The sequence below is a fragment of the Kitasatospora cineracea genome, assembly GCF_003751605.1.
In the GTDB taxonomy this organism is placed as follows: Bacteria; Actinomycetota; Actinomycetes; order Streptomycetales; family Streptomycetaceae; genus Kitasatospora; species Kitasatospora cineracea.
This window is the reverse complement of sequence record NZ_RJVJ01000001.1, coordinates 909,477-1,364,354: the sequence shown is the minus strand read 5'-3', so window position 1 is coordinate 1,364,354 and position 454,878 is coordinate 909,477. Positions and strand designations below refer to the sequence as shown.

Below are 454,878 nucleotides of genomic sequence, written 5' to 3'. Positions count from 1 at the left end.
ACGGAGCAGGTGGCCGAGCTGAAGAAGCTCACCGACAACGTCTCCGGCTACGTCGCGGAAGCGGTGGCCCGGCAGATCAGGCATCAACTGGTCGCGGAAGAACTCCGTCAGTACGAGGAAGAGCACGGCGCGTTCACGGAAGAGGAGCTCGCCGCCGCGCACGCGAGGATCCTCGGTTCGTCCGAGCCGGGCAGCGGAGCGGCCGCCGCGTGAGCGTGCGGATCGAGACCGTGGTGCTGGACTCCCAGGGAATGTCCGCCTGGATCTCGCAGGACCGGGAGCTGCTTGCGATGATCAAGGCATTCCACTCGATAGGGGCCGGCCTGGTCATCGGCGCCAACACCATCGTGGAGATCTCGCACGCCAGAGCGAACACCGCCCGGCTGAACTGGGTGCTCTCGCAGGTCAGGATCGAGCCCGTGACCGAGCACGCGGCCAGAGCCTCCGCGGCGCTCCTCAAGCAGGCGGGTCTGCACGGTCACAAGTACGCCATCGACGCCACCGTCGCCACCGTCGCCGAGATGGCACTCCGTCAGCCAGGCCCGGTGGCCATGTTGACCTCGGACATCGACGACATGGCCAAGCTCTGCGGTGATCGGGTCCGGCTCATCGCCATCTGATTCGAGGGCAGAACAGGGCATTCGTGATCCGCGTTTCCGCAGCTCAGGCCGTGATGGGTGAACGAGGATTGACCGAGGTCACCAGCGTCCCGAGCCGGATTCGCTCCGCCGCCGTCGAACACCCGCGAGCCGCGTGGATACCGCAGCATGTTTGCTGTGTGGCAGCGACTACGCGCATCACGGTCACTCTGCCGACGGAGCAGATGGCCGAACTCAAGAAGCTCACGGACAACGTGTCCGGCTATGGGGCGGAAGCCGTCGCACGACAGCTCAGGCTGCAGTTGCTCGCCGAGGATCTCCGTCAGTAGCAGGCCGGGACCGGTGGCCGTACTCACCTCGGACGTCGACGGCATGGCGAAACTCCGCGGCTCCCGGATCCGACTCGTCGCGATCTGACGCCGAGCGGACCCGCATGCCCCCAAGGCGTGCCTGGTCATTGATCCTGTGGCAGGTCGAGGTGAGTTGACGGACGCGGCGGGGGAGCGGATGGAGCCCCTGGTGGCCGCCCGCCCCCGCTGTCGGCGGGCTGTCAGTGGGATGACAGCGGCCTGTCGGCGCGCTCCCGCACGCTCTGAGGAGACGGGCGGCAGCGCCACGGCGGCAGTGCGGACGGCATCGATGCACCGCGACGCCCACCGCGACGCCCACCGCGACGCCCACCCCGACACCCGCCCTGACACCCGTCCCGAGAGGAGGCCGCCATGACCGGCACCGAAACCACCGCCGTCGCTCCAGCAGCGGCGCCGCGCACCTATCCGTCGCTGCGCGCGGCATGGATCCCGATGGCCGCGCTCTGCCTGGCCTTCTTCGTCGAGATGGTCGACAACACGCTGCTGTCCATCGCCCTGCCCACCATCGGCCGCGACCTCGGCAGCGGCACCACCGCGCTCCAGTGGGTCACCGGTGCGTACTCGCTGACCTTCGGCGGTCTGCTGCTGACCGCCGGGTCGATGGCCGACCGGCTCGGCCGCCGCCGCGTCCTGCTGGTCGGTCTCACCGTGTTCGGCCTGCTCAGCCTGGGCGTGGCCCTCGTCACCGGCACCGGGCAGCTGATCGCCCTGCGGGCCGGCCTCGGCGTCGCCGCCGCCGCGATGGCGCCGATCACCAACTCGCTGGTGTTCCGGCTCTTCGACGACGCGGCGCTGCGGATGCGCGCGATGACCGTGATGATCATCGTCGGCATGTCCGGCTTCGTCCTCGGCCCGCTGCTCGGCGGCACCGCCCTGGCCCACGTCAAGTGGCAGTGGCTGCTGCTCGTCAACGCCCCGATCGCGCTGATCGCCGCCGTCGGCGTGCGCCTGGGCGTCCCCGCCGACCGGCCCGAGGACCTCACCCGCGACCGCCTCGACCTGCCCGGCGCCGTGCTGAGCGTCGCCGCCATCGGCCTCGCCTGCTACGCGCTCACCAGCGGCGTCGACCACGGCTGGACCTCCGCCGCCACGATCGGCTCGATCCTCGGCGCCCTGCTGGCGGGCGTGGTGTTCGTCTGGCACGAGCGCCGTACCGCCGCACCCATGCTCGACCTGAAGCTCTTCACCAACGGCACCGTCCGCGGCGCCGCCATCGCCCAGATCGGCACCGCCATCGCCATGGCCGCCGTCATGTTCGGCCTGATCCTGCACTTCCAGTACGCCTACGGCTGGAGCCCCGTCAAAGCCGGCCTCGCCAACCTGCCGATCATCGTCACCATGCTCGCCGCCACCCCGCTGTCCGAATGGCTCGCCAAGCGCTTCGGCCACCGCATCGCCTGCCTGGTCGGCGCCGCCTGCCTGGCCGGCTCCCTGGCCGGCCTCGCCTGGGGCGTCTCGCACGGCTACGCCGCCATCGCGGTCTGCATGGTGGTGATGACGATCGGCCTGCGCACCGTGATGACCATCTGCGCCATCGCCCTGGTCGAGAAGATGCCCGAGAACCGCACCTCGATCGGCACCGCCCTCAACGACACCGCCCAGGAGGTCGGCAGCAGCGTCGGCACCGCCGTCGTCGGCACCCTGATCGCCGCCCTGGTCACCACCCAGCTCCCCGCCGGCACCTGGAGCAACACCCTCGTCCACTCCTTCTTCCACGGCGAACGCATCACCTACGCCGTCCTCGCCGCCGTCGTCGGCCTCGTCACCGCATTCGGCGCGCTCACCCTCACCGACTCCCACAGCACCGAAGAGCACTCCGCCTGACCTCTCCGGTGCTTCGACCGCGACCGGCGGCCCCGCCCCTCCCGGCGGGGCGCCGGTCGCGGTCGGATGCGGGCCCGGGCCAGCCGGTCTCCGGGGCCGAGGCCCCGCCCGGCGAGCCGGTCGAACTGCTTGAGCGTCGAACTGCTTGAGCTTCGACCACGCCGTCTCGCTGGCCAAGGTGCGTCCCGTCACGGAGGAGGTCGCACGCGCCGCGAGCAGGATTCTTGCGGCCGAGGGGCTGCACGGCCACGAGTGCGCCGTCGACGCGATGCTCGCGGCCACGGCCCACCTCGGGCGAGGCGACGTCACCGTGGTCACGAGCGACACCGACGATCCCCGCCGACTCTGCCCCCCGCGGGTGGCGGCCGAGCCGATCCGAGCGCCCTGCCCGACGACCTGCCGCGTCTTCGCAGGTCAGACCGTGATGGGTGAACGAGGCTTGACCGACGTCACCAGCGTCCCCAACCGGATCCTCCCCGCCGCCGCAGCCGAGGACCTTCTCAACGCCCACTACCGACGCCGGCAGGAGGCCGCCACTGCCCGCACACCCCGGCCGCGCACGGGGCGGGCGGCTGCCCACCCGGAGACGGCCGACACGGTCTTCCGGAGGCTGCTGCGCAAGCCCGGATTCACCTGGGCCGAGCACGGTGGGGAACTGCTGCGCGGACGCAAGCCCTGGTACTACGCGCAGGAGCCCAGGCCCGGCGTTTCCGTGATCGGCGAGCGCCTCGGCGAACTCGCCGCGGGCGGGCGGCAGTTCCCGAGGGCACGACATGGATCGCGGCCGTGATCACCGAGGCCCGAGTTCAGGACCGGGGGCGACGAAGCGGCCACCTTCACAGGTGGTGTATTACACTTTTCCCATGGATGCGCCCCGCCCCGGCAAGACCCGTGTCACGAGTGTCTCCCTGCGTGCCGAGACCTTGGAGGCGATCCGCGCACGTGCCGGGAAGCAAGGCGTCTCCTCCTACATCGAGGAGGCCGTGCAGCGGCAACTCCAGCGCGAGGCCCTCGATGAGTACATCGCTGCAGCTGAGGCCGAGCACGGCCCGGTCGACCCGGCCGAGGTGGCGGCCAGGGCGGAGCGCATCCGCGCCCACCACGCCGCCCACCGTGGCGACTCGGTTCCGGCGGACGCCGCGTGACCGGAACGCTCGTTCTCGACAGCGAGGCGCTCTCCAAGCTCTCCCGGCGCCACCGTGACATGACGGTCTGGCTGGATGTCGCCCGCACCCTCGATCTGCTGGTCGTCACCGGCGCGGCGACCCTGGTCGAGGCCCGCGACCCGAAAGTGCCGCAGGCCGCGTTCGACCACGCCGTCTCGCTGACCAAGGTGCGTCCCGTCACGGAGGAGATCGCACGCGCCGCGAGCAGGCTTCTCGCGGCCGAAGGGCTGCACGGCCACGAGTACGCCGTCGACGCGATGCTCGCGGCCACGGCCCACCTCGAACGCGGCGACGTCACCGTGGTCACGAGTGACCCGGACGACCTGCGTAGGCTCTGCCACCCGCGCATCGCGGTCGAGTCGATCTGACCGTCCATGCCCGCTCGCTTGCCACGTCCTCGCAGGTCGGACTGCGAAGGGCGAACGAGGCTCGACCGGTGCCACCAGCGTCACCAGCGTCACCGCCGTCCCGGTTCCGCCGGTTCGACCGGTCCCGCAGCACGAGGAGTCGACCGCCACGAACGAGAAGAAGCCGTGGTGCCGGGTCTCCAGACGCACCAGGCCGTCGAGCAACAGCACGAGGGACAGGAAGATCATCATCCCCTGGTCCGGTGAACGCCCGGCCGAGGTGGTGCCGCCCAGGTCTCCCCCGATCTCCATGTCGCCCATGTCGAAGCCGCTCTCGGGCTCCTGGTCGGGCCGGCAGGTGAAACGGAAGGAGATCCGGCCCGCCGCCCGGGCCCCGAACCGGCGGTGGCTCGAATCCTCGGGAGAGGCTGACATCGTTTTCTCCGGTGGAGGAAGTCGCGCACGGGCGGATCCTCGGCGCTCGGGGCGCCTCTTCCGCAGCCGCCGGTAGAGCCCCGGTGGCAGTTCTCCCGGCCCGGAGGCGCTGCCGGAACCGGGCCTGGCGGCGGGTGGTGGCGGGTGGGGGTGGGCAGGCCAGCGGCCTTGGGACGGAAGGGAATTCCGTTCACGATTGGTTCGGGCTTTGGACTACGCTACAGCCGCGCGCAGGGGGGACCTCGCGCCGTCGTCGCGGTCGAGCCGCGGCCATTCGACTTCGAGGAAGACACAGATGCGCACTGCCACGGGTGCTCCACGTCGCGTTCTGAGTGCCGGGATCGCGGTCGCGGCCGTCGGGGCCGGGGCGTTCGCCTTCGCCGCGGGGGCCCGGGCGGAGGCGCAGCCGGTGACGTTCCAGTTGAGGGACCTGGTGATCCAGCCGGGGGAGTCGGAGCGGCCGCTGGCTCCCGGCGGGGGCGTGTACGGGATCGCGGACGGCACGTGGGTGTTCGCGGTGAGTGCGAAGCCGCTGACCGATGCCGGTGCTGCGCTGGAGCTTCCGGCGGGGTTGAGCGTCAAGGTGGGCGCCGGGTCCGGGAGTTCGGCCTGCGCGGCGGTGGCGGGTGTGGCCGGCGTGTACAGCTGCGACTCCACTCCGCCGAACATCTACTCCTCGCCGCTGATCGGCGCGTCCGACGCGGCGAAGGACGGGACGGTCGCCTACTACGGTGCGGTCTTCGTGCCGCGGGGCGGGAGCGTCGCGGACGCGGTGGCCGGCGTGAAGACCTCGGGCAGCAGTCCGGCCGACGGGCCGACGGGCGTGCAGGCCGCGAGGATCACCGTGGAGACGCCGGACCACGTGGCCCGGAACACGCTCCGGCTGACCACCCCGGACCTGCCGGCCGGCGGGACCGTCACCCAGCAGGTGCAGGTCCACGCGGTGGACCCGGGCAAGCTCCAGCTCTTCTTCGGCAGTGCCGCGGGGCAGCCGAGCTGGCCCTCCTTCCCGGCGTCGGTCGGGGTGAAGGTGGCCGATGCGGCGGCGGCCCCCGCGGGCTCCTGCCGGCACGTGACGAGCGAGCTCAACTCGCCGACCACGATCATCTGGTGCGACCTCCCCGCCGGGGACAGCACCGTCTCCTACACCCTGGCCGCGCAGCCGGAGCTGGTGAGCTGGAAGGTGGACGTCCGGGCCGAGTACCAGGTCCTCACCTGGGGCGCCGGCAACCCGGAGGCGCACGGGACGTTCGCCTTCCTGGGCACCGCCCCCGCGCCGACCGCCTCCCCGACGGTGACGCCCACCGAACCGGGGGCCACCCCGGACCCGACGGCCACCCCGACGCCCACCGTCCCGGAGCACCCGGCCCCGACCGTCGCCGCCGCGACCGTGACCGTCACGGCCACCCCGGCCCCGGCCGGCTCCCCGTCCGCGACGACGGCCGCCCCGGCCGCGCTCCGCCCCGGTGGCGGCGACGACGGCACGCTGGCCAGCACCGGCGCGGACGACCTGACCCCGACGCTGGGCGGCGGCCTCGCCCTGGTGTCCGGCGGCCTGCTGACCCTGGTGGCCCTCCACCGTCGACGGGGCACGCACCGCCGGCGACGCGCACACCACTGACCGGGGCGCGCATCACCGCCGGCGACGCGCACACCACTGACCGGGGCGCGCATCACCGCCGGCGACGCGCACACCACTGACCGGGGAACGCATCACCGCAGGGGACGCCCGCCACTGACGGGGGACGGGGGACGGGGGACGGGGGACGGGAGACGGGGGAACGCCCGCCACCGACCCCGTCGCGCGGAACGGCCGTCAACGGCCCGATCAGTGGGGTGCCTCGGTGGTGGTCCGAACCGGGCCCTAGGCTCGACGGCGGAGCCCGAACGACGGGACCGGAGGCCTTTTGGAGGGGTGCGGATGAGCGGGGACGGCGGCGGTTCGGGTCAGCAGCAGGGCGGTGGGCAGCCGTACGGGCAGGGTGCTCCCGGGCAGGGGGGCTGGCCGGGGTACGGACGGCCCGGGTGGAACGGCGGCGGCGGGTGGGGGCAGGGCCCCTGGGGGCCGTGCCGGTCGCGCCGAAGCCCGGGGTGCTGCCGCTGCGGCCGCTCGCGTTCGGTGAGATGTTCAGCGCCGTCTTCGACACCGTGCGGCGCTACTCCGGCGCGCTCTACCTGCCGCTCGCGGTGGTGACGGGCGTCCTGGCGGTGCCGATGGTGGTGGTGTCGGTGCTGCTGGCGGGCCGGCTCCGGGACGCGTTCGAGGCACTTCCGCAGGCCCCCGACGAGCCCACCGGGGATCAGCTGTGGGCCCTGTTCTGGCCGTTGATGGTGATCTTCGGGCTGTTCCTGCTGCTGGGGATCGTGCAGTACGTGGTGGCCGGGCCGCTGGCCACGGTGGTGCTGCGGGCCGCGACCCTCGGCCGCCGGATGACGGCCGGTCAGGCCTGGAAGGAGGCCCGGCAGCGGATCGGGGCGTCCGTCGCCTCGATGGCGCTGCTGTACGGGCCGCTGCTGGTGCTGAACGTGCTGCTGGTGGGCCTGGTGGTGCTGCTCGGCGTCGCCACCGGCAGCCCGGCGGTGTTCCTGCTGATGTTCCTGCTGAGCGCGGTCGTCGGGCTCGGCGGCTTCTACGTAGTGGTGCGGTTGGCCCCGCAGGTCCCGGTGCTGGTGCTGGAGGACAGCACCGCGAGGGCGGCGATCGGCCGGGCCTGGCAGCTCAACCGGGGCAACTGGTGGCGCAGCTTCGGCCTCACCGCGCTGGTCACCCTCATCGGCCGGATCGCGGTCGGGGTGATCAGCTACCCGCTCACGATGATCCTGTCCGTGGCGGTGCCGCTCACCTCGATGGACCTGGAGAGCGACTCCTCCCGGGTCGAGTTCGGCGACGGCACGATGACCTTCCTGCTGGTCGGCTACTCGCTCGTCATGCTGCTGGGCATGCTGGCCACCGGCCCGCTGGTCCCGCTGGTCAACGGCGTCCTCTACATCGACCGCCGGATCCGCAACGAGCGCCTGGACATCGCGCTGGCCGAGGCGGCCGGCATCCACTTCGCCGAGGCCTACGGCTACGCGCAGCAGTCCGCGCAGCCCGCACCGCCCGCGCCGTACGGGCAGCAGCCCGCCGCACCGTCCGCGCCCGTCCCGGCCCAGCCCACGGCCCCGGCCGAGCCCGCCGCTCCGGCCGCCGCGCCGACCGCCGCTCCGGCCGCCGATTCCGCGGCCGGACCGACCGCCGCACCGGACTCCGAGGAGGGTCCGACCGGGCAGTGAACCCGACCTGATTGCGGTTCAGTCACGGGCTGTCCGATTGGCCGTGGATTACGGCGATTGGTCGGCGGAACCGTGTTGTTGACGGCCACACGGGTCTCACATAATTCGTGCACCGCGCGATGACGAACGCGTTCGGGCCGACCGGGGGGACGGCCCGTTCCGCTGCGCGGGCAGCCATGTGAACCCTGGGGGGAGACCCTTGTCCGTGCCCGAACCGCCCGCCGACCCGGAGCCAACCCCGGCCCCGGAGCCAACCCCGGCCCCGGTCCCGGCTCCGACCGCCCCGCCCGAGCCGCAGCCGCAGTCGCAGTCGCAGCCCGGGCCGACGCGCCGCCTGCCCAGGGCGGTCGGCGTCGGGCTGTCGGTGGCCGGGCTGCTCGCGGTGACCGCGGCCAGCGCGGCCGTCACCGTCGCGGTGGGCCGCCCCGACCGCCCCGCGCACCCCGCGGCGGCCGCCGCGCCCCCGTCGGCCGGTCCCGGTTCCAGCGCCGGCCCGAGTCCCAGCGCCAGCCCGACGCCGACCCCGCCGCCCGCGCCGAGCCCGACCCCGACCCCGACGGTGGCCCCGCGCCCGTCCAGCACCCTGCAGGGCAGTGTCTCGGGCGGCAAGCACAGCGGTGACCTGCGGTACTTCCTGCTGCCGGTGCCCGACGACGCCGACCCGTACGGCTCCCCGGACGGCGCGATGATGAGCATGGACGACCTCCAGGCGCGGTACAGCAAGAGCGTCGACCTGAAGGGGATCCTCGACTCCTGGGGCTTCAAGGACGCGGCCACCCGCACCTACCGCACCCGGGACGGGAAGACCGAGGTGCGGACCGACCTGCGCCGCTTCGGCCGGACCGACCGGGCGCAGGGCTTCGCCGACAACACCAGCTTCGACCGGTCCTCGTTCGCCATCGACGGCGTCCCGAACGCCAAGGGCTACGTCTTCAAGCCCGAGCAGCAGGCGTACACCGGTGAGCTGGTCGGCATCGGCGTGGTCGGCGACGTGGTCTACGAGGTCACCGTCGAGGTGCAGGGCGACCCGGACAAGGCGCTGCTCTCCGACGCGATGAAGCGTGCCCGCGACCACCTCGCCGACGGCTGACGGACGTCCCGAACCCTCTTCCCAGGAGCACCAGTTGAGCACCGAACCCGCGGACGCGGCGGAGCCCGGGACGGCCGCCGCCGCCGAGCAGGCCCCCGCGCCGCCGACCTCCGTCCCGAACCCGTTCGCCCCGCCCGCCCCGTTCGTGCCCGCGCCCCCGTCGGCGGCCGGGAACCCGTTCGCCCCGCCGGTCTTCGGCGCCACCGGGCCCGACCTGGTCGAGTCGGGTGCCGAACCCGCCCGCCGCAGGCGGAGGTTCGGTGCGGGCGCGCTGTTCCTGACCGCGGTGCTGGCCGGCCCGGTGATCGGTGCCGCGGTCGGCTACGCGATCCAGTCCTCCCGGCCGCCGACGCCGCTGCCGGCCCTCACCGCGCCCAAGCCGACCTACCCGGCCGAGCGGGTGGACGCCGCGGCGCTGGCCGCCGCCGGCCCGCCGCCGCTGAACATCGACGGCGACCTGCGCCGGCTGCTGATCGACCGTCCGGCGGGCAGCACGGACCGCACCGACGGCGACGGCGACGGCTGGCTGTCCGCGGCCGACCGGGCGGAGACCTTCGGCGACAGCGAGGACATGTTCGTCGAGATGCTCGGCAACGGCTTCCGCCGCGCCGCCACCGTGCGCTGGAAGAGCGGCGACGACACCTACCGGGTGATGCTGGTGCAGTACGTGCCGGAGTCCGTGGTGAAGGCGATCACCGGCATGGTCCCGAGCGGCACTTCGGACATGGACGTCTCGAAGTTCCCCGGCAACGACGAGAGCGTCCTGCTGGTCGCCAAGCAGCCCTACACCTACGCGCGCAGCACCGAGACGTACTACTACGGCGAGGCGATCGCCCGGAAGGGCACCGTGCTGATGACCGTCCAGGTCTACGCCAAGAACCCGGTGGACCGGGCGCAGCTCGAGGACATCGCCAAGCGCCAGTGGGAGCGACTCGCGTGACCGACATCGAATCCCCGCTCCCCGGCCAGCCGCCGGCAGCCCCCGGCCAGCCCCCGGCAGCCCCCGGCCACTCAGCAGCGACCCCGGACCCGCAGCCGGCCGCCCCGGCGCGGGCCCGTCGGCGGGCGCCGAAGGCGATCGCGGCGGTGGCTGCGGCGGTGCTGCTCGGGGTCGGCATCGGCGAGGTGATCATCCGGGTGCACTACGGCGACGAGCCGGCCGCCCCCGCGGCGGCCGCCGCCCCCGCCGTCCCCGCGCCGTCGGCGAGCACGCCCGCCCCGTGGGGCGCCAAGTCCGACGGCACCCACTTCGGCAGCCTGCGCGACCTGCTGCTGCCGGTGCCCGACGGGTACCGGCTGGGGCCGGACTACAAGAGCCTCGGCAACGACGGCGAGTTCGTCGGCGCGGACCTGGACCGGGCGCAGGAGGAGATGCTGGCCGAGGTCCCGGAGAAGTACCGGGCCCGGCTGAAGGACGCGCTCTCCACCCTGCACTTCACCGGTGTCGGGGTGCGCAGCCTGACCCGGTTCGACAACCGGCTGACGGCGGCGCTGAAGCTGACCAGGTTCGACCAGCAGGCGGTGTCGGAGCAGAACGCGCTGTTCGGGGCGCTGGTCGACGACAGCGACCTGTTCCGGCGCGGGCCGGACGTGCCGGGCCACCCGGACGCGCGCTGCGTCCTGCCGGCGCTGCGGGCGGGCGACCAACTCGACTACGTGACCTGCTACTCGGCGGTGGGCGACCTGCTGGTGCAGCTGCGGGTCGAGGGCGTGGCGCCCATCGACCAGAACAAGGTCGTCGACCTGTTCCGCCGGCAACTGGACCGACTGGGAGTCTCCGCATGAGCAGCGACACCACCCCGCCCCGGCCGGGCACCCCGACCACCGCCAAGGCCCCCGCACCGCCCGTCCCCGTACCGCCCGTCCCCGTGCAGCCCGCTCCCGCGCAAGCCGTCCCGGCCCCGGACGCCCCGGCCCCGGACGCCTGGGCGGTGCAGGCGAAGGCCGACCGCCGCCGCCGGTGGCAGGTCGGCGCGGCGGTGCTGCTGACGGTGGTGACCGGGGCGGCGACCGCCGTCCTGGTGACCCTGCCGGAGCGCACCGACGTCCCGGGCCTGGCCACGCCGAACGACGGCCGGTACGCGTTCCCGGAGCTGACGCTGCCTCCGCTGCCGTCCGGCGCCTCGGCCCCGTCCGACTACAAGATCAGGACCCACGCGGCGGACCTGCGGGGCCTGCTGCTGCCGCCCCCGAAGGGCGCGGTGGCCGCCACCCCGCCGGCGTCCCCGCCCCCGACCGCGTCACCGTCACCGTCGGCGTCCCCGTCCGGCAGCGGCACCGCGTCCCCCGCCGCCGTCCCGAGCCTGCCGCCGGTGGCGGGCCGCTGGGTGCCGTGCGACCGCGACGCGATGCTGGCGGCGGACGACGCGTACACCCTGCGGCTGACCACGGACGCCTGCCGGGGCGCGGCGGCGCAGGGGTGGACGGCCGCCGACGGCACCCGCACCGAGTTGCGGCTGCTGCACTTCGGGACGGGCGACGAGGCCGCCGACTTCTTCGCCGGCGCGCTCCGGATGACGTCGTCGAAGGACATCGCGTCCTGGCACCTGGACGTCGACGGGAAGTACCCGGTCGCCTTCGGGCAGGTGGACGTCCGGCTCTCCGACGCGCAGGCCGGCGGGATGCCCACCGGCCGGATCGGCTGGGTGCAGAGCGGCGACGTGGTGGCGGTGGTCCAGCTGACCAATCCGCGGGGCGTCCCGCTGCAGGCCTTCCGTCAGGTGGTCGCGCTGCAGAGCGGCCTGCTGGCCTGACCCCGACCTGCCGCGACGGCGGTCCGCCGCCGCCGGGGTGACGCGCCGTCGGCGCCCGGGCTCCCGGCCCGTCCCCCGCTACCCCTAGGGGGCGGGGCCGGGGGGTCATCCCGTGGGGGGAGGAAAGCCCGGCTCCCCAGCGCATTCCGTGAGGTGGTGGTGCACGGCTACGTTGATGACCGTGTCCACAGTCATCAAGACGGACGGCCTCACCAAGAGGTTCCCCCGGGTCACCGCGCTCGACCGGCTCACCGTGGAGGTGGAGCCGGGCGTGGTCGGCCTGGTCGGGGCGAACGGTGCGGGCAAGTCCACTCTCATCAAGATCCTCCTCGGGCTGTCCCCGGCCACCGAGGGCACCGGACAGGTGCTCGGCCTGGACATCGCCACCCAGGGTCCGGCGATCCGCGAACGCGTCGGCTACATGCCGGAGCACGACTGCCTGCCGCCGGACGTGTCCGCCACCGAGTTCGTGGTGCACATGGCCCGGATGTCCGGCCTGCCGGCCGCCGCGGCCCGCGAGCGCACCGCCGACACCCTGCGCCACGTCGGCCTGTACGAGGAGCGCTACCGCCCGATGGGCGGCTACTCGACCGGCATGAAGCAGCGCGTGAAACTGGCCCAGGCGCTGGTCCACGACCCGCAGTTGGTGCTGCTGGACGAGCCGACCAACGGCCTCGACCCGGTCGGCCGGGACGAGATGCTCGGGCTGATCCGCCGGATCCACTCCGACTTCGGCATCTCGGTGCTGGTCACCACCCACCTGCTGGGCGAGCTGGAGCGGACCTGCGACCACCTGGTGGTGATCGACGGCGGCAAGCTGCTGCGCTCCTCCTCCACCGCCTCGTTCACCGGCAGCACCCAGCTGCTCGCCGTCGAGGTCACCGACCACCCGTCGGACCGCACCTTCGACGCCGACGCGGTGCTGACCGAGCGGCTGGCCGCGGCCGGCCTGACCGTCCGCGCCGACGGCAGCCGGATCCTGCTGGTGGAGATCACCGGCGACGAGACGTACGACACCGTCCGCGACACCGTGGACGACCTCGGCCTGGGCCTGATCCGGCTGGAGCAGCGCCGCCACCGGGTCGCCGAGATCTTCAGCACCCGGTCCGACGAGGACGAGCACGGCGAGCACGGCGGACCCGGGCACGGGCAGGAGCACGGGGCCGCCGCGTACCAGGCCGCGGCCGCAGGAGGCGAGCAGGCATGACCACCCCCGCCGACGCCCACAGCGGCGTCATCCACGACATCGGCTACCGCCCGTACACCGGCCCGCGGTTGGGCCGCCGGTACGCCACCCGTTCGCTGTACGTGCAGAGCCTGCGGGCCGCGTTCGGCCTGGGCCGCTCCGGCAAGTCCAAGGTGCTGCCGTTCCTGCTGCTGGGCGGGATGGCCGCGCCGGCCCTGGCGATGCTGGCGATCGCGCTGTTCGCGCACCTGGACAAGATGCCGATGGACTACGCCGGCTACCTGTCCTCGTTCGCCGTCCTGCCGCAGATCTTCCTGGCCGCGCAGGCCCCCGTGCTGATGTCTCGGGACCTGCGGCACCACGTCGTCCCGCTGTACTTCTCCCGCCCGGCCACCCGCGGCGACTACGTGGCGGCCAAGTTCACCGCGATGTTCAGCGCGCTGATGATCGTGCTGGCCTCCCCGCTGCTGCTGCTGTTCATCGGCGCGCTGCTGGCGAAGTTCCCGCTCGGCGACAACCTGCTGCACCTGCTGTACGGCCTGTTCGCCGCCGTCCTGTACGCGCTGCTGTACGCCTCGCTCGGCCTGCTGATCGCCGCCGCCACCCCGCGCCGCGGGTTCGGCGTCGCCGCGATCATGGGCACCCTGATGATCACCCAGGCGCTGGCCTCGATCGTCTACGCGCTGAACGGCGGCTTCGACCCGGTCCGGCAGGAGTCCGCCTCCTGGGCGTTCGTGGTCTCGCCGTCCACGCTGGTGGAGACCCTGGTCAACCAGCTGTTCGGCCTGGGCGACAACGGCGCCGTCAACCTGCACGCCCCCGGCGGGGCCGGCGCGGCGGTGTTCGCGGCCGTGCTCGTCGCACTCACGGCCGGCGGCTACGCGCTGATGCTGCGCCGCTACCGGAACGTCTGAGAGGCAGCCATGGCCGTCATCACCATCGACAAGGTCTCCCGCTGGTTCGGCAACGTGGTCGCCGTCAACGACGTCACCATGACCATCGGCCCCGGCATCACCGGCCTGCTCGGCCCCAACGGCGCCGGGAAGTCCACCCTCATCCACATGATGAGCGGCTTCCTCGCGCCCTCCTCCGGCACCGTCGCCCTCGACGGCGCCCCGATCTGGCGCAACCAGGAGGTCTACCGGGAGATCGGCCTGGTCCCGGAGAAGGAGTCGATGTACGACTACCTGACCGGCTGGGAGTTCGTCCTCGCCAACGCCGAACTGCACGGCCTGGCCGACGCAGGCGCCGCCGCCGAACGGGCGCTCGCCCTGGTCGAGATGGAGTACGCCCAGGAACGGCAGACCGGCACCTACTCCAAGGGCATGAAGCAGCGCGTCAAGATGGCCTCCGCGCTGGTCCACGACCCCTCGGTGCTGCTGCTCGACGAACCGTTCAACGGCATGGACCCGCGCCAGCGCCTGCACCTGATGGAACTGCTGCGCCGGTTCGGCGCCGACGGGCGCACCGTGCTGTTCTCCTCGCACATCCTCGAGGAGGTCGAACAGCTCGCCCGGCACATCGAGGTGGTGGTGGCCGGCCGGCACGCCGCGTCCGGCGACTTCCGGGAGATCCGGCGCCTGATGACCGACCGCCCGCACCGCTACCTGGTGCGCTCCAGCGACGACCGGCAGCTCGCCTCCGCGCTGATCGCGGACGGCTCCACCGCGGGCATCGAACTCGACGCCGCCGAGAAGGCCCTGCGCATCCAGGCGATCGACTTCCAGGGCTTCACCACCCTGCTGCCCAAGGTCGCCCGGCAGGCCGGCATCCGCCTGTACACCGTCTCCCCGGCCGACGAGTCGCTGGAAAGCGTTTTCTCGTACCTGGTCTCGTCCTGAAGGGCCCACCGATGAACACCACCGTCGCCCGGCTCACCGCGCGCGGCCTGTTCGGCCGCCGCCGGGTCCTGGTCCTGCTGGCCGTCCCGGTCCTGCTGCTGGTCCTGGCCGTGATCGCCGCCAACAGCACCCTGGACAAGCTGGACCTCGCGCACAACGTGCTGGGCAGCCTCGCCCTGGGCACCCTGGTGCCGATCACCGGCCTGATCGTCGGCACCGGCGTGATCGCCACCGAGATCGAGGACGGCTCGATCGTCTACCTGCTCGCCAAGCCGCTGCCCCGCTGGAAGATCGTCACCACCAAGCTGGCCGTCGCCGTCGCCAGCACCTGGCTGCTCGCCGCCGTCCCCACCTACGTGGCCGGCCTGATCCTGTACGGCAGCGCGGACGGCGTGGCGCTCGGCTACGGCGTCGGCGCGCTCGCCGCGGGCGCCGCGTACAGCGCGCTGTTCCTGCTGCTGGGCGTGCTCACCCGGCACGCGGTGATCGCCGGCCTCGCCTACGCGCTGATCTGGGAGAGCCTGATCGGCAACTACGTCGAGGGCGCCCGCACCCTCTCCGTCCAGCAGTGGGGCCTGGCCCTGACCAAGGCGGTCGCCGCCGACGGCACCGTCATCGCCCCCGTCGGCCTGGCCACCGCGGTCTGGCTGCTGATCATCGTCGCGGCGGGCGCCACCGCCTTCGCCTCGGTCAAGCTGGCCGGACTCACCCTCGGCAGCGAGGAGTAGCTCCGGGCTGCGGGCTGCGGGCTGCGGGCTGCGGGCTCAGGGCTGCGGGCTGCGGGCTCCGGGCCCCGGGCACGCGAAGGGGCGGGAGAGGTCACCGAACCTCTCCCGCCCCTTCGCGTGCCCGCCCGCTACACCGTCCGGTTGCGGCCCGCGCCCCAGCCGGCCACCGCCGCGACCGCGGCCAGCACCAGCAGCACCAGCAGCGTCGCGTCCCAGCCGCCGGTCAGTTGGTGCAGCGCACCCGCGCCGACCGGGCCGGCCGCCGCCACCATGTAGCCCACCGCCTGGCTCATCCCGCCCAGCCGGGCCGCGCCCAGCACGCTGTCGGTGCGCAGCACGATGAACGCCAGGCCCAGGCCCAGCGAGCCGCCCTGCGCCAGGCCCAGCACCGTCGCCGAGAACCACGCCCCCGACACCGGCGCCAGCAGCAGCCACAGCACGCCCGCACCGTTCAGCGCCGCCATCACCAGCGCCAGACCGCGCTGCCGGGTCATCCGGCCCGCCAGCAGCGGCACCAGGAACGCACCGGCCACCTGCACCAGGTTGCTGAACGCGAACACCAGGCCCGCCTCGCCGCGCGGCATCCCGTGGTCGGCCAGGATGGTCGGCATCCACGCCACCAGGGTGTACACCAGCAGCGAGGAGATGCCCATGAACACGCTGATCTGCCAAGCCAGTCCGGACTTCCACGGGCTGGTGCCGGTCTCCTTCGACAGCGCCGCCGCGGCCGCCGGGGCCACTGGAGCCGCCTGCGCGCCCCGGACCTGCGCCGATGCCGACGCCGCCGCCGTCACCGCCACGGTCCGTTCCTGACGGGCCTTCAGCACCTGCGGCAGCCAGGCCACCGCCGCGACCAGCGCCAGCACCGACCAGGCGCCCAGCGAGGCCTGCCAGCCGCCGCCCAGCGCGTGCTCCAGCGGCACCGACAGGGCGGCCGCCATGGTCGCGCCGACCAGCATGGTGGTCGAGTAGACGCCGGTCATGGCCGCCGCCTTCTGCGGGAACTCGCGCTTCACCAGGCCCGGCATCGACACGTTCAGCACCGCGATCGCCACCCCGATCACCACGCAGCCCGCGTACAGCGCCGCCACCGACGGCAGCACCCGCAGCAGCACCCCCGCCCCCAGCGCCAGCACCGCGCCCAGCACCACCCGCTCGGTCCCGAACCGCCGGGTCAGCCGCGGGGTGAGCGGCGCGCCCACCCCCTGGAACAGCACCGGCACGGTGGTGATCAGCCCGCTCGCGGTGGCCGACAGGCCGAAGGTCCGCTGGATCTCCACGACCATCGGCGACACCGCCGCCAGGCAGGCCCGCATGTTCAGGGCCACCAGCACGATCCCGACCAGCAGCAGGACGGGGTGGGCGTACTTGGTGGCGGCGGTTCGGCGGCCGACCCTCGGTTCGAGGGCGGGCTGCACGGCACGGGTGACCGACATGGCGGGGCTGACTCTCTGTACGGGGGTGGAAGAAAAGTGAAAGGGTGTAACGGAACTGACGGCCCATCACGAAAGCGTCAAGGCATCACGTCAGCGACAGCACATCGCACCGGTGATACCGCCTGGCCGGACCGACCGGGCGTTACTTCCGCGCGGCGATCTCGGCGAGCAACTGCTCCACCGCCGCCGTCGGCTCCGCCAGCAGCGCCCGACAGGCCGTCTCGGCCCGCTCCGGGTCCCGGCTCTCGATCGCGTCGACCAGCGCCGCGTGGGTGGCGATCACCACCTCCGGCATCTCCTGGTCGCCGAACGCGGTGCGCATCGACTCCCGCACCGAGGCCCCGAAGTACCGGTACACCTCGGTCAGTGCCGGATTGTGCGCCGCCTCCACCACGGCCGTGTGGAACTCCAGGTCGTGCTCGACGGTGGCCTCCCGGCCGGTCCGCTCCGGGTGCGCCGCCATCACCGCGGCCTCCCGCTCCAGCGCCGCCCGCATCCGGGCCAGGTCCTCCGCGGTGTGCCGCTCGGCGGCCAACCGCGCCGCCTCGGTCTCCAGCGCGGCCCGCACCTCCAGCACGTCCCGCACCCCCGACCGCTGCACCCCGCGCAGCACCGCCGCCGGATCGCTCGTCGACCGGACGAACGTCCCCTCCCCCTGCCGCGACACCAGCATCCCCGCGTGCACCAGCACCCGGATCGCCTCCCGCACCGTGTTGCGCCCCACCTGCAACCGCTCCGCCAACTCGTGCTCGGTCGGAATCCGCGCCCCCACCGGCCAGACCCCGGACGCCAGTTGCTCCCGCAGCTGCTCGATCGCGGCATCCACCAACGACCGCCGCCCCGCCGCCTGCAACCCCTCCACGCCCGGACTCCTCTCCGCACTCACCGATCGACCGGCCGGCCGGCCGGCCGACACCAGTCATCCTACAACCTCTTGCCCGGTCATCCTACAACTGGGCGACCGGACGGGGTTTGGGGTGCTTCTTCACGATTTATTGGGCCATGGGGAGCTAATGCCAGTGATTTCCGAGAATCGAGAATCTCATATCCTTCCCCCTCTTCCGGAATTCGGATTCCGCTGTGCCCTGTCGCCCCGTGGGCTAGTGTCCTTGTCGGCGCCGGCGCGGTGCCGGTGCGAAACGGTTCAATGGGGGTAGAGATGAAATCGGTTCGACACCGCACGGTCTCCCTGCTGCTGACCGCGGCTTTCGGGGCGGGAATTCCGCTGGTGACCGCCCCGGACGCGCTCGCCGCCTCCGGGGACTGCGCGAGCACGGACGTCTGCCTCTTCGACAACGAGAACTACACCGGTTTCATGTTCGCGCGCGATGCGTACTGGGACCAGCAGGTCGCCACCTGGAACCTGTCGGTGGCCGGCTTCAACGACCGGATGTCCTCCTGGATCAACAACGGCCCGCACGACGCCAGGTGGTTCTGGGGGGCGAACGCCACCGGTGGCAGCGAGTGCATGAACAGCTCCTCGCGCAACTCGTACGTCGGCTGGTACGACAACGACGAGGCGAGCAGCATCCAGGTCTACACCGACGCGGGGGCCTGCTGACCTCGGTCGGCATTTCGGCGGGCCGCCCCGGCGGGGCGGCCCGCTCCACACGTGGGGGACAGAGGGTCACATGGCAGGGATCAGAATTTCGGGCGCCCGCCGGACGTACGGTTCGAGCGGCGGGGAAGTCCACGCGGTCGACGGAATCGATCTGAAGATCGCCGACGGAGAATTCGTCGTCCTGATGGGCGCGAGCGGTTCGGGGAAAACCACGCTGCTCAATCTGATCGGCGGGCTGGACCGGTTGTCGGCGGGCCGGCTGGAGGTGTGGGGGACGGATCTCGCCGGACTGTCCGAGGCCCGGCTGGCCGGGCTGCGGATGACCTCCATCGGCTTCGTGTTCCAGGAGCTGAACCTGCTGCCCGAGCTCACCCTGCAGGAGAACGTCGCCCTGCCGCTGGAGGGCGCGGGCGTGCCCCGGGCCGAGGCCCGCCGCCGGGCCGACGAGGCGCTCGCCCGGGTCGACCTGGCGGAGCTCGGCCCGCGCTTCCCCGACGAGGTGTCCGGCGGCCAGCAGCAGCGCGCCGCGATCGCCCGCGCGGTGGTCGGCGAGCGCCGCCTGCTGCTCGCCGACGAGCCGACCGGCGCGCTCGACTCGGCCACCGGCACCCAGGTGATGCGGACCCTGCGCGAACTGTGCGACTCCGGGGTGACGGTCGTCGTCTCCACCCACAACCCGGCCAACGCCCAGTACGCGGACCGGGTCGTCCGGATGCGGGACGGCCGGATCGACGGGATCACCGCCGGGAACTCCGCCACCACCGGGCGGTCCGCGTGAGGGCACCGCGCGAGACGAACCTCTGGCTGGCCTGGCGCCTGGTCATCGGCCGCGGCTGGCGGCGCTTCACCCTGGTGGCGCTGTTCGCCGTCCCGGTACTGCTGTCGGCAGCGTCCCTGCAGGTCATCGGCATGCTGAACCTCACCGGCGAGCAGAAGGTCCGGTCGCAGCTCGGCGGCGCCGACCTGTCGGTGACGGCACCGGGCGGCGGCCCGTCCGGCCCGGCGGTCCTGCCCGTCCCCCCGGCCGGGGCCGGCCAGGTGCTCCAGGGCCGGTCCTCGCCCGCGTTCCCGCTGGTGCTCTCCGGGACGACCCAGCAGGTCGGCTACCGCGAGACCGACTGGTCGAGCCCGCTGGCGTCCGGCCTGCTGCGCACCCTGACCGGGCGGCTGCCGGCCGCCGCCGACGAGATCGTCCTCTCCCGGACGCTCGCCGAGGACAACCACCTGGGGCCCGGCGACAGCGTCGTCTTCCCGTGGGCCCCGGCGTCGGCGAAGGACGCCCGGGTCGTCGGCACCGTGGAGGACCCGACCGCCTACCGGGCGCGGTTCGCGGCGGGCGGCCCGGGCCTGTTCGCCCGGTGGGACGACCACGGCCACGGCGCGCTGCTCGGCCTGGCCACGACCTGGCTGGTGAAGACCGACCCGGCGACCGGGACGGGGCTGGCGAACGCGGCCCGCGGCCGCCGCTGGCAGGTGGTCACCCGGGCCTCGCTGTCCTCCGCCCGCACCCTGCTGGACGCCCAGCCGGGGCTGCTGGCGGTGCCGGGGGCGGCGATCGTGCTGTTCGGCGCGGCGGCGGCGTTCAGCCTCCGGATGCGCCGCCTGAACCGCCAACTGGGCCTGCTGTCCGCCGTCGGCTTCAGCGGGGACCGGCTGGTGCGGCTGGCCCGGACGGGCGGGGCGGCGGCCGTGACGGCCGGCACCGCCGCGGGCCTGGTCGGCGGCGTCCTGCTGGGGCAGGCGGCCCGGCCGCTGGTCCGGCAGGCGGTCCAGCGCGACCTGGGCGCCTTCTCGCTGCCGTTCACCGCGCTGGGGCTCCTCGCGCTCGGCGCGGTCGCCAGCGGCGTCGCCGGGATCTGGCTGCCCACCCGGGCGGCCCGGACGTCCTCGGTGCGCGAGCGCCTCACCCGGGCGTCCCGCCCGACGGGCCGGTCGCGCCGCCGCACGGTGGTGGCCGTCACCGGCGCCCTCGGCGGCCTCGCCCTGCTGTTCGCCGCGGCCCAGGACGCCGGTGTGGTCGGAGCGGTCGGATCGGTGCTGCTGGTCGCGGCCGCCCTCGCGGCGCTCCCCGACGCCCTGCACCTGCTGGCCCGGTTCGCGGCCCGGCTCCCGCTGTCCGGCCGCTTCGCCCTGCGCGACCTGGACCGGGAGCGCCGCCGGCCGGTCGCCGCGATCGCCTCCAGCGCGCTGGCCGTGGTCCTGGCGGTCGGCGCGGCCACCTTCGTCGCCTCGCAGACCGAAAGGGACCGCACGAGCTACGTCGGCTCGCGCCACCTCGACCAGGTCGAGGTCCCGCTGCGCTACACCGAACCCTCGGCGGCCGTCCTGGCGGCCTTCCGCGGCGCGGTCGGCGACACGGTGCCGGTGGAGGCCGTGCAGAGCGTCGTACCGAAGGGCGCGGGCCCCAGGACGGAGGGCAACCGCCTCTCGGTGCCCAAGGCCGTGCTCCGGGCGGGCCCGCTCCAGCCCGGGATCGTCGCGGTCGTGGACACCGGGGCCCAGTTCCGCGACCTCACCGGCCGGACGCCGACCCCGCGCGAGTGGGCGGCCCTCACCGGGCAGCGGGTCCTGGTCCTGGACCCCGACCTCCCGGACGGGCTCACCGGCGCGGTGCTGTACGCGCAGACCCGGCGCGAGGACCCCGGGCTGCAGGTGGCTGTCGACACCGTGCGGTCCGACCCCGTCGATCCGGCCACGCTGGTCCAGGCGAAGGCCGTGATGACCGGTGCCGCAGCCCGGGCGAAGGACCTCGACGTCTTCACCGACGGCTACCGCGCCACCCTGCCCGCCACGCCGCCCGCGGACCTGGAGGAACGGCTCGGCCGCGCCCTCGAACCGCTCGGCGTCCCCACCTCCGACCTGCACGTCGAACGGGGCTACCGACCGCCGCTGCCCGCCCGCTGGTCCGTGATGCTCACGATCGGCGCGGCCGTCGCCCTGCTGTCCGCGATGACCGCCGTGGGCGGCGCCGCCCAGGAGCTCCGCCCGCGCCTGCTGCTGCTGCGCGTCATCGGGTTCCCCGGCGGCGTCCAGCGCAGGGTGCTGGCGGTGCAGGCGGCCGTCATCGTCGGCCTGGCGATGCTGATCGGCACCCTCGGCGGCTGGCTGGTGGCGGGCAGCCAGCTCTGGCCGCAGCACGTCCCGGTCGTCCTGCCCTGGCCCCTGGTCCTCGCCACCGCGCTCGGCGTCACCGCCCTCGCCGCGGCCGCCGCCGCCGCACTCCGCCCCCGCACCGGCACCCGCCTGCGCGAACGCTGAACCCCGCCCCTGGGGTCCCGCTCCACCGCCCCGGCGGCGTTGTGCGGCTCACACCCCGCGGAGGGAACCGACGGTCCGCGTACGGGCGTTCCAGTGCTCGGAGTGGTGCCCCGGGCAGTGACCCGGAAATGATCCCTTTGTATGCTCCGCTCTCCGGCTTCATCCGTCCGCCGCACCGATCCGGGGCGGACGGAGCGGTGGCAGAGGCGCCCGACGGCAGCCTCCGGTGAAGGGTGCAGGTATGACAGGCCAGAGGGCGGGGTCGTCGGGCGAGGACCCCGGGTGGTGGGAGAGCCTCCCGCCGCAGGGCGACGGCTACCGGCAGGACGCCCCCCAGCGTGACGACGCACCCGCGCCGCACATCCCGCGCCACCGCTCCGCCGACCACGACACCCCCGCCAGGACGCCGGCCAGAACCCCCGCCCGGACCCCGGCCCGGGGCCGCACCGACGCCCAGGCCCGGGGCAGCGCCGGAGCCGGCGCCCCCGCAGCGGCCGGCGGCCGGGCCGAGGCCCGCCGGGCCGCGCAGGGCGGCGGACGGGCGGCCGCCGCGGCGGGCCGCCGCAAACCCCGCCGGACCAGGCGGATAGTCGTCTGGAGCCTGGTCGGCACCAGCCTCGCCGTGGTCGGCACCGGCGGTTTCCTCTACTGGCGGCTGAACGCCAACCTCTCCTCCTGGGACAGCGCGGGCGTCAGCGAGAGCCGCCCGCCGGAGGCGCAGGCCGACGCCAACGGCAACAAGCCGATGAACATCCTGCTGATCGGCTCGGACTCGCGCGACGGCGCGAACAAGGACCTCGGCGGCGGCGACGAGGGCGGCGCCCGCTCCGACACCACGATCCTGTTGCACGTCTACGCGGACCACAAGCACGCCGTGGGCGTCTCGTTCCCCCGCGACGCGCTGGTCAACGTCCCCAAGTGCATGCTGCCGAACAAGAGTTGGACCAAGGACCAGCCCAACGTCATGTTCAACAGCGCCTTCTCGGTGGGCAACTTCAAGGACGGCAACCCGGCCTGCACCCAGAACACCGTGGAGAAGCTCACCGACCTGCGGGTCGACCACACCATCGTGGTGAACTTCGAGGGCTTCGCCGCGATGACCAAGGCGGTCGGCGGCGTCGAGGTCTGCCTCCCCAACGACATCTACGAGCGCGACATCAACCCCAACCTGCCGCGCAAGGGCAAGCTGATGTACCCGAAGGGCGTCCAGAAGGTCGAGGGCCAGGCCGCGCTGGACTACGTCCGGCTGCGCCACGGCATCGGCGACGGCTCCGACGTCGGCCGGATGCAGCGCCAGCAGGCGTTCCTGTCGTCGCTGATCAAGCAGGTCAAGTCGAACGGGATGAGCCCGACCAGCCTGTTCCCGCTGGCCGACGCCGCCACCAAGTCGCTGACGGTGGACGAGGACCTGGACAGCGTGCAGAAGCTGACCGACCTGGCGATGACGCTCAAGAACATCGACCTGCACGACATCAAGTTCCTCACCACCCCCTGGCACTACCAGGGCGAGCGGATCGGCCTGAACCACCCCGAGGTCGACCAGCTGTGGGCCTCGCTGAAGGCCGACCGCACCCTGGACGGGCAGGACGCCAGCGCGGGCAGCGCCGCCCCGAGCCCCGACCCGGCCGCGCCCACCGCGACCCCGGCGCCGCCCGCGGACGGCACCGGCGTGAAGGTCGCCGTCTACAACGGCACCACCACCGGCGGGCTCGGCACCAAGGCCGCCGCGACGCTGAAGGCCGCCAACTACACCGTCACCTCGACCGGCAACGCGCCCAGCCAGAACCACGCCACCACGCTGGTGCAGTACGGCTCGGCCGGGCAGAAGGCGCACGCCGAGGCGGTGGCCGCGCTGTTCCCCGGCTCGACCGTCGAGGCGGGCGGCGGCGCGGGCGTCACGCTGATCCTCGGCAAGGACTACGCGGCCACCGCCCCGGCGGCCGGCACCGCCACCACCACCGACCCGGGCCCGGTCGCCTCCAAGGTCGCCGAGGACGCCCGCTCCGCGGACGACGACGCCTGCTCCAACCTCGCCTACGGCTGACCGCAGGGCTCCTGACGGGCCGTCAACGACCCGTCAGCGGCCCGTCAACGGCCCGTCAGCGCCCGCCGGAAGCGCGAAGGGGACCGGGCACCCGCCCGGCCCCCGCGCCGCGTCACGACCCGCCCGGCGCCGTTGCGGCGCCCGCCGAGGGCCGTGAGCGCCTCAGCCCAGCCCGAACACCCGGTCCAGCACCACGGCCACGCCGTCCTCGTCGTTGCCGACCGTCACCTCGTCGGCCACCGCCCGCAGCTGCTCGTGCGCGTTGCCCATCGCCACGCCGTACCCGGCCCAGCGGAACATCGGGACATCGTTGGGCATGTCGCCGAAGGCGATCGTCTCGGCGGCGGTGACGCCCAGCCGGCGGGCGGCCAGCGAGAGGCCGGTGGCCTTGGTCAGGCCGAGCGGGAGGAGTTCGACGATGCCCGCGCCGGCCATCGTGATGCCGACCAGCTGCCCGGCCACCGACCGGGCGGCGTCGGCGAGCTGGTCGTCCGTCAGCCCGGGGTGCTGGATGTACAGCTTGCTGACGGGGGTGGCGAGCAGCTGGTCGGGGGCGACCTGGCGGAGCGGCAGTTCGGTGCCGATCCGCAGCTTGTAGCCGGGCCCGGCGAGCACCTCGCCGTCCAGGCCGTCCTGGTTGGCGGCGACGGCGAGCGGGCCGACCTCGGCCTCGATCTTGGCGAGGGCCACCGCGGCCAGCTGCCGGTCCAGGGTGACGGAGGTGAGCAGCTTGTGCGCGCCCGCGTCGTAGACCTGGGCGCCCTGCCCGCAGACCGCTATCCCGGTGTACCCGATCTCGTCGAGCACGGGCCTGGTCCAGCCGGCCGAGCGGCCGGTGACGATGATGTGCTTGGCCCCGAGCGCGGTGACCGCGCCCAGGGCCTCGCGGGTCCGGGCGGAGACGATCTCGGCGCTGGTGAGCAGCGTCCCGTCGAGGTCGGTGGCGACCAGCCGGTAGGGCAGGGGGGCGGTGCTCATGGCGCGGAGTGCTCCTGGACGAAGGGGTGTTACCGGGCGGCGACGGGCTCCAGCACGGCCTTCCCGCCGAGGAACGGCCGCAGTGCCTGGGGGAGGACCACCGAGCCGTCGGCCTGCTGGTGGTTCTCCAGCAGCGCGACGATCACCCGGGGGACGGCGACCAGGGTGCCGTTGAGGGTGGCGAGCGGGCGGACGCCGTCGGCGTCGCGCATCCGGATGGAGAGCCGGCGGGCCTGGTACTCGGTGGTGTTGGAGGTGGAGGTGACCTCGCGGTACTTGCCCTGGGTCGGGACCCACGCCTCGATGTCGAACTTGCGGGCGGCGGAGGCGCCGAGGTCGCCGGAGGCGACGTCGATCACCCGGTAGGGCAGCTCCAGCGCGTTCAGGAAGTCCTTCTCCCACTGGAGCAGGCGGCGGTGCTCGGCCTCGGCGTCCTCGGGGGTGGTGAAGACGAACATCTCCACCTTCTCGAACTGGTGGACCCGGATGATGCCGCGGGTGTCCTTGCCGTAGGTGCCGGCCTCGCGGCGGAAGCAGGAGGAGAAGCCGGCGTACCGGAGCGGGAGCCGCTCGGCGTCCAGGATCTCGTCCATGTGGTAGGCGGCGAGCGGGACTTCGCTGGTGCCGACCAGGTAGCGGTCGTCGTCGGCGAGGTAGTAGACGTTCTCGGCGGCCTGGCCGAGGAAGCCGGTGCCGTCCATCGCGGCGGGGCGGACCAGCGCGGGGGTGATCATCGGGGTGAAGCCGGCCGCGGAGGCCTGCGCCATCGCCATGTTGACCAGGGCGAGCTCCAGCAGCGCGCCGGGGCCGGTCAGGTAGTAGGAGCGGGCGCCGGCCACCTTGGCGCCGCGCTCGGTGTCGATCGCGCCGAGCAGCTGGCCGAGTTCGACGTGGTCGCGGGGCTCGAAGCCCTCGGCGGCGAAGTCGCGCGGGGTGCCGATCTCCTCCAGCGTGACGAAGTCCTCCTCGCCGCCGACCGGGGCGGCCGGGTCGAGCAGGTTGGCCAGCGAGCGCTGCAGCCGCTCGGCCTCCTCCTTCGCCTCGCCCTGCGCGGCGTCGGCGGCCTTCACCTCGGCGGCCAGCTCCTTGGTGCGGGCCAGCAGGGCGGCCTTCTCCTCGCCCTTGGCGGCGGCCACCCGCTTGCCGAGCTGCTTCTGCTCGGCGCGCAGCTCGTCGAAGCGGGTGCCGGACGCGCGGCGGCGTTCGTCGGCGGAGAGCAGGGCGTCGACCAGGTCGACGTCCTCACCACGGGAGCGCTGCGAGGTGCGCACTCGCTCGGGGTCTTCACGGAGCAGGCGGAGGTCGATCACGGGCTCCAGCCTACCGGTGGCCGGGGGCGGGTTCCGGGACGCCGCCCGGCCCGGCCGGGGGCGGGTTCCGGCCGCCGGGCGGTTCGTGGTGTTGTGCTGCCTTCTGGGGCGGAATGTGGCATTCTGTCCCGGGCCGGTCGGGAAAGGGGCCGGGGAGACTCCGCCCGGGCCTGGGGATAACCCGGCTCCGCCTGTGGATAACCCCGGTGGACAACTCCGCCCGGGGCGGGTTATCCACAGGTTCGCGCCCGGGCCTGTGGACAGGGGAGAACCGAAGGTCCGCAGGCGTCCGAACCGGGAATTCCAGGTTTCAAACCTCGATTCGGCTTCTCGAGTGAGGGAATTCGCTCGCTCGCCCAGGTGATTTGTCGGCGCAAGGGCGACTCTGGTCCGATAAGTCCATTCCGCGCCCCTAGTAGATGATCTGACCGGCACTGGGGGTTTCTTTACCGTTTTGTCGACTCACGCCGGGCCCTGTGGATAACTGCCCGTCAGCTGGGGACAACCGCCCCTGTGGATGCCGCCCGCCGCCCTGTGGATGAACCGCCCCGCCCGCCGCGGCGCCCGGGGTGGCCGGCCGCACCGCAGGTGAACGGGGTTCGGCCGGGCAGGTGACGGGCGGGAGGGACGGAAATGAACGGAACGGGACCGCGTACGGTCCCGTTCCGGCCGGAATCACCCCCGTGCGCCCGGGGGCGCGCTCAGAGTTCCCCGCGCCCGTCCAGGCAGCGCGAGAGCCAGTCCGCGGCGTTGGCGAAATCCAGGTCCGAGGTACCGGCCCGCAGCGGCGCCGAGGTGCCCTGGTCGGCCCGCGGGTAGGAGCCGAGGAAGCGCACCTGCGGGCAGATCCGCTTCAGGCCCATCAGCGCCTCGCTGACCCGCCGCTCGCTCAGGTGCCCCTCGCAGTCGATCAGGAAGCAGTAGTTGCCCATGCCCTCGCCGGTCGGCCGGGACTCGATCCGCATCAGGTTGATCCCGCGCACCGCGAACTCCTGCAGCAGCTCCAGCAGCGCGCCCGGGTGGTCCTCCGGCAGCCACACCACCATCGAGGTCTTGTCCCAGCCGGTCGCCGAGGACACCCGCCCGGGACGCCCCGCCAGCACGAACCGGGTGGTCGGCGACGCCACGTCGTGGATCTCGTCCGACAGCACCTCCAGCCCGTACAGCTCGGCCGCGAACGCCCCCGCCACCGCCGCGTCGTAGCGGCCGTCCTGGACCAGCCGGGCCGCCTCCGCGTTGGACGCCGCCGACTCCCACTGCGCGTCCGGCAGGTTCGCGGCCAGCCAGTGCCGCACCTGCGGCTGGGCCACCGGGTGGCCGCTGACCGTCTTCACGTCCGGCAGCGAGGTGCCGGGCCGCACCAGCACCGCGAACGAGATCGGCAGCAGCACCTCGCGGTAGATCATCAGCGGGCTGCCGTTGATCAGCTCGTCGCTGGTGGTGGTCACCGCGCCGTCCACCGAGTTCTCGATCGCCACCATCGCGCCCGCGGCCTCGCCCGCCCGCACCGCGTCCAGCGCCGCCGACACCGACGCCACCGGCGTCAGCTCCCGGGTCCCGGCCTCCGGCAGGGTGCGCAGCGCCGCCTCCGTGAAGGTGCCCGCGGGCCCGAGGTAGGTGTAACGGGTCGCCGACATGACCGCCTCCGAACGAACAGCGAGTGTGCATGGCCCGAAGGCCGATCCGCCTTCACCCTAGCCACTTCCGCGGCCCGGCCCGGCCCCGTTCCGCACTCCGGGCAGCGGCCCGGACCCCTGTCCGGGCTCAGCCCTCCAGCAGCGGCTGCCCCACGTACCCGCCCTCGGGCGCGCCCGGCGGCACCGCGAACAGCGCGGACGCCTCGTGCCGCAGGTAGCGGGACAGGCCGTCGCCGCGCGCCAGCCGCTGCTGGACCGGGACGAAGCCGTGCGCCGGGTCGGCCTGGTACGCGGCGAACAGCAGCCCGGCGTCGGGGGAGCCGTCGGGCAGCAGGCCGTCGTGGAAGGAGAAGCCGCGGCGCAGCATCGCCGCCCCGCCGTTGGAGGCCGCCGCGGCGACCCGGACGTGCGCGTCGGGGGCGATCCGCAGGACGCCGTCCGGGTCGGTGGCGGCCAGGTCGACGGGGGTGCGCTCGACCGCGTCGGGCCCGCCGGACAGCGGGGCGCCGTCGCTCTTGCGGCGGCCGATGATCCGCTCCTGCCTGTCCAGCGGCAGGGTGTCCCAGCCCTCCAGCAGCATCCGGATCCGGCGCAGCACCGCGTAGCTGCCGCCGGCCATCCAGTCGGGGCCGGTGGCGAACACGGCGGCGTCGAAGCCGGCGTCCTGCGGGCGCGGGTTGTTGGTGCCGTCGACCTGGCCCATCAGGTTGCGGCCGGTCATCGGGTGCGGCGTCGCGCCGGGCGTCCGGGCGAAGCCGGACATCAGCCAGCGCGGCGCGGCCAGCCCGGTGGCCAGCCGGACCAGCACCCGCAGCGCGTGCACCGCGACCAGGGCGTCGTCCGCGCCGATCTGCACCCACAGGTCGCCGCCGGAGCGGGCCGGGTCCAGCGCGTCGCCGGGGAAGGCGGGCAGCGCGGCCAGCGCCTCGGGGCGGCGGTCGGCCAGGCCGGCCTTGTCGAACAGGGTCGCGCCGAAGCCGAAGGTGACGGTCAGCGAGCTGGGTCCGGCGTCCAGCGCGATCTGGTTCTCGCCCTCCGCGGCCGGCTCGCCGGCCGCCATCCGGGCGGCCGCCGCCGACCAGGTGCGCAGCAGCGCGGCCAGCCCGTCCCGGCGGGTGCTGGACAGCAGGTCGAACGCCGCCCACTCGACCCGGGCCTGGGCCGGTTCGACGATCCCGGCCTGCCGGGGGCCGTGGAACGGCACCCGGGCCCCGCCCAGCGCCGCCCCCGCGTCCGCCGCCGGGGCCTGCGCCCAGGCCCGCCGGCCCCAGGCCCCGCCGGCCGCGCCCACCGCCAGTCCGGCCCCGGCCCCGCCGAGCACCGCCCGCCGGGACGGCCCGGCCGGCCGGTCGACCGCCCGGCCGCTCACGGCCCGACCTTCAGCTGCCGGGTGGCGGTGACCTGGTCGATGTCGGAGGAGCGGACGGTCACCGACACCACCCACATGCCGTTCAGCGGGAGCTGCGCGGTGCCGGTCCAGCTGCCGGTGCCCTGCGGCTGCAGGGTGACGGGGAGCGGGCCGAGGTCGCGGTCGGGGAGGGTGAACGCGAGTTCCAGCTCCGGGACTTCGGCGGGCCGGCCGGTGGAGTCGGCGAGCTTCAGGGTGACCTGGTTCGGGCCGGTGGCGACCGGTTCGACGGTGACGGTCGCGGTGCCCTTGGCGTTGGGGGTGCGGCCGCCGGTGTCGTAGGGGAGCTTCAGCTCCTCGGTCCGGCCGGGCGCCGCCGGGGCCCCGGCCCCGGCGGCGGGGGCGGCGGGCGCGGCGGCGACGGCCCGGGCGACGCGACCGGGCGGGGAGTTGGTCAGCATGGTGGTGACGACCAGGACCAGGACGGCCACCGAGGTCTCCACCACCACGCTGCGGCGCAGCCCGGCCCGGGCGGGGGAGCCCGCCGCGGCGCGCTCGCCCCGGGCGCGGTCCCGCAGCGCCCGCTGCCGGGCCAGCTGGACGGCCCGCGCCGGGTCGCCACCCCCGGCGGTGCTCTCGCCCGCGCCCCCGGCGGTGCTCTCGCCCGCGCCCACCGCGGCGCTCTCGCCCGCGCCCCCGGCGGTGCTCTCGCCCGCGCCCACCGCGGCGCTCTCGCCCGCGCCCCCGGCGGTGCTCTCGCCCGCGCCCACCGCGGCGCTCTCGTCGGCCCGGGCCTCCTGCGGCGCCCCGGCGCTCTCGTCGGCGGTGCGCAGCCGGGCCGTCCAGGCGCGGGAGATCCAGGCGACGCCGAGCATCGCCGCCACGCAGCCGACCTTGATCAGCAGCAGCCGCCCGTACGAGGTGTCGACCAGTGCGCTCCACGAGCCGAGGCCGCGCCAGGACTGGTAGACGCCGGTCGCCACGAGGGCCGAGACCAGCCACAGGGCGAGCTTGGAGAAGCGGTCGACGGCGGCCGCGGGCAGGCCGTGGCGCAGGCCGACGACCAGCACGGCCAGGCCGCCGAGCCAGCCGGCCATCGCCAGCAGGTGCAGGGCGGCCAGCGGCAGCGCGAGGGCGACCTGGATGCCGACCGCGGAGTGGTCGGCGCCGACCCAGGTCGCGGTCAGCGCCAGGGCGAGGGCCAGCCCGGCCAGGCCGAGGCCGAGCCGGGCGTCGCGCTGCGGGGCCTCGGCGGCGGCCCGCTCCAGCCGGCGCAGCTCCGCCTCCTCCTCGTCCTCCGGTTCGTCCGCGGGCTCCGGGGCGGTGGGCTTCGGCTGCGGCGTGCCCAACTGGCCGACCAGCAGCGACAGGAAGACGCCGGCGGCGGCGAGCAGCAGCAGCCGGGCGGCCAGCGCGGTGCCGATCCGCTCGTCCAGGGTGGCGCGCACCAGCGACAGGTCGAAGGACTGCCCGAGGCCGGTGCCGCGCTCGTACGGGCCGCGCAGCAGCAGCACGGCGACGGTGGACAGCAGCAGCGCGACCCAGCCGGTCATCAGCAGCCGCTGCACGCCGCGCACGGCCGTCCCGCCGGGCCACACCACGAGCACGAACGCGGCGGCGCCGGCCAGCAGCGCGAACGCCGCGTAGGCGACGGTGCGGGCGGTGCCGTAGGCGAAGGCGACCGCGCCCTGCGCCTCGGCGCCCTGCACGGCGGCGGCGTTCACCGAGGTGTCGGAGGGCGCGCCGATGGAGAAGGTGAACGCGCCGCCGACGGGGTGGGAGTCCTCCGAGACGGCCCGCCAGGCCACCGTGTAGGTGCCGTTGCCCAGGCCGGACCGTAGTGCCACCCGGGCGGTGGCGGACCTGCCGTCGACGTGCTCGGGCTTGCCGTCGTCGACCGCCTTGCCCTGCGGGTCGAGCACCCGCACCGAGTCGGCGGCCAGCGAGACGCCCTCGCTGAAGGTCAGGGTCACCGCGCCGGGCGCGGCGGCCACCACCGAGCCCCGGGCCGGGTCGGTGCCCTCCAGGGTGGCGTGCGCGGACGCCGCCGTCGCCCCGCCGAGCACCAGTGAGAGCGCCGCCACCAGCACCGCCAGCAGCGCGCCCAGCCGCCGCCTCGCCCCTGTCACCACGTGCGTGCCTCTCCTCGTCGCCATCGCCGATCAGCTACCCGGACGGTACGTCAGCGGTTTCACCGGAACCTTGACCACGACCCGGCCCGCCCTGGCGAACTCCAGGTCCAGCTCCAGCTCGTCGCCCAGCGCGGGCTGCTTCGCCCAGTCCATGATCATCAGGTGTGCGCCGCCGCGGGCCAGGTCCAGGGTGCCGCCGGCCGGCACCGGCATCTGTTCGACCTGCTCCATCGACGTCTCGGTCGAGCGGTGCATGGTCACCGACCCGGCGGCCGGGCTGCTCACGCTCACCAGGGTGTCCGCCCCGCCGCTGTTGCGGACCGTCAGGTAGCCCGCGCCCATCCCGTCGGGCGTGGCGGGCAGCGGTATGTACGGGTCCGCGACGGTCAGCTTCGGCGCGCCGCCCGGCCCGCCGGAGGACTGGTGCGCCACCGCGACCGCGCCCACCGCCAGGGCGGCGGCCAGCCCCGCCCCGACCAGCGCGCCGCGCCGGAACGCCCGGCTCACACCGCCACCCCGTTCGCCATCAGCTCCAGGTCGTGCCGGTAGACGTCGATCGAGGTGCCCGCCATGTACAGCAGGTGCGCCTTGTCGTCGCCGGGCAGGAACGCCAGCACCTGCGCGCCGTGGGTGGAGGTGACCGCGCCCTTGGCGTCCACCACCGGGTCCTCGACCAGGATGCCCAGCGGCTTGGCCGCGGCCTTCACCTTCGCCAGGTCGCCGGTCATCCCGACGAAGTCCTTGCCCATCGAGTCCAGCCAGGTCCGCAGCACCTGCGGGGTGTCCCGCTCCGGGTCGGTGGAGACGAACACGACCGCCAGCTTCTCCCGCTGCTCGGGGGTCAGCTTCGACATCGCCACGCCGATGTCGCCCATCGTGGTCGGGCAGACGTCCGGGCAGCTGGTGTAGCCGAAGAACAGCAGCACGGTCTTGCCCGCGGTCCGCGCCCGCAGGTCGTACGGCTGCCCGGAGGTGTCGTCCAGCACCAGGTCCGGCTTCTCGAAGTTCTTGCTCAGCACCGTGCCCCGGTACTGGCTGGTGGACGCCTTCTTGCTGACCTTCGCCGCCCCGGAGTCCTGGGTGCCGCCCCCGGACGAGGAGCAGGCGGACAGCGCGAGCGAGGCGCCGAGGACGAGGGCGGCGGCGGTCAGGAGCCGGGGGCGGGTGCGGCGGAGGGAGGCCAAGGGACTTTCCTGTTCGTGCGGGGAGCGGGCGCGGAGGGACGGAAGGGTGCCGGGGCGGGGCCTGCGCGGCCCCGCCCCGGCCGGGGTCAGGACTGCGCGGAGCGGCGGCGCAGCCCGGCCACGCCGAGCGCCGCGCCGACCACGCCGACCACGATGCCGACCACGCCCAGCGTGCGGGCGGTCGAGTCGGAGGACTTCGCACCGGCCACGGCCTGCTGCGCGCCGGCCGAGTCCGTCGAGTGCTGGTCGGCGGCGGTGGTGGCGCCCGCGGCCTTGGTCAGCTTCAGCGCCGGGGCGGGCTTGGACGGCTCGGGCTGCCCGTCCTTGGCCTCCTCGATCCAGCGGACCACGTCGCCGTTGTCGTACGTCTGCAGCGCCTTGAAGACCAGCGTGTCGGTGTCGGTCGGCAGCGCGCCGAGCGAGACCGCGAAGTCCTGGTACTGCCCGGGCGCGATCTTGGTGCCGTCGTTCGCCGTCCAGGTGATCTTCGAGACGGCCTCGGTGATCTGCTGGCCGTGCGAGTCCAGCGGCTTGTCGAGCTTCGACTTCTCCAGCACGGCGGTCCAGCCCGGGACGGGCTGGGTGCGCACCGAGGCCATCGGGTGGTCCAGCGGCAGGTTGACCTCGACCTTCACGGTCGAGGCGGTGTCGCTCTCGTTCGGCACCCGGAACGCCACGGCGCTGTAGCCGCCCTGCTGGACACTGCCCGGCTGGACGGTGACGTGGGCGAAGGCGGGCACGGCGGACGCCAGCAGGGCGCCGGCCGCCACCGCGAGCGCGCCGAGGGAACGACGGGCGGTAAGCGAACGCATCAGGGGACTCCTGAGGAAAGGGGCCGCGCGGCAGTGCGCGTCGGCACGCGGGGAGGTGCGGGAGACTCGGCCGGCCCGCTCACGGCGCGGGCACGGCGGCAGCGGCGCGCGCCCGAGCCCCGGTCCTCCCGGGCCCGATCAGCGCGCGAACGCCACCGCGGGCGGTCCCCGGCGCGGCAGGCTGTGCCGCAGCGCCGCCGCCACCGGCAGCGGCCAGTCCTCCGGGCGCGCGGCCCGGCGCGGCGCGGCCGGGCGCCCGGTGCCCAGCAGCAGCGCCGTCAGCAGCGCCACCGCGGTCCGCACCGGCGCCGCCCACTCCCGGGCGGTCAGCGCGGCCGTCCGCACCAGCCGCCACAGCGCGGCCTCGCCGCGCCGCAGCCACCAGCCCGCGACCAGCGCCGCCGCCAGGTGGCCCAGCAGCATGCCGGGGGTCATCCCCAGCCAGCCGGACGCGTGCGGCGCGGCCGCCGCGACCACCGCCTGCGGGTCCAGGCCCGCGGCGCTCACCACCTGCTCCGGCGTGGTGTCCAGCGGGACGACGGTCAGCCCGTTGCCGGGAGCGTCGTCGCACAGCAGCCGGCCCGCGGCCACCACCAGCGGATCCATGGAGCTGTTTCCGGCCATCTGCGCGTGCGCCGCCGCCGGGCCGCTGCCCAGCCCGCTCCCGAAGAAGTGGAACAGCAGGTGCAGGCCCAGCTGCCCGGCGCCCAGCGCGGCCGCGATCGCCCCCGTCGAGCGCTCCCGCCGGCCGGCCAGCGCCGCCGCCGCGCACACCGCGGCGAACCCCGGCACCAGCGTGTCCGGCGCCACCGCACCGCCCGCCCGGACGTGCCCGAAGGCCGCCACCAGCGTGCACACCAGCGCGAACGGCACCGCCCGCAGCAGCCGCAGGTCCCAGGCGGCCGTCGGCACCCGTCCAGCGGGCACGGCGGCGCCCCGGCGGGCGGCGGCGGTGGGGTCAGTCATGGCCGGGCCATCATCTCACCGCCTACACCCCGCTCCGGGGCAGGGGCCGGGACCCGCCCGGAATGGCGGGAAACCGACCGGCGCGCGGATCCGCCCGAGCGCTGATCGGCACACCCGACGGGGCGGGTCCATCCGCCGAACGGGCGGCCTTCGCCCGTGCGGACGGTTCACCGCGCACGGCCGAGGAGATAGCTAGTTGTATGTGGAGCCGCAGCCAGGAGGGAACTCCCGTGGACATCTGGTGGACTCTGCACCTCAAGCGCGACCCGGCCAGCGTGCCGCTCGCCCGCCGCATCCTGCTCGGCGCCATGGACTCCGCCGGAGTCGATCCGCAGGTCGCCTTCGACCTCGGCCTCGCCCTCACCGAGGCCTGCGCCAACGCGGTCGAGCACGCCGCTCCCGCCCACCCCGGGGACACCTTCCAGGTCACCGCCTCGCTCAGCGGCGACCTGCTGCGGATCGAGGTCGCCAACACCAGCCCGGCCGCCGCCCCGGCCCTCGCCCCGGCCCCGGCCGAGCGCCCCGCCACCGCCACCGCCACCGCCACCGCCACCGCCGAGCGCCCGGCCCCGCGCCCGGCCGCGCCGCGCCGCCCCGCCGCCGACCGGCCCGCCCCGCGCTGCCGCACCCGCCGCGGCCGGGCCTCCGTCCCGGCCCGGGTGCTCACCGCCCGCCGCCCCGCCGCCCCGGACCGCCCCGCCCCCTACGACACCCACGTGCTGCCCCCGCTGCGCCCCGCCCTGCCGGCCCCCGCCGCCGACACCCTCCCCGACCTGGACGCCGAGTGCGGCCGCGGCCTGTTCCTGATCCACGCCCTGGCCGACCGGGTCCAGCTGCGCACCCACCCGCTGCGCGGCGCCACCGTCAGCTTCGACAAGGTCCTCACCCCGGGCCCGGCCGCCGCCGCGCTGCTGCGCACCGCCTCCTGACCCGGCGGCGGGCCGCCCGTTCGTGCCCGACCCCGCCTCGTCCCGGCCTCTTCCCCGTCTCGTCCCCGCCTCGTCCCCGGGCGTCTCACGCTCCGAAACCCGCTGGCGGAGCGTCCGCTGCCTCCGGCTAAGGTCTAGACCTTCCATCGGAGGGGACCATGACCACCACAGCCGCGGAGCCGGCCTCCGCAACCCGTCGCGCGCTGTCCCGGATGGGCAACGCCCTCCAGGGGCGGGACTTCCGCATCTGGTTCTACGGCCAGCTGACGTCCGCGTCCGGCGGGCTCGCGCAGGGCGTCGCCATGTCCTGGATGATCCTCGAACTCACCCACAACGCCGTCTGGTTGACCGTCCAGACGGCCTGCGCCTGGGGCCCGACGCTGCTCCTCGGCCCGTGGGCCGGTGCGCTGGTCGACCGCTCGGACCGGCGCCGCCTGCTGATGGTCACCCAGAGCCTGATGATGGCCGTCAGCGTGCTCCTGGCGCTGATCGCCGCCTTCGGCGGGATCCGGCTGTGGGTGCTTCTGGTGCTCGCCACCTGCACCGGGCTGATCACCACCGTCGACTCCCCGGCCCGGCAGGTCTTCGTGGTCGACCTGGTCGGCTCCGGGGCGGTGGCCAGCGCCGTCGGCCTCTGGGAGGTCGCGCTCAACGCCTCCCGGGTGATCGGCCCCAGCATCGCCGGCGCGCTGCTCGCCACCAGCGGCCCCGCGTTCTGCTTCGCCTTCAACGCGCTCGCCTACACCGCCCCGATGATCGCCCTGATCAAGCTCCGCCCGGCCGGCGGCGCCCCGCGCCGCGGACCGGCCGGCGGGCCGAAGGCCAAGGCCCGCGAGGGGCTCTCCTACGCCTGGCGCTCCCCGCTCATCCGCGGCCTGCTGCCGATGTCCGCCGCCAGCGGCCTGATCTTCGCCATGGGACTCACCCTCCCGCCGCTGGTCAGCTACGCCCTGCACCGCGGCGGCGGCGGGTACGGCCTGCTGATGGCCGCGTTCGGCGTCGGCGGCCTGCCCGGCGCCCTGCTGGCCGCCGCCGCGCCCGAACCCACCCCGCGCCGGGTGCGCACCCTGGCCCTGGCCACCTCGGTGGCGATCCTGGCCACCGCGCTCTCGCCGAACATCTACGTCGCGGTGGTCGGCCTGGCCGCCGTCGGCCTCACCTCGATCTGGTTCATCGCCACCGCCAACACCCTGGCCCAGCTGCGCTCCGCCCCCGAGATGCGCGGCCGGGTGATGTCCCTGTGGGGCAGCGCGATGACCGGCACCCTCCCGATCACCGGCCTCGCCGTCACCTTCGTCGCCCAGCACGTCGACGCCCGGATCGGCTTCTCGCTCTCCGGCGCCGCCCTGCTGCTGGCCACCCTGGCGGCCTGGCGGGCGCTGCGCCCGGCCGACTGACCCGGGCCGGGGTCCGGGCCGGGTCCGGGCCCGGTCCACAAGGGATCCAGAGCGGATCCGGACCGGATCCGGACCGGACGGAGCCGGGATGTCGAGAACGGCGGCCCGGCTCCGACCCGGGTGCGGAAGACCGCGAACCGCACCGTGAGGAGCCCGCCGTGACGTACCTGCTGCAACTGCACTTCAGTCAGCTCGACACCGCCGTCCCGCCGATCCCGGCCTGGGAGGCCGCGGCGCTCGCCGAGCACGTCGGGTACATGCGGCGGGCGGTGGCCGAACTGACCGCCGGCGGCGAGCTGCTGGAGGCCCGCGGCCTGGCGATGCCGGAGACCGCCCGGATCGTCCGAGCCACCGGCGGGGCGCCCGCCGTCAGCGGCGGGCCGTTCCCGGACGGCAAGGAGTTCCTGTTCGGCTGGTGGCTGGTCGACTGCCCGCCGGAGCGGGCGGTCGAGCTCGCGGCCCGGCTCTCCGCCGCGCCCGGGCCCGACGGGAAGCCGATGAACATGCCGGTCGAGGTCCGCGAGGTGCTGCCGGAACCCCCGGCCGAGGGCTGAGCGGGCCGGGCCGGTCCGGGCCGGTCCGGGCGCGCCGCCCGCGGCGCGAATTGCCGGGCCGGTCCGGGCGGCGGACCATGGTGATCATGAATCACCAGATGCGCGCCGAGACCGACCCGACCGGTGCCACGGACTCCGTGGTCAGCTGGCACATCGTCCGCGACGCGAACCTCACCGCCCTGTGCGGCAAGGAACTCGTCGACGGCGCCCCCGTCCAGGACGCCACCCGCTGGACCCTGGACCCCGACCACAACTGCCACACCTGCGGGGCGCTCTTCCTCCGCGAGACCCCGTACCTCCCGGACGAGCACACCGGCTGACGGCGGCCCCGGCGTACCCTGGCGGGTGCCCTGACCCGTCCCGCCGGAGGTGCTCCCGTGGTCATCGACTCCGCCACCGACGGCCGGGTCCAGCGCGGCAACGAGACCCGGCGGGCGGTGCTCGGCCGGGCCGTGCAGACCGCCTCGGTCGAGGGCCTGGAGGCGCTGTCGATCGGCCGGCTGGCGACCGACCTGGGGCTGAGCAAGAGCGGCGTGTTCGCCGCCTTCGGCTCGAAGGAGGAACTGCAGCTGGCGACCGTCCGGGCGGCCCGGCGGATCTTCCACGACCGGGTGGTCACCCCCGCCCTCGACCGGCCGGCGGGGGCGGCCCGGCTGCTGGCGCTGTGCGAGCACTGGCTCGACCACTCGCGGAACCGGGTCTTCGCGGGCGGCTGCTTCTTCTACTCGGTGACGGCCGAGTTCGACGCCCGGCCCGGCCCGCTGCGGGACGTGCTGGCCGAGTCGGCGCTGGAGTGGGAGCACCTGGTGGCCGACCTGGCCCGGGCGGCCGGCGCGGCCGGCGAACTGCCGGCGGGCACCGACCCGGAGGAGCTGGCCCTGCTGCTCACCGGTCTGCTGGAGAGCACGAACAGCCTCGCGGTGCTGCACGACGACCCGTCCCGCTACGACCGGACGCTGCGGACCGTCCGCCGCCTGCTCGGCCTCCCCGCGACCGGATGACCGAACCCCCTCGGGCCGGGCCGCCGCCCACCCCTCCAAGACTGTACGAACGGTCGCGCTAATATCTCGTCCATGGCAGCTACCGCACTCGTGCGCACCGCGCTGAACGCCACCTCCCGGATCGCCACCGCCCCGCCCGGCCGGGTGGCCTTCGAGCTCTTCCGGAACCCGCTCCTGCGCGGCCGGGTCCGCCCCGCCGAACGCGACCTGCACGAGCGCGCCACCACCGGGGAACTGGTGGTCAACGGCAAGCGGGCGCGGGTCTACCACTGGGGCGACGGCCGCCGCCCGGTGCTGCTGGTGCACGGCTGGCGCTCCCGGGCGTCCCGCTTCACCCCGTACGTGCGCGGGCTGCTCGACCTCGGGCTGAGCCCGGTCGCCTTCGACGCGCCCGGCCACGGCGACTCCGCGGGGCGGGCCACCACGATCCTGGAGTACCGCGAGCTGATCGGCCGGCTCGCCGAACGGCACGGCCCGTTCGAGGGCGCCGTCGCGCACTCCTTCGGCACCTGCTGCACCCTGCTGGCGATGGCCGAGGGCGTCCCCGTCGGGCGCCTGGTCGCCGTCGCCGGAGTCGCCGAATTCGCCTACCTGGTGGACGGGTTCAGCACCGTCCTGGGCCTGAACGACCGCCTCCGGGCGGACCTCGTCCGGCGGATCGAACGCGTCCTGCTGCCCGGCGCCGGGGACATCTGGCAGCGCTTCGACGCCACCCGCCGCCCCGAACTGGTCACCGCGCCGATCCTGGTGGTGCACGACGAGGACGACGACGTCGTCCCGCTCCGCCAGGCGCACCTGCTGCGCGCCGCGTACGGCGAGCGGCAGCTGCGCCTGCTCACCACCCGGGGCCTGGGCCACAGCCGGGTGCTGGTCGAACCGGCGGTGGTCGACAACGCGCTGGCCTTCCTCACCGCACCGCGGCCACTGGCGCTGGAACTCGCCCGGGTGCCGGCCGGTCCCGCCGCGCTGCCGGCCGCCTGACGGGACGCCGGGAGGACGTGACGGCGCGTCGGGAACGCCGGACGGCCGGCCCCGCGCGGTGGGCGCGGGACCGGCCGTCCGGGACTTCCGGCGGGCGGGCGGCCGGTCAGCCGCCGCTCTTGCGGCGGAAGGTGCGCTTGCCGCCGGCCGCGCCGTGGGCGCCGTGGATCTTCGAGTCGCCGCCGGGGCCGCCGGCCGAGCCGCGGTTCCCGTTGCCCTTGCGCTGCAGCGCGGCCAGGAACTTGGCCTTCTGGTCCTCCGGGGCGGCCTCGGTGCCGGCGTCGGCGTCGGTGGCGGCCTCCGGCGCGGGCTCGGCGGCCGGGGGGGTGTCGCTGCTCATTCGGGTCCTCCTGGACGGGAGCGGGTGTTACTAGGAGCACACCCTGCCATGCCGACCGGGGGTGCTGTCAGCCGATATCGCCCCCGTCAGCCCCGGCGCGCCGCGCCGTGCGGGTGCGTCCGCTCGTCGCGGTACTGCAGGCCGCCCATCATGAACAGCAGGGTGAGGACCGGGAAGCCGATCGAGGCGATCACCAGGACGAAGAACTGCCAGACCATGGGGTGCTCCTGTTGCCGGGGCCGGCGGCCGGGGGCCGGGCCGGGGGACGCTGCGACTGATTGGCATACCTTCGCACCATTATGTCCGAATCATCCGTGAAGGGATCACGGTCGCCCCCCTGTTCGGGGCCGGGCCCCGGCCGCAGACTGGTGGGCATGCGGGTAGAGCTGGCAGTCGACGCGCGCCGCCCCGACCGGGCCAACGAGGACTTCGCGGCCGCCACCCCGGAGGCCCTGGTCCTCCTCGACGGCTCCAGCGCCCCGGACACCCTCCGGTCCGGCTGCACCCACGGCATCGCCTGGTACGTCCGCCGCCTCGGCGTCCACCTGCTCACCAGGCTCACCGACCGCCCCGACCGCCCGATGGCAGACTGCCTGGCCGACGCCATCGCCGAGACCGCCGCCCTGCACGGCGGCACCTGCGACCTCGCCAACCCGGCCACCCCCGCCGCCATGGTGGTCGCCGCCCGGCTGCGCGGCGACACCCTGGAGTACCTGGCGCTCGGCGACTCCCTGCTGGTGCTCCACCTCAAGGACGGCCCGCCCCGGGTGATCGGCGACAACCAGCGCTTCCCCGGCGGCGAGGCGCTGCGCCGCCAGATCTGGTCCACCGTCCCGGGCACCGCCGAACGCGCCGCGCTCTACCTGCGGTACGCGATCGCCGTCCGGGCCGCCCGCAACACCGGCCGCGGCCCGTGGATCGCCGCCGCCACCCCGTACGCCGCCCAGCACGCCGAGACCGGCGCCGTCGCCCGCACCGACCTGCACGGCGTGGCCGCCCTCTCCGACGGCGCCGCCCGCTACACCGACCGCCTGGAACTCGGCAGTTGGGCCGACGCCCTCCGCCTGCTCGCGGAGGACGGCCCCGCCGAACTGATCGCCCAGGTCCGGGCCGCCGAACGCAGCGACGCCGCCTGTCTGCGCTGGCCCCGCGGCAAGGCCCACGACGACGCCGCCGCGCTCTACGCCCGGCTCTGACCCGCCGTCAGCCCCGGCCGTCCGCCACGAACACCGCCCGCCGCACCGACCCGTCCGGCGCGGTGTACCCGGCCACCACCTCGCCCGCCGCGGGCTCCCCGGCCGGCTCCAGCACCCGGCGCACCACCGGCACGGCCCCGCCCGCCACCGGCGCCACCGCCACGCCCTCGTCCACCGCGTCGCTCTCGCTCTGCATCTGCGGCACCGCCTCCCCGTGCAGCAGCCGCGCCAACTGCTCCCGCACCACCGGGTCCTGCGCCCCGTCGTAGAACCAGCGCTTGCCCAGCACCCCGTGCTCCGCCGTCCCGATCAGCGCCCCCTCCGGCGCCCCCTCCAGCGGAGCCGCCCGGTACGCCATCGGCACCAGGTAGGCGTCCCGCCCGTCCGCCACCACCATCAGCTCGATCCCCACCTCGCCCGCCGGGTCGTCCAGCCGGAACCCGCCGGCCCGCACCAGCTCCCCGCCCCCCGCCCGGAACCACTCCTGCTCCGGCAGCCACCCCGCCAGCAGCTCCAACTTGCCCGGCTCCAAAGTGGTGCGGTGAATCGTCGCCATGCCGTCCTCCGGTTCGGTAGTTGACCGTCGCTCCTCCCAACCCCCGCCCCACGCCCCCGATTCCCCACCACCGCCCGATTCCTCACCCCCTCGACCCGCGCACCCCGGGCGGTAGCGTGGCGGTCGGAACGGACCAGGGGAGGACGGCGTGGGGATCAAGCAGGTCGGCGAGGGGGCCGGGCGGCGGGCCGGGGCCGCGCTGGGGTCGGTGTCGGGGGCCGTGTCGGGAGCGGTGGCCTCGGCCCGGGCCAGGGCCGGCTCGGACTGGGCGCGGCGGGCGCTGGAGACGCACCCGAAGCCGGGGGTGCCGCTGACGGAGGAGTGGGAGGTCTCGCTGGCCGGGCTGGTCGGCCGGCTCCCGCACGTCCCGGGCCCGGCGGTACGGCTGCTGCACCTGCTGGACGGCCTCGGCCAGGTCGCGGTCGGCCCCGAGGAGCTCGGCTTCGACGGGGAGTCGGTGGCCTGGGGCAAGGTGCTGGAGATCCGCTGCCACAGCACCGTCGACCTGCTGCCGGACGTGGTGGTCGAGCGCGAGGTGGACCGGATCCGCGAGTTCCTGCCGCCCGTCCCCGGCCGCAAGTGGCTGGTCACCAGGGCCGCCGAGGCGCTGCTCACCGTCGCGCTGGCGGCGACCGCCGCCGCCGAGCGGCAGGAGCGCTCGCTGCCCTGCGAGATCGTCGCCAAGAACCTGATCGGCCGTCCGAAGAACCTGGCCGGCGGCCTGTTCGCCGCCTCCGCGCTCACCCTGATCCCGGAGGCGGGCGAGGCGGTGCTGGCCGCCGCCCGCGAACGCGGCATCCCGGTCACCGTCGTCGACGACCCGATGACCGGCCTGCACGCCGAGCGCGCCGCCCAGCTCCGCGGCGCCACCGACCGCCTCACCGAGGCGCTGCGCCGCCTGCGCGCCGCCGACCCCGGAGCCGAGTCCGGGCCCGACCCGGACAAGGCCGCGGCGGGCGCCGCCGTGCTGGCCGAACTCGACCTGCCGCCCGCCGCGGAGCCGACCTGAGCCCCGGTCAACTGCCTTCCGCTGCACGGCAGGACGGGCCGGTCGGCGCGGCCGTGCCGGTGCACACCGCCGTCCCCGGCCCGGCGGGGCCGGTCGGTCAGCGGGTCACGGAGAAGGGCGACTGCACGGGCCCGTCCTTCGCGCCGTCGTAGTCGGTGCCGACGACGGTCAGCCGGCCCGCGACGTCCACGATGCCGCCGGGGCGGCGTCCGGTACAGCCGCCGACCGGATCCGGCCGCGTACTCCTAGGAGCTCAACTCGTCGTGTCCGCGCATCCGCCCCTCCGGCTGCTCACCCCTGTCACCCGTTCCCGATCCGCGGGCCCGCCGGAAGGTTGAGCCCGGAACGCGGAAAGGCCCGCCCGGCGGCTACGCCCCGCGGCCGCCCGGGGCGTGGGCGAAGGCGTGCAGCCAGGTCAGGTCGCGGTGGCCGGGGCCGTAGCGCTCCGCCTCGTGGGAGCGCTCGACGGCCGCGACCCGGAAACCGGCGCCCTCCAGCAGGGCGGTGACGCCGGCCGCGGACTGGTAGCGGTAGAACCGGGACGCGTCGCTGCTGAAGCGTTCGACGACCTCCTCCTCGCCCTCGCCCTCCTTGAACCCGGCGAACAGCGCCCCGCCGGGCACCAGCACCCGGCGGAACCCGGCCAGCGCCGCGCTCACGTCGTGGTCCTTCAGGTGCAGCAGCGTGGCCTGGCACCAGATCCCGGCGAAGTGCCCGTCGGGGAAGTCCAGCCGGCGGGCGTCCATGACCCGGAACGGCAGCTCCGGGTGCCGCTCGGCGGCCCGGGCCACGAACGCGGCCGACAGGTCCACTCCCTGCGCCCGCAGCCCCCGCGCGGCGAGCAGCCCGGTGTCCCGCCCGAACGCGCAGCCGACGTCCAGCACCCGCCCGGCCGGGTCGGGCAGCATTCGGACGAACGCGTCCAGTTCGGCCTCCGGCAGCATCCCGGCGGTCGCCCGCTCGTAGCGCCCCGGATCCCGGTCGTACGCCCGGATGGTGCCGCTCAGGTAGTCGTCCTCCGGCATCCTCGCCGCCCCTTCCCCCGCCTCCGCCCGGACCGTCCGCCCGGCACCCTCCGAACGCCCCCGCCCCCCACCGGGTTCCGCCCGCTACTTCTCGCAGGCGACCCCGTCCCCGTCCCGGTCGAGCGCGGAGCGGTAGCCCGGCTCCCCCCGGTGCAGCGGTGCGGCGCCGGCGGCCTTCGCCTCGGTGCAGTTCTTGTAGTACGCGGCGGCCTGCTCGGTGGTCCGGGCCGGTTCGGGCGTGCTCTCGGCCTCGGTCTGCACGGGCTCCGGCGCCTCCGGGGTCGGCGTCGGCGTCGGTGTCGGACTGGGCGTCGGCTCCGGCGTGGGCGTGGGCGTGGGCGTCGGGCTCGGCGTCGGAGTGGGCGTCGGCTCCGGCGTGGGGCTGTCGCTCGCCACCGGGCTCGGCGAGGCCGTGGTGGCCGCGGGCGCGGGCGCGGCGTCCTTCTTGTCCGGCCCGAAGATCGCCGCGAGCCAGAAGACCGACATCACCGCGCACCACACCACCAGCAGCACCTTCACCCCCCGGTGCAGCCGCCTCGACCGCCACGCCATCACCCCGGCCACCGGCGGCAGGAAGAGCAGCAGCGCGATCCGCGCCACCCGGTTCCCCGTCGTCCGCTGCTCCGGCCTGGTCGATGGCGCCTGGTACGGGTTCACAGGTGTGTTCCTCGGGTGATCGGATGTGAATGAGACGTGATCATCCTCGTCCGCCGCCCTGCCCCCGTGCCCCGGGTTCGCTCCGGTCGTGACCGAACCGGAAGCAAACCGTCCGACGGCACGGCGACGCCCGGCCCCCGGGAGCGGGGCCGGGCGTCGCGGTGGTGCCGGGAGGGTCAGTTCTCGTCGGCGGGGACGGTGCCGAGGCGGCCGGCCTGGAAGTCCTCCATGGCCTGCTGGAGCTCGCGGTGGCTGTTCATCACGAACGGGCCGTACCAGGCGACGGGCTCGCGGATCGGGAGGCCGCCGAGCAGGACGAACTCGAAGGTGGCGGAGCGCGAGTCCTGCTTCTCGTCGGCGCGGACGGTCAGGCTGTCGCCGTCGCCGAAGACCACGGCCTGGCCGGTGCGGAACGGCCGCCGCTCCTCGCCCGCCGAGCCGCTGCCGGCCAGGCCGTACGCGAGGGCGTTGAAGTCCGCGCGCCAGGGCAGGGTGAGCTGCGCGCCGGGGGTGAGCGAGACGTGGGTCATGGTGATCGGCGTGTGGGTGGCGCCGGGCCCCTGGTGGCCGTCGAGCTCGCCGGCGATGACGCGGATCAGCGCGCCGCCGTCCGCCGAGGTGAGCAGCTTGACGCTGCCGCCGCGGATGTCCTGGTACTTGGGGGTGATCATCTTGTCCGCGGCGGGCAGGTTGACCCACAGCTGCAGGCCGTGGAACAGGCCGCCGGACATCACCAGGGACTCCGGCGGGGTCTCGATGTGCAGCAGGCCGGAGCCGGCCGTCATCCACTGGGTGTCGCCGTCGGTGATGACGCCGCCGCCGCCGTGCGAGTCACGGTGGATGAAGGTGCCGTCGATGATGTAGGTGACGGTCTCGAAGCCGCGGTGCGGGTGCCAGGGGGTGCCCTTGGGCTCGCCGGCCTCGTAGTCCACCTCGCCCATCTGGTCCATCATGATGAACGGGTCGAGGTACTTGGTGTTGATCTTGGCGAAGGCGCGGCGGACGGGGAAGCCCTCGCCCTCGTAGCCCTCGGGGGCGGTGGCCACGGTGAGGACCGGCCGGGCGGTGCTGTGCACCGGGTCGGGGGTGGTGACGCGCGGCAGGGTCAGCGGGTTCTCGACGGTCACGGCGGGCATGTCGGCCTCCTTCGGCGGGTCTGTGGCCTGTGTCCACCACAGTAGTTCAATGCTCAACCACTCGCAAGGTTGAACGTTGAACTATTGGCGCGCATTCCCGCCCGAGGGGAAACGGGGGGAGGGGGTCAGCCGTACATCCGGCGCATGGTGAAGTCCACCATCTGCTCGACCGCGCGGGCGTCGAACACCATCCGGTGCTCGCCCTCCATGTCGAGGGCGAAGCCGTACCCGGTGGGCAGCAGGTCGAGGACCTCGGCGCCGGTGACCGAGAAGTGCTTGGACTCCTTGCCCGCGTACCGCTTCAGCTCCTTGAGCGAGCTGAACATCGGGATCACCGGGGTCGGGGTGTTGTGCAGGGCCAGGAAGCCGGGGCGGTCGCCGCGCGGGCAGTACACCTTGGAGGTGATGAAGATGGCCTGGAAGTCCTCCACCGGCATCGCGCCGGTGGTGAAGGCGCGCACCGCGTCCGCCAGCGAGGGCGGCGAGGGTTCGGGGTAGAGCGACTGCTGGGCGGCCTGCGGGTCGCCGTACCCGGGGCCGGGCATGCCGGACATCCCCTGCTGCATCTGCTGCTGGTAGGGGTCCTGGTAGGCGCTCTGCTCGTAGCCGTACACGGGGACAAGGCTATCGGGCCGCGCCCCGCTTGGGGGCGGGTGATCCGCACAATCCCGGGCCGGGGGCCATTGTGGGACGTGACCACGTTCATACCCTGGTGACGTCCAGGGGCTTGAACAAGTTACCAACCGGTAGCATCATGGGGCGTACTGGTGGGTAAGCGGTGCGCCGGAAGCGGCCGCCCGTGGAGCAGACGAACCGGAGAAACGGTCATGGGTCACTACAAGTCCAACCTGCGGGACGTGGAGTTCAACCTCTTCGAGGTGTTCGGCCGCGACCAGGTGTACGGCACCGGTCCGTTCGCCGAGATGGACGTCGACACCGCGAAGAACATCCTCAGCGAGATCGCCCGGCTGGCCGAGAACGACCTCGCCGCCTCGTTCGTCGACGCCGACCGCAACCCGCCGGTGTTCGACCCGGAGACCAACACCGCTCCGATCCCGGAGACCTTCAAGAAGAGCTACCAGACCTTCATGGACGCCGAGTGGTGGCGCCTGGGCATCCCGGAGGGCATCGGCGGCCAGGTCACCCCGAACTCCCTGGTCTGGGCGTACGCGGAGCAGGTGCTCGGCGCCAACCCGGCGATCTGGATGTACTCCTCCGGCCCGGCCTTCGCCGGCGTCGTCCACGACGAGGGCACCGAGGAGCAGCAGAAGGTCGCCCAGCGCATGGTCGAGGGCCTGTGGGGCGCCACCATGGTGCTGACCGAGCCGGACGCCGGCTCCGACGTGGGCGCCGGCCGCACCAAGGCGGTCAAGCAGGAGGACGGCTCCTGGCACATCGAGGGCGTCAAGCGCTTCATCACCTCGGGCGAGCACGACATGTCCGAGAACATCATCCACCTGGTGCTGGCCCGCCCCGAGGGCGGCAAGCCGGGCACCAAGGGCCTGGGCCTGTACATCGTGCCGAAGTTCGACTTCGACTGGGAGACCGGCGAGCTCGGCGAGCGCAACGGCGTCTACGCCACCAACGTCGAGCACAAGATGGGCCTCAAGGCGTCCAACACCTGCGAGATGACCTTCGGCGCCAAGCACCCGGCCAAGGGCTGGCTGCTCGGCGAGACCGTCGACGGCATCCGCCAGATGTTCAAGATCATCGAGTTCGCCCGGATGATGGTCGGCACGAAGGCCATCGCCACCCTGTCCACCGGCTACCTGAACGCGCTGGAGTACGCCAAGGAGCGCGTGCAGGGCGCCGACCTCGCGCAGTTCATGGACAAGACCGCGCCGCGCGTCACCATCACCCACCACCCCGACGTGCGCCGCTCCCTGCTGACCCAGAAGGCGTACGCCGAGGGCATGCGCGCCCTGGTGCTCTACACCGCCTCGGTGCAGGACGACATGCTGGCCGCCCGCCTGCGCGGCGAGCACGACGCGGCCGCCGAGCGCCTGAACGACCTGCTGCTGCCGATCGTCAAGGGCTACGGCTCGGAGAAGTCCTACGAGCAGCTCGCCCAGTCCCTGCAGACCTTCGGCGGCTCCGGCTACCTGCAGGAGTACCCGATCGAGCAGTACATCCGGGACGCCAAGATCGACACCCTGTACGAGGGCACCACCGCCATCCAGGGCCAGGACTTCTTCTTCCGGAAGATCGTCAAGGACGGCGGCCAGGCGCTGACCGCCGTCAACGAGCAGATCACCAAGTTCCTGGCCACCGGCGAGGGCGGCGCCGAGCTGGCCGCCGAGCGCGACCTGCTGGCCAAGGCCGCGGGCGACCTGGAGGCCATCGTCGGCAAGCTGATCGCCGACCTGTCGGCCGTCGAGGCCGACGTCAAGAACATGTACAAGGTGGGCCAGAACACCACCCGCCTGCTGCTGGTCTCCGGCGACGTGGTGGTCGGCTGGCTGCTGCTGCGCCAGGCCGCCGTCGCACTGGCCAAGCTGGAGGCCGGCGCCTCCGAGAAGGACGTCCCGTTCTACCGGGGCAAGGTCGCCGCCGCGAAGCACTTCGCCCGCACCGTGCTGCCGACCACCGCCGCGCAGCGCCAGATCGCCGAGAACATCGACAACGAGCTGATGGAGCTGGCCGAAGAGGCGTTCTGACCCGGCGTCCGGCCCAGGACCGCCTGACCCACCCTCACCCCGCGGGGCCCGGTACTGCACCGGGCCCCGCGGTGTCGTTCCGGGCCCCGCGCGGCGTCCTCCGTGGCGCTGGGTCGCGGCCCGTTCACCGTTGTGTCACCGTTGCGGACTTGCCGCGGCCCTGTCCGTGTACGGGCATATGCTCAGGGGGCGGACCCGCAACCCCAACCGGCCCGCCCCGCCCTCTACCCAGGAGCAAAATGTCGACCGCCGCCCGAACGGCCCACTTCGACCGGAAGCACACGGACGACCTCATCGCCTTCCTCGCCGCCTCCCCCTCGCCTTACCACGCGGTGGCGAGCGCGGCCGAGCGGCTGGAGCGGGTCGGCTTCCGCCGGGTCAGCGAGACGGACGCCTGGGACGGCGGCAGCGGGGGCCGCTACCTGGTGCGCGGGGGCGCGCTGGTCGCCTGGTACGTGCCGGAGAACGCGACGGCCGCCACCCCCTACCGGGTGGTCGGCACCCACACCGACTCGCCGAACCTGCGGGTCAAGCCCGTCCCCGACACCAGCTCGGCCGGCTGGCGGCAGGTCGCCGTGGAGATCTACGGCGGCGTCCCGCTCAACACCTGGCTCGACCGGGACCTCGGGCTCTCCGGCCGGCTCGCGCTGCGCGACGGCACCACCCGGCTGGTGCACCTGGACGAGCCGCTGCTGCGCGTCCCGCAGCTGGCCATCCACCTCGACCGCGGGGTCAACGACGGCCTCAAGCTCGACCGCCAGCGCCACCTGACGCCGATCTGGGGAATCGGCGGCACCACCGAGGGCGCCCTGCTCGAGTACGTCGCGGACAAGGCCGGCCTGGCCGCCGCCGACATCGCCGGCTGGGACCTGATGGCGCACGACGTGCAGCCGCCCGCCTACCTGGGCCGCGACCGCGAACTGCTGGCCGGGCCCCGGCTGGACAACCAGCTGTCCGTGCACGCCGCCACCGCCGCGCTGGCCGCCGTCGCTGAGGCCGGCGGCGAACTCCCGTACATCCCGGTGCTGGCCGCCTTCGACCACGAGGAGACCGGCAGCGAGTCCGACACCGGCGCGCAGAGCCCGCTGCTCGGCAACGTGCTGGAGCGCTCCTGCCACGCCCGCGGCGGCAGCTTCGAGGACCGCGCCCGCGCCCTGGCCGGCACCGTCTGCCTGTCCTCCGACATGGGCCACGCCGTGCACCCCAACTACAGCGAGCGGCACGAGCCCGGCCACCACCCGATGCCCAACGGCGGCCCGATCCTCAAGGTCAACGTCAACAACCGGTACGCCACCGACGGCGTCGGCCGGGCGGTGTTCGCCGCCGCCTGCGAGAAGGCCGGCGTGCCGTGGCAGTCCTTCGTCTCCAACAACGCGATGCCCTGCGGCACCACGATCGGCCCGATCACCGCGGCCCGGCTCGGCATCACCACCGTGGACTGCGGCATCGCCGCGCTGTCCATGCACTCCGCCCGCGAGCTGTGCGGCGCCGAGGACCCGCACTACCTGGCGAGCGCGATCAAGGCGTTCCTGGAGGGCTGAGCAGCCCACCGGACGACGGGGGCGGGCCCGCGGGCCCGCCCCCGTCCGCGTCTCACTCCATCCCGGCCAGCACCAGCGGCAGCCGGCCCGCGCCGCCCGCCACCAGCCGCACCGGCACGCCCCAGTCCTGCTGGTGCACGTGGCAGGCCGGGTACTCGATCTCCGGGTCGTCGTCGCAGGACGCCGCCATCGCCGAGACGTGCAGCACGCCCTCGGCGACCTCGTCGGAGAGCACCAGCTCGCGGCTCAGCGCGCTGTCCGCGCCCGCGCCCGACACCAGCAGCTCCGGCGGGGTCGCGCTGACCAGCAGCCGGGTCGACGGGCCGTAGCGCTCGTCCAGCTTCTGGCCGGTCGGCGCGGAGAACACCACGTCCAACCGCAGCGCCCCCGGGGCGACCTCGGTGGCGGCCCGCCGCGTGCGGTGCGCGACCGCCTCCACCCGGACCGCCTCCTCGGGCAGCCGCAGCCTGGTCAGCCGGTGCCGGGCCGACTCCACCACCACGATGTCGCCGTCCACCACCACCGCGCCGGACGGCTCGCGCAGGTCGGTGGCCAGCGTGCTGACCTCGCCGGACGCCGGGTCGTAGCGGCGCAGCGCGTGGTTGTAGGTGTCGCTGACCGCCACCGAGCCGTCCGGCAGCACGGTCACGCCCAGCGGGTGCTGCAGCAGGGCCTGTCCGGCCGCGCCGTCCCGGTGCCCGAAGTCGAACAGGCCGGTGCCGACGGCGGTTCGCACCTCGTGGGTTCCACGTGAAACCCAGCGCAGCGCGGAGGTCTCCGAGTCGGCCACCCACATCCGCTCGCCGTCCGCGGACACCGCCAGGCCGGACGGCTGGGCGAACCACGCCTCGTCGGCCGGGCCGTCCACCAGGCCCTCGTTGGTGGTGCCCGCCGCGACGGCGACCGTCCCGGCCGCCGGGTCGAAGGACCACAGCTGGTGCACGCCCGCCATGGCGATCCACACCCGGCCGTCGAAGAACGCCACGTCCCACGGCGAGGACAGGTCGACCTCGCGGGCCGCTCCCGAGGTCGGCGAACCCTGCCACCACTGCTTCCCGGTGCCCGCCAGCGTGGTCACGCTGCCGTCCGCCAGCCGCACCCCGCGCAGCGCGTGGTTCACGGTGTCGGCCACCACCACGTCGTAGCCCAGGCCGAGACCCTCCGGCACCAGCGCCAGGCCCTGCGGCTCGCTGAACCGCGGCGCGGCCCCGTCCACCAGCCCGCGCACCCCGTCGCCGATCCGCCGCAGCACCGTCTCGCCGTCCGCGTCCAGCTCCACCAGCGCGTGGTGCCCCGAGTCCGCGACCAGGTAGTGCCCGTCCGGCAGCCGCACCGCCTTCCCCGGGAACCGCAGGTCGCCCGCCTCCGGCTCGGGCGCCACGTACGGCCCGTCGCCGCGCCGCAGCGTCCCCTTCGCCGCGTGCTCCGCCTCCAGCTCCTCCACCAGCTTGGCGATCGCGTGCGCGTGCCCCTCGCCCGCGTGCTGGGCGACCACGTACCCCTCCGGGTCGATCACCACCAGCGTCGGCCAGGCCCGCACCGCGTACTGCTTCCACGTCACCAGCTCCGGGTCGTCCAACACCGGATGGTGCACCTCGTACCGGGCCACCGCGTCCACCACCGCCCGGTGGTCCGCCTCGTGGACGAACTTCGGCGAGTGCACGCCGACGATCACCACGGTGTCCCGGTGCTTCTCCTCCAACTCCCGGAGCTCGTCCAGGACGTGGAGGCAGTTGATGCAGCAGAAGGTCCAGAAGTCCGCGATCACGATCTTGCCGCGGAAGTCCACCAGCGACAGGTCCTTGCCGCCGGTGTTCAGCCATCCGCCCTTGCCCACCAGTTCGGGGGCGCGGACGCGTGCACGAGAAGTCATGCCCCAAGTGAACCTCATCGCGCGGCGGGAGCCCGCCGGGCGGGCGGTGAGGGCGGGAGGGGCGGTTTCCGGGGCGGGCACGGGTCTGGCACGGGTCTGGCACGATCTCCCGCCGTGGGAAGAGAGCTGCGGCGCTGGAAACTGGTCGGCCGGATCCACCGGGGCGTCACTGCGGCGGTGCTCGTGGTGATGTTGGTCCCGCGGACGGGGGACGGCCCGGGACGGCTGCTGCCGGCCGCGGCCGGGGCGCTGGTGGGCGCGTTCGTCTCCGACTGGCTCTCGGCGGGCTACCTGGCCGGGCCGGGGCGGCTGTTCGGGCTGGGCTCCGGCGGCTGGACGTTCGGGGTCGGCGCGCCGGTCCGCAGTTCGGTGGGGCGGCGCGGGCTGTGGCAGCTGCGGCGGATCCCGCTGCCGGCGCTGCGTCCGACGTCCCTCACCGCCGGGCCCGCGCTGACTCCGGGACGGCTGGTGTCGGCCCTGCTGCTGTTCCTGGGGACGGTGGTGCTGGGTTCGCAGCTGCTGGCCCTGGCGGGCGGGGGCTTCGGCCGGCTCGCCGAGGCGACGTGCCTGCTGGGCGCGGTGGGGCCGATGCTGCTGACGGCCACCGTGTACGCGGGACCGGTGGGCGAACCGGGGGACCCGGCGGTCTGGGAGGTGCTGTCGGCGCTGCAGCGCGACGTCGCCGAGGGCCGCCGCCTGCTGGACGCGCTGCCGCCCTCCACCGACGCCGCGGCCACCGCGGAGGCCGTGCGGAGCGTGCTGCTCGCCGAGGGCCGCTACCGCGAACTCGCCGGTCCGGCACAGGAGTCGGCCGCCGGCGGGAACGCCGTCGCCGTCCTGCTGCACGCCCGGGCGCCGGCCTACCTGGACGAGACCGGCGCCGCCGACGACGCCGACCGCGAGGCGTTCGCCGTCCTGTACGCCGCCGCCCGCCGACTGCCGCGCGCCCTCCGGGCCGGCAGCGACCTGGAGGCGCTGCACGAACTCGCCCTGGGCCGCACCGGATCGGCGATCGACGAGGCCCGGTCGGCCGCCGCCGTCGGCAGCGTCCCGCTGCGCCGCGGCATGGCGTACGCGACCCTGGCGCCGGCCCTGCACCGCGCGGGCCGCCCGGAGGAGGCCCGGGCCGCGCTGGAGTCGGCCCGGCGGACCGGGCCGGTGACTGCCCGGCTGGAGTTCCTGACCGAGCTGGTCGGCACCCCCGCGGAGGTCTGATCCCGCTCAGTCCGCGCGGGCCGCGCAGTCGCGGACCAGGGCGACGGCCGCGTCCAGGCGGGCGTGGTCGGCGGGGCCGAGGGTCGGGTTGGCGGCGCGGCGGGCCCGGGCCGCGGCCAGCTGGTGGTCGGGGACGGGCGGCAGGGCGCGCAGCAGCGGGACCAGGATCGCGGGGGCGAGGGCGGCGAACTCGGGCATGCCGAGCATGGCCTGGGCGAGGACGACGGCGCTCATCGCGGCGTCCAGGGCGGGATCGCCCTCGGTGGCGGTGTTCCAGTCGATGACGACCGGCCCGCGGGCGGTGAGCAGCACGTTCTCGGGGTGCAGGTCGAGGTGCAGCACCCGGTCGCCGGGCCGGGCGGCGGTGCGCGGCGGGACGGCGTGCAGCCGGCGCAGCAGGTCGGCGAGCAGCTGCCCGGCGGCGGCGGGCGCGAGCGCGCCGGTGGCGACGGCCTGCGCCAGGGTGGGGCCGTCCAGCCGTTCCATCAGCAGGTCGGTGGGCCGCTCGCCGGGCTGCGCGGCCGGTACGGGGTAGCCGTGCCCGGCGAGGTGCGCCATCAGCTCGGCCTCGCCCCGCGCGTCGGTCCCGTCGCGGTAGCGGCGCAGCACCCGCCCGTCGGGCAGCGCGAAGACGTCCGCGGTACGGCCGGTGCCGAGCAGCTCGCCCGCCCCCGTTTCCGCCCTCGCCCCTGGCCCGTCCGGGCCGCCGTTCCCCTCGGCCATGCCGACCTCCGTCTCCGGTCTCCCCGGCTCCCGTCCCCCGGCTCCGCCACCGGCCGGTAGCCGGTAGCCGGTAGTACGTCTAGTACGTCCGGCGCCCCGCCCCGGTTCCGTCCGCTCCCGTCCGGCCGCGCGCCGAAACCTGCATGACGCCGCCAGGCCCGCGCGCGACAATGGCCGGATGATCGCGTACGTGCCCGAGGACGATGTCGAAGTTCCGCCCGCCGTCGCCGAGTTGGCGGCCGGTGAGCCGGTCGTCGCGGTGTGGCGCAACGAGCTGCACGGCCTGACGTTCCGGCTCGGCGACGGCCCGGGCCGGCGGTTCGTGAAGTGGGCGCCGCCCGGCAGCCCGGCGGACTTCGCGGCGGAGGCCGAACGGCTGAGCTGGGCCCGGCGGTTCACCACCGTCCCGGAGGTGCTCGGCCTGGGCGGCGACGGCGAGGGCGGCCGCTGGCTGCTGACGGCCGGCCTGCCGGGCCGTTCCGCCGTCGACGAGCAGCTCAAGCGGGATCCGGCGACGGCCGTCCGGGCGATCGGCGAGGGCCTGCGGGCCTTCCACGAGGCGCTGCCGGTGGCCGGCTGCCCGTACGACTGGTCGGCGCCCGCCCGGGTCGCCCGGGCCGTCGAGCTGCGCCGCGACCCGGCCCACTGGCATCCGGACCTGCGCCACCACGGCAGCGTGGACCGGGCGTTGGCGGTGCTGGCCGACCCGCCGCCGGTGGACGTCGAGGTGGTCTGCCACGGGGACGCCTGCGCGCCCAACACCCTGGTCGGGGCGGACGGCCGCCCGTCCGGCCACGTCGACCTGGGCGCGCTCGGGACGGCCGACCGCTGGGCGGACCTGGCGGTGGCGTCCTGGAGCACGGTGTGGAACTACGGCCCGGGCTGGGAGCGTCCCCTGCTGGAGGCGTACGGGGTCGAGGAGGACGCCGGGCGCCTCGCGTACTACCGCCTGTTGTGGGACTTGACGTAGCCCCCGGTGGCACCATGGCGGGTGCCGCCCGACGGCGGGCCGGCGAGCAGACGAGGAGTCGGGGACATGGGTCGGAAGTTCGTGGTCAAGGAGCGCCTCTTCGCGGTCGGCGACGACTACTGGGTCGAGGACGAGCACGGCGAGAAGTGCTTCCTGGTGGACGGCAAGGTGCTGCGGATGCGCGACACCTTCGAGCTGCAGGACCCGGCGGGCAACACGGTCGCCACCATCCGGGAGAAGGTGCTGACCGTCCGCGACGCGATGAAGATCGAGAACGCCGACGGGGACGTGGTGGCGACCGTCCGCAAGAAGCTGTTCACCCCGTTCCACGACAAGTACCACGTGGAGCTGGAGAACGGCGGCGAGTACGAGATCCACGGCGACCTGATCGACAAGGAGTACACGGTCAAGGGCGACGGCCACCACCTCGCCGAGGTCTCCCGCAAGTGGTTCCGGATCCGCGACACCTACGGCGTGGAGATCGCCGACGGCGTCGACGTCCCGCTGATGATCGCCGTCGCGGTCTGCCTGGACCGCCTGGTCGAGCACAACGACTGAGCCGCGGCCGCCCGCGGCCCCCGGCCGCGCCCGCCCCGTGCGCTATGTTGTGCCGGTCCTCGGCACGGGGCCGGCGGCCGGACAGGCAGGAGGGGCGGGACGCATGAGCGACATCCTTCACCAGCTGGGATACGCGTCCGCGTACGGTGCGGTCGGGCTGGTCCTGCTGCTGCTCGGCGTGGTGCTGGTCGACGTGCTGACGCCCGGTGAGCTGCGCCGGCAGATCTGGATCGAGCGCAACCGGAACGCCGCCGTGGTGCTCAGCTCGGCGCTGCTGGCGATCGGCGCGATCGTGTTCACCGCGGTGATGTCGACCTACCAGGAGTTCGGCAAGGGCCTGGCGGCGGCGGCCGTGTTCGGGGTGTTCGGCCTGCTGCTGATGGCCGTCTCGTTCTGGGTGCTGGACCTGGTGACGCCGGGGAAGCTGGGCGAGCTGCTGGTCGACAGCGAGCCGCACCCGGCGGTCTGGGTGACCGCCTCCACCAACCTGGCCGTGGCCGCGATCGTCTCCGCCGCCATCTACTGACGCACCGGCGCCCCGCGGCGGGCTCAGCCGGCCGCCAGCCGCCCGGTCAGCCGGGCCTTGGCGGCGGGCCACTCGCCGGCCAGCATCGAGAAGTGCACGCTGTCGCGCCAACTGCCGTCCGGGCGCCGCTTGTTCCGCCGGAAGGTGCCCTCGTGGACGGCGCCGAGCCGCCGGATCGCGTTCTGCGAGCGCTCGTTGCGGTGGTCGGTCTGCCAGGACACCCGGCCCATGCCGAGCTCCTCGAAGGCGTGCGTCAGCAGCAGCAGCTTGGCCTCGGTGTTCACCGCGGTGCGCCACACCGCGCGGGCGTACCAGGTGCCGCCGATCTCCAGCAGTTCGTCCTCGGCGGCGGCGTCGTAGTAGCAGCTCATCCCGACCGCCCGCCCGCTGCCGACCGCCACCACCGCGAACGGGACGCAGTCCGGGTCGGCCAGCCGGGTGTCGACGACCGCCGCCATGTCCGCCTCGGTGCGCGGCATCGGGACGGGGATCCACCGCCACACCTCCTCGTCCCCGCCGCCGGCCGCGAACAGGTCGGGCACGTGGGCGCGGGTCAGCGGCTCCAGCCGGACGTGCCGGCCGGACAGGACGACGGGTGCGGGCAGCTTCGCGGTCATGCGCCCCACCGTAGGGCCAGCTTTGCACCAGTAGCAAGCCATATCTGCACTAGTGCAAACATCCCGGGCCGTGCGAAAGGCCCGGCACCCCCGCGGACGGGGACGCCGGGCCTGCCGCGGACGCCTTACAGGAAGGAGTTGACCTGGATGGTCTCGGTCCGGCCGGGGCCGACGCCGATCGCCGAGATCGGGGCGCCCGACATCTCCTCCAGCGCCTTCACGTACGCCTGCGCGTTCTTCGGCAGGTCGCCGAAGGTCTGCGCCTTCGAGATGTCCTCGCTCCAGCCGGGCAGGTTCTCGTAGACCGGCTTGGCGTGGTGGAAGTCCGACTGGTTGTACGGGAGTTCCTCGACCCGCTTGCCGTCGATCTCGTACGCCACGCAGACCGGGATCTGCTCCCAGCCGGTCAGCACGTCCAGCTTGGTGAGGAAGAAGTCGGTCAGGCCGTTGACCCGGGTCGCGTAGCGGGCGATCACCGCGTCGAACCAGCCGCAGCGCCGGTCGCGCCCGGTGGTGACGCCGCGCTCGCCGCCGATCCGGCGCAGCGCCTCGCCGTCGGCGTCCAGCAGCTCGGTCGGGAACGGGCCCGAGCCGACCCGGGTGGTGTACGCCTTCAGGATGCCGATGACCCGGTCGATCTTGGTCGGGCCGATGCCGGAACCGGTGCAGGCGCCGCCGGAGGTCGGGTTCGACGAGGTGACGAACGGGTACGTGCCGTGGTCGACGTCCAGCAGGGTGCCCTGGCCGCCCTCCAGCAGGACGACCTTGTTCGCCTTCAGCGCCTCGTCCAGGACCAGGGTGGTGTCGGCCAGGTACGGCTTGATCTTCTCGGCGTAGCCCAGGTACTCCTCGAGCACCAGCTCGGCCGGGATCGCGCGCCGGTTGTAGAGCTTGACCAGCAGCTGGTTCTTGTCGTGCAGCGCCGCCTCGATCTTCTGGCGCAGGATCGACTCGTCGAACAGGTCCTGGACCCGGATGCCGACGCGGTTGATCTTGTCGGCGTAGGCCGGGCCGATGCCGCGCCCGGTGGTGCCGATCCGCCGCTTGCCGAGGAAGCGCTCGGTGACCTTGTCCAGCGTCCGGTGGTACGGGGTGATCAGGTGGGCGTTGCCCGAGATCAGCAGCTTCGAGGTGTCGATGCCGCGCTCGTCCAGGCCCTTGAGCTCGGAGAGCAGCACGCCCGGGTCGATCACCACGCCGTTGCCGATCACCGGCACGACGTTGGGGCTGAGGATGCCGGAAGGCAGCAGGTGCAGGGCGTACTTCTGGTCGCCGATGACCACCGTGTGACCGGCGTTGTTGCCGCCCTGGTAGCGGACGACGTAGTCGACGGAGCCGCCGAGGAGGTCGGTGGCCTTCCCCTTGCCCTCGTCTCCCCACTGGGCACCAACGAGCACGAGTGCCGGCACAGGCGTACACCCCTTCCGGTTGGGGCATCCTGCGTAGACCGCAGTCTGGCCCGAGATGGACGAAGCCCCTGGCGCAATGGCGCAAGGGGCTCTTGCACCGAGAGATTACCTGAGGAAGGACCGGTCGTGTCGTCGCTGTCCACGCCCGTATCCCGCCCCCCGGACGACGCCGGGGCCCCCGGGCCGCTGCTGGTCCTGCTCGATCCGTCGGCCCGGGAGGCCGACGGCGAATCGGTGCGGATCGCCAAGGACGTGCTGTGCGGCGGTGCCGACGTCAAGGTCGCGCTGCCCGAGAGCCCGTCCGAACTCGACCGGGTGCTCGCCCACCGGGGCAGGCGCCGGGCGGTGGTGATCGGGTCCGACCAGGCGCTCCAGCGGGTGCTCCAGGCCCTGCACCGGCAACGGGAGTTGGACACCGACCCGGTCGGGCTGGTCCCGGTCGGCGGGCCGGTCGCCACCGCCACCGCCCGGCTGCTCGGCGTGCCCCCCGAGCCGGTCGCGGCCGCCCGCGCGGTGCTGGCCGGCGCCGCCCGCCGACTGGACCTGCTGCTCGACGACGGCGGCGGCGTGGTGCTCGCCGAAGTGCGCTTCACCGGCCCGCGCCAGGGCCGGACGGGTGGTTGGCGTTCGCTATGGGCGAAATTGGCTGCGGCCGAGCAGGCGAGCCCCACCGGACCGGAGGAACTGCGCATCGAGGCCGACGGCCGCCTGCTGGCCGACGTCCACCAGCGGGTGCGCCACCTGCGGGTGGCCATGGTCGACGGCGCGATGGAACTCGCCCTGGACCTCGACGGCCGCCCGCAGCGCCACCGGGCCGGCCTGCTCACCGTGGCCGGCCGCGACTTCGGCTACGAGGCCGACGGCTGCCCGGTCGGCCCGGTCCGGCACCGCACCTGGACGGTCCGCCCGGACTCCTGGCGGCTGCTGCTGCCCGCCGCCTGAGCGGCGGGCGGGTCCCGGTCACCCAGCGTGAGCAGGCTCACGTTCCGGTGGCCCGTCCACTGTGCGAAGCCCTGATGACAAGGGCGTGAAGGCAGCCGCCCGTTGTGCGAAAAACTGGTAAGCGGCGGTATCTACGCGCGTACCAGGAGGCTGCCATCAGGCCGTTCGCCCGGGCTGCCCTAGACTCGGAGACGTGCCACGTGGTGACGGACGACTCAACCACGACCTGCTCCCCGGCGAGAAGGGCCCCCAGGACGCTTGCGGCGTCTTCGGTGTCTGGGCTCCCGGCGAGGAGGTCGCAAAGCTCACGTACTTCGGCCTGTATGCCCTGCAGCACCGCGGACAGGAATCCGCGGGCATCGCAGTGAGCAACGGCTCCCAGATTCTCGTCTTCAAGGACATGGGACTCGTCTCCCAGGTCTTCGACGAGACCTCCCTGGGGTCGCTGCACGGGCATATCGCCGTCGGACATGCCCGCTACTCGACCACCGGGTCCTCGGTCTGGGAGAACGCCCAGCCGACCTTCCGCGCGACCGTTCACGGCTCGCTGGCCCTCGGCCACAACGGAAACCTGGTCAACACCGCCGAACTCGCGGCGATGGTCGCCGAACTGCCGGGCGAGGAGCACGTCTCCCGCTCCGGCCGGACCGCGGCCACCAACGACACCGACCTGCTGACCGCCCTGCTGGCCGGCCACCCGGACCTCTCCATCGAGGAGACGGCCCGCAAGGTGCTGCCGGACGTCAAGGGCGCCTTCTCGCTGGTCTTCATGGACGAGCACACGCTCTACGCCGCCCGCGACCCGCAGGGCATCCGCCCGCTGGTGCTGGGCCGGATCGAGCGCGGCTGGGTGGTGGCCTCCGAGACCTCCGCCCTCGACATCGTCGGCGCCAGCTTCATCCGCGAGGTGGAGCCCGGCGAGCTGATCGCCATCGACGAGAACGGCATGCGCACCTCGCGCTTCGCCGAGGCCAAGCCCAAGGGCTGCGTCTTCGAGTACGTCTACCTGGCCCGCCCCGACACCACCATCGCCGGCCGCAACGTGCACCTCTCCCGGGTGGAGATGGGCCGCAAGCTGGCCGCCGAGGCCCCGGTCGAGGCCGACCTGGTGATAGCGACCCCGGAGTCCGGCACCCCCGCCGCGATCGGCTACGCCGAGGCCAGCGGCATCCCGTTCGGCTCCGGCCTGGTGAAGAACGCCTACGTGGGCCGCACCTTCATCCAGCCGAACCAGACCATCCGCCAGCTCGGCATCCGGCTCAAGCTCAACCCGCTCAAGGAAGTCATCCGCGGCAAGCGCCTGGTGGTCGTCGACGACTCGATCGTCCGCGGCAACACCCAGCGCGCGCTGGTCCGGATGCTCCGCGAGGCCGGCGCCGCCGAGGTGCACATCCGGATCTCCTCGCCGCCGGTGAAGTGGCCGTGCTTCTTCGGCATCGACTTCGCCACCCGTGCCGAGCTGATCGCCAACGGCCTGTCGGTCGAGGAGATCGGCCGCTCGCTGGGCGCCGACTCGCTGGCCTACATCTCGATCGACGGGATGATCGAGGCCACCAAGCAGCCCAAGGACCAGCTCTGCCGGGCCTGCTTCGACGGCGAGTACCCGATGGAGCTGCCCGACCCGGCGCTGCTCGGCAAGCTCCTCCTGGAAGCGGAGATCGCAGGCGGCCAGGCCAAGCAGCCCGTCCGCGGCAGCAAGCAGACCAGCGACCTGGACGGCGTGCAGTCGCTGCTGGGCGGCGCCGGCGCGGCGGACGCGCTGCGACGCCCGTAACCGTGCGCAACGCCCCCGGCACGGGCCGGGGGCACCCCGTCCCGGCCCCGGCCGGGGAGGCAGCACCACCACTTCGAAAGGGCCACCGCAAGTGACCAGCAACGAGACCGGGGCGACCTACGCCGCCGCGGGTGTCGACATCGAGGCCGGCGACCGTGCCGTCGAGCTGATGAAGCAGTGGGTGAAGAAGAGCAACCGGCCCGAGGTGGTCGGCGGGCTCGGCGGCTTCGCCGGACTGTTCGACGCCTCCGCCTTCAAGCGCTACGAGCGCCCGCTGCTGGCCACCGCCACCGACGGCGTCGGCACCAAGGTCGCCATCGCCCAGGCCATGGACAAGCACGACACCATCGGCCACGACCTGGTCGCCATGGTCGTCGACGACCTGGTGGTGTGCGGCGCCGAGCCGCTGTTCATGACCGACTACATCTGCGTCGGCAAGGTCGTCCCGGAGCGGGTCGCCGCGATCGTCAAGGGCATCGCCGAGGGCTGCACGCTGGCCGGCTGCGCGCTGGTCGGCGGCGAGACCGCCGAGCACCCGGGCCTGCTCGGCCCGGACGACTACGACGTCGCGGGCGCCGGCACCGGCGTGGTCGAGGCGGACGCGCTGCTCGGCCCGGACCGGGTCCGGGCGGGCGACGTGGTGATCGCCATGGCCGCCTCCGGCCTGCACTCCAACGGCTACTCGCTGGTCCGGCACGTGCTGCTGAACCAGGCCGGCTGGTCGCTGGACCGCCGGGTCGAGGAGTTCGGCCGCACCCTCGGCGAGGAGCTGCTGGAGCCCACGAAGATCTACTCGCTGGACTGCCTGGCGCTGGCCCGGGCCACCGAGGTCCACGCCTTCTCGCACGTCACCGGCGGCGGCCTGGCCGCCAACCTGGCCCGGGTCATCCCGGACGGCCTGCACGCCCGCCTGGACCGCGGCACCTGGTCGCCGCTGCCGGTGTTCCGCACCGTCGCCAAGGTCGGCGCGATGCAGACCCTGGAGATCGAGAAGACCCTCAACATGGGCGTCGGCATGGTCGCCGTCGTCCCGCCGGAGTCGGTCGACACCGTGCTCGCCGTCCTGGAGGACCGCGACGTGGAGGCCTGGCTGCTCGGCGACGTGGTCGAGCGGACCGACGAGCACGACGGCGGCGCCGCGCTGTACAACGCCTACGAGGCGTTCTGATCCGAGGCACGCCGAGGGGCCCCGCCGCACCGCGGTGGGGCCCTCCGTGTTCCCGCCCGCCCTCCGGGTCCGGACGCCACGCGGACGCCGAAAACCGGCCCGGCGCTCACGGGGAGCGCTCGGACCGGCCGGGTCGGAGTGCGTTACGCGCGGCGACGAGCCGGAGGGGTGTCCTCGTCCTCGTCGTCGTCATCGTTGTACCTGTCCGCGTACGCCGCGTAAGGGTCGTCCTCTTCGTCGTCGTCCTCGATCGGCTCAGGCTCGATCGCGGTGGACGGAGATACACCCAGCTCGTGAGACAGACGGTTTGCGTCGAACCCGCCGCTGTTGTACTTCAGCTCGCGGGCGACCTTCGTCTGCTTGGCCTTGGCCCGGCCGCGCCCCATGGGTCGACCCCCTCAACGGTGGGGCTCACGGCCCCGAGTCTGACACGTGTTGATGATCAGGTCCGGCCTGCCCGAAGTGGGAAACCGTCCCTTGGAGCATTAACGGTACCTGTTTCCGCCGCCGGACGGTACGTCGCCGGTGTGACGTGGCGCGCACCCGAACCCCCCCGAACCAGGTCCGCCCAGGTCAGAGGGGAATTCCGGAGCTTTCGCAGGCTGTCCGGCCCAGGGCCGGTCCCGTCGTTCCTACGGAGATTATCCCCCGAAGGGGGCGCGGTATCGCCCGATCGGGGGACGGACTGAGAATCCGGTTCCACATCGTGATGCGCGGGGCCGGGCGGTGCCGGCCCCGCGCACCACGGACGGACCCGGTCAGCTCCGGCGGGCCGCCGGGAGGAGCACCGAGCGCAACGCGCTGATCTCCCGCATCCGCTTCTCGGCGAGCCGGTCGGCGGCCACCGCGGGCGGGATCCCGTCGGCGGCGGCCCGGGTGAAGATCTCCAGGGTGGTGTCGAAGATCTTCGTGGCCTTGTTCTTGGCCCGGTCGAAGTTGAAGCCCTCGATCTCGTCGGCGACCTGGATCACGCCGCCGGAGTTCACCAGGTAGTCGGGCGCGTACAGGATGCCGCGGTCCGCGAGGTCCTTCTCGACGCCCGGGTGGGCCAGCTGGTTGTTGGCCGCGCCGCAGACCACCGCGGTGCCGGCCGCGCCGAGCACGGCGACGGTGTCGTCGGTGAGCGCGCCGCCGAGCGCGCACGGGGCGTAGACGTCCAGCGCGGAGGAGAGCAGGGCGGCGGTGTCGGCCACCACCTCGACCTCCGGGTGGGCGGCCCGGACCCGGTTCACGGCGGCCTCGGAGACGTCCGTGACGACCACGGTGGCGCCGTCCGCGACCAGGTGGCCGACCAGGTAGTGGCCGACCTTGCCGACGCCCGAGACGCCGACCCGCCGGCCGCGCAGGGTGGGCTGGCCCCAGCGGGCCCGGGCGGAGGCGCGCATGCCCTGGAAGACGCCGAAGGCGGTCAGGATGGAGGAGTCGCCGGCGCCGCCGTGCTCGGGCGAGCGGCCGGTGACGTGGGAGGTCTCGCGGGCCACCACGTCCATGTCCTGCACGTAGGTGCCGACGTCGCAGGCGGTGATGTAGCGGCCGCGCAGGGACTCCACGAAGCGCCCGTAGGCGCGCAGCATCGCCTCGTTCTTGTCCTTGTCCGGGTCGCCGATGATCACGGCCTTGCCGCCGCCGAGGTCGAGCCCGGCGAGGGCGTTCTTGTAGCTCATCCCGCGGGAGAGGTTCAGCGCGTCCTGCAGCGCCTCCTCCTCCGTCCCGTACGGGAAGAAGCGGGTGCCGCCCAGGGCCGGGCCGAGGGCGGTGGAGTGGACGGCGATGATCGCCTTGAGGCCGGAGGTGCGGTCGTGGCAGAGCACGACCTGCTCGTGGCCCTCGCCGTCCTGGCCGGTGCCGAAGATCCGGCTCAGCACGCCTGGTGCGGGGTGCGTGGTGTGTACGTCGGTCACGGTGGTGACTCCAGTAAGGATGGCCCGCGGCGGTGGTGCGGGCGTCTGATCGAAGCCTAGCCCCGGGAACGCCTTCGAATCTGCCCCCCGGAGGCCCCCGGCGCATGACGACCGAAGCCTTTCGCCCGACGGCCTGACGCTTTCGGGGGGCGCGTGCGACGATGCGGAGCGTGACCGTCTGGCGCACGACCGTGCTTCCTCCGTACACCGCGCAGCTGCGGGTCTACGAGCCGCTGGCCGCCTTCCCCGAGCCCGACCGCGCCCGCTGGCAGGCGTACGCCGCCGAGCACGGGCCGGACGCCGAGGGGCCCTCCCGGCCGGTGACCGCGGCGGCGCTGGCCGAGCAGCGGGCCGCGCTGGCCGCGCTGGCGGGCCTGACGCCCCGTCCGCTGCCGGAGCAGGAGGACGGGCGGGCGTTCGTGCGGGCGTTGGACGGGGTGGTCTACGTCTGCCCCTGGACGACCCGGCTGCGGGGCTGGCTGGCGCTCCAGGAGCTCCAGCGGACGCTGCCCGCGCACCTGGTGGACACCGCGCTGCCGCCGGCCCTGCGGGCGGCCGCGGAGGCGGACCGGGCGCAGTGGCAGCAGGCGCACCCCGACGCCCGGCCGTGGATCGCCTCCAGCCGCTGGGAGGTGCCGCTGCGCTGGTTCCTGCCGTTCGGCGAGGAGGACCGCCGGCACGTGCCGGCCGGCGAGTACGGCTCGTCGGGGGAGGGCGAGCGGCCGGAGCCGGCCGCGCTGTTCTACCTGACGCCGATGGTGCAGGCCCGCCGCCGGGTGGCCCGGGCCTACCGGGTGCTGCGGGAGCGGGCGCCGGGCGGGCCGCTGGTGGACGGCGCGGAGGAGGTCGGGCGCTGGCTGGAGGAGTTCCACCCGCGTTCGCTGGTGGAGCTGGACTACGGCGGCCTGGTCCGGCTGCTGGGCCCGCGCGCGCTGGCCGAGGAGCGCTCGGTGGGCGAACTGGCGGACGGACTGGGCTCCCTGCGGGCCGGGGACACCACGGCGGCGCTGCGGGCCTACGAGGTGCTCACGGCGCGCTGGCGGCGGGTGCTGGCGCTGCGGCAGGCGTCCTGACCGGGCGGGGCTTCGACCGGGGCGGGGGCGGGCATCGTCCGACGGGGCGTCAGAAAATTGCCACTGGCCGAATGCCGGTGTCGAGGGGGAGGATGGTCCATACCATTGCCGTGGTTTCCGGGACCATGGTCCCGGATCGGGTCAATCCCCATGGAACGTGATACTACTCACCGTTGACGCGAACTCAGACCTATATGCCAAAATGGGACAACCAGCCCAAGCTCACTCAGGCGTGCCGCACCGTGACCGGACGTCACCGCTGCGCGACTGTCCGCTATGGGGTGGTCCGGGGCCTTCCGTCGCTCTTGAACCCGTGAGGGGTCAATTTTGACGGTTTGGCCGATGGGGCTGGACGGATGGTGTAGTTGTAGACACCAGGACAAGCCGTTCGTCCTATAACCGACTCGGCCCGTCCGTGCCATTTCGGGCATCACGGGTCAAGGTGCAGAATTTGAAGGATAGAACCGCCTGGTTCGGTTCTCCGAGGAGGCCGCTCATGACCGCTCGTACCCCTGACGCCGAGCCCCTGCTGACGCCGGCAGAGGTCGCCACGATGTTCCGTGTGGACCCGAAGACCGTGACCCGCTGGGCCAAGGCAGGCAAGCTCACGTCGATCCGGACTCTCGGCGGCCACCGCCGCTACCGCGAGGCGGAGGTGCGTGCCCTGCTGGCCGGTATTCCGGCCCAGCGCACCGAGGTCTGATCCCCCGTTTCTCGACTGGGCAGCCCCCCGACTCCGCCGGGCCGGGGCGCCGCCGACAGCCTTGAGGGCCGCTCCCTCCGACTCCGCCGGGTCGGAAGGGCGGCCCTCCGGCATGTCCGGAAGTGCGCCGGAGGGCGGAACGGGTGATTCCCTTTGGGGCGACTGAGGGAGGGGGGCATTACCGGGAATGGCAGTACAATTTTACATATTAAATCAGGGTGCTTTGCGGAGATGTCCCGGAAGTCGCATCTCGAAAGGCGTTCAGTGACGGTGATCACAGCGGCGTTATCTTGTGGCCCGCCCGGAAACGCGATAAGGCCCGGAACCTTACGGTTCCGGGCCTCACGCTACTGCGATCCCGACGGGACTTGAACCCGCGACCTCCACCTTGACAGGGTGGCGAGCTAACCAACTGCTCCACGGGACCAGTGTTCTGATCCTTGCCCGCCTGCTCTCGCCTGCGAACAAGACAGACTGTACTGCATGGCGACCCCCCAGGTCGAACCGGCTCCGGAGGCCCCCGGAGCCGGCTCCCGGCCCGGCTCAGAGGGCCGCCGCGGCGGCCTCCATCGCCTTCAGGATCCGCTTCTCCGACACCGGGCTCGGCGTCCCCAGGCCCTGGGCGAAGAAGCTCACCCGCAGCTCCTCGATCATCCAGCGGACCGCCCGCACCTCCGGCGACGGCTCCCGGCCCGCCGGCACCTTCGCCAGCAGCTCCCCGTACGCCTGCTGCACCGCCTGCACCTTCGCCAGGTGCTGCAGGTCGCGCTGCGGGTGGTTGGGCAGCGCCTCCAGGCGGCGGTCCACCGCCAGCAGGTAGCGCTTCAGGTCGCCCAGCCGCTGCCAGCCGGTCTCCGCCACGAAGCCCGGGTGCACCAGCGAGGCCAGGTGCAGCCGGACGTCGTTCACCGCGGACAGCAGCACCGGGCTGGAGACCGACTTCAGCCGGGTCGACGCCTTGTGGAAGGCGATCAGCGCCGTCGCCGTCTTCAGCGTGGTGTCCGCCGACAGCTCGTACAGGTCCGCCCGGACCTTGTCGTACAGCGCGCCGAACGCCTCCGCGTCCCAGACCACGCCGCCGTTCAGCGTCATCAGGCGGTCGGTCGCGGCCGCCACGATGTCCTCGAACAGGGCCGGGACCGAGCCGTGCGGGTTGTACGACAGGGCGAGCTTGGCCTGGTTGCCCAGCCGGCCCTGGATCGACTTGGCCGGGGAGTTGACCTGGAGCATCAGCAGGCGGCGGGTGCCCGCCCACATCGCCCGCTGCTGGGCCTCCGGGGTGTCGAACAGCTTGATGCCCACGCCGGTGCCCTCGTCCACCAGCGCCGGGTAGGCGCGCAGCGAGTGGCCCTTGGAGCGCTGCTCGAAGGTGCGCTGCAGGACCGGCAGGTCGGCCGGCCAGGCGGTCAGGCCGGTGCGCTCGATGCCGCGGCCGGACGCGGCGCTGGAGAGCGTCGCGGACAGCTTCGGCTGGAGCTTCAGGCGCAGCTCCTCCAGGTCCTTGGACTCGGCGAGCTTGCGCTTGCCGTCCACCACCCGGAAGGTCACCTTCAGGTGGTCCGGGATCCGCTCCTCGTCCCACGCCTCCGGCGGGATCGGCAGGCCCGACATCCGGTGCAGCACCCGCTCCAGCGTCGGCAGCAACGGCTCCTGGCGGTCCGTCAGCTCGCGCATCGCGGCCCGGGCGTAGTCCGGGGCCGGCACGAAGTTGCGGCGCACCGCCTTCGGCAGCGAGCGGATCCAGGCCGTCACCAGCTCGGCGCGCAGGCCCGGGATCTGCCAGTCGAAGCCCTCCGAGACCACCTGGTTGAGCACCGCCAGCGGGATGTGCACCGTCACGCCGTCCGCGTCGCTGCCCGGCTCGAACTGGTACGTCAGCGGGAAGCGCAGCTTGCCCTGCTGCCAGAAGTCCGGGTAGTCGGCCTCGGTGATCCCGTCCGCCGAGTCGTTGATCAGCATCGACTTCTCGAAGTTGAGCAGATCGGGCTGGTCGCGGCGGGTCTTCTTCCACCAGGAGTCGAAGTGCCGCCCGGAGACCACGTCCTCGGGCAGCCGGGCGTCGTAGAAGTCGAACAGGGTCTGGTCGTCCACCAGGATGTCCCGGCGGCGGGCCCGGTTCTCCAGCTCCTCGACCTCGTCGAGCAGCTTGCGGTTCTCCGCGAAGAACCTGTGGTGGGTCTCCCAGTCGCCCTCCACCAGCGCGGTGCGGATGAAAAGCTCCCGGCACAGCTCCGGGTCGATCCGGCCGTAGTTGACCTTGCGCTGGGCGACGATCGGCAGCCCGTACAGGGTGACCTTCTCGTACGCCAGCACCGCGCCGGCCTTCTTCTCCCAGTGCGGTTCGCTGTACGTGCGCTTGATCAGGTGCGCCGCCAGCGGCTCCACCCACTCCGGCTCGATCTTCGCGTTGATCCGCGCCCACAGCCGGGAGGTCTCCACCAGCTCGGCCGACATCACCCAGCGCGGCGGCTTCTTGAACAGGCCCGAACCCGGGAACACCGCGAACCGGGCGCCGCGGGCGCCCGCGTACTCGCGCTTCTCCACGTCGAACAGGCCCAGGTGGGAGAGCAGGCCGGACAGCAGCGCCTGGTGGATCCGGTCGGCGTCCGGCTCCGCGTCGTCCAGCGGCTCGTCGATGGTGACGCCCAGCTGCTTGGCGATGGTGCGCAGCTGGACGTAGACGTCCTGCCACTCCCGTATCCGCAGGTAGTTGAGGAACTCGGACTTGCACATCCGGCGGAACGCCGAGGAGGACAGCTCCTTCTGCTGCTCCCGCACGTAGCGCCAGATCGACAGGTAGGACAGGAAGTCGGAGGTCTCCGACTGGAAGCGGCGGTGCCGGTCGTCGGCGGCCTGGCGCTTCTCGGCGGGGCGCTCGCGCGGGTCCTGGATGGAGAGCGCGGCGGCGATCACCATCACGTCCCGGACGCAGCCGAGGCGGTCGGCCTCCAGCACCATCCGGGCCATCCGCGGGTCGACCGGGAGCTGGGCGAGCTTGCGGCCCAGCGGGGTCAGCCGCTTGCGGTGGTCCTTCTCGTCCGGGTCGAGGGCGCCCAGCTCGTGCAGCAGGTTGACGCCGTCCTTGATGTTCCGGGAGTCCGGCGGGTCGAGGAACGGGAAGGCCGCGATGTCGCCCAGGTTCGCGGCCGTCATCTGCAGGATCACCGAGGCCAGGTTGGTGCGCAGGATCTCGGCGTCGGTGAACTCGGGGCGGGAGAGGAAGTCCTCCTCCGAGTACAGCCGGATGCAGATGCCGTCCGAGGTACGGCCGCAGCGGCCCTTGCGCTGGTTGGCGCTGGCCTGCGAGACGGCCTCGATCGGGAGGCGCTGCACCTTGGTGCGGTGGCTGTAGCGGGAGATCCGGGCGGTGCCCGGGTCGATCACGTACTTGATGCCGGGGACGGTCAGCGAGGTCTCGGCGACGTTGGTGGCCAGCACCACCCGGCGGGAGTTGGACCGCTGGAAGACCCGGTGCTGCTCGGCCGAGGAGAGCCGGGCGTAGAGCGGGAGGACCTCGGTGGACCTCAGTCTCAGCTTGGTCAGCGCGTCCGCGGTGTCGCGGATCTCGCGCTCGCCGGAGAGGAACACCAGGATGTCGCCCGGCCCCTCGGCCTGGAGCTCCTCGACGGCGTCGCAGATGCCCTGGATCTGGTCCCGCTCGCGGTCCCGGTCGTTGCCGTCCTCGTCGTCGAGGTCCTCGTCCTCCACCAGGGGCCGGTAGCGGACCTCCACCGGGTAGGTGCGGCCGGAGACCTCGATGATCGGGGCGTCGTCGAAGTGCGCGGCGAACCGCTCCGGGTCGATGGTCGCGGAGGTGATGACCACCTTGAGGTCCGGGCGGCGGGGCAGCAGCTGCTTGAGGTAGCCGAGCAGGAAGTCGATGTTCAGGCTGCGCTCGTGCGCCTCGTCGATGATCAGGGTGTCGTACTGGCGCAGGTCCCGGTCGGTCTGGATCTCGGCCAGCAGGATGCCGTCCGTCATCAGCTTCACCAGGGTGTCCTGGCCGGCCTGGTCGGTGAACCGGACCTTCCAGCCGACCGCCTCGCCCAGCGGGGTGTCCAGCTCCTCGGCGACCCGCTCGGCCACCGTGCGGGCGGCGATCCGGCGCGGCTGGGTGTGACCGATCAGGCCCTGGACGCCGCGGCCCAGCTCCAGGCAGATCTTCGGGATCTGGGTGGTCTTGCCGGAGCCGGTCTCGCCCGCCACGATCACCACCTGGTGGTCGCGGACGGCGGCCAGGATCTCGTCCTTCTTCTGCGCGACCGGCAGCTCCTGCGGGTACCGGATCACCGGCACCGCGGCCCGGCGGGACGCCACCCGGGCCTCGGAGCGGTCGAAGTCGGACGCCAGCTCGGTCAGCACCTGCTGCCGGCCCTCGGCCGACCTGACCTTGCGGGTGCCCTCCAGGCGGCGGCCGAGCCGCTGCGCGTCGCGCAGCATCACACCGGGCAGCCGGGCGGCCAGCTCCGCGAACGTGGGGGCGGGCTGCGGGGCTACGGGAGAACTCACTGCGGGCATCCCTCTAGGTTGCATAAGGCTGGGGCCGGGGCGCACCTCGGTTTTATTTCGAGCCCCAGTGTCACAGGCGGGGCGGGCGGACGGCGAACAACCGCCGCGGCCCTTTCCGCCCCGTCCCCGGCGTCGGCGGTCGGTACCCGCCCGTTTCCCTCGGGGCCGGTACTGACTAGCCTGGGAGGAACAGCTTTTCGGGGAAATCACGGGGAAACAGGGGGACCGCCATGGATCTGTGGGGAGACGTCAAGCACCTCGCCGGTGACGTGGTCAAGGTCGGCGAGGACATCGTCATGGCGCCGGCCGAGATCGCGCACTGGGCGCTCGGCAAGATGTTCGGCGACGCCGACGCCGAACTGAACAAGATCGCCCAGGAGTTGGCCGAACTGGGCAAGCAGGTCGACGGCCTCGGCCGCGAGGTCAGCGCCGTGCTCGGCGGCCTGACCTGGCACGGCGCGGCCGCGGACGCCTTCATCGCGCACGCCCAGGGCCGCGTCCGGGAGCTGAACTCCGTCGCGGACGAGCTCGGCCAGCTCGGCGACTCGGTCAAGCAGCTCGCCAACGTCCTCTGACGATCTTCCGACGCGACCGGCCGGCGGTCACCGGCCGGCGCGACGACCGACCGCAGCACACCGGACCCGGCCCGTACGGGCCGGGCCGACCACAGGGGGAAACAGCACGATGGCGGGGAATCAGTTCGGCTTCCAGCCGGGTGAGCTGCAGAAGATCCAGCAGGATTTCGCGCAGATCAACCAGCGGATGGAGGAGATGTCGGGCCGGCTCGGCGAGATCAAGGCGACCGTCGCCAAGGCGGCCGCCACGGACGTGTTCTCGGGCTGGATCATGGGTGTCCTCGGGGCCGGCCAGATCCTGGCGGAGGTCGCCAAGGACGTCCAGAACATCAACGCCCGGGCCGAGGCACTGGCGAAGACCAAGGAGAAGCTCACCAAGGAGCTGGGTGAGGACGCGGCGAAGATCAAGCAGCTGATCGCCTCGTACGAGGAGGTCGAGCGGAAGATCGCCGAGGAGCTCAAGCGCCAGCACACCGAGCAGGAGAAGCCGAAGTCGCCGCAGACCGGGATCGACAGCGTCGACAAGGGCAAGAGCGGCGGGACCGGCGGGACCGGCGGCGGTGGCCACACCGGGACTGACGGCGGTGGCGGTGGCGGTGGCGGTCACACCGGTGGCGGTGGCGGCGGCGGTGGCCACGACACCAGCGGCAACGACGGCACCGGGATCGTCAGCGGCCCCGGCGGCAAGCACGACGGGCCGAAGATCAAGGACCGGTCGACCGGCGACTGGAAGACCAAGATCGTCAACGGCAGCGGCTGGGACTCCTGGTCCGACCACCGGCACCCGCGCAACGGCGAGGGCGTCGGCGTGAAGGCCCAGCCCAAGCTGGACGGGGTGTCCGACGAGCGCAAGGCCATGGTGGAACGGGCCATGGAGCGGGTCCAGCGCCGGCTCGGCTACAGCCAGGGCGCCGTCACCAACGGCTACCGGGTCGACTGCTCCGGCTTCCTCTCCGCGGCCTGGGGCCTGCCCGGCCCCGGCACCGTCACCGGCTCGCTGATCAGCGAGTCGGGCGGCATCGCCCACCACATCGCCCGCCAGGACCTCCAGCCGGGCGACGCGCTGGTGGTCCACCACACCCGCGGCGACATGGAGCAGCACGTGGTGCTGTTCGGCGGCTGGGCGGACGCGGCGCACACCCGGGCGATCATCCTGGAGGACTCCGGCAGCCAGGGCTGCATCTCGCACGAGGAGCCGATGTCCAAGCTGGCCGAGTACACCCCGATCCGCAAGAACGGGATGTAGCGCGGTCCGGCGCACCGTCGGGGCCGCTCCTCCCGGACCGCCGGGGGGAGCGGCCCCGACGCGTGTGCCGGTGGCCGGTGGGTCGACGGTCATCGGGCCGGTGCTCGGCGGCTCGGCGGCTCCGGGGAACGCCGGCCGTCCGGTTAGGGTGGATCGATGAGCGAGCAGCAGCGGCCGGGATTCGAAGCGGACCCGGCGACGGTCCATCCGGTGGCCCGGGTGCTCCTCGGGGTGGCCGGGGCCGGCCTGATCGTGGTGGGCGTGGTGCTGCTGGTGCTGCCCGGGCCCGGGATGCTGCTCCTGCTGGCCGGGATGGTGCTGGTCGCCCGCGCGGTGCCGGCCTTCGCCCGGTACGTGGAGCCGGTCCGGGTCAAGGCCATGCAGGGCGTCGAAGCGAGCGTCGCCTCGGGCTGGCGGATCGCGGGCTCGGTCCTGGCCGGTCTCGGGCTGATCGCCGCGGGCGTCGTGGCGGTGCTGGTCCCGTCCCTCCCGCTGGCCGGCTGGGCGACCGGGACCAGCCTGGTGCTGTCCGGCCTGATCCTGCTCGGCCTGCTGGCCTGGAGCCACCGCCGGGTGCACGGGCCGCGGAGCTGAAACCTTCCGGGGGCCGCCGGGCGGTCCGGCCGGCGGCTGGACGGGCGGTCCAGCCGGTGGGCGGGCGGTTCAGCGGGTGAGGTGGAAGGCGAGGCGGGCGGCGGCGCGCAGCGGGAGCGGCGGCCGGGGGAGGGCGAAGGCGGCGCGCAGCGGGGCGTCGAGCAGGGCCGCGGCGAAGGCGGGGGCGTGGCGGGCGAGGCGGCGGGGGAGACGGGCGGCGAAGAGCGGGGCGACGGTGTGCCAGAGGCGCCGGCCGGCCTCGCTGGGGGCGAACCTCGCGGTCTCGAACTCCCGCATCCAGGCGGCGGTCTCGGCCAGGCCGGGCCCGGGCAGCGGCGGGAGGTGCAGGGCCGCGGCGAGGTCGGAGGCGAAGGCGGCGGCCGCTTCGCGCTCGGCGGGGGTGCCGTGCGCGAACTCGACCGGGCAGACGGTGAAGCAGGCCAGCACGTAGCGCATCAGCTCGGCGTCCACGCCGGGGAGCCGGTGCACCGCGGCGAGTTCGGCGACGATCCGCTGCCCGTCCGGGCTGTCCACGCCGTGGCCGACCAGGGCGAACATCATGGCGCCGGTGGCCTTCGCGCGGGCCTTCGGGGCGGACGCCAACCTGCCGGTGCGGTCCAGGACTTCGGCGATCTCGGGGACGGCGAAGGTGCGCACGAAGCCGAGCGTCAGGCCGACCCGGGCGCGTTGCGGGCGCCGGTGCAGGACGAGGGCGGCGAACGCGTCCCGGGCCGGCGCGGGGGTGCTCACGCGCGGGGCTCCAGGGCGCGGTCCAGCAGCGGGGAGCGCAGGTAGGAGGCGACCAGGACGAGGTGGGCGCGTTCCTCGGCGGGCGCGGTGTCCAGGCCGGGCAGGGCGGGCTGCTCCTCGCGGGGGCGGGGGACGGTCCCGGCGGCGAGGGCGGTGACGGCGGAGCGCATCGCGGCGGCGACCACCAGGGCGTCGCGGTGGCTGGGGGCGAGCGAGGCGCGGCCGGCCAGGCGCTGCGCGGCGTGGACGGCGGCGGGGTCGACGAACGGACGGAGCGTCAGTTGGCCGTCCCGGATCTCCAGGCCGCGCCGGGTGGTGCGCCATTCGAGGTCGCGCAGAGCGAGTCGTTCGCGCCAGGCGGGGGAGGGCGGGCCCTCCAGGGCGAGGCGGCGGTCGGCCCGGTAGACCAGGTCCCAGAGCGGGCGCAGGGCGCGGAAGTCGCGGCGGCGCACGGCCCAGGCGGCGCCGGCCGGGCCGGCGAAGCCGCAGGTGATGCCGATCGCGCCGAGCGCGGCGAAGGCCGGGCCGAGCGCGGTGCTGAGCCACTCGGTGCCTTCGACCCCGGCGTGGGCGAGGGCGATCGCGGCGATCTTGCACAGCACGTAGCCGCAGGCGGTGAGCGCGCCGAGGGCGATCAGCCGGATGCCGCGGCGCAGCCAGCCCTCGGGCAGCCGGGCGGCGTGGCCGAGGCAGACCCGGCCGATGTCGATCAGCGCGTAGGCGAACAGGCCCTGGTAGAGCGCCAGGAACAGGGCGGTGGCGGTGCGCGGCGCGAAGGTGGTGTCGAAGGTCAGCGGGGTCTCGGGCCGGTACGGGCCGCCGGCCAGGAACAGCACGGCCAGGACCGGGACGAGGGCGGCGAACACCGCGGTGCGGCGGCGCACCCGCTGCCGCAGCCGGTCGTCCAGCGGTGCCCACATCAGGGCGCCGGCGCGTTCCTCGGGCGGGGTCCAGACCAGGGCGAGGACCACGGCGGCGGCGGAGAAGCCGACGATGCCGAGGTAGACGAACAGGGTGGCCAGGTTGCCGACGCCGGTGAGGTGCCCGATGCTCCGGTACAGCAGCGGGGAGGCCAGCAGGAAGGCGGTGGCCGGGGAGGCGATCGCCAGGGCGACCACCAGCAGGCCGAAGGACGGGTCGCGCCGCCAGGCCCGCAGCTTCAGGGCGGCGACCAGCCAGGCAGCGCTGCCGATACCCAAGTAGACCAGGTTGTACGGCAGTTCAGACATGCTGTCCTTTGCGGTGCTCCAGCGCGGGGGCGAGCTGCGAGGTGGTGCCGGCGCCGGGTGCGAGCACCAGGATGCGCATCAGCTCGGCGCCGAGCACCTCGGCCTCCTCCTCGGCGGCGTCGTCGTAGTGCGAGCGGCCGAGCACCAGCCGGAGCATCTCCGGGTCGATGGTGGGCAGTTCGACCCGGGCGGTGTCCGGGTCGAGCAGCGCGGGCTCGGTCAGGTGGCCGCACAGCAGGTGGGCCAGTTCGTGGCAGACGATGTGCGCCCGGTGCAGCCCGGAGGTCTCCTGCTCGACGTGGACGACGTCCTCGGCGGGCAGGCGCTCGACGAAGCCGGAGGGCTCGCCGACCCGCATCCGGCGCGGAGCGATCCGGATCGGCCGGTCCAGGTGCGCGGAGACCGCCTCGCACAGCTCCTCGACGGTGCTCAGCGGCGGCAGGCGCAGGTCGCGCGCGACCGCCCGCATCCGGCGGCGGGTCCGGCCCAGTCCGCTTCCCACACCCCGCACGTCGACCCCTTCCGGCAGCCGCCAGTGTCCCAGCGGCACCTGCTGGCGCTCCGTCACGTCTCCGGGCCGGCCTCGTCCGGCTGCCCGTCGTTCAGGCCCACGGCCCGCCGCAACTGCTCCACAATAGTGAGTGCGGCGTCCTGCATCTCCGGCGGCAGCCCGGCCGCCCGCATGGCGATCCGCTCGACCCGGGCGTCCCGCAGCGCCTCGATCTTGCGCAGGTCCTGCTCCACCGCGCGGGCGGTCTCCGAATCGGAGAAGTAGTCGAGCGGGACGCCGAAGAACTTGGCGATCCGGACGGCGTTCTCCAGGCTCGGCTTCTGGGTGCCCTTGCGCAGGTTGCCGATGTACGTTCCGCTCAGCCCGGTGCCTTCGGCGATCTCGCTGTCCCGCCAGGGGCGGCCGAGGTCCTTGGGGTAGATCACCGCTATCAGGCGCCGGAAGCGGCTGGCGAAGTCCGGGGCTTCGGCGCGGGGGGTTTCCTGGGGCATGTGCCGGATCATAGAGGCTCCTTACCCCCGGGCGTATCCCTCGACGGTCCTGTTCTGCACGATCGTTGGGGGATTCGTGCCCAAAACGTGGTGGTCGGTCGCCCGACGGTCGGGACCTTCGTTGAAAAATCCACGATAGTTGACACACCGTGGACCAGGTCGGCAGGATCGGCATCCGGATGCTCGGGCGCCGTTGCCCCACGGGGGTGGGCAGCGGCGCTCGGTTGTTCGCGCCCGTTCGCGCGCCCACCGGTCGGCGGGCCTTCGGGCGGGCTTCCGGCGGGGTTCTCGGTGGGTCTGCGAGCGGGCTTCGGGCAGGCTCCCGGCGGGGTTCTCGGTGGGGCTTCGGGCAGGCTTCCGGCAGGCTTCTCGGTGGGCCTTTTCGCGGGTCGGCCCGGGCGGGGATTCGGAGCGAATTCCTCCGCTACTTTCGCGCCACCTTCCGTTTCCCGCAATGTTGTTGGGGTTGGATACGCTTCGCGGGTTCGCGCCCGGCGGCATTCCCGGCGGCCCTCCCGGCCGTCCTCCGGGGTGCCCTTTCGAAAGGCCGCGCAGCCGATGGCCCCCCGCCTCTCCGTCGTCGTCCCGGTGTACAACGTCGAGCGCTACCTCGCCGCCTGCCTGGACTCGATCGCCGAGCAGACCTTCGCCGACCTCGAGTGCGTCATGGTCGACGACGGCTCCACCGACAGCAGTGCCGCCATCGCCGAGCGGTACGCCGGGCGCGACCCGCGGTTCCGCCTGGTCCGGCAGCAGAACCAGGGCCTCGGCGCCGCCCGCAACACCGGTGTGCGCCACCTCGACCCCGGCACCGAGTACCTGGCCTTCGTCGACAGCGACGACGTGCTGCCGCCGGACGCCTACCGGCTGATGGTCGAGACCCTGGACACCACCGGCTCCGACTTCGCCACCGGCAACGTGCTGCGGCTGCGCACCGCCGGACTGGAGCCCTCGCACGTCCACGTCCGCCCGTTCGCCGAGACCCGGCTGCGCACCCACGTCAGCGAGCACCCCTCGCTGGTCACCGACCGCACCGCCTGGAACAAGGTCTACCGGCGCTCCTTCCACGCCGCCGCCGGCCTGGACTACCCCGAGGGCATGCTCTACGAGGACGCCCCCGTCAGCGTCCCGCACCACTTCCTGGCGAAGAGCGTCGACGTGCTGTCCGAGCCGATCTACCACTGGCGGATCCGCGAGGACGGCGACAGCTCGATCACCCAGCGCCGCACCGACCCGCGCGGCCTCGCCGACCGGGTCCGCTCCATCGAACTCGTCCGCGGCTGGCTGCTCGACCGGCCCGAACCCGTCTTCCGCGAGCACCTGCGGGCCTACGACCACAACACCCTGGTCGAGGAGATCCCGATGTTCTTCTGGACCGTCCCCGACGGCGACCACGACTACCGGTACGCCTACCACCGGCACGTCACCCGGCTGGTCAGCGCCATCGGGGCCGACCGCCTCGCCGCCCTCCCGCCCTTCCTGCGCCTCAAGTACCGCCTGACCGTGGCCGGCCGGGTGCACACCCTGGCCAACGTCCAGCGGATGCACCGGCGGGTGCGCAACACCCGCAAGGCGGTGCGGCGCAAGCTGCGCTGACGGGCCCGCCCCGGTGCCGGGGCGGGCCGGCCCCCTGCCCGTCACGCCTCGGCGGGTGCCTCGGCGGCGGCTTCGACGGTGGCCTCGGCAGGGGTCAGCCACTCGACGAACTGGACCACCACGCCGTTCGGGTCGGTGGTCTGGAACAGCCGCTCGCCCCAGGGCTCGTCGCGCAGCGGCATGGTGATCGGCGCCCCGGCCTCCCGCAGCCGGGTCTCGGTGCCGGCGGCGTCGTCCACGGTGAAGGCCAGGATCAGCCCGGCCGCGTGCTGGTCGCGGAAGCCCTCGGGCAGGACCTCCAGGCCGCGGCGGAGCAGGACCACGTTGAGCCCGGCGTCCGGGTGGCCGAGCGAGACGAAGCCGTCGGCGGACATCTCCTCCCGGAAGCCGAGGTGCTCGGAGAAGAAGGCGGCGGAGGACGCGACGTCCTCGACGGTCAGGGACACGGCGGATCGGTTGATCTTCAAGGGGGTCCTTCCGGATCGGTCATGCGTGTACGCACGGGTGTGTGCGGACATGGCGCGGGATGCGGGCCATCATCTCCGTACGCAGTACACTATACACAGTACGGAGATTTTTGCATGGGAGAATCCCCCGCATGGCCAGCAACCGGAGCAGCGCCGGAGACCCCGCGCACACCCTCGCCCTGCTCTGGGGCGTCCCCACCGCCGCCACCGGCGGCCGGCGCGGACCCCGGCAGGCCCACTCGCCGGCCGCGATCGCCGCCACCGCCACCCGGATCGCCGACGCCGAAGGGCTGGACGCCGTCACCATGCGCCGGGTCGCCCAGGAACTCGGCCTCTCCCCGATGGCGCTCTACACCTACGTCCCCGGCAAGGCCGAACTGCTCGACCTGATGCTCGACACCCTCTACGCCACGATGCCCCGCACCACCCCCGCCGGTCCCGACTGGCGGGCCCGCGCCACCGCGGTCGCCGACGACAACCGGGCCCTGTACGCCGCCCACCCCTGGACCGCCGCCGTCCCCACCACCCGCCCGCCGCTCGGCCCCGGCCTGATGGCCAAGTACGAGTACGAGCTCTCCGCCCTCGAGGGCACCGGCCTCGACGACGTCCGCCTCGACGCCGCCCTCACCCACCTGCTCGGCTTCGTCCAGACCTGCGCCCGGGCGGCCGCCGACGAACGCGCCGCCCAGCAGGACAGCGCGATGAGCGACCAGCAGTGGTGGGAGGCCAACGCCGACCTCCTCGCCCGCGTCCTCGACCCCGCCCGCTACCCCGTCGCCACCCGCGTCGGCGCCGCCGCCGGCCAGGCCCAGGGCGGCGCCTACAACGCCGACCACGCCTACGAGTTCGGCCTCCCCCGCATCCTTGACGGCCTGGCCGCCCTGATCGACCGGACGCCCTGAGCCGCCCGCCCGCCTGAGCCGCCCGGCCCGCGAGGCGCCCGGCCCGCGAGGCGCGGCAACGGCGCCCGGCGGCGGAACGACGAAGAGGCCCCGGAGCATGAGCTCCGGGGCCTCTTCCGAACTGTGGCCAGGGCCGGGGTCGAACCGGCGACCTTCCGCTTTTCAGGCCGAGCCGGGGCGCCGGGGTGCCCCGGCTCGAACGCCTCTGCCGTCCGGGGAAGGTCATCGTCGAGCGCCACCGTTCGAGCCGGTTGGCGTCGGTGTCGGCGTCAACCGGTGGTGGGCAGTGCGGGCAGGCGTGGGTCAGTGCGGCAGCAGGTCGCTCGTGACCAGGTCGAAGTCGAACGGCTCGGGGATCCGCAGCGTCTCGCCGAACTCGATGTCCTCACGGCGGTGGTACTTCGTACCGTCGGGCCGGCTGAACAGGGTGACGGTCTTCTGCCGGGCGTCGACCAGCAGGTACAGCGGGATGCCCATCAACGGGTAGTCGCGCACCTTCCCCACCCAGTCGTTCTCCGGGTTCGAGGGGGAGACGAGTTCGACGGCGACGACGGCGAACTCGGACGGGACCTGGTTGTCGGACGTTTCCAGCGCCTCGCTCGGAAGGTACGTCAGGTCCGGGTTGCGGCTCTTGCCGACGTGGGGTGACACCAGGTCGGTGTTCTCGCTCGGCAGCAGATCGATGGGGGCGTGCCTGTCGAACTGGCGGCGGACCAGCAGCAGGTTTCGCTGGTGGATCCCCGAGGGGCTGACCATCATGACGATGGTGTCGCCCGAGATCTCCACCTTGAACCCGTCGGGCAGGCTCCGTCGGGCTTCTTCGAGGAGTGCGAAGTGCTCCGGGTTCATGAGGGGTGTCTCCTGGGGTGCGCCGGGCAACCCCCTCAGCGTAGTCCGGGGCCCGGGCCGACAGTGCTCGTGCGCGGTGTTCGCCGCGGCGCCCGTTCTCCGGCCCCTCACGAGGCCCCGATCGCTCCGGCGGCCGACCGTCCGCTGTGCGGTAGGCGTCAACCGGCAGGAAAAAGCCCCCGTAGCGCGTTGCGCTCGGGGGCTTCCTGTTGGTCGAACTGTGTGGCCAGGGCCGGGGTCGAACCGGCGACCTTCCGCTTTTCAGGCGGACGCTCGTACCAACTGAGCTACCTGGCCGTACTGCACCGCCTCTTGCGAGACGAGCGATCCCGACGGGACTTGAACCCGCGACCTCCACCTTGACAGGGTGGCGAGCTAACCAACTGCTCCACGGGACCTCGTGCGGATTGCTCCGCACAGGACCTTACTACGGTACTGCGTACCCCCAACGGGATTCGAACCCGTGCTACCGCCTTGAAAGGGCGGCGTCCTGGGCCACTAGACGATGAGGGCTTGCGGCCCTTCCGGCCGGATCATCCGGCGTTCGGGGACGTCGAGAAGCATATGGGATGCCGGGCGGGAACGCCAAAACGGTTTCGGGGGGTCGGCGCGGCGGGGGTCAGGACCAGCCGAGGCCGTGGAGTTCGTCGTCGTCGAAGCCGAAGTGGTGGGCGACCTCGTGGATCACGGTGGTGCGGACTTCCTCGACGGCCTGCTCGCGGGTGTCGCAGTGGCGGAGGGTCGGGCCCATGTAGACCATGATCCGGTCGGGGAGGACGCCGGCGTACCACTCGCCGCGCTCGGTGAGCGGGATGCCCTCGTAGAGGCCGAGCAGGTCGGGGGTGGCGGGGTCGGGTTCGTCCTCGACGAAGACCGCGACGTTGTCCATCATCGCGGCCAGCTTCGGCGGAATCTGGTCCAGTGCGTCGGACACCAGCGCCTCGAACTCGTCCCGGGTCATCTCCACGTGCCCCATTGTCGGAGTTCCGCTGACGGGGCGCCAGGGCATCCACGCGGTGGCGGGGGGCGGATCGGCGGGTGCTTGACTGGGCGGCATGACGACGAGGGAGCCGGTGCTGCGCGGGCAGGGCCGGGTGGTGGCCGCGGTCTCCGCGGGCGGGGTGCTCGGGGCGAGCGCCCGGTACGGGGCCGGGCTGCTGTGGCCGACGGCGAAGGACGCGTTCCCGTGGACCACGCTGCTGGTCAACACCGTCGGCTGCGCGGTGATCGGGGTGGTGCTGGTGGCGCTCACCGAGGGGCGGCGCCGGCCGCACCCGCTGCTGCGGCCGTTCCTGGCCACCGGGATCCTCGGCGGGTTCACCACCTTCTCGACGTACGCGGTGGACGCGCAGCAGCTGCTCGACCACGGGCTGCCCGGCAAGGCGCTGCTCTACCTGGGCGGGACGCTGCTGGCTGCGCTGGCCGCGGTGTGGGGGGCCGCGAGCGCGACCCGGGCGGTGCTGCTGGAGCGGGAGGTGGCGGAGTGAACTGGCTGCTGGTAGTGGTGGGCGCGGCGGTCGGCGCCCCGCTGCGGTACCTGACGGACCGGGCGGTGCACTCCCGGGTCGGCTTCGGGTTCCCGTGGGGCACGCTCACCGTCAACGTCTGCGGCTGCGCGCTGCTCGGCCTGCTCACGGCGGTCGCCCCGGCGGACGTCCGGCTACTGCTCGGGACGGGGCTGTGCGGGGCGCTCACCACGTACTCGACGTTCTCGTTCGAGACCCTGAAGCTGGCCCAGAACGCCTCCCGCGGGGCGGCGTTGGCGAACGTCGGGCTGTCGCTGGGCGCCGGGTTGGCGGCGGCGTACGCGGGGGCGGGGATCGGGCACGCGGTCTGGGGGTGAGGCGCCCGCGGGGGAGCGCGGGCGTGCGCGGGGGCGAGGGGCGCGGAGCGGGGGGCGCGGGGACGGGGTCGGGAGCCGGTGGGGTGGTACCCGTGTCCCGGCGGGGCGGCCGCGCGTTGGGCACCGGGAACGGTGGCGGTCCCCGGGCGGGCCGTGCGGGAGGTGGCTCGATGGTGGCGGGTTGGTCGGTGCGGCGGACGGCGGCGGGCTCGGTGGCGGCGGCGCTGGCCGTGCTCGGGCTGGGCGGCTGCATGTCGGTGGGGGCGGACGTCCCGGGCGGGAAGCCGGAGGTGCGGCCGTCGGGGACGGGGGCGGCGGCGAGCGTCCGGCCCGGGGGCGGGCAGGGGCCGCGGCAGACCGTGCAGCACGGGGAGCACGGCGGGGCGTTGAGCCTTGACGGGGCGTCACCCGGGGCGTCGTCGGCCGCGGGGGCGCCCGTGCCGGGGTCCACGCCGCCGCCGGTGTCGGAGGGGGTGCCGAACGCGCCGGTGCAGGTGCCGGTCGGGCCGGCCGGCAGCGCGGCCCCGTCGCGGACGGCGAGCCCGCCGGCCTCGGTGCCGCCCAGCCAGCCCGCCGGTGGCGGCAGCGGCGGCAGTGGTGGGAGCGGCGGCGGGGCGTCGGCCTCGCCGAGCCCGCAGGGCAGCCCGTCGGCGCCCGCGCACTCGCCGGCGCCGTCGGCCACGCCGAGCGGTTCGGGGTCGGAGGGCCCCAGCGAGTCGCCGTCGGCGCACTGAGCGGCCGGTTCGGGCCTTCGTTCGAGGTGCTGACCAGGGGATTTGCCTCTGATCCCCAGGCTCCCCTATGGTGGTAGATCGTTCGTTTGATCCTATTTGGCTGGCGCTCCTCATACACCTTTGAGCGCCCTTGGCGCGTTCCGGCGATCCGTGGCTGACCGCATAGAGGCGGTTTTTCAACAGACCCACCGGACTTTGGCGCGTGCCACTTCCGGAAGGTTTTGCATGTCTCTCGTTGACGACGCCCGCTTCGCCATGCCCGCGAACGGGTCCGACGCCGCCGACACCGACTCCCTCGACACCGACACCCTGGACGCGGAGCTCGCCGAGCTCACCGACGCCGACGTCGACACCGACGCCGAGCTCGACGCGGACACCGCCGCCGACGCCGACGCCGAGCCCACCATCACCTTCGGTGACCTGGGCCTGCACGACGACGTGGTCCGGGCGCTCGCCAAGCGCGGCGTCACCACCCCGTTCCCGATCCAGGCCGCGACCATCCCGGACGCGCTGTCCGGCAAGGACGTGCTGGGCCGCGGCCGCACCGGCTCCGGCAAGACCCTGAGCTTCGGCCTGCCGCTGCTGACCCGCCTCGCCGGTGGCGAGCGCACCAAGGCCAAGCACCCGCGCGGCCTGATCCTGGTCCCGACCCGCGAGCTGGCCATGCAGGTCGCCGACGCGCTGGAGCCGTTCGGCTCGGTGCTCGGCCTGCGCCTGAAGGTGGTCTGCGGCGGTACCTCGATGTCGAACCAGATCTACGCGCTGGAGCGCGGCGTCGACGTCCTGGTCGCCACCCCCGGCCGCCTGCGCGACCTGATCAACCGCGGCTCCGCCAAGATGGACGAGGTCGAGATCGCCGTCCTCGACGAGGCCGACCAGATGGCCGACATGGGCTTCCTGCCCGAGGTCACCGAGATCCTCGACCTGGTGCCGGCCGGCGGCCAGCGCCTGCTGTTCTCCGCCACCCTGGAGAACGAGATCGACACCCTGGTCAAGCGCTACCTGAAGAACCCGGTCACCCACGAGGTCGACCCGTCGGCCGGTGCGGTCACCACCATGACCCACCACATCCTGGTCGTGAAGCCCAAGGACAAGGCGCCGATCACCAGCGCGATCGCCGCACGCAAGGGCCGCACCATCATCTTCGTCCGCACCCAGATGGGCGCGGACCGGGTCGCCCAGCAGCTGGTGGAGTCCGGCGTGAAGGCCGACGCGCTGCACGGCGGCATGACCCAGGGCGCCCGTACCCGCGTCCTCGGCGACTTCAAGGACGGCTACCTGAACGTGGTCGTCGCCACCGACGTCGCCGCCCGCGGCATCCACGTCGACGGCATCGACCTGGTGCTGAACGTCGACCCGGCCGGCGACCACAAGGACTACCTGCACCGCTCCGGCCGCACCGCCCGGGCCGGCCGCTCCGGCACCGTCGTCACCCTGGTGCTGCCGCACCAGCGCCGCGGCGTGTTCCGCCTGATGGAGGACGCGGGCGTGGACGCCTCGCGCCACATCCTCGACCACGCCTTCGACGCCGAGGTCGCCAAGATCACCGGCGCCCGCTCGCTGGTCGAGGTCCAGGCCGAGAGCGCGTCCGGCATCGCCGGTGCCGCCGAGCGCGAGGTCGCCGAGCTCACCCGTGAGCTGGAGCGCGCCCAGCGCCGCGCCAACGAGCTGCGCGAGGAGGCCGACCGCCTGGCCGCCCGCGCCGCCCGCGAGCGCGCCGACCTGGGCATCGAGGACGAGGAGCCGGCCGCCGAGGCCGACGCCGAGACCCCCGTCGCCGCCGCCGTGGCCGTCGAGGCCGAGCAGCCGGTGACCGAGGAGCGCGCCCCGGCCTACCGCGAGGCCCGCAGCGAGCGCCCGGCGTACAACAACCGGGACCGTGGCGAGCGCGGTGGCTTCAACCGTGACGACCGTGGTGGCCGTTCCTTCGGCGGTGACCGTGAGCGTGGTGGCTTCAACCGTGACGACCGTGGTGGCCGTTCCTTCGGTGGCGACCGTGAGCGCGGTGGCTTCAACCGTGACGACCGTGGTGGCCGCTCGTTCGGTGGCGACCGTGAGCGCGGTGGCTTCAACCGTGACGACCGTGGTGGCCGTTCCTTCGGCGGTGACCGTGAGCGCGGTGGCTTCAACCGTGACGACCGCGGCGGCCGCTCGTTCGGCGGCGACCGTCCGGCCCGCTCCTTCGGCGACCGGGACCGTGGCGAGCGCGGTGGCTTCAACCGTGACGACCGTGGTGGCCGTTCCTTCGGTGGCGACCGTGAGCGTGGCGGCTTCAACCGTGACGACCGCGGCGGCCGTTCCTTCGGCGACCGGGACCGCGGCCAGGCCGGTGGCGGCAGCCGTCCGTTCGCGCGGCGCGACGACCACCGCTCCGGTGGGCGCCCGCAGGGCGGTGGCTTCAACCGTGACGACCGTGGTGGCCGTTCCTTCGGTGGCGACCGTGAGCGTGGCGGCTTCAACCGCGACGACCGCGGCGGCTTCAACGGCGGCGGCGACCGCAAGCCGCGCTGGAAGAACTGACGCTCCGCAGGCAGCCTGAACCGGGCCCGCTCCACTTCGGTGGGGCGGGCCCGGCCGCGTTCCCGGGGGCGAAAATCATTGGTGGGGGCGGGAGTTGGGGGTTAGCGTCCCAGGCATGAGCAGTAGGCAGAAGGCCGTGGCCGCGCAGAACGAGCAGATCGCCGACCAGGGCGAGTACCGGAGCCCGGGCGGGGCGGTGGTGCGGATCGCCGAGGAGCTGGCCGCGGCCCGGGCCGGGACGGTCTCGTACCCGCCGGACGCGGAGTTCGGGCCCGGCCCGGGCCCGCTGGCCGCCGGGGCGGCCGAGGTGACCGGCGAGGGCAGCATGCAGGCGGCCCGGCGGCTGGTCGCCGACGGCGGGCGGGGCGTCGCGGTGCTCAACTTCGCGTCCGCGCGCAACCCCGGCGGCGGCTACCTGCGCGGGGCGAAGGCCCAGGAGGAGGACGTCTGCCGCTCCGCGCTGCTGTACCGCTGCCTGATCGAGGCCCCCGACTACTACGAGGCGCACCGGGCCTCCACCGACCTGCGCTACAGCCACCGGGTGATCTGGTCGCCGGACGTGCCGGTGCTCCGGGACGACCGGGGCGAACTGCTCGAACGCACCCACCGGGTCGGCTTCCTCACCTCGCCCGCACCCAACGCGGGCCAGCTGGCGCTGCGTTCGCCCGGCCGTCCGCTCGACCTCGGCCCGGTGCTGGCCGAACGGGCCCGGCGGGTGCTGGCCGTCGCCGCCCGGCACGGCGCGCGGGACCTGGTGCTGGGCGCCTGGGGCTGCGGCGTGTTCCGCAACGACCCGGCGGAGGTGGCGGCCGCCTTCGGACAGGCCCTGGACGAGTGGGGCGGGGCCTTCGACCGGGTGGTGTTCGCGGTCTGGGACCGCAGCGAGCCCTCCGCGAACCGGACGGCCTTCGCGGCGCGCTTCGGGAGCTGAACCGGGCCCCGCCCGCCGCCCGTTCAGTCGCCGGTGGCCAGCGCGGACGCGGCGGCCACCACGCCCGTCACCGTCAGCACGGCCGGCCAGGCGCCGATCTTCTTCGCCAGCGGGTGCGAGCCGCCGAACGCGGCCAGGTACAGCGCGGTCAGCCCCGCCGCGGCGGGCGCACCCGAACGCCGCCCCCAGCGCACCGCGGCCGTCGCCCCGGCCGCCGCCAGCACGGCCCCGCCCCACTCCCGCCGCCCACTGAACCGGGCGGTCGCGTACCCGCCGATCAGCCCGGTGGCGGCGACGGCGGCGGTGGCGGGGAAACGGGCCATGGGACGGACTCCTTCACGACGGCTCACGGCGAGTGGCGACGGGCGGCAGGTAGCGGACTGGGCGTGCTGGTGGGCGCACCGGTGGGCGCACCGCCCACGGTAACGCTCCTAACGAGCCGCCCACCGGACGGGGAACGGCGGTCGGGACACCCGGGCGGGGTCGGGCGCGGTCAGTGCCGGAAGACGTGCTCGGCGTGCCAGGCGACGTACTGCGGGGCGAGTCGGTGCCCGGGGTCGGCGGGGAGCCGGACGGGGAGGCCCGCGAGGGCGGTGACCGCAGGGCCCCGGTGGTCCCCGGTGTGGGTGAAGTGCGGCGAGACCATGATCGTCAGGTGCTCGGTCAGCCCGAGCACGCCCTGGTCGAACAGGGCGTGGTGCAGGGCGCACAGGGCGATGCCGTTCTGCACCACGTCCGGCCCGCCGTCGGCGTGGCCGTGGACGTGGGCGGCCTCCACGCCCACCGGGGCCGGACCGATCCGGCCGCTGAACCCGCAGACGGCGCAGGCGTTCCCGTACAGCGGGAGGACCGCGCGGGCGAACCGGCTGTCGCGGACCCGCCGGGTCTCCTGCCGGTACCGGGGCTCGGCGGGCGGCAGGGCGTCCCGGACGGACTGCTCCAGGGTGCTGCTGCTGCCGGCGCTGGTGCCGGTGTTGCTGCCGGTGCCGGTGTCGCTGTCGCTGCCGATCGCCTCGGCGAGCAGCAGGGTGCGGACCCGGTCCCGGACGCGCCGGTCGCCCAGCAGTTCCTCGACCGCCGGGCGCAGGCGGCCGCGGGCGCCCAGGTCGAGCAGCCGGCGGTGGCTCGCTTGCTCCGGCAGCGGCTGGGAGAAGGCGTCGGTGGCCGCCCACAGTTCGGTCTCCAGCAGCCGGAACGGCAGTGCGGCGCGCTCCCCGTCGGGGGTCGAGACGGCAGCGGTGTACTGGGCGATCAGCCGGCCGACCGGCTCCGCGACCTCCTCGTACCGGGTCTCGCTGTTGCCGGACGCGGCGAACCGGTCGACCAGCCAGAGCAGCAGCAGCGGCTTGTGCGGGGCACGACCGCCCCCGCGCAGGCCGGACCGGTTCAACGTGCGCAGGGCGGCCAGCAGTTCGGTTTCGGTGAGCGGCTGGTGGAGCGTCGTCACGCCGGGCCCAGGGTGCGGAGGGTGGTGAGGTCGGGGTCGGTGGCGCCGTGGTTGCGGAGGTAGGCGGTGAGGGAGCCGTGGCGGGTGGTGGCGTGGTCGAGGGCGGCGTGCAGGTGGGCGGCTTCGACGGGGCGGGAGAGGCGTTCGACTCCGGCGGCGTCGGTGTAGGGGACTGGGCCGCGGTCGAGGCCGAGGCCGGTGTTGGAGCGGAGGAAGTCGGCGGTGACGGCGTCGAGCGGGAGGCCGGCCAAGGTCTGCAGGACGGCGATGGTCAGGCCGGTGCGGTCCTTGCCGACGGCGCAGTGCACCAGCAGCGGGGCGCCGGTGGCCAGGGCGCGGACGGCGGCGGCGAGGGCGATGCCGCCGGTCTCGGCCATGAACGGGTAGAGCGCGGCCTGGTCCTCGGGCCAGAGCCGGTCGGTGGTGGCCGGGTCGGGCAGCATCGGCAGGTGCAGGTAGTCGACGCCGTCGGGCAGGCGGTCCGGGTACTGGGCGACCTCGGGGGTGCTGCGCAGGTCCAGGACGGTGCGGATGCCGAGTTCCGCGAAGCGCCGCAGGCCCTCGTCGGTGAGGTGGTTGAGGGTCGCCGAGCGGTAGAGCAGCCCGGGACGGTAGACGCCGGCCCCGGCGTCGCGGAGGTTGGGGAGGTCGGGGATGTCGAGGAACGGCGCGGCGGCGATCTCGGTCTCGGTCATGCGTTCCACGGTAGGGGCAGGGGCCGACGCCGGGCCGGGGCGTTCACCGAACCGGTACCGGCGCGGGCCGGTACTGGTTCGGTGGCGGGGTGGCGGGGTGGCGGGGTGGCGGGGTGGCGGGGTGGCGGGGTGGCGGGGTGGCCCGGCGGCGGCGGGGTGGGTTGGTGGTGCGGTCAGCGGCCGCCGGCCGCGTCCAGGAAGGCGCCCGTGACGTACGAGGCGGCGGAGGAGAGCAGGTAGAGGATCGTCTCGGCGATCTCCTCGGGCTGTCCGCCGCGCCCCATCGGGAGGTTGGGGCCGATCCGGTCGACCCGGCCGGGCTCGCCGCCCAGGGCGTGGATGCCGGTGTGGATCAGGCCCGGGCGGACGGCGTTGACCCGGATGCCCTCGGCCGCGACCTCCAGCGACAGCCCGGTGGTCATCGAGTCCAGCGCGCCCTTGGACGCCGCGTAGTCGACGTACTCGTTCGGCGAGCCCAGCCGGGACGCCGCCGAGCCGACGTTGACGATCGCCCCGCCCCGGCCGCCGTACCGGGTGGACATCCGGCGCACCGCCGCGGCCGCGCACAGGAACGGGCCGGTGATGTTGGCCGCCCAGATCCGGTTCAGCCGGTCCTCGTCGAGCTCGTCCAGCCGGCTCTGCTTCTCCAGCGTGCCCGCGTTGTTCACCAGCGCGGTGAGGGTGCCGAGTTCGCGGTCGACGGTGTCGAACAGCGCGGTCACCCCCGCGGTGTGCGAGACGTCCGCGCGGACGGCGATCGCGGTGCCGCCCGCGGAGCGGATCCGCGCCACCACGGCGTCCGCCGACTCCTGGTCGCTGCGGTAGTTGACGCACACCCGGTAGCCGCGTCCGGCGGCGAGCAGCGCGGTGGCCGCGCCGATGCCGCGGCCGCCGCCGGTGACCACCAGTACCTCGTCCTGCGCCACGCTCTGCTGGGTCATGCCGACCGCTCCTTCGTCCACGACGGTGTTGCCGCCGACGCTATCCCACCGAGTGAAATCCCTTTGCGGGTCGTGCAGTCGGCGGTCGAGCATCACTGCCATGGACCTCTCCGTCTCCCCCCACGGCCCGCTGCGCACCGACCGGCCGGACCTGGCCGCCTACCTCGCCGCCGACGCCGTCGTCGACCACGACCACCCCGCGATCGTCGCCCTCGCCGCCGAACTGCGGCGGGCCGACCCGGTGCGGACCGCCGAGGCGGTGTTCGAGCACGTCCGGGACCGGATCGACCACTCGGCGGACGTCGGCCACTGGTCGGCCGCCTACCGGGCCTCCGACGTGCTCGCCGCCGGCAACGCGATCTGCCATGGCAAGTCGCACCTGCTCGCCGCACTGCTGCGCGCCAACGGCATCCCGGCCGGCCTGTGCTACCAGAAGCTCGACGTGCTGCACGGGCTCAACGGCGTTCTGCTGCCCGGCAGTCCGTGGTGGGTCCGGCTGGACGGCCGGGGCAACCGGAACGGCGCGGACGGGCACTTCGCCACCACCCCCGCCGAGGAGCGGCCCGCCTGGGCCAACGACCCGGCACTCGGCGAGCACCACTACACCACCGTGTACGCGACGCCGCCGCGGGAACTGCTGGACGGCCTGCGCGACAGCGTGCCGGGGTCGGTCGGGTACGGCTACCTGCCGCTCGAACTGCCGGACAGGGACTGAGGGTTCGGTGCCTGTGTGCGGGTGGCGGGTGGAAATCGTTCGCGCGGGCGGGGCGCGGCGGGCGAGACTGCGGGGGCGGTCCTTTCCCGGCCGCTCCTGACCGTTTCGGGGCTGTTCCCGGCCGATCCGGTCCGCTTCCGTCTGTGTCCGCCCGCGTCCGCCGAGGAGGCGTCGCCCGTGAACGTCCTGCTCTCCGGCATCGTCGGCTCCACCGCGTACGGGCTGGCGCACGCCGGGTCCGACCTCGACCGGCTCGGGCTGTTCGCGGCGCCCACCGTGGCCTTCCACGGCCTGCACCGGCCCGTCGAGTCGCACGTCACCACCGCCCCGGACCGGACGCTGCACGAGGCCGCCAAGTGGTGCCGGCTGGCGCTCAACGGCAATCCGACCGCCACCGAACTCGTCTGGCTGCCGGGGGAGTTGTACGAGGTGCGGACGCCGCTCGGCGAGGAGCTGATCGGGCTGCGGGAGTCCCTCCTGTCCGGCCCGGCGGTCCGCCGCGCCTACCTGGGCTACGCCGACCAGCAGTTGCGCAAGCTCGCCGCCCGCGACCGCACCGACCCGGCCGGCCGGGCCAGGGCCGCCAAGCACGCCCGGCACCTGGTCCGGCTGGTCCGCCAGGGCGTCGCCCTGCACGAGACCGGGCAGTTGGAGATCCGGCTCCCCGACCCCGAGCACGTCCGCGCCCTCGGCGAGCGCTACGCGGACCGCCCCGAGGACGCCACCGCCCTGCTCGCCGACGCCGAGGCCCGCTTCGACCGCCCCGGCACCCTCCCCGCCGCCCCCGACGAACGCCCCGTCGAAGCCTGGCTGCACCGGGTCCGCGCCGCCCACCTCCCCACCCCCTGACCCCCCGTCGGCTCCCCCGCCGCCCCCCGCGACCCGCCCGGCAATCCGCTGGCCCTCCCCCACCGGGCACCAGGTAGGATCACCCCGGCAGGCGCTGTCCCACCCGGTCCACGCCTGCCGCGGGCCGCTAGCTCAATTGGCAGAGCTGCGGACTTTTAATCCGTAGGTTCAGGGTTCGAACCCCTGGCGGCCCACCCGACTTGAGGCCAGGTCAGACACCGTCTGACCTGGCCTTCTTCGTGTCCGGGGCGGTTCGGGGCTCGCTCGCGCCACTCGGAATGGTGCCCGGAATGCCTGAATTGCGGACCGGTGCGGGGACGGTGCGGGGACGAGGCCCCCGAACCGCCCCCGCAGACCCCCTTTCCACCCATGTCCACTGCCCTCCACTCGGCTCCGGACCTGTCGTGGTAAGTCACGATCCGTAGATCAAAACCTGAGAGAGCCGACGCGCCACGTTGGCCTCCGACCGGCTCATCGGCATTCTCGACCGACTCCCCGATTCCCCGATTCCCCGATTCCCCGACTCCCGCAGCCGCCTCATCGTCGTCCTCGCTGCCGTCCGCGCACTCCAGCCCTACCAGATCGCAGCCCTGTGCCTGGAGGGCCTTGATCGCCACCGGCCCGCCAGCGTGTGTGCCGCGCCCACCACCGCGACCATGTCGTGTGCCTCGACAGCCTCCTACTCGTCCTCGCCTCCGCCTGGATCAGGGAGCGGCACCGGCGCTGGCCCGACAGCACCAACCCCTACCTGATCGTGAGCCGGCAGGCCGCCGTCGCCTTCACCGGCCCCGCCGTCAGCGCCGAACTGGTCCAAAGACAGTTCCGTGCCATCGGCCTGACTGCTTCAGTGCTACGCACCGATCGCATCCTCAGTGAGGCCCGCCATTCCGCCGACCCTCTGCACCTGATGAGGCTGTTCGGCCTCTCGAACGCCACGGCGACTAGGTACGTCTTCATCGCCCATCCTGACAGGCGTCCAGGCCCGATCCGGGCCTGAGTCGGACATCGGTGAGGCCTCTGATGTACCTGCCCATCTGGATGTATCGGATGGGCGGGGTCCGACAGGTCTTGAACGATGGGGCAGCTTGGATCCGGGTTTGCCCGACCTTGTGGAACGCGGCCAGTTTCAAACCTGCATAATCTAAGTAAGTTAGTAGATCGGGGAGGGGTCCGGTTGCGGCCCTGGCCGGTTTGCGTCTCCGGGGCTGCCTTGTGCGGCTGCTTCGGATCCAAGTCCTGCCCGCCGCGCCGACCTGCTTGTTGAGCGGACGGTCTGACGTTGGCCCGGGACATGCCCGGCGTGCAGTGAGGACATCGAGTATGGGTTCCAATCAGAGACAGGCGGAATCGCGACGTGCTGTCCTGAGCGTCGCTGAACAGCAGCGCCAGCGGCGTAACAAGATCATCACCGTTTGCGTGTCCGCTGCGGTGGCTCTTGGGATGGTCGCCGCAGTGGCCTGGTTCATTGCCTCCGAGGCGGAGAACCTTTCGCATCAGGCGAATCCGGCGTCCTCCCGCGTCGGCGGAGCCGCAGCGTTTGATCAAGGCACCGCGTCGGCGCGGCCGCCGCGGGCCCGACCGGCGGTGAGCGCTTCTCGCGTTGGCTGAACTGCGCAGGCGCACTTTGCGGTGGACCTGCGGCGGCCAGCAACGTGGGGCGTCGTCTGGCATGTAGCGAGGTGTGGATGCCTGCACTTCGAACGTCTGCCTCGACGTCGAAGCCGTCGCCCTGATACCGGGGAGCGCCCAGCCGCTCCGACTGGCCCGCGCAGTCCGGCCACGAGCCCGCTCCCGGCCTATGTCGTTTGACCCGGACGGCGGCAGTATGAAGGGCCCCCTACATCGAACAACTCCCGTCCAGCGGCTTCGGGGGCCTCGCTCTCCGGATCCGGCGCGACCTGCACCCGCGGAGTTCAGTGACGGGTGCGGGCCGTCCGAGGTCTGCCTCTCGCCGACCTGCCTGCTTCCCTCGTGGGAAGCAGTCCACCCTGGTGCCGTCGGCACCCGCACAGAAACGGCCCGCATGTACGACGAACGCCTTTCGGCCCCCTTGTCCCTGTGGCTCCTGCCGGTGGCAGCGGGCCTCACCTCTGCCCTCATCCTGCTGCCCTACGGCCTCACGGCCTCCCTTGTCGCCATGGTGCTCGCCTCCGCACTGTCGTCGGTGGCACTTGGCTCCTACGGGTCGCCGCGGATCCGGGTCGTGCAAGGTGTCCTCCTCGCGGGGGAGGCACGTCTGCCGCTTGAGGTCCTCGGGCAGGCCCTGCCGCTGGACCGCAAGGAGGCTCTCGCCTGGCGCACCTGGAAGTCCGACCCCCGCGCCTTCATGCTGCTGCGCAGCTACATCCACACCGCGCTGCGGGTAGAGGTCACCGACCCCGCGGACCCCACGCCGTACCTGTACCTGTCCACGCGCCACCCGCAGCGCCTGGCCGAGGTGATCGAAGCCGGGCGCGCCTCGCAGAGGGAGGGGCAGGGACAGGGGGCGCAGGGCGCTTCGGCGCGGGACGGCGAGCAGCCGGAGCCGCGGTCGGACAGGCCGGTCGGCTGAACGAGACCCTTGCCTCGGGGCAGTGCGGGTTGTGTCCCCGGGAACGGCGTCCTGCGGTTGTCGTCATGGCCGGTGCACTGCGGTAATCCGGGCGGGCGCGGCTGCGGTGCTTTGCGCCGCTTTATGTTCGGCGGCTTCGAGGGTTGATCGTGCGCATTCGCCGCTCTTGTCCCGAACTACGGGCTGTCGCGTGCAAGTCGATTCGGGAATCATGTTCAACGTTTTTCGCGGGTCTGGCGATGCGGCCTCGGCGGCGTTAATGAAATCGGTAATCGAGACCGTTGCAGTCTTTGCCTTTATTGGCGGAAGCCTGTTCACTTTCGCCGACCGGTTAGTAGGCGAGCGCAGGAGCAGCCCGTGAGCAGTCCCATCGAGCACGACCATGACCACAGTGACGGTGCCGGGCACGACCACGGTGCCGGCGGCGGCCATGACGGGCACTCCCACGGGGTGGCGGCCGATGCCGACCGGCGGTGGTTGACTGCCGCGCTGCTGTTGATCGTGGGCTTCATGGTCGTGGAGGTCGGTGTCGGCTTCGCGGCTCAGTCCCTGGCCCTGATCTCGGATGCCGCGCACATGCTGACCGACGCGGTGTCGATCGCGCTGGCGCTGGTGGCGATTCGGCTGGCTGCGCGGCCGGCCGGTGGGGGGTTCACCTTCGGCCTCAAGCGCGCGGAGATCCTCTCCGCGATGGCCAACGGCCTGACTCTGCTGCTGCTGTCGGTGTGGCTGGCCTGGGAGGCCGTGCAGCGGCTCATCTCCCCGCCGGAGGTCACCGGCGGGCTGGTCGTCGTGACCGCGCTGGTCGGCATCGTCGTGAACATTGCCGCGGCGTGGTGCATCTCCAGGGCCAACCGCACCTCGCTGAACGTCGAGGGCGCCTACCAGCACATCCTGACCGATCTGTACGGGTTCATCGGCACGGCTGTCGCCGGTGTGGTCGTCGTGACCACCGGGTTCGCCCGCGCCGACGCCATCGCCTCCCTCTTCGTGGTCGTCTTGATGCTGCGCGCCGGGTACGGGCTGGTCCGCGCCTCGGGCCGGATCTTCCTGGAGGCGGCGCCCGCGGGGGTCGACCCGGACGAGCTGGGGGACCTGCTGGCCGGGCAGGAGGGTGTCGTCGAGGTCCACGACCTGCACGTGTGGCAGATCAGCTCCGACTCCCCGGCGCTGTCCGCGCACGTGCTGGTGGTGCCTTCGGGCGACTGCCACGCGGTGCGCCGGGACTTGGAGGCGCTGGTGCGGGAGAAGTACTCCATCACCCACACCACGCTGCAGGTCGACCACCTGGGATCCGGTGCGGTGCAGGACGTCGCAATCACCCCCGTCCCGGGGGAGGGGGTGGGCGAGGAGCACTGCGAGGACACGCACGGCCCGGTCCACCGTCCCGGGCCGCACGAGCACTGACTTCTTGCCCGCCCGCCGTCCAGCAGCCCCGACACGCTGCCGGACGGCGGGCGGATCAGTCTGTGCGGGGTGTGCCGAGGACGGCGGGCAGGTGGGCGAAGTGCCTGATGACACCGGCCGTCGCGGAGGCCGGGGGCGCGGTCGGGGCGACGAGCAGGGCCCGCATTCCGTAGGCCTGCGGGCCCAGGACGTCCTTGGCCCAGTTGTCCCCGACGAACAGGATCTCTGCGGCGTCGACGCCGCTGGCCTCCACCACCGCCGCGTAGAACCCGGGGTGCGGTTTGCGCAGGCCCAGGGTGCTGGACAGGACCAGGGCATCGAAGCAGGTGTCGATGGCCGCCGCGCGGAGCGTGCTGCGGCGCATCTGCTCGGGCACGGCCGTGTTGCAGGCCAGGACGCACCGCCATCCTGCCGCGTGCAGGCGGTGCACGGCCCGGGCGGCGCGGGGGTCCACGCGTCCGTCCGGCAGGGCCGACAGGACCGTGTCTGCGGCAGCCGCGGCGTCGGGGATGTGCGCGCCGCTGCGGACTGCAGCCCGGCGGATGTCCTGGGCGAAGGGCGTGTGGGTGCTGTTCTCGCGGTCGGCGGCCCTGGTCCGGCGGTGCACGGCCTCGAAGGCGGCGGCGAACCCCGGCGGGAGGGACACCCCCGGCAGTGTGCGGAGCACGTCGGCGACCAGGGCGCTGTCGGGGTTGGGGCCGGGCTGTGCGAGTGTGCCGCTGAAGTCCACCGCGAGGACGCGTATGCCCATCGTGTCGATCCCGTCTGCCTAACTCCGGTCCGCCGGCACCCGCGGTGCCCGCGCGCATCGGCACAGAGGGCGGCGGCGCGGCGCGGGATTTTCCGCGCTCGTGCGGACCTTCGCTTCCGGTCGGGGCGCACAGGCCCGCGGCCGAGAAAATCCCATGCCGAATACCGCCGCGGGGAAATCGGTGCCGGAGGCATTCGGGCCACGGAGGCGCGGTCCCAGCAAAGCGTGAAATCCCACAGGATTCAAAGCCTGCACTGAGGACCGTTATCAATACCAATGCAGCGTCGGCCGCGGCGTGCCTTTCGGCCGGGTATCAGGGTGTGCCCCGCCCGGTGTGCGGCGCGCATTCGCACCGGCCGGTGCGCGGCGCCCGCACATGCTTGTGGACGGCGTGGTGCGCCGCCGCGCCGCCTCCCTTGCGGCAGGGGGCGGCGCGGCGGTGCGGTCATGCCGCGGCGGGTACGGTCTCGGCCGCGGGTCGGGGCAGGCGGCCGGTGCGGGCGAGGCGGTGGAGGGCCGCTGCGCACAGCAGTCCGGTGGCGGCGAGGGTGAGCCAGGGCAGGTACAGGGCTCGGTGGTGGGTGCCGTAGCCCCACAGGGCTCCGACGGCGAGGTTGCCGAGGGTGATGCCGAGGCCGGAGACGGTGTTGTAGAGGCCGTAGTGGGTGGCGACGAGGCGGTTGCCGGAGAGGGTGACGACGGTGTCCATCTCGAAGGGGTAGACGACGGCGCCGGCGGCGGCCAGGACGGCGACTGCGAGGGCGAGGGCGAGCAGCCGGGCCGGGGCGCCGGTGTCGGGGGTGAGGGCGGCCAGGGGAAGGAAGGCGGCGCCCATGGCGGCCAGTCCGCGCACGAGGGACTGGGCGGGTGTCCAGGTGCGTTTGGCCCAGGCGGTCAGGCGCAGTTGGCCGGCGACGGCGACGGCGGCGGAGAGGACGAACAGGGCGGTGGTGGCCTTGGTCCCGTCGCTGCCCAGGGCGAGGTCGGCTGCCAGAGGCAGGGCGAGGTAGACCTGGAACGTCAGGATGTAGGAGCCGATCATCGCAGCGGAGAACAGCAGGAAGGGGCGGTTGGCGGCGACGGTGCGCCACTGGGCCAGGACGCTCCCGCGGGGTGCTGCTTCTTCGCCGGCGCTCTGTGTGCGCCGGGGTGGCAGGGCGCGCCACTGCAGGGCGGTGAGGGCGGCGAAGATCGCCGCGGCGGTGGTGCACACCGCGGTGAAGTCGAGGGTGAGCAGGGCGACGCCGACGATCGGTCCGAGCAGCATCCCGGCCTGGTAGTAGACGTTGAAGGCGGCGAAGGCGTCGACGCGGCGCTCGCCGGCTTCGGCGGCGAGGTAGGCGCGCACGGCGGGGTTGAACAGGGCTCCGGCGAAGCCGGTGGCGGCGGAGGCGGCGAGCAGGGCGGGCAGGGAGTCGGCCCAGCCCAGGAGCGCGAACCCGGCGGTGCGCAGCAGGCACCCGGCGATGATGGGGGCGCGGTAGCCGTAGCGGTCGGCGAGGGTGCCGCCGATGAGGAACATGCCCTGCTGGGAGAGGTTGCGGATGCCCAGGACCAGGCCGACGGCCCAGGCGGCCAGGCCGAGGCCGTCGGAGAGGTGGGTGGCCAGGTAGGGCATCAGCATGTAGAAGGCGAGGTTGATGGCGAACTGGTTGGCCATCAGCAGGCGTGCGGTGGGGCTGAAGGTGCGGGTCTGCCGCCACAGGGCCTTCATCGGGCGGTGCCTGCGAGGGGGCGGGCGGCGGCGGGGGAGAGCGGGTCGATGACGGTGCGGCAGCGGGTCCAGCGGGTGACGGTGCGCTCGCCGGGGTGGTCGATCTCCTCGGGGTGCTCGGGCGGGCGGTGGCCGAGCAGGTTGTGGGCGCGGCAGTAGTCGTCGTCGAAGACGGTGCCGATGTAGCGCTGGGGGCCGTCGGGGAAGACGGCGGCGATGCGGGTCTCGGGGGCGGTGGTGGCGGCGAGCCAGCGGGCGACGAGGGCGACGGCGCCCACGCTCCAGCCGCCGCTGGCGTAGCGGGTGGCGGCCAGGGTGCGGGCGGCCCAGACGGCTTCGGGGGCGGCGACCCAGTGGACCTCGTCGAACAGGGGGTAGGCGACGTTGCGGGGGTGGATGCTGCTGCCGAGGCCGCGCATGAGGCGGGGCAGGGCGGGCTGGCCGAAGATGGTGGAGCCGGTGGTGTCGACGCCGACGACGCGCAGGTGGGGGAAGTACTCGCGCAGGACGCCGGCGATGCCGGCGGAGTGGCCGCCGGTGCCGACGCTGACGACCAGGGTGTCGATGCGGCCGAGTTGGGCGAGGAGTTCGAGGGCGAGCGGGCGGTAGGCGGCCGCGTTGTCGGGGTTGTTGTACTGGTCGGGGCACCAGGAGCCGGGGTGGGCGGCGAGCACGTCGCGGACCGCGTCGCGGCGGGCCTGCTGCCAGCCGCCGACCGGGTGCGGGGCATCGACCACGACGACGTCGGCGCCGTGCGCGGTGAGCAGGCCCGTCATCAGCGGCTCGATCTCCGGGTCGGTGACGACGGTGACGGGGTGGTGGTGGGTGAGGCCGGCCAGGGCCAGGCCCAGGCCCAGAGTGCCGGAGGTGGACTCCACGATCCGGGCTCCGGGAAGCAGGTCGCCGCGCTCCCGGGCGGCGCGGACCATGTGCAGGGCGGGGCGGTCCTTGATGCCGCCGGGATTGCGGCCCTCCAGCTTGGCCCAGAAGCCGTGGCCCGCGGCGGTGAACGGGTCGCCGACCCACAGGACGGGGGTGTTGCCCACCAGCCCGGCGGGTGTGCGGGCGGAGGCGGCGGACGGGGCGAGGAACTGGCCGGGAGCCTCGGGGGCGCTTTCGGTCCGGCCGGGGAAGGCAGTGGTGACGGTCATGGCGGGATCTCCTGCGGCCCGCGTGCCGCGGCGGGGCGCGGCGGGGCCGGTGGGTGGGAGGCGGAAGGAGCGGACGCGGCTGCCGCGGCGCGCACCCGGCGGGCGCGGCGCAGCGGCGGGCCCGCTCAGGTCCGCCAGATCCCGAGGGAGGCTCTCGTGTGCCCGCCGGTGGCAGGTCCCGGTTCGGTGTCGGCCCGGCGCAGAACGGGAACCGAGCCGGGGCCGGCGGTTTCGGGCGCGGGGGCCGAAGTGTCAAAGGCGCGGGGGGCGTCCTGCTGCTGGTGTGCGGTGGCGGGCTGGTCGGCGCTCTCGCAGGTGGCCTGGTGGCCGGTGCCGTCGTGCGGGGTGGCGGGGCCGGGGCAGTGCGCGGCGGCGGCCGGGAGCGAGTCCGCGGTGGGCCCGGTGCCGGACAGGGGGCCGTGCGCGCACACCAGTACGTGCACCAGCGCGGCGAGCAGGACGACGACGGCGCAGGCGAGTCTCCACTCGCGCTTCGGCCCGCACCATCCCGTCATATCACTCAAAGTACTTGATCGGATACTTAAAGTTCGCATCAGGGGGTGTGCGAATCCAGTGCGGCGGCCGACCTTTCGAGGGCGGGGCCACGCCTTGGCCGCCAAGGTCGCGGAGGCGGCGGCCGTCCTCGAACGGCAGCGCGCGTACGCGGGGGAGCCCGGGGGTGTCGCCACCCGAAGGGGGGATCCGGCTCCCGTCCGAAGGGTCGAAGGCCGCCTGCGTCGACCCGGCCCGGCATCTCGCGGGGTGCGTGCAGCGGAGTTCCCGGCCTTCGGGTGGGGCCGTGGTGCCGACGCATGGTTCATAGTTTTCTGAATTCATGACTTCTTGTACTGTGAGTGGGTGCTGACACTCCCTTCCGAGGTCGAGGTCCTGGCGCGCTTCGGCCGCGCCCTCGCCGACCCGATCCGCTGCCGCATCCTGCTCGCCCTGCGCGAGGCCCCCGCCCACCCGGCGGATTTGGCCGAGAAGCTGGGGATCTCCCGCACCCGGCTGTCCAACCACCTCGCCTGCCTGCGCGACTGCGGCCTGGTGGTCGCCGTCCCCGTCGGGCGTCGCACCCGCTACGAACTCGCCGACACCCGCCTCGGCCACGCCCTGGACGACCTGCGCTCCGCCGTGGTCGCCGTCGAGACGGACCGCACCTGCGCCGAGGCTGACGAGAAGGGCTGCTGCTGAGGTGGCCACCCTCTCCCTGGGCCCCACCCCCGCCCGCCGCGAGGTACTCGCCCGCCGCATACGCCTGCTGGTCGCCGCAACGATCGCCTACAACACGGTCGAGGCGGCCGTCGCCCTCGCGGCTGGCACCGCCGCGTCGTCGACCGCCCTGGTGGGCTTCGGCCTGGACTCGGTCATCGAGGTGTCTTCGGCCGCCGCCGTCGCCTGGCAGTTCTCCGCCCGCGAGCACGTCGTGCGCGAGGCTCGCGAGAAGACCGCCCTGCGCGTCATCGCCCTCTCGTTCTTCGCCCTCGCCGCCTACGTCTCCGTCGACTCCCTGCGGGCGTTGGCCGGCAGCGGTGATGCCGAACGCTCCTTTCCGGGCCTGGTCCTCGCCGCCCTGTCGCTGGCGATCATGCCCTTCCTGTCCGCGGCCCAGCGTCGGGCAGGGCGCGAACTCGGCTCCGCCAGCGCGGTCGCCGACTCCAAGCAGACCCTTCTGTGCACCTACCTCTCCGCGGTCCTGCTGGCCGGCCTGCTGCTGAACGCCGTCCTGGGCTGGTCCTGGGCCGATCCCGCCGCCGCCTTGGTCATCGCCGTCATCGCCGTCAAGGAAGGCCGCGACGCCTGGCAGGGCAAGGGCTGCTGCGCGCCCTCCGCCGTCGCGGCGGCGGAGGGCCCTGCTGGCGATGCGTGCGATTGCCGACCCGGCTGCGACTGCCGCTCTTGATCCCGTCCCCGCCCGGGCGCGGGAGCGGCCCTTGCCGGGCCGGAGAGTCCCCGCTGCACCGGGCCAACGGTCTGGGCTCCGGGCAGCGCGCCCCGATCACAGGCAGAGGGCATCGCGCTCGCCCGGCAAGCCGGTGCGCAGCACGGGACGGCCCCGGCAGCCGCGGGTGCGCGCTGCCGGGGCCGTCGACCTGTCGTGTCAGGCGCTGGTGCGGGTGCGGCGCTTGATCCACATCGCGATCGGGAACGACGCGACGACCAAGGCCGCGAGGACCACGGCGACCACCAGTCCGGTGTTGCCGCCGTCGTCCTTCGCCGTGGCCTCGGGTGCGGCGGAAGACGACGAGACGGCCGGGGCGGGCTGTGCCGGGGCGGAGGACGAGACGGAGGGGGTCGGGGACGGCGACGGGGCGGTGCTCGCAGCCGGGGCGGCGGGCAGCGGGGTGGCGCCGGGGGCGGGCGGCTTCAGCTCGAGGACGGGAGCCGGGTTCTCCGGCTCGCTGCCGTTCTGCGACATCTCGATCCAGCGCGAGACCTTGCCGTTGCTGTAGGTCTCGATGGTCTTGAACGGCAGGCTCTCGCCCTGGGGCAGCTGGCGCACCACGATGCTGTGCTTCGCGTTGTCGCCCACCGGCAGCGCCGGGCCCTGCACCGTGTAGCCGGTGGCGTCGGGCGTGAGGGTCCACCCGGTGGGGGCGTCCTTGAGCGCGACGCTCTGCACCGGCACGCCGTCCGGCAGGACGATCTGGATCTTCTGGATGCCGGCGCTGGTGGACTCGGCCTCCGAGGTGAAGGTGAGCGTCACGTTCTCGGCGAGCGCACGGGCGTCGGAGGCGGACACCTCGGAGTGCGCGAGGGCGGGCGTCGCCAGGGCGAGCAGGACGGTGGCCGCGCCGGCCAGTGTGGTGCCGACGCGCAGGGTGCGGTTGGTCATGAAGGGGCTCCGAAAGCGCAAGAGGGCGCGCGGCAGCCAGGCCGCGCGAAAAAGGGAAGGGCCGGAGGGCGGCTGTCACCGCTGTCCGGCCGGAGGCCCCCTGCGCCGTACCGCGTGGGTCAGGACTCGACCCGCGCCCAGGTGCGCCGGGCGCGCTGCGCGCCGCACGGCGCCCGCGGACAGGTAGGCGGGTGCGGCCACCTGCCATGCCCGGGCGAGCAGGTGCAGCAGTCGGGCCGCGATCCGGCCCGCAGCAGCGCTCAGGTAGCAGGCGCGGGCGTCGGCGGCGTGCAGCAGCGCCGCGACCGCGACGGTCCCGCCGGCGTGCAGGACCAGCGCGGCTCCCTGTGCCAGCCGCCTCCCGTCGTCCATCTCCATCGCCATCGCGGAGGGGTGCGCGCTCAACAGCAGGTGGGAGGCGATCTGCGTCGCGCACATCAGGGCAGCCGCCGAGCGGTGCGACCACTGCCGGCCGGCGCGCGGCAGCGCGAGGAGGAACGCGGTGGCGGCGACGGCGGCGAGCACGCCCGGGCGGGGCCCGGCCGGATCGGCGACATGGTGCGCCACCGAGGCCAGCACCGTCGCCGCCACCGCGAACACCCCGGCCCGCGTTGCCCGCCCGGACCCCGCGCGCAGCGCGGCGGGCCGCGGCGCCCGGAGGGGGCCCGGCCTGGGCGGGCCCGCGAAGGCGGGCGTGTGGCGGATGTCCATCGAGGGCGACGGTACACGGCCCCACGCGTCTGCGAGGCCGCGCCCGCAGGATTTCGCCGCCCCGCGCCACCTGAACGGCTGCCGGAACGTCTGCCCAGGTCAGGGCGGTCTTATCGCCGTTGAAAACCGTCATCGGTGCAGCCTTTGCCAAGGCGTGCGCCGGTGCGCTTCACTTCGCCGCATCCACACGACAGAGCGGGGTTCAGGCATGGGTTCGGGACACGACCACGACCACGGCGCCGGCGGCGGCCACGACGGGCACTCCCACGGGGTGTCGGCCGACGCCGACCGCCGCTGGCTGGCCATCGCGCTCGCCCTGATCTGCGGCTACATGGCGATCGAGGTCACTATCGGCATCGCCGCCGGATCGCTGGCCCTGATCTCGGACGCCGCGCACATGCTCACCGACGCGGCGTCCATCGTCCTGGCGCTGGTGGCGATGCGCCTGGCCGCCCGGCCCGCCAAGGGCGGCTTCACCTTCGGCCTCAAGCGCGCCGAAATCCTCTCCGCCCAGGCCAACGGCCTGACCCTGATCCTCCTCGCGGCCTGGCTGACCTACGAGGCCATCGAGCGCCTGATCAGCCCGCCCGACGTCACGGGCTCCCTGGTGCTGTACACGGCGCTGGCCGGCATCGCGGTCAACGTCGTCGCCGCCTGGTGCATCTCCAAGGCCAACCGCACGTCGCTGAACGTCGAAGGCGCCTACCAGCACATCCTCAACGACCTGTTCGGGTTCGTCGCCACCGCGGTGGCGGGCCTGGTCGTGATGACCACCGGCTTCGCCCGCGCCGACGCCATCGTCTCGCTGGTCGTCGTGGTCCTCATGGTCAAGGCCGGGTACGGGCTGCTCAAGGAGTCCGGCCGGATCTTCCTGGAGGCCGCCCCCGCCGGAGTCGACCCCGACGCGATCGGCGACGCCATGGTCGCCCGCCCCGGCGTCGTCGAGGTCCACGACCTGCACGTGTGGCAGATCACCTCCGGCCAGAGCGCCCTGGCCGCGCACGTCCTGGTCGACCCCGACCGCGACTGCCACGCCGTGCGCCAGGACCTGGAGCACCAGCTCGCCCACGCCAACAACATCACCCACACCACGCTCCAGGTCGACCACGCCCCCGCACAGCTGCTCACCGTCGGCTCCGGCGCACCCGAGGCCGCCGACGGCCACTGCGCCGAACCGCACGGCGCCGTCCACCGCGAGGAGCCCCACGAGCACTGACCGGTGTAGGCCGTGAGAAGCTCCGGTGCGCGAGCAGCCCAGCCCGCGCACCGCAACGCACGACAGCACGACGACAGCGGGAGGCGGTGAAGGGAAGTGCGCGGCATCCGGCTCCCCGCACATCCCGCCTCCGGCACCGGCCGGGGCCTTCGGGCCTCGGCGCTGGCCGCGCTGTGCGTGCTGCTCCCGGTCGCCGGCCACCTGCTGAGCCGAGGGCACCTGCTCTCCTGGGGCGTGCTCGCCGTGTTCGCCGGCGCGGCCTTCGCGGGCAGCGCGCTGCTGACCCGCCGCCGGCTCTCCGACGCCCAGCTGCTCGCCGCGCTCGCCACCGCCCAGCTCGTCTACCACTGCGTCTACGACCTGCCGGGGCTGTGCCGCTCCTCCGGCCTCGCGGGCGGCCACCTGCCGGTGCTGGTGGGCCAGTGGGCGTCGGGCGCGCCCTCCTGGGCCGCCCCTGTGGCGCACCTGGTCGCCCTGCTGCTGGCGGCCAGGTTCCTGGGGACCGGCGAGGTCGCGCTGTGGGGCACCCACGTGCTGGCCGCGCGCGCCCGCGAGTGGTGCTCCATCTCGCCGCCCGCCGCCGATCCCGTGCCCGCTCCCGCCCCGCGGGTGCGCCTGCACGCCACCGGGAATACCCTGCGCTCCTGTCTCCACCGCACCCCCATCTCCGGCCGGGCCCCGCCGAGGCGAGCGGGCCGCACCGACCGCGGCCGCGCACGTGTCCACCTCATCGCCCGGCCGGTCGCGGCCGCGGGTGCCGCCGGGAGCTGACGCCGGGGCCCGCAGCCCCCGCACCGGTCCTCCCCGGCCGTCGACGACGGCCGCCCAGGAGCCCTGCGTCCATGACCTTCCCCGTCCCTTCGCGCCGCGCCCGTGTCTGCGCCGTCTGCCTGGCCGCTCTCGCCTGCACCGGGCTCAGCGCACCGCCCGCCGCCGCCCACACCGGCCTGAACTCCAGCGACCCGGCCGACGCAGCGACCCTCGCCGCCTGGCCCGCCCGGGTCCGGCTGTCCTTCACCGACCCGATGTCGCAGCCCTACAGCAAGATCGCCGTCACCGGGCCCGACGGCAGGGCCTACGGCCTGGGCGAGGTCCAGGTCGAGGGCACCGCCGCCGCCCTCGACCTGGCCCCCTCCACCGCCCCGGGCCGCTACCAGGTCGGCTACCGGGTGGTGTCCAAGGACGGCCACCCGGTCACCGGCACCGTCACCTTCACCTACACACCCACCGCCCCGTCCACCGCCGCCGCCGTGCCCCCCGCACCGTCCCCGCAGCCACCCACACCCACACCCACGCCCAGCCCTGGGACGGCCGCCGATGCGCAGCCGGCCCGCAAGCGCTCCGGGATCTCGATCCCGCAAGCGGCGGCCGGCGCGGGCCTGCTCGCCCTCGCTGCCACGGCGGGCGTCTTCGCCCTGCGCCGCCGGCAGGTGCGCCATGCCCGCTGACCTCTCCTTCCCGCGCCCCCGGACGGCGGCCGTGGCGGCGGCCGCTGCCGTCCCCGGCGCGGCCGCACTGGCTGCCGTCGCCTTCACCCGCTCCGGCACCGGCACCGCGGTCGGACTCGCGGGCCCGGGGGCGCTGACGGACTGGGGGCTGCCCCTCGCCCGGGCGGTGGCCGACACCTCGGCCGTCGTGACCGTGGGCCTGCTGCTGCTCGTCCTGCTGCTGCCGAGCCCCACCACGAAACTCACGGCCGCCCAGTCCCGCCACGTCCTGTGGGTGTGCGCCGCAGCACTGACCTGGGCCGGGGCGTCGTGCGCCGTACTGGTCCTGACGCTCTCCGACCTGCTGGCCCTGCCGGTGGGCGACGTGCTGGCCGGATCGGGCTCGCTCGCGGACTTCGCGCTGAACATCCCGCAGGGCCGGGCCCTGGCCCTGAGCACCCTGACCGCCCTGGCCGTGGGCACCTTCAGCCCCGCCCTCGGCACGGCCACCGCCGTCAGAACCACCCTGCTCCTGTCCCTCGCGGGCCTGCTGCCGCCGGTGTTCACCGGCCACTCCGCCGCGGCGGGCAACCACGACAGCGCGGTCGTCACCCTGGCCGTCCACGTCCTCGCAGCCGCCGTATGGGTCGGCGGCCTGGCCGGCCTGCTCGTCCTGGCCGTACGCGACCGCCCGGCCCTGGCCGGCGCCGTGCGCCGCTTCAGCCCCCTCGCGCTGTGGTGCCTGATCGCCGTCGCCGCCAGCGGGACCGCCAACGCGGCCCTGCGCCTGGAGTCACCCGCCGACCTGCTGCACACCCGCTACGGCCAGCTGGTCCTGGCCAAAGCCGCCCTGCTGGTCCTGCTCGCAAGCATCGGACACCTGCACCGCCGCCGCTGCCTGCCCCGCCTGGGCACCGAGCCCGCACCCTTCGTCCGCCTGGCCGCCGTGGAAGGGCTGCTGATGGCAGCCACCCTCGGCCTGGCCGTCGCCCTCTCCCGCAGCCCCGCCCCCGCCACCGGCCAGCAGCTGGCAACGCCCACCGAACGGGCACTCGGCTACGCGATGCCCGAACCGCTCACCGCACTGCGCCTGTTCACCGCGCTGCGCCCGGACGCCGTCTTCCTCCTCCTGATCACCTTCGCGACGCTCGCCTACCTGGCGGGCGTGCGCACGCTTCGGCGGCGCGGGGACCGCTGGCCGCCGGGGCGCACCGCCGCCTGGCTGGCGGGAGTGGGCGTGCTCGCGCTGGTCACCCAGAGCGGCCTGGCCACCTACGGCAAGGTGCTGTTCAGCGTGCACATGGGCCAGCACATGACGCTGGCGATGATCGTGCCGATCCTGCTGGTGATGGGAGCGCCCGTCACCCTCGCCCTGCGGGCGCTGCCGGCCACCGGCCCGGGCGGACGACCCGGCGCCCGCGCCTGGCTGCTCGCGCTGGTGCACAGCCGCCCCGCCAAGGTGGCGGGGCACCCACTGGTGGCGATGGCGCTGTTCATCAGCGCCTCGTTCTCGGTGTACTTCACCCCGCTGTTCGAGACGGGGATGCGCACGCACTGGGGCCACCTGGCGATGCAGCTGCACTTCATGGGCGTGGGCATCCTGTTCTTCTGGGTGATCATCGGCGTCGACCCGGCCCCGCGCCGCATCCCGCACTTCGCGAAGTTCGTGCTGCTGGTGCTCGCGATGCCCTTCCACTCCTTCTTCAGCATCGCGCTGATGAGCTCGAAGGAGCTCGTCGCGGGCCGCTGGTTCGCCCCCCTCGTCAGAAACTGGGGGCCGTCGCTGGCAGATGACCAGTTCGCCGCCGGGTCGATCGCCTGGGCCACCGGCGACATCCCCATCCTGATCACCGTCGTCGCCCTGGCCGTCCAGTGGATGCGCTCCGACCGGCGCGAGGCCCGGCGCATCGACCGGCAGATCGACCGCGGCGACGGCAACGACCCCCACGCCGCCTACAACGCCTACCTCGCCCGGCTGCACGCCCGCGACACCGCCGCCCGCTCCACCGCTAGGGACACCCCGTGACCGCCGCCACCGCCACTCCCGCCCGGCCGGCCGCCCCCGCGGCCGGGGCGCGCCGCCTCCGCCTGGTCCGCCGCGCGCGGCGCGATGTTCTCGCCGCGCTGGGCGGCCTGGCCACCTGCGCCGCCTTCCCGCCGGTGAACGCCTGGCCGCTGGCCCTGGCCGGGCCTGCCCTGCTGCTGGCCGCCGTCCGCGGCAGCCGCAGCGCCGCGGCGTTTCGCTACGGCACCTGGTACGGCCTGGCGATGTTCGTGCCGCTGCTGTCCTGGCTCGGCAACCTCGGCCCGCTGCCGTGGCTGGCACTGTCCGCCGTCGAAGCCCTGCTGTGGGGAGCCCTGACCGCGGCCGCCCCCGTCCTGCTGCGCCGGCGCCCATGGCCGCTGTGGGCGGCCGCCTGGTGGGTCGCGGCCGAAGCGGTGCGCTCCCGGGCCCCGCTCGGCGGCTTCCCGTGGGCCCGCCTGGCCTTCAGCCAGGCCGACTCCCCGGCACTGGGCTGGGCCTCGGTCCTGGGCGCACCCGGGCTGAGCGCCCTGGTGGCACTCGGCGCCGCCTGCCTGGCCGCGCTGTGCACGGCCCGGCCCGGCCGGCGCACCGCCGCCGCCTTCGCACTGGCAGCGGCCCTGGCCACCGGCGCGCTCGGCAGCGTCCTGCTGCCCGCCCCGGCCCGTAAGGGCGACTCCAGCGCGACGGTCGCCGTCGTCCAGGGCAACGTGCCGCGCGAACGCACCCTCGCCGAGCAGTCCAGGCTGCGCCAGGTGACGGACAACCACATCCGGGCCACCGGCGACCTCGCCGCCGCCGTCCGCGCCGGGCGCACCCCCGCGCCCGACCTGGTGCTGTGGCCGGAGAACTCCACCGACACCGACCCCCGCGCCGACCCCGCCCTCTTCACCGCCATCGACAACGCAGTCAAGGACGTCGGCGCGCCCGTGCTGGTCGGCGCGGTCCTCGACGGACCGGACGGGCGCATCTACAACACCGGCCTCATGTGGCGCCCCGACAGCGGCCCGGGGCAGTGGTACGCCAAGCAGCACCTGGTGCCCTTCGGCGAGTACATCCCGCTGCGGGAGGTGTTCGGCGGCCTCAAGGACCTCCAGCTCATCCCGCGCGACTTCATCCCCGGCACCGGCGCCACCGTCTTCCGCACCGGGCCCGTCGCCCTGGCCGACTCCATCTGCTACGAAGTCGGCTACGACAGCCAGGTGCGCGACGCCGTCCGCTCCGGCGCCAACCTCCTGGCCGTGCAGTCCAACAACGCCACCTACATGCGCGACGGCTCCCGCGGCGAACCAGGCCAGCAGATCGCCATCGCCCGCATCCGGGCAGTCGAGCACAACCGGTCAGTCGTGGTCGCCGCCACCACCGGCACCAGCGCCGTCATCACCCCCGACGGCCGCATCACCGCCCGCACCGCCCTGTGGACCAGCGACACCCTGGTCGAACAGGTCCCGCTGCGCACCGCCACGACCCCCGCCGACCGCCTCGGCCCCTGGCCCGAGGCCGCCGCCTCACTACTGGCGGTAACCGCCATCGCTTCGGCGGCTACGAGGCGCATCTTGACTCGAAAAAGGTGACGACTCGTCATGTTCCTTTGTTCGGAAGGATTACTTATGTGCGAGATCCGACCGGTACCGTCGGCGAATCCCGCCGAGCTGCCACCGGATGCTAACGCTGTGGTTACACGCCGTCGCTAAGCTGGTCGGTGCATGGCAAACAGGCCAGGCAGGCACCGGGGGAGGCGAGGGTGGCCGCACAGGCACTGACACGGGGCAAGCGCCTGGTCCTCGTGCTGGCCGCCCTCGTCGCCGCCGTCCTCGCCGTCCTCGGCTCCGGGCCCCAGGCCCACGCGCTCGCCCTGCGAGCGCCGGCCTCGGCCGCCGCCGAGGAGCACCTGGAGTGCAAGCACCGCCACGAGGCACAGTCCCCGGCGAGCCCCACCTCCGGCCGGCACCGCGCCTCCGGCGCACCGCCCCTGCGCGTCCCCGGCCGCCCCGGCGCCGAGCACAGCGACGACGACTCCCACGCCCGTCCCGCACCCCAGGGCCCCGCACCGGCGAACACGACCGGCTCCAGACCGGCCGCGCTCTCGCGCATCCAGGTCTTCCGCTGCTGACAGCGCCCGCGGGCTGAAAGCCGCCGCACCCGCACCGCAACGCTCCTGCCCCGGTGCCACGTCCCGCTTCACTCGGCCTTCCGGGGCCGCGGGGCGGCCGCGACGCGCCCACCGGCCCGCTTGCGCCGACCACGCCACGCAGCCCGCCGCCCGGCCACCGCCGAGGCGGCAGAAGGAGACTTCTCATGCAGTCCCTGACCCGGCACGCCCGCGCCTACCCGCGGCGCTCGGCCGACCGCGGACACGACCTCACCCGGCACCGCGCCGGACAGAGCCCCGAAGCGCTGTTCATCACCTGCTCCGACTCCCGGGTCGTCCCCGCCCTGATCACCGGCGCCGAACCCGGCCAGCTCTTCGAACTCCGCACCGCCGGCAACATCGTCCCCGCCTACAACACCGGCACGCCCAGCGGCGAGCGGGCCACGATCGAGTACGCCGTCAGCATCCTGCGCGTCCCCGACATCATCGTGTGCGGGCACTCCCACTGCGGGGCCGTCAAAGCCCTGGTCCGCTCCGAGGACCTCTCCAGCGCCCCGGCCGTGCACAGCTGGCTCCAGCACGCGGCCCCGCCCGCCCGCCACCTCGCGCCGCTCCCCGACGCCGAGGCCGACGACCTCGCCCTGCCCGTCCAGCGCAACATCGATGCCCAGCTGGAGCGCCTGCGCGGCTACCCCGGCGTCGCCCGCCGCCTGGCCGAAGGCACGCTGAACCTGCACGCCTGGTTCTACGAGGTCCACACCGGAGCGGTCCTCCTCGGATCCGAGCGGGGGTACCTGCCGCTGTGAACACCACCGAGACGAACCCCACCGGGCCCGCTGCGGTGCTGCGCGGCGCGCTCGCCCACTGGCGCCAGGACCTGCCCGCCTCGCTGGTGGTCTTCCTGGTCGCCGTCCCGCTGTGCGTCGGCGTCGCCGTCGCCTCCGGCGTGCCCGCCGAGCGCGGGCTGGTCACCGGCATCGTCGGCGGCCTCGTGGTGGGCCTGCTGCCCGGCAGCAGCCTCCAGGTCAGCGGCCCTGCGGCGGGCCTGACCGTCCTCGTGTTCGACGCCGTGCAGCGCTTCGGCCTCGGCTCGCTCGGCGTGCTGGTGCTCGCCGCCGGGCTGCTCCAGATCGCCATGGGCCTGGCCCGGATGGGCCGCTGGTTCCGGGCGATCTCGCTGTCCGTCGTGCACGGCATGCTGGCCGGCATCGGCCTGATCCTGATCCTCGGCCAGCTGTACGCCGTCTCCGGACGCACCGCGCCCGGCAGCGGCGGCGGGAAGATCACCCACCTGCCCGGGCTGGCCGCCGACTGGTTCACCGGCCGGGCCGCGACCACCGCGCTGCTGATGGGCGCCGCGACCGTCGCCCTGCTGACCTTCTGGAAGAAGCTGCCCGGGCCGGTGCGCGCGGTGCCCGCCCCTCTGGCCGCCGTCGCGCTCGCCGCCGCGGCCACCGCGGTCTTCGGCCTGGACGTGCCCCGGGTGCGGGTCGACGGCCTGGCCGGGGCGTTGGCCCTGCCCACCGGCGAAGGCATCGCTGCGGTCGCGACCACCGCCGGCTTGGGCACCGTTCTCGCCTTCGCGCTCATCGCCTCCGCCGAGAGCCTGTTCAGCGCCGCCGCCGTCGACCAGATGCACCACGGGCCGCGAACCGACTACGACCGCGAACTGGCCGCCCAGGGCATCGGCAACACGCTGTGCGGCCTGCTCGGGGCGCTGCCGTTGACCGCGGTGATCGTGCGCAGCGCCGCCAACGTCCAGGCCGGGGCCCGCACCAAGGCCTCCCGGATCCTGCACGGGCTGTGGCTGCTGCTGTTCGCCGCCCTGCTCCCGGCCGTCCTCGGGCTGATCCCGCTCGCCGTGCTCGGCGGCGTCCTGATCCACGCCGGGGCCAAGCTCATCCCGGTGCGCCCGCTCGGTGCGCTGTGGCGCGGCCACCGCGGCGAACTCGCCGTCATGGCCGCCACCACTACCGCCATCGTGTTCACCAACCTGTTCGAGGGTGTGCTGCTCGGTGTGGTCCTCGCCGTCGCCAAGAGCGCCTGGCAGACCTCCCAGCTGCACATCGACCTCGCCGACGGCGGGCCCGGCGGCCCGCTGGAGGTCCGCCTGAGCGGCAACGCCACCTTCCTGCGCCTGCCCCGTCTGCTCGACACCCTCGAATCCCTGCCCGCCGGCCGCGCCGTCCACCTGGACTGGAGCGGTCTGCGCCACCTCGACCACGCCTGCCGCACCGCCCTGCTGACCTGGGCCGCCCGGCACGGCGCCCACGGCACCACCGGCATCAGATGGGAGCCGCCCCTCGCAGCCACCGCTGCCGCCTGACGGGCCGTCGGCAGGCCGGACGGGCCGCGCACCTGCGGGTGTGCGGTCCGTCCGGGTCAGGGACGCGCCCTTCTCGGGCGCGCCCGCGCCGGGTGCTCACAGCGGAGTGCCTAAGCTCCAACGGCGGCCGGGCTGTGCACGTGCGACCGGGAAGTCCTCGGCCGGCCGGACCCCACCCGAACCCCCACCGGAGCGGCCCGTGTCGACGACCTTTCGCCGCGCCGGGGCGCGGCGCGCTCTGCGCGCCACTGCCCTGGCCCTGCTCACGCTGCTGCTGGCGCTCGGCCTCGGCACGAACGCCGCGTCCGCGCATGCCGACCTCGTCGCCACCGACCCGGTGGCGGGCTCCGTCGTGGCGAGCGCGCCGGCCACCGTCACCCTGGTCTTCAGCGAGGCGGTGTCGCTGCGTTCGGCCGACTCCGTGCGCGTCCTGGACCCGCAGGGCCTACCGGTGGACGCGGGCGACCCCCACCTCACCGGCAAGGGCGACCAGGTCCAGGTCACGGTGAAGGCCGCTGCCGCACACGGCACCTACACCGTGGCGTGGCGGGTCATCTCCGAGGACTCCCACGCCATCGGCGGTGCCTTCACCTTCTCCGTGGGCGCGCCATCGAGCACCAGCGTGAAGATGGCGGCCGTCCTGCGCCCCGACCCGCTGGTCGAGGTCCTCGACACCGCGGCGCGCACCGCCGCCTACCTCGCCTTCGCCCTGCTCGCCGGGGCCGTCGCCTTCACCCTCGTCTGCTGGCCCGCCGCGGCAGCCACCCGGGCCCTGCAGCGCCTGCTGATGACCGGCTGGTGCGGGCTGTTCCTGGCCAGCACGGCGGTGCTGCTGCTGCGCGGCCCCTACGACCGCGGCACCGGCCTCGCCGGCGTGGGCGACTTTTCGCTGCTGCGCGCCACGGTCGAGGGCCGCTTCGGCCAGGCCCTGCTGGCCCGCTTGCTGCTGCTGGTCGTGGCCGGGGCGCTGCTGTCCCTGCTCCTCTCGCGCTTCCCGGCCGACGACCGGCAGCCGCATGCCGCACGCACCCGGGCCTTTCTGGCCGCCGCGTGCGTCGTCCTGGGGTGCGCGCTGTGCGCGACCTGGTCGGTGGCGGGCCATTCCTCGGCCGGGGTGCAGCCGGGCCTGGCCCTGCCGCTGGACATGGCGCACACGCTGGCGATGGGCGTGTGGCTGGGCGGCCTGGTCTGCCTGCTGGCGCTGGTGCGCAGCGAGATGCCCGTGCAGGCCGTCCGGCGCTACTCCCGGGTCGCGCTGGTCTGCATGGCGGTGCTCGTCGCAACCGGCCTCTACCAGTCGTGGCGCGACGTGGGCTCGTGGAGCGCGCTGTTCGGCACCCTCTACGGCCGGCTGCTGCTGGCCAAGAGCGCCGGGGTGGTCACGGTCCTCGCCGCGGCCCGCCTCTCACGCAGCCGCACCCGCCACCGCGCCCCGGAAACCTCGGAGGCAGTGGCCGCCTGGGTCGCCGCGCCGCGGGCGGCAGTGCTCGTCGGCGCCGGGCCCGGCGGGGCGGAGCCCGGGCCGCCTCGGGCAGCACCCGCAGATCGTGCTCCGCTCCGGCTGCGCGGGCCGGTGCTGACCGAGGCCGTGGCGGCGGTGGCGGTCGTGGCGCTGACCGCCGTACTGACCGCGACCCCGCCCGGCCGAGGCACTCAGGCGGCGGCCCGCGCGGCGGCTCAGGCAGCCCGGCCCGTCCCCGCGGGGCGTGCTGTGGAGCTCACCGTCCCCTACGACACCGGCGGCTCTGCCCCCGGGGCCCGCGGCACCGCCGTCGTCTCGCTCGGACCGGCGGCCGTCGGACGCAACGAGCTGACGCTGCGTGTGACGGGTGCCGACGGGCAGGCGGTGGACGTCCCCGACGTCCAGGTGGCCTTCACGCTCCCCGACCGGGACCTGGGTCCGCTGCAGGCCCCACTGGCCAAGGCCGGGAACGGGCGCTGGAGCGCCGAGGCGTTCTTGCCGATTGCCGGGGAGTGGATGGTGTCGGTGACCGTCCGCTCCTCCGACATCGACCAGGTCACCGAGAGCAAGCCGTTGAAGGTCGGCTGACGGGCTCCGGGCGTCAGCCGTAGGAGAGGTTGCCGCAGCTGTCGTCGGCTGCGGTGCGGCTCTGCTCCAGGACGCTGCCGGGCAGCGCCCCGCCCGGCGCGGGGGTGCTCGTGGGGGCCGGGCGCGCGGCGTAGTCGTCGCCGAGGGTGAGGACGAGTGCGGTGCCGGTGCGGGTCTGCAGGCGGGAGCCGGGGAAGAGGGCGGCCAGTTGGCGTGCGGCGCTCTCTTGGCCTGTTCCGTAGCCGATCACGGTGGTGGCGCTGCGCTCGCGGGCGGGGGTGTTGCCGGTGGCGGTGACGGTGAAGCCCGCGGCGCGCAGGTCCTCGTCGGCGCGGGCGGCCAGGCCGGGCACCGTGGTGCCGTTGAGGACGGTGACGGCGGCGCCCGCGCCGCTGGGCGCCGGCGTCGAGGGGGCCGGTGAGGGCGGAGTGCTGGCCTGCGGTGCGGGTGCGTCGAGCGGCCGGTCGGCGCGCAGGGCCGTCCAGAGCTGCTCGGTGTCGGGCTGGAGCAGTGCGACGCGGGCGCCCTGGTAGCGCCAGGGGGTGGTCAGGAAGCGGATGTTCGCCGGGTCGATGTCCTTCAGGGAGCCAGCGAACGCGGCCAGTTTGGCGGCGGAGGCCAGGCCGGGGTCGACGGTGAGCGACTTGGTGGCCGCGTCGGCCAGCGGAAGCAGCACAGTCGGGGCCATGCCGCGTTTCTTGACGTCGCGGATGACCGAGGCGAGGAACGCCTGCTGGCGTTTCATCCGGCCGATGTCGGAGCCGTCGCCGATGCCGTGCCGCAGCCGGACGTAGTCGAGGGCGGCTTGGCCGGAGACCTTCTGCGGGCCCTGGGGATACAGCAGGCGCCCCTTGGAGGGGAGGTTGGGGTCGAGGTCCTTCTCGTAGACGGCGTTGGGCAGGCACACCTCCACGCCGCCCAGGGCGTCGGTGATCGCGGCCAGGCCCTTGAAGTCCACGACGACGGTGTGGTCGATCCGCAGGCCGGTGAGCTTCTCCACGGTGTTCTGCGTGCAGGCGGGGTTGCCCTGGTCGCTGTCGCCGACGGAGAAGGCGGCATTGAACATGGTGTTGGGCTGGGGCTTGGTCCACGTCCCGTCGGGGAGTTTGCAGGCGGCTATCTCCACCAGCGCGTCGCGGGGGAAGGAGACGGCCACCGCCCGGCGCCGGTCGGCGTAGATGTGCAGCAGCACCGTGGTGTCGGAACGGGCCCCGCCCACCTCACCGCCGCCCAGGTCCTGGTTGCCGCCGCCGCGGGCGTCGGAGCCGATCAGCAGCACGTTCAGCGGGGTGCTCCCGTCGGCGGCCGGGCTCGGCGGCGTGGGCCGGCTGGTGCTCAGCCCGGAGGCGTCGAAGGAGGAGATGTTGCTGCTGAGGCGCAGGTACAGGGCGCAGCCGCTGCCGCCGACCAGGACGAGCACCGCGGCCAGGGCCAGGGCGATGCGCCGGCGTGCCGTGCGCCGCCGCTGCGCCTTGGGCCTGCGCCTGCGCCGGTCGGGGCGCGGTGCGCGGCGGGCAGGCCGGTCGGAGCGGTGGGGTGTGTGGCCAAGGTCGCCGGGGCGGGGGCGGGCGGGTGGCATGGGCTCTCACAAGGGGTGCGCTGCCTGGCAGGGCAGCTCTGCCAGGTCAGAACCTGGGCGGGACGGGGCCGTGCGGGGCGTGGTGGGCGAGTTGCGGCGCGGCTGTGCGGGCGGCGGCTTCGACGGCCACGATCTGTTCGAGTGCGGCGAGGTCGAGGAAGACCCCGGTGCAGCGCTCGCAGTACTGCACCGGCACGTCGGCCCGCTGGTAGCCGGCCATCGGTCCGGTGCAGCGGGGGCAGGAGGGCGGCCGCGGGGAGGGCGCGGGCGGGTAGGTCATGGTGGTGGTTTTCCCTTGTCCTGGGGCGGGTGGTGGCAGCGGGTCAGACTCCGGAGTAGGAGTGCAGGCCGTTGATGAGCAGGTTGACGCCGTAGTAGTTGAAGACGAAGCAGGCGAAGGCCAGCAGGGAGACGGTCGCGGCCTTGCGGCCCTTCCAGCCCGCGGTAGAGCGGGCGTGGAAGTAGGCGGCGTAGGCGGCCCAGGTGATGAAGGCCCAGGTCTCCTTCGGATCCCAGCCCCAGAACCGTCCCCAGGCGGCCTCGGCCCAGATCGCCCCGGCGATGATGGCGAACGTCCACAGCGGGAAGACCAGGGCGTTGAGCCGGTAGGAGGCGTTGTCGAGGGTCCGCGCGCTGGGCAGCCTGCGCCAGATGCCCGCCAGGCGGGTCGGCGCCGCGCCCTGGGCGGTGCGGCGCTCGTAGCGTTCACGGGCCAGGAACAGCAGGGCGGCGAAAGCGGCGACGTGGAAGACCCCGCCGCAGACAACGGCCGCCGATACGTGGATGGCCAGCCAGTACGACTGGAGGGCGGGCACCAGCGGGCCGGAGTCGGTGTAGAAGACGGTGGCGGCCAGGCCGAGTGTCAGCAGCACCGTCCCGTTGACCGGCACCGCCAGCCAGCGGTGCCCCCGCCCGCGGGGGGTGGCCAGCAGCGCGACGAACGCGCCCGCGACGGCCCACCCGAAGGCGATGGAGAACTCGAACATGTTGCCCCAGGGCGCCCGCCCGGTGGCCACGCCCCGGGCCAGTACGGTCGCCGAGTTCAGCAGGAACGCCAGCACGGTCAGGGAGATGCCGATCCGCCCGAGCAGGTCCGCCCGCTCGCTGTCCCCGCTCGGGCCGCCTCCGCCCGGCGCCTCGGCCGTGCGGACGGTGCCGCGCTCGTGGACCACGACCCCGCCGCCCCTTTCGCGCACCACGACCCGGATCCCGCCCACCGGGGCCGCCGATGAGGCTTCGGCGGGCGGGGCAGCCAGGTGCCGGCGCACCGGGCTGCCGCTGCCGAACGCCCATTCCAGGCAGCAGGCGAGGAAGGCGAGCGCGTAGACGGCGAGGGCGCCGTAGAGCAGCTTGTCGCTGACCTCTACGAGAGGACTGGCGGGATTCACGGGTGTCTTCCCTCGGTGGGCACGGAAGATCTTCTAGGCTCCCTAGAAGATCCTGGGCATGGCGCGGCCGTGCGGGCGGAACGGCGGAGAAGGGGAGCGGGGCGGTGCGGCGCTCTAGCCGGGGCGGACCGCGCCGACGTACGGCATCACGGAGATCGACTGCACCTCGACGTTCTTGCCCGTCCGGGGTGCGTGGATCATGTTGCCGCCTCCGATGTAGAGGCCCACGTGGTGCAGGTCCGAGTAGAAGAACACCAGGTCGCCGGGCTGCAGGTCGGCCTTGGCGATCCGGGTGCCGGCGTTCCACTGGGACTGCGAGACGCGGGGCAGCGACACCCCCGCCGCAGCCCACGCCTTCAGGGTCAACCCGGAGCAGTCGTAGCCCGCCGGGCCGGTCCCGCCCCAGATGTAGGGCTTGCCCAACTGGGCGGTGGCGAACTGGATCGCGGCCGCCGCCCGCCCCGATACCGGCCCGGAGACCACCGGGGTGCGGGCCGCATCCCGGGAGGCGCGGTTGCCGGCGTCCTGCGCGTTGACCCGGACCCGGTCCGCGGCGCTCAGCGAGTTCAGCAAGCGCTGAGCCTCGGCCAGCTTGCCCTGGACGAGCTGCTTCTCCTGCGCCGACTGCCGCACCATGCTGTCGAGCTCGGCCAGGGCAGCGGTCGCCTCACTGCGCTGCTGGTCCAGCCTGCGCTGCTGCTCTTGGACCTGCTTGAGCAGCCCGGCCTGGCTGTCGGCAAGCTGTTCTTGGGCGGAGGCGCGCTGCAGGTAGTCGTCCGGGTTGCCGCTCAGCATGAGCTGCACGGTCGGATCGAGGCTGCCACTGCGGTACTGCTCGGCGGCCAGCGCCCCCAGCCCGCTGCTCAGCTCGTTCAACGTGCCCTGTCCGGCGGCCACCTGGTCCTGGATCTGCGTGACCTGCTGCTGGAGTTTGGCGCGCCGCTCCTCGATGCCGTTGAACTTCTCGATCGACACCTCGGCCTGCTCGTTGAGGTCCTCGACCTGGGCCTTGACGCTCTCCACCGAGGGCTTCGGCTCCGCCTGCGCCCCCGGGGCACCCGACAGCAGTGCGCTGCCGGCCGCCGCGGTCGCCAGCAGGGTCAATCGGGTGCGGCTGGGCGGGTTCGGTTTGCGTCGGGTACCCACGGCTGCGGCTCCTTCGGTCGTCCGGGCATCGAGCAGGCGGGACAGGCGCGCGCCGGAGTACCGGAACGCATCTTCTAGGGACGATAGAAGATGATGCGGTCGCCGTCCAAGGCGCCCCCGGCCGTAAGGTGTCCAGGTGAAGAGCGAGGGGAGCAGCGCCGTGCGAGGGTTCGGCCACTTGGAAGCCGACATCATGGAACGCCTGTGGGCCTGGAACAGGCCCGCCAGCGTCCGTGAGATCGTCGACGACCTCAACCGCACCCGGCCGATCGCCTACACCACCGTCACCACCGTCGCCGACAACCTCCACCAAAAGGGCTGGCTGCAGCGCCACAAGGAAGGCCGGGCCTGGATCTACCGGCCCACCCGCACCCGAGAGGAGCACGCCGCCGACCTGATGCGCGAAGCCCTCGGCGAGAGCGCCGACCAGCGCGAGACCCTGCTGCGCTTCGTCGCCGGCATCGACGGCGACCAGGCCGCCGCGCTGCGCGACATCCTCGGCCGCCCGCCCGGGGATGGCACCCGTTGATCGTCCTTGCCGCGCTGCTGCTGACCCTGCTGCTGACCGGATGGGTGCTGCCGCGCCAACTCGCCCGCACCGCCTGGGAAACCCGCGCGCCGCGCGCCGCGATAGCCTCCTGGGCCGCGCTGATCCTCACAGCGACCACGACGTCGGTGATGATCGTGCACCGGGCGCTCACCGCCGACCACCACGGCCGCGGCCCGCTGGGCTGGCTCGTGCCCGCCGCCCTCAAAGGGTCCGCGCGCGGCGACTACGACCACCCGCAGGCATTCGGCCTCGGCCTGGCCGCGATGGCCGCGCTGCTCGGCATCGTCGCCGCCGGATGGGTCCGCGGCGCCCGCGCCCAACGCCGCCACCGCCAACAGCTCGACCTGGTCGGACACCCGCACGACGGCGGCTGGCTGGTCCTCGACTCCGCCGTCCCCGCCGCCTGGTGCGTGCCCGGCGACGGCGGCCGCATCGTGCTGACCGCCGGAGCGCTCACCCTGGAGGCCCGCCACCGCGAGGCCGTCCTCGCCCACGAAGGCGCCCACCTGCGCGGCCGCCACCACCTGCTCACCGCCGCGTCCACCGCCCTCGGCCACCGCCTGCGCCTGCTCCCGGCCGCCCGCCTCGCCGGCCGGCGCATCCCCGCGCTGGTGGAGATGGCAGCCGACGACCGCGCCCTGCGCACCACCACCCCGCGCGCCCTGGCCGAAGCCCTCTACCTGGTCGCCACCGCCGGCACCCCCTCCGGGTCCCTGGCCGCCAGCGGCGAGGCCACCGTCGAACGCGTACGCCGCCTGCTCGCCCCCGCCGCCCGGCTCCCGCGCGCGGCCAGGATCTGCTGGTGGGCGGGAGCCGTCGTACTGCCCGCCGTCCCCGTCCTGATCGCCTGCGGACCCTGAGCGCCACACCGCGACGGGCCGAGAACCCGGGGTAGAGCCCCATTCACCGCTGGGCCCGCACGTGCAGCCGGGCCAGCATGGCGTTGTAGGCCTCCAGCTCCCGGTCCCGGCCGCGCTCGCCCGCGCGGTCCGCGCGACGGGCCGCCCGCACCTCGCTCGCCTCCCACTGCCGCCAGATGACCAGCAGCACCAGCAGCGTGGGAACCGCCGTCAGCGCCCACGTCAGAGCCCCCGCGACCCTCTGGTCGGCCAGCGGATCCAGGTGCCAGGAAGCAGGCGGTTGGGTGAAGGCCGCCACCACCGGCTCCCGGGCCTGCATCACCGCCAGGCCGAAGAACGCGTGGACCGGCATCGCGGTCAGCAGCAGGAGCACCCGCTGCACATAGCCGGGACGGTTGGGCCCCGGATCCACCCCGATGATCGGCCAGTAGAACAGGTGGCCCGCGGCGACCAGGTGCACCGCCATCACGATCTGCCCTGCCCGGGTGTCCATCGCCAGGTCGAACGCCGGCGTGAAGAACGTCCCGTACAGGCCCAGGGCGAACAGCGGGATCGTCAGCAGCGGCGAGGAGACGGTGCGCGCGTAGCGCGAATGCACCAGCCGCAGCAGCCACACCCTGGGCCCCGCATACCGGCCCAGGCGCTGCGGCAACACCCGCAGTGCCAGCGTGGACGGCGCGCCCAGCAGCAGCAGCACCGGCGCGATCAACCCCAGCAGCAGGTGCTGCACCATGTGCGCGCTGAACATCGCCATCGCATAGCGGTGCAGCCCCGTGCACGTGGCCGCCCCCACCACGCCGACCCCCGCCGCCCACGCGGCACAGCGCCCCGCCGGCCACCGGTCCCCGCGCCGGCACAGCACCGCCACGGCCGCACCGTAGGAGGCCAGCGCGGCCAGGCAGCCGGCCAGGAACACCGGCTCCGGACTCCAGGCCAGCGCCCCGGCCGGCGTCAGCGGCCCCATCGGGGCCATCGGCATCCCGTCCAACCCGCCCGCCTCCTCACACCACCGCTTCAGCGGGCCCAACGGCGCACCGGCGCCGGAAGTCACGCCCCGCGGACATCGCGCGCCAGCGCACAGTGTGCGCCGGGCGGTCAGTCCAGCGAGGCGGACAGTGCCCCGGCTGTACGGCAGTACCCCTGGATCTCCCGGTCGCCGATCGCCGCGCACAGCCGGCCCGCGGCCTTGGCATCGGTGTAGTTGACGGTCCAGTAGCTGAGCAGGCCCTCGGTACAGGCCTTGCGCTGCCAGGCGTCGGCCGCGCTGGCGCACTGCTGGGCGCTCCAATCAGGACGGTCGAGGTTGTACTTCATGGTCCGCGAGCCCACACCGCGCGAGCAGTCGGTGCCCCCGCCGGTGGCCTGGGCGTTCAGGCACCACTTGAGCGCCTGGGCGAAGACGTCGGGGTGGTTGGCGTAGTCGTGGGAGGACAGGAAGTAGGTGGAGGCGTAGAAGTAGCAGGCGGACTGGAACAGGGCGGGCTGCTCCGGGCAGGGGTACATCGGCTCGGCGGCGAGCTTGTCCTTGGGCAGGTTCGCCACCGCCTTGGCGTCGTCCTCGTCGGGGCCGAACAGCTGCATGAACAGCCCCTCGGAGCAGGTGATGCGCCGGCTCTCGGTGGGGAAGGTGCTGCACAGGGCCCGGGCCGCGGGGACGTCCTCCTTGGCGATGAACATCGTGCCGTGGCCGACCCCGTGGATGCAGGGGCCGTTGTTGTCGGGCTCGCAGAGCCTCAGCAGCTCCTGCTCGGGGTTCTTGGAGGCCAGCAGGACCTCCTCTACCGCGCCGTGCAGGTACCCGGAGGCACAGGTGTCGTGCGGGTAGGAGATGACCTTCTGGAAGTCGGCGTTGAACCGCTTCACGGCCTGGCGGCCGAGCTCGTGCGCGATGGGGTGGCAGAAGCGGACCGTGTAGGGCTTGTCCTTCGTGATCGCGTCGAGGTCCGCGAGCGCGACGCCGGGGTCCGCCTGCTCCATCTCGCCCATGACCTTGTTGCGCAGACTGGTGCGCGTCCACACTGCCGGGTCCGCCTCCGGCGCACCGCCGCCGGAGGCGGCGGGCGCGGGCACCGCCAGCGGTCCGGCGGCGTCTGCGGCGGCGGTCCTCGGTGTCCAGTCGGTGACGGCGACCGAGGTCGCGCCCAGGACGAACAGGAGCAGGGCGGAAACGGCTGCGAACAGGCGAGGGTGCACGGGCTGGCCTTCCCCGGGTCTCGAAGCGGGCCTCACCATCGTCCGCGACACATCCAGTAATGGCCTGTTGTGACACTCGCTCATTACACTGTCTGAGTCATGCGGCTGACGGTTCCGTCACCACGGTGCGACCCGCCCTTGGGGTGCCCTGCGGGCCCGGCCCGTTCGGCGCCGCACCTTCACAGCGGCAGCCATTCCTGCTCCTGCGGGTGCCATGCCTGGATCCGGCCGGTGGCGACGTCGTAGTGCCAGGCGTGGACGGCCAGACGTTCCTGGAAGCGGGCGCGGATGACCGCAGGCAGGGTGCAGAGGTTGGCGACCTGGTTGAGCAGGTGCTCCAGTTCCGCCGCGCGCACCTGCCCGGCGTTCGGGCCGGGCGTCTCGGGACTGCAGTAGGCCGCCTCGTCCAGCCAGGCGTCCAACAGCGGCATCCGTGCCGCAGCACGGCGGTCCATCAGGGCGGCGACGCCCTCGCACCCGGAATGCCCCATGACCACGATGGCGGGCACCGACAGGGCCGCGATGGCGAACTCGACAGTGGCAGCGGTGCCGCAGGGGCTGCCCAGCCGGTACGCGGGCACGATGTTGCCGACGGTGCGGAGCTCAAGCAGATCGCCGGGCGCAGCCCCCGTCATGAGGGAGGGCTGGATCCGCGAATCGGCGCAGGTGATCATCAGGGCCTGAGGGCGCTGGCCGCGGTGGAGGTCCTGGTACGGACCGGGTTCTCGGGCGACCTGCCCGTGGAATCGGCGGGCGTGCTCGGTCAAGTGCTTCACGGAGGCCTCGATCGTCAAAAAGGGTGCAAGCCAAGGCAGCGGACGTGCACGCGAGCGCCCCAGCCCGCCAGGCCCAGCCGCCCAGAGACGGGCGCAGGCGGGCAGAGCAGGGTGCTCGTCGCGGGCACGGCCTGCCCTCAGCAGCGCAAGACCTGCAGCGACGCCCGGTCCGGGCCTGCCCGGCAGGCCCGGACAACACTCGGGTACCCGCGCACGCTCGCCGCGGCCGCCCGGACCGGGCCGCTCCCACCGGGAACCGGCTCCGCATCGGGCGGCCCGCCCACGCGGGAGCGGACACCGGGCACGGCGCACTCCTCGACGCCGTCCTCCACTGCCGCGCACGTAACCCACGCTGAGGCAGCCGCCGTAGGCAACGGCGGGGGAGAAGCTGCTGCGGCGGGCACCAGGTGTCCGAGTAGAAGGTGCGCCAGGACGGACAGGAGCACACTGGCCAGCACGGCCCCCCTGCGCACCACAGCCACCCCCACCCCCTGTCCGTCCGATGTCGAGCCAAGATAACGACCAGCCCGTAGGCGCGACATCAACCGGTCCCTCCCCGAGACCGAAGCCCTGCCCGGCTCCCGCCGCTCGTGCCGCAGCCCGGGCAGGACCGGCCACTGTCAACGGAAAAGCTGCACCAGCGCCCGCTGGAAGCCGACCGGCAGCCTGCGCACCAGCCTGCGCGCATGACCCCGGCCCCGCGGGCCCACCGTCGAACGGACGGCCGCCGCGCCACGCACCCGCACCGGCCGCCCGGCCCCCGACGCGCGAGCCGAGGACTGCCCGGAACGGACCGGCGCCGGCTCCGGCGGTACGGGCGCTGCGCCGCAGGCGGCTTCGCGGCCACGGTCGGGAGAGGACGCCACGGAGGAGCGGGCCGCGGCGGGGGCGCTCGGGGCGGACTGGCTGCAGCGGCTGGCTTCCGCCAGAACCAGGGCACGGATGACAGCATCGGCATTGAGCATGACAACTCCACAGGACGGTGAAAAGGAAGGTGATAGGCCTGCTGACGGCTCGACGCACCCGCCCGACTCGCCGCGCACATCGGGCAGCGGGGGCGTACGGGGCGGCGCCGGGCACTGTCAGCAGCGCAGCACGGTGTCCTGGGGTTGGGGGCCCGGCCCGGGCCGGGAAGACGGGCCGGCCTGCCCGGCAAGCGTCGGGCGGGCGGGGCCGACCGCACCATGGGCATCGGATCCGGCGTACAGGCCGGGGCCCGCGGGCAGATGATGGCGGGTGTGGTAAACGGTGGCGGTACACATCCCGCCGCCTGCGGGGTGGTGGCGTTTGCCGCTCGTTGCCGATAGCGACGCGGCCCGGCACCCGTCCACATCTACGACCGCACCCGCTACGGCCGGAGCCGAAGTGGCAGAGAGGCAGCGGTCGTTGTCAGGCGGAGCCAGATGGGTCGTACCCGCGGCAGTCGAGGCGTGCGCGAACACAGTCAGCACGGTCAGCAGCACGGCTACGAGCCGGGCCGCGGCCTTCGGACCGTCCGCACCACGCACGACGGCCACCTTTCGTCCTCAAGTACCTCTCCCGCCCACTCAACAGCCCAATGCTCACTAACGGTGCGCCCACGTAGGCCAGTGCACTGGTTGTTCACTCCTGCGGGCGACATCGCCATGGCTGCAGTCGGGCGGGGGTGCGAACAAACTCGAGGAAGACTGCTTCGAAGCGAGTCTCGCCCCGTCCTCGGACTGGCGCTGGCGAGTACGTCGCCTTCCCGTCAGCGGTGGCTGCCTCGCGGGTTCCTCCGGGAGACAGTCACCGCTGGTCAGGGTCCTGTCAGATCCAGGTGTAGTTCTGGTCGGTGATCGGTTCCAGCTCGAACCTGCGCACGGGGGCGGTGGGGGTGGCGAGTTCGGCGATCTGTCGGCCGATCGGCGGGAAGAGCGGCAGGCCGTCGACCTTGCGGTAGTCGTGCCACTCGATGGTGCCGACCTCGTGGGTGCCGTCGGGGAGTTCGTCGTATTCCTGGGTGGCGAGGCGGGCGCGGACCTGCGGGGTGACGTGGAGGCGGTAGATCAGGTGGAACTTGCGGGGCGGCGGGGTCGGGCCGGGGCGGCTGATCCGGGAGTCGGCGATCCAGATCAGCTCCGGTTCGGTGGCCGCCAGGTCCGGGCTGAGGCCGAGTTCTTCTTCGAGCTCGCGCAGGACGGCCGCCCGGTAGTCCTCGCCGTCCTGCACGTTGCCGCCGATGGTGGTGTAGTGCACGGAGTCGGGCCGGTCCCGGCGCAGCAGCGCGACGTCGTCGCCGCAGAAGACCAGGCCGGTGACGCGGACCTTGATCCTGCTGAACGGCTGGGGCGTCTGCGCTTCGGTGGTGTTCATGGGGTTGGTTCTCCTTGGTGGGGATGGTGGTGTGCCGGGGTTTCCCGGCGGGCCTCCCGGCTCAACGGCCGGGAGGAGTCGGCGGGTTGAGGGGTTCTAGCTTGCCCCGGGGAAGCCGTGGGCGGCGCGTGCGTCGGCTTGGGCGATGTGTTCGATCTCGACGCCGGTGAGAGTGAAGCGGCGCAGCTGGCAGCCGGTGGCGCGCATGACGGGGGCGAGGTGGCAGGGGTCCATCTCCTCGATGAGGACGGTGGGCTGCTCGGTGGCGGGGTTCTTGCGGCCGGTGACGGCGAGCGGCAGTCGGTTGCCGGTGAAGGGCAGGGGGGTGATCCGCCAGATCGGGCCGCGGACGGTGGACAGGCTGGCCTGCCCGAAGCCGCGTTCCTCCCGCAGGGTCATCGGCTCGCCGTCGGTGGCGGCCAGGCCCCGGAAGAGGTGGAGGGCGCGGCCCTGGTTGACGATCTGTCCGGTGTCGATGGTGAAGTCGCGGGAGAAGAACGCGGCGGCCGGGTAGCCGGCGCTCAGCAGGGCGCGGGCGTGGACGGAGACCATCGGGATCACCTGCTCGCGCAGGTGGGCCGCGGCCGCCCGGTCGACGGGGTCGAGGGCCTGGGCCTTGAAGCGCAGGGCGGACAGGACGGCGTCGACGTCGCTCGCGGTGGCGTCCGGGAAGGGATCGCGCCGGGCGAGGCCGCGGGCGGCCTTGTGGTCGAGCAGGGTGTTCAGGAAGTGCCGGGTGGCGTCGGTGTAGCCGGACCTCTTCCGCCGGTCGGTGGCTGGGTAGAGGTTCAGGGCGGTGAAGCGGCCGTCGGGGTGGAAGTCGGGGTCGGCGCTGTAGTAGTCGCCGTCCGCGTTGGTGAAGCGGTGCACGGCCACGGTGGCAGCCCGGTGCTGCACGGCCAGCAGGCCGGCCAGGGCGTCGCGCACGGTGGCGCTGTCCGGCTGGGCGGCGTCGGCGGTGACGTGGAGGTAGGGGCGGCCGGGGCCGGACAGGACGGGCTGGTTGCGTTCGTCCAGGCGCTCGATCACCGTGACCGGCAGCGGGCCCTCGTCGGGCTGGGCGGAGATCAGCAGGTGCGGGCCGACCTGGAGGACGTGGTGCCCGTCGACGTGGGTGACCGTCAGCTCGGCGATGCCCACCAGCGGAGCGAAGCGCATCTCGACGGCGGCGGTGGCGGCGCCGTGCCCGATGCGGTCCAGCAGCGGCCGGTAGATCCGCAGGGTGTGGGCGAGGTCGGCGGTGTACTGGTCGCGGGAGGTGCCGGGGGCCTTGCCGATGTAGCCGGTGGCGTACGGGGTGAGGGAGAAGCGGATGCCGTCGAAGACCTCGCCGAGGTCGGCGACGATGCGGCGGTGCATCTCGGTCAGCCGGGTGTTGTGGGCGGAGAACCCGACGGAGGACATGCGGATCTTCACGCCGAGGACGTCGCGGGCCAGCTCCGCGTACGTGTCGAGGTAGGGGTAGGCGCTGATGTCGTTGTCGAGGTAGGGGAAGAGGACGCCGGGGCGGTGGATGCGGCCCTGGGCGATCCGCAGACCGCGGGCGGCGGCCTCCTCCGCCAGGGCGGTCATCAGCTGGGCCAGGCCGCGCGGGGTGAAGCGCCACAGGTCGCTGCCGGCGGCCTGGCTGCACATCGCGCACCGGTTGATGCAGCCGACCTCGGCGGCCAGGTACTGCAGGCGGGTGAAGGCGTCGTCGGGGACGGCGGCGAGCTGCTCGCGCAGGCTGGGCATCGTTGCGGTGGTCACGGGGCGGTTCCTTCCTGACGGTCGGCGGGGACGAGGTGCCGGTCGAAGGCGGCCAGCAGCGCGCGGCCGGCCTTCGAGAGGGTGTGCGGGGAGGCGAAGGGGGCGTCGGCGGCGGTGGTGATGCCTTCGGCGGTGCCGAGTTCGGCGCCCGGCTCGCAGACGGTGCCGGGGGCGGGCAGGTTGGCGAGCAGGACCTCGCCGTGCCCGGCGTCGGCCGGGTGCGCGCCGGGGCGGACCCACCGCAGGCGGCCGTCGGCAACGCGGTGGACACCGGGCAGGCCGAGGTGGTGGTCGAGGCGGACCGGTACGTCGCCGCGGTGGCGGAGCTTGAGGTAGTACGGGCCCGGACCGGGGTTGGTGGCGGCATCGACGGTGGCGGTGTTGAAGTCGTCGGGGTCAGGCAGCCAGGTGACCGGGTGGTCGAGCATCGTGGTCAGGTGGGCGATCAGGAACGGCGGCAGGCCGCGTAGTTGCTGGTTGACGGCGGAGGCCTCGGTGGTGCCCTGGTTGCGGCAGTTGATCTCGTTGAGGAACACCCGCCCGTCGGGGTCGAGCAGGGCGTCGAGGCCGAAGAGGCCCTTGATCCGGTGCTTGTCCCAGGCCCAGTGGGCGATCCGCACGGCGGCGTCGACCAGGCGGGCGGCGGCGTCCTCGGGCCAGGGCAGGCACCAGGTGTTGCCCGCGCTCTTGCCCGCCGCGATCCCGGCCTCGGGTACTCCGACGGCCTTGTGGGAGGGGCGGTCGACGTAGACCCGCAGGCGGCCGGCGTGGTCCGGGACGGAGAGCACGGTGGTGTTCGCCGACCAGCCGGTGACGAACGCGGTGACCCGGTAGGGGCCGGGCATCTCGGCGGCCCGCGCCAAGTCGTCCTCGTCGTCGACGAACACGGTGCCCCGGCCGCCGGAGTCCGCGCCGCACTGCACCACCACCCGCTCCGAACGCACGAGGCGGCGCAGCTCGCCAAGGCCGGGCAGGGGGCCGTCGACCCGGGCGCCGGTCAGGTGCAGGGCGGCCGGGACGCCGGAGGCGGTGAGGATGTCGCCGAAGTTCGCCTTGTCCTCGACCTCGGCCCGCAGGGCGGCGTCGATGGCGGCGACCGTGCCTCCTGGTCCGGCCCAGCGCCGCAGCTGGTCGGTGGCGTACCAGGCCGCCACGACCGGCCGTCCGTGGCGGCGGATCGCGGCCTGGGCGGTGCGGTCGAGGTCGGCCATCCAGGACCGGCGCCGGTCGACGGAGCGGACCGGGGTGCGGCCCTCCAGCGTCAGTGCCTCGACGGGTGCGGCGGGCACCCAGGGCTCGTAGCAGCCGATCGCCAGGGCTGGGCGGGCGGCGGCGATCGGCGCGGGCCCGCTGTAGGAGGTGCGGCCGGAGCTGGCGAACCGCTCGGCGGCCACCAGGGGCCTGCCGCCCAGGGCGGCCGTCAGTTCGTGCTCGGCGGCCTGCCACAGGCCGGTGTCGTGTCCGGGCGTGGGGAAGGTCATGCGGTCCGTCCGTATGTCCGTTCGGTGGTCGGTAGGGCGGGGACGCCGGCGGCGGCCAGGACCTGCTCGGCGATCTCCTCGGGGGTGTGCTCGGCCGTGTCGAAGACCAGCAGGGTGCGGTGGCGGCGGCCGACGAAGTTCAGCAGGCTCGCGTTGAAGCGGGCCGCGAAGTGCTCGTCCTGGACGCTGCGGCGGTCCGCCTCGTCCACGTCCGCCCGCTCCGCCATCCGCTCGCCCCGCACCCGCGGGCTGGCGTGCAGGTAGACCGCGACGTCGAACGTGGCGAACACGCGGCTGGCCCACAGCGCGAGGGCGGCCGTCAGGTAGGGGCCGCCGGCCAGGCCGAAGGCGATCGTGCGGTCCGCGTAGCCGTCCTGGATGATCACGGCGTCCGTCGGCGCGGGAGGGTCGAGGTGGACGAGGAGTCCGTCGAGGGCGTACCCGCCGACGAGGAACGCCGCCGTGATCGCGCTGCTCCGGGCTTGGCGGACCAGCGGGAGCCGCTTGAGCAGCGGCTCGATGGGGTGGTGCTCGGCGAGCATGCCGCGGTGCCTGACCGCGGTCACTCCCCGGGTTTCGAGGGTCTTGATCAGCGTGGCGACGAGGGTGGTCTTGCCCGACATGTCCAGTCCGTCGACGAGGATGCGCACGGTGTGCCTCCTGAACCTCGATGAGGTGGGCTCGGGCCGCCTGGCACGGGCAGGTGCCCGTGGACGTGGGCGGTTCGGGAGGATGGGTTTCCTCGCCGACCGCGGGCGGCTGACTCTCAGTCAACGACCGTGCACGCGCGGGCAGAAGCTGCCAGGGTGTAGGCCAGCTGTCGGCCATTTGTCGGCCAGCGTCGGCCAGGGGAGGGATGCCGTGTCGGCGGACACCGCACCGATCGGGACGCTGATCAGGGGCGCTAGGAAAGCGAAGGGCTGGTCGCAGCCGAGGCTCGGCCGCGAACTCGGCCTCGCCGAGGGCAAGGGAGCCGCAGGTCCGGGCCGTGATCAGGTGTCGCGGTGGGAGCTCGGCGGGCGCGTTCCCACCTATTGGCTGCCGTACCTGATCGAGAAGTTGGAGCTGCGGCTACCAGACTCGGGCGGCAGTTCGCCAACCGGTCCGGAAGATCCCGAGTCGGGCGATACCGTGGATTCCGTCATCGAGTTGAGCCGGAGGGACGTGGTGGATCGCCGGGAGTTCATGGCCGCCTCCAGTGCGTACGCGCTCGCGGCGCTCGGGATGCCCGACCCGGACAGCCTGCTGCGGCGCGTCCGGCAGAAGACCGGCGGGAAGGTCCAGGTCGGCCGGGGAGAGGTCGCGGCCGTCCGCCAGATGACCAAGTCCCTCGGCGACGCGGCGGCCGAACTCGGCGGCGGACACGCCCGCCACCTCGCCGTCCGCTACCTCCACGACGACGTCTCCACCTGGCTGGACGGCACCTGGACCGAGGCCGTCGGCCGCCAGCTGTTCGCCGCGACTGCCCAACTCGTCCACCTGGCAGGCTGGATGGCCCAGGACGAGGGCAACCAGGGCGCCGCCCAGGAGTACTACGCGCACTCCTTCCGCCTGGCCTCCGAGGCCGGCGACGCCGAACTCGCCGCCACCGCCCTGCGCGGACTCGCCGTGCAGGCCATCGACCTCGGCTTCCGCGCGACCGCCGTCCGGATAGCAGAAGACTGCGTCAACCAGGCGAGGAACCTAGACGACCCCCGCGCGGTCGCCTACTACCAGGCCACCCTGGCGAATGCCGCCGCGCTGGACGGCGACCGGACCACCGCCACCCGCTCCCTCGTCTCCTCGCAGACTTCCATCGAGCGGGCCACCGGCACCCCCGGCGACTCCTGGGCCTCGCACTACAGCATCGGTCGCTGGGCTCACGAAGCCGGCATGATCCTTGCCCAGCTCGGCGACTACACCAGCGCGCAGGACCACCTCCACCACGCCTTGGAGATCCACGGCCTCGACCGCCGCCGCACCCGCGCCATCGTCCTCGCCGACCTCGGCACCGTCCGGCTCCGCCAGGACGACGTCGACGGTGCACTCACCGCCTGGACCGACTTCCTCGACTGCGCGGACGGCATCCGCTCGATCAAGGTCCAGGACGCCGTCCACGACATGCGGGCCCGCCTCTACCGGCTCCGGGACGTTCCCGGCGTCGAGGAACTGGACGAGCGGGCCTCGGTGCTGGAGTAGAAGGTTCGAAGGCGGTTGCCCTCCGTACGAACCTGGCGACGACAACTGCCACAGGATCCTCCGTGCTGCAGCCAGCGCACCTACGCCATCCGGGTGATCTGCTGCCGAACCCCCCGGGTTATCCACAAGCTGCGGCCGGAGTCCCCCGAAGCACCTGCCGATCGGGCACAGTCCTGCCACCAGCCGCAGTCAGCGGCTCTCCGAGAGGCAGACGAACGTGGGCAGCACGCGCACCCGGGTGACACGGCGGGCAGGACGTCCCCGAATCCGGCGGCCGGCACCGAGGCGGCCGACCGCAGCGCCGCCGGTGGCCCTGTCGTCGGGCACTGCACGGATCGCCGTCCGTCTGCTCGGGGAGCTGCTGGGAGGCATCTTCGGCATCTGACGGGCCGACCGGCCGCCAGGCCCGGTCAGGAGCCTTCCCCGTCAGGTGCCCCGGCCGCCTCGTCGGGGATCGGCTCCAGCAGGCGAGGGAGAGCGAACAGGCCTACGAGGAACGGCGGCGTGATCTGCCGCAGCAGTTGGAGCTGCTCGGGGCCGGCCGAGGCCAGTGTGCGGTTGAGACCGTCGAAGGTGGCCACCAACGTCAGTGCGGTGTGCGCTTGTTGGGCGGGGCCCGGGTCGGGGTCGGCGAGCCCCTGGATCAGGTACAGCCGACCGAAGCCGAAGATCTGTCCGAGGATCCACTCGACACAGCGGTCCCCCGGCTGCCCGGCAGCGAGCTCCTCCTCAACCTGGGCGCACAGGCCCCGGGCCCAGACGCCCATCTCGCCTGCCGCGTCCCACCCCAGGCGCAACCGATCCAACGGGGACTCGCGGGCGATGGTCAGTATCCAGTTCATGCCGGAGTCAACAGGCAGGCCCGGCAGTTGGTGAGCGGGCGAGCTCTGGAACGCGCTCTGCACGTCGGCCGGATCGTTCTCCATCAGGTGGGCACCCCACTGCGGCACCCCGCGGCCGACCTGCGACCGGGACATGCGGGCGATCGCGTCCGGGTCGATCTCGCCGATACCGCCCACCGCGGCCGCCACCGCGTAGAAGATCCGGCCCGTACTGTCCAACGGCTCCGAGCTCTTGCGGCCCGGGTCCATCCCTTCGACCTTGCTCCACCCTTCGGCGAGTGCCGGGAGCTGCTGCAACTCCTTGTCGATCGCGCGGACCCGCCGACTCACCCCGCTGCTGCGGCCGACGCCTTCCCGGGCGATCGCGTCGGCTCGGTCACCTACCCAGTCCTGGAGGTCCCCGCCCTCGGGGAGGGGCCCGAGTCGTCCAACGACCTTCGCCGCGAACCGGACGACGGGCCGGGCGAACGCCTCGCGCACGGTCGCCTCTGGCACCGGCAGGCCGACCCCGAACGCGCGGAGCGCGAGGTGGAACGGATCGCCGCCGCGCCGGCTGTTCTGCCCGAGCCAGACGATGAGACCGACCAGGCCGTCGTCCGCCGTCGATGAGCTGCCACCGACCGGCCGCCCGGGGAAGACCCGCGGGTTCGGCGGCAGCAACGGGTAGGGACGGGCCCGCCAGCGTTCGAGCTGCCGGGCGGAGACGTCCACCCCGCGGTCAGCCGCGAGCTGGATCAGCCGCTGATCTGCCGCACTGGGCCCGGTCCTCACCATCGAGGCAACATACCTACACAGGAAGCGAGTTGTCCGAACCGGCGGCCGTGTCGCCGCGAAGCTCAAGAGAGTCTGGGGCGCGGGTGTGGTTAGAACCCCCCGAGGCTGCGTCGATTCCAGACAGGGTGCGCTTGGTGTGCTGAGTACGGCGGTGCGGAGGGTCCGGCCGTCGCTACCTCAGACCCAGGAGACCTTGATGAACAACAAGCTGACCTCTGCCGCACCCGTGACCGCCAACACGGCGGCCGTACCCGCCAAGCGGTTCGCCCGGTGGCGGCCGCGGGCGCGCAGACTCGCGATGGAAGCCGCAGGCGGTGCGTTCCGCTTCCTCGGCAGCACCGCCTGCAGTTGGATCGTCTGGTGGCTGCAGCACCGGTGACCGGTGCCGGGGCCGCGCTGCGGCCCCGGCACCGACTACGCCGCTGCCGCTTGGCCCTCATCCTCGGCGCTGCGCCCGGTCGACGGGCGGAGCTGGACGGCCCGTTCCAGCGCCTCCCGGAACGCGCCCTGCACCGCCACCTCGTCCGTCCCGCGAGCCGCGACCTCCACGATGCCGCGCAGACCGTGCCGCAGCTCCACCGACCCGACTGCGGCCTGGTCGGTGTACTGCTCGGCCTCGAACTCGAACGTCGGCTGCCGACTCAGGGGCAGTTCGTAGAGAGTCGCGCCGGTTCGGCGGTCGAGGCCAGCGGCAAGGGAGTAGACCTCGCCGTGCCGGGGCTGCCGGTCCCACAACCGCCCCCGCCCGGACCAGCGGGTACGCCGCTTCGGCATCTCGACGGCGGCCTCGACCAGCCCGGAGTCCTCGTGCGAGACGACCTCGTTCCACAGGTCGACAAGGGCCTGCGCGTCCTCGGCGGAGGTCATCGCGACCTCGATCCCGCCGAACACCAGCAGGTAGACCAGCGGGGCGCTGCTGGCGGCGCGGGACTTCATCGGTACCAGGGCGGCGGCCTTCTCTGCGCTCTCCCGGTCGAGGGAGGGCAGGACCGAGGTGTAGGTGTCGGCGGTCAGCACGATCGTGGAGTGCCCGAGCACCTCCTGCACCACCTTCAAGTCCGCGCCCGCGCCCAGCAGCAGGGTCGCCGCGAGGTGCCGCAGGTCGTGCAGGCGGACCGGCGGCAGCCCCAGCTTGGCGCACAGCAACTCGAACCGGTCGGTGAGGTAGTCCGGGTGGACCTCGGTGCCGTCCTCGCGGACGAACACCTTCGTCGTCACTGGCCATGGCACCCCGGCCTCGGCGGCCTCCCGCCGGGCCTCGGCCATGCGGTCGCGGTGCTCACGCAACTCCTGGAGGGTGTGGCTGTCGAGCGCGATCGTGCGCTTGCTGTCCGCCTTCGGGTCCTTCTCCAGCTTCTTGCCCTTCACCGTGACCACCTGCCAGTCGACGGTGATGACCGCGGTCTCCAGGTTCGCCTTCGGCCACTCGAAGCCGGCACCCTCGCCCCGGCGCAGCCCGCGGAAAATCGCCAGGTGCCAGAACGCCCGCAGCCAGTCCCCCTCGATGCCGTCCAGGAACCGGCCAGCCTGCTCGGGGGTCCACACCATCACCTTCGAGGGCTTCTCGCCGGTGCGCTCCCACTCCGCGACCCGCTCCGGCGTCCACAGCAGCGCCTTCGGCCGCTTGCTCGTCGGCAGCTCCACCAGGCTCGCCCAGTTCCGGCTGATCTTGCCGGACTTCACGGCGGCGGTCAGCGCAGAGCGCAGCGTCGCGCGGATGCGGTGCATCGTGGCTGGTTCGACGATCCGCATCTGCGGGTGGTGCTGCCGCTTGGGGATCTGCGGCTCCGGAACCGGCGGCGGCGGGGCATCGCGCTTGGGCCGACCCGGCTTGCGGCCGTAGAGCTTCTTCCACTCGGCGTACTGGGCGCGGGCCTGGGCGATCAGCGCCAACTCGTACGCGATGACCACGTTCCGGGCCTGGATCGCGTCGAAAAGGTCGGCGATCGGCTCGGCGGTCAGGTCCTCCAACTTGATGCGGCCGAGCGCGGGGATCAGGTAGATCCGCAGGTGGCTCTCGTAGGCGCTGGCGGTCGTCGCCTCCAGCGTCTTGCGCCGCTTCAGCCAGTCCGTCAGATACTCGCCGACGGTGGTCCGGTGGTCGATCACCTCCTTGCGGTCGACCTTCCCGATTACCTTCCTCAGAGCCTCCTGGGCCTTGTCCTGGTCCTCGAACCCGCCCTTGCGCTCCCGGTTGCGGGTGCCGTCCGGATTCGGGGCGAGTTCAAGGAAGTACCACCAACTGCCGTGCGCCTTCTTGCCTTTGAGTTTCGGGCAGCGGGAGCCGAGCTCACGCTTCTTCGGCTTGCCGCTGGCGTCGAGTACGGGCTGGCCGGCGTGGTCGAGTACGGGCTCCCGGCAGGTGCAGCGGCGGTAGACCCGTCCGGCTCCAACGTTGCTCATCGGCGGGTCACCTGCCGAGTGCGCGGGCTCGGGTTGTGCATGGTCACAGCTCTCAATCGGCGTCCGGGTCCGCCAGCTCTGGCGGAGGTCATGGGCACGCCCACAGTCACCAAGTCCGTGCCGATTAGGGCACAGACCGCCTTGTGGGTAGGGAAGTTGGCGAGACCGTACGGGTGCTGTTCGGCTTCGGTCGCGTCGAGCGTGGACGGGCCGGGCGTCTGTGCTGCTGGCTTGGACGGGCATGGACGGGGAAGGACCGGGATGGAGCTAATGCCCTGCCTAGGAGGGGCAGTTGCCCGCCATCAGGCCCTGGGTGGTGGGCGGTGCCCACGACCCGCAAGGACGCCATCTCCGGCATGCATTGGCTGTGATCTGCACGAATATGGCCCCCGGTGTACCAGCGGGACCGGGTGTAGCGCCCGCCGGGACGGTACGGGCCGGGGGTGGACGGCGGGACGCTAACCCGCTCCGCACGCCAAGGTGCGGGGCATGGAGACCACGACCGCCGCACCGGCCCTTCCCGACCCGCAGGTCCGCCCGACGATGACCGTGCCCGAGGCCGGCCGACTGCTCGGCCTCGAACGCGCGGCGAGCTACAACGCCGCCCGCCGCGGGGAGATCCCGACGATCACGGTCGGCCGCCGCCTGCTGGTGCCGACCGCCAAGCTGCGCGCCCTGCTCGGCCTCGACGCCACCGACACGGCTGCCTGACAGTCCCGTCCCCGAACGCCGCGCCGGACCGCGAACCCGGCGCCCCACCTTGGTAGGAGAGCACCGGCATGACCTGGTTCGCCGTCGGCGACACCACCGACGACCACCCCAAGATTCTTGCCGCCGGGAACGCCGCCGTCGGGTTGTGGGTGCGCTGCGGTGCCTACGCGAGCGCCCACCTCACCGACGGGCTGATCCCGGCGGCGCTCGCCGCGAAGAACGGCACCGCCACCCAGATCGCCAAGCTCCTTGCCGTCGGCCTGTGGCACGAGGCCGGCCACCACTGCGGCACCTGCCCGCAGCCCGGCGAGGGCGAGTACGTGATGCACGGCTACCTTGAGGCCAACCCGAGCCGCAGCCAGGTGGAGGAGCGGCGGCGGCGCGCAGCGGCGAAGAAGCGCCGCCAGCGCGGCGACGAGCCCGATTCCGAACCCGATCCGGCCTCGGAACCGGAGCCCGCTGACGGCGAACACCCAGGCCAGCAAGGCGAGTCCCCAAGGGACGGTCGGGGTCCTCGCGCGCGCCCGGCCCCTGCCCTCCCCTCCCGCAGGGAGGGGGCTGGTGTGGGTGGTGAAGGTGCAGGTGGGTGGGGGGCGGCACGCCGCCACCCCCTTCCCGACAACTTCGCCCCGGACGCTGCAGGGCTGGCCTGGGCGGCGGCCGAGGGCCACGCCGACCGGCTCGGCGGCCCCGACGGGCTCGCGGTGGTGACCGCGGCGTTCGCGGACTGGCACCGCGGCCGGGCCACACTCGGCGCCAACTGGCAGGCCTTGTGGCGCAAGTGGGTGCGGGAGCAGCGCGAGTGCCCCGGCGCGGCCCGGCCCGCCCCGGCCCGCGCCGAGCGCCGCGGCCCTGGCCGCCGGGGTGCGAGCGACGCCGCCGGGGTCAGCGTCGCCGAGCGGTTCGCGGCGATCGAGGACGAGATCGCGCAGGACCGGGAGCCGACGCCGGAGACGAGGCCGCTGACGCTCGTCCCGGACCGGCCCGGAGGCCGTGCACCGCGCGCAGCCGCACCGATGCCCGGCCAGCACCCGCTGATGGCCGCTCTGCCGGGCGGGCGCGCCCGCCAGCCCGACCCGGTGGACGTGCTGACGGTGATCGCCGACCACGGCCAGGCCAGCGCCGTCGCGCAGTTCGGCTGGCGGGTGGTGGCGGCGCTGCTCGCCGCCGACGGCCCGCAGGCGGGTGAGGGATGAGCGTCCTGCCGCAGCAGGGCCTACCGCGGTGCCGGCGCTGCGGAACTCCGGTGCACTGGACCATCACCGCCTCCGGGGCGCGGCTGGCCGTCGACGCGAACCCCTGCGCGATGGGCAGCAGGGCGGTCTACCGGGACGGCATCGGCACGATCCGCTCCCGGCGGCCGACGGCGGAGCTGCCGCTGCTGCCGTACGAGCGGCTGCACCTGCCGCATGTGGCCACGTGCACCGCCGACGCCGTACGGCGCAACCCTGGCCGCCGCCGGGCGTCTTGACAGTGTGCGGGCCGAGAATGCCGCAGGCCGCGGTGCGGCCGGGAGAAGTGGACGACGAAGGAAGGGCGCGTGGTGCAGGAGTACGGGGCGGTGCTGTCGGCGCTGCGCGGCTGGGGCAACGTCCGGCCGACCGAGGGAGGGTGGCTCGCCCGCTGCCCGGTGCACGACGACCGGCAGGGCTCCCTCCTGGTGCTCGCCGCCGGAGACGGCCGCGTGGAGCTGGACTGCCTCGGCGGCGACTGCGACCCGCAGGACGTGGCAGCGGCGCTGCGGCTGGGCCCGGAGAACGTCGTGGTCGCGCCGCCGGCGTTCGAGGACGGGCCGGGCTGGCTCTGGCCCGGGTACGTGCCGGAGGCCGGAGTGACCGTGATCGACGGGGAGGACGGCACGAGCGCCCTAGTGGTCGCCCTCGACGTGGCGGCGCGGATCGCGCAGGGCGGCACCCTCCCGGACGGCCAGCAGCACCAGCAGGCCCGCGGGGTCCTGGCGCTCGCCTCGCCGCAGAACGCCCAGCGGATGACCGAGCTGCTGGCGGTCTCCGGCCCGGGGGCCGACCGGATCGAGGTCGCCGAGGTTCTGGGCGGGCGCGGCGGGCAGCGGGGGCTGCGCCTGCCCTCCGACGCCGACCGCCTCGAACAGCTCCTGCGCGAGCGCGCCCCGGACCTGGTGGTGCTGGACCTGATGTCGCTGTGCCCCTACCGGATGCCGGTCGGCCGGGCGCTGCGCGCACTGGCGGACGTGGCGGCCCGCCTCGGCACGGCCGTGATCGCGGTGCGGGAGGCCTCGAAGCGGTCGGGCTGGATGGCCGCGCACCGCGCGCAGGAGGCCGCCCGGCCCTCGATGGCAGCCGCGGTGCACCTGGTCGTCGCCGGAGCCGACGGAGCGCTGGCGCTGGTGCCGGTGCACACCAGCCACTGGACGGTGATGGGCGGCCTGCAGTTCCAGGCACCGGGCCACCGGCCGGTGGTGTGGAGCAGCCGGTTCCCGCACGGGAGCGGCCAGGCCCTCGCCTGGGCGGACGTGCGCCGGCGCCGTCCGGCGAGCACCAACGCCCGGGACCTGCTGTGCAGCCTGCTGTCGGCCGGACCGGTGCCCACCCGGGACGTCCTGGCTGCGGCGGTCGCGGCCGGCCTCGCACCGCGTACGGTGCAGCGGGCCCGGCAGCAGCTCGGCGTGGTGGCGTCGAAGACCGCCCGGGGGTGGGTGCTCTCCCTACCGGAGCAGGGCCCCTCCGGGGGAGGGGCCCTGGTGGAGGGTCAGTGAGTCGGCTGCGGGCTGCGGGGGCCGCTCGGGGCCGGGTTCGGCTCGGGCAGCAGGGTCTCCGTCGCGGACGCGCTCGGCGCGGGGGCGGCGACGGTCGGGGCGGTGACGACCTCGGTCGCGGTGGCGGTCACAGTGATCGTGACGGTGACGGTCGGGGCGGGCTCCAGGGTCGGGATCGAGGCGGGCTGAACGGTCGTGGTGGGCACCGGGGCCACGGTGACCGTCGCCGGGGCGGGGACGGCCGGGGCGGTGGAGAGGGTGGCGGGGGCCAAGGCGGTGTCGGCGACGGCCGGGACGGGCAGGGCCGGGGTGTTCAGAGGGGCGGTCGCCGGGGCGGCCGGGGCGCTCGCCGGGCGGGCGCTGACGAGCATGCCGCTCGTGAAGGCGGTGGTGACGGCGAAGGCGACAGCGGCGTGACGGGCGGTCAACCGGTTGGTCAGGGCCATCGTGAAGGTCTCCTCGGGTAGGGCCGGGGGTTCGCGGTCCCCGGCTGGCGGTACCAGCCTCGCAGAGAAACAGACTCAAGTCTACAAAGTAGGCAATGGTAAATTCACCCTCGGCGCGACACCGCGCAGGAGCTGCGGCAGCCTGGCCCACCGACCGACACCGACACCCCGGGGGAAGCGTGAACAGGCCACTGCCCGCGGTCGCCGCCCGCCGCCCAGGCAGGCTCGGCCGCCGCCTCTACGCCGAACTCGCCGACGCCACCCCCGCCGTCCGCCGCCGCTTCTACACCACCCTCGACACCGCCGACTGGGCGGAAGTCCTCGCCGCCGCCACCACCGAGGCCGGCACCCCCTACGCCCTGTGGGCCGACGACCCGGTCGGCTTCGTGGAAGACGTCCTCGGCGAGAGCCAGTGGAGCCGCCAACGCGACATCCTCGAAGCCCTCGTCGACAACCGCCGCGTCGCCGTCCCCTCCTGCTTCGGCTCCGGCAAGACCCACATCGCCGCGAGGGTCGCCGTCTGGTCCTCCGTCGTCCACCCGCCCGGCACCGCGCTCACCGTCACCACCGCCACCCGCGCCCGCCAGGTTCAGCGGCAGATGTGGCCCCACATCCGCCAGGTCGTCGCCCGCGCCGGCCTGCCCGGCGAAGTCGGCGTCACCCAGTGGAAGATGCCCGACCACCACGGCTCGGACGTCGTGGTCGCCTACGGCTTCAGCGCCCCCGACCACGACGAGGCGGCCGTCCAGGGCATCCACGCCCCGCGGCTGATGTTCATCGTGGACGAGGCCGGCGGCATCGGCCGGATCATCGGCGCCGCGATGCGCGGCGTCCTCACCGGCGAGCACACCCGCGCCCTGCTGATCGGCAACCCCCCGACCGACGACGAGGGCTCCTGGTTCGAGCAGACCTGCAACGACCCGGCCGTCCTCGTCCTGCCGATCAGCGTCTACGACACCCCGCTACTGTCCGGCGAGCGCACCCGCCGCTGCCGCGCCTGCCCCGCCCAGGCCCCCGCGCACCTGCTCGCCACCCACCTCGTGGACCGCCAGTGGGTGGACGACACGATCCGCGACCACGGCGAGGACGCCCCGTTCGTCCAGGCCAAGGTCCACGCCCGGTTCCCCCGCGGCGGGCAGGCCCGCGCGATTCCCGCCTCCTGGGTCGAACGCGCCGCCGACAGCCCCGAACCGGACAGCCCCGGCTACACCGCCCTCCGCACCCTCGGCCTGGACGGCGAGACCAGCCCCAACCGGGTCAAGCGCGGGGCGTGGATCAGGCTCGGTGTCGACGTCGCGGCAGACGGCGGCGACGAGTTCGTGATCGCCCGCTCCGTCGGCGACCTGGTGGAGCTGCGCCACAGCACCGCCGGCCAGGAGAACGCAGACCCCGTCGTCGTCGCCGGCGTCGTCCTGCGCGAGATCACCGCCGCCCAGCGCCTCGCCTCCACCCTCGGCAGCACCGCACCCGTCCGGGTCAAGATCGACGGCGTCGGCCTCGGCTGGGGCGTGGCTGGCCTGCTGGAGGCGTGGCGGCGCGAAGGGCTCCACTCCGCCGAGATCGTCGCGGTGCTCGCCAGCGAGGGGACGGGCCGGGACGACGAGGCCGCGACGCTGCGCCCCGGGACCAAGCGCGACGAGATGTGGCTGGCCATGCGGTCGCTGCTCTCCCCCAACGGGCAGGGCTCGCTGCGGCTGCGCGCCGACCGCCGGACCCAGGCCCAGATGTCGGCGCCGAAACTTGAAACCAACTCCGCCGGTCGGACCGTCATCGAGTCCAAGCGCTTCATGCGGCGGCGCGGCGTGAGTTCACCGGACCGGGCGGAGGCCGTCCTGCTCGCCCTCTACGAGCCCCACGTCTCGCGGCGGCGCGTGCGCGTGATCGCCTGACGACACATCAGTAAATTCCGGCATTAGGGGCCAATGCGAATTGGCGGGTAATCAACCGTCAAAGTATTGGTGTTGACAGGCGAGTTCGGGCGCGGATTGGATTCGCTCCCTGGGTGCGATCATCCGAGTCCGGCGGGGGGACGCTGGGACCACAGGCGTGTTCGCGCTCTGCCAACACGCGCGCTGATTCAGCAACAGGGGGGCAGATGCCATCGCTTGCGCGTCTTACCAGGCTGCCGGAAATCGGCCTGGCCAAAGTCCCCGACACGCCCTCCGCTTGCCTCTCCCGGAGGATCGATGCGGTCTGGCCCCTACGTCCGGAAGACCGCACGCCCAGGCGCGACAGCCTGGCCCAGTCCCTCGCCGTCGCGGACCTCCGGGAGTGGACCGGCACACCCCTCGACCAGCTCGCCAGCCACGCCGCTGCTGTCGGCGTGGCGGCGCTTGCTGTCGTCACCGACAACGGCGACGTGCCCCCAGCCCTGCTCGGTGCGCTAAGGGCCCGGCGGGTGCCGCTGCTGACCGTTCCCGCCGGAACCTCGTGGGTCGACGTCGCGGAAGCAGTCAGGCGAGAGCGGGCGGAAGACCAGCGCCTGGCCGTCGGCTGGCGGGACTGGCTGGCCAGCCAGCTGCGCCAGACGGAGGATGGCCGACAGATCGCCCGGATCGTGCGCTGGCTGGCCACCCAGGCCGGCGTCCGCGCCGCCCTGATCGGCAGCGACTCCTCCCTCCTGGCCGCAGCCCCCCAGCTCGCCGCCCGAACCCTGCCCGCGCTGGCTGACACGATCCAGCAGATCGCCTCCGGGGCCCTCGAATCGGCTGCCTTCGAGGAGAACGGCACCCGAAAGCGCCTGCTCGCCGTCGGCGCCGGGCAGCCGCGGGCCGTCCTCGTCCTGGCCAGGGACTCCCCGTTCGACCGGACGGCCAACCAGGTCATCAACCGGACCGTCGACCTGCTCGCCCTCCACCTCCTGGTCGAGGACGTGAAGGCCCGCCAGCGCAGCCACCACACCGCGGGCGCAGCGCTGCGCGCGGCCATCCTGCAGCTGCTCATGGCCGGTGAGGCGGACGCTGCCGGGAAGGTCGCGGCCAGCCTCTACCCGGCGGGCCAGTTCCAGCACCCCGTCGCGCGCCTCTACGTCCTGGAGGGGCGGCCCGACGACCGCAGCGACCTCTTGGAGGAGTGCCAGCGCCGGGTCGGAGCCCTCGCACTTGTCAATCCGTGCACAGATTTTGATGAGCACCTTCTCGTGGTCGTGCCGCAGCCGTGCGCCACCCACGACGAGGACGGCGGGGTCGCCGATGCCCTGCACGCGCTGGTTGCCGAGCAGCCGCACCGCTACATCGGCAAGAGCGACGTCCGGCCGATCGCCGAGACGAACCAGATGTACCGGCACGCCCTGCGCGCGCTCACCAGCGCCCGGTTGGACCGGAGCCGCGCTGCTGTCTACGACCAGCGCGGACGGTTGCCCGAGCTGCTCAACCACCTCCAGCCCGGGTGGTCCCGTGTGGTGCTCGGCCCGCTCCTGGCGGAGCCGGCCCCGGAACGGGACCTCCTCCTCCAGGCCCTCAACCTTGCTCTGCACACCTCGGTGCGGGAAGCGGCCGAGCTGATCGGCGCCCACCGCAACACTGTCGCCAGCCGAGTCAGGGCGGCCGCCTCCGTCCTGGACCTCGACCTGGACAGCATCCGCCACCGCGCCGTTGCCGCCGTGGCCCTCGAAGCCTTCGGGCTGGAGGGCCCGCGCGACGGGCTAGCGCCGGTCGAGGCGGTGGAGGACCTGAGGGACTACCTCGTGGGGCCCGAGGCCCAGGCATGGCAGAGCGACCTCCTCAGCCCCCTGCCCGCGGACTTGGCCGAGTCGGTGAAGGAGTGGGTGCTGGCCGACGGCGACACCGCGCGGATGGCTGCCGCGCTCGGCATTCACCAGCAGACTGCCCGCAAGAGGTTGAGGGGGGCGACCCTCCACGTCCAGCGGGACCTGCTCGGCCATACCGCTGATGTCTACGACGTCGTCTTGGCGGTGGCGAGCCGCTTCGCCCTGCCGGTTCCTCTTCGCCGCGGCTGAGAACAGGCAGGCGACTTCGGAAATCAGCCTGTCTCCGAACGGGAGGCGGCCGGGGGACCAATGCGGACAGTGAGACGTGAGCCCGAGTGCGTGGTGACTTCCAGTGAAGTGCACGCCTCGGGCTCTCCTGTTGCTCTGCGGCGGGCGCACCCTCAGCAAGATGGGCAAATCGGTTAAATATTCTCAATAGTGGTCATTATTAGGTCCTCAAGGGTTACGGAGGCGTCCGGTTCCGTCTCTCTATGTGAGCATCGAGGTTGACCATGGTCACCCCGGGTCGCTACAGTCCGTGAGGACCACGGATCTGGACAGGCCGAGACTACATACGGTTAGTACTCGATGTGCATTGGTGACACGATGCCTGTGCATTGAGCAGATTCCTATCGCGGCGACTGCCATCTACGGTCGATCTTGGGGGGGATTCCCCGGCATGTGTAGTGCCAGGAATGGAGGGGGAGTTGAAGAATTTTGCCGTGCTCGGGTCAAACCGGCGCGCAATGCGAATCGCTCAGCGAATCGCTACGACGCGCCGCCCAGTTCGCACCTGGGGCATCAACGGGCCAGAGATCACCGGAATATCACGATGCCCGACGCCGCGAGAGGCGGCAGACGCTGCCAGCGTCCTCTTGACCCTCATCGAGGACCCCGACGAGCTCCACGAAGCGCTCACCCACCCGGCCACCGGCGCGCTCAACGCCCTCAGCGCTGGCACCCCGTGGTTTCACCTCTCGTACACGCCGGTCGGCGAACACACCAGCACCCTCGCTCACCAGCGCGGAGTCACCCCTCACCACACCCCGGTACACGACTCCGCCGGCACGATGGTCGTCATCGGCCCCACTGCAGACGACCTCCACACCCGGGCCGCCTGCGACACACTCCTCGGGGTGATCGGCCCCATCGCCAACACCGGCACAGAAGTAGCCCACCTCAGCGCCAGCGCGCTGTCCCCGCAGGTCAACGACGCGCGGATCCTCCCCGGCATAGATGAACGCCAATGGGAGCTCGAAGCCGCCGTTCTCGCCCTGGGCAGATCCGCCGCACCCTGCTGCTGACGAACACCCGCCCCTTCGAGCACCATCCCGAGGGCCACACGCGAGGCCAGCAGCCCGCGTCCCAGGCGAGACCCGCACCACACGACCGGGTCCACCCAGAACAGGAACAGAACTACCGCTGCTTGCCGCCGGCGCACCGACACCGCGCCCATCGGCGAGGGGAGTGCAGCATGACTACGACGAACCCGACGACCGACAACGCCCCCAACCCCGACATCGTCCACGAGTGGGTGATCGCCGCCTACGTCCCCGTCGACACCCAGGGGGCCGCCTACGCCCGGCGCCGCGGGGTCTACCGCGTCCCGGCCACCACCAAAATCCAGAGCGCGGACGTCATGTGCATCCGCTGCCGCCGCCCCTACGACGAGGTCAGCGAGCAGCCCTGCGCCGGCGCCGACCCGATGCTCCACGGCGGCCCGGTCGGCACCCGCAAGCGCCGTCCCACGGCCGAGCACCCCCACCAGGTAGCCGCGGCGGACAACTTCCGCAAGCCGGACCCGCGTGACCCGAACAACCGGATGCGCCAGCCGCCGCCGGGACGCTAACCCGCGTTCTGCCTAGCCTGCCTGCCGTGACCACACCCAGCAGGAACCAGGGCCACCTGACCGGCGACGTCGCGTACCCGAGCCAGCAGCGGGTGCGCGACGTCGCCGCGCTCGTACTGCTCGCCCTGGGCACCATCGGCCTCAACGCCGCCGCCTACGCCACCGACGTACGCCTCGGCATCGCCTGCACCAGCCTGTCGGCCCTCGGCAGTGCCGCCGCCCTCGGCCAGACCGACGAGGAGTAGGAGCCCCATGCCCCGCCGCTGGTTCCCCACCCTGCGCCGCCCCGCCCCGGCCGTGAAGTCCCTCCCGGACTTCTCCCCGGGCTGGACGCCCGCCGGCGTCGACCGGGCCCGCCCCTGGTCCGTCGACCGGGCCGTGCGCGACGGCATGGAGCGGGCGGTGTGGATCTACAAGGCCGTCGACACGATCTCTAACCACGTCGCGGACCGGCCCCTGCGGGTGCGGCCGCGCGGCGGCACCTCCGACGAGCCGCTGCCGCCGTACGACGCCCACCCCCTCTACCGGGCGATGAACGTCCGGTCCAACCCCGCCGAGGGCGCGTGGACGTTCAAGAAGCGCGTCAGCATGCAGCTGCTGCTCTCCAAGCGCGGCGTCTTCCTGGAGCCCACCTTCAGCCGCGGGGGCGACCTGCTGCGCATCGACCTGCTGCCGCCCGGCCGGACCCGGCCGGTGCCGTCCACCGGCAGCGACCTGATCTCCCACTTCGAGACCGTCACCGTCACCGGCGAACTGCGCAACCTCGAGGTCGAGAAGGTCCGGTGGATCCGCAATCCCCACCCGCTCGACCCGTACAGCGGCATCACCCCGCTGGAGGCCGCCGGCCTCAGCGCCGACCTCGACTTCTACACCCGCCACTACAACCTGAGCTTCGTCAACAACGACGCCCGGCCCGGCGGTGTCATCGGCATCGACGGCGACATGGACGAAGCCGAACTGCGTTTGCTGCGGGCCAAGTTCGGCACCGGCCCCTCCGCCGCCGGAGGCTGGACGGTCCTCAGCGGCGGCAACGTCACCGTCGCCGACACCTCCATCACACCCCGGGACATGGCGTACGAGACCGTCGCCGCGACCTCCAAGGTCGAACTCCTCGCCTCCTTCGGTGTCCCGGAATCCCAGCTCGGCAACGCCTCCGGCCGCACCTTCGACAACGCCCGCGCCGAGAAGACCACTTTCTGGGAGATCACGATGCCGCCCCACCTGCGGCTGATCGCCGACGCCTTCCAGGACGACGCCGGAGAGGACAACGAGGTCTACTTCGACACCTCCGACATCGACGTGCTGCGCGAGCCCCGCAGCAAGCGCCTGACCGAAGCCCGCGAAGAAGTCGCCGCCGGCGTCCGCTCCATCCGCTCCTACGCCGAGCTCGCCGGATACGCCGACGAGGTGGAGGACACCCCGCAGACCCGGGCCCTGTGGGTGCCCTCCGGCCGCACTGCGCTCCCCGCCAGCTCCGCCGACGCCCCCGCCCTCGAAGCCGCACCGCCGAAGACCACGAAGGCGCTCGCGTCCGGCACCGACCTGCCGCTCGACACCGCGGCCGCCGACGCCTTCCGCGCCCGCTTGGACGACACCCTCCAGGCCCTCGCCACCCGCTGGACCGAGCGGACCGTCGCCCGCCTCAACTCCCCCCGGCACCGCAAGGGCACCCGTCACTGGGACGACCGCGGGCACGCTGATCCGCGCGCCGGCGCCAAGCAGCTGCCCGCCGAGCAGGCCGTCGACGCCGCCACCTGGCAGCAGGAAGCCGCCCAGGCCCTCCAGCCCCTCATCGAACAGGCCGCCGAGGCCGCCGCCGACGACCTGCACGCCACGGTCGGAACCACCGGTACCCCCGTGGCCGTCTGGCCGCTGCTCGCCCCGCTGCTCGCCGACTCGCTCACCCACCAGGCCCACGCCCTCACCGAGCAGATCACCCAAGCCGACCGCGACGGCAAGGCCCTGGCCGCCATCACCGACACCGCCCGCAGCTGGGGCCGGTCCCTCGCCACCTGGGCCAGCACCACTGCCAGCCGCCTCGCCACCGCCACCGTCGAGAGCGCCCGCGACCAGGCGGCCACCGCCAGTGCCCGAACCGGCCTCGTCCGCCGGTGGGTCGCCCACGACGACGGCCGCACCCGCCCCGACCACGACACCGCCGACGGCCAGACCCAGCCCGCGGGCCACCCCTTCACCATCGGCGACGACCTGCTGCGCCACCCGGGAGACCCGACCGCCCCGCCCGGACAGACCGTCAACTGCCGCTGCCGCCTTGCCTGGCGCATCGAACACTGACTCCGCCGGACGACCCACCGCACCCCGTGTGAGGATGCAGCATGACCACCGGAACACCCCCGACCGACCGGCAGCACCTCAACGAGGACTGGCTGCGCACCCGCAGCTGGGACATCCGCTACCCCAACGGCGAGCCGGTCGACACACTCGGCGGCCTCGCCCAGGTGCTCGGCATCACCCGGCAGGAAGCCGCCCGCCGCGTCCTCACCCAGCCGTTCGGCAAGGCCGCACCGGCCGCCCTGCGGCAGGAAGCCGAGGTGCTGCTTCCTGCCGAGGGCGGCCGGTAGTGGTGCGGCCCTACTTCGTCAGGTAGGCAGCGAGGAGGACGGCGACGATGGCCAGCGCGACGCCACCGGCGGCGGTGCCGCCCCGTTCCACCGCGTCGGGGAAGGACCGGGTGCGCCAGTAGCGCAGGATGCCAGCGAGGAGGCCGACGGCGATCAGGGTGGGGAGGAGGATGAGCACGATCACGGGGGTCCGCATGGCCGGCCTTCCTGGAGAATTGGGAGGGTGTGAAACTGCAGCACCATCCGGCGGCCGTGTTCAATCCTCCGGATCTGACACAACTGTACACCTGAAAGTCGAGGAGTGAGTCCCGTGGGTGACCAGAGTGGTCGGCAGCAACTGAGCCATGCCCTCAGCGACTTGCTCGCCCGGTCAGGGATGACCAAGTCGCAGCTGGCCAGCGACGGGAAGCTGTCCCGAACGACGGTCCACGCAGCGTTCAGCCCCGACAGCCCGCCGCCGTCCGACCGGACCCTGGAGCTGATCGCGGAGAAGCTGGACGCCGACCCGGTCCCGCTGCGGAACCTTCTGGCGATCGCACGCAACGAAGAAGCGGCGCAACCCCGCGAAAGCTCGGTGATCCGGGTGGTGACGGAGCAGAGCGAGGGTGTCCTCTCCACGTACCGGGTAGAAACGCCGCCGGACCCGCGTCTCGACAAGTACAGCTTCGACCCGCTGCGTCCCGAGAACCTGGTGCGCAGCGTGGTGCAGAGGCTCCGGGCCGGTCGCGCCTATGAACTCGCGGAAGCCGCATACTGGGCCACGAAGCCGGGCATCTACGCGATCTTCTACACCGGGGCCAACCAGCTCTACGCCCCGATCGCCGGGAGCCCCATCCCGCTCTACGTCGGCGCTGTTCAGAGTGCATCGGGCGCGGGGAAGGCGTACTCCAGGCAGCACACCGTGGGACAGCGGCTTGAGGAACATCGCCGAACCCTTGAACAGAGCCGGGACCTTGATCCGAGAGACTTCATGTTCCGGGTCCTCTTCATCGACGACCTCTTCATGGGGGCGACGATCGACGCTCTAACAACCCAGTTCAAGCCGTTGTGGAACACCACGATCGAGGGCTTCGGCAACCGGAACCCTGGCAAGGCGCGGCGGCTGCCTCGGCCGAAGTGGCATGAGTTGCACGCTGGCCCCGACTCCTGGGCCGCCGACCTGGAATCCCGATGGGACCGGGCAGCGCTTGTGGAGCAAGTCGGCCACCACTTTTGGGCTTGGTATCACGAGGACACCGAGTGAGCGAGGTAGTCACGCCGCGACGGTAGGCGCTTCTCCTGGGACCGTGCCGGTTCAACCTGCGCACGACCACCAGGAGCCCGAGTGCTTCCCACCGCAGCCCGTGACGTACGCCTACGCCTGCGCCGGAAGACCTATGCGTTCCGAGAGGAACTGCACCCGCGCGACGGCCGCGGCCGGTTCGCCGAGGTGCCCGGAGCCGGGCTCGATCCGCTGCTGGAGCGCATCCGGGCCGGGGCCGGCCAGCCGTCCCGCGCCCCGCGGGCCGAGCTGCGGTTCGACGAGGAGCAGCACGGCCTGGTGTTCCGGGACGGGCAGAGTGAGCGGGTCACCCAGGCGTACAAGTCGAACGTCGTGGACGGGCTCACCGACGACCTTCGGAACCTGCCCGACGAGGCCCTGCTGAGCGGGCCGGACCGGGTGGCCCTCGGCCAGGTGGAGGCCGGCGCTCTGCATGCCTTCGAGGACCCGGCGACGGGCCTCGTCCACATGGCCGAGCCGGGCAGCACCGCGGCCGGGTCTTCGGCGCGGCAGATCGACGCCGACCGGGCGCGCGGCCTGCTGCGCCGGGACGCGGTCAACCGGGTCGTCTCCACGTGGGCGGTGACGTCCAACGACGAGGACGCCCCGGCGCTGGCACTCCAGGACGCGGCCCGCGAGCACTTCGGGCTGCAGCCTGTCGCGGACTGGCCGATGGTCGACCAGATCGCGCAGCAGACCGCCGAGCACCGCGCCGACTTCGGCGCCGGGCAGCAGGCGATGCTCACCGCGATGTGGAACCGCACCCAGACGCACCTGGCCGAAGCGCAGCTCGGCTACCTGACCGTGTGGCGGGGCATCGCCACCCCCGACGGCCGCCCGCCCGCCGAGTGGGCCGCCGACGGCGACACCCTGGCCGATCCGCCGATGCGCCCCTTGTCGGCGTTCTCCCTCGACCCGGACATCGCCTACGGCTTCGCCACCGCCGAGGGCCCCGGCATCGTGATCAGCGGGATCGTCCCCGCCGCCCGGGTGATCGCCACCCCGGCCACCGGGCTCGGGTGCCTGGACGAGTCGGAAGTCGTCATCCTGGCCGGCCCCGGCACCTGGCGCTGGGAGACGGCGGAGTGACCGGTCAGCCCGGCGCGGCCCCGACCCGCGGTACCCGCCCCGGCCGGATCCACTCGGACGCGGGCGGAGCCGACCGGCTGCGCCTTCCGGCGGTAGTTCTGCGGCTGCGGCACAAGGCCGCCCGGTGGGAGGAGCAGCGGCACCCGCGCGACCACCAGGGCCGCTTCGCCGAGCACGCCGGAGCCGGCCACGTCACCCTCCCCGGCACCCGCACGGAGGGTCAGCGCGTCAGCGAGGCCGACCTCCTCGGCAGCAGGTACCGGCCCGCCGGAACGGTCAAGGCCGCCATGTGCGACTCGCTCGCGCAGGCGATGAACTCGGTGCTGGACGACGTGCTGTCGGACCAGCAGCGTGACCGCCTCACCCGTGTCCGGGACGGCCGCCTTGCCGCGTATCGCCCCGAGTCGGGTAACAACGGGTACGCCGAGTACGTTGAACAGGCCGACCTCGACAGCGGCGCCCGCCGCGAGCCGTGGGGCTACCAGCGGATGAGCGGCGAGGAGTACCAGCAGTTCGTCCGGGCGGAGGCCGTCTCTTGGCTCGTCAGCGGCTGGGCGTCCACCGCCAACGACCACGACCCCGACGCCCTGGCGCTCCAGGACGCCGCCCAGCGGACCTTCCACCTCGACAGCACTCTCGCCTGGGACCACGGCGACGACGACCTGGCCGCCGAGACCGACCGCATCACCCGCGAACGCGGCCACGTCCTGGACGCCTTCCTCAACGCGATGTGGGAGAACACCCAGCAGCACTTCGCCGCCCTCGGCGTCACCCACATCACCGTCCACCGCGGCTTCACCGGCGACTACGACGACTCCCACCTCCAGGACGTCGACGGCCACGGCAGCGTCACCGCCCTGCCGCTGCGCCCCCTGTCCTCCGCCGCCACCGACGAGGACACTGCCCGCGACTTCGCCACCCAGGGCGGGCAGGTCAACGGCTACCTGATCAGCGGCGACATCCCCGTCACCCGCGTCCTCGCGGTACCCGGAACCGGCATCGGGTGCCTGGACGAAGCCGAGGTCGTCATCCTGGCTGGCCCCGGGGAGTGGTACGCCGAGGAGGTGTACCCCAGCGACGACGACAGCTGGCACGACTAGGCGGCGCGACCCAAGCCCCGTCCGGCCCCTACCGTCACCTGCACCAACGAACGGGAGCGAGACGGTGGCAGGCACCCCCAGCAGCACACTCGACCACAAGCAGGCCGCCCCGCTCGGCGTCCTGGAGACCGACGACGACGAAGGCACCTTCACCACCCTCGTCTCCGTCACCGGCCTGCTCGACCACGACAACGACGTGATCGAGCCCGGTGCCTACGCCCGCACCCTCGCCGCGATGACCCCCAAGGGCGTCTGGTCGCACGACTGGAACGTGTGGACCGCCCGCACCGAGCACGCCGAGGAACTGCTGCCCGGAGACCCCCGGCTGCCCGCAGCCCTCCCCGACAGCACCCCCTGGCCCGCCGAGGCCGGCGCGCTCCTCGTCAAGGGCCGCTGCAACCTCGCCACCCAGGCCGGGCGCGACATGTACGCCAACCTGCAGTTCTTCGCCCACCAGGTCCAGTGGTCGATCGGCTACAAGGTCCGCACCGCCAAGCGTGTCCGGGGCGCGCGGCGCATCAGCGACCTCGACCTGTACGAGTACTCGCCGGTGCTGTTCGGTGCGAACCCCTACACCTCCACCCTTGACCTGAAGCAGCAGGGCGGGAAGGCCCGCGCCTACCTCTCCGACGCCGACCTGGAACTGGCGCCGCTGGCCGGCACCCTGGAGGAGCGGATCGACACCATCGCCCGCGCGGTCGAGCAGCACCTCCAGCAGGCGACGGCCGGGGACGGCGTAGAGGTCGGCACGGTGCAGATCATCGGCACCTACCCGGACAAGGTCGTCGCCACGGTGTGGGCGTTCACCGCCGACGGCTACACCTCGGCGGCCTGGGAGGTCCCCTACACCTTGGACGGCGAGGGCACCCCGACCGTCGGGCCGCCCGCACCGGTGCGCCTGGTGCTCGACGTCGAACAGGACGGCCCGGCCGCCGCGCTCGCGGCGCTCGCGCCCGACCTGGAACGGGTCGCGTCCCACATGAAGGTGCTCACCGCCGCCGCGGGGAAGGCCGGGCGGGTCCTGTCGGGCGACAACGCCGACCGTCTCGCCGCCGCCGCCCAGCACCTCGTCGCCGTCCTCGACGCCGCCGGCATCGAGTGGCAGAGCGCCCCCACCTCCGCCCCCGAGGAGGGCAAGGGGCGGACCGTGGAGACGCTGAGCGCGGCGGAGATCACCGCCGCGCTCACGCTGTTCGCCGACGCCGCCGACCGCGGCTGAGCGATCCCCCGGCGGCGGACGGCTACCGGCGGGGGCGAGGGGCGAGCACCCCGGCCGCCGGGCTGATCTGCGGGTTCCAGGTCCGCCCGGCCGCCGCCCCGGAGACCGTCGCCGACGACACCCCCAGCCGCGCCGCCAGCTCCGACACCGGGAAGTTGCCCCGGCCGAGCTGCTGCTGCCGGTACGCCTCGCGGGCCAGCGCCCCGAGATCGGCAGTCGCCCAGGCCGCCAGCACCCGGTAGCCCTCCCTCACCCAGAACCGCACCTCGATCTCGCGCACCGCCTCCGGTAGACCGTCGGGGCCCGCAGCCCAAGCCGCGGGCGAGACCAGGTGCCGGGCGGCGTGCTCCTCCGCGTGCTGCACCGCAGAGTGCGCCTCCACCACCGGCGGCAGGCCGGTGCGGGCCAGCGCGGTCATCCACCCGCCGTCCGCACGTGCCAAGCACCCCCACGGCCCGCGGGCCTGCGCCAGCGGCCACAACCGCCACGCCGCCCACTCGTGCATCCAGCTCTCCGCCGCCTCCGGCGTGCTGCACGGCCCGAACGACTCCTCGGCGGAACCGATGATCCGCAGCGCCCAACCGGATTCGACCGGAACCACTTCCAACACCTCGCCACAAAAAGCGAGTTGGCGGACAGGGCTGCCGACGGGGCCAGCGGCTCCCGCTGCTTCGAGCAGCGGAAGACCAGGCTTCGGGAAGGGGTACACGCCGGCCTCCACGAGGGACAGCCGGACTGACCGGCCGGTCCGACGCCGTGCCGGACTCCACCACACTCACCCGCAACAGCAGACAGAAGAACAGGCAACTTCCTCTAATTTCAATGGAGTTGATGATGGCGACTGCAAGTGCGCCAACCGGTAAGCCCTCAACGCGACACTAACGATCACCAGTTCCTACGGTGTGCCGATCGCCGTGGCGTCCCGGTGCTGACCGAGCGCACGGCGTGGACCCTTCCGTCCCGCGCTGGCGGGGTGGCCCGGCACCATCCCAAGGAGCGCCACACCGTGCCCACCACCGTCGACAACGCTCGACTCAAGGAACTGAACAGCGCGCTGCGCACCAAGGCGGCCGAACTCGACACGATCAGCACGGCCTTCACCGTCGAGGACGGCGGCGTGACCGTCTCCACCGAGAAGGCCGCCGCGTTCCGCAAGGCCCTCGCCGACGCCCAGGAGATCAAGCAGCTGATCACCGACCTGGAGGGCGCGGCCGCCATCCAGACCTTCCTCAACGAGCCGGCCTCCAGCCCCCTCGCACCCCGGGACGCCGCGCTGACAGCCCACCTCGCGGGCCAGAGCGCGAAGTCCCTCGGCGAGCGGTTCATCGACAGCAGCGAGTTCAAGTCCCTCGCCGCCGCCGGCTTCCGCGGCTCCTTCGACCAGATCGTCACCATCGAAGGCAGTGGCCTCCACCAGCTCGCCCGCAAGGACGTGTTCAGCCGGTCCGCCGGCACCGCCGCCGTCCTTGGCCTCGGCACCCCGGAGCAGCTGGAGATGGTGCCCCGCCCGCTGCGCCCCGGCCGGATCCGCGACCTGTTCCCGTCGGAGACCACCACCGCCAACATCCTGTACGGCGTGCGCGTCACCGGCTTCACCAACGGGGCGGCCGTCGTCCCCGAGCGCGCGATGGAGGTCCCGGCCGGTGGCGGTGCCGCCGTCGAGGTCTACGCCCGCGCCCCGCAGTCGCAGCTCACCTTCAAGACCGTGCTCTACCCGGTCGCGGAGATCGCGCACACCATGCCGATCCACAAGAACACGCTCGCCGACGAGCCCCGCCTGCGCGGCATCATCGACACCGAGCTGGTCGACGGCGTCAAGATGGTCGAGGACAACGAGATCCTGTACGGCCCCGGCGGCGACGACAGCATCACCGGCATCGTCAACACCCAAGGCGTGCAGACCTACGCCCAGGACGCCGCCGACAAGCAGACCGCCGCGATCCGCCGAGCCGCGACCCGCGCCGTGCTGGCCAACTACCCGCCGACCGGCATCGTCCTGCACCCCTTCGACTTCGAGGACCTGGAGCTGGAGACCGACGGCCAAGGGGCCTACCGGGTCGCGGTCAACGTGGCGATCGGCGCGCAGAAGATCGTCTGGCGGCTCGCCGTCGTCGACTCGATGGCCATCAACGAGGGCAAGTTCCTCGTCGGCAGCTTCGGCCTGGGCGCCCGCCTCTACGACCGCGAGCAGGTCGGCGTCCAGGTCTCGACCGAGAACCGCGACAACTTCGAGCGCGGCGTCGTCACCATGCGCGGCTCCGAGCGCATCGGCCTCGAGGTGCCCCGCCCCGAGTCCTTCGTCTACGGGACCTTCAAGGCGGCCGCCTGATGGCCGCCCGCAAGCCCCCGGCGAAGACCACCGCCCCGGTGCCCGCAGCAACTCCGGCCCCGGAGAGTGCCGCACCGGAGGCGGAGCAGCCCGCAGCAGCCCCGATCCCGGCGGCGGAGGCATCTGCCGCCGCCCCACTCGAACCGCCCCCCGTGCCCCCCGAGCAGCCCGAACCGCGCCCGGAGGGGCCGGTGCCCGGGATCACGCTCCAGGCGCCGGCGTCCGCCGCCGACAGCGAACTGGTCGACGAGAACGGAAGCCCGCTCCCGGGCGACCCCAGCGAGCTGTTCGACCTGACCCACCCCGAGTGGACCGTCGTCTTCCCCAAGGTCCGCATTTACGAGCGCCGGACCGTGCCCGGCAGCCGCCGAACGGTCACCCACCTGCTCTACATCCCGGCGAAGTCCGTCCCCAGGGCGGAGTTCGACCGCCTGCGGCAGGCCCGCGGCTGGGAGTGACCGTGCGGCACCGAGCCGCCCCGGACCGAAGGCCCGGGGCGGCTACTGCTGTCCCGCCGCCGAGGTCCGCTCCAGGTGCTGGCGCATCTGGGCGTGCGTCATCACCTCGTACATCACCTCGGCGTTGCCGCCGGGCTCCGGGAGAGAGATACCGCGCAGCGGGTCGTCCTCCGGGTGGTGGTACAGGAAGCGGTGCGCGTTCGCCGAGATCAGCGAGTTCAAGTCCGTCGCCCGCTTCGTGGTCCCCTCCACCATGGCGTCCACGCTCGGGCTGGTGCCGGGCGCTCCGACGACCAGCGCGACCCGACGGGCGAGGGGCACCAAGACACCGCCCTCGGTGAACAGCCCCGCGGGCGTCCTCCAGTCGCTGTCGACGCCCGGAACTGGGACGACAGGGCTGTCGGAGAACGCCAGAGCCTTGCGCTTGAAGACGAACAGCATCCAGGAGCGGTTCACGAGTACATCGCGGGCCTGCGGCAGTGCGGAGTTGATCAGCCGGGCGTGCTCCAGCGGAAGGTTCGGCTCGCCCTGAGCCTCGTAGGGCAGCCCGAACTTCTCGGCCAGCTCCAGCAGCAGGTTGTGCGTGTTGAGGATCTGGGCCCGGGAGCGCATGGTCCGGAGGTGTTGTGCAGCGATCAGCGTGGCGACCGCTCGCCGGTCCGAGGCAGACAGCGGCCACTGGCGAGGATCGCGGGCTCGCTTCCAGGCCGGCGCGCAGTCCGTCTCCAGGTCCGAGAGCAAGTACTCCAGGGCGTAGGAGTCCTCGCCGTCCCGGGTGACTCGGTTGAACTGTCCGATCACCGTCGCGTCGTTGATGTTCTGGAGGAACGACCGCCCGCCGGGGAGCGGCACGCACAGGACCTGGTCGTGCTCGTTGCAGAACCCCGACTGCTGGAGCCGCGCGACCGTATGGTGCCGCTTCGGATGTTCCTGCGACGTGGGGCCAGGCATTCGACTCTCCAACACAAGCCGCTTCTCAATGTGGACAACTCAACGGTAAGGGACTTGACGGACAGTTCGGCCAGGTTTTCTGCCGCCAGCACGACCAGCGCGGCGGCCGCCTCACAGACCTTGCTGACGCTACGAAGTTGCAGGTGGCGGATATACGCGCAGGCGCGTACGCCGGTCCCGGAGCCTGGCTGCGCCGTTCCTCTGCTTCGGGTCGAGCTCCGCCACCGACCTTGACCCGGTGGCGTAGGAGCGAACCCAGCAGGGCAGTATCGGCGGCATGCGGATTCTCGTGATGGGCGGCGGCTGGTTCCTCGGTCGGGCAGTTGTCAGCGGTGCTCTCGCACGCGGGTGGGAGGTGACGACCTTCAGCCGTGGAAGGTCGGGCATCCCGGTGGCCGGCGCAGTTGCGGTCCACGGCGACCGGGAACGGCCGTCCGACCTCGCGGCGCTGGCCGCGCACGGCCCTTGGGACGCCGTCGTGGACACCTCGGCCTCCGAACTGGCACCTCGGACGGTGCTGGACGGCGCGAAGGTGCTCGCGCCGCAGGCGCAGCGGTACGTCTACATCTCCACCGTCTCGGCGTACCGGGGCTGGCCGGATGAGCCGTTGAGCGTGGAGTCCGAGGTGCTGGACGGACCGCCGGACGCGGACGCCGACTACGGCCGCCTGCCCGCCGACTGGACCGGTCCCGACTACTACTACGGGCGGCAGAAGGCGGGGGCGGAGCGCGCGGTGCTGGCGGCCTTCGCCGACCGCGTGTCCGTCCTGCGGCCGGGGGTGATCCTGGGGCCGGGCGAGTACGTGGGCAGGTTGCCGTGGTGGCTGCGGCGTGCGGAGCGCGGCGGGGCGATCCTCGCACCGGGCGATCCGGCACGGACGATCCAGCCCACCGACGTCCGCGACGTCGCCGAGTTCACCCTCGACCAGGCAGCAGCGGACGGCTTGCAGATCCACAACGTGACCGCGCCGCTCGGCAGGGAGACCTGGGGCGGGTTCCTGGACGCCTGTCTCCGGACCACGAGTAGTACGGGCCAGTTGGTCTGGGCACCTGACGAGGTGCTGCTCGACGCCGGCGTCCAGCAGTGGACCGAGCTGCCGCTATGGCGCACTCACGCCGGGGCCTGGGCCATCGACTCCAGCACGGCCTTCGCCGCCGGCTTCCGGAGCCGCCCGCTGGCCGAGACGGTGGCTGACACCTGGGCCTGGCTCCAGCAGGGCAACCTGCCCGTGCCGCACCCGCGGTGGGCCGAGCACGGTATCGACCCCGCGAAGGAGACCCGCATCCTGGAGAAGGTGGAGAAGGTCAGCTGACCTCCCCGCTGTCGATCGCCAGCCGTGTCGTGCCCGGACCGAGGATGCGCGGCGCGGCTACGGCGGTGAAGTCCTCGATCTGCTCGGCGAGGGTTCCGGCTGTGCTTGCGCCACGGTAGTCCGGCGAGACCAGCTCTCTGCGAACTGCGCCGAGCCTGTCCACCAGTCCCGCGCCTCGCCACTCGCGGGGAAGGGCGAGCACCGGCGCCAGTGCTTCCGCCGCTCCGTCGAGGTCGCGCCGCAGCAGCAGCGCCATGGCGAGGTCGGACGATGCCTGCGGCCCGACGATGAACGGCACCGCCCCCGTGGTGTTCTCGGTGATCAGCTGGAGGGACTGCCGCGCCGAGGTCTCTGCGCCCGTACCGTCCCGGAGCAGGAGGTAGCTTGCGCTGTTCGACATCGCGACCCGTTCCGGGCTGAAAGCGAACTCACCAGCGAGGTCGTCGTGGATCTCGTCTCGCCGGGACCCCCTGTCTTGCAGGCTGCTCTCTATGGCCTGCTGTGTCTCCTCGACGCGCCCGAGGTGAGCGTAGGCGCGGGCCGCGATGGCCGCCAACCGTGCTTTGCCGGCGTTGCCGACCCCGGGGAACTGGTCCGCGTGCTTCACGTGCCGCACGGCGACGGTCGGGTTGCCGTTCCAGTACGCCAGGATCGCCAGGTAGCCGTAGACGTACGCCTGGAGCGGCCCGTGCTCGGCGACCTGCCCGTACAGCGCGGCGGCACGGAGGAGTTCGACGGCGGTGGACGACGCGCCGAGGTCGAAGGCGCAGCCCCCGAGGAGGGCCGCCGCTTCACCGGCGACGAGGTAGAGACGTCCCCGCTGGGAGAGCTTCTGCGTGCGGTCGAGCATCTCCTGCGCAAGGGCCAGAACTTCCTTGCCCTGCGCGTAGATGGTGTGTGGCGGGGTGTTGGTGTGGGCCCGCACCAGCCGAGCGAGGTCGTCTTCCAGTTGCTCGATCGTGAGGTCGGGGAGGAGCTGGGCTGCCGCGTCTGTGGCGTGGGCGCGGGCACTTCGTGCGGTCATCCGTAGATCACTTTCATCAAGCATCGGCGCTGGTAGTAGCACCGGGACTTGCTCGTCCGAGCAGGGGCCGAACAGCTGGGCGGCCGTGAGCTTGAACATCTCCTCAAGGATTCTCGGAGCGGGACGGCGAGGCATCGAAACGTCGCCACCCTTCCAGCGAATGAACGAGTTCTCGGCGACCACAGCACCCCGGTACACGGGGTCGTTGGTCCTCTCGAACAGGACGGCTGCCGCGAGCCTGTAGTCCTCGGCGAACTCCGAGTAGGTCATGGCGCGCTGTGTGACTAACTGGTGGAGAAGAGTCCTGGACCTGCTCACGGCAGTCCCTTCGCTGGATGGCAGCGCGAGACGCTGCTCGTGGCCGTCATTACGTGCCTACCACCAAGGAACACCTCACTGCCAGAGCCCGCCGGGAAGTGGTGGCGAAGTGGTGACTGAGAGTCAGGCAAGTCACCCGATTGTGAGTCAAGTGGGTGGTTGAAAGGGGTGGTTGTGTCGAGTGATCGGCGGCACTGTGTACCTCCGCAAGCGAACCGAAGCCCACGGAGCCGCACTGCTCCACAGAAGCGGGAGCGGGGTGCAGCATCCGTGAACCACATCGTTTCAACTGATCAGCAGGATTGGACAGCTGCCTACGAGGCCGAGCCCGAGTCGGTCGGACCAGCACGTCGGGGTGTGCGCGACCAGCTCTGCAGGTGGGGTTGGGAGCCGGACAGCCCAGTGGTGGACGACTTGGCGATGATCGCCAGCGAGTTGGTCACCAACGTGGTGCTGCACGCGGCCGTACCCGGCAAGAACGTGGTGGTCCGCCTGCGCCGGGCGGAGGGCTGCTGCCGGATCGAGGTGCTCGACGGGCGGCCGGACCTGCTGCCGCCGACGGTTCTCCGTCCGTCCGAGGAGAGCGGCCGGGGCCTGCTGCTGGTGCGGAGCCTGTCGACGGCCATGGGCGTGGAGAGGTCTGGAGGGGACAAGATCGTGTGGGCCGAAGTGCCTTACGAGGAGCAGTTGGGGGCGGCGGCGTGACGGCGCGATGGCCAGAGACGGTGAGGCGTGCCTTACGCCGCGTGCTGCGACTTCGCCGGTCGAGCCCGCCAGCGCCGGTCGCCCCGGCGTTCTCCAGCACGGGGCTGCTGCCGCGCTGGGCAACACCTCCGGTTGACCCCAGCGGCACGACCTTCGTTGAGGCGGAGAGAGCGGGCGGGGCGTACTGGTGCGAGGTGACCGCGCTGACGCCCGGGGCGGGGCGCCGCATGCTGCTCGCCACGTTCGAGGCGTCCTCCCCGCGGGTTGCCGCGCTGTGGATCGGGGTGCGGCTGCGCGAGATGGCGGAGCAGTTCGACCCGCAGGACGCGCACTGGGCCCGGCAGATCTTCTCGATCGCCGAGGAGCATGAGGCGGCGATGGCCGCCATGGTTTTCGGCGAGGACTTCGCGCTGACGCTGCTCGTTGACCAGGTGGTCTACGTGTTCTCGGCCGGGGCCAGCACTGGGGCGGAGCCTCGCCTGCCGGGCCGGTTGTGGCCGGCCATGACCGCCTGACTCAGCACATGACTCCCGGGCCGCGCCGACAGCCGCGCTGGTCCGGGGCAGGGACGCCCCGACGTCCTTCGCACAGAAGCGCCGCGCTCGCCGCGGCCGACGACTAGGAGTTGCGATGACCGCCACGGCGGAAACGACCGGCCAGTCCTCTCCCGAACAGCTGCGCACGGCCATGGTCGAGGCGCTGCGCTCCGGCGGTGCGGTCCGCACGGACTGGGTGGCGGCCGCGCTGCTGGCCGTGCCCCGGCACGTGTTCGCGCCCGAGGTGCCGCTCGCGGAGGCGTACGAGCCCGAGCGTGCGCTGGTGACCAAGCGGGACGGGTACGGGCTGGCGGTCAGCTCGGTGTCGGCCGCGCGGATCCAGGCGCAGATGCTGGAGCAGGCGGACGTGCGGCCGGGGATGCGGGTGCTGGAGGTCGGGTCGGGCGGCTACAACGCGGCGCTGCTGGCCGAACTCGTCGGCCGGGAGGGCGAGGTGGTGACGGTCGACATCGACCCGTTCGTCACCGAGCGCGCGCAGAAGTACCTCGCCGAGGCCGGGTACGGGCGGGTGCGGGTGGTGCTGGCGGACGGCTCCGAGCCGGTGGAGGGCGGTCCGTTCGACCGGATCGTCGTCACGGTCGGGGCGTGGGACCTGCCGCCGGCGTGGACGGGTGCTCTGGTCGAGGGCGGCACGATCACCGTGCCGCTGCGGATGCACGGGCTGACCCGCTCGATCGCCTTCCGGCGGGAGGGCGAGCGGCTGGTGAGCGTGTCCGCCACGGTCTCCGGGTTCGTCAAGATCCGGGGGACGGACGCGCACGACGAGTTCCTGGTGCTGCCGCGCGGCACGAAGGAGATCGGGCTGCGGTTCGACGAGTTGGAGCGGCCGGACACCAGCCGTCTGGGCGGCGCGCTGGAGACGCCCCGCGCGGAGTGGTGGAGCGGGGTGACGATCGGCAACCAGGAGCCCTTCGACTCGCTGTACCTGCGGCTGGCGAGCGTGTTGCCCGGGTTCGGCCTGATGTCCGTGGACCCGGAGCTGGACACGGGGACGGTCGCCCCGGCGAACCGGATGGCGTGCCCGGCGATCGTGGAAGGCGACAGCCTCGCCTACCTCGCGCTGCGCAAGATCACCGACGACCCGGCGACCTTCGAGTTCGGCGCGCACGGCTTCGGCCCCGAAGGGGGACCCCTGGCCGCTCTGATCAACACCGAGGTGCGCAACTGGGACCGCGAGCACCGCAACGGCGACGGCCCGGTCTTCACCGCCCAGCCGATCGGCACGCCCAACGACGAGCTCCCGGACGGCCTGGTCGTCGACAAGACCCACGTCCGGCTCACGATCTCCTGGCCGCAGTCCGCGGCCAGGTCCTGCACCACCGACCTCTGAGGAGGAAGCACCATGACGAAGACCCTCACCGGCACCGCCCCGGTGGACGACTTCGACCTCGACGTGACGATCGTGGAGGGCGCCGACCCGGTGGCCGCGCTGCTGCGCTCCACCGACGACGGCTGCGGTGCCACCTGTGCGGGCACGGCCTGCGTCTCGTTCGGCGGCAACGTCTGACCGCTCCTCTCCCTGTGTGACCTGGGCCCGGCGTGCGGCCGTCAAGCCGCCGCACGCCGGGCCCAGGCGTTCCCGAAACCTCCTGAAATCTCCCGGAATCGAGGCGAATACCCGTGTACGCCGTCGCAGGACCGGCTCTGCTGCGCGCCGCCGCCCGCCCGGCCGAGGCCGGGCCGTCCTGGTGGCCCGACCTGGCCGACACCGGCCCCCACGCCACCGCGAACTGGCGGGCCTGGCTCCAGCACGTCTGGACGGACGCCGACTTCGCGGCAGCGGTCGAGGTCGCCGCGGGCCCGCAACTGGCCGCCCGGGTGCGCGAGGTGGTCTTCAACTTCGACCACGTCCCGAGGCGGCGGCTGCGCCGGCTGACGGCCTCGGTGATGCAGTACGCGCTGCGCCAGCAGCGGCCCACGCCCTTCGGGCTGTTCGCCGGGGTGACCGCGGTGCCCTTCGGCGAGGCCGCCGCCGCTCCCCGCTGGGGTGCGCCCCGGGCGGTGGCGCGCCCGGATGCGCGCTGGCTGGCCGGTGTGGTGCGGGAGCTGGAGGAGGCCGTCGGGGACCTGCTGCCGGTGACGGCCAACCAGCTGCGGGTGCGCCGAGGAGAGCGCGTCGTGCTGCCGGTGGTCCGCAACCCGCAGGACGGCGAACCGGCCGAGGTGTCCGTCCGCGCCACCGGCCCGGTGCTGGCCGTGCTGGAGGCGGCCGACGGCCCGCTGTCGGTGACGCTCGGCGAACTCGCCGACCGCTTCCCGGCCGCCCCGGCGGCCACGGTGCGCGCAATGCTCGGCGAACTGGTGCGCCAGGGCTTCCTGATCAGCATCCTGCACCTGCCGACAACCGCGGCCGACCCGCTGGGCCACCTGCTCGCCATCGCCCACACCACCGGCCTCGACCAGACCCCCGCCGCAGCCGCGCTCCTGAACGAACTCCGCACTCTCCGGGAGCAGTTAACCCGGCACAACGAGTCCACCGACCCGCCCCAGCAGCGGACGCTGCGCACGCGGCTGGGACGGCAGCAGGCCGGGCGCTCGGGCGAGGTGCCGCCGCTGATGGTGGACCTGCGCCTGGACGCAGGCCCCGCGGCTCTGCCTCGGCGGGTGGCGTCGCTGGTGGCCGGCGCGGCCGAGGTGCTGACCCGGCTGTCGCCGTTCCCCGGCGGGAACCCGGTGTGGGTGGACTACCACCGCCGGTTCGCGGAGCGGTTCGGGCCGGGCGCGGTGGTGCCGGTGGTCGAGCTGGTGAACCCGGACACCGGGCTGGGCTTCCCCGCCCGCTACCGGGACTCGGTCCTGCCCGACGTGCCGCCGCAGTTCGGACGGCGCGACGCCCAGCTCATGGCGCTGGCGCAGAAGGCCGCAGTCGAGTGCCTGGACGAGGTCAACCTCAACGGCCCGCTGCTGGAGCACCTCGCCCCCGACCCGGTGCCCGAGGGGGCGGTGCAGCCGCACGCCGAGCTGACGGTGCGGCTGTCGGCCTACGGTGCAGGGCCGTTCACGTACGGGGCCGTGCCGTTCACCCCGGTGGTGCAGGCGGTGCCGCGCGGGGCGGGGACGACCGCGGGCCGGTTCCTGTACCTGCTGGAGCCCGAGCGCCGGCACGAGCTGGAGGCGGCGATCGCCGCCGCGCCACCGCTGCGGGCCGACGCCTTGGTGGTGCAGGTGTCCGCGCCGCCGCTGTACGGCCGAGCGGAGAACGTCTCCCGGGCCCCGGCACTCATGCCCCTGCTAGCGCTGGGCGAGTACCCGCAGATCGGATCGGTGCTGCGGCTTGAGGAGTTGGGGGTGTGCGCGGACGAGCGGCGGATGTGGCTGGTGCGGCTCGCCGACCGGCGCCCGGTGGAGGTGCGGGTCCTCAACGCGGTGGACTTCCGGGCGAACACCGACCCGCTGGTGCGGTTCCTGTGCGAGATCACCCACGCCCACACCCCGTGGCTGACCGCGTTCAACTGGGGCGCGGCCGGGCAGCTGCCCTACCTGCCGCGGGTGCGCTACGGGGAGGTGGTGCTGTCGGCGGCGCGCTGGAACCTGCCCGCCGCCGACCTTCCCGGCAAGGACGCCGAGTGGGAGGAGTGGCAGGCGGCGGCGGACGAGTGGATCGCCCGCTACAACGTCCCGGCGGCGGTGTACCTGTCGCAGAACGACCTGCGGCTGCCCCTGGACCTGCGCCTGCCGGAGCACCTGGTGCTGCTGCGCGAGCACCTGCTCCGCGAGCCGACCGCGATCCTGATCGAGGCCCCCAGGGCGGACGACAACCGGTGGTGCGGCCGGGCCCACGAGATCACCGTGCAACTGCACTCCACCCGCGCCCCGCTGCCCGCCACCCGCCCGCGGCCCGGAAGGCCGGCCACCGTCCGGTCCGGGCACCTGCCCGGCGCGTCCGGGTGGCTGTCGGCCCGCCTGTTCGGCAACCCGCGCCGCGCCGGTGAACTCCTGGCACGCGTACCCGGGTTGGCTGCCGGTTGGGTGGTCCCGCCGCAGTGGTGGTTCCTGCGGCACACCGACCCCGAGCCCCACGTGCGCCTGCGCATCCCCGTCTCCGCCGTCGCCGCGTGGTCGCTGGCCGCCGAGCGCATCGGCCGGTGGGCCGAGCAGATGCGGGAGGAGGGCCTGCTGACGCGGATGGAGATCGACACCTACCTGCCGGAGGCCGGACGCTACGGGCGCGGGGCCGCGCTGCGGGCGGCGGAGTCGTTCTTCGCCGCCGACTCCCGGGCAGTGCTTGCCCAACTCGCCTACCAACGCGCCACCTCCACCGACCCGGCCACCGTCACCGCGGCGAGCATGCTCGACCTCGCCACCGCACTGCTCGGCGAGCGGGCCGGCCACGCCTGGCTGCTGGAGAGGGTGCCCCGGCACAGCGAGATCGCGCTGCCGCGCACCGCCCCGCGGCTGGCCGCCGAACTCGCCGACCGACCCGACCGGCTGGCGCTCACCGAGGAAGGCCGCGCCCTCGCTGCGGCCTGGTACGCGCGGGCCGAGGCAGTGGCCCGCTACCGGGCGGCACTCGACCGGGACGGCGAACTGGATCCCGCCGACGTCCTCGGCTCGCTGCTGCACCTGCACCACGCCCGCGCTGTCGGCCTCGATGCGGCCAGCGAGCGGATCTGCCGCCGCCTGGCCCGCGCCGCCGCCCTCACCCTCACCGTCCGTGATCAGGAAGGACAGCCGGCATGACCGCCGAACTGCTCGCACCGCCCGCCGAGGTCTCCGCCCAGTGGGGCCAGTCCCTGGCCAAGGGAGGCCTGGCCACCGCGCTGCTGCACATCGAGCGCGCCACCACCGGCCGGGGCGACTGGGAGGCCGCGCACGAGTGGATCACCGCGTGCGTGCGCCAGCCCGTGAACTCCTTCTCCGGGGCCGGGGTGTTCTACGGCGCGCCCGCCGTCGCCCACGTCCTGCACCTGGCCGCGCTCCACGGCCCGCGGGTCTACGAGCGGCCGCGTATGGGCCTGAACGCCGCGGTGGAGGACATCGTCCGAAAGCGTCTGGCCGCAGCCCACCACCGCATGGACGCGGGGCAGCGCCCCGCCTTCCACGAGTTCGACCTCCTCAGCGGGCTGACCGGCCTCGGCGCGCACCTGCGGGTCCGGGGCGAACAGGAACTGCTGCGGGAAGTCCTCGGCTACCTGGTGCGGCTGACCGTGCCGGTGCACGGGCGCTCCGGCTGGTGGACGCACCTCGCGCCAAGCGGCGAGCCGGACGAGCGGTACCCGGGCGGGCACGGCAACTTCGGCATCGCGCACGGCATCCCCGGCCCGCTCGCCCTGCTGGCCCTCGCCCACCTCGACGGCACCCGCGTCCCGGGCCAGCTGGAGGCGATCGAGCGGATCCTCGACTGGCTGGACGCCTGGCAGCAGAACGGCGCCGCCCGCGCCTGGTGGCCCGAGGCACTGACCGCCGCCGAGGCCGACCAGGGCGAAACCCGCCAGTCGAAGCCGCTGCGCCCGTCCTGGTGCTACGGCACCCCCGGCATCGCTACCGCCCTGCACCACGCCGCCCGCGCCACCGGCGACCCCGCGCGCGCCCGCACCGCCGAAGCCGCCTTCCTCGACGCCCTCGAAGACCCCGACCAGGTGCACAGCCTCACCGACGAGACGGTCTGCCACGGCACGGCCGGCGTCCGCCTGGCTGCCCGGCGCTTCGCCGAACGCACCGACCACACCACCGGCATGCGCATCCTCGCCGCCGCCAGCACCCTGCCCACCCCGGTCCCCGCCGCGACCGGACAGGGCCTGCTCGAAGGCACCGCCGGCATCTCCCTCGCCCGCTGCTCCCTGGCCGCCGAGACCCCCGGCACCGGCTGGGACGCCCTGCTGCTGCTCGTCTGACCCGACCCGACTCGACAAGGAGAACCCTGGTGCTCGCCACCGGCGACCGCGCCTGGACGCAGGTCCACCTGCACCTGGCCACCGACAACCCCGAGGAGCACGCCGTCCGGCTCCTCGGCCCGGCCCTGATATCCCTGGAAGACCAGGGGCTGATCGACTGCTGGCACTTCCTGCGCAAGGGCGACCGCTGGCGGCTGCGCTACCGCGAGTCCGCCTCCGGCATTCTGGGGGCCGCCACCACCGCGGCCGCGGTCAACGAGGCCCTGGACATGTGCCGCGAGGCGGGCATGATCGACGACTGGACCCCGGCCGTCTACGAGCCGGAGACCTACGCCTTCGGCGGAGCCGCCGCGCTGCCCGCCGCCCACCGCCTCTTCCACCAGGACAGCCGCCACGCCCTCATCTACCTCGCCGCCGTCCACCGCGGCGAACTCCCCGACCAGCGGGCCGAGCTGTGGCTGCTGCTCGGCACCGCCGCGATGCGCGGCGCGGGGCTCGACTGGTACGAGATCGGCGACACCTGGGCGCAGGTCGCCGAGAACCGGCCCGCAGACGGTCCCCGGCTGGCCATCCTGGACCGTCGCCTGGTCGACGCCTCCCGCACCCTGCTGCAGGCCGACACCACCCCTGGCTCCACGCTCCTGGAGGGCCGACTCGCCCACGCCGCCTCCTGGTTCGGCGCGTTCGCCATCTACGGCCTGACCCTGCGGGCGCTGGCCGACGAGGGCCAGCTGTGGCGGGGGCAGCGCGCCGTCCTCGCCCACCACCAGCTGTTCACCGCCAACCGCCTCGGCCTGCCCCACCAGCAGCAGGCCGTCCTCGCCTCGGCCGCCGCCGGCGCGGTTCTGGACCTGGTCGACGTCGACGAGGCGGTGCTGCGGTGACTGCCCAACGCACTGCCCGGCCCACCGGCCCGCTCGGCGACGCCCTCTCCCGCCTCCCGTTGGTCCCCCGCAGGCACGCCCTCGCCGTCCCGCTGGAGCAGCGGGTGCAGCAGCTCACTGACCTCGCCCGGCAGGCCGCCGACGCCGAGGACCCGGCTACTGCCGCCAGCGTCCACAACCGCGCCGCGCTGCTCGCCTCCGACCGCGGTCTGCCCGGCCTGGCCCGGGTGCTGTGCCTCAACCACGCCAGCTTCTACCTCGCCCACCGGCCGCTGACCGGCGACCTGGCCCGCCTGGCCTTCGAACCCCTCGTCAACCTCGCCCACCTCGACCTGCGGGCGGGCAACGGAGCTGCCGCGCTCGCGGTCCTGGACGAGCTGGCGCGCGCGGTCGCCGAGAACGACGACGCCACCCTCCCCGGCGGCCTGGTGGTCCCGCTCGCCGGGCTGACCGCCAGCAGCGCCGACCGCGGCAACGTCCACGAGTGGCTGGGCGGCATCCGGGTCTTCGACGGGGCCCGCGCCTTGGTCCGCGATGGGCGCTGGTCCGACGCCCGCCTCCACCTCAAGCAGTCCACCGCCCCCGGCGACCGCCTCTTCGAGGCCCGCCAGGTCGCCGTCGTCGCCATGGCCCTCGAAGGACGGACCGCCCTCGCCCGCGCCCTGGCCCGCGACACCCCCGCCGAACAGCCGTGGGAGCACGCCATCGCCGCCGCGCTGACCGTCGCGTGCACGCTGCTCGACGGAGCCCCGGCCGCCGAGCAGACCGAGGCCATGCTCCATGCCCACACCGCTGTCGTCCTGCGGGAGGGCAGCGCGGTGTTCGACACCCGCCTCGCCCTGACCGTCGCCGACCTCACCACCGCCGCCGGCCAACTCCCCGACGCCGCCCGCGTCTACCTCACCGCCGTCGGCCGCACCCTCGCCGACCCCGAGGGCTACAGCGCCCGCGACCTCGAACGCCACCGCCTCGCCGACGGCCTGCCCGCCGAACAGCGCCACCGGCTCGCGGCCATCGCCGCCGAGTGCGGCGTCGGAGGCCCGGCCACCCTGAGCACCGACCACGACGACCGGACCACCGCCGCCCTCGCCCTGGCCACCGCCGTCATCACCAAGGCCGCAGCCAAGTCCCTCTCGCCGTCGCGGCCGTGACCCGGCCGTCCGTTCGACCGCAGACCCGGGCACCCCGCCGTCCCGGTTCGGCGCACTCCCCGGCGCGCCTTCCAGCAGAACCCGACACCGAGAGGCAACCGCATGAGCAGCACCCTCACCACCGCCAGGCCCGAGCCCGGCGCTCTGGGCTCCTTCGTCCACGTCGGCTGGAACATCCAGCACGGCTGGAAACTCGCCCAGGCGATCGACCACCTGCGGCGGTTCGCCCAAGAGCACGGCGTCGAACGCCCGCACCTGCTCACCCTCCAGGAGCTCCAGGAGGGCCAGGCCGCCGAGGTCGCCCAGCAGTTCCAGCTGGACTTCGTGGAGGCCCCGAACGTCCGCCCCGGCAGCCGCAACGCGCTGTTCTTCGCGCCCGAGCTGTTCCAGGCCGACCCCGAGTGGGTCCCCTACACCAACGCGGTCCGGCACCGGCCCGCCACGGCCAAGCTCCGCTGCATCCACCCCCACACCAAGGCCCGCAGCCGGCGCGAGGTCTCGGTAGCCAGCGTCCACCTGAGCTTCGGCGACCCCGGTGACCGCGAGCACCAGATCCGCTGGCTGCTGGCCAACATGTACAAGGACCGGTGGCTCGCCTTCTTCCAGGGCGACATGAACTCCTGGCCGGCGTGGGGCTGCCCGCTCTCCCTGGACCGCGTCCAGGACCGGGCGTGGGTGGTGGACCGCTCGATCGTCCTGCCCGACGGAACGACCCGGCCCGACGACGTGCCCGACCGGCTCATGACCCTCCGCGGCATGGTCAACATCAGCCGGTACGCGGCCACCGTGCTCGGACAGGCCGGTGCGGACCGGCCCACCACCTGGGACGGGCCGAAGAAGGCCCGCCAGCGCATACCCGCCGAAGACCTCCCGCCCGGCGGCCTCGGCGGGATCGACCACGGCTACGCCGCCGAGGAACTGGTGCTGGCGCTCATCTCCTCCACCACCCCGAGCACGCCGCAGGTACAGCAGGTCTCCGACCACCTCCCGCAGGTCACCGTCTGGGACCTGCAGGCGTGGTGGGAGGTGATGGACGCCGAAAGTCGAACTCGTCCGGCACTGACCCACCGCTGCCACCCCGCCCCGGGCGGGGCGGCAGCCGTCGTCCACCCGAAGGAACACTTCATGCCCGCCCCCGGCACCAGCACGGCCGCACCGGCCCGCAGCACCCACCAGCACCCCATCCGGACCGCCCGGACCGCTCTGCACCACGCCACCGCGCTCGCCGGACTCGACCCGGCAGGCGCCCAACTGCTCCACCAGGGAAGGAACTCCGTCTTCCGCCTGTGTGGTGGAGTGATCGCCAAGGTCCACCACCGCCGCCGGTACGCCGATGTGCAGCGAGACGCCCAGGCGGCTCAAGCCCTGCTTGCCGCGGGCATACCCACCGCCGCCCCCTTCGGCGACGGCCGCCCCATCACCGTCGACGGCGGCCTGGTGGTCAGCTTCACCGAGGACCTGGGCACCACGGAGCCCACCTGGGGCCAGCTCGCCGGGGCCGCCGCCTGCCTGCACCGCATCCCGCCCCTGACCGGCCTCGGCCTCCCGCCCATCGACAAGATCACCAGCGCGGCCCGCCGCATCACCCTGCTCCCGTCGAGCGTGATCTCCGAAACCGAGCGCGCTCGCCTTCTCGCCCTCCTCACCCGAATCGCCGACGCCTACACCAGCATCACCTGGCCCGCCCCGCGCACCGTCCACGGCGATCTCAACCCCGGCAACGGCGCCTTCCTCGCCGCCGGTGGCGGCACCGCGCTCCTCGACCTGGAGACCCTGAGCATCGGGCACCCCGGCTTCGATCAGTCGGCTGCGGCGTTCGGCCGCGATGCCTTCGGCCTCGACCCGTCCGTCCATGAGGACTGGGTGGACAACTACGGGTACGACATCACCGCCGCCGCCGGCGGACTCCCGTACCGGACGATCGCCATGCTGCTCGCCATCGGCGCCTACCTCTTCTACGCGGAGCTGGGCACACAGGGCAGGCCCGAGGTCCTGCCGCAGGCCCGCCACCGCCTCGACACCCTGCTCGCCAACAGGCAGTTCCCGTGGGACTGGGCTCCTGCCAATCCCGTTCGGGCAGCAGCGGCAGCCGGTTCCGCAGGCTGACGGCTGCTGTGGGTTCCCGGAGAGCTGCCGGTACCGGCCGAAGCTGGTAGCGACACAAGCCCAGCTGCCGCCTACCGTCCTCCCCGCCGCCAAGCCGCGCGAGGAGGACACGGTGGAGCTGATCGTCACGGCCGAGGAGGTCGCCCGCCGCCTCGGCCTGCCCGTCCCGCTGGCCGATGAGGTTCGGCAGCGCGTCGAGACCGCGGTTGAGGACGCGCAGGAGACCCTCGTCGCGCACCTCGGCCGACCGCTGCTGCCCGTCCAGTACACCGAGAGCGGCATCCGGGCCAGTACCAGCGGATGGATCCTCAGCCACGCCCCCGTCATCACGGTCATCTCCGCCGTGCCCGACGCGACCTCGCTGCCCACCCCCTCGTTCGGAACGCCGACCTACACCGTCACCTACATCGCGGGGATCGACGCCAGCACCGACCCGGAGACCGCGCCGCTGCGCCTGTGGGTCCGGGCGACGGCCTGCCACCACCCCCTACTCGCCGACGCGCCGCTCCGGCAGCGCCGCATCGCCTCCGCCTCGGTGGAGGGCCAGTCGGTCACCTACGACACCGCGGCCGAGCCGCCGGTACTGCTCGCCCCACCCGACCTTGCGACTACGGACCGGTGGCGGCTGCGCGGACGCCGGGTCTACCAGGACCCGGTCCGGCCGAATCCGCCCGGCCTGACCGTCCCGGGCGGGCCGTGATGGGCGTGCTGCTGGCCGACCGCCAGCTCGGCGTGCGCACCCGGGGCGCTCCCGGCCTCGATGCCCACGGAGCGGAGGTGACCGGGCCGCCCGGCCCGCTGCGGGGCCCGTGGCCCGGCCGCGCCCTCCCCCAGCCGGACGGCACCTGGCACCTGGCGCTCGACCCGCAGGCCGGCACCCTGCTGGTCGGGGACCTGGTGGTGGAGCCGGCCACCGGCAAGGAGTGGACGGTCACCGCCGCCGACGACCTGGTGCACGCCGCCGACCCGGCCCTGGCCTACGTCCGGGTGACCGCCCGATCCCGCCAGGCTGGCGGAACCCGAGCAGAAGGACACCCCTGATGGCCCGCCTTGAGCTGCCCGCCGACATCGCCGAACGGCTCGCCCCGCTGCTGCGCCGCCACACCGAACGCCTCGCCGAGGAAGTCGCGGAGGAAGCCCGCAGGCGCGCGCCCGCGGCGAAGACCTGGCACACCCAGGAGGACGGCAACGCCCGGCCCAGCCACCAGGCCGCCGACGGGCAGACCGTGCCCGCCCCGCTGCCGTTCTCGGTCGGCAACACGACGCTCGACCGCCCCCGCGACCCGGACGGCCCGGTCGAGGAGACCGCCGGGTGCCGCTGCACCGTCACCGAGGACCCGGAAGCCGTCGCCGCCACCATCACGGCGGGCAAGGCCGCCACCTCCGGCACGCGCGTACGCGCCACCGTCACCTGCGACTACCCGCGGGCCGCCGAGGCCGAGTACGCACACGGCGACGGCAGCCACTTCATGGGCGCCGCCGCCTCCGAGGTCGCCAACCGGCACCGGTGAACCCGCCGCCCCCGCCACCGGGGCGGCCGGACCGCTCTACGGCGGGACGGTAGCCGCCACGCCTGCTTTCCTTCGCCCGGTCACCCCAACCGCTCGAAGGAGTCGACATGGCCGCCGCACCCGGCACCGTCCGCATCACCCTCGCCCACCACTTCGACCGGGACGGCGCGCAGCTGCTGCCCGGCGACGAGATTGACGTGCCGACCCACGAGGCCCGCAAGCTCATCACCGCCGGGTACGTCGCCGGGGTGGACCCCAACGACCCGGAGGCCGTGGCGAAGGCCCTCGCCACGGCCGCCGAGCGCAAGCCGTCGATGGCCAAGCCGCCGGCGAACAAGGCGGCGGGCCGGGCGAGTGAGTGACCTGGGCTCCCTGGACCCGGAGGAGCTGGCCGTCACCTGGCTCTCCGGCCACGCCGAGCTGACCGGGGCCCTCGGCGGCCCCGGCCGGGTCGGCGCCCGCAACACCCCGCCCTACCCGCGTATCCGCATCACCCAGGTACCGGGCGGCTCCGCCCCCGGGTGGCGCTGGACCGCCACCTTCCACCTCCAAGTCGAAGCGCTCGGGGACCTGGACCGCTCCACGCCCCGGCCGGAGCTGCGGAAGGCGTTCACGGTGGCCGTGAAGGCGCTGCACGAGCTGGCCGGGCAGCAGGCCGTGCCGGGGCGGCCGGTGGTGACCGCGGTGCGGGCGCTGTCGGCCGGCGGGTGGCTGCCGGAGCCGACCGGCCAGGGCCGGTACCTGGTTGTCGTGGCCGTCACCGCCCACCCCGCGCCCCGGTGACCGGGCGGGTTGTGCGAGTTCTGCGACAGCCCCACGCGCGCCGCCCGGGGCGACGCTACTGACCTGCCCGGCCTACGGTCCGGTCCGTCGTTGATGGCCCGCATCAAGGAGGACCGGCCGTGCCCGCAGAGAGCATGTTCGTCGCGCAGATGGCCCGTCTGTACCTGGCGGTGCCGGGTACGGTCGCGCCGGCGGACCCGTTGGTGGCCATGCCCACCGGGTGGAAGGAGGCCGGGCTGTTCAAGCCCGGCTCGCTGGAGTGGAACACCGACCCGAAGTTCGAGAAGCTCCGCTCGCACCAGCTGCGGTACGCGGCGCGCACCATCCAGACCGAGGACGCGGCGACGGTCAAGGTCGAGCTGCAGGAGTGGAACGCCAACAACATCTGCGCCGTGTACGGCGGCGGCGAGGTCACCACCGTCACCCAGGACGCCAAGACCTTCTACCGGTACACCCCGCCGAAGGTCGGCGGGCGCAAGCAGTTCGCCGCAGTGGTGGAGCTGATCGACGGCTCCAAGCACTACCGCCGGATCGTGCCGCTGTGTGAGCAGGTCGCGGCGGTGAACCAGAAGTTCCCGGACGACGCCGAGTCCACGCTGCCCCTGGAGCTCGCCATCATCGGCGGCGAGTCCACCGACCCGTGGTACGACCTGACCGACGACCCCGGCTTTGCCCCGGCAGCCTGAAAACCCCTCCCGGCCAGCGCAGTTGAGGCTGTGCCCATCGGTTTGCGGTCCGCATACTGTGGATCACGTCGGTCGGCCCTACCGCCCCCTCCCTCGGGGCCGACCACACCCGCGATGCCCCGTCCGATCCCCCCCGGACGGGGCATCGCTGCGTTCGCGTTGCGGCCAGTTCCTCCCAGTTCAAGCCACCTGACCTACCCATCAGGTAGGAAAAATCCTATGGGAATTGGAAGTTGAGTGAGTATGTAGATACGATGCGTGCATGGCGAAGCTATCGGTCTCCGTTCCGGATGCACTTCTTGGGCAGGCACAGACGCTCCACCCGGGGGACACCCCGAGTCAGCTCGTGCAACGGAGCCTGACCGTTCTCACCGCGAGCAGGGAGAACGAGCCTCACCGGCCGGACTGGGCCGAGGCCGGCCTTGCGGTTGTCGGTGAACGGCTCCGGGCTGCGGCCCGGGAAGACTACGAGGAAGGCTACCGAGTGGGCCTTGAGCTCGCTAAGCAGGCGCCTTGGGATTGGCTGGTCTGGCTCAACCGGCGTAAGTACCACCTGACCTACGTCTTGAATATCCAGTGGCGCATGAAGAACCACCCGGACCTCGACGCTGAGCGGGAGATGAACAGGGCATGCCGAGGTGCCAGCTGGCCTGTCGAGTGGTACCAGGCCCTCTGCGCGGCATTCCCCGGTGAGATGAACGACGGCGGCGAAGAAGAGTGCCCCGACCGAAGCGACCAGTTCCTTGCCGGTGCGAAGCAGGCTTTCCGGGACGTCTGGGGCTACGCGACCCAAGACATCCGGCAGTGATCTGAGCACCGCCAAGTCGATGTTGGAGCTTCGCAGATGAGACTCCGCCGTACCCCCGCAGTGCTTCCTAGGGCCAATCGCGGGGGACGGCGGTTCCAGCACCAACCTGATCGAGTCAGAAAGGTACCGATGAGCATTATCACGCGTGGCCCCGAAAAGGACCACGACCGGTCTGCCGAGCCGGTCGTCCGAGGCCGGATCGTCCGGGCAATCCAGCAGGTGAGTACGGCCGACGGGTTGTCGGCGGTCGTCCTCGGCGCCCTCGTGTGCGGGACCGTCGGCAGCTTCACGGCCAAGGAGGTCATGCTGTTGACGGCCGAGGTCTCCCTGTTCGTGATCGTCGGGGAGTGGTGGAGGGCCCGACGCGCCTGACCATCGCGTCAGGCGCCACCTAGACGAGTAGTTCCGAAGTGGGTTGGGTTTCCTGGTTCTGCTTCGGACGTGAAGGGAGGGTGTCCAGCATTCGGGTTGTGACGACCGAAGAGCTGGACACCCTCCTGACGGCACTCTACGTGCGGATCGATGATCATCTGCCCCGAACGCGATGGTTGGGTCGCCCGCCGCGGCTGACGGACTCCGAGCTTCTCTGCCTGGCTGTCGCCCAGGCCCTGCTGGGCTTTCACTCCGAGGCCCGCTGGATCCGCTTCGCCCGGGCCCATCTGCTCGGCATGTTCCCCCACCTGCCCGAACGCCCCGGCTACAACAAGCGCCTGCGCGCCGCGCGCCCGTTGCTCCAGCAGGCGATCCGCGACCTGGCCCAGGCGACCGACCTGTGGGCCGACCCGGTATGGATCACCGACTCCACACCCGTCGAGTGCGGCCGCTCCCGAGACACCGCACGCCGCTCGGCCCTCGCCGGATGGGCCGGCTACGGCTACAGCCGCTCGCACTCACGCTGGTTCTGGGGCCTGAAACTGCACCTGGTCTGCACCCCGGCCGGACTGCCCGTCACCTGGGCCCTGGCCAGCCCGAAAGTCGACGAGCGCGAGGTGCTGGCCGCGCTCGTCGAGACAGAACCCGACCTCGTACGCGAGCGCCCCGGCCTGCTGATCCTCGCCGACAAGGGCTACGTCTCCGCGGAACTCGACCGCTTCCTGGAACAGTTCGGGGCTCAGCTGCTGCGGCCGTCCTACCGTAACCGAACCCCACGCCACGGCGAGGAACTGCTGAAATCCGTCCGCCAGCTGATCGAGTCCGTCAACGACACCCTCAAAGGACAACTCGGACTCGAACAGCACGGCGGCCGCACCATCGAAGGCGTCGGTGCCCGCATCGGCCAGCGACTGCTGGCCATGACCTGCGCGATCTGGCACAACCGGGCCATCGGCCACCCCGTCACCCGATCACTCATCGCCTACGACCACTGACCCACTTCGGAACTACTCGTCTAGCCCGGAGGAGGGGCCACCGGCATGCCGGTGGCCTTTCCTGAGCTGGTGACGGTCTCCACCAGCACCGGGCTGCTCCCTGCACCCGGTGCTGGGCGCGACGCTAACCACCACTGCCTCCTACGGTCTGCGGCGTTCCGTTGCCGACAGACCGAGGAGCCGACATGGCCGGGATCGACCTGGACGCCGCGCGCCGCCGCCGGCTTGCGACCGCTGCCGAGAAGGCCCAGGCGGCGAAGGCCGAGTACACCGTCGGCGAGGAGCCGATCATCTTCGGCGGCGTCACCGTGGCTGTGCTCCCGGCCGAGCTGCCGCTCGCGGTGTGGGAGCCGCTGATCGGCATCCCGTACCTGCCGCTGCTGCTGCGCTCGCTGGTGGAGGCCGCGCAGTCGCAGGGCGAGCAGCAGACCCAGGCCGCGAGCCTGATCGTGGACGTGCTCGGCTCCGAGCCGACCCTGCCGTCCGACCTGCTCGCCGCGGCTGCGGAGATGGGCCGCCGCCTGCTCGGCGAGGACGGCTTCGCCCGGCTGATGGAGCAGCGCCCCAGCCACACGGACGTCTTCGAGCTGGTGCGCGCCCTGTCGGCGAAGTACTTCTCGGGCGGTGCCGGCCTGGGGGAACTCATGGGGCCGTCCGGCTCGCCTTCGAGCGGTGGGACGACCTCGAAGCCGACTTCCAGCGGTACTACCGGATCGACGCCCGCGGTGCCTGGCGGCGTCCCGGTGACGCTGGATTCCTCGGCACCCGCCGCCTCCTGACGCTGATGCGGGGGCTGCCCGCCGACGCGCTGCTGCGCCGCCCCGCCGCCGACGCCGGCACCGACCGGTGGGGGCTGACGCAGGAGCTGCTGGCGCAGCTGGTCGAGATGGTGTCGGTGTTCGCCGCCGACCGCCGTCTGCTCAAGCCGGTCGAGCTGCCCCGCCCCGCCCACCTGAAGGCCGCAGCCCGCGAGCGCGGCGGCGACGAGCAGGGCATGGCCCGCGCGGTCGGCGTGCTGCGCCGCAGCGGGAAGGCGGTCCGCCGTGGCTGACGAGATCGACTCCGGCCGCCTCGTTGTCGAGGTCGTCGCCGACTCGGGCGGCTTCGGGACGGACGCGAAGGCCCGCGTCGATGCGGCCACCCGCAACCTGCGGGCCCGCATCCGCTTGGAGCCGGACGCCTCCGGGCTGCGCGAGCGGGTCGAGGCCGCCGCGGGCTCCGTCCGGGCCCACATCAAGGTCGCGGTCGAGGCCGACACCTCCGGCCTGCGCCAGCGGGTCCAGACCGCCGTCAATGCGGTCAAGGCCCGGGTGCAGGTCGCCGCCGACTTCGACGCCGACGGCCTCAACGCCAAGATCCGGGAGGAGACCCGGGGCGTCGCGTACCTGCGGTTCCTGGCGCTGCTGGACGCCGACGGCGTCAAGGAGCGCGTCCGGGCGATCGCCGAGTCCGCCCGCGTCCGCCTCGGCGTCGACGTCGACGCGGCGAGTCTGCGCGCCCAGGTGCGGGACGCCCTTGTCGGCCTGCGGGTCAAGGTCAAGGTCGAGCTGGACACGGCCGCCGCGACCACTCGGCTGGCCGCGTTCCGTACGGCCGCGTCCCGGCCGGTGGACGTCCCCCTCAACGCCCGCGGCTCCGCTGCCGGGGCGGCGGGGGAGGCCGGCGGCGGGCTGCTGCAGGCGGCGGAGGGCCTGGGCTCCACGATCGCCGGGCTGGCCCGGCTGCCCGCGATGGCCTCCGGCGCCCTGGCGCTCGGACAGGCCCTCACCCAGGCCGCCGGCGGGCTGTTCGCTCTCGGGTCGGCGGCCGCGCCCGCGGTCGGGCTGATCGGCGCGCTGCCGGGCGCGATGAGCGCCGCCGCCCAGGGCGCGGGCACGATCCTGGCCGCGTTCTCCGGGATCGGTGCCGCGGTCAAGGCGCTCGGCCAGGCGGACACCGAATCTGCCGGTGCGTCGTCGGCTGCCGGGCAGGCCCGGCAGGCCGCCGCCGACCGGGTGGCCGATGCTCAGCGCCGCCTGGTCACCGCGCAGCGCGACAGCGACGAGCAGGCGCTGCGCGGGGCCGAGCAGGTCGCGCAGGCCCGCCGCCGCCTGGCCGACGTCGAGCAGCAGGCCGCCGCGTCGGTCGCCGCCGCCGACCGGCAGTTGGCGTCGGCCGAACTCGGGGTTGCCCGCGCGCACCAGGCCGCCGCGCAGGCGCAGGAAGCGCTCAATGGTGCCCGGCAGGACGCCCAGCGCACCCTGGAGGACCTGAACCGGGACGCGGCCCGGGGGCCGCTGGAGGAGCAGAAGGCGCTGCTGGCGCTGGAGCAGGCCCGCTCCCGGCTCAACCAGGTCAACGTCAGCCCGTTCGCTTCGGAGACGGACCGGCGGGAAGCGCAGATCTCTTACCAGGAGGCGGTTAACCAGCTCGAAGACGTCCGGGTTCGCAACGCCCGGCTCGCCCAGGACGTCCAGAAGGCCAACGAGCAGGGCGTCGAGGGCAGCGACCAGGTCGTCTCCGCGAAGGAGCAACTGGCCCGCGCGCAGGAGTCCGAGCAGGACGCGGTGCGTGGCGTCCAGGACGCCGAGGAGCAGGCCGCCCGCGCCCGGGTCCAGGCGGTGCGCGACGTCCAGGACGCGCACACCGAGCTGGACCGCACGGTCCGCGAATCCGGCCTCCAGCAGAAACGTTCCGCCGAGCAAGTAGCCGACGCGCAGCGGGACGTCGCCCGCGCGCTGCGGGACCAGAACCAGGCACTGGCCTCCACCAGCAGCGCCGCCAGCGCCGCCGAGAAGGCCCTCAACGCGCTCTCCCCGGCCGGGCAGCGCTTCGCCCGGTTCATCTCCGGCACGGTGCAGCCCGCGCTGCGCGGGCTGCGGGACACCGCGCAGGAGGCGCTGCTGCCCCCGCTGGAGAAGGGGATCAGTCGGGGCCTGTCCCTGCTGCCGATCTTCGACTCGGCGATCCGGCAGACCGGGCAGGTCCTCGGCGAGGCCGCGCTGCGGGGCGCCGAGATGGCGACCTCCGGTCCGTGGCGCGCGGACCTGGCGCAGATCGGCGACACCAACGCCCGGGTCGTCGGCTCGGTCGCCAACGCCGGGCTGAGCGCGGCCGACGCGCTGCGCAACATCACGGTGGCGGCCGGTCCGCTGCTGGAGCGGCTGGCCGGCGGCGCGGAGCGCGGCATGGCGCTGGCCGCCGCGTTCATCCAGGCGCGGCGCGACGGCGGGCAGCTCGGCGCGTTCTTCCAACGGGCGGGCGACACCGGCGCGCAGCTGTGGGGCATCCTGCGGGACATCGGCCTCGGCCTGTACAACGTCGGGCGGGCCGCCGCCCCGGCCGGGCAGCAGCTCCTCGACTCGCTGTCCGGCGCGGCCAGCGCCTTCCGGCAGCTGACCGGCGAGAGCGAGAACCAGTCCAAGCTCGCCGGGTACTTCGCCAACACCGTCCCGGTCCTCCAGGAGATCGGACGGCTCGCGGCCGCGGTCGGCCTCGCCTGGTTCAACTTCACCAACAACCCGGCACTCGCCCCGCTGCTCGCCCGGCTGCGGACCGACTTCCTGCCCGTCGTCGTCCAGCTCGCCGGGGCGCTCGGCAACGGCCAGCTGTGGGGGCAGCTCCTCGGGCTGCTGACCTCGATCGCCGGGATCGCCTCCCAGCTCGGCGGCCTGGGCAACACCCTGTCTGGGTTCCTGCTGGTCCTCCAGGCCGTCGCCTCGACCGTGCAGCTGCTGCTGTCGATCCCTGGCATGGGCGAGTTCGTCTCCGCGCTGCTGATGGTCGCTGGTGTGGCCGGCGGGATCATGGCCGTCTCGAACGCGGTCTCCGCGCTGCGCGTGGCCATGCTCGCCCTGTCGGCGAACCCGCTGATGTTGATCATCACGGCGATCGCCGCGCTGGTCGTCGCGTTCGTCACGGCGTACCAGAAGTCGGAGTGGTTCCGCTCCGTCGTCAACGCCGCGATCGGCGGGCTGGTCGAAGGAGCGAAGTTCGCCCTCAACGGCCTGGTCGACTTCATCAAGTGGCTGTGGCCGATCCTGACGACGGTCTTCGGCGCACCCATCAAGTTCTGGGTCAACATCGTCTACGACGGCGGCATCCGGCGCCTGTGGAACGCCCTCGCCGACAACTTCGGCCTGAGCAAGCTGCCGAGCTTCACCGTCAACTTCGCCCGCGGCGGCGTCGTCCCCGGCTACGCCCCGGGTCGCGACACCGTACCCGCGATGCTCTCCCCGGGGGAGGGCATCCTCATCCCGCAGGCCGTGCGGCAGCTCGGCGGCGAAGGCGGCATCAGCGCCCTGAACGATGCCGCCCGCGCCGGACGCCTGTCGCAGGCCGGCGCGCCCGTCGAGGGCTTCGGCCTCGGCGGCCTGGTCGACGCCGGGCTCGACAAGCTGCGCGGCTGGGCCACCAGCGCCCTCGGCAAGGCCCTCGCCCCCGTCCGGTCGATGTTCAACTGGATGCCCGACACCCGGTGGGCCGCCATGATGCGCGGCATGGTCAACCGGGCCGTCGACGGGGTGCTCGCGTTCGTCCGCGGCTACTCCACCGGCGGCGTCGTGCCCGGCTACGCGCCCGGCCAGGACAGCGCCCTGGCGCGCCTTTCGCCCGGCGAAGGCGTCCTGACTCCTCAGGCCGTGCGTGGCCTCGGCGGCAGCCCGGCCGTCACCGCCCTCAACGCCGCCCGCGGGCAACTCGCCGACGCCGACCAGGGCCAGCGCATCGGCACCGTCATCTCGCCCGGCGCGATCGTGCAGTACATCACCAACCCGCTGCCCGAGACGCCGGGGGAGACCGTCAACAACCGGCTGCGGGCCCTCGCCAGCTTCGGCCTGTTCGACAAGGAGAGCGCCTGATGGCCTTCGAACGCTGGCTGGTGGACGGCTACGACCTCACCGACGGCCTGGTCCGCGACGTCGAGTACCGGGCCGGGCTAACCGCGACCCCCGCGGTCGTCGGCGCGAACGCCACCGTGCCCAACCGGATCGGCGAGCTGTGGCGGCCCAAGCACCACGGCCCCGGGAAGTTCACCCTCGCCCTGTGGCTGGCGCCCGCCGGCGGCCGCTGGCAGGACGTCGACGCCGCGTGGGAGGACCTGCTGCGCGCCGTCGCCCGTCCGCACCGGCTGCTCACCTTCGAGCGGCACACCGCGGCTGGGCAGGTCCGCCGCTGCCAGGGCGAAGTGCTCTCCGCGCTCACCCCGACCCCGCTCGGCCAGAGCGGCATGCGCATCAGCCTGGAGGTCAACGTGCCCTCCGGCTACTGGGAGTCCGCCGATGTGGCGTTCGAGGCCACCGCCCCCGGCACGCCGCTCCCGCAGGACCTCGACCTGGAACCGTTCGCGGACGCCACCGCCCCGATGGAGCAGCTCGCCTACCGCATCACCGGGCCGATCACCGCCCCGACCGTCACCGACACCACCGACGGGACCGGCGACTCCTTCACCTACACCGGGCAGATCCCCGCCGGACAGGCCCTGACCGTGGACGCCGCCACCTGGCAGCTGACCGGCAGCGGCGGCCTCGTCCCCAACCCCGGCCGCCTGACCAACACCGGCCCCGCCTTCCTGCGCCTGGCCCCCGGCCTGCCCGGCACCGCCCCGAGCGTCCGCCTGACCGGCACCAACCCGGGCCCCACCACCCAGCTCGCCGTCACCGGCCGCCGCGCCTACCTGACCTGACCCGGGAGAAGACCACCGTGGCCGTCCACCTGCGAGCCCTGAGCCCGAGCGGCACCCTGCTCGGGCTCCTGCCGTACCCCGCCGACGTGAAGACCCAGGCCGAGCACAACGGCCCCGGCGCGCTGAGCTTCACCTACCCACGCAACGCCATCGGCGCGGCCCTGCTGTCCGGCGATGACCCCCGTATCTGCCTCGTCGTCGACGGCGTGGAGCAGCCCGAGCGGTACCTGCTGGAGGACGACGGCGACGACCCCGCCGACGACGCCGGCGCAGCCCGCCCGATCCAGGTCGGCTGCCGCGGGGCTCTCGCCCTGCTGGAGCGCGCGATCATCTACCCCGTCGGCCACAGCGCCGGCCAGCCCGTCACCGGCCTCGACGCGCACTTCCCGTTCGCCAACGCCACCCCCGGCGCGATCATCTCCACGCTGCTGCAGCGCGCCCAGGAACGCGGCGCCCTCCCCGAGATCGAGTGGGACTTCACCAGCAGCGTGGACAGCGCCGGGCAGCCCTGGCCCACCACCTACACCGTGCAGTACGACGCCGGCGGAGACCTGCTGAAGACCGTGCAGTCGATCACGGACGCCGGGTGGGCGGACGTGCGGATGGACGGCTACCGGCTGCGCGCCTACGTGCCCGACACCGCGTGCGCCGTCGACCACCCGGACGTGGTGCTGTACCTGGGCCGGGACGTCCTCAAGGGCCCCCGGCAGCGCTCCCGCCGCCAGGTGCGCTCCTACCTGCTGGCCGCGGGCGACGGCGGCAACCTCGCCGAGGTCGTCAACCCGACCGCGGCCGCCCGGTACGGCCGCCGGGAGGCCTTCGACGGGCGCGGCGGCATCACCGACGCCCAGACCCTCGCCGAACTGGCCCGGGTCACCCTCGGCGGCATGGCCGCCGCCGCCGAGGGCTTCACCGTCGAACTCGACCCCCGAGCCGGAGACGGCCAGGACCGCCTTCCCCCTGCCGGGCACTACCTGCGCTACGACCAGCGGCGGCTGAGCCCCACCGAGCTGGAGCCGCTGCGGGTGCGCACCATCGCCACCACGTACGACGCCTCCGGGCAGCCCGGCGTCAGCCTGGAGCTCAACGACCTGTTCGTGGAGCAGCGCATCCGGGTGCAGCGGCAACTCGACGCGCTCACCAACGGCTCCGCGACCGCCTCCCGCACGCCGCTGCCGCCGCTCGGCGACCGCAACGACACCGTCGCCCCCGACCGGCCCGCCGCGGTGCTGCTCGGCTCCTGGGCCTACCTGGACGCGGACGGCCAGCAGCACGCCGCGCTCGCCGTCTCCTGGCCCGAGGTGACCCACAACGCCGACGGCACCGCGTACGACGACGCCGGCGCGTACCTCGTCTCCTACCTGCTGCCCGGCCTGCCGCTGGGCGGTGAGGATCCGCAGTGGTCCCCGGAGCAGACCGTGCACGGCACGATCGCCCACTACGACCAGCTCCCGGCCGGGCAGCGCCTCCAGGCCCGGGTGCGCACCGTGGACGCCTCCGGCAACTCCTCCGACTGGCGGCTGTCCGAGGAGGCGGTCCTCGCCAGCGACACCACGCCGCCGCCTGTGCCGTCGGCCCCGGCCGTTGCCCGGCTGATCGGCGGCATCCGTGCCTCCTGGGACGGGCTCGGCGCGCAGGGCGAGCCGATGCCCGCCGACTTCGCCCACGTCGAAGTCCACATCTCCACCGCGGCCGGGTTCACCCCGAACCCGGAGACGGTCACCGACCGGCTGGCCGGCGCAGCAGCCGCGCCGATCACTGGCCTGGCCTACGGCACCACCTACTACATGAAGCTCGTCGCCGTCGACCGGGCGGGCAACGCCTCCGCGCCGTCCGCCGAGGCCTCCGCCGTCCCGGACATGGTGATCGGCTCCGACCTGGCGGACAAGATCCTCACCGCCGGGAAGTGGGCCGACGTCGAACGCGCCAGCCTGCAGACCTCGTTCTTCACCGGCTTCGCCACCGACGACGCCCGCTGGGCCAAGACCGCGGGCGACAGCGATGCCGCCTGGACGACCGCGGCGCGCCCCGACGCCCCCACTGGCGGCCGGGCCCTGGTCGCCACCCGCACCGTGCGCCTGGAGTGGGCGGAGAACCTGCTGCTCGACCCCGCCGTCCTGTACCGCATGTCCGTGCGGGTCCGGCAGACCGCAGGCACCCCCAGCACCCTCACGGTCGGCCTGGTCGGCGTCGCCGCCGACGGCACCACACGCATCGGCCAGCCCTTCCCCGTCAGCGCGAACGCCACCCAACTCGCCGTCGGCACGGGCTGGGTGACCCTCACCGGGTTCCTCAAGGGCTACGGCCCCACCACCGGGCCGTTCTGGACTGCCCAGCCCGATCCGCAGCGGCCCACCACCCTGCACCCGGACGTGCGGTACGTCCGCCCCCTGCTGCTGCTGAACACCGGCGGCGGCACGACGGCCGTCACCGAAGTCGACATGCTCACCCTGGAGTTGCTGGAGTTCCCGCCGAACATCATCGGCTCGGTGCAGATCGCCGACGCTACGATCGTCGGCGCGAAGATCGCCCTGGCGACCATCCAGGACGCCCACATCGGCACCGTCTCCGCCACCAAGCTCACCGTCGGCCAGCTCAACGCCGACGTCACCGTGGCCGCCCGCATCAAGACCGCCAACTCGGGAGCGCGGGTCGAGCTCAACTCCGGCGGCATCGAGGCATGGAACACCGCCGGGGTGAAGACCGTCGCCGTCTCCGCCGCGACCGGTGACGTCAAGCTCGTCGGTGGCCTCGCCAGTGGCACCAGCGGCCAGCGCATCGAGATCAACCCGGTCGCCGGCCTGCCGGAGATCCGCTTCTTCCCCAGCAGCGGCAACAACTACGCCTTCATCAACGCCGTCGGCGGGAGCAACGGCGCCGCCTACATCGGCCTCAACTCCGGCACCTTCACCGCCAACGGGCAGACCGCCGCGTACCGGCTCTACATGACCGACTCCGCGGCCGCACTGGAGACGATCCGCACCGACACCCAGGAGACCTGGGGCGGCACCGTCCGGATGACCGCGGCCGACGGTGCGGCGCTCGCCTACTTCACGCAGGGCACCCTCCACGGCTACGTCACCGCCCAGAACTGGGGTGCGAACCTTGGCCGCCGCAACGACGACGGCGGCACCAGCGAGCTGTGGCTCGACAACCCGGCCATCCAGTACAGGGGCACCTTCCCCAACTACTGGTACGCCGACCCCGACTACGGCTGGTTCACCGGCACCGTCCAGAAGAACAGCTGGGCATCCCTGGCCCTCGGCTACGGCCCGACGATGGTCTCCGACATGGTGCCGATCGTCACCTTCCGGGACAGCGGCGCGGTGCGCGCCTGGCAGGTCACCGCGTCCAGCACCACCGGCTTCACCACCGCCCTCGCCTCCACCAGCGCCGGAGGCTCCGTCGGCTTCTGGTGCTACCGCATCTGATCAGGAGCACCCATGCCCGAGCAGTACCGCATCATCGACGTCTCCCGGACCGTCGAGGGAGACATGGAGTGCTGGGTGGTCCGGCAGGAACGCCCGGACGGCCAGCACCACTTGACCATCTTCCCGACGTCCTCGCTGGAGTGGCGGGCCGCCGAGTACGACATCGACCACCACACTCCGGACGGCCTTGACCAGATCCTCGACATCCTGCTCCACGAGCCGTTCCTGCCCGACCCCCTGAGCGCCCCGGCCAGCACCGCGGCGAAGGGACTGGCCGCCCCGGCCCCGGCTCCCGTCACCTTGCACAACGCGCCCGACCGGGCGAGCGCCCGCGCCGCGCACCTGGAGCGCATCGCCCACACCAAGCAGACCCGCGTCACCGTCGCCGCCCTTCCCGCGCCGACCGGGAAGGCCGGAGCCGCCGCGGCACGCGCAGACACCGACCTCCTCGAGGTGATCCGGGCCAACCACGGCATCACCCCCGAAGGCGTCGCGGAGAAGACCGAGTTCGTGGAGCAGGCCCGCCGACGCTTCGCCGAGCAGCAGCAGACCGCGGCGTACCGCCCGGCCGCGAACCGTCACCCGCAGACGCTCGCCGAGCCGGTGTGGGACGCTGCGCTGCCCGAGCGGGACCAGGCCCGCGACAGCGACAGCGACCAGGAGCCGGCATGAGCGACGCCCCCACCCCCGAGCAGCTGGACCACCTCCTCGGAACCGCCGACCGCCGCCGCCTCACCCCCGCCGAAGCCGCGCTGCTGCGCGCCGGAGTGCAGCAGCTGCGGGCCGCTGCCCGGCCCGGCCAATGCCCCGACCCCGCCGCCGACCACCAGCAGACGAAGTGAACGGAACCGCCGCCATGACGCCGCCCGCCGAGCAGGTCACCGTCGACGCCCAGCAGTACATCGACCAGCTGCGCACGCAGCTGGTCGAAGCATGGGCCCAGTCGCAGGCCCACCTCGCCCTCGCCCGCACGGAGAACGCCGCCCGCGCCTCCCGCGAGACGGAGAAGGACAGCCAACTCGCCGCCCTCCAGCGGGCCCTGGCCGACAAGGACCGCGAGATCGCCGCGCTGAAGGCCACCGCCGCCTCGCTGCAGGGCGGCTCGACGCGACCGTAACCCCCTGCCGCACCTACCGTCCCCCGCTGTGGAACAGGCACCGGACGACCAGCAGCCCGCCGCTGGCCGCCGACACCGACGGAGGGCCAGATGGCGCGAGATCACGGGATGGAAGTCGATCCGGGACCTGGCCCTGTTCCTGCTCGGGGCGGTGCTGATCGTCCGGGAGGCGTGGACGCCGCCCGCCGACCCGAGCGTGATCATCACCGGGCTGACCCTCGCGGGACTGCCCGCCGCGCTGTCAAGGGACGAACGGCCGCCCCGCGAGTAGCCCCGCGGGCCCGGCTGCTGTCCCGCTACCCCGTCACCGCCGGCTACCTGGCCGCCGCCGGCATCGCGCTGGCCGCCACCTGGCCGCTCTGACCTCCCCAGCCCGTCCAACACCAGCACCGGGAGACCGACCGTGGAAATCCTCAACGACACCGAGGCGTGGGGCCTGCTGCTCGGCGCCCTCACACCCTGGGCGACCGCCCTGATCCAGCAGCCGGCCTGGAGCAAGCCGCTGCGCGCCGTCGTGGGCACCCTGCTGTCCGCGATCGTCGGCACCGTCACCGTCCTCGCCCGCGGCGACATCGCCCACGCGCAGACCGCGCTCACCACCATCGCCCTGACCGTCGTCGCCTCGAAGACGTTCTACGACGGGCTGTGGCAGCACACCGGGGCGGCCGCGCTGGAGCAGGCGACGTCCGTCGAGCGGCGCCCGATCCGGTAACCGGCCCTGTGTCGGAGGCCGGCTCTACCCTAGAGTGATGATGTGGCCGCCGGGCCAACCGGCCGCGTGCTCCGGCAACCAACCCTTCGGGGCTGTCTCCTATCAAGGGGAGCACGCGGAATCGGGCGGGCTTCGCAACCCGCTGGCCCGGCGGCCACACTTCCAATCTCCATGAACCGCAACCGAGTTGGCCACGCGGTGGGTGTTCCCACGTCGGCCCGGCAAGCGGGAGGGTAGAGGCAGGCAGCCACACCGGGGCCTGCGAACCCCGGTGCCGCCCTTGGAGACAGGAAGGCACTTACGGTGACAACTCCCGTGCAAGAAAAGCAAGTTGAGACAGAACCGCTCACTCCTCTGACGGACAACCGCGAGGAGATGGCGATCCGGACCGCCGACCAGGTCCTGGAGATCACCAGTGACCAGCGGTTCTGGACGAAGGCGCAGCGGGCAGCCCTGGGCGCTATCGGCCTCTCCGGTGCCCCCACACACGACCTCGTCAACTTCTTCCACATCTGCAAGTCCACCGGGCTGGACCCCTTCCGCCGCGAGATCTACTACATCCAGCGCAAGCGCAAGGTGTTCGGGCAGGACGAGCTGTACTACACCGCCCAGACCGGCATCGACGGGTTCCGCCACACCGGGCAGCGCACCGGCCGGTTCATCCGCCGTGTCGGCCCGTTCTGGACCGGGCCCGAGGACGATCCGGCGTGGTGGACGCTCGGCGAGGACGGCATCAACCGCCGCCGCTGGGTGGACGTCTGGCTCCACACCGAACCCCCCGCCGCCGCGATGTGCCGCATCGAGCACCGAAGCATCGCCGGTGACGTGACGGTCACCCAGGCCGTCGCCGTCTTCACCGAGTTCGCCGTCGGCAAGGACGAGTGGAAGCGGGACCCCACCACCGGCGAAGGGTTCAAGACCGGGCAGCGCGTCCTCACCGGTCAGTGGCCGGTCATGCCCGCCCACATGATCGGCAAGGTCGCCGAGGCCCTGGCATGGCGCAGCGCCTTCCCCCGGGAACTCGTCGGGATCTACGAGCACGCCGAGATGGAGCAGGCCGACTCTGTGCAGCGCGAGACGGACCGGGAGGACGCGGCAGCCCGCCGCCGGGACGCCCGCCACGTGCAGGGCGGCACGGTCATCCCCGGCACCGTCGTCAGCGCCACCGCAAGCCCGGTCGCCGACGGCGAGGACGACGAACCCGGGACCGGCAGCGACCCGAAGCCGCCCCTGCCGCGCACAGCGGACAACCTGCGCCGGGAACTGCGTGCCTACGCCTCCGCGATGGGCAGCACCGTCACGAAGATGACCGCACGGTGGCGGCAGGCGACGGGAGCCGGGGTCAACGCGGCGACGGCCGACCAGCTCGAAGAACTGCTCACCGAGTGGCGGGCCTACGTCATAGCCGAGCTGAGGGATCGCCACCCGCAGGCGGCCGAGCACGTCGAGGCCGGCGGCCTGCTGATCGGCCTCGACCCCGACCCGAAGGTCTGGAGCAAAGCGGCCACCCCGCAGGACTGACCGCCCCCTCCTCCCGCCACCCCTCCCGCAGGGCCCGCGCCGCCCGCGCGGCCCTGCGGCCTGCCCAGACACGGACCTTCCCGATGCAGCAATCCCTCATCGAGCGCGCCCGCGTGCTCGCCTCCGCCCAGGTCTTCGGCCCCGGCCTCGCGCCGTGCCGCTGCGGCGCACCCCGCCACGTTCACCAAGGCAGGAAAAGCCTCGGCAGCCACCCGGCGACCAACTGCGCCCGCTACCGGCGCGACCCCGCCGACGTCCTGCTCGAACGCGCCCAGGCGGCAGCCAACAACCGACTCGGCCAGGACCTCGCGCAGTCCGACCGGCCCCGGCGGCGAAGGCGGCCCCGCCGCCCCAAGAAGCCCGGCGAGTGGTCGATCGGCGCGTCCGACACCGGATCCTGCCGCCGAGCGATCTGGTACCGGGAGAACCCGCCCCCCGGGTACGTCCCGGCCCCCGTCGACCGGCGCGCCGCCCTCGCCGGAACCCTCATCCACGACTCCATCTCGCGCCGCCGGCGCGCCCTGTACCCGTGGCGGCTGCAGGAGCAGCCCGTCACCCTCCCGGGCCTCGACCGGCCGAGCCGGTACGACGAGTACGACCCGGTGACTGGCGTGCTGTACGACTACAAGACCGCGGGTGACTGGAAGTGGGCGATGGTGGGGGAGAGCGGCCCGCCGGAGACCGAGTGGGAGCAGGGCCAGCTGTACGCGCTCGCGCTCCACCTCGCGGGCCAGCTCGTGGTGGAAGTGCGGATCGTCTACTACGAGCGCAAGAGCGGCGCGGACGAGGAGTTCTCCCGCCCCTTCGACGAGCAGGCCGCCCGGCGGGCCCTCGGCCGCCTGACCGCGATCGCCACCGCCCTCGACCTCGGCACGGCTCTGCCCCGGGACCGGTCCGGGCCGAGCACCGACGTGATCTGCCGCCGCTACTGCCCGGCCCGCATCGACTGCTGGAGCATCAACCAGGCCGAGGCCGCCGGGCGCTCCCCGGAGTCGTACACCCTCGTCACCGACGCCGACGACATCGAGTGGGCTCTCGGCGAGTACGACCGCACCCGCGCGGAGAAGTCCAAGGCCGAGAAGGCGCAGAACGTCGCCAAGGCCCTGCTGGACGGGATACCGCCTGCCACCTACGGCGAGTTCGAGTACGTGCACACCGGCGGCAGGCTCAAGGACCCCGAGCCCGACCCAGCCGCGCGCCTGCGGCAGCTCGAAGGGCTCTGGGACCTCCCGGAGGCCGAGCGGCCCGCGCTGGCTGAGCTGGACTACCCGACGAAGCGGACCCGCACCACCAGCCGGATGGAAGTCCGCCGTGTCCGGGCGGCCGTCCGGGCGCGCCGAGCGACGCCCGGTCGCGGCTAAGGCCGCCAACTCCGGTGCGCGTTGTTTCCGCCGGTCCCGTGCCCCTTCCGGGGCCACGGGGCCGGTCCCCGCCCAGCCGACCAGCAGGGCACTGTCGCCTTGCACCCCTAACGTCCCTACGTCGAAAGCCAGTTGAGAGGAACGACTGTGAGCAGCCCGAACGTACCCGGCCCCGAACCGCAGCCCTCGCCCTGGTTCGCCACGAACCGAGCCGTGACCCGGACGGTGCCGGCCACCCCGGCCGAGGCCCCGACCCCCATCTACACGCGGATGGTCACCGAGTTCGGCGACCCGTTCAGCGCCCTCGGGCCGACCCGCGCCCGCTGGGCCCCGCGCACCGGCGAGCCTCCCGCCGCGACCTGAACCCCCACGGCAGCGAGGGAAGTTGTCGACGCGACCTAACCCGGTGAACCCGCCTAGGTTCCCCGCTCATGGCCGCCCCCCGATACATCGAGTACCAGCCGCTGGACCAGATCCGGCCCGCCGCCCGCAACCCGAAAGGGCACGACGACGGCGGGCTGGACCGCTCCGTCGACAAGTTCGACTTCACCGAGCCCGGCCTGCTGGACGAACGCACCGGCCGCCTGGTGGCCGGCCACGGCCGCTACGAGACCCTGGAGCGCCGCCGCGCAGCAGGCAAGGCCGCCCCGGACGGCGTGGTCGTCACCGAGGACGGGACGTGGACCGTCCCGGTGGTGCGGGGGTGGGCGTCCCGGGACGACGCCCACGCGGAGGCGTACCTCGTCGCCTCCAACCAGCTGACCACCGCGGGCGGCTGGGACGGCGAAGGGCTCGCGGCGCTGCTGTCCGAGCTGGAGCAGGCCGACCCGGCACTGGCCGCCGCCACCGGCTTCGACCAGCAGCAGCTCGACGCGCTGCTCGCCGACCTCGCCCCCGCCACCGGCAGCAGCGGCCCCGACCAACCGCAGGACCAGGACGCGGGCCCGACCAACCGCGGCGACCTGCTGGCACTGGCGGGCGTCACCGTCGGAGAACCCGAGCACCAGGTCGAGACCGGCCAGGTCTGGGAACTCGGCGAGCACCGCCTCGTCATCGGCGAGGTCTTCGACGGCTGGCCGCTGTGGGCGCCGCTGCTCACCGACGGCAGCCTCTTCCTGCCCTACCCGACGCCCCTCGCGCCGTTCGCCGACCGGGCCCTCAGGCACCGCCTGGTGATGGTGCAGCCCGAGCGGTACCTCGCCGGGCACCTCCTGGACAAGTGGGCCCGGATCAGCGGCCAGACCCCCGTCCTCGCGGACAGCCGGTGACGGCCGTCGTGCCGACCGCGGGCGGCACCTTCAACCCGGACGAGCACCCGATCTACTTCACCGCGGGCGGCGGCGAGTTCAACGCCGGACCGTACGTGCTGATGGCCGCGAACGAGCTGATGGCCGGCAGCGAGGAGCAGCGGCTGCGGGACCTGCTCGACGCCGGCTGCCGGGTCCTGCTCGACTCCGGGATCTTCTGGCTCACCAACCGGCACTGCCGCGCCCACGGCATCACGATGGACGAGGCCCTGGGCCTGGCCCCCGAGGAAGTCGACGGCTTCGCCGAACTCCGGGAGCGCTACATCTACCTCGCCCGCACCTACGGCGACTGGCTGTGGGGCTACATCGAACTCGACCAGGGCGGCCGGAACCACAAGCGCACCCAGCGCGCGGCGCTGCACAACCTCGGCCTGTCCCCGATCCCCGTCTACCACCCGCTGGTGGACGGCTGGGACTACTTCGACGAGCTCGCGGCCACCTACGACCGGATCTGCGTCGGCAACATCGTCCAGGCATCCGCCCCGGTGCGGCTGCGCCTCCTCCACACGATCTGGGAGCGGCGCCGAAGTTATCCACACCTGTGGATACACGCGCTCGGCCTCACCGCGAACGAGTGGTGCCTGCCGCTCGCCCCGGACTCCTGCGACTCCTCCTCCTGGCTGGCCCCGCTGCGCTGGAACCACCAGCGCGTCGAGACCGCGATGCTGCGCCGCGTCGGCGACCTGCCCGCGGGCTTCCGCTACACCCGCGACGACAGCGCCTCCTACCAGGCCGCCGCCCGGCTGTGCGCCGACGCCGCCACCGCCCTGGGCCGGTGCTGGCAGCACGCTGCCCACCGCGCCGAAGAACTGGCCGGCGGCCCGGCCGGGGCCCGCACCGAGGCGGAAGGGGCACTGCGGTGAGCCCCGCCCAGCGCGGCACCGTGCTGAAGAAGACCGGCGGCGGCGCGTTCGACCCGGCCGACCGGCACCTGTACTTCGCCGCGGGCGACTCCGAGCACTACCCGCACCACGTGCTGCTGGCCACCAACGACCTGCTGACCGCCGGCCACGAGCGCAAGCTCACCGCGCTGCTGGACGCCGGACACCGGGTCCTGCTCGACTCCGGGATCTTCTGGCTGACCAACCAGTACAAGCGCGACCACCCCGGCATCTCCATGGACGAGGCCCTGCGCCTGCCGCCGGAGAAGATCGACGGCTTCGACGCCCTGTACGCCCGGTACGTCGAGCTGGTGCAGCGCCACGGCGACCGGCTGTGGGGCTACATCGAACTGGACCAGGGCGGCCGGGACAACAAGATCCGCACCCGTGCCCGGCTGGAGGGCGAAGGGCTCGCGCCGATCCCGGTCTACCACCCGCTGGTGGACGGCTGGGAGTACTTCGATGAGCTCGCGCAGCAGTACGACCGCATCTGCTTCGGCAACGTCGTCCAGGCCCCGGCCCCCGTCCGGCTGCGCCTGCTGCACACCCTGTGGGAGCGCCACCGCCGCTACCCCGACCTGTGGGTGCACGTGCTCGGGCTGACCGTCAACGAGTGGTGCCTGGCCGTCCCCCCGGACTCCTGCGACTCCTCGACCTGGCTCGGGCCGCTGCGCTGGCCGGACGTGCGAATCGACTCCGCGCTGCTGCGCAAGGTCGGCGTCGTCGACCGCGGCTTCGCCTACGACCTCGACCAGCCCGCCCACCCGGAACGCGGCCGCACCGCCTGCTGCCTGATGTGCGCGCAGACCGTCGAGGCCACCACCACCGTGTGGCGGCTCGCCCGCACCACCCGCGACGGCCTGCTCCAGCAGCCCGCCTACCCCCCTGTCACCGAAACGGAGAACCCGCTCCCGTGAAGTCCACCACCGAGGTCTGGGCGGAAGTCCGCCTGCCCGGATTCCACCACTGGCCGGCAGCCCCCGACCACCGCTCCTACCTGCGGGCCCGGCACCGCCACCTGTTCCACATCAGGGCGAGCGTCGACGTCGTCCACGACGACCGCGACACCGAGTTCCACGACCTGGCCGACGAGATCCGCAGCTGGTGGGGGACCGGCGACCGCGAATGCGGACCGGCGTCCTGCGAGACCCTGGCGTGGACCCTCGCGGACTACCTGCTGGCGAAGGGCCTGCGGGTCAACAAGGTCGGCGTCTCCGAGGACGGCGAAGCCGGGGCGATCGTCACCCTGCTGCAGGAGGGCGAGCGGCCGTGACCCACACCGTGACCGTCCGGCACAACTTCGAGACCGCCCACCGCCTGCCACACCTGTCCGGGAAGTGCGAGAACCTGCACGGCCACTCCTGGTGGGCCGAGATCACCGTCACCGCACCGGTGCTCGCCGCGGGCACCGTCGTGGAGTTCGGCGCGTTCAAGCGGGCCCTGCGCGAGTGGATCGACACCTTCCTCGACCACGGCGCGATGCTCGGCGCCAACGACCCGCTCGCCCCGGTCCTCGCCGGGCAGGGCAGCAAGCTGTTCCGGTTCGGCGCCGACGACCCCACCGAGCAGGAGCAGCACGCCGCGGGCCTTCAGTGGCCGAGCGTGGAGGCCGTCGCCGAACTGCTCTCCCGCGTCGCCGCCGAGGCCCTGCGCACCCTGCCGCGCGCCGCGGGCGCGTACGTCTCCCACGTCCGCGTCGCCGAGACGGCCGTCAACGCCGCCGCCTGGGTGGTGACCGCGTGAGCGCCCTCGTCGCCCCGGCCAGCCTGCCCGTCGCCGAGGTCTTCGGCCCCACCATCCAGGGCGAAGGCCCCAGCGTCGGCCAGAACGCCCTGTTCATCCGCCTCGGCGCCTGCAACCTCGCCTGCACCTGGTGCGACACCCCGTACACCTGGGACGGCAAGCGGTTCGACCTGCGCGAGGAGATCCGCCGCGTGCCGGTGGTCGACCTCGCGGAGACCACCGCCGAGCACCCGCACGCCCTGGTCGTCATCACCGGCGGCGAGCCGCTGCTGCACCAGAGCACCGACGCCTGGCGCTCGCTGATGGCCGTCCTGCGGCACACCACCCGCCGCGTCGAGATCGAGACCAACGGCACCCTCGCGCCGCAGCCCGTCACCCTCGGCGTGCCGCGCCTGGTCTTCAACGTCAGCCCGAAGCTGGCCAACTCCGGCATGCCGCAGGACCGGCGGATCAAGCCCGAGGCCCTGGAGGCGTTCACCGCCCTCGCCAGCACGGGCCGCGCCCGGTTCAAGTTCGTCGCCGCGAGCAGCGACGACCTCGAGGAAATCGCCGCCCTGACCGACCGCTTCCGCATCCCGCCGCACGCGACCTGGGTGATGCCCGAAGGCGTCACCCCCGAGCAGACCATCGCCGTCGGCCGCGCGCTGGCCGAGGACGTCATCGGGCGGCACTGGAACCTGACCCTGCGGCAGCACGTCCTGCTGTGGCCTGGAGAACGCGAACGATGACCAGCACCGACAACACCATCGACCTCGCCCGCGCGGCCGAGCACGCCGCCGGCCTGTTCGCCGCGCTCGGCATCCCCTGCGACACCGAGTCCACCGCCGCCACCCCGGCCCGGGTGGCGAAGGCGCTCGCCGAACTGACCGCGGGCCAGCACCTCGACCCGACCCGGCACCTGGCCGTCACCTTCCCCCCGGAGGGGCAGCGGGCTGGCCTGATCGCCGCGGTGGACGTGCCGTTCACCGCGCTCTGCGAGCACCACGGGCTGCCGTTCACCGGCCGGGCCGCTGTCGCCTACCTGCCGGTGCCCGGCGCCCGGATCGTCGGCCTGTCGAAGCTGGCCCGGCTCCTGCAGGAGTTCGCCGCCCGCCCGCAGGTGCAGGAACGCCTCGGCGAGCAGGTCGTGGAAGCGCTCGGGGCCCACCTCGACGTCCAGGGCGCGGCCTGCCTGATCCGCTCCGTCCACGCCTGCATGACCCTGCGCGGGGCACGCGCCCACGGTGCCGCGATGGTCACCACCCACCTGACCGGTGCCCTCCACGCCGACCCGGCACACCGCGCGGAAGTCCTCGCCCTCATGCCCCCATCTCCCTGACGCAGCAGGGGAGTTGTTCCCAAGCTGGCCTGTCCGGCGGGAGGATAGGAGCGCCAGGCCGGGGCCGCGAACCCCGGCCCCTGACGAAGGAGACATCAATGCTCACCAGGGTTCCCCGAGACCTGCCCGCCGACGCGATCACGATCGGCGACCTCAAGGCGCAGCTGCACATGGCACCGGACGACATGCTGGTCGTCGCCCAGCGCCCCGACGCCGAAGAGGGCACGTTCGCCCTCGGCTGGGCCGTGAAGGCCCACGTGCTCAGCGAGTCCGGCCACCGTGTGCCGGTCATCGGCCTGCCGCAGGTCGACCCGGACGACCCCCAGGTCATGACGGTCTCGCTGATGACTCGGGTGATCGCGGACCTGCCCGACCACGCGCTGCCCGTCACGATCTGGGAGAGCGGCGACGGTCCTCTCCAGGCCGCCATCGCGGAGCCGAAGTTCGGCAACCTGGTCAACGAGGACTCCGGCGTCAGCGTGAAGGTGGTCGTGCTCCCCGGCGTGCCCGGCGGCATGACCGGCGACGCCTACGACGACCTGGTCTACAGCCTCGGCTGGGAGTAGCCCCACCCAGCACCAACGCCCCGGGGCGGGGGCACCGTCAGAATCTGACGGTGCCCCCGCCCCGGGGCGTTGGACCACCTAGGAACCGTTCCTAGGTGGTCCGGGGCGCAGCTGCCACCGCCTCACGTAATGGGGTGGCGACCCACCTACTCACGTGAGTACCTGGACCTACCGGTCATCGGCGGCGGATCAGCGCCCACCCGGCCGGGCTGGTGAAACCGACGAGGCCGGCCGCGAGCCACCCGGCCTGCGGGTGCAGCGCCCATGCGGTCAGGGCCCCGTGGGCGACGGCCGCGAGGTCCTGCCAGGTAACCGGGCGGTCGCCGAAGGACGGACTCGGCGTGGGGCCCGGAGGCTGTGTCATCATGGGTTCGTTCCTCTTCTCTTCGTTGCACTGAGGGAATTGCGGAACACGCGGGTCGCCCTCTGCAAAGGGCGACCCGCTCCGCACATGATGGTAGGTCTTGGCTGTTGCCCTCGCCAAATTATGAGCGTCGCACACGAATCGTTCCAGCTGGCAGGGCTGCGCTTCTCTAGACTTGGTTTATCGAAAGCTCTGCTCGTCAGGTCTGGGCGGTGCCGTTGGGGTGGGGTTGCCGCGCTATCGAGCTGCTGTCCCTGGTGCTGACTCCCGGAGCTACCGCTACTCGTGGTCGGCGGTCGGGTGGTCCGGTGATCTAACGGAACCTGGCCGGTCAAAGCCATTGTGATTAGATGAATTGGAGCGAATCGGCCTCATGGGATTCGCTGAGCCAAAAGAGTGAAGGCGCAAACCTCAAATGTGGTTTGCTTCTTCCTTGAAAAACTTGAGTGTATTAGACATGTGAATTGATCCGATTCGGCGGGACGACCTGCGGGGTGATCCGGACTCGCGCCCCTGATTTGGCTCCGGCGGATGCATTCATATGGGCCAAAAGAGTGAATTGGTGCAGCATCAATGTGGTGTGCTTCTTTCTGTCGAAGCCTGGCTCATGGGTGCATTCCTGCGCGCCCCTCGAAGCGCCGTTGACCTGGGGTCTCACGTACCGTCGCCCGGTGAGCAGCCGTCGCGGTCGTCGTCCCGCCCTCGACCCGGAGGTGGAGAAGCGCCTCCTGGACGCGGTGCGCGCCGGGGTGCCCGTGAGCGATGCGGCACCGATGGCCGGCGTCCACCCGAGCACCGTGTACCGGTGGCTGGAGCGCGCGGAGGAGGAGTTGCGGCGGCGCGAGGCGGGGCACCGGGCGCGCGCGGTGGAGCAGCCGTTCTGCGAGTTCCGCGACAGGTTCACGCGGGCGCGTAGCGAGGGCAAGGCGCAGTTGGTGCTGCTGGTGCGGAAGGCGGCGACCGGCGGGCAGGTGGTGCGGGAGCGGGTGCGGACGGTGCGGGACCCGGAGACGGGCGAGCGAGTGGTGCAGACGGAGCGGGATTTCGCGCAGCCGGACTGGCGGGCGGCGCAGTTCCTGCTGGCGTGCCTCGCGCCGGAGACGTTCGGCCGGGCGGCGCAGGCCCGGATCGAGCTGGCGCCGGCGGGCGGCGGGGAGCTGCCGGTCGAGGCCTCCGGCCGCGGGGATGCGGTCGACCGGCTCGCCGCGCGGCTGTCGAAGATCCGCGAGGACTTCGCGGCGGAGTTGGCCGAAGAAGCCGAGGTGGTCGATGCCGAGCTGGTGGACGGCCTGGACGTCTGATTCGCCAACTTCCCTGCTCTATAAGGCTGTTGTCCTCCTTTTCGCTCTTGGCGAGTGTGGGCGCAGCCGGGCCGGAGGGGGCCCGCAGGGCTAAGGGAGCAACTCGCATGGCGAGCAAAGACGTTGAACTCGGCCGGGCGGCCGCACTCGTCGCCGAACAGGTTGTCGCTCAACTTGCTACAGCTGACAGGGAGTTGAAGTCAATCGGCCTCGGAGCGCTGCCGGACCACGCGATCAACGGCGGCGTCCTGGTCAGCGCCGTCCCGCACGAGGTGTTGAGCGCGCGGGAGGTTCGGGCCTCCAATACCCTCGCGGCGCTGTGGCGGCTGTGGGCGAGGGCGAAGAACGTGGTAGCGATGCACCCCGACATGGCTGCAGAGCTGGCGACGTACAAGCTCGGCACCCTGCCCGGCCAGCTGTTCCGCAACCTGGGCCGGTTCCCGAACCCCATCGTGGTGTTCGCCGAGCCGCCGGTGGTGGAGCTGTCCCTGGGCGACGGCGGGCCGGGCAAGCTGCTGGCCATCCTGTTCTGCGGGCGGACCGGGCCCGACAGGCTGCTGTGCTACACCGGCGACCCGCGGATGGACGAGGTCGGGGTGACGGTGATCTCCGAGCCCCTGGCGGACGATGGCGGGCCGTTGCCTCTGCCGCCGGGTAGCCCGATGCCGGAGCTGGAGTTCCTGCACCTGTCGATCCCCGTCGACAGCGATGTGCGCTTCACTGCCGAAGACGTGGCGAAGCGCATCGCCCGCAAGGCCGGCTTCGAGGAGCCGACGGCGGCGCAGCGGGAGGTGGTGCTGAGGGCGCTCCAGGTCGCCGTCTACCTGTGCTCGTCGAAGGCCGACATCCAGGTGCCCGCCTCGAAGGAAGACGCCAACGCGCCCGTCCGGCGCGGCAAGAGCGCCAAACCCGGAAAGCAGCGGCGCTGGAGCAAGCCGGAGAACTTCCTGCGGATGGGCTGGCGGCTCGGACCGCGTCTGAAGGCGGTCCGGGCGCAGGCTCAGGAAGGCGCGGCCATGGCTGCGGCGGCCCGGCGCGAAGGGCGGGGCGCGGAAGGAAGAGGCGGGTGGCGGCAGTACACCCACCAGCGCGGCGGCCACATGAAGGTGGTCTGGTACGGGCCCGGGAAAACCCTCTCCGACTCCAAGCTCATCGAGCCCTACTGGGTGTCGGAAGACCTTCTGGACACCGACGGGCAGGCACCGGAAGGCATCATCCGCCCTGCCAGGTAAGGGTGTTGTCCGACTTCGGCGCGGGTGGGGAGGCTGGAGGGGTCCGCCCGCGCCGGGCCGCCGCACCCCGTCTTCCCGGGTCGGCTCCGGGGGAGCGGGGCAGCGCCCGTCCTGTGCCGGGCCGCCCGCTCCGCGCCGTCCGGGAACAAGGGTGACGGGCCGTCTGCACCCCTCCCGGTGGCCGGCGCGGGCGGACGCCCTGTTGCCGAGCCCCGCTGCGAACGGGGCCCCCTGGAGGACGCGATGACTACCCGACCCGATCTGAGTCAGCTTCCGTACGGCCTGACCACCCGCCCCGTCGACCCGCGGCGCGGCTTGCCGATCCCCGCCGTCAACGTCTATCCGGACGGCGAGGTGGACTTCATTAGCATCAACGGCGCGAAGGCGATGGAGCTCGCGGTCCGCGGCCGGTGCGGGCTGTGTGCGCTGCCGTTGATCGGCCCGGTGGCGTTCCTCGGCGGCCCGAAGGCGGCGGAGGCCGGTTTCTACTCCGACCCGCCGATGCACGAGGAGTGCGCCGAGGCGGCCCTGACGCTGTGCCCGCACATTGCCCGGCCCCACGCCCGCCGGGCCAGCGAGCGCCGCCGGGAGCACGACGCGACCCACGCGGTCGGGTTCTCCGACGAGAAGCCCAGCGAGTGGGTCCTGCTCGTCTGCGACGAGTACGGCTCCGCCTTGACGCCCGCTGTCGATGGCGGGGTGGTCCCGGTCTTCGTTGTCGGGAAGGTGCTGCGTGCGCGCCGATTCGGCTACCAGGACGGCGTGTTGACGGAGATCGCCCAGGAGTGACGGCGCGACGTTAGCCACTGGCCCGGCCTAGCGTCCCGGCACCCGACCAACCCACCAGGGGAGGAACCCGTGCCGAACACCACCTGGGCCGACCGCACGCGGGAGGCGAGCCGATGAAGCTCGTCTCCCGCTCCGCGTGGGGCGCGGCCGCGCCCACCGGCTCCTACACCCGCATCAGCTCCACCAAGGGCGTCAAGATCCACTACGAGGGCTCGGCCGTACCGGGGTCGCTGGCTGGCGACCACGGCCGGTGTGCTGGCCACGTCCGCGACATCCAGCGCGCGCACCTCAACGATCCGAAGGAGGACTGGATCGACATCGCGTACTCCTTCGTCGTGTGCCCGCACGGCTACGTGCACGAGGGCCGCGGTCTGAACGTGAAGAACGGCGCGAACGGCAACCCGACGCTCAATGCCGGCCACTACGCGGTCTGCGCGATGGTCGGCACCTCCGGCATCACCTCGCCGACCAGCGAGATGCTCAACGGCCTGGTCGACGCCATCGAGTACTGCCGGGCGCAGGGCGGCGCCGGCGGCGAGGTGCGCGGCCACCGCGACGGCTACGCCACCACCTGTCCGGGGGAGGAGCTGTACGCCTGGGTACAGCGCGGTGCGCCCCGCCCCGGCGGATCCGGCCCGGCCCCCGCCCCGGCCCCTGTGCCGCCGTCCGGCTCGTCGTCCGCTCCGACCTTCCCGGGCCGCGTCTTGCGGCTCGCCCAGCCGATGATGCACGGACCCGACGTGCAGAGGGCGCAGGAGCGGCTGATCGAGCGCACCTGGAGTGTGGGCCCCGACGGTGCGGACGGCTGGTACGGGGAGCGCACGCGGGCCACGGTTGTCGGCTTCCAGCGGGACTCCAGCGCGAACGGCTGGCCGCTGGCCGACGACGGCGAGATCGGGCCGCTCACCTGGGCGGCTCTCTGGGAGCGGCCCGTCACGCGCTGAGCCGGGAGCAGCCTTCTCGGCGGCGAGGGCGGAAGGGCCGGGGCGGGGCCGGCGGGCAAGGGGCGCGGCTCTCCGGTGCGTGCAGCCGGGCGGCTCCGCCCGGAGTGGGCTGCGGGCCGGGGCGACCAACTCGGGCTCGGGGTGGTCGTGTTGAGCGACCATCCCGAACCTAAAGTTACTGGTGTCATCTTATTTGACCTTAGTCTGTTTTGTGCGAGGCTGGTCCTGCCAGCCGGGGAAACGCGAAGCCCCGGCCCGACTGAGGAGACAGCCAAATGACCGAAACCGCCCCCGCCCCCGAGGCCCCCGCCCGGACCCGTCGCGCGCTCACCCTGCGCCTCGACACCCGGACCGTGGTGGCCCTCGGGCTCGCCGGAGCCGGGTTCGTCGCCGGGTCGCTGATGGTGGACCGGACGGCCGCCCCGGCGCTCAGCGCGCAGGCCCCGGCCCCGGCCGTGCCGAGCTGGACGGCCACCCCCGTCCAGCTCGGCACCGACGCCCCGACGGCCCTGGCCCTGCCGACGGTGACCGCCCCGGCGGCCACCGTCCCGGCGGCCACCGTCCCGGCCTCCCTGGGCACCCTGGCCGCGACGGCCCCGGTCGTTCCCGGCCTGAGCCCGGCCCCGGCCGCCGAGCAGACCGACGGCGAGGCCGCCCCGGCCCCGGTCCCGACCGTGACCGTCACGGTCACCCGGGTCGAGACGGCCCCGAACTCCGGGGCCCCGTCCCCGAGCGCAACCCCGGGCACCTGCGGGCCCGCCGCCTCCCCGACGGCGAACCCCGACCCGGAGCCCTCCCCGTCGCTCACCGAGGCCCCGAGCACCGGTCCGAACCCCTCCCCCCGCCCCTCCAGCCACTGACCCGGCCCCGACCGGCCCCGCCCCGGCGGGGCCGGTCGGGCCCACCACCGAAAGGACACCGCCACCATGCGCGGCTCCGCTCTGCTCGTCGGCTCCCTCCTCGCCGGACTGGTGCTCGGAAGCATCAGCGGGGCCGCCACGGCCCGCAGTGCCGACCACCCGGTCCCGCCCCCGGCGGCGACCTCCGGCCCGACCTGCCCGGCCCCGACCGGCGCCACCACCCCGCAGCTCCTGCCCTCCCCGTCCCCGGCCCCCGTGCCGCACCCGGCCTAACACCCCAAGACCCGGGCCGGGCGACGTGACCACCCCGTCGCCCGGCCCGACCAACCCGAGGAGAACCGCATGGCGATCAACAAGACCGCCCTCATCGCGCGCGTCGCGCTCCAGCTCGGAAGCCGGCGCGCCGCCGCCGAGGCCGTCGAAGCCGTCCTCGACACGATCGTCCGCGCCGTCGTCAGCGGCGAGACCGTGTCCGTCACCAGCTTCGGCACCTTCGAGACGACCGAGGCCAGTGCCCGGAGGGCCCGCAACCCGCAGACCGGCGAGACGTTCGACCTCGCCGCCCGCACCGTTCCCCGCTTCCGCCCGCACACCCGGTTCAGGGAGTACGCCAACCGCGAGCGCGACCTGCCCGAGGCCGGCAGCGCGGTCCGCAAGGACCCCAAGGGCACCCACACCCGGGCCGCCGCCCGCAGCGCCCGCACCCGGACGGTTGCCAACAACAACCGCCGCCGGGCCGCCGCGAAGGGCGCGGCGTGAGCGAGCTCGCCGCCCTCCTGGAGGGCCTGTTCCGGCCGTTCGGCCCCGAGCCCCCCACCCTCTACCTCCTCGCTCGGGACACCTACGTCTCCGGCACCCGCGTCACCGGGATTGTCGCCGAGGGCTGCCAGTTCTCGCCCGCCGCGGGCTCCGCAGCCGTTACCCGGCTGCGGGGCGAGCGCGGGCAGACGATCGCCTGGGACCGGCCCGGCCGCCTCGGCGAGGCCGGCGGCCACGGCGACGGTACCCGGGCGCTCGTCCTGCCGGTGCCGCAGATGGCGGCAGCCCTGGCGGCCGTCGCCGAACTGGGGGAGCAGCGCGGCCCGGACCCGTGGGCGCACGGCTGGAACGAGGCGCTACACATGGTGCGGGGCCTCATCCGCCGCGAGCTGGCAGGGCACCTGCCCGGCGTGGAGGACGGGGCTTCGGCGCAGTCGACCAAAGAGGCAAAGGTCTAGAAAGTTGACTCAAGTCTCATTTGGGTTGGAGGATGGCAGGGCCAGCCGGGAGAAGCAGAACCCCGGCCCCAAGTAGGGGAGTTGGAAATGCCATTCAGCCACATGGAGATCCTCAAAGCCCTCCAGCCGCTCCCGGGAGGGGTAGTCGCTGGACAGTGCCAGACCCGCCGCGACGGACAGCTGATCGTCACCGCCGAACTTCTGGGATCCGCCAGGGCGCGGCAGGACGAGTGGGAGGGCGTTCTGGTGCGCGTCATCAACCCGACGGTTGGCGAACTCGACGTCAACGCCTTCCTGTTCAGCGACTACGGCACCCTGCCGCGCGGGCTGGGCGCGCGGGTGTACGCCAGCACCACACCCGGCATTCTGCAAGGCAAGGACCTCGCGGCCGCGATCGAGGAGTACGTCGCCCTCTTCCGGTAGGCCCCGGCGAGAACGGCCCGTGCCCGCGCCCCGCCTCGGTGGGGCGCGGGCACCGCGCGTTCTTCGCCCACCTCGGCGCTCACTGGTAGACATAGACGACCCCGGCCCCGACCGGGCCGCACCCGAAGGAGACTGCGATGAGCGGCGAGAAGCCGGCGGCCGTGAAGACCAGGCGCGGCAAGGCCGCCACCCCCGGCGAGAGGCTGGCCGCCGCCGCCGAGGAACTGCGTGCCGCACTCGAAGCCGTCGAGGGGGCCGGCCTGGAGCCGATGGACCTGCTGGAACAGGTACGGGACCCGCTCGCGGTCGTTGACGACGTCGCCACCAGGATGCGCGAGCTGCGCCTGCAAGGCGTCACCGGTGCCTACCCGGACCGGTCGGTGCCCGTGTACCGGATCTCCGACGCCTCGGGGCTGTCGGCCGCCCTGGTGACCCGCTACGCCAAGCAGGCCGGGCTGGAGATGCGCAACCGGCGCTCCGCCGGGGACTAGGCCGTTTCCTTCGGATCATCGTGCTGACCAGATGAAGATGGCGGCGATGTGGAGTCCGGCGAGGTAGATGGCGGCGGTCTTGTCGTAGCGGGTGGCGAGGCCGCGCCACTGCTTGAGCTTGTTGATGCAGCGTTCGACGGTGTTGCGGTGCTTGTAGGCGTCGCGGTCGAACCCTGGTGGTCGGCCGCCCCGGCTGCCGAGTCGTTTGCGGTTGGCGGTCTGGTCGGCGGGTTGCGGGATCACCGCACGGATGCGTCGGCGTCGCAGGTGGGAGCGGATGGCGCGGGAGGAGTAGGCCTTGTCCGCGAGGACCGTGTCCGGCGTCGTCCGTGGTCGGCCGATCGACCGGGGCACCCGGATCCGTGCCATGACGTGCTCGAAGGCAGGTGCGTCACCGGCCTGGCCGGGCGTGAGGACGAACGCGAGCGGTCTGCAGTGCCCGTCGGCGGCCAGATGGATCTTGGTGGTCAGTCCGCCGCGGGACCGTCCGAGGGCGTGGTCGTGCGGCTCGCCGGCCGGGGCCCCTTTTGACGGGCCCCGGCGGCGTGCTGATGCGCCCGGACGATCGTGGAGTCGACCGCGACGACCCAGTCGAGGTCGCCCTCGGCGTCGGCCTGGGCGAGCAGCGCGGTGAAGACCTTCTCCCACGTGCCGTCGGCCGCCCACATCCGCAGCCGGTTGTGGGCGCCCTTCCACGATCCGAAGTGCTCGGGCAGGTCCGTCCAGGGTGTCCCGGTGCGGTACTTGAACGCGATCGCATCGATCACCTGCCGATGGTCACGCCACCTTCCACCCCGCTTCGGCGCCCGGTTCGGCAGCAACGGCTCGATCCGCGCCCACTGCGCGTCAGTCAACGACACACATGAACCAACGATCGGATGATCCGAAGGAAACGGCCTAGCCGCGGGCGCGACGCACGACCTCGGCGAGGGGCTCCCCGGCGCCGTTCTCCGGTTCGGCGGCGAGCGCCTCCTGCTCCCAGGCGGCCAACTCGTCCTCATCCAGCGCCTCCCATGGCGCGTACGGGTCGCGGATGACGCCGAGGCTGTACTCGTCCTCCTCGCTGTCGCCCTCCTCGTCGTTCCACCTTCCGACCTTGCGCAGGATCTCCTCCTCGCGCTCCCGGCGCTCCAGGAGCTCGTCGAGCTGGCCGTCGATGCACCCGTAGCTGGTGACCGGCTCCGGGGGGCCGGGGCGCAGCCTCCGCTCGATCGCGTTGCGGGCCTCCAGCCACTTCCGGTGGTCCTCCACCACCACCCGGCCGGGCCCCGCTGCGGCATCGAATGCCCGTAGCAGAGCGGCGAGCTGATCCCGCGTCGGCAGCACCTTGCCGTCGAGGATCCGGTGGATAGTGCTCCGTGGCACCCGGCAGCCAGGGCCAGCGGTCAGCTTCTGCAGCCGGGTGAGCGACGGCTGTCCGGCCCGTGCCCGTAGCCCGGCCAGGCCGCGGGCCAGCCCCGCCGTGCTGCGCCGGGGCCGGGCCGGTTCGGCGGCCAGCACGGCCGCCCGCTCCGCGCCAGCGGCCGCCCACAGCACCTCGGCCCTGTCGGCGGCCAGGAACTGGGCGTGCCGGCTGTTCCGGTCGGCGGCGGCGCGGGCAAACGCCCGGACGGTGGTCAGCCGGGGCAGATGGGTGCCGGCGGCGGCCCGGCTGAGCGTCGCGGCACCGTGCGGGACCCCCAGCTCCTTGGTGCGCTTGGCGAGGCCCGCATAGGTCAGGCCGCTGTCCGCCTTCATCCGGCGCAGCGCGGCGGCGAGCGCCCTGGTGCGCGGGCTGGCTCCCGCCGCCACCGGCATCGCGCGGCGTCCCACGGTCAGCGCCCCTGCCGCCCGGGGAGAGCGCCCGGGTGCCCGCGGGTGATGAAGGCGCTGCACGCGCCGGCCATCACGAGCAGCCCGTCGGGAACGGGGCGGCCGACCAGGGCGAGGACGGCGATCAGCAGCGCGAGGCTGATCATCAGCGCGACCTCTGCCCCGGAGAGGTGGCCGGCGGGGGCGGTGCTGGAGGCGAGGCGGTTCTTCACGGGGGGCTCCTGAGGGGTGTGGCGGCGTCTGCCGCAGAGGGCGAACTCGCCTGTCCGGCAGGGTTCGTGAGACCTGATTGTGCAGCTGTGGCGGGGCCGGGGCCACCGCCTTGCAGCGGGCGAGGGGGTGGACGTTGTGTCGGCGAAGGAGCCGCGATCGGGCCCTGATCTGCGGTGATCCGCGACGTTGACTCGTTTCCGTCCAAGGGGCCGGGCGCGGGTGCCGGGGTGTGGCCGAGGGGAGCCGGGCCGGGGCGGGGCTCGCGGCGGGGTCCGGAAGTTCTTCCCCGAAGGGTGTGCCCAAGGTCGCCCGCCCGAGAATAGACTTAAGTCAAGAAAGCAGACAGAAGTCAGCTTGGTTGCCAGCCCGGACCGCGAATCCGGGCCCACCACAAGGGAGACACCCATGCGTCAGAGCGACGTCATCACCGGCCGGGCCGACCGGGGCGCGATCGACAACACCACCGGCGAGGCCGCCTTCTACTCCCACCGCGAGCCCGCCTGGCACGGCCTGGGCACCGTCACCGAGGAGGCCAAGACCAGCGACGAGGTGATCAAGCTCGCCAAGCTGGACTGGCTGGTCGAGAAGCGCCCCCTCCTGTCGATGAACAAGGGCAAGCTCGGCAAGAAGATCCCCGGCCGCTTCGGCACCTTCCGCGACGACAGCGGTGACTGGGTCGGCGGGCTGGTCGGCAACACCTGGACCCCGATCCAGAACCGCGTCGCCTTCACCTTCCTGGACGAGCTCGTCGGCGGCGGCTTCCTTACCTACGAGACGGCCGGTGCCCTCGACGGCGGCCGGGTCGTCTTCATGTCCACCAAGTCCCCGAGCATCACCATCGACCCCCAGGGTGCGGCCGACCGCATCGACCTCTACACCCTGTTCGCCAACAGCCACGACGGCCGCTCCGCCGCCGTCGCCGTCGAGACCCCCGTGCGGGCGGTGTGCACCAACACCCTCGACCTCGCGGTGCGGGACGCCCACCGCGTCTGGAAGATCCGCCACACCAAGAACGCCCTGACCGACCTGGAAGAGGCCCGCCAGACCCTCGGGTTTACCGAGCAGTACGCCTCCGCGCTGGAGGCCGAGGCCACCGCCCTGTTCCAGCAGGCGATGACCGACCAGGAGTTCGACAAGCTGATCGGGCAGCTGTGGACGCCCCCGGCCGAGGGTGCGCGCAAGAGCATCCTGGCCGCCCACGAGGAGCGCCGCGACCGCCTGCACGCCCTGTTCGCCGAGGCCGACACCCAGGAGAACATCCGGGGCACCCGCTGGGCCGCCCTGCAGACCGTCATCGAGTTCGAGGACTACTTCCGCGCCGTCAAGGTCCCCGAGGCCCTGACCGAGCAGGAGCACCGCAACAACCTGGCGATGACCACCCTGCTGCACACCCAGAGGAACGACATCAAGGACATGGCGAAGGCCCTGCTGCTGGCGGCCTGAGCCCGGCGGCCGGGGGCGGAACCCGCCCCCGGCCAGCCCGCCCCGCTCCACCCACCCCGGCCGCGCCGCCCGGCGGCGCGGCCCACCCGGAACGAGGAACCGCCATGTCCAGCAGCACCCCCCACTTCCACCTCCAGCCCGGCAGCCTCGCCGACCTCGCCGCCAACGCCTACGGCCACGAACCGGCCGGTCACGTCGTCCTCATGGCCTTCGGCACCAAGCTCAGCCTGTTCGACATCGAGTACGACAAGGACCCCAACACCTGGCCGGCACTCGCCGCCGACTTCATCGGCATCGCCGCCCACCGCCTGCGCGCCCTGGGCCAGGACCCCCGCGAGGTCGTCCTCATCATCTACGCCCACCCCGGCGACGGGCCCGAGGCCATCGAGGAGCACACCCTGCTCGGGCGGCGGCTGGTCCTCGCCTGCGGCAACCACGGCCTGCCCGTCGGCGGGCGGCAGTTCGCCACCCCCACCCACTGGTGGAGCCTGCCCGGCTTCATGCCCTCCGACGGGCCCGGCCTCGGCTCCGTCCGACTGCGCGGCGCCGCCCTCGCCCAGGCCGCCGCGGCTTCCTCGCCCGCCGGCGCTGACGCCGGGCTGATGGACCAGGCGTACCTCGACTTCACGGACGAGCTGTCCGCCCGCGGCCGCGACGACATGCTCCAACTCCTGCTGCTGTTCGTCGTGGACCTGCTGGCCGACGGCCAAGACCTCCAGGAGCTCGCGGACCAGCAGCTCGCCCGGCTGGTCTTCGCCGCCCAGAGCGGTGCCTTCCGGCACCTCGCGGCGCTGCGCTTCGAGCCGCAGGAGGTGAAGCGGGCACGGCGGCTGTGGCAGCGGGTCGCGGACCTGTGCACCGGCGAGCACGCCCAGCTCGCGGGCGGGCCGCTGGTCCTGCTCGGCATCGCGGCGCTGCTCGACGGCGACTGCGAGGCGGCGAGCGGCCACCTGGGCCGGGCCGTCGAGGCGAAGCCGGAGGCGGAGGACGCGCGCGCGGCGCTGCTGTGCGCGGAGTTCGCCCTCATCGCGCAGCGGTTCGGGGTGCCGTTGGACGTGCCGGGCGAGCTGCGCCGGCACCTGAGCGGCGACTAGGCCCGCTTGCGCGTCCGGCCCCGGGGCGGCCCGTTCGGGTGCCGCCCCCGGGGCCAGCGGTGTTGGAAGGGAAGGGAATTGGGGTGTGCCCAACCCCCGCACCTTCAAATAGACTTGAGTCAAGAAAGAAGACAGAAGTCTTCTGTGGTTGCCGGTCCGGGCCGCGAACCCGGGCAGACCCTGATAGGACGTCATGACCGAGCAGAACAACGAGAACAACGTGATGGACGGCCCCGAGAGCCTCGTCCACATCCTGCCGCACCTGTTCGGCTACCACCCCGAAGCGGCCCTGGTCGTCTCCGGCCTCGCCCCCGACGGCGAACCCCTCCACTTCACCCGCGCCGACCTCCCCGCCGACACGAGCGACTGGCCGATGGCCGTCCGGGACCTCCTCGCCTTCCAGCAGAACCAGATCGCCGCGACCGAGGACACCGTCATGGGGCTCGTGGCCTGGATCTGCCCCGACCCGGCCGACCCCCTCTACGGCGAGCAGTCCATGGCCCACCACCGCCCCCTCGCCGACCTCATCGACGTGGCCGCCCGGTCCCACCTCGCCGACCTCTTGGAGGTCGTCTACCTCACCCGGGACCGGTACTGGCTGATGTCCACCGACGCCTCCGGTGAAGGCCGCCCGATCTCCACGCCGCCCGCCGAGTACGACGCGACCGCACTCCCGCGCAGCAGCGACGTCCGTACGGCGCTCGCCCCGGTCACCGGCGTCCGCGCCCTCGCCATCGCCACGGCCGTCGAGAGCGTGCTCAAGAACGTCGAACTCCAGATGCGCACCGACGGACACGGAGCGGTCGCCGCCGACGCCGCCGCCCTGGTCGACCGCACCATCCGCGCCCTGGTCGACCGCACCACCACCATCGAGCAGATCCCGGATGACACCGCCGCCCGGCTCCTGATCGGCCTGCAGTACTCCCACACCGCCGGGATCGCCCTGGAGTACTGCGAGGACCACGAACTGCCCGCCGCCCGAGACCTGTGGCTCCACCTCGCCCGCCTGTGCCCCAGCGAGGTCGACTGGTGCGCCGTCGAGCCGACCGTCCTGTACGCGGCCACCTCCTGGGGGCTCGGCCAACAGGGCACCGCCCGGCTCGCCCTGCACGCCGCCGTACGCACCACCAGCAACTACTACATGATCAACCTCCTCTCGCACGCGATGAACGTCGAACACAGCTACGAGGACTTCCGGAAGCGCCTGCGCGCCAGCCGCGCGAGCCGGGGCCACGCCACCGCGGGCTGACCGCACCCGCCGGGGCCGCCAACCGGGCGGCCCCGGCCACCTCACCCGGCCAGCCCACCAACGGAGACACCCCATGCTGCCCATCCAGACCATCCCCCAGTTCGACATCAGCAACCTCGTACAAGCGGCGGAGGCCCTGCCCTACCTGCTCGGACACCAGCCCGACGGCCCCGAGCCCGTGGTGTTCATCGTGAGCTGCGACACCACCGAGCAGCGCGTCCTGTTCAGCCAGAGGATCGGAATCCCGCCCGAGCTCGAAGACCTCCACGGGGCCGCCAGCGAACTGATCCACTTCGCGCTCGCCAAGCTGGGCGAACTCGACACCACGGCGGCGGGCGTCCTGATCTTCGTCCTCCCCGGGGCGGGCGAGCCCGACGACCGCACCAGCGCCCTTGGCCGGCACTACGCCCTCGCCCACGCCCTCGGCTCCAGCGCCACGAGCCACAACCTCGAAGTGCTCGCCAACCTGTGCGTCACCTCCACGCACTGGTGGTCCTACGAGCATGCGGACCCGGCCGACCTGCCCGCTGGGACCCCCCTGCACGGCCCGCACAACCCCGGCCCGGTCACCATGGACGCCGTCTTCAAGGGCATCCCGGTCCCGCCGAGCGAAGCGGGGATGCACGCCGCCTTCACCCCGGCCGCCGGAGACGACGCCGAGCCCTACAAGGCGGCGCTGCTGCAGGCGGCCGTGGATCGCGCGCGGCGGGAGAAGGAGAACGGGGTCAAGGCCGAGATCGCCCGCGCCCGCGCGACGCTCGACCGGCTGCTCATGGACGGCGGCGACGGTGCCCCGCTCTCCGATCTCGCGCCCATCGAGACCGCCGAGCTGATCCTCGCGCTGCGGCACAGGCCCCTGCGGGACTACGCCTGCCAGTTCGTCGAGCCGACGGAACTCCCCCGGGCGCAGGAGCTGTGGTCGCTGCTCGCCCGGCGCTGCGTCAGCGACCGGACGGTCCTCGCCGCAGCCCCCCTCACCCTCGCGGGCTTCACCGCTGCGGCCAACGGCGACTTCCTCTCCGCGGGCATCGCCCTGCGCCGGGCGGTCAAGGCTGATCAGATGTACCGGCTCGCCGGGCTCGTCCTGGACCTGATCTCCCAGACCAACTCCGTCGACCCGCTGCTGGCGATCGCGCGGGAGGAGAGGGCCCACCGCAACGTCGCGGACTGAGAGTCCGTCCGGGGGAGGGCAGGCATCCTGCTCGCCCCCGGACGCCTCGCCGGACCGGCCCGTCCGGCGCTCCGGCGGCCGACGCCGGCGCGAGCACCGCACGGGCCGGTCCGGCGGGCCCCAACGGCCCCGTCACCGCAGAGGCCGCCTCCTGCCGCGACCGGCAGAGGAGACGCGAGCGAGAGGGCGAACTGGAGTCAACTGCCTTTAATTGCAAGGAAGTTGATGTGCCCAATGGCGTGTGGTGTTGGGGAGGCTGGCGGGGTCGGGCAGCAAACGCCCGGCCCCGCCAACCACACCAGGGCTACGACAGGCCCTGCCCCACCCGGAGAACACCGTGACCCAGCCCAAGCCCCCCACCGCCCAAGAGATCGAAGCCGCCCGCGACCGGCACCGCGCCGCCGCCGAGGACGCCAACCTCGGCCCCACCGCCCGCCGCCACCACCAGCACGCCGCCTGCGGCTACGACTGGGCCCTGCGCGCCCTCGGCACCCCCACCGCCATCCACCACCTCGGCTACGCCCGTGCCTACGCCGAACAGGCTGCCCAGCACGCCCCCGCCACGACACGGCTGACCCTCACCCTGCCCGCCGCCTTCTGCCGCTGGGCGGACGAGAATGGCCGCACCCCGCAGCACTTCACCGGCGACGAGACCGCCGACCGCCTGCGACTCGCCCTCCAGGCCGGCACCAAGCACCAGATCGACGCCTCCACCTGGACCCTCACGATCCCCGGGCACGACCCCGTCGCCATGCAGCAGCTGACGGCCCTCGCAGACGAGTTCGCCGACCACTGCCACCCGGACAACCACCCGACCTCCATCGAGGTCCGCGCCTCCATCGCCCTGTCGAACGCGCTGAAGAACCTCGCCGAACGCCACCTCGCCGCGAAGTGACCCGCCGGGCCGCCGAGCGATCCGGCGGCCCGGCCCTCCCCTCCGAAGGGCCAGCCATGAACACGCCCCGCCCCCTGCTCACGCCGACCGTCCCCGGTCCCTACCTCGCCAGCAGGCCGGCCGACGCCTACGACGCCGCCCACTACCAGTTCAGCGAGGCCCAAGCCGCCCTCGCGGCCACCGCCTACGAGCACCTCGGCACCGCGGTGCGCGAGTACTCCCCCGACATCGCCTGCATCGACTTCGAACAGACCGACCACGGACCGCTGCTCCACGCGATGTGGACCGGCCCGGACATCCTGCCGCCCTCCCGCCCACTTCGGCTCTGGCACCGCAAGCCGGACCCGTACGTCGAACACCGGTGGCTCAAGGACGCCGAGCAGACCCTGCTCGAACTCCTGGTCCACGGCGAGAAGCTGCCGATCATGCACCTGCCGGGACGCGCGCGGGCCCGCCACCTCCTCAACCTGCTCGCCCCCGACGTCGCCGCCGCGTTGGCTGCCCTGATCCGCCAAGAGCACCCCCACGCGGCCGCACTCCTGCTGAACGTCGACTCCGCCCCCTACAGCACCGACTTCCAGATCGCCCACGTCCTCGACCACAACGGACACTCCCTCAACGACGTCACCGCCAGCACCGCCGAGCACGCTGCACCCGGCGGGCCCAGGTGGCGGGGCAACAACTCCTCCATCAGCCGAGCCGTCCGCCACCTGTGGCTCCACCCCGAGCACCGGACCCGCTACTTCCGGCCGCAGGGCTACCAGTCCCAGCTGTGGAACCAGGGCCTCCAGGCGCTCGTTCTACCCGTCGTTCCGGCCCTGCCCGCCGGAAAGGCCGCCAGGACGACCCCGTAGGCCCGTAAGCCGCCCCGGGCCAGGCCGCCCAGGCCGGGCCCGAGGCCTCGTCTCCCGAGCGCCATCGGAGCGCATGTCGGCGGCCATGATCGCGAACTCGATTAGCAGGCAATTGAGTTGGGCGGAAAGTCACTCGACTTCGGACAGTGATAGCGCCTACCCTCCGTAACATGGCGAAGAAGCGAGGGGTTGAGCCGACTCCTGAGGAGAACCTGGCCGCCGCCATCGTGAACGGCGTGCTAGGCACCCGCACGGTGGCGGTTGACGATCAGACCGAGCCCGGCATGATCGACGCCTGGCTCGCCGGGCCCGATGAGCCCGATGACGCGCGCACAATCGGGCTGGAGATCAGCTCCACCACGGATGGCAAGAATCAGGCCATGTGGAAGTCGATCAACAAGCAGTACGACGAGACCGTGATCCCTGGACTCCGCGGCGCCTGGACGGTCCGGTTCCGACAGGGTGCCCGGATCGGCGGCCCGCCGGCCGCGAAGCTCAGTGAATTCCTCAAGGACCTGGAGCGGCGGAGGGAGACCGGCGCGAGCCTGGAGTCCTACGAGGACACGACCCGGTGGGCCCACGGGTGGCCGGTGCCGAAGTACGCCACCGAGTTGGACATGATGAACAGCATCGGCATCATCTCGGTTGCGCAGATCAGCACCGACCCGGCGCTCTCCGGTCGTGTCTTCGCCTCAACCCTCGGCCACGGCGTCTCTTCGCCTACGGCCGAGCACATGGCCCCGTACGTCTCCGACTTCCTGACGACACCGGAGGGCCAGAACAAGGTCAAGAAGTTGGCGAAGGCGCCGGAGGCTCACCTGTTCATTTGGTCGGATTCGTCCCATATGTCCGTCGGCCTAGCGCTCAGGCATCGGTTCAAGCCGGTCGGCGACCCGGAGGTCCCGGACCACATCGGCGACATCTGGGTGGCGTCAAGGTTCGAGCCGGCGGCGGTCTACCGCTGGAACCGCGGTTCGGGGTGGGCGGTCCATGAGGTATCGGAGGAACTGCAGCAGGTCCCGGAGCCGGCCGCAGCCGAGTAGCAGGCCTGGGCACGTCGGGCGAGCCGAAGGGTTCCGTCCTGTTGGTCTGTCTAGCCGTTGAGCGCGGGGAACCGCGGGCCGGAACGAGCGCGGAAGTCGACTGCCGGGCGAAGTGAGCAGGCAACGTGCTTTGTCGGATAGGTTGTTGGCGGGTCGAATCGGGGGAGAGGGAAACCTCGCCCCTGCTGTTGGAAGATCCGACGGCTTCGAGTTTTCTGCTCCAGATCACCGCTGGTCACCGGTGGTAATGCTCGTGTGATCTGCCGCTCTGCGCCCCGGTGCGGGGACGATGCGGGGACGGAGCGGGGACGGAGCGGGGACGGAGCCTCCTGACCCGGGGGTGGACGAGGGTGGACCCGCTTGTCCGGTCGGTCGACTGACACCGGACCTGAGCTGCAGTAACGTGGACAGTGACGGATCAGGCTGGACCTGGGCAGCACAAGGAAACTGACCGGGCTTCGGACTTTTAATCCGTAGGTTCAGGGTTCGAACCCCTGGCGGCCCACGTGGAACGTGGCGGTCACACCGCCTCCGACCTGCAGCGCAGCACCCCGACTAATTCGAGTAGTCGGGGTGCTGCTGCGTTCGCGGGATATCTGCGTGAGCGGACTGCTAGACAAAGTCGAGTGCGGAGGCGGACTGAGCATCCTTCGGGAACCGTGCTCGGGGGACCAAGGCGACGGCGGCCTCGGCCTGGGTGAAGGCCAGCTCTGGCAGGACGCTGGCGTAGATGTCGCCTGTGATGGTGATGGAGGAGTGGCCGAGTAGCTCCTGGATCACTGGGACGACTGCAACACCATCCGGGCACCCACAAGATCCTCATGGGCAGCGCTGGTAGCCACCAGGTTCAGGCCACGATGGAGCTACGGGCCAGAACCGAAGGCGGAGCAAGTTATGGGGTAAGAATTTCTTACCCCGCCTCCGTCTGAAGGAGTGGGGGGCCTCTCGGTCAGCCCGAAGGTTCCGACGAGGGGGAGCGCAGGGCTTGTTCTGGCTTGGCAAGGGGCTCTTTGCTCGTTCTCCCGTCAGCTCCTGGTTCGGACCATGGCCGTGAGGTGGGGCGACTCGGGCGATGGCTGCTGGCTGTTGATGGCCGTATACCCCCAGGACTCGTACAGCGCCTGGACTTTGCCGTCGCCAGCGAGGGGGTTGACCATCAGGGTGACGCGCTTCTCGGTGCGGCCAGCCAGGAGGTCGTCATGGATGCGCCGCGCGGTGCCGGTGCCCCGCCATGGGATCCGCAGTCCGATTTCCTTGATCACCATGGTGCTGACCTCAGTGAAGCCGTCGGGCAGCGGTTCAGCCATGCGCTTCCAGTACCGGTCGTCGCCCGTCAGGGTGTTCCCGTAGGCATACCCGATGGCCGTCATGCCCTCGTACGCGATGACGGCTTCGAAACCTGGCTCTGTCGCGTGTCGGTCGAGGCGTTCGGCGAATGCCTCGACGCGGTAGTTCGCCAGGTGCAGCAGTGGGGCGCGGACGTCTGCGTAGACGTCCAGCAGGTCCTGCCGGGCATCGGGGGTGAGATCGGTGTAGTGGCGGAGGTCGACGGTCATGCGGTGGTCCTCCAGGTGTCGTGGGCATACTCGGTCCAGGTCAGGGCCGGGCTGCTGCCGTCGGCTACGGCGGTCAGCTTGGTGCCGAAGGCGGTCAGCATGCCGGTGACCCGGGGGTGAGTGGAGACCTCGGCCGGGACCGACATGGCGGTGGCGACGGCGGGTTCGAAGTCGCCCTGGCCGAGTTGAGCGTGGGCGAGGCGGACGGTGGTGATCGCGTGGGAGCGCTGCATCGCGCCGCGGCGAAGCGCCATGCTGCGGTGGGCGTGGGCTTCGGCGTCTTCCCAGTTTCCGGCGGCCAGGTGGGCGGCGAGGGCGAGGGAGTCGAGTTCGGCCTGGTCGTAGAACGCGGTGATCCACACGGGGCGGGACGCTGCGGCATCGGCGCGGTCGAGGGCGTCCTGCGCATGACCGAGGGAGCGTCGGACGGCGTTGGTGTCGCCGGTAAGGCCGTGGATAGCCGCGTGCCGGGCGTGTCCGAGGGAGGCGAACAGCGGGTCGCGGCGGGCGATCGGCAGGCCGCGGGCGGCATCGTTGGCGGCGAGCGCGTCGCCTGGGCGGCCGAGGTGCCGGTAGAGGCTCCCGGCGTGCGACCAGATCCGGAACTGGATGGCGGAGTCGCCGGACATCGCAGCGATCGAGGCGGCCTTCTGGTGGTGCTGGAGAGCGGCGTCGAAGCGGCGGCCGTCGATGGCCGCCCACATCGCGCTCGACATGAAGGAGGCCGCGCACGCGTACAGGGCCGATCGGATCCGCTGGCTCGCGATGCCGTGTTCCTGGAGGAAGAGTGCTTCGTCCGCGAGGGCGACCGCCTTGGCCTCGATGCTGACCCGGCCGCCGTGCAGGTGGTCGCTGGCGATGACCTCGGCGAAGCGGGCCTCCAGCAGTTGGATGTCAGCGGCGCCGATGCGGCGCGGTGCAGGGGCGGCAGCCGTGCCGGTGAGGGCGGCCACGGCGGTGCCGCCGGCGGCCGCTATGAAATCGCGTCGCCTCACGTCTGCCTCCGGTGTGGTGCGGGCCCGGCCCGTGGGGACGAAGCCGAGCTGTTCGGGCATGCAGTCGAATACTGCACCCAGTGCGACACGGATCTTTCCCGGTGGCCACCGGGTCACGCCGGTGAGCCAGTTGTGGACCGTGCGCTCTGATACGGTGCCCGGCTTCCCGGTCAAGGCCTTGATCTCGGCATTCACTTCGCGCGCTAACTCGGCCTTGGTCATGCGGCGTTCGGCCATCCTGCGGCGGAGAGCGACGTTTGCCACCATGCGGTCAACGTAGCCGCGCTGTCACCCGGTGTGCAGGGCCTCGGGTAATGGGATCGTCAAGTTTTCCGGTTGGTGTCGGGCCATGCAGCACCGAACTTTGCCTCACCACCGAGGCGTTGGCGGTCGTTCACTGGGTGTGCGCCCGCCATCGGAACCCCCGCGGCGGCGGCACCGACACATCCCTGCCCTCACTTCTGGAGTCCGCGATGCCGTTCCCTTCTGGTCTTTCCAGGCGAGCCCCGGTCACCTCGTGGACCAACCCGGGTGCGCCATCGTGACCGGCACGATCATCGCGCTGGGGGAACAGGGACCGGCCTCCGGGGCGAGCATCGAGCTGCCCTACCGGCCGGAGTCGGCGTCGCAGGCCAGGCAGCTGGTCCGGATGGTGCTGGCCGAGTGGAGTCTGGACGACCTGGTCGACGACGCCGTGCTCGTCGCCTCGGAGATGGTCACGAACTCCGCGAAGACCGGCTGCCACACGGCGATGACGTTCCAGATCATCCGGACGACGGCTGCCTCGGTGCGGATCCTGGTGACGGACGGCTGCCGCGTCCTGCCCGTGCGGATCAAGGCGGGCAGCGGCGACGAGTCCGGCCGCGGGCTCGAGCTCGTCCACAAGCTCACCCACGGCCGCTGGGGAGCATCCCTGGAACCTCTCGGCAAGACCGTCCATGCCGACCTTCGAGTCGGTGGGAAACCGTGAGGGGCCAGCACCGAGGCTCGGCGCGCGATCCGATCAGCACTGCCCTGCAGGCGGTCTGGATCACTGGCCACTTCGTCGTGCTCGGCCTGCTCGGCGCCCTGACCGACCACCAGCTCACGGGCGACGTGCTGCCCCGGATCGCGGCCTCCACTCCCGATACCGAGCCGCCGGCGCCCTCCATCTGACTCGCGAAGGAGTCCGCACGATGCAGACCCTGGACCGCTACCGGAGCCGCATCTCCCGCCGTCCGAAGGTGGTCGTCGCGCAGCCGGACGGCTTTTGCAACCTCAAGTGCACCTACTGCTACCTGCCTGACCGCGACCGGCGCACACCGATGCCCGTGGAGGTCGCCCAGGCCGTGGCCCGGTCGGTCGCCGAATTCGCCGACACCACCTCGGCGACACCGGTTGAGATCGTCTGGCACGCCGGTGAGCCGCTGGCCATCGGCCGTCGGCGGTTCGCCGAACTGCTGGCCTCGTTCGAGCCACTGCGGGAGGCCGGCCTGGTCGAGCACTCGGTGCAGACCAACGCCGTGCTGATCACCCCGGCGTGGTGCGAGTTCCTGACCGACTACGGGTTCCGGGTCGGGGTGAGCATCGACGGGCCGGCCGCGCTCAACCACCAGCGCGTCGACTGGGCGGGACGCCCCGCCTTCGACCGGATCATGAAGGGCATCGCCTGTCTGCGCGAGCACGGCGTGCGGTTCTCCACGATCGCGGTCGTCAGCGCCGAGAGCATCGGCGACCCCGAGGGCCTGCTGGACTTCATGGCTGGCCTCGGCTGCCACACGGTCGGCCTGAACATGGAGGAGCTGGAGGGCGTCAACACCAGCCGCGCGGTGCCCACCGTTGAACAGGCCGGCGAGTTCTGGCGTCGGGCCATCGCCTGGTCCCGCCGGCACCGCGGCCTGACCATCCGCGAGGTCGACCGCCTCGGCAGCTACCTGCGGGCCGCCCGCCTCAGCGGAGGAGCCGCATGGGACGAGCTGCTGATCGATCCGATACCGACCGTCTCCTCTGCTGGGGACGTCGTCCTGCTCTCGCCCGAGCTCGCCGGGATCAGCGATCCGGCATACGAGGACTTTCGGGCCGGGAACGTCATGGAGCTCAGCATCGGCTCCATGCTGGACCGCGCGCACGAGCTTCGGTACGTGCGCGAGTTCCTGACTGGCCTGGACGAGTGCGAGGCCACCTGCGAGTTCTTCGGCTTCTGCCGGGGAGCGCAGGCCGGCAATCGCTACTTCGAGAACGGTCGCCTGGACACCACCGAGACGAACTACTGCCGCGTGTCCAGGCAGGCCCTCATCACCGCACTGTCCGATACCGTCCGAGAGGAGCAAGCCGCATGACCGTCCTTGAACTGCTGGCGACCACCGACGCCCCGGTGGTCGCCGACCTCACCGTCGGCCAGCCCATCGCCGTTGCCGGGTTCGACAACCGGCCCACCTGGGACAACGCCGGATCGTCGTTCGACAACCGGCCGACTTGGGACAACTGGTCGAACAAGTAGTCCCGCCTGATGCACCCGGGCCCGCACTGCGCGGTGCGGGCCCGGGGCCCCGAACCGAGAGAGCGGAGCAAGCCCGTGGACAGCACCTTCGGCCGCGTCACCGTGACCCTGCCCAACTTGACCGAGCCCGGGCTCTACCTGTCCAACGTCACCGCGTTCGACTCCGCACGGGGCATCGTCCAGGACTTCCAGTACGCCGACGCCAACCTGCGGAACCTGGACCTCACCGACACCAACCTCATCACCGGCCGCGTCACCGGGCTTCGCGCCGACCGCGTCCAGTTCGAGAAGATCCGCCTCGACTCCGTCGAGTTCGACGGCTGCGACCTTGCCACCGCCCGCATCACAGATGCCAAGCTCTCCCGCGTCGTCTTCCGCAACTGCAAGATCATGGGAGCCGCCTTCACTGGCGTGACCCTGGACAACGTGCTGTTCGAGAACTGCAAGCTCGACTACAGCAGCTTCGAGCAGGTCCGGGCCATCGGGCCCCTGGCCTTCTCGAAGTGCGTTCTGAACGAGACGACGTTCACCGGAAGCGACCTCAGCCGGGCCGTCCTCGACGCCTGCAGCCTGCGGCTGGCCGAGTTCGGCCGGGGCAAGTACCAGGACCTCGATCTGCGCGGCAACGACCTGAGCACCGTCCGGGGCGCTGCCAACCTTGGCAAGGTCATCATCGACCGGGCCCAGCAGGCCGAACTCGCCGAAGCCCTGGTTGCCGAGCTGGACGTGACGTTCGCAGACACCCTCGACAGCCGCCGGTGAGACCAACCGGGAGGAGCCCGGAATGAACCTCGCCATCGCCCACCATGACCCTGCCGCCCTCGCCGAGCGGTGCGACGTCGCCGGCGTCCGCACCGCGTGCGGCGAGGCTAGTTACGAGGACGGGGCCGTTCTTCCCGACGGTCCCTGGCAACCCCTCACCGTCGACCTCGCCCAGCAGCTTCGACCGACCGCACTCACCCGAGACACCACGCTGGTCGAGCTCGTACGGCTCCCCGACGGGCCGGGACCGGCCAGCCTCGACGCGCTGGCCGATCCACTCGGCGACCCGAACGCCGTCCACATCGGTCGGGCAGCAAGCCCCGCGAAGGCCCTCACGACCACCCCGAACTACCGCGACGGACGGCGAATCGGCCTGCACGTCGACAACTGGGACAAGCTCGCCTACCACGCCAAGCACCTCGGCCGTCGCCGCCTGTGCATCAACCTCGGGCCAGGCACCCGGTACATCCTGCTCGGCGACATCGACATCCAGGCCATCTGCCGCGAGGTCCATCCCGACATCGAGAACTGCTGCCCCCACACCGACGACCTCCGTGCGTACATCGCCAGCGGCCACCAGATGAACGTCTACCGCATCCGCCTGGAGCCCGGCGAGGGCTACATCGCCCCGACCGAACTGCTCCCCCACGACGGCTCAACCGAGGACCAGCCGGAACCGTCAACCGCCGCATTCTGGCTCGGCCACTGGCCACGCGGAGTTCTTCTCAGTCTCATCTGAGGGTGTCCCCGGTGCGATCTGGTGACTCGGCCAGAAGGAACCCTCTCCGGGCCGCCTGAGGGTCACATCGCGCACGTGATGTGTGTCACCATGACCTCGGTTTCGGCACGAGAGGGCTCGGACGAGGGAGCGCTATGCAGCAGTTGTACGTCGTCGGCTTCAAGGTCGACGACGCAAGTGGCAGCGGCACAACATCGGCCTTCGACCGGCTCCTGTCGCACATGGAGGCCCATGTCTCACCAGCGACAACCGGACTGTCCGTAGAGGTCGTTATGGCCCAGAAGGGCGAGGTCGTGATTCCTAGTCACCTCCCCAGTAGGCCTGACCAGCGCGTGACCTGGACCCCGATCACCGCCAGTAGCAGTGTGCGCGCCCTCCGAATGGAGATCGAACAAGATCTTCCCAAGGGGGGTAGGTTTGTATGTCAGCTCACCGCCTCGGAGTTCGATGGCACAACTGCGTTCCGGGTGGCGATGGGGAGGAAGAGCGGCGGCATACTCGCTCCCGCAACCGTAGAAGCCCTGAAGCCGCCCCGAGCTCTCAATACGATCATGAGCGATCCCGAGCTCCGCCGAATGGACGGGACAGACAGCATTAGCTCTACTGTCATGCCAGTCCTTACAGCCGAGGTGGGTGCGGTTCGCGAGCGCCTTGAAGGCGCGCAGAGGCGCTTGCCGATTCTTGTGGTCTCCTCGATTCGCATGATGGGTGCGCCGGATGACTTCGCCCGCAAGGCCGCCCGCCGACTTGCCGGCCTGGCCCATGTAGTGGTCGTCTCTGGCTGGTTGGCGTTTGACTCCTTCAATGCAAATATCGACCAGAATCTGCTGCCAAGAGATGGCGCCCGTCTCTACTGGCCCACCACGGACGCCCGGAACCCGTGGTGGGGAGCGGCTGAGCTCTACGGCGACCACGAAGCGCTCCTCGGAAAGATAATTCGTCTCCTGGCTCCCCTCAGCGTCGTGGCACGGGGCAGGGACCGCCTCTGGGATGCCGTACGTTCAGCCGAGACGAACGCCATCCTCGAAAGCCTTGCCGGGGAAGCCGAGAGCGAGCAGGTTTCCCTTCTGATGGAAAAGTTGGAGGAGGAGAGAAACCAGACGATCGAACTTCTCGAGAAGAACGAAGCGCTGGAAAGCAAGGTCGGTCGACTGGAGATCGACGTTGCGAATCTCGAGGCCAGACTGGAGGTTGAATCCGCTCCACCGGTGGCCGAGCCAGCCGAAGAACAACAGTACCCAGCCACAGGTGGTCGAGACTTCTCCACCGACTGGGCCCGGTGGAGCGTAGAGTCCGATGGAGCTCTAGTCTTCACCTCTAACGCCATGACGCAATGGCGCAAATGCTCGTATCAGAACTTTGAGCAGATGCGGGAGGCGTTGGATCTGCTAGCCGCCCTTGCCAAGACATGGAGGGAGCAGAAGGCCAAGGTCGGAACCTCATTGGTCTCCTGGATCGGCGACCAGACATCGCTGACGTATGCACCCGAGGACGAACCCCTTCGAATCCGGAGGCTGCACGAGTTCACGTTCGAGGGACAGACTTGGGATCGACAGCCTCACATCAAGCTCGTTGACAACACCTCACCGGACCGCGTAGGTCGGATCTACTTCGCCATCGACAGCGAAAGGTACAGGTGGATTGTTGACTACGTCGGATTGAAGTTGTACGGCTTGTAACCGGTTGCCAGTCGAACCACTGGCCTGGGTGGTGTCGTGTGGGATTGCTGTACAGCAGCGAAGTACAGCAATCTCGGCGACCTGGGGTGTCCGACAGTGACCACCGGTGTGCCTGGCCCGATCCGGCGAGGGCGGGCTCCGGAGGAGCCCCCGCCAGCCCTCTGCGCGGTTGGAAGCCACACCCGTCCGGCGGACGGGCAGCTACCCCGCCGTCCGACAAGGTGTGGCGAAGCGGGCGTGGCACGGCCGGATCGGCAAAGGCCGATGTCATGTCGAACGCGCCCTGTTGCTCAGCCCTGACTTCGTCCGCCAGAACCCGAGAACGGACAGCCCTGGCTGTCCGCGCTGAGGATGCTCCTGCGTGAGCGGTGTGTGAGCGGACTGCGCGACAGTGACCGTCCGACGCCGGACGGGCCGTCACCGAGCAACCCCACATGCGGCAGGGATAACAGCAAGTAGCCGATCGTAGCCCGTCGGATCACGATCCGTATCGATCTTTTAATCCGTAGGTTCAGGGTTCGAACCCCTGGCGGCCCACCTGCGACGAGGAGGCTCGGCTCCTCACGTTCGTACTGCGGCACCCCGGCTGACCGAAGCGCCGGGGTGCCGCAGTGGTTTCGGGCGGCCCGGCGGAGATCATCGGAAATCTCAAGGCACTCCTGGAGAACGTTGCGAGTGACTCCGGCTACGACCGGCCGTTCACCTCGCCCGGGGCGGACACTCCGACCCAACTGCGCAAGGTGATGCACCTCGTGGGCACCTGTGGGCTGCTGGTGGGTGAGGGGCGCCCACGCGCTTGAGACTCACGGAGGCAGCTCGTCACTTTCTCGCCACCAGTGACGAGCTCTACCTGATCGGGGTACTCCACGCGAACGTCAGGTTGGTCCGGGCACCACTGCGGAAAGAGGCGGTCACGGATCCGCCCGAGCCGTCCCCGCGGCCCGGCCCCGTGCCGGCGCCACGGGAGCGGGGGACACCGCGGTGGCGGTGGCCGAGGGCGTGGATCCGAGGCTGGTCCGGAAGTGGGCCGAGAGCCAGGGGCGGGTGATCAGCGAGCGCGGACGGCTGTCCAGCGGGCTGATCAAGGACTACCGGCGTGCCCGTGAACCGGCGGGTGGCTGACACCGCGGGGGTGGGTGATTCGGCTGGTGGGTGCACCGGCCGACGGTTCGCCGCGTCCGGGTCGGGCCCTGATGGCGACCGTCGGGAGGAAGGCCCTTGGCGAGTCGTAATACGCGTAATAAACTGAGGGCATGGCCAAGACCAGGATCAGCATCAGTCTCGACAGCGATCACGCCGAGCGCATTCGGGAGCATGCCGAGCGCGCGGGCCTGGATGTTTCGGCTTATCTCGTCAACGCCGCTACCCGACAGATGGCCGAGGCGGAAGCCGCCGAGGCGCAGTTCGCGCGGATCGACGCGGTGATTGCCGCAGCGGAGGCGGAGGCTGCCGAACTTCCTCCGCTGCCCGACGTCGTCGATGAAGACCTGACTGAGCAGGAGCGTCGGGAGGTCGCGGAGGCCATGGAACTCATCTACGGTGCGGATGCTCCTGCGGCCCGTCCGGGCAACGCCGCGTGACCTCGCGGGTGCCGGTCTACGACACCGGCATGCTGATCGCGCTCGCCGACCGGAAGCCCAAGGCGGTGCGGCTGCACGCCGGTCTCAAGGACACGCCGCACCGCGCGGTCGTGCTCGGACCGGTGCTGGCCCAGGTGTGGCGGCCAAGTCCCGCCACCGTGCACGCCATGGCCGCCGCCCTCAAGGACTGCACGGTGCCACAGGCGCGGAGTTCAGTCCTGGCGATGCGCCCCACCACCGCTGGACAGACGGTCTGCATCATGTGTGCGACCGGGCCGGATCTGACGGAGTGGCAGCGCGTCGGTAGCGCGCTCGCTGTGGCCGATCTGCCTCCGAAGAAGCGTCCGGACGCGGTGGACGCCCTGGTCGCGTTGACAGCGGTCCGGCATGGCAGTGCTGTTGTCTTCACCAGTGACCCGGCTGACCTCACGGCTTACCTGAAGGCGTTGGACGCCCAGGACGTTCATGTGGTCCAGGTCTGATCCCGTCCTCGGAACAGAACAGCGGGGGGAGGGCGTCGAACCTTGCGTCCGGTCGCGTCATCGGTGGCCTCGGGAGTCTCGGCTCACTGCCGGTGCGTGAGCCATGCGCGTGCGGGGCGGTGAAGGCGGCGCGGTGGCCGGTGACGCCGAGCGGGGCGACCCGGGCGGGGCGCAGTTCCTCGACCTTGGCGGTCAGCAGGCTTGCGCCTGAGCGGAGTTCGTCGTCGGACAGTTCCCGGACGCCTGCGGTGGGGCGGTCGACGAGGTTGCTGATGCCGAGCCCGAGGGGGAGGAGATCGTCCTGTTCGGCGGCGGTGAGCAGGCGCGGGGTGAAGCCGGAGCGGTGCAGGGCGGGCCGGAAGCGGTTGCCCGGCCGGTTGGAGTGCAGGCCGGAGGCGGCCGAGCGCAACCCCGGGTTGATTCCGCAGGACAGCACGTGCGCGCCGGGCCGGGTTTCGTATCGGGCGGGTATCGGCGGGCGCTCGGGCGGGCGTCGGTTCCGGTGCGGTGGTGGGGCGGCGGGACGGCGCTGACCTGCGGGTTCGGGGGGCCGGTGCGGGCTGCGGCGGCGTCGGCGGAGGGCCGGGCTGCCGTATCGTTCGCCGGAGGGGAAAGCCGCCGGACCGCCGTGGACAGGAGCCTTCGATCGTGACCTCGCCGACGCCGCCCCCGGTCCGGATCCTGCTGGTGGAGGACGACGAGCTGATGCGCCGCTCGTTCGCCGTCGCGCTGGAGCGCTACGGGTACCGGGTGGAGACGGCCGAGGACGGGCTGGCGGGCCTGGAGGCGTTCCGGGGCGGGGAGTTCGACCTGCTGGTGCTGGACGTGATGCTGCCGGGGCTGGACGGGATCGGGCTGTGCCGGCGGGTGCGGGAGAGCAGCCTGGTGCCGGTGCTGATGATGTCGGCGCGCGGCGACGGCCTGGACGTGGTGGCCGGGCTGGAGGCCGGGGCGGACGACTACGTGGTGAAGCCGGTGGAGACCTTCGTGCTGGTGGCCCGGATCCGCTCGCTGCTGCGCCGGGCCACCTACCGGCAGGCCCCCGAGGAGGGGACGGCGCTGGTCTTCGACGGGCTGCGGATCGACACCGCCGCGATGGAGGTCTCGCTCGACGGCCGGCCGGTCGCGCTGACCCCCACCGAGCTGAAGCTGCTGCTGGAGTTCGCCGCCCGTCCGGGCGTGGTGCTGGAGCGGCACACCCTGCTGCGCAACGTGTGGGACTACGGCTGGGACGGCGACAGCCGGGTGGTCGACCTGGGCGTGCAGCGGCTGCGCGGCAAGATCGGCCGGGACCGGATCGAGACGGTCCGCGGTTTCGGCTACAAGTTCCGGCGCTGAGCGCGGTGCGGTGGCGAGGGCGCGGGCGCGGGCTGCGGTGGCGGATCGCCGCGCTGGCCGCCGGCACGGCCTGCCTGGTCGCGGTGGTGCTCGGGGCGCTGGTGCACCTGTGGACGGTCGAGGACATCCGCAGCCGGGGCGAGGCGCGCGCCTTCAACACCGTCTACTCGGCGATGGACGTCTACCGGCGCACCGGCGCCCTCTCCGACGGCGCCGCGCTCGACCCGCCCGGGCTGCCCGAGCGGCTGCGCGGTCCCGACGACGGCGACCGGCACACCGCCTACGACGACCGGGTCGGCGCGGGCCCGAGCGCGTGGGCCGCGCAGCGCACCGGCGGGCCGGGCAGCCCGGTGCTCGCCGTGCAGGTCAACCTCGGACCGGAGCTGTCCAACGTGCCCCGGCTGGACGCGGCGATGGCGGTGGCCGCGCTGCTCGCGCTCGCGGTGGCGGTGCCCGCGTCGGTGTACGGGGCCGGGCTGCTGGCCCGGCGGCTGGGACGGGTCGCCGAGACCGCGACCCGGATCTCCGCCGGTGACCTGGATGCCCGGACCGGCCCGGTCGCGGGCCGCGACGAGGTCGCCGCGATCGCCGCGACGGTCGACGCGATGGCCGACTCGCTGGCCCGACGGCTGCGCGGCGAGCGGCAGTTCACCGCCGACGTGGCGCACGAGCTGCGCACCCCGGTGGGCGGGCTGCTGGCCGCCGCCGACCTGCTGCCGGAGGGGGAGACGGAGGACCTGATCCGGGCCCGGATCCGCGACCTGCGGGGACTGGTGGAGGACCTGCTGGAGATCTCCCGGCTGGACGCGGGCGCGGAGCAGCCGGTGCGGGTGCGGGTGCCGTTGGGGGAGGTCGTGCGGGAGGCGGTCGCGCGGACCGGCTTCGGGGCCGAGGTCTCCGTACGGGACGCCGCGTCGGTGGAGACCGATCCGCGGCGGCTGGAGCGGATCGTCGCGAACCTGGTGGTGAACGCCCACCGGCACGGCGCCAGGCCGGTGCTGGTCACGGTCGACGGCCCGACCGTCGAGGTGCGCGACCACGGCCCCGGCTTCCCCGCGGAGCTGCTGCGGGACGGCCCGCGCCGGTTCCGGACGGGGGCCGCCGGGCGGGGCGCCGGGCACGGCCTGGGGCTGACCATCGCGGTGGGGCAGGCGCGGCTGCTGGGCGCGGAGCTGGGCTTCGCCAACGCGGGCGACGATGGCGCAGGGGGCGGCGGTGCGGGGGCCGGTGGTGCGGTGGCCACGTTGCGGCTGCCGGGCTGAGCGTCCCGGCTGCTTCCGAACTGCTGCGAAGCGGAGCGGGCGTCGATACACGACGGGGCGGGGCGCCGATACATCGCCCGGACACCCTTCGAAGTGCAGCGATCCGCCCTTCGAACAGGAGCCCCATCGTGACCGCCCACCCGCTCACCCTGCCCGCGACACCGGGGACCGCCGCCGCCACCGCCGACCTGACCAAGGTCTACGGCAGCGGCGACACCCGGGTCACCGCCCTGGACGGGATCAGCGTCGCCTTCCGGGAGGGCGAGTTCACCGCGATCATGGGGCCGTCCGGCTGCGGCAAGTCGACGCTGATGCACTGCGCCGCCGGGCTGGACACCCCCACCTCGGGCTCCGTCCGGATCGGGACGACGGAGCTTGGCGGGCTGAGCGACCGTCAGCTCACCCGGTTGCGCCGCGACCGGATCGGGTTCGTCTTCCAGGCGTTCAACCTGCTGCCCACGCTGACCGCGCTGGAGAACATCACGCTCCCGCTGTCGCTGGCGGGGCGCAGGCCCGACCGGCAGTGGCTGGACCGGGTGGTGGCGATGGTCGGGCTCTCCCAGCGGCTCGGCCACCGCCCCGCCGAGCTGTCCGGCGGCCAGCAGCAGCGCGTCGCGGTCGCCCGGGCGCTGGTCGCGCGGCCGTCGATCGTGTTCGCCGACGAGCCGACCGGCAACCTCGACTCCCAGGCCGGCGCCGAGGTGCTCGGCTTCCTGCAGTCGTCCGTACGGGAGTTGGGGCAGACGGTGGTGATGGTCACCCACGACCCGGTGGCCGCCGGGTACGCGGACCGGGTGGTGTTCCTGGCCGACGGGCGGCTGGCCGGCGAGCTGGCGCACCCCACCCCGGACCGGGTGCTGGACGTCGTGCGGCGCTTCCCCGGTGGCAGCCCGCAGGCCCCCGTCGTCACCGGCTGAGTCCGTGCCCGTGTCCGTGCCCGTGCTCGTATCCGTGTCCGTGTCCGTGTCCGTGCTCGTATCCGTGCTCGTGTCCGTCCCTACTTCCGAAAGCCGCTCATGCTGACCACGGCCCTGCGCAACGTGCTCGCGCACAAGGCGCGCCTGCTGATGACCGTCCTCGCGGTCTGCCTCGGTGTCGCGTTCGTCTCCGGCACCCTCGTCTTCGCGGACTCCACCGCGGCCGCCCACCGGGCCGCCGCGTCGCGGGACTTCGCCGACGTCGCGGTGTCGGTGACCGCGAAGGAGTCCCCTTCGGCCCCCGACGCGCCGGGCGTGCTGACGGACGCGCTCGCGCACCGGCTCGCCGAGGTGCCCGGCGTCGCGGCGGTGCGTCCGTCGGTCGACGGCACCGCGGTGCTGAACGCGGCCGACGGCACACCGCTGCGGGTCAAGCGCGGGACGAACCTCGCCGCCGCGTACGACCCGGCGCGCCACCCCGTGGCGGAGGGCCGGGCACCGGCCGCCGAGGGCGAGATCGCCGTCGACCGGGGCACCGCGAGCGCCGGCGGCCTCCACCTCGGCGACCCGGTCACCCTGGCCACGGACGGCCCGGCGCTCACCGCGCGGCTGGTCGGCACCGTCACCACCCGGGACAGCCGGGTCACGGCCGGCGGCACGCTCGTCCTCTTCGACCGGGCGACGGCGCAGAAGCTGTTCTCGACGCCCGGGAACTACACCGGCATCGACGTGTCCGCGGAGCCGGGAACGGGCCAGGACGAGCTGGCCGAGCGCATCGAGGGGATGCTCCCGGCCGACCGGGCCGAGGTCACCACCGGGCAGGCACAGGTCGCCCAACAGGCGCTCTACGTCGGCACGTTGACCCGCGGCTACCAGAAGATGCCGATGGTCTTCGCCGGGGTGGCGCTGTTCGTCGGCTCGTTCCTGGTGGTCAACACCTTCACCATGCTGATCTCCCGGCGCACCCGCGAGATCGCGCTGCTGCGGGCGGTCGGCGCGACCCGGCGCCAGGTGGTGCGCTCGCTGCTCGCCGAGGCCGCGCTGGTCGGCGTCGTCGCGTCGGCGCTCGGGTTCGTGCTCGGGCTCGGCGTCGCCGCCGTCCTGCCGGACCTGCTGAGCGGTGACGGCGCCCGGCTGCCCGAGGGCCCGCTGGTGATCGGCGCCCGGCCGGTGGCGGCCGCCCTGTTCGTCGGGGTGGGCGTGACGGTGCCGGCCGCCTGGCTGCCGTCGCGCCGGGCCGCCCGGATCGCGCCGGTCGAGGCGTTGCGCTCGGCCGCACGGCCCGCCGGCCGTTCCCGGCCGCGCACGGTCGCCGGAGCGGCACTGCTGCTGCTCGGCACCGGCCTGCTGGTCTCGCTCGCGGGCTCGGCGGAGGACGCCTCGGAGGAGAACCTGCGCAGCGCGATGCTCGGCTGCGGCGTCCTGGTGGTGGCCCTGGTCCTGCTGGCGCCGGTGCTCGCGCCGCCGGTGGTCCGGCTGACCGGGCCCCTCGCCCGCCGCTTCGGGACCGCCGGCCTGCTCGCCCGGCAGAACGCGCTGCGCGACCCCCGGCGCACGGCCGCGACCGCCGCCACCCTGCTGATCAGCACCGCCCTGGTCAGCGGGCTCGCCACCATCGGCAACTCCACCGGGCGGGCGCTCGACCGGCAGGCCGCGGCCGGGCTCGGTGCCGACTACGTGATCAGCACCGGCGACACCATGACGGGCCTCGACCCGGCGGCCGTCCGGCGGGTGGCCGGCACGCCCGGCGTGCGGACGGCGAGCGCGGTCGCCGACTCCACGGCGGTCATCGGCGGCCGCGTCCGGGAGGTCTCCGGCGTCGATCCGGCGGACGCCTCCGCGACCATGAGGCTCGACTTCGTCAGCGGTTCGCTCCAGGACCTCGGGCCCGGCCGGATCGCCGTCTCCAGCAGCGTCGCCCGGGAGACCGGGGTCGGCGCGGGCGGACGACTGAACACCCGGCTCGGCCGCGGAGCGGAGTTCACCGAGTACACCGTGGTGGGCGTCTACCGGGACAACCCCACCGCCCGCGACGCGGTCGGCGCCCGCGACGAGGTGCAGCGCGACAGCTACCTGCCCGGCTCCCTCCAGCGGATCCTGGTGCGGGGGGACGGCGTCTCCGAGGGCGCGCTGCGGACGGCGGTCGGCAACAACCCGCTGCTGAAGGTCCAGGACCGCGCCGCCCTCGTCCGCGAGGCCGCCGGGACGACGGGCGACCTGCTGACCCTGATGTACGGGCTGCTCGCGATCGGCGTGCTGATCTCGGGCCTCGGCATCGTGAACACCCTCGCCATGTCGGTCGCCGAGCGGACCCGCGAGATCGGCGCGCTGCGGGCCCTCGGCATGGACCGCGCCGCCGTCCGCCGGATGATCCGGCTGGAGGCCCTGACGGTCGCCGCGTTCGGCACCCTGCTGGGCCTGGCGGGCGGCCTGTTCGGCGCCTGGGCGGTCGGCGCGCTGGCCGGTGGCGCGCTGGACCAGTACGCCCTGGCCCTGCCCTGGGGAACGCTCGCCCTCCTCTGCCTGGCCTCCCTGGCGGTCGGCGCGCTCGCCGCCGCCGTCCCCGCCCGCCGGGCGGCCGCCCTCAGCCCGCTGGAGGCCGTCGCGGAGGCGTAGGCGCCGTGCTCCTGCGGGAGCGCTGCGTGAGCGGACCGCGTGGCACGGCCCGTCCGATCCCGGACGGGCCGTCACCGCGCGGTCCCGCGTTCAGCTCTTCAGGGCTGTCTCCAGGCCCTCCGCCTGGTTCGGTGTCAGCAGCTTGGACACCCGCAGGACCTCGGCGCCGTGCACGTAGTCGTACTCGGTGAAGACCGGCATGTTCTTGATGATGCCCGCGATGTAGTCGACCCGGGCCTGTGCGTCGGCCGCGGTGGCGAACACCTCGACCGACCCGCCGCGGGTCACCGAGTCCTCGTCCTCGCCTTCGACGTCTGCGGGCTGGATGCGCGCGTCGGCGAACGCGGTCTTGGAGAGGTACTGGTGGGGGCGGCCGAGGAGGTGGTTCGGGTCGTTGTCGGCGGTGTAGGTCTTCACTTCCCTGACGTTCGGCACGGTGGCGGAGAGCGCCGCGACTGCGGCCCCGGCATCGCGGGGTGCCGCCGAGTCGGGCTGCGGTACGGCCGGGTTCGAGGCCCCCGCCGACGGCGCCGCTGCGGTGGGGGCGGTGGCGGCCCGTGCCGCGGGGCTGCTGGCGCCCGAGCCGCTGGAGCATCCGGTCAGGGCTACGGCGATGCCGGCAGCGATGGCGGTGAGGGCGGTGCGGCGCATGGATCTCCCCTGGTGGCGTGGTGTGCAGGGGGACGCTACCGGCCTGGTGGGCGGCGTGGAGCAGGTGTGCTCAACTCGTGACTCCCCCCGCTTCCTCCGGGGGCGGCGGCGGGGGCGGGGGCGGGGCGGGGTCCGGGTCAGGGGGTGGCGGTGGTGAGGAGGACGTCGACCAGGCGTTGGGCCGCGTCGGGGCGGCCGTGGTGGCGGGAGCGGGTGGCCATGGTTTCGCGGTGGTGGGGGTCGGCGAGCAGGGGGGTGAGGGCGGTGCGGAGGTGGTCGGGGGTGACGGGGGCGAGGAGGGCGGTGGCGGCGCCGGACCGGTGGAGGTGGGTGGCGTTGTGGGCCTGTTCGTTGCCGGCGGAGGAGGCGAGGGGGACGAGGACGGCGGCCTTGCCGAGGGCGGTGAGTTCGGCGAGGGTGCCGGCGCCGCTGCGGCTGACCACGAGGTCGGCGAGGGCCAGGACGTCGGGGAGTTCGGCGCCGAGGTAGCCGGTCAGGAGGTAGCGGGCGGCCAGCTGGGGCGGGAGGGCTTCGGCGTGGGTGCGCAGGGCGGGCTCGTTGGCGGGGCCGCACTGGTGGATGACGTTGGCCCGTTCCAGCAGCCACGGGAGGGTCGCGGACACCAGGGTGTTGATCTGCGCCGAGCCCTGGGCGCCGCCGGTGACGTAGACGGTGGGCAGGGTGCGGTCGAAGCCGTCCAGGCCCAGGGCGGCGACGGCCTTGTCGGCGTGGCCGGCCAGGACGGCGGGGCGGACCGGGTTCCCGGTGACGGCGGCGGTGGGGCGGGCGGACTTCGGGAGCAGGGGGAGCGTCGACTCGGAGGAGACGGCGACCCGGGTGGCGGCGCGGGCGAGCAGCCGGTTGGCCAGGCCGAGGCGGACCGTCTGCTCGTGCACCACCAGCGGGACCCGGCAGGAGCGGGCGGCGAGCCCGACCGGCACCGCCACGTACCCGCCGGTGGCCAGGACGACGTCCGGCCGGAACCCGGTGATCAGTGCGCGGGCCTGCCAGGCGCCCAGCGGGACCCGGCACATGTCGCGGACGTTCGCCGGGGAGAGCAGTTTCAGCGGGTTGGAGGAGCGGCGGATCTTGCCGGTGGCGACCGGGGCGAAGCGGATGCCCTCGGCGGGCGCGACCCGGGCCTCCAGGCCGGCGGCGGTGCCGATCCAGAGCACCTCGACCGTCCGCCCCTGCGCGGCCAGCCGCTCCTGCAGCGCCCGGACCGCCGTCAGCGCGGGGTAGGTGTGCCCGCCGGTGCCGCCGCCGGTGACCACCAGTCGCAGTGGTCCGCCCTGGTGCGTGGGTGCCATGTGGGTCTCCTGGGTGCGGTGTCGGCGGGTTGACGGGTCATCAGGCTACGGCCGGGTGGGGGAGGGGTGGCACGCGGGAGCGGGCATAGCGGGGCAAAAGGGGTGCCGGATTGGTAGCGTTCCGCCCGCGGCGGCGGCCGGGCGGCGGCCGGCGGGAGGGAGTGGTGCGGGTGGTGGCGGAGGAGGCGGTCCGGGAACCGGCGGTCGGCACGGCGAAGTTGACGCTGCGGACGCTGACCATGCTGGTGGTGGGCTCGATGGTCGGCGCAGGCGTGTTCTCGCTGCCGGGGCGGTTCGCGCAGGAGACCGGGGTGCTGGGCGCGCTGGTGTCCTGGCTGATCGCCGGGACGGGCATGCTGATGCTGGCGCTGGTGTTCCAGGCGCTGGCGGTGCGGCGGCCGAAGCTGGACGCGGGCGTGTACGCGTACGCGAAGGCGGGTTTCGGCGAGTACCTGGGCTTCTTCTCGGCGTTCGGCTACTGGGCCAGCGCCTGCGTCGGCAACGTGACGTACTGGGTGCTGATCATGTCGACGGTCGGGGCGCTGGTCCCGGCGCTCGGGGACGGGGACACCGCGCTCGCGGTGGTGCTCTCCTCGGCCGGGCTGTGGGGGTTCTTCCTGCTGGTGCGGCGCGGCGTGCGGGAGGCCGCGATGATCAACCGGGTCGTCACGGTGGCCAAGCTGGTGCCGATCCTGGTGTTCGTGGTGCTGGCGCTGTTCTGCTTCAAGTCGGACGTGTTCGCCGCCAACTTCCGGGGCGCCTCCTACGCGGGCTCGCTGTACGACCAGGTGCACGGGACGATGCTGGCCACCGTGTTCGTCTTCCTCGGGGTGGAGGGCGCCAGCGTCTACTCCCGGCACGCGAGGCGGCGTTCGGACGTCGGCCGGGCCACGGTGCTCGGCTTCCTGAGCGTCTTCGCGGTGTTCGCCTCGGTCACGGTGGTCTCCTACGGCCTGCTGCCGATGAGCGAGATCGCCGGGCTGCGGCAGCCCTCGATGGCGGGCGTGCTGGAGGCGGCGGTCGGCACCTGGGGGAAGGTGCTGGTCAGCGTCGGGCTGATCGTCTCGGTGCTGGGCGCGTACCTGGCGTGGACGCTGATGGCCGCCGAGGTGCTGTTCGTCGCCGCCAAGGACGAGGACATGCCGCGTTTCCTGGCCCGCAGCACCGGCCGGGACGTGCCGGTGCCCGCGCTGCTGCTGACCACCGCGCTGTCGCAGGTGATGCTGGTGGTCACGGTCTTCTCCGACGACGCCTTCGACTTCGCGCTCGACCTGACCAGCACGCTCAGCCTGATCCCGTACCTGCTGGCGGCCGGCTACGCGGTGCGGGTGGCCCGGCAGGACCGCTCGGGGGCGGGCGCGCTGCTGGTGGCGGGCCTGGCCACCGGCTACACCGCGTTCCTGGTGTACGCGGCGGGCTGGGCGTACCTGCTGGTGTCGTTCATCGTCTACGCGCCCGCCACCGTGCTGTTCGTGATGGCCCGCCGCGAGCAGGGCCGCCGGCTGTTCTCGCCGCGCGAGGCGGTGGTGCTGGTGGTGTCCGCGGCCGGTGCGGCGCTGGGCGTGGTGGCGCTGGCGGCCGGGTGGATCAGCCTGTGAGACCCGCCGGGCGCCGGAGCGGCCGGCGTCCGAGGAATGCCGGGACGGTCGACGTCCTCCGGGTGCCGGGACGGCCGGTGTCCGACGGGTGCCGGAGCGACCGGCGTCCGCCGTGCTGCGAAAGGACTGCTGTGACGACTGCGATGGGTGTCCACTCCGAGGTCGGTCGGCTGCGCAAGGTGCTGGTCTGCCGGCCGGGGCTCGCGCACCGGCGGCTGACCCCCGGCAACGCCGCCGACCTGCTGTTCGACGACGTGATGTGGGTGGAGAACGCCCAGCGCGACCACGCCGGTTTCGTGGCCGAGCTGACCGGGCGCGGCGTCGAGGTGGTCGAACTGCACGACCTGCTGGCGCAGACCATGGCCGTGCCCGGCGCCCGGGACTGGCTGCTGGACCGCAAGATCGTCCCCGACCAGGTCGGGCTGGGGCTGGTCGACGGCACCCGCGGCTACCTGGAGACCCTGGACCCGGCGGCGCTCGCCGAGTACCTGGTCGGCGGCCTGGCCACCGCCGACCTGCCCGGCGAGTTCCGCTCCGGCTACCTGGCGCTGGCCCGGGAGGCCACCGGCGTGCGCGAGTACCTGATGCCGCCGCTGCCCAACACCCTCTACACCCGCGACACCACCTGCTGGCTGTACGGCGGCGTCACGCTCAACCCGCTGTACTGGCCCGCCCGGCACGACGAGACGCTGCTGATGAAGGCGGTGTACGCCTTCCACCCGGACTTCGCGGGCGCCACCGTCTGGTGGGGCGACCCCGAACGGGACTGGGGCCAGTCCACCTTCGAGGGCGGCGACGTCATGCCGGTCGGCAACGGCCTGGTGCTGATGGGCATGAGCGAACGCACCTCCCGGCAGGCGATCACCCAGGTCGCCGCCGCGCTGTTCGCCGCGGGCGCGGCCCGCCGGGTGGTGGTCGCCGGGATGCCCAGGCTGCGCTCCGCGATGCACCTGGACACCGTCTTCACCTTCGCCGACCGGGAGACCGTCACCCTCTACCCGGCGATCATGGACCGGGTGCACGCCTTCTCGCTCTACCCCACCGACCGCGCCCCCGGCGTCGAGGTGGTGGACGAGGGCTCCCGGGCGTTCACCGCGGTGGTCGCCGAGGCGCTCGGCCTGCCCGCGCTCCGGGTGATCGGCACCGGCGGCGACGTCTACGCCTCCGAGCGCCAGCAGTGGGACAGCGGCAACAACGCGGTGGCGCTCGAACCCGGGGTGGTGGTCACCTACGACCGCAACACCACCACCAACGCGCTGCTGCGCGCGGCCGGCATCGAGGTGGTCACCATCGTCGGCGCGGAACTCGGCCGCGGGCGCGGGGGCGGGCACTGCATGACCTGCCCGCTGGTCCGCGATCCCGTGGACTTCTGACGGGCGGTGGGCCCCGGCGGACGACGGGCTCCTGACGGTCCGGCAGCCGAGGGGGAGGGGTGGCGGGAAGTGTTCGGCGAAGTGTTCGGAAAACCCGTGAAACATGCGGTGCCGGCCGTGCATCTATAGGGGTGACAACCCGGAACGGCCGGGTCACGGGGGTGCGATGTGATACGCGGACAGGCCGGGAACGCCGGGCCGGGAGCCCGGCGGCGGGCGGACGGCGCACCGGGCGGGGCGGCGGACGGCATATCGGGCGGCATACCCGGCGGCGGGCCGGACGGGGAGCCGGGCGCCGCGTCCGGGGGCCGGGCCGCGCGGCGGGAGGCGGCCCGGCGGCAGGGGCGACGGGGCCGGCGGCGGCTGCGGCGCTGGCAGAAGGCGGTGCTGTGGACGGCGGCCGGGGCGGTGGTGCTGACCACCGGCGCGGGCGGCTACCTGTACTACCGGCTGAACGCCAACATCCAGAACGCGCCGCTGTTCGCGGGCGAGGAGGGCGACGCCGGGAAGGAGGTGCCGGACGCCTTCGGCCGCACCCCGATCAACGTGCTGGTGATCGGCTCCGACTCGCGCGACGACCCGGAGGACTGCCGGATCGGCGGCGACTGCGGCGGCGGTGCCAACGCCGACGTCAACCTGCTGCTGCACGTCTCCGCGGACCGCAGCAACGCGACCGTGATGAGCATCCCGCGCGACCTGGTGACCGACCTGCCCGGCTGCAAGGACAAGGCCGGCAAGTCCGTCTTCAAGGCGCAGCGCGGCATGATCAACTCCACCCTGCAGGGCGGCCCCGGCTGCACCGTGGCGGCCGTCCGCAAGCTCACCGACCTCCCGATCGACCACTTCGTGCAGGTCAACTTCACCGGCGTGATCAAGATGTCGGACGCGGTGGGCGGCGTCCCGGTGTGCGTCAGCGACAACGTGTACGACCCGTACTCGCACCTGCGGCTGTCCAAGGGCGAGCACACCCTGCAGGGCATGGCGGCGCTGCAGTTCGTCCGCACCCGGCACGGCTTCGGCGACGGCACCGACACCGGCCGGTCCTCGGCCCAGCACCTGTTCCTCGGCTCGATGGTCCGCCAGCTGAAGGGCGCCGGGACGCTCACCGACCCGGGCAAGCTGCTCTCGCTCGCCGACGCCGCCACCAAGGCGCTCACCGTCGACCCCGGGCTGGACGGCATCACCAGACTGGTCGGCCTCGGCCAGGACATCAGCAAGGTGCCGTCCGAACGGATCACCTTCACCACCATGCAGATCGTCCACGACCCGTCGAACGACAGCCGGCGGCTGATCGGCCCGGGCGCGACCGAGCTGTTCCGGGCGATCGGGAGCGACCGGTCGCTCAGCGGCGGCGGCCCGCAGCCCGGGGACGCCGCCTCCACCGCCCCGTCCGCGCCCGCCGCCCCGCCCGCGCCGTCGTCGGCGCCCCCGGCCGCGACCGGACCGGACCGGAGCGGGATCACCGTCGTGGTGCGCAACGGCACCGGCGTCACCGGACGGGCCAAGGCGCTCGTCGAGGCGCTCCGGCAGGACGGCTTCGCCAAGGGCACCGACACCGGACCGAGCACCACCGCCGAGCACACCACGGTCACCCACCCCGCGGGCAGGGAGGCCGAGGCCCAGCAGGTCGCGGCCGCCCTGGGACTGCCCGCGAGCGCCGTGCAGGCCGGGAAGGGCAGCTCGATCGAGCTGCTGATCGGCGCCGACTGGACCACCGGCACCAGCTACCCGTCCGGGACCGGCGGCACCGCCCCGTCCGCACCCCCCGCCGACCCGAAGACCCTCCTGAAGGGCGCCGACGCCTCCACCGCCGACGACACCAGCGGCTGCGCCCAGGTCGGCCACGAGGGCACCGTCGAGCTGCCCGGCTACAAGGGCTCGATGACGCCGGTCCAGGCGTTCGACCGCAGCAAGGACGTGCCGCTGTCGGCGCCCTGACGGGGCGTCGGGCGGGATGTCGGGTGTGAGGCGTCGGGCGGTGGCGGGCTCAGGGGCTGACGACCACGACCTGGGAACCGCAGAGCAGCGCCAGGTCCTCCGGGTCGGAAGCGAGGACGGTGACCGGCCCGGGAACGGAGCGGGCGATCGCGGCGAGTGCGGCGTCGATCGCGTACTTGTGGCCGTGCAGACCGTGCTCGCGGAGCAGCGCTGCCGCCCGGTCACCCACGTCGCGGGTGACACCGTGGACGTCGACGCGGGAGAGGGCCCAGCGGATGCGGGCCGGGTGGATGCGTGCGCAGTCCGCCTCGATGACGGTCATCGCCGTGGTGCCGACCCGGACGCCTTCCTCGGCGGCGGCCCGGACGAGCGCGGCGACCCGGCGGTCCTTCAGGTGGAGGCGGGAGAGGCCCCCGCTGTCGAGCAGGAGCGTGCCGGGCATCAGGCGGCCGCGTTGTCGGCGGAGGAGCGGCCGTGGTGGCGCAGGACCGCGCGGGCCGCGTCGATCTCCTCGCGGGTGAGCGGTTCGTTGTCCGTCTCGAAGTCGTCGACGATCTCGCGCAGCCGGTCCATGGCCACCCGCTGCTCCAGGGCCTCCGCGACGTACGCCGAGAACCCCCCGGGGCCCACCTGGCTGCGCACGGTCTCGGCCAGATCTTCGGGGAGGCTGACCGAGTACTTCTTGCTACTGCTCATGCCATCCATCCTGCCGGGGGTGGGATGACGTTGGGGCGAGGTGCCGGCCGGTGGCGGACTCGGAGGTCGGACCGCTGCAGGGGGCGATGGGTCCCCTGGTGCGGGGGTCAGGGGGCGGCGGTGGGCAGGACGGCGAGTTTGCCGAGGTTGGCGCGGTGTTCGAGCAGGGCGGCGGCCTCGGGGAGGTGTTCCAGGGGGAAGGTGGTGCAGGCCGGGCGGAGGGTGCCGGCGGCCAGGTGCTGCCACAGGTCGGTGCGGCAGGCGGCGACGAAGTCGGGGCGGTGGTGGGCGAGTCGGGCCATGGCGAGGCCGGTGGCGGTGTGCATGCCGCGGAGCAGGGCGCCCGCGTCGAGGGTGCCGCCGGCGCCGCTGTTGACCACCAGGCGGCCGAACGGGGCGACGGCGGCGTGGGCGGCGTGCAGGGTCTCGCCGCCGACGTTGTCGACCAGCAGGTCGACCGGGTCGAGCGCGGGGAGTTCGTGGTAGCCGACCACTTCGGTGGCGCCCAGGCCGCGCAGGAAGCCGGCCTTGGCGGGGGAGCCGGCGGCGGCCACCACGCGGCGGGCGCCCAGGGCGACGGCGAGTTGGACGGCGAGGTGGCCGACGGCGCCCGCCGCCGAGGTGATCAGCACCGACTCGCCGGGGGCGAGCTGGCCGGTGCGCAGGGCGGCCAGCGCGACCAGGCCGCTGCGGACCACGGCGAGGGCCTCGGCGGCGGGCGTGTCCTCGGCCACCGGGGTGACCAACTCGGGCCTTACCAGGGCGAGTTCGGCGTACGCGCCGGAGAAGGCGACGCCGCCGACCCGGTCGCCGGGGCGGTGGACGGTGACGCCCTCGCCGACCGCGACCACCCGGCCGACCAGGTCGCCGCCGGGGGAGTGCGGGAGGGCGGGCCGGCCGTGGCCGCGCAGGGTGCGCAGCAGGGGCAGGGCGAGCCCGGCGGCCTCGACCCGGACCAGCAGTTCGCCGGGGCCGGGGGTCGGTTCGGGGGAGTTTTGGAGTCGGAGTCCGGCCGGGCCGTCGTAGCTGTGCAGGGTGAACTCGCGCATGAGGAGCGGCCCTTCGGAGATTCGTTGGATGCCCCAACGATAGCCGGAGATTCATTGGGGTGTCCAACGTTTCCGGGGGTAGGCTTCCGGCCATGGACGACCCCGCACTCACCCGCCTCCAGGCCCTCCCCAGCTGGCTGCTCGGCCGGGCCGGCTCCCTCGCCCACCGCCTGGTCGCCGAACGCCTCGCCGAGGCCGGCCTGCGGATGGGCCACCACGCGGTGCTCTGCGCCCTCGCCGAGCACGGCCCGCTGGCCCAGGCCGAACTCGCCCGCACCGTCCGGATCGACCCCAAGGACATGGTCGCGGCCCTCAACGAACTCCAGTCCCGCGCACTGGTCACCCGCGAACGCGACCCCCGCGACGCCCGCAAGAACCTCATCACCCTCACCCCGGCCGGCCGCACCCTCCTCCACCGGGCCGAACACCTCGGCCACCAGGCCAACACCGAGCTCACCGCCCCGCTGGACGCGGCCGAACGCGAACAGCTCACCGCCCTCCTCGGCAAGCTGCTGGCGGGGCGGGTGGCGCCCTGACGGGGCCGGTCGGAGGCGGTGCCCCGGAGCGGTCGGGGCGCCGCCTCCGGCGTGTCGGGGTGGCTGGGGGCGGGGGTCCTGGCGGGTGGTCGGGGCGGGTGGCCGGGCGGGTGCGGGAGGGGATAGGGGGCCGATAGGCGGGTCGGTTCGGGGGGATAGGGGCGGCCGGGAGAGTGGTGCTCACAAAGAGGCGAACCTCCGCCGAATCGTGAGGACTCGGATGATGATCGATTACCAGAACCGAACGGAGCCGAGGGGGACGGCGTCCGACCCCCTGGCTGCTGAACTGACCAGCGTCGTCAAGCGGTTCAGCAATGCCAAGGGCGAGGTGTTCACCGCGGTGAACGGGCTGGATCTGCGGATTCGGCGGGGCGAGGTGGTGGCCTTCCTCGGGCCGAACGGCGCCGGCAAGACCACCTCGATCGACATGCTGCTCGGGCTGACCCGCCCGGACGAAGGAGAGGTGCGGCTGTTCGGGACGGACCCGGAGCAGGCCGTGCGGGCGGGCCGGGTGGCGGCGGTGCTGCAGTCCGGCGGGCTGCTGCCGGACCTGACGGTCGAGGCGACGGTGCACATGCTGGCCTCGCTGCACCCGGGTGCGGACCCGGAGCGCTGCATGGCCCGGGCGGACATCACCGAGCTGCGTTCGCGCCGGGTGGCGGCCTGCTCGGGCGGTGAGCAGCAGCGGCTGCGGTTCGCGCTGGCGCTGCTGTCCCGGCCGGACTTCCTGGTGCTGGACGAGCCCACGGCCGGCATGGACGTGGTGGCCCGGCGGGACTTCTGGGCGGCCGTCCGGGAGGACGCGGCGCGCGGCATGACGGTCATGTTCGCCACCCACTACATGGAGGAGGCGGACCAGTTCGCCGACCGCGTGGTGATGGTCGACAAGGGCGTGGTGGTGGCCGACGGCTCGGCCTCCTCGATCCGCGCGGCGACCAGCGGCCGGACCGTCTCGGCGGTGCTCAGCCCGTACGAGGCCGGGCTGGTCGCCCGGACGCCGGGGGTGCGCTCCAGCACCGTGCGCGGCGACCGCACCTACTTCACCTGCACCGACTCGGACGCGCTGCTGCGGGTGCTGGTCGGCGAGACCCGGGCCCGGGACGTCGAGGTGGCGCCGCGCAGCCTGGAGGAGGCCTTCCTGGCCATCACCGAGCAAGCCCGTGAGGCCCGTGCGGCCCGTACCGCCAGCAAGGAGAACGTCTGATGGCCGCCGCCGTCCCGGCGCCCGCCGCCGCCCGCACCTCGGTCTTCAACGGGGTGAACCCGACCTTCGTCCGGTACGAGCTGCGCCGGCGCTTCAACCGCCAGACCACGATCTTCACGGTGCTGCTGCCCGCGGTGCTGTACCTGGCGCTGTTCCGCACCGCCCCGTCCGGCGGGGCGAGCCTGCCGCACGGCAACTTCGCGGCCTGGATGATGATCGGCCAGGCGGTGTACGGCGCGGCCACCGCGGCGGTCAGCTCGGCCGCCACCATCTCGGTGGAGAAGTCGGTCGGCTGGATGCGGACCATCGCCATGAGCCCGCTCACCCCGCCCGGCTACCTGCTGGTCAAGGTGCTGTGCTCGGTGCTGATGGCCGGCGTGCCGGTCGCCATCGTGGGGGTGCTGGGCACCCTGACGGGGGCGCACGCCGACGCGAACGTGTGGGTGGTCTCGCTGCTGGTGGCCTGGGTCGGGTCCGCGGTGTTCGCCGCGCTCGGCATCGGGATGGGCCTGGCGATGAAGCCCGACGTGGTGATGCACATGCCGGGCCTGACCATGACCGCGCTGGCCTTCCTGGGCAACCTGTTCATCCCGCTCAGCGGCACCATGCTGGAGGTCTCCCGCTACACCCCGATGTACGGGGTGGCGACGCTGGCCCGGTACCCGCTGAACGACGGCTTCTCCTTCCACGGGGAGCACTCCAGCGTGGCCGGCGCGGTGTTCAACCTGCTGGCCTGGTTCGCCGGGTTCTCGTTCCTGGCGGTCCGCCGCTTCCGCAAGTCCACCGGCCGCCCGTAGCGCGTCCGGAGTCCCGTCCGCACCGCACCGTCCAAGCAATCCGGCGCCCGCCACCCGGGCGCGGGCCCCACCCGAAAGGGGGTTAGAACACATGTTCGCATTCATCGCGCCGGGCCAGGGCTCCCAGACCCCGGGCCTGCTGGCCGCCTGGCTGCGCGACCCGGCCACCGCCGAGCGGGTGCGGGCCTGGTCCGAGGCCGCCGACGTCGACCTGGTCCACCTCGGCACCAAGGCCCCGGCCGCCGAGATCGCCCGCACCGAGCACACCCAGCCGCTCCTGGTGGCCGCCGGACTGCTCGCCCACCACGCCCTGCACGACGCCGTCCCGGACGGCGCGGCGGTGGCGGCCGGCCACTCGGTCGGCGAACTCACCGCCGCGGTCTACGCCGGGGTGCTGAGCCCCGCCGACGCCGTCCGGCTGGCCGCCGTCCGCGGCCGGGCGATGGCGGTGGCCTGCACCGAGGCACCCACCTCGATGGCCGCCGTGGTCGGCGGCGAGCAGGACGAAGTCCTGGACCGAATAGCCGAGTTGGGCCTGTACGCGGCGACCTTCAACGGCCCCGGCCAGATCGTCGCGGCCGGCCTGGCCGACACCCTCGACCAGCTCGCCGCCGCCCCGCCGGCCGGCGCCACCGTCAAGCGGCTCAGCGTCGCCGGCGCCTTCCACACCCCGTACATGGAGTCGGCCCGGCAGTCCTTCGAGGAGGCCGCCGCCCGGGTGCCGTTCGCCCGGCCGTCCCAGCTGCTGCTCTCCAACGCCGACGGCGCGGGCGTCGGCGACCCCGACGAGATCCGCCGCCGGCTGGTCCGGCAGGTGGTCAGCCCGGTCCGCTGGGACCTGTGCCTGCACCAGCTCTCCTCCGTGGCACCGGAGTTGACGGTGTCGCTGCCGCCCGCCAAGACGCTGGCGAGCATCCTCAAGCGCCAGCACCCCGAGCTCGAGGTGCTGTCCGTCACCACCGCCCGGGACGTCGCCCGGGCCCGGGAGCGGCTGGCCGCCCCCGCCGGCCGAGGAGTGTCCGCCCATGCCGGTGTCTGACCTGCTGGAGTACCCGCTCGGCGAGCGGGCCGAGCACCCCGCCGTGATCGACGCCCGGGGGACCCTGGACTACCGCGCACTGGGCACCGCCGTGGAGCGCGCCGTCGGCTGGCTGCGCGCCCAGGGCGTCGCCCCCGGCGACCGGGTGGTGTACGCCGGGGGCAACGACCGGGCCTTCCTGGCCCTGTTCTGGGCCACCCTGCGGGCCGGCGCCGTCTTCGTCCCGGTCCACCCGGAGCTGACCGACCACCAGATCGACCACATCGTCGCCGACAGCGGCGCCGTCCTCGCCCTCTGCCGCCCGGCGGCCGGCCGCCGGGCCGCCCGCACCGTCGAGGTCGAACCGGCCTGGGAGCAGGTGCAGGCCACCGCCCCGGACCCGTACCGGGCCGAGGTCGACGAGGACGCGGTCGCGCTGCTGATCTACACCTCCGGCACCACCGGCCGCCCCAAGGGCGTGGTCTGCCCGCACCGCCAGATCCTCGCCGCCGTCGACGCCGTCCACGCCTGCCTCGGCTACCAGGAGCAGGACGTGGTGCTGTGCCGGCTGCCGCTCTCCTTCGACTACGGCCTCTACCAGGCCCTGATGTCCGCCCTGGTCGGCGCCACCCTGGTGCTGGCCCGGCGCAGCGAGGACCGCGGACTGCTCCGGCTGATCGAGCGCACCGGCGTCACCGTCGTCCCGCTGGTGCCCTCGCTGGCCCAGATCCTCACCCTGCTGCAGGGCAAGCTGCACCGGCCCACCAGGGTCCGGCTGTTCACCAACACCGGCGCCCGCCCCGGCCGGGCCGTCACCGCCGAACTGCTGGAGCTGTTCCCCGGCTCCGAGTTCGCCTCGATGTACGGCATGACCGAGTGCAAGCGGATCTCCATCCTCGACCCCGACGAGTACGCCGCCCACCCCGACTCGGTCGGCCCGGCCATCCCCGGCGACCGGATCCGGATCCTGGCCGCCGACGGCATCGAGCTCGGCCCCCGGGAGACCGGCGAGATCACCGTCACCGGACCCACCGTGATGGCCGGCTACTGGGGCATCCCGATCGAGGAGCAGAGCCGGTTCGTCCGCCGCCCCGACGGCACCCTGGAACTGCGCACCGGCGACAAGGGCTGGCTCGACGAGGACGGCCGGCTGTACTTCGTCGGCCGCGACGACGACATCGTCAAGCGCCGCGGCATGCGGATCGCCCTCACCGAGGTCGAGGACGCCGCCGAGCGGATCCCCGGCGTCAGCGCCGCCGTCGCGCTGCGCCCCGAGCCCGAGGGCGCCCCGCTGCTGCTGGCCGTGCACGGCACCCTCCCGCCCGAGCGGGTCCGCGCCCTGCTGGCCGACCGGCTCGACCACAGCCGGATGCCCGACCGGGTCGTCCCGATCACCACCGTCCCGCTCACCGCCAACGGCAAGCCCGACCGGGCCGCCGCCAAACGCCTGGTCGAAGCCGCCGGGGCCGCCGACGAGCCGACCGCGAGCACCGCCCCGCAGACCACCGCATCCCCGAGGAGCAGCCATGAACCAGTCGCAGTTTGACCAGCTCGTCGAGCGGACCTGCTCCGTGCAGGTCACCGACTCCGAGACCCCGCTGGTGGACCTGGGCGTCGACTCCCTGCACACCATCGCCCTGCTGATGGCGATCGAGGAGGAGTTCGGCTTCGAGGTCGACCCCGACGCCCTCGCCGACCCGGCGCTCGCCTCCCCGGCCGGCCTGCTGCGCTACGTGCACACCCGGACCGCCGCCCCGGCCGGGATCTGAGGGACCGACAGCCATGTGGACCGACACCAGACCCCCGGCCGAGATGCCGAAGCTGTTCGAACGGGGCACGGACGTGATCTCGCTGGCCGGCGGCCTGCCCGACCTGGACGTCCTGCCGCTCGCGGAGATATCCGCCCAGCTCGCCGGGCTCGTGCGGCTCGGCGGCAAGCTCGCCCTGCAGTACACCACCCCGCACGTCGCCAAGGCCCTCGTCCCCGCCGTCGCCGACCTGATGGCCCGGGAGGACGGCCACGCCGACGCCGGCAACCTGATCCCCACCAGCGGCTCGCAGATGGGCCTGACCGCCGTCGCACTGGCCCTCGGCAGCCCCGGTGACACCATCCTGGTGCAGACCCCGGCCTACCCCGGCGCCACCGCCGCGTTCCGCACCGCCGGCCTGCTGCCGCACGCCGCCGCCGAGGACGCCGACGGCCTCGACCCGCAGCAGCTGCGCCGCGACGTCGCCGCCCTGCGCGCCGCCGGGCACACCGTCCGGCTGCTCTACACCAACCCGACCTTCCAGAACCCGACCGGCGCCACCCTCGCCGTCCCGCGCCGCACCGAGATCCTCGCCGCCTGCCGCGAGCTCGACCTGCTGCTGGTCGAGGACAACCCGTACGGGCTGCTCGGCTTCGACGGCACCACCACCACCCTGTTCCAGGCCCTCGACCCGCAGCAGGTGGTCTACCTCGGGACGTTCTCCAAGATCTTCGCGCCCGGCCTGCGCTCCGGCTGGATCGCCGCCCCCGAGCACCTGCGGTACGACCTGGCCCGGGTCGCCGAGATCATCTCGCTCTCGCCCTCCGCGCTCGCCCAGGGCGCGCTGGCCGCCCACTACGCCCGCTCCGGCTGGACCGACCTGATCGACCGCTACCGGGACAGCTACCGCGAGCGCTGCGCCCTGATGGCCGACGCGCTGGACGCCGAACTCGGCGCCGACGGACCCTGGCAGTGGCAGCGCCCCGACGGCGGCTTCTACCTGTGGCTGCGCCACCGCGACCGGGCCGACGCCGGACCGTACGCGCTGGCCGCCGCCGCCCGCGGCGTCTCGGTCGTCCCCGGCGGCCACTTCTCGATCGACGGCGAGCACGCCGACGGCCTGCGGCTGTGCTTCAGCAACGTGCCCCGCAAGAAGATCACCGAGGGCATCGGCCGGCTCGCCGCCGCCCTCACCGAAACCCCGTCGGCGCAGCGCGAGCCGTCGGAGGTGGCCGGATGACCGCGCCCGCCGTCGAGGCCGCCGGCACCGACTGGGCGGACTTCGGCCCGCACCACCGGCTGGCCGGCACCGACTGGAAGGTCTGGGGCGTCGGACTGCTCCGCAACGCCGGCTTCCCGGTCTCCGGCCTCGACCTGGTCGGCGGCACCCGCGCCCCGGCCGCCGCCGCCCGGCTCGCCCCCGGCGCCCCCGCCGACCAGGAGTTCCTGGCCGCCTACCGGGAGGACGCCGCCCGCGAGAGCGCCGCCCTCGCGGCCCTCGCCGCCGACCCGAAGCTCCGCCTCGCCGTCGCCTGGCAGAACCGCACCTTCTTCCGGCTGCTCGACTCGCTGGCCGCCCCCGGCGGCCAGGAGGCCAAGCGCCGCCAGCGCGAACGCACCCTCGCCATGTACTGGCTGCGCTACTGCGCCAAGGCCGAGACCATCGGCTTCTTCGGCCCCGCCGCCTGGATCGGCGTCGGCCGCACCGACCGCGCCATCACCATCGAGAACGGCCCCGCCCTGGTCGCCGCCTCGCACACCGCCCTGGAACGCTGGACGGTCGCCGCGGTCGCCGACTGGATGGCCGAACAGCCCGGCGCCCGCTGGTGGTTCCCGCCGATGCTGCGCCCCGACGTCCACCTGGACGGCGAGCAGCTGGTGCTCCCCACCCGCAAGGTGCTGCGGCTGCGCCCCGAGGAGGCCCAGCTGCTGCGGCTCGCCGACGGCGACCGCAACGCCGAGCAGCTCACCGACCTGCTGGTCGCCGAGCACGGCTGGGACGCCGCCACCGCCCACCAGCGGGTCGAGAAGGCGCTGGGCCGGCTGCTGCGCCAGCGGGTCCTCGGCTGGGACGCCAACATCCCGGTCGACGTCCGGGCCGAGGAGGTGCTGCGCCGCCGGGTCGACGCGATCGGCGACCCCGCCCTGTTCGTCCGCTACGACGCGGTGCTCACCGAACTCGCCCGGCTCAAGGACGCCGTGCACCGGGCCCGGACCGCCGAGCAGCTGGTCGAGGCGCTGGACGCGCTGGACGCCCACTTCGTCGAGGTGACCGGCCAGGCCGCCTCCCGCGAGGAGGGCAAGGCGTACGCCGGACGCACCCTCAGCTACCAGGACGCGCTGCGGGACTGCCGGATGGAGCTCGGCCGGGACTTCCTGGACGGCATCGCCCGCCCGCTCGCCCTGGTCGCCGACGCCGCCGACTGGTTCGGCAACCGGCTCGCCGAACTCGTCGAGGCCGAGGTGGCCGGCTTCGTCCGCAAGGCCGCCGGCCGGCTGCCCGCCGGCGCCGCCGTCACCCTGGCCGACGTCTGGCCGCAGACCCTGGCGCTGTTCTGGGGCGAGCACGACCACCCCGTGCAGCAGGCCGTCCGGGAACTCGCCCTGAAGTGGCGCGAGGTGATCGGGGAGGTGCCCGAGGGCGCCACCCGGGTCGACCTGGCGGTCGACCGGATCGCCGACCGGGCCCGCGAGGTGTTCGCCACCGGGCCGGTGCGCTCCCCGCACCTGGCCGTGCACAGCCCCGACCTCCAGGTGGTGGCCCGCTCGGTCGACGCCGTCAACGCGGGCGAGCACCTGGTGGTGCTCGGCGAGATGCACGCCTGCCTGGCCACCCTCGACCTGCCCTTCCTGGACTGGACGGCCGGCGGCGGCTCGGTGCGCGACAAGGTCAACCGGGCGATCGGCGCCGAACGCCTGGTGCCGCTGCTCCCGGTCGGCTGGAAGCGCAACAGCGGCCGCATGGTGCCCGCCCCGATCGGCGAGGGCGACCGGCTGATCGGCTTCACCCGCGCCCCGTTCGACCAGCGCGGCCGGATCGAGCCCGCGGTCTCCGTCACGCTCGCCGAGCAGGACGGCACCGTCACCGCGACCACCGCCGACGGCCGCTCCCGCTCGCTGTCCGAACTGCTCGCCGTACTGATCTCGATCATCGCCTGCGACGCCTTCAAGATCGGCCTGGACCGCCCGCACGCCCCCCGGGTCACCCTCGACGACCTGGTGCTGTTCCGGGAGACCTGGCGGGTGCCGCTGGCCGGCCTGGCGCTGCCCGGCAAGGCCGACCGGCACCGCGACTACCTGGCGGTGCGCCGCTGGGTGGCCGACCACGGCCTGCCGGACCGGGCCTTCGTCAAGTTCCCCGAGGAGACCAAGCCCTCCCTGGTCGACTTCACCAGCCCCGCGCTGGTGCTCTCCTTCGCCAACCTCGTCCGCCGGGCAGTGCAGGCCGACCCGGACGCCGGGGTGACCGTCAGCGAGCCGCTGCCGGCCACCGAGGAGTCCTGGCTGCCCGACGCCGACGGCGAGCGCTACGTCAGTGAGCTGCGGCTCCAGATCAGCCGAGAGGTGCCCCAATGACCGTGCTCGTCCCCGACGGCGCCACGGTGCGGGCCCGCCCGCACCGGCCGTCGGACCCCGACATCGTCGCCACGATCGGCGGAACCCCGCTGGTGGCGCTGGACCGACTCTTCCCGCCCGCCCGCTTCCAGGTGTACGCCAAGTGCGAGCGGTTCAACCCCGGCGGTTCCATCAAGGACCGCGCCGCCAAGTCGATGGTCGAGCAGGCGATCGCCACCGGCCGGATCGTCCCCGGCGTCTCCACCGTGGTGGAGTCCTCCTCCGGGAACCTGGGCATCGCGCTCGCCCAGCTGTGCAACTTCCACCGGCTCGGCCTGGTCATCGTGGTCGACCCGCGCACCACCCCGCAGAACCTCGCCATCATGCGGGCCTACGGCGCCAAGGTGGAGGTGGTCGAGCACCGCGACCCCGCCACCGGCGAGTACCTGCCGGCCCGGATCGCCCGGGTCCGGCACCTGCTGGACACCCTCCCCGACGCCTGGTGGCCCAACCAGTACGCCAACGAGGACAACGCGCGGGCCCACCACGGCACCATGCGCGAGATCGTCGAGGCGCTGCCCGCCGCCCCCGACTACCTGTTCCTGGCGGCCGGCACCACCGGCACGCTGCGCGGCTGCGCCGAGTACCTGCACGACCAGCAACTGCCCACCCGGGTGGTCGCGGTGGACGCCGTCGGCAGCGTGATCTTCGGCCCGCCGGAGCCCTGGGAGTCCTCCCACCGGCGCACCATCCCCGGCCACGGCGCGGCCGTCGTCCCCGCCCTGCTCAGGCCGGGCCTGGCCGACCGGGTGGTCAAGGTGACCGACTCGGAGTGCATCCGCGGCTGCCGCAGCCTGCTCGCCGAGGAGTCGATCCTGGCCGGCGGCTCCTCCGGCGCGGTGATCGCCGCGATCGGGCAGTCCGCCTCCTGGATCGAGCCCGGCTCCACCTGCGTGGCGGTGCTCCCGGACGGCGGCGACCGCTACCTCGACACCATCTACGACGACCAGTGGGTCGAGTCCTACCTCCGGCAGTACCTGCCGCCCACCGAGCAAGAGAGAGAAACGATATGAGGATCCTCGGCCGGGAGGACGTCCGGACCGCCCTGGCGGGCCTCGACGCCACCGTCGTCGACCTGGTCCGCAACGCCTACGTGCTGCACGGCCAGGGCAAGTCCGACCTCCCCTTCTCGACCTTCCTGCGCCCGCTGCACCGCTCCGACTCGCGGATCATCGCGCTGCCCGCCTACCTCGGCGGCCCGGCCCCGGTGATGGGCCTGAAGTGGATCTCGTCCTTCCCGGAGAACGTCAAGCGCGGGATGCAGCGCGCCAGTTCGCTGTGCATCCTGAACGACCTGGAGTCCGGCTACCCGCTCGCCCTGATGGAGGGCAGCCAGATCTCCGCGGTGCGCACCGCGGCCGGCGCGGCGCTCGCCTCCGGCCTGCTGAACGCCGGGCGCGAGGTCCGCACGGTCGGCCTGGTCGGCTGCGGCACCATCAACCAGCGGGTGGTGCACTTCCTCGACCAGGTGCACGAGGAGCTGGAGACCGTCCTGCTGCAGGACGCCTTCCCGGAGCGGGCCGAGGTGTTCGCCGCCGAACTGGCCGCCGAGTACCCGCACCTGTCCTTCCGGGCCGCCGCGCTCGGCCAGGTGCTGACCGCCGACACGGTGTCGATCGCCACCACCGACTCCTCGTACTGGCTCGACCTCGCCGACCACCCGCAGCGCCCGCACGGTCAGGTGGTGCTGCACCTGTCGCTGCGCGACCTGTCGGTCGGCTCGGTGCTCGGCGCGGTCAACGTGGTCGACGACGCCGACCACGCGATCCGCGAGCAGACCTCGCTGCACAAGGCCGAGCAGCAGGCCGGCCACCGCCGCTTCGTCACCGCCGAGATCGGCGCGCTGCTCGACGGCACCGCCGAACTCCCCGCCGACGCCCGCACCGTGGTGTTCTCCCCGTTCGGCCTCGGGGTGCTCGACCTGGCCGTCGCCGAGGCGGTGCTGAACGCCGCCGAGAAGGCCGGGCTCGGCACCGAGGCCGAGGGCTTCGACCCGGGCACCCACAAGGTCACCTCCAACCTCACCGGGAGCGCGGCATGACCGGTCTCTTCCCCGAGGGCACCCGGGCCGTCGTCACCGGCGCCTCCCGCGGCATCGGCGCGGCCATCGCCCTCCAGCTCGCCGAGCACGGCTGCGACGTCGCGCTCAACTACCGCTCCAGCGCCGGTAAGGCCGAGCAGCTGGCGGAGAAGATCGAGGGCCTGGGCCGCCGCGCCCTGCTGGTGCGGGCCGACGTCTCGGACGAGGCGCAGGTCACCGCGATGTACAAGGAGATCCGCACCGCCTGGGGCGGGGTGGACGTCGCGGTCCTCAACTCGGGCATCACCGCCGACGGCCACTTCGCGGCGATGAGCGCCGCCAAGTGGCAGGAGGTGATCTCCACCAACCTGACGGGCGCGTTCCTGACCGCCCGCGAGGCCACCAAGCAGATGTACGCCTCCGGCGGCTCGATCGTCTTCATCGCCTCCACCTCCGGCATCGCCGGCCGGGTCGGCCAGGCCAACTACGCCGCCTCCAAGGGCGGGGTGATCGCGATGGCCAAGACGCTCGCCTACGAGGGCGCGCCGAAGAACATCCGGGTCAACGTGGTCGCGCCGGGCTTCATCGACACCGACATGGTGAAGAAGGTGCCCCGGGCCCAGCTGAAGGAGGCCGCGGCGGCGATCCCGCTGGGCCGGATGGGCACCCCGGAGGAGGTCGCGCAGGCGGCGGTCTTCCTGGCCGGCCCGGCGGCCTCGTACATCACCGCCAAGGTGCTCACCGTCGACGGCGGGATGCTCTACAGCTGACCCCCCTCCGTTCGAACTGACGTTCCACCAACTCCCACCGAGAGGAAGCCCCACCATGTCCACCGCCACCTTCGAGGACGTCCGGACCCAGGCCGAGCAGCGCCTGGAGAAGAACCTGAAGATCAAGTCGATGATCATCGAGCGCCTGGGCCTGGACGCCGAGGCCGAGGTCGTCTCCGACAACCAGCCGCTGTTCGGCCGCGGCCTGGAGATGGACTCGCTGGACACCCTGGAGATCGTCGTCATGATCAACAACGAGTACGACGTGCTGATCAGCGACGACGACTTCGAGGCCTTCGGCTCCATCAACGCCCTGGTCGACTTCATCGAAGCCCGCGAGGTCTGACCGTGACCACCGCCCCCGCCCCCGCCAGGGCCGCGGCCGCCGCCAAGACGGCCGGCCGGGAGAAGCCGAAGACCTTCGCCTACTCCTCCGACGACATCAAGCGGATGCTCCCGCACCGCTGGCCGATGCTGATGATCGACCGCGCCTACGACGTGGTCCCCGGCGTCTCCGGACGCGGCGTCAAGAGCGTCTCGGTGAACGAGCCGTTCTTCGCCGGCCACTACCCCGACCACTCGATCATGCCCGGCGTGATGATCGTCGAGGCGATGGCCCAACTGGTCGCCGTGGTCTACGTCGCCGAACTGCTGGAGGCCCCGGCCCCCGCCGCCGGGGAGGAGCCCGCCGACCCGTCGGCCAGCGTCGGCTACCTCGGCTCGATCAGCTCGATGAAGTTCTCCCGGCTGGTCGTCCCCGGCGACCAGCTCACCCTCGACGCCAAGCTCGGCCAGAAGCTCGGCGGCCTGCGCTCGGTCTCGGTCCGGGCCTCGGTCGGCACCGAACTCGCCGCGGCCGGCTCGCTGATCGTCACCACCGAACGCAAGGGCTGACCCGGCGTCACCCCAGCGGACCAGCACAGACAAGGAGGTGTGCCATGTCCATCACGATCCGCCCCTACCAGGAGGGCGACGCGCACGACATCGCCGAGCTGTACAACCGGCACCGCGACAACCCCAACCCGGTGGCGGGCGGAATCACCGGCGCCGAACTGGAGCGCGAACTCGCCGAACGCGACACCGCGACCTTCCTGATCGCCGCCGAGGACGGCCGCGTGGTGGGCACCTTCGGGCTGTTCCACAGCACCGGACGGCGCTCCGCCCGGGCCGGCGAACTGATCGCCGACATGTTCTTCGTCGCCCCGGCCTACCGCAACGGCGTCATCACCGGCCGGCTGTTCACCGAGGCCGTCGAATGGATGATGCGCTGCGGCTGCCTGGTGCTGCGCCTCACCGTCAACCCGGCCAACACCGTCGCCTTCAAGCTCTACCGGCGGGTCGGCTGCGTCTCGGTCGGCGAGACCGTCCCCGGCGAGGACGGCAACGTCGAACTGCACAACTACATCCCGCTGATCCTGCGCAGCGTCTTCCACGACCTCGGCCCCGAGGCCGTGGCGGAACTCGGCAAGCTCAGCAGCTTCGGCAACGTCACCGACGGCCGGGACGGCGAACTCCGTTCCGACGTAAGGATGGTGGACGGAATCCGGACCGTCGCCTACGCTCTGGCCCTCGGCACCTTCAAGCTCACCGCCACCATCGACGTGGACCGCGGCCTGATGCTCGACGCGGCCCTCACCGGCCCCGACGACACCACCCGGCAGCTGCGGATCGCCGAACCGCCCTACCAGGTCAAGGCCCCCGGCGACGGGCAGCCGCACCGCTTCGGCGACCACGGCCTGACCGCCGAACTGGACGCCGCCGAAGGCACCCTCACCGTGCACGCCGAGGGCCACCACGGACCAGTGTTCGTCTCCACCTGGCCCAGCGCCGAGGCCGACCGCTCGGCCGGCTGGCGCGAGGGCCAGGCCCGGGAGCTGGAGATCGAGCCGGTCGACCACGGCGTGCGGGTCTCCGAGCACACCGGCGGCAACCTGGTCACCGGAACCCTCACCCTGCACCAGGGGGTGCTGCACCAGGAGTTCCGCTACACCACCCGGCCCGGCCGGATCTTCCAGACCGTCGGACTGCGCCAGGGCGACTTCACCCTGACCGGCCCCGACGGCACCGCCGAACAGCACCCGATCGGCACCGGCCTCGGCGTCCGCGACACCTCCGAGGTGGTCGCGGCCGCCCGCACCGCCCCGGCCGGCAGCGCCCTCGCCTGGACCGACGGCACCAACCGGGTGGAACTCCCGGCCGGCCACCCCGTCCGGCTGATCACCACCACCCTGGTCGAACGCCACCTCGAGCCCGACGCCGACGGCACCGCCCGCCTGCGCACCGAGCTCGCCACCGGCCCCCGCCCCGCCGCGACCCGACCGGCCGCGGACGCCCGACCCCTCGACGGGCAGCGCAAGCTGACCGTCAAGGCGGCGGCCGGCGGGATCACCGGCTGGACCGAGGACGGCACCAAGGTGCTGCGCAGCCCCGCCCCCCGCACCCGGCCCTTCGGCTGCAACCCGCGCTGGAGCGCCGGAGCGTGGGTCACCCGCGAGCACCACCGGCACAGCCTCGCCACCGGCCTCGGCTGGGGCGTCCCGACCGAACCCGCCTGGGAGCAGAAGCACCCGCTCGGCCTGGCCGCCCCGCAGGAGCGGATCAGCTGGGAGGTCACCGCCCCCGAGCAGTGCGCCCGGCCGGTCCGGATCGACGTCCACGCCCCCGGCGCGGACGAGGAGACCGTCCTGTGGCTCACCCCCGACACCCCGGCCGACACCGCCGTGGTGCTCGACTCCGCCGGCACCCGCCGCGAACTGGACAGCGCCGGCTTCCGGCAGGTCTGGGCCGCCGCCGCCGCGGTCCGGCTCAGCAGCGGCCACTGGCTGCACGTCGCCCCCGCGGGCGACCCCGGCACCCAGGAGATCGTCCTGCGCACCACCTCCTCCGGACTGCTGATCGGCTGCGCCGCGGCCGGCACCGAAGCCGCCTGGCAGCTGTCCGTCCACCCCGCACCCGCAATCTGACGCACCGTCAACTCCTCGAAAGGACACCGAAGAACCATGACCACCGCCCCCGCCCGCACCGCGCAGGACGACTACACCACCGTCCGCACCGCCATCGGCGCCTACCGGATCACCGCCCCGCTGGTCCGGGTCTCCGGCGGCGACCGCTACGAGTTCCTCGACCTGTTCCTGGCCAAGTCCAGCGAGTACGTCGAGCCGGACAGCGTCCGCGAGGCCCTGGCGCTGAACACCGACGGCACCCCGTTCGCCGTCCTGCTGCACTTCGAGATCGGCGACGACTCCTGGCTGCTGCCCCGCACCCCCGTCACCGCCGAGCAGCTCACCGCCTACCTGGAGGCCGTCGACGCCCCCGCCGACGCCACCGTCGAGGTCGCCCCCGAGGGCTGGGGCGCCAGCGCCTTCGAGGGCCCGCACGCCTGGGCCGCCGCCGCCAAGTTCGTCGAGTTCGACATCTCCGGCCTGACCCTGCACGGCGTCACCGAGTCCGCCGTCCCCGGCGAGCCCGCCGCGCTGGCCCACCTCGCCCGGGTCGGCACCACCGGCGAGTACGGCTACCTGCTGCTCTCCAACGCCCCCGAGGCCGCCCACGCCGCGGTCCTCGACGCGGTCACCGCCGAGGACGGCGCCGAGGTCGGCGAGCAGGGCCTCGCCCGGGTCCAGGCCGAGGCCGGGATGTCCGTCTACGCGGCCGGCTTCGGCGGGCTGCCGGTGCACGAGGCCGACCTGGCCTGGATGGTCGACTGGAACCGGATCGGCGAGTTCCAGGGCTCCGAGGAACTGGTCAAGCCCACCTCCGAGACCGCCAAGACCACCGCCCTGGCCGCCCCGGCCGGCGCCGTCGTCCCGGCCGGCACCCCGGTCACCGCGGGCGGGCAGCAGGTCGGCACCGTCGTCTGGCAGGCCCCCTCCGCCAACGCCGAGGAGGAACTGGTCGTCGCCCTGCTGGACGCCCCGTTCTGGGTCCCCGGCCTGGAGCTCGCCGCCGGCGACGCCGCCGTGACCCCGCTGCGCACCGTCACCCAGCCCCGCGTCATCGCCCGCTCCCTCACCACCCGGATCCACTGATGACCGACACCACCACCGAACGCATCGCCCTCACCGGGCTCGGCCTGATCACCGGCGCCGGAGACGACGTCGAGAAGAGCTGGGCCGCCATCTCCCAGGGCGTCTCCGGCATCAAGACCAACACCCTGTTCGACACCACCGAGCTGCTCACCGACTGGGCCGGCATGGTCACCGCCGAGCAGCCCGCCGACCTCGACCGCTGCTACGCGCTGGCCGCCACCGCGATCCGCGAGGCCCTGCGCACCTCCGGCCTCGACCTGGACACCGTGGACCGCGACCGGGTCGCCGTGGTGGTCGGCTCCAGCCTCGGCGCGATGCCGACCCTGGAGAACGTCCACCGCGGCCTGGTCAAGAACGGCGAGCTGGACGCCCCGGCCGCCGCCGCCTCCCAACTCCCGTGCGTCGGCGACTACATCGCCGCCGAGTTCGACCTGCGCGGCCCGCGGATCGTGCTCTCCAACGCCTGCGCGGCCAGCGCCGTGGCCCTCGGCTACGCCGCCGAACTGCTCTGGAAGGGCGAGGTCGACCACGTCATCTGCGGCGGCGTCGACCCGCTGGCCGAACTCTCCGCGTACGGCTTCTCCGCCCTCGGCGCGCTCGACCCCGAGCCGTGCGCGCCGATGTCCGCCTCCACCGGGCTCACCCTCGGCGAGGGCGCGGGCTTCATGGTCCTGGAGTCGGTCGAACGGGCCGCCGCCCGCGGCGCCGCCCCGCTCGCCGAACTCGGCGGCTACGGCCTCTCCTGCGACGGCTACCACCAGACCGCCCCCGACCCGAGCGGCAAGGGCGCGGCCGCCGCGATGGCCCAGGCCCTCAGGACCGCCGGCCTGGAGCCGCAGGACGTCGACTACGTCAACCTGCACGGCACCGGCACCCCCGCCAACGACGTGTCCGAGCCCAAGGCCGTGAAGCTGCTGTTCGGCACCGAACTGCCGCCCGCCAGCTCCACCAAGTCGATGCTCGGCCACACCCTGGGCGCGGCCGGCGCGGTCGAGGCGATCGTCTCCACCATGGCCATCGACCGGGGCGTCATCCCGCCGACCGTCAACACCCGCGGCACCGCCTCCCCGTTCGGCCTGGACATCGTCCCCGACAACGGGCGGCCCGCGCCGCTCGAGGTGGTCGCCTCCAACTCCTTCGCGTTCGGCGGCAACAACGCCACCATCGTCCTCAACAAGCCCGGCCGGCCCGCCCGTTCGGCCCGGCACACCCAGCCCGTGCACCACGTCGTGGTCACCGGCGTGGCCGGCCTGGCCGGCTCGGCCGGCTCCACCGCCGAACTGACCGCCGCCCTCGCCGAGGGCCGGATCGGCTTCGACACCCTCGAAGAGGTCGCCGGGATCGGCGAGCGCCCGATCGGCCGGATCGACGTCAAGGCCGTCACCAAGCGGCTCAACCCCAGCAAGGCCCGCCGGATGGACCCGCTCGGCGTGCTCGCCGCCGGCGCCGTCGGCGACCTGTACGACCGCCACGGCAAGCCCTCCCGGGCCGAGGCCGAGGGCACCGGCATCGTCTTCGCCACCGGCTACGGCCCCGTCACCTCCGTCCTCAACTTCCACCAGGGCGTGCTGGAACAGGGCATCACCGGCGCCAACCCGGCGATGTTCGCCAACACCGTCGTCAACGCCGCCGCCGGCCACGTCGCGATGCTGCACCGCTACCGCGGCTACACCGCCACCATCGCCAACGGCGGCACCTCCTCGGTCCTCGCCCTGCAGCTCGCCGCCCGGGTCATCGCCCGCGGCATGGCCGACCGGATCATGGTCGTGGTCGCCGACGAGTTCCCCGCCCAGGCCCTCGCCACCCAGGCCCGGCTGCCCGGCTACGCGAAGACCCCGCACGTCGTCCCCGGCGGCGGCACCGGCACCGTCCTCTCCGAGGGCGCCGCCGCGATCCTGCTCGAGTCCGAAGCCTCCGCCGCCGCCCGCGGCGCGAACGTCCTGGCGGACGTCCGCGGCTTCGGGGCCTCCGGCGAGGCGGCCGGCATCGGCCGGATCGGCCGCGACGGCGAAGCCTGGGCCCGCGCCCTGCGCGCCGCCCTCGCCGAAGCCGACAGCACCCCCGAGCAGATCGACACCGTGGTCTCCGCCGCCTCCGGCTACCGCCTGGTCGACCTCGCCCAGCGCCGCGCCCTCACCCTGGCCGGCCTCGCCGAACGCCCCACCCGCACCCCCAAGGCCCAGCTCGGCGAGACCTACGGCTCCGCCGGCGCCCTCGGCCTGGTCGCCGCCCTCGCGGGCGACGCCCCCGCCGGACGCCTCCTGCTCTCCAGCTTCGCCTACGGCGGCTCCTACGCCGCCGCAGTGTTCGACGCGAGGGCCTGATGACCCCCCGACGGACACCCCCGCCCCCCACCTCCGCCCTCACCGCCGGCCGGTCCCTCCGCCTCGGCCCGGCCCTCCACGCCGCCGCCCGCCACCCGGCGGACCCGCAGCCGGACGGCCGACCCGCCCGGGCCGGACGGCCGCCGACGGACGGGGCGGCCGGTGGCGACCCGGCGGGGGCCCGGCCGGAGCAGCAGTCCGCTCCGGCGGGACGGTCGTCGGCGAGCAGCCCGGCGGTGGCTCGGCCGGGCGGTCGACTCGCCTCGGGCGAGGGCCCGTCGGTGGTCGGCCGGGCCGGTGGAAGCCCGGCGGCTGCTCGGCCGGAGCGGCAGTCGGCCCCGGCGGGCGAAGCCGCCTCCCGGGCCCCGGCGGGGGTCCGGCGGGACGGTCGACCCACGCCTTCAGGACCGTCGTCGACGGTCGGGACGACCAGGTCTGCCGGCGGCGGTCCGGTCGTTCGGCCAGGGGCGCGGCCCGCCCCGGCGGCGCAACCCGCCGCCGCCGACGGCCCGTCGGCCGCTCCGGCGCCCGCGGCCCCGTCCCCGGCGGGAGGGCCGTCGGCGGGGGACGGCTCGGTCGCCGGGGGTCCCGGGGCCGGTGGCGTCGGCCGCCGACTGGCCGGGGCCTGTCTCACCGCGCGCCGGGCCACCGCCCGGCTGGTGGGCGGGGGGCGGCCGGTTCCGGCCCTCCTCGCGGCCCCCGGCTCCATCACCACCCGCACCGCCCCCGTTCCCGCGGCGGCCCGGCCGGCGGCCGATGCCGGGTGGGCCCCGGTCGCTCCGGCCGCCGTGGCGGAGCGGACCCCGGCGGGGGTGCAGGAGGCGGTCGTGGACTGCCTGGTCACCCACCACCCGCGGCTGCCCCGGGACCGGATGGGCCACCGGCTGAACGACGCCGGCCGGTGGCTGATCACCGAGGCGGTGGCCGACCTGCACGGGGTCCGGCTGTCGCCCCGCGAGCTGGCCCGGGACGAGCACCGGCGGTGGAGCGTACCGGAGTTGGGCCTGACCGCCTCGGTCGCGCACTGCGCCGCGTACTCGACGGTGGCGCTGGTGTCCGGGCAGCCCGTCGGGGTGGACCTGCAGGACCACCGGGACCGGCCGTTCGCCATGCAGTGGCTGGGCGCGCTGCTCGGCCGGCCGGACGGCGAGCCCGCCACCATGCGGGACTTCGCCGAGTGCGAGGCGCTGATCAAGGCGTCGCACATCCGCAAGGAGACCTTCGCCGGGGTCCGGCTGCCGGACTGGCGGCCGGGCTGGCGCCCCACCAACGTCGGCTACCTGGTCCGCTCCGCCGACCTCGGCGACGGCCTGCAACTGGCCCTGGCCACCGACGCCCCCGCCCGGGTCCGCTGGTGGTGGCAGCCGGACCCCGCCGCCCAGCCCGTCCGCACCGCCACCCCGACCCTGGAGCCCGCCGCATGACCGCCACCGCCACTGCCACCGCCGCCGCGCCGGGGAGGTCCTACGCCCGGCGGATCTCCCAGATCGAGCGCGGCTACCTGAACGCGAACGCCACCGGCACCCCGCAGCTGATCCAGATGGTGATCGAGGGCACCGGCCGGCTGGACGCGGCCGAACTCGCCGACGCGGTACGGGAGTCCACCGCCGCCAACCCCGGGCTCGCGGTGCGCCGCAAGGGCCCGAACTGGCGGGCCGACGACGCCGCCCTCCCGCCGGTCACCGTGCTGCCCGCCGACGCCGGGTTCACGCACCCGTTCTTCCACCGCGACCTGGACGTGGTGGCCGGCCCGGTCTGCGAACTCGGCCTGTCCGAGGGGCCGGTGACCCGGCTGGTGGTGCGGGCCAGCCACATCGTCACGGACGGCCGCGGGCTGCGGCACTGGATCGAGGACCTGTTCCGGGCGCTGCGCGGCGAACAGCCGGTCGGCGCCGACTCCACCGTCGACGACACGCACTTCCGGGCCGCCGCCGCCCCCGTCCCGGCGGCGCCCGTCCCGGCCCGGGTGGCCGGCTTCCCGGCGATCCTCGGGCAGGGCGAGGCCGACGGCACCGCGCTGTGGCTGCGCCGCTCGGTCGCCGCGACCCCGTCCGCGGTGACCGCCCGGGTTGGCGCAGCCGTCTCCCGGCTGCTGGCCACCGACACCGGGCGGCTGATCATCCCGGTGGACCTGCGCCGGCACGACCGCGAGGTGCGCTCCACCGCCAACCTGACCTCCCAGCTGGTGCTCGACCTGCACCGCGAGGACCGCTGGAACCGGCTGCACAGCCAGCTGCTCGCCGCCATGCTCCGCAAGCGCGAAGTCGCGTCCCTGGAAAGGGACTTCCTGCGCAACAACCCGTTCGCCAACTCGCTGCGCGAGGCCCAGGAGCTGGACGGCAGCCGCTTCCCGTGCACCGCGATCCTCACCGACCACGGCCGGATCGACACCGAGCTGTACCGCACCGCGCACTTCCGCCCCACCGAGTACTACACCCTGCCGATGCTCGTCCCGTACGCCGAGATGTTTCTGAGCACCTGTCAGATCGACGACCGCACCGAGCTCACCCTGTCCTGCCGCAACCGCCCGGACGCCCGCCCGGCCGCCGAAGCCGTGCTGGACGAGGTCGAGCGCGCCCTGCTCGCGGTCGACTGACCCGGCCCATCCTCCTCTCCCCGCTGATGAAGGACCCGCGAAGATGCCCACCACACCCGCCCGCACCACGGTGAACGCGGCCAAGGGCAAGGCCCGCCGCAAGCCGGCCCCGGCCCGCAAGCCCGCCACCGCCGCCGCCGCCGCCAAGCCCACCGCCACCAAGACCGCGGCCAAGCCCGCCGCCGCGGCCAAGCCCAAAGCCCAGAGCGTCAAGTCCACTTCTCCGCAACCGACTTCGAAGTCGGTCGCGCAGCCCGATCCGAAGGCCCCCGTCGCGGTCGAGGACGCCCCCGCCGCCGTCGCGGTCGAGGAGCAGCCCGCAGCGGCCCCGGCCCCGGACTCCGCCTCCGCCCCCGGGCAGTCGGCGCCCCCCGCCGAGGCGCCGTCGAAGGCCGCGCTGCTCACCATGGTGATCGCCATGGCCGGCGGTTTCATCGCGCTGCTGGACACCACCATCGTCAACGTCTCGATGCAGGAGACCACGGCCCGGTTCGGCGGCATCAACCAGGTGCAGTGGGTGGTGACGGCCTACCTGCTGGCGCTGGCGGCCGTGATGCCGGCGACCGGCTGGCTGGCCACCCGGTTCGGGACGAAGCGGGTGTTCGCCGCCGCGGTGACGCTGTTCGCGCTGGGTTCGCTGGGCTGCGCGGCCGCGCAGTCGCTGGATCAGCTGATCGCGGCGCGCGGCATCTCGGGCGCGGCGGCCGGTGTGCTGACGCCGGTGTCGACGATCCTGCTGACCCGCGGGGTGCCGCGCGAGCACCTGGGCCGGGTGCAGGCGCTGAACGGTTCGGTGATGCTGATCGGCCCGCTGCTGGGCCCGACCATCGGCGGTCTGCTGGTGGGCTGGGGCGGCTGGTCGGCGGTGTACGTGGTGAACATCCCGTTCTGCGCGGTGCTGCTGGCGGCCGCGCTGCGCTGGGTGCGCAAGGACGCGCCGCCGGCCGGCAGCGCCCGGCCGCTGGACGTGCTGGGCCTGGTGTCCTCGGCGACGGCGACGGTCTCCACGGTGCTGGCGATCCACGAGTACGCCGAGCACGGGGCGCGGGCGGTCGCGGCGCTGCTGGTGCCGGTGGGCCTGGCGGTGCTGGGCGCGGTGGTCTTCGTGGTGCGCGAACTGCGGGCGAAGGCGCCGCTGCTGGACCTGCGGCTGTTCAAGATCCCGGTGTACGCGACCGCGGTGGTGAACATCTTCTGCCTGGGCTTCGTGCTGTACTCGCCGATGATGCTGATCCCGCTGTACTTCGAGTCGGCGCGCGGCGAGTCGGCGGTGAACACCGGTCTGCTGATGTCGGTCGGCGGCCTGGGCGTGGTGACGGCGGCCTGGCTGTCCCGGGTGCTGCTGCGGAAGATCGGCGGCGGGGCGACGGTGCTGATCGGCATCGGCCTGACCATGCTGGCGACGGTGCCGATGACCGGCCTGACCGGCACCACCGCGTACCCGCTGATCTGCGCCAGCCTGGTGGTGCGCGGCCTGGGCACCGGCCTGACCATCGTGCCGACGATGACCCGGGCGTTCCAGTCGATCCGGCAGGAGTCCATCCCGGACGCCTCCTCGCAGCTCAACCTGACCCAGCGGATCGGCGGCGCGCTGGCCATCGCGGTGGTCACGGTGGTGCTGACCGACTCGGCGAAGGCGCACCGCGGCATGGTGCCGGCGGCGTTCGCGCACTCCTTCGGCTGGCTGCTGGGGGTCTACGGGGTAACCCTGCTGCCCGCGCTGGCGCTGCTCCTGGCGGACCGCCGGGAGAAGCGCCAGCAGCAGGCGGCGAACTGACGGTACGTCAGCACGGCGCCCGCGGTCAGCGCGTGGCGGGGAGCCAGCCGTCCTGGACGGCGTGCACCCCGGCCTCGAAGCGGCTGCGGGCGTCGAGCCGTTCCATCAGGTTGGCGGCGAACCGGCGGGCGGTGCGCGGGGAGACGCCCAGCCGCTTGGCGATCGCCTCGTCGGTGTGGCCCTGGGCGAGCATCTTGAGGACGGCGAGCTCCTGCGGGGGCATCTCGTCGGCGTCGCACTTGGGGAGGTCGCCGACCGGGATCGCGCTGTCCCAGACGCCCTGGAACAGGGCGTACAGCGCGGCCACCGTGCCGGCGCCGCGCAGCACCACGGCGCCGGCCCGGGCGTCCTCGGTGTCGATCGGCAGCACGGCCTGCTGCCGGTCGAAGATGATCATTCGGATGGGGAGTTCGGGGACCGTCCGGACCTGGCCGCCGTGCAGGTTCAGCCAGGTCACGTGGTCCAGGGTGGGCCGGTGGTTGCGGACGCTGTCCAGGTAGACGGTGCGCATCTGCACCCCGCGCTCCAGCAGGGCGGCGTTCGGCTGCCGGCTGGCCCGCAGGTCCTCCTCGGAGTGCGCGCCGCCGGGGGCGAAGGTGGCCACCTCCTGGCGGACCGAGCCGGCCAGTTCGGCCAGCCGCTCGCGGATCGCCTCCGGTCCGCTGAGCTGCTCGGAGGCGGCGTCGGTCGCGGTCGGCCGCAGCGCCGAGCACTCCGCGATCAGCTGCGCGGCGGCGGCCCGGGAGGCTTCCACCCGCAGTTGCTGGGCGGCGAGTTCGGCCTGCTGGCGGGCCAGCAGCACCTCCATCGCGGTCTCCGGGCCGACCGCCCGGAACCCGATGCCCTCCCGGGCGGACGGCTGCACCAGGGCCAGTTCGCTCAACCGGTCGAGCCCGTGGCGGACTCTCTCCTCGGTGAGGCCCAGTGACCGGGCCAGTGCGGCGACCCCGGACTGCGGCTCGGCCAGCATCCGGCGGTAGATGGATTCGGCTTCGGTGTCGAGTCCCAGTGCGTCCAGCATGAATCGATCCCCGTTTCGATCAGCGCCAGTAACGTTTGCTCGGACTCAGAGCTTACTGATGCGGAGCAACCACGCACTGACCGTCATGTTCCGGAAAGATGACCGGACAACGGACGGGAGTTCACCGACCGTACACCTCCTGACGGACGGTCAGACCGCGGCGGACAGCAGCAGCTGCCCGACCAGCTCGGTGACCTCGGGAAGCGGCTCCGCCGGGGGCTCGGGGAGCGCCGACGCACAGTCACGGAGCAGGCTGTGGAAGGAGAAGAGCGCGGACGGATCCTGCCGCAGCAGGTTGTGTTCGAGCAGGACGTCCAGGAAACCTTCGGCCTCGTCCGGGCTCAGGCCGGTCAGCGCCGCCGCCCGCTGGAGGTCGAAGCTGCCCGCGGCCTGCCGGCTCATCAGCCGGGAGAAGCGCTGCTGCGCCCGGTCCAGGTACTGGTAGGAGGCGCGCAGCAGCACCATCAGGTCCCGGTCCGCGGTGCGCAGGCAGCGGGCCCGCCGGGCCGGGTCGGCCAGCCGAGCGACCAGGTCGGCGACGGTCCAGGCCGGGCGGTCGCGCAGCCGGGTCGCGGCGATCCGCACCGCCAGCGGCAGGTGCCCGCAGAGCGCGACGGCCTCGGCGGCCCGGGCGGGCTCCCGGGCCACCCTGGTCCGGCCGGCCACCCGGGCCAGCAGCTCGACCGCGTCGGACGGCGGCAGCACGTCCAGCGGCAGCGCCACCGCCCCGTCCAGGGCGCTGAGCTTGCGCCGACCGGTCACCAGCACCAGGGTCTCCCCGGCGCCCGGCAGCAGCGGGCGGACCTGGGCGCTGTCCGCGGCGTCGTCCAGCACCAGCAGGCAGCGCCGGCCGGCCAGTCGGGCCCGCCACAGCGCGCTGCGCTCCTCCAGCGAGGCCGGGACCTCCTCGGGCCGCAGGCCGTCGGCGCGCAGCAGCGCGGCCAGCGCCTGGATCGGCGGCACTGGGGGCCGGGACTCGTCGAAGCCGTCCAGCGCGGCGAAGAACTGGCCGTCCGGGAACTGCCCGGTCAGCTGGTGGGCGATTCGCACCGCCAGGGTGGTCTTGCCGACGCCGCCCATCCCGTCGACCGCCAGCATCAGCGGGGCGCCCGGGGCCCGTCGGCCGACCGCCTCCAGCAGCAGGGCGGACTCGGCGGTCCGGCCGGTGAAGTCGGCCAGGTCGTGCGGCAGGCAGTTGGGCCGGTCCGGCGGTTCCTGCACCCGGGCGGGGCGCGGCGCGGGCGGCTCGGACGGGGCGGCGGCGGCGCCGTGCACGCCTGGCCCGTCGGCCAGGATCTCGGCGTGCAGGGCGCGCAATCCTGGGCTGGGCTCCAGGCCCAGTTCGTTGGCCAGGAAGCGCCGTCCCTCGTCGTAGACGGCCAGCGCGTCGGCCTGCCGGCCGCTGCGGCACAGGGCGGTCATCAGGCTGCGGCGCAGCGAGTCGCGCAGCGGGTACTCGGCCAGCAGCGCGGTCAACTCGCCCACCAGGGAGGAGGTTTCACCGACCTTCAGGCGCAGTGCCATCAGGTCCTCGACGGCGGCGATCCGCTGCTCGTTCAGCTTCACCGCGGCGCTGGTCACCGCCGGGCAGTGGATGCCCGCGAAGGCCTCGCCGCGCCACAGGTCGACGGCGGACTGCAGCAGCCGGATCGCCTCGGCGAACCGTCCGTCCCGTTCGGCGGTCCGGGCCTCCCGGACCTTGCGGGCGAACCGGTTGGCGTCCACCGCGTCCTCGGGGGCGGCCAGCCGGTAGCCGACGTCGGCCGTCACCAGCCGGTGCTCGCCCGCGGCGAGCACCCGTCTCAGGTCCCGGATGGCGTTGTGCACCTGGGGGCGGGCCGAGGTCGGCGGGTCCTCCCAGAGCTCGTCCACCAGGAAGTCCATCGGCACCACCCGGCCGACGTTCAGCAGCAGCAGCGCCAGGAGTCTCTGCTGCCGCATGCCCCGGACGTCCACGGGGACACCGCTCTCGCGGGCCTCCAGGGCGCCCAGCACCAGGAATTCCATCGTCCTTCACCCCCGTGAACGCGATTCGGTCTGTGGTCGTGCGCTGCCGTGCCCGGCCGGCTCAGCCGCCCCAGGTGACGTCGCCCTGCGGGGAGACGCCCGGGTGCGGGGTGGCGGTCGGGGTCGGGTCGACCTGGACGGTCCCGGCGCCGTCCGCGACGTTTCCGGAGAATTCCACGGCGCCGGCCGAAACGGTCAGGGCGGCGACGGCGACGATCACGGAAGCGGCGAACTTGGAGACACGGGTGACCAGCACGGAATTCTCCTCGGAAATTGGTGGGCTTTCCCGGGATTCCCTCCCGGGGCTCCTGGCCGGGGCTCTCGCTCCCGCCGACATCTCTACTGTGCGCCTCCCGGGAGCGGGAGGGAACAGGGGTCGGCTGGACGGAACATGCACTGACCTAAGCCGTCCACGCCGACCTCAGTCGAAGTCCCACCAGGGGCCCGGGACCAGGGCCGCGCCCACCGACAGCACGGCGGAGCCGGCCAGGTCCGGCTCCAGGTCGACGGCCCGCACCAGCAGGCCGGCGGCCCGCTCCTCGGCCTCGGCCAGTCCGGGGGCCAGGCTGAACACCCCCACGGTGACCTCGCCGGACTCCTCCCCGTGGACGCTGACGTGCTCCAGCGCGTCCGCCTCCCGGGCGTGGGCGTGGATCATCTCGGCCAGGCCGGGGGGCACTCCGCCGCCGGCCGGCATGCGCAACCTCGCGTGAACCAGATACATGCTTCCATCTTCGGTCCCGCCTCTAAGTACCCGAACGACTTCCGGCTGGTCGCTTTATGCCGTGGCATAAAGCGTCCGCTCGAGCGATTCTCGAGCGGACGGGATGTGCGGTACGAGTGGGACCGGAGGGAAAAGGGCGGACGGGGGTCAGACGGCCGCGGCGAGGTGGTCGGGCATTTCGCCGCCGCTGTCCAGGAAATGCGTCAGCGGCAGGGTGGCCGCGCCGAGCGTCACCGCGTCCGGGCCGAGGTCGGAGAGGGTGATGGTGGTGCGGGAGCGGGGGTAGGAGAGGGCGTAGCGGGTGGCGGCCTCGCCGATCGCGGGCAGCAGCCGGGGGCCGAGCAGCAGGCCGGCCCAGCCGCCGATGACGATCCGCTCGGGGTTGAACAGGTTGACCAGGTCGGCGATGGACGCGCCGAGCAACTCCGCGGCCTCGTCCAGCAGTTCGACGGCGGAGGGCTGCCCGTCCTCGGCGGCCCGCAGCAGGGCCGCCAGGCCGGCCTTCTCGCTGGTGCCGGGCACGGTGCCGTCCCAGCGCTCGACCAGCGCCTCGGCGCCGACGTACGCCTCCAGGCAGCCGCGCGAGCCGCACCGGCAGCGGCGGCCGCCGACGTGCACCTTGGTGTGGCCCCACTCGCCGGCCGAGCTGGTGGCGCCGCGGAAGCGGACGCCGTCGGCGATCACGCAGGCGCCGACGCCGGAGCCGAACAGGGCGACCACGGCGTGCCGGCTGCCGCGGCCGGCGCCGAACCACATCTCGGCCTGGCCGAGGGTCTTGGCGCCGTTGTCGACGTACAGCGGCAGCGGGGTGTGCTCGCGCAGCATCCGGCCGAACGGGACGGCGTCCCAGCCGAAGGTCTGGCCGTGCACGACGATGCCGGCGCCGGGGTCGGGGCCGGTGCCCTGCTCGACGATGCCGGGGACCCCTATGCCGATGCCGAGCACGTTCTCGGCGGGGACGCCTGCGGCGGCGAGGACCTGGTCGACGCCGCCGGCGATCATCCGGACGACCCGCTCGGGGTCGTGCGCGGCGAGCAGCGGCTGGTCGGCGGAGGCGAGTTCGGTGAGCGCGAGGTCGAACAGGGTGACCCGGACCTGGGTCTCGCCGATGTCGATGCCGACCAGGTGGGCCTGGCCGGGGGTGACCCGGAGCAGGATGCGCGGGCGGCCGCCGTCGGACTCGACCGACCCGCACTCCTCGATCAGGCCGTCGGTGAGCAGTTCGCCCGTCACGTTGCTGACCGATCCGGCGCTCAGTCCGGTCGCGGTGCCCAGCTCCTGGCGGCTCAGCGGACCGTGGAAGTACAGGTGTCGCAGTAGCGTGGAACGGCTGCTCCGGCGCAGGTCGCGAACGGTCTGCTTGCCTCGCGGTGTCATCGGTGTCCCTTCTTCGTTGCAGAATCTACGCCGTCGCGCCTCTTGACGTCTACTTTTCTCAGACGTTAAATCTCGGCGTGAAGTAAGCAGTTCTGACTGCTTCTTCATCCCCACGAGACGACAGCCCGAGAGGGGCTCCTCCCATGCGCACCCACCGGATCTCCGCCGCCCTCGCCCTGACCGCCGCGATCGTCCTGACCGCCTCCGCCTGCGGCGGCGGCGACAGCGGCGGCGGCAGCAACTCCAGCCCGAAGACCCTCACCTACTGGGCCTCCAACCAGGGCAGCAGCCTGGAGAACGACAAGCAGGTGCTGGAGCCCGAGCTCAAGAAGTTCGAGCAGCAGACCGGCATCAAGGTCAACCTCGAGGTCATCCCCTGGTCCGACCTGCTGAACAGAATCCTGGCCGCCACCGCGTCCGGCCAGGGCCCGGACGTGCTGAACATCGGCAACACCTGGTCCGCCTCCCTCCAGGCCACCGGCGCGCTGCTCCCGTTCGACCAGGCCACCTTCGACAAGATCGGCGGCAAGGACCGCTTCCTGGAGTCGGCCATCGCCTCGGCCGGCGCCAAGGGCAAGGACCCGGCGGCCGTCCCGCTGTACTCGATGGCCTACGGCCTGTACTACAACAAGAAGCTGTTCCAGGCGGCCGGGATCGCCAACCCGCCCGCCACCTGGGAGGAGCTGGTCCAGGACGGCAAGAAGCTGACCTCGGGCGACAAGTACGGCATCGCGATCGAGGGCGGCAACGTCTCGGAGAACGTGCACAACGTCTTCACCCTCGGCATGCAGCACGGCACCGGCTTCTTCGACGCCTCGGGCAAGCCGACCTTCGACAGCCCGGAGGCCGTCGCCGCGGTCAAGCAGTACGTCGACTTCATCGCCAACGACAAGATCGCCGCCCCCGGCAACGCCGAGTACGCCGCCAACCAGTCGGTGACCGACTTCGCCACCGGCAAGGCCGCGATGCTGATGTGGCAGTCCGCAGGCGCCAACCTCAAGTCGCACGGCATGAACCCCGACGACTACGGCGTCGTCCCCGTCCCGGCCCCGGCCGGTGCCACCGGTGACAAGGCCACCACCTCGATGGTGGCCGGCATCAACATGGCGGTCTTCAAGAACACCAAGAACCTCGACGGCGCCCTGAACTTCGTGAAGTTCATGACCAGCGACGAGGAGCAGAAGACCCTCAACGGCACCTACGGCTCGCTGCCGTCGGTCAAGGCCGCGCAGTCCGACGCCGCGTTCTCCACCCCGGAGCTGCAGACCCTCGCGGGCGTCCTGCAGAAGAGCGCCGCGCCGCTCCCGCAGGTCCCCACCGAGAGCCAGTTCGAGACCCTGATCGGCACCGCCGTGAAGAACCTGCTGGCGTCCGCCGCCGCGGGCAAGCCGGTCACCGAGGCCACGGTCAAGGACGAGCTGTCCAAGGCCCAGCAGCAGATGCCGGCGAGCTGACGAACGTGTCCGAGAAAGTGATCGACCGCCAGACCGTCGGCAAGGAGGCCGCCCCGAAGGGGGCGGCCCCCGCCCGCCGGCGCCTCCGCGACAAGTTCGGGCGCAGCGCCCTGCCCTACCTGCTGCTGCTCCCGGCCCTGCTGGCCGAACTGCTGATCCACCTGGTGCCGATGGTCACCGGCATCGTGATGGCGTTCAAGCAGCTCACCCAGTTCTTCATCCGCGACTGGGGCTCGGCCCCCTGGTCCGGTTTCGACAACTTCAAGGTGGCGCTGGAGTTCGACGCCCCGGTCGGCAAGGCGCTGCTGCACTCGTTCTGGGTGACCTGCGGCTTCACCGTCCTGTCGGTGGGCCTGTCCTGGCTGATCGGCGTCACCGCCTCGATCTTCACCCAGGACGCCTTCCGCGGCCGCGGACTGCTGCGCGCGGCGTTCATGCTCCCGTACGCGCTGCCGGTGTTCGCGGCCGTGATCACCTGGTCGTTCATGTTCCAGCGGGACACCGGCCTGATCAACCACGTGCTGCACGACCAACTGCACCTGACCAGCGACAAGCCGTTCTGGCTGATCGGCGACAACAGCTTCTGGGCGCTGCTGACCGTCTCGGTCTGGAAGTCCTGGCCGTTCGCCTTCCTCACCCTCACCGCGGGCCTGCAGAACATCCCGCGCGAGCTCTACGAGGCCGCCGCGCTCGACGGCGCCGGCGTCTGGCAGCAGATCCGCCGGATCACCCTGCCCTCGCTGCGCCCGGTCAACCTGGTGCTGGTGCTGGTCCTCTTCCTGTGGACCTTCAACGACTTCAACACGCCGTTCGTGCTGTTCGGCAAGTCCGCCCCGCAGGCCGCCGACCTGATCTCGATCCACATCTACCAGTCCTCCTTCATCACCTGGAACTTCGGCCAGGGCTCCGCGATGTCGGTGCTGCTGCTGCTCTTCCTGCTGCTGGTGACCGCGGTCTACCTGTTCGCCACCAACCGCCGCCGGGGGGAAGCAGAATGATCAACCCGCCCGCCTCCTTCCGCTGGCTGCGCCGCGTCGTGCTGCTGGTGCTGGCCGTCTTCACGCTGACCCCGGTCGCGGTGATGCTGAGCTCCTCGCTCAAGCCGCTGCGCGACGTCCAGGGCCCGTGGCGCTGGATCCCCAGCGAGCTGACCTTCCGGCCGTACATCGACATCTGGAAGACCGTCCCGCTCGCGAAGTACTTCACCAACTCGCTGATCGTCGCCGGCTCGGCCACCGCGCTGTCCGTGCTGATCGCGCTGCTGGCCGGCTACGCGGTGAGCCGCTACCGCTTCCGCGGCAAGAAGATCTTCACGATCACCGTGCTGTCCACCCAGATGTTCCCCGGCATCCTGTTCCTGCTGCCGCTGTTCCTGATCTTCGTCAACATCGGCAACTCCACCGGCATCGCGCTCTACGGCAGCCGCGGCGGCCTGATCCTCACCTACCTGACCTTCTCGCTGCCGTTCTCGATCTGGATGCTGGCCGGGTACCTCGACTCCATCCCGCGCGACCTCGACGAGGCCGCCGCGGTCGACGGCTGCGGCCCGATCCGCACCCTGGTGCAGATCATCGTCCCCGCCGCCCTGCCCGGCATCATCGCGGTCGCCGTGTACGCCTTCATGACCGCCTGGGGCGAGGTGCTGTTCGCCTCCGTCATGACCAACGACCAGACCCGCACGCTGGCCGTCGGGCTCCAGGGGTACGCCACCCAGACCGACGTCTACTGGAACCAGGTGATGGCCGCCTCGCTGGTCGTCAGCCTCCCCGTGGTCGCCGGATTCCTGCTGCTGCAGCGCTACCTGGTGGCCGGTCTGACCGCCGGTGCCGTCAAGTGACGCACCGCTGACGCGCCGCCAGGCCGCCCGCCCCCTCACCCCCGAAAGGACCACCCCGTGAACCACCTCGACGCGCTGCCGGCCAACTTCCGCTGGGGCGCCGCCACCGCCGCCTACCAGATCGAGGGCGCCGCGAGCACCGACGGCCGCGCGCCGTCGATCTGGGACACCTTCTCGCACACCCCCGGCAAGGTCGACAACGGCGACACCGGCGACACGGCCTGCGACCACTACCACCGCTGGCCGCAGGACCTCGACCTGGCCGCCTCGCTCGGCCTGGACGCCTACCGCTTCTCCATCGCCTGGCCCCGGGTCGTCCCGCTCGCCGACGGCCGGGTCAACGCGGCCGGCCTCGACTTCTACGACCGCCTGGTCGACGGCATGCTGGAGCGCGGCCTCACCCCGTTCCCCACCCTCTACCACTGGGACCTCCCGCAGGCCCAGCAGGACCGCGGCGGCTGGCCCGAGCGCGCCACCGCCGAGCGCTTCGCCGAGTACGCGGCCGTCGTCGCCGAACGCCTCGGCGACCGGGTCCGCGACTGGTGCACCCTCAACGAGCCGCTCTGCTCCTCCTGGATCGGCCACCTGGAGGGCAAGATGGCCCCCGGCCTGACCGACCTCACCGCCGCCGTCCGCACCTCCTACCACCTGCACCTCGGCCACGGCCTCGCCGTCCAGGCGCTGCGCGCCGCCGTCCCCGGCGCCCGGATCGGCATCGTCAACAACCTCTCCACCATCGAGCCCGCCTCGCAGTCCGACGCCGACGTCGCCGCCGCCCTGCGCGCCGACGGCCACATCAACCGCTGGTGGCTCGACCCGGTCCTCGGCCGCGGCTACCCGCAGGACATGCTCGACCTCTACGGCGTCGAACTCCCCGTCCGGGACGGCGACATGGAGATCATCTCGGCCCCGCTCGACTGGGTCGGCCTCAACTACTACTTCCGCCAGATCGTCGCCGACGACCCCACCGGGGCCGTCCCGAACTTCCGCCAGGTCCCCGGCCCCAACCCCGAGCGCACCGCCATGGACTGGGAGGTGCACGCCCCCGGCATCGAGGAGCTGCTGCTGCGCCTCACCGAGGACTACGGCGTCCGCGAGATCTACGTGACCGAGAACGGCTCCGCCTACCGCGACACCGTCACCGCCGACGGCCGCGTCGACGACCCCGAGCGCACCGCCTACCTCGAGTCCCACCTCGCCGCCTGCGCCCGCGCCGTCGCCAAGGGCGCCCCGCTGGCCGGCTACTTCGCCTGGTCCCTGCTCGACAACTTCGAGTGGGCGTACGGCTACGACAAGCGCTTCGGCCTCGTCCACGTCGACTACGCCACCCAGACCCGCACCCTCAAGACCAGCGGCGAACGCTACGCCCAGCTCATCGCCGCCCACCGCGCCCGCGCCTGACCCCGGGCCACCGCACAGGGCAGGGCCCCGGGAGCACCCGCTCACTCCCGGGCCCTGCCCTCTGCCGTCCGGCTGCATGGGTAGATCGCATCTACGTAGATCGGATCTACCTGATCAGGGTGCAGGGATGTTCCCTCGCCCGTCGGGCGCAGGACGGAGTTCGCCCGCCTCGCCGACGAGGCCCTGAACGCTGGCAAGGCCGTCTGGCGCCGCTGGACGGAGTTCGACGGCGTCCGCCTCCGCACCCGCCCCCAGGCCGTTCCCCCGGCCCCGCGCCGGGCCGAGCAGCCGTACGCCTCCGGCTCCGCCCTGGTCGTCGAGCACGACGAAGCCCGGCTCCACTTCGACGACGGCATCTACCGGCTCACCACGCGCCGCCGCCTGCGCAACACCGGAGGCGAGCCGATCACCCGCTACCTGATCCGGATCTCCGTCGACCGCTACCCCGGCGAGCCCGAGCGCTCCAACGCCCACTATCGCGAAAACCCGCTCACCTGGGGCGAGTTGGCGCTCACCGCCGAGTGCCGGGGCGAGCCGATGCGCTGGCAGGCCAAGCACGACCGCGACGCCTTCAAGGAGGTGTGGCTGATGTTCGAGAACGAGGACGGCCGCTTCCCCCTCTATCCGGGTGACGCGACGTGGATCGAGTACGCCTACAGCGTCACCGAGGACAAGTGGGGCCACTGGTTCCAGCGCGCGGTCCGCCTGCCCACCGAGCACCTGCTGGTCCGTCTCGACTTTCCGGCCGGCCTCGACCCGGTGGTCTGGGGCACGGAGACCTCGATGACCGCCGAGTCAGTGCCCCTGCGGACCGCTCCCGAACGCCGGGACAGCACCGGCCGGAGAATCTACGAATGGTCGACGGACGATCCGGCCCTGCACGCCCGCTTCCGCCTCGAATGGCGGTTCCGTAACCCCCACCAGCGGTAACCCATCAAGGAGTACAGGTGATCGAGGTGCGGCCCAGCCAGCACATGCAGAACCTCGGTGTCGTCCAGCAGGGTGCCGACATCCTCCACCGGCCGTCCGTTCCGTTCGACTTGCCCGCCGAGCACGACGCCGTCCGATCCGCAGTCGACCGGCTCTTCGCCGCCGTCGAGCACATCGGCCGCGTCCACTCCTTCGCCAAGGGCATGGGCCTCGCCGCCCCCCAGATCGGCATCGATCGAGCAGCGGCCCTCGTCCTCCCGCCCGCTCCGGACGCTGCCCCGATCGTCCTCCTCAACCCCCGCGTCACCGCCGCCTCCGCAGAGACGGACGAGCAGTACGAGGGCTGCCTCAGCTTCTTCGACGTCCGCGGCCTGGTCCCCCGCCCCCTGTGGATCGAAGTCACCACTACCGGCCCCGACGGCACCGAGACCGCGACGGTCTACGAACGGGGCTTGGCCCGAATCATCGCCCACGAGATCGACCACCTCGACGGCCTGCTCTACACCGACCGCATGCAGCCCGGAACCCATTCCATCCCCATCGAGGAGTACCGGGGTAGCGGTTCTTCCTGGAACTACTGAGAATCGCGGACTCCGTCATCGAGTTGAGCCGGAGGGACGTGGTGGATCGCCGGGGATTCGTGGCCGCTTCCAGCGCGTACGCGCTCGCGGCGCTCGGGCTGTCCGACCCGGACAGCCTGCTGCGGCGCGTCCACCGCAAGGCCGGCGGGAAGGTCCAGGTCGGCCGAGGCGAAGTCGCGGCCGACCGCTATCTCCACGACGACGTCTCCACCTGGTCGTTCAGGCCATCGACCTGGGCCACCGGGCCACCGCGGTGCGCGTTGCGGAGGAATGCGTCAGCCAGGCCAAGCACGTGGACGACCCCCGAGTCCTCGCGTACCACCAGGCCACCTTGGCCAACGCGGCTGCCCTGGACGGCGACCGCCGCACGGCCACCGCCTCCCTCGCCGCCTCGCAGGCGTCCATCGAGCGCGTCGCCGGCACCCCGGGCGACTCCTGGGCTTCGCACTACAGCACCGGCCGGTGGGCCCACGAGGCTGGGATGATCCTCGTTCAGCTCGGCGATTTCCCCAGTGCGCAGGAGCACCTGCACCACGCGCTCGCCTCCTGGTGCGACTTCCTCGACTGTGCGGACGGCATCAGGTCGGTCAAAATCCGGGACGCCGTCCACGACATGAGGGCACGGCTCCACCGGTTGCGGGGAACGGCCCGTGCGGAGGAAATCAACGAACGAGCGGCCGCATTCGAATAATTCACTCCCGCCCGTTCATCGGACTATTTCGGCGGGAGGGGAATGGGCTGCAATCCTATTTTCTGACTGCTGGTCAATTGCTTTGCGGGCGAGGTGAAATGGGTGATCCCTCGGATGTAGCATCCGAGGGATCAATCAACCATGACCGGTCCGGGCCAGATTTTCTTGGCGGAAAATCCCGGAGCGGTCTGAGCCCCCCAAGGCGTATGGCGGGAGGCGTATTCGGAGTCTAGCCGATCGACTCCGTACGCCTGGGCCATTGGCCGGAAAGGCGTACACGCATGTGCTCCGTCACCACCACCGTCACCACCCCGCCCCGCCGCGACACGGCCGTGTCCGTCCGGCTGGCCTGGCGCAACGGCCTGCGGAACCGGTGGGTCAAGCAGATCCCCCGGGCCTCCCGGGGGCAGTCGCAATGGCGCTCCCTCTCCGGTGACTTCACCGGGTTCCTGCTGTACCTCGGCGACATGGCCGACGAGGACGGCACCAACCTGCGCACGCCGCCCTCCCGGGACACCGTCGCCGCGTTCGTGCGCTGCTCGAAGGAGACGGTCCAGCGGTACTACGAAGCCGCCGAGGCCGCGGGATTGGTCTTCTTGCGGCGTGACCAGGGCGGCCGGATCGCGGGCTACCGGCTGCTGATGCCCTTCGGTGACCTGCCGGACTGGCGGGGGTGCCTCGACGCGCTGCGTTCGGACGCCCGGCGGGTCAAGCAGCAGGAGAAGCGCGAGCACGAGCGGGTGCAGGGGTGGGCACGGGGGCGGGTGCGCACCTGCTCGTCCTCACGTGCGGACGAGTGCGGACAGGTTCACTCGTCCGCACCTGCGGACGAGTTGACGCCGCCGGAGGACACCGACTCGTCCGCACGTGACGACGTCACTGGTCCGCACGTGACGAGCGGCTCGTCCGCACGTGCGGACACGACACGTCTTACACGTCTGGACACGGGGATGGCTGAGGTGGTTGGGGCAGTGACCACTCCGCGCGCGCGAGCCCCGTACGACGGCCGACCACCGACCCGCCCGGAGCACCCGCCCCGGCCCCGGCATCCGGTCGTCATTCCGCGTCCGCGCGCAGCGGTCGAGCAGCACCCGGCCACGAAGCGGTTCACCTCCGACGGACACCCGGTGGTCCGGCCGGGAACCTCCGAGTGGAACGAGCTCCGTGCGAACCTGCGGGCTGCCAATCCCCGCCGCTCCGAGCTGCTGGTGCCGTTCCGAACGTCCCGACCCGTCGCCCCCGGTGCGCCCCCGTGGGCCTGAGGAGCGCACCGCGCCCTGGTCGGTGGCGGGAGGGTCCGCGTTCGCGTCCGAGGTGTGCAAAAATCGCACACATGGAGACGATCGGGAACTGGAGCGAGATCGGCGAGCGAGTTGCGGAAGCACGGCGAGCCGCAGGGATGAGCCAGGGAGAGCTTGCCGTACGACTCGGTCTGGACCGGACCATGCTGGTGCGCATCGAGTCCGGCGAGCGCAAGATTTCTGCCGTGGAGCTGTTTCGCCTGGCGGAGGCGCTGGGCGTTCCTGCTGCGCACTTCGTCACCCGCCCGCCGGCCCCGTTGGTCTCGCGCCGACACAGCCTGGATGAGGACGCGGATGGTGCGTCCCGCACCAGATTTCGTTTCGATGCCCTTCTCGAAGCACATGCGCGGGATGCGCAGTGGCTGATCGGAGAGGGTTTCCTCGTCCCTCCTCCGGCTCTCACCAGGCCGGATGGCCTGGTCGATCCAGGAGCGCTCGCCCAGGCAGCACGCGCAACGATCGGCAGACCCGGCGGGCCCCTGGGCGGTGTCGCACGTGTTGCAGAGCAGTTCGGGTTGTACCTCCTCAGCGTTGACGCGGAGGGAGAGGGGGCCTCCCTGCTTCTCGACGGCTTCGGGGTGGCTGTCGTGGGCGGCAGGGCGGCCCCGGGCCGACGTCGTTGGACTGCGGCGCACGAGCTCGGACACCACCTGCTTCAGGACGAGTACCACTCGGATCTTTCGGTGGCGGCCGGCCGGGACGAACGGGAAGAACTCATCGACCGGTTCGCAGAGGAACTGCTGATCCGGGACGCGGACCTCCGGGAGGAGTGGCGGAACCGAGGACAGGATGTCGGACCGCGGACCTTCCTCATCGAGATCGCGGCCCGGTACCGGGTCTCGTGGGGAGCCGTCGTGCACAAGGCCGCCAGGCTCGGGCTGGTTTCGAGCGCACAGGCACGCCAGTTGCGGGCCGACACCCCGACCCGCGGCGATCTTCTCTCCGTGCACGGGGCGGAGCCGGTTGAAGACCTGACCGTCGGCACCACCGGGCCCCAGTGGCGCAAGGCCGTCCTCGACGCCTGGGCCGGTGGTGACGTGACCGGTCCGCGCGCGGTGGAACTGTTGCACGGAGCGATCACCGTCGATGACCTGCCGTTGCGCAGGCTGGAGGAACCCGCCCCGTGACGACTGCCACGCCCGGTGCGTCCATCCTGGTCTGGGACACCTCGCCCCTGTTTCACGCGATCAGGGCCGACCGCATCGACCCTTGGCCGACTTCGCTCGGGAACGGCAGGGGACCCTCTGCCGTAACGTGACGACGGCAACCGTTGTTGATGAGCTCGTCTACGCGAACCTGGATCTTTCGGGTCTCGGCTGGCTGGAAAAGGTCCACGTGGACGGCCTCGACGAACTCGGTGCGTTGGTCCGCTGGATGGAAGTGGTCTCCGGTGAACGCTCGAACCACGGCGAAGCGACCGTCCTCGCCTGGGCCGAGGTGCACGGGGCGACGGCGGTGATCGACGATGCGGATGCCCGCCGGGCTGCCCAGAAACACGGGATGCCGGTCCAGGGTTCGCTTCGGGTCCTCGCCGATGCTCTGCGGGAAGGCCGGATCACCGAGTACGCAGCGAACGCCTTCGCCGACGCGATGGTCGACACCGGGGCACGCTACCCGTTCGGGTCCGGTGGGTTCCTGCCATGGGTGCGTCGGATGAAACTGCTCTGACCGCCGAGTGGAGCGGGCAGGGCCCCGGGAGCGGTGGGTGCTCCCGGGGCCCTGCGGTGCTTCGGTGCTTCGGTGCCGGCGGGGTGTCAGCGGCCCTGGAGGGACTTGACGTTGTCGCCGAAGGTCCAGCCCTTCGAGCCGTCCCAGTTGAGGGACCAGGTCATCAGGCCCTTCAGCTGGCCGCTGTAGGAGCCGTAGGCCTGGGAGACCAGGCTGGGGGCCATGTAGCCGCCGCCCGCGCCGGGCTGGGCGGGGAGGCCGGGGACCTGCTTGTCGTAGGGGACCTTGATGGTGGTGCCCTGGATGGTCAGGCCGTTGTTGAGGCAGGTGGTCTGGGCGGTGAAGCCCTGGACGGTGCCGGCCGAGTAGGAGTCGCCGGAGCAGCCGTACATGGAGCCGTTGTAGTACTGCATGTTCAGCCACCAGAGCCGGCCGTTGTCGACGTACTTCTTGATGATCGGCAGGTACGAGCCCCAGATGGAGCCGTAGGTGACGCTGCCGCCGGTGACGTACGCGGTCTCGGGGGCCATGGTGAGGCCGAAGCCGGCCGGCATCTGGGCGAGGACGCCGTCGATGATCCGGATCAGGTTGGACTGCGAGGCGGACAGCGTGCCGATGCTGCCGCTGCCGGACAGGCCGGTCTCGATGTCGATGTCGATGCCGTCGAAGTTGTACTTCTTCAGGATCGGCACGATGGTCGCCACGAACTTGTCGGCGACGGCGGAGGAGCTGAGGTCGATGCCCGCGGCGGCGCCGCCGATCGACATCAGGATGGTCGCGCCGTTGGCCTTGGCCTGGCACATCTCGGCGGGGGTGGCCACCTTGACGCCGGTGTCCATGCCGTCCTGCCAGAGCACGGTGCCGTCGGAGAGGATCACCGGGAAGGCGGTGTTGAGGACGTTGTAGCCGTGCTGGGCGATCCGGCTGTCGGTGATCGGGGTCCAGCCGAGGCCCGGGTGCACGCCGTTGGAGGCGCCGTCCCAGTTCTCCCAGTAGCCCTGGAGCACCTTGCCGGCCGGCCGGGGCTTGGTCGCGCAGGTGGCGTCACCGGGCGGGTTGCTGGTGGGCGGCTGCGAGGTCGGCGGCTGCGAGGTCGGGGGCTGCGAGGTGGGCGGCTGGGACGTCGGCGGCTGGGACGTCGGGGGCTGCGAGGTGGGCGCGCTGCTGGAGGGCGACGGGCTGCCGCTGCCGCCGGGGCCGCTGAGCACCAGGTCGTCGGCGTAGAACGCGGGCTGGCCGTACCAGCCGTGCACGAAGACGGTCACCGAGGTGGTGGAGGCGCCGGTGGAGAAGGTGGTGCTGAGCTGGCCGTAGGAGGCGTTGCCCGGGGCCCAGGTGGAGGCGTTCACGCCGGTGCCGGTGGCGCCGAGGTAGACGTAGCTGCCCTGGACGAAGCCGCTCAGGGTGTACTGCGAGTTGGGCTGCACGCTGACGGTCTGCGAGCACTGCGCGGTGTCCTGGCCGCTGGGGGTGGCCCGGAGCGCGGCGGTGCCGCCGTGCACGGGGCTGCTGACGATCGCGCTGCCGCCGGTGCAGGTCCAGTTGGCGAGCCCGCTCTCGAAGCCGGGGTTGGCGATCAGGTTGGCGACGTCGGCGGACGCGGTGACCGAGCCGGCCACGGCGAGGCCGGCACCGATCACGGCGGCGGCGCTGACGCCGGCCAGCGTGCGCTTCGCGGCGCTCGGGCCGGACCGGGCGTGGCTGGCCCGGGGCGCCTGGGCGGCGCGCTCCACGGGCGTGTACGACCTTCGACGGAACATCGTGATCCCTTCCCGCCGAACACCTGGTCATGACCATGACCAGCGCTGTGGGGGCGCGATGCCCGGCTGTGGGTGAGGTGGGGACATGTGGGGGGTTGTGCCCAGCCGGATCGTAGGAGCGGGGGCAAGGGGCGTCAATAGGTCTGGACCAATAGCGAGGGTCTGGACCACTCCCGGGAAGGGTCGCCGATCGCCGCCCGGGGCGGGGGAGTTGCCGGCCGGCCCGCCGCGAGCGCGGTGAACGGCCGGGGCGGCCTGCCGTGCCCCCGTACGCCCTTCCCGTCCGCCCTCGGGCGGGGCAGACTGGCCGCGGCCCCCGAACCCCGAACCCCGGCCTCCGCACGCCGCACGCCGAACCCCGGCCCCCGAACGCCGAACGGAGGGAGCCCGAGACGTGGACTGCCGCAGCCCCGCCGCCGCCCTGCTCGCCGAGGCCTGCGCCGCCGCCGGCCGCCCGAGCGCCGGCGCCGAGCTGATCCGGGCCGGCGAGAACACCCTGTGGCGGCTGCCCGGGGGGGTGGTCGCCCGGATCGGCCGGCCCGGCCAACTGCACGTCGCCGAACGCGAGTTGACCGTAGCCAGGTGGCTGCACCGGCACCGGGTGCCGGCCGTCCGCCCGCTCGGTCACCCGCCGGTGCCGGTGGCCGTGCGAGGCCGCCCGGCCACCTTCTGGCACGAGCTGCCGCCGCACCGCCCCGGCACCGCCGTCGAGTTGGCCGCCGCGCTGCGCCGCCTGCACGGGCTGCCCCCGCCGGAGGGCGGGCTGGGCGTCCTCGACCCGTTCGTCCGGCTCCCGGAGCGGATCGCCGCGGCCGCCCTCGACGACCCGGACCGCCGCCGCCTGCACGACCGCCTCGCCGACCTGCGCACCGCCTGGCGCGAACTCGCGCTCCCCGCCCGGCCGCCGCACGTCGTGCACGGCGACGCCTGGAGCGGCAACCTCGCGGTCACCGCCACCACCGCCCACCTGCTGGACTTCGAACGCACCGCGCTCGGCCCGGCCGAGTGGGACCTGACCACCACCGCCGTCGGCCGCCACACCTTCGGCACCGTCCCGCTCCGGACGTACGCCGCGTTCTGCGCGGCCTACGGCGCCGACGTCACCGAGTGGCCCGGCTACCCGGTGCTCCGCGACATCCGCGAACTCCGGCTCACCTGCTACGCCCTCCAGCAGTCCGGCGCCGACCCCCGCCACCGCGCCCAGGCCGACTACCGGCTGGCCTGCCTGTTCGGCGAGCACGGCCCCCGCCCCTGGGGCTGGACCGCCCTCGACTGACGGCCCGTCAGTCCACGCAGGGCACCCCGCCCAGCTCGACCGGCTCCGGCCCCTGGCCCGCCACCAGGGCGCCGGCCCCGGACGCCTCCGGGGAGGCGGCGTCGGACGGGGCGCCCGACGCCGCGGCGCCGTCGGTCAGGACCTGCCGGGCCGCCCCCTCCACCGCCCGCAACCGGGAGCCCGCCCACATCACCGGCAGCGTCCTGAGGGTGCCGCGCCCCGCGGCCAGCGCCGGGACCTGGCGGACGAAGTCCACCGGGCTCCAGTCCTGGTCCACCACCAACTCGCCCTCCAGCGACCGGTACAGCGCGCCGAGCTTCCCCGCGTCGGCCAGCACCCCGCCGCCGCGCAGCTTCTCCACCACGCCGGCCAGGAACGCCTGGGCGCGCCGGGTCCGCCCCAGGTCGGAGCCGTCGCCGACGCCGTGCCGCTGCCGGACGAAGGCGAGCGCCTGGGCGGGCCCCAGGTCCTGCCGCCCGGCGGGCAGCCGGGCCCCGCTGTCCGGGTCGTCCACGGCGTGGTTCAGGCAGACCGGGATCCCGCCGAGGGCCTCGGCGGCGCGGTAGAAGCCGGTCATCGACAGTTCCGCGTAGTGGTTGACCCGGATCGAGGTGAGCGCCTCGACGGCCCGGAACAGCGCCCGCCGCCCGGCCTCCCGGCCCCGCTCGCGCAGCTCCGGCGCCGGCAGGCCCTGGGCGTCCAGCCGCTGGATCTCGGCGGTCTCCGCGTCCAGGTAGACGTGGCCCAGCGGCACCTCGTGGCCGTCGCCGTCCCGCACCAGCACGTCCCGGGGCAGCGAGAGCTGCCGCACCTCGCCGCCGCCCGCCGGGACGTGCACCAGCATCACGGTGTCGGTGGCGTCCAGTTGGTTGGCCCCGCCGCTGTGCAGGTCGCCGTGGCGCAGCCCGTCCGGGGCCTGCTCGCCCCGGGCGTCGACCGAGGAGTCGGTGCCGACCAGCAGGACCGTCACCCCGTCGGCCAGCGGCGGCGGCGCCGGGTCCGGCCCGGAGTGGGCGAGCTCCACCACCGGGGTCCGCGCCCCGGGCACGTCCCGGGGCGCGGTCAGCAGCCCCGCCCCGACCGCGACCGCCGCGGTCAGCGCCCCCGCCAGCAGCACCGTGCGCCGCCGCCTGGCCCGCGTGCGCCGCCGGCCGGCCGCCAGCCCGCCGTCGACCAGCCGGGCCGTCACCTCCGGCCCCGGCCCGCCGCCCGTCAGCCCGAAGGCCGCCCCCAACTGCACCTCGAACTCCCCCTCCCGGTCGCCGTCCGCGCCGCTCGCCCCGCCGTCCACCGCACCACTCCGTCCGTCGCGCCCCGGGTTCATCGCGCCACCAGTTCCGCCAGGTCCCCGCCCAGCAGCCCGCGCAGCTTGGCCAGCGCCCGCGAGCACCTGGTCCGCACCGCCGCCGAACTGTCCTTCACGATCGCCGCGGTCTCCTCCACGCTGCGGTCCTCCCAGTACCTGAGCACCACCACCGCCCGGTCCCGCGGCGGCAGTTGGGCCAGCGCCTCGACCAGGGCCAGGCGCAGCGCCGAGTCCGGCCCGTCCTCGGCGAGCTCCGGCAGCGCCTGGCTGGGCCGCTCGCTGCTGCTGCGCCGCCGCTGGTGCGTCAGGTACGCCCGCACCAGCACGGTCTGCGCGTACCCGGCCGGGTTGTCGATCCGGCCGGCCCAGCTCGGCCGGTGCAGCCGGTGCCAGTGCGCGTACATCTGCCCCAGCGTGTCCTGCACCAGGTCCTCCGACAGGTGGGAGTCCCCGCCGGTGAGGAAGTACGCGGAACGGTAGAGCTGCCCGGACCGGGCCGTGGCGAACGCGACGAACTCCTCCTCCATGGCGGCCCGCCGTCCGGCAGCAGTGCCCACGTTCCGTCTCCCCTCGACCTGGTCCGCCCTATGACGCCGCAGGGCCCCGCAATGTTTCACCCGCACCCGGACCGGTTCGAAAAGTCGTCCGGCAACGGAGTATCCCTGTCCGGTTGCGGACAGTCCGCGGGCCCCCGCCCGCTGGAAGGATGGGACGGCACCGCCTGTTCGTACCCCGCACTGGAGTCCCCCCATGGCCCTGCCCGACGGATCGCTCAGCCACCGCTACCGAGGCGAGCACCCCGTCCGCACCCTGCTCTTCCTCTTCCGGCCCGACCGCGCCCGGGTGCTCGGCGCGGTCGGCGTCTTCTTCGCCAAGCACGCCCCCGTCTGGCTGCTGCCCCTGATCACCGCCAACATCGTCGACGTCGTGGTCAAGCACCGCGACGTGTCCGTGCTGTGGTGGAACTCCGCCGTCCTGCTGGTCATCCTGCTGCTCAACCTCCCCCTGCACATGCTGTACGTGCAGTGGATGCACGGCTCCATCCGCCGGATGGGCACCCGGCTGCGCTCCGCCCTGTGCCACCGGATGCAGCAGCTCTCCATCGGCTACCACTCCCGGGTCAGCGCCGGCGTCCTGCAGGCCAAGGTGATCCGCGACGTCGAGGGCATCGAGACCGCCTCCCAGCAGACCGCCGACAACGGCCTCGCCGCGATCGCCACCCTGCTCGGCGGCCTGGTCGTGATCGCCATCCAGACCCCCGCCTTCCTGCCGGTCTTCGTGGTCCTCGTCCCCGCCAGCGCCCTGCTGGTGGTCCGGCTGCGCGAACGGCTGCGCAGCCAGAACGAGTCCTTCCGCCGCGAGGTCGAGCAACTCTCCTCCCGCATCGGCGAGATGACCACCCTGATCCCGATCACCCGGGCGCACGGCCTGGAGCGCACCGCGCTGCGCCGGGTCGACCGCACCCTGGGCCGGGTCCTCGACGAGGGCCTGCGCCTCGACCTGCTCAACGGCCGCTTCGGCTCGATGTCCTGGATCCTGCTCAACGCGATCGGCGTCGGCTGCCTGGCCGGTTCCGCGCTGGTCGCCTACTACGGCTGGATGGACGTCACCCCCGGCGCCGTCGTCATGCTCAGCGCCTACTTCTCCTCCCTCACCGGCTCCGTCACCACCCTGCTCACCCTCACCCCGCAGCTCGGCAAGGGCCTGGCCTCGGTCCGCTCGGCCGGCGAGGTCCTCCAGGCCCCCGACCTGGAGGAGAACTCCGGCAAGGCCGACGTCGCCGCCGTCACCGGCCGGATCGACTTCCGGGGCGTCGGCCACAGCTACCCCGGCGCGGACGCCCCGTCCGTCACCGGCTTCGACCTCTCGGTCCGCCCCGGCGAGACGATCGCCCTGGTCGGCGCGTCCGGCGCGGGCAAGTCCACCGTCCTCAACCTGGTGATCGGCTTCCTGCGCCCCACCGAGGGCCGGATCCTGCTCGACGGCCGCGACATGGAGGAGCTCGACCTGCGCTCCTACCGCAAGTTCCTGTCCGTCGTCCCGCAGGAGTCCATCCTGTTCGAGGGCAGCATCCGGGAGAACGTCACCTACGGCATGAAGGACGTCCCCGAGGAGACCGTCCTGACCGCCCTGCGCGACGCCAACGCCCTGGAGTTCATCGACCGCCTCCCCGACGGCCTCGACACCGTGGTCGGCGAACGCGGCGCCCGGCTGTCCGGCGGCCAGAAGCAGCGCCTGGCCATCGCCCGCGCCCTGATCCGCGACCCGCGCATCCTGATCCTCGACGAGGCCACCTCCGCCCTCGACTCCCGCTCCGAGGCGCTGGTCCAGCAGGCCCTGGCCCGGCTGGTCCGCGGCCGCACCGTCTTCGTCGTCGCCCACCGCCTGTCCACCATCCGCGGCGCCGACCGGATCGTCGTCATGCACGACGGCCGGATCGCCGAGATCGGCTCGCACACCGAACTCCTGCGCACCGGCGGCCCCTACGCGGGCCTGCAGGCCGCCCAGCTCGCCTGACCCGCCCTCACCACGAACAGGACACCCCCGCATGACCGACCCGCTCAGCGGCAGACTCGTCCGGCTCCGGGAACTCCGCGAGACCGACCTCCCCAAACTCACCTCCTGGTGGCGCGAACCCGGCCTCGCCATCCAGCAGCTGGCCGGCCCCGTCCACCCCCAGCCCGAGGCCCGGCTCGCCGACATGTTCCGCTCCTGGAGCCAGAACACCGGCACCGACCTCGGCCTCTCCGTCGAAACCCTCGACACCGGAGACCTGGCCGGCCACGTCACCCTCTACGGCGCCACCCCCAAGGACCGCTGCGCCACCCTCGCCATCATCATCGGCCCGCCCCACCAGGACCGCGGCCTCGGCACCGACGTCCTGCGCACCACCATCCGCTACGGCTTCGCCGAACTCGGCCTCCACCGCATCGAACTCACCGTCAACAGCTACAACACCCGCGCCCTCGCCGCCTACCGCCGAGCCGGCTTCACCGAGGAGGGCCGCCGCCGCGAAGCCGTCTTCCGCGCCGGCAGCTGGCACGACCAGGTCCAGATGGGCGTCCTCAGCACCGAATGGCAGGAGGACATCTGACCGGGTAACGCCGAAGGCGGCAGACAGGGGCGCGGAGCGAACTGCTGCGCACCGGACATCGCGAAAACAGGGGCGCGGGGAACTGCGCGGCCAACCGAGCACGCACAGCCAGATCGCGAAGCAGGACGAGAGCTTGCACTGTCCCGCGAACTCGCTGACGTGCGACTCCCCCCGCGCGCAGTTCCCCGCGCCCCTGCCTTCGCCTCCTGCCTCCGCCTCCCTACTCCCGGAACGCCCCCACCCCCGCCGGGCTGCCGAGCCCCGTCGGTCCGTCGTACCCCGCCCCCGCCGTGCACAGGTACGCCGGTTCGCAGGAGGCCGTCGCACCGGAGGTGATGTCGTGCAGCGCCTCCGGGTGCCGGTACGGGAAGGACGCGGGCCGGCTGCCGGCCGAGGGGTGCCCGGCGAGGGCGTAGGTCGCGGTGACGAGGGGCGCGGCGGCGGAGGTGCCGCCGTAGGTGTACCAGCCGTTGCCGCCGTAGCTCTGGTAGACGGCGACGCCGGTCGCGGGGTCGGCGACGGCGGCCACGTCGGCGACGGTGCGGTGGTCGCAGCCGGTGTCGCTCTGCCAGGCGGGTTTGGGGAGTCGGCCGGAGCAGCCGCTCGCGGTGCCTTCGTCGGGGCCGGTGGACCAGGCGGTCTCGTCCCAGCCGCGGGCGGTGGTGCCGTCGGGTCGCAGGGTGGTGCCGCCGACGGCGACCACGTGCGGGGAGGAGGCGGGGAAGTTGACGCCGTAGCCGCCGTCGCCGGAGGCGGCGGCGATCACCACGCCGGGGTGGTCGAAGTACCGGCTGTCGTACGTCGCCGCGTTGGCGTTCTCGGTGGTGCCCCAGCTGATCGACACGTACTGGGCGCCGAGCGCGACCGCGGTGTTGACGGCGGTGCCGAGGTCGGAGACGGCGGCGCTGTCGGCTTCGACCAGCAGGATCCGGGCGCGCGGCGCGACCGCGGAGACCATGGCGAGGTCGAGCGCGGTCTCCCCGGCCCAGGCGGTGTTGCCGCGCGGGAGGCGGGTGCCGCCGCGCTGGTCGGTCTTGCGGAAGCAGCCGCTGTCGGTGGTGCAGGCGGGCAGCCCGTAGTGGTCGCGGTAGACGCCGAGGTCGGCTTCGGCGCGCGGGTGGTCGTAGGCGTCGACGACGGCGATGACGGCGTCGCCGCCGCCGTCCGCGGGCAGCCCGTACGCGGCGCGGAGTTCGTCCGGCCCGTACCCGCCGTCGCCCGCCGCCGCGGCGGTGCCGATGACGCGCAGCGCGTCGCAGGAGGCGGTGTCGGCCCGGGCGGGGGCGGCGCAGCTGTGCACCCAGCGCGGCCCGGCGTGGGCGGGCGCGGCGGGTGCGGTGGCGGCGGTGGCGGTGAGTGCGGTGAGCAGGGCGGCGGTGAGCGCGAGGGGGCGCAACGAGGCCTCCGTTCGGGGGGTCGGAACCGGAGGCGGAAGACGGACTCCCCGCACCCGCCGGTTCACGGGGGTGCAGGGAGTGTTGACGCACCGACAGATCGGTACACGTACGGTCACCCGCCCGGGGGAGGGCACACCCGAAACGCCGACCGCCGACGCGCACCGACCGCCGACGCGCACCGAGCGCCGACGCGCACCGGCCGCCGACGCGCGCCGACGTGCGCCCGGCGCCGATGCGCACCCGGCGCGCGCCGAGCGCAGCGACTATTCGGCGGCCAGGTGGTCGACCGACCCGACCTTGATGCCGGCCTGGCCGTGCCGCCGGGAGGGGGCCCGGCCGGGCGGCTGGGTGGGGCGTTCGCCGGGGTCGCCGACCTTCGCGGTGGGGCGGCTGACGCTCTTCCCGGCCTCGACCCGCAGCGGTTCGTCGTCGTGCAGGACCGGCAGCACGCTGCCGCGCCGCAGCGTGTACGTGGTGGTGGCGTGGGTGATGTCGACCCGCAGCAGGTGTTCGCGCACGCTCATCGAGAAGCACAGCCGCTGGAGTCCGGCGGGCAGCCGGGGTCGGAAGGAGAGCTGCTCGGTGTGGTCGCGCAGCCCGCCGAACCCGGCGACCAGGGCGATGCAGGCGCCGGCCAGCGAGGCCATGTGCAGGCCGTCGCGGGTGTTGCCGCCGAGGTCGTGCAGGTCCATCAGGGCGGCTTCGGCGGTGTAGTCGTAGGCGAGGTCGAGCTGTCCGACCTCGGCGGCGATGACGGCCTGGGTGCAGGCGGACAGCGAGGAGTCGCGGACGGTGAGGCGCTCGTAGTAGGCGAAGTTGCGGGCCTTCTGCTCGGGGGTGAACACGTCGCCGCGGACCTGCATGGCGAGCACCAGGTCGGCCTGCTTGACGACCTGTTTGCGGTACAGGTCGAAGTACGGGTAGTGCAGCAGCAGCGGGTACTTCTCCGGCGGGGTGGTGTCGAAGTCCCACATCTGGTGGTCGGTGAAGCCGTCGGCCTGCGGGTGCACGCCGATCTGCTCGTCGTACGGGATGAACATCTTGTCGGCGGCGTCGCGCCAGGCCGCGGCCTCCTCGGTGTCCACCCCGAGCAGCCCGGACTCGTGCCGGTACTTCAGCGCGGTATCCGCCGCGTTCCACAGGTTGGCCTGCGCCATCACGTTGGTGAACACGTTGTTGTCGGCGACCGCCGAGTACTCGTCGGGGCCGGTGACGCCCTCGATCCGGAAGTTGCCCTTGGCGTCGTGGTGGCCGAGCGAGCGCCACATCCGGGCGGTCTCCACCAGCAGCTCCAGGCCGTGGGTGCGCTCGAACTCGGTGTCCCCGGTGGCCCGGACGTAGCGCACCGCGGCGGCCGCGATGTCCGCGCCGATGTGGAACGCGGCGGTGCCGGCCGGCCAGTACCCGGAGCACTCCTCGCCGCGGATCGTCCGCCACGGGAACACCGCGCCGGCCAGGCCGAGTTGGGCCGCCCGCTCGCGGGCCATCGGCAGCGTGGTGTGCCGCCAGCGCAGCGCCTGCTTGACCGCGTCCGGCAGGCAGTAGGTGAGCACCGGCAGCACGAAGGTCTCGGTGTCCCAGAACGAGTGCCCGTCGTAGCCGGGCCCGGTCAGGCCCTTGGCGGGGATGGCCCGCTCCTCGCTGCGGGCGCCCGCCTGCAGGACGTGGAACAGCGCGAACCGGACGGCCTGCTGGAGTTCGACGTCGCCCTCCAGCTCGATGTCGTTGTCGCTCCAGAACCGGCCCAGGTACTCCTTCTGCTCGCTCACCAGCCCGTCCCAGCCGGTGTACCGGGCGGCGGTCAGCGCCGCCTCCACCTGGTCCCGGACGGCGGGCAGCGAGCGGGTCGCCGACCAGCCGTACGCCAGGTACTTGACCAGCCGCAGCTTCTGCCCGGCGTTCAGCACCGTGGTGGCGGTGGTCCGGGCCTGGTCGTCGGAGGACTCGGCGGTGGTGTCGATCCGCTCCGGCCCGTCGATCACGTGGTCCATCGCGGCGGCCACCCGCAGCCCGGAGAACCGGGTGCGGTGCACCAGCACGCCCTTGGTGCCGTCGGCGTGCTGCAACTCGGCCGCCAGCGGCGCCTCCAGCACCGCCGCCGCCCGCGGGTCGCCGTCGCCCGCGCCGCCCGGCAGCTGCTCGTTGGCGACCAGCTCGGACTGCAGCACGATCCGCACCGGCCCGTCCACGGCCTCCACCGTGTAGTCGACGGCGCACACCGCCCGCTGGGTCAGCGACACCATCCGCGCGGAGGTGACCCGCACCGTCCGCCCGGCCGGCGAGGTCCACTCGGCCTCCCGGCGCAGGAGGCCGTCCCGGAAGTCCAACGTCCGCCGGTGGCTGCGCAGTTCGCCGTAGCGCAGGTCGAACGGCTCGTCGTCGACCAGCAGCCGGATCAGCTTGCCGTTGGTGATGTTGATGACGCTCTGCCCGGACTCCGGGAACCCGTAGCCGCTCTCCGCGTACGGCAGCGGCCGCAGTTCGAACACGCCGTTCAGGTAGGTGCCGGGCAGCCCGTGCGGCTCGCCCTCGTCCAGGTTCCCGCGCAGCCCGATGTGGCCGTTGGACAGCGCGAACACCGACTCGGCGCGGGCCTGCCCGGGCAGGTCCAGGCCGTGCTCGGTGATGCCCCACGGGTCGACGGTGAACGCCTCGGACGGGCTCATCGGTGCTCCCCGAGCAACTCCGACAGGTCGTCCACCACGACGGACGCGCCGTGCTCGCGCAGCGCGTCGGCCTGCCCGGTGCGGTTCACGCCGACCACCGCGCCGAACCCGCCGGCCCGCCCGGCCGCGACGCCCGCCAGCGCGTCCTCGAACACCACCGCGTGCTCCGGGGCCACCCCCAGCTGCGCCGCCGCCGCCAGGAAGGTGTCCGGCGCGGGCTTGCCCGCCAGGTGGTCGCGGGCCGCGGTGATCCCGTCCACCACCACCTCGAACAGGTCGTCGATCCCGGCGGCCCGCAGCACGTCCCGGCAGTTCGCGCTGGAGGACACCACCGCGCGCGGCAGCCCCAGTTCGCGCAGCCGGTGCAGGTACGCCACCGAGCCGGGGTACGGCTGCACGCCCTGCTCGTGGATCATCCGCAGCACCGTCGCGTTCTTCGCGCTCGACAGGCCGTTGACCGTCCGGGCGCCCGGCGGGTCGTCCGGCGTCCCCTCCGGCAGCTCGATGCCGCGCGAGGCCAGGAACGACCGGGTGCCGTCCAGCCGGGGCCGCCCGTCCACGTACCGGTCGTACTCGCCGACCGGGTCGAACGGCACGAACGCCCCGCCGGTGCGCGCCGCCTCGGCGCGCAGGAAGTCGTCGAACATGTCCTTCCACGCTGCGGCGTGCACCTTCGCGGTCTGGGTCAACACCCCGTCCAGGTCGAACAGGAAGGCCTTGATGCGGTCCGGAAGTCCCAACATGCAGCCAGTCTCACCCGTCCGCGCCGCTCCATGCCGGTCATCCTCGGGACCGGCGCGTCGCACCCGGCGCCCGCCCTCACTCCGACTGCGCGTGCACCCCCGGGTGCGGGTGGCCGGACGGCACGAACAGCGGCTGCGGGCGGCCGCTCTGCGCGTAGTCCTTCAACCGCACCACCAGCTCCGCCCAGCGGCCGGCCGCCACCGGCACGGCCGGGCCGGTGTCCGCCGCCCAGCCGAGGTGGCGCAGCAGCAGCATCGACTGCCGCGGACCGTCCGGGTGGTCGAAGAAGTCCCAGGTCACCGTGGTGCCCTGCCAGGCCGGCGGGAACACCCCGACGCTGCGCCAGGCCACCCGTTCCAGATCGGCCCGCTCCCGGCGCAGCCGGAACGGCTGCGGGGTGTCCGGCACCGTGAACAGCAGGTCCTCGCCGTCCCGGTCCACCTCGGTGGTCCACCAGGACGCCAGCCCCTCCCGGGTGTCCAGCGCCGCCAGCAGGCGCTCCCGGGAGGCCGCGACGTCGACCTGCAGGGCGATCTCGGCCATCGCACTCACCTCAACCCCCACGATCCCGCCCGGCCCGGCGCCGGGCAACCGCGGCTCAGGTCGTCAGTTCGAGCGTCTGGTGGACGGTCGACGGGTCGTCCAGCAGCCGCACCAGGGTGTGCGCGACCTCGTCCCGGGAGACCTGCCCGAAGCGGTTCGGCGGCGGCGCGAGGTGCGCGTGCCGCTCGGTGGGGGCGTCGGTCAGGCCGCCCGGGCGCAGCACCGTCCAGTCCAGCGGGCGCTCCTTCACCGCCTCCTCGGCGGCCTGCTTCGCCCGCAGGTAGGCGTCGAACTCCGGGGTGACCTCCGGGTCGCCGATCCGGTCCAGCCCCATCGAGGACACCAGCAGGTACCGTCGCACCCCGGCCCGCCGGGCCGCTTCCGCGAGCAGCACCGCCCCGTCCCGGTCCACGGTCTCCTTCCGGGCCGCCCCGCTGCCCGGCCCGGCCCCGGCCGCGAACACCACCGCGTCCGCCCCGGCCAGGTGCCCGGCCAGCTCCTCCGCCGAGGCCCGCTCCAGGTCGCACACCACCGCCCGGGCCCCCGCCTCGGCGAGGTCCCCGGCCTGGGCCGGGTTCCGGATCAACCCGGCCACCGCGTCCCCCCGTTCGGAGAGCAGCTTCGAGAGCCGCAGTGCGATCTTGCCGTGTCCACCTGCGATCACCACGTCCATGGAACGCGACGCTACCCGGGCCCGCGGGCCCGGGCACGCGCAGGGCGCGCTACCGGCGCGGCGTGAGCCGGCTGGTCACGCCGACCCGGTTGAGCGCGTTGATCGCGCTGATCAGGCCGATCAGGTGGGCCAGTTCGGCCTCCGCGAAGTGCTCGGCGGCCTCGTCGAACACCTCGTCCGGGACGTGCGTGTCGGCGAGCAGGGTGACCGACTCGGTGAGGGCCAGCGCGGCCCGCTCGCGGGCGGTGAAGTACGGGGTCTCCCGCCACGCGGCCAGGGTGTCGAGGCGGTGCTCGCGCTCGCCCTTCGCCCGGGCGTCGGCCGCGTGCTTGTCCAGGCAGAACGCGCAGCCGTTGATCTGCGAGGCGCGCAGGTTGACCAGTTCGGTGACCACCGGGTCGGCCAGGCCGGCCGTGGCGGCCCGGGAGGCCTCCAGCAGGGCGCGGTGGAACTCGGGGGCGCTGCGGTGCAGCAGGATGCGCGGAGCAGGTGCGGGAACGGTGGATTCGTCGGTCATACCGCCACCGTAGGCGGGCGGTGGCCCGGCGGCGTGGTTCATTGGGGGGATGGATTCCTGGGCCACTTTCGGCGGCGACCTGCACCTCGACCTGGACGCCGGACGCACCCGCGGCCTCGGCCTGCGCGCCGCCCTGGAGGACGCGCTGCGCACCGCCGTCCGCGACGGCCGGCTCACCGCCGGCACCCGGCTGCCGTCCTCCCGGGCGCTCGCCGCCGACCTCGGCATCGCCCGCAACACCGTCGCCGAGGCGTACACCCAACTCGCCGCCGAGGGCTGGCTGGCCTCCCGCCAGGGCTCCGGCACCGTGGTCGCCGAACGCGGCCCGCAGCCGCCCCCCGCCGCGCCGCCGCCCGGCCTGCACGCCCGGCCCGCGCCCGTGCACAACCTGCGCCCCGGCTCGCCCGACCTCAGCCGCTTCCCGCGCACCGCCTGGCTCTCCGCCGCCCGCCGCGCCCTGGCCGCCGCCCCGCACGAGGCGTTCGGCTACGGCGACCCGCGCGGCCGGATCGAACTGCGCCGCGCCCTGGCCGGCTACCTGGCCCGGGCCCGCGGCGTGCGCACCGACCCGGAGCACCTGCTGGTCTGCACCGGCTACCTGCAGGGCCTCGGCCTGCTCTGCGCCGCGCTGCGCGAACACGGCCTGACCGAGGTCGCCGTGGAGGAGTACGGACTGCCCCCGCAGCACGCCGCGATCGCCGCCCGCGGCCTGGCCCTGCGCCCGCTCCCACTGGACGAGGGCGGCGCCCGCACCGCCGAACTCGACCGCACCGAGGCCGGGTTGGCGGTGCTCACCCCCGCCCACCAGTTCCCCACTGGCGTCCCGCTGCGGGCCTCCCGGCGGGCCGCCGCCGTCGACTGGGCCCGGCAGAGCGGCGGCTACCTGCTGGAGGACGACTACGACGGCGAGTTCCGCTACGACCGGCACGCGATCGGCGCGATGCAGGCCCTCGACCCCGAACGGGTGGTGTACGCGGGCACCGCCGCCAAGTCGCTCGCCCCCGGCCTGCGGCTGGCCTGGCTGGCGCTGCCCGCCGCCCTGGTCGAGCCGGTCGCCCGGCACAAGCGCCTCGCCGACGGGCAGAGCGGCGCCCTGGAACAGCTCACCCTGGCCGAACTGATCGACTCCGGCGGCTACGACCGGCACGTCCGGCGCAGCCGGCACCTGCTGCGCCGCCGCCGCGACCGGCTGGTCGAGGTGCTCGCCGCCCGCGCCCCGGACGTCCGGGTCACCGGCCTGAACGCCGGCCTGCACGCCGTCCTGGAACTCCCCGCCGACAGCCCCGGCGAGGACGAACTCCTGCACCGCGCCCGGCAGTCCGGCCTCGCCCTGAACACCCTGGGCTGGAGCCTCGCCCCCGGCGCGGACCCCGCGCCCGGCCGGCCCCCCGGGCTGGTGATCGGCTACGGCACCCCGCCCGAGCACGCCTTCGAGGCCGCCCTCGACGCGCTGTGCGCCCTGCTCGGTCAGCCCTTGTGACTGCCCACGTAGAACAGCAGGAACAGGAAGGCCACGAAGACGTGGCCCGACACGATGTAGATCCACACCCGGATCCACACCCGGTTCGAGGCCCGGTAGCCCGCGTCGATGGTCTCGGCGTACTTCGGAACGGGGGCGTGGGCGGGGGCGTGGGCGGCGGGCTTCGGGGTGTCGGCCATGGCGGTCTCCTGACGGTGGTGGCGGACGGGGGTGTGACGGTCTAGATGCGCGGGGCGTCGCCCAGGCACAGGTCGCCGCCGGGGCTCTGCAGCAGCGTGTGGACGAAGACCAGGTCGAGACCGGCCGCCGAGTCCGCGGCGATCACGTGCGGGGTCATCGAGTCGAAGTGCGCCGAGTCGCCCTCGTCCAGCAGGTGGACCCGGTCGCCCAGGGTCAGCCGCATCCGGCCCCCGGTGACGTACAGCCACTCCTCGCCCGGGTGCACCCGCACCACCGCGTCCTGCGTGCCCGGCGGCACGTGCACCCGCAGCGCCTGCATCGCCCGGCCCTGCGCACCGGCCCGCCGGTACCCCCAGCCGCCGGCCCGCCCCGGCTCGATCCGCCCGCCCCGGATCACCGGGTCCGGCTCGCCCGGCTGCTCCCCGAGCAACTCGGCCACGCTCGTCCCGTACGCCCGGGCCAGGCCCAGCAGCACCGGCAGCGAAGGCTGCCGCCGCCCGGTCTCCAACCGCGACAAGTAAGCTGGCGAGAGTCCGACCCGGGACGCCGCGACCTCCAGCGTCAACCGACTGGAGACCCGCTGCTCCCGCAGCCGCGCACCGAGGCCCGCGACTTCCTGGTCCTCACCGAGAGGGCTGTCCGTCATGGGGCAAGTCCACACCCTCCCTGCCCCAGAGGCAACAAACTTGCCCCACAGGCAAACCCCCTCTCCCGCACCCCCATCCTCCCGCCCCACCCCCACCCCCACCAGGGCCGACCGGCCCCTCTCCAGGGCCTCCCCCCCGTCTTCCCCGCCCCGGCGAGGCCGCTCGTTTCCTTCCCCTCCCCGCCGCCCGCCAGGGCCCCTCCGGCCCCCTCTCCCCTGGCCGCCCGCCAGGGCCTTGCCCCTGCGCCGGGGCCCCCGTCAGGGGCGCGGGATGTTGCGGAGGTTGGAGCGCGCCAGGTCGATCATCTTGCCGACGCCGCCGGTCAGGACGGTGCGGCCGGCGGCCAGGGCGAAGCCCTTGAGCTGGGCGGCGGTGATGTGCGGGGGGATGGAGAGGGCGTTGGGGTCGGTGACGACGTCGACCAGGGCGGGGCCGGGGCGTTCCAGCGCGTCGGCGAGGACCTCGCGGACCTTCGCCGGGTCGGTGACCCGCTTCGCGGCGATGCCGCAGGCGCGGGCGATCGCCGCGTAGTCGACGTCCCCGTTGTCGATCTCGGCCTCCGGGTAGCCGGAGACCAGCATCTCCAGCTTGATCATGCCGAGCGCCCCGTTGTTGAACACCACGGTCTTCACCGGCAGCCGGTACTTCGCCACGGTGAGCAGTTCGCCGAGCAGCATGCCGATCCCGCCGTCGCCGGACATCGAGACCACCTGCCGTCCGGGGAAGGCGAGTTGGGCGCCGATCGCGTGCGGCAGGGCGTTGGCCATCGAGCCGTGCAGGAAGGAGCCGATGACCCGGCGGCGCCCGTTGGGGGTGAGGTAGCGGGCGGCCCAGACGTTGCACATGCCGGTGTCGACGGTGAAGACGGCGTCCTCGGCGGCGACGTCGTCGAGGACCGAGGCGACGTACTCGGGGTGGATCGGCCGGTGCTTCTCGATGCCCCTGGTGTACGCGCCGACCACCGTCTCCAGTGCCTTGCAGTGCCGGTCCAGCAGCCCGTCCAGGAAGCGGCGGTCGGTCTTGCGCTCCAGCAGCGGCAGCACGGCCCGCAGGGTGGCGGCGACGTCGCCGTGCACGGCGAGTTCGAGCGGGGTGCGGCGGCCGAGCCGGGTCGCGTCGTGGTCGACCTGGACGGTGCGGGCCTGCGGGAGGAAGGAGTCGTACGGGAAGTCGGTGCCCAGCAGCAGCACCAACTCGGCTTCGTGCAGGGCTTCGTGGCAGGCGCCGTAGCCGAGCAGGCCGCTCATCCCGACGTCGTAGGGGTTGTCGTACTGCACCCATTCCTTGCCGCGCAGCGAGTGCCCGATCGGGGCGTGCAGCACCTCGGCGAGGTGCATCAGCTCCTCGTGCGCGCCGCGGACGCCCGCGCCGGCGAAGACGGTCACCGTGCGGGCGGAGTTGAGCGCCTCGGCGAGGGCCTGGACCTGGGACCAGGGCGGGGCGGCGACGGCCTGTTCGGTGAGGAAGCTGCTGCGGCCGGTGGGGGAGGGGGCGGTGAGCGCGGCGACGTCGCCGGGGAAGACCAGCACCGAGACGCCGGGGGAGCCGAGCGCGTGCTGGATGCCGACCCGCAGCAGCCGGGGCAGCTGGACCGGGTTGGAGAGCATCTCGCACCAGGAGCTGCAGTCGGTGAACACCCGCTCGGGATGGGTCTCCTGGAAGAAGCCGGTGCCGATCTGCGCGGACGGGATGTGCGAGGCCAGGGCCAGTACGGGCACCCCGCTGCGCTGGGCGTCGTACAGGCCCTGGACGAGGTGGGTGTTGCCGGGGCCGCAGCTGCCCGCGCAGACCGCCAGGCGCCCGGTCAGCTCGGCCTCGGCGGCGGCCGCGAACGCCCCGGCCTCCTCGTTCCTGACGTGCACCCAGGAGATGCCCTCGGCGCGGCGGATCGCGTCGACGACCGGGTTGAGGCTGTCGCCGACCACCCCGTAGACGCGTTCGACCCCGGCCTGCTGGAGCACTTCCACCATCTGGTCGGCCACGCTGCCCACGGGATCACCTCACGCCAGGAACCACGGAAGAAACGGACATTCGCACCATAGCGGCTCGCCTGTCCGGGGTGTGGCTCCTGACCGTCGAGGGTCGGGGCGTGGCTACTGCCCGTCGACGGTCGCGCCGAGGGCCTCGCAGGCGCCGGTGGCGGAGTCGGTGAGCGGGCCGACCACCGGGTACTGGGCCAGGTCGCGGTGGCACAGTTCGGCGGTGGAGGGCAGCGGGCCGTGGTAGCCGGTGTCCAGGCCCTGGGCCTGGCCGAGGCCGCCGGCCGAGGCGATCGGGGCGGCCTGGGCGGGAGCCTGGGCGAGCGCCAGCCCGGCCACGGAGAGGACGGCGAGTGCGGTGAGCTTCTTCATGGCAGGTGCAACGAGGCCGACCCCCGCCCGGTCACGTGGCCGCCCCCGCCCGGTCGCCGGGAGCGGCCCCCGCCCGGTCACGTGGAGCGACCCGGCGGGGGCCGGCGGCCGACGCCCCGTCAGCCGAGCCGGACGTGCAGGCTGCTGATGCCGTTGCTGACGAACGAGGGGATCGGCCGCGGGTCCGCGCCCTCGGCCGGCCGCAGTCCGGGGAAGCGGGCGAACAGCTCGCGCAGCGCGGTCTCCGCCTCCAGCCGGGCCAGCGCCGAGCCGATGCAGAAGTGCGGCCCGTGCCCGAGCGAGAGGTGCCGGACGGGGGAGCGGGTCAGGTCGAAGCGGTCCGGGTCCGCCCAGTGCTCCGGGTCGCGCCCGGCGGCCGCGTACGAGGCGAGCATCCCGTCGCCCTTGCGGATCACCACGCCCCCGCCGAGGTCGATGTCCTCCAGCGCGTAGCGCATCGGGAACTGGCCGACCGGGGAGTTCCAGCGCAGCGTCTCCTCGACCACCGCGGACCACGGCACCGCGCCGTCCCGCACCAGCCGCAGCTGCTCGGGGTGGGTGAGCAGGGCGTGCACCGCGTTGCAGATCAGGTTGAGGGTGGTCTCGTGGCCCGCCACCACCAGCTGCAGCAGGATGCCGATCAACTCGGGCTCGGTGAGGCGGTCCTGGTCCTCGCGGGCGGCGATCAGCGCGCTGGTCAGGTCGTCGGCGGGCGCGGCCCGCTTCGCGGCGGCGACCCCGGCCAGCAGCGCCCCGATGTCGCGGGCGGCCGCGGCGCCGGCGCCGGGCGCCGCGGAGGAGCTGACCACGACGTCGGACAGCTCGTGCAGCCGGTCCTGCTGCTCCGGGGTCAGGCCCAGCAGCCGGCCGATGACGTGCATCGGCAGCGGGTAGGCGAACCGGCTGCGCAGGTCCACCCCGGTCACCGGGTCCTCCGCGGCGGCCAGGCCGTCCAGCAGCTCGGCGACCCGCCGCTCGACGGCGGGGGCCAGCTCGGCGATCCGGCGCGGGGTGAGCGCCTGGGCGGACAGCGCGCGCAGCCGGCGGTGGTCGGCGCCGTCGGAGGTGGTCATCCCGGGGACGGTGACGAAGGTCAGCAGCGGCCAGCCCTCCGGCAGCCGGCCCTCCCGGTACAGCGACCAGTGCTCGACGCCCTTGCCGACCCGGGGGTCGGCCAGCAGCTGCTGCAGGGCGTCGTGGCCGGTCACCGCCCAGACCACCACCCCACCAGGGAGCTCAACCTGCGTCGCAGGTCCGAGAGCGCGGAGCCGGCGGTTCTCGGCGTGCTGGTCGGCCCCGGCGGGGTCGAGTCTGTAGGGGCAGACCCGGTCTGCGGCTGCGGTGTCCATGCGGTCCTCTCGGGCGGGGCGGAGCGGGGCGGGGTGAAGGCGCTGTACAGCACCGGCAGGCTGGTCAGGGCGCGCGACCAGGGCGACGGACGCCAGGTCAACTCGTGGGCGGGGACGGCGAGCTGGAGATCCGGCAGGCAGTGCAGCAGGGTCTCGATCGCGGTCTCCACGACCAGCCGGGCCGGGTCCTTGGCCGGGCAGACGTGCCGGCCCGCGCCCCAGGCCAGGTGGGCCCGGTTGCCGCTGAGGCCGTCCGGGCCGTGCGCCGACGGGTCGTCGTTGGCCCCGGCCAGGCCGAGCACCAGCAGGTCGCCCGCGCTGATGTACTGGCCGCCCAGCACGGTGTCCGAGGTGGCCCACCGGCCGGGGAAGTTCTGCACCGGCGGGTCGCGCCACAGCACCTCGTCCAGGGCGTCCGCGACGGTCGCCCGGCCGCCGGTCAGGCTGGTGCGGAAGCGGCGGTCGGTCAGCAGCAGCCGGACCGTGTTGCCGATCCAGTTGATGGTCGGCTCGTTGCCCGCCACCAGCAGCACCACCAGGTGGTGCACCACCTCCTCGTCGGTCAGCCCGACCGGGTGGGTCAGCAGCCAGGAGGTCAGGTCGTCGCCGGGCTGCTCGCGCCGCCGCCGCACCAGCGAGGCCAGCAGCCCGGCCAGCGCGGCGGCCGAGCGCTGCGAGTCGGCGGTGCTGTCCACCACCCCGGTGATCAGCTCCAGCAGCGGCGGACCGTCCTCCTCGGGCAGGTCCAGCAGCTGGGTGAAGACCAGCAGCGGCAGCCGCCGGGTGAACTGGGCCACCAGGTCGGCGGTGCCGTCCGGCCCCCAGCTCTCGATCAGCGCCATCGCGGCGGCCTCGGTGGTCTCCCGCAGCCGCTTGTGGTCGATCCGGGCCAGCGTGTCGCCGACCGCGGTGCTCAGCCGCTGGTGCTCGGCGCCGTCCGCGCTCTGCAGGGTGGGTCGCCAGGTGGTCATCGGCACCAGGTGCGAGTCCGGGCGCAGCCGGCCCTCCCGGGGCACCCGCCAGCCCCGCGAGTCCTTGGAGAACTGCTGCTCGTTGCGGGTCAGTTCGAGCATCTCCTGGTACCCGATGACCAGCCACGCCTCCACCCCGGGCTCCAGCTCGATCGGTGCGACCGGGCCGTGCTCGGCGCGCAGCCGGGCGTACAGGCCGTGCGGGTCGGCGGCGAGCGCCGAGCCGTACAGCGGGGCACCGGCCGGGCGGCCGGTGTAGGGACAGCCGGCGGCCGCCAGGTGTTCGGGAACGGTCATGACAGCTCCAGGGCGCCGACCCGCAGGTGGTCGACGAAATCGATCAGCAGGCGGTGCGCGGCGCCCTCGTCGCGGACGTCGCAGGTCAGGATCGGCACGCCGGGCAGCAGGTCGAGCGCCGCCCGCAGTTCCTCCTCCGGGTACGGCGGGGTGTCCGGGAACAGGTTGACCGCCACCGCGAACGGGATGCGCTGCTCCTCCAGCAGCCCGAGCACGTCGAAGGACTCCTCGATCCGCCGCGAGTCGACCAGCGCGATCGCGCCCAGCGCCCCGCGCGACAGGTCCTCCCACAGCGGCCAGAACCGCTGCTGCCCGGGCGTGCCGAACAGGTACAGCGCGAGCCGGCCGCTGAGCGTGATCCGGCCGAAGTCCAGCGCCACCGTGGTGGTCGACTTGTGCGGGCGCCCGGTCAGGTCGTCCACGTCCTCGCCGGCCGCGGTCATCGTCTCCTCGGTGCGCAGCGGGTCGATCTCGCTCAGCGCCCCGACCAGGGTGGTCTTGCCCACCCCGAACGGCCCGGTGACCAGGATCTTCACCGCGCCCTGCACGCTGGGCGGCAGGTAGGCGGGCTCAACGGAGCTGACGGAGACCAACCAGCACCTCCTCGATCAGGGCGAGCGGTGCCCGCTCGGCCGGCCGTGCGGGCGGCAGCACCTGGACCGCGCCCAGTTCCCACAGGTCGCCCACCAGCACCTTCAGCACGCTGATCGGCAGGCCGAGGTGGGCTGCCACCTCGGCGATCGACAGCAGCTCCCGGCAGATCTCCAGGATCTCCAGCTGCTCCCGGTTCACCACCATCGGATCGACCGCGACCCCCGACACGGTCCGCACCAGGCTCTCGAACTCCAGCACGTTCCGTCCGGCCCGGCTGCGCCCGCCGGTGATGACGTACGGGCGTACCGGTCCGCGGCTCACCGGAGGTCCCCGGCGGCGGTGGTCTCCTGCCGGGGCGCGGCCGTCAGGTGCTCGCCGATCCGCCCGACCAGCATCTGCATCTGGTAGGCGACCAGGCCCGCGTCCACCGTCTCCCCGGTGACCACCGCGAGGTGCGCGCCGGCCCCGGCGGCGACCACGAACAGGTAGCCGCCGCCGTACTCGATGACGATCTGCCGGGTGCTGCCGTCGCCGAAGCCGGTCGCCACCCCCCGGGACAGCGACTGCAGCCCGGAGCAGGCGGCGGCCAGCCGCTCGGCGTCGTCCCGGTCGATCTGCGCGCTGCGGCCGATCTCCAGTCCGTCGTTGGACACCACGAGGGCGTGCCGGACCTCCGGTACCGAGACGATGTCGGCCAGCAGCCAGCCGAGATCAGGGTTGGTCGTCATGGGAGTCTCCCTGGGGGGAAGCGGGGAATACGTCGGGGCGGTCCGCGCCGGACCGCCGGTCCTGCTGGGCGGCGAGGCGGCCGTCCGCGGTGCCGCTCTGGAACAGCGACATGAAGGCCTGGGCCTCGCGTGCGGAGCGCGGCGACACCGCCGGTTCCGCGGGGAACGGGTCGCGCGGGGCGCTGCCCCGGCGGTTGGTGCGGCGGGGCAGCGCCCCGCCCTGCGGCGGCACCGCGGGGCGCTGGGCCGCCGCGGTCCGGGGGGTGACCGGGCGGACGGGCAGCGGGTCGGCCGCCCGGGGCTGCGGCTCGGCGGCGGCGGCGGGCGGTCGGACGGTGCCGGGCAGGCCGCTCGGCAGCGGGTCGGTGAGCAGCGCGTGCGGCAGCAGCACCACCACCCGCACGCCGCCGTACGGGGACGGCGTGGAGTGCACGGTGACCCGGAAGCCGTACTGCTGGGCGAGCCGGCCGACGGCGGCCAGGCCCAGCTGCGGGACCTCGCCGATCCGGGAGACCTCCAGCGAGCCGCCGCCGGCCAGGGCGGCGGCGGCCTTGGTGACCGTCACGTCGGTCATCCCGACGCCGCAGTCGTCGATCTCGATCACCGCGCCGTTGTGCACCGGCATCAGCGTCACGTACACCTGCGAGCTGGGCGGCGAGTAGCGGGTGGCGTTGTCCAGCAGCTCGGCCACCGCGTGGATCAGCGCCTCGGCGGCCGCGCCGAGCACCGCGGTGTCCACCCGGTTGTGCACGACCACCCGCTGGAACGGCAGGATCCGGCCCTGGGCGCCGCGCACCACGTCCTCCAGCGGGACGGGCTCGGGCCAGGTCCGGCCGGCCCGGGAGCCGCAGAGCACGGCCAGGGTCTGGGCCAGGCGGGCCTGCTGGGCGGCGGCGTGGTCGGCCCGCAGCAGGCCGTCGAGCAGCACCGGGTCGTCGTGGGTGCGCTCCATCTCGTCCAGTCCGGCCTGCTGGTCGTGCGCCATCACCAGGATCCGGCGGGCCACGTTGAGGAAGGCCCGGCGGGTCGCCGCGTTCATCTCCTGCTCCTGCAGGGCGGCCTCGGCCCCGGCCCGGCGGTCGGCCAGTTCGGCGGCCAACCTGGCCCGGACGTCCGCGAGTTCGCCCTCGCTCCGGGCCAGCCGGGAGCGCAGCGCCCGGGTGACGGCACGGGAGCGGGCAGCGGCCGCGAGGCTGGAGAGGGCGAGCAAGGCGGTTGCTGCCAGGCACCATTGAGTGGTCGTCACACGCGGAGTTTATGGTGGTGTTACTACTTGCGTATGAACGGTTCCAACTTCGGCTGTTCAGATTCCGTCAATTTCGGACAAGCCGGGCGGGACGGGTCGACGCTCAGGTAGCGATCCGGTGAAGCAGGAGCAACGCCACGTCGTCCTGCCGGACTTCGCGCTCCGTCACGTTCAGCGTCAGCAGGTCGGCCAGCCGCTCCAGCGCCTCCGTCCGCCCCAGCCGCCGGGCCCCGCCGGCCTCCGCCGTCCACAGCTCCAGCCCGCCCAGCATCCGCTGCACCGACTCGTCGTAGTCCTCGTCCCGGACCTCCACCAGCCCGTCCGTGTAGGCCAGCAGCGTCTCGCCCGGCTCCAGCCGGGCCTCCACCAGCGGGTAGCGCACCTCCGGCAGCACCCCCAGCGGCGGGCCGCCCGGCAGCTCCAGCTCGGCCGCCCCGCCCGCCCCGATCCGCACCGGCGGCGGGTGCCCGGCCCGGGCCGCCCGCAGCAGCCCGCTCGCCGGGTCCAGCACCACGTACAGGCAGGTGGCGAACAGCTCGGTCTCCATCTCCGACAGCAGCCAACTGGTCCGCTCCAGCGCCGCCGCCGGGTCGTTGCCCTCCGTCGCGTACGCCCACAGCACCGAGCGCAGCTGCCCCATCACGGCCGTCGCCTCCGCGTTGTGGCCCTGCACGTCGCCGATCACCAGCCCGACCAGCCCGTCCGGCAGCCTCAGCAGGTCGTACCAGTCGCCGCCGATCTGCATCCCCTCGGTGGACGGCAGGTAGCGCGCCGTCGAGACGATCCGCGGCAGCACCGGCAGCGAGCGCGGCAGCATCGCCCGCTGCAGCTCGCTGGCCCGCTCGTGGTGCACGTCGTACAGCCGGGCCCGCTCCAGCGACTGCGCCAGGATGCCCGCGAACGCCGAGTACATGGTGCGGTCCTCGCGGCTGAAGGACCGCTCGGTGGCGAAGGTGATCAGGCAGGAGCCGACCTGCCGTCCGGAGGCCACCAGCGGCAGCACCGTCCAGGCGGCCGGCGCCCCCGGGCCCCGCCCCGGCCCGCCCGGCTCGCTGAACAGCGGGGTGGCCCGGGCCAGCACGTGCTCCATCACCCCGCCCGCCAGGTCGTGCAGCCGGTTCAGCTCCGCCCGGTGCGGGCCGCCGAACAGCGCGGGCGACACCGGCGTCAGCCGCCCCTCGTCCACCAGGTCCAGTACCACACCGGCCGCGCCCAGCGCCGGCCGGGCCACGTCGGTCAGCGCCGCGGTCACCTCGCGCACCGTCACCGCCCGGGACAGCGACCTGGTCAGCGCCAGCAGCAGGGTCGAGCGGGCCCCCGCCGCCGCGGCCGCCGCGAGGCCGCCCGCCGGGCCCGGCCGCCACTCCCGCCCGGTCAGCAGCCCCGCCGTCCGCACCGGCCGCTGGTGCACGTCCAGCATCACCTCGCCGGCCTCGTCCACCTGCCGGACCGTCCCGTCCGGCCGCACCACCCGGTACGAGATCCGGTACGGGCCGCCGACCGCCAGCGCGTCCACCAGCGCGGCCTGCACGTCCGGCAGGTCCTCCGGGTGCACCACGTCCGCCAGGTCCGGCGCCCGCCCGGTCGCGCCCGGCGGCGGCAGGCCCACCAGCCGGTACGCCTGCGCGTCCCACAGCGTCTCGCCGGTGACCAGGTCCCGCTCGAACGCCCCGACCCCCGCCGAGCGCACCGCCAGCGACAGCAACTCGCTGTCCGGGGAAGGAAGTTCGGTGCGCGGCCCGTCCGAGGCCGGGTCGGCCGCGTGCACGTGGTCCAGCAGGTGCGCGAGCCGGTGCGCGGCCACGTCGGCGAAGGTCTCCAGCAGCTCCACGTCCCGCTGCGGGACGGCCCCGCGGTGGGCCAGCGCGAGCGCCAGCGAACCCACCGGGTCCCCGTCCACCACCAGCGGCAGCACCGCCAGCGCGACCAGGCCGGTGCCCAGGCCCGCCGCCGTGTTCGGGTAGTCCGCGCTGGTCTGCTGCGGGCTCAGCAGCACCGGCTCCCGCCGCTGCAGCGCCAGCGCCGCGGGCAGCCCGCTCTCCGGATCGACCACCCCGTACTTGCGGTGCGCCCACTCGGGCAGCTCGTGCGAGGCGGTCAGCCGCAGCATCCCGCCGTCCAGCAGGTACAGCGCCGAACCCTCGCCGGTGATCCAGGCCGGGCCCTCGGCCAGCAGCGCCGCCAGCAGCTCCGCCGCGCTCGACGCCCGCAGCAGCGCCCGCACGCACCGCAGCTCGGAACGGCTGGCGCGGCGCGGGGAGCTCCGGTCCTGGTCCATGGGAGGCGCCCGGCCCTTCCGGTCGACGTGCCAGTGCTGACCATCTTATGGACGCACCGGGCAACCGGCCGCTTTCACGACACGTCGGGCAACACGGGCATTTCCGGCACCCCGCCCGGGGGCCTCACTGTCCGTCGACCTCGCCGTACCCGCGCTGCGGGCCCGCGGCGACCGGCCGCAGCGAGCGCAGCCCGCGGGCCACCGCGATCCCGCGCCGCAGCGCGCCGCCCCAGCCCTCCCGCGGCGGGGCGGCCGCCGTCCGCGCGGTGCCCGGAGCGCCGTCCGGCGCCGTCCGGGGAGCGGGGATCAGCCCCGTGCCGGGCTCGATGTGCTGAGTCGCCTGCGGCATGTCCTGATCCTCCGTGCTTGTCGGCCACACCCGTGGAAGGTCTCCACGCGGTATGACTTCCCGACCGAAGGACAGTGTTACGCACCGGCGGTGTCGGAATGGTGGGGGACAGGTTGCGAAAAGGTGTGGACGGCGCGCCACCGGCGCGTTCCCACCCTGGTCGGCGCCCCCGCGGGCTCAGGGCCCGGTCTGCTCCGCGGCGGCCCGCGCGGAGTCCTGCTCCACCGGCAGGTCCGGGGCGGAGACGGCGTCCTTCAGCGGGCCGGGACCGGTGCGGTGCTCCGGCGCGGCGTGCGCGCTGGGGGCGGCGAGGGAGGCGACCACCCCGACGGCGAGCGAGGCAAAGGCGAGCAGGCTGCGCTTCTTCATACCGTGGAGAACGCGGCAGCGCCCCGGAGGTCACGCGCCTTCCGCACCGGGCCAGTTGGCCAGGCCCTCGACCAGCACCCCGGTCAGCCGCTCCAGCGTGACGTCCGTCCCCTCGGCGAGCTGGAACGCCCCCGCCGTGGTCAACGAGGCGTACCCGTGGGCCGCGGCGCGCAGTGTCCGCACCGCGTGCACCGCCTCCGAGCCCTCCAGGTCGTAGCCGCGCAGCACCGCGAACAGCACCCCCACCATCCGCTCGGCGGCCGCGGCCAGCTCCGGGTCCGGGTCCGGCACCTGCGGCAGCGCCGCGTACCGGAGGGGGTGGCTCAGCGCGTACCCGGCGTACGCGGCGAGCAGGGCGCGCACCGCCCCGTCCCGGGAGTGGCCGAGGACGGCGGCGGCCAGGTGGTCGGCCAGCTCCCCGGTGGTGCGGACGGCGACCAGGCGGCGCAGTTCGGGCAGGCCGCCCGCCACGTGCTTGTACAGCGAGGGGGTGGCGACGCCCGCCCTGGCGGCGACCGCGGCCAGGGTGAGCGCCTCGGCGCCGCGCTCGTCGACCAGTTCGAGGGCGTGGTCCACCACGGCGGCGGTGGAGAGTCCGGCGCGGGGCATCAGCGGGCGCTCCCGCCGGTGCCGGCCGGCTCGGCCAGGAAGGGCAGCAGGGCGTCGGCGACGGCCTGCGGGTGACCGGCCATCGGGTAGTGGCCGGCGCCCTCGATCATCACCTTGCGGCCGCGCAGCGCGGCGGCCTGCCGGTCGGCGACCAGCTCCGGCTTCGGGAAGTCCGGGTCCTTGTCGCCCATCAGCACCAGGGCGGGCACGTCGACGGCCGCGCACCAGCCGACCGGCGCCGAGTCGCCCTTCAGGTAGCCGCGCAGCGCCGCCTTGCGGGCGGGCTCGCGGAGCATCGCGGCCAGCCCGGCCCGGTAGTCCTCGAAGTCGGCGGGGCGGCTGGTGGCCGGGTAGTAGAACTTCTGCATCGTGCCCCACAGGCCGGGGAACGCGGTGACCAGCGGGGCGGCCAGGCCGAACAGCGCCTTCTGGAAGCCGTTCAGCGGCAGGTTCTCGATGAACGCGTCGATCAGCACCACGCCGCCGGTGCGCTCGGGGGCGAGCGCGGCGGCCCGGACCACGGTGGCGCCGGTGTAGGAGCTGCCGACCAGGACGGTGCCGCGCAGGTCCAGGTGGGCCAGCAGGGCCGCCAGGTCCTCGGCGATCGCGGCCGGGGTGTGGTCGGTGAAGCCGGTCGAGGACTCGCCCATGCCGCGCAGGTCCATGGTGACCACCCGGTGCCCGGCGGCGCTCAGCAGCGGGGCGAGGTGGCGGTAGACGGCGCGCTTGTCGAGCATGCCGGGCAGCAGGACGACCGGGACGCCGGAGCCGGGGGCGTCGTCGTAGGCGATCCGGCCGCCGGTGACGTCGAGGTACCGGGTGGTGGTGCCGAGGGTGCTGTTCATCGCGGGCCTCCTGGCGGGCGTCCGGCGCTCCGGGCTCTCCAGGCCCGGCTGCTGCCGATAGCCATAAAGCTAAGGCTAATAGCCTTAGCTGTCAACCCCCGGCCCGGCTCCGGTTCCCGCCACCGCCTCCCGCCCTCAGATCCCGTCCACCTTGAACGGGTCGTGCTCGGCGAGCAGCTTCTCCAGCCGGGCCTGGTCGACCCGGCTGGTGATCGCGCCCTCGTCCTGGCGGTCGCGGACCACCTTGGCCAGCGTGAACGCGGAGGTGATCACGTAGAGCAGCCCGACCCCGAGGAAGGCGCGCATCCAGGCGCTGACCGGGAGGTACGCGATCCCGAGGGCGAGCGCGGCGGTGGCGAACCCGAAGGAGGCGACGGCCTGCAGGTAGTAGGCGGAGGTGGTGCGGTGCGGCACGGATGCGGTCATGCGCCCAGGGTCCCGCCGGGGCGGGAGGGGGTCGTGAGTACGGATACTCAACCGCCCCGTCACGGTCCGTCATGTCCGAAACCGGGTACCTTGGCGAACCGTCACAAATCGCCCATAGGGCGTCAGGAAAGTTTCACTGCACCTCGGTGGGCGCTTGGAATCATGGGGTCCATAGGATTAACGTTTGATAACGCAGCGCGGTCGGCAACGCCGTAACCATGCGGCACCGTGCGCCACGCCTAATCCATCCGGACCTGCCCCCCGGGGCCGGTCCAGGAGCCGGGGAACCACGTTCCACCGGGGTGAATCGGAACGGCCCTGGGCCCGACCGTAGGAGACCTTCCACCTCCGAACCCGTCAGCTAACCCGGTCGGCGGCAGGGAAGGAAGGAGCGCGCCCCCGTGGCGTCGACCCACACCGAGAGCACCGGCACCCAGCTCCTCGACCACCCGGTCGGGACCGAGGCCGTCCGGCACCGGCTGCCCCGTCAGACCCGGACCGGCGCGCCCCTGCTGGGCGTCACCGCGATGACCGCCGCCCTCGGCGCCACCGGCCTCGCCGCCGCCCCCGCCCAGGCCGCCGCCACGCCGGCCCCGGCCCCCGTCACCGCCGCCGACGAAGCCTCCGACGGCCTGCTCGCCGCCGACCCCGGCCTCGCCCTGGCCGCCCGCATCCTGCAGCAGGCCGACGGGCAGCGCACCGCCGCCGAGGAGTCGGCCCGGGTCGCCGCCGCGCAGGAGGCCCAGGCCAAGCGCGCCGAGCGGCAGGCCGAGGCCGGGTCCGACCGGTCCGCGCCCGCCCTGCCGGTGGCCGGGTACCAGCTGGCCGCGCCGTTCGCCCAGGCCGGGGAGCACTGGGCCCACCTGCACACCGGCCTGGACTTCGCCGCCCGCACCGGCACCCCCGTCACCGCCGTCACCGGCGGCACCGTCACCTCGGCCGGCTGGTCCGGCGCCTACGGCTACCGGGTCATCCAGACCCTCCCCGACGGCACCGAGCTCTGGTACTGCCACCTCTCCCGGATCGCCACCGCCTCCGGCCCGGTCGCCCCCGGCACCGTCCTCGGCGCGGTCGGCGCCACCGGCAACGTCACCGGCCCGCACCTGCACCTCGAGGTCCGCCCCGGCGGCGCCGCCCCCGTCGACCCGCTGCCCTGGCTCCGGCAGCTCGGCCTCCAGCCGTAGGGCCCGTCCTCAGCTCGCCTGGCCGGTCGGCATGACGGTGACCTGCTGGAGGTTGACGCGCGGCGGCAGGGCGGCCAGGAACCCGACCGTCCTGGCGATGTCGCCGGGAACGAGCCACTCCACCGTCTCCCTGGAACCGGCCAGCCAGTCGAGCGCGCCCCGGTCGGTGACGTGGTCCTGGAGCTCCGTCCCGACGATGCCGGGCTCGATCGTCGAGACCCGGACGTGCTTCGCGCCCAGCTCGGCCCGCAGGTGGCGCGAGAGGTGGGTGACGTAGGCCTTGGTCGCGGAGTAGACGGCGAAGGTCGGGAAGATGTTCTGCGCCGCGATCGACGAGGTGTTGACCAGGTCGGCGACGCCGCGCTCGGCCGCGGCCGCGACCAGCTGCGGGGTGAACGCGCCGATGACGTTCATCAGCCCGGAGACGTTGAGGTCGATCTGCCGCTGCCACTGGTCCACGGCCACCTCCTCGACCGGCGCCGGGAGCATCACCCCGGCGTTGTTGAACAGCAGGTCCGCGCCGCCCAGTTCGGCGGCGACCCGGTCGGCGGCCGCCCGCACCGCGGCCCGGTCGGTGACGTCCGCGGCGATCGCCAGCGCGGTTCCGCCGGCCCGCTCGATCCGGTCGGCCAGCGCGGCCAGCCGCTCGGCGCGGCGGGCCAGCACGACGACCCGGGCACCGAGCCCGGCGAGCTCCTCGGCGGTGGCCTCGCCGATGCCGCTGGAGGCGCCGGTGACCACGGCGGTGCGGCCGGCGAGGGGCAGGGAGGTGAACGTGGACATGGTGGACCTTCCTTGCAGGACACGGGAGTTGCGGCACCGGAGGCTCCGGCCGCTGTTCCAGCACACCAGCCCGGCGGCCCCGCGGACGGCCCCGGGCGGACCCTGCGCCGACTGGTACCGCCAGGGCCACCCACGGCCCGCCGGGGCGCCCCCGCAGCCCGCACACTTGGTCCATGGAACGCAGCAGGGAAATCGCCGACTTCCTCCGCACCCGGCGCGCCGCGATCGCCCCGGGACCGGCCGGGCTGCCCGCGGACGGCCGGGTGCGGCGGGTGCCCGGTCTGCGCCGCGACGAGGTGGCCCGGCTGGCCGGCGTCAGCACCGAGTACTACACGCGCCTCGAACAGGGCCGGGCCGGGCGCCCGTCCACCGAAGTGGTCCAGGCGCTGGCCCGCGCCCTGCGGCTCGACCCCTCGGAGCGCGAGCACCTGGCCGACCTGCTGCTCCCCGCCGAGCACGCGGCCCGCCGCGCCCCGGAACGGCCGCAACGGGTCAGGCCGGGGCTGCACCTGATGCTGGAGACCCTGGCGCACGTCCCGGCGTTCGTCCTCGGCCGGCGCACCGACGTCCTGGCCGCCAACCGCCTCGCCCGGGAGGTCCTCGTCGACTTCGACGCGCTCCCGGCCACCCGCCGGAACATGGCCCGCTACTACCTGCTCGACCCGCAGGCCCGCGAACGGGTCGGCGACTGGGCGACGATCGCCGCCGAGACCGTGGCCATGCTCCGGCTGGAGGCCGGCCGCCGCCCCGACGACCGCAGGCTCGCCGAGCTGATCGGCGAACTCACCCTGCGCTGCCCGGAGTTCACCGCCTGGTGGAACGACCACCGGGTGCTCCGCCGCACCCACGGCGCCAAGCACTACGTCCACCCGCTGGTGGGCGACCTGCACTTCTCCTACGAGTCCTTCCAGGCCCCCGGCGACCCCGACCAGACGCTGTGCGTCTACTCCGTGGAACCCGCCTCCCCCACCGCCGACGCCCTGCGCCTGCTGGCCGGCTGGAGCGCCCCCGCCGCCACCTGACCGGCGGGGCCGCCCCGGGGCCCTCAGTACTCCTCGGGGGCCAGCTCCGGGAACTCCTCCAGCAGCAGCCGCGGCAGCCCCGGGACGGTCCACTCGCCGCACAGGTCGATCGCGGCCTGCGCCACCGCCTCCTCGAACTCCTCGAACGCGCCGGAGAGTTCGGCCGGCATCGGCAGCCCGAGAGCGTTCAGCTCGGCCAGGTTGCGGTAGCTGCGCCGCATCAGGCCCTGCTCCAGCAGCCGCCGCGCCCCGTCGGTGGAGACGCCGATCAGCAGCGGCCGCCCGGGCTGGTCCCAGTGGCCGTCCCCGTCCAGGCCCGGCACCCGGTCGAAGGCGGCGAACCGCTCCGGCTCGGGCAGTTCGCGGAACGCCGCCAGCCACTCCCGGACCGGGCCCGGGTCGTCGGTCGGCACCCCGTCCGCGCGCAGCAGCAGCGCGTACAGCCGGGGCCAGGTCACCAGGTCGGCGCGGCGCAGCAGCGAGAGCAGCACCTCGCCCTGCCAGTCGGCCTCCGCGCGGAGCTTCTCCGCCCGCTTGGCGTTCAGCCGCCGGGCCGCCCGCTGCCACTCGATCAGCAGCCGCACCGCCGCCGGGTAGGCCGCCGGGTCGCCGTCCGGCTGCACGTACAGGTGGAGCTGCTCGTAGAGCAGGTGCTCCAGCACGGGGGAGGTGAGCTCCGGCAGGCCGTCGTGCAGCCGGGCCCCGCCCAGCTCCAGCAGGGTCAGGACCGTCCGCACCGCCGGTTCGGGGACGGGGTCGAGCCCCGCCTCGGCCGCCCAGTCCAGCAGGTCGGCGGCACGGGTGCGGGGAAGCAGGTGCAGGTCGTCGTCGTCCACCCCGGTACGGTAGCCGGTCCCCGGACGGCCGCCGGGTAGGGTCGGCCGGCATGGAGACCCTCCGGCTGCGCGGCCCCCGGCTCACCCTGCGCGAGTACCGGCACACCCCGGAGGAGGCGGCCGCCCTGCACGCCGTGCACGGCGACCCCGCGACGGTCCGCCACCTCCCGTTCGGGCCGCGGGACTTCGAGGACTGCGCCGACCAGCTCGAGCTGTACCTGGAGGCCGCCGAGGAGGAGCCCCGGACGCACTACCGGCTGGCCGTCGACGACCCGGCGGGCGAGCCGGTCGGCCAGGCCGCGCTCACCCGAGAGGACGGGCACGCCGCCCAGCTGGGCTGCGTGCTGCGCCGCGACACCTGGGGCCGCGGCTACGCGGCCGAGGCCACCGCCCTGCTGTGCGTGCTCGGCTTCGGGACACTGGGCCTGTACCGGCTGGCGGCCCGCTGCGACCCCGCCAACACCGCCGCGGTCCGGGTGCTGGAGCGGGCCGGGTTCCAGTACGAGGGCCGGATCCGGGCCGACTCCCACCGGGACGGCCGGTGGCACGACGCGCTGCAGTACGCGCTGCTCGCCCCCGAGTGGCCCGGACCGCCGTGGCCCGGCCCGCCGCGGTCCGGCCCGGGGTGGCCCGGACCGCAGGGCGGACCGGGGGGTTAACCCCACCACGAACTCGGCAGCAGGCGTCATTACGCCAGGTGGGGTCGCGGCGGCAGATTGGTACCTGTGCCCGGTACCGCCGACCGGCGGGGCCGCCCGACGACCCGAAGGACCGCGGATGTCTACCGCTGAGTACCCCGCCACCACCCCCGGCGGCCACCCCGACCGACCCGGGTTCTGGCGCGCCCCGTTCGCCCGGCAGAGCTTCCGGGAGCTCGGCTACGCGATCACCGGCCTGCCGGTGGCCGTGTTCGGCTTCTGCCTGGTCACTCCGATGTTCTTCGCCGGCGTGGGCCTCGCCATCACCGTCCTCGGCCTGCCCGTCCTCGGCCTGCTGCTGGTCGTCGCCCGCGGCCTCGGCGCCGCCGAGCGGGGGCGCGTCCGCACCATGCTCGGCGAGGAGCTGCCCGCCCCGCCCGCCGTGGTGGTCACCCGCGAGGGCTTCTGGGGCCGGATCACCGCCCGGCTCGCCGACCCGCCCGGCTGGAAGGCCGTGCTGCACCAGTTCGCCATGCTGCCCTGGGCGATCCTCAGCTTCGCCCTCTCGATCACCTTCTTCTGCCTGGGCTGGGCGCTCGCCCTGTTCCCGGTCTACCAGTGGGTGTTCCGCCGCTACACCTCCTGGGACGGCTACCGGGTCGCCGACTGGCGCGACTCGAACGGCGTGCAGCACGTCTACGAGCTGACCTCGTCCTGGCAGATCGCCGGCGTCTGCGTGCTCGGCCTGGTCATCCTCCTCCTCACCCCGCAGCTGGTCCGCGGCCTCAACGCCGTCAACCGGTTCGCCGCCCGGGCCCTGCTCTCCGCCGACGACTGACCCTCCCCGCGGCCGGGCACCCGCCGCCGACCGGACGTGCGACACCCCCGGGCCCGTGGTCGGATGACCACGGGCCCGGGCCGCACCCCGGGCCCGCCGAACGCCCGGAGGCCCGCATGCGCCCGACCACCCAGCCCCGGCCCGGGGACGGCCCGCCGGTCCTGGTCACCTCCCGGCCGCTGGACGAGTACTGCGCCTGCTTCGGCCTCACCCGCGCCGCCCTGGGCCGCCTGCCCGGCCCCGTCCTGGACTGCCCGGGCGGAGCCGCCGCGCTCGCCGCCGAGGCCCGCGCGCTCGGCTGCGAGGTGGTCGCCGCCGACCCGGGCTACGCGCTCGGCCCGCACCGCCTCGCCGCGCTCGCCGCCGACGGCCGGGCGACCATGGCCGCCGCGATCCACCGCGACCCCCGCCGCCACCTGCCCGCCGACCGCCGCCGCCCGGAGAAGTACCTGCGCAGCTGGGACCGCGCCCGCGGACTGTTCACCGCCGACGCCACCGCCCACCCCGACCGCTACGTGGCCGCCGCCCTGCCCCGGCTCCCGTTCGCCGACGGCACCTTCGCCCTCACCCTCAGCTCCTACCTGCTGTTCGCCTACCCGGCCGTCTTCGGCCCCGCCGAGCAGCTCCGCGCCCTGCGCGAACTCGTCCGGGTCACCGCCCCCGACGGCGAGGTCCGGGTCCTGCCGCTGCACGACGAACGCGGCCGGCACTGCCCGCACCTGACCGAACTGCGCGCCGCCCTGCGCCACCACCGGATCGCCAGCCGCGTCCTGCGCACCGGCCCGACCACCCGCGTCCTGACCCTGCGCCCCGCCCGCCCGCCGCGCCCCGGCACCTACCGCCCGGCCGCCCGCAGCGAGCGCACCGCGCCCAGGTAGGCGCCCACCGCGTCCCGGCTGCGGGACAGGCACTCCGCCCGCTCCACCAGCTGCCGGTACTCGTGCTCCAGCGCCGCCAGCGTCTCCGGCGCCGCGTCCCGGACGTGGAACTGGCCGTCCGCCAGGCAGGGCAGCACGGTCCGGATGGTCCGGGTGGACAGGCCCGAGGCCAGCAGCGAACGGATCTGCCGGACCCGCTCCACCAGCGGCTCCCCGTACTCCCGGTAGCCGTTCGCCGACCGCTCCGGCTCCAGCAGCCCCTGCTCCTCGTAGTAGCGCAGCAGCCGGGGCGCCACCCCCGTCCGGCCCGCCAGCTCGCCGATCCGCACCGCGCCCTCCCGCCGCCCGCTGCCTGCCGTCCGTCGTTCGCCGTTCGTCGGAAGTACTTGACCCTCACACCGGTGTGAGGGTTCGACCATACCCGCATGGCAACCACCCCACCCGGACCCCGGCTGCGCTGGTCCCCGCTGCTCGCCCTCGCCACCGCGGCCTTCCTCGGCATCGTCACCGAGGCGCTGCCCGCCGGCGTCCTCCCCGAGATGGCCCGCGACCTGCGGGTCGGCGAGGCCGCGATGGGCCAGTCGCTGACCGGCTACGCGCTGGCCACCGGCCTGTCCGCGATCCCGCTGGCCCGGGCCACCGCCCGCTGGCCCCGCAAACGCCTGGTGCTGGCCGCCGTCGCCGTGCTGCTGCTGGCCGACGCCGTCACCGCGCTCTCCCCGTCCTACCCGCTCACCATGGCCGTCCGGATCGCCGCCGGGGTCGCCGTCGCCGCGATCTGGTCCGAACTCGTCGGCTACGCCCGCCGGTTGACCCCGCCCGCCCTGCACGGCCGGGCGATCGCCGTCACCGGCGTCGGCGTCCCGCTCGCCCTCTCCCTCGGCATCCCGCTCGGCACCTGGTCCGGCCGGCTGATCGGCTGGCGCCCCACCTTCGCGCTGGTCGCCGCCCTCGCCGCCGCCCTGCTGCTGTGGATCGCCACCGCCGTCCCCGACGCCCCCGGCCACCCCGGCCGCCCCGCCCCCGTCCGCACCGCGCTGCGCCTGCCCGGCGTGCGGCCGGTGCTGTTCGTCACCGCCGCGTACGTCCTCGCCCACAACGTGCTCTACACCTACGTCGCCGCCCTGCTCGACCACTACGGCGCGGGCGGCCGCCGCGACCTGCTGCTGCTCGTCCTCGGCCTCGCCGCCGTCGCCGGACTCGCCGCCACCGGCACGCTGATCGACCGGCGGCTGCGGCACCTCACGCTCGCCGCCACCGCCGCGTTCCTCACCGCCGCCGCCCTCCTGCTGCTGCCCGCACCCCCGCTGCTGCTCGCCGCCGGACTCTGGGGCCTCGGCTGGGGCAGCGTCGCCCCGCTGTTCCAGACCGCGGTGGCCGACGCCGGCGGCGAACCCGGCCAGACCCTGCTGGTCGCCACCTGGAACACCGCGATGGGCCTCGGCGGCGCCGCCGGCGGACTGCTGCTCGACCTGCACGGCCCGGGCACCCTGCCCTGGTCCGCCCTCGCCCTGCTGCTCCCCGTCCTCGCCGTCACCGCGCTGGCCCGCCGCCACGGCTTTCCGCCCCGGCGCCGCCCCGCCGCCCCCGGGAACGCAGACGGCCCGTGGGCTGCTCCTCGGGCCGCCCCCCTGGGGGACGGCGACCGAGGCACCGGGGATGTACCGGTGAGCCCACGGGCCGGGTGACTGCTGGGAATTAGCCTGAGCCGGAGACCGGAACGGCCTCACCGCTGCACAGGCAGGGGCGGCTCTAGCGAGCAGCCACCTCACGCATCCTGAAAGAACTCAACTCAGGATCACCTCCTTTCAGTGTGCGGCAACCATAGGCACCGCCCGCCGGGGGAGGCAACGGATTTATTCGACCCCGTTCCGCCCGGCTTCCGTCCGACGCCCGGAGCAGGCCCGGCGTCCGGAGCAGGCCCGGGTCCGGCGCCGGGTACGACGAAGGCCCGGAGGCGATGCCTCCGGGCCTTCGTGCTACTGAGTAGCGGGGACAGGATTTGAACCTGCGACCTCTGGGTTATGAGCCCAGCGAGCTACCGAGCTGCTCCACCCCGCGTCGGTGAACACGACTCTACGTGAGGCCCGCGGGAAAGGGAAATCCGTTTCCCCCCGGGGCGTCCGGAGCAGGCCCGGGCCCGGCGCCGGGTACGACGAAGGCCCGGAGGCGATGCCTCCGGGCCTTCGTGCTACTGAGTAGCGGGGACAGGATTTGAACCTGCGACCTCTGGGTTATGAGCCCAGCGAGCTACCGAGCTGCTCCACCCCGCGTCGGTGAACACGACTCTACGTGAGGCCCGCGGGAAAGGGAAATCCGTTTCCCGCCGGGGCGTCCTGGCAGTTCGCGGCCGGGTCAGTCCGGGCCGGACGGCTGCCGGGCGCGGCGGGTCTGCGCCCAGACCGAGAAGCTGACCAGGGCCGCGAAGCAGGGGACCATCACCAGCCCGTACACCAGCAGGAAGCCGTCGGTGCCCAGCCCGGCGGCGGCGTTCCACGCCCCGTGCAGGCCCATCGCCAGCAGGGCGCCCAGCGGGGCGCCCAGGCGGGCCAGCCAGCGGCGGCCGGTGGTCAGGGTGACGGCCAGGCCCAGGCCGGTCAGCGCGGTGAACAGCGGGTGCGCGAACGGGGAGAGCAGGGCCCGCAGGACGAAGGTGTGCACCGTGCCGTCGAAGTCCCGCAGGCTCGGCGCCTCGCCCTGGCCGATCGCGTCCAGCCGGGCCTGCCGGTCCGCGGTGAAGGCCCGCCCCAGGTACAGCGCGTTCTCGGTGAAGGCGAAGCCGCAGGCCGTCACCCCGCCCAGCACCGTCCCCGCCGCCAGGGTGCGCGGGGAGGAACGGGCCCGCTGGCGGCCCGCCGGGGCCGGGCGGAAGTGCGCGGGTCGGCCGGGCCGGTGCCACAGCAGGCGGCGCAGGCGGCCGCACGGGCGGTCCTGCTCGCAGCGGTGCCGCCGCCGCAGCGGCAGCAGCAGGACCAGCAGGGCCGCGCCCTTCGCCAATTCCTCGATCAGCGGGGTGGCGAACTCCGCGCCCAGCGTCTCCCCGCGCACCCCCTGGTGGGCGATCAGGAAGTCGCTCGCCCACCCGTTCGCCAGGATCGCCATCGTGGTCGCCGCGCACGCCCCCCAGGCCAGGCAGAACAGCAGGTGCCGCAGCGGCACCCGGGCGGTCTGGTTCAGCCAGGCCAGCGCCCCCAGCACGAACGGCAGCGGCAGCAGCGCCAGGCCCAGCCCGACCAGCAGGCCGGTCGTCCCGGTCTGCCGCTGCACCAGGCGCAGGATCAGCACCCCCGAACCCGCCAGGCCCAGGGCCAGTGCCGCCGAGGAGAGCGCCGGCCGGCGGAACGGCCACACCCGGCGCCACAGCGACACCGCCGCGGCGCCCGCGACCCGGCCGCCCTGCTGTCCGGGGATCCGCCCGCTCAGCACCGGCCGCGGCGGCCGCTCCGGGAGCAGGCCGCCGGACCGGCGCGCGCTCGGATCCGGGAGCGACCGAAATCCGGTGGGGGGCGTCGGGGAATCGGCGGCCAGGGCGGCGGCCCCTACGGGCGGCCCGGGGGAGGGCGCGCCGCTGGGCGGACTGCTCACCTGCAGCAGCGTAGGCGAAGCCCCCGCCCCGGGGGGAGTGGTCGGAACAATCCGTACCCGCAAGGTGACTGATCGTCAGCAGAGCGGAATGCCGCCCACCGCACCCGGCCGGACCCGTGACATCCGTCATGCCGGGCCGGTGACGGCAGGTCCTGGGCCGCGACCGGTCCCGGCGGGCACAGTGGTGACACCGCCGGGGGACGACCGGGCGGCCGGGGACGACACGGGGGAGACACCATGAGCAGCATCGGCTTCGAGACGGCCGCCACCAGCACCTTCGAGGCGCCCGCCGCGGCGCCGGTCGCGGTCGCCGAGCCGGTCGCGGCCGACGAGCGGCCGAGCGTCGCGGAGATGCGGCTGCCGGTCTGGTTCTTCGGCTTCGAGGGCGTCCTGGCCGGGGCCTTCGACCTGCTGCGGGCCGCCCCCTCGGCCTGGCCCGCGCTGGTCGTGCTGGCCGCCGTCAACATCGGCGTCTCGCTGACCCTGATGCGCCGGCGCCTCAAGCTCGCCAAGCTGCTGTGGCGCGGCAAGGGCACCCGGAACGTGGCCTTCGGCCTGATCGGCCTGCGGCTGGGCAGCCACCTGGTGCTCGGCCTGCTCGGCACGGCGGTCGACACCGCCCTCGGGCACGTGCTGTTCGCGCTGGTGATGAGCACGGTGACGGTCGCGCTGCTGGCCTACGTCCAGCGCACCGCGCTCGGCGCGCTGGTCGCCGCCGGCAAGGCCACCGCCTGAGCCCGGCGCCCGGGCCCGGCGGGGCTCAGCGGCGGCGGAACAGCAGGTCGTGCACCACGTGGCCCTTGGCCAGGCCGGCCCGCTCGAACTTGGTCACCGGACGCCAGTCGGGCCGCGGCGCGTACCCGGGCACGCTGCCCGCCGGGTGCCCGTCCGGCTCCAGCCAGCCCGAGCCGTCGCCCTCCGGGTGCAGGTTCTCCAGCTCCGGCGAGGCCCCCAGCACCTCCAGCATCTGCTCCGCGTACGGCTCCCAGTCGGTCGCGCAGTGCACCAGCGCGCCCGGGGCCAGCCGGGGCAGCACCAGGTCCAGGAACGACGCCTGGAGCAGGCGGCGCTTGTGGTGCTTCGGCTTCGGCCACGGGTCCGGGAAGTACACCCGCAGACCGGCCAGCGAGGCGTCCGGCAGCATGTCGCGCAGCAGGATCACCGCGTCGCCCGCCGCCAGCCGGACGTTCTCCGAGCCGTCCCGCTCCAGGAACTGCAGCAGGTTGCCGTGGCCCGGGGTGTGCACGTCCGCCGCGAGGATCCCCGCGGACGGGTCCGCGGCCGCCATCGCGGCCGTGGTGTCGCCCATCCCGAAGCCGATCTCCAGCGTCACCGGACGGCCCGCGAACAGCTCCGGCAGGTCCAGCGGAGTCCCGTCGATCGCCAGCCCGAACCGCTCCCACCCGCGGTCCAGCGCGCCCGCCTGGGCCTTGGTCATCCGGCCGCGGCGCGGCTGGAAGCTGCGGATCCGCTGCTCGCGGTGCTGGGCCTCGGTGGCCTTGTGCGGGTACATCGGCGCGGGGTACGCCGCCGGGGCGGCGGAGAGCCGGGCCGACGCGGACAACTGGGTGCTGGGGGCGGAGGAGGTCACAATCGCACCAGTCTAAGGGAGGCCCCGCGAGAGCCCTCGGTCTCGCACCGCCCCTCCGTCGGCTCACTCCGCCCGCAGCGCCGCCACCGCCCGGCGGGCGACCTCGCGGCCGATGCCGAGCGAGGCCGTCGCCGCCGGGGAGGGGGCGTTGAGGACGTGGACGACCCGGCGGGCGGAGCGCGGGTCGGCGGGGTCGAAGCCGGCGAAGGCGAAGTCGTCGAGGAGGGTGCCGTCGCGGGCGACGGCCTGGGCGCGGACGCCCGCGGTGGCGGGGACGAGGTCGGCGGCGGTGACGGCGGGGAGCAGGCGGCGGACGGCGCTGGTGAAGGCGCGCTTGGAGAGCGAGCGGTGCAGCTCGCCGAGTTCGTAGCGCCAGTGCCGGCGGGCGATCGTCCAGGTGCCGGGGAAGCGCGCGGTCTCGGCCAGGTCGCGGACGTTCAGGGTGCGCCAGTCGTAGCCCTCGCGGGCCAGGGCGGGCACCGCGTTCGGTCCGACGTGGACGTCGCCGTGGATGCCCCGGGTGAGGTGGACGCCGAGGAACGGGAACGCCGGGTCGGGGACGGGGTAGACCAGGCCGCGCACCAACTCCCTTCGCCCCTCGGCCAGTTCGTAGTACTCGCCGCGGAAGGGGACGATCCGCACCCCCGGGTCGTCGCCGGCCAGCCGGGCGATCCGGTCGCTGTGCAGCCCGGCGCAGTTGACCAGCACCGCGCAGCGGACCTCGCCGTGCGGAGTGGTGACGGTGACGCCGTCGGCGCGCCGGGCGATGTCCAGGACCGGTGTGCCGAGCCGCAGTTCGGCCCCGCGCTCGCCCGCCAGGGCGGCGTAGCGGCGGGCCACCGCGGGGTAGTCGCAGATGCCGGTGGTGGCCAGGTGCAGTCCGGCGATGCCGGTGACCTCGGGCTCGTGAGCGCGGAGGCCGGCCGGGTCGAGTTCGGTGAGCGGGATGCCGTTGGCCCGGCCGCGTTCGGCGAGGGCGGCGAGGCGGGGGAGTTCGGCGGGGTCGGTGGCGACGATCAGCTTGCCGGTGACCTCGTGGGCGATGCCCTGCTCGCGGCAGAACGCGACCATCTCGCGGGCCCCGCCGGTGGCGTACCGGGCCTTGAGCGAGCCGGGCCGGTAGTAGACGCCGCTGTGGATCACCCCGCTGTTGCGGCCGGTCTGGTGGGCGGCGAGCGCGTCCTCCTTCTCCAGCACGGCGACGCCGGTGCCGGGGTGCTCGCGGGTCAGCGCGTACGCGGTGGACAGGCCGACGATGCCGCCGCCGACCACCAGGACCTGGACGTCGTGCTTCAACCCGGCCACCCCTCGGCTGTGTGAGACCGCTCCGACTGGATGGTGCCACGGCCGGTCCGGGGCGGCGGGGGTTTCAGGAAGTGGCCAGGACCGTGCGGGCGCGCTCGGTGAGCTCCTTGACCCGCTGCTCGTTCTGGTAGGGCTCCAGGCGGCGCAGCAGTTCGACCATGTACTCGCGGCTGCGGTGCGAGGAGATCCGCCCGGCCACCTCGACCGCGCGCTCCCCGGCGGCCACCGCGGCGTCCAGGTCCCCCGCCTCGGCCTCGGCCATCGCGGAGACCACCAGCCGCAGGCCGTGCGAGCGGACGTAGCCCTCGGTCGGGCGGGCCAGCGCCTCCCGGGTGAACTGCCGGACCTTGGACGGGACGCCCAGGTCGCGGAAGCACTCGGCGGCGTCGGCGGCGAGGCGGTCGTAGGCGAAGAAGTCGATCCAGGTCGGGTCCGGGTCGCCGGGGCGGGAGCGGTCCAGCGCGGTCTCGGCGGCGGCCAGCGCGGCGCCGCAGGCCGCGGCGTTGCCGGCCTTGGCGTGCGCCCGGGCCTCGACCAGGTGGAAGAAGCTCATGGTGCGGGCGGTGGCCAGGCCCCGGTTGCGCTCCAGGGCGGCCTGGGCGAGGTCGACCGCCTCGTCCGGGAAGGAGCGGTAGGCGGCCTGCAGGCTCATCGAGGCCAGCACGTACCCGCCGAGCGGCACGTCCCCGGCGGCGCGGGCCAGCCGCAGGGCCTGGATGTAGTAGCGCTGGGCGGCCTCGTGCTGGCCGGTGTCGAACGCCATCCAGCCCGCCAGCCTGGTCAGTTCGGCGGTGGCGCCGAACAGCGCCCGGCCGACCGCGTCGCTGTACGAGGCGAGCAGCAGCGGGGCGGCCTCGACCCGCAGGCACTCGGGGACCATCGAGGAGCGCCAGTCGCCGCCGCCGTACTTGGAGTCCCAGCGGCGGGCCTCCTGGGCGGCCTCGCGGAGCTTCGCGGCGTCCGTGTGCCCCACCCGGTAGCCGGTCAGGTCGGGGACGGCCTCGCGGGCCACCGAGCCGTCGGCGGGCGTGATCAGCCAGCGCGAGACGGGCGTGGCGTACGCGGCGACCGAGAAGGTGCCGGCCAGGCTGTCGCTCCACCGGCCGCCGCCGGGGCCGCGCCGCAGGTCCAGGTCGACCCGCCACAGCTCGGTGGCGGAGCGGACCGCCTCCGGGACCTCGCGCGGGAACTCCAGGCCGAGTTCGGGCGTGGGGTGCGAGTCGGCGAGGCCGATCTCCTCCAGCGGGACGGGGCGGCCGAGCTTGTTGCCGAGCGCGGTGGCGATCAGGTGCGGCACCGGGCGCTGCGGGACCATGCCCTTGGTCACCCAGCGGGCCACCGAGGTCTTGTCGTAACGGAGGGTCAGGCCGCGTTGCGCGCCCAGGTCGTTGACCCGGCGGGCGAGCCCCGCGTTGCTGATCTGGGCGAGCGCGAGGAGGGCCCCGAGCCGGTCGTTCGGCCCTCGTGAGCTGACGGTCATGGTGGCGGTGGCACCCCCTGGCGACGTCGTGCGCGGATGGCGGCGGGCCGCGGCGAACCGCGGTGCGTCACCGGACTGCTGCACCTAGCGTAGTCGCCCGCGTTCCGACGGTTAAGAGGCCGCATTCCGGTTGGCGGGAACGCGCCGCGTCCGGAACGGGCGCCCGGAGGCCCGCCGCGGGGTCCGCGGGCAGTTGCCGGACGCCCGTGCTCCGGTCCCGTGCCCGCGTGCGCCACCCGTGCTCCCTGGCCGCAGCGGCAGGTGGGCGATTCGCTAAAGCCTGTGGATCGGCCCGCCGTCGAGGACCCGGCGGGCCGGGGGAAACGCTGCCTCAATTCCCCGCGGGCAGCTGCGCGTCCGGGAGGGCATGCGGATGCCCTCCCGGTCCGTGCGACGGCTTTCGGCCAACTTCGGCCGGACCGCGGCGGACCCGGCCCTCCTCCGCCCCGCCGCGCCCCGCCACCGCCCGTGCGCCGGACGGGAGTTCGAGACCCGCACGGACCGGGCCCCGGAGGGGGAGGCCCGGTCCGTGCGCCCTCCTCCCGGCAAGCCCGGCGCTCACCCGCCCCATCGGTGGCACGATGTCTCCTGACGGCGCGCCAACCCCGTACGTCCGCCCGGTGGTTCGTCGCGCGCCGCAGCACCACAGGTGGAGGCGCGATGCGGTGGCTCACCGGCTGGAGCGGCCTGACCGCCGCCGACCCGACCCTCGCCGCGGTCCGCCCGATCGCCGGCACCCTGCTCTGGGGCGGCCCCAACCCGCTCTGGGCGGTCGGCGACTGGCGCCCCGACGAACTGCGCCTCGCCGTGCTCCGGCCCGGCGGCCCCGCCACCGTCCGCGGCGGCCTCGACCCGCACGACCCCGCCGACAGCGCCGACCGGGACACCCCCGCCACCCTGCGCCTCGCCGTCGCCGGCCGCTGCGGCGCCACCGACCGCGAGATCGCCGACGGCCTGGCCGCCGCCCGCGGCGGCGCGCTGCGCCACCTCACCCACTGGCCCGGCAGCTACACCGTCGTGCTGCGCACCGGCACCCGCTCCACCGTGCTGCTGCCCGACCTGTCCGGCGCCCAGCCCGGCTTCCACACCCCGTTCGCCGGCGGCACCGCCTACGCCACCGCCGCCCTCCCGCTCGCCGACCTGGTCGGCGCCCCCGTCGACGCCGCCCACCTGGCCGCCCGGCTCGCCACCCCCGAGACCCCCGAGACGCTCGGCGACCGCACCCCCTACCGGGGCGTGCGCCGCGTCCCGCCCGGGCACGCGCTCGGCATCCGCGGCGGGCGCGCCGACCGCACCCCGTACGACGACCAGCCCGCCGAGCCGGGCGGCGCCGAGGCCCCCGCCGTCCGCGAACTCACCCGCGCCCTGCTGGAGGCCGTCCGCTGCCGGGTCCGCGCCACCGGGCCCGCCGACCGGCCCCGGCTCGGCGTCGACCTCTCCTACGGCACCGCCTCCGCCACCGTCGCCCTGCTCGCCGCCGCCGTCCCGCTGCCGCCCGGCGGCCCCGGCGCGGGCGCCGGACCCGAACGGCCCGCCGCCCGCACCGGCGCCGTCAAGGGCTCCTGGGCCCGCCGCGCCGAACCGCCCGAACCCGAGACCGTCCCCGCCGTCACCCTCGGCGACCACGACGGACTCGCCCTCGCCGTCCACGCCCCCCGCCTGCGCCACCTGGTCGTCCCGCCCGCCGCCCCGTACGCCGACCTCGCCGACCCCCTGGCCGGGCCGCTCACCGACGAGCCCGGCCCGGTCCTGGCGGACGCCGCCCGGTACGCCGCCGCCCACCGGGCCGGCGGCGCCGACCACCTCACCGGCCACGGCGCCCGCCAGGTCCTCGACGGCCACCCCGCCCGGCTCGCCGACCTGGTCCGCTCCGGCCGCTCCCTCGACCTGCTCGCCCCGCTCGCCGCCCTGGCCGGCGCCGACCGCGCCACCGCCGGCGCCCTCACCGGCACCCTGCACACCCCCGTCACCGTGCTGCGCGCCGCCCGCCGACTGGCCCGCGCCCGCTACGCCGACGCCCTCGACGACCTGGCCCTGAAACTGACGCTCCGTCAGGAACCCGTGCCGGGGCGGACGATGGGACGCGCGCTGGCCGCCGACCTCACCTGGCACCGGCCCGGCCCGGCCGCCCACCTGCTCGCCGACGAACCGCTCGCCGCCCTCGCCCAGCACCTGCGCACCGCCGCCCGCGACGGCGCCCCCACCGAGGCCCCCGGCGCCCGTCGCGCCCGCCTCGCCCTGCACCGGCACGCCGCCCACTACCGCACCCTGGTGCACGCCACCGAACAGCACGGCCAGCGCCTGCACGCCCCCTTCCTGGACAACCAGGTGGTCCGCGCCGCCCGCCTGCTCCCCGACGACCTGCGCCTGCAGCCCGGCGCCCGGCACGCCCTGCTCGCCGCCGTGCTGGCCGGCGCCGGCCGCACCGACCTGCCCGCCGACTGGGGCCGCGCCCCCGGCCCCGACCCGCACGAACCGGCCCGCCGCGGCCTGCGCGCCGCCGCCCCCGCCCTCACCGACCTGTTCGACCGCCCGCTGCTCGCCGAAGCCGGACTGCTCGACGCCCCCGCCGCCCGCAAGACCCTCGCCGCCGCCACCGACCCCGCCCAGCACGTCCCGCCCGGCACCCTCGCCGCCCTCGCCGACCTGGTCGCCACCGAACTCTGGCTGCGCCGCCTGGCCGCCCGCCGCCCCGGCTCCTCCTGGACCGGCCTGCCCGCCCCCCGCCGCACCGCCCTGGAAACCTGACCCGGCCCGGGGTGCGCCTGCGCCGCCGCCGCCCGCCCGCCCGATAGCGTCGGGAACCCCGGCCCCTGGAGCGCGCGCCATGACCGCCACCCTCCCCGTGCAGCACGAGGCGCCGCCGCCCGGCGCCGCGGTCCTCACCGGCTGCGACGGCTCCGACGCCGCGCTCTGGGCGCTCGACCGCGCCATGACCGAGGCCGAGGCGCACCACCTCCCGCTGTACGTCCTGGCCGTGGTCAACCCCTCGCCGACCGGCTACCCGCCCGGCATGGCCGACCTGGTCCAGGAGAGCGTCGAGCGGCTGACCGAGAGCATGGCGGACGGCCTGCGCCGGGCCGTCGCCACCGTCCAGTCCGCCCGCACCCGCCCGTACGCCGGCCGGCTCGCCCTGCACGTCGTCCTCGGCAACGTCGTCGAGGTGCTGCTGCGGGCCGCCGAGGGGCGGCACACCCTGGTCGTCGGGACCCGCGGGAACGGCGGCTTCGGCCGGCTGCTGCTCGGCTCGGTCAGCACCGCCGCCGTGCACCACGCCACCTGCCCGGTGCTGGTCGTCCCCGCACCGCCCGCCGAAGGGGCCTGAAGCCGAAGGAGGCTGAAGCCGAAGGGGCCTGACCGGGGCCGATGGCGGCCTGACCGGAATGTCCGTGGATGGTTGAGCGTTCACCTTCCGTCGGACGGCCGCCCCCGGTCGCCCGGTACCACCGAACCGCCGGACAGGAGCCCGCCCGCCATGAAGGTCGAAATCTACTCGGACATCGCCTGCCCCTGGTGCTACGTCGGCAAGCGGCGCTTCGAGCAGGCGCTCGGGCAGTTCGAGGGCAAGGACGGCGTCGAGGTGGTCTACCGCCCCTACCAGCTCGTCCCCGACGCCCCCGAGCAGGCCCGCCCGCACCGCGAGTGGCTCGCCGAGCGCTACGGGCCGCAGTCCCTCGCCATGGACGCCCGGATCACCGAGGTCGGCAGGAGCGTCGGCATCGACTACGACTTCGACGCCGCGCTCGAGGTCAACACCCTGCGCGCGCACCGCCTGCTGCACCTCGCCGAGACCGAGTACGGCCCCGCCGTCCAGGCCGCCCTCAAGGAGCGCCTGCTCAAGGCCCACTTCTCCGAGGGCGTGAACGTCGGCGACCCCGACGCGCTGGCCGACCTCGCCGCCGAGACCGGCATCGACCGCGACCGCGCCGCCGCCTACCTGGCCGGCCGCGAGGGCGAGGACGAGACGCTCGCCGCCCTCGCCGAAGCCCGCGCGATCGGCGTCACCGCCGTCCCCACCTTCGTCTTCGAGGGCAAGTGGGCCGTCCAGGGCGGCCAGGAGGCCGAGACCTTCCTCCAGGTGCTCCGCCAGGTCGAGGCCGAGACCGCCCAGCGGATCACCCCGCTCGCCCCGGCCGCCGACACCTGCGAGGACGGCAGCTGCGCGGTCTGACCGCGCGGTCGTACCCGGTGCGATCCGACCGGGCGGGTCGTACCCGGGTATGACGGCGGGTCGGCTCCCCGGTGTGACGCCCCGTACCGCCCCGGTCCGGGAAGGTACGGGTCGTCCACCGCAGGAGCAGCGCCGAAGGAGCCCGCAGATGGCCGTGACCGTCCCCGCCACCAGCCGCCGGACCGCCACCACCCCCGCCCGCCGGGCCGCCGCCGCGGCCGCCCCCGCCCTCCGCGCGGGCCTGGCCCTGCCGGCCGGCCTGGCCGCGCTGGCGCTGCAGCTGACCGGCCGCCCGGCGGCCGCGCAGCGCCTGCAGCCCGGTCCGACGGGCGCCGGCCGCCGACTGGCCCGCCTGCTGCTCGGCCTGCCGCTGGACGGGTTCGCCCTGCTGCTGCTCGGCTACGCGGTCTTCAACTCGGTCCGCAACTTCGGCTACCCGATCTGGTACCTGCACACCGACTACCACCAGGCCTGGGGCGGCCCCACCATGGCGGGCGTCTGGGCCGTCCACGCCGCCGGCTGGGCGCTCTCCCTCGTCGTGCTGCTGCGCTGGCCGGCGCGCTGGATCGCCCGCGGCCAGCAGGCCCTCACCGCCCGGCTCGGCTGACCCGTCCGGCTCTGCCGACCGCCCGCCGCCCGGGTCAGCAGGTGATCCGGGCCTGCGCCCAGTCCGCCAGGTCGATCACCGGGACCGAGCCGCGGACCGGAGTGACCACCAGCCGGATCGACGACTGACCGTCGAGCGGGACGTGCACGGGCACCGGGCGGTCGCCCGCGGACAGCTCGGGGGAGCTCCACAGCACCTCCCCGTCGGCGCCCTGCACCGAGAAGACCACCTCGCCGTACGTGACGCCGAAGTCGTCCAGCCCCGCGACCGCGTCGAAGGACCGGCAGGGCCGGTTCAGGTCGACGGTCACCCGGGACGGCACCCGGGCCGCCAGCACGTGCTGGTAGCGGGTGCCGTGCAGCCAGGCCGAGGACCGCTGCAGCACCTGGCCGCCGCCGCGGATGGTCGGCGTCGACCGGGCGTCCCGGTGGCCCCGGTTGAGCGGCACCTCGTCCAGCCAGAACTGGCGGGCCGCCGGCGGCGTGGGGGTCGGGGTGGGCGTCGGCGTGGGAGTGGGAGTGGGGGTGGGCGTCGGGGACGGCGGCGGCACCTGGCGCGGGGTCGGCGTGGGAGTCGGCGCCGGCCTGGGCGTGGGGGTGGGCGTGGGCGTCGGCTTGGGGGACGGGGTCGGGGTGGGCGTCGGCGTGGGAGTGGGAGTGGGAGTCGGGGACGGCGTCGGGCGCGGGGCCGGCGGCGGAGTCTCCGGGGCGGCGGTGACCGGCGGCGCGGCCACCGGCGGCGCGGGCTCCGGCGAACCGGTCAGCGCGAACGCGGCGACCGCCGCCGCGACGACGGCGATGCCGGCCGCGATACCGGCCTTCGCGGCGGTGCCGAGGCCCTCCCCGGCCGCCGCCGCCCCGCCACCGCCGGACGAACCGGCACCCCCGGTCGCCCCCGCGGTCGCCCCCGCAGTGGCCGCCGTTCCGCCCACGGCCGCGCCGGTGACAGCCGCGCCGGTGACGGCGGCACCGCCGACCGCGGCGGCCGCCACCGCGAACCAGCCGCTGCCGACCCAGAGCAGCGCACCGCCGGGCAGCACGGCCCGCAGCCCGTGGTTGATGTCGGCCAGCTCCAGGTACGCGGCGGTGCAGCGGGTGCAGTCCTGGACGTGCCGGCCGACCTCCGCCGAGGCGCGCTTGCGCAGCGAGCCGCGGGCGTACGCACCGAGCCGGTTGGCGTACCCGGCGCAGCCCGACTCCTGGCTGCCGGACACGTGCGCCTGGAGGAACGCGGCGGCCAGCCGGTCGCGGGCCCGGTGGGCCTGGACGGCAGTGGCGTTGGCGGTCTTGCCGAGCATCACCGCGACGGTCTTGGGGGACTCCCGCTCGACCTCGGTGTGCCAGAGCACCACCCGGTCGTCCTCGGGCAGTTCGGCGTACGCGCGCATCACCATGCGCTGGTCGGCCAGCGCCAGCGCCCAGGCGTCCGCGCCCGGGTCGGCGAGGTCGAACTCGACGGTGGCGGCGGAGGTCTCGGCGAACCCGGTGAAGTCGTCGACCAGTTGTTCGCGCCGGTCGGAGCGGGCCCAGGCGGCGGCCACGTTGCGCACTGCGGTCAGCAGGTAGGCCCGGACCGCGAACTCGGGGCCCTTGCCGGCCTTGAGCGCCTGCAGGGTGCGGGCGAACACCTCGCCCGCCAGGTCCTCCGCGGTGAAGCTGTCCCGGCAGCAGGTCCGGGCGTAGCGGCGGACGGCGTCCGCGTGCCGGCGGTAGATCTCCTCGTACGCGGCGTCGTCCCCGGCCCGCACCCGGGCGGTCAACTCGGCGTCGGAGGGCGGGCGTTCACCGTCCACCGGGTCGGCGGGGGCGGGCACGACGGCGCGCGCCGGGAACTCCTCGCCGATGAACGCCTCGGGTGCGACCCCGCCCTGCCCGGCCGGCGCCTGGCCCGGCACCCGGCCGGTCAGCGACTCGTGGACCGGGCTGCCGCCCTGGTCCGGGACCTGGCCGGGGGCCTCCAGGCCGGAGCCCAACTCGCCTGCGTCACCCTGCTCGTCTGGGTTCACCGGACACCGTCCCGCCGTGCGGGGCGCGGCGCGGGCCGCCCCTGGGATTCGACGGCGGTCACGGTGTGCAACGGGACAATGGCTCCAACCACGGGCAAAGAATGGCATAGCGCGGCGACCACCGGTAGCCGGGTCGGCCCCGGCCCACCCGTCCGGGCCGCCGCTCGCGGAAGTGTTCGGAGCTCGACCGCGCAAGCACCGCGCGTACCCGGAGCGTTCCGCGCGCCCCCCGGGCCCGGCGGCCGTCCGTCACCCGAACGGTGTTCCCCCGACCGCCCCCGCCGGACGGCCGCCCGCACGGTGCGTCGGAACCCCGCCGACCGGCCGGGTTCAGGCCGCGCGCAGGCCCTGCAACAGGATCTGCAGCAGCCGGTGGCCCGCCCCGCCCTCGGACTCGCCCTCCCGGACCGGGACGGCCGCCGAGGCGTGCACCGGCACCGCCGCCGTCAGCACCAGCACCACGTCGGCCACCGTCACCCCGGGCCGCAACTCGCCGGCCGCACCCGCCCGGGCCACCAGCGCCGCCAGCAACTGCAGCAGCAGCCGGGGATCGGCACCCTGCTCGCCCTCGGCCACCGGCGAACCGCCGAACGCCCGCAGCTCGGTGCCGCGCTGCTCGGGCACCCGGCCGATCTCCTCGGCGTACCGGAACGCCTCCGGCGGCAGCAGCCGCCCCGCACCCGAGGCCACCGCCCGCTGCAGGAAGCCCGCCAGCGCGTCCCACGGACCGGTCAGCCCGCCGTACAGCGACTCCCGGGCCTGCGCGGTCAGCCAGGACACCTCCTCGGCGGCGATCCGCTGGACCAGCACCTCCTTGCTCGGGAAGCGCCGGTACACGGTGCCCACGCCGACCCCGGCCCGCCGGGCGACCTCCTCCATCGGCGCCCCGTACCCGAGCTCGCCGAACACCTCGCGGGCGGCCCGCAGCACGCTCTCCAGGTTCCGCCGGGCGTCCACCCGCAACCGCGAGCCCGCCCCGCGCCCGGCCTCGTTCGGGCGCTCACCGGAGGGGAAGGCGTACTGCTCCCGCTCACCGGGCCCGCGCTGCTCCGGCACCACGTCCACCGTGGCCCGCCCGAACGACGCCACCGGCACCCGCCCCGCCACCTGATCCTGCTCAGACATGCCAAAACCTCCCCCGGGGCACCCCGTCCCGGGTACCCGAACGGCTACTGCGCCCCCTGGTGTGCGCTGCCGACACCGGCCGTGGCCCGACGCCCGCGCACTACCTTCCCCGGATGGCTCCCGTGCAGTCGCGTCGACGCCACCAGGTCCAGGACGAACGGACCGGCACCATCGGCGGTCCGAAGCACAATCCGACCATAGTTCAAGGAAGTTCGCCGCAGAAGTGGACCACTCCCCACCCCGAACCGCCCCGACCCGGTCGCCACGTGCGGACAAACCCCCGCACGCACCACCCGCCGCCCCACGTGAGACGAATCACAACCGAGCATCCGGCCCGCGCCCGCACCCTTTCACCCCGATACGCCTTCCTTTGCCATAACTTGACGAACAGTCAGCTGGAAGAATCCCGCCCACGGGACCCCCGACCACCCGCCCGAACGATCGAACGTGCACGTTCCCGCCTCCCCGGCGACCGTTCCTCGCCAGCGTGATCGACGAACTCGCACAACAACCACACATCGCCGAGCACATGGGCGGCATGATGCGGCAACCGACACCGGGGGACCGGGAGAAACGGATTCTTCGGAGGGGCTGGAGGCCACGTCGGCGGGCGCCTCGTGGACGCGCACGGACTGGGGGCCGCCCAGGACCCGGCGAGCAGAAACCTCGGGGACAACCCCACCTCGCCGTCGCCCCCGGACCCGAGCCGAGTCCCGCCTCGCACTCCGACCACTGGGACCACCGTGACGGGGCCAAGAAGGCCGACCCCCATCACCTCCCCGGCCGACACGGCCCGGACCGTCACCGGCCGCGGCAGCTTTCCCGGCCGGATTCGGACCGATCCGGCCCTGACTGTGGACAAGACACCTCCGCCGGGTGCGTCATAGGGGGAACGTGAAACGGGTCACAGCACCAGGGCCGGCCGGAGGTGCCCCATTCGAGTCCTGATCATCGGCGGCGGCTGCGCCGGACTGAGCTCCGCGCTGCGCCTCCAGCAGCTGCTGCGCGACCGGCTGAAGGACGGTCGGATCGAGCTGACGATCGTCGAACCGCAGCCCTACCTGACGTTCCAGCCGCTGCTGGCCGAGGTCGCCGCCGGCACCATCGACCCGCGCCACGTGGTGGTCCCGCTGCGCACCGCGCTCCCCGGCTGCCGGGTGCTGACGGCCCGCGTCACCAGGATCGACCACGCGACCCGCACCGCCTGGGTGGACGCCGCCCCGCGCGGCGAACTCCGACTGCCCACCGAAGTCCCGTACGACGTCCTGGTGATGGCCCCCGGCTCGGTCTCCCGCACCGCCCCCGTCCCCGGCCTCGCCGAGCACGGCATGGGCTTCGCCACCGTCGGCGAGGCGGTGGCCCTGCGCAACCACGTGCTGGAGCAGCTCGACCTGGCCTCCTCCACCCGCGACCCCGAACTGCGCCACGCCGCACTGACGTTCGTCTTCGTCGGCGCCGGCTACGCGGGCGTCGGCGCGCTCGCCGAGCTGGAGGACATGGCCCGCACCGCCACCAGGGGCTACCACAACATCGACGCCGACGACCTGCGCTGGGTCCTGGTCGAGGCCAAGGACCGCATCCTCGGCGAGGAGACCCCCGAACTCGCCGTCCACACCCTCGCCGAACTGCGCGAACGCAACATCGACGTCCGGCTCTCCACCACCCTGGAATCCGCCACCGACCAGCTCATGCTGCTCTCCGACGGCAGCCGCTTCGCCGCCCGCACCCTGGTCTGGACGGCCGGCATCCGCCCCGCCCCGGTGCTCTCCCTCACCGACCTCCCGCTCGACGCCACCGGCCGGATCACCTGCCTGCCCACCCTGCGGATCGCCACCCCCGACGGCCTCCCGCTGCCCGACGCCTGGGCCGCCGGCGACTGCGCCGCCGTCCCCGACCACACCGGCGAACCGTGCGCCCCCAACGCCCAACACGCCCTCGCCCAGGCCAAGTTGCTCGCCGAGAACCTGGCCGCCGAACTGGACGGCCGCCCGCTCGCCACCTACCGCTCCGACCACCCCGCCTGCTCCACCTCGCTCGGCCTGCACCGCGCCGTCGCCCACACCCGCCGCGGCACCCGGCTCACCGGCCGCCGCGCCTGGTGGCTGCACCGGGCCCGCCAGCTGCGCCGCCTGCCGACCCGGGAGCGCCGGATCCGGGTGCTGATGGACTGGCTGTTCGGTGGTCTCTTCCAGCGCGAGGTGGTCGCCCTGGGCACCATCGAGCACCCCCGGGCCGAGTTCGAGTCCGGTTTCACCACCGGCCCCGGCACCTGACGCCTCCCTCTCCCCCTTTTGCCCGTCCTCTCACCCGTCGCACAGGAGTGCACCCCGGCGCGTACCTCCCGAAACGCGCCGTACCGGGGGCGCGACTTCCGGAATCGCGCCGGAGCCTGACAGGATCGACCCCGACGGACCATTACGGCGAGTGCGGCTGTGCACACGAATTGTGATCATCACACTGCAGCCGCCCGACGGGCACCACCCCCCATCAGTCCCCGAGGAAGCGGCCAACGTTGAACCTCATGCGCTGGAGCGCCCGGCTCACCGGAGCCGCCTGGCGGGTCACCCCCGCCACCGCGGACGAACCCGTCACCGTGCCCGCCCCGCGCGACCCGGCCACCCCCTGCCCCGACCCCCGCGACACCGAACAGCCCTACGACCTCCGCGACGTCCTGCGCCGCCTGCCCGCCCCCGTCGCCCTCACCCACGGCCCCCGGCACCAACTCGGCTACGCCAACCGGGCCTACCGCGACCTGTTCGGCCCCCGCACTCCCGGCCGCCCCGCCGCCGAGTCCCTCCCCGAACTCGCCACCCTCGGCGTCCTCCCGCTGCTCGACCAGGTCCTGCGCAGTGGACGGCCCCGCAGCGTGAAGTCCCGCTGCATCCTCGGCCTCGGCGGCAACCGCTACTACAACATCGCCTGCGTCCCGCTCGGCCCCGACGAGCACGCCACCCCCGCCGGCGTCCTCGTCTTCGCCACCGAGGTCACCGACCAGGTCCAGTCCGCCGGCCGTCTCCGCGAAGCCGAACGCCGCCAACGCGAAGCCGCCGTCACCCTCCAGCACAGCCTCCTCCCGCAGAAACTCGAACAGCCCGACACCCTCCACGTCGCCGCCACCTACCAACCCGGCGGAGCCGACGCCGCGGTCGGCGGCGACTGGTACGACGTCATCGGCCTCGGCGGCGGCCGCACCGCCCTCGTCATCGGCGACGTCATGGGCCGCGGCCTGCGCGCCGCCGCCGTCATGGGCCAGCTCCGCACCGCCGTCCGCGCCTACGCCCGCCTCGACCTCCCCCCGCACGAGGTGATGACCCTCCTCGACGGCCTCGCCATGGAGATCGACGCCAACCAGATCGCCACCTGCACCTACGCGGTCTGGGACCCGACCACCACCACCCTCCTCTACGCCTCCGCCGGCCACCTCCCCCTCCTCCTCCGCGGCCCCGACGGCACCGTCCTGCGCGGCGAGGAACAGAACGGCCCACCCCTCGGCACCGGTGGCGCCGGCCACCTCTCCCACACCCTCCGCCTCCTCCCCGGCACCACCGGCGTCCTCTACACCGACGGCCTGGTCGAACGCCGGGACCAGGACATCGACCAGGGCATCGACCACCTCGCCCACACCCTCACCGGCCCCGTCGGCACCCCCGACACCGTCTGCTCCCGCCTCCTGCGCGCCCTCGGCGTCACCGCCGAGCACGACGACGACGTCGCGGTCCTGGTCTTCCAGGTGCCACTTGATCCCGAGCTTCCGGGTGTGTAGAGTTCTTCGAGTTGCCTGACAGGGAGCACCGAGCACGTATCTGCGTGGACGGTCCCGGGGCGGCCAATCCCTTGAGAAACCAGTTCGATGATCCGTGACGGGTCGCGTCTCTTTCGCGTCCCCGTTCGTATTTCGGCGTGTGCTTTTCCGGAGATTGCGGCCGATTCGCTTTCAGGAGCGGGGATCGGCTAGAGTTTGAAACGTCGGACGGGGCGTCAAGCCGCAGAAGACGAAAGCGAGTCGGGAAAGAGCACAAGCTCGGATCTGATAAGCTGGAAACACGAAAGAACGAAGCGCCCGGAGGGTCCGCAGGGATGCGGTCCGAAGGAAGTGTCCGTTCCTTGAGAACTCAACAGCGTGCCAAAAGTCAACGCCAGATATGTTGACATCCCCGGCCTCGACATCTCGTCGGGGTTGGAGATTCCTTTTGAAGTAAAACACTAGCGAGGACGCAGTGCGCAGGGCCGCCTTATTCCGGTGGCTGCTGTGCCGCTCTTTCGTGGAAGCATTCACGGAGAGTTTGATCCTGGCTCAGGACGAACGCTGGCGGCGTGCTTAACACATGCAAGTCGAACGGTGAAGCCCTTCGGGGTGGATCAGTGGCGAACGGGTGAGTAGCACGTGGGGAATCTGCCCTGAACTCTGGGACAAGCCTTGGAAACGAGGTCTAATACCGGATACGACCGTCTCCCGCATGGGGGCCGGTGGAAAGCTCCGGCGGTTCAGGATGATCCCGCGGCCTATCAGCTTGTTGGTGGGGTAACGGCCCACCAAGGCGACGACGGGTAGCCGGCCTGAGAGGGCGACCGGCCACACTGGGACTGAGACACGGCCCAGACTCCTACGGGAGGCAGCAGTGGGGAATATTGCACAATGGGCGAAAGCCTGATGCAGCGACGCCGCGTGAGGGATGACGGCCTTCGGGTTGTAAACCTCTTTCAGCAGGGAAGAAGCGCAAGTGACGGTACCTGCAGAAGAAGCACCGGCTAACTACGTGCCAGCAGCCGCGGTAATACGTAGGGTGCGAGCGTTGTCCGGAATTATTGGGCGTAAAGAGCTCGTAGGCGGCCTGTCGCGTCGGATGTGAAAGCCCGGGGCTCAACCCCGGGTCTGCATTCGATACGGGCAGGCTGGAGTGTGGTAGGGGAGATCGGAATTCCTGGTGTAGCGGTGAAATGCGCAGATATCAGGAGGAACACCGGTGGCGAAGGCGGATCTCTGGGCCATTACTGACGCTGAGGAGCGAAAGCGTGGGGAGCGAACAGGATTAGATACCCTGGTAGTCCACGCCGTAAACGTTGGGAACTAGGTGTTGGCGACATTCCACGTCGTCGGTGCCGCAGCTAACGCATTAAGTTCCCCGCCTGGGGAGTACGGCCGCAAGGCTAAAACTCAAAGGAATTGACGGGGGCCCGCACAAGCAGCGGAGCATGTGGCTTAATTCGACGCAACGCGAAGAACCTTACCAAGGCTTGACATACACCGGAAACGTCCAGAGATGGGCGCCCCCTTGTGGTCGGTGTACAGGTGGTGCATGGTTGTCGTCAGCTCGTGTCGTGAGATGTTGGGTTAAGTCCCGCAACGAGCGCAACCCTTGTTCTGTGTTGCCAGCGAGTAATGTCGGGGACTCACAGGAGACTGCCGGGGTCAACTCGGAGGAAGGTGGGGACGACGTCAAATCATCATGCCCCTTATGTCTTGGGCTGCACACGTGCTACAATGGCCGGTACAAAGGGCTGCGATGCCGCGAGGCGGAGCGAATCCCAAAAAGCCGGTCTCAGTTCGGATTGGGGTCTGCAACTCGACCCCATGAAGTTGGAGTTGCTAGTAATCGCAGATCAGCATGCTGCGGTGAATACGTTCCCGGGCCTTGTACACACCGCCCGTCACGTCACGAAAGTCGGTAACACCCGAAGCCGGTGGCCTAACCCGTAAGGGGAGGAGCCGTCGAAGGTGGGACCAGCGATTGGGACGAAGTCGTAACAAGGTAGCCGTACCGGAAGGTGCGGCTGGATCACCTCCTTTCTAAGGAGCACACGGCAGCTTCGGGCGAATGTCCCGGAGTGCTAGCTCATGGGTGGAACGTTGACTATTCGGCACACACGGTATGGATCTGCCAGTACTGCCCCCTCGGGGGCGTGGAAGACAGGGACAGCTTGGTGTGTCGGGCACGTTGTTGGGTCCTGAGGGAACGAGTGATCGTTTTCTCATGGATGCCGGCCTCATGCCGGGCGCTCCTGTTGGGGGTGTCGGGTTTGGGTGTCTGGTCGTTGTTTGAGAACTGCACAGTGGACGCGAGCATCTGTGGCCAAGTTTTTAAGGGCGCACGGTGGATGCCTTGGCACCAGGAACCGATGAAGGACGTGGGAGGCCGCGATAGGCCCCGGGGAGCTGTCAACCGAGCTTTGATCCGGGGGTGTCCGAATGGGGAAACCCGGCAGTCGTCATGGGCTGTCACCCGCATCTGAACACATAGGGTGCGTGGAGGGAACGCGGGGAAGTGAAACATCTCAGTACCCGCAGGAAGAGAAAACAACCGTGATTCCGGGAGTAGTGGCGAGCGAAACCGGATGAGGCCAAACCGTTGTGGTGTGAGACCCGGCAGGGGTTGCCGCGACGGGGTTGTGGGAAAGTTCTTCAGTCGTCTGCCGGCGGCTGGGCGAGTCAGAAACCGTATGGGTAGTCGAAGGACATGCGAAAGGTCCGGCGTAGAGGGTAAGACCCCCGTAGACGAAATCTGTACGGCTCGCTTGAGCTTCTCCCAAGTAGCACGGGGCCCGAGAAATCCCGTGTGAATCTGGCGGGACCACCCGCTAAGCCTAAATATTCCCTGGTGACCGATAGCGGATAGTACCGTGAGGGAATGGTGAAAAGTACCGCGGGAGCGGAGTGAAATAGTACCTGAAACCGTGTGCCTACAAGCCGTGGGGGCAGCCTTCGGGCTGTGACTGCGTGCCTTTTGAAGAATGAGCCTGCGAGTTTGCGGTGTGTAGCGAGGTTAACCCGTGTGGGGTAGCCGTAGCGAAAGCGAGTCCGAATAGGGCGCCCATAGTTGCATGCCCAAGACCCGAAGCGGAGTGATCTAGCCATGGGCAGGTTGAAGCGCGGGTAAGACCGTGTGGAGGACCGAACCCACCAGGGTTGAAAACCTGGGGGATGACCTGTGGTTAGGGGTGAAAGGCCAATCAAACTCCGTGATAGCTGGTTCTCCCCGAAATGCATTTAGGTGCAGCGTCGCGTGTTTCTTGCCGGAGGTAGAGCACTGGATAGGCGATGGGCCTTACCGGGTTACTGACCTTAGCCAAACTCCGAATGCCGGTAAGTGAGAGCGCGGCAGTGAGACTGTGGGGGATAAGCTCCATGGTCGAGAGGGAAACAGCCCAGAACACCGACTAAGGTCCCTAAGCGTGTGCTAAGTGGGAAAGGATGTGGAGTCGCAGAGACAACCAGGAGGTTGGCTTAGAAGCAGCCACCCTTGAAAGAGTGCGTAATAGCTCACTGGTCAAGTGATTCCGCGCCGACAATGTAGCGGGGCTCAAGCACACCACCGAAGTCGTGTCATTGCAGCATGAAGGGCCAACGCCTGCTGTGATGGGTAGGGGAGCGTCGTGTGCCGGGTGAAGCAGCCGAGGAATCGAGTTGTGGACGGTTCACGAGTGAGAATGCAGGCATGAGTAGCGATACAAGAGTGGGAAACTCTTGCGCCGATTGACCAAGGGTTCCTGGGTCAAGCTGATCTGCCCAGGGTAAGTCGGGACCTAAGGCGAGGCCGACAGGCGTAGTCGATGGACAACGGGTTGATATTCCCGTACCCGCTTTGAAGCGCCAACGTCGAACCTCTTGATGCTAAGCCCGTGAAGCCGGCCCGGAGTCTTCGGACAAAGGGACGTGGTGGAGCCGGTGACCCAACGGGGTAGTAGGTGAGCGATGGGGTGACGCAGGAAGGTAGTCCAGCCCGGGCGGTGGTAGTCCCGGGGTAAGGGTGTAGGACGTTGCGTAGGCAAATCCGCGCAACACGTGTCTGAGACCTGATGCCGAGCCGATTGTGGTGAAGTGGATGATCCTATGCTGTCGAGAAAAGCCTCTAGCGAGTTTCATGGCGGCCCGTACCCCAAACCGACTCAGGTGGTCAGGTAGAGAATACCGAGGCGTTCGGGTGAACTGTGGTTAAGGAACTCGGCAAAATGCCCCCGTAACTTCGGGAGAAGGGGGGCCATTGCTGGTGACGGGACTTGCTCCCCGAGCTGGTGGTGGCCGCAGAGACCAGCGAGAAGCGACTGTTTACTAAAAACACAGGTCCGTGCGAAGCCGTAAGGCGATGTATACGGACTGACGCCTGCCCGGTGCTGGAACGTTAAGGGGACCGGTTAGTCCGATTTCGGTCGGGCGAAGCTGAGAACTTAAGCGCCAGTAAACGGCGGTGGTAACTATAACCATCCTAAGGTAGCGAAATTCCTTGTCGGGTAAGTTCCGACCTGCACGAATGGCGTAACGACTTCTCGACTGTCTCAACCACAGGCCCGGTGAAATTGCATTACGAGTAAAGATGCTCGTTTCGCGCAGCAGGACGGAAAGACCCCGGGACCTTTACTATAGCTTGATATTGGTGTTCGGTTCGGCTTGTGTAGGATAGGTGGGAGACTGTGAAGCAGCAACGCCAGTTGTTGTGGAGTCGCCGTTGAAATACCACTCTGGTCGTGCTGGATGTCTAACCTGGGTCCGTGATCCGGATCAGGGACAGTGTCTGGTGGGTAGTTTAACTGGGGCGGTTGCCTCCTAAAGGGTAACGGAGGCGCCCAAAGGTTCCCTCAGCCTGGTTGGCAATCAGGTGTTGAGTGTAAGTGCACAAGGGAGCTTGACTGTGAGACTGACGGGTCGAGCAGGTACGAAAGTAGGGACTAGTGATCCGGCGGTGGCTTGTGGAAGCGCCGTCGCTCAACGGATAAAAGGTACCCCGGGGATAACAGGCTGATCTTCCCCAAGAGTCCATATCGACGGGATGGTTTGGCACCTCGATGTCGGCTCGTCGCATCCTGGGGCTGGAGTAGGTCCCAAGGGTTGGGCTGTTCGCCCATTAAAGCGGTACGCGAGCTGGGTTTAGAACGTCGTGAGACAGTTCGGTCCCTATCCGCTGTGCGCGTAGGAGTGTTGAGAAGGGCTGTCCCTAGTACGAGAGGACCGGGACGGACGAACCTCTGGTGTGCCAGTTGTCCTGCCAAGGGCATGGCTGGTTGGCTACGTTCGGGAGGGATAACCGCTGAAAGCATCTAAGCGGGAAGCCTGCTTCGAGATGAGCACTCCCACCTCCTTGAGAGGGTAAGGCTCCCAGTAGACGACTGGGTTGATAGGCCGGATATGGAAGCCCTGTGAGGGGTGGAGTTGACCGGTACTAATAGGCCGAGGGCTTGTCCTCAGTTGCTCGCGTCCACTGTGTTGTTCTGAAACAACGACCCCCGCCGGAGGGATCCGGCCGGGCGGTACACAGTTTCATAGTGTTTCGGTGGTCATAGCGTGAGGGAAACGCCCGGTTACATTCCGAACCCGGAAGCTAAGCCTCACAGCGCCGATGGTACTGCAGGGGGGACCCTGTGGGAGAGTAGGACGCCGCCGAACAATCATTGTGGGAAAGCCCCCTGACGGGAAGTCAGGGGGCTTTTTCGCGTTCCCGGGGAGGCTGGAGGCGCAGCCGCCGGCCCGCCCCAGCCCCGCCTCCGGCGCTCTGCTGGAAGCGGGGCGGAGAACGTAGGCTCGCCGGTATGCGGACTTCTGAGAACACGTCAGGCGCGGGTCGGATCGAGCGGGTCGAGGTGCTGACGGAGGAGCGGGCCGGGGCGGTGCGGGAGCTGCTGGCGGCGGCGGCCCGGGCGGACGGGCGGGAGGCGGTGTCGGAGGCCGGGCGGTTGCGGATCCGGCCGGACAGTCCGCGCGAGGGCGTGCGGCACCTGGTGCAGTCGGTGGACGGTGCGGTGGTCGGTTACGCGCAGTTGGAGGGCGAGCGGCCGGGGACGGTGGAGCTGACGGTGGCTCCGGCCGAGCGCGGCCGGGGCCTGGGCGGTGAGCTGGTGGACGCGGTGCTGGCCGAGGGCGCGGGCGGGCTGGACTTCTGGGCGCACGGCGGCCTCCCGGCGGCCCGGCACCTGGCGGAGGCGCACGGCGCGGTGCTGGTGCGCGAGCTGCGGCAGATGCGGCGTACCGCGGCGGCTCCGGACGCGGTGCCGCTGCCGGCGGGCGTGGAGTTGCGGACGTTCGAGCCGGGCCGGGACGAGGCGGCCTGGCTGGCGTTGAACGCGCTGGCCTTCGCCCACCACCCGGAGCAGGGCTCGTGGACGGAGCAGGACCTGGCGGAGCGGATCGCCGAGCCGTGGTTCGACCCGAAGGGCTTCTTCCTGGCGGAGCGGGACGGCCGGCTGGTGGGCTTCCACTGGACCAAGACCCAGCCGGACGGGCTGGGCGAGGTGTACGTGGTGGGGGTGGATCCGGCGGAGCAGGGTAATGGCCTGGGGAGGGCGTTGACGGCGGTGGGTCTGCGGCACCTGCTGCTGGATCGCGGCCTGTCGACGGTGATGCTGTACGTGGACGCGGACAACGCGGCCGCCGTCCGGGTGTACGAGCGACTCGGGTTCACCGTCCACGAGGTGGACCTGATGTACCGGTGGGAGCCGTCCGGGGCCCGCTGAGCTGCGCGGACGCGGGCGGAAGGGAGCGTCCGCCCGCAGCCACGGGGGTGACGGACTCAGCTTTCCTCCTGGCCATGCGGTGTTTACCGTGGATTCAATTGGCGCCGCGAAGATCACAGAATGTCGTCCGTATTGCCGCGTCCGCGTCACCGCTCCACGCCCCGCCCGTCCGGCCGGATTCCGGCTTCCCCGGGCGGGTGGACGTGGGTCGACGAGGACGAGCAGCTTGCGGAGTCATGCCCTTCGTCCCGTCCGGGCCGCGTCCTGCAGGAGGAGCTGGAACCGATGAGCATCCCCCGCCCCGTCTCCGACTCGGCCGATCCGGCCGAGCGCAGCAGTGAGCAGAAGCCGGCCGCGCGGTCGGGTGTGAGGTCCAGGTCCGCGGCTTCCGGCAAGGACGCCGCCGGCACGGCGGCCAAGGACGCCAAGCCGCGTGCGGTGTCGGCGCGCGCCAAGGCCCGGTCCGCCGACGCCAAGGCGGCGTCCGACGCGGAGCCCGGGGCGGCGCCCGGGACCGAGGCCCGGGCGGAGCAGAAAACCGGGCAGAAAACCGAGCAGAAGGCCGGGCAGCAGGCGGACGCCAAGGCCGAGCCGGTGCGGGCGGCGACGGCGTTGCCCGCCGCGGTGTCGGCGGCCTTCCCGGCGGGTGCCGCGGGTTCGCCCGACGGGCGGGGCGCGGAGGAGGCGGAGTTGCCGCAGGGCCGGTTCCTGGACCGCGAGCGCAGCTGGCTGGCGTTCAACGAGCGGGTGCTGGAGCTCGCGGAGGACCCGAACATCCCGTTGCTGGAGCGGGCCAAGTTCCTGGCGATCTTCGCGTCCAACCTGGACGAGTTCTTCATGGTGCGGGTGGCCGGCCTGAAGCGCCGGATCGCCACCGGGGTGGCGCAGCGCTCGGCGTCCGGTCTGCAGCCGCGCGAGGTGCTGGACCTGATCTGGCGGCGTTCGCGCGAGTTGATGGCGCGTCACGCGGCGACCTTCCAGCAGGAGGTGCTGCCGGACCTGGCGGCCGAGGGCATCGAGCTGGTGCGCTGGCCGGACCTGGCGGAGACCGAGCAGGCCCGGCTGCACACGCTGTTCCGGCAGCAGATCTTCCCGGTGCTGACGCCGCTGGCGGTCGACCCGGCGCACCCGTTCCCGTACATATCGGGACTGTCGCTGAACCTGGCGGTGGTGGTGCGCAACCCGGTGTCGGGGCACAAGCACTTCGCCCGGGTGAAGGTCCCGCAGTCGCTGTCGAGGTTCCTGGAGGCGTCGCCGCAGCGGTACGTGCCGCTGGAGGATGTGATGGGGGCGCACCTGGAGGAGCTGTTCCCGGGGATGGAGGTGCTCGCCCACCACGCGTTCCGGGTCACCCGCAACGAGGACCTGGAGGTGGAGGAGGACGACACCGAGAACATCCTGAAGGCGCTGGAGAAGGAGCTGATGCGGCGCCGGTTCGGCCCGCCGGTGCGGCTGGAGGTCGAGGAGTCGATCGACCCGTACATCCTGGACCTGCTGGTGCGGGAGCTGAACATCACCGAGGCGGAGGTCTTCCCGCTGCCCGGGCCGCTGGACCTGACCGGGCTGTTCGGGATCGCCGACCTGGACCGGCCGGAGCTGCGGTACCCGAAGTTCGTGGCGGGCACGGCGCGCGGGCTGACCGACGTGGAGTCGGCGACGCTGCCGGACATCTTCGGGGCGATGCGCGAGCGGGACGTGCTGCTGCACCACCCGTACGACTCGTTCTCCACCTCGGTGCAGGCGTTCCTGGAGCAGGCCGCCGCGGACCCGCACGTGCTGGCGATCAAGCAGACGCTGTACCGGACCTCCGGCGACTCGCCGATCGTGGACGCGCTGATCGACGCGGCGGAGTCCGGCAAGCAGGTGCTGGTGCTGGTGGAGATCAAGGCCCGGTTCGACGAGCAGGCGAACATCAAGTGGGCCCGGAAGCTGGAGGAGTCCGGCTGCCACGTGGTGTACGGCCTGGTCGGGCTGAAGACGCACTGCAAGCTGTCGCTGGTGGTCCGGCAGGAGGGCGACACGCTGCGCCGGTACTCGCACGTCGGCACGGGCAACTACCACCCGAAGACGGCCCGGCTGTACGAGGACCTGGGCCTGCTGACGGCCGACCCGCAGGTCGGCGCGGACCTGAGCGACCTGTTCAACCGGCTGTCGGGGTACTCGCGGCGCGAGTCCTACCGGCGGCTGCTGACCGCGCCGCGCGGGCTGCGGGACGGGCTGGTGGCGCGGATCAACGGGGAGATCGCGCACCACCGGGCCGGGCGGCCGGCCTTCGTCAAGGTCAAGGTCAACTCGATCGTCGACGAGGTGGTGATCGACGCGCTGTACCGGGCCTCGCAGGCCGGGGTGCCGGTGGACGTGTGGGTGCGCGGCATCTGCGCGATCCGGCCGGGCGTGCCGGGGCTGAGCGAGAACGTCCGGGTGCGGTCGATACTGGGGCGCTTCCTGGAGCACTCGCGGGTGTTCGTGTTCGGCAACGGCGGCGACCCGGAGGTGTGGATCGGCAGCGCCGACATGATGCACCGCAACCTGGACCGCCGGATCGAGGCGCTGGTGCGGGTCACCGACCCGGCGCACCGGGCCGAGCTGAACGGGCTGCTGGACCTGGGCGTCTCGGACGAGACCGACTCCTGGCACCTGGGCGCCGACGGCACCTGGACCAGGCACGCCCAGGACGCCGAGGGCCGGCCGCTGCGCCACGTCCAGGACCTGCTGATCGACTCGCGCCGCCGCAACCGCGGCTCCGCCGCCGCGCGCTGAGCGGCAACCCGCCCGCGCCGGGAGCGTCCCGGCGCGGGCGGACTGCACCCCTGGGGCAGGCCCAGGGAGGAAATCGGGGAGAGCCACAGCCATGACCGATGCGCCGACGACGGCCCCGGTGGCGCGCGCCGCGACCGCCGGGGAGGTCCTTGCCGGCTACCTGACCGTCCAGGCGGGCGCGTTCCTGCGCGCCCTGCCGCAGGTGGTCGGCGAGGCGGGGTCGAGACCGGGGGCGCTCCCGGCGTCGGCGCAGGCGGCGGACGACCTGCTGCGCGCGGTGCGCCGGATCGGCGGGGCGCTGCACACCTTCGCGGCGGCGTTCGAGGCCGAGTGGGCGCAGGAGTCGCGCACCGAGCTGCGCTGGCTGCTCAACCTGCTCGCCCAGGAGCCGGGCTACCAGCGGCGGGCGGTGCGGCTGCTGGGCGCGCTGGACTCGCTGGCCGACACCTCCCCGGACGGGGCGGGCATGCTGGCCGGGCACGCGGGCGCGCCGAAGGCCCGGGCGCTGCTGGAACGGCAGTTGACGCTGGCCCGGACCCGGGCGCACACGGCGCTGCTGCAGGAACTGCGCTCGGCCCGGCTGCACGCGCTGGCCGACCGGATGACGCTGCTGGCCGGGGACGTGCCGCTGGTGGCGCCGGTGGCCGCGGAGCCGGTGGCGGCGCTGCTGCCGCAGACCGGGGCGGCGCTGGCGGCGCTGCTGGGCGCGGGCGAGCGGCTGCCGTGGCAGCGGGCGGCGCAGGCGTACGGCGGGGCGGGGCTGCACCGGCTGGGCCCCCCGGCCGGGGAGGCGGAGCCGGGCGGGGTGCCGGCGGCGCGCACCCCGGCGGACGCGGACGCGGCGCTGGCGGCGGACGACGAGCCGTGGCTGCGGGCCCGGATCCTGGTGAAGCGGGCCCGGTACGCGCTGGAGGTGTGCGGGGCGCCGGGCGACGGGCTGGCCGAGCTGGACGGGGTGCTGGCGCGCCACCAGGAGGCGTCGGACGCGGCGGCGACGGTGGCGACGGCGGCGCGCACGCCGCGGATCACCCCGGCGACGGCGTACGTGCTGGGCGTGGTGCACGCCGATCAGCGGCTGGAGGTGGAGTCGGCCCGGTACGCTTTCGGGCGCCAGTGGCCGGGGGTGGCGCCCGGGCTGGTCGGTCCGGTGGCGGCGCTGTCGGACTGAGACCCTCGTTCCCCGCCCGGATGGACCGCGTGCCGCAGATGCCCGATCGCTCCTCGGCGCCCGACCGTGCCCCGGCGCGGTCGGGCGGTTCCCGCACCGACCGCCGGCCGGCGGCGGGCCCCCGTTCGACGGTGCTGGCGGCGGGGGCGGTGCTCTGGGTGCCGGGGCCGCCGAAGAAGGGCGGCAAGGGGCGGAAGAAGCCGCGGATCGCGCTGGTGCACCGGCCCAAGTACGACGACTGGAGCCTGCCGAAGGGGAAGCTGGACCCGGGGGAGGGCTGGCGGGCGGCGGCGCTGCGCGAGGTGCGGGAGGAGACCGGGATGCGCTGCGTGCTGGGCCCGGAGCTGCCGGTGCAGCACTACCTGGCGCACGGCCGGCCGAAGGAGGTCCGGTACTGGTCGGCGGTGCCGACGGGTGGCGCGTTCCGGCCCAACCGGGAGGTGGACCGGCTGGAGTGGCTGCCGCCGAAGCGGGCCAAGGAGCGGCTGACGCACCCGCGCGACCGGGTGCTGGTGGACGCGCTGCTGGAGCTGCTGCTCGGCTGACCGGGGGGCCGGGACGGGCCCGGGTGGTTCGCACAGGTCGCACGGGTGATCTGCCCGCGCCCGCACCGTGACGCAACCGTTACTACCGGCCGCAGTTTCCTGACGTCCCTTCGAGGTTCACTCCCCGTTCATTTGCGACCGGCTGACGCGTCACCTGTCCTGCCTAACTTCTGGGTTACCGGAGGGCCGAAAGGGCCCCGGACCACAGCAAAACCGGTCGTTCCGAGACCGGCATTGCCTCAGAAAGGGACACCCAGTGAACCTGCGGAACGGCCGCTCCAAGGCCCTCGCCATCGGTGCCGTCGCGCTCGTCTCCACGCTGTCGCTCTCGGCTTGCGGCACGGACGACAACACCGGCAAGTCCTCCTCGGGCGCCTCGGCCTCGGGCGGAGCGACCACCGCCAAGATCGCGTGCGCCGACAAGGGCGGCCAGCTGCTGGGCGCGGGCTCGACCGCGCAGTCTCCGGCCATCGACGTCTGGAAGGCCGCCTACAGCGCCGCCTGCTCCAGCGCGACCCTGACCTACTCCGGTGGCGGTTCCGGCGCCGGTGTCACCCAGTTCAACCAGGGCAAGATCGCCTTCGCGGGTTCCGACTCCGCCTTGAAGCCCGCCGAGGTCGACGCCTCCAAGGCGGTCTGCACCGGCGGCCAGGCCATCGACCTCCCGATGGTGGCCGGCCTGGTCTCGATCGTCTTCAACGTCGACGGCGTCGACAAGCTCGTCGTGGACGGCCCGACCCTGGCGAAGATCTTCGACTCGCAGATCACCAAGTGGAACGACCCGGCGATCACCGCGCTGAACCCGGGCGTGACCCTGCCGGACGCCCCGATCCAGGCGATCCACCGCTCGGAGGACTCCGGCACCACCGCCAACCTGACCGGCTACCTGGCCAAGGCCGGCGGCGGCAACTGGAAGTACCCGGCCGCCAAGGCGTGGGCGGGCCAGGGCGGCCAGTCCGCGAACGGCTCCGCCGGTGTCGCGGCCCTGGTCAAGCAGACCAAGAACTCGATCTCCTACGTCGAGCTCTCCTACGCCCAGACCAACAAGCTGAACAGCGCCGCGATCAACACCGGCGCCTCCAAGCCGGTCGAGGCCACCGCCGCCAACGCCGCCGCCACCCTGGCCTCCGCCAAGGTCGTCGGCACCGGTGCCGACCTGGCGCTGGACATCGACTACGCGACCAAGGCCGAGGGCAACTACCCGATCACCCTGGTCACCTACGAGATCGTCTGCGACAAGGGCAACAAGGCCGACAGCCTGCCGGTCCTGAAGTCCTTCCTGAACTACATCGTCAGCGACGCCGGCCAGCAGGCCATCGGCGCCGTCGGCTACGTGCCGCTGCCGGCCGAGCTCGCCACCAAGGTCAAGACCCAGATCGACGCCCTGGCCTGATCCGGGGCCGGACGACGACCGGCCGGGCGGCCCCCGAAGGAGGGGGAGGGGCCGCCCGGCCGGGGCACCCGTCGGCACGCAGCACGCACCACCCACCACGAGAACGTCCGGGGCACCGCCGCCAAGGTGCCGCCCTCCGCGGGGCAGCGCCGCCAGACCGGAGTAAACGACCATGACTTCTGCACCCCCCGCCGACGCGCGGGGACGGGTTCGACGGAGCCGGGGCGACAGCCGCCGCGGTGACAGCCTGTTCTTCAACCTCTCCCGCGGCTCGGGCATCCTGCTGCTGGTCATCATGGCCGCCATCGCAGGCTTCCTCGCCTACCGCTCCGCCCTCGCCCTGGGCAAGAACGAGGGCAACTTCCTCACCACCTTCGAGTGGACCCCGGACGCCGCGAAGCCGGTGTTCGGCATCGCCGTGCTCACCTTCGGCACCCTGGTCAGCGCGCTGATCGCGATGGCCATCGCGGTCCCGGTCTCGGTCGGCATCGCGCTGTTCATCTCGCACTACGCGCCGCGCCGGATCGCCCAGCCGTTCGCCTACCTGGTGGACCTGCTGGCCGCCGTCCCGTCCATCGTCTACGGCCTGTGGGGCGTGCTGTTCCTGGTCCCGCACATGGACGGCCTGACCAGCTGGATGGACCAGTACCTGGGCTGGACGTACATCTTCGGCCAGTCCACCGCGGGCGTCCCGGCGCGCAACCTGTTCACCGTCGGCATCCTGCTGGCGATCATGGTGCTGCCGATCATCACCGCGGTCACCCGCGAGGTGTTCCGGCAGGTCCCGCGGATGCACGAGGAGGCGGCGCTCGCGCTCGGCGCGACCCGCTGGGAGACCATCCGCACCGCGGTGCTGCCGTTCGGCCGCCCCGGCATCATCTCCGCGTCGATGCTCGGCCTGGGCCGCGCGCTCGGCGAGACCATCGCGGTCGCCACCGTGCTGTCCACCAGCAGCAAGCTGTCGCTGCACCTGCTCGACCCGGGCGGCGGCACCTTCGCGCAGAACATCGCGCTCAAGTTCAACGAGGCCCAGCCGCTGGGCCGGGACGCCCTGATGGCCTCCGGCCTGGTCCTGTTCGTCATCACCCTGCTGGTGAACGGCGCGGCCCGCATGATCATCGCCCGTCGCAAGGAGTACTCGGGGGCCGCCGCGTGAGTACCGCTACCGTCTCCGACACCACCCCGCGGCTCAGCCACCGGCTGACCGCGGCCCGGCTGCCCCGCTGGGCGCCGGCCGGCATCGCCGCCGCCTCGATCGCGGTGGGCTGCGGCATCGGCGCCGCCGCCGGGCTCAAGAGCCACATCCAGTGGGGCCTGATCTCCGCGCTGCTGTTCGTCCTGGCCGGCTACGCCGTCTCGGCCTCGGTCGAGGGCCGCCGCCAGGCCAAGGACCGGTTCGCCACCTCGCTGGTCTGGGTCTCCTTCATCTGCGCCGTCGTCCCGCTGGTCTCGCTGACGGCCTACACCGTCCAGCAGGGCATCGGAGCGATCAACGGCGACTTCCTCACCCACTCGATGAAGGGCGTCGTCGCCACCCTCAGCCCGGACGGCGGCATCTACCACGCCATCATCGGCACCATCGAGCAGGTCCTGCTGGCCACCCTGATCGCCGCGCCGATCGGCCTGCTCACCGCCGTCTACCTGGTGGAGTACGGCCGCGGCCGGCTCGCCAAGGCGGTCACCTTCTTCGTCGACGTCATGACCGGCATCCCGTCGGTCGTCGCCGGCCTGTTCGTCCTCTCGCTCTGGAACATCGCGCTGGGCTTCGAGTACTCCGGCTTCTCGGGCAGCCTCGCGCTGGCCATCCTGATGATGCCGGTCGTGGTCCGCTCCACCGAGGAAATGCTCAAGCTCGTCCCGAACGAGCTGCGCGAGGCCTCGTACGCGCTCGGTGTGCCGCGCTGGAAGACCATCCTGCGGATCGTCCTGCCCACGGCCGTCGGTGGCATCACCACCGGTGTGATGCTGGCGGTCGCCCGCATCACCGGTGAGACCGCCCCCGTGATGATGCTGGTGTTCGGCGCCGACTTCATCAACAGCGACCCGTTCAACGGACCGCAGCAGTCGCTGCCGCTCTACATCTGGCAGCAGTACTCGCAGATCAACAACGACTTCGGCTACCAGCGCGCCTGGGGCGCCGCCCTCGTGTTGATCGCCTTCGTGATGGGTCTCAACCTCATCGCCCGGGGCATCGCGCGCTGGCGCTCGCCCAAGGGCGGGCACTGACACCGACTGACGTACGAACAGACGAGAGAAGACGAAAGACCATGGCCAAGCGCATCGACGTCAGCGGACTGTCCGCCTACTACGGTTCCACCCGCGCCATCGAGGACATCTCGATGACCATCGAGCCCCGCTCGGTGACCGCCTTCATCGGCCCCTCGGGCTGCGGCAAGTCCACCTTCCTGCGCACCCTCAACCGGATGCACGAGGTGATCCCCGGCGCCCGGGTCGAGGGCAAGGTGATGCTGGACGACGAGAACCTGTACGGCGCCAACGTCGACCCGGTCGCCGTCCGCCGCTCGGTCGGCATGGTGTTCCAGCGCCCCAACCCGTTCCCCACCATGTCGATCTACGACAACGTGGTGGCCGGCCTCAAGCTGGCCGGGGTGAAGAAGAAGTCCGTGCTGGACGGCGTGGTGGAGAAGTCCCTCCAGGGCGCCAACCTGTGGAACGAGGTCAAGGACCGCCTGGGCAAGCCCGGCGCGGGCCTGTCCGGCGGCCAGCAGCAGCGCCTGTGCATCGCCCGGGCGATCGCGGTCGAGCCCGAGGTGCTGCTGATGGACGAGCCCTGCTCGGCCCTCGACCCGATCTCCACCCTCGCCATCGAGGACCTGATCGGCGAGCTCAAGTCGCAGTTCACCATCGTGATCGTGACCCACAACATGCAGCAGGCGGCCCGCGTCTCCGACCGCACCGCGTTCTTCAACCTGGCGGGCGTCGGCCAGCCCGGCAAGCTGGTCGAGCTCGACGACACCCAGCGGATCTTCTCCAACCCGTCGGTCCAGGCCACCGAGGACTACATCTCCGGCCGCTTCGGCTGACCGGCCCCGCGCGCGGCCGCACGAGCTGCTCCGCGGCGCTGCATGGCGGTGCCGCCGCGGAGCGAGAGGAAGGGCCCGCCCCCGTGCTGTGGGGGCGGGCCCTTCCCGTGCCGCTTCCGTTCCGTCGCTGTCCGCGGGGCCGGGTCAGAGGATCAGCAGGTTCACGATCCCGTACATCGCGGCGGCCACGATCGCCGCCGCCGGCATGGTGATGAACCAGCCCATCACGATGTTCTTCGCCACTCCCCAGCGGACCGCGCGGACCCGCTTGGTGGCGCCCACGCCCATGATCGCCGAGGTGATCACGTGGGTGGTGGAGATCGGCGCCGCGTAGACGAACGAGGTGACGTACATGACCGCGGAGGCGGTGGCCTCGGCGGCGAAGCCCTGCGGCGGGTCCAGCTCGATGATCTTCCGGCCCAGGGTGCGCATGATCCGCCAGCCGCCCGCGTAGGTGCCCAGCGAGAGCATCGTGGCGCAGGAGATCTTCACCCAGATCGGGATGCCGTTGCCGGACTGGTGGCCGGAGATGGTCAGGGCCATCACCACGATGCCCATGGTCTTCTGCGCGTCCTGCAGGCCGTGCGCCAGTGCCATCGCCGCCGCCGAGGCGGTCTGCGCCACCCGGAAGTTGCGCTTGGCCCGGTGCGGGTTGGCCCGCCGGAAGATCCACAGGATCGCCAGCATCACCAGGAAGCCGCCGACCAGGCCGACCACCGGCGAGACGATCATCGGAATGATGATCTTCTCGATGACGCCGTGCCAGACCACGCCGATGCCGCCGGCCAGCGCCGCGCCCACCATGCCGCCGAACAGCGCGTGCGAGGAGGAGGACGGCAGGCCGAAGTACCAGGTGACCAGGTTCCAGGCGATCGCCCCGACCAGGGCCGAGAACAGGATCGCCATGCCCTTGCTGCCGGTCGGGGTCTCGATGATCCCCTCGGAGACGGTCTTCGCCACCCCGCTGCCGAGGAAGGCGCCCGCCAGGTTCATCACCGCGGCCATCGCCAGCGCCGCCCGGGGCGTCAGCGCCCGGGTGGAGACCGAGGTGGCGATCGCGTTGGCGGAGTCGTGGAAGCCGTTCGTGTACGTGAAGAAGAAAGCGACGCCGATGACGACGATCAGTGCTGCCATGTCCACGGAGGTCAGGACTCCTTGACCGCGATGGTCTCCACCGTGTTGGCCACGTGCTCGAACGCGTCGGCCGCCTCCTCGAGGACGTCCACGACCTGCTTGAGCTTCAACACCTCGATCGCCTCGTACTGGCCGGAGAACAGGTGGGCCAGCAGCTTGCGGTGGATCTGGTCCGCCTGGTTCTCCAGCCGGTTGACCTCGATCCAGTACTCGGTGAGGTTCGACATCGACCGCAGGTTGGGCATCGCCTCCGCGGTCAGCTCGGCCGCCCGGGCCAGCACCTCGATCTGCTGCTCGATGCCCTTCGGGAGGGTCTCGATGTCGTACAGCACGACCAGGTCGACGGCCTCCTCCATGAAGTCCATGATGTCGTCCAGCGAGGAGGCCAGGTTGTAGATGTCCTCCCGGTCGAACGGGGTGATGAACGAGGAGTTCAGCTGGTGGAAGATCGCATGGGTGGTGTCGTCGCCGGCGTGCTCGGCGGCGCGCATGCGCTCGACGATCTCCGCGCGGGCTGACACGTCAGAGCCCAGTAGTTCCAGCAGGAGCTTGGATCCGACGACAAGGTTCTCCGCGGCGGCGGCGAACATGTCGTAGAAGCTCGTCTCCTTCGGGGTCAGGCTAAAACGCACGGAAATCTCCGATGTGCGGGGTCGGTACTTGACGATGCTAGGCGCACGCGCCCCACTGGTGGACACGGGGTTGCCGACACGCGCCCTAAGTGTGTCCCACGACACGCCGGTTTGCTCCCGCCCTGCACGGGGATCTCTGACCTGACGCCCGGACGGCGGAACACGCGGATGGTGCCGCGTGTTGGACAGGGGGCACCTCCCGGCCGGAGGCCGGGGGCGGGCCGAGCACCGAGACCAAGAGGGCGGACCGGATGACCACCATCGACACCCCGAGCACCGACACCGCGCCGGCGGCCTGCCACGGCGGCCCCGCGGCCACCGGGCCGCACGGCTACAGCGGGGAGAAGGAGGCGCACCTCAAGCGGCTGCGCCGGATCGAGGGTCAGATTCGCGGCCTGCAGCGGATGGTCGACGAGGACGTCTACTGCATCGACATCCTCACCCAGGTGTCCGCCTCCACCAAGGCCCTGCAGTCCTTCGCGCTCTCCCTGCTGGAGGAGCACCTGCGGCACTGCGTCGCCGCCGCGGCCGCCGCGGAGGACGGCGGCGAGGAGCTGAACGCCAAGGTCGCCGAGGCCAGCGCGGCCATCGCCCGGCTGCTGCGCACCTGACGCCGACGGTCCGTCAGGACCCGGAACCGCGCTCGTCCTCGTCCCCGGCCGGCCCCGGTGCGCGGTGGCGGGCCAGCAGGACCTCGTCGATCTGCTCGGCGGCCAGCCGCTCCGCGCGGCTGGCCGAGGCGGCGATCATCAGCTCGCCGGCCAGGTCGATCTCGTCCAGCGCGGCTCGGTCGTGGCCGCCGGTGCCGCTCTCCCCGGATGCCATGGCCTCCACCCCTTCCGCGCCCCGTCCGCCGCACCGGCCTGCCCGCCCCGTACCAGCGTAGGGAGCCGCGGCCCGGGCCACATGGCACGGACGGGCCATCTCTGCCGTCCGAAACGGGTGGGCCCGCCCGGCGGGGCCGGTCACTTCGGGGAAGGGCTGGCCTTCATCGAGTAGATGTCGGCGGCGGCGGGCTCGGCGGCCTCCACCGGCTTGCCGAAGTCGGCCAGCGACAGCGTGGACACCACCTTGACCTGGTCCTTGGCCGCGGTGGAGCCGGCCACCCCGGCGAAGGTGAAGTTCTCCACCACCTTGTGCAGCCGGCCCTGCGCGTCCAGCCAGACCTCGTACGGGACCTCCTTCACCGTGAAGGTCTGGGCGGCCATCCGCAGGCCGTCCGCCCCGCGGCCGCCGGTCGCGTCGGCGGCCTTCGCCAGGTCCAGGGTGCCCTTGTAGTGCTTCAGCTCCCCGCCGTCGGCCGGCTCGGTGCCGACCAGCTCGGCGCTCTGCGCGCCGCGCAGCGCGCCCGCCGCGGTGGCCGGGTCGGTGGCGCCGGAGCTCACCAGGTTGCCGTCCGGGAGCTGGCGCACGTCCAGCTTGACCCACTTGCCCTCGGGGATCTTCGCGCCGCTGTTCTGCAGGTACACCGTGCCGGGCAGCACCACCTCGGTGATCTTCCCGGTGGTGGCGGCGCCCGGCGGCACGTCGACCTCCAGCCGGCCGATCCGCTTCACGTAGTCGTAGCCGCCGGTGCCCTTGAACACCGCCTTCTTGTCGGCGGACTCGGTGATCAGCTCCGTGGCGGCGCTCACCGAACCGGTGCGGCCGGTGATGTCGGCGGCCGAGCGGACCGCGGTCAGCGGGTCGGCGGAGAGCTGGTCGGCGGAACCCGGCCGGTTCTGGCCGCCGCCGCTGCAGGCCGACAGCACGGTGACGAGCAGGGCCGCGGCCGCGGCGCGGTTGAGCTTCTTCACTTCTTCGACAACCCCCTCGGGCCCCGGATGACCCGGCAAGCAACCGCCCCGGATGGGCAGAGCGCTTGCCAGGCAAACGAGTTGGGGCGCGGAAGGTTACGCCGTTGTTCACCGGACGGGCGGCACGCCGCGCCGCGCGGGCGGGATACGGTGAAGGATGTGGCAGACCAGCGCCCCGAGGCGCCCGGCGGGACGACGCGGACCGACCACCCGACCGAACACCGGGTGGAGGTGACGGAACGCGGCTCGTTCAGCTTCGCCCGGTGCGACTGCGGCTGGTTCGCCCCCGGGCGGCGCTCCCGGGACAAGTCGCGGCGGGACGCCGCGGAGCACCTCGCGGAGCACGGCGGCTGAACGGCCCGGCCGGTCGGCCGGAACAGGTGCGGGTCAGGCGGCGAGGTCGGACTCGTGGTCCGGCTCGTGGTCCCGGCCCCGGTCGCGGCCCGCGCGGCGGCCGGAACGACGGCCGGACGGCGCGGGCTGGCGGCGGCGCCCCGAGTCCGCGGCGGCGGTGCGGGCCACCACCAGCGGGCGCAGCGCGCCCCGGGACAGCGCGTGGCACAGCGGTACCAGGACGGCCATGGCGATCGGGGCCAGCAGCAGCACCACGGCGGTGGCCAGCGCGTAGCCGCCGAGCACGTCGGTCGGGTAGTGCACGCCCACGAACAGTCGGCAGAAGCCCTGCAGCAGGGCCAGCGCGCCGGCCGCCAGGCCCAGCCTGCGGTTGACCAGGAACAGCGCGACCGCGATGCCCATCGACATCGCCGAGTGGTCGCTGACGAAGGACAGGGTGTCCTCCTTGCCGGGGACCAGGACGTCCAGCTCGGGGTGGGTGACGAACGGCCGGGGCCGGTCGACCAGCTTGGAGATCGGCAGGTTGGCCAGCTCGGCGATGGCCACCGCGAGCGGCGCCCACAGCACGCCCGCCACCGCGACCGGGGCGTCCGGCCGGCGGCGGGCGCTCAGCCAGGCGGTCAGGCCGATCGCGGCCAGGCCGAGCAGGATGCCGTACTCGGCCGTCCAGGCGACCAGTGAGTCCAGCCAGCCGGGGGCGTCCGCGGCCAGGCCGTTGACGGCCTTGAGCAGGCCGAGATCCGGGTCGCCCGAACCGGATCCGGCGTCCGCGAGCAGCGTCGGCACGCCGCACCTCCCTGTCCGCTCTCCGCAGTGGTCCCAGGTCGTGGTGCTTCCGGGTGCGGACGACCGGCAGCCTCCCCAGTCAACGCGATCAAGGCCGCCGCGGTTTCCGTCGAAACGTACCGTTATGGAAAATTGACTGACTGTCCACCGCGCATGCACATGCCGAGACCGGATCCGACCGCCGGGGCAGGGCAGGGCAGGGCGGGGCGGGGCGGGCCGCGGTCAGTCGACCTTCGGCGTCTCGCTCTTCGTGATGGTGCCGTCGTTCAGGTTCCGGTCGGGCAGCGCGGCGGCGCCGTCCGGGGTGACCCGGGTCGCCCCGATGTAGTCCCGCTGGTCGATGGTGTCGTAGCGGACCTTGGCCCCGGTGTGCGGCGCGTCGATCATGTAGCCGCCGCCGACGTAGATGCCGACGTGGTGGATGGTGCGCGGGTCCTCCAGGTCGTTGGCGAAGAACACCAGGTCGCCGGGGCGGAGTTGGTCCCGGGAGGGGTGCGGGCCGGCGTACCACTGGTCGTTGGCCACCCGGGGCAGTTCGATGCCCACGCTCTCGTACGCGATCTTGGTCAGGCCCGAGCAGTCGAACCGCCCGTTCTCCCAGGCCTGTCCGGTGCCGCCCCACAGGTAGTCGGTGCCCAGCTTGCTCTGCGCGAACCAGATCGCCCCGGTCGCCTCCCTGGACAGCGCCAGCTGCACGCCCGGGTCGGCCGGCGCGGTGAAGGACTTCGCCAGTGCCTGGATGCTGCGGACGTAGCCCTGGGTCTCCTTGTAGGGCGGGATCCCGCTGTGCTCGATCACCGCGTACGGCCCGGCGTTGTAGGCGGCCAGCATGTTGGACTGCTTGTCGCCGGGGACCTTGGCCACGTCCCGGGCCAGCGCGCAGTCGTAGGTGGCGGCGGAGGCGATCGCGTCGAAGGCGTTCCAGATGTCCTGCTTGCCGTCGCCGTCGCCGTCCGTCCCGTAGGTGGCCCAGGTCCCCTCCAGGAACTGGGCCATCCCGTAGGCCTTTGCCGGGCTCTTCGCGGCCGGGTCGAAACCGCTTTCCTGGTAGAGCTGGGCGGCCAGCATCGGCGCCGAGATCTCCGGGCAGAGCGCGCCCCATTTCTGGATCTGCGGCCGGTAGGCGGCCGGCACCGTTCCGCCGGACAGTCCGAGGGCGGCCGAGGAGGACTCGGGAACCCCACTGGCCGCATACGTCCCGAGGGTCACCACACCCACGAAGCCGATGGCCAGCACCACCGTCGCGGCACCTGCCAGCCGAGCCTTCCGGAGCACCATCCAGCACCATCCCGACGGAACGTCAGCGGCCATGTCCTGTTACGCAATTGCCCGGTGCAATCATCACAGATACCACGGGCGGGAAGTATCCTTGGAACCACCGGACATCCTGGCGGAGCGTCCGGTCCAGCCACGAGCAATCCGCGAGAAGCAGCCAAGTCGACGTCAGATCTGGCCAAGAATAGGACCTGCCCCTTCGCTCGACCGTGGTCCGGGGCCTTGAATTTTCCTGATCGGGCGGTGAGATGGGATGGACCTGAACGTGGACAGCACAGTGATCCGGTACCTGGCGGAGGATCCGCCCAAGAAGGCCAACATCGACACCATCATCGGTGGGATCGCCCCGGACTGGGGCCCGTTCGCCACGCTCGGCTCCTCGGCCCGGGTGATGGTCCAGGTCGTGATGGCGGTGGCGATCCTGGTCTGCCTGGCCATCGCCATCTGGGGCGCCGCCAAGCAGCGGATCGGAGCCACCGCGATGCGCGACACCTTCAGCGCCGAACAGGGCAAGGGGCTGATCGTCGCGGGCCTGACCGGCGTGTTCATCATCGGTTCGCTCGGCACCCTGTTCACCATTGTGTACGGCATGGCCATCTGACGATCGGACAACTCACCCTCCGGCGCCGCTGATCCGGTCCGCCGGCCCGCCGCCCCGCACTTCTCCGCCGAGCACCCGTCACGCCGCCGCGCGCGCCCCGCGCGGCGGCGCCCACCAGGAGGGCCCCGTGCCGTTGTCCGACGACCAGCCGCACACCCGTACGCGGCTACCGGTCGCCGAACAGACCACCCCCGCGACGGGGCGTCAGGCCCGGCCGCTGCGCACCCTCCTGACCGTCCTGGGCATCGTCACCCTGCTGGTGGTCGCCGTCGCCGTCGCCAACCGGGACAAGCCCGCGGTCGACCGCGACGGCACCAGCACCTCCGGCGACCGCGCCCCCGGCGCCGCCGCCTCCCCCGACCGCACCGCCGCCAGCGGCCAGCAGCCCGTCGCCACCACGTCCAACGGCATCGGCACCGGCTACCCGCACACCGACCAGGGCGCGCAGTCCGCCGCCGCCAACTACGCGGTGGCGCTGGGCTCCGCGGACATGTTCCGCACCGACAGCCGCCGCACCGTGCTGGCCACCGTCGCCGACCCCACCGCCCTGCCGGCCCTGCAGACCCGCCTGGACCAGGCGTTCACGCCGGAGACCAACGCGCGCTACGGGCTGGACGCGCAGGGCAGGGCGCCGCGGAACCTGACATTCATCAGCCGCACCGTCCCGATCGGCACGAACCTGGTGAACTACTCGGACACCGGCACCGCGGTCGAGGTGTGGTGCAACTCGCTGGTGGGACTGACCGGCAAGACCTCGGAGATCCCGGTCAGCGAGAACTGGTACACGCTCGGCATCACGATGCGCTGGACCGGAACCGACTGGAAGATCATCGACTACAGCCGGAAGGCAGGCCCGGCCCCGCTGCCCGCCGATCAGAAGGCCGCGACCTCGGAGGAGATCACGGGTGCCGTCCAGCAGTTCGGAGGTTTCCGCTATGCACGCTGACGGAGCCGGCAGAGGCCTCGGCCGTCGTGCCGCGGCCCTGGCCGGAGCGACCGCCGCGCTCCAGTTGGCGTTCTTCGCGGTGAGCGGGGCAGCCGCCGCGGCGACCCCGTCACCCACCCCCCAGCCGTCCTGCACGGTGGACGTGCCGGTACCGGGCGCCGACAAGCTGTGCGCCCCGCCCGGGGCCACCGTGATCCCCGGGTCCGGCACCGTCTCCGGGGTCACCGACCCGCTGGGGTCGTTGGCGAAGGGGTGCGCGCAGGCGGCGGCGTGGGTGGTGCGGCAGTTGTCGGGGGCGATCGACGGGACGACGAAGGTCGACTTCACGAACGCGGCGTTCCTGCAGCAGTACGCGGTGGTGTTCGCGGTCTCGACGGTGATCACGCTGGTGCTGTGGCTGCTGGCGGTGACGAAGCGCGCGGTGCGCGGGGCGGCGCTGGGGCAGGCGTTCGGCGAGGCGGTCGGGTTCCTGTGGCTGACGGTGATCGCCTCGGCGTTCACGCCGCTGATCCTGTACACGGTGGTGACGGTCACCGACGGGTTGACGGACGCGATCGCGGCGGGGACGAAGTCCGACACCGGCACGTACCTGGGCGGGTTCGCGGACACCCTGGAGAAGGGGAGCATCGGCGGCGGTCCGCTGATCCTGATCCTGGTGTCGCTGGTGGCGGTGCTGGCCGCGGCGGTGCTCTGGGTGGAGCTGGTGATCCGGGCGGCGATGCTGTACGTGGGCGCGCTGCTGGGGACGGCGGTGTACGCGGGGTTGGTGGACAAGCAGATGTGGAAGCACGTCCGCCGGTGGGCCGCGATGATGCTGGCGGTGGACCTGGCGAAGCCGATCGTGGTGATCATCCTGGGGCTGGCGGGCGCGGTGGCGACCGGCGCGGGGGCGGACGACGACTTCAGCCGGGTGCTGGCGGGGCTGGCGATCCTGTTCCTGTCGATCTTCGCCAGCGCGGCGGTGTACCGGTTCGTGCCGGGCTTCGGTGACGAGCTGATGGCGATGCGCAACGCCCGGGCGGGCGCGGTGCAGGCCGGCAGCGCGATGATCAACGGCCCGGCGAACTTCGTGAAGCAGGGCATCTCCACGCACGGTTCGCGCGGTGGCGCGGAGGGCGGGGGCGGCGGTGGCGCCCCGGCGGGCGGCGGCGGGGCGGGCGCGGGCATCGCGGCGCACGCGTCCCGGCCGGCGAACGCCCCCCGTCCGGCGGCGCCGCCCGCGCAGGCCCAGGTCCAGGCTCCGGTCAACAACCCGAAGGGAGGGTGACGGGGAGATGAGCAGCGAACAGTTCGGCCAGTACGGCACCCAGTACGCCCAGCAGCGCCGCAGTTACCTGATCGGCAAGGCGCGGCCGAACGCGCCGATCGGGCGCAACCGGGAGAACGGCGAGATCGTGCTGATCATCGCCGGCGCCGGCCTGGGCATGGTGTGGGGGCTGATCCCGAGCCTGCTGCCGCTGCGGATCGCGGGCCTGGTGGGCTTCCCGCTGCTGGCGATCATGGCCGTGTACGTGCCGTACCGGCGGCGGACGTTCTACAAGTGGGTGGAGATCAACCGGACGTTCCGGCGCACGGTGCGCAGCGGCCGGGCGGTGTGGAAGCCGGACGTGCACGAGGCGGGGACGCGGCTGGACGGGCGCGAGGTGGAGGTCGGCCCGCCGCCGGGGGTGGGGCGGCTGCGCTGGCTGGCCGCGCCGTTCGGTCCGGACGAGGTCGCGGTGCTGATGCACCTGGAGCGGCGGACGGTGACCGCGGCGATCGAGATCGAGGGCCCGGGCGTGGGCCTGCGCGACTCGGAGGACCAGGAGGCGCTGGTCGACCGGTTCGGCACGCTGCTCAAGCACGTGGCCAACGGCGACGGCTTCGTGACCCGGCTGCAGATCCTGGCCCGCACCCTGCCGGCCGACCCGGACGCGCACGCCAAGGACGTGGAGCGGCGCGGCAGCCACGAGGCGCCGCGCTGGCTGCAGGACAGCTACGACCAGCTGCAGTCGATGGTGTCGACCTCCTCGGAGCAGCACCGGGCGTACCTGGTGGCGTGCATGCACTACACCCGGGACCTGGCGGCCGAGGCGCACGCGATGGGGCGCACCGCGTACGGGCGGGGCGAGAAGCGGGACCGGTCGGACGACGGCCTGGCGACCGTGATGGCGCGTGAACTGACCGACATCTGCGCCCGGTTGGCGGAGGCGGACATCCGGGTGCGGCAGCCGCTGGGGCAGGCCCGGCTGGCGTCGCTGATCCACTCGATGTACGACCCGGACCACCCGATCGACCACATCCAGGCGATGAGCCGGCGCAACGCCTGGCCGGCCGAGCTGGACGCCACCCACACCCAGTACCTGCAGGCGAAGACCCGCGAGGCGGCGACCCGGGAGCCGTGGTGCCACGCCACCGCGTGGATCAAGGAGTGGCCGCTGACGCCGGTCGGGGTGAACTTCCTGGCGCCGCTGCTGGTGCACACGCCGGACGTGATCCGGACGGTCGCGGTGACCATGGACCTGGAGCCGACCGACGTGGCGATCGAGCGGATGCTGACCGAGAAGACCAACGACGAGGCGGAGGCCAGCCGGGCGGCGAAGATGAACCGCACGGTGGACCCGCGCGACCTGGCGCACACCGGCCGGGTGGACCAGCGCGGCGACGACCTGGCGTCCGGCGCGGCCGGGGTGAACCTGGTGGGGTACCTGACGGTGTCCTCGCGCAGCCCGGAGGCGCTGGCCCGGGACAAGCGCACCATCCGGGCGTCGGCGGGCAAGAGCTACCTGAAGCTGGAGTGGTGCGACCGCGAGCACCACCGGGCGTTCGCCAACACCCTGCCGTTCGCCACCGGCATCCGCCGCTGACGCCGCCGACGTCGTTGACGCCGCTGACCCCCGGAGGCCCGTAGATGCTCGGCAAGCTCACCGATTCCTTCACCAGCACCCTGTTCGGCCGGGTGGAGACCACCCGGCTGCCGGTGCGCACCTCCAGCGGCCAGGCGCAGGCGGTGTACCTGCCGACGGCGGCGCCCGGCCTGGGCGACTCCGGGGTGATCATCGGCCGCGAGGTGTACAGCGGCAAGGGCTACGTCTACGACCCGTTCCAGCTGTACGGCCAGCAGCTGCCGGCCCCGCACTGGCTGGTGCTGGGGGAGTCCGGCAACGGCAAGTCGGCGCTGGAGAAGACGTACGTGCTGCGGCAGTTGAGGTTCCGCGACCGCCAGGTGGTGGTGCTGGACGCGCAGGGCGAGGACGGGGTCGGCGAGTGGAACCTGATCGCGAACGCGCTGGGGATAAAGTCCATCCGGCTGGACCCGCTGGCGGCCCGGGACGGCGGCGTGAAGCTGAACCCGCTGGACCCGGCGATCACCACCACCGGCCAGCTGTCGCTGCTGCGCACCATCATCGAGGTGGCGATGGGCCGCGGCCTGGAGGAGCGGGCCGGGTTCGCGCTGAAGGCCGCGCACGCGTACGTGCTGGCGACGGTGAAGGACCGTCAGCCGGTGCTGAACGACATCATCGACACGCTGCGCAGCCCCGACCTGTCGGCGGTGGAGTCGCTGGGCGTGGAGGTCGGCGAGGTGCAGTCCTGGGGCCTGGACGTGGCCCTGGTGCTGGACCGGCTGGTCGACGGCGACCTGCGGGGGATGTTCGACGGCCCGACCTCGGCGGGCATCGACCTGGACGCTCCGCTGATCGTCTTCGACCTGTCGCACATCGACCGGAACTCGATCGCGATGCCGATCCTGATGGCGATCGTCGGGGTGTGGCTGGAGCACACCTGGCTGCGGCCGGACCGGGTGAAGCGGATCTTCCTGGTCGAGGAGGCCTGGCACATCATCAACAGCCCGTTCGTGGCGCAGCTGTTCCAGCGGCTGCTGAAGTTCGGCCGTCGGCTGGGCCTGTCCTTCGTGGCGGTGGTGCACCACCTGTCGGACGTGGTGGACGGGGCGGCGGCGAAGGAGGCCTCGGCGATCCTGAAGATGGCCTCCACGCGGACGATCTACATGCAGAAGGCCGACGAGGCGAGGGCCACCGGCCGGGTGCTGGGCCTGCCGCGCTGGGCGGTGGAGATCATCCCGACGCTGTCGCCGGGCATCGCGGTGTGGGACGTCAACGGCAACGTGCAGGTGGTCAAGCACATCATCACCGAGGCCGAGAAGCCGCTGGTGTACACCGACCGCGCGATGACCGAGGACGCGGTGGCCGAGCGGGACCGGGCCGACCAGCAGCTGGCGGCGCAGCCGCGGATCTGAGCGCCCGGCCCGGGGGCTGACCGAGGGTCGGCAAACGTTTCGTCAGCCTGCGGATACCAGCTCGTTACTCGCAGGTTCCTGACAGCTACGCGCGTTGACCCTAGGCTGCACCCAGACAACGCCAGGCCGCACAGCCGCGGCCCCCGACGGTCCAGGGGACAGCCATGCCCATTTCCGGTTCCACCGGCCGCCGCTCGACCGCCCTCGCGGTCGCCGCGGCCGCCGCCCTCTTCGGCACGATGGCCCTCCCGGCCACCGCCGAGGCCCACGGCCGGGGCCACGGCCACGACAAGCCCAAGTACGAGGACCTGCAGCTCCTCGCCATCAACGACTTCCACGGCAACCTGGAGCCGCCGGCCGGTTCCTCGGGCACGATCAACGAGATCGACCCGGCCACCGGCAAGACCGTCGCCACCCCCGCCGGCGGTGTCGAGTACCTGGCCACCGCGCTGCGCGACGCCCGCAAGGGCCACGCCAACAGCCTCACCGTCGCGGCCGGCGACATCATCGGCGCCAGCCCGCTGGTCTCCGGCCTGTTCCACGACGAGCCGACCATCGAGGCGATGAACGAGATCGGCCTCGACGTCACCTCGGTGGGCAACCACGAGTTCGACGAGGGCTCGGCCGAGCTGCTGCGGATGCAGAACGGCGGCTGCCACCCGACCGACGGCTGCTACGAGAAGGGCCGCAAGTTCGAGGGCGCGGACTTCCCGTACCTGGCGGCGAACGTCACCAGCGAGAAGACCGGCAAGACGCTGCTCAAGCCGTACTGGGTGAAGAACGTTCGCGGCGTCAAGGTCGGCTTCATCGGCGTGACCCTGGAGGGCACCCCGAACATCGTCACCGCCGCCGGCGTGCAGGGCCTCAAGTTCGGCAACGAGGTCACCACCATCAACAAGTACGCCGCCGAACTCAAGCGGCAGGGCGTCAACTCGATCGTGGCGCTGATCCACGAGGGCGGCCTGCCCGCCAGCAACGTCTACAACTACGACTGCGGCGCGGCCGGCGCGGGCATCTCCGGCCCGATCGTGGACATCGCCAAGAACATCGACCCGGCCGTCGGGGCGATCGTCACCGGCCACACCCACAACTCGTACGCCTGCATGATCCCGGACCCGAACGGCGTGCCCCGCTCGGTCACCAGCGCCGCCTCGTTCGGCCGCCTGTACACCGAGATCGACCTCAAGCTGGACAAGCGCACCGGCAGCATCGTCCGTCCGTCGGTCAGCGCCGCCAACCACGTCGTCCGCCGCGACGTGCCGAAGGCGCCGGACCTCACCGCGCTGCTCGACCGGTACAGCAAGCTGGCCGCGCCGATCGCCAACCGCGCCACCGGCTACATCACCGCCGACATCAACGGCCGCGGCTCCACCGCACTGGAGAAGCCGCTCGGCGACCTGATCGCCGACGCCCAGCTGGCCGGCCTCTCGGCCGCCGACAAGGGCGGCGCGCAGGTGGCGTTCATGAACCCCGGCGGCATCCGCGCCGACCTGGTCTACAAGGCCACCGGCGCCGAGGGCGACGGCGTGGTCACCTACGGCGAGGCGTTCGCCGTCCAGCCGTTCACCAACATGATGCAGGTCAAGACGCTGACCGGCGCCCAGCTGGTGCAGGTCCTGCAGCAGCAGGTCTCCGGCTCCAACGAGGCGTCCCCGAAGGTCCTGCAGATCTCGGACAACCTGCACTACACCCTCGACCTGAACAAGGCCGGCGCGGCCCGCGTGGTCGTCGACTCGATCCGCCTGAACGGCGCCCCGATCGACCCGGCCGCCGACTACCGGGTCGCCGCCAACGAGTTCCTGGCCGGCGGCGGCGACGGCTTCCCGGCCTTCGCGGCCGGCACCGACAAGCTGGTCGGCGCCTCCGACCTGGACCTGTTCAACGCCTACCTGACCAGCCACAGCTCGGCGAGCGCCCCGATCGCGCCGCCGGCCGCCGACCGGATCAAGGTCATCGGCATCGGCCAGGACAACAGCTGACACCACCGCAGCAACGGGGGCGGGGCACTCCGGTGCCCCGTCCCCGGCACGTCCCGGCACGTCCCGGTGCGTCTCAGCGCGGCTCGGCCGGCTGCCCCGGCAGCAGCACCACCGCCTGCGCCCCCGGGCCGCCGTCCGGAGCCGGGCCCAGCGAGACCTGCCCGCCGGTGTCCTGCACGGTCTGCGCCACGATCGACAGCCCCAGCCCCGAACCCGGCAGCTGGCGCGAGGACGGCGAACGCCAGAACCGGTCGAACACGTACGGCAGTTCCTCCGCCGGAATCCCCGGCCCGTGGTCCCGGACCGTCAACCGCCCCTCCCGCAGCGACACTTCGATCGTCCCGGCGGGCGGCGAGTACTTCACCGCGTTGTCCAGCAGGTTGATCACCGCCCGCTCCAGCGCCGCCGGGTCCCCGTGCACGTACCAGGGCCGCACGTCCGTCTCGAACACCAGCGACGGCCCGCGCAACCGCCCCCGCTCCAGCGCCCGCCCCACCGTCTCGTGGAACGGCACCACCGTCCGCACCGCCTCCGGATTCGGCGTGTCCGGCCGGGACAACTGCAGCAGGTCCCCGATCAGCACGGTCAACTCCTGCATCTGCGCCTTCATGTTCCCCAGCATCCGCGCCCGCGTCTCGGCCGGCAGCGCCCGCCCCTGCGCGTCCGACCGGATCAGCAGGTCCACGTTGGTCCGGAGCGAGGTCAGCGGCGTGCGCAACTCGTGCCCGGCGTCGGCGATCAGCCGGGTCTGCCGCTCCCGCGAGTTGGCGAGCGCGGTCGACATCGAGTTGAACGAGGTGGAGAGCCGGGCGATCTCGTCCTTCCCGTGGACGGGGATGGTGGTCCCGACTTCTTCAGTACGGGCGATGTGCTCGACCATGTCGGTGAGTTGGTCGACGGGCTTCAACGCGGAGCGGGCGACGACCCGACCGGCGACACCGGCCACGGCGACACCGGCCAGGGCCACGCAGGACAGCACCAGGGCGAGTTGCCGCAGCGAGTCGTCGATGCTCTGGGTGGAGGTGGCGGTCAGGAGCACCCACCGCTCGTTGTTGACCGACACCGTGCTGACCCGCACCAGCGCCGAGTTGCCGTCCACGAAGGACCCTTCGCGGACGGTGAAGCCGTTGGTGCCGATTGCGTCCAGGTCCCCGGGGGTGGTGATGATGCCGCTGCCCGAACCGAACGGCAGGCACACCTGGCTGCCGCTGGGGGAGACCAGTTCGCTGGGCCAGCGGTTGTACCGGCCGTGGCCGCCGTTGGTCGGCCACTCCTTCTCGGCCTGGGCCTGGGCCTGGGCGGGCGTGGTCCCGCACGCCACCGGGAGCTGCTTGGTCCCGTTCTGGTCGATCAGGCCGGGCGGCAGCATGATCGGGTCCGCCGGCGCGTCCGCCAGGACGGTGTGCGCCTGCTTGTCCAACTGGTCCTTGACCACGAACCAGCAGGCCGCCGCCGCGACCGCGATCGCCACCGCCACCGCGGCAGCCGTGAGCATGGCCAGCCTGCTCCGCAGCGACTTGCCGCGGAACCACCCCGTGAGCCGGCCGATCAGTTTCACGCCGCGGCGCCGGTCGCGGCGCGCAGCGCGTAGCCGACGCCGCGGACGGTCTGGATGATCCGGGGCATGCCGTGCTGCTCGGTCTTGCGGCGCAGGTACATGACGTAGACGTCGAGGGAGTTGGAGGAGGGTTCGAAGTCGAAGCCCCAGACGGCCTTGAGGATCTGTTCGCGGGTCAGCACCTGGCGCGGGTGGGAGAGGAACATCTCCAGCAGCATGAACTCGGTGCGGGTGAGCTCGATGGGCGTGCCGTCGCGGGTGACCTCGCGGGTGGCGGTGTTCATCCGCAGGTCGGCGAAGGCCAGCACCTCGCCGCCGTCCTCGTCGGCGGCGGTGCGGGCGGCGGCTTCGGCGGCGAGCGCGTTGCGGCGGAGCAGGGCGCGGACCCGGGCGAGGAGTTCGTCGAGCTCGAAGGGCTTGGCGAGGTAGTCGTCGGCGCCGACGTCGAGGCCGGTGACGCGGTCGCCGACGGCGTCGCGGGCGGTGAGCATCAGGACGGGGACGGCGTCGCCGCGGGAGCGCATCCGGCGGACGGCGGTGAGGCCGTCCATCCGGGGCATCATGATGTCGAGCAGTACCAGGTCGGGCCGGTCGCGTTCGACGGCGGCCAGGGCCTCGTAGCCGTCGGTGGCGGTGGTGACCTGGTAGCCCTCGAAGGCGAGGCTGGATTCCAGCGCGTCGCGCAGCGCGGGCTCGTCGTCGACGACGAGGACGCGGGCGCCGCCGCCCGGGGCCTCGGTGGGGGTGCGGTCGTCGGCGGGGGGAGTCATCGGCTCGGGGCCCTTTCTGCGTCCGGTGCGGTCCTGGCCATTGTCCGTCGGGCGGGGACGGATCGGGTGGCGGTCGGCGTTGGTCGGTGGTCGGCGGTCGGCGGTGGTGCCGGTCTGCGGTGCCGGTCGGCACCGGCGGTCAGAGGGTCTTGCCGGCCTGCATCTGGGACAGGACCTGCTTGACGCTGTTGATCGGGATGGCGAAGCCGAGGCCGACGCTGCCGGCGTCGGAGCTGCCGGTGGAGCTGGAGCCGCCGGCGGAGTACATCGCCGAGTTGAGGCCGATGACCTGTCCGGCGGTGTTGATCAGCGGTCCGCCGGAGTTGCCGGGGTTGAGCGCGGCGTCGGTCTGCAGGGCCTGGTAGGTGGCGGTGTCGGCGGAGGAGCTGCCGGCGGAGGAGCCGGAGGAGCTGCGCTGGCCGGGCAGGTTGGGGAAGCCGAAGCCGCCGTTGTTGCTGGTGGTGCCCTCGTCGACCTGGACGGAGACCTGCCGGTTCTTGGCGGAGATGATGCCGGAGGTGACGGTGCCGGTGAGGCCCTCGGGGTTGCCGATGGCGACCACCGGGTCGCCGACGGCGGTGCTGTCGGAGTCGCCGAGGACGGCGGTGGTCAGGCCGCTGACGCCGGAGGCGGTGATGACGGCGGTGTCGAGGGACTTGTCGGTCCCGGTGACGGTGGCGGTCGCGGTGGAGCCGTCCTTGAAGGTGACGGTGGTCTGGCCGCCGCCGCCGACCGCGCCGGAGACGACGTGGTAGTTGGTGAGGATCTGGCCGTCGGCGGTGAGCACCACGCCGGTGCCGGTGGCGGTGCCGCTGCCGGTCTTGACGGTGATCTGCACGACGGCGGGGGAGACCGCGGCGGCGATCGCCGAGACGTTGGCGCTGCCGTCGGCGTTGGCGGAGACGGGTCGGACCAGGGTGCTGCTCGCGCTGGTGGAGCCGGTGCGCTCGCCGGCCAGGGCGCCGCCGGTGACGCCGCCGACCAGGGCGGCGAGCGCGGCGACGGCGGTGACCAGGGCGAGCCGGCTGCGCAGCAGGCCGCGGCGGGCCCGGTGCCCGGCGGGCGGCTGCGGGCCGTCCCCGGTGCCGTCCCCGGTGCCGGGTTCGGCGGCGAGCGCGAAGGTCGCGGGCAGCAGCGCCGGGTCGGGTGCGGCGGCGGGCGGCAGGGCCGGGTAGGCGGCCTCCCGGTACGGGGTGCCGGTGTGCGGCGGGTACGCGGGGGCGGCGGGCGGCGGGTACGCGGGGGCGGTGGGCGGCTGCGGCGGGAGCCAGCCCGCGCCGCCGTCCTGGGGGTGGGGCTCGTGGGTGCTGCGGTGCTGGTCGCTCATGACGACCAAGTTCCGCCCGGTTCATGAAGACCGGATGAGAGCGTGCTACAGGTTCCCCGAGAAGCGCGTCAGCTTCTCATAAAGCCTGGTCAGGCCGGTGATCGGCCCGGGGGAGGACCCGCAGGTCAGGGCTGTTCGCCGCCGCAGCCGCAGGAGCGCCGCACGACCAGCCGGGACGGGAACTTGCGGACCCGTTCGGTGTCGCTGCCGGGCACCATCAGCGAGTCGTCGAGGACCAGGTCGACGGCGGCCCGGGCCATCGCGTCCCGGTCGGAGGCGACGGTGGTCAGCGGCGGGGAGGCGAAGGCGGCCTCGGGGATGTCGTCGAAGCCGGCCACCGCGAGGTCCTCGGGGACGCGCAGGCCGAGTTCCTGGGCGGCCCGGAGCACGCCGATGGCCTGGTCGTCGGTGGAGCAGAAGATCGCGGGCGGCCGCCGGTCGGAGCCGAGCAGCTCCAGCGCGACCTGGTAGGCGCCGTAGCGGTGGAACGGGGCGTCCACCAGGTGGGGCTCGGTGGGCAGGCCGTGCGCGGCCATGGCGAGCTCCCAGCCGGCCACGTGGTCGATCACCGGGTCGCCGGGGGCCGGGGACTCCACCGGCCCGCCGAAGCAGGCCACGTACGGGTGGCCGTGCACCTCCAGCAGGTGACGGACGATCAGCTCGGAGCCGCCGACGTCGTCGGTGACCACGGCGACGTCGTCGATCGCCTCGGGGCGGCGGTGCAGCAGCACCACCTTGGCGCCCTCCATGGCGGCGAACTCCTCGGCGGCGCGCTGCGAGGGGCCCTGGCTGACCAGGATCAGGCCGGAGACCCGCATGCCGAGGAAGGCCCGGACGTAGTGCACCTCGCGGTCGTCCACGTAGTCGGAGTTGCCGATCAGGACGAGCTTGCCGCGCTCGGAGGCGGCGCGTTCCACGGCGTGCGCCATCTCCGCGAAGAACGGCTGCCGGGCGTCGGGGACGACCATGCCGATCAGGTTGGTGCGCCGGGAGGCCATCGCCTGGGCGACCGAGTTCGGGCGGTACCCGAGCTGCTCGATCGCGGCGAGCACCTTCTCCCTGGTGGCCGGGGCGACCGGCCGGGGACCGTTGTTGATCACATAGCTGACGACCGCGGTCGAGGTGCCAGCCAGTCGGGCTACGTCGTCGCGCGTCACCTTGGCCACGGGGGGAGTCTACGCGGGTGGTGCGGCGCCCAGGCCCGGGGTGACACCTGGTGGGACGGCGGTTTCGGGACCGATCCGGGCAAAGCCGGGCGAGTGTCTCCGCGGTGCGGCCCGCCCGGCCCTCCGTCAGTGTTCGCGGGTCGCCCGAGTGCGGCTCTGCTCGGCCCGTTCGGGGGCCTTGTCGGGGCGCTCGGGGACCACGAACCGGTAGCCGACGTTGCGCACGGTGCCGATCAGCTGCTCGTTCTCGACGCCGAGCTTGGCGCGCAGCCGGCGGACGTGGACGTCCACGGTGCGGGTGCCGCCGAAGTAGTCGTAGCCCCACACCTCCTGGAGCAGCTGGGCCCGGGTGAAGACCCGGCCGGGGTGCTGGGCCAGGTACTTGAGCAGCTCGAACTCCTTGAAGGTGAGGTCGAGGACCCGGCCCTTGAGCTTGGCGGAGTAGGTGGCCTCGTCGACCGAGAGGTCGCCGTTGCGGATCTCCATCGGGCTGTCGTCGGTGGCGGCGTTCAGCCGGCCGAGGGCCAGCCGCAGCCGGGCCTCCACCTCGGCCGGTCCGGCGGTGTCGAGCAGCACGTCGTCGATGCCCCACTCGGCGGTGACGGCGGCCAGGCCGCCCTCGGTGACCACCAGGATCAGTGGGCTGCCGATGCCGGTGGAGCGCAGCAGCTGGCACAGGCTGCGGATCTGCGGCAGGTCGCGCCGGCCGTCAACCAGGATCACGTCGGCGCTCGGGGTGTCGACCAGGGCGGACCCCTCGGCGGGGGCCACCCGGACGCTGTGCAGCAGCAGCCCGAGGGCGGGCAGCACCTCGGCGGAGGGTTGCAGGGCGTTGGTCAGCAGGAGCAGAGAACTCATACCCGGTTAGTCCCCTTTCCGGGTCGTCGCGGTCGCGGCCGCCGGGGGAGAGCACCGGCCGCGGTACAGGGTGGGGGAGCGTCGACAGGGCCGGCGGGGGCGTCGTCGGGCGGGGCGGCGGTGGCGCGCCCGGGGTCCCGCAACCCCTGGCGTCCCGCTGGTGCCCCGTCCATCGGCGTAACCTCCGGTCTGTCCCGCCGTCGGCGCACCACGTCGTGCGGTCGAGCGGTGGGGGCGTTCCGGCGTCGGGTGCGGGTGGGGCACCGTTCGCAAGAACGTCCGTATGGCGTCCTGAAAGCACAAAAGGACCCGGGGGCGACTCTGCCCGGATCCCTCATCGCGTTCGAGAATAGCCGACCGGCCGGAGCCTGGGGAGAGGCGCGAGCGGGGCGCGCGGCGGTGGGCGGGGCTCCGGGCCGTGCGGTTCGTCACTCGGGCGGGGCGGTGCGACCTCGGGTGTTTGCCTCCGGACGGGGGGCGCGGGCGATGATGGGGGCCGCACCGGCCGCACCGTACGTGTACACCGATTCCACGGGTGGGCCGGCCGGCACCGGGCCGGCCGCCGTACCGGGCGAGGACCGACGAGAGGGGTTGCCGTGACCGCGACCGCCGAAACCCGCACCACCGCCGGGGAGCCCGCCGCCGCCGGATCACCCGGGAGGGTGAGCGGGACCGTCCGCCGCAGCGGGACCGTCCGCTACTGGGCCGCCGCCAAGTCCGCGGCGGGCCGGGCCGAGGAGCCCGTCGAGGCCGCGACGCTGGCCGGGGCGCTGGCCGCGGTGCGCGCCGCGCACGCCGACCGGCCGGAGCTGCTGCGGCTGCTGGAGGTGTGCTCGTTCCTGCTGGACGGCGAGCAGACCGGCGGCCGGGAGCCCGCCGCGGTGCTGCTGTCCGAGGGCTGGACGGTCGAGGTGCTGCCGCCGTTCGCCGGAGGCTGAGCGCCGTTTTCCCCGGGTGCGGTTCCGGAACTGGGGCATGCGTGCGATCGTCCTATGTCCGTAGCCCGAATGCCGTTCGCCTCCGAACGGATCTCGGATCGACCGTCTCTGGGGGAGTGCGATGCACGGCTCGGTGAAGTTGCTGATCGGCCTCGGGGTGGTGGGCGGCCTGCTGGTCGGCGCCGACCGGATAGCCGTCGGGGTCGCGGAGGACCAGGCGGCGGACGCGGCCGTCTCCTCCGGCTGGATGACCACCAAGCCGGACGTCAGCATCGACGACTTCCCGTTCCTGACCAGCGCGGTGGCCGGTGAGCTGGACAAGGTGACGATGAGCTCGGACGGGATGACCGTGACCGACGGAAAGGAGACGGTGACGATGCACTCCTTCCGGGCCGACCTCTCCGACGTGAAGTTCACCGACTCCTACCGGGGCGTCACGGTCGGGCGCGGCGACGGCCGGGGCGTGATCGCCTACCAGGACCTGTCGAAGTTCATGGTCGGCGGCGGCCGGCTCACCCTGGCGTACGCCGGGCCGGGCAAGGTGAAGGCCGAGGTGCCGGGCGGCGCGGTCGAGGGCAGGCTGCGCAGCGAGGGCAACCAGGTGGTCGTGGACGGTCTCCAACTCACCGGCGCCGCCTCCAAGTTGAGCGGCCTGGCCGGCGACCTGCTGAAGCCCCAGCGGTTCGGCCTGACCGGCCTGCCGACCGGCCTCTCCCTGGCCGAGGCGACCCCGGAGCAGGACGGCGTCCGGCTGCGCTTCACCTTCGCCCCCGGCACCACCCTCGGCCACTAGACGAGTAGTTCCGAAGTCGGGTGTCTTTGGCTGTTCTGCTTCGGACATGCGGGGAGGGTGTCCAGGCTTCGGGTTGTGACGACCGAAGAGCTGGACACCCTCCTGACGGCACTCTACGTGCAGATCGATGACCACCTGCCCCGAACGCGCTGGTTGGGGCGCCCGCCGCGGCTGACGGACTCGGAACTGGTGTGCCTGGCCGTGGCCCAGGTGCTGCTGGGCTTCCACTCCGAGGCCCGCTGGATCCGCTTCGCCCGCGCCCGCCTGCGCGGCATGTTCCCGCACCTGCCCGAGAGGCCCGGCTACAACAAGCGCCTGCGCGCCGCACGCCCGCTGCTCCAGCAGGCGATCCGCGACCTGGCCCGGGACACCGACCTGTGGGCGGACCCGGTGTGGATCACCGACTCCACACCCGTGGAGTGCGGCCGCTCCCGCGACACCGCACGCCGCTCGGCCCTGGCCGGATGGGCCGGCTACGGCTACAGCCGCTCCCACTCACGCTGGTTCTGGGGCCTGAAACTGCACCTGGTCTGCACCCCGGCCGGACTCCCCGTCACCTGGGCCCTGGCCAGTCCGAAGGTCGACGAGCGCGAGGTGTTGGCCGCGCTCGTCGAAACCGAACCGGAGCTGGCCCGCGAGCGGCCCGGCCTGCTGATCCTCGCCGACAAGGGCTACGTCTCCGCCGAACTCGACCGCTTCCTCGAACAGCACGGCATCACGCTGCTGCGGCCGTCCTACCGCAACCGAACCCCACGCCCCGGGGAAGGGCTGCTGAAGTCCGTCCGCCAGCTGATCGAGTCCGTCAACGACACCCTCAAGGGCCAACTCGGCCTCGAACAGCACGGCGGCCGCACCATCGAGGGCCTCGGCGCCCGAGTCGGCCAACGGCTACTCGCAATGACCTGCGCGATCTGGCACAACCGGGCCACCGGCCAACCCGTCACACGCTCGTTGATCGCCTACGACCACTGACCGACTAACCGACTTCGGAACTACTCGTCTAGGCCCTGTCCGGCTCCCGCCGCTCCCGGCCGCCCCGGTCCCCGGGGCGGCCGGGAGCGGGTGTCAGAGCCAGCCCTGCTGGGTGGCTTTGATGCCGGCTTCGAAGCGGCTGGTGGCGCCGAGGCGTTCCATGATCGAGGCCATGTGGCGGCCGATGGTGCGGGCTGAGATGTTCAGGCGTTGGGCGGCGGTGTCGTCGGTGAGGCCGGTTCCGAGGAGGCGGAGTAGTTCGCGTTCGGTGGGGGTGAGTCCGGTGGCGGGGTCGTCGGGGGTGTGGGCGCCGAGTGGGACGGCGGTGTTCCAGGCTTGTTCGTAGAGGCTGAGCAGGGCGTCGAGGATGCCGGGTTCGGTGACGTGCAGGGCGCCTTTGCGGGTGTCTTCCGGGTCGATCGGGACGAGGGCCTGGGTGCGGTCGACGATGACGATGCGCTGGGGGATGGTGGGGGCGGTGCGGACCTCGCCGCCCAGGCCGAGCAGCCAGTGGGCGTAGTGGGCGGCGTGCGGTTGGTGGCGGTTGGAGTCCTGGTAGAGGGTGCGGATGGTGATGCCGCGGGCGAGTGCTTCGGCGTCCGCGGGGCGGGAGGCGTCGAGGTCCTCGGGGCGCTGGGTGCCGGGCTGGCTGCTGAGGACTTCGCGGGTGGTGGTGCGGCCCATCTGCTCGAGGCGGTGCTGGATGGCGTCGATGCCGAGCAGGCGCTCGCCGTGGGCGGAGCGGTGCTCGGCGCGGTCGGCGACCATCCGGGCGACGGCGGCGCGGGAGGCGGCCAGGGCGGCCTGGCGGGCGGCGAGGTCGGCCTCCTGGCGGGCGGCGAGGTCGGCCAGCCCGATGGCGGGGTCGACGGCGCGCATCCGGCCGGGGTGCTCGGCGGAGGCGCGCACCAGCATCAGTTCGCCGAGTTCGTCCAGGCTGTCGTGGACCTGGCCGGGCAGCAGCAGGCAGTGCGCCGCGAGTTCGGCGATACCGTCGCCGGGACGGTCGAGCATGGCCTGGTAGACCTGGCCGGCCGTGGCCGACAGGCCGAGTGCCTCCAGCATGGTTCCCCCCGGAATCGTGTGTGGGCGGTGTGGGTGGTGGTGTACGGAGCTTCACCGATCATTTCAGCGCGTCGGAGTCGCACACAAGAACGGATTTGCCCTGCCCGTGGCGGCTTCCACCGGTTTGACCAGCGGATTCCTGCTTGCTCGGGGGTGGACGTCCGTGCCGGGGCGCCTGGGGCCGCCGGGCCACATTCATGACGCGTGCATGGCGACGTGTCTGGTGTCGGACAGTCCGGTTGGCGCCGTCCCGAACACCTTCCGAGCGGCGCCGGAACGGACGAAGCTGGTGATCGCCGCCGGGGAAACCGACCGGACGGCAGACCGGGACAGGCGTCAACCGCGGGACGCCGAACCGGAACTCCCCTACCTTCCACAGCTGTTGAGGAGAACCCCGAAATGCGCACTCGTCTGGTCAAGGCCGCCGCGGTCACCGCCCTCGCCCTCACCGCCCTGTTCGCCGCCCCCGCCGCCGTCACCGCCCTGTCCGCCGACGCCCCGGCCCACACCGTGACCGTGGCCGACGGCAGCCTCGGCTGGGGCTGACCCCGTGGACGTGGTCTACGCCAGCCTGCGACGCAGACGGCCCGGACCCACCCCGCCGGACGAGACCCGGCAGGCCGTCGACATCCTCTGGGCCCACACCCGCCCCGGCGACGCCCTCCAGCACGTCACCGCCCGCAGCGAGGACGACCGCCTCGACCTGCTGCTCTACCTCCTCACCCGCCACCCCGCCGACGGCCCGCCGTGCTCCACCGCCACCGCGCACGCCCTGCTCGCCCGCAGCCACCGCTCCTCCCCTCTCCTGACCCACCGCTACCACCCCCCGACCCCGGCCACCCGCTGAACCCCGGCCGCCACCCCGCGCCACCCGCCCCGCGACCCGCCTCCGCCCCGCTGCGCACCGACCGCCGCAGCGCCCCGGACGGCCACCTCCCGCTCGAGGGCGACCGGCCCCCCCGCGGGCCCTCCGCCGCCGCGCCGTGCCGCCCGGCGCCCGAACGCCCCGTCCCACGTCCCACGTCCCACGCCGGAACCCGGCCGCTCCTGCAGGGCGGCCGTGCCGACCCCGGCCGTGCCCCACCGCTTCCACTTCCCTGGCGCCTCGCCAGACCGACTCCCGATGGGACTCCTCATGTCCGTCCGCAAGCGGCGCACCGTCGCCGCCGTCGCCGCCCTGGTCTCGGCGGGCCTGGCCTCCGCCGTCCTGGTGACCCTGCCCGCCCACGCCGACACCGTGGTGTCCGGCTCCCAGTCGGTGACCTCCACGGGCACCCTCGGCAACGGCGCCGCGCCCGGTGGCACAGTGTCGCGCTCGCAGGCCGTCCAGCGCGCCCAGGACTGGGTCGACAGGGCCGTCCCCTACAGCCCCAACGGGCTCAACTCCCCCTACGGCTGGTGGGCCGACAGCGCCACCGGCGGCCGCTACCGCGAGGACTGCTCGGGCCTCGTCTCGATGGCCTGGCAGCTGACCGGCAGCCTGACCACCTACAGCCTCCCCAGCGTCTCGACCCGGCTCGGCAGCCTCGACGACCTCAAGCCCGGCGACGCGATCAACAGCACCAGCCACGTCGTCCTGTTCGCCAGTTGGACGGACAGCAGCCACACCAGCGCCAACGTCTACACCGAATCGGGCACGGCCTACCCGACCCGCTACACCCGCTACTCCCGCAGCTACCTGGAGAGTTCCGGCTACTACGGCCTCCGCTACAACAAGATCGTCGACTCCTCGGCGCCCCAGGGCTACCCCGACCCGGCGTCCCTGCCCACCGGCACCCTGGTGAAGTCGCCCAACAACCCGATGGTGAAGCTGATCATCAACGGCGCTGGTCTCGCCGTCGCCGGGTCCGACGTCACGCCGGACGGCTACGACCTGAGCAAGGTCGTCACGGTCGACGACGCCAAGTTCTGGGCCCTCCCCAGCTCGCTCCCCTCCGGGGCGGTGGTGCACGACCAGGGCGGCGGCGCGAACCGCTACGCGATGGTCGGCGGGGCCGCCCTGCACATCTCCGCCGCGGAGTGGACCGCCAACGGCTACAACACCCGCGCCGACATGGGCGTCCCGACCTCCTGGCTGCAGCAGGCCCTCCAGGCGTCCCTGCCCGCCGGCACGGTGGTGGCGGACGAGGCGGGCGCCGACCCGAACCGCTACGTGATGATCGGCGGGGCCGCCCTGCACATCTCCGCCGCGGAGTGGACCGCCGACGGCTACAACAACCAGCCCCTGGTGGGCGTCCCCGGCAGCTGGCTCCAGGACGCGGCGACGAAGACCCCGCCGAGCGGCACCGTGCTGATGGACCAGTCCGGCGCCGACCCGAACCGCTACGTGACGGCCGGCGGCACCGCGGCGCACATCACCGCCGCGGAGTGGACCGCCGACGGCTACGACGGGCAGGCGCTGATGGGCGTCCCCGGCAGCTGGCTCGCCGCCGCGGTCGCCGCGGCCCCCGCCGACGGCACCCTGGTCAAGGGCCAGGCCGGCACCGACCCGAACGTGTACGTGATGGTCAACGGGTCCGCCCTGCTGCTCACCGGCGCCGAGTTCGACGCCTACTACGCGAGCCGGCAGCCGGCCGGGGTCCCCGAGTCCTGGGAGGCCGGGGTGGTCGCCCGCCGGCTGAAGGACGGCACCGTGGTCAAGAACGTCTCCGGCGCCGACCCGAGCGTGTACGTGATGGCCGGGGGCATGGCCGTCCCGCTCACCGCCGCCGACTTCACCGGCCTCGGCTACGACCAGCAGCCGCTCCGGGCCGTCCCCGGCACCTGGGAGGCCGCGGCCGCCGCGAAGGCCGCCCCCGCGGACGGCACCCTGCTCCGCTCGCCCGACAGCGCCACGGTCTGGCGGGTCACCGCTGGCAGCAAGAAGGCCGCCGCCGCGGGCTCGTACAACGCCGCCGACGTGGTCGCCGTCCCGAACGCGCTCACCGCGAAGCTCCCCACCGTCACCGGCTGACCGGACGCCCCGTCCGACCGGCTCGGCACCGAGGCCCCGCTCCGGCGGGGCTTCGGCGTCCGCTGGGCGAGACGGCCTGTCCAGCGCGGTTGCCGGAACGCCCCGAAACGCCCGCCCGCCCGGTCCCCGCACGGGGCCCGGGCCTGGTGGCATGGGAGCGGAAAGCGGTAAATCCCAGTATCCGGATGATCCGGTCTCAGCATTCGACACGATGATGACAGCGCCCCCTCCGAGTCCCTAGCATCGTCGTCATGAAGCGACAGGCGGACCTCACGAAGCGGCGGGCGGTAGACCACTGCCGCGTGTCGAGCTGCCTGTGTCGAATGCGCTGACCCGGCGGTCGCGCCCCGCAGTCCCGGCACGTCCGCCCCGCTCCGACGCCGCGAACCGGTAGCCACGGGCACCGGTGCGTCCGGAGCGACGAACGCACCCCTCGATCCACCCCGGCCGACGCCGCACCCACTCCCGTCCCAGCATGCGGACAGGTGTGCGGACGCGCCCGGTCCGGAGCACTTCCGCAGCCCTTCCGCCAACCGCCCCCGGATGGAGAACCCACATGAGCCGCAGCGACGTCCTGGTCGACGCCGACTGGGTCCAGGCCCACCTGGACGACCCGAAGGTCGTCATCGTCGAGGTCGACGAAGACACCGCCGCCTACGACAAGAACCACATCCGCAACGCGGTCCGGATCGACTGGAAGAAGGACCTCCAGGACCCGGTCCGCCGCGACTTCATCGACCAGGCCGGCTTCGAGGCGCTGCTGTCCGCCAAGGGCATCGCCAACGACGACACCGTGGTGCTCTACGGCGGCAACAACAACTGGTTCGCGTCCTACGCCTACTGGTACTTCAAGCTGTACGGCCACGGCGACGTCCGCCTGCTGGACGGCGGCCGCAAGAAGTGGGAGCTCGACTCCCGCGAGCTGGTCGTCGAGCAGCCCGAGCGGGCCGCCACCCAGTACACCGCGCAGCCGGCCGACTCCTCGATCCGCGCCTTCCGCGACGACGTGGTCAACGCGATCGGCACCCTGAACCTGGTCGACGTCCGCTCGCCCGACGAGTTCTCCGGCAAGCTGCTCGCCCCGGCCCACCTCCCGCAGGAGCAGTCGCAGCGCCCGGGCCACGTCCCGTCCGCCAAGAACATCCCGTGGGCGAAGAACGCCAACGACGACGGCACCTTCAAGAGCGACGACGAGCTCAAGTCGCTCTACGAGGCCGAGGGCGTCGACCTGGCCACCGACACCATCGCGTACTGCCGGATCGGCGAGCGCTCCGCGCTCACCTGGTTCGTGCTGCACGAGCTGCTCGGCCAGGAGAACGTCAAGAACTACGACGGTTCGTGGACCGAGTACGGCAGCCTGGTCGGCGTGCCGATCGAGCTCGGCAACTGAGCCCCGGCTCGCACGACAGCAAGGAAGAGGGAGACAGACATGTGCGGTGCGAAGGCCGGCGGCCCGGACCTGGCAGGAGTTGACGTGGCGAACGAGACGATCATCCAGGGTTCGGTGACCCGCAACGACGAGCCGGTCAACGGCTACGTGCGGCTCCTCGACGAGAACGGCGAGTTCACGGCCGAGGTCCCGACCTCGGCGACCGGGCAGTTCCGGTTCTTCGCCCGCCCGGGCAAGTGGACGCTGCGGGCCCTGGTGCCCGGCGCCACCGTCGACCGCCAGGTGGTCGCCGCCCAGGGCGAGTTCACCGAGGTGGCGATCGCGGTCTGACGACCGCGCGCAGCAGCAGCGTGCCGAGGGGCCCGGACGTCTTCTGACGGCCGGGCCCCTCGGCCTACCCTGGAAGGGTGCAGGCACACCGACGGCACGTGCGCTACTTCGTGATGATGGGCGGCTGCCTGGCGCTGTTCGTCCTCGCCTGGGGCGTGGTGCGCTTCTGGTCGGTCGGCGCCGCCATCGGCATGTGCGTGGTCGCCATGGTGATCCCGCCGGTGGCCGCCGTCCTCGCCAACAAGCGCGACAAGGACGACGACTGGTGGAACGACCCGCGCTGGGACGACCCGCGCTGGGACCAGCGCGGCCACGACCGGGACGCACCGGACCGCGAACCCCCGCCCGACCGTCAGTAGACGAGCGCCCTGGCGTCGTCCGCCATCACCTCGGACAGGAACACCTGCGCCCCGGCGATCCGCACGCCCTCGATCACGTCGTCCTGGGCGATGCCCCGGCGCGCCGCGCACTGGGTGCACAGGGTGACGCTCCCGGCCGCCAGGACGGCCTCCAGCAGGTCCGGCAGCGGCGCCGAGTGCGGCAGCTCGAACTCGGCGGCCCTCCCCGGCAGCGCGAACCAGGCGGACTCCCCGGTCAGCCAGAGCGAGACCGGCACGCCGCTGGCGACCGCGACCGAGGCGACCGTGAAGGCCTGCGAGCAGCGTTCCGGGGCGTCCGCACCGGCGGTGACCTTGATGACCAGCTTCTTCGACATGCCCCAGAGACTACGGGCGCGAGGGGCGCCGGATAGACTCGCGCCGTACCACAGCCCGTCGAACCCGCCCCTGGGAGCGCACCGTGTCCGGTCTTGAGATCTTCTTCGACAGCCTGCTGGCTCTGATGGCCGTGCTGATCACCTGGTTCGCCATCTTCTCCGTCATGAAGCTCTACCAGGGCCAGCGCTGACGGCTGCCGTACGGTTGACCCGGTAACCGTCCGACGACACCAGCCAGGACCATGATCGAGATTCCTTCCGACCTCCACCGCGACGTCGTCCCGCTCGCCTTCCTCCTCGGCACCTGGGAGGGCGCGGGCGTCCATGACTTCCCGGGCAGCGAGAAGTGCAACTTCGGCCAGGAGATCGTCTTCCGGCACGACGGCCGTCCCTTCCTGGAGTTCCGCTCCCGCACCTGGGTGCTGGACGAGCAGGGGGAGAAGGTCCGCGCCCTGGAGACCGAGCACGCCTTCTGGCGGGTCACCAGCAACCAGCACGGCACCAGCGGCGAGCGCGAGATCGAGGTCTCCTCGGTCCGCGACGACGGCACCGTGGAGATCTGGTACGGCAAGCTGCACGACGGCAAGCCGCAGATCGACCTGGCCACCGACGCGGTCGCCCGGATCGAGGGCGCGGCCCCCTACAGCGGCGGCAAGCGGCTGTACGGCCTGGTCAAGGACGAGCTGCTCTGGGTCGGCGAGAAGGCCGCCCCCGAGGTGCCGCTGCGGCCGTACATGTCGGCCCAGCTGAAGAAGGTGCTCAACCCGGCGCAGCTGATCAACGACATCAACGACCTGCCGGACGACGGCATCGCGTTCTTCCGCTGAGCGGAGCGCGTACGCACGGGTAGGGGCCGACCGGGCGGTCGGTCCCTACACTTGTCGGCACGACCTCTCACCGGGCAGGGACACACGTGGCGAACAGCGAGAGCACCGACTGGAAGGCCGACCTGCGCGAGCGCGGCTACCGGCTGACCCCGCAGCGCCAGCTGGTGCTGGAGGCCGTCGACGTGCTGGACCACGCCACCCCCGACGACATCCTGTGCCAGGTCCGCAAGACCGCCAGCGGCGTCAACATCTCCACCGTCTACCGGACGCTGGAGCTGCTCGAGGAACTCGGCCTGGTCTCGCACGCCCACCTCGGCCACGGCGCCCCCACCTACCACCTGGCCGGCCGGCACACCCACCTGCACCTGGTCTGCCGGGACTGCGACGGGGTCACCGAGACCGACACCGCGATCGCCGCCCCGCTGATCGACAGCCTGCGCACCGAGCACGGCTTCGACACCGACCTCAAGCACTTCGCCATCTTCGGCCGCTGCGCCGACTGCACCGCCAAGCTGGCTGGCGGGCGGTCGTAAGCTGACCGGTATGAAGAGCCCGCTGCTTGCCCTGCCCGGTGCCGTTGCCGCCGAAGGTCCCGACGAGGGGGTCGCCGCCCACTACGGCGACCTGTTCCGCGAGCAGCGCGCGCTGGCCGCGGGGCGCGGCTTCGTGGACCTGTCGCACCGCGGCGTGATCACCGCGACCGGCCCGGACCGGCTGAGCTGGCTGCACCTGCTGCTCACCCAGCACGTCAGCGAGCTGCCGCCGCAGCACGCCACCGAGGCGCTGGTGCTCTCCCCGAACGGGCACGTGGAGCACGCGCTCTACCTGGTCGACGACGGGGAGACCACCTGGATCCACGTCGAGCCGGGCGACGCTCCCGCGCTGGTGAAGTACCTGGAGTCGATGAAGTTCTGGAACCGGGTCGAGGTCGCCGACGCCACCGAGCAGTACGCGGTCGTCTTCCTGCCGGCCGGCTCCACCGCCCCGGTCGAGCGGGCCGCCGCGGTGCGCGAACTCCCGTGGGGCCGCGACCTGTTCCTCCCGCGCGCCGAACTCGCCGCGGCCGCCGAGGAGTTCGGCCCGGCGGCGGGCGTCTGGGCGTACGAGGCGCTGCGGGTCGAGGGGCACCGGCCGCGGCTCGGCTTCGAGACCGACCACCGCACCATCCCGCACGAGGTGGACTGGCTGGGCAGCGCCGTGCACCTGCAGAAGGGCTGCTACCGGGGCCAGGAGACGGTCGCCCGGGTGCACAACCTGGGCCGGCCCCCGCGCCGCCTGGTCTTCCTGCACCTGGACGGCACCGAGGAGAAGCTGCCCGCGCACGGCGCCGAGGTCCGCGTCGAGGGCCAGGAGCGTCCGGTCGGCTTCGTCACCTCCTCGGCCCGCCACCACGAGCTGGGCCCGATCGCGCTGGCCCTGGTCAAGCGCAACACCCCGGTGGACGCGGTGCTGCTGGCCGACGGCGTCCCCGGCACCCAGGACGTGATCGTCCCGGCGTGACGGGGTGGCGCCCTCGTGAGGCCTTCTCGCTCCAGTGAGAGGGTCTCACTTCCATGACGGCCTATCATGATCATGATGGCCTTTCGCGTCCGTGAGGCCTTTTCGCGTCCGTGAGGCCCTCTCTCGCCCGCGAGACCCCCTCGTGGCCGTGAGGCCCCCTCGCGCCCGTGCGGGCCTCAGACCTCCAGCAGCACGGTGAACGGCCCGTCGTTCACCAGCGACACCTGCATGTCGGCGCCGAACCGCCCGGTCTCCACCTTGGCGCCCAGCGTGCGCAGTTCGGCCACCACGGCGTCCACCAGCGGCTCGGCGACCGGGCCGGGCGCGGCCGCGTTCCAGGTGGGGCGGCGGCCCTTGCGGGCGTCCCCGTAGAGGGTGAACTGGCTGATCACCAGCAGCGGGGCGCCGAGCTCCGAGCAGGACTGCTCGGGGCTGCCCGGGAACAGCCGCAGTGTCCAGAGCTTGCGGGCCAACTGGGCGGCCTGGGCGGGGGTGTCCTCGTGGGTGACGCCGACCAGGACGCACAGGCCCGGCCCCTCGATCGCGCCGACCGTCTCGCCGTCCACCGTCACGGCCGCCCCGGCGACCCGCTGCACCACTGCTCGCATGCCGTCATTGTGCCCGTCCGGGCTCACCGGGGGCGCGCGGCCTCCGGTTGCACGCCGGGGTCGCGCGTGGTGCGCCCCGATTCGTGCAGGTGAGCCGGTGGCGCGGATTCTTCGTACTAGCCAGGGGTGTTCGCCAGGGGGCCGTTCGGGTACTCGGGCGTGCGGCGCCGGGGCCCGGGGTGGCACGCTGTCCGACGGCCCGGGGCCACCCGGGCCCCGCGGTGGCGTCCGCCGTCCCGGCGAACCGCGTCACCCGCACGAGTGGCAGCGCCCGCCGGGGGGAACCCTGGAGGACGGGCGGCCCGTGCTACCGGCGGGCACTGGTACTACGGCAGGTGGTCGGATTGATGGACGTGAGCGCGGTCGACGGGCTGGCCGGCCTGGCCCTGGAGGAACTGCGGGTGCTCCGCCGGGACGCGTTGGAGCAGGAGGCCGACCTGTCCTACCTGCGCCGCCTGCTGCACGGCCGGATGGACATCCTGCGGGCCGAGCTCCAGCGCCGGGAGGTCCCGCTGACCGCCGCCGGCGAGGCCCAGTGCGCGCTGCTGGACCGGCTGCCGGCGATCCTCGCCGACGCCCCGTCCGCCACCCGCCGCCCGGCCCGGCACGTCACCCTCGGCCCGCCGCGCGGCGAGCGCTACCGGCGGGAGGCGGACGCCCTGATGGGCGACGTCCAGCTGGCCGACCTGTCCGCGCACGCCACCGCCGACCTGCTGGCCGCCGTCGAGCGGCTCGACGTGCACCAGCGCGAGGTCTCCGGCCGCCGGCACGCGCTGCAGCGCACCGCGGACGACTGCGGGGCGGAGATCACCCGCAGGTACCGTGAGGGGGAGGCCCGGGTCGACGACCTGCTCAGCGAACGCTGAGCGGGGCGACCGCGGCCGGGGCCACCCTCACCCTCACCGCACCGCCCCTGGAGACCCACCCGTGTCGCAGTCCGCCCTGCCCGCCCTCGCCGAGGTCATACGCTCCGGTTTCACCGAGGGCCGCCACCGCGGTTCGCTGGTCCTGCTCGACGCCGACGGCGCCGTCGAGTACGCGCTCGGCACCCCCGAACTGCCGGTCTACCCGCGCTCCACCGCCAAGCCCTTCCAGGCGGTGGCCACCCTGCGGGCCGGCCTCGACCTGCACGGCGAACAGCTCGCGCTGGCCGCCTCCAGCCACTCCGCCGAACCCTTCCACCGCGCCGCCGTGCGCCGGGTGCTGGCCGACGCCGGCCTCACCGAGGCCGCCCTGCGGCTGCCCGCCGACCTGCCGCTGGACCAGGTCGAGGCGGAGGAACTGCTGCGCTCCGGCGGGGAGCGCGCCCCGATCCTGATGGACTGCTCCGGCAAGCACGCCGCCTGGCTGGCCGCCTCCGCCGCCAACGGCTGGGACCTGGAGGGCTACCTCGACCCGGCCCACCCGATCCAGCGGCTGGCCCGCACCGCCCTGGAGGAGGCCACCGGCGAGCGCGCCGCCCACCTGGGCACCGACGGCTGCGGCGCCCCGCTGCTGGCCGTCTCGCTGACCGGCCTGGCCCGCGGCTACCGCGCCCTGCTGCTGGCCGGCCCCGGCACCGAGCAGCGCCGGGTCGCCGACGCGATGCGCGCCCACCCCGAGTACGTGGCCGGCACCCGCCGGGCCGACACCTGGCTGATGCGGGCGGTGCCCGGCGCGCTGTCCAAGATGGGCGCCGAGGCCGTCCAGGTGGTGGCGCTGGCCGACGGCCGGGCGCTCGCCTTCAAGATCGAGGACGGCGCGGAGCGCGCCCGCGGCCCGGTGCTGGCCGCCGCACTGCGCCGCCTGGGCGTCCAGGACCCGGTGCTGGAGCGGATCGCCGCCGCCCCGCTGCACGGCGGCGGGAACGTGGTCGGCGAGGTCCGCGCGGCGTTCTGAGCCCGCGCCCCGGGCGCCCCGTCGGCGGACGCCGGGATGCCCGGGGCGGCGCTTCGGTGCACGGTGGACGGCGGGGGGAGCCACCCGTCGCCGCACAGGGAGAGACCGCCATGACCGACCACACCTACCGGGTCACCGAGATCGTCGGCTCCTCGCACGAGGGCGTGGACGCCGCCATCCGCAACGGCCTGGCCCGGGCGAACCGGACGCTGCGCAACCTGGACTGGTTCGAGGTGGTCCAGGTCCGCGGCCACCTCAAGGACGGCGAGGTCGAGCACTACCAGGTCGGCCTCAAGGTCGGCTTCCGGCTCGACGACAACGACGGCGCCTGAACCGCCGCCGCGAGGACGAGCAGCAGGGCGCAAGCAGCAGGGGCGGGAGCCCGGGACTCCGGACTCCCGCCCCTGCACGCGCGGTGCGGGCCACCCCTGGGGGTGTCACGGCTCAGTGGCCGCCCTGCTCCTCCAGGCGCTTGATCGAGGCCGTGATCTCGGCCTCGGCCTCGGCGCGGCCGACCCAGTCGGCGCCCTGGACGGACTTGCCGGGCTCCAGGTCCTTGTAGACCTCGAAGAAGTGCTGGATCTCCAGGCGGTCGAACTCCGACACGTCCTGCAGGTCCTGCAGGTGCGACCAGCGCGGGTCGGTCGCCGGGACGCACAGCAGCTTGTCGTCGCCGCCGGCCTCGTCGGTCATGTGGAACATCCCGATGGCGCGGCACTTGATCAGGCAGCCCGGGAAGGTCGGCTCCTCCAGGATGACCAGCGCGTCCAGCGGGTCGCCGTCGTCCGCGAGGGTGCCTTCGACGTAGCCGTAGTCGGCCGGGTAGCGGGTCGAGGTGAAGAGCATGCGGTCCAGACGGAGCCGACCGGTCTCATGGTCGACCTCGTACTTGTTGCGCGAGCCCTTCGGGATCTCGATCAGGACGTCGAACTCCAACGGTTCCTCCAACGGTCGGTACTGACAGAATCCAAGTGTCTCCTACGGCGGGGTGTGCTCAGGAAAGGGGCCGGTCGGTGAGATCAGGGACAGGGGTGGGACGCGGGCGCAGAGCCGCCCTCGCGGCCGCGCTGGGGGTGGTGCTGGCGGCCGGGGCGCTCACCGCGGACCCGGCCCTCGCCCAGCCCACGCCGAGCGCCGGGCACGGCCGGCACGCCGACGAGGGCAGTCAGGACGGCGACCGGGGCGGCGACCGGCAGGGCGACGGCCGCGGGGACGACAAGGACGGCGGCAGGAGCGACGGCCGGGGCGGCGGCGAGCAGCGCCGCGACGACCGGCACCGGGCCGTCCCGCTCAAGGGCCCGGTGCTGGCCGAGGGCGACGCCGCCGACAGCAAGGCGCCGACCGACGACGGGCTGCGCACCGCGCTCGGCGGCACCGTCCAGGACAAGGCGCTGGGCACCCTGAACTTCGCGGTCGCCGACGCCGCCACCGGCGAGTTCCTGTTCGGCGCCCAGGAGAGCACCCCGGCCACCCCCGCCTCCACCACCAAGCTCGCCACCGCGGTCGCCGCGCTCGCCCTGCTGCCCGCCGGGCACCGGATCGCCACCACCGTGGTCCGCGCCGCCCCCGGCGAGATCACCCTGGTCGGCGGCGGCGACCCCACCCTGACCGCGCTGCCCGCCGACCAGGTCCGGATCGGCGGCCTGCCGGCCGACCAGGACAGCGCCCCCGCCTCGATGGCCGACCTGGCCCACCGCACCGCCACCGCGCTGAAGGCCGCCGGCACCACCGAGGTGAAGCTCTCGTACGACACCTCGCTGTACACCGGTCCGCTGCTGCACCGTGACCACGACGCGATGAACATCGCCGCGGTCACCCCGCTGATGGTCGACGAGGGCCGGATCGACCCGCGCTCGCCCGACGAGGCCCCGGCCCGGGTGTTCGACCCGGCCGGGCAGGCCGCCGACTCCTTCGCCGGCTTCCTCGGGGCCGAGGGCGTCACCGTGCGGGGCAAGCCCGCCGCGGCCGCCGCGCCCGCCGAGGCCGCCGAACTGGCCCGGGTGGAGTCGCCGACGATCGGCCGGCTGGTCGAGCGGATGCTCACCACCTCCGACAACACGCTGGCCGAGGCGGTCGCCCGGCAGGCCGCGGTCGCCGCGAAGCAGCCCGCCAGCTTCGAGGGCGCGGCGAAGGCGGTCACCGACGAGCTGGCCGGGCTCGGGGTGCCGCTGGACGGCGTGCTGCTCACCGACGGCAGCGGCCTGGCCAAGGCCAACCTGATCCCGCCGATCACCCTGGTGAAGCTGCTCGCGGTGGCCGCCGCCCCCGCCCACCCGGAGCTGCGCCCGGTGATCACCGGCCTCCCGGTGGCCGGTTTCTCCGGCACCCTGGTGAACCGTTTCGGTGCGAAGTCCGGCGCCGGGGAGGCCGCCGGCATCGTCCGGGCCAAGACCGGCACCCTCCAGGGCGTCAACACCCTGGCCGGCACCGTGGTCGACGCCGACGGCCGGGTGCTGGCCTTCGCCCTGATGACCCGCACCGACGCCGACCCGGCCGCCGCCCGCGCCGCCGTGGACCGGATCGTCGCCCGGATCGCCGCCTGCGGCTGCTGACCCGGCCCGGCCGGCCGCAGCGGGCTTCCCCCCGGAGCCCGCTGACGGCGCGTCACCTCGCGGTCCGGGCTGGTGCGTCCCTCCCCCGGGCGGGGGCGAGCACGTACGGTGAGGGCATGACGAGCGCGAGCGGCGGTGCGGAGATGATCGACTGGAACCTCGCGGTGGCGACCGCGGTGCGGCTCGCCCGGCCGGGGCCGCGGATCGGTCGGGACGAGGCCCGGGCCGCCGTCGCCGAGCTGCGCCGGCACGCCGCGGAGGCCGAGCGGCACGTGCGCGAGTACACCGGCATGGGGTCGGCCTCGGCGGCGGGCACCCCGGTGCTGGTGGTGGACCGGCCGGGCTGGGTGCGGGCCAACGTGGCGGGCTTCCGGACGGTGGTGCGGCCGCTGACCGAGAAGCTGGCGGCCCGCCGGGAGGGCGGCGGGCTCGGCGCGGCGGCCGGCGCGGCCGGCGCGAAGGCCACCGGGGTGGAGGTCGGCGTGGTGCTGGCCTTCCTGTCGGCGAAGGTGCTCGGCCAGTACGAGACCTTCGCCCCGGCCGAGCTGCCGAGCGCCCCGGACACCCCGGAGGGCCTGTTCGACCAGCCGCGGCGCGGTCTGCCCGTCCCGCCCGGGCGGCTGCTGCTGGTGGCGCCGAACATCGTCCAGGTGGAGCGCGAACTCGACGTCGCCCCGCACGACTTCCGGCTCTGGGTGTGCCTGCACGAGGAGACCCACCGGACCCAGTTCAGCGCGGTGCCCTGGCTGCGCGACCATATCCAGTCCGAGGTGCAGGACTTCCTGGCGCAGACCGACGTCGACCCGGCGGCCTTCCTGGAGCGGCTGCGCGAGGCGCTCGGCGGCCTGCCCGTCCCGGGCCTGGGCGGCACCCGGCGGGAGGGCGGCGTGCCCAGCGTGACCGACCTGGTGCAGACGCCCGCGCAGCGGGAGATCCTGGCCCGGCTGACGGCGGTGATGTCGCTGCTGGAGGGCCACGCGGACGTGGTGATGGACGGGGTGGGACCGGCGGTGGTGCCCTCGGTGGCGGAGATCCGGGAGAAGTTCCAGCGCCGCCGCGACCGCGGCAGCGGCCGCCTCGACCTGGCGCTGCGCCGGCTGCTCGGGATGGACGCCAAGCTGCGGCAGTACCAGGACGGCGCGGTGTTCGTCCGCGGCGTGGTGGAGCGGGTCGGGATGGACGGCTTCAACCGGGTGTGGACCTCGCCGAACACGCTGCCGACCAAGGAGGAGGTCCACGACCCGGGCTCCTGGGTGGCCCGGGTGATCGGTTGAGCGCGGTTCCCGGACCGGTGCGCGTCCGGTCCCGACCGGCCCGTCGACCGGGTGAGTCGTACACCTGGAGGCAGCCGTAACGTTTCTCCATTCACCCGTACGTGGGACGGTGGATCCGCCGTTGGCGCGGGTGGCGTGGGCGGTGGCCGGATTCTGCGACCATCTGTGAGCGCCTGGTGACCGAGAGCTGACCGGTGCCGACGAACCCCCCTCCGCCAAGGAGTGCCAACCATGGGCCCACACCCCGCTGTCGCGGCGATACGCCTCGCCGTCCGCCGTACCCTTGCCGAACTCGCCGCGGAGGCGGGTGTCGTCCCCGGCGGGCAGGACCGCCCGCGGACGCCCGCGCCGGTGCCGGTGCCCGCGCTGGCCGGCACCGCGACGGTGCCCGGCACGCTGATCGGCAACGCCCGCCGGCACCCCTCCGGCCTGCCCCGCACGCCCGCCGCGCCCGGCTCCCCGCTGGTGCTGGTGGCGGTCTCCGGCGGCGCCGACTCGATGGCGCTGGCCACCGCCACCGCCTTCGAGGCCCCCAAGCTCGGCCTGCGGGTCGGCGCGGTGACCGTCGACCACGGCCTGCAGGACGGCTCGGCCGAGCGCGCCGAGCAGGTCGCCGTCCGGCTGCGCGAACTCGGCCTGGACCCGGTGGAGGCGGTCGCCGTCCGGGTGGGCCGCGGGGGCGGCCCGGAGAACGCCGCCCGGGACGCCCGCTACGCCGCGCTCGACCTGGCCGCCGAGCGCCACGGCGCGCTCGCCGTGCTGCTCGGCCACACCCGCGACGACCAGGCGGAGACCGTGCTGCTGGGCCTGGCCCGCGGCTCCGGGGCCCGCTCGCTGGCCGGGATGCCCGCCCAGAAGGGCCGCTACCGCCGCCCGCTGCTGGAGCTGGACCGGGCCGCCACCCGGCAGGCCTGCGCCGCGCAGTCCATCCCGGTCTGGGACGACCCGCACAACGCCGACCCGGCCTACACCCGCTCCCGGGTCCGGCACGAGGTGCTGCCGGTGCTGGAGAAGCACCTGGGCGGCGGCGTGGTGGAGGCGCTGGCCCGCACCGCCCGGCTGTTCCGCGACGACGCCGACGCCCTCGACCAGTGGGCCGCCCTGGCCGAGCGCGACCTGCGCTCCCCGGACGGCGCCCTGGACGTGGGCAAGCTCGCCGAACTGCCCCCCGCCGTGCGCCGCCGGGTGCTGCGCCGGGCCGCACTGCGCGCGGGCTGCCCGGCCGGCGACCTGTTCGCCCGCCACCTGGAGACGGTGGACCTGCTGGTCACCGGCTGGCGCGGCCAGGGCCCGCTGCACCTACCCGGGGGCGTCGAAGCCGTGCGCCGGTGTGGCACGCTGGTGTTTCGGAGGCAGGGCGGCTGAGCACGAACCAGTCGTACTACCGCCGCCGAACCCAGACCCCGAACGTTTGAGGACGTATCCCCGGTGGACCAGAACGACATGGGCGCAGACCTCGCGAAGGTGCTCATCAGCAAGGACGAGATCGACGCCAAGCTGGCGGAGCTGGCCGCACGGATCGATCAGGACTACGCGGGGAAGGACCTGCTGCTGGTCGGCGTCCTCAAGGGCGCCGTGATGGTGATGGCCGACCTGGCCCGGACGCTGCACAGCCAGGTGACCATGGACTGGATGGCGGTCTCCTCGTACGGGATGGGCACCAAGTCCTCCGGCGTGGTCCGGATCCTCAAGGACCTGGACACCGACATCGCCGGCAAGGACGTGCTGATCGTCGAGGACATCATCGACTCCGGTCTGACGCTGTCCTGGCTGCTCGGCAACCTGGGTTCGCGCGGCCCGGCCTCGCTCAAGGTGTGCACCCTGCTGCGCAAGCCGGACGCCGCCAAGGTGGAGATCGACGTCGAGTACGTCGGCTTCGACATCCCCAACGAGTTCGTGGTCGGCTACGGCCTGGACTACGCCGAGAAGCTGCGCAACCTGCCGTTCATCGGCACGCTGGCGCCGCACGTCTACGGCGGCTGAACCGTCCGGGCGACGGGTGGGAACAGTGTCCCGTTCCCACCCGTTGTGCGGGGGTAGGAAAATAGCCCGCACCGTGGTGCGATCCCGCCGGGACCGGGGGTCGCTGCGGTACGGTCCAATCAAACGCTCGTCTTACGAGCACATATCGGATGCGCCGAGGCCCCACAGCCGAGCAGCGCCCGTTGAACTGGCAGGAGGGACGGGGCGGTGACGCCCCGCATGGATGGACGTCAAGCGATACTTCCGTGCGCCGATCATGTGGGTCGTGCTGGCCGCCCTCGCCGTGTTCGCGTTGATGGAGCTCGTCTCGGATTCGAGCGGCTACAAGACTGCGGACACCGGGCAGATCGTCAGCGCCATCGACAACAACCAGGTGAAGTCGGCGCAGCTCACCACCGGTGACTCGAACCTCATCAAGATCCAGCTGCAGGACGGTCAGAAGCTGAAGGCCGGCTCGAACGGCAAGTCGCCGTCCGGCACCCGCTTCCAGGCCTCCTACACCGGCGAGCAGCAGGCCGCCGATCTGGCCAAGACCCTGCAGGACAAGTACGCCGGCGGGCAGATCGCCGACGGTTACACGGTCAGCCCCGAGAAGCAGTCGACGATCGTCAGTCTGCTCTTCTCGATGCTCCCGATCGTGATCATCGTCCTGGTCTTCCTGTTCCTGATGAACCAGATGCAGGGCGGCGGCTCCCGGGTCATGCAGTTCGGCAAGTCCAAGGCCAAGCTGCTCACCAAGGACACCCCGAAGACCACCTTCGCGGACGTCGCGGGCGCCGACGAGGCGGTCGAGGAGCTCCACGAGATCAAGGAGTTCCTGCAGGAGCCGGCCAAGTTCCAGGCGGTCGGCGCCAAGATCCCCAAGGGCGTGCTGCTGTACGGCCCGCCCGGCACCGGCAAGACCCTGCTGGCCCGCGCCGTCGCGGGCGAGGCGGGCGTGCCGTTCTACTCGATCTCCGGCTCCGACTTCGTCGAGATGTTCGTCGGCGTCGGCGCCAGCCGCGTCCGCGACCTGTTCGAGCAGGCCAAGGCGAACGCCCCGGCGATCATCTTCGTCGACGAGATCGACGCCGTCGGCCGGCACCGCGGTGCGGGCCTCGGCGGCGGCCACGACGAGCGCGAGCAGACCCTCAACCAGCTGCTGGTCGAGATGGACGGCTTCGACGTCAAGGGCGGCGTCATCCTGATCGCCGCCACCAACCGCCCCGACATCCTGGACCCGGCGCTGCTGCGCCCCGGCCGCTTCGACCGGCAGATCGCGGTCGACCGTCCGGACCTCCAGGGCCGGCTGGACATCCTCAAGGTGCACCAGAAGGGCAAGCCGATCGCGCCGGACGTCGACCTGTCGGCCGTCGCCAAGCGCACCCCCGGCTTCACCGGCGCCGACCTGTCGAACGTGCTGAACGAGGCGGCGCTGCTCACCGCGCGCTCCGAGAAGAAGCTGATCGACAACCAGATGCTGGACGAGGCGATCGACCGCGTCGTGGCCGGTCCGCAGAAGCGCTCGCGGATCATGTCCGAGAAGGAGAAGAAGATCACCGCGTACCACGAGGGCGGCCACGCCCTGGTCGCGGCGGCCTGCAACTACTCCGACCCGGTGCACAAGATCACCATCCTGTCCCGGGGCCGCGCCCTGGGCTACACGATGGTGCTGCCGGACGAGGACAAGTACTCGACCACCCGCAACGAGATGCTCGACCAGCTGTCCTACATGCTGGGCGGCCGGGCGGCGGAGGAGCTGGTCTTCCACGACCCGACCACCGGCGCCTCGAACGACATCGAGAAGGCCACCGCCACCGCGCGGGCCATGGTCACCCAGTACGGCATGAGCGAGCGCCTCGGCGCGATCAAGTTCGGCTCCTCCGACTCCGAGCCGTTCCTCGGCCGCGAGATGGGCCACCAGCGCGACTACTCGGAAGAGGTCGCCGGGCTGGTGGACGAGGAGGTCAAGAAGCTGATCGAGACGGCGCACAACGACGCCTGGGAGATCCTGGTCGAGAACCGGGACGTGCTCGACAACCTGGTCCTCGAGCTGCTGGAGAAGGAGACGCTGAACAAGGAGCAGATCGCCGAGATCTTCACTCCGGTGATCAAGCGTCCCCCGCGTCCGGCCTGGACCGGGTCGGCCCGCCGCACCCCGTCCACCCGGCCGCCGGTGCAGTCGCCGAAGGAGCTGGCGCTGACCAACGGCGCCGCGCCGACCGCGGGCGACCCGGTCGACGTCGTGAAGCTCCCGCCGGTCGACGGCGGCCAGGTCGAGAGCTGACCGACCGCACAACCGTTCGGAATGGATGCCGCGTTTCCGGGGTTTGTACCCTGGAGGCGCGGCATTCGTGCTGCACCGACCCTCTTTACCGAGATTTTTCCGACTGACGAGCAGCGAGGCACGCATGATCGATCCGGTGACGCTCGACGGTGAGACCCCCGTCCGCGAGTTCGACCAGAAGCGGGCCGAGAACGCCGTCCGCGAGCTGCTGCTCGCCGTCGGGGAGGACCCGGACCGCGAGGGCCTGCTGGAGACGCCGGCCCGGGTGGCCCGCGCCTACCGGGAGATATTCGCCGGGCTGTGGCAGCAGCCGGAGGACGTGCTGACCACCACCTTCGACCTCGGCCACGACGAGATGGTGCTGGTCAAGGACATCGAGGTGTTCTCCACCTGCGAGCACCACCTGGTGCCGTTCCGCGGCGTCGCGCACGTCGGCTACATCCCGTCCACCAGCGGCAAGATCACCGGCCTGTCCAAGCTGGCCCGGCTGGTCGACGTGTACGCCCGCCGGCCGCAGGTGCAGGAGCGCCTGACCAGCCAGGTCGCCGACGCGCTGATGCGGATCCTGGAGCCGCGCGGCGCCATCGTGGTGTTCGAGTGCGAGCACATGTGCATGTCGATGCGCGGCATCCGCAAGCCCGGCGCCAAGACCATCACCTCCGCCGTCCGCGGCCAGCTGCGGGATCCGGCCACCCGCAATGAGGCGATGAGCCTCATCATCGGCCGCTGACGCACCGTCAGACCTCCGCAGGGGCGCCACCCGCCACGGGTGGCGCCCCTGCGCGTCAGGGCCGCGGCTCGCGGTCCGGCGGCGGGGCGAGGTGGTCGCCGAGCCACTCCAGGGTGGCGGGCAGCTCGCGGCGCCAGCTCTCGAAGGAGTGGCCGCCGTCGGGCAGGACGATCGAGTCGACCTCCAGCTCGGGGTGGGCCGCGGACACCTGCCGGGCCTCGGCCAGGAACTGCTCGGTGGCCGCGTAGTCGTCCTCGGCCCGGGTGGAGACCAGCAGCAGGTCGGCCCGCGGCGCGGGCAGGTGCTTCAGCCGCCAGTTCAGGTCGGACTGCTGGGCGGCGTCCTTGTCGCCGCGGAACAGGTCGCCGTCCGTCCAGCGGTCGTTGGGCACCGTGTAGTCGGCGTGCATCCCGGCCGCGGTCCGGAACGTGCCGGGGTGGCGCATCGCCAGCCGCAGCGCGCAGGACCCGCCGGTGGAGTAGCCGAACACGCCCCAGGAGTCCGCCGACCGGCCGACCCGGTACGCGGAGCGCACCGCGGCCGGGACGTCCTGGGCGAACCAGGTCTCCGCCTTCGGACCGCCCGGGACGTCCACGCACTCGGTGTTGCGCGGCGGGGCCACCGTCGGGCGGGCCATCACGATCACGGTCGGCGCCAGCTGCCCGGTGCGCTGCAGCTCGGCGGCGGTCTGCGGCAGCCGCAGCCCCTCGACCAGGTGCAGCGACGGGCCGGGGTAGCCGGCCAGGGCGAGCAGCACCGGGAAGCGCTCGCGGGCGTAGCGCGGGTTGAAGTACTCCGGCGGCAGGTAGACGAAGACCTGGTCGGACAGGCCGGAGGCGGGGCCGGCGATCCGCACCGAGTCGACCCGGCCGACCTCCTCCGGGGGGCCGGCGGGCAGCACGTCCCTGACGCCCTCCAGCCCGCCCTCGGTGGTGGGCCGCACCAGCTGCCCGCCCGCCGGGGCGGCCTCCGGGCCCTTGGCGGCGGCCAGTGCGAGCGGGGCGCCGCCGGGGCGCAGCAGGTCGTTCCAGGAGCTGTAGAAGCCGTACGCGTCGTTGACCGACAGCAGCAGCACGCCCAGCACCGCCAGTTGGGTGACCGTCAGCAGGCCGAGCCGTCCGAGCACCGGGAGCGGGCGCTGCCGGGCCAGCCGGGGCCACAGCCACAGGGTGCCGAGCAGGGCGGCGGCGGCCACCGCGGCCAGCGTGTACACCAGTGTCCGGCTGGTGAGCTCCATGCCTTCCGGTCCCTCCTCGACTCCCGCCCCGCCATCGTCATCTGACGGTCCGTCGGAAGCGAATGGGGGTACGCTGACCGGGCGTCGGAAACCCGTGCGAATAGCCCCGGTGCCGGAAGGGGAACCGTCGCAGTGGAACGCGGCGTCCATCGGGATGCCGGACGCGCCGAACCGCCGGTCGGGCGGGCACGGGTGCGGACGAGGCCGGGGAGTCGTGTCCCCCGGACCGATGAGCGCAACCGTTCGATCCGGGCCCCCGGCGAGCGGACCGGAACGCCCCGTGGACCGCACTTGACGTGCGGATTGCCAGAAAAAGGAACAGTCATGAAAGTCCATCACGCCCCTGTTCCCGGAGTGCGCGCGCAGCGTCCCGGTGCCTCTAGGCTGAGTTCCCATGAGCGCTCCCGTGTCCGCTGAGACGACATCCGACGCGCCCCGACACCGGGGCCTGCAGGCGCTCCGCAGCCAGGCCGCCGCAGTGCCGCGGGCCTGGCTGCCGGGCGCGGTCGGGTACGCCTGCCTGGCGATCGGCCTGATCGACATCGCCGTCGCGCTCTCGCCCCGGCTGCGGCTCACCCGGGTCCACACCGTGGTCGGCCAGCTGCCCGGCGGCACCACCTCGCTGGCCGCCGCCGGCACCCTGATGGTCGGCATGCTGCTGGTGCTGCTCGCGCACGCGCTGCGCCGCCGCAAGGCGCGCGCCTGGCGGGCGGTGTGCGTGCTGCTGCCGGTCGGCGCGGCGCTGCACCTGCTGCGCTGGCACCAGTTCGGGCAGGCCGTGGTCTCGCTGGCGCTGCTGGCCGTGATGCTGGTGCACCGGCGCGAGTTCTACGCCAAGGCCGACCCGCGCACCCGCTGGCGGGCGGTGGCCGCGTTCGTGCTGCTCGGCGCGGTGTCGGTGGGCCTCGGCCTGGTCGTGGTGTCGGTCCGCTGGAAGGCGGAGGTCGGCGACCCGTCGCTGTTCCAGCGCCTGGAGCAGGTCGGCTACGGCCTGTTCGGCTTCGAGGGGCCGATCCACTACACCTCCGACCGGATCAGCGACCTGGTCGGCTACTCGCTCGGCGCGCTCGGCCTGGTCACCGCGCTGAGCACCGCCTACCTGGCGCTGCGCCCGGAGAAGCCCGAACCCGAGCTCACCCCCGAGGACGAGGTCCGGGTGCGCGAGCTGCTGGCCCGGCACGGCCGGCGCGACTCGCTCGGCTACTTCGCGCTGCGCCGCGACAAGAGCGTGCTGTTCTCGCCCACCGGCAAGGCCGCGATCTCCTACCGGGTGGTCTCCGGCGTGATGCTCGCCTCCGGCGACCCGGTCGGCGACGTCGAGGCCTGGCCCGGCGCGATCAAGGTCTTCATGGCGACCGCCCGCGAGCACGCCTGGGCCCCGGCCGTGATGGGCTGCTCCGAGGTCGGCGGCGAGGTGTGGACCCGGGAGGCCGGGCTGGACGCGATCGAGCTCGGCGACGAGGCGATCGTCGACACCGCCGCCTTCTCGCTCTCCGGCCGCGCCATGCGCAACGTCCGGCAGATGGTCAAGCGGATCGAGCGCAACGGCTACTCCTGCAAGGTGCGCCGGGTCGGCGACCTCACCCTGGAGGAGAAGCGGCAGATCGGCGACGCGGCGGCCCGCTGGCGCGGCACCGACACCGAGCGCGGCTTCTCCATGGCGCTCGGCCGGTTCGGCGACGCCGGGGACGACGACTGCGTGGTCGTCACCGCGCACAAGACCCCCGAGGAGGGGCAGCCGGCCACCGGCGACGACCTGAAGGCGGTGCTGCACTTCGTCCCGTGGGGCGAGGACGGCATCTCGCTGGAGCTGATGCGCCGCGACCGGGAGGCCGACCCGGGCCTGAACGAACTGCTGATCGTCGCCGCCCTCCAGGAGGTCGGGGCGATGGGCGTGCGCCGGGTCTCGCTGAACTTCGCGATGTTCCGCTCGGCGCTGGCCCGCGGCGAGCGGATCGGGGCCGGGCCGGTGCTGCGGGCCTGGCGCGGGCTGCTGGTGTTCCTGTCGCGCTGGTTCCAGATCGAGTCGCTGTACAAGTTCAACGCGAAGTTCCAGCCCACCTGGGAGCCGCGCTTCCTGGTCTACCAGCACACCCGCGACCTGCCGCGGATCGGCTTCGCCGCGATGCAGGCCGAGGCGTTCATCACCCTCGGCATGCCGCGGTTCGGCCGCAAGCGGCAGCGCCAGGGCCTGATGCAGGAGCCTGCGGCGCAGCTGGGCAAGGCGGCGTAAGCGACAGCCGGGGCGGGGGAGAGCAGGGCGCAAGCCGGGGCGCGGGGAACTGCGCGCGGAGGGAGTCGCACGTCGGTGCGGTCGCGGGATAGTGCAACACACTGTCCTGCGGGGCGATCTGGCTGTGCGTGCTCGGTTGGCCGCGCAGTTCCCCGCGCCCCTGCTTGCGCAGGGTCTGGTGCGGCAGGTCTTCCCGTGGCCCTGGTTTCGCAGGGTTTTCGGGGGTGCGTCGATAATGGGACGCATGAGCGAGAACGTCCCCGGTCTGCCCGTCCTCGAACGCTGTGCGGTGATGGGGGTGGTCAACGTCACGCCGGACTCCTTCTCGGACGGCGGGATGTGGCTGGACCCGGCGAAGGCGGTCGCGCACGGGCTGGACCTGGTGGCGCGCGGGGCGGACCTGGTGGACGTGGGGGGTGAGTCGACCCGGCCGGGGGCGGTGCGGGTGACCGAGGCGGAGGAGTTGCGCCGGGTGGTTCCGGTGGTCACCGAGCTGGCCCGGGCCGGGGTGGTGGTCTCGGTGGACACGATGCGGGCGGGTGTCGCCGCGGCGGCCGTCGCGGCGGGCGCCCGGGTGGTCAACGACGTCTCCGGCGGGCTCGCGGACCCGGAGATGGCGGGCGTGGTCGCCGACACCGGCGCGCCGTTCGTGGTGATGCACTGGCGCGGCCAGTCCGCGGACATGGACGCCCTCGCGGTGTACGGCGACGTGGTCGCGGACGTGGTGCGGGAACTGACCGTCCGGGTCGAGGAGTTGCTGGGCGCGGGCGTCAAGCAGGAGCAGCTGATCCTGGACCCCGGCCTGGGGTTCGCCAAGACCGGGGCGCACAACTGGGCGCTGCTGGGCCGGCTGGACGCGCTGACGGCGCTGGGACGGCCGGTGCTGGTGGCGGCTTCGCGCAAGCGCTTCCTGGGTACGCTGCTGGCCGACCCGGAAACCGGGGAGCTGCGCCCGGCGCGGCAGCGGGACGACGCCACGGCGGCGGTCTCGGTGCTGTCGGCGAAGGCGGGCGCCTGGGCGGTCCGGGTGCACGACGTGTCCGGCACGGCTGACGCCGTGAGAGTCGTCGCGGCCTGGGAGCAGGCGGCGCAGAGGGGGTAGACGTGGCGGATGCAGTGAGCGGCGGCAACGACCGGGCAGCGGCGCTGGAGCCGGACGAGGAAGCCGTCCTGGCGGTCAACCAGGCGTTGTACGAGGCGCTGGAGAACGGCGACCTGGAGGCCGTCGAGGAGATCTGGCTGGGGCCGGACGAGGCGGACGACAAGGGCGGGGTGTTCTGCGTCCACCCGGGCTGGCCGGTGCTGATCGGCCGGGCTCAGGTGACCAGGTCCTACATGCTGATCATGGCGAACACCGAGTACATCCAGTTCTTCCTGACCGACGTCGAGGTGGACGTGCAGGGCGATGTGGCGCTGGTCACCTGCACGGAGAACATCCTGTCCGGTGGCGAGCCGGAGGAGGAGGGCGAGCTGGGGCCGCTGGTGGGCGGCAAGGTGGTCTCGACGAACCTGTTCCGGCGGACGTCAGGGGGCTGGAAGCTGTGGTCGCACCACGGGTCGCCGGTCCTCACCAGTGGGGACGACGAGGACGACGAGGACGAGTAGCGGCGCCGCGTCAAGGGCCGCGGCGGCCGGTCCGATCGGGTGGGCGGCCGGGGAGGCGGGCCCGGGCGGTCGGTGCTCGAAGGTAGATTCGAGGCGCGGCGGGCGACGGTGCCCGCCGTTCCCCGCCCCCGGGCGGGGCCGTCAGCTGGGAGCAGTGATTCTTTTGCTGGACCGCGTCACCCTGCGCGGGCTCCGTGCCCGCGGCCACCACGGCGTCTTCGAGCGCGAGCGGATCGAGGGGCAGACCTTCGTGGTCGACCTGACGCTGTTCCTCGACACCCGCCCGGCCGCCGCGGGCGACGACCTGACCCGCACCGCCCACTACGGCGTGATCGCGGAGGAGGCCACCGCGGTGATCGCGGGCGATCCGGTCGACCTGATCGAGACGCTGGCCCAGCGGATCGCCGACCAGTGCCTGCGCCACGAGGTGGTCGAGGAGGTCGAGGTCACCGTGCACAAGCCGGACGCCCCGATCACCGTCCCGTTCGACGACGTCACCATCACGATCCGCCGGGGCCGCGCCTGACCGCGCCCGGTGGAGCCCGAGCAGAGGGAACTCCATTGGCCACGACCGACCCGACCGCCACGCCGACCACGTTCGACCTGCAGGGCAGGGTGGACCGCGTGGAGTCCACCCTGCACAGCCCCCGCACCGCCGCCGTCGCCCTGGGCAGCAACCTGGGCAACCGCCTGGAGACCCTGCAGGGCGCCGTCGACGCGCTGGAGGACACCCCCGGGGTGCGGGTGACCGCACTGTCCGCGGTGTACGAGACCGACGCCGTCGGCGGCCCGGAGGACCAGCCGAGCTACTTCAACGCCGTCGCCGTGCTGCGCACCTCGCTGCCCCCGCAGGACCTGCTGGAGCGGGCCAACGCGGTGGAGGACGCCTTCGGCCGGGTCCGCGAGGTCCGCTGGGGGCCGCGCACCCTGGACGTCGACGTGCTCGCCTACGAGGGCGTCACCAGCGACGACCCGCACCTGACGCTGCCCCACCCGCGGGCGCACGAGCGGGCGTTCGTGCTGGCCCCCTGGCAGGACGCCGACCCGGCGGCCGAGGTACCGGGCCACGGGCCGGTCGCCGAGCTGCTGGCGGGCCTCGGCGGGGCCGAGGCGCAGGGCGTGCGGCTGCGCGGGGACCTGCAGCTGCGGCTGCCCGAGTAGCCGGGGCGGGCCCCGGGAACTTCCGGGCGCACGCGGGCGTAGCTCCCTGCGGGTGCGACCGGGCCGGTACGGTGGCCTGGTCGTGTCCCCGCCGTCGTACCACTGGAAGGAAGCCCGTCCGCGTGAAGCCGCTCCGTCTCCGCCTGCTGCTCGGCATCACCGCGATCACCGGGCTGCTGTCCTGGGGCGGCGCCCGGCTGTGGGACTCGCTGGGCACGCTGCCCGGGGTGCCCGCCTACGCGCCGTACGTGCTGGCGGCGATCGCCGTGGTGCTGCTGGCCGCGGCGGTGTCGCTGCGCTCCCGGCTGAAGGCGGTGCGCGAGCGGCAGCCCGGCGCCAAGGGCGTCGACCCGCTGCACGCGGCCCGGGCGCTGGTGCTGGGGCAGGCCAGCGCGCTGGTGTCCGCGGTGGTGACCGGGATCTACGCGGGCGTCGGGGTGTTCCTGCTCGGCTCGCTGGACGTCGCGGCCCGCCGGACGCAGGCGGCCACCGCGCTGTTCGCGGTGCTGGCCGGCGCGGCGGTGATCGCGGTGGCGCTGTGGCTGCAGCACATCTGCAAGCTCCCCGAGGACCACGACGACCCCGAGCACCCGCGCGGGACGGCCGCCTCCCCGCGCTGACGCACCGTCACGACGCCGTCGCCGTCCGTGGTTCTCGCGGACTGTCAAGGCCCGAACGGGGGGTGAGGCTGACAGCGCCGCGATTCGCACGCTAGTTTCTAGCCATGTCTCGCGGACGCCACCGTCATTCCTCCGTCCTCGGCCGGCTGCTGCCCCCGGTCGCCTCCGGTGTGCTCGTGCTCGCGGCGGTGGCCGCGCTGGTGGCCAGTCCGGACCAGGTGGCGGCCCGTTCGGTGGGCGTCGCCGCGGTGGTCGCCGTGGTCGGCCTGGCGCTGGTGCTGCGCCAGCGGGACCGGGCCGCCCGGACGTCGGCCCAGCTGGCCGTGGTGCGCCGGATGCGGGCCGAGGAGCGCTACGAGGAGCAGATCGCCGAGGCCGAGTACGCGGCCGAGGTCGCCGAGGAGCGGGCCACCCGGTTCGGGCGGCGGCTGACCGCGGAGAAGTCCCGGCTGGCGAAGGCCGAGACCGAGATCGCCCGGCTGCTGCGCGAGCGCGCCGTGATGGTCGCCGAGCAGGCCCTGAAGGAGGCCGAGGCGGCCCGCCGGGCCGTGGAGGCCGCCCGCCCCAGGAACCCCGTCACGCCCGCCTCCTACGTCCGCGCGCAGGCCGCGCTGCGGCACCTGGAGCGGCAGGCGGCGGTCGCCGAGGCGCGCCGCGAGGTGGACGAGCGGGCCCAGGTCGAGCTGCGCCCGAAGGTGCCGGAGCCGGTGCCGGCGGGCGGGGCGGCGGCGCTGCGCCCGGTCGGCCCGGCGCTGCCCGTGCAGGAGCGCCCGGCGGTGCCGGCGCCGCAGCGGCCGCGGGCCACCGCGTTCAGCTTCTTCGGCCGCCCCGGTGCGGCCCGGGCCGCGCTGCGGGCGGGTGCCCCGGTCCCCGCGGTGGGCGACCTGGCGGACGTGGTGGGCGACGAGGCGCTGGCCGACAGCGAGCGCTACGCGGTGCCGTCCGGCGCGCCGGTGGACGCCGCGCAGCCGCCGCACCGGGCGGTGGAGCAGCCGCCGAGCCACCAGCACGCCGAGTCGGACACCGAGTCCGAGGTGGTCGACCTGACCGCGCACGACGAGACCGAGCTGCTGGAGCTGCCGGAGCTGCGGGCCGGCCGCTCCTGACCGCGCCGCCGCACGTGCGAACGGCCCCCCGGGTGCTTCCCGGGGGGCCGTTCGCGTGGTGGTGCGGGGTCAGACGTTGACGCCGAAGTCCTGGGCGATGCCGACCAGGCCGGAGGCGTAGCCCTGGCCGATGGCGCGGAACTTCCACTCCTCGCCGTTGCGGTACAGCTCGCCGAAGATCATCGCGGTCTCGGTGGCGGCGTCCTCGGAGAGGTCGTAGCGGGCGATCTCGGCGCCGCCGGCCTGGTTGACCACCCGGATGTAGGCGTTGCGGACCTGGCCGAAGCTCTGGCCGCGGTTGGTGCCGTCGTAGATGGTCACCGGGAAGACGATCTTGGTGACGTCGGCGGGCAGCGCGGCCAGGTTGACGTTGATCGACTCGTCGTCGCCCGCGCCCTCGCCGGTGCGGTTGTCACCGGCGTGCACCACGCTGCTGTCCGGGGTGCTGGTGTTGTTGAAGAAGACGAAGTGCCGGTCCGAGTAGACCTTGCCCTCGCCGTTCAGGACGATCGCGCTGGCGTCGAGGTCGAACTCGGCGCCGGTGGTGGTGCGCACGTCCCAGCCGAGGCCGACGCTGACCGCGGCCAGGCCGGGGGCCTCCTTGGTCAGCGAGACGTTGCCACCCTTGGTGAGGCTCACGGGCATGGTCTGTGGTGTCCCTTCGGTCGGTTCTGCCCAGAGAACGCGGGACGGGCGGCCGTTGGTTCCACCACTCGGTGGACGGACGGATTTCTCCGTCCGGCGGACGCCCGGCGTCGATCAGATTCTCGGGTAGCGGCCCTGCACGGTCCAGACGTTCGGGTTCTCGGCGAGTCCCTCGTGCAGCTCGGTCAGGTCGGCCAGCACGTCCTGGAGGAAGTCCCGGGCCTCGCGGCGCAGTTCGGCGTGCCGGACCACCAGCGGCTCGTCGTCGGGGCGCCAGGTCGCGGTGATCTCCACCCAGCCGAACCGGCGGGCGAAGCGCAGCAGTTCGGTGTTCTGGGTGAAGTCCAGGTCCTCGGTGCGCACCCGGGCCTCCCGGCTGCCGCGCGGGCCGTCGTCGAGCCGCTCGACGACGTCGCACACCGCCCAGGCGAAGTCCAGCACCGGCACCCAGCCCCAGCGGGTCTCCAGCCCGGCGCCCTCGTCCGCCTCCAGGTAGACGTCGCCCGCGAACAGGTCGTGCCGCAGCGAGCGGACCGACGCGGTGCGGTAGTCGGTCTGCGGGGGGTCGGGGAGGCGGGTGGACAGCGAGTAGCCGAGCTCGATCACGCCCGCCATTGTGCCCGGTTAACCAGGTGACGGGGCCCGGGGGCGGGCGGGATGATGGGCGCATGACTGAGCCTGTGCGCGTACGGGGTTCGGTGGTCGTGCCCGACGCCGAGCTCGTCTGGCGCTTCTCGCGTTCCTCCGGCCCGGGCGGGCAGCACGTGAACACCTCGGACTCGAAGGTCGAGCTGCGGTGGGACCTGGCGGCCTCCGAGGCGCTGCCGCCGGTGTGGAAGGAGCGCGCCCTGGAGCGGCTGGCCTCCCGGCTGGTGGACGGGGTGCTGGTGGTCCGGGCCTCCGAGCACCGCTCGCAGTGGCGCAACCGGGAGGTGGCCGCGGCCCGGCTGGCCGCGCTGCTGGGGGAGGCCACCGCGCCGCCGCCGAAGGCCCGGCGGGCCACCAAGCCCAGCCGCGGCATGGTCGAGCGGCGGCTGGAGAACAAGCGGCACCGCGCCGGGCTCAAGCAGGGCCGGGGCCGGGTCCGCCCGGAGTGACGGCCGGTCAGCCGAGCTGCCGGTAGCCGCCGCGCAGGTACAGCAGCGGCCGGCCGGCCGGGGCGGGCACCTCGGCGGCGAGCACCCGGCCGAGCACCAGGGTGTGGTCGCCGGCCTCGATCCGCTGCTCGGTGCGGCACTCCACGGTGGCCAGCGCGCCGTCGACCAGCGGGGCGCCGGCGTGCGGGCCGCGGTGCCAGACGGCGTCGGCGAACAGCAGCCGGTCGCTGAGCCGGCCCTTCATGGCGAACCGGGAGGCGAGCGTGCGGTGCTCCTCGCCGAGCAGCGACACCGCCCAGGTCTCGGCCCGGCCCAGCAGTTCGTCCATCCGCGAGTCGGTGCGGACCGAGACCAGCACCAGCGGCGGCTCCAGCGACACCGACAGCAGGGAGGTCGCGGTCATCCCCGCGTCCTCGCCGTCCTCGGGGTCGTGCACGGTCAGCAGCGAGACGCCGGAGGCCAGTTGGCCGAGGGCGGCCCGGAACTCCTCGGGGGTGGCACCGGCCGCCGCCGCGGGGGCGGGGGCCGCGGGGGCGGCGGGGGACTGCGGAGAGCTGTACACGTACCGCACGGTAGTCGCCGGTCGGGCGGGCCGGTATCGGGCCGTGGTCGTAGGTCCGCTCGGCCTTTGGTCGCCGAGTCCTTGATCATTATGTGATTTGAGTCACAGTCACCGGCTATTGCTGACCGAGCGTGCCTATCGCAGTGCTCCCTGTGATTCAGTTCTTCTGGCAATCGGACGACAACCTTTCAAGAACCATCCGAAGCAGCCGGGGAGCCCCCGCATGGAAGCCGAGTCGGAGCCCTACGTCCGCCTGGCGACCCTCCGCACCTTGCACCGGGTCGTGGCGGACCTCAACGCTGCCCGGAGCCTGGCGGGGACCCTGCAGGCGGTCGTCGAGGGCGCCGTCCACGGGCTCGGGTTCGACGCCGCCGCGGTCAGCCTGGTGCGCCCCGACGGCGACCTGGTGGTCGCCGCCGTCTGGGAGATCGAGGAGAGCGCCTTCGGCGGCCCCACCGTGCTGCTCGGTCAGGTCGGCTCCCGCGAGTCCTGGGAGCGGATGCTCCAGGTCGCCGACCACTGGGGCACCCTGCGCTTCCTGCCGCACGACCGCGGCTGGGCGATCGCCACCGACGTCCCCACCTGGACCGGCGACGGCCCGATGCCCGTCTACGGCAACGACTGGCACCCCGCCGACGTCCTGCTCGCGCCGATGTACAGCGCCGGCGGCGACCTGCTCGGCATCCTCTCGGTGGACCGCCCGCGCAGCGGCAAGCGCCCCGGCGCCTGGACCCGCGAGGCCCTGGAGATGTTCTCCCTGCAGGCCTCCATCGCCATCGGCAACGCCCGGCTGCGCGCCGAGATGCAGCGCGCCCTGGCCCGGCTGGAGAAGGAGCAGCAGGCCCTGCGGGCCAGCGAGGAGTCCTTCCGGCAGGCCTTCGAGTACGCCCCCAGCGGGATGGCCATCACCGAGCTGCACGGCGACGCCACCGGCCAGCTCAGCCGGGTCAACGACGCGCTGTGCCGGCTGCTCGGCCGCCCCCGCGCCGCACTGCGCCAGCAGCGCTTCGTCGACCTGGTCCACCCCGACGACCTCGAACTGCTGCTGCGCACCAGCGCCGAGGGCGGCCGGGCCGAGCTGCGGCTGGGCCGCCGGGACGGCAGCTACCAGTGGGTCTGCCTGCGCAACTCGGTGGTCGCCGACGCCGCCGAGGGCCCCAGCTTCCTGCTCACCCACGTCGAGGACATCGAGGACCGCAAGCGCCACGAGCTCCAGCTCGCCCACCGGGCCAGCCACGACGCCCTCACCGGCCTGCCCAACGGCGCCGAGCTGCGGGCCCGGCTGGCCCGCCGGCTCTGCCCGATCGCCCCCGCCGCCGCGATCCCCGGCCAGGCGCCCCCGCCCGACGCCCCCCAGCAGCCCTCCCAGGCCGCCCAGGACGGCCGTCCGCCCGCCGGGGAGCCCGCCGCCCTCGCGCACGGCTACGCGGCCCCCGACGGGGCCCTGGAGCACGGCCGCGCCGCCTACCCCCCGGCCCCGCCCGCCCACCACGGCGCCCCCGCCCACCACGTGCACGCCGTCGTCCCCGCCGAGCAGCCGCCCGGCGACCTGTGGCACGGCCACCGCCGCGGCGGCGCCCCCGTCGGCGAGCGCGGCCTGGCCGTCCTCTACTGCGACCTCGACGGCTTCAAGCTGGTCAACGACCGGCACGGCCACAACACCGGCGACGCCGTCCTGATCGAGATCGCCCGCCGCCTGCAGCAGGTCGTCCGGGAGGGCGACACGGTGGCCCGGATGAGCGGCGACGAGTTCGTCGTCCTCGCCGACAACATCGGCCGCGAGGAGGCCAAGGAGCTGGCCGGGCGGCTGCGCGGGGCGATCCTGCCGCCGATGCGGATCGACAACCGGGCGGTGCGGGTCGGCGTCAGCCTGGGCATCGGCTGGGCCGGCTGCGGCATGAGCATCGACGAGGTGCTGCACTCCGCGGACGAGCGGATGTACGACGAGAAGCGCACCCGCGGCGGCGCAGCCCGGGGCTCGCGCGGCGAGCGCTCGCACCGCCGGGCGGGCTGAACCGCTTACCCCCTGCTCATCCGGGCCGGGTAGGGTGCCCTGGGTACAGAGACCATCCAGCTCCAGGGGAGTCGACCGTGACCACGCCCGGTGACAACGGCACCGCGCCCGAAGGCGCGGGCCAGGACGACCCCTTCGCGTACCTGTACCGCCCGGCGGAGGGCGAGCAGCCCGTCGCCGCCGAACGGCCCCGCAGCGGCTACCAGCGCCCGATGGAGGTCGGCCGCGCCTCCTACGGCGAGCGGCCCGCCTACCCGCAGGCCCCGCCGCCGCCCGGCCCCGCCGGGTACGGCCAGGAACCCACCGCCGCGCTGCCCCAGCAGCCCCGGTACGCCGAGCGCTCGCGCCCGAAGCCCGGCGAGGAGCGGCCCGCGGGCCGCGGCAAGGCCGCGGTCATCGGCGCCGTCGCCGTGGTCGCCGCGATCGCGATCGGCGCGGGCGTCGCGCTCTCCACCGGCGACCCGGACGGCAAGTCCAAGGCCGACCCGACCGGCAAGGCCGCGCCGACCGCGGCCGCGAACGCCGCGAACAGCCCCAGCGCGCCCGCGAGCAGCGCCGCGCCCAGCCCGAGCGCCGCGACCGAGCCGATCAGCGACGCGTCCAAGCTGCAGGCGACCGGCGCCGCGACCGACAGCACGGTCAAGGGTGCGCTCTCCGCCGGCGGCAGCTACCTCGTCCTGCAGGCCGGGTCGTCCTTCACCTGGACGGTCAACTCGGACGCCGGCGGGCAGACCAAGCTCTGGCTGCACTTCAACAACACCGGCACCGACCAGCCCGCGCAGGTCACCGTCAACGGCAAGGAGCACCCGGGCGGCGTGACCTTCAAGAACTACTCGAAGAACCCGGCCGCCGACCCGGCCCAGTCCTGGTTCAGCACCAACATATGGCCGGTGCTGCAGGCCGGGTCGAACACCATCACGCTGACCGTCCCGGCGGGGGCGGGCAACCCGGTGCTGCTGGACCAGGTCGCGCTGACGCCGATGAGCGTCAACGACTACCCGAAGTAGGGCGGCCGCGGCGCGGGGGAGGGTTCCCCCGCGCCCCCGGCTCAGGCCCGGGCGGAGACCACCCGGGCCAGGTGTTCGACGGTGGCCGTCATCGCGTCGCGGGCCGCGGTCAGGTAGGCGCGCGGGTCGGTGGCGGCGGGGTGGGCGGCCAGGTGGGCGCGGACGGCCGGGGTGCAGGCGAGGTTGAGCGCCGTGCCGATGTTGATCTTCACCATGCCGGCGGCGACCGCCGCGGCCAGGGCGTCGTCGGGGACGCCGGAGCTGCCGTGCAGGACCAGCGGGACGGGGACGGCGGCGGCCAGTTCGCGGATCAGGGCGTGGTCCAGGGCGGCGGTGCGGGTGGTCATCGCGTGCGCGGAGCCGACCGCGACGGCCAGTGCGTCGACGGCGGTCTCGGCGACGTAGCGGGCGGCCTCGGCCGGGTCGGTGCGGGCGCCGGGGGCGTGCGCGCCGAGCGGGGGCTCGCCGTCCTTGCCGCCGACCCGGCCGAGTTCGGCCTCCAGGTGAAGGCCGTGGCGGTGCGCCCAGGCGGTGGCCTCGGCGGTGGCCTTGACGTTCTCGTCGTGCGGGAGCGCGGAGGCGTCGAACATCACCGAGGAGAACCCGGCGCCGGGGGCGGCCCGCAGCAGGTCGGTGTCCTCGACGTGGTCGAGGTGCAGCGAGACCGGGACGCGGGCGGCGGCGGCGACCTCGGCGCAGGCGCGGGCGATCGGCAGCAGCCGGCCGCCGCGGTAGGCGACGGCGTTCTGGCTGAGCTGGAGGACCACGGGCGTGCCGGCCGCCTCGGCGCCGGCGGCGATGGCCTCGGCGTGCTCCAGGGTGATCACGTTGAAGGCGGGCAGGCCGCGGCGTTCGGCGACGGCGGCGGCGAGCAGGTCGAAGGTGCGGGCGAGCGGCAAGGGGGAGCTCCCGGTGGGGTGAGTAGCGAGGCGCAGGTTCCGCTGCTCACCCCCGTGGCGGGAGGACCCGGGACCGCCCGGAGGGGCGGCGCCGGGTCAGGCCGGGTTGCCGGCCCGGGCGAAGCGGTCCGCGCCGACGATCCACTCGCCGCGGCGCATCACCGCGGCGAGTTCGTAGCTGTCGGAGTCGAGGACGACCAGGTCGGCGTTCTTTCCGGCCTCCAGGGTGCCGATGGTGTCGCCCAGCCCCAGCAGGCGGGCGGGGACGGTGGACAGCGAGGTGACGGCCTGGTTCAGGGACAGGCCTAGGACGGTGACGGCGCGCCGGAAGGCGACGTCCAGGGTGAGGGTGGAGCCGGCGATGGAGCCGCCCTCGACCAGGCGGGCCACGCCGTCCTCGACCCGGACCTGGAGCGGGCCGAGCGGGTACAGGCCGTCGCCCATGCCGGCCGCGCCCATCGCGTCGGTGATCAGCGCGACGCGCTCGGCGCCGGCCGTGCCGTAGGCGAGTTCGACCACCGAGGGGTGCAGGTGGATGCCGTCGTTGACCAGCTCGACGGTGACCCGCTCGTCCTCCAGCAGGGCGACGATCGGGCCGGGGGCGCGGTGCTGGATGCCCGGCATCGCGTTGAACAGGTGGGTGGCCACGGTGGCGCCGGCGTCGATCGCCCGCAGGGTGACCTCGTAGTCGGAGTCGGTGTGGCCGACGGCGGCGATGATGCCGAGGTCGGACAGCATCCGCACCGACTCCAGGCCGCCGGGCAGCTCCGGGGCCAGGGTGAACATCTTCGTGTGGCCGCGGCCCGCGTCGGCGAGCTTGCGCACCAGTGCCGGGTCCGGGTCGCGCAGCAGGTCGGGGCGGTGGGCGCCGCACCGGTTGTGCGAGATGAACGGGCCCTCGAAGTGGATGCCGGCCAGCACGCCGTCCTCGACGAGTTCGGAGAGCACCGCCGCCTGGCGGCAGACCTCGTCGATCTCGCCGGTGACGGTGGAGGCCATCGTCGTGGTGGTGCCGTGCTCCAGGTGCGTGCGGGCGGCGGTGAGCGCCTCCTCGGCGATGCCGGAGGCGTACGAGGCGCCGCCGCCGCCGTGCACGTGCAGGTCGACGAAGCCGGGGACGACGGTGTACCCGGTGAGGTCGAGGTCGCCCGGTTCCACCTCGCCGCCGAGGCCCGCGATGCGGGCGCCCTCGACGGAGACCCGGCCCGCGTCGATCACCCCGCCGGGCAGGACCAGTCGGGCTCCGGCCAGTGCAGTACGGTCCGCGGTCACGCGGTCACCTCCATGGAGAGCAGATCCCAGGCGAGCAAGCCTGCGCCCAGGGACGCGGCGGTGTCTTTGAGCATGGCCGGTACGACCTTCGGGGGCATCTGGAAGGTCAGGCGCTCGGTCACCGCGGCGCGCAGCGGCGTGAAGAGCGTGTCACCGGCCTCGGCCAGCCCGCCTCCGACGATCACCGTGGACGGGTCGAGCAGGCTCTGCGCCAGCACGATGCCGTCGGCGAGTGCGTCCACCGCGTCCTGCCAGACCGCGAGGGCCCTCGGGTCGCCGGCGTCGACGGCGGTGGCGCAGGCGGCGGCGTCGGCCTCGGGGTCACCGCTGGCCTCGGCCCAGGCCCGGGAGACCGCGGAGGCCGAGGCCAGGGTCTCCAGGCAGCCGCAGGCGCCGCAGCCGCACTGCGGGCCGCCGGGGCGGACCACCACGTGGCCGATCTCGCCGCCGTAGCCGTGCGCGCCCGCCTCGATGGAGCCGTCGATGCCGATGGCGCCGGCGATGCCGGTGCCGAGCGCGATGAACAGGAAGCGCGAGACCCCCTGCCCGGCGCCGATCCGGCCCTCGGCGAGGCCGCCGGAGCGGACGTCGTGGCCGAGGGCGACCGGGATGCCGCCGAGGCGCTCGCCGAGCAGCTTGCGCATCGGCAGGTCGCGCCAGCCGAGGTTGGCGGAGAAGACCGCGATCCCGTTCTTCTCGTCGATCGTCCCCGGCACGGCGACGCCCGCCGCGAGGGGGGCGGCACCGAACCGGGTGCGGCCCTCCTGCGCCAGGTCGGCGGCGAAGTCGAGGATGGTGGCGACGACGGCGTCGGGGCCGTGCTCCCGCCCGGTCGGTCGGCGTGCTTCGAACAGCACGGAGCCGTCCTGGGCGACCAGCGCGGCCTTCATGCCGGTGCCGCCTACATCGAGTGCGATGACGTGCTTCACGGGGGACAGTTTCCCTTGGCCGGGTCTAAGAGGTCTAGTCCAGTTGCTCGATTGGTCTGGTCCTGAGAGGTGAGGTTTATCGCTCTTTGCAGCCTCCTGGGCGGTTTGGGTGGCGAAGCCGTTACCGGGCGTGCGGGCGGGCGGGGCTCAGCCGAGCACGATCGAGCGGGTCAGGTTGCGCGGCTCGTCCGGGTTCAGGCCGCGGTGCGCGGCCAGCGCGACCGCCAGCCGGTGCACCCGGACCAGGTCGGCCAGCGGGTCCAGGCCGTCCGCGCCGGAGTCGGCCACCAGCCGGCCGCCGACCGCGGCGACCTCGCCGGCCAGGCCCGCGGGCAGCTCGCCGAACATCCAGGCGGCCCGGCCCGGGGCGGTGATCGAGATCGGGCCGTGCCGGTACTCCATCGCCGGGTACGCCTCGGTCCAGGCCAGCGCCGCCTCGCGCATCTTCAGCCCGGCCTCCTGGGCCAGGCCGTTGGTCCAGCCCGCGCCGAGGAAGGAGATCTGCTCCAGCGCCACCAGTTCGTCCGGCACCTGCCAGGCCACCGCCCGCTCGGCGTCCGCGGCGGCCGCGGCGACGGTGCGCACCCCGGCCGGGAGGGCGCCCTCGGTCTCCAGGTGGGCCCGGAGCAGGGCGAGCACGGTGGTGGCGAAGCGGGTCTGCACCACCGAGCGCTCGTCGGCGAAGCCCAGGTCGACCAGGTGGTCGGCGGCGGCGGCCACCGGCTGGTCCACGCAGGCGGTGAGCGCGGTGGTCGGCAGGTCGGTGGCCGCCAGCAGCCGCAGCACCTCGGTGGTGGTGCCGGAGCGGGTGATCGCCAGCACCCGGTCGTAGCGGCGGGCGAGCGGGAACTCGGAGGCGGCGAAGGCGTCGGTCTCGCCGTGGCCGCCGGCCTCGCGCAGCGCGGCGTACGCCTGGGCCATGAACCAGGAGGTGCCGCAGCCCACCACGGCCACCCGCTCGCCGCGCCGCGGCAGGCCGGCCGGGCCGCTCGCCGCCAGGGCGGCGGCGGTGCGCCAGTCGTCGGGCTGGGTGGCGATCTCCTCGCCGGTCAGGCTGGTGTGCGGCATGGGTGCGGGCTCCTTCGGCTTCCCCGGGGACGGCGCGATGCGGACCGGAACCGCCCGAGGGCGAACCGAGTGCGCAAAGCTGATTGATTTATAGCTGTTTCGCGCATGATTGCGCAATGAGTGGAGCGGAGCCCGGGTGTGCGAAGCTGTCCCCGCCGGGCGCGGGGCGCGCCGGGCGGGGCGCGGGAGGAGCGGACGGTGTCCAGGTACGAGCGGTGGAACGCGCTGCTGGAACTGCTGGCCGAGCACGGCCGGCTGGACGTCGAGGAGGCGGCCGGCGAGCTCGACGTCTCGGCCGCGACCATCCGCCGCGACCTCGACCAGCTGGCCCGCCAGCAGATGCTCACCCGCACCCGCGGCGGCGCGGTGGCGCACAGCGTCTCCTACGACCTGCCGCTGCGCTACAAGACCGCCCGCAACGCCGACGCCAAGCAGCGGATCGGCACCCTGGTGGCCGGCCTGATCGCCCCCGGCGAGGTGGTCGGCCTCAACGGCGGCACCACCACCACCGAGGTGGCCCGGGCGCTCGCCGTCCGGCCCGACCTGGCCGAGCACCCGGAGAGCGGCCAGAGCCTCACCGTGGTCACCAACGCGCTCAACATCGCCAACGAACTGACGGTCCGTCCGCAGGTGAAGATCGTGGTCACCGGCGGCGTCGCCCGCCCCCAGTCGTACGAGCTGATCGGCCCGCTGGCCGCCCAGGTGCTCGGCGAACTCGCCCTGGACACCGCGGTGCTGGGCGTGGACGGGCTCGACACCGAGCACGGTGCGACCGCCCACCACGAGGGCGAGGCGGCGATCAACCGGCTGCTCGCCGAACGGGCCCGGCGGGTGGTGGTGGCCGCCGACTCCTCCAAGCTGGGCCACCGGGCCTTCGCCCGGATCTGCGGCCTGGAGGCGGTGGACACCCTGGTCACCGACAGCCAGGTGCCGGACGCGCTGGCCGCCGCCTTCACCGACGCCGGGGTGACCGTCCTGACCGCCTGAGCGCGCCGGAACGGGGGCGGGGCGGCGGCACGGTGAAGACCCGCGGTCGTCCGGATACCGGACAGTTGTGCAGTCCACGTTGCGCGGGGCGCAACAGGAACTGACACTTCGATAACTTCCGCCCCTACAGGTCTGGACCACTGTGAGCGGGAACTGCCAGGGTCGCGGCTGTCACCCTCCCGAAGGCGGTCCCCCTTGAAGCGATCAGCGCTGATCCCTCTCCCCCTCGTCGGATGCCTGCTGCTCTCCGGCTGCGGCGTCCTGTCCGGTGGAGGCGGGGTGACGCTCGACCTGGTCGCGGCCGACTACGGAACCGACGCCTCCAACAGCAGCAGCATCTACTGGAACAAGGTCGCCAGGGACTTCGAGGCCGCCAACCCCGGCATCAAGGTGAAGGTCGACGTGGTCTCGTGGGACGACATCGACAAGCACGTCGCCGACCTGATCGCCAAGGGGAAGACCCCCGACGTCGTGCAGACCGGCGGCTTCGCCGACCAGGTCGCCGCCGACCGCCTCTACCCCGTCGGCGACGTGCTCTCCATGGAGGCCCAGGCCAACCTGCTGGGCTCGTTCAGCAAGGCCGGCCAGGTGCTCGGCAGCCAGTACGGCATCCCGTTCATCTCCTCCAGCCGGGTGTTCGTCTACAACAAGGCGATCTTCGACAAGGCCGGCATCACCGCCCCGCCCGCCACCTGGGACGACCTGCGCAAGGACGCCGAGCTGATCAAGTCCAAGGTCCCGGGCGTCACCCCGTACGCGCTGCCGCTCGGCCCCGAGGAGGCCCAGGCCGAGTCGATGATCTGGACGATGAGCGGCGGCGGCGAACTCTCCGACAGCGTCGGCAACTACACCATCGACAGCCAGCCCAACCGGGACACCTTCAAGTGGCTGCGCACCAACCTGGTCGACCGCGGCCTGACCTACCCCGACCCCGGCCAGGCCAACCGCAAGGACGCCTTCACCGCCTTCACCAAGGGCGAGGTCGCCATGCTCAACGGCCACCCCGCGCTGATCAAGGCCGCCGCAGCGGCCGGCATCCAGTACGGCACCGCCGCGATCCCGCGCAAGAGCAAGGAGGTCAAGGAGGTCACCTTCGGCGTCGCCGACTGGCTGATGGCCTTCAAGGCCAACGGCCACCGGGCGGAGATCAAGAAGTTCCTGAACTTCACCCTCGCCAAGCAGAACACCCTGGCCTTCGACGAGGAGTACAACATGCTCCCCGTCACCCAGGACACCCTCGACGACATGTCGGCCAACGCCTCCCACCAGGACCTCGCCCAGTTCCTGCAGAACCTGCCCACCGCCAGCTTCTACCCCTACGGCGACCCCTCCTGGGACAAGGTCAGCAGCATGATCAAGCAGCAGATGGGCAAGGCCGTGAAGAGCGGCGGCGACCAGGTGCTCGCCGACCTGCAGTCCACCGCCCTCGCGGAGGCCGCCAAGGCCCGCCGGGCGGGCTGACGGGGGCCGGGCCGGGCCGGGCCGGGCGGGGACGGGCTGACGGGGGCGGGCGGGGACGGGCTGACGGGGGCGGGCGGGGACGGGCTGACGGGGGCGGGCGGGGACGGGCTGACGGGGGCGGGGCATAGCCTGGACGCATGGCCGAACTGACCGAACGCGACCGGGCCGTGCTCGCCCTGGAAGCCCGCGGGTGGCGGACCGCCGGTGCCAAGGAGCAGGCGATCCGGCAGGAGCTCGGCATCTCCGCCACCCGCTACCACCAGCTGCTCAACGCCCTGCTCGACCGGGCCGAGGCACTCGCCCACGACCCGGTCCTGGTCAACCGGCTGCGCCGGATCCGGCAGGCGCGGCGCGAAGCCCGGCAGTGACCACCGGCCCGATAGCCGCCCGGCGACCGGCGGCGGCCGGTAGCGTCGGGGGCATGGGAATCGCTGAACAGATCACGACCCAGGCGGGTCGGACCGGACTGGCGGGTCTGCTCGCCGATCCGAAGTCCGCCGTCGTGGGACTCGACTTCGACGGCACGCTCGCCCCGATCGTCGCCGACCCCGACCGGGCCCGCGCCCACCCCGGGGTCGTCCCCGCACTCGGCGCGCTGGCCCCGCTGGTCGGCGCGGTCGTCGTGGTCACCGGACGGCCCGCCGCGACCGCCGCCGCGTACGGCGGCTTCACCGCCGCCCCCGGCCTCGAACACCTCACCGTCCTCGGCCACTACGGCGCCGAACGCTGGGACGCCCGCAGCAACGCCGTCACCGCCGCCCCGCCGCCGCCCGGGGTGGCCGCCGTCCGGGGCGAACTGCCGTCGCTGCTCGCCGGGTTGGACGTGCCCGAGGGCACCTTCGTCGAGGACAAGGAACGCGCGCTGGCCGTCCACACCCGGCGCGCCCCCGAACCGGACGCGCTGCTGGAACGGCTGCGCGGCCCGCTCGACGAACTCGCCGGGCGGCACGGACTGGTGGTCGAACCCGGCCGGATGGTCCTCGAACTGCGGCCGCCCGGGGTCGACAAGGGGGCCGCCCTGCACGAGTTCCTCGCCGAACGGGACGCGGGCCCGGTCCTCTTCGCCGGCGACGACCTCGGCGACCTCGCCGCCTACGCGGAGATCGGCCGCCGCCGCGAAGCCGGCCACCCCGGCCTGCTCGTCTGCAGCGGCCCCGTCACCGGCGAACCCCCGGTCGCGGCCCTCGCCGAACGCGCCGACCTGCTGGTCGCCGGGCCGGCGGGGGTGGTCGACCTGCTGAACGGGCTGACGGAGCTGCTGCGCGGCTAGGGGCGACGAACGCGAAGCCGGGGGCGCGGGGGACTGCGCGAAGGGGGCACCTCCCAGCCCCCCTTGGGGCTGGGGGAGGGAGTCGCACGTCGGTGCGGTCGCGGGACAGTGCAACACACTGTCCCGCGGGGCGATCCGGCTGTGCGTGCTCGGTTGGCCGCGCAGTTCCCCGCGCCCCTGCTTGCGCAGGGTCTGGCGCGCAGCAGTTGCTCCCGCGCCCCCGGTTTCGCTCTGCGCGGCTACTGGAGCGCGTGGAGCTGGTCCAGGAACCACTGCTGGGGCGGGAGGGCGGTGGCGGCGGCGGCGAGGCGTTTGGTGCGGTCGGCGCGTTCGGCGGGGGGCATGGCGAGGGCCTCGGCGAGGGCGTCGGCGGTGGCGATGACGTCGTAGGGGTTGACGGTGATCGCGTCGTCGGCGAGTTCGGCGTACGCGCCGGCCTCGCGGGACAGGACGAGGGCGCAGCCGCGGTCGGAGACGACGGGGACCTCCTTGGCGACCAGGTTCATGCCGTCGCGGATCGGGTTGACCAGGGCGACGTCGGCGAGCCGGTACGCGGCGAGGGAGCGCGGGAAGTCGTCGTTGACGTGCAGGATGAGCGGCTGCCAGTCGGCGGTGCCGAACTCGGCGTTGATCTCCCCGGCGAGGCGCTGCACTTCGGCGGTGTAGTCGCGGTACTCGGCGAGGTCGGTGCGGGAGGGGTAGGCGAAGGCGATGTGGACGACGTTGCCGAGCCATTCGGGGCGGGTGCGCAGCAGGTGCCGGTAGGCGAGCAGGCCGCGGACGATGTTCTTGCTGAGTTCGGTGCGGTCGACCCGGACGATGGTGCGGCGGTCGCCGACGGCCTCGCGCAGGGTGGCGAGGCGTTCGTCGACGTCGGGCCGGTGGGCGCGTTCGCGCAGGAACTCGGCGTCGGCGCCGAGGCCGTGCACGCCGAGCCGGGTGGTGCGGCCGCCGTGGGTGACGGTCAGTTCGGAGCGGTCGACCTGCGCGCCGAGGACGGCCTCGCAGCAGTCGGCGAAGGCGAGGGCCCAGCGGCGGGTCAGGAAGGCGGCGCGGTCGGCGCCGAGGATGCCTTCGAGGACGGCGGCGGCGACGTCGTCGGGCAGCAGCCGGTAGTAGTCCGGCGGGGCCCAGGGGGTGTGCGAGAAGTGGCCGATCCGCAGGTCGGGGCGGAGTTCGCGGAGCAGGGCGGGGGCCAGCGAGAGGTGGTAGTCCTGCACCAGGACGGCGGCGCCGGGGGCGGCCTCGGCGGCGAGGGCTTCGGCGAAGGCGGCGTTGTAGGCCCGGTAGGCGGCCCACTCGGTGCGGAATGCGGCGTCGAAGGCGGGCTGCACGGGCGTCTGGTAGAGCAGGTGGTGGACGAACCAGAGGGTGGAGTTGGCGACGCCGTTGTAGGCGCGGGCGAAGGTCTCCGGATCGATGTCCAGCATTCGGACGGCCTGTCCGCCGACGTCGTGGCCGGCCAGGTCGAGGCGACCGTCGGGGGCCTGCCGGGCGGCAGTGCGGTCGGCGTCGGAGAGGGCGGCGCAGACCCAGACCGCGTTCGGGTCGTCGATCGCGGAGAGCCCGGACACCAGGCCGCCGCCGCCTCTGCGGAGGGTCAGCGTGCCGTCGTCCTCCGTGCGGAAGGACACCGGGCCGCGGTTGGAGGCCACCAGGATCGGGGCGGCTCCGGACTGCTGGGGGCGTTCGGACACGTGATCGGCCATACAGCCAACCTTGCCGTGCGATCACCGGACCAAACCACTCGGCGCGGCGCGGGCCGGGTGAACAGTGGGGGACCGGTGGAGGGCCGGGCGGGCGCCCGGGTCAGCGGTCGCGGTACTCGGGGACGGTGGCCATCGGGGGGCGTTCGGTGGCCGGGACGGGGTGGGTGCGGGGGGCGAAGCCCGCGGCGGTGCGGGTGTACTGGGTGAGCAGCGGCCGGACCAGGTCGGGGTCGGCCTTGAGGCGGTGGGTGCGGTCCAGGCGTTCCAGGGCGGTGCGGTAGATGGTGGCGGCCATCCGGCCGAGGGCCTGGCCGTCCTGGTGCCGGTGGTGCCGGACGCCGACGTCGACCTGGGCCAGCGCGTCCAGCCCGGCCAGCTCCAACGCGTCGACCAGCAGGCCGAGTTCGACGCCGTAGCCGGTCGGGAAGGGCAGTCGTTCCAGCAGACTGCGGCGGGCCGCGTACTCGCCGCCGAGGGGCTGGACGAAGCCGGCCAGCTGCGGCCAGTGCAGGCTGAGCAGCGGGCGGGCGACCAGTTCGGTGACCCGGCCGCCGCCGGCCGGGACGACGGCGCCGTCGGCCTCGAAGGGCCGGTCGTACATGGCCTTGACCAGCTGCAGGGCCGGGTCGGTGAGCAGCGGGCCGATGATGCCGGAGACGAAGGCCGGGTCGAACTCGCGCAGGTCGGCGTCGACGAAGCAGACGATCGCGCCGCTGGTGGCGAGCAGCGAGCGCCACAGCACCTCGCCCTTGCCGGGTTCGGCGGGCAGCCGGGGCAGGATCGCGTCGCGGTGCACCACCCGGGCGCCGGCGGCGGCCGCGGCGGCGGCGGTGCCGTCCTGCGAGCCGGAGTCGACCACCACCAGCTCGTCGACCAGCGGGACGCGCTCGACCAGCTCGGTGCGGATCGCGGCGACGATCTCGCCGACGGTGGGCTCCTCGTCCAGCGCGGGCAGCACCACGCTGACGGTGCCGGCCGCCCCGGCGGCGCGTTTGGCGGCCAGCAGCAGGTCGAGCGGCCGGTCGGCGGCCGTCCACGATCGGCGGCGCAGCCAGTCGGCCACCTCCGGCAGGACCCCGGGCTCGGGCTGCTCCGGCAAGTCTCGCTCCCTGTGTCGGTTCGTCTCGGGTGTCGGACGCGGGGGTGGGTCCGCGCGGGCCTTCGGATACAGTCTTCGTATTGCGATCGTGCCTTCGCACCCGGGGGTCGCTCGCAGCGTACGACCACAACTTCACAGAGCTCATCCAGAGGGACTGAGGGAACGGCCCGTTGAAGTCCCGGCAACCCTCCCGCGCGGCCAGCAGGCCCGGCGGGACAGGTGCCAATTCCGTCCCGGACGCGACCGCGCTCCGGGGAAGATGAGGAGAAAGGGCCTCGCCACCATGGCTGTTGACACCGCCGCACCCACCGCCGTCGACCTCGGTCCCGCGACCGCGCTGTCCTGTCGGGAGTGCGGGACGCGCTTCCCGCTCGGCCCGAGCTTCGCCTGCCTGGAGTGCTTCGGCCCGCTGGAGATCGCCTACGACTACGCGGGCTACGACGCCGAGGAGCTGCGCAAGCGGATCGAGGCCGGCCCGGCGTCGATCTGGCGCTACGCCCCGCTGCTGCCCGTCCCGGCCGACGTGGCCGGCAAGCCGAACCTGAACCCGGGCTGGACCCCGCTGGTCAAGGCCGACAACCTGGGCCGCGAGCTGGGCTTCACCGCGCAGCTGCACATCAAGGACGACTCGGGCAACCCGACCCACTCCTTCAAGGACCGGGTGGTGGCCTGCGCGATCGAGGCCGCCCGGGCCTTCGACTTCACCACGCTGTCCTGCTCCTCCACCGGCAACCTGGCCGGCGCGGTGGGCGCCGCGGCCGCCCGGGCCGGCTTCAAGTCCTGCGTGTTCATCCCGCACGACCTGGAGCAGGGCAAGGTCGTGATGGCCGGCGTGTACGGCGGCGAGCTGGTCGGCATCGACGGCAACTACGACGACGTGAACCGCTTCTGCTCCGAGCTGATCGGCGACCCGGCCGGCGAGGGCTGGGGCTTCGTGAACGTCAACCTGCGCCCGTACTACGGCGAGGGCTCCAAGACCCTGGCGTTCGAGATCTGCGAGCAGCTCGGCTGGCGGCTGCCCGACCAGATCGTCATCCCGATCGCCTCCGGCTCCCAGCTCACCAAGATCGACAAGGGTCTGCAGGAGCTGATCAAGCTCGGCCTGGTCGAGGACAAGCCGTACAAGATCTTCGGCGCCCAGGCCGAGGGCTGCTCCCCGGTCTCGGCCGCCTTCAAGGCCGGCCGCGACGTGATCAAGCCGGTCAAGCCGGACACCATCGCCAAGTCGCTGGCGATCGGCAACCCGGCCGACGGCCCGTACGTGCTGGACATCGCCCGCCGCACCGGCGGCGCGGTCGAGGACGTCACCGACGCCGAGGTGGTCGAGGCGATCAAGCTGCTCGCCCGCACCGAGGGGATCTTCGCCGAGACCGCGGGCGGCGTGACCGTCGGCGTGCTGAAGAAGCTGGTCGAGACCGGCCTGCTGGACCCGTCCAAGGAGACCGTGGCCATCAACACCGGCGACGGCCTCAAGACCCTCGACGCGGTCGCCGACGCCGGCATGACCGCCGTGATCCGCCCGACGCTGGAGTCCTTCCGCGCCGCCGGCCTCGCCACCGCCTGACACCCAGCCGCAGGACACCCCCCACGCCCCGAGGAGCACCGCATGAGCGCCACCGTCCGCATCCCGACCATCCTGCGCACCTACACCGGCGGCGCCGCCGAGGTGACCGCCGAGGGCGCGACCCTGTCCGCCGTCATCGCGGACCTGGAGGCGAACCACACCGGCATCGCCGCCCGCCTGCTGGACGACACCGGCAAGCTGCGCCGCTTCGTCAACGTGTACGTGAACGACGACGACGTGCGCTTCGCCGAGGGCCTGGAGACCGAGATCAAGGACGGCGCCTCGGTGTCGATCATTCCGGCGGTGGCCGGCGGCTGCTGAACCGCCCGCATTCCCGCAGCCGCCGTTCGGTCCGGAATTCCCTTTTCCGGACCGGGCGGCGGCCCGCTGCGTGCCGGGGCCGGCGGCCCGGTTACCTGCGGTTTTCCGGTGCGGCGGGCCGCCGGAATTCCGACGGGATCGGGGGAGTAGAGTTCCGGTCAGGTCCGTTCCCCTCCACGGCCCGGTTCAATCCTCGTTTTCCGCACCGCGCTCCGCCCGTGCAGAACCCGTTCCGCCCCCGCTTCCGCCTCGCTTCCGTTCCGCGCGCTGAGACGTCCGCCGGGGAGCTTTCCGCCTGTTCTGTCAGGCCGCCGTCAGAATTGTTTCGTCGTTTTGCGGCAACGCGTCCGTTATGTCCCGTGGCAATTGTCGACGGATGCGCCTTTCGTTCCGAAATATCCCCCGCCGGGCGACGGGGTTCCCCGCAAATTGGGCCTGTTGCAGAGGGCGCATATCCGGATACATTCAGCCGCGACAGAGGCTGCGCCGTACGGGGGGGAGTCCCCAGGCCGGTCTTCCAGACCTCCGGGTCCGCGTCCTGCGGATCTCTGAAGGGCCAGCACAGCACAAGGGGAGTTCGGAATGGCTCAGGGCACCGTCAAGTGGTTCAACGCCGAGAAGGGCTACGGCTTCATCGCGGTCGACGGTGGAGCGGACGTGTTCGTCCACTACAGCGCGATCCAGATGGACGGCTACCGCACCCTGGAAGAGGGCCAGCGGGTCGAGTTCGAGATCTCGCAGGGTCAGAAGGGTCCGCAGGCCGACATGGTCCGCGCCGCCGGCGCCTGACGGCCCCGGCGGACCGCCACGCACCGAAACCCGCAGGCCCGCCCCGACGCGACGCGTCCGGGGCGGGCCTGCGGGCTTTCCGGGCGGCCCGCGGGTTGCCCGGCGGCCGGTCGGCGGGGCCCCGATGGGCTTGCACTCGCCACCCCAGAGTGCTAATCATTGGCGTTAGCACTCACCGTGTGAGAGTGACAAACGGACCGGGCCGGTGAGGCCCCGGAAGCGGTAGGGGAAGGGACCCCCGCTCTCCTGGGCCGTCCGTCGCGGGCACCCCTTGGTCCGAGCAGTCGACCGTGTCCCGGAGGACCACTTCTGATGGCCAAGATCATCGCCTTTGACGAGGAAGCCCGCCGCGGCCTTGAGCGTGGCATGAACCAGCTTGCCGACGCCGTGAAGGTCACGCTCGGCCCCAAGGGTCGCAACGTCGTCCTGGAGAAGAAGTGGGGCGCCCCCACGATCACCAACGACGGTGTCTCCATCGCCAAGGAGATCGAGCTCGAGGACCCGTACGAGAAGATCGGCGCCGAGCTGGTCAAGGAGGTCGCCAAGAAGACCGACGACGTCGCGGGTGACGGCACCACCACCGCCACCGTGCTCGCCCAGGCGCTCGTCCGCGAGGGTCTGCGCAACGTCGCCGCCGGCGCCAACCCGATGGCCCTCAAGCGCGGCATCGAGAAGGCCGTCGCCGCCGTCTCCGACCAGCTGCTGGCCCAGGCCAAGGACGTGGAGACCAAGGAGCAGATCGCCTCCACCGCCTCCATCTCGGCCGCCGACACCCAGATCGGCGAGCTCATCGCCGAGGCCATGGACAAGGTCGGCAAGGAAGGCGTCATCACCGTCGAGGAGAGCAACACCTTCGGCCTGGAGCTCGAGCTCACCGAGGGCATGCGCTTCGACAAGGGCTACATCTCCGCCTACTTCGCCACCGACCTGGAGCGCATGGAGGCGAGCTTCGAGGACCCGTACATCCTCATCGCCAACTCCAAGATCTCCTCGGTCAAGGACCTCCTCCCGCTGCTGGAGAAGGTCATGCAGAGCGGCAAGCCGCTCGTCATCATCGCCGAGGACGTCGAGGGCGAGGCCCTCTCGACCCTGGTCGTGAACAAGATCCGCGGCACCTTCAAGTCCGTCGCCGTCAAGGCCCCGGGCTTCGGCGACCGCCGCAAGGCCATGCTCGGCGACATCGCCATCCTGACCGGCGGCACCGTGATCTCCGAGGAGGTCGGCCTCAAGCTCGAGAACGCCGGCGTCGACCTGCTGGGCACCGCCCGCAAGGTCGTCATCACCAAGGACGAGACCACCATCGTCGACGGCGGCGGCGACAGCGACCAGGTCGCCGGCCGGGTCAACCAGATCCGCGCCGAGATCGAGAACTCCGACTCGGACTACGACCGCGAGAAGCTCCAGGAGCGCCTCGCCAAGCTGGCCGGCGGCGTGGCCGTCATCAAGGCCGGCGCGGCCACCGAGGTCGAGCTCAAGGAGCGCAAGCACCGCATCGAGGACGCGGTGCGCAACGCCAAGGCCGCCGTCGAGGAGGGCATCGTCGCCGGTGGCGGCGTCGCCCTGCTGCAGGCCGGTGTCGCGTTCGACAAGCTGGAGCTGGAGGGCGACGAGGCCACCGGTGCCAACATCGTCCGCGTGGCCCTGGAGGCCCCGATCAAGCAGATCGCGACCAACGCCGGCCTCGAGGGCGGCGTCGTGGTCGAGAAGGTCCGCAACCTGCCCGCCGGCCACGGCCTGAACGCCGCGACCAACGAGTACGTCGACCTGGTCGCCTCCGGCATCATCGACCCGGCCAAGGTCACCCGCTCCGCCCTGCAGAACGCCGCCTCCATCGCGGCGCTGTTCCTCACCACCGAGGCCGTCATCGCCGACAAGCCGGAGAAGGCCGCCGCGGCCGCCGGCGGCGGCATGCCGGGCGGTGACATGGACTTCTGATCCCCCGGGATCCGACGTTCCACGCGTTCGCTCGTGAGGGCGGCCTCCTTCGGGAGGCCGCCCTCGCGGCGTTCTCGCCCGGGTCACCCCTTCGTGGGACGCTGGGGCCATGGACGGTTTCGGCGGCTTCGGGCCCGACTGCCTTGAGGGCGAACAGCGTCATGAGGAAGAGGGGAGGCCGACGATGGCGGTCATGGCGGTCGAGTCGGACCAGCAGTGGTCCTACCTGCTGGACACCTGGCGGGAGCTGGACGCCCCCGAGGGCTGGCGCACCGAGATCGAGGGAGGCCGGATCCAGTTGGTGCCACCGCCGGGCAAGCCGCACAACTTCATCGCCGGAAAGGTCCATCGCGCCCTGGTTCGGCACCTGCCGGACGAGATCGGCGTCTACCAGACCCTCGGGACGCAGATCGCCGGGCTGGAGAAGCTCTACATCCCCGATCTGGTGGTCGTTGATGCCGCACTCCTCACCGGAGAAGAGGACGATCCGATCGACGCGTCGGACGTCCTGCTGGCCGTCGAGATCACCTCGCGCAGCACGGCCCGGCAGGACCGGACGGAGAAGCTCTGGGGCTACGCGCACGCGCCCGTCCCGCTGTACCTGCTGGTCGACCGCTTCGACCGGCCCGGGCCGACGGTGACGCTCTACTCGGAGCCCTCCGACGGGGCCTACGGGCAGAGCGTGCGGGTGCCGTTCGGGAAGCCGGTCGAGCTGCCCGAGCCGTTCGGGATCACGTTGGACACCACGGGCTTCCCGCTGCCGTAGCGGAGTGCGGGACAATGGGCGGATGGCCAGTTCCGACATCGAAGCCGCCCTGCACAGCGCGCGGGCGCTGATCCTCGCCGACCTCACCGCCCGGGACGTCGCCGATGCGGCGATCGTCTCGCTGGTGGAGGACGCCGTCACCCATCGCCGCTGGTGGCTCGAACAGTGGCCGGACGGGCGGGAGTTCGTGCTCGGACTGGTGGCGCAGGACGTGCAGGACGCGCTGCTGGAGTCGTACGGGCGCTGGCCGCTGTGCACCGACTGCGCGGAGCGGGAGGACGATCCGCACGCGCTGGGGGTGGAGCCGGAGCTGGGGCCCGATCCGCACTGGGTGTGCGGCAAGCGCGGCGTGGTGGTCGCCCCCGTCGGCGGTCTGGCGTGATCCTGGTCGATCCCCCCGGACCGGCCCGGCCACGGCAAGTGGTGGCCCGGCTGACCGCGGCGGGGCTCCGGGTGCGGAAGGCGCGGAAGGTCTGAGGGGCCGGGGTCAGGCTTCCAGGGCGGCCAGTTCGGCGTGCATGTTGGTGCGGGCCCGGGCGTCGTAGCGGGCGTGGGCCTCGGGGGTGCGGTAGAGGGCGGGCAGGGCGAGCAGTTGGCGCAGGACCGCGGCGCGGCCCTCGCGGAAGGCGTCCGGCGGGACGAAGGAGTACTCGGCGCGGACGGCGGCGGCGTAGGCGGCGTACTGCTCGGGCGGGCCGCCGAGGACGGCGAGGTCGGCGTCGCAGAGCACCTCGCCGTTGCGGTCGCCGGGGGCGGGGTGGTGGTCGGTGGTGAGCCGGACCAGGCGGTCGGTCTCGTGGACCAGGGGTTCGGGCAGGCCGGCCTCGCGCAGGGCGCGGCAGGCGAGGGCGGCGCTGCGCTCCTCGTTCTCGGAGCGGTCGGGCCGGTAGACGGCGTCGTGGAACCAGGCGGCGAGCCGGACGGCGTCGGGGTCGTCGGCGTGGGCGGCGAGTTCGTCGATCCGGTCGAGGACGGCCTCTAGGTGGGCGGTGGTGTGGTAGCGGCGCTGCGGCTCGGCCCAGCGGGCGAGCAGGTCGCGGGCGTAGGGCTCGGGGTCGGCGGTGGCGCCGCAGCGGGTGAGCAGGTCGTGCCAGCGCGCGGACAGCGATGCGGTCATGGCGGCCATTGTGCTCCTAGGGCTCTCCCGGTTGCGGTGGGCGGGTGTGATCCAGCCTATATGTAGTTCACCGACTTATGACGCAGACTTGAGTCATCGCCGTCCGGCGGCTATACATACTCGGTATGCAAGACGTTCCGCTGTTCCGAGGGGGAGCCATGACCGGATCGAACGCGCAGGCCGTACTGCGCCTGGAGGGAGTCGGCCGGGTGCACGGCCGGGGCGCGGCCGAGGTGCACGCGCTGCACCCGATCGACCTGGAGGTGCGGGCCGGGGAGTTCCTGGCCGTGATGGGCCCGTCCGGCTCCGGCAAGTCCACGCTGCTCGCGCTGGCCGGCGGCCTGGACCGCCCCTCCAGCGGGCGGGTGCTGGTGGAGGGCGCACCGCTGGAGGGGTTGAGCCGGGCGAAGCTGGCCGACGTGCGCCGCCGCTCGGTGGGCTACGTGTTCCAGTCGTACAACCTGATCCCGTCCCTGACGGCCGCGGAGAACATCGCGCTGCCACGGGAGTTGGAGGGCGTGTCGGCCCGCACCGCCCGCGCCGAGGCGCGCGAGGTGCTCGCCGAACTGGGCATCGGCGAACTCGCCGACCGCTTCCCGGAGGACATGTCCGGCGGCCAGCAGCAGCGGGTCGCCATCGGCCGGGCGCTCTCCGGCGACCGGCGGCTGGTGCTGGCCGACGAGCCGACCGGCGCGCTGGACTCGGCCACCGGCGACGCGGTGCTGGAGGTGCTGCGGGCCCGCTGCGACGCCGGGGCCGCCGTCATGATGGTCACCCACGACGCGACCCACGCGGCCTGGGCGGACCGGGTGGTCTTCCTGCGCGACGGCCGGATCACCGAAGAGGCGGTGCGCCGGTGAGCGCCCTGCGGGCGGTGCTGCGGATCGCGCGCCGCGACGCCTGGCGGGCCAAGGGCCGCAGCGCCCTGGTCGCCGCGATGATCGCGCTGCCGGTGCTCGGTGCGACCGGCGTGGACGTGGTGCACCGCAGCGGCCAACTCACCGCCGCCGAACGCTCCGACCGGCTGATGGGCCGGGCCGACGCCCTGGTCGGCGCGTACGACCCGGGCCGGACGATCGAGCAGGCGGTGTTCCCCGCCGACGGGGTCCGCACCCTGCAGCGCTCCGACGCCGCGCCGACCCCCGAGCAGCAGCGCGCCGCGAGCACCGAACCCGCCGACCTGCTCGGCGCGCTGCTGCCGCCCGGCAGCGTCCTGACCCCGGCCCGCACCGGACCGGTCGCCGCCGTGCAGACCAAGGACGGCCTGGCCCCCGTCGACACCTTCGAGGCCGACCTGACCGGGCGGCTCTGGCAGGGCCGGATCGACCTGGTCGGCGGCCGGGCCCCGGCCGCCCCGCACGAGGCCGCCGCCACCCGGGCCTTCCTGACCACCACCGGCCTGCGGATCGGCGACACCGTCACCGTCCGCGGCCTGGAGTCCACCCCGTTCACCCTGACCGGCACCGTCGAGCACCCCGGCGACCTGGGCGCCTCCGAACTCGTCGCCCGCCCGGGCGAGTTGTACCGGCAGCTGGACGAGGCGCAGGTCGCCGCCGGGCTCGCCCCGCAGACCCCGTCCGCCGAGCAGGCCGCCACCCGGAAGGCCGCCTGGCTGGTCACCCTGCCCGCCGGGGCCGGACTCGGCTGGGAGCAGGTGCGCCAACTCAACTCCTACGGCTACACCCTGACCAGCCGCCAGGTCGCCGCCCACCCGCCCGCCGAGGCACTGGAGCGGCAGGAGGCCGTCGGCGCCGCGGACGAACGCGAACGCACCCTGATGACCGCCGCCACCACCGCCGCCATGGCGCTGCTGGAGGTCGCCCTGCTGGCCGGACCGGCGTTCGCCGTCGGCGCCCGCCGGGCCCGCCGCCAACTCGCCCTGCTGGGCGCGGCCGGCGGCCGCCCCGGACACGTGCGGGCCGTGGTGCTCGGCGGCGGCCTGGTGCTCGGCGCGGTCGGCGCGGCGGCCGGCAGCGTGCTCGGCGCCACCCTGGTGGCCGTGCTGCGCCCCTGGCTGGAGGAGTGGGGCGGCAGCCGGTTCGGGCAGCTGACGCTGCGTCCGACCGAACTGCTGCTGATCGCCGCCGTCGGCGTCGCCACCGCCCTGCTGGCCGCCCTGCTGCCCGCCCTGCAGGCCGGCCGCCGCGAGGTGCTGGCCGGACTGACCGACCACGACCCGGTGCGCCGCACCTCCCGCTGGACGCCGCTGCTGGGCCTGGCCGCCGTGCTGGCCGGCGCCGCGCTGGCGCTGTACGGGGCGGTGGCCGGCCAGGTCGCGGGCCCGCCGGTACTGGCCGGGCTGAGCACGCGCTCGCTGTCCGTGCTGGGCGGCGCGGTCCTCGCCGAACTCGGCCTGCTGCTGTTCACCCCGCTGCTGATCGCCCTGCTCGGCCGGCTCTCCGGCCGGCTGCCGGTCGGCCCCCGGCTGGCCCTGCGCGACGCCGCCCGGCACCGCTCCCGCACCGCGCCCGCGGTGGCCGCCGTGCTCGCCGCCGTGGCCGGCGCGGTCGCGGTCGGCGTGCACGCGTCCGGCGCCGAGGTCCAGGACCGGGCCGCCTACCGGATGGAACAGCCCGCCGGCGCCGTCCGCCTGGTCCTGAACGGCAACGAGAAGGCGATGCCGCAACTGCGCGCCGCCCTGCCTCAGGACCTGCCCGACCTCGGCGAGCGCGCCGACCTCTACCAGGCCGCGTACGTGTTCTGCGACAACTGCTGGGGCCGGGTGTACGCCAAGGGCGGGACCGCCCGCTACGGGACGGGCGACGCCACCAGCCCCCTGGTGGTCGGCGACGCCGCCGTGCTGCACAACCTGCTGGCGCTGCGCGACCAGCGCGCCGACGACGCGCTGCTCGCCGGGAAGGCCGTGGTCACCGACCCCGCCTACCTGCACGACGGCCAGGCCGTGCTGACGATGCAGGGCGCCGGCGGCCAGGTGAAGGAGCAGCGGATCGACGCGGTGCTGGTCGAGCGCCCGGCCGGACAGCGCTACGCGCCGATGGTGGTCGCCCCCGACGCGATCCGCGCCCTGGGCCTGACCGTCCAGCCCGCCGGGGCGGTCTGGCTGCCCGCCGCGCCGGTCGACAAGCGGGCCGAGCAGCGCGGCGCGGCCACCGTCGCCCGGCTCGCCCCGCGCGCCGAGTTCGGGGTGGAGCGCGGCTTCAAGCCGAAGGACAGCACCGTCCGGATCGCGCTCAGCGGCTTCGCCGCCCTGGTGGTGCTCGGCGCGGCCGTGGTCTCCACCGCGCTGGCCGCCGCCGACGCCCGCCGCGAACGCGCCCTGCTCTCCGCGATCGGCGCCCGCCCCCGCACCCGGCGCACCGTCGCCGGACTGCAGGCCGGACTGATCGCCCTGCTCGGCGCGCTGCTCGGCACCGCCAGCGGCTTCGTCCCGGCGTTCGCCCTGCTGCGCTCCCGGGCCGCCGGGGTGCCGGGCGGACCCGCCGTGAGCCTGGCCGACGCCCCGTGGGGGACCATCGCGCTGCTCGCCCTGGGCCTGCCGCTGCTGGCCGGCCTGCTCGGCGCGCTGCGCCGGGACGACCCGGCCGGGTGGCGGAGCTGACCGGGCCGTGAGGAGGAGGAGAGCGGGCCGTGCGGAGAAAGGGGCGGACAGGGTGGCGCGGATAGGACGGTCAGCGATATATGTAGTCGTATGACAGAACGCGCCATGCAGGAACCCACCCTGCTGCTGCTCACCGCACTCGCGGACGCCCCCCGGCACGGGTACGCGCTGATCCAGGAGATCGACGCGATCTCCGGGGGGCGGGTGCGGATGCGCACCGGCACCCTGTACGGCGCGCTCGACCGGCTGCTCCAGCAGGGCCTGATCACCGTCGCCGCCGAGGAGATCGTCGACGGCCGGGCCCGCCGCACCTACGCGCTCACCGACGGCGGGCGCGGCCTGCTCGCCGCCGAGGCCGAACGCCTCCGCACCGTCGCCGCCGAGGCCCAGCGCCGCCTCGGCGGCGCCGCCGTGCCGCGGGGGGCCACCGCATGAGCGAGCGGAGCGAGCTCATCGACAGCAGGTGCGCGTGTGCGAAGCGCTCGCCGAGCGCCAGCGAGGTGGGCGCATGAGCACCCTCGCCCCCGGCGGCCACCGCACCGGCGTCACCCTGCGCACCGTCCTCGCGCTCTACCCCGCCCGCTACCGCCGCGACCGGGGCGCCGAACTCGCCGAGGTGTTCGCCGACACCACCGCCGGAGCCGGCCGCCTGGCCACCGCCCGCGAGGCGCTCGACCTGGCCGCCTACGGCCTGCGGCTGCGCACCGGCCTCACCTCCACCGCGCTCGGCGGCCGCCTGCTGGCCGCCGCCGCCCCGCTGCTGGCCGGCACCCTGTTCGGACTCGTCGCGCTGCCCGGCGACACCCGCTTCTGGCGGGTCGCCGACGCGGCCCGGTCCGGGTTCGGCGTCCGCTGGCAGCAACTGCCCGACAACCTCGCCCTGCTGGGCCTGACCGTCGTCCCCGCGCTGCTGGCCCTCGCCGCGGCCCTCGGCGCCTGGCGGGCGGTCCGGGCCCTGGCCGGGCTGGTCGTGCTGCTCGCCGCCGTCCGGCTCGGGGTCGGCGTGCTGACCGCCAACGTCGTCCCCGGCGGCCCCTGGCTCACCGAGCCCAACGTCTGGCTGCTGCTCCTGGACGCCACCGCCCTGCTGCCCTACCTCGCCGCGGGCGGCCTGCTCCTCGCCGCCCCCACCGACCTGCTGGAGCGGCCCGGCCGCCTGCTGGTCGCCGTCGGCGCGGGCACCGGCCTGCTGGTGACGAAGGCCCAGGGCGGCTACGACAGCTGGCACCTGATGGACGGCTGGATGCCGCTGCTGCTCCTGCTCGCCCCGCTGCTGCTGATCCTGTGCGCCGCCCGCGGCCGGCTGCTGCCCGCGGCGATCGGCCTGGCCGTCCTGCCGCTGACCGCCTGGTTCAGCCTGTTCAGCCTGTGGGAGCAGGTCGGCGGGGTCTGGCGGCTGGTACCGCTGGCGGTGGCCGGCGCGGCCGGGCTGCTGTTGACCGGGCAGGCGCTGTCGGTCCGTCAGGGCGCGCGCGGCCGGGCGGAGGTCTCCTAGCGGGACGAGCAGGCCGAGCAGGCCGAGCAGGACGGGCTGGACGAACGGGACGCGAACGGCGCGCGGACGGGACGCGATCGGAGGAGGAAGCGGGGCCGAACGGCGGCGGGGGCTCGCCCGCCGCCTGCCGATGTGGCAGGCTATTCGATATGTCTAGACCAATGTTCGAAGTCATCGCGCTGACCCCCCAGGACGCCCGGGCCGCCGAGTCGGGCGGCGCCGACCGCCTCGAACTGGTCACCGACATGGCCGCCGACGGGCTCACCCCGGCGACCAGGGACTTCGCCGCGATCCGCGCCGCCGTCGACCTCCCGCTGCGGGTCATGCTCCGCATCCGCGACGGCTTCACCCCCGGCGACCTCGACGACCTGCTCGCCCGCGCCGCGGCGCTGCGGGCCGAAGGCGCCGAGGAGTTCGTCTTCGGCTTCCTCACCCCCGACGGCGAGGTCGACCTCGCCGCGACCCGGGCCGTCGCCGAAGCCGTCGCCGGCTGCCGCTGGACCTTCCACCGGGCCATCGACCACAGCGCCGACCGCTCCGAGGTCCGCGCCGCCGTCGCCGACCTGCCCGGCCTCGACACCTTCCTCACCTCCGGCGCGGCGGCCGGCGTCGACGCCGGCCGCGAGGTCCTGCTCGGCGAACTCGCCAAGACCGGCGAGCCCGGCTACCGCCCGCAGATCCTGGTCGGCGGCGGCCTGCGCGCCGACCACGTCCCCGACCTCCTCGCCGCGGGCTTCGACGCCTTCCACATCGGCGGCGCGGCCCGCGAGGGCGGCTGGGCGGGCGCGGTCGACCCGGCGAAGGTCGCCGAGTGGCGGACTCTGATCGGAAGCTGAGCCACCAGGGGCGCGGGGAACCGCGCGCGGCGGGAGGGGCGTGCCGGCGAGATCGCGAAATGGTGCAGGACACTGTCCTGCGTCGCGATCCGGCTGTGCGTGCTCGCTCGGCCGCGCGGTCCCCCGCGCCCCCGGTTTTGCGCTCCCTCAGCCGAGTTCTGCCGGCAGCGGCTCCGCGTGGAGGACCGTCAGGCCGGAGACCGCGCGGGTCAGGGAGACGTAGAGGCGGCGCAGGCCGGTGCGGTGGTCGGGTTCGCCGGTGACGATCGCGGCGGGTTCGTCGAGGACCACGTAGTCGTACTCGAGGCCCTTGGCGAGGGAGGCCGGGACGAGGGTGAGACGGGCGTCGGCGGTGGTCTCGGTGCCGGGGTCGAGGTAGGGGAGCCCGGCGGCGGTGAGGGCGGCGGCGAGGGCCGGGATCCGGGCGTCGGCGGCGATCAGGCCGACCGAGCCCTCGTGGCCGAGCGCTTCGCGGCAGGCGTCCAGCGCGGCGGCGTCCAGGCCGTCCGGGACGTGCCGGAGGGCGAGTGAGCCGGGCAGGTCGCGGATCGAGGTGGCGGGGGCCAGGCCGGGGGCGATGGCGGGGAGCAGCCGGGAGGCGTAGGCGATGACCTCGCCGGGGACGCGGAAGCCCTGGGTGAGCTCCTCGACGTGGGCGCCGTCCTTGCCGAGGTGGTGCAGGGCCTCCTGCCAACTGCCGGTGGCCCACGGGGTGGTGCCCTGGGCGAGGTCGCCGAGGACGGTCGCGGAGCCGGTGGTGCAGCGGCGGCCGACGGCCCGGTACTGCATCGGGGAGAGGTCCTGGGCCTCGTCGACGACCACGTGGCCGAGCGAGGGGGTGCGGTGCACCAGGTCGGCGGCCTCGTCGATCAGGACGGCGTCGGCGGCCGACCAGGGGGCGGTGCGGGCGCTGCGCGGGGGCTTGGCCCAGAGCAGGGCGGCCTGTTCGTCGGCGTCGAGCAGGCCGTCGGCGGCGGTGGCGAGGAACTCCGGGTCGCCGAGCAGTCGGTGCACCAGCTTGACCGGGTCGACGGCGGGCCAGCACGCCTTGACGGTGGCCTTGACCGCGGCGTTGCGGGCGACGGCGTCCTGCACCCGGTCGTCGGGGGCCTCGCCGCCCTGCTCCATCTTGACCAGGACGGCGTGCGCGATCCGCTGCGGCAGGGCCTCCAGGGCGGCCCCGTAGCGGATCTCGCGGCCCATCAACTCGCGGACGATCTCCTCTAGTTCGTACGCGGGGACGCGCCAGCGGCGGGAGCCGCGGACGACCACGCAGGGCTCGGTGGGCAGGGTGATCCCGGCCCGGACGGCGTTGCGCAGGACGCGGGCCATCCGGGCGTCGCCCTTGATCCGGGCGGTGTCGGCGGTGTCGGTGCCGCGGACCTCGACGTGGCCGACGAGCTCCTGCACGGTGGCCTGGGCGACGTCCAGCTCGCCGAGGGCGGGCAGCACCTGCTCGATGTACTGCAGGAAGGACCGGTTCGGGCCGACCACCAGGGTGCCGGTGCGGGCCAGGCGCTCGCGGTGCGCGTACAGCAGGTAGGCGACGCGGTGCAGGCCGACGGCGGTCTTGCCGGTGCCGGGGGCGCCCTGGACGCAGACGGTGCCGGTGACGTCGGCGCGGACGATCTCGTCCTGCTCGGGCTGGATGGTGGCGACGATGTCGCGCATCGGGCCGACGCGGGGCTTCTCGATCTCGGCGGCGAGCAGCGCGGAGCGGCTGTCGGACTCGTCCGGGTCGGAGAGGTTCTCGTCCTCGTAGGCGGTCAGCTCGCCGCCGGTGTAGCCGAAGCGGCGGCGCTTGGCGACGTCCATCGGCTCGGTGCGGCTGGCCCGGTAGAACGGCTGGGAGACCGGGGCGCGCCAGTCGATCACCATCGGGTCGCCGCCCGCGTCGTGCACGTGGCGGCGGCCGATGTAGAAGCGCTCGCCGCCGCTGCCCTCGGACTCGGCCTCGCTGATCGCGTGCAGGTAGTCGAGGCGGCCGAAGAACAGCGGGGTGTGCGCGAGGTCGGCGAGCGCCTTGATCCGCTCGTCGACCTGCTTCTGCAGCACCTGGGCGGAGACCCAGGTGCCGGCCACGTCGCGCAGGTCGAGTGCCTCGACGTCCTCGCGCATCGCGGTCAGCGCGGCCCGGGAGGCGGCGAGGTGGGAGCGTTCGCGGCCGAGCGGATCGGTGGCGGCGTCGGCGGTTTCGGTGGGGGTGGGGGAGTGCACGGCGGACCTTCCCGGCCGCGGCGGTGGAAGGGCGGCGGCCGACTCGTCGGAGAGCTCACGGTGAAGGACACCGGCCGGTTGCCGAACGGCCGGCACTCCCACGGCTGCCGACGACGCTGGCACCACGGTTCGGGAGGGGCAGACGGACGATCCTAGACCCGGCGCCGTCCGGGTGCGAATCCTTTTTCCGGGGGATCCCCGGTACCGGGGTGGGGGAGCCGTACACCCGCAGGACGAGACGCGCCGCCGTGGGCTCGGGTCTTTCGGCTGATGTGCCCGCCCCGGTTGTGAACCTACCGTGGAGACATGACGACCGAACGAGTGAACCCGCAGTTCGACGGCGTGCACGGCGCCCACCGCGCCGAGCAGCGCCGCCGCCACCCGGTGGCCAACGCCGTCCGCAACGTCGGCATCGTGCTCGACACCGCCGCGCGCGTGCTCTTCCTCGGGCGCGACGGCGTCAAGCTCTAGCCGGACACCTACAGGTCGTCGGCGTCGACGATCCGGTACGCGTAGCCCTGCTCGGCCAGGAAGCGCTGGCGGTGCGCCGCGAAGTCCTGGTCGACGGTGTCCCGGGCGACCACCGAGTAGAAGTGCGCCGCGTGCCCGTCCGCCTTCGGACGCAGCACCCGGCCCAGCCGCTGGGCCTCCTCCTGGCGGGAGCCGAAGGTGCCCGACACCTGGATCGCCACCGTCGCCTCCGGCAGGTCGATCGAGAAGTTCGCCACCTTCGAGACCACCAGCACGCCGATCTCCTTCGACCGGAACGCCTCGAACAGCTTCTCCCGCTGGGCGTTCGAGGTCTCGCCCTTGATCACCGGGGCGTCCAGCACCTCGCCCAGCTCGTCCAGCTGGTCGATGTACTGGCCGATCACCAGGGTCTGGTCGCCCTTGTGCTTCTCCACCAGCCGCTCCACCACCCGGCGCTTGGTCGCCGTGGTCGAGCAGAACCGGTACTTCTCCTCCGGCTCGGCCGTCGCGTACGCCAGCCGCTCGGAGTCGGTCAGCGTCACCCGGACCTCGCAGCAGTCGGCGGGCGCGATGTAGCCCTGCGCCTCGATCTCCTTCCACGGGGCGTCGAACCGCTTCGGGCCGATCAGCGAGAACACGTCGCCCTCCCGGCCGTCCTCGCGCACCAGCGTCGCGGTCAGGCCGAGCCGGCGGCGGGCCTGCAGGTCCGCGGTGAACTTGAACACCGGCGCGGGCAGCAGGTGCACCTCGTCGTACACCACCAGGCCCCAGTTGCGGGCGTCGAACAGCTCCAGGTGCGCGTACACGCCCTTCCGCTTGGTCGTCATCACCTGGTACGTGGCGATGGTGACCGGGCGGATCTCCTTGCGGGTGCCGCTGTACTCGCCGATCTCGTCCTCGGTCAGCGAGGTGCGCTTGACCAGCTCGTGCTTCCACTGCCGGGCCGAAACGGTGTTGGTCACCAGGATCAGCGTGGTCGACTTGGCCTCCGCCATCGCCGCCGCGCCCACCAGCGTCTTGCCCGCGCCGCAGGGCAGCACGACCACGCCCGAGCCGCCGTGCCAGAAGCCGTCCACCGCGTGCCGCTGGTACGGGCGCAGCTGCCAGCCGTCCTCCCGCAGGTCGATCGGGTGCGCCTCGCCGTCCACGTACCCGGCGTGGTCCTCGGCGGGCCAGCCGAGCTTCAGCAGCACCTGCTTGACCTGCCCGCGCTCCGAGGGGTGCACCAGCACGGTGTCCGGGTCGACCCGGGCCCCCACCAGCGGGACGATCTTCTTCGAGCGCAGCACCTCCTCCAGCACCGGCCGGTCGGTGGTGGTCAGCACCAGCCCGTGCACCGGGTGCTTCTGCAGCTGGAGGCGCCCGTAGCGCGCCATGGTGTCCGCGACGTCCACCAGCAGGGCGTGCGGCACCGGGTAGCGCGAGTACTCCACCAGCGCGTCCACCACCTGCTCCGCGTCGTGCCCCGCCGCCCGCGCGTTCCACAGCCCCAGCGGCGTCACCCGGTACGTGTGCACGTGCTCCGGCGCCCGCTCCAACTCGGCGAACGGCGCGATCACCCGCCGGCACTCCGCCGCCCGCGGGTGGTCGATCTCCAACAGCAGCGTCTTGTCGCTCTGCACGATCAAGCAGGACACGCATACCTCCACCGATAGGATCGCCGAGTGACCGACGCCACAACTGCCGCTGTCCGGGCCATGCCCCGTGCCCGTCGCCCGAAGGGCGTTCCGGCTGGCACCACCGGATTGCGCGCAGCCATCTATGTTCGCCTATCGCGCGAGACAGAGGAAACGACGTCTCCCGAGCGCCAGCGCGCTGCCTGTGAAGCGCTCTGCCAGGCCCGGGGCTGGACCGTCGTCGCCGTCGAAGAGGACATCGACGTCTCGGGCTTCTCACGCGGGCTCGAACGGCCCGGACTCCAGCGGGTTCTGTCGAGGCTAACCGAACTGGACGTCGTCGTATTCTTCAAGATCGACCGGCTGGCCCGCTCCACGGTGGACTTCGCCGAGATCATGCGGATCACCGAGACCGCCGACGTCGCGCTGGCCTCGGCGACCGAACCACTGGACCTGACCACCTCCATGGGCCGCGCCATGGCGAAGGTGATCGCGGTCTTCGCCGAACTGGAGTCCGACACCATCGGCATGCGCGTCTCCAGCGCCCACGAACACCTGCGGCGCGAGGGCCGTTACACCGGCGGACGCGTCCCCTACGGCTACCGGGTGGCCCCGAACCCGGACGGCGCGGGCAAGGTGCTTGAGGTCAACCCGGAGGAGGCCGAGACGGTTCGCGGCATCGTGGAGCGCGTCCTCGCCAAGGACTCCCTGATGACTGTCGCTGCCGACCTGAGCAAGGCCGGCGTCCCCTCGCCCGGCCACACGTCGCGGCAGACCACCGGCAAGCGCAGCGACTCGAAGAAGTGGTACACGACCACGCTGCGGAGCCTGCTCACCAACCCGCAACTGCTCGGCCAGGTCATCGAGGACGGCAAGCCCATCCTGCGCACGGACGGCCTGCCGCTGGTCAACCGGATGCCGATCCTGGACATCGACATCTGGCAGGCCCTCCAGGACGAACTGGAACGCCGCAGCCACCCCGGCGACCGTCGGCGCGAAGGCACGTCGCTGCTCCGGGGCATCGTCCACTGCGCGCTGTGCGGCTTCCGGATGTATACCTACATGGCGGGCGGACGGCTCCGCTACCGCTGCATCGGCCGGCTGAAGAAGCGGCAGGGCGGCGAGCGGATCGACTGCTACGGCGTGAGCATCGCCGGGGAGTCGATGGAGAACCACGTGGAGGCCCGTTTCCTGGAGTCTTTCGGCAGGCTGCCCGTGGTGCGCGTGGTCGAGCAGGCCGGGGAGGACTTCCGCCCGCAGATCAGGCAGGCCCAGGAAGCCCTGTCCGACCTGGAGAAGGACCGCTACGACCGGGGCCTGTTCAAGGGCGACGACGGCGCCGACCGCTACGCCGCGCAGTACGCCAAGCTCGAAGACCGCGTCGCCTCGCTGAAGGAGAAGCAGCGCACCGCCAAGCCCGGCGGCGTGGTCGAGGTCCCCACCGGCCGGACCTTCGGCCAGCACTGGAAGGCGGCCGACACGGCGGGCAAGCGGGACCTGCTGCTGCACGCGGGCGCGTTCGTGGAGGTCTCGCCCGCGACGAAGAGCGGCCCCGCTTTCGACGCCTCACGGCTGGCGGTCCGGTTCGGCACGGACGGGCGGGTCAAGCGGGCCGACGCGGAGGGCAAGGACGTGGAGGCCGTGATCCGGCAGGCGGAGGCGGAGGAGACAGCGGGCGGCACAGGCTCGTAGCCGGGGCGGTGGTCACCCGAGTCCCGTCCGGCCACTCGGGTTCGGGCAGGGCTTCTTCGCGCCCGCAGGCGGCGACCGGATTCCGAACCCTTGTCCCACCCCGGCGGGGGCCTGAAGCGGTGCTGAGGGTGTAGCAGGCGCCCACTGGCGTCCGGGGTGGTGACTTCCCTCCTGGGCGAGGTGGCGCGGCAGAGAGGGAAAAATCCGGGATGGCCCATCGGGCTATTCCGGCGGGCTGGTGTCGGGAGGTCACCTGGCCGGGGCGTCTCGGAAACGATGAGTTTGTGAGACGGTCGGCGAACGGGTCCCAGAGGGGTCTCAAGGTGTCCAAATCGCGTCTCAGAACCTGCCGAACTCCCTTACGGTTATGAGATGAGTTGTGAGACGGTTCGATCATGACGAAGAACACGGGGCACCTGATCGGCTACGCCCGAGTCTCCACCGATGACCAGGAGGCCCGGCTCCAGCACGACGCGCTCACGAAGGCGGGCTGCACTCGGATCTTCACGGACAAGGCATCGGGGAAGAACACGGACCGTCCGGAGCTTGCCGCCGTCCTGGACCACCTGCGCCTCGGCGACACCCTGTGCGTGTGGAAGCTGGATCGCTTCGCCCGCTCGCTGATCGACCTGGTGGTGATGGTGGACGCCCTGTCGGCCAGGGGCATCGGGTTCAAGGTGCTGACGGGCGCGCTAGCGAGTATCGACCCGAACACTCCCGACGGCCGCCTGATGTTCCAGGTGGTCGGCGCGATGGCGGAGTTCGAACGGAGCCTGATCAAGGACCGCACCCGGGCCGGACTGGATGCCGCCAGGGCGCAGGGCCGCACGGGTGGTCGGCCGAACGTGCTGAACGCTGACAAGCTCGCCGCCGCCCGTGCCCGGCGGGCGAAAGGGGAGAGCGTCACGGCCATCGCCAAGGCACTCGGCGTGAGCCGCGCGACCCTGTACCGCCATCTCGGGGAGTAGCGGCGCGGTGCCGACCGGGGGCGTCCACCTGTTGCGGGTGGGCGGCTCTCTTCGTGTCCGGGTGGGGCGCTGTGGAAGTTCGTCACGCTGCCGTTTCCGGGGTGGACGATCAGGGCTGTCCGGTTGGTAGACGGCCCACAACTGTCCGCTGCCGTCGGCGAACTCCCGGTGCCCGTAGCGATCGGAGCGGCCCAGGATGGAGAGTGCTTCGAGCTGGTTCGCCTCGCTGCGGTCGGAGCGCAACGGGCACCCGACGCGTACTCCGTCGGCGACTTCCGACACCTGGACTTCCGCGCCCATCAGCATCGCCAGCCGCGATGCCACCTCCCAAGCTCGGCGGTACGCCTCCGTCACAGCTCCCCTGCCGCCGGCTCCGGCGGGGCGAGTTCGCCCAGTGCGGTGATGTCCTCCCGCCCGTCCCGCAGGCGTCGGACGAACACTCCGCAGGCGTGCACCGCCATCACCCGCACGGGTTGGCCCGAACGCCGATCATGGGCCGCCCCGCCCTCCTCGGGTTCCCAAGGCTCAGGGGTGCTCATCCGCCCACCTCACGGCATCTCCGAAGAACGGGAACACCATCGGTTCGCCATCGGGGCGGGTCATCGCGCTGTCGGCGTCGGCGCAGTCGGCCAGGCCCCAGAGGTTCGCGACCAGCGCGCCGGGTTCTGCCGGTACGGGCACCACTCTGTAGCGCTGTCGAGGTGCTGCCGGCATGGGCTCCTCCGTCCGTCCGCTTGATCCGCTTCGGCGCCCACGATGGCGTGCGCTCTCGGGCGGAACCGGCACGTACGCAGGACAGTTGGGCTGCCGTGGCAGTAGGTTCGGAAAAGGCCCAAACGTCCCTGGGGGAGGCCTTGAACGCTGCCTTACGATCGGCTGTATCCGCTGCCGGCCCCTCGCCGCGTCAGTTGGCTGGCCGGGTGGGGGTTTCGGGCAAGACCGTGGAGCGGTGGCTGTCCGACGGCCGGCTGATCCCACATGCCCGCAATCGCGAGGACACCGCCGAGGCGCTGGGAGTTGACTCAACGATGCTGTGGCCGAAGGCAGTTCGGGACGTGCTCAAGTCCGGCCCGGACCGGGAGATCATCCGCAGCTACCCGTACCGGTCCTCCTGCCCCTCCACCGTGTGGGGCGACCTGATCAAGAGCGCCAGGACGGACCTCTACTTCGCCGGCTACACCAACTACTTCCTGTGGCTGGAACATTCGAACCTGGTCGAGGGCCTGCGGCGGAAGGTCGAGTCCGGGTGCCGCGTCCGGTTCCTGCTGGGCGACCCCGACGGTGAGGTGACCCGGCAGCGGGAAGCGATCGAGGACGTGGCCCTGACGGTCTCCACGCGCATCAGGATCACCCTGGAGCACCTGGCCCGCCTCGGGCCCCTGGAGGGCCTGGAAGCGCGCTTCTCGGCCCCGCAGGACGCCATGAACCACGTCAGCCTGTCGGTGTTCCGGTTCGACCGTGACGCCCTGGTCGCGCCGCACCCGGCCCGGCTGGTGGGCCACGACTCCCCGCTGATGCACCTGCACGGACAGGAGAAGGACGGCACGTGGTCCCGCTTCACCGACCACGCCGAAGAACTCTGGGGGCGGGGTCGCTCCTGCCTTCGGGATGAGGGGGCTGTCTAGGCGGCCTCTCGTACGAGGCTGAGGGAGGAGACGAAGTCGGCCAGCTCCGCTCGCTGTTCGGCGGTCAGGTGCCGCTTGAGAATCATCGTCACGGTCCGCTTGTCCTGGCGCAGGAAGAGGTGGTCGGGGGTGTCCTCGATCTTCGGGAAGAGGCTCCAGGCGAGCTCCGCCGTGTTCGTGTCGCGGTGGATGCGGATGGCCTCGGGCGTGAGCGTGACCTCGGTGGTTCCGGCGAAGGCCGGCATCGCCTTCCGGTAGCTCCGGTTCGTCCCCAGGGTGAGCCGGTAGGCCCAGAGCACGGCCATGGTCAGGGGCCACAGGCCGAACAGGTAGAACCAGGGCTCGCTGCCGAAGGCGGCGCCCGCTTCCATGAGCCCGGCGCAGACGACCAGGATGCCGGCGCACACCCACACCAGCCGGCGGCGTCTGCGGTGGGCGAGGACCATGCCCCGGCGCAGGTCGTCGTAGCTGATCTGGTAGGACGTGGTGATGTGCACGGCGCTGCTCCCGGGACGATGGTCCGGGGAGCCTAGGGGCGATCGCCTGTTCGATCAAGACGGGGCGGGGTCGATTAGCCGGCGTCGCTGGCGTGTCGGAGCAACTGGTTTCTAAGATGCGCACCACGCTTGACCGCCTACACGATCAGCGGTCCGCCCACGCCTGTGCATCCCCTTCCGCGGGCCAAACGTCCAGTGTGCCGCATCGGCGCGCCGAACGGTCGGGGCGGTCCGCGGCCGCGGACCCGGGGAGGGACAGTGACCTGCGGCGCTCCCGCTCGTTGGGCAGGGCATGATCAAGCCCAACCGATTCCTGGCCGGCCTGGCGCTCTCCGGCGCGGCCCTCGCCACCGCCCTCGGGGCGGCGCCCGCCCACGCGGCCGACACCGAGGCCATGGCCCTCGACCAGGTCGCCGACATCGGCCAGCCCGGCGGACTGATCGGCACCGTCGCCTTCACCGGCACCGGCCTGCTGACGGGCGTCGAGCCGAAGATGCCAGACCCGCACGCGATCGTGGACGAGGCGAAGAAGCAGAAGGCCGAAGAGGACGCGAAGCAGCACGCCGGCAAGTAAGTAGGCGGGACGGGGCCGGGGGCGCGGGAGGCCGCGCGCCCGGCCACTCCGCTACTCCTCGACCTCGGCGACGCCGGTGATGCGGTGCAGGGCGAAGGTGCGCACCTCGTCGGCCAGGTGGTCGTAGGCGGTGACGAAGCCGCCCTCGACCTTGACCGGGTCGATGACGCGCTGGGAGGAGAGGCCCTCGGCGTTGATGTAGCCGATCCACATCCGCTCGCCGAGCAGGACGGCGGTCTGCAGCGCGGCCAGGGTGTCGGCGGCGGCGGTGCGGGGGACGGCGGCGCTCGCCGCGGGCCCGGCCACGGTGTCCTTGCGGACGGCGGTCGCGGCCCGGTCGCCGGCCCGGATGGCGCGGACGGCGGCGGCCAGCAGGGCGTCGTCGGGGCGGGCGGGGCCGTCCGGGACGGGCAGCGGCGGGGTGCGCGGCGGGGTGCGGCGGCTGTCGGGGCGGGTGATCACGACGTCGCCCTCGGCGGACTCCGCGGCGGGCGCGTAGCCCATGGTGCGCAGCACGGCGAGCAGCGTCTCGGGCCCGGCCTGGGCGGCCAGCACGGTGGGGGCGAGCAGCCGCAGGCGCAGTTCGGCGGCGCGCCGGTCGGCGAGGACCTCGTCGAGCAGCCGCGGGTCGTCGCAGCGCAGGTAGGAGGAGGCGGCGCCGACCCGCAGGATGCCGTGCCGGCGGGCCACGTCGTCGATCAGGTAGGCGAGCGGCTGCGGGACGGGCGTGCGGGAGTGCTGGGCCAGGAACGCCTGCAGGTCGGCGGTGGTGCGTCCGGCGTCCAGGGCGCGGCGGACCGAGTCGGGGGTGAAGCGGTAGACGGTCGCGCCGCCCTTGGACTCGATGTCGGCGGCCAGCGCGAGGGCCTGGGCGAGCGGGGTGAGCAGCGGGCCGGGGGCGATCGCGGTCAGGTCGGGCTGCAGGATGACGTGGTCGAGCGGCTCGGGCAGCAGCGGCGCGAGGACCGGCACCGGGTCGGCGCCGTCGAGCAGGGCCCGGGCGGGGGCGGCCAGGGCGCCGCGGCCGGTGGCGCCGAGCAGTTCGGCCTCGTGCAGGGTCCACTCGGCGAGCTGGTCGCGCAGGTCGCGGCCGTCGGCGCCGACCGGGCCGCCGCGCAGCGGGCGGTGCCAGCGCAGGGCGGGCAGCAGGGCGTCGGCGGACGCGGCGGTGCCGGGCGGGAGTTCGGCGAGCCGGGTCAGGACGGCGCGGCGCACCGACGGGGCGAGGGTGCGGTCGAGTTCGGGGCCGAGCGCGGCGCGCGGGCGGCCCTTGCCGTCGGGGGTGCCGGTGAGGCGGCCGACCCGGGTCGCGGCGAGCCAGGCGCGGGCCAGCACGCTCCAGCGTTCGGCGGTGTCCTGCTGCAGCCAGGCGTCGTAGGCGGGGGTCGGCGCCCAGACCTCGTCGACCTCGCCGTCGGGGGCCACCAGCCCCGCGGTGTGGGCGAGTTCGATCCAGAACGCGGCGTCCGGCTCGGAGCCCTCCAGCAGGGCGGCGGCGCGCTTGAGGTCGCGCACGCCCAGGCCGCCGGCCCGCAGGGTGGGCGGCGGGGTGAGGCTCCAGGACTCCAGCAGCTCCTCGACCGTGCGGACGGCGGTGCCGGCCTGCCCGGCCGCGGTGCGGTCGGTGACCACCGGGTCGCGCTCGACGACGGGGGCGACGGCGGGCGGCGCCGGGTCGACGCCGCGGTGGGTGCGGCCGCCGCGCAGGTGCAGGGCGAGCTCGCGGGGCAGCACGACCGAGCCGGGGCTGGAAGGCAGCAGCAGGCCGCGGGCGAGCAGCCACTCGACGGGGCTGCGCGCGTCCTCGGCGGTGACCTGCCGGGCGGCGTCCGGGACGGTGCCGGTCGGCGGGCCCCAGACCAGCCGCTCCAGCAGGCCGAGGGCGGCGGGCGGGGCCTGTTCGAGCAGCGCGCCCAGCCGCTTGCGGTCGCCGAGCAGGGCGGTGAGCGCGGCGACGGCGGTGACCGGGTCCGGGGTGGGCGGCAGGCCGGTGCCGGCCAGCAGCTGCTGGAGGCGGGCGGGCGACATGCCGGCGGTGGCGTCGGCGAAGGCCGGGCCGAGGCCGGTGCGGCCGGGGTTGAGCGCGCTGGGGGCGAGCGCCTCGCGCACGGCCAGGACCAGGCGCAGCGCGGAGTCCGGCCCCCACAGCAGGGCCTGCTCGCGCAGCCGGGCCAGCGCGGCGGGCAGCGCGGCGGTGACGGCGGCCCGGTCGACGGGCTCGGCGCCGGGGTGCGGCTTGACCCGGGCGGGCCCGGTCAGCAGGCTCCGCACGGCGGCCTCGGACGCGCCCTCGGGGGCGGCCGCGAGCGCCTCGGCGACCTGCAGGGTGAACCGGTCCAGCCGCTCCAGGGCGCGCAGCACCGAGGCCCGGCTGGAGAGCCGCGCGGACAGCTGGGTGAGGTCGGTCGGCACCGGGTTCAGCAGGTCGGGGCGGGCCCGGAGCAGCGCGGCGACGGCCCCGTCCTCCCGACCGCGGAGTTCCTCGGCCAGGGTGCGGGGTGCGGCGGCGCGGGTGCCACGCGGCGCGCTCTGCGGTGCGGTCATCCGGTCCAGACTAGTCAACGCCCCCGCTCGGGGCCCAGAACGGCGGACGAACTCCGTACGAATCCGCGGCCGCTCCGGCGCCGCGGGGCCGGGTCCGGGAGCCGGGCGGGGCTCGCTTCGGGCGGGCGGGGGTGGGTACCGTCTCGGTGGGCGGCGGGTACGTGGACGTGAGGGCGGGTGGCGGGGCGATGGCGGACGGCTCGTGGTGGCGCGAGGGCGGGGCGGCGGACGGTTCGGACGGCGGGGGGAGCGTGTACCTGCCTCGGCCGGCGGCGGAGCCGCCGCCGGCTGCCGTCCCCGCCGCCCCCGCCGCACCGCCGGTGCCGGCGCAGCCGCCGCGGGCCGCGGCCGTCGAGCTGGGCAAGCCGCGGACACCGGCCGGGCCGGCCGGCCGGGAGTCGTCGCAGTCCGAGGTCGACCGGGCCTTCGCGTACTCGGAGGACCTGAGCGCCCCGGACTTCGGGATCGGGCAGCCCGGGTGGAGCGCGCAGTACTTCGACCTGGCGGAACCCGAACCGGAGGCCGTGCCCGAGCCCGCCCCGGAACCCGTGCCCGAACCGGAGGCGCCGCCCGAGCCCGCCCCGGAGCCCGCCCGCGAACGCCCCGGGGTGGGGCGGATCCTGCTGACGGCGCTGTTCGGCAAGCCGAAGGCCGCTCCTGACGCCCCGCCGGCGCCCGCCGCCCCGGCCGCCCCCGCCGCGGCGGCCGGGGCCCGCAGACCGGCGCCGCTGCTGCTGCTCGGCGCGGGCCTGCTGCTGGCCGGGGCGGTGACCGGCCAACTGCTGGTGATGCTGCTCGGCTGGGCTGCGGCGTACCTGTCGAAGGGCTGGACCGACCTGATGAAGAAGTTCGCCGTGCTGGGCATCCCGCTGGTCACGGTGACCGGCCTGACGGTGTGGAACTGGGGCCGGGAGAAGGGCCGTTGGGGCAGCGCCCTGGCCCCGGGCAGCGACGCGGGCGCCACCACCTGGGCGGCCGCGCCGGGCGTGCTGCGGGCCGCGGCGGTGCTGACGGCGCTGTTCGTGCTGGCGGTGACGCTGCGCCGCCGCAAGGGGTAGCACGCCGCGGCCGGGCCGGTCCGGACCGGACCGGGCCGGCCCCCGAGGGCCTGGCGGCCCGGTGGCGGGTCCGGCAGGGCGGGTTCCAGGGTGTCCCCGGCGGCCGGGCCGGACCCCGTGGCGCCTGCGGGGCCTTGGCGGCCCCGGCCGGTCGCGTCGGGTGTGCGGCCGGACCTCGGCGGTGCGTGCCGTGCCGGCGGGCAGTCCGGTGCACGGTGGCTCGGCGGAAGACGGTCCGGCGGCCGGAGCGGGACCGGGCGGGTTCCGATGTGTCCCCGGCGGCCCCGGCCGGGCGGGCCGGGCGTGCGGCCGGACCCCGGCGGCGGGCGCGCCCGGCGGGGCTCAGTCCGCGCCGAGGAGGTACAGCAGTTCGGCGATCAGGAAGTGCGCGCCGGTGTAGCCGATGCCCTGGAACCACAGCTGGTCGTCGACCCGGAAGGCGCGGTGGGCGCGGACGGCGCCCAGCGCCTGCCAGGCGGGGGAGGCGAGGGCGGTGGCCAGGCCGTTGCGGGCGGGGTCGCCGTAGCCGGCGTACAGCAGCAGGTCGCCGTCGGCGGGGGCGAGCCGGTCGGGGGCGGTCCCGGTGTCGAAGCGGTCGGCGTTCTGCGGGTCGGGGCGGGGCAGCGCGAGGTCGGCCAGGACGCTGCCGGGGAAGTTCTGCCGGGCGTACAGCCGGACGGCGGGGGAGCCCTCGACGAAGCGGACCAGGCTGATCCGCTGCCCGTCGGCCCCGGCCGCGGCGAGGGCGGCCCTGGCCTGGCCGACGTGCCGCTCGTACCCGGCGACCACGGCGGCGGCCTGTTCGCGGCGGTCCAGGGCGGCGGCGTGCAGCTGGAAGTCCTCCCGCCAGGGCGCGCCGGTGGTCCGGGTCGCCACGGTCGGGGCGATCGCCCGCAGGGCCGGGAGGCGGTCGGCGTCGCGGGTCAGGTTGGTGAGGAGCAGCTGCGGTCGCAGGGCGGTGATCGCGGCGGTGTCGGGGGCGGTCCCGAGGTCGCCGACCACGGCGATCCGGGCGAGCCGGGAGGCGGGCCAGTAGCCGGGCAGGCCGGCGTCCAGCGGGGCCTTGGCGGCGCCGACGGGGGTGATGCCCAGGGTCATCGCGGAGTCCAGCTCGGCGGTGTCCCGGACGACCACCCGGAGCACCCCGCCGGGCACGGTGACCGGCCCGTCCGCGGCGTCGACGGTGACGGCGGGGCGCGGCGGGGGGCTGGGCTGGACCGGCGCGGGGGTGCCGCTGCCGGTGGGCGAGCCGTCGGCGGCGGCGGGCAGCGGCGGCCCCTCGGGCAGCGGGTGCGGGCCGCAGCCGGTGAGCAGGGCGGCGCCGAGCCCGGCGAGAGCGGCCCGGCGGGACAGCGGGGGTGGCACCCGGGACCTCCTCCGGCGGCACGGTCGGTCGTCAGCCAGTACGTCCGCAGCCAGTATGTCCGCGATGCGGCTTTCCCCCCGGCTTTTCGGGCCTGAAACCCCGCTGGCTAGGCTGGCCGCATGGCTCTCACCGTCGGTTTCGACCTCGACATGACGCTCCTCGACACCCGCCCCGGCATCAAGGCCACGTACGACGTGCTGGCCGCCGAGACCGGCACCGTCATCGACTCCGACCTGGTGGTCAGCCGGCTCGGGCCGCCGCTGGTGCGGGAACTGGCCAACTGGTACCCGCCGGAGCGGCTGGAGGCGGTGGCCGACCGCTACCGCGAGCTGTACGTGGAGCACGCCATCGCGCCGACCGTCGAGCTGCCCGGTGCGCTGGCGGCGGTGGCCGCGGTCCGGGCGGCGGGCGGCCGGGTGCTGGTGATCACCGGCAAGTGGGAGCCGAACGCCCGCCGCCACCTGGACGCGATCGGGCTGGAGGTGGACGCGCTGGTCGGCGACCTGTGGGCGGAGACCAAGGGCGAGGCGCTGCGCGCGCACGGCGCGGACGTCTACGTCGGCGACCACCTGGGCGACATCCGCGGCGCCCGGGCCGCGGACGCCGTCGCGGTGGGCGTGGCCACCGGCCCGTACAGCGCCGCCGAGCTGGCCGGGGCCGGGGCGGACGCGGTGCTGGGCGACCTCACCGAGTTCCCGGCCTGGCTGGCCGCGCACCGGGCCTGACGGGGCCTCAGCCCGCGGCGGTGGTACCGGTGCCGGTGGCGGCGGCCTGCCGGGCGCGCCGCCGCCGGGAGCTGCTCCGGGCGTTGGCGAACAGCCCGACCAGGGCGACCAGCAGGCCCAGCGGCATCAGCATCGACAGCCAGTACGCGAAGGTGGGCAGCCGGGTCAGGTCGAGGAAGAGCGGCACGAAGGTGGCGACGGTGGCCAGCATCCCGATGCCGAACACGATGCCGCCGACGCGGACCAGCACGTCACCGGGGTCGTCGGGACGGTCGCTCACTCTCACCACTCCTTCGCACGGGGCGCTCCCGGCGCCTTCGCGCGGGGCACTCCCGTCGATTGTCCCACCGCGCGCCCCCTCCGATCGGCGGGGGCGCGGCGACACACGTTCCGACTGAACGCTCAGGATTCCCAGGAATCCCTCAGGCATGCTGAAGGGCGGCAACGGGAACGGCGACGGGCGAGCGGGGCGTACGGGCACATGGGTCTGACCAGTCACAAGGTGCTGGCACTGTCCGCGCTGCTGTCGGTGCTGGCGGTGGGGGGCACGGTCTGGGTCTGGCCCCGGCTGGCCGGGCGCGGCTGGCGGGCGGTGCTGGGCCGGCTCGGCACCGTCGTCGGCACCCAGCTGGCGGTGCTCTGCACGCTGGCCCTGCTGGCCAACAACTCCTTCGCCTTCTACAGCAGTTGGGACGACCTGCTGGGCACCGGCGACGACGGCCCGGTGACCATCCAGAACCAGCTGCTCGGCCGCACCCCCGCCGTCCAGACGCTGTCCGCCGAGAACGTCCGCGACACCGGCGCGGCCGGCCGGGCCCCCGAGCAGGTCGGCCGGCTGGAGCGGGTCCGGCTGCCCGGGGCGAGCACCGGCCTGGCCACCGAGGGCTACGTCTACCTGCCGCCGCAGTACTTCCGCCCCGAGTACCGGGCCAAGCGCTTCCCCGCGGTGATCGCCATCACCGGCTTCCCCGGCGACGCCAAGAACCTGGTCACCAAGCTCAACTACCCGTCCGTGCAGTTCAAGCTGGCCGAGCAGGGCCGGGCCAAGCCCACCGTGCTGGTGCTGATGCGCCCCTCCCCGGCGATGCCGCGGGACACCGAGTGCGAGGACGTGCCGGGCGGCCCGCAGGCCGACCGGTACTTCAGCGCCGACGTGCCCGCCGCGCTGCGCACCTCCTACCGGATCGCGGAGGGGCCGGGCAGCCTGGGCGTGATCGGCAACTCCACCGGCGGCTACTGCGCGCTGAAGCTGGCGATGCGTCACCCCGACGTGTTCGCCGCCGCGGTGTCGCTGTCCGGCTACTACAAGGCCGCCGAGGACCCGACCACCGGGGACCTGTTCGGCGGCGACGGGGCCCGCCGCGACCAGGCCGACCTGGAGTGGCGCCTCGCCCACCTGCCGGCCCCGGCCACCGCGCTGCTGGTCGGCGGCAGCCGGGAGGGCGACGGCGACTACTACGGCCAGACCGAGCGGTTCCGGGCCGCCGCCAAGGGCACCCCGACCAAGGTCTCGGCGATCACCCTGGACAGCGGCGGCCACAACTTCACCACCTGGTCCCGGATGCTCCCGGCCTCGCTGGGCTGGCTCGGCGGCCACCTCGCCGACCCCTCCTGACCGGCCCGGCGTCACAGCGCGCAACTCCGTGCGCGCAAGGAGTTTCGACCCGCGCCGCCCCCGGGTATGCAGCCATCGCGCGGGCGGACCTGCCGATGGTCCACGAACGCCCGCCCGGCACCGATCGGGGGTGTGAGCCAGTGGGAGGCGCAGCGAGCGCGGGGCACGGCCGCGCCCCGGTCCGGAATCCCTTCGCCGTTCCGGTGAACGCTGAGGGATCATTGCTCCACTGAGCGAGACCGGCCGCCCGACCGGGGCGCCCGCCCGCACATCCACCCGCGGCCCGACGAGGCCGCACGCACCCGATACCGAGGACTGTTCGAGATGCCCACCGGCCAGGTCAAGTGGTTCAACGAGACGAAGGGCTACGGCTTCCTGTCGCGCGACGACGGGGGCGAGGTCTTCGTCCACACCAAGGCGCTGCCCGCGGGCGTCACCACGCTGAGGCCGGGTCAGCGGGTCGAGTTCGGGATCGCCGCGGGCCACCGCGGCGACCAGGCGATGAGCGTCCAACTGCTGGACGCGCTGCCCTCGGTGGCCGCCGCCCAGCGCAAGAGCGCCGACGACATGGCCCCGATCGTCCAGGACCTGATCACCAAGCTGGACAGCGTGCTGCCGGGCCTGCAGCGCGGCCGCTACCCGGGCAAGCCGGAGGGCCAGAAGATCGCCATGGTGCTGCGCGCCATCGCCGACCAGTTCGACGTCTGACCGGCCGTCAGGCGAACGCCAGCGCGCCCGGGTCGACGGCGGGGACGAGTCCCCGCTCGGCGGCCCGGGCGAGCAGGCCGCGCACCGCCGCGTAGCCGGCCTCGCCGAGGTCCTCGGTGAACTCGTTGACGTACAGCCCGATGTGCTGCTCGGCGACGGCCGGGTCCATCTCCTGGGCGTGCGCCAGCACGTACTCCCGGGAGGCCGCCGGGTCCGCCCAGGCCGCGCGCACCGACGCCCGTACGGTGTCGGCCAGTTCGCGCAGCCGCTCGGCGCCCAGCGAGCGCCGGGCCACGATCGCGCCCAGCGGGATCGGCAGCCCGGTCGCCGCCTCCCACGCCTCGCCCATGTCGGCCAGGCAGTGCAGCCCGTACTCCTGGTACGTGAACCGGGCCTCGTGGATCACCAGCCCGGCGTCCACCTTCCCGTCCCGGACGGCCGGCATGATCTCGTGGAACGGCAGCACCACGATCTCGCCGAACCCGCCCGGCACCGCCTCGGCCGCCCACAGCCGGAACAGCAGGTACGCCGTCGAGCGCTCGCTGGGCACCGCGACCCGCCGCCCGGCCAGCTCCGCGGCCTCCCGCGGGCCGGCCGTCAGCACCAGCGGCCCGCAGCCCCGGCCCAGCGCCCCGCCGCACGGCAGCAGCGCGTACTCGTCCAGCACCCAGGGCAGTTGGCCGTAGGAGATCTTCAGCACGTCCAGCTCGCCGCGCTCGGCCAGCCCGTTGGTGACGTCGATGTCCGCGAACCTGACCGCGGGGGCGTCCGCGCCCGGCACCAGGCCGTGCGCCCAGGCGTGGAACACGAAGGTGTCGTTCGGGCAGGGCGAGTACGCGACGCTGAGCGGCTCGGCCATCTCAGACCTCCTTGAGCAGGACGGACACCGGCGGCAGCGCCGCGAAGGCCCGCTCCAGGGCCGCCAGCGCGTCGCCGATCCGCCAGGACGCGCGGTCGCGCGGCCCGACGGCATTGGACACGGCCCGCAGCTCACCGGCCGCGAGACCGCAGCGGGCGGCCGCCTCGGCCACCCCGAAACCCTCCATCGCCTCGGCCAGCGCCCGCGGGTGACGCCCCCTCAGCACCGCGGCGCGCTCCGCCGAGCCGGTCACCGTGGACACCGTCAGCACCTCGCCGACCGCCCCGCCGGTGGCCCCCGCGAGCGCTGCCACCAGGCCCGGCGGCACTAGGTGCCGCACCGTGCCGAAGCCCAGCTCGGTGACGTCCGCGAAGCCGTCCGGCGTCTCGGCGCCCAGGTCGGCCGCCAGCACGGCGTCCGCCACCACCAGCGACCCGAGCGGCGCCGCGGGCGCGAACCCGCCCGCGATGCCCGCCGACAGCACCAGCCGGTACCGGCCGCCGGCCAGCGCCGCCGCCGTGCCCGCCGCCGCGGCCGCCGGGCCGACCCCGGCCGCCAGCACCACGGCGCCCGAACCCTCGCCCAGCCCGCGCCGCACCGCCCCGGCCTCCGCCTCCACGGCGACGACGACGAGCAGCCCGGCGGCGGGGCCGGGCTGCTCGTCGGTGCGCTCAGCGGTCATCGACCGGGGGTTCAGCTGCTCTTGTTGTCCAGGTCGAAGGCCCAGACCGCGTAGTACTCCTGGGACTTCTTGTCCTGCGAGACCACCGTCACCGACGTCACGTCGTTGCTCGACATCAGGGCGCCGGCGCTCTTCGAACCGGAGTAGGTCACCCCGGTGATGACCGAGCCGTCGGCGCCGCCGGCCAGCGGCACCTGGCCGTTGGAGCCGCCGTTGGTCAGCGCGAACCAGCCCTTGTCGGCCAGGTCCTTCGGCACGCCGACGCCGATCTGGTCACTGGCGCGGACGTCCAGCTTCGGGAGCTTGGCGTCCTTGCGGGCCTGCTTGATGTCCGACAGGCACTTGGTGAGGTAGTCCTCGTCGAGCGGCTTGCCGTCGTTGTAGCAGAAGGGGGCGGCGGTGGTGGTCGAGGTGCCGACGACCATCGTCGCCACGTTCTCACGGGGCTTGCCGGCGTCGTTCGCCCAGTAGATACCGGTACCGAGGGAGGCGGCGCCGACGACGACGACGCCGGCGATACCGGCGATGGCACGGGTGCTGAGGCTCATGCGCAAGAGGCTACTCGCCTTCCGTGATCACACGACGCCGGGGTGCCCGAGTCGCCCGAGGTTACGCCGAGCGCGGGCGCGCCGCGCACCCCGGCCCGGCCCGCCGCTCAGGCCACCCGGGGCCGCGCGGCCGACCGGCGCGGCCCGACCCGCAGCAGCGAACGGAACGTCCACAGCAGCATCACCGTCATCACCGACGCCGCCACCGTCAGCCCCAGCACCGCGTTCAGCGGCAGCGCGATGCCCACCGCGCCGCCCGCCACCCAGCTCAGCTGCAGCACCGTCTCCGACCGGGCGAACGCCGAGGTCCGCACCGCCTCCGGCACGTCCCGCTGGATCAGCGCGTCCAGCGCCAGCTTGCCCAGCGACGCCGCCATCCCCGCGACGCCCGCCACCACCGTCACCGTCACCACCCCGTACCAGAGCGCCGCCGCGCCCGCCGCGATCGTCGCCAGCGCCAGCACCGCCGTCACCGTCACCTCCGAGCCGCGGGTGCGCAGCCACGAGCCCAGCACCGACCCCAGGGCGTTGCCCAGTCCCGCCGCCGCCGCGACCAGGCCCAGCGCCACCGTCCCCGGCAGGCCGCCCGGCGGGTCCCGGCGGATCAGGAACGCCAGGAACATCACCAGGAACCCGACCAGCCAGCGCAGCGACGCCACCCCGCGCAGCGCCATCACCACCGACGGGCCGACCGCCCGCAGCACCCCCTTGGGCCGCGCCCCGTGCGGCTCGGCGTGCGGTTCGGCGTGCAGCTCCGCCCGCTGCTCGCCCCTCGCCGAATCCACCTGGTGCGGCAGGTGGAAGGCCATCAGCGTGCCGATCACGAACACCACGAACGCCCCGCGCAGCGGCCACCCCGGCCCGATCAGGTGCAGCAGCCCGCCCACCCCGCCCGCCACCAGCGTGGTCAGCAGACCCGCCAGCGTCACCCGCGAGTTCGCCTTCACCAGCGACAACTGGGCGGGCAGCAGCCGCGGCACCACCACGCTGCGCACCACCCCGTACGCCTTCGACGCCACCAGCACGCCCAGCGCCTCCGGGTACAGCGCCAGCCCGCCGCCGGTCACCGCCCCCGCCATCACCCAGGCCAGCGCCGCCCGGGCCAGCATCGACATCGCCATCGCCGAGCGGCGGCCGTTCGGCAGCCGGTCCAGCAGCGGGCCGATCACCGGGGCCAGCACCGCGAACGGCGCCATCGTGATCAGCAGGTACAGCGAGACCCGGCCGCGGGCCTCGCCGGTCGGCACCGAGAAGAAGATGGTGGACGCCAGCGCCACCGTGATCAGCATGTCGCCGAACGAGTTCAGCGCGTGCAGCTCGATCAGCTTCGCCAGGCCGGACTCGCCCGCGCCCTCCGCCGACGTCGCCCGCCGGATCCGCCGGCCCGTGCCGTGCACCACCCGGCCGGTGCGCACCCCCGCCGCCGACGCGCCGCGCGCCCAGAGGCCCCGGGCCCGCACCGTCGGCGCGTCCGGGTCGGCGGGGCCGGCGGGGTCGGCGGGGTCGGCGGGGGAGTCCGGCGCCGGGTGCTTCGAGAGGTCCGGGCCCGGCTGACGGGGCGTCGGACAGGTGGCATCGGCCTCCGGCTCACCGGGGGCCACCGGATGCTGCCGCGACACGGCGGACGCCCCCGAACGGCCTTCGGCCTGCGCGGGACCCGGCTCGTGCCGCGGCGGAATCTCCTCCGCCACACACCCATCCTGCCCGAGAATCGCCGACCTAACGAGTGATTGTCCGGGCGTCGGCGCGCCCGCCCCCACGGCCCGGACTGTGCTGCACCACCGACCGACGGGTAGCCTGCACTACGCGCATGCCCGGCCTCCCGCAGGGGGGTGGCCGACCTGGGCGGCGCGGCCCGGTCCCGGAGCGGCCCCGGGTCTAGCAGAATGGACCGGCCCCGTGCTCGCGGGGGCCGCCCCGGAGACGTGGCAGCGGCAGCCGGTGCGCCCGCCCGACGGCGGCCACCGCAAGGCCGCAGGATGACAGGACTGGGAGAGAACCGACGCCGTGAGTGCTGCGATGCGAAGCCGTACCCCTGACCGGCTCTGTGCAGAGGCCGTCGACCTCGCCCGCCAGGCCGTGGTCGACAGCGTCGGGGAGGCCGTCGTCGGCCCCCACGTGAAGGCGGGCGCGGACGCCGAGCGCGTCGTCACCCACACCTTCGAGTGCCTCGACCCGGCCTACCGCGGCTGGCACTGGGCGGTGACCGTCGCCCGCGCCCCGCGCGCCAAGAACGTCACCCTCGACGAGGTCGCGCTGCTGCCCGGCGCGGGTGCCGTCCTCGCCCCGCAGTGGGTGCCGTGGAGCGAGCGCCTGCGGCCCGGCGACCTCGGCCCCGGCGACCTGCTGCCCACCGGCGCCGACGACCTGCGCCTGGAGCCCGGCTGGACCGGCGAGGACGAGATCGCCCCCAACTCGGCGCTCGCCGAGGCCGCCGAGGACGAGATCGCCACCGTCGAGGACGTCCAGCAGGCGCCCGCCCGCGCCGAGATCGGCGCGATCGCCGAGGAGCTCGGCCTCGGCCGCCCCCGCGTCCTCTCCCGGCGCGGCCTGCACCAGGCCGCCGAGCGCTGGGAGACCGCGTACGGCCCGCAGACCCCGATGGCACAGTCCGCCCCGGCCTCCTGCGACACCTGCGGCTTCCTGGTCCCGATCGGCGGCTCGCTCGGCCAGGCGTTCGGCGTCTGCGGCAACGAGTTCGGCCCCGCCGACGGCCAGGTCGTCTCGCTCGCCTACGGCTGCGGCGCGCACTCCGAGGCCGCCGTCCTCCCCGCCCCGCCCGTCCCCAGCGAGCTGATCCTCGACGAGACGGTCGTCGAACCCCTCCCGCTGCACCCCGACCGCACCTCCGGCTCGGTCGAACCGGACGCGCCGGTCGAGGAACTCGGCCACGCGTAACGCCGCGCGCTGAGCGGAGCGCGAGACCGGGGGCGCGGGGAACCGCGCGCAGCGGCAGGGGAACGCCGGCAGGACCGCGACGACGAGCACCACCTGCCGTCACCTCGCGGCCTCGCGGCGGGTGCCCGGTCCGCCGCGCGGTTCCCCGCGCCCCTGTCGTGCGCATCCTGCTTTCGTGCGGCGCCGTCTCAGACCCCTGGCAGAATGCCGACTCGTACGCAGACCACGCGAAGGGCGGCTCGGCACGTGGAGTCTCGGATCATCGGCAGCGCGGCGTCCCCCCAGGGGCCGGATGTCTTCGACACGGCCCGGCTGCGGCACACCGTGCTCACCGCCTGGACGGCCGCGCCCGCCAGATTCCGGGAGGACGCCAACGCCGAGGAGGAGCTCGCGCTCGGCGGCTACCGGGACCGGCTGATCGTCGAACTCGCCCAGAACGCCGCCGACGCGGCCGCCCGGGCCGGCGTCACCGGTCGGCTCCGGCTGACCCTGCGGGACGGCGTGCTGGCGGCCGCCAACACCGGCGCCCCGCTGGACGCGGCGGGCGTCGAGTCGCTGTCCACGCTGCGGGCCTCCGCGAAGCGCGAGGACGAGCGGGAGGTGGTCGGCCGGTTCGGTGTCGGCTTCGCCGCGGTGCTGGCCGTCAGCGACGAGCCCGCCGTGCTCGGCCACACCGGCGGGGTGCGCTGGTCGCTCACCGACGCCCGCGCGCTGGTCGCCGAAATCCCGCAGCTCGCCGCGGAGTTGACCCGGCGCGAGGGCCACCTGCCGGTGCTCCGGGTGCCGTTCCCGGCCGAGGGCGAGGCCCCCGAGGGCTACCACACGGTGGTCGTCCTGCCGCTGCGCGACGCCGCCGCCGAGGACCTCACCCGCCGCCTGCTCGCCGAGGTCGACGACGCCCTGCTGCTGACCCTGCCCGGCCTGGCCGAGGTGGTCGTCGACACCCCCGAGGGCGTGCGCACCCTGACCCGCACCGCGCACCCGCCGCGCCCCGAGCAGCTGCCCGCCGTCACCATCACCGACGGGGAGCGCAGCACCACCTGGCAGACCGTCAGTGCCGCCGGCACCGCCGCCCCCGAGCTGCTGGCCGACCGGACCACCGAGGAGCGCGCCCGCCCGTACTGGACGCTCACCTGGGCCGTCCCGGTCGACGGGCAGGGCCGCCCGCAGCGCCCGCGCACCACCCCCGTGCTGCACGCGCCCACGCCCAGCGACGAACCGCTCGGCGTCCCCGCCCTGCTGATCGCCTCCTACCCGCTCGACCCGACCCGGCGGCACGTCGCGCCCGGCCCGCTCACCGACTTCCTCACCGAGCGCGCCGCCGACGCCTACGCCGACCTGCTGCGCGCCCGCGGCGCCGACCCGCACTCGCTGGACCTCGTCCCGGGCCCGCTCGGCCAGGGCGCCCTCGACAACGCGCTGCGCACCGCCGTGCTGGCCCGCCTGCCCGAGACGCCCTTCCTGCCGCACCCGAAGGGCGCCGAGGAGGGCACCCCCGCGCTGCGCCCGCGCGACGCCGTCGTGCTGGAGGGCGCCGACCACTCGGTGGTCGAGGCGCTCGCCCCGATCTTCCCCGGCCTGCTCCCGGCCGGCCTGGAGCGCCGCACCGAACTGCGCACCCTGGGCGTGCGCCGCACCCCGCTCGCCGAGGTGGTCGACCAGCTCGGCGGCCTGGAGCGCGAACCCGCCTGGTGGCGCGGCCTGTACGCGGCGCTGGCCGGCGCCGACCCGGAGGCGCTCGGCGCGCTGCCCGTCCCGCTCGCCGACGGCCGCACCGTCACCGGCCCGCGCCGGGTCCTGCTGCCCTCCGACCCGGCCGACTGGGCCGGCTACGAGGGCTACCCCGAGACGCTCGCCGAGTCCCTCGACCTGCTCGACCTGCGCCTGGCCCACCCCGACGCCGCCCACCCGCTGCTGGCCAAGCTCGGCGCCGCCACCGCCACCCCCGCGGGCGTCCTGGACACCCCCGAGGTCCGCGCCGCCGTCGCCCGCTCGCTGGAGCTCGGCGAGGACGACTACGACGCCGCCGTCGACCTCGCCGACGCCGTCCTCGCCCTGGTCAAGGCCGCCGCCCCGGCCCCCGGCGAGCACCCCTGGCTGGCCCGCCTGGCCCTGCCCGACGACGAGGGCGAACTCGCCCGCGCCGGTGAACTCCTGCTCCCCGAAAGCCCGTTGGCCCTCCTGGTGGACGAGGACGAGGCCGCCTTCGTCGACGACGACCTGTTCGAGCGCTGGGGCCCCGAGGTGCTGGCCGCGGCCGGCGCGCTCACCGCCTTCACGCTGGTGCGCGCCGAGGACGTCGTCCTCGACCCGGACGACCTGGAGCGCCTCGACCCCACCGCCCCCGCCGACCGGGCGGCCGGCGGCGCCCCCACCGGCCTGATCGACGAGGCCCCCGACGGCCTCGCCGAGTGGTGCGAGGACGCCCTGGAGGCCCTGCACACCGACGACGCCGGGGAGTTGGGCGTCCCGCCGGTCGCCGCCGAACTGCTCGCCGTCCGCGACCTCGACCTGGTCGCCGCCGACGCCTGGCCCGAGGCCCTCGCCCTGCTCGCCCGGCCCCCGTACCGGGACGCCGTGGTGACGCCGGTGCGCACCCTGCTGCCCGACGGCAGCTACACCGACCTGCCCTCCTACACCGCCTGGTGGCTGCGCGACCACCCGGTGCTGGACGGCCGCGAACCGGCCGGCCTGCGCGCCGCCGGGGCCGACCCGCTGCTGCGCGGCCTCTACGACGAGGCCCGCACCACGCTCGACCCGCAGTTCCTGCACGCGCTCGGCGTGCGCACCACGCTGAACGCGCTGCTCGCCGAACCGCACGGCCCGGACGAGCTGGTCGACCGGCTCGCCGACCCGCTCTCCGAGGTCAGCCACCGCCAACTGCACGGCATCTACAGCCTGTTGGCGGCCCTCCCGGCCGAACGCGTCGAAGCCCTCGACGTGGTGCGGGCCCTGGCCCCGCTGGACTCCGAGTCCGGCCGCCGGGACGACCGCACCGTCATCGTGGACGCCGCGAGCGCGGTCGTCGCCGACGCCCCCGACCTGGTCGAACTCCTTCACGACCACGCCGTGCTGCCCGTCCACCCGCTGCTCGCCCCGGCCCTCGCCGAGCGCCTGCACGTCTCGCTGGCCAGCGAGGTGGCCGGCGGCCGCGTCCTGTCCGAGGGCACCCTGCACCGCACCCCCGCCGTGGTCCGCGAGCTGCTGCCCGGCTGCCCCGCCGTCTACGAGGAGCACGAGGAACTCCTGGTGGTCGGCCCCGACGGCGAGGAGGCGCACGTCGCCTGGCGCTGGGACACCGCCGCGACCGCCCCCGAACTGCCCTACGACCCGGAGGACGCCGAAGCCGCCGACGAGGACGACGAGTTCGACGTCCCGCCGGTCCCCGGCCTGCTGCACGCCGCCACCCCCGAGGGGCTGGCGGCCGGCCTGGCCTGGTCCGTGCACCAGTGGCACCGCCGCTTCGAGATCCTCGCCGCCCTCACCGAACCCGACCGGGCGTACGAACTGCTGGCGGCCCGCGACTACGAGTAGCGGGCCCCGGCGGCTACTTCCGCTCCGCGAAGACCCGGGCGCTGACCTCCAGCAGGCAGCCCGCCACCAGGGCGATCGCCACGCCCGTCAACGGGTCGCGCCAGCCGACGAGTTGGAGCTGGAAGAAGTCGGCGAGCCAGGGCACCAGCAGGACCAGCGCGAACGCGCCGGACATGGCGCCGATCAGCAGCAGGCGCCACCAGGTGTAGGGGCGGGCGACGATCGCCAGGACCCAGATGGCGGTGATGAACAGGGTCAGGGTGGCGACCGAGGTGTCGGCCTTCAGGGTGGTCTCGTCGTCGCCGCGGGCCAGCGCGTAGGCGGTGAAGGTCGCCGCGCCGCAGACGACGCCGCCGGGGACGGCCAGCCGCAGCACGCGGCGGACGAAGCCGGTGCGGGCCCGCTCGTTGTTGGGGGCGAGGGCGAGGAAGAACGCCGGGATGCCGATGGTCAGCGAGGACAGCACCGTCGAGTGCCGGGGCAGGAACGGGTACGGCACCTGGGTGAACACCACCAGCAGGGCCAGCAGCACCGAGTAGACCGTCTTGACCAGGAACAGCCCGGCGACCCGCTCGATGTTGCCGATCACCCGGCGGCCCTCGGCGACCACCGAGGGCAGGGTGGCGAACCGGTCGTCCAGCAGCACGATCTGGGCGACGGCCCGGGTGGCGTCCGAGCCGGTGCCCATCGCCACGCCGATGTCGGCGTCCTTGAGGGCGAGGACGTCGTTGACGCCGTCGCCGGTCATCGCCACGGTGTGGCCCTTCGACTGCAGGGCGCCGACCAGGGCGCGCTTCTGCTGCGGGGTGACCCGGCCGAAGACGGCGGTGCGGTCGGCGGCCTCGGCGAGCTGCTCGGGGTCGGTGGGCAGGGTGCGGGCGTCGGTCGCGGTCTCCGCGCCGGGCAGGCCGAGGTGGGCGGCGACGGCGCCGACCGAGACGGCGCTGTCGCCGGAGATGACCTTGGCCCGGACGTCCTGGGAGCGGAAGTAGCGCAGGGTGTCCGCGGCGTCCTCGCGCAGCCGCTGCTGCAGCACCAGCAGGGCCAGCGGCTCCAGCCGGGCGGCCGGGTCCGGGTCGTCCAGCGGCAGCGGGCTGCGGCCCAGCAGCAGGACCCGCAGGCCCTGCGCGCCCAGCTCGTCGACCTCGGCCAGCGCGGGGGAGCCGGGCGGGAGCAGCACGTCGGGGGCGCCGAGCAGCCAGCTGCCCTCGGTGCCGCCGGGCTCCAGCAGCTGGACGCCGCTCCACTTGCGGGCGGAGGAGAACGGGATCGCCTCCAGCAGCCGCCAGCGCCCCTCCGGCGGGGGCCCATACGCGTCGATGACGGCCTGCATGCTGGGGTTGGGCCGGGTGTCGGCGGCGCCGATCGCGCCCAGCGCCTCGGCCAGCACGGCCTTGTCGGCCTGCGGGGCCCGTGCCGGGTCGGCGAGCGGGCGGAGGTCGACCAGGTCCATGCCGCCCTCGGTGAGGGTGCCGGTCTTGTCGAGGCAGACGGTGTCGACCCGGGCCAGGCCCTCGATCGCGGGCAGTTCCTGGACCAGGCACTGCTTGCGGCCGAGCCGGACCACGCCGATGGCGAAGGCCACCGAGGTGAGCAGCACCAGGCCCTCGGGGACCATCGGCACGATGCCGGCCACCATCCGGCGGACGGCCTCCTTCCAGTCGTTGCGCTGCACCGCGAGCTGGCTGATCACCAGGCCGATCGCGGTGGGGATCAGCAGGTAGGTGATGAACCGCAGGATCTGGTCGATGCCGGTGCGCAGCTCGGACTTGACCAGGGTGAACCGGCTGGCCTCCTCGGCGAGCTTCGCGGCGTACGCCTCCCGGCCGACCTTGGTGGCGGTGAACGCGCCCGCGCCGGCCACCACGAAGGAGCCGGACATCACGTGGTCGCCGGGGCGCTTGTGGACGGGGTCCGGCTCGCCGGTCAGCAGCGACTCGTCGACCTCCAGGGCGTCCGCCTCGGTGACGGTGCCGTCCACCACGACCTTGTCGCCGATGCCGAGCAGCACGGTGTCGTCCAGCACGATCCCGCCGGCGGGGACCTGCACCGCGGCGCCGTCCCGGCGGACCTGGGGGCGGGCCTCGCCGATCAGCGCGAGGCTGTCCAGGGTCTTCTTGGCGCGCATCTCCTGGACGATGCCGATCGCCGTGTTGGCGACGATGACCAGGCCGAACAGGCCGTCCTGGATCGGGCCGACCACCAGGATGATGCCGAACATCACCCCGATGATCGCGTTGAACCGGGTGAACACGTTCGCCCGGACGATCTCCCGCACCGAGCGGCTGGAACGCACCGGGACGTCGTTCAGCTGCCCGCGGGCGACCCGCTCGGCGACCTCGGCGCCGCTCAGCCCGGGCTGGTACGCGCCGCCCGCGCCGGTGGGGTGCGCGCCGGGGCCCGGGCCGGGCGCGGCGGTGCCTTCCGCTGAGTGCGTCATGGCACCGACTCTAGGTGGGCGATTTGCCCGGTGCGTCCCGCCTCGGGCCGGATTCCGGCCGGACGGGTGGCGGGGGCGGCGGCGTGCTGCGGCGGCGTGGTGCGGGGCGTGGTGCGGCGGCGCGTTACGGCGGCGTGGTGCGGCGGCGCGCTAGAGCGCGGCTTCCCCGGGTTCTCCGGCGGCCTCGGCGGCGCGGGCGCGGCGGATCGCGGCGCGGCGGGCGGTGCAGTACTTGAGGCCGATCAGGCCGAGCAGGCCGCCGGACAGGCAGATCCACGGCCAGGTGCCGTGGCCGTGGTCGGAGAGCCACCCCTGGAACGGCACCAGCGCCACGAAGCCGACGAACCACAGCACCGTGCCGGTGCCGACGATGGCGACGTCGTTCCCCTCGAGGGGCGGGGGAGCGGAGCGCAGCGCGGTCTTGGGCATGGGCCCTAGCCTACGGGGCGGCCCGGGGCGTCCGGGAGAGGTGGTCGGCCGCCCTCCAGAGGGGCCGAACGTGAGCGATGGTGATCGAGCGTGACCGTAATGGGCTTGCTCTACGCGCGAAGATGGCGCGTGCACGACCGGAATCGACATACTGAAATGTCCCCCGCCTTGACTCCCGGTCTCCCCCGGCCCCTTCCGATCGAGGACCCCCGACATGTCTCCGCAGGCCCAGTCGACCACCGCGTCGCCCGAGCCCTCCCAGAACGCGCCGCAGCCCCCGTCCGGCGCCCTGGACCGCTTCTTCAAGATCTCGCAGCGGGGCTCCACCCTGCCCCGCGAGATCCGCGGTGGTGTCGCCACCTTCTTCACGATGGCGTACATCCTGGTGCTCAACCCGATCATCCTGGCCTCGGCCACGGACATGAACGGCACCCACCTCGCCGGCGGGCAGCTGGTCACCGCGACCGCGCTCACCGCGGGCCTGACCACCCTGCTGATGGGCGTCATCGGCAACGTGCCGATCGGCCTCGCCGCCGGCCTGGGCGTCAACACCATCGTGGCGCTCCAGCTCGCCCCCAAGATGACCTGGCCCGACGCCATGGGCATGGTCGTCCTGGCCGGCTTCGCCATCATGCTGCTGGTCGCCACCGGCCTGCGCGAACGCGTCATGAACGCCGTCCCGCTCGGCCTGCGCAAGGCCATCGCCATCGGCATCGGCCTGTTCATCACCCTGGTCGGCCTGGTCGACTCCGGCTTCGTCACCCGCGTCCCGGACGCCGCCCACACCACCGTCCCGCTCCAGCTCGGCGCCGGCGGGCACCTGCACGGCTGGCCCGTGCTGATCTTCATCCTCGGCCTGCTGCTCACCATGGCCCTGGTCATCCGCAAGGTCCCCGGTGCGATCCTGATCTCGATCGCCGTGATGACCGCCGTCGCCGTGGTCATCCAGCAGGCCGCCGACCTCGCCCCCGAGACCTGGGGCCTCACCGTCCCCACCTGGCCCGGCAACCCCGTCGCCACCCCCGACTTCGGCCTGGTCGGCCACTTCAGCCTGTTCGGCGGCTTCTCGCACGTCGGCGTCCTCACCGGCGTCCTGTTCGTCTTCACCGTGCTGATGAGCTGCTTCTTCGACGCGATGGGCACCATCCTCGGCGTCGCCGACGAGGCCCACCTGCTCGACGAGAAGGGCGACCTCCCCGGCATCAACAAGATCCTGATGGTCGACGGCATCGCCACCGCCGCGGGCGGCGCCACCTCCGCCTCCGCCAACACCTGCTTCGTCGAGTCCACCGCCGGCGTCGGCGAGGGCGCCCGCACCGGCTTCGCCTCCATCGTCACCGGCGCGCTCTTCATGCTCGCCCTCTTCCTCACCCCCCTGGCGACCATGGTCCCGGCCCAGGCCGCCACCCCCGCGCTGGTCACCGTCGGCTTCCTGATCCTGGCGAACTCCATCAAGGAGATCGACTGGTCCGACTTCACCATCGCCATGCCGGCCTTCCTCACCATCGTGATGATGCCGTTCACCTACTCCATCACCAACGGCATCGGCTTCGGCTTCATCACCTTCTGCCTCCTGCGCATCGTCGCCGGCCGCGCCCGCACCGTCCCGATCGCCATGTACGGCGTCGCCGCGGTCTTCGCCTTCTACTACCTGATGCCGGCCCTCGGCCTGCTCTGATCTGAACCGCCTGGCTACGACGGTGGCCCCGCACTCCTGGGCGAGTGCGGGGCCACTTGCGTTGTGCTGTGTTCGTGGGTTCGGACGGAGCCGGATCACCAGGAGTCGAGCGAGACGCTGGGGCCGCTCCGGAGGTAGCGGTTGAGGGCCGTCCCGGTGGTGGAGACGAATTCCTGGGGGAGGGTCTCGGTGCTCACCCAGGCGACTTCGGAGTGCTTCTCGGGCTCGCCGTTGCGGAGGCTGCCGGACCACTCGTTGGCGGCGAACACCACGGTCAGGAAGCCGTTGGGGGCCTCGACGCCCCGTGCTCCGTGGATGACGTGCACCAGGTTCAGGGCGTCGGGCGACACGACGAGTCCGGTCTCTTCGGCGAGTTCGCGCACGGCGGTCTGAGTGATCGGCTCGCCCGGCTCGTTCTTGCCGACGGGGAGGTCCCACATGCCCTGTGCGAACTTGGCTTTCGGACCTCGTCGGAGGAGGACCACTCGTCGGGCCTCGCGGTCGTGGACGATCACAGCGGCGACCAGCAGTGTCATCGACTCCGTGGCGGGTTTGAGCGCGACGGGCTGATCGGTGCTTGTCTGGGCCACGGGTTCGGTTCCTTCCGGCGGTGGGACTGTCAGGTCAGTGCCTCGCGTGCTCGGCGTTCCAGGTCGCTGGCCCCTGGGACTCCGCGACTACGGTAGATCGCCAACTGTGGCCGGATCGAGCTGATCGCCTTTCTCGTCCGGTCGGAGGTCATCCCCTCCATGAGGTCGAGCGCGCGGCCCCAGGTGCCCACCGCCTCGTCGGCTCGGGCTTGGGCAGCCAAGCTGTCCCCGAGGTCGGCGTAGGTGAGGGCGTGGACCCGCTTGTACTTCTCGGAGTCCCAACGGATCAGCGCCGCCCGGTGCTGCTGCTCGGTTCCCGTGTGGTCGTCGAGGTCGGTGAGGGTGCGGGCGGTGTGGCTGGCGACGGTGCCGGCGGCCGGGCCGCTCATGAGGGAGAAGCTGGGCTGCGGGTCGTCGTGCCGGGCGAGGGCGTCCTCTGCGGCCAACAGCGCGCGGGCTGCGGACGGTTTGTCTCGGGTGGCCGCGAACGCCCTCGCGAGGGTGATGTGGAGCAGCGCCTCGGTCTGCCCGTCCACGCGCCCGTCGCTTCGGCGGAGGGCGTTCTCGATCAGTGCGAGGCAGTTGCGCGGCTGTTTGAGGCTGAGCGCCTGGTGGGCGAGCGCGCGCATCATCCAGCCTGCATGGCCGTACGGATCGGCTTCGACGGCGAGTTGGTAGCCGAGTTGGTAGTAGCGCTGGGCAGCACCTTCCTGCCCGAGGTCGTGATGCTTCCAGCCTGCCAGGTAGGCGAGTTCGGCAACGGCCCCGAATGCTTGCTGTCGGACACCTTCGTTGGGGAACCGGGCACTGAGCATGGGAGCGGCCGTGTCGGCGAGGTACGCGGTGACGGTGGTCAACCCGTGTCCGCCGCCGAGCCGTTCGTCTGCCGAGCTGAACACCGCCGTGATCTGTCGGACCACCTCGACCTCTTCGGCGCCAACCCGGGTGGCGGTGGTACGGGTCCGCATCAGGCGTGAGATCGGCTCGGGGTCGTAGCCCAGGGGCATAGCCACACCGGCGGCCGAGAACGCCGCCACCGCAAGGAAGTTGCGGCGCTCGACATCGGCGCGGCCGAGGATGGTCGCTGCTTCGATCGGATCGTGGCTCCCGGCAAGGGATTCCGAGGGCTCGGCGAACCCGATCTCCACTGTCGTGACCGACCGTCCGACACGCCGGGAGAGAGCTTCGGCGACGTACTGGCCCACTTGCCCGGTCGGCTGCCTGCCCTTGACCCAGTGCGCCACGGCCGACTTGTTGGTGCGCAGGCTCTCGCCGTTCTCGGCGCCGATCCGTCGCACGGCAGCGGCAAGCGCCTCATAGGTCCAGCGAGTGCTTGAAATCGCTTCTCTCAGAAGGTGGTTGGGTTCGTTGCTCGGGTCCACGACCAGTCCCCCAGGTGGCGCTGTAAACCACTTAAACCACTCTACGTGCTGGCAAGCGTACCGATTGTGCTGGTCTCCCGGTTCACTAACTGTCAAGGCGCTCAACGCAATCGGGCTCTCCTTGCATCGCCCGGACCACCGCCACGAGCGTCACACCGTCCTGATCAGCTCACGTCCTGGAGGTCGCATGTCTGTCAGCGCTGCCGCCCAGCTCGTCGGCCGCCACACGAACGGGGAGGCCGACAAGCCTCCGCCCTTCCGCCTTGTCGGTGAGGAGTTCAAGGTCGAACGGCCTGACGGGTACTTCCGGGGAACCTGCTGGGCCTGTTCCCGGGACACGCTGGTCTGCGCCGGATCGACGCTTCAAGCGCCTGAGGACGCCGAGGGCACCTGTCACGCGATCTGCAACGACTGCATCGCCCGTGCTCGAACCCCCCACCGTCGCGCCGCGCTTCGGGCCTCACTCGACGCCCAGCGGTCGGCGTAGGCACGGAGTGGACGAGCAGGACGAGTACTGCGCGGCGGCCGAGCGGGCCGCCCACCGACTTCCCACCCCCAAACCGGTCGCCGTGGCCTACCCGCTCGCCCTGTTGGTGCTGCTGGCGCTGGTGACGGTGCTGATCGTGTCCGGCCGCACCTGACCATGCGCCTCAAGGCGCTCACGAACTCCCGGCCCTTCGGAAGGACGCTTCCGGCGGGCTGGGCTGCACCACCCTGCGTGACTGTCCGCCCATCTCTGGACGGGCAGAACGAATCCGATGGGAGAAGCACATGAGCGACAGCAAGCAGGCCCCGGAGATCACCGCCCTGACCCGGCGGCTGGACCACTCCGTCCCGGACGGCGACTTCGTGCCGGTGGTCACCGGCCTGACCCGCGCCCTGGACCACATGGTCCCGGACGGCGACTTCGTCCCGGTCACCGAGAGCTGACCTCAACCCTGAAGTGACGCCGTCTCGTTGGCGGCTCGGCGGGCCGGCTCGGCGCACACAGCCGAGTCGGCCCGCTCCCCTCCCGATCCGTCTTCCGCACGTTCCGTCCGAGGAGAGTCCACTGTGTCGACCACGATTGCCGCCCGCGTTCCGTCCGGCTCCTTCTTCGACCTCACCCGCAGTGACCCGGAGCTGACCCGACTCCGGGAAGAGGGTGCCGAGTCGGTCCTCCCGTTCGCGCTGATGGGCCGCATCCTCCGTTCGAACACCCCCTACGCGGAACACGCCCGCACCCTGCGCAGCGAACAACTGACGATTGCCGGAGCCACCTTCGACTGGTTCGACGCCGAGCTGCCCCGCGAGATCGCCGACGACATCAACCTGGCGAACTACCAGATCGTGGAGCACACCGACGAGCGACGTGCGGCGCTGATGACTGCGCTGGACCGCCTGTCGCTGGTCCACCCCCAGGGCTTCGAGCGCATGCGCGAGTTCGTTCGCGGCATGCTCTGGGTGGGCCTCAAGCCCGGTGTCCCCATCTCGTCGCTGACCAGCTCCAGTGACCCGGCGCTCCCGTACGTCATCGTGTTCTCCGACAAGGCCCGGCACCACATCCCGCCGAACACCGTCAGCCCGGAGCCGTCGCCGCTGTTCCTGGCGGAGAACCTGCTGCACGAGGGGACGCACCAGTCGATCGCCCTGCACATCCACCAGCACCAGGTCTTCGCCGACGGGTACTCCTCCGAGGCCTCACCGAAGATCGAGATCGCGTGGCGGGCCGGTCAGGGCGTCGCACGCAACCAGTCCTGGGAGATCGACCGCGCCTTCCACGCGACCTGCGTCTACAGCCAGTTGCTGCGGTTCCGCCGTACCGAGCTGGACCGTGACGACCTGACCGCCAACGAGCGGGGGTGCTTCCGGAGCGCCTACGACGAAGGACTGCCGGCGGCCCGCTACCTCATGCGCGAACTCGAAGTCCTGGGTGAGCACTTCACCCCGCACGGGGTGGACCTGCTGAACGGTCTGCGCCAGCAGATCGACCAGCTGTAGTGCCAGGCTGACCGCAACCGACCGAGGGAAGGCCCAGTGCTCCAGCACCTCATCAGACAAGACGCAGACCTGCGGATGGTTCCCACCGACCGGGCCGAGCTGACCACCGCATTGCAGGGGCTTCGGGAGGAGCTGGCCACCAGCCCCGGTCCCGACCGGATTCGTGTCCTGACCCGGTGGATCGGCATCGCCGAGATGAGCCTCGGGAACTACGCCGAGGCACACACGTTCCTCCGACGGTCGCTCGAACTGGCCATCACCAGCGGGAACGTCCGGGCCGTCGTCGCCACCGAACTCAACTTCGGTGACGCCCACCGCTACGCGGGCGACGTCGAGACCGCGGAGACGTTCTACCGCAACGCCCTGGACACCGCGCGGAGCAAGTGCCCGGAACTCCTCGACTTCGCGCTCCAGCACTTCGGCAAGCACCTCATGGAACGCGGCGACCTCATGGGCGCCCGTACACATCTGCAAGAGGCGCTGCGGCTGCGGATCGCCAAGGGGAACACCGAGTTGGTCGAGTCCACGCAAGCCGCACTCGACCGGGTGGACACCCTGATCGGCAGCGCCCCCGCGTCAGCTCCGGTCGTCGTGGCGCCGGGCGAGTGGAGCCGCGAGTGGACAGCCTGGCTCCAGACCCGCACCACCGTGAGTGACCCGACCCGGTGGCACGACGACCTGACCGCCGTCCGGAGTGCGGTGCAGAGCCTCGCCGTGCACCAGCGGGTGCAGCCCCGCCACCTGTGGGACCAGCCCTTCCCCAGTGAACTGGTCGCCGCCATGGCGGCGGAAGCCGAACAGGCCCTCGCCGCTGACGGCTACCGGCACAACGGCAAGCGCAACGCGGCCGTCGGCGACGCCGCGAACCGCTTCGCCGCCCAGGTCGACCTGGCCGCGATCGTGGCCCGGTCCACCGGCCTGGACGTCGAGCAGCCGCACACCGGCGTCTACATCGGCTACACGGAAGGACAGTTCCTC

Annotated in this window: 437 protein-coding genes, 8 tRNA genes, 3 rRNA genes, 1 pseudogene and 2 riboswitches (2 of these 451 running past the window's edge); of the genes and pseudogenes, 291 read left to right on the top strand and 158 right to left on the bottom strand. The window is 73.3% G+C overall.

Going from position 1 to position 454,878, the window contains the following annotated elements; translation table 11 throughout:
- The 17 genes from EDD39_RS06185 to EDD39_RS06095 all read left to right on the top strand — a co-directional run.
- Window positions 1-213, top strand: partial view of a type II toxin-antitoxin system CcdA family antitoxin gene (locus EDD39_RS06185; RefSeq protein ID WP_123553822.1) — the 3' portion only. Its footprint begins 36 nt before the window's first position; 213 of the gene's 249 nt are visible here — the last part of the coding sequence; the start codon falls outside the window, past its left edge; it ends in the stop codon at window positions 211-213.
- Window positions 210-620, top strand: coding sequence for a DNA-binding protein (locus tag EDD39_RS06180; RefSeq protein ID WP_123553820.1), 411 nt, complete (start codon window positions 210-212; stop codon window positions 618-620). The genes EDD39_RS06185 and EDD39_RS06180 overlap by 4 nt, the downstream gene beginning before the upstream one ends.
- Before the next feature lie 23 nt (window positions 621-643).
- Complete coding sequence (locus tag EDD39_RS06175; RefSeq protein ID WP_148089396.1) at window positions 644-928, top strand: hypothetical protein; 285 nt, start codon at window positions 644-646, stop codon at window positions 926-928.
- 393 nt (window positions 929-1,321) lie between these two features.
- Window positions 1,322-2,794 carry an MFS transporter gene (locus tag EDD39_RS06165; protein WP_123553816.1) on the top strand — a complete coding sequence of 491 codons (1,473 nt, stop codon included), beginning with the start codon at window positions 1,322-1,324 and terminating at the stop codon, window positions 2,792-2,794.
- A gap of 145 nt (window positions 2,795-2,939) precedes the next feature.
- The gene (locus tag EDD39_RS40655) at window positions 2,940-3,584 is read left to right on the top strand and encodes a type II toxin-antitoxin system VapC family toxin (RefSeq protein ID WP_244256618.1); all 645 of its coding nucleotides are present in this window, start codon (window positions 2,940-2,942) and stop codon (window positions 3,582-3,584) included.
- Window positions 3,585-3,657: 73 nt separating this feature from the next.
- Window positions 3,658-3,939, top strand: a complete 282-nt coding sequence (locus EDD39_RS06150) for a hypothetical protein (protein ID WP_123560158.1) — start codon at window positions 3,658-3,660, stop codon at window positions 3,937-3,939.
- Complete coding sequence (locus tag EDD39_RS06145) at window positions 3,936-4,328, top strand: DNA-binding protein (protein ID WP_123553814.1); 393 nt, start codon at window positions 3,936-3,938, stop codon at window positions 4,326-4,328. Before EDD39_RS06150 ends, EDD39_RS06145 begins: the two co-directional genes overlap by 4 nt.
- A 709-nt stretch (window positions 4,329-5,037) precedes the next feature.
- Entirely contained in the window at window positions 5,038-6,363 is a 1,326-nt protein-coding gene (locus EDD39_RS06140; protein ID WP_148089395.1) for a hypothetical protein, read from the top strand.
- Between the two features lie 446 nt (window positions 6,364-6,809).
- Window positions 6,810-8,015: a glycerophosphoryl diester phosphodiesterase membrane domain-containing protein gene (locus EDD39_RS06135; protein ID WP_123553810.1), complete on the top strand. Its 1,206-nt coding sequence runs from the start codon at window positions 6,810-6,812 to the stop codon at window positions 8,013-8,015.
- A gap of 205 nt (window positions 8,016-8,220) precedes the next feature.
- Window positions 8,221-9,105, top strand: a complete 885-nt coding sequence (locus tag EDD39_RS06130; protein ID WP_123553808.1) for a hypothetical protein — start codon at window positions 8,221-8,223, stop codon at window positions 9,103-9,105.
- A gap of 34 nt (window positions 9,106-9,139) precedes the next feature.
- Entirely contained in the window at window positions 9,140-10,045 is a 906-nt protein-coding gene (locus EDD39_RS06125) for a hypothetical protein (protein ID WP_123553806.1), read from the top strand.
- Complete coding sequence (locus EDD39_RS06120; protein ID WP_123553804.1) at window positions 10,042-10,890, top strand: hypothetical protein; 849 nt, start codon at window positions 10,042-10,044, stop codon at window positions 10,888-10,890. Before EDD39_RS06125 ends, EDD39_RS06120 begins: the two co-directional genes overlap by 4 nt.
- Entirely contained in the window at window positions 10,887-11,858 is a 972-nt protein-coding gene (locus EDD39_RS06115; protein ID WP_123553802.1) for a hypothetical protein, read from the top strand. Before EDD39_RS06120 ends, EDD39_RS06115 begins: the two co-directional genes overlap by 4 nt.
- 175 nt (window positions 11,859-12,033) lie before the next feature.
- On the top strand, window positions 12,034-13,065 hold the full coding sequence (locus tag EDD39_RS06110) for an ABC transporter ATP-binding protein (protein WP_123553800.1): 1,032 nt from the start codon (window positions 12,034-12,036) through the stop codon (window positions 13,063-13,065).
- Window positions 13,062-13,958 (top strand): ABC transporter permease, encoded by an 897-nt coding sequence (locus tag EDD39_RS06105; RefSeq protein WP_123553797.1) that lies wholly within the window; start codon window positions 13,062-13,064, stop codon window positions 13,956-13,958. The genes EDD39_RS06110 and EDD39_RS06105 overlap by 4 nt, the downstream gene beginning before the upstream one ends.
- A 9-nt stretch (window positions 13,959-13,967) precedes the next feature.
- Window positions 13,968-14,885, top strand: a complete 918-nt coding sequence (locus EDD39_RS06100; protein WP_030459514.1) for an ABC transporter ATP-binding protein — start codon at window positions 13,968-13,970, stop codon at window positions 14,883-14,885.
- Window positions 14,886-14,896: 11 nt separating this feature from the next.
- Window positions 14,897-15,613: an ABC transporter permease gene (locus EDD39_RS06095; protein WP_123553795.1), complete on the top strand. Its 717-nt coding sequence runs from the start codon at window positions 14,897-14,899 to the stop codon at window positions 15,611-15,613.
- A gap of 128 nt (window positions 15,614-15,741) precedes the next feature.
- Here the strand turns inward: EDD39_RS06095 and EDD39_RS06090 are convergent, their stop codons facing one another.
- Window positions 15,742-17,049, bottom strand: coding sequence for a CynX/NimT family MFS transporter (locus tag EDD39_RS06090; RefSeq protein ID WP_123553793.1), 1,308 nt, complete (start codon window positions 17,047-17,049; stop codon window positions 15,742-15,744).
- A 142-nt stretch (window positions 17,050-17,191) separates the two neighbouring features.
- Complete coding sequence (locus EDD39_RS06085; RefSeq protein WP_123553791.1) at window positions 17,192-17,911, bottom strand: FadR/GntR family transcriptional regulator; 720 nt, start codon at window positions 17,909-17,911, stop codon at window positions 17,192-17,194.
- Window positions 17,912-18,208: 297 nt separating this feature from the next.
- On the opposite strand from EDD39_RS06085, the gene EDD39_RS06080 reads away from it, so the two are divergent.
- From EDD39_RS06080 to EDD39_RS06065, 4 genes are all read left to right on the top strand, one after another.
- Window positions 18,209-18,610, top strand: coding sequence for a peptidase inhibitor family I36 protein (locus tag EDD39_RS06080; RefSeq protein ID WP_162869950.1), 402 nt, complete (start codon window positions 18,209-18,211; stop codon window positions 18,608-18,610).
- A gap of 70 nt (window positions 18,611-18,680) precedes the next feature.
- Window positions 18,681-19,388, top strand: a complete 708-nt coding sequence (locus EDD39_RS06075) for an ABC transporter ATP-binding protein (protein WP_123553787.1) — start codon at window positions 18,681-18,683, stop codon at window positions 19,386-19,388.
- Window positions 19,385-21,868 (top strand): hypothetical protein, encoded by a 2,484-nt coding sequence (locus EDD39_RS06070; protein WP_123553785.1) that lies wholly within the window; start codon window positions 19,385-19,387, stop codon window positions 21,866-21,868. The genes EDD39_RS06075 and EDD39_RS06070 overlap by 4 nt, the downstream gene beginning before the upstream one ends.
- Window positions 21,869-22,109: 241 nt before the next feature.
- Window positions 22,110-23,912 carry an LCP family protein gene (locus EDD39_RS06065; protein ID WP_123553783.1) on the top strand — a complete coding sequence of 601 codons (1,803 nt, stop codon included), beginning with the start codon at window positions 22,110-22,112 and terminating at the stop codon, window positions 23,910-23,912.
- A gap of 162 nt (window positions 23,913-24,074) precedes the next feature.
- Here the strand turns inward: EDD39_RS06065 and EDD39_RS06060 are convergent, their stop codons facing one another.
- From EDD39_RS06060 to EDD39_RS06020, 9 genes are all read right to left on the bottom strand, one after another.
- Entirely contained in the window at window positions 24,075-24,890 is an 816-nt protein-coding gene (locus EDD39_RS06060; protein WP_123553781.1) for an HAD family hydrolase, read from the bottom strand.
- Between the two features lie 29 nt (window positions 24,891-24,919).
- Entirely contained in the window at window positions 24,920-26,200 is a 1,281-nt protein-coding gene (gene serS / locus EDD39_RS06055; RefSeq protein ID WP_123553779.1) for a serine--tRNA ligase, read from the bottom strand.
- Window positions 26,201-26,901: 701 nt separating this feature from the next.
- Window positions 26,902-27,837, bottom strand: a complete 936-nt coding sequence (gene pheA / locus EDD39_RS06050) for a prephenate dehydratase (RefSeq protein WP_123553778.1) — start codon at window positions 27,835-27,837, stop codon at window positions 26,902-26,904.
- A 127-nt stretch (window positions 27,838-27,964) separates the two neighbouring features.
- Entirely contained in the window at window positions 27,965-29,206 is a 1,242-nt protein-coding gene (efeB, locus tag EDD39_RS06045) for an iron uptake transporter deferrochelatase/peroxidase subunit (RefSeq protein ID WP_123553775.1), read from the bottom strand.
- On the bottom strand, window positions 29,203-31,314 hold the full coding sequence (locus tag EDD39_RS06040) for a FixH family protein (protein WP_341869287.1): 2,112 nt from the start codon (window positions 31,312-31,314) through the stop codon (window positions 29,203-29,205). Before EDD39_RS06040 ends, efeB begins: the two co-directional genes overlap by 4 nt.
- 33 nt (window positions 31,315-31,347) lie before the next feature.
- A complete protein-coding gene (locus EDD39_RS06035; protein ID WP_123553771.1) occupies window positions 31,348-31,824 on the bottom strand; it encodes a copper chaperone PCu(A)C in 477 nt (158 codons plus the stop codon).
- On the bottom strand, window positions 31,821-32,501 hold the full coding sequence (locus tag EDD39_RS06030; protein WP_030920248.1) for an SCO family protein: 681 nt from the start codon (window positions 32,499-32,501) through the stop codon (window positions 31,821-31,823). Before EDD39_RS06030 ends, EDD39_RS06035 begins: the two co-directional genes overlap by 4 nt.
- A gap of 86 nt (window positions 32,502-32,587) precedes the next feature.
- The gene (locus EDD39_RS06025; RefSeq protein WP_123553769.1) at window positions 32,588-33,313 is read right to left on the bottom strand and encodes a YcnI family copper-binding membrane protein; all 726 of its coding nucleotides are present in this window, start codon (window positions 33,311-33,313) and stop codon (window positions 32,588-32,590) included.
- 138 nt (window positions 33,314-33,451) lie between these two features.
- The gene (locus tag EDD39_RS06020) at window positions 33,452-34,279 is read right to left on the bottom strand and encodes a hypothetical protein (protein ID WP_244256617.1); all 828 of its coding nucleotides are present in this window, start codon (window positions 34,277-34,279) and stop codon (window positions 33,452-33,454) included.
- Window positions 34,280-34,509: 230 nt separating this feature from the next.
- Between EDD39_RS06020 and EDD39_RS06015 the strand changes: the two genes are divergently transcribed.
- The 6 genes from EDD39_RS06015 (at window position 34,510) to EDD39_RS05990 (ending at window position 39,141) form a co-directional block, all read left to right on the top strand.
- Window positions 34,510-35,208 (top strand): ATP-binding protein, encoded by a 699-nt coding sequence (locus EDD39_RS06015; protein ID WP_162869949.1) that lies wholly within the window; start codon window positions 34,510-34,512, stop codon window positions 35,206-35,208.
- A 158-nt stretch (window positions 35,209-35,366) separates the two neighbouring features.
- Window positions 35,367-36,605: an MFS transporter gene (locus tag EDD39_RS06010; protein WP_123553765.1), complete on the top strand. Its 1,239-nt coding sequence runs from the start codon at window positions 35,367-35,369 to the stop codon at window positions 36,603-36,605.
- A 158-nt stretch (window positions 36,606-36,763) separates the two neighbouring features.
- The gene (locus EDD39_RS06005; protein ID WP_123553763.1) at window positions 36,764-37,159 is read left to right on the top strand and encodes a YciI family protein; all 396 of its coding nucleotides are present in this window, start codon (window positions 36,764-36,766) and stop codon (window positions 37,157-37,159) included.
- Window positions 37,160-37,245: 86 nt separating this feature from the next.
- Window positions 37,246-37,479 (top strand): hypothetical protein, encoded by a 234-nt coding sequence (locus EDD39_RS06000; protein ID WP_148089394.1) that lies wholly within the window; start codon window positions 37,246-37,248, stop codon window positions 37,477-37,479.
- A 57-nt stretch (window positions 37,480-37,536) separates the two neighbouring features.
- Complete coding sequence (locus EDD39_RS05995) at window positions 37,537-38,160, top strand: TetR/AcrR family transcriptional regulator (RefSeq protein WP_123553759.1); 624 nt, start codon at window positions 37,537-37,539, stop codon at window positions 38,158-38,160.
- Window positions 38,161-38,232: 72 nt separating this feature from the next.
- Window positions 38,233-39,141: an alpha/beta hydrolase gene (locus EDD39_RS05990; protein ID WP_123553757.1), complete on the top strand. Its 909-nt coding sequence runs from the start codon at window positions 38,233-38,235 to the stop codon at window positions 39,139-39,141.
- A 106-nt stretch (window positions 39,142-39,247) separates the two neighbouring features.
- Here the strand turns inward: EDD39_RS05990 and EDD39_RS05985 are convergent, their stop codons facing one another.
- Together EDD39_RS05985 and EDD39_RS41920 are read right to left on the bottom strand one after the other, a co-directional pair.
- Window positions 39,248-39,481 (bottom strand): DUF5302 domain-containing protein, encoded by a 234-nt coding sequence (locus EDD39_RS05985; RefSeq protein WP_123553755.1) that lies wholly within the window; start codon window positions 39,479-39,481, stop codon window positions 39,248-39,250.
- Window positions 39,482-39,567: 86 nt separating this feature from the next.
- Window positions 39,568-39,699, bottom strand: a complete 132-nt coding sequence (locus EDD39_RS41920; protein WP_255358057.1) for a hypothetical protein — start codon at window positions 39,697-39,699, stop codon at window positions 39,568-39,570.
- Between the two features lie 156 nt (window positions 39,700-39,855).
- On the opposite strand from EDD39_RS41920, the gene EDD39_RS05980 reads away from it, so the two are divergent.
- Window positions 39,856-40,677, top strand: coding sequence for an integrase (locus EDD39_RS05980; RefSeq protein ID WP_123553753.1), 822 nt, complete (start codon window positions 39,856-39,858; stop codon window positions 40,675-40,677).
- A gap of 7 nt (window positions 40,678-40,684) precedes the next feature.
- Here the strand turns inward: EDD39_RS05980 and EDD39_RS05975 are convergent, their stop codons facing one another.
- Window positions 40,685-41,233 (bottom strand): maltokinase N-terminal cap-like domain-containing protein, encoded by a 549-nt coding sequence (locus EDD39_RS05975; protein ID WP_123553751.1) that lies wholly within the window; start codon window positions 41,231-41,233, stop codon window positions 40,685-40,687.
- Window positions 41,234-41,381: 148 nt separating this feature from the next.
- Between EDD39_RS05975 and EDD39_RS05970 the strand changes: the two genes are divergently transcribed.
- Window positions 41,382-42,242, top strand: coding sequence for a hypothetical protein (locus tag EDD39_RS05970; protein ID WP_123553749.1), 861 nt, complete (start codon window positions 41,382-41,384; stop codon window positions 42,240-42,242).
- Between the two features lie 368 nt (window positions 42,243-42,610).
- Here the strand turns inward: EDD39_RS05970 and EDD39_RS05965 are convergent, their stop codons facing one another.
- Both EDD39_RS05965 and EDD39_RS40650 read right to left on the bottom strand, forming a co-directional pair.
- Window positions 42,611-43,267 carry a class I SAM-dependent methyltransferase gene (locus EDD39_RS05965; RefSeq protein ID WP_123553747.1) on the bottom strand — a complete coding sequence of 219 codons (657 nt, stop codon included), beginning with the start codon at window positions 43,265-43,267 and terminating at the stop codon, window positions 42,611-42,613.
- Window positions 43,268-43,351: 84 nt separating this feature from the next.
- Window positions 43,352-43,528: an excalibur calcium-binding domain-containing protein gene (locus tag EDD39_RS40650; protein ID WP_244256616.1), complete on the bottom strand. Its 177-nt coding sequence runs from the start codon at window positions 43,526-43,528 to the stop codon at window positions 43,352-43,354.
- Between EDD39_RS40650 and EDD39_RS40645 the strand changes: the two genes are divergently transcribed.
- Window positions 43,506-43,943, top strand: coding sequence for a hypothetical protein (locus tag EDD39_RS40645; RefSeq protein ID WP_162869948.1), 438 nt, complete (start codon window positions 43,506-43,508; stop codon window positions 43,941-43,943). The two genes, EDD39_RS40650 and EDD39_RS40645, sit on opposite strands and share 23 nt — an antisense overlap.
- 157 nt (window positions 43,944-44,100) lie before the next feature.
- On the opposite strand, the gene EDD39_RS05955 is transcribed toward EDD39_RS40645, so the two are convergent.
- On the bottom strand, window positions 44,101-45,060 hold the full coding sequence (locus tag EDD39_RS05955; protein WP_123553745.1) for a pirin family protein: 960 nt from the start codon (window positions 45,058-45,060) through the stop codon (window positions 44,101-44,103).
- 125 nt (window positions 45,061-45,185) lie between these two features.
- A complete protein-coding gene (locus tag EDD39_RS05950; protein ID WP_030459265.1) occupies window positions 45,186-45,674 on the bottom strand; it encodes an SseB family protein in 489 nt (162 codons plus the stop codon).
- A gap of 213 nt (window positions 45,675-45,887) precedes the next feature.
- On the opposite strand from EDD39_RS05950, the gene EDD39_RS05945 reads away from it, so the two are divergent.
- Window positions 45,888-47,717: an acyl-CoA dehydrogenase gene (locus EDD39_RS05945; RefSeq protein WP_123553743.1), complete on the top strand. Its 1,830-nt coding sequence runs from the start codon at window positions 45,888-45,890 to the stop codon at window positions 47,715-47,717.
- 239 nt (window positions 47,718-47,956) lie between these two features.
- Window positions 47,957-49,258: a M18 family aminopeptidase gene (locus EDD39_RS05940; protein WP_123553741.1), complete on the top strand. Its 1,302-nt coding sequence runs from the start codon at window positions 47,957-47,959 to the stop codon at window positions 49,256-49,258.
- A gap of 52 nt (window positions 49,259-49,310) precedes the next feature.
- On the opposite strand, the gene EDD39_RS05935 is transcribed toward EDD39_RS05940, so the two are convergent.
- Window positions 49,311-51,131, bottom strand: a complete 1,821-nt coding sequence (locus EDD39_RS05935) for an NHL domain-containing thioredoxin family protein (RefSeq protein ID WP_123553739.1) — start codon at window positions 51,129-51,131, stop codon at window positions 49,311-49,313.
- A 114-nt stretch (window positions 51,132-51,245) separates the two neighbouring features.
- Between EDD39_RS05935 and EDD39_RS05930 the strand changes: the two genes are divergently transcribed.
- Entirely contained in the window at window positions 51,246-52,346 is a 1,101-nt protein-coding gene (locus EDD39_RS05930; RefSeq protein ID WP_123553737.1) for a hypothetical protein, read from the top strand.
- Window positions 52,347-52,352: 6 nt separating this feature from the next.
- Here EDD39_RS05930 and EDD39_RS05925 read toward each other — a convergent pair whose 3' ends face one another.
- Window positions 52,353-53,069, bottom strand: a complete 717-nt coding sequence (locus EDD39_RS05925; protein WP_123553735.1) for a phosphotransferase — start codon at window positions 53,067-53,069, stop codon at window positions 52,353-52,355.
- A 178-nt stretch (window positions 53,070-53,247) separates the two neighbouring features.
- Here EDD39_RS05925 and EDD39_RS05920 point away from each other — a divergent pair, with 178 nt between their 5' ends.
- The 3 genes from EDD39_RS05920 (at window position 53,248) to EDD39_RS05910 (ending at window position 55,123) form a co-directional block, all read left to right on the top strand.
- A complete protein-coding gene (locus EDD39_RS05920; RefSeq protein ID WP_123553733.1) occupies window positions 53,248-54,039 on the top strand; it encodes an aminoglycoside 3'-phosphotransferase in 792 nt (263 codons plus the stop codon).
- A 66-nt stretch (window positions 54,040-54,105) separates the two neighbouring features.
- Complete coding sequence (locus EDD39_RS05915) at window positions 54,106-54,597, top strand: LURP-one-related/scramblase family protein (RefSeq protein ID WP_123553731.1); 492 nt, start codon at window positions 54,106-54,108, stop codon at window positions 54,595-54,597.
- Between the two features lie 103 nt (window positions 54,598-54,700).
- On the top strand, window positions 54,701-55,123 hold the full coding sequence (locus EDD39_RS05910; protein WP_030459257.1) for a DUF350 domain-containing protein: 423 nt from the start codon (window positions 54,701-54,703) through the stop codon (window positions 55,121-55,123).
- A gap of 23 nt (window positions 55,124-55,146) precedes the next feature.
- On the opposite strand, the gene EDD39_RS05905 is transcribed toward EDD39_RS05910, so the two are convergent.
- Both EDD39_RS05905 and EDD39_RS05900 read right to left on the bottom strand, forming a co-directional pair.
- Window positions 55,147-55,740: a GNAT family N-acetyltransferase gene (locus EDD39_RS05905; protein ID WP_123553729.1), complete on the bottom strand. Its 594-nt coding sequence runs from the start codon at window positions 55,738-55,740 to the stop codon at window positions 55,147-55,149.
- Between the two features lie 125 nt (window positions 55,741-55,865).
- Entirely contained in the window at window positions 55,866-57,149 is a 1,284-nt protein-coding gene (locus EDD39_RS05900; RefSeq protein WP_123553727.1) for an adenylosuccinate synthase, read from the bottom strand.
- 126 nt (window positions 57,150-57,275) lie between these two features.
- Between EDD39_RS05900 and EDD39_RS05895 the strand changes: the two genes are divergently transcribed.
- The 3 genes from EDD39_RS05895 (at window position 57,276) to purM (ending at window position 61,033) form a co-directional block, all read left to right on the top strand.
- The gene (locus EDD39_RS05895; protein WP_244256615.1) at window positions 57,276-58,091 is read left to right on the top strand and encodes a diacylglycerol kinase; all 816 of its coding nucleotides are present in this window, start codon (window positions 57,276-57,278) and stop codon (window positions 58,089-58,091) included.
- A gap of 193 nt (window positions 58,092-58,284) precedes the next feature.
- Window positions 58,285-59,865 (top strand): amidophosphoribosyltransferase, encoded by a 1,581-nt coding sequence (gene purF / locus EDD39_RS05890; RefSeq protein WP_030918473.1) that lies wholly within the window; start codon window positions 58,285-58,287, stop codon window positions 59,863-59,865.
- 91 nt (window positions 59,866-59,956) lie between these two features.
- On the top strand, window positions 59,957-61,033 hold the full coding sequence (gene purM / locus EDD39_RS05885) for a phosphoribosylformylglycinamidine cyclo-ligase (RefSeq protein ID WP_123553725.1): 1,077 nt from the start codon (window positions 59,957-59,959) through the stop codon (window positions 61,031-61,033).
- A 143-nt stretch (window positions 61,034-61,176) separates the two neighbouring features.
- On the opposite strand, the gene EDD39_RS05880 is transcribed toward purM, so the two are convergent.
- On the bottom strand, window positions 61,177-61,419 hold the full coding sequence (locus tag EDD39_RS05880; protein ID WP_030459251.1) for a DUF3073 domain-containing protein: 243 nt from the start codon (window positions 61,417-61,419) through the stop codon (window positions 61,177-61,179).
- 372 nt (window positions 61,420-61,791) lie between these two features.
- A complete protein-coding gene (locus EDD39_RS05875; RefSeq protein WP_123553723.1) occupies window positions 61,792-62,934 on the bottom strand; it encodes a Glu/Leu/Phe/Val dehydrogenase dimerization domain-containing protein in 1,143 nt (380 codons plus the stop codon).
- A 170-nt stretch (window positions 62,935-63,104) separates the two neighbouring features.
- On the opposite strand from EDD39_RS05875, the gene EDD39_RS05870 reads away from it, so the two are divergent.
- Both EDD39_RS05870 and bldC read left to right on the top strand, forming a co-directional pair.
- On the top strand, window positions 63,105-64,007 hold the full coding sequence (locus tag EDD39_RS05870; RefSeq protein WP_244256614.1) for a DUF8083 family protein: 903 nt from the start codon (window positions 63,105-63,107) through the stop codon (window positions 64,005-64,007).
- A 496-nt stretch (window positions 64,008-64,503) separates the two neighbouring features.
- Complete coding sequence (gene bldC, locus EDD39_RS05865) at window positions 64,504-64,710, top strand: developmental transcriptional regulator BldC (protein WP_030459248.1); 207 nt, start codon at window positions 64,504-64,506, stop codon at window positions 64,708-64,710.
- Window positions 64,711-65,063: 353 nt separating this feature from the next.
- Here the strand turns inward: bldC and EDD39_RS05860 are convergent.
- Both EDD39_RS05860 and hrpA read right to left on the bottom strand, forming a co-directional pair.
- Window positions 65,064-65,137 (bottom strand) — tRNA-Asp (locus EDD39_RS05860).
- A 116-nt stretch (window positions 65,138-65,253) separates the two neighbouring features.
- Window positions 65,254-69,228 carry an ATP-dependent RNA helicase HrpA gene (gene hrpA, locus EDD39_RS05855; protein ID WP_123553718.1) on the bottom strand — a complete coding sequence of 1,325 codons (3,975 nt, stop codon included), beginning with the start codon at window positions 69,226-69,228 and terminating at the stop codon, window positions 65,254-65,256.
- A gap of 221 nt (window positions 69,229-69,449) precedes the next feature.
- On the opposite strand from hrpA, the gene EDD39_RS05850 reads away from it, so the two are divergent.
- From EDD39_RS05850 to EDD39_RS05835, 3 genes are all read left to right on the top strand, one after another.
- Window positions 69,450-69,794, top strand: a complete 345-nt coding sequence (locus EDD39_RS05850) for a hypothetical protein (protein ID WP_051816754.1) — start codon at window positions 69,450-69,452, stop codon at window positions 69,792-69,794.
- Window positions 69,795-69,903: 109 nt separating this feature from the next.
- Complete coding sequence (locus EDD39_RS39335; RefSeq protein ID WP_162869947.1) at window positions 69,904-71,040, top strand: NlpC/P60 family protein; 1,137 nt, start codon at window positions 69,904-69,906, stop codon at window positions 71,038-71,040.
- 156 nt (window positions 71,041-71,196) lie between these two features.
- Window positions 71,197-71,634 carry a PGPGW domain-containing protein gene (locus tag EDD39_RS05835; RefSeq protein ID WP_123553714.1) on the top strand — a complete coding sequence of 146 codons (438 nt, stop codon included), beginning with the start codon at window positions 71,197-71,199 and terminating at the stop codon, window positions 71,632-71,634.
- A 69-nt stretch (window positions 71,635-71,703) separates the two neighbouring features.
- Here EDD39_RS05835 and EDD39_RS05830 read toward each other — a convergent pair whose 3' ends face one another.
- From EDD39_RS05830 to EDD39_RS05815, 4 genes are read right to left on the bottom strand one after another with little or no spacing between them, the layout of a single operon-like run.
- Window positions 71,704-72,384, bottom strand: a complete 681-nt coding sequence (locus tag EDD39_RS05830; protein ID WP_123553712.1) for a DUF2236 domain-containing protein — start codon at window positions 72,382-72,384, stop codon at window positions 71,704-71,706.
- A complete protein-coding gene (locus EDD39_RS05825) occupies window positions 72,381-73,613 on the bottom strand; it encodes an MAB_1171c family putative transporter (RefSeq protein ID WP_123553711.1) in 1,233 nt (410 codons plus the stop codon). The genes EDD39_RS05830 and EDD39_RS05825 overlap by 4 nt, the downstream gene beginning before the upstream one ends.
- On the bottom strand, window positions 73,606-74,181 hold the full coding sequence (locus EDD39_RS05820) for a hypothetical protein (protein WP_123553709.1): 576 nt from the start codon (window positions 74,179-74,181) through the stop codon (window positions 73,606-73,608). Before EDD39_RS05820 ends, EDD39_RS05825 begins: the two co-directional genes overlap by 8 nt.
- A complete protein-coding gene (locus tag EDD39_RS05815) occupies window positions 74,178-74,615 on the bottom strand; it encodes a helix-turn-helix domain-containing protein (protein WP_063759586.1) in 438 nt (145 codons plus the stop codon). Before EDD39_RS05815 ends, EDD39_RS05820 begins: the two co-directional genes overlap by 4 nt.
- Window positions 74,616-75,173: 558 nt before the next feature.
- Here EDD39_RS05815 and EDD39_RS05810 point away from each other — a divergent pair.
- On the top strand, window positions 75,174-76,211 hold the full coding sequence (locus EDD39_RS05810) for a glycosyltransferase family 2 protein (protein WP_123553706.1): 1,038 nt from the start codon (window positions 75,174-75,176) through the stop codon (window positions 76,209-76,211).
- Between the two features lie 41 nt (window positions 76,212-76,252).
- On the opposite strand, the gene EDD39_RS05805 is transcribed toward EDD39_RS05810, so the two are convergent.
- Window positions 76,253-76,678: a VOC family protein gene (locus EDD39_RS05805; RefSeq protein WP_123553704.1), complete on the bottom strand. Its 426-nt coding sequence runs from the start codon at window positions 76,676-76,678 to the stop codon at window positions 76,253-76,255.
- Window positions 76,679-76,809: 131 nt separating this feature from the next.
- Here EDD39_RS05805 and EDD39_RS05800 point away from each other — a divergent pair, with 131 nt between their 5' ends.
- On the top strand, window positions 76,810-77,580 hold the full coding sequence (locus EDD39_RS05800; RefSeq protein ID WP_123553702.1) for a TetR/AcrR family transcriptional regulator: 771 nt from the start codon (window positions 76,810-76,812) through the stop codon (window positions 77,578-77,580).
- 303 nt (window positions 77,581-77,883) lie between these two features.
- On the opposite strand, the gene EDD39_RS05795 is transcribed toward EDD39_RS05800, so the two are convergent.
- The 5 genes from EDD39_RS05795 to EDD39_RS05775 all read right to left on the bottom strand — a co-directional run bounded on the left by EDD39_RS05795 (window position 77,884) and on the right by EDD39_RS05775 (window position 79,405).
- The gene (locus tag EDD39_RS05795) at window positions 77,884-78,429 is read right to left on the bottom strand and encodes a Uma2 family endonuclease (protein WP_123553701.1); all 546 of its coding nucleotides are present in this window, start codon (window positions 78,427-78,429) and stop codon (window positions 77,884-77,886) included.
- Window positions 78,430-78,652: 223 nt separating this feature from the next.
- Window positions 78,653-78,726, bottom strand: a tRNA-Phe gene (locus EDD39_RS05790).
- Between the two features lie 27 nt (window positions 78,727-78,753).
- Window positions 78,754-78,827: transfer RNA gene (locus tag EDD39_RS05785), tRNA-Asp, on the bottom strand.
- Between the two features lie 42 nt (window positions 78,828-78,869).
- Window positions 78,870-78,942 (bottom strand) — tRNA-Glu (locus EDD39_RS05780).
- 106 nt (window positions 78,943-79,048) lie between these two features.
- Window positions 79,049-79,405, bottom strand: coding sequence for a metallopeptidase family protein (locus EDD39_RS05775; RefSeq protein ID WP_208765455.1), 357 nt, complete (start codon window positions 79,403-79,405; stop codon window positions 79,049-79,051).
- A gap of 79 nt (window positions 79,406-79,484) precedes the next feature.
- Here EDD39_RS05775 and crcB (EDD39_RS05770) point away from each other — a divergent pair, with 79 nt between their 5' ends.
- The 4 genes from crcB (EDD39_RS05770) (at window position 79,485) to EDD39_RS05750 (ending at window position 84,457) form a co-directional block, all read left to right on the top strand.
- Window positions 79,485-79,916: a fluoride efflux transporter CrcB gene (gene crcB, locus EDD39_RS05770; RefSeq protein ID WP_123553699.1), complete on the top strand. Its 432-nt coding sequence runs from the start codon at window positions 79,485-79,487 to the stop codon at window positions 79,914-79,916.
- Window positions 79,913-80,272, top strand: a complete 360-nt coding sequence (gene crcB, locus EDD39_RS05765; RefSeq protein WP_123553697.1) for a fluoride efflux transporter CrcB — start codon at window positions 79,913-79,915, stop codon at window positions 80,270-80,272. Before crcB (EDD39_RS05770) ends, crcB (EDD39_RS05765) begins: the two co-directional genes overlap by 4 nt.
- Before the next feature lie 959 nt (window positions 80,273-81,231).
- Complete coding sequence (locus EDD39_RS05755; RefSeq protein ID WP_123553692.1) at window positions 81,232-83,526, top strand: DEAD/DEAH box helicase; 2,295 nt, start codon at window positions 81,232-81,234, stop codon at window positions 83,524-83,526.
- A 115-nt stretch (window positions 83,527-83,641) separates the two neighbouring features.
- Entirely contained in the window at window positions 83,642-84,457 is an 816-nt protein-coding gene (locus EDD39_RS05750) for a TIGR02452 family protein (protein WP_123553690.1), read from the top strand.
- A gap of 23 nt (window positions 84,458-84,480) precedes the next feature.
- On the opposite strand, the gene EDD39_RS05745 is transcribed toward EDD39_RS05750, so the two are convergent.
- The 4 genes from EDD39_RS05745 to EDD39_RS05730 all read right to left on the bottom strand — a co-directional run bounded on the left by EDD39_RS05745 (window position 84,481) and on the right by EDD39_RS05730 (window position 87,540).
- Window positions 84,481-84,780: a hypothetical protein gene (locus tag EDD39_RS05745; RefSeq protein ID WP_123553688.1), complete on the bottom strand. Its 300-nt coding sequence runs from the start codon at window positions 84,778-84,780 to the stop codon at window positions 84,481-84,483.
- A gap of 170 nt (window positions 84,781-84,950) precedes the next feature.
- Window positions 84,951-85,904: a phosphorothioated DNA-binding restriction endonuclease gene (locus EDD39_RS05740; protein ID WP_123553686.1), complete on the bottom strand. Its 954-nt coding sequence runs from the start codon at window positions 85,902-85,904 to the stop codon at window positions 84,951-84,953.
- Complete coding sequence (locus EDD39_RS05735; protein ID WP_123553684.1) at window positions 85,901-86,599, bottom strand: tyrosine-protein phosphatase; 699 nt, start codon at window positions 86,597-86,599, stop codon at window positions 85,901-85,903. Before EDD39_RS05735 ends, EDD39_RS05740 begins: the two co-directional genes overlap by 4 nt.
- Window positions 86,600-86,772: 173 nt before the next feature.
- Window positions 86,773-87,540: an SDR family oxidoreductase gene (locus EDD39_RS05730; protein WP_123553681.1), complete on the bottom strand. Its 768-nt coding sequence runs from the start codon at window positions 87,538-87,540 to the stop codon at window positions 86,773-86,775.
- A gap of 100 nt (window positions 87,541-87,640) precedes the next feature.
- Here EDD39_RS05730 and EDD39_RS05725 point away from each other — a divergent pair, with 100 nt between their 5' ends.
- From EDD39_RS05725 to EDD39_RS05700, 7 genes are all read left to right on the top strand, one after another.
- Entirely contained in the window at window positions 87,641-88,255 is a 615-nt protein-coding gene (locus EDD39_RS05725; RefSeq protein WP_123553679.1) for a transglutaminase-like domain-containing protein, read from the top strand.
- A gap of 177 nt (window positions 88,256-88,432) precedes the next feature.
- Window positions 88,433-89,104, top strand: coding sequence for a nucleotidyltransferase domain-containing protein (locus EDD39_RS05720; RefSeq protein ID WP_244256613.1), 672 nt, complete (start codon window positions 88,433-88,435; stop codon window positions 89,102-89,104).
- 121 nt (window positions 89,105-89,225) lie between these two features.
- Window positions 89,226-89,298: transfer RNA gene (locus EDD39_RS05715), tRNA-Lys, on the top strand.
- Window positions 89,299-89,765: 467 nt separating this feature from the next.
- Window positions 89,766-90,101 carry a hypothetical protein gene (locus EDD39_RS40640; protein ID WP_148089393.1) on the top strand — a complete coding sequence of 112 codons (336 nt, stop codon included), beginning with the start codon at window positions 89,766-89,768 and terminating at the stop codon, window positions 90,099-90,101.
- Window positions 90,102-90,424: 323 nt separating this feature from the next.
- A complete protein-coding gene (locus tag EDD39_RS38895) occupies window positions 90,425-90,712 on the top strand; it encodes a hypothetical protein (RefSeq protein WP_148089392.1) in 288 nt (95 codons plus the stop codon).
- A 415-nt stretch (window positions 90,713-91,127) separates the two neighbouring features.
- On the top strand, window positions 91,128-91,655 hold the full coding sequence (locus EDD39_RS05705; RefSeq protein WP_100837068.1) for a DUF3093 domain-containing protein: 528 nt from the start codon (window positions 91,128-91,130) through the stop codon (window positions 91,653-91,655).
- A gap of 357 nt (window positions 91,656-92,012) precedes the next feature.
- The gene (locus EDD39_RS05700; RefSeq protein WP_425269647.1) at window positions 92,013-93,062 is read left to right on the top strand and encodes a cation diffusion facilitator family transporter; all 1,050 of its coding nucleotides are present in this window, start codon (window positions 92,013-92,015) and stop codon (window positions 93,060-93,062) included.
- A gap of 55 nt (window positions 93,063-93,117) precedes the next feature.
- Here EDD39_RS05700 and EDD39_RS05695 read toward each other — a convergent pair whose 3' ends face one another.
- The 4 genes from EDD39_RS05695 to EDD39_RS05680 form a co-directional block, all read right to left on the bottom strand.
- Window positions 93,118-93,813: an HAD family hydrolase gene (locus EDD39_RS05695; protein WP_100837067.1), complete on the bottom strand. Its 696-nt coding sequence runs from the start codon at window positions 93,811-93,813 to the stop codon at window positions 93,118-93,120.
- A 445-nt stretch (window positions 93,814-94,258) separates the two neighbouring features.
- A complete protein-coding gene (locus EDD39_RS05690; protein ID WP_100837066.1) occupies window positions 94,259-95,527 on the bottom strand; it encodes an MFS transporter in 1,269 nt (422 codons plus the stop codon).
- Entirely contained in the window at window positions 95,524-96,678 is a 1,155-nt protein-coding gene (locus EDD39_RS05685) for a PLP-dependent cysteine synthase family protein (protein WP_100837065.1), read from the bottom strand. The genes EDD39_RS05690 and EDD39_RS05685 overlap by 4 nt, the downstream gene beginning before the upstream one ends.
- A gap of 125 nt (window positions 96,679-96,803) precedes the next feature.
- Window positions 96,804-97,193: a hypothetical protein gene (locus EDD39_RS05680; RefSeq protein ID WP_100837064.1), complete on the bottom strand. Its 390-nt coding sequence runs from the start codon at window positions 97,191-97,193 to the stop codon at window positions 96,804-96,806.
- Between the two features lie 343 nt (window positions 97,194-97,536).
- Between EDD39_RS05680 and EDD39_RS05675 the strand changes: the two genes are divergently transcribed.
- Window positions 97,537-97,872, top strand: a complete 336-nt coding sequence (locus EDD39_RS05675; protein ID WP_100837063.1) for an ArsR/SmtB family transcription factor — start codon at window positions 97,537-97,539, stop codon at window positions 97,870-97,872.
- Window position 97,873: 1 nt separating this feature from the next.
- Window positions 97,874-98,581 carry a cation efflux transmembrane domain-containing protein gene (locus EDD39_RS05670; RefSeq protein WP_100837062.1) on the top strand — a complete coding sequence of 236 codons (708 nt, stop codon included), beginning with the start codon at window positions 97,874-97,876 and terminating at the stop codon, window positions 98,579-98,581.
- 198 nt (window positions 98,582-98,779) lie between these two features.
- On the opposite strand, the gene EDD39_RS05665 is transcribed toward EDD39_RS05670, so the two are convergent.
- A complete protein-coding gene (locus EDD39_RS05665) occupies window positions 98,780-99,514 on the bottom strand; it encodes a DUF1775 domain-containing protein (protein ID WP_100837061.1) in 735 nt (244 codons plus the stop codon).
- 75 nt (window positions 99,515-99,589) lie between these two features.
- Window positions 99,590-100,225: a hypothetical protein gene (locus EDD39_RS05660; protein ID WP_100837060.1), complete on the bottom strand. Its 636-nt coding sequence runs from the start codon at window positions 100,223-100,225 to the stop codon at window positions 99,590-99,592.
- 208 nt (window positions 100,226-100,433) lie between these two features.
- Here EDD39_RS05660 and EDD39_RS05655 point away from each other — a divergent pair, with 208 nt between their 5' ends.
- The 9 genes from EDD39_RS05655 (at window position 100,434) to EDD39_RS41915 (ending at window position 111,359) form a co-directional block, all read left to right on the top strand.
- Window positions 100,434-101,441 carry a cation diffusion facilitator family transporter gene (locus EDD39_RS05655; RefSeq protein ID WP_100837059.1) on the top strand — a complete coding sequence of 336 codons (1,008 nt, stop codon included), beginning with the start codon at window positions 100,434-100,436 and terminating at the stop codon, window positions 101,439-101,441.
- 96 nt (window positions 101,442-101,537) lie between these two features.
- Window positions 101,538-102,212: a hypothetical protein gene (locus EDD39_RS05650; RefSeq protein WP_100837058.1), complete on the top strand. Its 675-nt coding sequence runs from the start codon at window positions 101,538-101,540 to the stop codon at window positions 102,210-102,212.
- A 71-nt stretch (window positions 102,213-102,283) separates the two neighbouring features.
- Window positions 102,284-102,889 carry a copper resistance CopC family protein gene (locus EDD39_RS05645; protein ID WP_100837057.1) on the top strand — a complete coding sequence of 202 codons (606 nt, stop codon included), beginning with the start codon at window positions 102,284-102,286 and terminating at the stop codon, window positions 102,887-102,889.
- On the top strand, window positions 102,879-104,894 hold the full coding sequence (locus EDD39_RS05640) for a bifunctional copper resistance protein CopD/cytochrome c oxidase assembly protein (protein ID WP_100837056.1): 2,016 nt from the start codon (window positions 102,879-102,881) through the stop codon (window positions 104,892-104,894). The genes EDD39_RS05645 and EDD39_RS05640 overlap by 11 nt, the downstream gene beginning before the upstream one ends.
- Window positions 104,891-106,465, top strand: coding sequence for an apolipoprotein N-acyltransferase (gene lnt / locus EDD39_RS05635; protein WP_100837055.1), 1,575 nt, complete (start codon window positions 104,891-104,893; stop codon window positions 106,463-106,465). The genes EDD39_RS05640 and lnt overlap by 4 nt, the downstream gene beginning before the upstream one ends.
- A 170-nt stretch (window positions 106,466-106,635) precedes the next feature.
- Complete coding sequence (locus tag EDD39_RS05630; protein ID WP_100837054.1) at window positions 106,636-107,004, top strand: hypothetical protein; 369 nt, start codon at window positions 106,636-106,638, stop codon at window positions 107,002-107,004.
- A 185-nt stretch (window positions 107,005-107,189) separates the two neighbouring features.
- Window positions 107,190-107,789, top strand: a complete 600-nt coding sequence (locus tag EDD39_RS05625; RefSeq protein WP_100837053.1) for a carbonic anhydrase — start codon at window positions 107,190-107,192, stop codon at window positions 107,787-107,789.
- Window positions 107,786-109,309, top strand: a complete 1,524-nt coding sequence (locus EDD39_RS05620) for a SulP family inorganic anion transporter (RefSeq protein WP_425269646.1) — start codon at window positions 107,786-107,788, stop codon at window positions 109,307-109,309. The genes EDD39_RS05625 and EDD39_RS05620 overlap by 4 nt, the downstream gene beginning before the upstream one ends.
- 199 nt (window positions 109,310-109,508) lie before the next feature.
- A complete protein-coding gene (locus tag EDD39_RS41915; protein ID WP_100837052.1) occupies window positions 109,509-111,359 on the top strand; it encodes a copper resistance CopC/CopD family protein in 1,851 nt (616 codons plus the stop codon).
- Window positions 111,360-111,372: 13 nt separating this feature from the next.
- On the opposite strand, the gene EDD39_RS05610 is transcribed toward EDD39_RS41915, so the two are convergent.
- The 4 genes from EDD39_RS05610 to EDD39_RS05595 all read right to left on the bottom strand — a co-directional run bounded on the left by EDD39_RS05610 (window position 111,373) and on the right by EDD39_RS05595 (window position 115,472).
- Window positions 111,373-112,938 (bottom strand): LCP family protein, encoded by a 1,566-nt coding sequence (locus EDD39_RS05610; RefSeq protein ID WP_100837051.1) that lies wholly within the window; start codon window positions 112,936-112,938, stop codon window positions 111,373-111,375.
- Between the two features lie 46 nt (window positions 112,939-112,984).
- Window positions 112,985-113,218: a TFIIB-type zinc ribbon-containing protein gene (locus EDD39_RS05605; protein WP_100837050.1), complete on the bottom strand. Its 234-nt coding sequence runs from the start codon at window positions 113,216-113,218 to the stop codon at window positions 112,985-112,987.
- A gap of 43 nt (window positions 113,219-113,261) precedes the next feature.
- On the bottom strand, window positions 113,262-114,326 hold the full coding sequence (gene ccsB, locus EDD39_RS05600; RefSeq protein WP_100837049.1) for a c-type cytochrome biogenesis protein CcsB: 1,065 nt from the start codon (window positions 114,324-114,326) through the stop codon (window positions 113,262-113,264).
- A gap of 114 nt (window positions 114,327-114,440) precedes the next feature.
- Window positions 114,441-115,472 (bottom strand): C40 family peptidase, encoded by a 1,032-nt coding sequence (locus EDD39_RS05595; protein WP_100837048.1) that lies wholly within the window; start codon window positions 115,470-115,472, stop codon window positions 114,441-114,443.
- A gap of 160 nt (window positions 115,473-115,632) precedes the next feature.
- Here EDD39_RS05595 and EDD39_RS05590 point away from each other — a divergent pair, with 160 nt between their 5' ends.
- Together EDD39_RS05590 and EDD39_RS05585 are read left to right on the top strand one after the other, a co-directional pair.
- On the top strand, window positions 115,633-116,001 hold the full coding sequence (locus EDD39_RS05590; protein WP_100838563.1) for a BlaI/MecI/CopY family transcriptional regulator: 369 nt from the start codon (window positions 115,633-115,635) through the stop codon (window positions 115,999-116,001).
- Window positions 115,998-116,882, top strand: a complete 885-nt coding sequence (locus EDD39_RS05585; RefSeq protein ID WP_100837047.1) for a M56 family metallopeptidase — start codon at window positions 115,998-116,000, stop codon at window positions 116,880-116,882. Before EDD39_RS05590 ends, EDD39_RS05585 begins: the two co-directional genes overlap by 4 nt.
- A gap of 43 nt (window positions 116,883-116,925) precedes the next feature.
- Here the strand turns inward: EDD39_RS05585 and EDD39_RS05580 are convergent, their stop codons facing one another.
- The 7 genes from EDD39_RS05580 to EDD39_RS05545 form a co-directional block, all read right to left on the bottom strand.
- Entirely contained in the window at window positions 116,926-117,861 is a 936-nt protein-coding gene (locus EDD39_RS05580; protein WP_100838562.1) for a cytochrome c oxidase assembly protein, read from the bottom strand.
- A 116-nt stretch (window positions 117,862-117,977) separates the two neighbouring features.
- Complete coding sequence (locus tag EDD39_RS05575) at window positions 117,978-119,075, bottom strand: hypothetical protein (protein ID WP_100837046.1); 1,098 nt, start codon at window positions 119,073-119,075, stop codon at window positions 117,978-117,980.
- Window positions 119,076-119,254: 179 nt separating this feature from the next.
- Window positions 119,255-119,851, bottom strand: a complete 597-nt coding sequence (locus tag EDD39_RS05570; protein ID WP_100837045.1) for a carbonic anhydrase — start codon at window positions 119,849-119,851, stop codon at window positions 119,255-119,257.
- Window positions 119,852-121,639: 1,788 nt separating this feature from the next.
- Window positions 121,640-122,185 (bottom strand): NUDIX domain-containing protein, encoded by a 546-nt coding sequence (locus tag EDD39_RS05565; protein ID WP_100837044.1) that lies wholly within the window; start codon window positions 122,183-122,185, stop codon window positions 121,640-121,642.
- Window positions 122,186-122,281: 96 nt separating this feature from the next.
- Window positions 122,282-123,934 carry a hypothetical protein gene (locus EDD39_RS05560; protein ID WP_100837043.1) on the bottom strand — a complete coding sequence of 551 codons (1,653 nt, stop codon included), beginning with the start codon at window positions 123,932-123,934 and terminating at the stop codon, window positions 122,282-122,284.
- On the bottom strand, window positions 123,931-125,415 hold the full coding sequence (locus EDD39_RS39330; protein WP_159073115.1) for an ATP-grasp domain-containing protein: 1,485 nt from the start codon (window positions 125,413-125,415) through the stop codon (window positions 123,931-123,933). Before EDD39_RS39330 ends, EDD39_RS05560 begins: the two co-directional genes overlap by 4 nt.
- Complete coding sequence (locus tag EDD39_RS05545) at window positions 125,412-126,065, bottom strand: nucleoside/nucleotide kinase family protein (RefSeq protein WP_100837042.1); 654 nt, start codon at window positions 126,063-126,065, stop codon at window positions 125,412-125,414. The genes EDD39_RS39330 and EDD39_RS05545 overlap by 4 nt, the downstream gene beginning before the upstream one ends.
- Here EDD39_RS05545 and EDD39_RS42860 point away from each other — a divergent pair.
- Window positions 125,956-127,593 carry an NsdA family TPR-like regulatory protein gene (locus EDD39_RS42860; protein ID WP_482796750.1) on the top strand — a complete coding sequence of 546 codons (1,638 nt, stop codon included), beginning with the start codon at window positions 125,956-125,958 and terminating at the stop codon, window positions 127,591-127,593. The two genes, EDD39_RS05545 and EDD39_RS42860, sit on opposite strands and share 110 nt — an antisense overlap.
- 410 nt (window positions 127,594-128,003) lie before the next feature.
- Here EDD39_RS42860 and EDD39_RS05535 read toward each other — a convergent pair whose 3' ends face one another.
- Window positions 128,004-129,275, bottom strand: a complete 1,272-nt coding sequence (locus tag EDD39_RS05535; protein WP_148089391.1) for a hypothetical protein — start codon at window positions 129,273-129,275, stop codon at window positions 128,004-128,006.
- 130 nt (window positions 129,276-129,405) lie between these two features.
- On the opposite strand from EDD39_RS05535, the gene EDD39_RS05530 reads away from it, so the two are divergent.
- A complete protein-coding gene (locus EDD39_RS05530; protein WP_100837039.1) occupies window positions 129,406-129,588 on the top strand; it encodes a hypothetical protein in 183 nt (60 codons plus the stop codon).
- 35 nt (window positions 129,589-129,623) lie between these two features.
- Here the strand turns inward: EDD39_RS05530 and EDD39_RS05525 are convergent, their stop codons facing one another.
- A complete protein-coding gene (locus EDD39_RS05525) occupies window positions 129,624-131,612 on the bottom strand; it encodes a site-specific integrase (RefSeq protein ID WP_159073113.1) in 1,989 nt (662 codons plus the stop codon).
- A gap of 489 nt (window positions 131,613-132,101) precedes the next feature.
- Between EDD39_RS05525 and EDD39_RS05520 the strand changes: the two genes are divergently transcribed.
- The 4 genes from EDD39_RS05520 (at window position 132,102) to EDD39_RS05505 (ending at window position 135,057) form a co-directional block, all read left to right on the top strand.
- The gene (locus tag EDD39_RS05520; protein WP_123553672.1) at window positions 132,102-132,323 is read left to right on the top strand and encodes a helix-turn-helix domain-containing protein; all 222 of its coding nucleotides are present in this window, start codon (window positions 132,102-132,104) and stop codon (window positions 132,321-132,323) included.
- Window positions 132,324-132,391: 68 nt separating this feature from the next.
- Window positions 132,392-133,519: a hypothetical protein gene (locus EDD39_RS05515; protein ID WP_100837037.1), complete on the top strand. Its 1,128-nt coding sequence runs from the start codon at window positions 132,392-132,394 to the stop codon at window positions 133,517-133,519.
- A gap of 50 nt (window positions 133,520-133,569) precedes the next feature.
- Window positions 133,570-133,794 (top strand): hypothetical protein, encoded by a 225-nt coding sequence (locus tag EDD39_RS05510; protein ID WP_244256610.1) that lies wholly within the window; start codon window positions 133,570-133,572, stop codon window positions 133,792-133,794.
- 69 nt (window positions 133,795-133,863) lie between these two features.
- Complete coding sequence (locus EDD39_RS05505; protein ID WP_100837035.1) at window positions 133,864-135,057, top strand: AAA family ATPase; 1,194 nt, start codon at window positions 133,864-133,866, stop codon at window positions 135,055-135,057.
- Here EDD39_RS05505 and EDD39_RS05500 read toward each other — a convergent pair.
- A complete protein-coding gene (locus EDD39_RS05500) occupies window positions 135,051-135,503 on the bottom strand; it encodes a hypothetical protein (RefSeq protein ID WP_100837034.1) in 453 nt (150 codons plus the stop codon). The two genes, EDD39_RS05505 and EDD39_RS05500, sit on opposite strands and share 7 nt — an antisense overlap.
- Before the next feature lie 179 nt (window positions 135,504-135,682).
- Between EDD39_RS05500 and EDD39_RS05495 the strand changes: the two genes are divergently transcribed.
- The 7 genes from EDD39_RS05495 (at window position 135,683) to EDD39_RS05465 (ending at window position 143,643) form a co-directional block, all read left to right on the top strand.
- Entirely contained in the window at window positions 135,683-137,392 is a 1,710-nt protein-coding gene (locus EDD39_RS05495; RefSeq protein ID WP_100837033.1) for a hypothetical protein, read from the top strand.
- Window positions 137,393-137,826: 434 nt separating this feature from the next.
- Window positions 137,827-139,461, top strand: coding sequence for a helix-turn-helix domain-containing protein (locus EDD39_RS05490; protein ID WP_148089390.1), 1,635 nt, complete (start codon window positions 137,827-137,829; stop codon window positions 139,459-139,461).
- Between the two features lie 626 nt (window positions 139,462-140,087).
- Window positions 140,088-140,516: a hypothetical protein gene (locus tag EDD39_RS05485; RefSeq protein ID WP_100837031.1), complete on the top strand. Its 429-nt coding sequence runs from the start codon at window positions 140,088-140,090 to the stop codon at window positions 140,514-140,516.
- Between the two features lie 170 nt (window positions 140,517-140,686).
- A complete protein-coding gene (locus EDD39_RS05480) occupies window positions 140,687-141,061 on the top strand; it encodes a hypothetical protein (RefSeq protein WP_100837030.1) in 375 nt (124 codons plus the stop codon).
- Between the two features lie 26 nt (window positions 141,062-141,087).
- Window positions 141,088-141,306, top strand: coding sequence for a hypothetical protein (locus EDD39_RS05475; RefSeq protein WP_100837029.1), 219 nt, complete (start codon window positions 141,088-141,090; stop codon window positions 141,304-141,306).
- Window positions 141,307-141,313: 7 nt separating this feature from the next.
- Window positions 141,314-143,356, top strand: a complete 2,043-nt coding sequence (locus EDD39_RS05470; RefSeq protein ID WP_100837028.1) for a phage portal protein — start codon at window positions 141,314-141,316, stop codon at window positions 143,354-143,356.
- A gap of 41 nt (window positions 143,357-143,397) precedes the next feature.
- A complete protein-coding gene (locus tag EDD39_RS05465) occupies window positions 143,398-143,643 on the top strand; it encodes a hypothetical protein (protein WP_100837027.1) in 246 nt (81 codons plus the stop codon).
- A 10-nt stretch (window positions 143,644-143,653) separates the two neighbouring features.
- On the opposite strand, the gene EDD39_RS05460 is transcribed toward EDD39_RS05465, so the two are convergent.
- Window positions 143,654-143,839, bottom strand: coding sequence for a hypothetical protein (locus tag EDD39_RS05460; RefSeq protein ID WP_100837026.1), 186 nt, complete (start codon window positions 143,837-143,839; stop codon window positions 143,654-143,656).
- Between the two features lie 114 nt (window positions 143,840-143,953).
- Here EDD39_RS05460 and EDD39_RS05455 point away from each other — a divergent pair, with 114 nt between their 5' ends.
- The 4 genes from EDD39_RS05455 (at window position 143,954) to EDD39_RS39325 (ending at window position 148,312) form a co-directional block, all read left to right on the top strand.
- Entirely contained in the window at window positions 143,954-144,886 is a 933-nt protein-coding gene (locus EDD39_RS05455; protein ID WP_100837025.1) for an Eco29kI family restriction endonuclease, read from the top strand.
- A gap of 81 nt (window positions 144,887-144,967) precedes the next feature.
- Window positions 144,968-145,993, top strand: coding sequence for a hypothetical protein (locus EDD39_RS05450; RefSeq protein WP_100837024.1), 1,026 nt, complete (start codon window positions 144,968-144,970; stop codon window positions 145,991-145,993).
- On the top strand, window positions 145,990-147,093 hold the full coding sequence (locus EDD39_RS05445; protein WP_100837023.1) for a hypothetical protein: 1,104 nt from the start codon (window positions 145,990-145,992) through the stop codon (window positions 147,091-147,093). The genes EDD39_RS05450 and EDD39_RS05445 overlap by 4 nt, the downstream gene beginning before the upstream one ends.
- A gap of 64 nt (window positions 147,094-147,157) precedes the next feature.
- Entirely contained in the window at window positions 147,158-148,312 is a 1,155-nt protein-coding gene (locus EDD39_RS39325; RefSeq protein WP_159073112.1) for an HK97 family phage prohead protease, read from the top strand.
- Between the two features lie 22 nt (window positions 148,313-148,334).
- Here EDD39_RS39325 and EDD39_RS05435 read toward each other — a convergent pair whose 3' ends face one another.
- Window positions 148,335-148,913 carry a hypothetical protein gene (locus EDD39_RS05435; protein WP_100837022.1) on the bottom strand — a complete coding sequence of 193 codons (579 nt, stop codon included), beginning with the start codon at window positions 148,911-148,913 and terminating at the stop codon, window positions 148,335-148,337.
- 405 nt (window positions 148,914-149,318) lie between these two features.
- On the opposite strand from EDD39_RS05435, the gene EDD39_RS05430 reads away from it, so the two are divergent.
- A complete protein-coding gene (locus EDD39_RS05430; RefSeq protein WP_159073111.1) occupies window positions 149,319-150,641 on the top strand; it encodes a phage major capsid protein in 1,323 nt (440 codons plus the stop codon).
- Between the two features lie 191 nt (window positions 150,642-150,832).
- Window positions 150,833-151,099 (top strand): hypothetical protein, encoded by a 267-nt coding sequence (locus EDD39_RS05425; protein ID WP_148089389.1) that lies wholly within the window; start codon window positions 150,833-150,835, stop codon window positions 151,097-151,099.
- Between the two features lie 42 nt (window positions 151,100-151,141).
- Here the strand turns inward: EDD39_RS05425 and EDD39_RS05420 are convergent, their stop codons facing one another.
- A complete protein-coding gene (locus EDD39_RS05420) occupies window positions 151,142-152,050 on the bottom strand; it encodes a DUF4238 domain-containing protein (protein ID WP_100837019.1) in 909 nt (302 codons plus the stop codon).
- A gap of 277 nt (window positions 152,051-152,327) precedes the next feature.
- On the opposite strand from EDD39_RS05420, the gene EDD39_RS05415 reads away from it, so the two are divergent.
- Complete coding sequence (locus EDD39_RS05415) at window positions 152,328-153,362, top strand: NAD-dependent epimerase/dehydratase family protein (RefSeq protein ID WP_100837018.1); 1,035 nt, start codon at window positions 152,328-152,330, stop codon at window positions 153,360-153,362.
- Here EDD39_RS05415 and EDD39_RS05410 read toward each other — a convergent pair.
- Window positions 153,355-154,704: an NsdA family TPR-like regulatory protein gene (locus EDD39_RS05410; RefSeq protein WP_123553670.1), complete on the bottom strand. Its 1,350-nt coding sequence runs from the start codon at window positions 154,702-154,704 to the stop codon at window positions 153,355-153,357. The two genes, EDD39_RS05415 and EDD39_RS05410, sit on opposite strands and share 8 nt — an antisense overlap.
- A gap of 168 nt (window positions 154,705-154,872) precedes the next feature.
- Here EDD39_RS05410 and EDD39_RS39320 point away from each other — a divergent pair, with 168 nt between their 5' ends.
- The 39 genes from EDD39_RS39320 to EDD39_RS05220 all read left to right on the top strand — a co-directional run bounded on the left by EDD39_RS39320 (window position 154,873) and on the right by EDD39_RS05220 (window position 190,715).
- Window positions 154,873-155,409: an ATP-binding protein gene (locus EDD39_RS39320; protein WP_341869321.1), complete on the top strand. Its 537-nt coding sequence runs from the start codon at window positions 154,873-154,875 to the stop codon at window positions 155,407-155,409.
- Between the two features lie 227 nt (window positions 155,410-155,636).
- Window positions 155,637-155,924, top strand: a complete 288-nt coding sequence (locus EDD39_RS05400) for a hypothetical protein (protein ID WP_162869946.1) — start codon at window positions 155,637-155,639, stop codon at window positions 155,922-155,924.
- A 115-nt stretch (window positions 155,925-156,039) separates the two neighbouring features.
- Window positions 156,040-157,296: a methyltransferase, FxLD system gene (gene fxlM / locus EDD39_RS05395; RefSeq protein ID WP_123553668.1), complete on the top strand. Its 1,257-nt coding sequence runs from the start codon at window positions 156,040-156,042 to the stop codon at window positions 157,294-157,296.
- Between the two features lie 12 nt (window positions 157,297-157,308).
- Window positions 157,309-157,473: an FxLD family lanthipeptide gene (locus EDD39_RS05390; RefSeq protein WP_100837013.1), complete on the top strand. Its 165-nt coding sequence runs from the start codon at window positions 157,309-157,311 to the stop codon at window positions 157,471-157,473.
- Window positions 157,474-157,586: 113 nt separating this feature from the next.
- Window positions 157,587-160,646, top strand: a complete 3,060-nt coding sequence (locus EDD39_RS05385) for a lantibiotic dehydratase (RefSeq protein WP_100837012.1) — start codon at window positions 157,587-157,589, stop codon at window positions 160,644-160,646.
- Window positions 160,643-161,800, top strand: a complete 1,158-nt coding sequence (locus tag EDD39_RS05380) for a lanthionine synthetase C family protein (RefSeq protein WP_100837011.1) — start codon at window positions 160,643-160,645, stop codon at window positions 161,798-161,800. The genes EDD39_RS05385 and EDD39_RS05380 overlap by 4 nt, the downstream gene beginning before the upstream one ends.
- Window positions 161,801-161,829: 29 nt before the next feature.
- On the top strand, window positions 161,830-162,684 hold the full coding sequence (locus EDD39_RS05375; protein WP_159073108.1) for a thiopeptide-type bacteriocin biosynthesis protein: 855 nt from the start codon (window positions 161,830-161,832) through the stop codon (window positions 162,682-162,684).
- Window positions 162,681-163,835: a hypothetical protein gene (locus EDD39_RS39315; protein WP_159073107.1), complete on the top strand. Its 1,155-nt coding sequence runs from the start codon at window positions 162,681-162,683 to the stop codon at window positions 163,833-163,835. Before EDD39_RS05375 ends, EDD39_RS39315 begins: the two co-directional genes overlap by 4 nt.
- Before the next feature lie 102 nt (window positions 163,836-163,937).
- On the top strand, window positions 163,938-165,941 hold the full coding sequence (locus EDD39_RS05365; RefSeq protein WP_123553666.1) for a phosphotransferase: 2,004 nt from the start codon (window positions 163,938-163,940) through the stop codon (window positions 165,939-165,941).
- Between the two features lie 112 nt (window positions 165,942-166,053).
- Entirely contained in the window at window positions 166,054-166,641 is a 588-nt protein-coding gene (locus EDD39_RS05360) for a hypothetical protein (protein WP_100837007.1), read from the top strand.
- Window positions 166,641-166,982: a hypothetical protein gene (locus EDD39_RS05355; RefSeq protein ID WP_100837006.1), complete on the top strand. Its 342-nt coding sequence runs from the start codon at window positions 166,641-166,643 to the stop codon at window positions 166,980-166,982. The genes EDD39_RS05360 and EDD39_RS05355 overlap by 1 nt, the downstream gene beginning before the upstream one ends.
- The gene (locus tag EDD39_RS05350) at window positions 166,982-167,452 is read left to right on the top strand and encodes a hypothetical protein (protein ID WP_100837005.1); all 471 of its coding nucleotides are present in this window, start codon (window positions 166,982-166,984) and stop codon (window positions 167,450-167,452) included. Before EDD39_RS05355 ends, EDD39_RS05350 begins: the two co-directional genes overlap by 1 nt.
- A 107-nt stretch (window positions 167,453-167,559) precedes the next feature.
- The gene (locus EDD39_RS05345; RefSeq protein WP_100837004.1) at window positions 167,560-167,814 is read left to right on the top strand and encodes a hypothetical protein; all 255 of its coding nucleotides are present in this window, start codon (window positions 167,560-167,562) and stop codon (window positions 167,812-167,814) included.
- Window positions 167,807-168,235, top strand: a complete 429-nt coding sequence (locus EDD39_RS05340) for a hypothetical protein (protein ID WP_100837003.1) — start codon at window positions 167,807-167,809, stop codon at window positions 168,233-168,235. The genes EDD39_RS05345 and EDD39_RS05340 overlap by 8 nt, the downstream gene beginning before the upstream one ends.
- 119 nt (window positions 168,236-168,354) lie before the next feature.
- Entirely contained in the window at window positions 168,355-168,921 is a 567-nt protein-coding gene (locus tag EDD39_RS05335) for a phage tail tube protein (RefSeq protein WP_148089387.1), read from the top strand.
- A 262-nt stretch (window positions 168,922-169,183) separates the two neighbouring features.
- The gene (locus tag EDD39_RS05330; RefSeq protein ID WP_100837001.1) at window positions 169,184-169,729 is read left to right on the top strand and encodes a hypothetical protein; all 546 of its coding nucleotides are present in this window, start codon (window positions 169,184-169,186) and stop codon (window positions 169,727-169,729) included.
- Window positions 169,730-169,948: 219 nt separating this feature from the next.
- Window positions 169,949-170,101, top strand: coding sequence for a hypothetical protein (locus EDD39_RS39310; RefSeq protein WP_162869945.1), 153 nt, complete (start codon window positions 169,949-169,951; stop codon window positions 170,099-170,101).
- A gap of 98 nt (window positions 170,102-170,199) precedes the next feature.
- A complete protein-coding gene (locus EDD39_RS05320) occupies window positions 170,200-171,096 on the top strand; it encodes an IS982 family transposase (protein WP_100836887.1) in 897 nt (298 codons plus the stop codon).
- 185 nt (window positions 171,097-171,281) lie between these two features.
- Complete coding sequence (locus EDD39_RS05315) at window positions 171,282-171,875, top strand: hypothetical protein (protein WP_100836999.1); 594 nt, start codon at window positions 171,282-171,284, stop codon at window positions 171,873-171,875.
- 5 nt (window positions 171,876-171,880) lie between these two features.
- Window positions 171,881-172,147, top strand: coding sequence for a hypothetical protein (locus EDD39_RS05310; protein WP_100836998.1), 267 nt, complete (start codon window positions 171,881-171,883; stop codon window positions 172,145-172,147).
- A complete protein-coding gene (locus EDD39_RS05305) occupies window positions 172,140-175,934 on the top strand; it encodes a hypothetical protein (RefSeq protein ID WP_100836997.1) in 3,795 nt (1,264 codons plus the stop codon). Before EDD39_RS05310 ends, EDD39_RS05305 begins: the two co-directional genes overlap by 8 nt.
- On the top strand, window positions 175,934-176,758 hold the full coding sequence (locus EDD39_RS05300; protein ID WP_100836996.1) for a hypothetical protein: 825 nt from the start codon (window positions 175,934-175,936) through the stop codon (window positions 176,756-176,758). The genes EDD39_RS05305 and EDD39_RS05300 overlap by 1 nt, the downstream gene beginning before the upstream one ends.
- A gap of 17 nt (window positions 176,759-176,775) precedes the next feature.
- On the top strand, window positions 176,776-180,189 hold the full coding sequence (locus EDD39_RS05295; RefSeq protein WP_100836995.1) for a phage tail protein: 3,414 nt from the start codon (window positions 176,776-176,778) through the stop codon (window positions 180,187-180,189).
- Window positions 180,190-180,201: 12 nt separating this feature from the next.
- Window positions 180,202-180,861, top strand: a complete 660-nt coding sequence (locus tag EDD39_RS05290; protein WP_100836994.1) for a hypothetical protein — start codon at window positions 180,202-180,204, stop codon at window positions 180,859-180,861.
- Window positions 180,858-181,031, top strand: a complete 174-nt coding sequence (locus EDD39_RS39305; RefSeq protein WP_159073106.1) for a hypothetical protein — start codon at window positions 180,858-180,860, stop codon at window positions 181,029-181,031. The genes EDD39_RS05290 and EDD39_RS39305 overlap by 4 nt, the downstream gene beginning before the upstream one ends.
- Window positions 181,028-181,306: a hypothetical protein gene (locus tag EDD39_RS05285; RefSeq protein WP_162869944.1), complete on the top strand. Its 279-nt coding sequence runs from the start codon at window positions 181,028-181,030 to the stop codon at window positions 181,304-181,306. Before EDD39_RS39305 ends, EDD39_RS05285 begins: the two co-directional genes overlap by 4 nt.
- A 28-nt stretch (window positions 181,307-181,334) precedes the next feature.
- Entirely contained in the window at window positions 181,335-181,577 is a 243-nt protein-coding gene (locus tag EDD39_RS05280) for a hypothetical protein (protein WP_100836992.1), read from the top strand.
- A gap of 132 nt (window positions 181,578-181,709) precedes the next feature.
- On the top strand, window positions 181,710-182,018 hold the full coding sequence (locus EDD39_RS05275) for a hypothetical protein (protein ID WP_100836991.1): 309 nt from the start codon (window positions 181,710-181,712) through the stop codon (window positions 182,016-182,018).
- Between the two features lie 375 nt (window positions 182,019-182,393).
- Window positions 182,394-183,539, top strand: a complete 1,146-nt coding sequence (locus EDD39_RS05270) for a recombinase RecT (protein ID WP_100836990.1) — start codon at window positions 182,394-182,396, stop codon at window positions 183,537-183,539.
- Between the two features lie 83 nt (window positions 183,540-183,622).
- Entirely contained in the window at window positions 183,623-184,900 is a 1,278-nt protein-coding gene (locus EDD39_RS05265) for a hypothetical protein (protein WP_100836989.1), read from the top strand.
- Between the two features lie 147 nt (window positions 184,901-185,047).
- Window positions 185,048-185,263, top strand: a complete 216-nt coding sequence (locus EDD39_RS05260; RefSeq protein WP_100836988.1) for a hypothetical protein — start codon at window positions 185,048-185,050, stop codon at window positions 185,261-185,263.
- Between the two features lie 68 nt (window positions 185,264-185,331).
- Window positions 185,332-186,168 (top strand): ParB N-terminal domain-containing protein, encoded by an 837-nt coding sequence (locus EDD39_RS05255; protein ID WP_100836987.1) that lies wholly within the window; start codon window positions 185,332-185,334, stop codon window positions 186,166-186,168.
- Window positions 186,165-187,070, top strand: coding sequence for a hypothetical protein (locus EDD39_RS05250; RefSeq protein ID WP_100836986.1), 906 nt, complete (start codon window positions 186,165-186,167; stop codon window positions 187,068-187,070). Before EDD39_RS05255 ends, EDD39_RS05250 begins: the two co-directional genes overlap by 4 nt.
- A complete protein-coding gene (locus tag EDD39_RS05245) occupies window positions 187,067-188,005 on the top strand; it encodes a hypothetical protein (protein WP_100836985.1) in 939 nt (312 codons plus the stop codon). The genes EDD39_RS05250 and EDD39_RS05245 overlap by 4 nt, the downstream gene beginning before the upstream one ends.
- The gene (locus EDD39_RS05240; protein WP_100836984.1) at window positions 188,002-188,361 is read left to right on the top strand and encodes a hypothetical protein; all 360 of its coding nucleotides are present in this window, start codon (window positions 188,002-188,004) and stop codon (window positions 188,359-188,361) included. The genes EDD39_RS05245 and EDD39_RS05240 overlap by 4 nt, the downstream gene beginning before the upstream one ends.
- Window positions 188,358-188,831 (top strand): 6-pyruvoyl trahydropterin synthase family protein, encoded by a 474-nt coding sequence (locus tag EDD39_RS05235; protein WP_100836983.1) that lies wholly within the window; start codon window positions 188,358-188,360, stop codon window positions 188,829-188,831. Before EDD39_RS05240 ends, EDD39_RS05235 begins: the two co-directional genes overlap by 4 nt.
- Window positions 188,828-189,559: a 7-carboxy-7-deazaguanine synthase QueE gene (locus tag EDD39_RS05230; RefSeq protein WP_100836982.1), complete on the top strand. Its 732-nt coding sequence runs from the start codon at window positions 188,828-188,830 to the stop codon at window positions 189,557-189,559. The genes EDD39_RS05235 and EDD39_RS05230 overlap by 4 nt, the downstream gene beginning before the upstream one ends.
- Window positions 189,556-190,149 carry a GTP cyclohydrolase I gene (gene folE / locus EDD39_RS05225; protein WP_100836981.1) on the top strand — a complete coding sequence of 198 codons (594 nt, stop codon included), beginning with the start codon at window positions 189,556-189,558 and terminating at the stop codon, window positions 190,147-190,149. The genes EDD39_RS05230 and folE (EDD39_RS05225) overlap by 4 nt, the downstream gene beginning before the upstream one ends.
- Window positions 190,150-190,247: 98 nt before the next feature.
- Window positions 190,248-190,715, top strand: coding sequence for a hypothetical protein (locus EDD39_RS05220; protein WP_100836980.1), 468 nt, complete (start codon window positions 190,248-190,250; stop codon window positions 190,713-190,715).
- Between the two features lie 175 nt (window positions 190,716-190,890).
- Here EDD39_RS05220 and EDD39_RS05215 read toward each other — a convergent pair whose 3' ends face one another.
- The gene (locus tag EDD39_RS05215; RefSeq protein ID WP_100836979.1) at window positions 190,891-191,082 is read right to left on the bottom strand and encodes a hypothetical protein; all 192 of its coding nucleotides are present in this window, start codon (window positions 191,080-191,082) and stop codon (window positions 190,891-190,893) included.
- 668 nt (window positions 191,083-191,750) lie between these two features.
- Between EDD39_RS05215 and EDD39_RS41910 the strand changes: the two genes are divergently transcribed.
- From EDD39_RS41910 to EDD39_RS05165, 10 genes are all read left to right on the top strand, one after another.
- A complete protein-coding gene (locus EDD39_RS41910; protein WP_279638378.1) occupies window positions 191,751-192,380 on the top strand; it encodes a helix-turn-helix domain-containing protein in 630 nt (209 codons plus the stop codon).
- A gap of 107 nt (window positions 192,381-192,487) precedes the next feature.
- Entirely contained in the window at window positions 192,488-193,612 is a 1,125-nt protein-coding gene (locus EDD39_RS05205; protein ID WP_100836977.1) for an AcrVA2 family anti-CRISPR protein, read from the top strand.
- Window positions 193,613-193,855: 243 nt separating this feature from the next.
- A complete protein-coding gene (locus tag EDD39_RS05200) occupies window positions 193,856-194,401 on the top strand; it encodes a hypothetical protein (RefSeq protein WP_100836976.1) in 546 nt (181 codons plus the stop codon).
- Window positions 194,402-194,514: 113 nt separating this feature from the next.
- Window positions 194,515-195,345 carry a peptidoglycan recognition protein family protein gene (locus EDD39_RS05195; RefSeq protein ID WP_100836975.1) on the top strand — a complete coding sequence of 277 codons (831 nt, stop codon included), beginning with the start codon at window positions 194,515-194,517 and terminating at the stop codon, window positions 195,343-195,345.
- Between the two features lie 275 nt (window positions 195,346-195,620).
- On the top strand, window positions 195,621-196,205 hold the full coding sequence (locus EDD39_RS05190; protein ID WP_100836974.1) for a hypothetical protein: 585 nt from the start codon (window positions 195,621-195,623) through the stop codon (window positions 196,203-196,205).
- A 66-nt stretch (window positions 196,206-196,271) separates the two neighbouring features.
- Window positions 196,272-196,478 (top strand): hypothetical protein, encoded by a 207-nt coding sequence (locus EDD39_RS05185; RefSeq protein WP_100836973.1) that lies wholly within the window; start codon window positions 196,272-196,274, stop codon window positions 196,476-196,478.
- A 69-nt stretch (window positions 196,479-196,547) separates the two neighbouring features.
- On the top strand, window positions 196,548-196,964 hold the full coding sequence (locus tag EDD39_RS05180; RefSeq protein WP_100836972.1) for an HU family DNA-binding protein: 417 nt from the start codon (window positions 196,548-196,550) through the stop codon (window positions 196,962-196,964).
- Window positions 196,961-197,422 (top strand): hypothetical protein, encoded by a 462-nt coding sequence (locus tag EDD39_RS05175; RefSeq protein ID WP_100836971.1) that lies wholly within the window; start codon window positions 196,961-196,963, stop codon window positions 197,420-197,422. Before EDD39_RS05180 ends, EDD39_RS05175 begins: the two co-directional genes overlap by 4 nt.
- Before the next feature lie 87 nt (window positions 197,423-197,509).
- Window positions 197,510-197,845: a hypothetical protein gene (locus EDD39_RS05170; RefSeq protein WP_100836970.1), complete on the top strand. Its 336-nt coding sequence runs from the start codon at window positions 197,510-197,512 to the stop codon at window positions 197,843-197,845.
- A 137-nt stretch (window positions 197,846-197,982) separates the two neighbouring features.
- Window positions 197,983-198,336 (top strand): hypothetical protein, encoded by a 354-nt coding sequence (locus EDD39_RS05165; RefSeq protein ID WP_100836969.1) that lies wholly within the window; start codon window positions 197,983-197,985, stop codon window positions 198,334-198,336.
- Between the two features lie 15 nt (window positions 198,337-198,351).
- Here the strand turns inward: EDD39_RS05165 and EDD39_RS05160 are convergent.
- The 3 genes from EDD39_RS05160 to EDD39_RS05150 form a co-directional block, all read right to left on the bottom strand.
- Window positions 198,352-199,196 (bottom strand): IS5 family transposase gene (locus EDD39_RS05160; protein WP_425269645.1). Its coding sequence is split into 2 segments (ribosomal slippage): window positions 198,352-198,866 and window positions 198,866-199,196, totalling 846 coding nucleotides; the frame shifts between segments, so codons are not numbered across the junction.
- A gap of 37 nt (window positions 199,197-199,233) precedes the next feature.
- Complete coding sequence (locus EDD39_RS05155) at window positions 199,234-200,148, bottom strand: hypothetical protein (protein WP_148089386.1); 915 nt, start codon at window positions 200,146-200,148, stop codon at window positions 199,234-199,236.
- A gap of 2 nt (window positions 200,149-200,150) precedes the next feature.
- On the bottom strand, window positions 200,151-200,360 hold the full coding sequence (locus EDD39_RS05150) for a hypothetical protein (protein WP_100836967.1): 210 nt from the start codon (window positions 200,358-200,360) through the stop codon (window positions 200,151-200,153).
- A gap of 406 nt (window positions 200,361-200,766) precedes the next feature.
- Between EDD39_RS05150 and EDD39_RS05145 the strand changes: the two genes are divergently transcribed.
- From EDD39_RS05145 to EDD39_RS39300, 8 genes are all read left to right on the top strand, one after another.
- Window positions 200,767-201,804: a DUF932 domain-containing protein gene (locus tag EDD39_RS05145; protein WP_100836966.1), complete on the top strand. Its 1,038-nt coding sequence runs from the start codon at window positions 200,767-200,769 to the stop codon at window positions 201,802-201,804.
- 104 nt (window positions 201,805-201,908) lie between these two features.
- The gene (locus EDD39_RS05140; protein WP_100836965.1) at window positions 201,909-202,898 is read left to right on the top strand and encodes a DUF4192 family protein; all 990 of its coding nucleotides are present in this window, start codon (window positions 201,909-201,911) and stop codon (window positions 202,896-202,898) included.
- Between the two features lie 193 nt (window positions 202,899-203,091).
- Window positions 203,092-204,147 (top strand): DUF4192 domain-containing protein, encoded by a 1,056-nt coding sequence (locus tag EDD39_RS05135; RefSeq protein ID WP_100836964.1) that lies wholly within the window; start codon window positions 203,092-203,094, stop codon window positions 204,145-204,147.
- Between the two features lie 73 nt (window positions 204,148-204,220).
- Window positions 204,221-205,318, top strand: a complete 1,098-nt coding sequence (locus EDD39_RS05130) for a DUF4192 domain-containing protein (protein WP_100836963.1) — start codon at window positions 204,221-204,223, stop codon at window positions 205,316-205,318.
- Window positions 205,319-205,655: 337 nt separating this feature from the next.
- A complete protein-coding gene (locus EDD39_RS05125; RefSeq protein WP_100836962.1) occupies window positions 205,656-206,213 on the top strand; it encodes a hypothetical protein in 558 nt (185 codons plus the stop codon).
- A gap of 56 nt (window positions 206,214-206,269) precedes the next feature.
- Complete coding sequence (locus EDD39_RS05120; RefSeq protein ID WP_100836961.1) at window positions 206,270-207,067, top strand: hypothetical protein; 798 nt, start codon at window positions 206,270-206,272, stop codon at window positions 207,065-207,067.
- A gap of 170 nt (window positions 207,068-207,237) precedes the next feature.
- The gene (locus tag EDD39_RS05115; RefSeq protein ID WP_123553664.1) at window positions 207,238-208,110 is read left to right on the top strand and encodes a hypothetical protein; all 873 of its coding nucleotides are present in this window, start codon (window positions 207,238-207,240) and stop codon (window positions 208,108-208,110) included.
- Between the two features lie 431 nt (window positions 208,111-208,541).
- A tRNA-Lys gene (locus tag EDD39_RS39300) sits at window positions 208,542-208,615 on the top strand.
- A gap of 520 nt (window positions 208,616-209,135) precedes the next feature.
- Here the strand turns inward: EDD39_RS39300 and EDD39_RS05110 are convergent.
- Window positions 209,136-209,666: a GNAT family N-acetyltransferase gene (locus EDD39_RS05110; protein ID WP_123553662.1), complete on the bottom strand. Its 531-nt coding sequence runs from the start codon at window positions 209,664-209,666 to the stop codon at window positions 209,136-209,138.
- The gene (locus tag EDD39_RS05105) at window positions 209,663-210,883 is read right to left on the bottom strand and encodes an NsdA family TPR-like regulatory protein (RefSeq protein ID WP_482796753.1); all 1,221 of its coding nucleotides are present in this window, start codon (window positions 210,881-210,883) and stop codon (window positions 209,663-209,665) included. The genes EDD39_RS05110 and EDD39_RS05105 overlap by 4 nt, the downstream gene beginning before the upstream one ends.
- 319 nt (window positions 210,884-211,202) lie before the next feature.
- Here EDD39_RS05105 and EDD39_RS05100 point away from each other — a divergent pair, with 319 nt between their 5' ends.
- The 10 genes from EDD39_RS05100 to EDD39_RS05060 all read left to right on the top strand — a co-directional run bounded on the left by EDD39_RS05100 (window position 211,203) and on the right by EDD39_RS05060 (window position 218,382).
- Window positions 211,203-211,631 (top strand): ATP-binding protein, encoded by a 429-nt coding sequence (locus EDD39_RS05100; protein WP_123553660.1) that lies wholly within the window; start codon window positions 211,203-211,205, stop codon window positions 211,629-211,631.
- Window positions 211,628-211,816 carry a hypothetical protein gene (locus EDD39_RS05095; RefSeq protein ID WP_123553658.1) on the top strand — a complete coding sequence of 63 codons (189 nt, stop codon included), beginning with the start codon at window positions 211,628-211,630 and terminating at the stop codon, window positions 211,814-211,816. Before EDD39_RS05100 ends, EDD39_RS05095 begins: the two co-directional genes overlap by 4 nt.
- Before the next feature lie 20 nt (window positions 211,817-211,836).
- Window positions 211,837-212,979, top strand: coding sequence for a cyclophane-forming radical SAM peptide maturase AmcB (gene amcB, locus EDD39_RS05090; RefSeq protein ID WP_123553656.1), 1,143 nt, complete (start codon window positions 211,837-211,839; stop codon window positions 212,977-212,979).
- The gene (amcA, locus tag EDD39_RS39295) at window positions 212,976-213,140 is read left to right on the top strand and encodes a multiple cyclophane-containing RiPP AmcA (RefSeq protein WP_162869904.1); all 165 of its coding nucleotides are present in this window, start codon (window positions 212,976-212,978) and stop codon (window positions 213,138-213,140) included. Before amcB ends, amcA begins: the two co-directional genes overlap by 4 nt.
- Before the next feature lie 75 nt (window positions 213,141-213,215).
- Window positions 213,216-213,902 (top strand): pentapeptide repeat-containing protein, encoded by a 687-nt coding sequence (locus tag EDD39_RS05085; RefSeq protein WP_162869943.1) that lies wholly within the window; start codon window positions 213,216-213,218, stop codon window positions 213,900-213,902.
- A gap of 22 nt (window positions 213,903-213,924) precedes the next feature.
- Entirely contained in the window at window positions 213,925-214,641 is a 717-nt protein-coding gene (locus EDD39_RS05080; RefSeq protein WP_123553652.1) for a hypothetical protein, read from the top strand.
- Between the two features lie 134 nt (window positions 214,642-214,775).
- Window positions 214,776-216,320 (top strand): hypothetical protein, encoded by a 1,545-nt coding sequence (locus EDD39_RS05075; RefSeq protein ID WP_123553650.1) that lies wholly within the window; start codon window positions 214,776-214,778, stop codon window positions 216,318-216,320.
- A 981-nt stretch (window positions 216,321-217,301) separates the two neighbouring features.
- The gene (locus EDD39_RS42650; RefSeq protein WP_123553648.1) at window positions 217,302-217,442 is read left to right on the top strand and encodes an Lsr2 family DNA-binding protein; all 141 of its coding nucleotides are present in this window, start codon (window positions 217,302-217,304) and stop codon (window positions 217,440-217,442) included.
- Window positions 217,443-217,573: 131 nt separating this feature from the next.
- A complete protein-coding gene (locus EDD39_RS05065) occupies window positions 217,574-217,900 on the top strand; it encodes a ribbon-helix-helix protein, CopG family (protein WP_123553646.1) in 327 nt (108 codons plus the stop codon).
- Between the two features lie 29 nt (window positions 217,901-217,929).
- Complete coding sequence (locus EDD39_RS05060) at window positions 217,930-218,382, top strand: hypothetical protein (protein WP_244256609.1); 453 nt, start codon at window positions 217,930-217,932, stop codon at window positions 218,380-218,382.
- Here the strand turns inward: EDD39_RS05060 and EDD39_RS05055 are convergent.
- Window positions 218,327-218,854, bottom strand: coding sequence for a mismatch-specific DNA-glycosylase (locus tag EDD39_RS05055; protein ID WP_123560149.1), 528 nt, complete (start codon window positions 218,852-218,854; stop codon window positions 218,327-218,329). The genes EDD39_RS05060 and EDD39_RS05055 overlap by 56 nt on opposite strands.
- A 233-nt stretch (window positions 218,855-219,087) precedes the next feature.
- Here EDD39_RS05055 and EDD39_RS05050 point away from each other — a divergent pair, with 233 nt between their 5' ends.
- The 4 genes from EDD39_RS05050 to EDD39_RS05035 all read left to right on the top strand — a co-directional run bounded on the left by EDD39_RS05050 (window position 219,088) and on the right by EDD39_RS05035 (window position 224,515).
- Window positions 219,088-219,720 (top strand): response regulator transcription factor, encoded by a 633-nt coding sequence (locus tag EDD39_RS05050; RefSeq protein ID WP_244257112.1) that lies wholly within the window; start codon window positions 219,088-219,090, stop codon window positions 219,718-219,720.
- Window positions 219,717-220,982, top strand: coding sequence for a sensor histidine kinase (locus tag EDD39_RS05045; protein WP_123560148.1), 1,266 nt, complete (start codon window positions 219,717-219,719; stop codon window positions 220,980-220,982). The genes EDD39_RS05050 and EDD39_RS05045 overlap by 4 nt, the downstream gene beginning before the upstream one ends.
- Before the next feature lie 128 nt (window positions 220,983-221,110).
- Complete coding sequence (locus EDD39_RS05040; protein ID WP_425269644.1) at window positions 221,111-221,899, top strand: ABC transporter ATP-binding protein; 789 nt, start codon at window positions 221,111-221,113, stop codon at window positions 221,897-221,899.
- Between the two features lie 99 nt (window positions 221,900-221,998).
- Entirely contained in the window at window positions 221,999-224,515 is a 2,517-nt protein-coding gene (locus EDD39_RS05035) for an ABC transporter permease (protein ID WP_123553644.1), read from the top strand.
- Window positions 224,516-224,605: 90 nt separating this feature from the next.
- On the opposite strand, the gene EDD39_RS05030 is transcribed toward EDD39_RS05035, so the two are convergent.
- The gene (locus tag EDD39_RS05030; RefSeq protein WP_123553642.1) at window positions 224,606-225,166 is read right to left on the bottom strand and encodes a hypothetical protein; all 561 of its coding nucleotides are present in this window, start codon (window positions 225,164-225,166) and stop codon (window positions 224,606-224,608) included.
- A 137-nt stretch (window positions 225,167-225,303) separates the two neighbouring features.
- Window positions 225,304-226,476, bottom strand: a complete 1,173-nt coding sequence (locus EDD39_RS05025) for a UDP-N-acetylglucosamine--N-acetylmuramyl-(pentapeptide) pyrophosphoryl-undecaprenol N-acetylglucosamine transferase (protein WP_123553640.1) — start codon at window positions 226,474-226,476, stop codon at window positions 225,304-225,306.
- Between the two features lie 239 nt (window positions 226,477-226,715).
- Here EDD39_RS05025 and EDD39_RS05020 point away from each other — a divergent pair, with 239 nt between their 5' ends.
- From EDD39_RS05020 to EDD39_RS05010, 3 genes are all read left to right on the top strand, one after another.
- Window positions 226,716-228,074 (top strand): basic amino acid/polyamine antiporter, encoded by a 1,359-nt coding sequence (locus tag EDD39_RS05020; RefSeq protein WP_425269739.1) that lies wholly within the window; start codon window positions 226,716-226,718, stop codon window positions 228,072-228,074.
- Between the two features lie 143 nt (window positions 228,075-228,217).
- Window positions 228,218-229,447 carry an arginine deiminase gene (locus tag EDD39_RS05015; protein WP_030460279.1) on the top strand — a complete coding sequence of 410 codons (1,230 nt, stop codon included), beginning with the start codon at window positions 228,218-228,220 and terminating at the stop codon, window positions 229,445-229,447.
- A gap of 384 nt (window positions 229,448-229,831) precedes the next feature.
- Entirely contained in the window at window positions 229,832-231,385 is a 1,554-nt protein-coding gene (locus tag EDD39_RS05010) for an LCP family protein (RefSeq protein ID WP_123553638.1), read from the top strand.
- A gap of 49 nt (window positions 231,386-231,434) precedes the next feature.
- On the opposite strand, the gene EDD39_RS05005 is transcribed toward EDD39_RS05010, so the two are convergent.
- The 3 genes from EDD39_RS05005 to EDD39_RS04995 form a co-directional block, all read right to left on the bottom strand.
- Entirely contained in the window at window positions 231,435-231,827 is a 393-nt protein-coding gene (locus tag EDD39_RS05005; RefSeq protein ID WP_123553636.1) for a DNA-binding protein, read from the bottom strand.
- Entirely contained in the window at window positions 231,827-232,081 is a 255-nt protein-coding gene (locus EDD39_RS05000) for a hypothetical protein (protein ID WP_123553634.1), read from the bottom strand. Before EDD39_RS05000 ends, EDD39_RS05005 begins: the two co-directional genes overlap by 1 nt.
- Before the next feature lie 107 nt (window positions 232,082-232,188).
- Complete coding sequence (locus EDD39_RS04995) at window positions 232,189-233,130, bottom strand: quinone oxidoreductase family protein (protein WP_123553630.1); 942 nt, start codon at window positions 233,128-233,130, stop codon at window positions 232,189-232,191.
- A 92-nt stretch (window positions 233,131-233,222) separates the two neighbouring features.
- Between EDD39_RS04995 and EDD39_RS04990 the strand changes: the two genes are divergently transcribed.
- The 19 genes from EDD39_RS04990 (at window position 233,223) to EDD39_RS04905 (ending at window position 255,563) form a co-directional block, all read left to right on the top strand.
- Window positions 233,223-233,666: a MarR family winged helix-turn-helix transcriptional regulator gene (locus EDD39_RS04990; RefSeq protein ID WP_123553628.1), complete on the top strand. Its 444-nt coding sequence runs from the start codon at window positions 233,223-233,225 to the stop codon at window positions 233,664-233,666.
- Window positions 233,667-233,889: 223 nt separating this feature from the next.
- Window positions 233,890-234,870, top strand: a complete 981-nt coding sequence (locus EDD39_RS04985; protein WP_123560143.1) for an ABC transporter ATP-binding protein — start codon at window positions 233,890-233,892, stop codon at window positions 234,868-234,870.
- Entirely contained in the window at window positions 234,870-235,667 is a 798-nt protein-coding gene (locus EDD39_RS04980) for an ABC transporter permease (RefSeq protein ID WP_035955325.1), read from the top strand. Before EDD39_RS04985 ends, EDD39_RS04980 begins: the two co-directional genes overlap by 1 nt.
- A gap of 91 nt (window positions 235,668-235,758) precedes the next feature.
- Complete coding sequence (locus EDD39_RS04975) at window positions 235,759-236,706, top strand: ACP S-malonyltransferase (RefSeq protein WP_123553626.1); 948 nt, start codon at window positions 235,759-235,761, stop codon at window positions 236,704-236,706.
- A complete protein-coding gene (locus EDD39_RS04970) occupies window positions 236,693-238,231 on the top strand; it encodes a class I adenylate-forming enzyme family protein (protein ID WP_123553624.1) in 1,539 nt (512 codons plus the stop codon). The genes EDD39_RS04975 and EDD39_RS04970 overlap by 14 nt, the downstream gene beginning before the upstream one ends.
- Window positions 238,212-238,454, top strand: a complete 243-nt coding sequence (locus tag EDD39_RS04965) for an acyl carrier protein (protein WP_030460288.1) — start codon at window positions 238,212-238,214, stop codon at window positions 238,452-238,454. The genes EDD39_RS04970 and EDD39_RS04965 overlap by 20 nt, the downstream gene beginning before the upstream one ends.
- 13 nt (window positions 238,455-238,467) lie before the next feature.
- The gene (locus EDD39_RS04960; RefSeq protein WP_123553622.1) at window positions 238,468-239,673 is read left to right on the top strand and encodes an aminotransferase-like domain-containing protein; all 1,206 of its coding nucleotides are present in this window, start codon (window positions 238,468-238,470) and stop codon (window positions 239,671-239,673) included.
- A complete protein-coding gene (locus tag EDD39_RS04955) occupies window positions 239,670-242,009 on the top strand; it encodes a lantibiotic dehydratase (RefSeq protein ID WP_123553620.1) in 2,340 nt (779 codons plus the stop codon). Before EDD39_RS04960 ends, EDD39_RS04955 begins: the two co-directional genes overlap by 4 nt.
- On the top strand, window positions 242,006-243,061 hold the full coding sequence (gene sbnA / locus EDD39_RS04950; RefSeq protein ID WP_123553618.1) for a 2,3-diaminopropionate biosynthesis protein SbnA: 1,056 nt from the start codon (window positions 242,006-242,008) through the stop codon (window positions 243,059-243,061). The genes EDD39_RS04955 and sbnA overlap by 4 nt, the downstream gene beginning before the upstream one ends.
- Window positions 243,058-244,089: a 2,3-diaminopropionate biosynthesis protein SbnB gene (gene sbnB, locus EDD39_RS04945; protein WP_030914222.1), complete on the top strand. Its 1,032-nt coding sequence runs from the start codon at window positions 243,058-243,060 to the stop codon at window positions 244,087-244,089. The genes sbnA and sbnB overlap by 4 nt, the downstream gene beginning before the upstream one ends.
- Entirely contained in the window at window positions 244,086-244,838 is a 753-nt protein-coding gene (gene fabG, locus EDD39_RS04940) for a 3-oxoacyl-ACP reductase FabG (RefSeq protein WP_123553616.1), read from the top strand. The genes sbnB and fabG overlap by 4 nt, the downstream gene beginning before the upstream one ends.
- Window positions 244,839-244,893: 55 nt before the next feature.
- Window positions 244,894-245,184 (top strand): acyl carrier protein, encoded by a 291-nt coding sequence (locus tag EDD39_RS04935; RefSeq protein ID WP_030460294.1) that lies wholly within the window; start codon window positions 244,894-244,896, stop codon window positions 245,182-245,184.
- Window positions 245,181-245,732, top strand: a complete 552-nt coding sequence (gene fabZ, locus EDD39_RS04930; protein WP_123553614.1) for a 3-hydroxyacyl-ACP dehydratase FabZ — start codon at window positions 245,181-245,183, stop codon at window positions 245,730-245,732. Before EDD39_RS04935 ends, fabZ begins: the two co-directional genes overlap by 4 nt.
- A 44-nt stretch (window positions 245,733-245,776) precedes the next feature.
- The gene (locus EDD39_RS04925; RefSeq protein ID WP_123553612.1) at window positions 245,777-247,801 is read left to right on the top strand and encodes a GNAT family N-acetyltransferase; all 2,025 of its coding nucleotides are present in this window, start codon (window positions 245,777-245,779) and stop codon (window positions 247,799-247,801) included.
- A gap of 36 nt (window positions 247,802-247,837) precedes the next feature.
- Window positions 247,838-248,866, top strand: a complete 1,029-nt coding sequence (locus EDD39_RS41905) for an aminomethyltransferase family protein (protein WP_123553611.1) — start codon at window positions 247,838-247,840, stop codon at window positions 248,864-248,866.
- Window positions 248,866-251,190, top strand: a complete 2,325-nt coding sequence (locus tag EDD39_RS04915; RefSeq protein WP_123553609.1) for a beta-ketoacyl-[acyl-carrier-protein] synthase family protein — start codon at window positions 248,866-248,868, stop codon at window positions 251,188-251,190. Before EDD39_RS41905 ends, EDD39_RS04915 begins: the two co-directional genes overlap by 1 nt.
- 827 nt (window positions 251,191-252,017) lie before the next feature.
- Window positions 252,018-252,614 carry a 4'-phosphopantetheinyl transferase family protein gene (locus EDD39_RS04910; protein ID WP_208765452.1) on the top strand — a complete coding sequence of 199 codons (597 nt, stop codon included), beginning with the start codon at window positions 252,018-252,020 and terminating at the stop codon, window positions 252,612-252,614.
- Window positions 252,611-253,786: a hypothetical protein gene (locus EDD39_RS39290; protein WP_123817734.1), complete on the top strand. Its 1,176-nt coding sequence runs from the start codon at window positions 252,611-252,613 to the stop codon at window positions 253,784-253,786. Before EDD39_RS04910 ends, EDD39_RS39290 begins: the two co-directional genes overlap by 4 nt.
- Before the next feature lie 43 nt (window positions 253,787-253,829).
- Window positions 253,830-255,563: a DHA2 family efflux MFS transporter permease subunit gene (locus tag EDD39_RS04905; RefSeq protein ID WP_123553606.1), complete on the top strand. Its 1,734-nt coding sequence runs from the start codon at window positions 253,830-253,832 to the stop codon at window positions 255,561-255,563.
- A gap of 25 nt (window positions 255,564-255,588) precedes the next feature.
- Here EDD39_RS04905 and EDD39_RS04900 read toward each other — a convergent pair whose 3' ends face one another.
- The 5 genes from EDD39_RS04900 to EDD39_RS04880 all read right to left on the bottom strand — a co-directional run bounded on the left by EDD39_RS04900 (window position 255,589) and on the right by EDD39_RS04880 (window position 260,692).
- Window positions 255,589-256,584, bottom strand: a complete 996-nt coding sequence (locus EDD39_RS04900) for a helix-turn-helix domain-containing protein (RefSeq protein ID WP_123553604.1) — start codon at window positions 256,582-256,584, stop codon at window positions 255,589-255,591.
- 150 nt (window positions 256,585-256,734) lie between these two features.
- A complete protein-coding gene (locus tag EDD39_RS04895) occupies window positions 256,735-258,591 on the bottom strand; it encodes an AfsR/SARP family transcriptional regulator (protein ID WP_123553602.1) in 1,857 nt (618 codons plus the stop codon).
- A 61-nt stretch (window positions 258,592-258,652) separates the two neighbouring features.
- A complete protein-coding gene (locus tag EDD39_RS04890; protein WP_123553600.1) occupies window positions 258,653-258,847 on the bottom strand; it encodes a hypothetical protein in 195 nt (64 codons plus the stop codon).
- 165 nt (window positions 258,848-259,012) lie between these two features.
- The gene (locus EDD39_RS04885; RefSeq protein ID WP_123817730.1) at window positions 259,013-259,315 is read right to left on the bottom strand and encodes a hypothetical protein; all 303 of its coding nucleotides are present in this window, start codon (window positions 259,313-259,315) and stop codon (window positions 259,013-259,015) included.
- 147 nt (window positions 259,316-259,462) lie between these two features.
- Entirely contained in the window at window positions 259,463-260,692 is a 1,230-nt protein-coding gene (locus tag EDD39_RS04880; protein ID WP_123553596.1) for an ROK family transcriptional regulator, read from the bottom strand.
- 143 nt (window positions 260,693-260,835) lie between these two features.
- Between EDD39_RS04880 and EDD39_RS04875 the strand changes: the two genes are divergently transcribed.
- The 10 genes from EDD39_RS04875 to EDD39_RS04830 all read left to right on the top strand — a co-directional run bounded on the left by EDD39_RS04875 (window position 260,836) and on the right by EDD39_RS04830 (window position 270,555).
- Window positions 260,836-262,146 (top strand): ABC transporter substrate-binding protein, encoded by a 1,311-nt coding sequence (locus EDD39_RS04875; RefSeq protein ID WP_123553594.1) that lies wholly within the window; start codon window positions 260,836-260,838, stop codon window positions 262,144-262,146.
- Between the two features lie 5 nt (window positions 262,147-262,151).
- Window positions 262,152-263,144 (top strand): carbohydrate ABC transporter permease, encoded by a 993-nt coding sequence (locus EDD39_RS04870; protein ID WP_425269643.1) that lies wholly within the window; start codon window positions 262,152-262,154, stop codon window positions 263,142-263,144.
- Window positions 263,141-263,983, top strand: coding sequence for a carbohydrate ABC transporter permease (locus EDD39_RS04865; protein ID WP_123553590.1), 843 nt, complete (start codon window positions 263,141-263,143; stop codon window positions 263,981-263,983). Before EDD39_RS04870 ends, EDD39_RS04865 begins: the two co-directional genes overlap by 4 nt.
- A 57-nt stretch (window positions 263,984-264,040) precedes the next feature.
- Entirely contained in the window at window positions 264,041-265,384 is a 1,344-nt protein-coding gene (locus tag EDD39_RS04860) for a GH1 family beta-glucosidase (RefSeq protein WP_123553588.1), read from the top strand.
- Window positions 265,385-265,888: 504 nt separating this feature from the next.
- Window positions 265,889-266,314 (top strand): hypothetical protein, encoded by a 426-nt coding sequence (locus tag EDD39_RS40220; protein ID WP_208765451.1) that lies wholly within the window; start codon window positions 265,889-265,891, stop codon window positions 266,312-266,314.
- A 17-nt stretch (window positions 266,315-266,331) separates the two neighbouring features.
- Window positions 266,332-266,895 carry a peptide deformylase gene (locus tag EDD39_RS04850; RefSeq protein WP_123553586.1) on the top strand — a complete coding sequence of 188 codons (564 nt, stop codon included), beginning with the start codon at window positions 266,332-266,334 and terminating at the stop codon, window positions 266,893-266,895.
- Window positions 266,896-267,187: 292 nt separating this feature from the next.
- Window positions 267,188-267,586, top strand: a complete 399-nt coding sequence (locus tag EDD39_RS40610; protein ID WP_244256606.1) for a hypothetical protein — start codon at window positions 267,188-267,190, stop codon at window positions 267,584-267,586.
- Window positions 267,587-267,867: 281 nt separating this feature from the next.
- Window positions 267,868-268,848, top strand: coding sequence for a helix-turn-helix domain-containing protein (locus EDD39_RS04840; protein ID WP_123553584.1), 981 nt, complete (start codon window positions 267,868-267,870; stop codon window positions 268,846-268,848).
- Window positions 268,849-268,919: 71 nt separating this feature from the next.
- The gene (locus EDD39_RS04835; RefSeq protein WP_123553582.1) at window positions 268,920-270,014 is read left to right on the top strand and encodes a helix-turn-helix domain-containing protein; all 1,095 of its coding nucleotides are present in this window, start codon (window positions 268,920-268,922) and stop codon (window positions 270,012-270,014) included.
- Between the two features lie 127 nt (window positions 270,015-270,141).
- Window positions 270,142-270,555 carry a PIN domain-containing protein gene (locus EDD39_RS04830; RefSeq protein WP_123553580.1) on the top strand — a complete coding sequence of 138 codons (414 nt, stop codon included), beginning with the start codon at window positions 270,142-270,144 and terminating at the stop codon, window positions 270,553-270,555.
- Between the two features lie 86 nt (window positions 270,556-270,641).
- Here the strand turns inward: EDD39_RS04830 and EDD39_RS42645 are convergent, their stop codons facing one another.
- Entirely contained in the window at window positions 270,642-272,315 is a 1,674-nt protein-coding gene (locus EDD39_RS42645) for a carbohydrate binding domain-containing protein (RefSeq protein WP_244256605.1), read from the bottom strand.
- 394 nt (window positions 272,316-272,709) lie between these two features.
- On the opposite strand from EDD39_RS42645, the gene EDD39_RS04820 reads away from it, so the two are divergent.
- Window positions 272,710-273,591 (top strand): phosphotransferase family protein, encoded by an 882-nt coding sequence (locus EDD39_RS04820; RefSeq protein WP_123553576.1) that lies wholly within the window; start codon window positions 272,710-272,712, stop codon window positions 273,589-273,591.
- 7 nt (window positions 273,592-273,598) lie between these two features.
- Here EDD39_RS04820 and EDD39_RS04815 read toward each other — a convergent pair whose 3' ends face one another.
- Window positions 273,599-274,882 (bottom strand): LCP family protein, encoded by a 1,284-nt coding sequence (locus tag EDD39_RS04815; RefSeq protein ID WP_123553573.1) that lies wholly within the window; start codon window positions 274,880-274,882, stop codon window positions 273,599-273,601.
- A gap of 29 nt (window positions 274,883-274,911) precedes the next feature.
- Window positions 274,912-275,424 (bottom strand): SigE family RNA polymerase sigma factor, encoded by a 513-nt coding sequence (locus EDD39_RS04810; protein ID WP_030460323.1) that lies wholly within the window; start codon window positions 275,422-275,424, stop codon window positions 274,912-274,914.
- A gap of 223 nt (window positions 275,425-275,647) precedes the next feature.
- Between EDD39_RS04810 and EDD39_RS04805 the strand changes: the two genes are divergently transcribed.
- On the top strand, window positions 275,648-277,414 hold the full coding sequence (locus EDD39_RS04805) for an ABC transporter ATP-binding protein (RefSeq protein ID WP_123553571.1): 1,767 nt from the start codon (window positions 275,648-275,650) through the stop codon (window positions 277,412-277,414).
- 31 nt (window positions 277,415-277,445) lie between these two features.
- Window positions 277,446-277,991, top strand: a complete 546-nt coding sequence (locus tag EDD39_RS04800; RefSeq protein WP_123553569.1) for a GNAT family N-acetyltransferase — start codon at window positions 277,446-277,448, stop codon at window positions 277,989-277,991.
- A gap of 220 nt (window positions 277,992-278,211) precedes the next feature.
- Here the strand turns inward: EDD39_RS04800 and EDD39_RS04795 are convergent, their stop codons facing one another.
- The 6 genes from EDD39_RS04795 to EDD39_RS04770 all read right to left on the bottom strand — a co-directional run bounded on the left by EDD39_RS04795 (window position 278,212) and on the right by EDD39_RS04770 (window position 284,531).
- Window positions 278,212-279,387 carry a S53 family peptidase gene (locus EDD39_RS04795; RefSeq protein WP_123553566.1) on the bottom strand — a complete coding sequence of 392 codons (1,176 nt, stop codon included), beginning with the start codon at window positions 279,385-279,387 and terminating at the stop codon, window positions 278,212-278,214.
- Window positions 279,388-279,651: 264 nt separating this feature from the next.
- Window positions 279,652-282,054 carry a glycoside hydrolase family 65 protein gene (locus tag EDD39_RS04790; RefSeq protein ID WP_123553564.1) on the bottom strand — a complete coding sequence of 801 codons (2,403 nt, stop codon included), beginning with the start codon at window positions 282,052-282,054 and terminating at the stop codon, window positions 279,652-279,654.
- Window positions 282,051-282,797 (bottom strand): HAD family hydrolase, encoded by a 747-nt coding sequence (locus EDD39_RS04785; protein WP_123553562.1) that lies wholly within the window; start codon window positions 282,795-282,797, stop codon window positions 282,051-282,053. Before EDD39_RS04785 ends, EDD39_RS04790 begins: the two co-directional genes overlap by 4 nt.
- A gap of 76 nt (window positions 282,798-282,873) precedes the next feature.
- Window positions 282,874-283,341 (bottom strand): SRPBCC family protein, encoded by a 468-nt coding sequence (locus EDD39_RS04780; protein WP_123553560.1) that lies wholly within the window; start codon window positions 283,339-283,341, stop codon window positions 282,874-282,876.
- A 55-nt stretch (window positions 283,342-283,396) separates the two neighbouring features.
- Entirely contained in the window at window positions 283,397-284,014 is a 618-nt protein-coding gene (locus EDD39_RS04775) for an SDR family oxidoreductase (protein ID WP_123553558.1), read from the bottom strand.
- Between the two features lie 49 nt (window positions 284,015-284,063).
- Window positions 284,064-284,531: a carboxymuconolactone decarboxylase family protein gene (locus EDD39_RS04770; RefSeq protein ID WP_123553556.1), complete on the bottom strand. Its 468-nt coding sequence runs from the start codon at window positions 284,529-284,531 to the stop codon at window positions 284,064-284,066.
- Between the two features lie 49 nt (window positions 284,532-284,580).
- On the opposite strand from EDD39_RS04770, the gene pdxR reads away from it, so the two are divergent.
- Window positions 284,581-286,011 (top strand): MocR-like pyridoxine biosynthesis transcription factor PdxR, encoded by a 1,431-nt coding sequence (gene pdxR, locus EDD39_RS04765; RefSeq protein ID WP_123553554.1) that lies wholly within the window; start codon window positions 284,581-284,583, stop codon window positions 286,009-286,011.
- Here pdxR and EDD39_RS04760 read toward each other — a convergent pair.
- The 16 genes from EDD39_RS04760 to EDD39_RS04690 form a co-directional block, all read right to left on the bottom strand.
- Window positions 285,999-286,190 (bottom strand): DUF6126 family protein, encoded by a 192-nt coding sequence (locus tag EDD39_RS04760; protein WP_030460333.1) that lies wholly within the window; start codon window positions 286,188-286,190, stop codon window positions 285,999-286,001. The two genes, pdxR and EDD39_RS04760, sit on opposite strands and share 13 nt — an antisense overlap.
- 41 nt (window positions 286,191-286,231) lie before the next feature.
- Window positions 286,232-286,837: a helix-turn-helix domain-containing protein gene (locus EDD39_RS04755; RefSeq protein WP_123553553.1), complete on the bottom strand. Its 606-nt coding sequence runs from the start codon at window positions 286,835-286,837 to the stop codon at window positions 286,232-286,234.
- Window positions 286,838-287,095: 258 nt separating this feature from the next.
- Window positions 287,096-288,829 carry a pyruvate dehydrogenase gene (locus EDD39_RS04750; RefSeq protein ID WP_279633955.1) on the bottom strand — a complete coding sequence of 578 codons (1,734 nt, stop codon included), beginning with the start codon at window positions 288,827-288,829 and terminating at the stop codon, window positions 287,096-287,098.
- A 102-nt stretch (window positions 288,830-288,931) separates the two neighbouring features.
- Window positions 288,932-289,189, bottom strand: a complete 258-nt coding sequence (locus EDD39_RS04745) for a hypothetical protein (protein WP_123553551.1) — start codon at window positions 289,187-289,189, stop codon at window positions 288,932-288,934.
- 119 nt (window positions 289,190-289,308) lie between these two features.
- Window positions 289,309-290,397 (bottom strand): cytochrome P450 family protein, encoded by a 1,089-nt coding sequence (locus EDD39_RS04740; protein WP_244256603.1) that lies wholly within the window; start codon window positions 290,395-290,397, stop codon window positions 289,309-289,311.
- Entirely contained in the window at window positions 290,394-291,806 is a 1,413-nt protein-coding gene (locus EDD39_RS40605; protein WP_244256601.1) for a cytochrome P450, read from the bottom strand. The genes EDD39_RS04740 and EDD39_RS40605 overlap by 4 nt, the downstream gene beginning before the upstream one ends.
- Window positions 291,803-292,399, bottom strand: coding sequence for a GTP-binding protein (locus tag EDD39_RS04735; protein WP_123553546.1), 597 nt, complete (start codon window positions 292,397-292,399; stop codon window positions 291,803-291,805). The genes EDD39_RS40605 and EDD39_RS04735 overlap by 4 nt, the downstream gene beginning before the upstream one ends.
- On the bottom strand, window positions 292,377-292,721 hold the full coding sequence (locus tag EDD39_RS04730; RefSeq protein ID WP_030463500.1) for a DUF742 domain-containing protein: 345 nt from the start codon (window positions 292,719-292,721) through the stop codon (window positions 292,377-292,379). The genes EDD39_RS04735 and EDD39_RS04730 overlap by 23 nt, the downstream gene beginning before the upstream one ends.
- Window positions 292,718-293,128 carry a roadblock/LC7 domain-containing protein gene (locus EDD39_RS04725; RefSeq protein ID WP_030463499.1) on the bottom strand — a complete coding sequence of 137 codons (411 nt, stop codon included), beginning with the start codon at window positions 293,126-293,128 and terminating at the stop codon, window positions 292,718-292,720. Before EDD39_RS04725 ends, EDD39_RS04730 begins: the two co-directional genes overlap by 4 nt.
- Complete coding sequence (locus tag EDD39_RS04720; RefSeq protein ID WP_148089385.1) at window positions 293,112-294,374, bottom strand: sensor histidine kinase; 1,263 nt, start codon at window positions 294,372-294,374, stop codon at window positions 293,112-293,114. Before EDD39_RS04720 ends, EDD39_RS04725 begins: the two co-directional genes overlap by 17 nt.
- 103 nt (window positions 294,375-294,477) lie before the next feature.
- Window positions 294,478-296,652: a SpoIIE family protein phosphatase gene (locus EDD39_RS04715; protein ID WP_123553542.1), complete on the bottom strand. Its 2,175-nt coding sequence runs from the start codon at window positions 296,650-296,652 to the stop codon at window positions 294,478-294,480.
- 124 nt (window positions 296,653-296,776) lie between these two features.
- Window positions 296,777-297,001, bottom strand: a complete 225-nt coding sequence (locus tag EDD39_RS04710; protein WP_123553540.1) for a hypothetical protein — start codon at window positions 296,999-297,001, stop codon at window positions 296,777-296,779.
- A 177-nt stretch (window positions 297,002-297,178) separates the two neighbouring features.
- Window positions 297,179-297,370, bottom strand: coding sequence for a hypothetical protein (locus EDD39_RS04705; RefSeq protein ID WP_030463495.1), 192 nt, complete (start codon window positions 297,368-297,370; stop codon window positions 297,179-297,181).
- A gap of 30 nt (window positions 297,371-297,400) precedes the next feature.
- The gene (locus EDD39_RS04700; protein ID WP_123553538.1) at window positions 297,401-297,979 is read right to left on the bottom strand and encodes a TetR-like C-terminal domain-containing protein; all 579 of its coding nucleotides are present in this window, start codon (window positions 297,977-297,979) and stop codon (window positions 297,401-297,403) included.
- Window positions 297,979-298,824 (bottom strand): alpha/beta fold hydrolase, encoded by an 846-nt coding sequence (locus EDD39_RS04695; protein ID WP_123553536.1) that lies wholly within the window; start codon window positions 298,822-298,824, stop codon window positions 297,979-297,981. The genes EDD39_RS04700 and EDD39_RS04695 overlap by 1 nt, the downstream gene beginning before the upstream one ends.
- Window positions 298,825-298,959: 135 nt before the next feature.
- Window positions 298,960-299,250, bottom strand: a complete 291-nt coding sequence (locus tag EDD39_RS04690; RefSeq protein WP_030463492.1) for a YiaA/YiaB family inner membrane protein — start codon at window positions 299,248-299,250, stop codon at window positions 298,960-298,962.
- A 226-nt stretch (window positions 299,251-299,476) separates the two neighbouring features.
- Window positions 299,477-299,641: riboswitch (cyclic di-AMP (ydaO/yuaA leader) on the top strand.
- Window positions 299,642-299,651: 10 nt separating this feature from the next.
- On the opposite strand from EDD39_RS04690, the gene EDD39_RS04685 reads away from it, so the two are divergent.
- Entirely contained in the window at window positions 299,652-300,434 is a 783-nt protein-coding gene (locus tag EDD39_RS04685; RefSeq protein WP_244256600.1) for a M23 family metallopeptidase, read from the top strand.
- Between the two features lie 9 nt (window positions 300,435-300,443).
- On the opposite strand, the gene EDD39_RS04680 is transcribed toward EDD39_RS04685, so the two are convergent.
- Window positions 300,444-301,217: an SDR family oxidoreductase gene (locus EDD39_RS04680; protein ID WP_123553534.1), complete on the bottom strand. Its 774-nt coding sequence runs from the start codon at window positions 301,215-301,217 to the stop codon at window positions 300,444-300,446.
- Window positions 301,218-301,390: 173 nt separating this feature from the next.
- Between EDD39_RS04680 and EDD39_RS04675 the strand changes: the two genes are divergently transcribed.
- Window positions 301,391-302,239 carry a helix-turn-helix domain-containing protein gene (locus EDD39_RS04675; protein WP_123553531.1) on the top strand — a complete coding sequence of 283 codons (849 nt, stop codon included), beginning with the start codon at window positions 301,391-301,393 and terminating at the stop codon, window positions 302,237-302,239.
- 23 nt (window positions 302,240-302,262) lie between these two features.
- On the opposite strand, the gene EDD39_RS04670 is transcribed toward EDD39_RS04675, so the two are convergent.
- Window positions 302,263-303,075, bottom strand: coding sequence for a hypothetical protein (locus tag EDD39_RS04670; RefSeq protein ID WP_123553529.1), 813 nt, complete (start codon window positions 303,073-303,075; stop codon window positions 302,263-302,265).
- 50 nt (window positions 303,076-303,125) lie between these two features.
- Between EDD39_RS04670 and EDD39_RS39285 the strand changes: the two genes are divergently transcribed.
- The 3 genes from EDD39_RS39285 to EDD39_RS04655 all read left to right on the top strand — a co-directional run bounded on the left by EDD39_RS39285 (window position 303,126) and on the right by EDD39_RS04655 (window position 305,429).
- A complete protein-coding gene (locus tag EDD39_RS39285) occupies window positions 303,126-303,734 on the top strand; it encodes a GNAT family N-acetyltransferase (protein WP_162869942.1) in 609 nt (202 codons plus the stop codon).
- Window positions 303,735-303,852: 118 nt separating this feature from the next.
- On the top strand, window positions 303,853-304,551 hold the full coding sequence (locus EDD39_RS04660; RefSeq protein ID WP_123553527.1) for a sensor domain-containing protein: 699 nt from the start codon (window positions 303,853-303,855) through the stop codon (window positions 304,549-304,551).
- A gap of 116 nt (window positions 304,552-304,667) precedes the next feature.
- Entirely contained in the window at window positions 304,668-305,429 is a 762-nt protein-coding gene (locus EDD39_RS04655; RefSeq protein ID WP_123553525.1) for a class I SAM-dependent methyltransferase, read from the top strand.
- Here EDD39_RS04655 and EDD39_RS04650 read toward each other — a convergent pair.
- The gene (locus EDD39_RS04650) at window positions 305,387-305,758 is read right to left on the bottom strand and encodes a MerR family transcriptional regulator (protein WP_123553523.1); all 372 of its coding nucleotides are present in this window, start codon (window positions 305,756-305,758) and stop codon (window positions 305,387-305,389) included. The genes EDD39_RS04655 and EDD39_RS04650 overlap by 43 nt on opposite strands.
- Before the next feature lie 96 nt (window positions 305,759-305,854).
- Between EDD39_RS04650 and EDD39_RS04645 the strand changes: the two genes are divergently transcribed.
- A complete protein-coding gene (locus tag EDD39_RS04645; RefSeq protein ID WP_123553521.1) occupies window positions 305,855-307,117 on the top strand; it encodes an MFS transporter in 1,263 nt (420 codons plus the stop codon).
- 299 nt (window positions 307,118-307,416) lie between these two features.
- Here EDD39_RS04645 and EDD39_RS04640 read toward each other — a convergent pair.
- From EDD39_RS04640 to EDD39_RS04630, 3 genes are all read right to left on the bottom strand, one after another.
- Window positions 307,417-307,490, bottom strand: a tRNA-Met gene (locus tag EDD39_RS04640).
- A 138-nt stretch (window positions 307,491-307,628) separates the two neighbouring features.
- Window positions 307,629-307,702: transfer RNA gene (locus EDD39_RS04635), tRNA-Met, on the bottom strand.
- Window positions 307,703-307,784: 82 nt separating this feature from the next.
- Window positions 307,785-309,014 (bottom strand): PrsW family intramembrane metalloprotease, encoded by a 1,230-nt coding sequence (locus tag EDD39_RS04630; protein WP_123817706.1) that lies wholly within the window; start codon window positions 309,012-309,014, stop codon window positions 307,785-307,787.
- Window positions 309,015-309,251: 237 nt separating this feature from the next.
- On the opposite strand from EDD39_RS04630, the gene EDD39_RS04625 reads away from it, so the two are divergent.
- On the top strand, window positions 309,252-309,749 hold the full coding sequence (locus EDD39_RS04625) for a hypothetical protein (protein WP_123553517.1): 498 nt from the start codon (window positions 309,252-309,254) through the stop codon (window positions 309,747-309,749).
- A gap of 25 nt (window positions 309,750-309,774) precedes the next feature.
- Here the strand turns inward: EDD39_RS04625 and trmB are convergent, their stop codons facing one another.
- The 3 genes from trmB to EDD39_RS04610 all read right to left on the bottom strand — a co-directional run bounded on the left by trmB (window position 309,775) and on the right by EDD39_RS04610 (window position 313,390).
- Window positions 309,775-310,605, bottom strand: coding sequence for a tRNA (guanosine(46)-N7)-methyltransferase TrmB (gene trmB, locus EDD39_RS04620; RefSeq protein WP_123553515.1), 831 nt, complete (start codon window positions 310,603-310,605; stop codon window positions 309,775-309,777).
- Window positions 310,606-310,668: 63 nt separating this feature from the next.
- Complete coding sequence (lhgO, locus tag EDD39_RS04615; protein WP_123553513.1) at window positions 310,669-311,901, bottom strand: L-2-hydroxyglutarate oxidase; 1,233 nt, start codon at window positions 311,899-311,901, stop codon at window positions 310,669-310,671.
- A 73-nt stretch (window positions 311,902-311,974) separates the two neighbouring features.
- Window positions 311,975-313,390 carry an NsdA family TPR-like regulatory protein gene (locus EDD39_RS04610; protein ID WP_030463479.1) on the bottom strand — a complete coding sequence of 472 codons (1,416 nt, stop codon included), beginning with the start codon at window positions 313,388-313,390 and terminating at the stop codon, window positions 311,975-311,977.
- Between the two features lie 660 nt (window positions 313,391-314,050).
- Between EDD39_RS04610 and EDD39_RS04605 the strand changes: the two genes are divergently transcribed.
- The 4 genes from EDD39_RS04605 to EDD39_RS39280 all read left to right on the top strand — a co-directional run bounded on the left by EDD39_RS04605 (window position 314,051) and on the right by EDD39_RS39280 (window position 318,168).
- Window positions 314,051-316,138 (top strand): asparagine synthase-related protein, encoded by a 2,088-nt coding sequence (locus tag EDD39_RS04605; RefSeq protein ID WP_123553510.1) that lies wholly within the window; start codon window positions 314,051-314,053, stop codon window positions 316,136-316,138.
- Window positions 316,139-316,217: 79 nt separating this feature from the next.
- A complete protein-coding gene (locus tag EDD39_RS04600; protein ID WP_123553508.1) occupies window positions 316,218-316,715 on the top strand; it encodes a universal stress protein in 498 nt (165 codons plus the stop codon).
- A gap of 150 nt (window positions 316,716-316,865) precedes the next feature.
- Complete coding sequence (locus EDD39_RS04595; protein WP_123553506.1) at window positions 316,866-317,561, top strand: DsbA family oxidoreductase; 696 nt, start codon at window positions 316,866-316,868, stop codon at window positions 317,559-317,561.
- 148 nt (window positions 317,562-317,709) lie between these two features.
- Entirely contained in the window at window positions 317,710-318,168 is a 459-nt protein-coding gene (locus tag EDD39_RS39280) for a hypothetical protein (RefSeq protein ID WP_162869941.1), read from the top strand.
- 34 nt (window positions 318,169-318,202) lie between these two features.
- On the opposite strand, the gene EDD39_RS04585 is transcribed toward EDD39_RS39280, so the two are convergent.
- Entirely contained in the window at window positions 318,203-320,173 is a 1,971-nt protein-coding gene (locus EDD39_RS04585) for a sigma-70 family RNA polymerase sigma factor (protein WP_244256599.1), read from the bottom strand.
- A gap of 330 nt (window positions 320,174-320,503) precedes the next feature.
- Entirely contained in the window at window positions 320,504-321,298 is a 795-nt protein-coding gene (locus EDD39_RS04580; protein WP_123553502.1) for a TetR/AcrR family transcriptional regulator, read from the bottom strand.
- A gap of 935 nt (window positions 321,299-322,233) precedes the next feature.
- On the opposite strand from EDD39_RS04580, the gene EDD39_RS04575 reads away from it, so the two are divergent.
- The 13 genes and pseudogenes from EDD39_RS04575 to pstB all read left to right on the top strand — a co-directional run bounded on the left by EDD39_RS04575 (window position 322,234) and on the right by pstB (window position 340,648).
- Window positions 322,234-323,571 (top strand): NAD(P)/FAD-dependent oxidoreductase, encoded by a 1,338-nt coding sequence (locus EDD39_RS04575; protein WP_244257106.1) that lies wholly within the window; start codon window positions 322,234-322,236, stop codon window positions 323,569-323,571.
- Between the two features lie 239 nt (window positions 323,572-323,810).
- Window positions 323,811-325,034, top strand: a pseudogene (locus tag EDD39_RS04570) (PP2C family protein-serine/threonine phosphatase); the annotation flags it as partial.
- A 535-nt stretch (window positions 325,035-325,569) separates the two neighbouring features.
- Window positions 325,570-327,086, top strand: a 16S ribosomal RNA gene (locus EDD39_RS04560).
- A 281-nt stretch (window positions 327,087-327,367) separates the two neighbouring features.
- Window positions 327,368-330,474, top strand: a 23S ribosomal RNA gene (locus tag EDD39_RS04555).
- Between the two features lie 83 nt (window positions 330,475-330,557).
- Window positions 330,558-330,674: ribosomal RNA gene (gene rrf / locus EDD39_RS04550) — 5S ribosomal RNA — on the top strand.
- Together the 16S, 23S and 5S rRNA genes form the textbook arrangement of a ribosomal RNA operon.
- 143 nt (window positions 330,675-330,817) lie before the next feature.
- Window positions 330,818-331,738: a mycothiol synthase gene (mshD, locus tag EDD39_RS04545; RefSeq protein ID WP_123553496.1), complete on the top strand. Its 921-nt coding sequence runs from the start codon at window positions 330,818-330,820 to the stop codon at window positions 331,736-331,738.
- A gap of 285 nt (window positions 331,739-332,023) precedes the next feature.
- Window positions 332,024-334,498: an RNA degradosome polyphosphate kinase gene (locus EDD39_RS04540; protein WP_123553494.1), complete on the top strand. Its 2,475-nt coding sequence runs from the start codon at window positions 332,024-332,026 to the stop codon at window positions 334,496-334,498.
- Window positions 334,499-334,589: 91 nt separating this feature from the next.
- Complete coding sequence (locus EDD39_RS04535) at window positions 334,590-335,666, top strand: CHAD domain-containing protein (protein WP_123553491.1); 1,077 nt, start codon at window positions 334,590-334,592, stop codon at window positions 335,664-335,666.
- Window positions 335,667-335,704: 38 nt separating this feature from the next.
- On the top strand, window positions 335,705-336,211 hold the full coding sequence (locus tag EDD39_RS04530; RefSeq protein WP_198544947.1) for an NUDIX hydrolase: 507 nt from the start codon (window positions 335,705-335,707) through the stop codon (window positions 336,209-336,211).
- Window positions 336,212-336,467: 256 nt separating this feature from the next.
- A complete protein-coding gene (gene pstS, locus EDD39_RS04525; protein WP_123553489.1) occupies window positions 336,468-337,604 on the top strand; it encodes a phosphate ABC transporter substrate-binding protein PstS in 1,137 nt (378 codons plus the stop codon).
- A 172-nt stretch (window positions 337,605-337,776) separates the two neighbouring features.
- Entirely contained in the window at window positions 337,777-338,760 is a 984-nt protein-coding gene (gene pstC / locus EDD39_RS04520; protein WP_123553487.1) for a phosphate ABC transporter permease subunit PstC, read from the top strand.
- Window positions 338,757-339,830, top strand: coding sequence for a phosphate ABC transporter permease PstA (gene pstA / locus EDD39_RS04515; RefSeq protein WP_123553485.1), 1,074 nt, complete (start codon window positions 338,757-338,759; stop codon window positions 339,828-339,830). The genes pstC and pstA overlap by 4 nt, the downstream gene beginning before the upstream one ends.
- Window positions 339,831-339,871: 41 nt before the next feature.
- Window positions 339,872-340,648, top strand: a complete 777-nt coding sequence (gene pstB / locus EDD39_RS04510; RefSeq protein ID WP_030910049.1) for a phosphate ABC transporter ATP-binding protein PstB — start codon at window positions 339,872-339,874, stop codon at window positions 340,646-340,648.
- Window positions 340,649-340,792: 144 nt separating this feature from the next.
- Here pstB and EDD39_RS04505 read toward each other — a convergent pair whose 3' ends face one another.
- Together EDD39_RS04505 and EDD39_RS04500 are read right to left on the bottom strand one after the other, a co-directional pair.
- Window positions 340,793-341,788, bottom strand: a complete 996-nt coding sequence (locus EDD39_RS04505) for an inorganic phosphate transporter (RefSeq protein ID WP_123553483.1) — start codon at window positions 341,786-341,788, stop codon at window positions 340,793-340,795.
- A 5-nt stretch (window positions 341,789-341,793) separates the two neighbouring features.
- On the bottom strand, window positions 341,794-342,414 hold the full coding sequence (locus EDD39_RS04500) for a DUF47 domain-containing protein (RefSeq protein WP_014137429.1): 621 nt from the start codon (window positions 342,412-342,414) through the stop codon (window positions 341,794-341,796).
- 251 nt (window positions 342,415-342,665) lie between these two features.
- On the opposite strand from EDD39_RS04500, the gene EDD39_RS04495 reads away from it, so the two are divergent.
- On the top strand, window positions 342,666-343,025 hold the full coding sequence (locus tag EDD39_RS04495; protein ID WP_123553481.1) for a metal-sensitive transcriptional regulator: 360 nt from the start codon (window positions 342,666-342,668) through the stop codon (window positions 343,023-343,025).
- Between the two features lie 13 nt (window positions 343,026-343,038).
- Here the strand turns inward: EDD39_RS04495 and EDD39_RS04490 are convergent, their stop codons facing one another.
- Both EDD39_RS04490 and EDD39_RS04485 read right to left on the bottom strand, forming a co-directional pair.
- Window positions 343,039-343,239, bottom strand: a complete 201-nt coding sequence (locus tag EDD39_RS04490; protein WP_123817697.1) for a hypothetical protein — start codon at window positions 343,237-343,239, stop codon at window positions 343,039-343,041.
- Window positions 343,240-343,379: 140 nt separating this feature from the next.
- Window positions 343,380-344,210, bottom strand: a complete 831-nt coding sequence (locus EDD39_RS04485) for an SCO4651 family lipoprotein (RefSeq protein ID WP_123553477.1) — start codon at window positions 344,208-344,210, stop codon at window positions 343,380-343,382.
- Between the two features lie 159 nt (window positions 344,211-344,369).
- Here EDD39_RS04485 and EDD39_RS04480 point away from each other — a divergent pair, with 159 nt between their 5' ends.
- The gene (locus EDD39_RS04480; RefSeq protein ID WP_123553476.1) at window positions 344,370-344,564 is read left to right on the top strand and encodes a hypothetical protein; all 195 of its coding nucleotides are present in this window, start codon (window positions 344,370-344,372) and stop codon (window positions 344,562-344,564) included.
- Window positions 344,565-344,597: 33 nt separating this feature from the next.
- Here EDD39_RS04480 and EDD39_RS04475 read toward each other — a convergent pair whose 3' ends face one another.
- Together EDD39_RS04475 and EDD39_RS04470 are read right to left on the bottom strand one after the other, a co-directional pair.
- Window positions 344,598-345,350: a phosphatase PAP2 family protein gene (locus EDD39_RS04475; protein WP_123553473.1), complete on the bottom strand. Its 753-nt coding sequence runs from the start codon at window positions 345,348-345,350 to the stop codon at window positions 344,598-344,600.
- Window positions 345,351-345,572: 222 nt separating this feature from the next.
- Window positions 345,573-346,628: a bifunctional lytic transglycosylase/C40 family peptidase gene (locus EDD39_RS04470; RefSeq protein ID WP_123553471.1), complete on the bottom strand. Its 1,056-nt coding sequence runs from the start codon at window positions 346,626-346,628 to the stop codon at window positions 345,573-345,575.
- A gap of 250 nt (window positions 346,629-346,878) precedes the next feature.
- Here EDD39_RS04470 and EDD39_RS04465 point away from each other — a divergent pair, with 250 nt between their 5' ends.
- The 6 genes from EDD39_RS04465 to EDD39_RS04440 all read left to right on the top strand — a co-directional run bounded on the left by EDD39_RS04465 (window position 346,879) and on the right by EDD39_RS04440 (window position 354,388).
- Window positions 346,879-347,226, top strand: coding sequence for a hypothetical protein (locus EDD39_RS04465; protein ID WP_030458183.1), 348 nt, complete (start codon window positions 346,879-346,881; stop codon window positions 347,224-347,226).
- 127 nt (window positions 347,227-347,353) lie between these two features.
- Window positions 347,354-348,172: a hypothetical protein gene (locus EDD39_RS04460; protein WP_123553469.1), complete on the top strand. Its 819-nt coding sequence runs from the start codon at window positions 347,354-347,356 to the stop codon at window positions 348,170-348,172.
- Window positions 348,162-349,439: a hypothetical protein gene (locus EDD39_RS04455; RefSeq protein ID WP_123553467.1), complete on the top strand. Its 1,278-nt coding sequence runs from the start codon at window positions 348,162-348,164 to the stop codon at window positions 349,437-349,439. The genes EDD39_RS04460 and EDD39_RS04455 overlap by 11 nt, the downstream gene beginning before the upstream one ends.
- 7 nt (window positions 349,440-349,446) lie before the next feature.
- Window positions 349,447-351,018, top strand: a complete 1,572-nt coding sequence (locus EDD39_RS04450) for an SCO6880 family protein (protein WP_123553465.1) — start codon at window positions 349,447-349,449, stop codon at window positions 351,016-351,018.
- 44 nt (window positions 351,019-351,062) lie between these two features.
- Window positions 351,063-352,409, top strand: coding sequence for an ATP-binding protein (locus EDD39_RS04445; protein WP_123553463.1), 1,347 nt, complete (start codon window positions 351,063-351,065; stop codon window positions 352,407-352,409).
- Between the two features lie 164 nt (window positions 352,410-352,573).
- Entirely contained in the window at window positions 352,574-354,388 is a 1,815-nt protein-coding gene (locus tag EDD39_RS04440; RefSeq protein WP_123553462.1) for a bifunctional metallophosphatase/5'-nucleotidase, read from the top strand.
- Between the two features lie 73 nt (window positions 354,389-354,461).
- Here EDD39_RS04440 and EDD39_RS04435 read toward each other — a convergent pair whose 3' ends face one another.
- The 5 genes from EDD39_RS04435 to EDD39_RS04415 all read right to left on the bottom strand — a co-directional run bounded on the left by EDD39_RS04435 (window position 354,462) and on the right by EDD39_RS04415 (window position 360,067).
- Window positions 354,462-355,883, bottom strand: coding sequence for a sensor histidine kinase (locus EDD39_RS04435; protein WP_123560135.1), 1,422 nt, complete (start codon window positions 355,881-355,883; stop codon window positions 354,462-354,464).
- 59 nt (window positions 355,884-355,942) lie between these two features.
- Window positions 355,943-356,716, bottom strand: coding sequence for a response regulator transcription factor (locus EDD39_RS04430; protein WP_030458176.1), 774 nt, complete (start codon window positions 356,714-356,716; stop codon window positions 355,943-355,945).
- Window positions 356,717-356,855: 139 nt separating this feature from the next.
- Window positions 356,856-358,043 carry a S1C family serine protease gene (locus tag EDD39_RS04425; RefSeq protein WP_123553461.1) on the bottom strand — a complete coding sequence of 396 codons (1,188 nt, stop codon included), beginning with the start codon at window positions 358,041-358,043 and terminating at the stop codon, window positions 356,856-356,858.
- A 125-nt stretch (window positions 358,044-358,168) separates the two neighbouring features.
- Window positions 358,169-359,209, bottom strand: a complete 1,041-nt coding sequence (locus EDD39_RS04420) for a LacI family DNA-binding transcriptional regulator (RefSeq protein ID WP_030458174.1) — start codon at window positions 359,207-359,209, stop codon at window positions 358,169-358,171.
- A 126-nt stretch (window positions 359,210-359,335) separates the two neighbouring features.
- Window positions 359,336-360,067: a response regulator transcription factor gene (locus tag EDD39_RS04415; protein ID WP_123553460.1), complete on the bottom strand. Its 732-nt coding sequence runs from the start codon at window positions 360,065-360,067 to the stop codon at window positions 359,336-359,338.
- Window positions 360,068-360,729: 662 nt separating this feature from the next.
- Here EDD39_RS04415 and EDD39_RS04410 point away from each other — a divergent pair.
- The 3 genes from EDD39_RS04410 (at window position 360,730) to EDD39_RS04400 (ending at window position 362,770) form a co-directional block, all read left to right on the top strand.
- Entirely contained in the window at window positions 360,730-361,005 is a 276-nt protein-coding gene (locus EDD39_RS04410; protein WP_244256598.1) for a MoaD/ThiS family protein, read from the top strand.
- A 121-nt stretch (window positions 361,006-361,126) separates the two neighbouring features.
- The gene (locus tag EDD39_RS04405; RefSeq protein ID WP_123553458.1) at window positions 361,127-361,798 is read left to right on the top strand and encodes an LmeA family phospholipid-binding protein; all 672 of its coding nucleotides are present in this window, start codon (window positions 361,127-361,129) and stop codon (window positions 361,796-361,798) included.
- Between the two features lie 75 nt (window positions 361,799-361,873).
- On the top strand, window positions 361,874-362,770 hold the full coding sequence (locus EDD39_RS04400) for an IS982 family transposase (protein ID WP_123553457.1): 897 nt from the start codon (window positions 361,874-361,876) through the stop codon (window positions 362,768-362,770).
- 93 nt (window positions 362,771-362,863) lie between these two features.
- Here the strand turns inward: EDD39_RS04400 and EDD39_RS04395 are convergent, their stop codons facing one another.
- Complete coding sequence (locus EDD39_RS04395) at window positions 362,864-363,835, bottom strand: LuxR C-terminal-related transcriptional regulator (RefSeq protein WP_123553456.1); 972 nt, start codon at window positions 363,833-363,835, stop codon at window positions 362,864-362,866.
- A gap of 399 nt (window positions 363,836-364,234) precedes the next feature.
- On the opposite strand from EDD39_RS04395, the gene EDD39_RS39275 reads away from it, so the two are divergent.
- From EDD39_RS39275 to EDD39_RS04370, 6 genes are all read left to right on the top strand, one after another.
- The gene (locus EDD39_RS39275) at window positions 364,235-364,381 is read left to right on the top strand and encodes a hypothetical protein (protein ID WP_162869940.1); all 147 of its coding nucleotides are present in this window, start codon (window positions 364,235-364,237) and stop codon (window positions 364,379-364,381) included.
- 10 nt (window positions 364,382-364,391) lie between these two features.
- The gene (locus EDD39_RS04390) at window positions 364,392-364,682 is read left to right on the top strand and encodes a hypothetical protein (RefSeq protein ID WP_148089384.1); all 291 of its coding nucleotides are present in this window, start codon (window positions 364,392-364,394) and stop codon (window positions 364,680-364,682) included.
- A 276-nt stretch (window positions 364,683-364,958) separates the two neighbouring features.
- Window positions 364,959-366,788 (top strand): NlpC/P60 family protein, encoded by a 1,830-nt coding sequence (locus tag EDD39_RS04385; protein WP_148089383.1) that lies wholly within the window; start codon window positions 364,959-364,961, stop codon window positions 366,786-366,788.
- 556 nt (window positions 366,789-367,344) lie between these two features.
- Window positions 367,345-368,178, top strand: a complete 834-nt coding sequence (locus EDD39_RS04380) for a sulfurtransferase (RefSeq protein WP_030910109.1) — start codon at window positions 367,345-367,347, stop codon at window positions 368,176-368,178.
- A gap of 39 nt (window positions 368,179-368,217) precedes the next feature.
- Complete coding sequence (locus tag EDD39_RS04375; RefSeq protein ID WP_030458165.1) at window positions 368,218-368,508, top strand: DUF1416 domain-containing protein; 291 nt, start codon at window positions 368,218-368,220, stop codon at window positions 368,506-368,508.
- A 77-nt stretch (window positions 368,509-368,585) separates the two neighbouring features.
- The gene (locus EDD39_RS04370) at window positions 368,586-368,867 is read left to right on the top strand and encodes a DUF3099 domain-containing protein (RefSeq protein WP_123553453.1); all 282 of its coding nucleotides are present in this window, start codon (window positions 368,586-368,588) and stop codon (window positions 368,865-368,867) included.
- Here the strand turns inward: EDD39_RS04370 and EDD39_RS04365 are convergent.
- A complete protein-coding gene (locus tag EDD39_RS04365) occupies window positions 368,861-369,223 on the bottom strand; it encodes a DsrE family protein (RefSeq protein ID WP_123553452.1) in 363 nt (120 codons plus the stop codon). The genes EDD39_RS04370 and EDD39_RS04365 overlap by 7 nt on opposite strands.
- A 242-nt stretch (window positions 369,224-369,465) precedes the next feature.
- On the opposite strand from EDD39_RS04365, the gene EDD39_RS04360 reads away from it, so the two are divergent.
- From EDD39_RS04360 to ygfZ, 3 genes are all read left to right on the top strand, one after another.
- A complete protein-coding gene (locus EDD39_RS04360; protein WP_030458162.1) occupies window positions 369,466-370,050 on the top strand; it encodes a heme-binding beta-barrel domain-containing protein in 585 nt (194 codons plus the stop codon).
- An 86-nt stretch (window positions 370,051-370,136) separates the two neighbouring features.
- Window positions 370,137-370,583 (top strand): Fur family transcriptional regulator, encoded by a 447-nt coding sequence (locus EDD39_RS04355; RefSeq protein ID WP_030458161.1) that lies wholly within the window; start codon window positions 370,137-370,139, stop codon window positions 370,581-370,583.
- Window positions 370,584-370,593: 10 nt separating this feature from the next.
- Entirely contained in the window at window positions 370,594-371,550 is a 957-nt protein-coding gene (gene ygfZ, locus EDD39_RS04350) for a CAF17-like 4Fe-4S cluster assembly/insertion protein YgfZ (protein WP_123553451.1), read from the top strand.
- Between the two features lie 176 nt (window positions 371,551-371,726).
- On the opposite strand, the gene dtd is transcribed toward ygfZ, so the two are convergent.
- Window positions 371,727-372,158, bottom strand: a complete 432-nt coding sequence (gene dtd, locus EDD39_RS04345) for a D-aminoacyl-tRNA deacylase (protein ID WP_123553450.1) — start codon at window positions 372,156-372,158, stop codon at window positions 371,727-371,729.
- A gap of 347 nt (window positions 372,159-372,505) precedes the next feature.
- Here dtd and EDD39_RS04340 point away from each other — a divergent pair, with 347 nt between their 5' ends.
- The 3 genes from EDD39_RS04340 (at window position 372,506) to EDD39_RS04330 (ending at window position 374,368) form a co-directional block, all read left to right on the top strand.
- Entirely contained in the window at window positions 372,506-373,024 is a 519-nt protein-coding gene (locus EDD39_RS04340; RefSeq protein ID WP_208765449.1) for an RsiG family protein, read from the top strand.
- A 61-nt stretch (window positions 373,025-373,085) separates the two neighbouring features.
- Window positions 373,086-374,036 (top strand): asparaginase, encoded by a 951-nt coding sequence (locus EDD39_RS04335; protein WP_123553449.1) that lies wholly within the window; start codon window positions 373,086-373,088, stop codon window positions 374,034-374,036.
- Between the two features lie 110 nt (window positions 374,037-374,146).
- Window positions 374,147-374,368: a dodecin gene (locus tag EDD39_RS04330; RefSeq protein WP_030458156.1), complete on the top strand. Its 222-nt coding sequence runs from the start codon at window positions 374,147-374,149 to the stop codon at window positions 374,366-374,368.
- A gap of 112 nt (window positions 374,369-374,480) precedes the next feature.
- Here the strand turns inward: EDD39_RS04330 and EDD39_RS04325 are convergent, their stop codons facing one another.
- On the bottom strand, window positions 374,481-374,972 hold the full coding sequence (locus EDD39_RS04325; protein ID WP_030458155.1) for an inorganic diphosphatase: 492 nt from the start codon (window positions 374,970-374,972) through the stop codon (window positions 374,481-374,483).
- A gap of 95 nt (window positions 374,973-375,067) precedes the next feature.
- Between EDD39_RS04325 and dacB the strand changes: the two genes are divergently transcribed.
- The 6 genes from dacB to folE (EDD39_RS04295) all read left to right on the top strand — a co-directional run bounded on the left by dacB (window position 375,068) and on the right by folE (EDD39_RS04295) (window position 382,841).
- Complete coding sequence (gene dacB / locus EDD39_RS04320) at window positions 375,068-376,588, top strand: D-alanyl-D-alanine carboxypeptidase/D-alanyl-D-alanine endopeptidase (RefSeq protein ID WP_123553448.1); 1,521 nt, start codon at window positions 375,068-375,070, stop codon at window positions 376,586-376,588.
- A 116-nt stretch (window positions 376,589-376,704) separates the two neighbouring features.
- The gene (locus EDD39_RS04315) at window positions 376,705-377,862 is read left to right on the top strand and encodes a zinc-dependent metalloprotease (RefSeq protein WP_123553447.1); all 1,158 of its coding nucleotides are present in this window, start codon (window positions 376,705-376,707) and stop codon (window positions 377,860-377,862) included.
- Between the two features lie 231 nt (window positions 377,863-378,093).
- Entirely contained in the window at window positions 378,094-379,227 is a 1,134-nt protein-coding gene (gene tilS, locus EDD39_RS04310) for a tRNA lysidine(34) synthetase TilS (protein ID WP_030458152.1), read from the top strand.
- A gap of 78 nt (window positions 379,228-379,305) precedes the next feature.
- On the top strand, window positions 379,306-379,845 hold the full coding sequence (gene hpt / locus EDD39_RS04305) for a hypoxanthine phosphoribosyltransferase (RefSeq protein WP_035953964.1): 540 nt from the start codon (window positions 379,306-379,308) through the stop codon (window positions 379,843-379,845).
- 223 nt (window positions 379,846-380,068) lie between these two features.
- Complete coding sequence (gene ftsH / locus EDD39_RS04300) at window positions 380,069-382,111, top strand: ATP-dependent zinc metalloprotease FtsH (protein WP_123553446.1); 2,043 nt, start codon at window positions 380,069-380,071, stop codon at window positions 382,109-382,111.
- 124 nt (window positions 382,112-382,235) lie between these two features.
- Window positions 382,236-382,841 carry a GTP cyclohydrolase I FolE gene (gene folE, locus EDD39_RS04295; RefSeq protein WP_123553445.1) on the top strand — a complete coding sequence of 202 codons (606 nt, stop codon included), beginning with the start codon at window positions 382,236-382,238 and terminating at the stop codon, window positions 382,839-382,841.
- 55 nt (window positions 382,842-382,896) lie between these two features.
- Here the strand turns inward: folE (EDD39_RS04295) and EDD39_RS04290 are convergent, their stop codons facing one another.
- Window positions 382,897-384,078, bottom strand: coding sequence for an alpha/beta hydrolase (locus EDD39_RS04290; protein WP_123553444.1), 1,182 nt, complete (start codon window positions 384,076-384,078; stop codon window positions 382,897-382,899).
- Between the two features lie 394 nt (window positions 384,079-384,472).
- On the opposite strand from EDD39_RS04290, the gene EDD39_RS04285 reads away from it, so the two are divergent.
- From EDD39_RS04285 to EDD39_RS41900, 7 genes are all read left to right on the top strand, one after another.
- Complete coding sequence (locus tag EDD39_RS04285; RefSeq protein ID WP_244256597.1) at window positions 384,473-386,311, top strand: phosphatidylglycerol lysyltransferase domain-containing protein; 1,839 nt, start codon at window positions 384,473-384,475, stop codon at window positions 386,309-386,311.
- Window positions 386,312-386,546: 235 nt separating this feature from the next.
- Window positions 386,547-387,413, top strand: coding sequence for a dihydropteroate synthase (folP, locus tag EDD39_RS04280; RefSeq protein WP_123553442.1), 867 nt, complete (start codon window positions 386,547-386,549; stop codon window positions 387,411-387,413).
- A gap of 2 nt (window positions 387,414-387,415) precedes the next feature.
- On the top strand, window positions 387,416-387,916 hold the full coding sequence (locus EDD39_RS04275; RefSeq protein ID WP_208765448.1) for a nuclear transport factor 2 family protein: 501 nt from the start codon (window positions 387,416-387,418) through the stop codon (window positions 387,914-387,916).
- A gap of 166 nt (window positions 387,917-388,082) precedes the next feature.
- Window positions 388,083-388,442 (top strand): dihydroneopterin aldolase, encoded by a 360-nt coding sequence (gene folB, locus EDD39_RS04270; RefSeq protein WP_123560131.1) that lies wholly within the window; start codon window positions 388,083-388,085, stop codon window positions 388,440-388,442.
- Window positions 388,439-389,077 (top strand): 2-amino-4-hydroxy-6-hydroxymethyldihydropteridine diphosphokinase, encoded by a 639-nt coding sequence (gene folK, locus EDD39_RS04265; protein ID WP_425269738.1) that lies wholly within the window; start codon window positions 388,439-388,441, stop codon window positions 389,075-389,077. The genes folB and folK overlap by 4 nt, the downstream gene beginning before the upstream one ends.
- A gap of 122 nt (window positions 389,078-389,199) precedes the next feature.
- Window positions 389,200-389,697, top strand: a complete 498-nt coding sequence (locus tag EDD39_RS04260; protein ID WP_030458142.1) for a DUF3180 domain-containing protein — start codon at window positions 389,200-389,202, stop codon at window positions 389,695-389,697.
- 104 nt (window positions 389,698-389,801) lie between these two features.
- Window positions 389,802-390,803 carry a hypothetical protein gene (locus EDD39_RS41900; RefSeq protein WP_123817683.1) on the top strand — a complete coding sequence of 334 codons (1,002 nt, stop codon included), beginning with the start codon at window positions 389,802-389,804 and terminating at the stop codon, window positions 390,801-390,803.
- Window positions 390,804-390,872: 69 nt separating this feature from the next.
- On the opposite strand, the gene EDD39_RS04250 is transcribed toward EDD39_RS41900, so the two are convergent.
- Together EDD39_RS04250 and EDD39_RS04245 are read right to left on the bottom strand one after the other, a co-directional pair.
- On the bottom strand, window positions 390,873-391,448 hold the full coding sequence (locus EDD39_RS04250; protein WP_123553439.1) for a TerD family protein: 576 nt from the start codon (window positions 391,446-391,448) through the stop codon (window positions 390,873-390,875).
- 114 nt (window positions 391,449-391,562) lie between these two features.
- Window positions 391,563-392,054, bottom strand: coding sequence for a hypothetical protein (locus EDD39_RS04245; protein ID WP_030458139.1), 492 nt, complete (start codon window positions 392,052-392,054; stop codon window positions 391,563-391,565).
- A gap of 62 nt (window positions 392,055-392,116) precedes the next feature.
- Between EDD39_RS04245 and arfB the strand changes: the two genes are divergently transcribed.
- Complete coding sequence (gene arfB / locus EDD39_RS04240; protein ID WP_123553438.1) at window positions 392,117-392,545, top strand: alternative ribosome rescue aminoacyl-tRNA hydrolase ArfB; 429 nt, start codon at window positions 392,117-392,119, stop codon at window positions 392,543-392,545.
- A gap of 7 nt (window positions 392,546-392,552) precedes the next feature.
- Here the strand turns inward: arfB and EDD39_RS04235 are convergent, their stop codons facing one another.
- Complete coding sequence (locus EDD39_RS04235) at window positions 392,553-393,107, bottom strand: flavin reductase family protein (RefSeq protein WP_123560129.1); 555 nt, start codon at window positions 393,105-393,107, stop codon at window positions 392,553-392,555.
- A 223-nt stretch (window positions 393,108-393,330) separates the two neighbouring features.
- Here EDD39_RS04235 and EDD39_RS04230 point away from each other — a divergent pair, with 223 nt between their 5' ends.
- Entirely contained in the window at window positions 393,331-395,121 is a 1,791-nt protein-coding gene (locus tag EDD39_RS04230; protein ID WP_123553437.1) for a GGDEF domain-containing protein, read from the top strand.
- A 77-nt stretch (window positions 395,122-395,198) separates the two neighbouring features.
- Entirely contained in the window at window positions 395,199-396,128 is a 930-nt protein-coding gene (locus EDD39_RS04225) for a carbohydrate-binding protein (protein ID WP_123553436.1), read from the top strand.
- A gap of 41 nt (window positions 396,129-396,169) precedes the next feature.
- On the opposite strand, the gene EDD39_RS04220 is transcribed toward EDD39_RS04225, so the two are convergent.
- The 4 genes from EDD39_RS04220 to EDD39_RS04205 all read right to left on the bottom strand — a co-directional run bounded on the left by EDD39_RS04220 (window position 396,170) and on the right by EDD39_RS04205 (window position 400,296).
- A complete protein-coding gene (locus tag EDD39_RS04220; RefSeq protein ID WP_123553435.1) occupies window positions 396,170-397,027 on the bottom strand; it encodes a class II fructose-bisphosphate aldolase in 858 nt (285 codons plus the stop codon).
- A gap of 96 nt (window positions 397,028-397,123) precedes the next feature.
- Window positions 397,124-398,299 (bottom strand): N-acetylglucosamine-6-phosphate deacetylase, encoded by a 1,176-nt coding sequence (gene nagA, locus EDD39_RS04215; RefSeq protein WP_123553434.1) that lies wholly within the window; start codon window positions 398,297-398,299, stop codon window positions 397,124-397,126.
- Window positions 398,296-399,228 carry an ROK family protein gene (locus EDD39_RS04210; RefSeq protein WP_123553433.1) on the bottom strand — a complete coding sequence of 311 codons (933 nt, stop codon included), beginning with the start codon at window positions 399,226-399,228 and terminating at the stop codon, window positions 398,296-398,298. Before EDD39_RS04210 ends, nagA begins: the two co-directional genes overlap by 4 nt.
- Window positions 399,229-399,375: 147 nt before the next feature.
- Entirely contained in the window at window positions 399,376-400,296 is a 921-nt protein-coding gene (locus EDD39_RS04205) for an SIS domain-containing protein (protein WP_123553432.1), read from the bottom strand.
- A 198-nt stretch (window positions 400,297-400,494) separates the two neighbouring features.
- Here EDD39_RS04205 and EDD39_RS04200 point away from each other — a divergent pair, with 198 nt between their 5' ends.
- The 4 genes from EDD39_RS04200 (at window position 400,495) to otsB (ending at window position 404,014) form a co-directional block, all read left to right on the top strand.
- Window positions 400,495-401,283 carry a DeoR/GlpR family DNA-binding transcription regulator gene (locus tag EDD39_RS04200; protein WP_123553431.1) on the top strand — a complete coding sequence of 263 codons (789 nt, stop codon included), beginning with the start codon at window positions 400,495-400,497 and terminating at the stop codon, window positions 401,281-401,283.
- 195 nt (window positions 401,284-401,478) lie between these two features.
- Window positions 401,479-402,744: an extracellular solute-binding protein gene (locus EDD39_RS04195; protein WP_244256596.1), complete on the top strand. Its 1,266-nt coding sequence runs from the start codon at window positions 401,479-401,481 to the stop codon at window positions 402,742-402,744.
- Between the two features lie 137 nt (window positions 402,745-402,881).
- A complete protein-coding gene (locus EDD39_RS04185) occupies window positions 402,882-403,112 on the top strand; it encodes a DUF3263 domain-containing protein (protein ID WP_030458128.1) in 231 nt (76 codons plus the stop codon).
- Between the two features lie 53 nt (window positions 403,113-403,165).
- A complete protein-coding gene (otsB, locus tag EDD39_RS04180; RefSeq protein ID WP_123553430.1) occupies window positions 403,166-404,014 on the top strand; it encodes a trehalose-phosphatase in 849 nt (282 codons plus the stop codon).
- Between the two features lie 239 nt (window positions 404,015-404,253).
- Here otsB and EDD39_RS04175 read toward each other — a convergent pair whose 3' ends face one another.
- Both EDD39_RS04175 and EDD39_RS04170 read right to left on the bottom strand, forming a co-directional pair.
- Window positions 404,254-405,723, bottom strand: coding sequence for an alpha,alpha-trehalose-phosphate synthase (UDP-forming) (locus EDD39_RS04175; RefSeq protein WP_123553429.1), 1,470 nt, complete (start codon window positions 405,721-405,723; stop codon window positions 404,254-404,256).
- A gap of 100 nt (window positions 405,724-405,823) precedes the next feature.
- Window positions 405,824-406,822 carry a glucosyl-3-phosphoglycerate synthase gene (locus EDD39_RS04170; protein WP_123553428.1) on the bottom strand — a complete coding sequence of 333 codons (999 nt, stop codon included), beginning with the start codon at window positions 406,820-406,822 and terminating at the stop codon, window positions 405,824-405,826.
- Between the two features lie 138 nt (window positions 406,823-406,960).
- A riboswitch (SAM riboswitch) is annotated at window positions 406,961-407,088 on the top strand.
- Window positions 407,089-407,105: 17 nt separating this feature from the next.
- Here EDD39_RS04170 and thrC point away from each other — a divergent pair.
- From thrC to EDD39_RS04140, 6 genes are all read left to right on the top strand, one after another.
- Window positions 407,106-408,386 (top strand): threonine synthase, encoded by a 1,281-nt coding sequence (gene thrC, locus EDD39_RS04165; protein WP_030910227.1) that lies wholly within the window; start codon window positions 407,106-407,108, stop codon window positions 408,384-408,386.
- A 42-nt stretch (window positions 408,387-408,428) separates the two neighbouring features.
- Window positions 408,429-408,707: a MoaD/ThiS family protein gene (locus EDD39_RS04160; protein WP_030910230.1), complete on the top strand. Its 279-nt coding sequence runs from the start codon at window positions 408,429-408,431 to the stop codon at window positions 408,705-408,707.
- Between the two features lie 582 nt (window positions 408,708-409,289).
- Window positions 409,290-409,496: a cold-shock protein gene (locus EDD39_RS04155; protein ID WP_014137493.1), complete on the top strand. Its 207-nt coding sequence runs from the start codon at window positions 409,290-409,292 to the stop codon at window positions 409,494-409,496.
- Window positions 409,497-409,808: 312 nt separating this feature from the next.
- Window positions 409,809-411,431, top strand: a complete 1,623-nt coding sequence (gene groL, locus EDD39_RS04150; protein ID WP_123553427.1) for a chaperonin GroEL — start codon at window positions 409,809-409,811, stop codon at window positions 411,429-411,431.
- A 184-nt stretch (window positions 411,432-411,615) separates the two neighbouring features.
- A complete protein-coding gene (locus EDD39_RS04145) occupies window positions 411,616-412,197 on the top strand; it encodes a Uma2 family endonuclease (RefSeq protein WP_425269638.1) in 582 nt (193 codons plus the stop codon).
- Between the two features lie 22 nt (window positions 412,198-412,219).
- Window positions 412,220-412,579 carry a hypothetical protein gene (locus EDD39_RS04140; RefSeq protein ID WP_123553425.1) on the top strand — a complete coding sequence of 120 codons (360 nt, stop codon included), beginning with the start codon at window positions 412,220-412,222 and terminating at the stop codon, window positions 412,577-412,579.
- A 105-nt stretch (window positions 412,580-412,684) separates the two neighbouring features.
- Here the strand turns inward: EDD39_RS04140 and EDD39_RS04135 are convergent, their stop codons facing one another.
- Window positions 412,685-413,314, bottom strand: coding sequence for an HD domain-containing protein (locus EDD39_RS04135; protein WP_030458119.1), 630 nt, complete (start codon window positions 413,312-413,314; stop codon window positions 412,685-412,687).
- Between the two features lie 158 nt (window positions 413,315-413,472).
- Here EDD39_RS04135 and EDD39_RS04130 point away from each other — a divergent pair, with 158 nt between their 5' ends.
- From EDD39_RS04130 to EDD39_RS04110, 5 genes are all read left to right on the top strand, one after another.
- The gene (locus tag EDD39_RS04130; RefSeq protein ID WP_030458118.1) at window positions 413,473-414,174 is read left to right on the top strand and encodes an ABC transporter ATP-binding protein; all 702 of its coding nucleotides are present in this window, start codon (window positions 413,473-413,475) and stop codon (window positions 414,172-414,174) included.
- A complete protein-coding gene (locus EDD39_RS04125) occupies window positions 414,171-416,873 on the top strand; it encodes an FtsX-like permease family protein (RefSeq protein WP_123553424.1) in 2,703 nt (900 codons plus the stop codon). The genes EDD39_RS04130 and EDD39_RS04125 overlap by 4 nt, the downstream gene beginning before the upstream one ends.
- A gap of 90 nt (window positions 416,874-416,963) precedes the next feature.
- Window positions 416,964-417,308 (top strand): PadR family transcriptional regulator, encoded by a 345-nt coding sequence (locus EDD39_RS04120; RefSeq protein WP_123553423.1) that lies wholly within the window; start codon window positions 416,964-416,966, stop codon window positions 417,306-417,308.
- A gap of 73 nt (window positions 417,309-417,381) precedes the next feature.
- Complete coding sequence (locus EDD39_RS04115) at window positions 417,382-418,368, top strand: hypothetical protein (RefSeq protein WP_123553422.1); 987 nt, start codon at window positions 417,382-417,384, stop codon at window positions 418,366-418,368.
- A 161-nt stretch (window positions 418,369-418,529) separates the two neighbouring features.
- Complete coding sequence (locus tag EDD39_RS04110) at window positions 418,530-419,204, top strand: copper homeostasis protein CutC (RefSeq protein WP_425269637.1); 675 nt, start codon at window positions 418,530-418,532, stop codon at window positions 419,202-419,204.
- A 147-nt stretch (window positions 419,205-419,351) separates the two neighbouring features.
- On the opposite strand, the gene EDD39_RS04105 is transcribed toward EDD39_RS04110, so the two are convergent.
- Complete coding sequence (locus EDD39_RS04105) at window positions 419,352-421,421, bottom strand: HelD family protein (RefSeq protein ID WP_123553420.1); 2,070 nt, start codon at window positions 421,419-421,421, stop codon at window positions 419,352-419,354.
- 306 nt (window positions 421,422-421,727) lie between these two features.
- Here EDD39_RS04105 and EDD39_RS39270 point away from each other — a divergent pair, with 306 nt between their 5' ends.
- The gene (locus tag EDD39_RS39270; protein WP_157852106.1) at window positions 421,728-421,892 is read left to right on the top strand and encodes a hypothetical protein; all 165 of its coding nucleotides are present in this window, start codon (window positions 421,728-421,730) and stop codon (window positions 421,890-421,892) included.
- 8 nt (window positions 421,893-421,900) lie between these two features.
- On the opposite strand, the gene EDD39_RS04100 is transcribed toward EDD39_RS39270, so the two are convergent.
- The gene (locus EDD39_RS04100; RefSeq protein WP_123553419.1) at window positions 421,901-423,529 is read right to left on the bottom strand and encodes a DNA repair helicase XPB; all 1,629 of its coding nucleotides are present in this window, start codon (window positions 423,527-423,529) and stop codon (window positions 421,901-421,903) included.
- A 27-nt stretch (window positions 423,530-423,556) separates the two neighbouring features.
- Between EDD39_RS04100 and EDD39_RS04095 the strand changes: the two genes are divergently transcribed.
- Both EDD39_RS04095 and EDD39_RS04090 read left to right on the top strand, forming a co-directional pair.
- Window positions 423,557-425,200, top strand: a complete 1,644-nt coding sequence (locus tag EDD39_RS04095) for a recombinase family protein (protein ID WP_148089382.1) — start codon at window positions 423,557-423,559, stop codon at window positions 425,198-425,200.
- A gap of 395 nt (window positions 425,201-425,595) precedes the next feature.
- Window positions 425,596-426,168: a recombinase family protein gene (locus EDD39_RS04090; RefSeq protein ID WP_123553417.1), complete on the top strand. Its 573-nt coding sequence runs from the start codon at window positions 425,596-425,598 to the stop codon at window positions 426,166-426,168.
- 350 nt (window positions 426,169-426,518) lie between these two features.
- Here the strand turns inward: EDD39_RS04090 and EDD39_RS38890 are convergent, their stop codons facing one another.
- On the bottom strand, window positions 426,519-426,707 hold the full coding sequence (locus EDD39_RS38890) for a hypothetical protein (protein WP_148089381.1): 189 nt from the start codon (window positions 426,705-426,707) through the stop codon (window positions 426,519-426,521).
- A gap of 489 nt (window positions 426,708-427,196) precedes the next feature.
- Here EDD39_RS38890 and EDD39_RS04085 point away from each other — a divergent pair, with 489 nt between their 5' ends.
- Window positions 427,197-427,793, top strand: coding sequence for a phospholipase D-like domain-containing protein (locus EDD39_RS04085; protein WP_244256594.1), 597 nt, complete (start codon window positions 427,197-427,199; stop codon window positions 427,791-427,793).
- On the opposite strand, the gene EDD39_RS04080 is transcribed toward EDD39_RS04085, so the two are convergent.
- Window positions 427,790-428,290: a YcxB family protein gene (locus EDD39_RS04080; protein WP_123553416.1), complete on the bottom strand. Its 501-nt coding sequence runs from the start codon at window positions 428,288-428,290 to the stop codon at window positions 427,790-427,792. The genes EDD39_RS04085 and EDD39_RS04080 overlap by 4 nt on opposite strands.
- A 292-nt stretch (window positions 428,291-428,582) precedes the next feature.
- Here EDD39_RS04080 and EDD39_RS04075 point away from each other — a divergent pair, with 292 nt between their 5' ends.
- The gene (locus tag EDD39_RS04075) at window positions 428,583-428,864 is read left to right on the top strand and encodes a hypothetical protein (protein ID WP_030458111.1); all 282 of its coding nucleotides are present in this window, start codon (window positions 428,583-428,585) and stop codon (window positions 428,862-428,864) included.
- A 51-nt stretch (window positions 428,865-428,915) separates the two neighbouring features.
- Here EDD39_RS04075 and EDD39_RS04070 read toward each other — a convergent pair whose 3' ends face one another.
- Window positions 428,916-431,408, bottom strand: coding sequence for a helicase-associated domain-containing protein (locus EDD39_RS04070; protein WP_123553415.1), 2,493 nt, complete (start codon window positions 431,406-431,408; stop codon window positions 428,916-428,918).
- Window positions 431,409-431,539: 131 nt separating this feature from the next.
- On the opposite strand from EDD39_RS04070, the gene EDD39_RS04065 reads away from it, so the two are divergent.
- On the top strand, window positions 431,540-432,466 hold the full coding sequence (locus tag EDD39_RS04065) for a hypothetical protein (protein ID WP_148089380.1): 927 nt from the start codon (window positions 431,540-431,542) through the stop codon (window positions 432,464-432,466).
- Window positions 432,467-432,808: 342 nt separating this feature from the next.
- Here EDD39_RS04065 and EDD39_RS04060 read toward each other — a convergent pair whose 3' ends face one another.
- Complete coding sequence (locus tag EDD39_RS04060; protein WP_123553413.1) at window positions 432,809-433,831, bottom strand: ABC transporter substrate-binding protein; 1,023 nt, start codon at window positions 433,829-433,831, stop codon at window positions 432,809-432,811.
- A gap of 120 nt (window positions 433,832-433,951) precedes the next feature.
- On the opposite strand from EDD39_RS04060, the gene EDD39_RS04055 reads away from it, so the two are divergent.
- Window positions 433,952-434,557 (top strand): HAD family hydrolase, encoded by a 606-nt coding sequence (locus EDD39_RS04055; protein ID WP_123553412.1) that lies wholly within the window; start codon window positions 433,952-433,954, stop codon window positions 434,555-434,557.
- Between the two features lie 7 nt (window positions 434,558-434,564).
- On the opposite strand, the gene EDD39_RS04050 is transcribed toward EDD39_RS04055, so the two are convergent.
- Entirely contained in the window at window positions 434,565-434,837 is a 273-nt protein-coding gene (locus EDD39_RS04050) for a hypothetical protein (RefSeq protein ID WP_123553411.1), read from the bottom strand.
- Window positions 434,838-435,038: 201 nt separating this feature from the next.
- On the opposite strand from EDD39_RS04050, the gene EDD39_RS04045 reads away from it, so the two are divergent.
- Together EDD39_RS04045 and EDD39_RS04040 are read left to right on the top strand one after the other, a co-directional pair.
- Window positions 435,039-436,172: an alpha/beta hydrolase gene (locus EDD39_RS04045; RefSeq protein ID WP_123553410.1), complete on the top strand. Its 1,134-nt coding sequence runs from the start codon at window positions 435,039-435,041 to the stop codon at window positions 436,170-436,172.
- Between the two features lie 324 nt (window positions 436,173-436,496).
- A complete protein-coding gene (locus EDD39_RS04040) occupies window positions 436,497-436,880 on the top strand; it encodes a cold-shock protein (RefSeq protein ID WP_030458105.1) in 384 nt (127 codons plus the stop codon).
- Between the two features lie 7 nt (window positions 436,881-436,887).
- Here EDD39_RS04040 and EDD39_RS04035 read toward each other — a convergent pair whose 3' ends face one another.
- The 4 genes from EDD39_RS04035 to EDD39_RS04020 form a co-directional block, all read right to left on the bottom strand.
- Window positions 436,888-437,739, bottom strand: coding sequence for a 1,4-dihydroxy-6-naphtoate synthase (locus EDD39_RS04035; protein WP_030458104.1), 852 nt, complete (start codon window positions 437,737-437,739; stop codon window positions 436,888-436,890).
- A gap of 1 nt (window position 437,740) precedes the next feature.
- The gene (locus tag EDD39_RS04030; protein ID WP_123553409.1) at window positions 437,741-438,421 is read right to left on the bottom strand and encodes a futalosine hydrolase; all 681 of its coding nucleotides are present in this window, start codon (window positions 438,419-438,421) and stop codon (window positions 437,741-437,743) included.
- A gap of 11 nt (window positions 438,422-438,432) precedes the next feature.
- On the bottom strand, window positions 438,433-438,969 hold the full coding sequence (locus EDD39_RS04025) for a DUF2771 family protein (protein WP_123553408.1): 537 nt from the start codon (window positions 438,967-438,969) through the stop codon (window positions 438,433-438,435).
- 107 nt (window positions 438,970-439,076) lie between these two features.
- Window positions 439,077-440,570, bottom strand: coding sequence for an MFS transporter (locus EDD39_RS04020; RefSeq protein WP_123560123.1), 1,494 nt, complete (start codon window positions 440,568-440,570; stop codon window positions 439,077-439,079).
- A 418-nt stretch (window positions 440,571-440,988) separates the two neighbouring features.
- Here EDD39_RS04020 and EDD39_RS04015 point away from each other — a divergent pair, with 418 nt between their 5' ends.
- Entirely contained in the window at window positions 440,989-441,867 is an 879-nt protein-coding gene (locus tag EDD39_RS04015) for a DUF3027 domain-containing protein (protein WP_123553407.1), read from the top strand.
- Between the two features lie 246 nt (window positions 441,868-442,113).
- Window positions 442,114-445,401, top strand: a complete 3,288-nt coding sequence (locus tag EDD39_RS04010; RefSeq protein WP_123553406.1) for a sacsin N-terminal ATP-binding-like domain-containing protein — start codon at window positions 442,114-442,116, stop codon at window positions 445,399-445,401.
- Between the two features lie 13 nt (window positions 445,402-445,414).
- Here EDD39_RS04010 and EDD39_RS04005 read toward each other — a convergent pair whose 3' ends face one another.
- Window positions 445,415-447,841: an HAD-IC family P-type ATPase gene (locus EDD39_RS04005; protein WP_123553405.1), complete on the bottom strand. Its 2,427-nt coding sequence runs from the start codon at window positions 447,839-447,841 to the stop codon at window positions 445,415-445,417.
- Between the two features lie 150 nt (window positions 447,842-447,991).
- A complete protein-coding gene (locus EDD39_RS04000) occupies window positions 447,992-448,270 on the bottom strand; it encodes a DUF2530 domain-containing protein (protein WP_123553404.1) in 279 nt (92 codons plus the stop codon).
- Window positions 448,271-448,484: 214 nt separating this feature from the next.
- Here EDD39_RS04000 and EDD39_RS03995 point away from each other — a divergent pair, with 214 nt between their 5' ends.
- On the top strand, window positions 448,485-449,948 hold the full coding sequence (locus EDD39_RS03995) for an NCS2 family permease (protein WP_123553403.1): 1,464 nt from the start codon (window positions 448,485-448,487) through the stop codon (window positions 449,946-449,948).
- Between the two features lie 95 nt (window positions 449,949-450,043).
- Here the strand turns inward: EDD39_RS03995 and EDD39_RS03990 are convergent, their stop codons facing one another.
- Together EDD39_RS03990 and EDD39_RS03985 are read right to left on the bottom strand one after the other, a co-directional pair.
- Window positions 450,044-450,538: an NUDIX domain-containing protein gene (locus EDD39_RS03990; RefSeq protein WP_123553402.1), complete on the bottom strand. Its 495-nt coding sequence runs from the start codon at window positions 450,536-450,538 to the stop codon at window positions 450,044-450,046.
- A 29-nt stretch (window positions 450,539-450,567) separates the two neighbouring features.
- A complete protein-coding gene (locus tag EDD39_RS03985; RefSeq protein WP_123553401.1) occupies window positions 450,568-451,920 on the bottom strand; it encodes an NsdA family TPR-like regulatory protein in 1,353 nt (450 codons plus the stop codon).
- A 494-nt stretch (window positions 451,921-452,414) separates the two neighbouring features.
- On the opposite strand from EDD39_RS03985, the gene EDD39_RS39265 reads away from it, so the two are divergent.
- From EDD39_RS39265 to EDD39_RS03970, 4 genes are all read left to right on the top strand, one after another.
- Window positions 452,415-452,561: a hypothetical protein gene (locus EDD39_RS39265; protein WP_162869938.1), complete on the top strand. Its 147-nt coding sequence runs from the start codon at window positions 452,415-452,417 to the stop codon at window positions 452,559-452,561.
- 130 nt (window positions 452,562-452,691) lie between these two features.
- Entirely contained in the window at window positions 452,692-452,850 is a 159-nt protein-coding gene (locus EDD39_RS39260; protein ID WP_162869937.1) for a hypothetical protein, read from the top strand.
- A gap of 123 nt (window positions 452,851-452,973) precedes the next feature.
- On the top strand, window positions 452,974-453,900 hold the full coding sequence (locus EDD39_RS03975) for a hypothetical protein (protein ID WP_123553399.1): 927 nt from the start codon (window positions 452,974-452,976) through the stop codon (window positions 453,898-453,900).
- Window positions 453,901-453,975: 75 nt separating this feature from the next.
- A protein-coding gene (locus EDD39_RS03970; RefSeq protein WP_148089379.1) for a tetratricopeptide repeat protein crosses the window boundary here: on the top strand, window positions 453,976-454,878 show its 5' portion. The gene runs 291 nt beyond the window's last position; the window shows 903 of its 1,194 coding nt (coding positions 1-903); its start codon is at window positions 453,976-453,978; its stop codon lies beyond the right edge, outside the window.

Coding starts and splice junctions, on each gene's coding strand:
- EDD39_RS06165 (WP_123553816.1), top strand. CDS start 1,322: ATGACCGGCACCGAAACCACCGCCGTCGCTCCAGCAGCGGCGCCGCGC.
- EDD39_RS06150 (WP_123560158.1), top strand. CDS start 3,658: ATGGATGCGCCCCGCCCCGGCAAGACCCGTGTCACGAGTGTCTCCCTG.
- EDD39_RS06140 (WP_148089395.1), top strand. CDS start 5,038: ATGCGCACTGCCACGGGTGCTCCACGTCGCGTTCTGAGTGCCGGGATC.
- EDD39_RS06115 (WP_123553802.1), top strand. CDS start 10,887: ATGAGCAGCGACACCACCCCGCCCCGGCCGGGCACCCCGACCACCGCC.
- EDD39_RS06110 (WP_123553800.1), top strand. CDS start 12,034: ATGACCGTGTCCACAGTCATCAAGACGGACGGCCTCACCAAGAGGTTC.
- EDD39_RS06105 (WP_123553797.1), top strand. CDS start 13,062: ATGACCACCCCCGCCGACGCCCACAGCGGCGTCATCCACGACATCGGC.
- EDD39_RS06100 (WP_030459514.1), top strand. CDS start 13,968: ATGGCCGTCATCACCATCGACAAGGTCTCCCGCTGGTTCGGCAACGTG.
- EDD39_RS06095 (WP_123553795.1), top strand. CDS start 14,897: ATGAACACCACCGTCGCCCGGCTCACCGCGCGCGGCCTGTTCGGCCGC.
- EDD39_RS06090 (WP_123553793.1), bottom strand. CDS start 17,049: ATGTCGGTCACCCGTGCCGTGCAGCCCGCCCTCGAACCGAGGGTCGGC.
- EDD39_RS06080 (WP_162869950.1), top strand. CDS start 18,209: ATGAAATCGGTTCGACACCGCACGGTCTCCCTGCTGCTGACCGCGGCT.
- EDD39_RS06075 (WP_123553787.1), top strand. CDS start 18,681: ATGGCAGGGATCAGAATTTCGGGCGCCCGCCGGACGTACGGTTCGAGC.
- EDD39_RS06065 (WP_123553783.1), top strand. CDS start 22,110: ATGACAGGCCAGAGGGCGGGGTCGTCGGGCGAGGACCCCGGGTGGTGG.
- EDD39_RS06060 (WP_123553781.1), bottom strand. CDS start 24,890: ATGAGCACCGCCCCCCTGCCCTACCGGCTGGTCGCCACCGACCTCGAC.
- pheA (WP_123553778.1), bottom strand. CDS start 27,837: ATGTCGGCGACCCGTTACACCTACCTCGGGCCCGCGGGCACCTTCACG.
- EDD39_RS06025 (WP_123553769.1), bottom strand. CDS start 33,313: ATGCGTTCGCTTACCGCCCGTCGTTCCCTCGGCGCGCTCGCGGTGGCG.
- EDD39_RS06020 (WP_244256617.1), bottom strand. CDS start 34,279: ATGACTGACCCCACCGCCGCCGCCCGCCGGGGCGCCGCCGTGCCCGCT.
- EDD39_RS06010 (WP_123553765.1), top strand. CDS start 35,367: ATGACCACCACAGCCGCGGAGCCGGCCTCCGCAACCCGTCGCGCGCTG.
- EDD39_RS06000 (WP_148089394.1), top strand. CDS start 37,246: ATGAATCACCAGATGCGCGCCGAGACCGACCCGACCGGTGCCACGGAC.
- EDD39_RS05990 (WP_123553757.1), top strand. CDS start 38,233: ATGGCAGCTACCGCACTCGTGCGCACCGCGCTGAACGCCACCTCCCGG.
- EDD39_RS05985 (WP_123553755.1), bottom strand. CDS start 39,481: ATGAGCAGCGACACCCCCCCGGCCGCCGAGCCCGCGCCGGAGGCCGCC.
- EDD39_RS41920 (WP_255358057.1), bottom strand. CDS start 39,699: ATGGTCTGGCAGTTCTTCGTCCTGGTGATCGCCTCGATCGGCTTCCCG.
- EDD39_RS05980 (WP_123553753.1), top strand. CDS start 39,856: ATGCGGGTAGAGCTGGCAGTCGACGCGCGCCGCCCCGACCGGGCCAAC.
- EDD39_RS05975 (WP_123553751.1), bottom strand. CDS start 41,233: ATGGCGACGATTCACCGCACCACTTTGGAGCCGGGCAAGTTGGAGCTG.
- EDD39_RS05965 (WP_123553747.1), bottom strand. CDS start 43,267: ATGCCGGAGGACGACTACCTGAGCGGCACCATCCGGGCGTACGACCGG.
- EDD39_RS05955 (WP_123553745.1), bottom strand. CDS start 45,060: ATGCCCGCCGTGACCGTCGAGAACCCGCTGACCCTGCCGCGCGTCACC.
- EDD39_RS05945 (WP_123553743.1), top strand. CDS start 45,888: ATGGGTCACTACAAGTCCAACCTGCGGGACGTGGAGTTCAACCTCTTC.
- EDD39_RS05940 (WP_123553741.1), top strand. CDS start 47,957: ATGTCGACCGCCGCCCGAACGGCCCACTTCGACCGGAAGCACACGGAC.
- EDD39_RS05935 (WP_123553739.1), bottom strand. CDS start 51,131: ATGACTTCTCGTGCACGCGTCCGCGCCCCCGAACTGGTGGGCAAGGGC.
- EDD39_RS05925 (WP_123553735.1), bottom strand. CDS start 53,069: ATGGCCGAGGGGAACGGCGGCCCGGACGGGCCAGGGGCGAGGGCGGAA.
- EDD39_RS05920 (WP_123553733.1), top strand. CDS start 53,248: ATGATCGCGTACGTGCCCGAGGACGATGTCGAAGTTCCGCCCGCCGTC.
- EDD39_RS05915 (WP_123553731.1), top strand. CDS start 54,106: ATGGGTCGGAAGTTCGTGGTCAAGGAGCGCCTCTTCGCGGTCGGCGAC.
- EDD39_RS05910 (WP_030459257.1), top strand. CDS start 54,701: ATGAGCGACATCCTTCACCAGCTGGGATACGCGTCCGCGTACGGTGCG.
- EDD39_RS05905 (WP_123553729.1), bottom strand. CDS start 55,740: ATGACCGCGAAGCTGCCCGCACCCGTCGTCCTGTCCGGCCGGCACGTC.
- EDD39_RS05880 (WP_030459251.1), bottom strand. CDS start 61,419: ATGGGGCGCGGCCGGGCCAAGGCCAAGCAGACGAAGGTCGCCCGCGAG.
- bldC (WP_030459248.1), top strand. CDS start 64,504: ATGACCGCTCGTACCCCTGACGCCGAGCCCCTGCTGACGCCGGCAGAG.
- hrpA (WP_123553718.1), bottom strand. CDS start 69,228: ATGCCCGCAGTGAGTTCTCCCGTAGCCCCGCAGCCCGCCCCCACGTTC.
- EDD39_RS05850 (WP_051816754.1), top strand. CDS start 69,450: ATGGATCTGTGGGGAGACGTCAAGCACCTCGCCGGTGACGTGGTCAAG.
- EDD39_RS39335 (WP_162869947.1), top strand. CDS start 69,904: ATGGCGGGGAATCAGTTCGGCTTCCAGCCGGGTGAGCTGCAGAAGATC.
- EDD39_RS05835 (WP_123553714.1), top strand. CDS start 71,197: ATGAGCGAGCAGCAGCGGCCGGGATTCGAAGCGGACCCGGCGACGGTC.
- EDD39_RS05825 (WP_123553711.1), bottom strand. CDS start 73,613: ATGTCTGAACTGCCGTACAACCTGGTCTACTTGGGTATCGGCAGCGCT.
- EDD39_RS05815 (WP_063759586.1), bottom strand. CDS start 74,615: ATGCCCCAGGAAACCCCCCGCGCCGAAGCCCCGGACTTCGCCAGCCGC.
- EDD39_RS05810 (WP_123553706.1), top strand. CDS start 75,174: ATGGCCCCCCGCCTCTCCGTCGTCGTCCCGGTGTACAACGTCGAGCGC.
- EDD39_RS05800 (WP_123553702.1), top strand. CDS start 76,810: ATGGCCAGCAACCGGAGCAGCGCCGGAGACCCCGCGCACACCCTCGCC.
- EDD39_RS05795 (WP_123553701.1), bottom strand. CDS start 78,429: ATGAACCCGGAGCACTTCGCACTCCTCGAAGAAGCCCGACGGAGCCTG.
- EDD39_RS05775 (WP_208765455.1), bottom strand. CDS start 79,405: ATGGGGCACGTGGAGATGACCCGGGACGAGTTCGAGGCGCTGGTGTCC.
- crcB (WP_123553699.1), top strand. CDS start 79,485: ATGACGACGAGGGAGCCGGTGCTGCGCGGGCAGGGCCGGGTGGTGGCC.
- EDD39_RS05755 (WP_123553692.1), top strand. CDS start 81,232: ATGTCTCTCGTTGACGACGCCCGCTTCGCCATGCCCGCGAACGGGTCC.
- EDD39_RS05750 (WP_123553690.1), top strand. CDS start 83,642: ATGAGCAGTAGGCAGAAGGCCGTGGCCGCGCAGAACGAGCAGATCGCC.
- EDD39_RS05745 (WP_123553688.1), bottom strand. CDS start 84,780: ATGGCCCGTTTCCCCGCCACCGCCGCCGTCGCCGCCACCGGGCTGATC.
- EDD39_RS05735 (WP_123553684.1), bottom strand. CDS start 86,599: ATGACCGAGACCGAGATCGCCGCCGCGCCGTTCCTCGACATCCCCGAC.
- EDD39_RS05730 (WP_123553681.1), bottom strand. CDS start 87,540: ATGACCCAGCAGAGCGTGGCGCAGGACGAGGTACTGGTGGTCACCGGC.
- EDD39_RS05725 (WP_123553679.1), top strand. CDS start 87,641: ATGGACCTCTCCGTCTCCCCCCACGGCCCGCTGCGCACCGACCGGCCG.
- EDD39_RS38895 (WP_148089392.1), top strand. CDS start 90,425: ATGGGTTCCAATCAGAGACAGGCGGAATCGCGACGTGCTGTCCTGAGC.
- EDD39_RS05705 (WP_100837068.1), top strand. CDS start 91,128: ATGTACGACGAACGCCTTTCGGCCCCCTTGTCCCTGTGGCTCCTGCCG.
- EDD39_RS05695 (WP_100837067.1), bottom strand. CDS start 93,813: ATGGGCATACGCGTCCTCGCGGTGGACTTCAGCGGCACACTCGCACAG.
- EDD39_RS05690 (WP_100837066.1), bottom strand. CDS start 95,527: ATGAAGGCCCTGTGGCGGCAGACCCGCACCTTCAGCCCCACCGCACGC.
- EDD39_RS05685 (WP_100837065.1), bottom strand. CDS start 96,678: ATGACCGTCACCACTGCCTTCCCCGGCCGGACCGAAAGCGCCCCCGAG.
- EDD39_RS05680 (WP_100837064.1), bottom strand. CDS start 97,193: ATGACGGGATGGTGCGGGCCGAAGCGCGAGTGGAGACTCGCCTGCGCC.
- EDD39_RS05665 (WP_100837061.1), bottom strand. CDS start 99,514: ATGACCAACCGCACCCTGCGCGTCGGCACCACACTGGCCGGCGCGGCC.
- EDD39_RS05660 (WP_100837060.1), bottom strand. CDS start 100,225: ATGGACATCCGCCACACGCCCGCCTTCGCGGGCCCGCCCAGGCCGGGC.
- EDD39_RS05655 (WP_100837059.1), top strand. CDS start 100,434: ATGGGTTCGGGACACGACCACGACCACGGCGCCGGCGGCGGCCACGAC.
- EDD39_RS05645 (WP_100837057.1), top strand. CDS start 102,284: ATGACCTTCCCCGTCCCTTCGCGCCGCGCCCGTGTCTGCGCCGTCTGC.
- EDD39_RS05640 (WP_100837056.1), top strand. CDS start 102,879: ATGCCCGCTGACCTCTCCTTCCCGCGCCCCCGGACGGCGGCCGTGGCG.
- EDD39_RS05625 (WP_100837053.1), top strand. CDS start 107,190: ATGCAGTCCCTGACCCGGCACGCCCGCGCCTACCCGCGGCGCTCGGCC.
- EDD39_RS05610 (WP_100837051.1), bottom strand. CDS start 112,938: ATGCCACCCGCCCGCCCCCGCCCCGGCGACCTTGGCCACACACCCCAC.
- EDD39_RS05605 (WP_100837050.1), bottom strand. CDS start 113,218: ATGACCTACCCGCCCGCGCCCTCCCCGCGGCCGCCCTCCTGCCCCCGC.
- EDD39_RS05580 (WP_100838562.1), bottom strand. CDS start 117,861: ATGCCGATGGCCCCGATGGGGCCGCTGACGCCGGCCGGGGCGCTGGCC.
- EDD39_RS05565 (WP_100837044.1), bottom strand. CDS start 122,185: ATGAACACCACCGAAGCGCAGACGCCCCAGCCGTTCAGCAGGATCAAG.
- EDD39_RS39330 (WP_159073115.1), bottom strand. CDS start 125,415: ATGACCTTCCCCACGCCCGGACACGACACCGGCCTGTGGCAGGCCGCC.
- EDD39_RS42860 (WP_482796750.1), top strand. CDS start 125,956: ATGCCGCGGTGCCTGACCGCGGTCACTCCCCGGGTTTCGAGGGTCTTG.
- EDD39_RS05530 (WP_100837039.1), top strand. CDS start 129,406: ATGAACAACAAGCTGACCTCTGCCGCACCCGTGACCGCCAACACGGCG.
- EDD39_RS05525 (WP_159073113.1), bottom strand. CDS start 131,612: ATGAGCAACGTTGGAGCCGGACGGGTCTACCGCCGCTGCACCTGCCGG.
- EDD39_RS05520 (WP_123553672.1), top strand. CDS start 132,102: ATGGAGACCACGACCGCCGCACCGGCCCTTCCCGACCCGCAGGTCCGC.
- EDD39_RS05515 (WP_100837037.1), top strand. CDS start 132,392: ATGACCTGGTTCGCCGTCGGCGACACCACCGACGACCACCCCAAGATT.
- EDD39_RS05500 (WP_100837034.1), bottom strand. CDS start 135,503: ATGGCCCTGACCAACCGGTTGACCGCCCGTCACGCCGCTGTCGCCTTC.
- EDD39_RS05480 (WP_100837030.1), top strand. CDS start 140,687: ATGACTACGACGAACCCGACGACCGACAACGCCCCCAACCCCGACATC.
- EDD39_RS05470 (WP_100837028.1), top strand. CDS start 141,314: ATGCCCCGCCGCTGGTTCCCCACCCTGCGCCGCCCCGCCCCGGCCGTG.
- EDD39_RS05465 (WP_100837027.1), top strand. CDS start 143,398: ATGACCACCGGAACACCCCCGACCGACCGGCAGCACCTCAACGAGGAC.
- EDD39_RS05460 (WP_100837026.1), bottom strand. CDS start 143,839: ATGCGGACCCCCGTGATCGTGCTCATCCTCCTCCCCACCCTGATCGCC.
- EDD39_RS05420 (WP_100837019.1), bottom strand. CDS start 152,050: ATGCCTGGCCCCACGTCGCAGGAACATCCGAAGCGGCACCATACGGTC.
- EDD39_RS05415 (WP_100837018.1), top strand. CDS start 152,328: ATGCGGATTCTCGTGATGGGCGGCGGCTGGTTCCTCGGTCGGGCAGTT.
- EDD39_RS05400 (WP_162869946.1), top strand. CDS start 155,637: ATGCTGCTCGCCACGTTCGAGGCGTCCTCCCCGCGGGTTGCCGCGCTG.
- fxlM (WP_123553668.1), top strand. CDS start 156,040: ATGACCGCCACGGCGGAAACGACCGGCCAGTCCTCTCCCGAACAGCTG.
- EDD39_RS05390 (WP_100837013.1), top strand. CDS start 157,309: ATGACGAAGACCCTCACCGGCACCGCCCCGGTGGACGACTTCGACCTC.
- EDD39_RS05380 (WP_100837011.1), top strand. CDS start 160,643: ATGACCGCCGAACTGCTCGCACCGCCCGCCGAGGTCTCCGCCCAGTGG.
- EDD39_RS05365 (WP_123553666.1), top strand. CDS start 163,938: ATGAGCAGCACCCTCACCACCGCCAGGCCCGAGCCCGGCGCTCTGGGC.
- EDD39_RS05355 (WP_100837006.1), top strand. CDS start 166,641: ATGGGCGTGCTGCTGGCCGACCGCCAGCTCGGCGTGCGCACCCGGGGC.
- EDD39_RS05350 (WP_100837005.1), top strand. CDS start 166,982: ATGGCCCGCCTTGAGCTGCCCGCCGACATCGCCGAACGGCTCGCCCCG.
- EDD39_RS05345 (WP_100837004.1), top strand. CDS start 167,560: ATGGCCGCCGCACCCGGCACCGTCCGCATCACCCTCGCCCACCACTTC.
- EDD39_RS05330 (WP_100837001.1), top strand. CDS start 169,184: ATGGCGAAGCTATCGGTCTCCGTTCCGGATGCACTTCTTGGGCAGGCA.
- EDD39_RS05315 (WP_100836999.1), top strand. CDS start 171,282: ATGGCCGGGATCGACCTGGACGCCGCGCGCCGCCGCCGGCTTGCGACC.
- EDD39_RS05310 (WP_100836998.1), top strand. CDS start 171,881: ATGCGGGGGCTGCCCGCCGACGCGCTGCTGCGCCGCCCCGCCGCCGAC.
- EDD39_RS05300 (WP_100836996.1), top strand. CDS start 175,934: ATGGCCTTCGAACGCTGGCTGGTGGACGGCTACGACCTCACCGACGGC.
- EDD39_RS05290 (WP_100836994.1), top strand. CDS start 180,202: ATGCCCGAGCAGTACCGCATCATCGACGTCTCCCGGACCGTCGAGGGA.
- EDD39_RS39305 (WP_159073106.1), top strand. CDS start 180,858: ATGAGCGACGCCCCCACCCCCGAGCAGCTGGACCACCTCCTCGGAACC.
- EDD39_RS05270 (WP_100836990.1), top strand. CDS start 182,394: ATGGCGATCCGGACCGCCGACCAGGTCCTGGAGATCACCAGTGACCAG.
- EDD39_RS05265 (WP_100836989.1), top strand. CDS start 183,623: ATGCAGCAATCCCTCATCGAGCGCGCCCGCGTGCTCGCCTCCGCCCAG.
- EDD39_RS05255 (WP_100836987.1), top strand. CDS start 185,332: ATGGCCGCCCCCCGATACATCGAGTACCAGCCGCTGGACCAGATCCGG.
- folE (WP_100836981.1), top strand. CDS start 189,556: ATGACCAGCACCGACAACACCATCGACCTCGCCCGCGCGGCCGAGCAC.
- EDD39_RS05220 (WP_100836980.1), top strand. CDS start 190,248: ATGCTCACCAGGGTTCCCCGAGACCTGCCCGCCGACGCGATCACGATC.
- EDD39_RS05215 (WP_100836979.1), bottom strand. CDS start 191,082: ATGATGACACAGCCTCCGGGCCCCACGCCGAGTCCGTCCTTCGGCGAC.
- EDD39_RS05205 (WP_100836977.1), top strand. CDS start 192,488: ATGGCGAGCAAAGACGTTGAACTCGGCCGGGCGGCCGCACTCGTCGCC.
- EDD39_RS05200 (WP_100836976.1), top strand. CDS start 193,856: ATGACTACCCGACCCGATCTGAGTCAGCTTCCGTACGGCCTGACCACC.
- EDD39_RS05195 (WP_100836975.1), top strand. CDS start 194,515: ATGAAGCTCGTCTCCCGCTCCGCGTGGGGCGCGGCCGCGCCCACCGGC.
- EDD39_RS05190 (WP_100836974.1), top strand. CDS start 195,621: ATGACCGAAACCGCCCCCGCCCCCGAGGCCCCCGCCCGGACCCGTCGC.
- EDD39_RS05185 (WP_100836973.1), top strand. CDS start 196,272: ATGCGCGGCTCCGCTCTGCTCGTCGGCTCCCTCCTCGCCGGACTGGTG.
- EDD39_RS05180 (WP_100836972.1), top strand. CDS start 196,548: ATGGCGATCAACAAGACCGCCCTCATCGCGCGCGTCGCGCTCCAGCTC.
- EDD39_RS05170 (WP_100836970.1), top strand. CDS start 197,510: ATGCCATTCAGCCACATGGAGATCCTCAAAGCCCTCCAGCCGCTCCCG.
- EDD39_RS05165 (WP_100836969.1), top strand. CDS start 197,983: ATGAGCGGCGAGAAGCCGGCGGCCGTGAAGACCAGGCGCGGCAAGGCC.
- EDD39_RS05145 (WP_100836966.1), top strand. CDS start 200,767: ATGCGTCAGAGCGACGTCATCACCGGCCGGGCCGACCGGGGCGCGATC.
- EDD39_RS05140 (WP_100836965.1), top strand. CDS start 201,909: ATGTCCAGCAGCACCCCCCACTTCCACCTCCAGCCCGGCAGCCTCGCC.
- EDD39_RS05135 (WP_100836964.1), top strand. CDS start 203,092: ATGACCGAGCAGAACAACGAGAACAACGTGATGGACGGCCCCGAGAGC.
- EDD39_RS05130 (WP_100836963.1), top strand. CDS start 204,221: ATGCTGCCCATCCAGACCATCCCCCAGTTCGACATCAGCAACCTCGTA.
- EDD39_RS05120 (WP_100836961.1), top strand. CDS start 206,270: ATGAACACGCCCCGCCCCCTGCTCACGCCGACCGTCCCCGGTCCCTAC.
- EDD39_RS05115 (WP_123553664.1), top strand. CDS start 207,238: ATGGCGAAGAAGCGAGGGGTTGAGCCGACTCCTGAGGAGAACCTGGCC.
- EDD39_RS05110 (WP_123553662.1), bottom strand. CDS start 209,666: ATGACCGTCGACCTCCGCCACTACACCGATCTCACCCCCGATGCCCGG.
- EDD39_RS05105 (WP_482796753.1), bottom strand. CDS start 210,883: ATGACCAAGGCCGAGTTAGCGCGCGAAGTGAATGCCGAGATCAAGGCC.
- amcB (WP_123553656.1), top strand. CDS start 211,837: ATGCAGACCCTGGACCGCTACCGGAGCCGCATCTCCCGCCGTCCGAAG.
- amcA (WP_162869904.1), top strand. CDS start 212,976: ATGACCGTCCTTGAACTGCTGGCGACCACCGACGCCCCGGTGGTCGCC.
- EDD39_RS05080 (WP_123553652.1), top strand. CDS start 213,925: ATGAACCTCGCCATCGCCCACCATGACCCTGCCGCCCTCGCCGAGCGG.
- EDD39_RS05075 (WP_123553650.1), top strand. CDS start 214,776: ATGCAGCAGTTGTACGTCGTCGGCTTCAAGGTCGACGACGCAAGTGGC.
- EDD39_RS05065 (WP_123553646.1), top strand. CDS start 217,574: ATGGCCAAGACCAGGATCAGCATCAGTCTCGACAGCGATCACGCCGAG.
- EDD39_RS05060 (WP_244256609.1), top strand. CDS start 217,930: ATGCTGATCGCGCTCGCCGACCGGAAGCCCAAGGCGGTGCGGCTGCAC.
- EDD39_RS05050 (WP_244257112.1), top strand. CDS start 219,088: ATGCGCCGCTCGTTCGCCGTCGCGCTGGAGCGCTACGGGTACCGGGTG.
- EDD39_RS05035 (WP_123553644.1), top strand. CDS start 221,999: ATGCTGACCACGGCCCTGCGCAACGTGCTCGCGCACAAGGCGCGCCTG.
- EDD39_RS05030 (WP_123553642.1), bottom strand. CDS start 225,166: ATGCGCCGCACCGCCCTCACCGCCATCGCTGCCGGCATCGCCGTAGCC.
- EDD39_RS05025 (WP_123553640.1), bottom strand. CDS start 226,476: ATGGCACCCACGCACCAGGGCGGACCACTGCGACTGGTGGTCACCGGC.
- EDD39_RS05020 (WP_425269739.1), top strand. CDS start 226,716: ATGCTGGTGGTGGGCTCGATGGTCGGCGCAGGCGTGTTCTCGCTGCCG.
- EDD39_RS05015 (WP_030460279.1), top strand. CDS start 228,218: ATGGGTGTCCACTCCGAGGTCGGTCGGCTGCGCAAGGTGCTGGTCTGC.
- EDD39_RS05005 (WP_123553636.1), bottom strand. CDS start 231,827: ATGCCCGGCACGCTCCTGCTCGACAGCGGGGGCCTCTCCCGCCTCCAC.
- EDD39_RS05000 (WP_123553634.1), bottom strand. CDS start 232,081: ATGAGCAGTAGCAAGAAGTACTCGGTCAGCCTCCCCGAAGATCTGGCC.
- EDD39_RS04995 (WP_123553630.1), bottom strand. CDS start 233,130: ATGCGCGAGTTCACCCTGCACAGCTACGACGGCCCGGCCGGACTCCGA.
- EDD39_RS04990 (WP_123553628.1), top strand. CDS start 233,223: ATGGACGACCCCGCACTCACCCGCCTCCAGGCCCTCCCCAGCTGGCTG.
- EDD39_RS04985 (WP_123560143.1), top strand. CDS start 233,890: ATGATCGATTACCAGAACCGAACGGAGCCGAGGGGGACGGCGTCCGAC.
- EDD39_RS04980 (WP_035955325.1), top strand. CDS start 234,870: ATGGCCGCCGCCGTCCCGGCGCCCGCCGCCGCCCGCACCTCGGTCTTC.
- EDD39_RS04975 (WP_123553626.1), top strand. CDS start 235,759: ATGTTCGCATTCATCGCGCCGGGCCAGGGCTCCCAGACCCCGGGCCTG.
- EDD39_RS04970 (WP_123553624.1), top strand. CDS start 236,693: ATGCCGGTGTCTGACCTGCTGGAGTACCCGCTCGGCGAGCGGGCCGAG.
- EDD39_RS04965 (WP_030460288.1), top strand. CDS start 238,212: ATGAACCAGTCGCAGTTTGACCAGCTCGTCGAGCGGACCTGCTCCGTG.
- EDD39_RS04960 (WP_123553622.1), top strand. CDS start 238,468: ATGTGGACCGACACCAGACCCCCGGCCGAGATGCCGAAGCTGTTCGAA.
- EDD39_RS04955 (WP_123553620.1), top strand. CDS start 239,670: ATGACCGCGCCCGCCGTCGAGGCCGCCGGCACCGACTGGGCGGACTTC.
- sbnA (WP_123553618.1), top strand. CDS start 242,006: ATGACCGTGCTCGTCCCCGACGGCGCCACGGTGCGGGCCCGCCCGCAC.
- sbnB (WP_030914222.1), top strand. CDS start 243,058: ATGAGGATCCTCGGCCGGGAGGACGTCCGGACCGCCCTGGCGGGCCTC.
- fabG (WP_123553616.1), top strand. CDS start 244,086: ATGACCGGTCTCTTCCCCGAGGGCACCCGGGCCGTCGTCACCGGCGCC.
- EDD39_RS04935 (WP_030460294.1), top strand. CDS start 244,894: ATGTCCACCGCCACCTTCGAGGACGTCCGGACCCAGGCCGAGCAGCGC.
- EDD39_RS04925 (WP_123553612.1), top strand. CDS start 245,777: ATGTCCATCACGATCCGCCCCTACCAGGAGGGCGACGCGCACGACATC.
- EDD39_RS41905 (WP_123553611.1), top strand. CDS start 247,838: ATGACCACCGCCCCCGCCCGCACCGCGCAGGACGACTACACCACCGTC.
- EDD39_RS04915 (WP_123553609.1), top strand. CDS start 248,866: ATGACCGACACCACCACCGAACGCATCGCCCTCACCGGGCTCGGCCTG.
- EDD39_RS39290 (WP_123817734.1), top strand. CDS start 252,611: ATGACCGCCACCGCCACTGCCACCGCCGCCGCGCCGGGGAGGTCCTAC.
- EDD39_RS04905 (WP_123553606.1), top strand. CDS start 253,830: ATGCCCACCACACCCGCCCGCACCACGGTGAACGCGGCCAAGGGCAAG.
- EDD39_RS04900 (WP_123553604.1), bottom strand. CDS start 256,584: ATGCTGGACGCACTGGGACTCGACACCGAAGCCGAATCCATCTACCGC.
- EDD39_RS04895 (WP_123553602.1), bottom strand. CDS start 258,591: ATGGAATTCCTGGTGCTGGGCGCCCTGGAGGCCCGCGAGAGCGGTGTC.
- EDD39_RS04885 (WP_123817730.1), bottom strand. CDS start 259,315: ATGTATCTGGTTCACGCGAGGTTGCGCATGCCGGCCGGCGGCGGAGTG.
- EDD39_RS04880 (WP_123553596.1), bottom strand. CDS start 260,692: ATGACACCGCGAGGCAAGCAGACCGTTCGCGACCTGCGCCGGAGCAGC.
- EDD39_RS04875 (WP_123553594.1), top strand. CDS start 260,836: ATGCGCACCCACCGGATCTCCGCCGCCCTCGCCCTGACCGCCGCGATC.
- EDD39_RS04865 (WP_123553590.1), top strand. CDS start 263,141: ATGATCAACCCGCCCGCCTCCTTCCGCTGGCTGCGCCGCGTCGTGCTG.
- EDD39_RS04840 (WP_123553584.1), top strand. CDS start 267,868: ATGTGCTCCGTCACCACCACCGTCACCACCCCGCCCCGCCGCGACACG.
- EDD39_RS04835 (WP_123553582.1), top strand. CDS start 268,920: ATGGAGACGATCGGGAACTGGAGCGAGATCGGCGAGCGAGTTGCGGAA.
- EDD39_RS42645 (WP_244256605.1), bottom strand. CDS start 272,315: ATGTTCCGTCGAAGGTCGTACACGCCCGTGGAGCGCGCCGCCCAGGCG.
- EDD39_RS04810 (WP_030460323.1), bottom strand. CDS start 275,424: ATGGAGGAGGAGTTCGTCGCGTTCGCCACGGCCCGGTCCGGGCAGCTC.
- EDD39_RS04805 (WP_123553571.1), top strand. CDS start 275,648: ATGGCCCTGCCCGACGGATCGCTCAGCCACCGCTACCGAGGCGAGCAC.
- EDD39_RS04800 (WP_123553569.1), top strand. CDS start 277,446: ATGACCGACCCGCTCAGCGGCAGACTCGTCCGGCTCCGGGAACTCCGC.
- EDD39_RS04790 (WP_123553564.1), bottom strand. CDS start 282,054: ATGAGCCCGTCCGAGGCGTTCACCGTCGACCCGTGGGGCATCACCGAG.
- EDD39_RS04785 (WP_123553562.1), bottom strand. CDS start 282,797: ATGTTGGGACTTCCGGACCGCATCAAGGCCTTCCTGTTCGACCTGGAC.
- EDD39_RS04780 (WP_123553560.1), bottom strand. CDS start 283,341: ATGGCCGAGATCGCCCTGCAGGTCGACGTCGCGGCCTCCCGGGAGCGC.
- EDD39_RS04775 (WP_123553558.1), bottom strand. CDS start 284,014: ATGGACGTGGTGATCGCAGGTGGACACGGCAAGATCGCACTGCGGCTC.
- EDD39_RS04770 (WP_123553556.1), bottom strand. CDS start 284,531: ATGACCGACGAATCCACCGTTCCCGCACCTGCTCCGCGCATCCTGCTG.
- pdxR (WP_123553554.1), top strand. CDS start 284,581: ATGGATTCCTGGGCCACTTTCGGCGGCGACCTGCACCTCGACCTGGAC.
- EDD39_RS04760 (WP_030460333.1), bottom strand. CDS start 286,190: ATGGCCGACACCCCGAAGCCCGCCGCCCACGCCCCCGCCCACGCCCCC.
- EDD39_RS04755 (WP_123553553.1), bottom strand. CDS start 286,837: ATGACGGACAGCCCTCTCGGTGAGGACCAGGAAGTCGCGGGCCTCGGT.
- EDD39_RS04745 (WP_123553551.1), bottom strand. CDS start 289,189: ATGAAGAAGCTCACCGCACTCGCCGTCCTCTCCGTGGCCGGGCTGGCG.
- EDD39_RS40605 (WP_244256601.1), bottom strand. CDS start 291,806: ATGACCGTTCCCGAACACCTGGCGGCCGCCGGCTGTCCCTACACCGGC.
- EDD39_RS04725 (WP_030463499.1), bottom strand. CDS start 293,128: ATGACGACCAACCCTGATCTCGGCTGGCTGCTGGCCGACATCGTCTCG.
- EDD39_RS04715 (WP_123553542.1), bottom strand. CDS start 296,652: ATGGACCAGGACCGGAGCTCCCCGCGCCGCGCCAGCCGTTCCGAGCTG.
- EDD39_RS04710 (WP_123553540.1), bottom strand. CDS start 297,001: ATGCCGCAGGCGACTCAGCACATCGAGCCCGGCACGGGGCTGATCCCC.
- EDD39_RS04705 (WP_030463495.1), bottom strand. CDS start 297,370: ATGAAGAAGCGCAGCCTGCTCGCCTTTGCCTCGCTCGCCGTCGGGGTG.
- EDD39_RS04700 (WP_123553538.1), bottom strand. CDS start 297,979: ATGCCCCGCGCCGGACTCTCCACCGCCGCCGTGGTGGACCACGCCCTC.
- EDD39_RS04695 (WP_123553536.1), bottom strand. CDS start 298,824: ATGAACAGCACCCTCGGCACCACCACCCGGTACCTCGACGTCACCGGC.
- EDD39_RS04690 (WP_030463492.1), bottom strand. CDS start 299,250: ATGACCGCATCCGTGCCGCACCGCACCACCTCCGCCTACTACCTGCAG.
- EDD39_RS04680 (WP_123553534.1), bottom strand. CDS start 301,217: ATGTCCACGTTCACCTCCCTGCCCCTCGCCGGCCGCACCGCCGTGGTC.
- EDD39_RS04675 (WP_123553531.1), top strand. CDS start 301,391: ATGGAACGCAGCAGGGAAATCGCCGACTTCCTCCGCACCCGGCGCGCC.
- EDD39_RS39285 (WP_162869942.1), top strand. CDS start 303,126: ATGGAGACCCTCCGGCTGCGCGGCCCCCGGCTCACCCTGCGCGAGTAC.
- EDD39_RS04660 (WP_123553527.1), top strand. CDS start 303,853: ATGTCTACCGCTGAGTACCCCGCCACCACCCCCGGCGGCCACCCCGAC.
- EDD39_RS04655 (WP_123553525.1), top strand. CDS start 304,668: ATGCGCCCGACCACCCAGCCCCGGCCCGGGGACGGCCCGCCGGTCCTG.
- EDD39_RS04645 (WP_123553521.1), top strand. CDS start 305,855: ATGGCAACCACCCCACCCGGACCCCGGCTGCGCTGGTCCCCGCTGCTC.
- EDD39_RS04625 (WP_123553517.1), top strand. CDS start 309,252: ATGAGCAGCATCGGCTTCGAGACGGCCGCCACCAGCACCTTCGAGGCG.
- EDD39_RS04610 (WP_030463479.1), bottom strand. CDS start 313,390: ATGACCGTCAGCTCACGAGGGCCGAACGACCGGCTCGGGGCCCTCCTC.
- EDD39_RS04605 (WP_123553510.1), top strand. CDS start 314,051: ATGCGGTGGCTCACCGGCTGGAGCGGCCTGACCGCCGCCGACCCGACC.
- EDD39_RS04600 (WP_123553508.1), top strand. CDS start 316,218: ATGACCGCCACCCTCCCCGTGCAGCACGAGGCGCCGCCGCCCGGCGCC.
- EDD39_RS04595 (WP_123553506.1), top strand. CDS start 316,866: ATGAAGGTCGAAATCTACTCGGACATCGCCTGCCCCTGGTGCTACGTC.
- EDD39_RS39280 (WP_162869941.1), top strand. CDS start 317,710: ATGGCCGTGACCGTCCCCGCCACCAGCCGCCGGACCGCCACCACCCCC.
- EDD39_RS04580 (WP_123553502.1), bottom strand. CDS start 321,298: ATGTCTGAGCAGGATCAGGTGGCGGGGCGGGTGCCGGTGGCGTCGTTC.
- mshD (WP_123553496.1), top strand. CDS start 330,818: ATGCGGACTTCTGAGAACACGTCAGGCGCGGGTCGGATCGAGCGGGTC.
- EDD39_RS04540 (WP_123553494.1), top strand. CDS start 332,024: ATGAGCATCCCCCGCCCCGTCTCCGACTCGGCCGATCCGGCCGAGCGC.
- EDD39_RS04535 (WP_123553491.1), top strand. CDS start 334,590: ATGACCGATGCGCCGACGACGGCCCCGGTGGCGCGCGCCGCGACCGCC.
- EDD39_RS04530 (WP_198544947.1), top strand. CDS start 335,705: ATGCCCGATCGCTCCTCGGCGCCCGACCGTGCCCCGGCGCGGTCGGGC.
- pstC (WP_123553487.1), top strand. CDS start 337,777: ATGACTTCTGCACCCCCCGCCGACGCGCGGGGACGGGTTCGACGGAGC.
- pstB (WP_030910049.1), top strand. CDS start 339,872: ATGGCCAAGCGCATCGACGTCAGCGGACTGTCCGCCTACTACGGTTCC.
- EDD39_RS04495 (WP_123553481.1), top strand. CDS start 342,666: ATGACCACCATCGACACCCCGAGCACCGACACCGCGCCGGCGGCCTGC.
- EDD39_RS04490 (WP_123817697.1), bottom strand. CDS start 343,239: ATGGCATCCGGGGAGAGCGGCACCGGCGGCCACGACCGAGCCGCGCTG.
- EDD39_RS04470 (WP_123553471.1), bottom strand. CDS start 346,628: ATGGTGCTCCGGAAGGCTCGGCTGGCAGGTGCCGCGACGGTGGTGCTG.
- EDD39_RS04465 (WP_030458183.1), top strand. CDS start 346,879: ATGGACCTGAACGTGGACAGCACAGTGATCCGGTACCTGGCGGAGGAT.
- EDD39_RS04455 (WP_123553467.1), top strand. CDS start 348,162: ATGCACGCTGACGGAGCCGGCAGAGGCCTCGGCCGTCGTGCCGCGGCC.
- EDD39_RS04450 (WP_123553465.1), top strand. CDS start 349,447: ATGAGCAGCGAACAGTTCGGCCAGTACGGCACCCAGTACGCCCAGCAG.
- EDD39_RS04445 (WP_123553463.1), top strand. CDS start 351,063: ATGCTCGGCAAGCTCACCGATTCCTTCACCAGCACCCTGTTCGGCCGG.
- EDD39_RS04440 (WP_123553462.1), top strand. CDS start 352,574: ATGCCCATTTCCGGTTCCACCGGCCGCCGCTCGACCGCCCTCGCGGTC.
- EDD39_RS04435 (WP_123560135.1), bottom strand. CDS start 355,883: ATGCTCACGGCTGCCGCGGTGGCGGTGGCGATCGCGGTCGCGGCGGCG.
- EDD39_RS04430 (WP_030458176.1), bottom strand. CDS start 356,716: ATGACTCCCCCCGCCGACGACCGCACCCCCACCGAGGCCCCGGGCGGC.
- EDD39_RS04425 (WP_123553461.1), bottom strand. CDS start 358,043: ATGAGCGACCAGCACCGCAGCACCCACGAGCCCCACCCCCAGGACGGC.
- EDD39_RS04415 (WP_123553460.1), bottom strand. CDS start 360,067: ATGAGTTCTCTGCTCCTGCTGACCAACGCCCTGCAACCCTCCGCCGAG.
- EDD39_RS04405 (WP_123553458.1), top strand. CDS start 361,127: ATGCACGGCTCGGTGAAGTTGCTGATCGGCCTCGGGGTGGTGGGCGGC.
- EDD39_RS04395 (WP_123553456.1), bottom strand. CDS start 363,835: ATGCTGGAGGCACTCGGCCTGTCGGCCACGGCCGGCCAGGTCTACCAG.
- EDD39_RS39275 (WP_162869940.1), top strand. CDS start 364,235: ATGCGCACTCGTCTGGTCAAGGCCGCCGCGGTCACCGCCCTCGCCCTC.
- EDD39_RS04385 (WP_148089383.1), top strand. CDS start 364,959: ATGGGACTCCTCATGTCCGTCCGCAAGCGGCGCACCGTCGCCGCCGTC.
- EDD39_RS04380 (WP_030910109.1), top strand. CDS start 367,345: ATGAGCCGCAGCGACGTCCTGGTCGACGCCGACTGGGTCCAGGCCCAC.
- EDD39_RS04375 (WP_030458165.1), top strand. CDS start 368,218: ATGTGCGGTGCGAAGGCCGGCGGCCCGGACCTGGCAGGAGTTGACGTG.
- EDD39_RS04365 (WP_123553452.1), bottom strand. CDS start 369,223: ATGTCGAAGAAGCTGGTCATCAAGGTCACCGCCGGTGCGGACGCCCCG.
- EDD39_RS04360 (WP_030458162.1), top strand. CDS start 369,466: ATGATCGAGATTCCTTCCGACCTCCACCGCGACGTCGTCCCGCTCGCC.
- ygfZ (WP_123553451.1), top strand. CDS start 370,594: ATGAAGAGCCCGCTGCTTGCCCTGCCCGGTGCCGTTGCCGCCGAAGGT.
- dtd (WP_123553450.1), bottom strand. CDS start 372,158: ATGCGAGCAGTGGTGCAGCGGGTCGCCGGGGCGGCCGTGACGGTGGAC.
- EDD39_RS04340 (WP_208765449.1), top strand. CDS start 372,506: ATGGACGTGAGCGCGGTCGACGGGCTGGCCGGCCTGGCCCTGGAGGAA.
- EDD39_RS04330 (WP_030458156.1), top strand. CDS start 374,147: ATGACCGACCACACCTACCGGGTCACCGAGATCGTCGGCTCCTCGCAC.
- EDD39_RS04315 (WP_123553447.1), top strand. CDS start 376,705: ATGACGAGCGCGAGCGGCGGTGCGGAGATGATCGACTGGAACCTCGCG.
- tilS (WP_030458152.1), top strand. CDS start 378,094: ATGGGCCCACACCCCGCTGTCGCGGCGATACGCCTCGCCGTCCGCCGT.
- hpt (WP_035953964.1), top strand. CDS start 379,306: ATGGGCGCAGACCTCGCGAAGGTGCTCATCAGCAAGGACGAGATCGAC.
- ftsH (WP_123553446.1), top strand. CDS start 380,069: ATGGACGTCAAGCGATACTTCCGTGCGCCGATCATGTGGGTCGTGCTG.
- folE (WP_123553445.1), top strand. CDS start 382,236: ATGATCGATCCGGTGACGCTCGACGGTGAGACCCCCGTCCGCGAGTTC.
- EDD39_RS04290 (WP_123553444.1), bottom strand. CDS start 384,078: ATGGAGCTCACCAGCCGGACACTGGTGTACACGCTGGCCGCGGTGGCC.
- EDD39_RS04285 (WP_244256597.1), top strand. CDS start 384,473: ATGAGCGCTCCCGTGTCCGCTGAGACGACATCCGACGCGCCCCGACAC.
- folP (WP_123553442.1), top strand. CDS start 386,547: ATGGGACGCATGAGCGAGAACGTCCCCGGTCTGCCCGTCCTCGAACGC.
- EDD39_RS41900 (WP_123817683.1), top strand. CDS start 389,802: ATGTCTCGCGGACGCCACCGTCATTCCTCCGTCCTCGGCCGGCTGCTG.
- EDD39_RS04250 (WP_123553439.1), bottom strand. CDS start 391,448: ATGCCCGTGAGCCTCACCAAGGGTGGCAACGTCTCGCTGACCAAGGAG.
- arfB (WP_123553438.1), top strand. CDS start 392,117: ATGACTGAGCCTGTGCGCGTACGGGGTTCGGTGGTCGTGCCCGACGCC.
- EDD39_RS04230 (WP_123553437.1), top strand. CDS start 393,331: ATGGAAGCCGAGTCGGAGCCCTACGTCCGCCTGGCGACCCTCCGCACC.
- EDD39_RS04205 (WP_123553432.1), bottom strand. CDS start 400,296: ATGCCGCACACCAGCCTGACCGGCGAGGAGATCGCCACCCAGCCCGAC.
- EDD39_RS04185 (WP_030458128.1), top strand. CDS start 402,882: ATGGCCGAACTGACCGAACGCGACCGGGCCGTGCTCGCCCTGGAAGCC.
- otsB (WP_123553430.1), top strand. CDS start 403,166: ATGGGAATCGCTGAACAGATCACGACCCAGGCGGGTCGGACCGGACTG.
- EDD39_RS04175 (WP_123553429.1), bottom strand. CDS start 405,723: ATGGCCGATCACGTGTCCGAACGCCCCCAGCAGTCCGGAGCCGCCCCG.
- thrC (WP_030910227.1), top strand. CDS start 407,106: ATGGCTGTTGACACCGCCGCACCCACCGCCGTCGACCTCGGTCCCGCG.
- EDD39_RS04160 (WP_030910230.1), top strand. CDS start 408,429: ATGAGCGCCACCGTCCGCATCCCGACCATCCTGCGCACCTACACCGGC.
- EDD39_RS04155 (WP_014137493.1), top strand. CDS start 409,290: ATGGCTCAGGGCACCGTCAAGTGGTTCAACGCCGAGAAGGGCTACGGC.
- groL (WP_123553427.1), top strand. CDS start 409,809: ATGGCCAAGATCATCGCCTTTGACGAGGAAGCCCGCCGCGGCCTTGAG.
- EDD39_RS04145 (WP_425269638.1), top strand. CDS start 411,616: ATGGCGGTCATGGCGGTCGAGTCGGACCAGCAGTGGTCCTACCTGCTG.
- EDD39_RS04140 (WP_123553425.1), top strand. CDS start 412,220: ATGGCCAGTTCCGACATCGAAGCCGCCCTGCACAGCGCGCGGGCGCTG.
- EDD39_RS04135 (WP_030458119.1), bottom strand. CDS start 413,314: ATGACCGCATCGCTGTCCGCGCGCTGGCACGACCTGCTCACCCGCTGC.
- EDD39_RS04130 (WP_030458118.1), top strand. CDS start 413,473: ATGACCGGATCGAACGCGCAGGCCGTACTGCGCCTGGAGGGAGTCGGC.
- EDD39_RS04120 (WP_123553423.1), top strand. CDS start 416,964: ATGACAGAACGCGCCATGCAGGAACCCACCCTGCTGCTGCTCACCGCA.
- EDD39_RS04115 (WP_123553422.1), top strand. CDS start 417,382: ATGAGCACCCTCGCCCCCGGCGGCCACCGCACCGGCGTCACCCTGCGC.
- EDD39_RS04110 (WP_425269637.1), top strand. CDS start 418,530: ATGTTCGAAGTCATCGCGCTGACCCCCCAGGACGCCCGGGCCGCCGAG.
- EDD39_RS39270 (WP_157852106.1), top strand. CDS start 421,728: ATGACGACCGAACGAGTGAACCCGCAGTTCGACGGCGTGCACGGCGCC.
- EDD39_RS04090 (WP_123553417.1), top strand. CDS start 425,596: ATGACGAAGAACACGGGGCACCTGATCGGCTACGCCCGAGTCTCCACC.
- EDD39_RS38890 (WP_148089381.1), bottom strand. CDS start 426,707: ATGAGCACCCCTGAGCCTTGGGAACCCGAGGAGGGCGGGGCGGCCCAT.
- EDD39_RS04085 (WP_244256594.1), top strand. CDS start 427,197: ATGCTGTGGCCGAAGGCAGTTCGGGACGTGCTCAAGTCCGGCCCGGAC.
- EDD39_RS04075 (WP_030458111.1), top strand. CDS start 428,583: ATGATCAAGCCCAACCGATTCCTGGCCGGCCTGGCGCTCTCCGGCGCG.
- EDD39_RS04070 (WP_123553415.1), bottom strand. CDS start 431,408: ATGACCGCACCGCAGAGCGCGCCGCGTGGCACCCGCGCCGCCGCACCC.
- EDD39_RS04055 (WP_123553412.1), top strand. CDS start 433,952: ATGGCTCTCACCGTCGGTTTCGACCTCGACATGACGCTCCTCGACACC.
- EDD39_RS04045 (WP_123553410.1), top strand. CDS start 435,039: ATGGGTCTGACCAGTCACAAGGTGCTGGCACTGTCCGCGCTGCTGTCG.
- EDD39_RS04040 (WP_030458105.1), top strand. CDS start 436,497: ATGCCCACCGGCCAGGTCAAGTGGTTCAACGAGACGAAGGGCTACGGC.
- EDD39_RS04035 (WP_030458104.1), bottom strand. CDS start 437,739: ATGGCCGAGCCGCTCAGCGTCGCGTACTCGCCCTGCCCGAACGACACC.
- EDD39_RS04030 (WP_123553409.1), bottom strand. CDS start 438,421: ATGACCGCTGAGCGCACCGACGAGCAGCCCGGCCCCGCCGCCGGGCTG.
- EDD39_RS04025 (WP_123553408.1), bottom strand. CDS start 438,969: ATGAGCCTCAGCACCCGTGCCATCGCCGGTATCGCCGGCGTCGTCGTC.
- EDD39_RS04015 (WP_123553407.1), top strand. CDS start 440,989: ATGCGAAGCCGTACCCCTGACCGGCTCTGTGCAGAGGCCGTCGACCTC.
- EDD39_RS04005 (WP_123553405.1), bottom strand. CDS start 447,841: ATGACGCACTCAGCGGAAGGCACCGCCGCGCCCGGCCCGGGCCCCGGC.
- EDD39_RS04000 (WP_123553404.1), bottom strand. CDS start 448,270: ATGCCCAAGACCGCGCTGCGCTCCGCTCCCCCGCCCCTCGAGGGGAAC.
- EDD39_RS03995 (WP_123553403.1), top strand. CDS start 448,485: ATGTCTCCGCAGGCCCAGTCGACCACCGCGTCGCCCGAGCCCTCCCAG.
- EDD39_RS39260 (WP_162869937.1), top strand. CDS start 452,692: ATGAGCGACAGCAAGCAGGCCCCGGAGATCACCGCCCTGACCCGGCGG.